Source organism: Flexivirga sp. G2 (genome assembly GCF_055397625.1).
Map to the genome: position 1 here is coordinate 1,987,594 of NZ_AP039675.1, position 444,144 is coordinate 2,431,737.

Here is a 444,144-nt window from a genome sequence, read left to right on the forward strand (position 1 = left end):
GCTCGTAGTCGCCCACACCGCGCCGGTTGCGCATGTTCACCAGAGGGAAGACGTCCTCCCCGCCGGGGATGAGCTGCGGCGCACCGAGAGAGAAGCCCTGCTGGGTGCCATCACGACGCGCCGTGCGCACGTAACCCGGCCGGTACAGCCAGAACTCGCGCTCACCGGTCCACTCGTCCATCGTGATCCGCAGACCCGCACGCGGACCGGACGGTGACTCCGCGGTGATCGTCGACAGCGGCGACTCCGCGGTGATCAGCGGCCTGCCCTTGTTCTGCCCGACCAACAGATACCCGTCAGCCATGGAGAGCATGTCCTGCACGGCGTCGCCGCCCTGCGCGACCAGGTTCGTTTCCTGCGCGACCTCCTCGGCGACCTGGTCGCCGTCCGGGTCATCGTCCGCGGCGGTCGACCAACCGACCGGCACGAGCCGATCGGTCACCGACGAGATCACCAGCTCGGCGTAGTTCATCCGCGACATCCGCAGGAACGTCGACCATGCCATCGCCCAGTCGTCCGCATACGACTCCGGCAGCGGCGGTTCGCCACGCAGCCACGCATCCAGCAACTCCAGTCCGGGGCGGGTGCGCCGGTCGTTGCTCAGGACCGCAGTACTCCACCGCCGGCCGCCGACCTGACCCACGTTCCGGTTGTGGATCGCCCGCTCAAGCCGGTTCACCCACCACTCATCAGATTCGGCAGCGGGGTCGTCGAAAATAGCCACGTGGCAACCCCTTTCACCGGATCCGTTTCACGCGTCGAGTGGTCTTCTGTCGTGACTTGCCCATGCCAGCCGTGACCGCATCCAGCCGCGCCTGCCATGCGAGCACCGCCGCGACTGCGGCGTCGATCTTGTTCGAACTCGCCGGGGACTCCTTGCCGAGCGCGAGTTTCTGGTTCGACATGCGCCGGCGGGCGTTTAGCACGTGCGACGTCAGCTGCGGCTCACCCAAGTGCCGGGCGTCCTGGTTGCGGATGGCACCTTCGAGTTGCTCGATCGCGCTCTCGACGGCACCAGCACGGCCACCAGTCATCCACCACTCGAACGGGTGCTCGCGGCGGGCCTTCACCTTGACCCGGCCGCCATATGTGGCTTCCCACGCGTTGACGTACGACCGCCAGTCACGACCCGGGTCGGCGTAGAACCCGACGACGCGCCACTTCTTGAACGCGTCGGCGATGTAGTCCTCCAGCAGCGGGATGTTCGGAGACCACTTGTCCCAAGTGTCCTTGCTGTCGTCTTTCGCCTCGTCGACGAAGATCTCGAACAGCAGACCGTCGGACACTCGGCAGCCGACAAGCGCGGTGGCGTCCGGTTTGCTCTTCGCTCGGCCACGGGAACCGTCGAACCCGAGCACGACAGCCTCGCCAGGCTTCGGACGCGCCGCTTCGACCTCTTTCGGGGGAACACGGCACGCCAGCCATTCCGGTCGAGAAAGCCACGCATCCGAAGCGTGAGTGATCTGCCCGAGGAAGTTCGCGCGAGCATTCTGCTCGTCGTTGTCCGGATCCCAGATACGCGCGATGTGCGAATCGTGCTCGGCCCAACCGGGCGGGCACGGCGGGTCATGGATGACACACCCATCGGGATCCGCCGACGAGTCGCCATAGGCGAACCGCAGACCCTTCAGCAGCGACTCACGGTCCGTCAGATCAGTGTCCGGCGGCGCCTCGCGGTGGTCATACAGCAGGCCCTTGTCGACCCGCGCACGACCCTCCTTGATCGCCACCCACGCCTGCGCCGACCGCTCAGCAACAGAGGCGCCGGTCTCACCGTGCGGCTGGAACGCGTTCGGCGTCTCGATGTACGAACCGCCGACCTTCGCCGCGTTGTCCGCGAGGATCTTCGCCAGCCTCACGCCACCGTTCGACGGGAACCACTCTTCCGTCTGGTCCCACACCGAGAACACGGCGCGCGCACCCTTCGCGGTGCTTCCCGACGCCGTGATCGGGATGATCTTCCCGCGAGGCAAGTTGACGAACGTGCCCATCGGCTCCAGGCCGCGGTAATTGTCGAACACCGGCGGATCCAGGTCCGGGTCGAGCATCTCCAGCAGCGGGCCCCACGCGTTCGTCATGACCTGGTCGTCCGACACGGCCGCCAGCTCCACGAGCGGCGTGCGCACCGCCGACCACGGCTTACCGACCGGTCGGCCCTTCGCGTCCCAACCGTCCAAGACGACGTCAGCCAAGCCCTCGACGATGCACAGCGCCGACACGAACGGTGACTTGCCCCACCCACGCGGACGGGACAACACCGCACGCCGCACCACACGCCGGCCAGTGACCGGATCGATCTCGTAGAACCGCAGAACGAACTCCGCCTGCTCCCGAGTCAGGATGAGCGGCTCGTAGTCCTGCCGATCAGGAGCAGCGAGGTTGTCCTCGATCCACTTGATGACGTAGTGACCAAGGGTCGGCCGCTCACCGGGATACCCCGGCTTCCACGGCATGGCTTACTCAGCCAGGCGCAAGTTCGAGTGTCGTCCCTTGCCGTCCGGCTTGCGGCGCTTCTCCTCAGCGTCATCCGCCGCGGCGAACTGGATCCGCAACCGCGCCCGGTCCTCCGGCGTCGCACCGAACTTCGCCGTCCGCAACCGCAGCTCACCCGCCACCTTGTGCGTGCCAGACCAGTAGAGCGCGTGCAGCAGAGCCGTATCGAGCAGCTCCGACCAGTCCGTCGACGTGAAGTCAGCCGACAGGGGCGAGTCCGCCCACATCTGCCACCACTGGCGCGTGCGCTCCGGCCAAGCGAACTCCTGCGTCGTCAGCTGGCCGTCGACCTCGACCTGCACGTCGAACGACGGCAGCTCCGGCTGCGGCATGGGCTCCGCCTCGATGATGCGAAGCGCCACCGGGTCAGCGTTGCGCCGAGCGCGCCGGTTCGGATCCTTCGGTGCTGGGCCTCGTCCGGGCATAGCGGGACCTCCATGTCGGAGCAGGAGAGCGCACCCATGTCGGGTATGCGCTCGGTGGTATGTGGTGCGCCCGCAGCGGGCCGCCGGCCGCGATCCTGTGACCCGTACGGAGCCTTTGCCGCAGTACTGCCCGGTCTTTCGTCGCGGTCCGGGGGCGGGGGTTCCCACCCGGGTATCTCATGGATGAGATCAGAGGAGGCCTGGGGGCTTGCGGCGTGTGCTGGGGTGGTGGAGCTTGGCTTGTTGGGCGGCGGCTGCTGCTTGTGCTTCGGCCTGTGTCTTCTGCTGGTGGTGGTCGTGGCAGAGGGCTTGCAGGTTCGCCGGCGAGTGGTCGTCACCTGGTCGGATGTGGTCGGCGTCCGTGGCGGTTGCAGTGCACCGTTCAAGGTGGCTGTTCGTCGGGTTGTTGACGAGCTGTTCGCAGCGGTATCCGGCTCGTTCGAGGGTGGCGCGCTGCAGGGTGGGCCAGTTGGCGGGTAGCCGGCTGCGCCGGTCGCTGGATTGCCAGTGGCCGCTCACTTGTGGTGCTTCGCTTCGAACGCGGCTTGCTCTGCGCCTGGTGCGTGGCCTGGGCGTGCGCCTGTGGCGCGGACGTGGAGGTTGGAGCAGAGGCCCTTGACCATGGTGGGTGGGACGTGTTTGCCGAGCTCTATGACGCACCTGTCGAAGTCGCCTGGTGTGCCCCAGTTGATCTTGGCTGCGCCTTCGCCGTGTGCCCAGTAGTTCATGAGGCGTTCGGTGTCGCGCTTGTCTTGGGGTGTGGCTTCGCGTCCGGCGACCATGGCGTTACTCCTCGCCTGCGGAGATGCGCAGGCTCTTGGCTTGCAGGTCGAGGTGCACGGTGTGTTGCCACGGGTCTGGTCGGTAGCCGTATGGCTCGACCAGTACGGGTTGCCCGTCAAGCTTGAGTTGCTTGCTGTCGTGGTCGAGTTGCACCCGGTCGTCGTCGACCTCGATCGTCACAGTGAGGGTGCTGTGTGCCGCTGAGCCGAACGCAATGAGCGTCACCTCTTCGCCGTTGACCTTGCAGTCTCCGGGTATGAGGACCATCGCCCCAAGGCATCCGTCGCTGAGGATCTCGATGTCTGCTGCGTTCAGCGGCATGGTCGCGTCACCTTCGTCATACTCGGGTCATGGGTAAGGACACTCGGAAGACTGGGTTCAGTGAGTCGCGGCATAACCCGTTCACGTCGGAGCGGATGCGGGACAACAAGGCTGCTGTGCGGACGATCGAGGGGCTGGGTCAGAACGACCAGATCATCGCGTTGTTGCGTCAGCTGGTGGGCTTGCAGGCTGATCAGAACGCGATGCTGGGATACCTGTGCCAGGCGGAGCATCAGCGGTCTGGGTTGCCGTTGCCGAACTTGCGGTCTTGAGGTGATCGCCGGTTTCGCATTGCCGGCGGAGTGATTCGACGACTTGCCATCTGCCGCACCAGCAGCGGCCGGTCATGCCTGGCGCGAGCGCTTCATGCCGTGGCGGATCTGTTCGGCGACGACCTTGGGGTCGCCCGCGTCGCCGACGCGTAGGACGGTTATCGCGCCTGCTTGTTCGAACGTGAATCCGGCGTTGCTGAGGCCGCGCTGTACGGCTTCGGTGACGGTGCGTTCGATCTGGTTGCCGAGCTGTTGGAGCGCGTCGTCGTTGAGGACGGGCTTGAGCTCGACGTGGGCGGTTCCGATCTTGGCCATGGCAGGTCCTTCCACGGGCACGTTGTGCACAGGGGTGTGGAAAACGCGAAGCCCCGGTGCGAGGTCACTGTCCTCGTCCGGGGCTTTCTTACCTGGACCGTAGCGGTCCGTGGCGTTTTCGGGGTGCACAAGCACCCCGTTGGTGTCCGATGTTAGATCACGTCAGGCACTCCTGTCACGCAGGCGGGTGGCGAGTTTGAGCGCGTCGTTGGGGTTGTAGAGCCCGCGCCCTCGCCGGTCTTTGCCCTTCTGCTCAAGGCGGCCGTCGCTGACCCATTGCCGGATGGTGGATTGGGGGACGGCTTTGCCGTGGCGGACGGCGATGCAGCGGACGAGCTGGGCGACGGTGTAGAGGTCGCCGTCGGTGGGGTCGGTGGAGAGTTCTTGCTCCCATTCGGCGACTGAGCGTGTGGTGCCGCAGCCGCGGCAGGTGGCGGTGTTGGTGCCGGAGTAGTCCGAGGGTGTGAAGCGGACGGTGGTGCCGCATTCGCATTCGCCGAGGACGGTTCCGTCGGGTCGGGTGGGGTAGGCGTGGCGGCGTGCGTCGGCCCATGCGGTGGGGATCTTGACGGGCCAGGATCGGGCGGTGATCGGGTTGGCGGAGAGCCAGGTGGCGTGGCGGTCGAGGAATCGGGTCATGGTGCGGACGTCGGGTGTTCCGTCGAATCCGTGGAGGCCGCGCTCGACGATGACGAACGAGACGAAGAGTGCGAGGTCTTCGCGGAGGCTGTCTTTGGTGGCGAGGACGGTTTCGTTGAGTTCGATGCCGGTTGGGAGTCCGCGGACGGTGACGTATTCGCCTACGGCTGAGTTTCGGCGGACTGTGGCGCGGACGAGGGCGTCGTCGAGGGTGGGGAGTTCGCGGAGGAGGCGCACGGCTCGTCGGTGGTGGTGGCGGCATACGAGTATGCCGTCGTCTGCGAGGCCGGGGAGGCAGCCGGTGCAGTGGTCTTCGGCGTGGTTGGGGTCGGTGCCGAGGGTGCAGTCGGGGCCGCATGGGCAGTCGGTGTAGTGCTGTCCGGGTATGGCGCAGTCGGGGACGACGCACTCGGGGTTGGTGCTCGTGCTCACTGGTTCTCCTGGTGGTTGGCGAAGAGCATGCCGGCGTGGAACTGGATGGCCATTTGTTCGGCGGCGGTTGGGCTGAATCCGTTGGCCAGTAGGCGTTCTCGGAAGCCGACAAGGAGCTCGACGACTTGGTCGAGTCCGTCCATGGCTTCGGCCGGGTCGTAGACGGGGCGCTGTTGGCGCTTCACGCGTCGTCCTGGTTGCCGAGGATGAATCCTGCGGCGAGGAGGGTGATGGCTGCTGTGGCGAGCCATTGCCACCATGTGCCGGGTGCCCAGATGGCGGCGAGGAGCGCGATGCCGGTGAGGGCGATGAGGGTGTTTCCGAGGGTCTTCATGGCGTCTCCTGGGTGCTCTCGGTGTAGTGGGTGATGGTGTCTTCGTGGAATCGGGTGACGGCGTCTTGGCCGGGTGTGTCTTCGGAGTCGTGGACGATGACGATCCAGGGCTTGTCGTAGCTGACGTGGTGGACGTGGGAGACGCTGATCGACGTCCAGTCGTCGGCGCTCGCGCCCTTGCGGAAGCTGATCCGGACGGTGTTGGTGGCACTCACTTGGCTGCCTCCCATAGGTCGACGCCGAGTAACGCCGCGGTCTCGGTGGTGAACCTGGGCGCCCATTCGGGGCAAGGGATTTCGAACGGGCGGTTTATGTGGCATCGGAGGCACACGACGACGAGCCCGGCTGTCGGAGTGTGGTGGTAGGTGCCTGCTTGGCCTTGCATGCCAGAGGTGGTGTTCCAGTAGACGGTTCGTCCGCACATGCGGCAGGCATCGCCATCTCGGAGTCTGGCCGTGAGGGCCGCAGTGACGGCCTTGTTCACCGTGTCGGGGGTCGGGTGGTTGCTCACTGGGCGTCTTCTCCTTGTGCGTGGTAGCGGTGCCAGTCGCAGCACCAGTTGTCGAGGCTGACGACGGGCATGAGCGAGCCGAATGCCTTGATGGTGTCGGTGCTTTGGTGGGGTTCGTGGTCGGGTTCGGGTTGGTCGCGCAGTTGGGCGGCTCGGATGTTGTTGAGGAGGCGGGCGTGGCCGGTGCGTTCGTCGTGGTCGTCGAATTGGGACCTATTTAGTGTTGACACAAGTCGCCTACTTGTGTCACCATTAAGTCATGCGGATGAAGTTCACCCAGGCGGCCCGAAAGCACAAGATCGCGAAAGGTCGAGCGCTGCACGTCATCCGCAACACCGAGCCTGTCGAGGTCACCGACGACAACGGAAACGTCACCGGTTTCGACTGGATCGGCAATGACGACCGCGGGCTGGAACTGCACATCATCGGCATCGTCAAGGTCGACGAGCGCAGCGCAACGGGTGAGAAAATCGCCCTCATCACGCACGTCTTCCCGACCGCACTGAACAAGAAGGGTGAGTGACATGAAAGACCGGAAGTTCGAAGACGCCGGAGACGTCGACCTCGACCGCGACGACCACGGGTTCACCAACCCGGATGGGTCTCGCCTGACCGAGGCGGACGCTGCCCGTGCTACCAAGCGAGTCGCTGAGCAGGCTGCTCGGCAACGAGCCGTGACGGGCCGGCCGTCGTTGACTGCGCCGGGTGTGAAGTCGCCGACGGTGAATGCGCGAGTGCCGAAGCCGATGAAGGAGGCCTTGCAGGCGCGGGCGAAGGCGGAAGGTGTCGGTGAGAACGTGATCGTCCGGCGGGCACTCGAGGAGTACCTGCACGCGTGAGTCTGCCGAGGCATCAGTCGTCCTCGTCCGGGACGTCACTGGCTCCTGCGAACCAGTGGTTACACCGATGGCCGATGACTGAGCACATGCCGGCGACGTCCCAGACGGAGAGGTTGTCGCCGTTGATAGTGGTCAGCTCTTGGAATTCCTTTGTGTTGGAGACTATTTCGGCGATGACGAGCCACTTGGTGACGATCGGTGCCTCGCGTTCTGCTTCGTCAGCCATGTGGTCGGCGATGGCCTGTTCGACGGCGGCGTAGGTTTCGGTGCTCATCAGTCGGCCTCCCGCCACGGGTTGTCGGGCTTGCCGGTGACGCCGATCTGCCATTCGTATGCGGCCTCGGCGCCCTCGTCCCAGGCTTGGGCGAGCGCTTCCCGGACCACCGACATCAGGGCGTCGGCGCGCATCAGGTATGACGCCAGGTCGAGGACGTCCAAATCGTGCCACTGAGTCGATGGGTGGTCGAAGAATGCAAGGAACCTCGCCAGCTTGTCGCGCAGGTCGTCGTCGGTCACTGCTGCCCACCGCCGTCGAGCGCGTTCTGTAGTGCGCGTCCGATGGTGCGTGCGCCAGTGATTCGTTCACAGTCCGCTGCTACGTCGCGCACCCGGTCGACCGTGGCCCGCAGCTCGTCCCGCTCCCGCATGACGTCCTTGGATATCTTCTCGGCGGAGTCGATGCGGGCGTTCAGCGCTGCGGATCGTGCGGTGAGTGCGTCGTTGAGTCGGGCAACCTCGGCCTCGGCGCGCCCAGCACGGCGGAGAACAGCTTCGATCTGCTCGGCAGGACTGAGCACGATGTCAGCTCGAACCGGATCGTCCCGGTCTGCGGGGTCGGCCAACAAGTGATGCCCGTCCAGGTCTTGGGCGATGGCATGGCCGCTGCGGCCCAGAAGGAGCCACCGGTTGATGACCCTGGCCGCTTGCTCGGTCACGGTGTCGGCGGGGTTCTCGTCACTGGTCATCGCGTGCCGCCACTCTGCTGGTTGGCGGGTTGGGCTACTTTCGCAATAGCGCCATGTGTGGTCGCCCTCGACGTGCATCCATTTGCCTCCGAAGCCGACCGGCCCAACGGGGGCACCACAGTTCAGGCATTGATCTCTCACCGCGCTGCTGGCATGTCGCGGGTACTGACCGACGCGTACGGCCTCTTCAACCAGCTCCCGGATTCCGCGCTCATCACTCATCGGTCTTCACCCCGAACCTGCGGATCGGGAATGCGTTGCCCCAGCTCGGGGTCATCTGCGAGGCGAGCAACTTTCGATGCCAGCCACTCGATGCCGTCTGCTGCACCGCGGTGATAGGGGCATTGGTCATCGAGCGCATAACACGCGTTGCATTCCTCTATGTCTGCGGCGTTGTAGTCCAATAGTTCTGTGGCCGTTACTGTTTCGGTGCTCATTGGCAGATGTCCTTCGTGAAGTAGGCGGATAGGTTCTCGTCACTTGTCATTGCGCGCTCCTTGCCACGGGTTGGGTGCGAATCGGTCGCGGTCGTATTCGGACTGCCACGCATCTTCGAGCGCTGCATCCCACGTCGCGGCTAGCGCCCGCTTCACTACCGGCATCAGGGCGTCGGCAATGTCGATCGCCTCATCGACTACGAACACCGTCGGGCTCCATCGGGCTGTGCCACTGCGTATAACCTCGGCAAGATTGGCGCGCAGTTCCTGGTTGGAGAGAGCGACGAGCTCGTCGGCGGGGTTCTCGGCGCTCATCGGCGGGCTCCCTCGTCGCGTCGTGCGGCGCAGTCGCGGCAGAGCGCGGTGAGTCCACCCAACGAGTGCTCACGAACCACCCAGCCCTTCTTGGCTAGCTCCTCGGCTGCATCGAGGTCGTCGCCGTAGCCGCTGGTCTCGACGAGTCCGCAACCGTCCTCGCAGTAGAGCGCCTTCGCGGAGATCACGTGCGCGAAGAGTTCCGCGTACGGGTCGTCGGTTGCCATGGTCAGGCTCCTTCTCGTGACTGGTTGTGCGCGGTGTGCAGGGGGTTGTCGACGGGCACGAGCGGTCCCCATTTGCGTTCGACGTGTTCTCGCGGGAACGGCGCGGTCTCGCGTGTGTGCATGAGTCCATCGGCGTCCTCGTGCCAGATGTCGCCCTGCTTGTCGCGCCATGCCTCGGGACCTGGTGCGCGGAACAGGTCGGCGAGCTCGCCCGGGGAGGGGATGTGCGCGCCGCCCCGGAAAGGTGGGTTGATGAGGAGCTCGGGACCGTGCTCCTCGACTGCCTCACGCGCGATCGCGAATGTCTCGTTGGCGGGTCCGGTGACGATGCCGCCGCGGGCGTAGACCCGGCCGCCGACGGCCCACGTGTTCTGGGGGTGGAACTTGCGGAGGTGCTCGCAGGCGTCAGTGAGGGCGTCCTGGTGGGTGGGGGCGGTGCCGTGGTCGCCGTCCATGCTGAAGAGCGGGCAGTCGGTGCTGGTGCGGCAGTGCCACGCCCAGTGCTGTCCGGTGAAGGCTGCGAACGCGCGGAGGATGCCCTTGCGCCGCTCGACGCGGACCCGGGCGGGCGCGATCATCGGTCTGTCCTGTCTCGGAGGACGACGACGACCTGGCGTCGGTCGTAGGCGAGCATCTCGACGCGGGCCATGAGCACGGACCCGAAGAAGATGATCAGCCATGTCAGGGAACCGGTGATGACCCAGGCGATGAACGCCCAGAGCGTGGCAGCAAGGAGAAGCCAGATCCAGAGCTTCACGACGCCACCCCCTCGGCCTGGTCGGCGGCGTACACAGCGAGGGCATACGCCTGCCAGACGTCGGCGTGGAAGCCGTAGAACCAGCCGGGGTTAGCCTTCGTGCCCTTGCCGTAGTTCGGTTGGCCTTTCGCGAACCGGTCGACGAGCGCCTGGCGGATGTTGGAGTCCTTCGCGCCGGCGTTGTGACAGTGGTGGAGCTTCACCGGGTGGCGCTTGATGAGCTCGGGGTGCGGGACGCCGAGCCGTGCCCAGGTCGCTTCGAGGAACCGGCCGATCCAGACGCAGGTCTCGAATACGTCTGCGCCGACGGGCATCCCGTAGGACGCGACCATCTCGATGGCGACGCGGTAGTCCTCGGACAGGCTGCGCTCGTCGGTGAGCATCTGCAACAGTTCGTCGTTCGGCGTCTTCCCGTGGCGGAGCGGACGACGTGTGACGAGGTCGATGTCGACCCAACCGGATTCGGTGTTGCCAGGATCTATCGCCAACAGGGTCGTCATGACTGAGCCTTCCGTGCGTCGTAGATGCGTTTCGCGGTGAGCCGCTTGCATGCTCGGCAGATGCGCACGCCTGTAGGGCTCACATGCGTGTTATCCGGGCTGAACTCGTGACCGCGTTTGCAATGAGTTCGCCCGAGCATCCGCGATCGATTCACCGCTCCCGCACTGCTGCGCTGGCTGTTTATTCGTGGCCGGACAGCCTGAAGGTGCAGCGGGTTACAGCACTCGCGATGGGTGCAACCGAGAGCGCGCACGTGGTCGATCTGATGGCCGTCGGGGATCTCTCCTACCTCGAGCAGGTACGCGACTCGGTGAGTCTTCATGAGCTTCATGCCGACCCTCACGACCCCGTATCCCGAGTCGTTGAGTGCACCCGTCCAGAGCCAGCAGCTGGAGGCGAAGCTCTTGTCAACGCGCGCCCAGAAAGAGGCTGGGTCGATCGCGAGGAGGGTGCTCATGCTGCGTGCTCCGTTCGCATGGCGGCCATGTGGCGTTGGACGGTGCGGACGTGGAGGCCGAGTGCCTGCCCGATCTCCCACTGGGAGAGGTGAGGGTGCTCGTCGAGGAGCTGCTCGATCGCTTCCCGGTTCGCCCGGGAGCGTTGGAGGACCGCTTCACGGAGGTTGCGGCCGTTGCGCCGGTTCGCTGCCCGGGCCTTGTCGCTGATCGGCACGCCTGGTTTCGGGCCGCGCTTGCGTGGCGGGTCGGGGATCTCGAGTGCTTCGAAGATCTTGTCGTCGATGACGGTGACGGGTGTTGTCGCGACAAGGTGTGGTTCGTCGCCGGGTTCGATGAACCAGTCGGGTTCGCCGGCGATGACGGCGCCGGACTCCTCGACGATGCCGGGCAGGTCTTCGGCGGCTTCGGTGACGAGCTCGCGGAAGGTCATGTTCTGGTCGGTGATGGGCCAGCGGGTCAGGTGGGTTCGCATCACTCCTCCTCGGGGGTGGTTTTGGCGGCCTCGACGAGGTCGGCGAAGTTGTCTGGTTTGGGTGTGCCGGCGAACCGTTGGCAGGGGCACCGGGTGAGTGGTGTCTGCGGGTGGTCAGGGCAGAACGTGGGCGCTTTGGTGGTGGCCCGGGTGGTGTCGGTCCATTGGGGGCCGGGTGCGGTGATGCCGCCTGGGGTTTTCATGCGGGGGTTGTCGGCGCCGGAGACCATGACGCGGGCGACGTCGGCGGGGGAGCACTGGTCGAGGAGCTTGGTGACGGCGGCGCGGATCCCGGGGAGGTCCCATCGGTCGGCGTCGGTGACGCCGCGGGTGTTCTTCCGGATGCCGTAGACGGTCTCGGTGAGTGCCTTGACCCACCAGTCGGGCGCGTTCATGGCCGTTCCTCGAACAAGGTGCAGGCGGGCCAGGACTTGCGCATGTCCGGTCCGTGGCCGTGGTGCAGGAGCTTCGTGCACTTCCACCACTTGCCGCGACCGGCGCCGAGCATGGGCCCGTCTTTGAGGATCAGGTGCGCGCAGTCGCCGCAGGTCTTGCTGTTGCCCGCGAGCATGTGCGGAGCGACCGGGTGCACGCCTTGCGCGATGCGCTCGCGGCGCCGCGCTGTGCGGCGCGCGTCGTGGCCCATGCCCTCGTACGGATCCGGCTGAGGCTCTGGGTCGGGGAGGGCGCCGCCGAACAGGTCGTCGGTCATCGGTCGCACCTCCCCTCGGGGTGCACCAGGAAACACACCGGGCACGCGGCCGGGATGCGCTCTGGTGCTGGTGCTGCGTCGCCGCAGTCGGCGTGGACGGCACCGCGGTCGGTCATCTCGATGTGGTCGCCCTCGTAGATGCGCTCCAGGCACTCAGCGCACCGTCCGGGGTACCGGGCTGGGAAGCTCATGACGCACGCTCCGGCCGGGCGAGATGGCCCTTGTGCGCGTGCTGCGCCTGGACCTTGTCGTCCTCGGTCTTGCCGGGGCACTGGTTCCACCGGTGCTCGCGAGGGCAGCCGCAGTTCAGGCGGGGGATCCGCTGGCCGCAGACCCGGCACGGGGCGTGCCCGTTGCGCGCGCAGACGCTGTCCCAGGGTTCGGGTCGTTCGTCGGTGCCGTCGACCATGGCGTGGCAGTCGAGGCACACCCACTTCGCTGGGCGCCGATCGTTGCCGTACCGGCCACCCCATCCGCGGTCACGGCTGACGAGGCGGTACGTGGCCTTCCCGAGGTGGTAAAGGCGGACGCGGGGCTTCGATGAGGGATTGCGGTTCATCATGCTGTCGCCCGACCCTCGGTGTGATCAGCCGACGTTTCGTCGTCATCCGCGCCGGCCGGCGCACCCTTGGTGAGGGGAGATGATGAGGAAACCACCCCTGGAGATAAGGAGTTAGGAGCTGGAGTAGGAGTAGGGCATCCCCTTTCGCTGGGGCTTTCCTTGCCCCTCGAAATGCCCCTTTGCTTGGGGCTTTCCTTGACCCTTTCGCTGGGGCTTTCCGCGTCCCAAACCTTGGGGTCAGCCTCGGGGTTCGGTTGCAGCATTCGACGTGCATCAGTTGGGGCAATCGAGTCCCGTCCGAGGACCTTCTGAACGTCCGGGCGAGCCCACCCACGCAGGTCCGGCTCCTTCTCACGGAACCGCTGCAGCTCGTGAACGATGACCCCACGCAGCGCCTTCGAAGCCACCCTGTGGAACGAGTTCGCGACCGCAGCCGCCATGTTCCACTTGTCCATCAGCTTGTCGTGCTTCACGAACGACCGGATGAGGACTTCCTCGGTGTCCCGGTCGATGACCAGGAACGTCTTCAGCTCGGCGCCGACGGCGAACATCTCGACATCGACCGCGCTGAGGTCCACGGCTGAAGCAGCGAGCCTGCCGGGTCGCCACTCGGTCACACCGCAGTACGACAGCCCGGCGTGCATCAGGAGCCGTTCGTAGAGCCACTGCTCAGATGAGGTGAGGCTGGTGTAGTCCTCGTCAGACCACATGTCGAGGCGCATGCGGGCGTGATCACGTGGCATCTGTGGTGTCCTTCCGTGGTCGTAGGTCTTGGCTGGTGAGGTGCCAGCCGTGGCAGTGCGGGCACCGGTACGCGCGGGTCTCGGCGTGGCCGGCCTTGTCCTGGCGGCGCAGGGTCGCGAGCGACATCAGCGCGGCGATGCGGTCGCGGTACCGGACCTTCTCCTTGCAGAACGTCACGACGCATCACCGATTGGCAGGACGCCTTGAGCGAGGCGTTTAGCGGCTCCTTCGCATTGGGCTTCGCGCTTCTCGAACCCGATTGCTTTGCGTCCGATGGCCCGGGCCGCGACGAGGGTTGACCCGCTGCCGGCGAAGAGGTCGAGGACGAGTCCGCCGGGAGGGCACCCGTACGCGATCAAGGGTTCGAGTAGTGGGACTGGCTTCTCTGTCTCGTTGATGGCGTTGCCGTGCATGGAGCGGTGGAACTGCACGGAAGTCATCAGGCGCGGCCCACCGTCGACGCTGGTGTATGACGAGGCTTCGATGTTCCCGGTGTGTGCGGGGCGAGCCTTCCGCCGAACTGCGCGCGCGGTCGCGTCCGGGGTTGTGGGTACGACGTGGTACACGTCGGACCATTCGCCCTGGTACCAGTGGGTGGCGTGCTCGTGGACGCGGCGGAATCGGTCAGCGTGGAACCCGGACCCGTTGTGTTTCTCCCACACGATGTCTTGGGAGAGCTTCCATGGGTCGAACTCGCCGCGGCGGTCGAGGAACATACGCATCGACCCGAAGCACCACATCGACGACGCGTGGCAGGCAGCACGTGCCGGCCAGTTCGTCGGCCACCGATCCCAGGCGAGGGACGTCTCGCCGTATGGGGGATCTGTGAGGATTAGGTCCGCAGCGAGTTCATCTGAGATCAGCTCGCGCCAGTCACCGTGGTAGAGCGTCACGGACTCGTCTTCGTAGTAGATGGTCATGACTTCTCCCAGCAGTCGAGGTGTGGCCAGCAGCGGTGCTCGATGACGAGCTTGTTGTCCTTGGTGAGGGCGTCGTAGATGCGGTGGTTGGCTGCGTTCGACCACTGGCCTCCGTCGTTCTTGGCGCCGAGTTGGTCGCAGATCGCTGCGTATGACTGGCAGTCCCTCACGTCGATGTGCATCACGTCGTCGCCGCGGGTGTTCACGGACCAGTCGACGGCCTTGAGCGACCCGTCTGCCTTGGCTGCGCGAATGGCGATCTGGACGCGCTCGACCGCGTCGTCGAAGGCGGTCATGACGCGTCCCTACGTGCTCGGTAACGCGCAACCGCGGCATGGTTGCAGGCACGGCACCCTCGGACGAGCCGTCCATTGCGGACGCGCATGTATGTGTTCTGCTCGTCGAACGGATGGCCCTGGGAGCAATGCGTTTTCACGGAGTGGGCGGCCGAAGGTCCCGACCCGCGCAGGATGTTCACACGGTCACTCACGGCCTCGAGGTGGTCCGGGCGGACACATCTGCGATTGCGGCACAGGTGGTCAATCACGTACCCATCGATTGGTCCTCTGCCTGCAAGTATCAGAGCGACTCGGTGTGCGAAGAGCGTCCGACCGTCCAGATAGAAGTGGCCGTAGCCCCTCGCATCGACTCCGCCGGCCCACTCGACGCATCCAGACGGGACGGCCCTCGTCTTGGAGAGGAACTTCTGTCGATCTCGTTCACTGAACATTGATGCCTTCAACGGCAGCGTGTTTCGTGTTTTCATGACGGCTCGCTCACCTGGACTCTGCGGTTTCCGTCGAGGGAGTACCCGGAGTCGAGGTCGCCGCCGACGGGGCGGACGAGGACGAGGGTGCGCCGGTCGCCGTGCTCGACGTAGACGTGCCCGATGACCATCGAGTGCTTGCCGTGCTTGTCGGCCCAACGGAGTTTCTTGCCCGTGTGGGCGGGTGTCAGGTCACGTGCCTTCATGACGCCTCACCAGCCTTCGGCTCGGCCTCGCGCATCGCGACGAGCTCGATGAGCGCGGCGTGCCAGCTCAATGCCTGCCGGTCGACCAGGGAGCGGGTGAAGATGCTCTCAGAGACGCCGACGTGAACGATGGGCTTGCCTGTCGCGTGGGCGTATCCGGCTTCGAAGTGTCGGCCGGTGCTGTGCTTCGACACGTCATCGGCGGCGATGAAGTCGAACCGGTCGAGGCCACCCCACGCGAACATGACGAAGACGTCGCAGGCCTTGATCTGGTTCAGGTCGCCGCGAGCTGCCGTGCCGGCTTCGGTCTGTGTCAAGGCGGTTGCGGGTCCGCAGGTCTGGGATCCTGGCTCGACCTTCTCGTCGTGCCATGAGCTGACGACATCGAATCCGGCGCGACGCGCTTCCTCGGCGATGTCGCGGATCCGGCTCTTGGTGCAGAACGGGGCCGCGAGGTAGATGCGCATCAGCGGTCACCGCCCACGAACGTCACACCGTCAACGAGCCCGGTCTCTGCTGTGTAGGCGAGCGAGGGTGCCCACCCGTCGTTAACGAACCGCAGCGCGGCGTCGTAGTCGGTCGGCATCATCCACTCCGACTGACCGGACACCATCCACCGCGCGAGGTCCTCCGGCGTGGTGAATACCGGTGAGATCGGGGAGCCTTCGCTGACCGTCTCCCACAGCTGCCAGGCGTCGCCCGTGGGTGGTTCCGTCGGTTCCCATGCGTCAGCTTCGGCCGACTGGCCCTGGTAGGAGTCGATCGAGCCGTGTCCGCTGCAGGTGGTGCAGATGCCCCAGACCTCCGGGTCGAGTCCGGCTGCCTCGATGATCTTCTTGTAGGCGACGTAACCGTCGATCGAGTCGTGCCCGAGGAACGAAGATTCGCGTCCGGCGAGGCCGCGGCCGACCTCGCGGATATCCGCTGACGGGCGCGTGCCGTACGCGGTGCTATAGAAGTCGTTGAAGTATGGGTGCATCGGCCGGCCGAGCTCTTGGGAGCGCAGGTCGTCGTCGAGCATGAGGATCATCGACGCGCACGCCTGCACCCACTGTGCTGCGGTGGTCGATCCTCGGCCAGCGCAATCGGTGCACGTGTCAGCGCGCAACTTGTCCGGCATGAGGAAGCCCTGCCATGTCTTACCGATCGGCCAGGCGAAATCAGCTGGCACACGGCGGATCTCGCGCCCCATCAGAGGTCACCGCCTGTCATCGCGAAGTCGACTCGGTGAGCGACACCGACGAGCGCGTCGACGTCGATGTGCGGGCCGTAGACCTGGGCGCCCTTGTACCGGAACGCTTCCCGGGCTTCGTGCTCCTCGAGAGCGGTCAGTGCACCGAAGATGGTGCGGACGACCTGGGACCGGTTCGCTGTGTGGTGGATGCGGCGTTTCCCGCCATGTCCCCACCCGTACTCGCCGGTGAGTTGGTCCTTGCGTTCGTGGACGATCTCGACCCACATGCCTTGCTCGTCGGCACCGGAGTCGATCTGCACCGTGCCGCGGTCGTACTCACAGTCGGCGACGATGCTGCGCAGCGTGTTCAGATCCATCACTGCTCACCGCCGTCCGCGAAGCCCTGCGCCTCGTCCTCGATGACTTCTCCGTCGGTGACGTCGACCGGATCGGTGGTGAAGTCCGCCGCATTCACTGTCGGCCTGCTCGTAGGCTGCGGCCGGTCGGCGTGCGCCATCTCGTCACCGGTGAAGATGCCTGACAGGTCCTGCGGGAACGCCTTCCGCAGCGCGAGTGCCTCTGCGCACTTGGCGAGTTGGCCGGCGGGGCGGTCGCGCCACATCGCGGTCAGGTTTCCGTCGCGCTTCGTCGCGGCGTACTCCGACCACAGCGCGATCGCGGGGAACGGTTGACCGTTGCGGGTGACGGTCACGCGGGCGGCCGATGGTGGTTCCTTCGAGATCCACACGTCGGCCCAATTGCCGTCGGCGTCGCACCACTCGGTATCCCCGTAGCCGAGGGTGCCGTTGGTGCGTTCGGTGGTGCGCTGGGCGATGAGCCGAAACCCGTCGATGCCGACCTGGATCGTCTGCTTGCCTTGCCGCTCGATCATGTAGATCTGTCGGGCGAACGGGTCGAGCCCGGTCAGCTTGCAGGTGTGGAAGAACACGGCGACATCGGCCTTGTTCGCTGTCTGCACACCGAGGTGCGCGAGGGCTTTCGTCTGAAGGTCGTCGAACGTGACCTGGTCATCACGGATGCTGATCGCGGTGGCATTGCTCATGATTCGTCCTTTCACGCGGCCCAGCGGGGCCACGTTGTGTCGATGATTGCTTCGGAGTAGCCCGGCCAGATACCGGACTCGACGCACCGGGCGTAGGTGGCAAGTGCCTGCCGGGTGAACCGTTCGCCGCGCTCGTCGGCTTCCGGTGGGAGCCGGTGCACCGCAACGAGATACGGGGCGGCTGACTCGACGGTGATGTGCAGGAACGGCAGGTCCATGCCGGTCAGTTGCCGGATCGCCTCGCGGTACATCCAGGACTGGATGTCGTAGCCGAGGTTGGCGGCGGCCTTGCCGAACCCAACAGGCGACGCGTCCTGGCAGGACTTGAGGTCGACGATCGCGTTCGGGCGTAGCCAGTCGATGAACCCGCGGCAGGTAACCCCGGTCGGTTCGTCCTCCCAGATGACTGCCTGCTCGGGCTTGCCGTCGGCGAGGATGCTCGCGGCGAGCTCGTGTTCGAGGACCGCCTTCGCCATACCTTCGATTTGGTCGGCTTCAGGCTGCGTGACTGCGACGAGTCCCTCGGCCTCGCACCGTGCCCGGTCCGCTTTGCCCTGTTTGGTGCGGCCGTCGGCGCACACGAGGTAGCGCGTCTTGCCCTCAAGGATCAGGCCGTGAGCGAGTGTCCCGAGGATCATGGATCGCGTTGGAGGCTTCGGGTTCTGCCGCTTGTAGAGGTACTCGGCCGGTGTGCCGAACAAGATCGTCTTCGCGCCGGATGGCGACAGGCCGGACGGCAGGTCCTGGTGGCTGATGCCGTCGTAGATTCCGGGTTCCATCAGTAGCTCCTTGTCCGCCGCCGGCGGCGGCGGGGTAGCGGGGCGTCGGGGAAGAGGTCGTGCAGTTCGGCATCGGTCGGCACTTCTGGTGGTTCCTCGGGTGTGTGTCGGGCGGCGTCGCGTGCTTCTTCGCGTTCGTTGTGCCAGGCGTCGAACTCGTCGATGGCGCTCACGCTGCGCTCCCTTCCAGGGCTGCCACTGCGGCGCCGATGAGGTCGCGGGCGGCAGGGGGAGTGACGGCGTTGCCTGCCATACGGACCTGCTCGCGGCGATTGCCGAGGAGCACGTAGTCGGCCGGGAACGCCATGGCCCGTTTGCATTCGGATGGTTCGAGCATCCGGAACATGACGTCGTCGACGTGCTTGGCGGCGGCTGCGATGTCGTCAGCGGTCAGGACCGATTGCTGCCCGGAGGCGACGATGGTGCGGATTGGCTCGCTCGCAGGCGTGGTGTGACGCGCAGCGTTGCCGCCTTCCACGCCGTAGTTGCGCATGATGAGTGCGTGCCGGTCGACGGTGGTCACGGTGCCAACGGGCTCGGTAACCGGTTGTGCAGTCCCGTTGCCGTAGTAGCTGGTGATCAGAGCGTGGTGGTTACCGGAAGCCGTGACCGTGGCGAGCGGGTCCGCGACAGGTCGTGCCGTGGATCCGCCGCCGCGGAGCTCGGCCACGAACGGCGGGTACGCGAGTCCGGTCTCGAGGCGGGTGTTCTGCGTCCGCAACGGGTCGTTCAATGTGCGGGCGCGGTTGACGTCAGCGCGTCCCTCGACGGGAACGGCGAGGGCCTTCGTCGTCTCAGTTGCAGTGATGGTCGACAGCGCATCCGTCATCGGCCGGGTCCGGTAGTCGAATCGACGCTCGACCATGAACGGGTCGCCCCAGTAGCGGGCGATGCCGGCCGCGATCCGCGCCCGGGTCTTGTCCGCGAGCGGTCGCTTCCGGTCACCGATCCGCTGGCCGGGCATCGACCAGTCGATGATCGACGCCGCTGGCAGCCACCCGGGCTCGACGATCTGATTCCGGCAGTTGACGTGCGGGCACCGGTAGACGTACTGCTGCCGATACCGACCGATCCTGTTGCCGTCGGGGCGTTTCCACGCCTGCATGGCGTCTACGACCTCGTCACAGGTCGGGCAGTACGCCTTCGGACGCTGCATCCGCTCGAAGTCCGGCCGGGGGACACCGTTGCGGGTGAACACGATGTAGATGCGGTCCCGGGACTGCGGTGCTGGCAGCCCGTACGCCTGGGCGTGCATCGAGTTCAAGCAGACGACCTGGTGCCGATATCCAACGGACTCCATCGCGAGCAGCCACGCACGGTAGGGCAGCCAGTCCGCGACCTCGACAACGTTCTCGACGAACACCACGTCGTACTGGTGATGCTCGGTGAAGCGGACGACGTCCCACATCGTCGCCCGGGAGCGCTCGGCAGCCTCGTCAGCGATCGACTCGCCCCAGAGCTCGCCCTGCATGGTGTCCTTCTTCTTGCCCTTCGCGCGAGAGTGGTTGGTGCACTCGGGGGAGAACCAGCCGAGGCGGGTGCGGGGGAAATACCGGGGGTGGATCTGGGACAGATCAGCGCAGATGTGGTCAGCGCCGGGGTGGTTGATCTGGTGGGTCTCGACGGCTGTCGGCCAGTGGTTCGCGGCGCACCGCACGGTGACGCCCGGGACAGCGATGCCGCCGGTCGAGGACCCGCCTCCACCGCAGAAGCAGTCGGTGAGGTCGTAGGTCACGATCGCCTCCCTGCAGCGTTGGTGTGTGGCGTGCAGGGTGGGCTGGGTGCGCAGTCGGGACAGGTGACGAATCCCTGCGCTTTCGTGGTGGTTTCGTGCTCGACGATGCGACCGCACTTGGTCTGCACTTGGCACCGGTACCCGGTGGCGTCGTCGCCGACGACTTCGACTTTCCAGTCATGTTGCGCGCGTTCGCGACCAAACCGGATGACGGTCTGTGCGGTGAGCAGCTGCTCGGTCATTGCTCGTCCTTCCTTGTGCGTAGTTGGTGGGTATGGCCTCGTGGCGCGCCCGTCTCAGGGGTTGGCAGACGCGCCACGAGTGCTCAGGAAGTGGCCCAGACGGTGCGGTTGGTGGCTTTCTGCACGTCGGCAACGACGTCGTCGAACGCGCGCTGCAGCACGTCTTTCGGCCGATCGAGCTTGTAACCCATGACGAGCTCACCGGCCCGGACGCGGTAGCGGAGACGGGCGTCGAGGGGGTAGGCCTTGCCCTGGTCGTAGACGTGGATGCCGAGCGTGATCTTGTCGGGGAACGCGATCTCGCCCTTCTTGGTGGAGGCCTTCGCGTCGGTCGACTCGACGTACGACAGGGTCGTGGCGCCACCGGCGTGCTTGGTGGCACCGAACTCGACCTTCTGTGTGGCGCGGAAGGACTGGGCGAGCTCGAGTGCTTCGGCGCCGGTGGGGGATCCGAAGTTGGGGAGGTGGTCTTCGACGAACTCGGCGAAGTCGACTTGGTTGAGCCACTGGCCGTTGTTGAGGGTCCAGTCGTTCCAGTCGTCGGAGTGACGTAGTTGCAGAGTGACGGTGTGGTCGCCCCACCCGGCCGGGCCCGGTTGGCCATCGTCGTCGAAGTCACCGACGGGACCTTCGCCCGATGGGTCGCCGTCGTGGGCGTTGATGACGGCGCGGACGGTGCCGCGGTCGCGGGAGCCCCACAGTTCGGTGGCTTCAATGCCGTGCTTGGCGAGGTATGCCGCGAACGATGCGACGTCTACGACGGAGGTCCCCCCGGTCTTGCGGTTGGGGTTGGGCAGGTCGTGCTCGATTTCCTTGGTGAGGTCGATGACGCGCGCCTGGCCGTTGGTGTCGCGGACGAGCCATCGGCCGTTGGTGAGGATCTGTGGTGCAACGGCTTCCTGCGCGGTCTCGATCAGGTCGTGGTTCTCTGTGGTTTCAGGCATGTTCAGTCCTTCGTGTTGTCGAGTCGGTCGATTGCTGCTGCGATGAGTGCTCCGGCGCGGACGAGGTCGTCGCGCTGGAAGTAGCCGGAGTCAGGGGTGGTGCGCTTCACCGTGAAACTGGTGCGCCAGGGGTTGCGACCGCCGAGCAGGCTGATGGCGGGGCCGACGAGATCCATGACGAAGTGGCGCTCGTCGTGCTCCGGTGTGAACCCGAGTTCGGTGATCTGACGGCCGCGCTCACGAGCAATCGCCTGCACACCTTCGGGGTACGGTGCTCCGTCTTCGTCCTCGATGAGATCGGCCATCAGCTGACCTGCTCGCCGTCGCACGTGGCACTGGTGCCCTCGGGGACGTCGATCTCGATAGCCGGGTCCTCGTCGTGACCAGGACGTGGCACGAATCGCATTGGCCAAGAAGGGGATTGCGCGCCGTGGGTCTGGACGGCGATGCCCCAGCCGTCAGGGTTGCTGGTGCAGAACCCGATCTTGAGCGTGAGTGTCGCGCCGTCCGGGGCGGTCAGGATGACAGTGGAGTCCTGCGGCGGGGTGATGTAGGCGTTGGCCTCGCCGTAGATCGCGCCGTCGAACTCGATGAGGTCGTCCGATGCGCCGTAGATCGTCGTGGTGGGCATCAGTCGTTGACCTCACCGGTCGTGAGGTCGACCTCGTGACCGGAGATCTCGTCGAATATCGACCGTTGGTTCGGGTCGTTGCGGAGCAGCTCGCCGTCCTTCTGCCAGAAGATCGACGCCTTCCGGTCGTGCTCGGGCAGCTTGAGCTTGATCTCGTCCTTGATGAGCAGCATCGACGCGTCTTCCTTCATCGGCTCGACGACGACGGTCAACTGCATCGACCCGCGTTTGCCGGTGTCAGCGACACGGGTGACGAGATCGCGCAGGCCGTCGGTGAGTTCCGACTCGGTCTTGCCGCCGGCCTGCTCGACAAGCCACGACGCGAACGGTTTCCCGTCCGTGATTTCCTTGCTGGGCATGGTGTTTCGTCTCCTCTACTTGATGGGGTGGATCGCGCGGCACCGGGACTTGATGGCCCGTCGGTACGCGAGCTGCTCGTCGGCGATGACATAGCCGACACCAGCGGTGATGGTGGCCAGCGCGCCGCCGATCGCGCCGAGCACGATGTACGCGGCGATGCGTCGCACGGTCCTCATGAGGCACCGCCTTCGATCTGCAGCAGCGATGGGACGCGCCCTGTGTCGTATGCCGTGTTGATCGCGGGGAGAACGTGCTCGGCGACAGTCCGGCCACCCGGGAGCACCATGTGCATGGCGAACTCGTCCTCGAACGTGACGATCCCGGACTCGACCGCTTCGAGCTTCGCCTTGATGACGAGCGCGAGCGCCCGCCACCTCTGTCTCACGGCCTGCTCGAACGCCTTGTCGGCTTCGCTGGCTGACCGGGCGCGGCCCGTCGGTGTCCTGGTAAACGCGCGGTTGTCTCGGTCAGGCATCGGCAGCACGAGCCGGATGTTCCGGTCGTGTGCCTTGAACCCGATCATGGCCGCGTTCTCCTGCCAGCCATACGCGAACGACGTTGCGCCGTAACGGATCAGGGTCTGTTCGATCTCGCGGCGCGACTTCTCCGAAGACACCGAGCTCTGTGAGGCATAGGTCCCAGTCATCGGCGTCGACCTGCCTCGTCCATCAGCGCCAGCAACGACGTCAGCTGGGACTCGTCGACCGAGCACCCGTACAGCCCGGTGGTGTCGGATGGGCCGTTGATGACTTTGTTCAGTGCGCGCTCGACCTTCACGCGCTCAAGCCACACTTCTTGCTCGCGACCGTTGAGGACGGCGACACCGTTGCGTTTCGCGGTGTGCAGCAGCGGGCACAGGGTCGTCCCCATCACTCGACCTCCTGATTGAAGGGGTGCTCTTCGAGCGGCTCTGTGAGACGGGCGAATTCGCGATCGACGGTCGCTGTGTCGGTCTCATCACGTGCGGCCACGACCGGCGGTGTGTTGCGGCCCATGCGCACGAGGCGCCGCTTCTGCCGGTACTTACCGACCGCTGACGCGGCCCACCACAGGAGCGCGGCGACGATGATCACGAGGGCGAGCGGGGTGTCGTAGCTCATGACGCACCGCCCATTGCGTCGAACCAGTCACGGATCCAGCGGGCGTCACCGAGTGCGGTGTGTCGGTCTTCCCTGGGAGGCACTCCGCAGCGAGCGGCGAGCTTGTCCGATTTCCAGGGGATTTCGACGTCGAGGCCCTGGCCCATCAGCCAGCCGACGGCGACTGTTTCCACGTCGACCAGGTGGTGATGCCACGACGGCAGGTACCCCTCGGCGCGGAGCATCCGTTCGAGGATCTGCGCGTCAAACGCCGGGTTCGCGCCGACGAGGTGTGCCCCGAATGTCCACTCCATGACCTTCTTCGCAGCGTCATGGACCGGTGTCGTTGGTTCGCAGGGCGCCGGAATCCGGTCTGGCATACGGACACCTGGCGCACCAGGGGACAAGTGCTTGCCAGAGAGCTTGCGGCCGGCCGGGTGCCTATCCCAGAAACCACCGATCCGCAACGCCTCGGGGTCGGAGAACTTCAGGTCGAGCGGCAGGAACATCCGGCACTCACGCTCGCCGTTGTCGACGCGGCGAATCATCCCGATCTCCCACGCACGACGGTTCGCATGCAGACCGTCCGTCTCGGTGTCGATGAAGACCATTGGTGTGGTCATCGCTGAACTCCGTTCAGGTCATTGAGGCTTCGAGATGCGGTGTTGACGGCGGCAGCGACCGAACGGAATGCGTCGGTGACTGCTGTGAACGCGATCCGGACTTGTCCGGCCATCACGCGCAGCTGCACGGCCGCGATCTCGTCTGGCGTCATTAGCGCTCGGAACGCGAGCGGGTCGACGGCGAGCTCGTGTCGGATCCACGCGTCGATCAGCTGCGGGTCGGCACCGTTGGCGATGAGCTTCCGAGCCCACGCCGTCGCGCTGTTATCCACGGCGGTCATTGCGCGCTCACCGCCCAGCAGATGAGCCAGACGCCACCGGTGATCTGGGAACCGACTAGGAAACCGAGCCAGAAGCGGTCCATCACCAGCCACCTGGATTCGACTGGTCGTACTCGGCGTTCATGTCCGCGCGCTGTGATGCGCGGCGGGCCTTGCGGTCCGCCTTCAACGCCTGGAACAACTGCTCACGGTGACGCGGCTGCAGGACGTAGTAGTTGCGCTGCGATTCACCGGCAGCGTCAGTGAATTCGACCTGCAACGTCTTCGAGTCCTGGTTGAACACGACCCGTTCAGCGACGGCTGCCATCAGAGCACCGCCCCAGCGACGCAGGCGAGCAGTAGGCCCAACAGCGCGCACGCGACCAGGACGAAGGCGAGTCCGCTATCCATCACTGGCCACCGCCCTGCACCGAGCACCACGTCTGCGTCGTGTGGCACCCGTCAGCGCCCGGCGTGTAGGTGTGGATGAGCCACAACGCCGGCAGGAGCACGATGAACACCGCGAACAGCGCGCCGACCACGCCATCACGGGCGTTGAGCTTCACCGCGCGACGCTCGGCTTTCGCCGTCCTGTAGTTCGGGCCGTAACAGCCGGGGTGCGTGTCCATCGACATCACCTCCGGGCGGGACTGGGTAGACTTCATCTCGATCAATTCCTTTTCTTGCGATGGGGTTTTGGTTCCTCTGGCCCTCACCGAGTTGCACCTCGGTGGGGGCCGCTTACGTGTCAGCGGGCGGAGCGCCTCGCGTGCCGTGCGGCCTTCTTCGACATCGGCTTGGTCTCCGGGCGCCGATACGGCTGGTTGCCGTACGCGCCTCGTGGACCCTGCTCGCTCACGAAGACGCGCGGCCGGGGCTTCTTCTCGACGTAGCCGACGCCGGTCACGAACTCCATGTCGGGCTTCGCCTCATAGGTGGTTTCCATCTGAATCTCCTTGCGGATGTTGATCGTTCGAACTCAGGAGGCGCAGGCACGCCAGATGCCGTTGCGGCCGTAGCGGCGGCGCTTGCGTGTGGAGTGGTAGTCACCGACCCACTCGATGTGGCGGGCAGCTGCCCAGCCGCCCATGACGGCCCCGATGACGTTGGGGTGGTGCGGCTCGACGTGCACGCCGTCGGCGTCCATCAGCTGGTCGACGAGGCGGCGCACGTCCTCAGTGGTAAAGGTGGCCGTCGACTTGGTCAGTTGCGTCAGGGCGCGCTTCACGTAATCGCCGTAGCCGCGGTGGGGAGCAGCGTCGGCGGCGAGCACGTCGGCCTGTCCCTGCGCGCGCAGTTCCCGTCCCGTCGTGGCGGTCATGACGCCGCCCGGGTGGATCGCGCCCACTGGCGACCGGTCGTTGCGCGTGCCTCGGTGCCGTCCGCGGATTCCGACTGCTCGGGGGTGCGTTCGTAGAGGGCACGGATTTCCGCGACGTGGTCGTCGGTGAAGAGACGGACCCGTTGGCTGAGGCGCACGCACGGCCAGGAGTCCTTGCGCGCCATGACCTTGGCGTGCTCGGGGGTGATCTTGAAGTAGGCGCTGATCTCCTCGATGGTGTGCAGCTCTGGCTGCTCCGTGATCTCCATCAGCTCGCCTCCTGTTGCTCGGCAGCGGCGGCAATGTCGCTGACTCGGACGCCGGCGATGTCGGCGAGAGTGACGAGTTCGAGGTAGGTGAAGGGGCTGTGTCCGCGCAGGCGGCGCATCAGTGTGGTGAGGGGGATTCCGGAGCGATCGGCAGCCTCTCGGCGGGAGATTCCCGCATCTGTGAGAGCCTTACCCATCACGGCTGCGACACGGCGGGAGACGAGCTGTGCTGTGTCCATGTGGAGCACATTAGTACCCACGTGGACACAATGCAAGCGTTTCGAATTACATCAGTGTTGTTTCCGTCTCAGGTACCCCATGTGTCACAGATGGGTTACAGTGCTCCACATGGACGCACGACAACGCAGCATCTGGTCCGACCAGCTCGCTGCCACGATCCGCGCCGAACGATCGGCCGCAGGTCTGACGCAGAGCGAGATGGTCACGCGCACAGGAATTGCGCGCTCGACCTACGTGCGCATGGAGAAGGGCGAGCGGGTTGCCGACATCACGCAGATCGGACTGATCTGCCAGGCACTCAAGCTTCCGCTCTCAACCTTCATGCGCCGCGTCGAAGAGCGAGTCACTCAAGTCGACGACGCGGTCATCGATTGATCTTGCTCAGTTGATCGCCGTTCGCGCCAGCAAGCACAGGGCGCGAGCGGCGATCTCTTCTGCGCTCAAGCTGGCACGATCCGCGATGATCAAATGTTCCGAGGCGACGACCAGGACGCCGGCGCGCCCCGGCGCGTGAGCGACAGTCCACCCCTGCGCGGCGAATCCCGCGAGCGGATCGTGCAGGCCGATCTCAACGTCCCGATCGACAGCCACAGTGACGGTTGCAGCGCTCACAATTTCCTCAATTTCCCCTGGGTCGTGCAGTGATGACCTGCCGAACGTAGGGCGAGTGCGCAACCTTCGAACACCGTTCTGGCCGAATGAAACTCGATGCGTTTCGTAAAGGGCTGGTCAAGTTTCCCGGAATGGCGCGGGGTTACTTACGAGTCACCCCTGAACTATCGTTCAATCGCCGTATGCTGTGCGGATGTCCCCCCGCGCAGAGCCGAAGCCGCGGCCGGCTCTGCCGAAGCTTCAGGGCAACTTCATCACGCTGATGGAGACGGTCCAGTGGCTCGACGAAGATCGCGTTGAGCTGGCCCGGTTCACGCGCACCTCGTTTGCGCGCGCGATGACCGAGGCAGGGTTTCCGATGACGTTTCAGTACGTCACGAAGCTGATGCGCGGTCAGGTGAAGGATCCCTCCGCGCTGTTCATCATGACCGCCGCCCGCGTGTTCAGCAGGGGCGCGGCGCCCGTGCTGGTCTCGCCGATGTTCTTCCTCGACCAGCGCGACGCCTCACAGACCACTAGACGTCTGCTGGAGCGCAACGAGATCCTCGAGCGCGACCTCGTGCGGCTACGACTGGGGAGGCAGGCCCCCGCGTAGCGGGTGCATCTCCAAGCGGACGTAGACCGGCTCGGCGCCCTCGGTGCCAGGGTCAACCTTGTGTTGCTGGATGAGCTGGATCAGTCCCTCTGCGACGGCGCGCAGGCCGTCGGGGGTCAGTGTCGGGGCGCCGTCGATGCTCGCCGCGGCGTCGTTCCACGCGGCCCACTCGGCGTCACGGCGACACTTCGACCACGCCCGTGCCTGCGACGCGGCGCGGTGGTGCATGGCGTCTTCCATCAGTTCGGCCGCGTCCGCCTGGTCGTCGCTGTCGGCGTCGTCGCCGACCTGGATCGGGGCGTAGGTGGGGACCCAGCTGTCACCGTCGTGAGCCACCAGGCCCACATCGAACAGCTCGGCCATGTGAAACTCGGCAGCCGCACTGTCGACGCTGGCACGTCGGGCGATCTCATCGGTTGACAATGGAGAGGCCACGAACAGCACATCGAGGATGGTCAACCGCGTAGGGTTGGCTGCGGCTTCCAGTCGACGAGCGTCGGCTTGTGCTGTCATGCCGTCAGCGTAGTGCTGACGAATCAGCACGGAAGCCGATAGGCTGATATCCATGAAAGCAATCGCCTTGACTGTGGCCGCCGCAGCGCTCGCGCTGGTCGTCACCACCCCGGCAGCTCACGCAACGACCTCGATCCGTGGAGCGCACACGAACGGGCCAATCATCTGCTCGTACTGCCTCTGATCTCCGGTTCGTAGAGAGCCTCCGACACTGCCCGTGTCGGAGGCTTTTCTCATGCCCGGCCGTATCCCCTAGGGGATGAAACTCGGCTCAACTCGCCCGTTTTGGTCGGTTCGGGGTCCATGGTCGGTGTCGGGAACCGTTGGGAACACTGCTATCGTCCTCTCAACGAGGTTCACAGTTCGGGTTCAAATCCCGTCTCCACCTCGCAAACCTGGACTGGTGAAACGTCCCGAGAGGGCCGTTTTGGAAGTTGGGCAGAGTGTCGGATAGAGTTCACACTCGTTGCCCCGGCTGACGAAGTCAGGGTTTACAGGCGGACATAGCTCAGTTGGTAGAGCGCAACCTTGCCAAGGTTGAGGTCGCCGGTTCGAGCCCGGTTGTCCGCTCTGCGGTCGCTTGTATATCGCTTTGGACGATTGGCGCAGCGGTAGCGCGCTTCCCTGACACGGAAGAGGTCACTGGTTCGATCCCAGTATCGTCCACCAGCACGAAACAGCCCCTGACCTGCGGAAACGCAAGGTGAGGGGCTTTTTCGTTTTGCTGGCGCCCTACGAGTGCCCTACTTCGCACGTTGGGCGGAACGCTACGTTCCGTCCGAGGTTTGGGGTGACACTGGCCGTCGCGGGTTTCATCGGGAGCGCCAGGCGGGTCGTCACCAGAGGGAGGAAGCTCCATGACAGACAAGGGCTGGTCGGCCGACCCGGCCGACGTGTTGCGGTACAGGGTGGTTCGTGCACTCGCCGAATCCGAGGGGCAGGCGGGACAAGCGGATGTGCTCGCGCGCGAACTCAACGCACAGCCGCAAGAGGTCGCAGCAGCCTTCGACCGTCTGATCGGCGATGGGTACGCGACGCCGGTCGATTCCGGGAGCGCCGGAACGTCCTACACCGAGGACGGACGACTGACCAGCGCAGGCGTTCAGTACGCGGGCGAGATGAAGATCGCTATCGCGTCGCCGCGGCAGCAATACCGCGCGGCCACCGCGGCCATGCTCGACTGGCTCGCGGACGCACCCGGCGAACGGGTCACCAGCACTCACGACCTGCACGACGACCCACGCGGTTCGTTGTTCGGCGAGCCGTTCACGCCAGGAGTGCTCACTGATGTCGGCCGGACGCTGAAAGAGCACGAACTCATCAAGGGCACGGGCACCGCGCAGGGGCCGATCCTCCGGCCATCCATCACCACGTCTGGAGAGATGGTCAGTGAGCGGTTCGGGGGCAACCTCATCGCCTGGCAGGCGTCGGCTGCCGCCGGTGCGGGGGCGATCAACATCAGTGGGTCGACCTCGGTGAACGTGGCCGCGAACTCGCCTTGGGCACATCAGAGTGCGTCAACCGTGACGGCAGAGGAGCGACGTCAGCAGATCATCACTGTGGCGGACGCACTGGAACAGATGACCCCGTTGTTGAGCCTGAGCCCGACCGACGACGTCCGGGCCGGTGAGGTCGTCGCCGGACTGCGCGAGATCGCCCAGACACCCGGAGCGTCGGACGGGCGGCTGGGTGATCTCATGCAGACGGTCCGGGGGTTCGGCCTCAGCGCGGCCAGTGGCGCTGCTGGGACCGCTCTGGTCGCTCTCGTCGAGACGGCGGGCCACACGCTCGGACTCGGTTGACCCTGCGTGCATGAAATTAGTCCGTGGTGATTGGGGTATGGCTTGCCGCCCACCACGAAGTTGTAGATGACTGACATGTGTGACTCTTGGCCGTTGATATATCCAGTCAAGAAGCAAGCATGTGAAGCCGAACTCGTCAGAACCGAATTGGTGCATGCGCTGAACCCCAGTCGCTTTCGCAGTCTCGGATTGTCCGAGCGCGGCCTCGGTCCACTGGCAGATCGTGGTGGCCTGATCGACGGTTCGTTGAGGGCAGTCCGGTGCCTCGGAAGAGTCCTTGGTCGTAGATGGGCACGTTTTCACCATGTCAAGGACAGTCGGCGGCAAGGTTCGCCCCGGCGGGTGTGGTGCTTGAAGAGCCCCTGCATTGACTGCTCCCGGCGATGCCGAGCCGTCTCTTAGTGTCACGACAATTATCAGCCCAATGATGACGACAAGGGCGATGCCCGCGGCCAGCAGAGCCCACCGCTTTTGGGAGGACAGCCGCTGTTCCGGGACCATGAAACGCCATCATTCCGGCGCAGACGGATATGACTCCGGAGGCTGCCACCCTTTCGGCGGGACCCAACCCTGCGGACTCGGTGGCCATCCCGTTGGCGGGCTGAAACGCATCTTTCGTGACATCAAGGAACCGCCTCCCTTGAGCACCGTGCAGGACGGCAGCAGACGTCTACTGTTCGGTGATCGCTCGAATTCGTTAGTGCGCTACACAAGACCGGGACAACGACCATGGCGCTCGGCTGGTGCCTGTGTGGCTGCCGAGATCGTAGGCACGCCGTGGACGTGCCTCAGCCGGTATCTCCCAACAGCGTGGATCGCAGCACCCGCGACGGCCAACAACGACAACGGCATGCATGAGCCGCGCATCGAGAGACAGGCGACGGCTCTCTCGGGGTAGCTCCCAACGAGATGGCACGCTCGTCGATAGCCTTCGGTCATGAAAGCAACTGACCTTGCCGGAGTCCGGTCGACGCTGTGGGCGGCCGCCGATGAACTGCGTGCCAACTCGAAGCTCACACCAGTGCAGTACCGGAACCCGGTCTTGGGGCTCGTGTTTCTCGCGTACGCCGAAAATCGGTTTGATGCGGTCCGCGAGCAAGTCGAGGCGGCGGCGACGGACAGGAACCCGGCAACGATCGCCGATTACAAAGCGCGGTCAGTCCTCTACGTTCCGGAAGAGTCGCGACTCTCTTACCTCGTCGGCCTCCCCGAGGGCGACGACATCGGCAAGGCCGTGGATGAGGCCATCAGAGCGATCGAGACGGCTAACCCCGAGCTCAAAGACATCCTGCCGCGCGGATACCAGAAGCTCGAACGGTCTACCTTGATTGACTTGCTCCGGCTGTTCGCTCCCTTGCCGACTCAACTCGGAGGCGACGCCTTCGGATTCATCTACGAGGACTTCCTATCCCACTTCGCGGCCCAGGAAGGTAAGGGCGGTGGTGAGTACTTCACGCCGTACTCGATCGTCCGTCTCATTGTGGACATCCTCGAGCCGTTCGCCGGCCGCGTCTTCGACCCTGCGTGTGGGTCGGGCGGCATGTTCGTTCAGTGCGCGAAGTTTGTCGAACGGCACCACGAGTCCGCCGCGCGTGAACTGTCCATCTTTGGCACCGAGAAGACTGACGACACGGTGCCGTTGGCCAAGATGAACCTAGCTCTGCACGGGTTGTCAGGAGATATCCGCCAAGCCAACAGTTACTACGAGGATCCGCACCATGCCGTCGGCGCGTTCGACTACGTCATGGCCAACCCGCCCTTCAACGTCGATAAGGTGAAGAAGGATCAACTCGCCGGGGACAAGCGGTTCCCATTCGGGATTCCAAAACCTGACAACGCGAACTACCTCTGGATCCAAGAGTTCTACGCGGCCCTCGGGCCAAAGGGTCGTGCCGGCTTTGTGATGGCGAACTCGGCGGGGGACGCGGGCCATTCGGAGAAGGACATTCGCAGGCAGTTGATCGAGTCTGGGACGGTCGACGTGATGGTCGCGATCAGTTCCAATTTCTTCTATACCGTCACTCTGCCGGTGACGCTCTGGTTCTTCGACAAGGCCAAGGTCGGGACCTCACGCGAGGACACCGTGCTATTCCTCGATGCCCGCCACCTGTTTCGCCAGATCGACCGTGCCCACCGCGATTTCACCGCCGAGCAGGTCGAGTTCCTAGCAAGCGTCGTGCGGCTGTACCGGGGCGGGGAGGTTACGACCGAGGGCAGTAACGCGCTTCTCAAGGCAAACTTTCCTGACGGTACCTACGTTGATGTCGCCGGCCTCTGCAAGGTTGCCACCCGCGCAGAAATCGAGGCCCAAGGCTGGAGTCTCAACCCGGGCCGCTACACAGGCTCTGCTGCCGTTGAGGAGAACGACGAGGACTTCAACGCGAAGCTCGAAGAACTCTATGAAGAATTCACGTTTCTCAGCGACGAGGCAGATGGGCTGAGATCGAAAATCGATGCTGCCGTTACGGGGATGCTCGACCGATGACGCGCTGGCGACCCGAGACTCTCGGAGACCTCATCGACGTGAAGCACGGATACGCCTTCAAGGGTGAATTGTTCGCAGAGGAGGGCGAGAGACTGGTTCTAAAGCCGGGAAACTTTCCAGTGGGAGGCGGAATTCGCCTCCGTCCAGGCAAGGATGCCTACTACACGGGCGACTACCCTCCGGAGTTCGACCTAGAGCCCGGAGACTTATTGGTCGTGATGACCGACCTTACGCAGGCGGCACCGATTCTCGGGTCGCCGGCGTTCGTGCCGGATGGCACAGCCATGCTCCACAACCAGCGATTGGGGCTCGTGCGGGTAAAACCCGGTGTTGACGTCGATCGGCGATTTCTCTATTACACGATGCTCTCGGATACCTCGCGAAGTCAGATCCGGGCCACCGCAACGGGAGCGACCGTGCGGCACACGGCTCCGGAGCGCATCTACCGGGTCGTCATCGCTGTGCCAGATCTGCCCGTGCAGGAGATCATTGGAGACGTGCTCGGTTCCATCGACGACTTGATCGGGAACAACCGACGGCGTGTGGCGGTGCTGGAGGAGATGGCGCGGGCCGTCTATCGGGAATGGTTCGTGAACTTCCGCTACCCCGGCCATGAAAACGTCACCCTCGTCGACTCGGCGCAAGGCTCGATCCCGAAGGGGTGGACGTGGGGAAGGTTGAATGATCTTGTACGAATCGTCAAGGATTCGGTGGATCCCTCCACGCTCGCGGCGGACACTCCCGCAGTGGGGCTGGAGCACATTCCCCGTCGGCAGATCACCCTCGATGACTGGGGTGCAGCGCGGGATCAGGGCAGCCGTAAGGCGTTGTTTGCCAAGGGAGACATCTTGTTCGGGAAGATCCGACCGTACTTCCACAAGGTGAGCGTTGCGCCCGTTGATGGCATCTGCTCGACTGATGCCATCGTCATTCGGCCAAGGGAGACTCACTGGGGCGAGGTTGTCATGGTCGTATCCAGTCCCGAGTTCGTTGCTTACGCAACACGGACGTCGAACGGAACTAAGATGCCCCGTGCCGACTGGAAGGTGCTTGGCGACTGGCCGGTCGCGGTCCCACCAGACCAGATCGCTCAGAAATTCTCCTCTCTTGTTCGCGACGAGCTCGAACTGGCCGAGCACCTCATGCTCGAGAACAGGCGACTTATCTCCCTTCGAGACATGCTGCTGCCGAAACTCGTGACCGGCCAGATTGACGTTTCGATGCTCGATCTGGATGCGCAGCCTTCGCCAGGCTCAACCGGCGATGGCCCGTCGATCGCCCGGGGCGCGGTGGCGTGATGGTGCCTACGGGTCCTGAATACTCGTACGTGGAGAAGCCGAGCATGCAGCTTCTCGAGACGATGGGCTGGACACCGGTCGACGCCTTCAAGGAGATCCTGGGGCCAGCCGGCACCCTCGGACGTGACTCGCAGCACGACGTCGTGCTCACTCACCGCCTGCGTTTCGCGCTGCGGAAACTCAACCCGGAAGATGTGCCGGACCTCGCGATCGACGAGGCGATCGATGCGCTGACGAAGGACCGATCGGTGATGGGTCGAGTGCGGGCGAACCGTGAGGTATACGACCTGTTGCGTGACGGTTACCAGGCCGATTGGACCGACGACGGCGGCGAGAAGCAGACTGCCACTTTGCGGTACCTGGATCTGAAGAACCCCGCGAACAACGATCTGCTGGCGGTGCGGCAGATGTGGGTCAAGGGTCGCTTGCACAGTCGCCGGTTGGATGTGGCGTTGTTCGTCAACGGTGTGCCGTTGGTGCTGATGGAGTTCAAGGAGCCGAACGAGCCGGTCGCTTCGGCATACGACGACAATCTGACCGACTATCGGGACACCATCCCGCAACTGTTCATCCCGAACTGCTTCGTGCTGCTCTCCAACGGCAGCGAGGCAAAAGTCGGCTCGACATACTCACCGTGGGCATTCTTCAACGACTGGAAGGTGATCGACGCGGTCGGCACGCGAGGTGCCATTGCCTTGGAGACCGCGCTTCGGGGAACCTGTGCCCCGGCCATCCTGCTGGACCTGCTGGAGAACTTCGTCGCGTTCATGGAGAGGCCAGGCGGCCTGATCAAGGTCCTGGCGCGGTCCCACCAATACCTAGGAGTCAACGCCGCCATCGAGAACCTGCATCGGGCACGTGCCGAGCAGGACAAGCGACTTGGCGTGTTCTGGCATACCCAAGGGTCCGGGAAATCCCTGTCGATGCTCTGGTTCACCCGGAAGGTGCTGCGGCAGGTGGCTGGCCGGTGGACGTTCGTCATGGTTACCGACCGCACTGAGCTCGACACCCAATTGCACGGCGAGTTTGTCGACGCGGGCGCGATCCCGTCGGAGTCGAGGGTTCACGCGGACTCGATCGCGAACCTGCGGGAACTCCTCGCTGCTGACCACCGATACGTGTTCACGCTGATCCAGAAGTTCCAACCCTCGAAGGCCGCAGGTGAGCGGGACATGCCGGTGCTGTCAGCCCGGTCCGACGTCATCGTCATCACGGACGAAGCTCATCGCAGTCAGTACGACACGCTTGCTCTCAACATGCGGCGGGCACTTCCCAACGCCTCGATGATGGGCTTCACAGGGACGCCCCTGATCGCTGGCGAGGAGCAAGCCACCCGCCAGCAGTTCGGCGACTACGTCAGCATCTACAACTTCCGCGACGCGATCGAAGACGGCGCCACGGTGCCGCTCTACTACGAGAACCGCATCCCGGAAGTTCAACTGATCAACGCGAATTTTTCCGACGAACTCGATGAGCTCCTCGAAGCCGCCGAAGTCGACGACGTTGCCGAGGGTGCCTTGGCTCGGCAGTTCGGCACCCAGTACACATTGCTGACCAGGCCGGAGCGACTCAAGACGATCGCGAAGGACCTGGTCACGCACTTCGTCGGACGAGGCTTCTCGGGCAAGGCGATGTACGTCGGTCTCGACAAAGCCGCTGCCGTTCGCATGTACAACCTTGTCCAGGACGCCTGGGCCGAGCATCTGGCTGACCTCCGTGCGCGGCATGACGCGTTGCCCGAACTCGAACGCCCTTGGCTTGCATCACGGATCGAGCTCATGGAGTCGACTGATATGGCGGTCGTCGTCTCTCAAAGCCAAAACGAACTGAGGATGCTGGACGACCAGGGTTTGGACATCCGTCCGCACCGCGAGCGGATGAACCGCGAAGACTTGGCCGAGAAGTTCAAGGATGCAGATGACCCGCTGCGGATCGTGTTCGTTTGCGCGATGTGGATGACCGGGTTCGATGCGCCGAGCGTATCGACGGTCTACCTGGACCGGCCGATGAAGAATCACACCTTGATGCAGACCATCGCTCGCGCCAATCGCGTGTTCCCGGAGAAGGACAACGGGCTCATCGTCGATTACGTCGGCGTCTTCAGGGATCTGGAAAAGGCACTTGCCATCTATGGTGCGGCTGGCGAAGGAGATGCGCCCATCGAGATCATCGACGCTCTCGCCGTCGAACTCGATACCGCCGTTGACGCCATGGTGGCGCTCTGCGCGGATGCCGGTGTCGACCTCATCGCCATGCGGGATGCTGAAGGCTTTGATCATGTTGCTCGGCGCGATGCGGCCGTTGAAGCGCTCCTGGTCGACGAGCAGACCACGGCTGACTTCCAGGCGCAGGCACGCCAGGTACGCAAGCTCTTCAAAGCCCTGCTGCCCAACCCTCAAGCGGCCGCGCAACAACGTACCGTCGCGGCCATTCGCGTGGTGGCTGAGCGCATCGCGGAGGTGACGAAGCCGCCAAAACCTGACATTGGGCGAGTCTCGGATGCCGTAGACGCACTGCTCGACCGTTCTGTTGGGGCCGAGGAGTACGTGATCCGCGCCGCGGCCGAGGGAGCACATCCAGATCCGCTGATTGACCTGTCGTTGATCGACTTCGAGGGCCTCGCGAAGAAGTTTGCTGGTCGGAAACGCGCGGAGACAGACCGCCTCGCCCAGTTGCTGCGTAGGCAGGCTGTCGGGGCGGCCGAACGAAACCCAACCCGCTACGAGCTCGTCGAGCGCATCGAGCAGTTGATCGCTGACTACAACGCGGGAAGCGTCAACATCGACGAGTACTTGAGGCGGCTGATCGAGCTCTCCAAGACACTGACGGAAGAGGAAGAGCGCGGCGTACGCGAAGGGCTGTCTGAGGAGGAGCTTGCCATCTTCGACCTGCTGACACAGCCGGATCCTGTTCTAACCGCCGACGAACGGGAGAGGGTGAAGGCGAGCGCAAAGCAACTGCTGGAGCGCTTGCACGACAAGCTTATTCAGGATTGGCGCCGCAAGGTCGCCAGCGCCAACGACGTGAACAGCACCATCCGCCGCGTGCTCGACGAAGGCCTCCCCGCAGAGCCATACACGGTCGAGGTGTTCGCGTCGAAGGTCCAACTCGTGTTCGACCACCTCCTCACCGCCTATGGCGATAACGGAGACAGCGCCTATGGCGGTCAGATCGATTTCCAGCATGCAAGGGGGACACGCGTCGAGCACATCGGCCACATCGACGTGGACCGGATCAGTGACGACGTCGTGGCACGCATCCATTCTGATCCGATCTTTGCGGTCGAAGTCGCTCAACAACTTGACGCAATGCCACGAGCGGACGGCCAGTTACGGTCCGAGTGACACTTCCCAATCGACACTTGTGACGGACTCGGTGGAATGCTGGCCTGCTGTGGTGGTAGGGGTTCCTCTGACGAACACGTCAACCGATCTCGGTAAGTCCGGCGAGTCGATTCGCGTCCGCGACCTGTTCGAGCAAAGCACGGCGCCGCACACAATAGAGCGGCCGATGGAGCGGCCGATTGGGGTGCGCACGACGGCTACAGCGTCGGCCGGTAAGCCGCGCACGGCGAACCAGGGGGTGCGCGGGACTAGCAATGTGTGGTGCGTGAGCAAGTCGACGAGCAGTGTTAATGAGGGGCGGCACCGCTGCCAAGTTGGCTCACACGCCGCCTCATTTCGTCACCGGTTTTCATCCTGGTTGGCTGGCTGAGTCGGGTCGGTAGTCGGGTCGTACGCAAATTTGTTGTGCCAGGGCTGATCCGTGCTGCACTGCCAGGCGAACACGTCGAGGCCGTCGCTGGACGTCCCCGTCTTGACCTGGCGCAGCGGCGCTCCACACGCAGTGCATCTGTACTCCATGAATTGCAACCTCTCATACCCGCGTGCTGCGGGGAAGGACTCACACGAACGGCAATTCCGTGGATCTTGGCGCCCTGTTCGCTTCACCAGGAGTCCGGGCGACGTACGAGGTCGGGGACAGCGGACCCGGATCGCTACTTGTCCGTCGCCGATCTGCGTGAAGGAGATCGATCTTCTTCATGGACTACAGACCTATCGGCTGTGTCTCTCTTACGCTTTGAGTCGTCGTGAGTGTCGTTCGCTGCGAGAGTCGCGGTGGCCAGGGGGAGGCCCACGACCCACCGCAATGCGAAGCGAGAGGGTAATCACGTATGGCCGACGATGCCTGGGGCAATCTGCCGGAGGACGTCAGACGGGTACTTGAGAGCGCACGGCGAAACGAACTTGGCAGCCCACCGCGTAAGCATCACCTAATTCCTGCCTCCTACCTGAGGAACTGGGAGGAAGAAGGCCGGATTCGGGTTACACACGTCGACGAGGACCGTCGAACCTATTGCACGGCTGCCGCGAAGGCTGCGCGAGAAACCGACTACTACCGCTTGGAAGCGGATGGTCTCGACAATGAGCTGGTGCCTCCGCTGCTTGCCGAGACAGTACTGTCTGCGATCGAGGGATGGGCGGTTCCTGCAGTCGCTCACCTGCGTGAACACGGGGCACGAGGCATACCTGGTGATCTTGCGGCGAAATTGGCGCTCTTCCTGGGGGTGCAGACAACCCGTGGCGAGTCGTTCCGAAACGACAATCGCACCTTGATGCATGAGATGTTCGTCTTGGAGCACAAGGACTTGAGCGACGACGGCATCCGATCGTTGCTCTTCGAGAGAGGCATAGACGCCTCTGACGCTGGGGTTGCTCGGGCGCGTGCCGCACTCGAACAGATCAAGAGCGGGGACATGCGGCTTGTCCCTCAAGACCCTGCGATGACGTCGATGGCACTCGAGATCGCATTTGAGATCGGCGAGACCTTTCTTGCGCGGGGTTGGATGGTCTACCGAACCCCGAAAGTTCTAGTCACTTGCGACGAACCGGTCGTGACGGTCGGAGGTCCTGGCTTCTCACGAGAAGAACGTGCTGGCTTGGCAACCGCCAAAGTCATCCTTCTTCCGCTTGGTCCGGAGTCGCTCCTCGCGATGTTCCGCCCGGACGTGAAGCCAGAAGGGCCAAGTGAGTTGGACCTGCACGAAGTCGCGGAGGTAAATCGAGAGATACTGGCAAACACGAGCCGATGGGCGTTTGAACGACCATCCCGGCGCGCCACGCTCGGCCTGCGGGTGCCGCCACCCGCTCGCCCCTTCACGACCGAGGGTCCATTTGTAGTGGAGCACGGCGACGAAGAGCGCCACATCTATCGGAACTTCAAACCGACGCGATGGGCGGCGGAGCCCGATACCCCTTGGCCGGTGGCCAGACTCTTCGGCTAGGACGTCTCACTCCTCTTTGCAACGTCGAAGCAGTGCCAGCGTTCGAGGCGAGTCTCCCGGTCGTTGCGTCTGATCGCGCCGGTAAGGGAGGGGTTGCCAGCACGGAACTGCTGGCGGCCGCAGAGGTATCCGGTGCGCGAGCGGTCCGCTCGGGCTGGGTAGAGGTCGGTGGGCGTTGACAGCAGCACTCGCGACTGCTTCCAGCAATCGCCCCTGTGTGTTCATCAGGGGTACTCCCTAGCAGGACATCCGGCCGGTCGCCCAAAAGTGTCCCAATAGGATTTCTAGGAAGACATCCGGGACACTAACGCCCTAATATCTTAGAGGTCATAGGGACATTGAAGGGGCGGTCATGGGTGAGCTTGTTGGCTACGTGCGGGTCAGCACCATCTCGCAGAACACGGCGAGACAAGATCATGCGCTCGTCGAAGCGGGTGCGACGAAGGTGTTCACCGACCGCGCCAGCGGCAAGAACACGGGTGGGCGACCCGAGTTGGCCCGATGTCTGGACTATCTGCGAGACGGTGACGTGCTCGTCATCTCGTCCATGGATCGCCTGGCGAGGTCGTTGCCAGACTTGTTGTCCATCGTCGCCGGGCTCACCAGCGACGGGGTCACCGTTCGGTTCCTGAAGGAGGGCGTAGTCCTATCACCCGAGGGCGTTGACCCGATGTCGAACCTCTTGCTCAATCTCCTGGGCGCGGTGGCGCAGTTCGAACGGGAGCTGATCTTGGAGCGGCAGCGCGAGGGGATCGCGCAAGCGCGTGCGAGGGGTGCGTACAGAGGTCGCAAGCCGACCGATCCTGAGAAGATCGACAAGGTTCGCGAGCTCGTTGCAAATGGAGTTCCGGTTGCGCGGGCGGCTCGCCAGGTCGGTGTTGCGCGGAGTGTCGTATATCGGGCGAACGTCACGGCGAAAGATCAGTTGTCGCGTCTGGTAGAGGACCAGGCACAGGCGCCCTGCTGAGGCGGTCGAGCCGGCGAGTCTTTCGGAGTGGAGTCGCAGCGTGCGTTCTTCACGCACTTTGTGAACTGTGCGTCGTCATCAGAGGCCCCAGTCATGACACCCGCACACTTGCCAGCCGCGAGGAGCGTAGCGCTGAACAATACTTGAGGTCTCCCGAGCGGGCGCGGGATCCCGCCCGTGGGCCGCCCGGCCAATGCCATGAGCGTCTGCATGTTCTTGGCTTCTGCCGACCTTGCGGTGGACCTGGACTTACGCTGGCCAGGTGCTCTACGACGTGTTCGTCTCTCACGCGAGCGAAGACAAGGACGCCTTCGTCCGGCCCTTGGTCGAGCGGCTACGCGAAGCTCACATTGAAGTTTGGTATGACGAGTTCAGCCTGAATGTCGGCGACAGTCTCCGTCGCTCGATCGACCGAGGCCTCGCTCAAGCACGCTTCGGCATCGTCGTGCTAAGCCCTCACTTCTTTGCGAAACAATGGTCCCAATGGGAACTCGACGGGCTCGTTGCAAGGCAGAACAGCGCCGAGCGCGACGTCATCCTCCCTGTGTGGCACAACGTGAGCCGTGGCGATGTGCTTGCCTATTCACCGCCGCTGGCCGACAAGGTGGCGACTCTCTCGTCCGAGGGACTGGACGCCGTCGTCGTCAGGTTGGGCAAGGTCATTCGACCGAAGGGGTCGTCCCTCGTTGAGGCGCGTGAGTACCTGATTGAGCAGGGTTGGGGGAACCCACCGGTGATCTCTGACGACTGGTGGCTAGATATGGCGGGTGCGGCCGAGTCAAACGCGGACGGCTCAGCGATGGGTTGGGGCCGTTGGGGCTTCCCGTTGCCTCCGTGGAGCGACGAGGCAGAGGCGCGTGGCCGCCGAATCGGGCAGGCCGCCCTGCAGGAGTCGTGGATGGCGGCAGCCGCAGACCAGCGGATAAGCCAGGTGACGCCGCCGGAGAAAGTGCACGAGTTTATACGCTCGCATCCCGGTCTGCTCGACACTTGTCTGAAGCACACGACCTACGCCATTCAGTATGCGCCGCAATTGCTCATCCCTGGCTTCGGCGGTCCGCTCGAAGACGAGATTGACCGGCTTTACCAGATCGCAGCGGCCGACGAACCCGATCGCAGGGACGAGGCAGACCAGTTCGCGCTCAGAGCCCCGGACTTCTGGAGCATGGACCCGTCGCTAGTGGCATGCCACTACGTGCAGGGCGCCCTCATGGGGCCCAGCACGTCCTTCTACGAGCAGATCGACATTGCGCTGTGGCTGCTCTCAGACGCAAGCAGGTGGTTACCTGCCTCCGTTCGTGAGTTCCTGACTCAGGGGATGATCGAGTGGGCCGTCTGGCCGTGGCACGAGCACCAAAGGCGATACCAGTACGAGTTCGGCTTCGTTGACAGCGAAGATACTGGTGCACTGTCCGAGCGAATCTACCAAGCGCGTCGTGCGGGGACGCTGCGAATTACCCGCGCAATACGGGCCGATATGGAGCACCGCTTCGGGTTCACGGCACGACTGTTGGGCCTGCCTGAAACTGGTGGTGAGCTTGCCAACCGCTTCCTAGAAGCGAAGTTCATCGAAGGTTGGTTCGAGGCCCGCGATCGGCACCGCGTCAAGTTCACGGCTAAAGATTCTGCTGCCGTCCCGCAAGGGAGACATCTAGCACTGCCACCCACGGTCAAGCCGTAACAGGATCGTCTGGGGGACGTCCTGCTGCGGCTGCCCGCAGCGTCGACGGCGACGCGGGCAAGTACAAGAGATGATGTGTCCGTCTGATGGTGTCCTACATCGGCTCCGAGGCGACGACGGCTTTGAGTTCTTGCCCATGTAGGAGCGTGTGGTGCGGGTTCGACGAGTACAGTCCGACTGCGCGCGGCCGGGCACGATTCCAAACTTCCAATCGATACTTGCGACGGACTCGGTGGAGGAGTCTCTGGAGTGGTTGCGGGAGTTCCTCCGATGGCTTCGGCCACATCCTGACAGAAGCAGTCGCTCGACTTCGGCGCGCAAGTCGGCGCGAACGTGCTTTCGACGGTCGAGTCCCGGTCTTGACGTAGCGGTGCCGATATCGGTAATCCCGCTCGACGAAGATCGTGGTCGAGGCGACTAACTCCGCCGCGACGACAGCACCGTCGAGACTGCTGCCCTGGCATGACGGCACGGGAAGAATATTTCCAGTTGCATCAGAGCATGCCCGCCTGGCGCTGTGCGTTGTACCACTCCACAGCCCGAGGGTCGTACTTCGCGTTCCCGGGGCTCGGGATCCGACTCATCGGGTCGTACCACGCCGCCGGTACCGCCATTTGTTGCTGCTGCGCCGGGGGAGTCCAGCCGTACGGCTGGTTGCCACCGAGGGGGTTCCAGGAACCGTCCGTGTTGCGCATCGAAGGCTTCGGGGCGCGCACATCCGGCCGGGGAGGCTCGGACATCTTGCCCAACTGGCGCCCGAGAGCGGCCGCACCGAGCATCGCCACGGCTCCGACGACCTGCGCCTCCTTGCGGTTGGTGCGGCACGTCAGGTACCAGACCAGCACTCCGGCCAGAGCGGGGATGGCGCCGAGGAAAATACTGAAACAGATGCCGATACCGGCATCCTCTCCGTGACCGATGATGTGGACCGCCACGGAGAAGACCATGAAGCCCAGGCCGATCAGGGTCCAGGTGACACAGAGGATGAACGTTCCGGCCTTCTCGAAATACCGGTTGGTCTCCGTCGCCGGAGCGCCGTCGTAGCTCCCGCCGACCCACTTGCCGGGCATGGTCGCCGCGCCGAGCAGGCCCATCGTCGAGCCGCCCACTGCCGCTCGTTGACTGACCGTGCCTGCCACGTAAGCCGCCTTGACGCCAGGGGTGAACTGCGGGGTGCCGGGGAACTTCTCGGACCGTGGCGCGTACTGCGACCTACCCTGCTGTTGGGCATCCCAGCGTTGCTGTTGGGTGGTCGCAGAGTAGTCAGTCTCTAGGACTCGGTCTGCGGTGCGCAGCACGCGTTCGTCACCGAGGAACTGTTGGCAGCCTTGAGCAGCCTCGCCGAAGATGGGGCGTGATCGGAACTGGGGCAGCGGCGCTGCGGCATTTTCAGGAATGTCGGCCATTGGAGGTCCTTTCGGTGCGAGTCTGTTGAGAACTTGAGCCAGTTGCGGTTTCGGGCCGAGCTGAATGTCTTCGCATGGACGGGCTAGGCGTGGCACTCGATCTGTATGTCGTCGCGCGCTGGCGCCGCTGACGGGATGCGGGAGCCGTTCATCTTGTTCTGGATCCCCCAAACGCCGCCGATACGCCTGCCAATAGATACACCCTCGGCCCGACCAGCGCCTCAATAATTGGGAACTCCGCCCGGTGCGAGGTCCACGAAGACCCGGGGGCTGGTAGCGCAATCTGATTGGCGCCGTGCAGGTGCTGAGGATTGCCAGGCTCGTTGTAAGTGGAGTTCCGGTGGCGCGGGCGGCTCGCCAGGTTGGTGTTGCCCTGAGTGTTGTCTATCGGGCGAACATCAGCGACCAAGGGTAGATGTCGCGGGTAGCGGACGGCGAGGCAAACGTACTCGACTGAAGCGTCGGGGAGGACGGCTTGCGGCCGGTGACCCGTCACGGAGGGAAGGGTTGCTGGTATGTCGATGAACGCAGGCGAAGCCCTCGCCCGACCGCGCGAGTATTGGACCGATGCTGCACGCGACACGAAATTTCGGATCGTTGAAACCCGCACGACGGGTGCGCCCTGGAATTCGGTGTCACACGGCAATGGCCGGGATAGGCCGCATCAGCGCATCGAGGTCGGATGCCCTGATGCGCACCGTGCGACTGCGGCCGACTCGGTAGCCGACGAGGTCGCCTCTCGCGATGATGAGCCGGACCGTTCTCGTGCTGCAGGAGAGACGCTCCGCCACTTGAGCTTGTGATAGCCACTGGGCAGCGGTATCGGCGGAGGTTTCACGAGGTGTCTTCGGCATGCCCCAATTATCATCGATGTTCTCCGACCCGTCAAACTTAGCCGGTCTAACTAAATACCCGTTTTGAATCATGAATAACCCATGGAAATGATCATGGATCAGACCGCGATCGGGCTGGCGGATGAAGGGGTTCCCACGGTGACGAGAAATATTCTTCTTCGTCCACGACGGCCGCTGCGCTTGCTGGGCCATGGCTCCGGGGTGCTGGGGGTGCGTACCCATGGGTGAGCCTTAGCCATGAGTGTAGTGAGCCTGTTCTATACAGATTTTTAGAGGTATTACCTCTTGAGGTCTCTCTCTATACCTCTTACGTACTACTCAGGGCTAGGGCTGCCCCAGGGGTACGCACCTAGCGGTACGCACCAGAACGACCGCGCTCCTTGCGCCTGCGGTAGCCACATGGACCTGGACTCAAGAATCACTCTTTTCGCTCTGGGAAACCGAACCCCGGCATGGGTGGAGGAATCTCCGCACCCATGATTCAGCCCCGTCCGAGAATGGTCAGCAGCGCTTGGAAGGACCAGCGCGACGGGCATATGATCCTCGAAAGAAAATGCCCCCCACAGTGCGATGAACACTGCAGGGGGCGTTGCCTCAACTTCAACCCAACTGAAGGAGGACTTCTGCGATGAGCCTAGTCCATCTCACCCCGATTGACGACTCAATCTTCCAACGTGGCGGTGATGCTGCCGAAGCAGCATTGAGCGAGCGTGAGCAGCAGTGGGTCCAGCAGCGCCAAGAGCGCGATCTGCAAAAGGGATACCTCTACATCTGCACTGAGGGTGGCGCCACCCGTGCCGTGGCCAACCCCAAACGGATGGGCGTGCGGCACATCTCGTCCGAGGGCTCCCGGAATGCTCGCGGTGGTGAGACCGAGCAAGACCTGCGCAACAACCTCATCAAATGGACCATGGCCGGACTGCGGAACTACCCCTTCGAGGCAGGTGTGGGTCGGGCCGCCTCGGTGGACGCTCTTCGCGAGGACATGGTGGCCTGGGCGGAACAGCGAAACCAGTCGTACTGGTACGGCGGCATGATTCGCAGCAAGGTCGAGGCGATCGTGGAGTTCTGTCACGGCTGGGTGGTGAACTCACGCCTCTGGAACGAGGCGCCCCAATACATCGAGCGCACTCCGGATGAGTGGGAAGAGTTCCGTGAGAAGCAACGAGACCGGGCGCGCAACAAGCGCACCCGCACCGAAGCCTCGATTGCTGCAGCCAGGCGCAATGGATCCCACAACAGCCTGCAGGCCAAGGCCGAGAAGTCCGAGGAAGTTGCTCGCCTGCTGTACGGAGGTCGGGCGATGTCGTCCCGCGAGGACCGCTGGGCTGCAGCCGAGAAGCTCGCCGAGATCACCGGCCTGACCGCCGAGCACATCTTCAAGCGGAACCTGGCCACTCCGAGGGCACAGACCCGCGACGCCCAGGCTCAGCACCGAGCCGAGGTGCTGGCCTACGTAGAGGCGGGCAATTCGCAGCGTGCCGCTGGTCGCCACTTTGGGGTCTCCGAGGGAGCTATCCGCAAGCTCCTCAAGCGAGCCCGCCAGGATCGTCAGGAAGCCCACGAGGAGCCCATGGACACCACGCACACGAGCCAGCCGGAACCTGTCAGAGCACCGCAGGAAGTCGTACAGCAAGCCGTGCTCGTGTCCACCCACGACCGCCGGACAGCCACGAAGGCGCCCGACCCGGGAACTGCGCAGCCGGATCCTGTTGGCACCCCACAGGAGCCCGTGCAGACAACCCCGGAGGCTGCCGACATCGACCTTGTGGTGTCGTCCGAGGAGCCAGTCGCCGAAGCACCTGTGGTGCAGTCGCGACCAGTCACCTGCAGCCTTCGCCGGGCTGCCCGCTACCAGGAGCAGGAAGAGCGTCTGCGGGCGCGTGAGCAGCAGCAGGCTGCGGAAACCCTGGCGTTCCTCGACCGGCTGTACGCGAGCTAGGTCACGGGTCGGTAACGGGCCCCTGGTGTCACGAGGTGCGATCGAGCATGATGCCGCCAACCAGACTCGGAAGGCGAGTGACATGGGTGGACCACCGATCGGACCGCGTACGTGTTTGGCATGTGGGCAGCCCTTCAAACCGATACGTCGCACCCAGGTGTATTGCTCGAAGGCATGCTCCGGGCTGGCGCATCGAACGCGCGTGACGCGCACCTGTCAACGGTGCGGCGTCACTTTCGAGGTTGCCCGTGACAAGGTCGCCGCTGGCAAAGGCAAATACTGCTCCAAGGCTTGCGCATTCCCCGGCCCAGTGGAGCGCGTCTGCGAGGGATGCGGCAAGACATTCCGTGCGCCGCGCTGGGAAGTCGAGACGCTCGGGTGGTGGCGCTTCTGCTCGATGAAGTGCCGCGAGAAGCGAAAGCAGTGCATCTGCAAGTCCTGCGGGGAGGTGTTTGAGGTCTGGGAATCGCAGGACGGTGTGTACTGCTCGGTCGCTTGCCGTGGGCTCGGCAGGAGGAATCGTGTGTCCCGGGCCTGCGCGTGGTGTGGCACCGAGTTCGAGAGCCCCGCCTCGACGCATCGCGTCTTCTGCAGCAGGTCCTGCAACACCGAGGCACGGAAGGCAGACCCGGCTGAGTTGGAGCGAGTGCGCCAGATGCAGCGGGACCATCTGGCGAGCAAGGAGCCAACGAAACCTGAGCGCGCCCTGTACGCCCTGATGGATGAGGTCTTCGGGTCGGGCGCCTGGCAGCGTGAGCACTTCGTCTTCAAGCGATGGACCGTCGACGCCTGCGTGCAGGATCTGAAGCTCATTGTCCAGGCCGACGGCGACTACTGGCACGGACTACGGCCAGAGTGGCAAGACCACCCGATGGTAAAGCGCAACATGGCCAATGACCGAGCCCAGAACGCGTACGTCGCAAGGACGGACTGGACGATGCTCCGTTTCTGGGAGCACGATCTGCTCCTCTACCCGGACGGTGTGCGTGTCGAACTCTTCAAGGCCGCGCTGCAGGCAGTGTCGCCGCTATCTGACGACACCGTCCCCGAAGGAGCCGACTCCAAGCTCTCTTGACCGGCTCATGGTCGTAGTGCCGACGTGACCATCACCAGGCGGTACCGTCCAGTGCGGCCATCTTGTCGGCCAGGAGCTTTTGGCGTCCTTGGGCGGAGCGCACGTAGCGCAGGGCTGCTTGGGCCGTGGAGTCGCCCAGGAACATCTGGACGTCTGCCACCGTCGCGCCCTGCTGGGCGAGGAGCGTGGCGCCGGTGGCCCGTAGGTCGTGGAAACGCAGGGTCGAGCACCCCGCTGCAGCCCTGGCCGCGTACCAGCCGTTCCGGGCCTGCTGTGTAGCACGCTGCTCGGGCGTCTCGGCAGTCTTCGTCGGAACCTTTCCGAAAAACGTCACCGGTGCCAGGTGCTTGCCGTTGGCGCCCGGGAACAGCAGTCCGTCCTTGCCGGTCACGTAGGTGTGCAGGTGCTGCTTGAGGGCGGGCAGCACGTGGCTCGGTACGACCTGGTCGCGGATCCCAGCGTCGGACTTGGGAGACTTCACACCGATCCCGTCGACCTTGCTCCTGGTCACCGAGCGCGAGACGTGGATCAGCCCGGCCTTCAGGTCGATGTCACTGCGGCGCAGTTCGGCGATTTCGCTGTAGCGCAGACCCATCCAGCAACCGAGCAACAGGATGAGTCTCCATTGCGGCCGGATGGTGTCCAGCATGATTTTGAACTGCCCACTGGTCGCGACCTGGGTGCGCTTGCGCACTGGTGACGTGCCACCACCGCGGACGGCGAACGGATTGACGTGACCGACCAGGGGACCGTGGGCGGACGTGGCAGTGTTCATCACGGCCCGAGCCAGGCTGTACGTGTGCGCCTTGGTCGTGTCACCGGTGGTCTTCTTGCCGGCGGACTTCGTACGCAGGGGAGCGAAGGCGTCGTACCAGGCGTTGACTGCCGCCGGGGTGATCTCGTCCAGCAGCAGGTCACCGAAGGTGGGCTCCAGGTAGTCGGCGAGGATTTGGTGGTAGTGGTCGCGGGTGCGCGGTGCCAGGGCTCGGCCAGACTTGTTCTTCCGATTGTCGATCCAGTTCGAGGCGTATTGCCCGAACATTGGTGCCTTGCTGGCCTCGGCCAGAAGCTTCGCCTGTTTGCGCTCGGCCGGTGACGTCCAGGTCCCGCTGCTGATCAGGCGTCGCTCATCGGTCAACCATCCTTCGGCATCGATCTTCGACTCGAAGGTCTTGCTGGCGTAGTGCCGCACCGGCGTGGCCTTGCCCGTCGACGAGACCTTCGTTCGACCCTCGGGGTCTGTGTAGAAGGCTGCGTATCTGCCCGACTTCTCCAACTTGATCGACCCGAACCCACGACGGGTCGGTGGTTTCCTGCGCGGCATGCGTCGCTCCTGACGGTCCTTCGTACAGCGCTGGCCGGTGCCCTACATATGCCCTACGAGAAAGGGGTATTCATGTCTCCAGTAGGACCTAGTATTCCACATCACTGTGTCGCATCGATGCAGGTCAGCGGCATATTTGTGTTGAAATGGCGCGGTTGGAGAAAGGCTGCGGCGCAGTGGTTCGATCCCAGTATCGTCCACCACCACGGAAGCCCCTGATCCTGCTGAGGACCAGGGGCTTTCGCCGTTCAGCTTTCGGGAACGGAACTGAAGTGGGGCACCGACCAACCGGTCGGTGCCCCACTTCAGGTGTATGGCGCGTCGCCGCGGTTACTTCGCGTCGCCGCCCTGGGTGCCGTTGTCCGGGGCCGGCTTCTCCGTCTTCTGCTGGTCGACGCCGAGCTGCTCCTCGACCTTGTCGCCGGCAGAGCGGATCTGCGAGTCGTACTTGCCACCGGTCTTGGAGTTGATCGCGTCCTCGGCCTTGTCGAGACCATCGCGAACCTTGTCGGGGTTCTTGCGGGCGAAGTCCTTCGCCTTCCGCAAGAGTCCGTTGAAATCGACCATGCTGCATTCTCCTTGGTGGCTGGCTGAACCGTCGCCGAACTGTACTGCGATCCGGGCGGGTGAGCGCCGCCACGAACATGACGATTTGGCACACCTGGCGCGCCCGTCGCGGTTGCGCGGCGGGCGGTTACGGTGCTGTCAGCCCGGCACCGGGCGGACTCCACGACAAGGACGGGCAACGATGACGACACAGCAGGTTGGTGAGCCGGAGGTGCTCGTACGCACCGAGGGTTCGGTCGGGCGACTCACGCTCAATCGTCCGCGGGCGATCAACGCGCTGAACGCATCGATGGTCGACCTGCTGGGCAGGACCATCGACGCATGGGCGGTGGACCCGAGCATCACCGCAGTCCTCATCGACGGTGCCGGTGACCGCGGACTGTGTGCCGGAGGAGACGTCGTGGCGATGTACCGCGACGCGGTGAGCGGTGGCATGGGCACGCTGGACTTCTGGCGCTCCGAGTATCTCCTCAACGCCGCGATCAACAGCTTCCCCAAGCCGTATGTCGCACTGATGGACGGCATCGTCATGGGCGGCGGCGTCGGCATCTCCGCGCACGGCAGTCACCGCATCGTGACCGAACGATCTCGCGTCGCCATGCCGGAGACCGGCATCGGTTTCGTGCCGGATGTCGGAGGCATCTTCCTGTTGGCGCACGCGCCGGGGGAGACCGGGACCCACCTCGGGCTGACCGGCGGCCAGATGGACGGCGCCGATGCGATCGCCCTCGGCTTCGCGGACCACTTCGTACCGTCCAGCGCGCTGGACTCGTTCACCGCTGCAGTCGTCGCGGACGGCGTCGACGAGGCAGTGCTCAAGTATTCCGAAACACCGCATCAGTCAAAGGTTTTCGCCGCACGCACCTGGATCGACGGGGTGTATGCCGCGGACACCGTCGAGCAGATCACCGAACGACTGGAGCGACGCACCGAGCCCGAGGCGCAGGCGGCGGCCACCGCGCTCGCCGGCAGGTCGCCGGTCGCGCTCAAAGCGACCCTGCGGTCGCTGCGTGAGGCCCGCGAGACCGACGCCCTCGAGGACGTGCTCGACCAGGACTTCCGGGCGGTGTCGCACGCATTGCGGACCCACGATCTGGCCGAAGGGATCCGCGCACAGGTCGTCGACAAGGACCGCAACCCACGGTGGTCACCGGCCGCCCTCGCCGAGGTGGACGAGGCCATGGTCGACGCCTATTTCGCACCGGTGGATCGCGAACTCGGCCTGGGCAGAGCGTAATCGGGCGGGTACCTCAACTACCATCGCGAAGGTGACCGACTACACGACGATTCTGGTGGAGCGGACCGGCCGCACGGCCACCATCACGCTCAACCGGCCCAAGGCCCTGAACGCGCTCAACTCCGAGGTGATGACCGAGGTGGTCGCCGCCGCAGAGGATCTCGACCAGGACGCCGGCGTCGGCGCCATCGTGATCACCGGCTCCGCCAAGGCGTTCGCCGCAGGTGCGGACATCAAGGAGATGGCCGACAAGACGTTCTCCGAGGTCTACAACGCCAATCTCTTCTGGGGCTGGGAGCGGCTGACGCAGGTCCGCACGCCGATCATCGCCGCGGTGGCGGGTTACGCACTCGGTGGCGGCTGCGAGTTGGCCATGTTGTGCGACCTCATCATCGCGGCCGACACCGCGAAGTTCGGGCAGCCGGAGATCACGCTCGGCGTCATACCCGGCATGGGTGGTTCGCAACGCCTGGCGCGCGCGGTCGGCAAGGCCAAGGCGATGGACATGGTGCTGACCGGCCGGCAGATCGGCGCGGATGAGGCGGAGCGAGCGGGCCTGGTCGCGCGCGTCGTACCCGCCGAGGAGTTGCTGACGACCGCCCAGGAGGTCGCCGAGAAGATCGCGGGTATGTCGCTGCCGGTCGCGATGCTCGCCAAGGACGCGGTCAATGCCGCCTTCGAGACAACCCTGTCCGAGGGCGTGCGCCTCGAACGGCGTTCCTTCCACGCGGCGTTCGCGACGGACGATCAGAAGGAAGGTATGGCGGCCTTCGTCGAGAAGCGCGCGCCGAGGTTCACCAACTCGTAGGTCCCGATACGCGGCTCGTTCCTCGCCGCTACTCGACCAACGTGAGGGCACGTTGGTCGAGTGCCGGGGGAGCGCAGCGGAGGAGGTGTATCGAGACCATGGGCATCGAGACCATGCGTTTCGAGATCACCATTCCGACGCTTCCTCGAAATCGCCTGCGCCCTGGCGCAATCGGGCCATGATGCGCAGCAGCGGCTCGAGATCGTCGGCCGCCAGACCCGGGCTGCCGAACACCGCGTCGTTGAGCTCTCGCGTCGCCCGCAACGACAATGCGTGCCCTTCGTCGGTCAGCTCGACCAGGGTCGTGCGGCCGTCCGTCGGATGTGGTGTGCGCCGGACCAGTCCGACGGCCTCCAGCCGGTCGACGGCGTTCGTCACGCTGGTCGGGTGGACCTGCAACCGGGCGCTCGCCTTCGCCATCGGCAGAGCGCCGCTGCGGGTGAAGTGCAGCAGGGTGAGCAGTTCGTAACGGGCGAACGTCAGGCCGAGAGGCTTGAGCACTTCCTCGACCCGGGCCAGGAAGATCTGCTGCGCGCGGATGACGGACGTGATCGCCGCCATCCCGTCGGCGTACTCACCCCAGCCGTGTGCGGTCCACTGTCGATGTGCCTCGGCGATCGGGTCCTGGGGCAGCGGGCTCGGCATACGGTGATTCTTCCATCCCGTCGCCGAGCCCGCTGACCACCGGCGGTCAGAACCCGGCGGTGCCGTTCGGGGTGCCGAGTCCGGTCGGGCCGTCCCAGCCCGGGCCGGCGTTCGACCAGTACTGGTTGCTGCCGTTGCTGCCGGACGTCACGTCGAACAGGGCCGAGCTGTTCGCGTAGGGCTTGGCGTTCGGGTACCCGCTGGTGTCACCCGACAGGGCGTAGACCGACGCGATGATCGGCGAGGACAGCGAGGTCCCGCCGTACTGTGACCAACTGGAGGTGGACGCCGTCTCCGGGGCGTAGACGGCCAGCCCGGAGTTCGGGTCGGCGTCGGCCGAGACGTCGGCCATCGCGCGCCCGTTGCAGTGCGTCACCGACGAGTCCTGGCCCGCCGGAGCCTGGTTCGAGGTCGTGCAGCCGGATCCTGCGCCGTCCCAGGCGGATTCGCTCCAGCCGCGGCTGTTGGACGCGGTGGTCAGCGTCGTTCCACCGACGGCGGTGACGTACTGCGAGGATGCCGGGTAGCTCGCCCCCTGGTAGCCGTCGTCACCGGTCGATGCGGTCACCGCTATGCCGGGGTGGTTGAAGTACTTCCCGTATGACGAGTCGGGGGAGTCGCCGCCGCCGTAGGAGTTGGAGATCGCCACGACGCCGGGGACCTTCGCCGCCTGGTTCTCGGCCGCGCCGAGGTCCGCCATGGACGCCGAGTTCGCTTCCACCAGAACGATCTTGCAGTCGGGGCAGGTCGCGGAGACTGCGTCGAGATCCAGTGCCTGTTCTTGGTCCCAGCCGACGTCCGTGGCCGGCAGGCTGGTCGTGCTGCCGGTCTGGCTCTCGACGGTGAGGCAACCGTTCGCCTCCGTGCAGTCGGACAGGCCGAACTGCTTGCGGTAGACACCGAGGTCCCGCTCGGCGTTCGGGTAGCCGTTGGCGTCGACGATCGCGACGGTGCGGCCACCGGACTGCTTGCCGGTCAGTTTGTACGCGTCCTGTATGTCGCTCGGAGTCTTCCCCGAGATCGCCCGCGGCGAGACCGGTTTGCCGGAGGCCGCGGCGGAAGGCTGAAGTGTGCCGCCGGCCCCGACGCTCTGCCCCGCCCCGTTGACCAGATGGAGTGCGTCGCAGGACGCCCAGCCGGGCCTGGCCGCGGCGCACGAATGTTGCTCGTGCACGGTGGAAGAACTGCCGACGGTGTTCGCCGAAGCGGTCGGCGCGAGCGCGCCGATCGCACCCGCGGACGCGGTCAGCGTCGCGGCTGCGATCGCGAAGATTTTGCGCATGGTTGATGAACTCCTTGTGAGGGTTTCGATCGATCGTGCTGGTGACGTGGACCGACATTGGTCGCTCACGGTCAACGCGGCAATGGCGAATACCGAGTCATGACAACGGCTTTACGCAATACATAGCGACAGCATGCAGATTGCGCGGGCGCCGTACAGGCAACGCGCACGTAACGGCCAACTGGCTCCGAGGTGCACTTCCAGCGCCAGGGCCAGCGGGATGAAAGGATGGTGGGACCAGTGACGAACTTTGGAGGGTGACATGAGCGTGCGGGTCTGGGTTGACGGCGAGATGGTCGACGACAAGCCCAGTGTGCGAGCGTTGGACCACGGCATCACCGTGGGCGACGGTGTCTTCGAGACCGCAAAGGTGGTCGACGGCACGCCGTTCGCGATCGATCGACACAACGACCGTCTGGACCGCTCGCTGCACGGCCTGGGCCTGCCGTCCGCCGACCGCGCACGACTGCAGGAGGGCTTCGACGCGGTCCTGTCCGAGCCGATCGACTTCGGCCGGCTGCGTTACACGGTGACAGCCGGAGAGGGGCCGCTCGGCTCCGACCGCAGCGACAGCCCGTTGACCTACATCGTCGCCGCGATGCCGGTGGACCGTCCCGCTGCGAGCACCAAGATCGTGGTCGTGCCGTGGACCCGCAACGAACGCAGCGCGGTCGCGGGCCTGAAGACCACTTCGTATGCCGAGAACGTCGTCGCGCTGGCCGCCGCGCACAAGGAGGGCGGCACGGAGGCGATCTTCGCCAACAACCGTGGCGAGCTGTGCGAGGGCACCGGCTCCAACATCTTCGTCGTCGTCGACGGCGAGCTGCTCACCCCGAAGCTGGAGTGCGGCCCGCTGGCGGGCATCACCCGGGCGCTGACCATCGAGTGGAGCCGCGAGGCCGGCATCCCGGTCCGCGAGGAGATCCTGCCGATCGACGTTCTCGACACGGCGGACGAGGTCTTCATCACCTCCTCGACCCGTGACGTCCAGGCGGTCTCCGCGGTCGGCGACCGGCAACTGGCCGCGCCGGGGCCGATCACCAGCGCTGCGGCCAAGGCATTCGCGGACGCGTCGGCCGCCGGTCGCGACTGAGGGCATCGTGGTCCGCCCGCCGCACCAGGATGTCGAGCGCTCCGTGGACGACGACCCCGTGGACGACAGCATCGTCGAGGACCGGTTCGCATGGCGAGCCCGGATCCGGGCCAACCCCACCGCATACACCTTCTACCGTGTCGGCGTCGGTGCACTTGGCCTGCTGATCGTCGCCACCGGGATCGTCCTGCTGCCGTTGCCCGGTCCCGGTTGGGTGATCATCTTCGTCGGGATCGGTGTGTGGGCGACCGAGTTCCGCTGGGCGAAGCGACTGTTGGCGTTCGCCAAGGCGAAGGTGCAGCTGTGGACCGAGTGGGTCGGGCGGCAGAACTGGTTCGTCCGCGGTCTTGTCGGCCTCGGCATCGTGGTCCTGGTCGCCGCCTGCTTCTGGCTGGTCTTTCTGGTGAGTGGAGTGCCCGGGTTCCTACCCGGCCAGGTCAAGGACTGGCTGGGCTATCTGCCCGGGCTCTGAACCGCCACCCGATTATGCGGCGACACCTGTCGTCGGCTACTGTTGGCGCTCGCAGCACGGTCCGTATGACGGGCCGTACGCGCCCGGATGTGTAGCTCAGCTGGTTAGAGCGTTCGCTTCACACGCGAGAGGTCAGGGGTTCGAGTCCCTTCACATCCACCACCCGAAGTTGGCCCCTGGCTCCGCGAAACGTGGAGCCAGGGGCCTTCTCCGATTGCGACGCGCGTCAGCTCCGGATCACGCCGATGCACCGAGGCGATCACGGTTGGCCACTCGGTACGGACGGTCAGGCGACGGCGTGGACCCACTTGCTGCAGCGAGCGACCTTCCAGCCGTGGGCGGTGTGGTTGCCGTAGCAGGCGCGGAACATGAAACGAGCACCGTTGCGGATGCTGTTGAACTCACGACCGGATGAGTTGCCGTTGCCCGAGGCAGAGACCGTCACGTACTTCTTGTTGAGGTAGAGCTGCCCGAGAGCGGAGTGGCCGTCGGCCATCGTGTCGAAGACGTAGAACCAGTTCCCGTTGCTCTTGAACGTGGCGCGAGCGTGTCCACCCGCGGACGCGGCGTACTTGTGCTGCCCGGCTGCTCGGGCGGGCTGCGCCGTTGCGCTGCTGACTCCGACGGCCAGAAATGTCGCGGTCAGCGCGGCTGTGGTCAGTTTCGTGGATTTCATGGAGGTCCCCCGTGGATCTTGGACCCCTCGAAGCTACTACGTCTCGAAGAATGCATGAAAGTTGCGCCGATCCAGCCGCAGCGTTCCATTGACCCTCGCCATGTTCCATGTGCGTGGCGTGAGCCGGGCTGAGCAACGCTCGGCGTGACTTCGCCAGAACGCGCGCAGCGGCGACGGATTCGATGGTACTTTCCGCGCGGCACGTCTGTGCTGGGGGACCGCGCAATCGAGCCGGTCGATGACGGGGAGCGGGTTCGTGATGTCGCAGTGCAAGATTCGAAAATCAGCCGCGAGGGTGCTCGCCGCAGTCGCGGCCGCGGCGTTGTCGGCGGTGGGTGCCGGTGTCACCACATCGGCACCGGCGAACGCCACGACGACTCGCGGCAGCACACTCACCGCTTGCCACAGCCTGTCCAATCCGCATGGCAGCTATTCGACGGAAGTGCTGGTCGCAAACGACACACAAGGCGACCGGTACGACGTGTCCATTGGCGCGGGCGCCGTGTACCTCGATCAAAACGTGTCCTTCTCGACCCCAGGTTCACCAGGATCGGCCGGCGGCACGAATTGGACTCAAGGTGGTTCCGCGAAAGGGGCAGGCAGTACCAAGCTCGCGCTGTACTGCAATGGCGATCTCGCGCTGCTCGGTCCCAAAGGCACTCGCCTGTGGCACTCGAACACCGCGGGCAAGGGCGGCAAGCGGGTCACGTTGACGACCGGCGGCAACCTGGTGATCTACACGGCTAAGAACAAGGCTGTCTGGTCTTCGCGCACCGGTCGGGACATGCTCGTGTCGGGGCACTCCCTCTGGGCCGGGCAGACGCTCGTGGGTGCGGTGCGCCAGTACAGTTCGCGCAACACATTGACCATGCAATCGGACGGCAATCTGGTCCACCGGTGCAACGGCGTGGTCCGCTGGCAGACGCACACGAGCGCGGCACGGTCACACGCTCGGATCACGCCTCATGGGCTACTACAGGTCGTGAGTCCGACGGGTCGTGTGCTGTGGACGACCTCCCGGCAAGGATGGGGTGGCTTCTTGAGCATGTATGACGGTGAGCTCTACAACGGCGGTTCGAACGGCGGATTCCTGTGGCATGTACCGAATTTCTACGGCTGATTTCGCCGACGACTGACAAGTGATGAACGGCCGCCGTCCGCGGTGTGCGCTCAGCCGGTGATGCTCGGCCGACCGGTCTCGATGTGCCCGACGACGCGCCGGGTCCAGAACAGATCCGCCGAGCACGTGATCGTGAAGTCGTACCAACCATGTTGATCTGCAACGGTGTTGAACCCATGGCTGGCTTTCGCACCGGCGGCCACCTGGTACGTCCAGGGGCCGTCCGCGCGGTAGTTGTTCGGTGTGACGGTGAAGGTCGCCTTGCGACTGGAGTCGTTGACGAAGTCGAACCACAGTTTCGCCGGTGCGCCGGCGAACCGGGTGGTGACCTCGAGACCCTCGGCGCCGTTCGCGACCCCGGTCATCCGGCGCAGGAAGCGGTTCGGGCCGATGACGGTGACGTGGTAGCGGTCGTTCGGGTGCGCAGCCACGTCGACGGTGCCGGTGGTCGTCGCGCCAGGAGCGACAGTGAACTGCTCGGGCGGGCGCCCACCACCGGTGTAGACGGCGAAGTGCGCGGAGGATGTGGCGCTCGTGCCGACATTCGCCATCCGCAACCGCAGCCGGACGCCGCGGCCGGTCCGGTCCCAGCCGTCGATGAATGCATTCGGTTGATAGGGCAGGGCACGGGCCGGGCTGACGCCCGACTCCTGAGTCGGTGGCACGTTGGTTGTCGGGCGGATCTTGGTGCCTCCTGCGGCTGTGAGTTGCGTGGGTCGGGGACTGGGCAGTGGCGGCATACCGAACACGGGCCAGCGGAAGTCGAACGCCGAGGTGAGATCGCCGCACACCGCGCGGCGCCAGTCACTGATGTTGCGGCATACGGCAGGTGTGCCGATCGCGGTCGTCCAGGTCTCCAGGAATCGCAGGACCGACGTGTGGTCGAAGACTTCCGAGTCCACGAAACCCCCTCTGGTCCATGGGGACACGATCGTCATGGGCACGCGGAAGCCCAGACCGACGGGCACGCCGTCGAGGAACTCGTCGGCCGTTCCCCGAGGTGGTGACGGTGGCGGCACATGGTCGAAATAGCCGTCGTTCTCGTCGTAGTTGAGAAACAGCACGCTGGAGTCGAAGACCGCCGGGTCGGCGTTGAGCGCCTGCATCAGACCATGAACGAGGCGTTCACCGTTCGCCGGCGGGCCATCGGGATGCTCGGAGTTGGCCTTGTCGGCCACGATCCACGAGACCTGCGGCAGATTGCCGGACCTGACGTCGGCCGCCACGGCGGCGATGATGCCGTCGGCGGTCGAGCCGCTTTTGGACGGCACCCGTTGCAGGCCGTTGCGGGCGAGCGGTGAGTCCGGCTTCGCATCCTCGAACGCGGCGAAGTAGTCGAACGCGTTGTTGTCGAAGTTGTGCTTGCCCTGATAGACCCGCCAAGTCACTCCGGCGTGTTCGAGCGCCTCGGCATACGTCTGCCAGGGGAGGCGCCGACCCATCGCATTGGCGCCCGTGTATGGCGGATGGGCGATGTACTTCTTGGCCGGGTCGATGGTGCCGCTGAAGAAGTAGGTGCGGTTCGGTCCCGTCGAGCTCAGCACGGAGGCGTGGTAGGCGTCGCAGATCGTGTAGTGGTCCGCGAGTGCGCAGTGGAACACGTGGTCGGCGCGAGTGAGATGGCCCATGCAGTCGACGCCCTTGGCACTGATCCACCGGTCGAGCCTGCCCTTGTCCCAGGCGGCGTGCTGGCTGTCCCATTCGTGCGGCAAGCCACGCTGGTGCTCGACCTGTGCGCCGGAGTGTCCGACGTCCTGCGCGAACGGGTACTGGTGCCTGTGCCCGTCGGGCTGGTCGAAGACCGACCTGCCCCCGATCTCGATGACGCTGCGATCGGCGAACCCGCGAACCCCCTTGAGAGTCCCGTAGTAATGGTCGAAGCTGCGGTTCTCCTGCATCAGCAGGATGACGTGCTTCACGTCCTTGATGGTGCCGGTTCGTGGGGCGGTGTCCGCGTCGGAGCGCTCGATGGCCAGCCCACCGGCAGCCGCTGCCGTCAGGCCGGCGGCACCGAGCCCGACCAGGAATCCCCGGCGATTCACATCGGTCATGAGACCTCCTCAAGAGATCTCAGAGGTACCAACCGCGGAATGTAGCGAGGATGAAGGACTGCATCGGAACTCGTGACTGCGCTCGACCCAACCGGTCGCACGGGTGCGGCAGGCTCGAAGGTATGGACAACACGAGCGATGACACCAAGAGTCGAATGGGCCGGCGCGGCTTCCTGGGAGCGGCGGCTCTGGGGGCCGGCGCACTGACGATCGGCAGCACCGAGCGTGCGGATGCCGCGGTGACCGCGGGCCGTGGTCACCCGGGCCGGTTCCGCTGCGGTGCCGACGTGGCCGCCGCCGACCGGTGGAAGGTGTTCTCCGGTCAGCGGATCGGGGTCATCACCAACCCGACGGGCGTGGTGAGGGACGGGCTGCGCAGCATCGTCGACGTGATGGTCGAGTCCGGGAAGGTCGAGATCGGTGGGGTCTTCGGGCCCGAGCACGGATTCCGCGGCACGGCTCAGGCAGGCGACTCGGAGGAGACGTATGTCGACGAACGCACCGGCGTCACGGTGTATGACGCGTATGGCGCCACGATCGACAAGTTCGCCGACTACTACGGCCAGGCGAAGGTCGACACGATCGTCTTCGACATCCAGGACTGCGGAGCGCGGTTCTACACCTACATCTGGACGCTCTACAACGCGATGGCGGCCGCCGCGAGACTCGGCAAACGGTTCGTGGTGTTGGACCGCCCGAATCCCGTTGGGGGAGAGGCGAAAGGCCCAGTTCTGAAGGACGGATTCACGTCGGGTGTCGGCCTGGACAAGATCGCGCAGCAGCACGGGATGACCGCCGGTGAGCTCGCGCGTTTCTACAACGGCGAGTTCATGCCGACCGTCGCGGGGAAGAAGGTCGCCGACCTCGAGGTCGTCAAGGTCGAAGGCTGGTCGCCCGACGAGCTGTATGCCGAGACCGGTGCTCCGTGGATCCTGCCGTCGCCCAACATGCCGACTCCGGACACCGCGCTGGTCTACCCGGGACTCTGCATGTTCGAGGCGACGAACTTGTCGGAGGGGCGCGGCACCACGAGGCCGTTCGAACTGATCGGCGCGCCGTACGTGGATTACAAGTGGGCGCAACAGCTTTCGGAGGAGAACCTGCCCGGGGTGGAGTTCCGGGAGGCCTACTTCAACCCGACCTTCTCCAAGAACGAGGGCAAGGTCTGCGGCGGAGTCCAAGTGCACATCATCGAGCCGCATCGGGTCGACGCGATCCGGACCGCGACGACCATGATGACCGCACTGCGCGACCTGTACGACGAGTTCGACTGGCGCGGCGACGCAGGCCGCTGGATCAACCTGCTGACCGGATCGGATCGCTTCCTGAAGATGTTCACGGCCGGCGACAGTGCTGCGCAGATCGTGGCGGCGTGGCAGCCGGAGCTGCACGCCTTCAACCGCACCAGGAAGCAGTACCTCCTCTACCGCCGCTGATCCCGACGCTCGACGAATCCGCTGTCCAACGGGGTCGGGGAACACAGAACGCCCCGACCCGGTTGGCACCGTCATGACAACTCTCGCCACGCGCACGATCCACGCACTCCGCCACGAACACGAAGTGCTCACCGAGGTCGTCGGCCGACTGACCGACGAGCAACTGGCCGGACCTTCAGGGGCGAGCGAGTGGTCGGTCGCCCAAGTCCTCTCGCACCTCGGCAGCGGTTCGGAGATCACCCTCGCGAGTCTGACTGCGGCCCTCGGTGAGGGCGACGCACCCGACGACGACTTCAATCCGTCCGTCTGGGCTCGTTGGGACGCGATGGCGCCCGCCGACCAGCGCGCCGCCTTCCTCGAACACGACCGACGTCTCGTGGACAGGCTGGAGGCGCTGACACCGGAGCAGCACGCGCTGACCGTGCCGATCGGCTTCCTCCCGGCGCCGGCCACAGTCGCGACCTTCGCCGGCCTACGGCTCAATGAGGTGGCCAACCACAGCTGGGACGTCCGCGTTGCGGTCGACAGCGGATCCGGCGTCCTCGACACCACCGTTCCCGTCCTGTTCGAGCACCTCTCCGGCGCTCTCGACGTCCTGGTGGGATTCGCCGGCAAGGCCGACGTCCTCGACAACCCCGTCGTGCTGTCCCTGGGTGACAGCGGCTACCGCGTGGTGATCGACGACGGCGTGCGCCTCGAGCACGAGACAGAGGGCGGGACGGCTGCGTTCTCCGGTGCCCCGGAAGCTGCTGTCCGGCTGCTCTTCGGACGACTCGGCCCGGCATACACCCCGGTGGACGTGGACGTCACCGGCAACGTCACGCTCGCCGAGCTCCGCGAAGTCTTCCCCGGCTTCTGACACCTTCGCCGAACCCTGCTGCACGAGGAGACCCATCGATGACCACGAGCACTCCGACGACCACGCAGATCCGGATGGCGGCATACCCGGTCGGTATGCCGCAGGACAGTGACTTCGAGACGACCACCGTCGAACTGCCGCCGCTCGCGGACGGACAGGTCCTGCTGCGAACGATCTATCTCTCGCTGGACCCCTACATGCGCGGCCGGATGAGCACGGCGAAGTCGTATGCCGCGCCGCTGCAGCCCGGCGACGTGATGCTGGGTGCCACCGTGAGTGAGGTCGTCGAATCCCGCGCCGACAGCTTTGCCGCAGGAGACGTCGTGCTCGGTTACAGCGGCTGGCAGACCCACGCGGTCGCGGACACCAAGCACCTGCGACGACTAGACCCGCAGCAGGCACCGGTCTCGACTGCGGTCGGCGTGCTGGGTATGCCGGGCTTCACGGCATACGCCGGATTGTTGGAGCTGGGCAAACCGAAGCCGGGGGAGACCGTCGTGGTTGCGGCCGCAGCAGGCCCGGTCGGGTCCGCAGTCGGACAGATCGCCAGGGTCAAGGGGGCCCGCGCCGTCGGCATCGCCGGCGGACCCGACAAGTGTCGAATCCTCACGGAGACTTACGGATTCGACGCCGCGGTCGATCATCGGTCGCCCACGTTCACTCAGGATCTCGCCGCCGCGACACCGGACGGCGTCGACGTCTACTTCGAGAATGTCGGCGGGCCGGTGGCCGAAGCAGTCGTCAAGCGGCTGAACCTCTATGCGCGGATGCCGGTCTGCGGGTTGGTCGCGGGCTACAACGCGACCGAGCGGCCGGCAGGCCCGGACCAGCTGCCCGGCTTCATGGGCAAGGTGCTGAGCCTCAGCCTGACCGTGCGCGGATTCATCCAATCCGAATTCGTACCAACGCATTACCAGGCTTTCCAGCAGGACATGTCCGGCTGGATCCGGGACGGCCACGTCCGTTACCTTGAGGACATCGTCGACGGACTCGAGCAGGCACCCGAGGCGTTCCGCGGGCTGCTCACCGGACGCAACATCGGCAAGCTGCTCGTCCGCGTCGGCGACGACCCGACTCTGCGCTGACCTACGCGGTGGGCGCTCCGGCGATACGGTGAAGTGTCGCCGTGTTGCCGCACGGCACCTCGACCAGGAGGTCTGCTGATGCCCACGGTCAGTGTTCGGTACATCGTGCTCGACGTCGACGAGGCGATCGCGTTCTACGTCGGCCGGCTCGGCTTCACCGAGGTCATGCACCCCGCCCCGGCGTTCGCCATGCTGTCGCGCGGCGATCTGCGACTCGTGCTCTCAGCGCCGGGTGGCGGTCCCGGTGGTGGGCAGGTTATGGCGGACGGGACGGCGCCCACCCCTGGTGGCTGGAACCGCTTCGCCATCGAGGTCGACGACCTCGATGGTCTGGTGTCCGAGTTGCGCGGGAGTGGGGTGCGCTTCCGCAACGACATCGTCGACGGCGTCGGTGGCCGCCAGACGATCGCCGAGGATCCGTCGGGCAACCCGGTCGAATTGTTCGAGCCGACGATCGACGAGGCAAGACTCGATTTGTAGTCCCGACACGTGACGTGCGTTGGATCTCGATACGTCGCTCGTTCCTCACGACTACTCGACCAGCCTTTGGCGTAGCAACGGGATTCGGCCACCGGCGAGCACCATGTCGACCTGGCGTGGCGACAACTGATGCCGGAGTTTGTATGACGCCTCGCTACGCGAGTTGGCGGCCTCCACCGTGTCGCCGGCCGGCAGCGCGTCGTGCAAGCCGTCGAGGACCAGTGTGTCGCCGAGCTCGATGTCGTCGTAATCGCCGGCGTCGTCGAACTCCAGCGCGAGGATCCCGAAGTTGGCCAGGTTCTGCCAGTGGATCCGGGCGAACGACTTCGCGATCACCACGCGCAGTCCGAGGTATCGGGGTGCGATGACCGCGTGCTCGCGCGAAGAACCCTGCCCGTAGTTCTCACCGCCGACGATGAGGTGACCGCCGTCGTCGCGCAGCGCTGTGACCCGCTCGACATACTCCGGGTCGACCGCCTCGTAGACGAACTCGGAGATTTTCGGGATGTTGCTCCGATAGGGCAGCACCTTGGCGCCGGCCGGCAGGATCTCGTCGGTGGACACGTCGTCGCCGACGACCAGGCCGACCTGCGCCTCCACCCGGTCCGGCAGTCCGTCGAGGTCGGGCAGGGTGGAGATGTTCGGCCCCTTGACCAGCTCCACGTCACGCGCTTCTGCCTCGGGCAGCGGCTCGACCAGCATCGCGGTGTTCACGCTGGCGTGCTCGGGCAGCTGCGGCCGCGGATAGTCGATCCCGTTGTCCTTGCCCAGATCTCGCGGATCGGTGATCACACCGGTGAGTGCGGCAGCGGCGGCGGTCTCGGGGGAGCACAGCCATACCGAGTCCTCCCTGCTGCCGGACCGACCGGGGAAGTTGCGTGGCATGGTGCGCAGGCTGTTGCGCCCTGTCGCGGGCGCCTGGCCCATGCCGATGCAGCCCAGGCAGCCCGACTGATGCACGCGCGCGCCCGCGCTGATCAGGTCGAAGAGCCAGCCGCCCTTGATCAGGTTCTGCAGGATCTCCCGCGACGTCGGGTTGATGTCGACGGACACCGCCGGATCGGCGTACCGGCCGCGCAGTATCTCGGCGACCACGGCGAAGTCGCGCAGACCGGGGTTCGCCGACGACCCGACGACCACCTGCGACACCGGCTCGCCCGCGACCTCACGCACCGGCACGACATTGCCGGGGGAGGAGGGCTTGGCGATCAGCGGCTCCAAGGACGAGAGATCGATCTGCTCGCTGAGGTCGTATGACGCTCCCTCGTCCGGCACCAGCTCATGCCAGTCGCCGTCGCGGTCCTCACCGGCGAGGAAGCGCCGCACTTCGTCGTCGGACGGGAAAACCGTTGCCGTTGCACCGAGTTCGGCACCCATGTTGGCGATCACGTGCCGATCCATCGCGGTCAGCCCTGCCAGGCCAGCTCCGTGATACTCGATGATCCGGTTGACGCCGCCCTTGACGCCGTGCCGGCGCAGCATCTCCAGCACCACATCCTTCGCCGACACCCAGTCCGGCAGTTCCCCCGTCAGCTCGACACCCCATACCTTCGGCATCCGCAGGTAGAGCGGTTCGCCGGCGAGCGCCATCGCGACGTCGAGGCCGCCGACACCAACCGCCAGCATGCCGATGGCGCCCGCCGCGCAGGTGTGCGAATCGGACCCGGCCAACGTGACGCCCGGCCGACCGAAACGCTGCTGATGCGTCGGGTGCGAGACCCCGTTGCCCGGGCCGGAGAACCACAGGCCGAAACGCTGAGCCGCCGATCTCAGGAACGCGTGGTCGTCCGGGTTGCGCTCGTCCTCCTGCAGCAGGTTGTGGTCGACATACTGCACGGCAACCTCGGTGCGGACCCGGTCGAGATCGAGCGCTTCGAGCTCGAGCATCACCATCGTGCCGGTCGCGTCCTGCACCAGTGCCTGGTCGACGCGTAACGCGATCTCCGCGCCGGGAGTGAGGTCTCCGTCCAGCAGGTGCTCCCGGATGAGCTTCTGTGCTGCGTTGAGCGCCATCAGCGTTCCTCTCCAGCCGGACTGCCGGAAGGCGGCGCCCGACGTGATCGGGTCTTCCACCGTAACCCCGCTGTCCGCGCGCGAAGGGCCCGGCGGTTCCTCGCCGGGCCCTTCGGCCTTTGGTATGACGCTGCCCCGACTACGCCGGGTCGGTGTGCGCGGGCTGGTCCGCGGGCCGGTCGGCCGACTGCTGGATCTTGTCCAACTGACGGGCGGCAGCATCTCGACCGCCGAGACCGAACGCGATCGCTGCCGCGGCGGCGCCGCCGACGACAACCGCGCCGAACGCGAGGTTGATGATCGAGTCCGCCAGACCCATGTACTTCAGGCCGATGGCCGCGAAGAGCACGATCGTCGCGACCTTGACGATGTCGCCGGTGCGTCCGCCGACCATCTTGGCGAGCAGGCCGGCGATGAAGACACCCGCGACGATGACGACAGCACCGAAGACGACGCGACCACCCAGGTTGAGGATCGTGTTCAGGATCTCGGTGATCTGCGGGAACTGGAGCATGTTGGCGGCGGCGACCGCGAAGAACAGCACGATCGCGATCTGCACGACCTTGGCCACGATCTTCGGGACGTCGGCGTCACCGGCCTCGATGCCCACGCTGGTCAGGGCACGATCGGTGTTCATGCCACGCAACAGGTTCTCGACCAGGGAGCCGACGACCTTGGCGATGAGGCCACCGATGATCAGCAGGATGGCAGCGCCGATGATCAGCGGGATCGTGTCGAGGATGAGCTGCAGCATGTGCGATGCCGGGTCGGAGATCGACTTGATGCCGAGGATCTGCAGCGCCGAGATCGCGACGACCAGCAGAACCACCACGAAGACCAACATGCCGACCATCGAAGAGATCTTCATCGGGGCATCGCCGCCCTGCTGGGCCTGCACCTGAGCGTGTGCCTGGCCGAGGCCCTGCTGGTCACCCTGCAAGTGCTGCGGCGCGTCGTGCTGGGCGCTGGTCGTGCCCGTCGCGTTGTCGATCTGGCTGTTCGCCTGGCTGCTGAACTTGTCGGCGAACCGATCGACGTTTGCAGCCTGCAGCGCGGTGACCACGAGTTCGCGGGCGATCTTGGCGAGCACGAACCCGATGAACATCACCAGGGCCGCGCCGAGCACCTGTGGGAGGGCGCCGAGCAGGGTGCTCAGCATGTCCTGCAGGGGAGTGGTGACCTGGGTCAGCCGGAACAGATTGAGAACCGCCATCAGTCCGAAGATCCAAATGACGAGCGAGATGATCGTGCTCAGTGATTCGCCGAGAGAATCACCCGTTCCGTCCTCTCGATTCAGGGCTTTGATCTTGGTGAATTGTTTGGCAAGGATCTTCTTGGCGAATTTCGCCAGGAACCAGGTAATGATCAGGATGACCGCGGCCGCGACAACTTTCGTGATGATGTCGGACCAATGAAAATCGCTCAACTCCATGTGATTACTCCGTTTCAACCCGCGCCGGAAAGGCGCGATGCGAATGAGGCATCGTGCCAAGCAAGCTAGCTGAAATGGGTACGCCCGTGAACCCCTGACGAATTCGCCGAACTACGCTAAGATACGCGCGCGTAACCGGGATTCATCGGGCATATGACAATGGCGTAAACCGCGTCATACGAGGTGGGTCGTCAGCAGGGGTGGCGGGACCTCGAGACGTTCCCTCGCCTCGCTACCGACCGCCGAGTTCGCGCTGCGCACGCTCGTAGAAGTCGTATGTCGCGCGCATGGCATCCGCGAACGTCACGCTGGGTCGACGCGCGCGGGTGGATGCCTTCAACTGCTCGACACGTGGAGCGTCGATCAGCAGTTTCGCGAGGGTGTCGACCATGTCGTCGGCGTCGTCGACCAACAGGCCCTCGACCCCGTGCTCCACGAAGTCGGCCAGACCCGTGAAGTTGTAGCCGACCACCGGCACCCCGGCACTGCGTGCTTCCAGAGCCGCGATCCCGAAGGCTTCCTGGCGTGACGGTGCGACGAACAGGTCGCTCTCGTGCAGCAGTTCGCGGATCTGTTCCGGCGTCCGATGGCCCAGCAGCTCGACCCAATCGCCCAGGCCGAGGTTCTCGATCTGTTGCACCAGGTCGTCATGGCGCGGACCGGCCCCGACGATCGAGACCGAGACGGCCGCACCGGCCGGCACGTTCGCCTTCACCCTCGACATGATCTCGATGAATTCGTCGATGTGCTTGCGCTTCTTGAGCCGACCCACCAACACGACCCGGAAGTCCGGATCGCCGGCACGGTGCAGCGACGGCGTCGTGGGTGCCCACCAGTCGGTGTCGACGAGGTTCGGCACCACGGAAACCTCGCCACTACGCGGGTACACACGTTTGATGTGCGCCGCGATCATGGTGCTCACGCCGGAGTAGACGACCTTCATGAAGGACGGACCGAAGAACACCCCGGTGACGAACCGGTGCGCCGAGGCGACCTTCCACCACACCGAGTGCACGGTGACCGCGACAGGTATGCCGCGCCTGCCGGCGGCCCGCGCGACATACACGGCGATCGGTGAGGCGACGGTGAAATGCGCGTGCACGACGTCGACCTCGTCACGATCGAGGACGTCGGTCACCATCGCGTGGTTCAACGACGGAAACGCGATGGTCAGCCATCTGGTCCGCAAACCACGGTGCACATCCAGGTCCTGGTCCCTGGCCCCGTCCTTGTTCACCGCGGTGATGACCGAGACGTCATGCCCATCGGCACGCTGCGCGAGCGCGAGCGCCTCGACCTGGCGCTCGATCCCGCCGACGTCCGGTGGGAAGGAATCAGCGACGTGAACGATCCTCACCGGGGCCCCCGCGAAGTATCGGAGCGCTGCGGGGTGGTCTTCATGCGACCTCGCGTGTTGAGTCGGGTCGCAGCCGGACGGGGAGCGACTCCACGCCATACACGATCGAGAGGTCGCGGAAGGTGAGGTCCTCCAGCGGCGTTGCGAGCTCGAGGTTCGGGAAGCGCTCGACCAGACCGAGGAACGCCGAGCGCAGCTCCATCCGTGCCAGTTCGGCGCCGACGCACCGGTGGAAGCCGTGCCCGAAGCCCAGGTGGGAGGACCGGTCGACGTGCGGATTGATCGTCTCGGTGTCCTCGCCGAGCACCGGATCGCGGTTCGCGCCGGACAGGGAGACGATGACCACGTCGCCCTTCTTGATCGGCTTGCCGAAGAGGTCCAGGTCCTCCTTCGCGAAGCGCGGGAAGGTGATCTGGACGACCGACAGGTAGCGCAGCAACTCGGCAACGACCGAGTCGACGTGCTCGGGGTGGCCGGCGCGGGCGTAACTCTCCGGCTCGCGCAACAAGGCAAGGGTGCCCAGGGACAACATGCTCGCGCTGGTCTCGTAACCGCCGGTGAAGACACCGTCGGCGAGACCGCCGAGCTCCTCGTCCGTGACCTCGTCGCCGAGCTCGCGGATGATCTGCCCGATGAGACCCTCGCCCGGCTCCTGCCGCTGCCGGCGTACGGCCTCCTGCAGGAACTCCCGCGACTCGGTCATCGCGCCGAACACGCCGACGCCGCCGCCGGAGACGTCGAAGCGTGCATGGCCCAGCTTGCGGAAGTGCTCGCGGTCCTCGACCGGCAGTCCGAGCAGCTCGCAGATGACCAGGAACGGGATCGGGAACGCGAAGTCCTCGACGAGGTCGACGACCGGGCCGCCGGCCTCCATCGCGTCCAGTCGCTCCGCGACGATCCGGTCGATGGACGGTTGCAGCCGGGCCAGCCGGCGCACGGTGAACTCCGGTGTCAGGATCTTGCGGAGTCGTGTGTGCTCCGGCGGGTCGGTGAACCCGAGGCCGCCGATCTTGACGTCACTGCCCATACCGAGCATCGGTCGGATGTCGGTGCTGTAACTCTTGGTGTCGGCCAGTACGGCCTTGGCCTCGTGGTAGCCGCTGACCAGCCACACGTTGATGCCGAACACCCGGCGCATACGGCGCACCGGGTCGTTCTCACGCATCTGCCCGAGCTCGGGAACCGGATCCATGCCGTTGCGCCGCAACGGCATGGTGAGCTTCCTGGGAAGCACTGATAGTCCTGCCAGCCCCGAGGAGCGGCCTGCTGCGGCAGTTGACAGCAGTCGCTGGGCGACCCACCGACGGATCGATGTCGTCGCGTTCACTGTGGTTCGTCTCCTGGAAAATACGGTGGATGCTGTCCCCGCTGTGGCGGTCGTCGCGGTAGCCGCGCAGCCTTGCCACGATACCTGTGACGAGGCGGATAGCAGCATCAACCGTAACCGAAGACGGAGCCGCTCGCGGTGCGGCTCGCTCATGCCGATCCCTTCGTTCCTCGGGTGTCGGCATTCGCCCTGCACTCCTTGGTCGCTCGCTGCGCTCGCTCACACGCTGACAACGATCAAGGCACGGCCGTTACTGTGTCGCCGTGATCGTTGCAACTGTCCCGGGTCGCGGTGTGTCGTCATGACGAGCGAGGAGCTGGCGTCGCGTGCGCCCGCACGGTTCGGGCACTACGACCTGCACGAGGTGATCGGCACCGGTGGGATGGGCCAGGTCGCCCGTGCCACCGACACCCGACTGGGCCGAGATGTCGCGCTGAAGGTCATGCACCTCTCGACGGCCACCGACGAGGAGTACCGCGCCCGTTTCCAGCGGGAGGCCGCGATCGTCGCGCGGCTCACCGACCCGCACGTCATACCGATCCACGGGTATGGCGAGATCGACGGCCGCCTCTACCTGGACATGCGCCTGGTCGAGGGCCGCAACCTCGCTCAGTTGCTGGACCGTGGGCAATTGGAGGTGTCGCGGACGCTGGATCTGCTCAGCCAGATCGGCGACGCACTCGATTCGGCGCACCGTGCCGGTCTGGTGCACCGGGACGTGAAGCCGTCCAACATCCTGGTCGACCCGAAGGGTTTCGCCTATCTGGTCGACTTCGGCATCGCCGCCAGCGCCAGCCAACAGGACCTGACCTCGACCGGACAGGTCGTCGGTAGTGCGTCATACATGGCACCGGAGCGGCTGCACGTGCCTGCGCGTTCGGACGCACGCAGCGACGTCTACTCGCTGGCCTGCGTGCTCTACCAGGCACTCACCGGTAACAAGCCGTTCGGCGTCGGCGAACAGGTGCAACTGATCGCCGCGCACCTCAATGCGCCGCCGCCGTCGCTGCGGCAATACCGCACCGACCTGCCGCCGGCTCTCGACCGCGTCGTGCAATCCGGTATGGCGAAGGACCCCGCGCACCGCCCGGCCACCGCGCCGGCCCTGATGGACGCTGCGCGGGCCGCGATGTCGCAGCCGCGGCGGACGGTCACCCCGGCACCGCCGCCACAAGCGGGTCCGGGCGCGACACGTGCCGGTTCGCAGAGCAACGTTCGGCTGCCGGGAAACCCGCCGCAGCGGCGCATCGAGCCGGCGCCCGCACCGCACCGGTCGATCGGCGGCGCTGCGAGCACCGGCTCCGGCGGGAACGCCACCCGAACCCTGTGGGTCGTGGCCATCGTGCTGGCGTTGATCTGCGTGGCAGTCGTCGCCTACGCCGTGGCGACCGGCTGACGACGTCAGTCCGCTGCCTGCCGGTCGGCGTTGGCGTGGAATGCCGACCGGATCCACTCGGCGCTGTCCGCCGACGGCAGCATCGTGTGGAAGCGCGGATCGCCGGCGAACAGGTCGCCCAGGCCTCGGTGCAGCGCCGGCGGGCAGTCGTAGAACCAGCGCACGATGTGCTGGCGGTGTGTCTCGGCGGCATCCATCGCCTCGGGGCCGTCGGCCGGGGCGTCGGCGTCGTACAGGCGCCCGAAACTCGCGTAGATGTCGTCCGACTCGGCCTTGATGCGCTCCCAGTCGGCCTTGGAGTACTGCGCCGCGCGACGCTGCGACTCGCGCCATGCGTCGGTGTCGCCCCAGCGTTGCTCGGCCTCGGCCTGGTTCTCCTCGAAGCGCTCGCCGAACAGCTCTTTCATGTCCTCGGTCGTCAGTTCTTCGTCCGCCATGGTCTTCTCCAATGCGTTGTCGATGGCCGTGACGAGCTGGTGCAACTCGTCGACCCTTCCCATGACCAGATCCCGTTGCCGCAACAGATGCTCACGGGTGTCGCCGGAGTTCAGCAGTTGCCGGATCTCCTCCAAGGGCAACTCCAACCGCCGGTACACGACGATCTCGGCCAACCGGGCCAGATCGTCGGGCGTGTAGAGCCGATAGCCGGCGAATGAGCGCGCGCTCGGTCGCAGCAGCCCGATGGCGTCGTAGTGGTGCAGGGTGCGCACCGTCACGCCATACGACTCGGCCACCTGGCCCACCGTGAGTTCATCCATGGCTTCGATTCTCGTGGTCACGAGCTATGACGATGTGGCCTGACGTCGCGTGAGAGTCAAGCGTTAACCTTTCGGGTGCCCGGCGTCCGTCGCCGAGCACACGTCTGTATGGCGAGCCGGCGCTCGCCATACCCCAGCCATCCCTGAAGGAGAACCCCTGTGTCAGCAGGTCAAGCCGAACCCACCGCCGCCACCGGTCGACGGGTCGAGCAGGCCACGACGGGCACCGAGCTCTTCGGCGACGACCGGACGGTCGTCGCGATGACGGTGGACGGCGAGCTGCAGGATCTCTTCCGGGAGATCCCGGCGGGCGCGCTCGTCGAGCCGATCCCGGTCGACTCTCCTGACGGCCTCAACGTGCTGCGCCACTCGACGGCGCACGTGCTCGCGCAAGCCGTGCAGCAGATCAACCCGGACGCCAAGCTCGGCATCGGACCGCCGATCACCGACGGGTTCTACTACGACTTCGACGTCGAGACACCCTTCACGCCCGAGGATCTGAAGGCCCTCGAGAAGGCGATGCAGAAGATCATCAACGAGGGGCAGACCTTCCACCGTCGGGAGATCAGCGATGATGACGCGCGAGCCGAACTCGCCTCGGAGCCCTACAAGTTGGAGCTCATCGGACTGAAGTCGAAGGCTGGGGACGCGGCCGACGGTGCCGACGCCGAGGTCGGCGAGGGCGGACTGACGATCTACGACAACCTCCGCCGTGACGGTTCGGTCGCCTGGGGTGACCTGTGCCGCGGTCCGCACCTGCCCTCGACCAAGCTGATCGGCAACGCCTACAAGATCATGCGCTCGGCCGCCGCCTACTGGCGTGGCTCGGAGAAGAACCCGCAGCTGCAGCGCATCTACGGCACCGCCTGGCCGAGCAAGGCCGAGATGAAGGCCTACCTCGACCGTCTCGCCGAGGCCGAGAAGCGCGACCACCGCAAGCTCGGCGCCGAGCTGGATCTCTTCAGCTTCCCCGAGGAGCTGGGGTCCGGACTACCGGTCTTCCACCCCAAGGGCGGCGTGATCAAGCGTGAGATGGAGGACTACGTCCGCACGCGGCACCTGCAGGAGGGTTTCCAGTACGTCGGGACGCCGCACATCTCCAAGGACGGCCTCTTCCACACCAGTGGTCACCTGCCCTACTACGCGGACACGATGTTCCCGGGCATGGAGCTGGAGGGTGCGCAGTACCGCCTCAAGGCGATGAACTGCCCGATGCACAACCTGATCTTCTCCTCGCGCGGTCGTTCCTACCGCGAATTGCCTTTGCGTTTCTTCGAGTTCGGCTCCGTCTACCGTTACGAGAAGTCCGGTGTGGTCCACGGCCTGACGCGCGTGCGCGGTATGACGCAGGACGATTCGCACTCCTACGTGACCGCCGAGCAAGCGCCGGGGGAGATCCGGCACCTGCTGAACTTCGTGCTGTCGCTGCTGCGGGACTTCGGCCTGGAGGACTTCTACCTGGAGCTGTCGACCCGGGAGACCGAGGGCGACAAGAAGGACAAGTTCATCGGCACCGACGAACAGTGGGAGACCGCGACGTCGATCCTGGAGCAGGTGGCGACCGAGACCGGCCTGGAGCTCGTGCCGGATCCGGGCGGCGCCGCCTTCTACGGTCCGAAGATCTCGGTGCAGGCCCGCGACGCCATCGGCCGCACTTGGCAGATGTCGACCATCCAGTACGACTTCAACCAGCCGCACCGTTTCGGGCTGGAGTTCCAGGCCGCCGACGGCACCCGCCAGGAGCCGGTGATGATCCACTCGGCGAAGTTCGGGTCGATCGAGCGGTTCCTGGGCGTGCTGGTCGAGCACTACGCGGGCGCCTTCCCTCCGTGGTTGTCGCCCGTGCAGGTGCTCGGCGTGCCGGTCGCCGAGGAGTTCGCGCCATACCTCTCGGGTGTGCTGGATCAGTTGCGGGAGAAGGGGATTCGGGTCGAGCTCGACGACTCCGACGACCGTTTCCCGAAGAAGATCCGCAACGCCAGCAAGTCCAAGGTGCCGTTCACGCTGATCGCCGGCGACGAGGACCGCTCCGCGAACGCCGTCTCCTTCCGCTTCCGCGACGGCACGCAGCGCAACGGTGTCCCGGTCGCCGAAGCCATCGCGGAGATCGAAACCGCGATCCGTGACAAGGCACAGGTCTAGCGGGAACCAAGCCCGCCTGCCACTAGTTGGACCCAATGCAGCCCCCACGGACACTCGAGGCCCCGGGGGCTGCACCACGTCCGGAGCGACTAGTCGGATCGCAGACGCGGCCGGCCACGTACCGAAGTTTCCCCAGGGTCGGGTTGGGGTCGGCATGACGGCTCGTGGTGTGCCGAAGTCTCCCCAGGGTCGAGTTACGGACGGCGGCGGTGCGCCTGCCCGGGAGATTCTGTCGTGAGACTGCGCGGAACCAGTCCGGTAGACGGCGGTCGGCTGGCGCATCAGGTCGAGGGACCACGGGATGCGCCGGCGCTGCTTCTGCTGCAGGGACAGGCGAATTCGCACGAGTGGTGGCAGCACGTCCGACCACTGTTGACCGACCGGTTCCTGACGATCACCTTCGACTACCGGGGCACGGGGGAGACCGCGCGACGGCAGGCCGCGTCCGGCGCGGAGGATCAGGCGGTGTGGTCGACGGCCCTCTTCGCGGACGATGCTGCAGCGGTGCTGTCGGCTCTCGGCATCGGGAGTGCCTTCGTCTACGGCACCTCGATGGGTGGCCGGATCGCCCAGGAACTCGCGATCGCCCAACCAGAGCTGGTGCGGGCGATGGCGTTGGCCTGCACGACACCGGGTGGGTCGCTCGCCACCGAACGGGACCGGGAGGTGCGGCTGGCGCTCGCCAACCCGGACCGTGCCGCGAGGCTGCGAACGACGGCTGACCTGTTCTACACACCGGACTGGGTCGCGGCGCACGGTGGGTATGACGGTGTACCGACCTACCTCTTCGGCGACCCGGACATCAGCCGCCGGGACGCCAACCGGCACCTACGGGTGAGTGCGAAGCACGACGCCGCAGATCGGCTGGAGCTGATCGATGCGTCGACACTGATCATGCATGGAGCCCAGGACCGGTTCGCGCCCGTCGCGAACGCGCACGTCCTGCATGAGCACATCCGGGGGAGTCGACTCGAGATCTACGATCCCGGCCGGCACGGCTTCTTCGACGAGTTCGCGACCGAAGTGACCGACCTCGTGGCGCAGTTCTTCCTGACTTCTTGACCTCGCCCCAAGGGCAGGCCCCAGACTCGTCGACATGCGGGAGATGACAGCGGGGGACTTCAGCCGCGAGACGGGACTCAGTCCCAAAGCGCTTCGGCTGTATGCCGACTCGGGTCTGCTGTTGCCGCGGCGGATCGACGAGCACAACGGATACCGCTACTACGGCGAGGAGCAGCTGCAGCGTGCCGCGCGCATCACGATGCTCCGGCGTGCCGGTGCTCCGCTGAGCGTTGTGCATGCCGTCGTCGACGCGCCGGACGACACGCGATCCGCGGAGCTGCTCGCCACCTGGTGGCGTGGTCACCAGCAGCTGCGCCTCGAGCAACAGAACATCGTCGACCATCTGCTCTCCGAATTCGCAGTAGGGCGGCAGGAGACACTCGAGTTGGTGGTGCAGCGGCGGGCGGTGCCCGAGTGCGCCGTCGCTTCGATCACTCGTCGGGTGTCTCAGCCGCAACTGGTCGAGTCGTTCATCGACGCCGAGCATCGGATCTCCCAGCACCTCGCCAGCCATGGCGCGACGCGAACCGTGGAGTTCTGGGTGATCTACCACGGTGCCGTGAGCCCGGACAGCGACGGTCCGATCGAGGTGTGCGTCCCCTTCGAGGGCTTGGTGCCACCAACCACTGAGATCACCGTCCGGATCGAGCCGGGAGGGGAACAGCTCTACACCGAGATCGGCGCCGACCTGTGCGGTTATCCGCAGATCATGCAGGCCTACGCCGCCGTCGACCGTGCGGCCGCAGGGCAGGAGACCTCCGGCGCGCCCCGAGAGCGTTACGTGTCCGACTGGAACGGCGAACCGGGAGCGGAGCACGTGGCGGACATCGTCCTCCCGCTCGCGCAACCGATTGTCCGAACGACTGAGCATCACTGAATCAATTTCTGAGAGAACGGAATTCGGCTATGACGATCCTTGAACACACAGCGATGATCGACTATGCGAGGCACACGGCATACAGCGACCCGGGGCGCTTCGCGTCCCTGCTCGACGCCGTGCCCACCGAGCTCGACGAACTGTCGGCGACCGTGCGCAACGTGATCGAGCACTACCGTGCGTCCGATCACGCATTGCCGGCCGACACCGTCTCGGACATTCACTCCCGATGGATCGCGCGGACGCTGGAACTCGATCAACAGCGCCACCCGGCATCGCTGGCCGAGTCCCGCGAACCCACCACGAGGGTCCAGGGTTGCTGTCGCGACCACACCCTGCTCAGCGTGGCGATCCTGCGCCAGCACGGCATACCCGCCCGCTCGCGGATCGGGTTCGCCGACTACTTCGTCGACGGATGGCACCACGACCACGTCGTGGCCGAGGCGTGGTCGGGGGAGCGCTGGGTGCGCTTCGATCCGGAGGTGCAGGCGCCCATCGCCACGCTGCCGGAGCCTCGAAACATCCCTGCTGGCAAGGGATTCCACACTGCAGCAGAGGTATGGCGCAGCCACCGGGCCGGCGCGCTCGACGTCGAGACCTACGGCGTCGATGTGTCGATCCCGGTCGCCCGCGGCGCGTGGTTCGTCCGCAACTACGTCATCCTCGAGGTCGCGCACCGGTTCGGTGACGAGCTGCTGCTGTGGGACAACTGGGGGACGATGAACGGTCCGGGCAGCCAGGATCAGGACGCGGACCTCATCGATGACGTGAGCGCATTGCTGGTGGCAGCCGACACCGGGGACACGGCCGCCGAGCAACGACTGCTGGACCTCTACCGAGCCGATGAGCGGCTGCACCCGGGCGACGTGGTGCTACGGATGGACCTCCCCGAGCAGACGCTGGTGGAGGAGTCGCTGACCGGCCGTGCGGGGCGCGGATCGGAGCGCTGATCAGCCGCCGCTGGTGTAGTAGGTGACGTCCCAGTGGTTGCCCTCGTCGCAGTAGAGGTTCCCCGACGCAGCCTTCCACTGCGGGTAGCCGTCGCCACGCAAACCGATGTAGGTGAAGCTGTTCTTGACGTAGTTGTTGATGCAGGTGTTCTTGGCGATGTCCACCTTGTAGCCGTTGTAGTGGCTGTAGGTGCCCGACGCGTGGCCGACCTCCGTCCCACCCGTGATGTTGATGGCACAGCCGCTCGCCCTCTTGAGCGTGATCACGCCACTCACCGTGGTCTGGTTGATCTGCTCATACGAGGTGCAATGGGAGTTGCTGCGGGTGGTGCAGCCACCGCTCGACGACGACGTCACGCCGGCGGCGGACAGTTGGGCTGCGGCTTGAGACTGGGAGAGCTTGGTGACTGCGGCGGCGGGACCGGTCGAGATCGCGATCGTTGCTGCCGCAACTCCGGCGACGGCAGTGACCTGGAAGAAACTCGGAGTGCGCATAGCAGTGGTGCCTTCCTGTCAGGGACGGGCGCCTCGGGGATGGCGCTCGCAGCGATGCTAGGCAGCGTGGGTAAATTGCAGGTCGCGTACGGCTCAGGATCAGGCAAAAAGTTTCGCGAGCAGGAGTTCGGTCAGTCAAGCAATTGCTGGATGGCGACCGCGTCCGCAGTGGGCAGCTCGAAACAGCCGAAACGCAGGCGACCCGTCGGCAGATGATCGCGCACCGCGGCCAGCGGAAGTGGTCGGATCTCGCGCAGCGTGGCACGGCGGCGGAAACCGCCCTCGATCACCGTGCTCGGCTCCGGTGCGTCACCGGTGATCGTGCCGGCGAAGGTGATCGCCCGGAGTGGTTCGCCGTCCGGGTATGCCGTCCTCGGGGAATAGACGAGGATCCGGTCGCCGGCGTTCATGCGTGCAAGCGGCGCGCGTGTGCCGTGATTGGCCATGATGAACCCTTCGTCGACCCCGCGACGGGCGTGCTCTCGAGAGACGACGATCACCCAGGTGCGTTTGTCCATGCCGGAACGGTATGCCGCCTTGCGGACACCATCGGTCCGCTGACTACCGGCGCGACCGGCCGGTGCGGATACTTCGATACGGATGGTTACGAGTCAGCCGAGCCGTAACCATCCGTATCGACGATGGTCAGCCCGCCGCGCTGATGTTGATCATCCAGGAAACGCCGAACCGGTCTGTGAACATGCCGAATTCGTCACCCCACATCTGCTTCTCCAACGGCATGATGACATTGCCGCCGTCGCTCAGCCGGTCCCAGTAGCCGCGCAACTTCTCGGCATCGTCGCCGGAAAGACTGATGGTGCCGTTCGGCGAGAGGTCCATGCCCTGCGGCACGTCCGAAGCCATCAGCGCGACACCGTCCGGTGCGGTCAGCTGCGCGTGCATGATCTTGTCCGCGTCCGCGGGGTCCATCGGGTGCTCGTCGGAGCTGAACTCGGCGAAGGTGTTGAGTGACAGGTCGCCGCCGAATACGTCGTGGTAGAGATCCATGGCGGCCTTCGCGTCGCCACGGAAGTTGAGATAGGGGTTCAACTGGACGGACATGGTCGGCTCCTTGCGTGCGGTGGGTGCGGCCGGGTGGCCACGACCTCATCGCACCAGTGCACACCGACAATCGCTGGGCCGGAAGTGGAACCCGTGGAAAACTGCCGGTGTGAGTGACGAACTGGCCGGCATACGCATCGAACGCGCCACCCCCGAGGACGCATTCGTGCTGGCCGCGATGACGCTGCGATGGGACCTGGAGGGTGGCGCGCCGCACCGCGAGGGCTTCCTCGACGAGTTCGCCGAGGCGTGGCTCGGTCAGGGGTCCGCCCGACCGGCGTGGCTCGCGCGTCGCGCCGACGGCGACCCGGTGGGTTTCGCGATCGGCATCCTGGCCACCAGCCTGCCGAGCCTGCGCCGACCGACCGGCGGCTGGATGCACCTGAGCTCGCTCTACGTCGTACCCGACCTGCGCGGCGCCGGTCTCGGTGAGCGACTGCTGCGCGAGATCGTCGACTGGGCCGTCGACGGCGGGCTGTACCGGGTGCAACTCAACGCCACCGACCGAGCGCGGTCGCTCTATCGCAAAGTCGGGTTCGCCGGTCCGCAGGACACACTCATGCAGTGCGTCCTGACCGACCGCCTACCCACCCGATGACGTCTCCGATGACGTCTCCGACGACGCCTTGACCGGGCCTACTTGGTCGGCTCCACCAGCAGCACGGGGATGAGCCGGTCGGTCTTGGTCTGGTACTCCGCGTAGGGCGGGTATGCCGCAACCGCACGCTCCCACCACTCGTCGCGCTCGGCGCCGCTGATCTCCCGGGCGACGGCGTCGTGCTTCTCGGTCCCGTCCTGGACCTCGACCTGCGGGTTGGCGGTGATGTTGCCGTACCAGACCGGGTGCTGGGGTGCGCCGCCCTTGGAAGCGACCGCGGCATAGACGCCGTCGTGCTCGACCCGCATCAGCGGCACCCGGCGCAGCTTGCCGGTCTTGGCGCCGCGCATCGTGTAGACGACGACCGGCATACCCATGATGTCCACGGACTCGGTCGTGCCGGACTCGTCGATCTTGGCGAGCTGGTCCTTGACCCAGCCGGTCTTCTCCTCGGCGTATTCACCCTGCAACGGCATGTCTGCTCCTGTTCTGTTCGCCCGAGTTGGTCCGCCACCATCAACCGCGGATCCGCTCCGCTTGTTCCGTCCGGGCTCGGCATACGATCGGGCGTATGCCGCAGGAGATCGAGTCCGAAGACAACTTCGCCCGCGTGCCCGACGGATTCGAGCGACTGTGGACGCCGCACCGGATGGCCTACATCGAGGCGGACAAGCCCGATCACGACGACGACGGCGCCTGTCCGTTCTGCGCCGCACAGGCGAAGTCCGACGAGGAAGCGCTGATCGTGCACCGCGGCCGGACCTGCTTCGTCATCCTCAACCTGTTCCCGTACAACCCGGGGCACCTGCTGATCTGCCCGAACCGGCACATCCCGGCATACCTCGACCTGACCGACGAGGAGACCGCGGAGTTCACCGCGCTGACCAAGCAGGCCATCACCGCGCTCGCGACCGCATCGGGGCCGGACGGGTTCAACCTCGGCATGAACCAGGGCGAGGTCGCCGGCGCGGGAGTGGCCGCGCACCTGCACCAGCACGTCGTACCGCGGTGGGGCGGCGACTCCAACTTCCTGCCCATCGTTGCCCAGACGAAGGCGTTGCCCGTCCTGCTGGACGACACCAGGAAGCGGCTCGCCGACGCCTGGCCGCGAGGTTGACGCGAACCGCCCGGTAACCTGAGGGCACCATGCTCAACCGTTACGCCCGGGCGGCGATCACCAAGTTCTTCACCCCACTGGCGAAACTTCTGCTGCGGCTGGGTATTTCACCCGACATCGTGACGATCGTCGGCACGATCGGCGTCTGCTTCGGTGCGCTCGCGTTCTATCCGCGCGGCAACTTCTTCTGGGGCACGATCGTCATCACGGTGTTCATCTTCTCCGACACGCTCGACGGCAACATGGCCCGCATGTCGGGCCGCTCGAGCGTGTGGGGCGCCTACCTGGACTCCACTCTCGACCGGGTCGCCGACGCGGCGATCTTCGGGGCTCTCGTGCTCTGGTACGCCGGTGACGGCGACAACCTCGTCATGGCCGGGCTCGCTCTGGGCTGCCTCATCCTCGGCATGGTCGTGTCCTACTCGAAGGCGCGTGCCGAAGGTCTGGGCATGACGGCCAACGTCGGCATCGCCGAGCGCTCCGAACGACTCGTGGCCGTGCTCGTGACGACCGGACTGGTCGGCATCCACTGGCTGCACCTGCCGACGGCCGTGCTCGGCGTGGTGCTGGCGCTCCTCGCGATCGCCAGCCTGATCACCGTCTTCCAGCGGATGCTCACCGTCCGCACCCAGGCGTTGGGCGGGGCCGGAGAACTCCCGAAGTGACCCCGCGCGAACGCGCGGAAGGTCTCGCCTACCGCGCGGCCTGGCGGCTGGTGTGCCGACTTCCGGAACGCATGGCGTATGCCGCCTTCGCCCGGGTCGCGCGATCCCTGCACCGACGCAACGGCCGGTCCGTTCAACAGATGCGCGCCAACTATGCGACGGTTCGTCCAGAACTGGACGCGGAGCAGTTGGAAGCGCTGGTCGCAGAAGGGGTTTCGTCATACCTGCGCTACTGGTGTGATGCCTTCCGGCTGCCCCGTGAGACCCCGGCGACGCTCGATGAGCGCATCCGGCTGACCGGCCACGACGCGGAGGCCCGCGCGATCGTCGCCGGCGACGAGCCGCTCATCCTGTTCCTGGGCCACCTCGGCAACTGGGACCACTGCGGCGCGTGGGCCACGGACCACTTCGCCCCGGTGACGACGGTCGCCGAGCGGCTGAAACCGGAGTCGGTCTTCGACGCGTTCGTCGATTTCCGGGAGTCACTGGGCATGCGTATCCTGCCGCTGACCGGTGGCGAACACCCGTATTCACAGTTGCGAGAGGCGATTTCGCGCGGCGGATTCGTGCCGCTGCTGGCGGACCGGGACCTGACCCGCAGCGGCGTCGAGGTCACGTTGTGCGGCCATCCCACCCGCGCCGCAGTGGGGCCGGCGAAGCTGGCGCTCGAGACCGGCGCCGCACTCTTCCCGCTCGCGATCACCTACGAACCGATCCCGGGACGGGCGGCGCACCGGGTAGTGGCGCGCTTCGGTGCACGGGTCCGTCCTTCGGGCAACGGGACAGCCGAGGACCAGGTGCGCGCGATGACGCAGCAGTGCGTGGACTCCCTGGGGGAGACCATCAGCGAGCACACGCAGGATTGGCACATGATGCAACGTGTGTTCGTGGAGGAGCCCCGGTGAGAATCGGCATGGTCAGCCCGTACGCGTTCAACGTGCCCGGTGGCGTGCAGTTCCACGTGCGCGACCTGGCCGAGCACCTGATCACCCAGGGGCACGACGTGCGAGTGCTCGCACCGGCGGACGAGGACGCCGAGCTGCCGCCGTACGTCGACTCCGCCGGACGGGCGATGCCGGTGCCCTACAACGGATCCGTGGCGCGGTTGCTGTTCGGACCGGTCACGGCATCACGCGTCTCCCGGTGGATCGAGCGTGGTGAGTTCGACGTGCTGCACATCCACGAACCGTTCGCCCCGAGCGTGTCGATGCTGGCGATGATGGCCGGCCACGGTGCTGTGGTGGGGACGTTCCATTCCAGCACCATGCGGTCGCGGGTGCTGCTGACCCTGATGCCGTTGCTCGAGCCGCAGCTGGAGAAACTCAGCGGCCGAATCGCGGTGTCCCGTGAGGCGTTACGCACGATCCACCGCCATGAGGGCGCAGCGGATGCAGTGATCATCCCCAACGGTGTGTATGTCGATCGCTTCGCGACGGCGCCGCTCGTGCCGCAATGGACGGGGAGTGCGGAGCGGCCGACGATCGCATTTCTCGGCCGGCTGGAGGAGTCGCGGAAGGGCCTGGCGGTGTTGCTCGATGCGATGCCGCAGCTGCTCGACGTGCGGCCCGGTCTCCGGCTGCTGGTTGCCGGACCGGGGGATCCCGGGGAGGCCTTGCGTCATACCTCCGACCGCGTGCGGGCGGCGACGGAGTTCCTGGGCATGGTGACCGAGCAGGACAAGGCGTCGTTGTTGCGGTCGGTCGATGCGTATGTCGCGCCCAACACGGGAGCGGAGAGCTTCGGCATCATCCTGGTCGAGGCGATGAGCGCGATGGCCCCGGTGGTGGCGAGCGACCTGCCGTCGTTCTCCGACGTGCTGGACGGCGGAACCGCCGGTGCGATGTTCCGCACCGGTGACCCGGCGTCGCTGGCCGCCACGGTGCTGCGGTTGCTCGACGACCCGGGGGAGCGATCCGAACTCGCCACCCGTGGCGCACTGCGTGCACGCGATTTCGACTGGTCGCGGGTGTCGGCGGACGTCATGGATGTCTACGAGACATGTCACGCGGCGCGTCCGGGTGCGGTGCGGGCGACCTCGGCAGCCCGCGGCAGACGCGTGCGGGGTCGTGACTGATGCGGATCTTCGCCTGGACCGCCTTCGTCATCGCGGCGATCGCGCTCGTCGCGTGGTACCTCTCCTACACGGCCGCTCGCCTGGACCGGCTGCACACCAAGGTTGAGGGATCGGTGGCGTCCCTGGACGCGCAGTTGGTGCGCCGGGCGGAGGTCGTGCGCGAGGTCGCCGGGTCGGGTGTGCTCGATCCGGCCAGTGCTGCACTGCTCGCCGATGCGGCGAGTGCTTCCCTCGACGCCGCCGATGCGGCGTCATTGGGTGAGGCGCTCCGCTCCGACGGCATCGGCACGGAACGTGCCGAGACCGAGTCGAGGCTCACCCAGGTGCTGCGTACGACGCTGAGCATCGACGTCATCACCGAACTGCGCGACGAGAACGACGGCTGGCCGGAGGTGGTCGAGCGACTCCGTTCGGCGGGCCAGCGCGTCGAGATCGCCCGCCGTTTCCACAATGAGGCGGTGCGGGACGTGCGGCGATTGCGGCACCGGCCGCAGGTCCGCTACCTGGGACTCGCCGGCCACACGCCGTTGCCGTCGCCGGTGGAGTTCGACGACCAACTGCCCGAAGGCCTCTGACCGCCAAGCTGGCCGAGGAGTGGGCGAGCGAATTGCGGGAGGCCCTTGAGGAGTTCGCGAGGTACGAGCGAACGTCTCGAAAGGTCCGCTACCTGGCCGCATGTCGCCGTGTCCGGAAAGTGCCATACAAGTCTCGATGGCATGAAGCTGCCGAAGCCGGCGGTATTCTGGTGAAAACGTCGTCGTTCGATGAGGAGAACCGGAAGTGACTGCAGCGATCGAGACCGGTACCGCGCGCGTCAAGCGCGGTATGGCGGAGATGCTGAAGGGCGGCGTCATCATGGACGTCGTCACGCCCGACCAGGCGAAGATCGCCGAGGACGCCGGCGCTGTCGCGGTCATGGCGCTCGAGCGGGTGCCGGCCGACATCCGCGCCCAGGGCGGCGTCTCGCGGATGAGCGACCCGGACATGATCGACGGCATCATCGAGGCCGTCTCGATCCCGGTCATGGCGAAGGCGCGCATCGGTCACTTCGTCGAGGCGCAGGTCCTGCAGAGCCTCGGCGTCGACTACGTCGACGAGTCCGAGGTGCTGACCCCGGCCGACTACACCAACCACATCGACAAGTGGGAGTTCACCGTCCCCTTCGTCTGCGGTGCGACCAACCTGGGTGAGGCGCTGCGCCGCATCACCGAGGGTGCCGCGATGATCCGCTCCAAGGGCGAGGCCGGCACCGGCGACGTCTCCAACGCCACCACGCACATGCGTCAGATCCGCCAGGAGATCCGTCGCCTGCAGAGCCTGCCCGAGGACGAGTTGTATGTCGCCGCAAAGGAATTGCAGGCGCCGTACGAGCTCGTCAAGGAGGTCGCGGAGGCCGGCAAGCTGCCTGTCGTGCTTTTCACCGCCGGTGGCATCGCAACCCCGGCCGACGCGGCGATGATGATGCAGCTCGGCGCCGAGGGTGTGTTCGTCGGGTCCGGCATCTTCAAGTCCGGCAACCCGGCCCAGCGCGCCGAGGCGATCGTCAAGGCGACCACGTTCCACGACGACCCCGACGTGATCGCCAAGGTCTCGCGCGGCCTGGGCGAGGCCATGGTCGGCCTGAACGTCGACGAGCCGGCGCGGTCGATCCAGTTCGCCGAGCGCGGCTGGTAGTCCCGGAGGAACCGCGCACCGGGCCCGCAGCTGCTGAATCATCGGCGGCCGCGGGCCCGGTCGTTTCACGGTCGTCGTTCAGTGGCCGCTGTAGACGGGGAAGGCGCCGGATTCGCCGTAGTCGCGCTCGTCAAGTGCCCGCAGTGCTGCCATGTCCGTCTCGGAAATGACGAAGTCGACGTCGGCGTTGGCGCGCATGTGCGCCGGATCGCCCGTCTTCGGAAGCGACACCGTGCCCAACTGCAGGGTGTAGCGGATGCACAACTGCGGGACGGACACGTCGTACTCCGCGGCGATCGCCGCGACCCGCTCGTTGCGCAGGATCTCTCCGTGCGCGATGGGGGAGTAGGCCTCGACCACGATGCCTTTGCCCTCGCAGTAGGCGATCAGCTCCGCGGGTGTGTTTCCGGCGTGCACGAGGATCTGGTTCACGGATGGTTCGATCGTGCCGTGGTCCAAGATGTTCTCCAGGTCCGTGGCGAGGAAGTTGGAGACACCGATGGCGCGGATCTTGCCTGCTCGGTGCGCTTCTTCCAGGGCCTTCCACGCGGCAAGATTTCCCTCGGAGTAGTCGCCGCCGCGGAAGTCGTCCCAAGGTTGCGGCGCGTGGATGAGCATCAGGTCGACGTAGTCCAGTCCCATGGTGGCGAGGGAGCGGTCGATGGCTGCGACGGCTCCGTCATACCCCTTGATCTCCGCAGCGAGTTTCGTCGAAACGAACAGCTCCTCGCGCGGCGTACCGGAGGTGCGAACCCCTTCGCCGACCCCGCGCTCGTTACCGTAGGCGTGAGCCGTGTCGATGTTGCGGTAGCCGATCTCGACCGCTGCGCGGACTGCTTCGGCGGCCCGGTCGTCGTCGATGAACCAGGTACCCAATCCGAGCTTGGGGATCGTGATGCCGTTGTTGGCGACGTAGGTCTCGTTCAGGACGGTCATGCGTTCGCTCCGTTCCGGGAAAGCCGGCCGTAGGCCTCGTCCGTGACGGGTTCGAGCCATTCATTGCTGAGCGCGTCGCCCGGAGTGATGAAGGCAAGGTGGCTGAACCAGGTGTCGGCCTTGGCGCCATGCCAGTGCTTGGTGCCCGCCGGGACCCGCACCGCCGTTCCGGGTTCCATGCTGATCGGGTCTTCGCCTTCGGCTTGGTACCAGCCGGAGCCGGCGGTGCAGAGCAGCACCTGGTCGCCGCCGCCGTTCTGCCCGTGGTGGATGTGCCAATTGTTCCGGCAGCCCGGTTCGAAGGTGATGTTGTTCACCGGCACCCCACCTTCGACGATCGGGGCGTTGTAGCTCTGCCCGATGAAGTATTGGGCGAAGGCGTCGTTGGGTTCCCCCGTCGGGAAGACCTGGTCGAATGCGTTGTCCGTCATGTATGTCTCCTGGATTCGTGTGAAGTACGCAGCTGTTCGTTCACTGAGCGTCACCGCGTGCCGCGGGGAGGTCAGTCTCGATGCTCTTCTCCGTGCTCTTCGCTCTCGATGATGTTCTTCAGCACCGAAGTGGCACCCATGCCGTTGGGCCAGCCGGAGTAGAAGGCCAGGTGCAGTAAGGCCTCCTTCAACTCGGCGTCGGTGACACCGTTCTGCCGTGTGAAGGCGAGGTGGAACTGCAGCTGGTCCATCTTCCCCAGCGCCGTGAGCGCGGAGATCGTCACCAGGCTGCGGTCGCGCCGGGACAGTTCGGGACGCGCCCAGACCTCGTCGAAGAGGACCTTGTCGGTGAAGTGGACCATGCCCGGTGCGAAATCCCCGAAGGCGTTCTGTCCGCCGGTCCAGCCGGTGCTCGCGCTGTTGTCTGCCAAGGTCTTCTCCTCGTGGCTCCATGGATTCTGGTGACAAGATCCATGGAACGCTGTTCGGCGCCGGGCAGGGAGTCCCTGATGAAGGGTGTACCGCCAGGGAATCCCACGGTCCATCGGGTGGCCGTAGCGTTGTCACCATGGACAACAGGAGCCAGGTGCGCGAGTTCCTCATGTCACGCAGAGCCAAACTCACCCCTGACCGAGCGGGCCTGACGGTCTCGGGGAACCGGCGGGTGCCGGGCTTGCGGCGCAACGAGGTGGCGACGCTGGCGGACGTGAGCGTCGAGTACTACTCCAAGATCGAGCGCGGGAACCTGGCAGGCGTCTCCGACGGCGTTCTGGACGCAGTGGCCAGGGCCTTGCAACTCGACGACGCCGAGCGCGAGCACCTGTTCGACCTCGCCCGTGTCGCCCACGGCGGTTCGGAACCGGTGAAACGGCGCCGATCAGCGACCTGGGTACTGCGTCCCAGCCTGCTGCGCGCACTCGAAGTCATCACCGACGGCCCGGCCTTCGTGCGCAACGGCCGGATGGACATCCTCGCGACGAATCCGCTCGGCGCGGCCTTCTACGACCACGTGCTCCACGGCCCGGGACGAGGCAATCTCGCCAGGTTCCAGTTCCTGGACGACCGCTCCCGGGACTTCTATCCCGACTGGGACACCGCGGCCGGGGTCACCGTCGCCATCCTGCGTACCGAGGCCGGGCGCGACCCGCGGGACAAGCAGTTGCACGATCTCATCGGAGAACTCTCGACCCGCTCGGACGATTTCCGCACCCGCTGGGGCGCCCACGATGTCCGCCGGCACGGAGCGGGAACCAAGAAGTTCCACCACCATCTCGTCGGCGATCTCACGCTGGACTACGAAGGGTTGGAACTGACCGCAGAGCCGGGCCTGTCATTCCTGATCTACACCGCCGAAGTCGGTTCGGAGAGCCAGGAACGCTTGGACCTGCTCGCCAGTTGGACCGCTGACACTAGGCGCGGCACCGCACGGCCGGACATCGTGAGCTCCCCAGGGGACGACTGAGTCGCCCCGAGGCGCACTCCGACGGCGACACTCTCCTGCCCTGGAGGTGCGATGCCGCCCGAGCTAGTTGACCAGCGGCGCGAGCGTCTCGCCGAGCAGTTGCACCCGGCCCGGAAGATGGCCGTTGGCAGGGGCGTTCACCGTGATGCCGTCGATGCCGGAGGTCAACAGCTCGCTGTATGCCGCAGCCACTTCGTCCGGTGCACCGACGATGGTCGAGGCAACCCGATCCTTCGCCGCCGGGTTGCGCTCCAGGTACGCGTCGAGATCACGTTGTGCTTCCTCATGCGACGGCGCGATGCATGCCGTCGTCTGGTAGCTGACGGTGATCTGCGACCGGTCCCGGCCGAGTCGCTCGCAGTGCTCGTCCAAAGCCTTCAGTTTGGCGGGGATGTCCTCACGGGCGCAGATGATGTTGGACTCGTCGGCATACTGCGCGACCATCCGCAGCGTCTTGCGCACGCCACCGCCGCCGATCATGATCGGCACCCGGCTGAGCGGCGCGGGGGAGTTGACCGCGTCCTTCACCTGATAGCGCTTGCCGTCAAACGTCGCGCGTTCGCCGCGCAGCATCGGCAGAATGATCTGCAGCGCTTCCTCGAGGCGCTCGAAGCGATCGGTGAACGTGTCGAATTCGTAGCCCAGAGAGTCGTGTTCGAGCTCGTACCAGCCCGCACCGATCCCGAGCTGCGCACGGCCGCCGGAGACGACGTCGAGTGCGGTGATCTCCTTGGCGAGCAGGGTCGGGTTGCGGTAGGTGTTGCCGGTGACGAGCGCGGACAGACGCACTCGCTCGGTGTGCTGAGCGAGTGCCGACAACAGGACGTAGCACTCGATCATCGGCTCGTCCGGCTGCCCGAGCCCAGGGAGTTGGTAGAAGTGGTCCATCACCAGGACCGTGTCGAAACCGCTGCTGTCGGCTTCCTTGGCCTGTTGCACGACGGTCGGGAAGAGGCGATCGGCAGAGACGTTGGGATAGGTGAAATTCGGGATCTGATAACCCAGTTTCGTCATATCGCCGACGCTACTCCTGCTCCCTGATCTCGATACGCGGCCTCGTTCCTCAGCCGCTACTCGATCCGCTTCGGGCGCCGGCTCTCGGCTACTCAGAGCGGCGCTCCTGCTCCCTGATCTCGATACGCGGCCTCGTTCCTCAGCCGCTACTCGATCCGCTTCGGGCGCAGCCTCGTTGCTCAGCCGCTACTCGATCCGCTGGGCTTGGGCAGGATCATCAGATGGATCGGGAGCTCGATCTCGGGATGCCAGGGTGCCTGGGTGGTCTCAATGAGCTGCCAGCCCCGTCGCAGGTAGAGATTGACCGGTGTCTCGTGCGCGGCGACGACATCGAGCACCGGATAGCCGTCCGCCATGGCGAAGTCGGTCGCAGTTGCCAGCAGCCGTGACCCGATGCCCTGACCGGCCTTGCTGATGTCAGCGAAAAAGACTGAAACGCAACGAAGTTCAGCGAGCTCGACGTTGTGTGCGGTTGCCCAGGACTTACCGATGGCATCGTCGTCCGCGAAGGTGACGGACACGTGACCGACGATCTCCCCGTCGAGTTCGGCGACCCATGCGCGCAGCTCGGTCGATCGCTTGAGGAATTCCTCGATAGGTCGGGGAAACGGCCATACGAACGGGTAGCGCGTCTGGGGCTGCTGCCGACCCAACAGATCGACGAGGGCGGGGAGGTCGGAGTCCTGCCGGGCGCGTATGACGAGGTCCACGTCCCGACGGTAGTCCGCCCGCCAAGTGGCCGGTCGGGTGGTCCGGACGGTGGGCGGCGGATCAGCTGGACAGTGCGGCGATCGGGCGGTTCGTAGCGCCCCGACGGCTGCGCGGACCGCGCTTGCCGCGCAGCAACTCGTGCGTCCATTCCCGGTCGTATGTCGCCGGCGCGGTCGTCGCCATGAAGTCACGCACGATCCGGACGAACTGCTCGCTGTGGTCGCGGTGCGGGAAATGCCCACTGTCCTCGATGATCTCGACACGGGCACCGGGCGCCAATCGCCGGATCACCTGCGCCTGCGACGCCGGGATGATCGGATCCTGCGCACCCCAGATGACCGACATCGGCATCGCATCGGTGAGGTACGCACGATCGGTCATCGTCACGAACTGACCATGACGGTCGACGACCCCGCGCAACACCTGCTGGATCGCCGCGGAAGCGCCGGGTGCGGCGAGCGAGTCGTAGATCTTGGCGATCTCGTCGACGTCGCGAGTGCCGGGCAGTCGTGCTGCGTGTGCCAGGCGCAAGCCGGTCCGATTGACGTGTCTGACGCCGGGAAGAGTGAGGGCACCCATCAGCTGCCGGAAACCGGGCGCGGTGGCGAGCCGGATGATGGGGCTCACTTCGGGTCCGACGCCACCCGGCGCGACGAGGATCAGCCGCTCGGTCAATTCCGGGAACTGGTAGGCGAATTGCATCGCGACGCCACCACCGAAGCTGTGTCCGACAACGGTCGCTCGATCGATGTCGAGGATGGCGAGCAGGTCCCGCATGCCATTCGCGTAGCCACCCAGCGAGTAGTCCGCGCGAGGCTTCGCGGACTTGCCGTGACCCAGCAGGTCGGGCGCGATCACGGTGAAATCCTCGGCGAGCGGCCGGATCACCCGGTCCCAGGTCGTGTGATCGCAGCCGACCCCGTGCAGCAGGAGGAGGGCCGGCCCGGAGCCGGTTCGGACGAACGCGCGGCGGTGGCCGTGCACATCCACGAAGCGGAGCCGGTGTGAACCTCTCATGAATCGGATTCAACCACGCAAGAACGCTCGGGAGTACGTATCGGCAACTTCGTGTCGGCTTCGTTGTCATACGCTCGGCTGGTGGCACGGGACGGGAGAGCAGGTGCGGCGCGCAGCGGCTCCGCGCTGACCCGCGAGCGCATTCTCGAGGTGGCCGGAGAGCTGGTCCGCGGTGACGGTGCCCCCGTGCTCAGCATGCGGACACTGGGCTCACGCCTCGGCGTCACGCCGATGGCGATCTACCGGCACTACGCCGGACGCGACGAGTTGTTGGTGGCCCTGTTGGACGCGGAGTTCGCGGAGGTGGACTGGCCCGCGTTGCCGGAGCCCGGTGCGGAGCGGGCGGTGGAGGTGCTGCTCATGCTGCACCGGGAGCTGACCGATCGTCCGTGGGTGCTGGACGCGCTCACCCGTGGCGACCTGATGGCCCCTTCCGCGGCCCGGGCGACCGATGACGTCCTCGAGTCGCTGCTCGTAGCGGGTTGCTCGTCCGAGCAGGCAGCACAACGGTATTCGGCGGCGTGGCGACTGATTCTCGGCGCCGCGCTGCTGGATGCGCGAACGGCGCGTGCGAAGCGCGGCCTCGACCGGCCGACCGTGCAGGAGACAGTGCGTCGGGATGCCGCCGCGAACGGCTTTGCGGCGCTGGCGGCCTGCGGATCGGCCCTCGCCGCGCAGCGGGAGAGGTTCGACATACGAGCTTCGCTGGTCTTGATCGTGTATGGCGCGAAGCAGTAGCGTGTACGCGTAAACATTGGCGTCGGAGGAGTGCTCATGCCGAAGGAATCCATTTTCGACGCGGCCGGCGGCGCGGCGGGTATGACGCGCATCGCCGCGGCCTGGCATGAGCGGGCGATGGCCGATCCGGTGGTGGCACACGCGTTCCACGGCCGCACGAAACCGGATCATGTCGACCGACTGGCGGCATACCTCGGGGAAGCACTGGGCGGGCCTGCGGCATACAGCGGGAGCTACGGCGACCATGCCGAAGTCGTCCGCCTGCACAGTGGCAACGGTGAGCACGAGGTGATGAACGAGCGCGCGGTCGACTGCTTCGCGGGCGCATTGCGGGATGCCGGGATCGACGCCGATCCCGAGACATACCAAGCGATTCTGGACTATTGGATGTGGGCGACCTGGGGCCCGATGTACGGGTTCCATGGATCGGCCGATGACGTGCCTGCCGGGCTGGCGATGCCGCACTGGGACTGGCAGGGAGTCGCGTCCGGCGAGGCGGAGCGGTCATGAGCATCACGCCGTACCTCACGGTCGAAGACGCGAGAGCGGCGATCGACTGGTACCGCAGCGCATTCGGAGCTCGGGTGTCGTTCGAGCCGATCTTCATGGACGACGGGCACATCGGGCACGTCGAGCTGACGATCGGCAGGGACGCGACCTTCATGCTGTCCGACGAGTTCGACAGTGCAGGAGTCGCCGCGCCCGTGCGGGGGCAGCACAACGCGGTGTCGCTGCACGTCGAGACGACGGCCGTCGACGTGGTGGTGCGGCAGGCGAAAACCGTTGGTGCGCAGGTTGATCGAGAGCCGGAGGACACGCCGCACGGGCGGATTGCGGTGCTGCACGACCCCTTCGGGCATCGCTGGATGTTCAACGAACGCGAGGATGACCCGCAGCTGCCGACGTCTCCGGCACTGGCGCGTGACGTCACGGCGAACCTGCCGGTCGCCGACATGGACAGCGCTGACGAGTTCTACGGCGAGTTCCTCGGTATGACGGACGAGGGCTTCAACCTCGGCTGGGTGGTCCACCGCAGCGCGCCCCAGAGCGGCGCCTGCGTCCAGTTGGTGACGAAGGACGAGACCGCTCCCGTCGACTCCGCGATCTCGGTACACGTCGCCGACGTCGATGCGGCGTACGCCGAGGCACAGCGACGCGGTTACCGGATCGTCCATCCCTTGACTCATGAGGAGTGGGGTGTGCGCCGGTTCTTCGTCCAGGCGCCCGATGGCACGGTCGTCAACATGGTCAGCCACGCCGACTGAGCCGACACTCGTTCCTCGTCGTCGGCTCCGCCGGCCTGAGTGATTTTCCCTGTGCGCCCTTCGGTCGCCCGACTGAACCACTCAAGCTGGTTGAGCGTCGCCCTGAGCAGGCCGGAGCCTGCGGAGGCCGTGTCGAAGGGTAGTCGGAGGAGCGCAGCGGGGGAGACGTATCGAAACCTCGAGGTCTCGATACGCGGCTCGTTCCTCGCCGCTACTCGACCCGCACTATCGTTCTTCGCCGCTACCCTTCGATACGCCCCCTCGTTCCTCGCGAGCTACTCAGGGCAACGCTCGACCCGCATGACGTCAGAGACGTTCGCGCAGCCAGGCGATGTCGGCCTTGTGCTCGTCCGCGGCGCCGGGCGTCTCGCAGACGACGGGTGCGCCGGCTGCTCGTACGACACCGACCAGCTCGTCCGGATCGATCTGTCCTGCACCGAAATTGGCGTGTCGGTCGGCGCCGGAATCGAAGGTGTCCCGGCTGTCGTTGCCGTGCACCAGATCGATGCGACCGGTGATCTCGTGGATGCGCTCGGCCGCCTCGGCCAGCGGAATGCCACCGGCCCACGCGTGACAGGTGTCGAGGCAGAAGCCGACCTGCTCATGGCCGTCGGCCTGGCTGATGGCCTCCCAGAGATCGGCGATCCGGTCGAGTTGCCGGGCCATCGCGTTGTCGCCGCCGGCGGTGTTCTCGACGAGCAGCGGGATCTTGCAGTCGGTGGCCTCGATCGCCTTGCGCCAGTTGTCGAAGCCCTTCGCCGGGTCGTCGGTCTTGTTGACGTGGCCGCCGTGCACGATCAGCCCGGCCGCGCCGATCTCGGCCGCAACGTCCATGTGCTGCTGCAGCAACTTGCGGCTCGGGATGCGGATCCTGTTGTTCAGCGTGGCGACATTGATCAGGTACGGCGCATGGACGAAGACCGTCACTCCTGCGGCCTCCGCGTCGGCGCGCAGCTTCGCCGCGCCCCCGTCATACGCGACGACCGGGCCCTTGTAACTCTGCGGATCGCCGAGGAAGAACTGCACGACATCCGTGCCGCGCGCCGCCGCCTCCGCGATCGGGTCCTGCTGGTCCACGTGTGCACCGATCGAGATCGTCATACCGGCCAGCGTACGGACGGAGGCCGACAGCCGGCGAGCCCCGGCTTCACCCGGCTACCGTTGGGCGATGGCCCTGTCCCGACCGAGCCCTCGGCGCGACGACACACGTCGACGTGCCGAGCAGGCGCGCGAGGAGTTTCTGGAGCAACGCACGCCCAGCCAGGTTCGGCCGGAGGTCTATCAGTCCTGGTTGCGGTCGCTGTCGGACGGACTCGATCCCGAGGCCGAATTGCGCCAGGAGCCGCTCGCCGACGACGCGCTGCGTGCCTTGCGGGAACCGCACCCGCTCGCCGACACCATGCCGCTGATCCGGTCGCTGCTGACCGAGAGCGCGGCAGAGGCCGGACTCCTGGTCGCGGTGAGTGATGCCGCGGGCCGGCTGCTGTGGGTCGAGGGTGATGCCACTCTCCGTGGGCGTGCGGAGCAGATGCTCTTCCTTCCCGGCGCCGACTGGGCGGAGCACTCGGTCGGCACGAACGCGCCCGGCACAGCACTCGCCGTCGACCGCGCCGTGCGGATCCGTGGCGCCGAGCATCTCGCTCGGCAGGTGACGCCGTGGAGCTGCTCGGCCGCACCGATTCACGATCCGGACACCGGCGCCATGCTCGGCGCGCTCGACCTGACCGGTGGCGACGAGGCGGTGACTCCACAGAGCCTCGCGCTGGTGGGTGCCACGGTCGCCGCGGTCGAGGCGCAGCTCCGCCTCACCAGGTTGACTTCACGTATGGCGCTGCACGATCCGTCCCGGCGGTCCGGCGGGCATCGCTTGACCGTGCTCGGCATCCCGGGTGCGACGTTGTCGAACGGCGACAGTGTCCGCCGCTTCGGGCTGCGGCACAGCGAGATGCTGCTGTTGCTGGCGGAGGCTGCGGATGGCATGAGCGCCGGTCGGTTGGCGGTCGAGCTGAGCGACGACGACCGGCCTTCGGTCACGCTGCGTGCGGAGATCTCTCGGCTGCGCGGACTGCTGCCGCCCGGACTGCTGGCATCGCGGCCCTACCGCTTCACCGATCCGGTCACCTCCGACCTCGCCGTGGTGCGAGAGCACCTGGACCGGGGTGAGATCGGCGCAGCTGTCAGCGCATATCGCGGCCCCGTGCTGACCGACTCCGACGCTCCAGGTGTCATCCAGATCCGCGATCAGTTGCACATGCGGATACGCAACTGCGTGCTGGCGCACGGGGACTCCGACCTGCTGCTCCGCTTTGCCGACACCGTCCACGGACGTGAGGATCTCGGGTTGTGGGAGGCCGCCCAGACCCTGATGGATCCGAGCTCGCCGCGTAGCGACACGGTGAGCGCCCGTGTCAGCCGCCTGCGCGGGGTCTGACCGACGCAACGTTCACGCAACGTTGCGAAATGTAATTTGCGTCACACGCCGGGTGACGACGCCTGGCACGCACGCACCATCCGCCAGGAGGACACGCAGCATGACGATTTACGCGCGGCCGGGCGAGCAGGGCAGCCCTGCTTCCTACAAATCCCGCTACGACAACTTCATTGGTGGCGACTGGGTGCCGCCGGTCTCGGGGAAATATTTCGAGAACGTCTCGCCGGTCAACGGCAAGGTCTTCACCGAGGTCGCGCAGTCGACTGCGGCCGACGTGGAGAAGGCCCTCGACGCGGCCTGGGCTGCCGCGCCGGCTTGGGGCAAGACCTCGGTCACCGAGCGTTCCAACATCCTGTTGCAGATCGCCGACCGGATCGAACAGAACCTCGAGATGCTGGCGGTGGGCGAGACCTGGGACAACGGCAAGCCGGTCCGCGAGACCCTGGCCGCCGACCTGCCACTCGCTGTCGATCACTTCCGATACTTCGCCGGCGCCATTCGCGCCCAAGAGGGTCACCTCAGCCAGATCGACGACGACACCGTTGCGTACCACTTCCACGAGCCGCTGGGCGTCGTCGGCCAGATCATCCCGTGGAACTTCCCGCTGTTGATGGCCACCTGGAAGCTGGCGCCCGCGCTGGCGGCCGGCAACTGTGTCGTGTTGAAGCCTGCCGAGCAGACGCCGGCCTCGATCCTCCTGCTGATGGAGCTCATCGGCGACCTGCTGCCACCGGGAGTTCTCAACGTTGTCAACGGTTTCGGTGTCGAGGCCGGCAAGCCGTTGGCCTCGTCCAACCGGATTCGCAAGATCGCATTCACCGGTGAAACCACGACCGGCCGGCTGATCATGCAGTACGCGAGTGAGAACCTCATCCCGGTCACTCTCGAGCTCGGTGGCAAGAGCCCCAACATCTTCTTCGACGACGTTGCGGCGAAAGACGACTCGTTCTACGACAAGGCACTCGAGGGCTTCGCGATGTTCGCGCTCAACCAGGGCGAGGTGTGCACCTGCCCGAGCCGGGCACTGATCCAACAGCCCATCTTCGACTCCTTCCTGGCGGCCGGCACCGAGCGGGTCAAGGCGATCACGCAGGGCAACCCGCTCGACACCGACACCATGATCGGGGCCCAGGCGAGCAACGACCAGCTGGAGAAGATCCTGTCCTACATCGACATCGGCACGAAGGAGGGTGCTCGGGTCATCACGGGAGGCGAACGCGTCGACCTCGGTGGTGACCTGTCGGGCGGATATTACGTCGCACCAACGATTTTCGCCGGCAACAACAAGATGCGGATCTTCCAGGAGGAGATCTTCGGTCCGGTCCTCTCGGTGACCGAGTTCAGCGATTTCGACGACGCGATGTCGATTGCCAACGACACCCTGTACGGCCTCGGCGCCGGCGTCTGGTCCCGTGACACCAACACGGCATACCGCGCCGGCCGAGGCATCCAGGCGGGTCGGGTGTGGACGAACTGTTATCACCAGTACCCTGCGCACGCAGCGTTCGGCGGCTACAAGTCGTCCGGCATCGGTCGCGAGAACCACGCGATGATGCTCGACCACTACCAGCAGACCAAGAACCTGCTGGTCTCCTACAGCGCGTCCAAGCTCGGGTTCTTCTAAAGATGGCCGACACCCGTGCTTCGGTCACCGATGAGGCGGCGCGAATGCTGCGTCGCCTCATCGGCGAGCACGGCCCGCTCATGTTCCACCAGTCGGGTGGTTGCTGCGACGGGTCGTCCCCGATGTGCTATCAGCAAGGGGAGTACCGCCTGGGGCAACGCGATGTGCATCTCGGCGATCTTCCTGTCGGTGACGGATACGAGCCGGTGCCGGTCTACATCTCCGGCGAGCAGTACGCGGTATGGCAGCACACTGCCCTGACCATCGATCTCGTGAAGGGGCGTGGAGCCGGATTCTCCCTCGAGGGTCCGACGGGCTACCGCTTCCTCACCCGATCGGACGTGTGCGCACCGGACTGATCCGGATAGACCCTCCGCTTCGGCAGGAAAGAGGCGTAGCGTGGAACGCGTGACGGATTCGACTGCTTCGACCCCTGCACCCACGATCACCACACTCGGCCAGTTGCGCGCCTCGGGCCACGAACTGCGCAGTGTCCGGGAGGAACTGCGCGACAACCTGCTGGCGAGACTCGCGGCAGGCGAGGACCTGTGGCCCGGCATACAAGGCTTTGAATACACCGTGCTGCCGCAGCTGGAGCGCGCCCTTCTGGCCGGCCACGACGTCGTCCTGCTGGGGGAGCGCGGGCAGGGCAAGACCCGCGTGCTCCGCACCCTCGTCGGCCTGCTCGACGAGTGGACCCCCGTGATCGAGGGTTCCGAGCTCGGCGAGCACCCGTACGACCCGATCACGCCGGCCTCGCGCCGACGAGCGGCCGAGCTCGGGGACGACCTTCCGGTCGGCTGGCGCCACCGCGACGAGCGGTATGCCGAAAAGCTCGCAACGCCAGACACTTCCGTCGGTGACCTGGTCGGCGACGTCGACCCGATGAAGGTTGCCGAGGGACGCAGCCTCGGCGACCCGGAGACGATCCATTTCGGGCTGATCCCGCGGTCGCACCGCGGCATCGTCGCGATCAACGAACTCCCGGACCTGGCCGAACGCATCCAGGTCGCGATGCTGAACGTGATGGAGGAGCGCGACATCCAGGTCCGCGGTTACACGTTGCGGTTGCCGCTGGACGTGCTCGTGGCGGCCAGCGCGAATCCCGAGGACTACACCAACCGCGGCCGGATCATCACTCCGTTGAAGGACCGGTTCGGGGCGCAGGTGCGCACGCACTATCCGCTCGAGCTCGAGGGCGAGATCGCCGTGATCGAGCAGGAGGCGCACCTGGCTGCGACGGTGCCGCCATACCTCATCGAGATCCTGGCGCGGTTCACCCGGGCACTGCGCGAATCCAACGCCGTTGATCAAAGGTCCGGCGTCTCAGCGCGATTCGCGATAGCCGCCGCGGAAACCGTGGCGGCGGCCGCGCTGCATCGGGCGACCGTGCAGCACGAGAGCGAGGCCGTGGCGCGCGTCATCGACCTGGAGACCGCCGTCGACGTGCTCGCCGGCAAGGTCGAGTTCGAGTCAGGGCACGAAGGGCGCGAGGAGGCCATCCTGGAGCATCTGCTGCGCACGGCCACCGCCGAGACGGCGCGGAGTCGACTGCGAGGCATCGACCTGGCGTTGCTGGTCCGGGCTCTCGAGCGGGGCGCACGCGTCACGACCGGCGAACAGATCACGGCCGCAGCCGTTCTGGACGAGTTGCCGGTGCTCGGCGAGTCCGACCTGTACGACCAGGTCGCCGAGCGGCTGGACGCGTCGACCCCTGGCGAGCGGGCTGCTGCGGTCGAGCTGGCCCTCGAAGGCCTCTACCTGGCCAAACAGGTCAGCAAGGAGTCGGACGACGACGGCAACACGACCTACGGCGAGAGCGACTCCGTATGACGATGTTCCGAACCACCCACCGGTGTCCATGCGGCGCTAGCGTCTGAATTATGTCTGCCAACACTGCAATTCACCGTTCCCTGCGCGTCGCCGGCTTCGTGGCGGCCGTGTCCGCCGCGGCTGCCCTGGCGGCGCCGGCAAGCGCTGCTCCGGCCGATCGGCCCGGCACACCACCAGCACTACTCGTGGTCGCCTCGACCGACAGGGGTCGACGAACAGTTCCGCGGGCTGGCCGCGGTCAGTGGCCGGGTCGCGTGGGTGAGCGGAGAGAAGGGCAGCGTGTTGCGCACGACCGATGGCGGGCGGCACTGGGATGACGTGTCACCCGCGGTCGCGAAGACCGACGGTCTGGCGTTGCGCGACATCGAAGCATGGGACAGCCGGCACGCCGAGGCACTCTCGATCGGTGAGGGTGGCGACTCGCGGATCTTCCGCACGGACGACGGCGGGCGGACGTGGCAGCAGGTCTTCACCAACACCGACCCGAACGCGTTCTACGACTGTATGGCGTTCAGCGCCAACGGAACCGGCCTGGCGATGAGCGACCCGGTCGATGGGTACTTCCGGATGGCGCGCACCACCGACGGTGGTCGTTCGTGGACGGTGCTGCCGACCACGGGTATGCCGAAGGCGTTCGCCAACGAGTTCGGGTTCGCGGCGTCCGGCACCTGCCTGGTGTCCGCCCAGAACAGCCGGGCTCGCTCCGGGGAGTTCTGGTTCGCGACGGGCGGTGAGTCACCTCGGGTCTTCCACACGACGAACGCCGGCAACAGCTGGTCCGCCGAGACGACGCCGGTCCGTGCCGGCGATGCCGCTGGCATCTACAGCATTGCGTTCAAGAACTCACGCACCGGCGTGGCGGTCGGTGGCGACTACACCGCACCGACCGACGGCACCGACTCGGCGGCCGTCAAGCACGGACGCTCGCCGTGGAAGGCCAGCAGCAACGCCCTCGGCGGTTACCGCTCGGGCGTGGCCTACCTGCCCGGCCGTGGCAACACCGTCATCGCAGTCGGACCGACCGGCAGCGACATCAGCAGCAACGGCGGGCGGACCTGGTCGACCTTCGACACCACCGACTACGACGGCATACATGTCGCGCCGGACGGGGCTGCGTGGGCGTCCGGTCCGGCCGGCGCTGTGGCCATACTGACGAGTTCGCACAAGTTCTGGAAGAATTAGTCATGGAGGCGTATCTCGTTGCCACGTAAGCACACTCACCGCTCACGCTACGGCCGGTATGCCGGCGGCCCAGACCCGTTGGCGCCGCCGGTGGACCTCGCCGAGGCACTCGACGCCATCGGCGAGGACGTGATGGCCGGCTATCGGCCGGAGCATGCGATGCAGGAGTTCCTGCGGCGGGGCGGGCGGCAGCAGCGGGGCCTCGACGATCTGGCCCGGCAGGTCGCCGAGAAGCGTCGCGAGTTGCTGGCCAAGCACAACCTGGACGGCACCTTCCAGGAGATCAAACAGCTGCTGGACGATGCGGTGCTCGCCGAGCGCAAACAGCTGGCGCGGGATCTGGACGACGACGCACGGTTCGCGGAGCTGCGGATCGAGAACCTTCCGCCCTCGACGGCCGCAGCGGTCAACGAGCTCGCCGACTACCCGTGGCGCAGCAACGAGGCACGCGAGAAGTACGACCAGATCAAGGACCTGCTCGGCCGCGAGATGCTCGACCAGCGGTTCGCCGGGATGAAGCAGGCGCTCGAGGGCGCGACAGAGGAGGACCGGCAGCGGATCAATGACATGCTGCGCGACCTCAACGAGCTGCTCGAGGCGCACGGGCGTGGTGAGGGCACGGACCAGCAGTTCGCCGATTTCATGGCCCAGCACGGGGACTTCTTCCCGGAGAACCCGCAGAACATCGACGAATTGCTCGACTCCCTGGCGCAGCGGGCAGCCGCGGCGCAGCGCATGCTCAACTCGATGACCCCCGAGCAGCGACAGGAGCTGATGGAGCTCTCGCAGCAGGCGTTCGGGTCACCCGAGTTGATGGACCAGCTCGCCCAGTTGGACAGCAACCTGCAGTCGCTGCGGCCGGGGGAGGACTGGTCCGGCTCGGAGCAGTTCGGCGGCGAGCAGGGCATGGGTCTGGGTGACGGGACGGGCGTCATACAGGATCTGGCGCAGTTGGACGAGCTGTCCGAGCAACTGTCGCAGCAATACACGGGCGCGCAGATGGATGACCTGGATCTGGACGCCCTCGCCCGACAGCTCGGGGACGAGGCCGCAGCGGATGCGCGCACGTTGGCCGAGCTGGAGAAGGCCCTGCGCGAACGTGGTTATCTGACAAAGGATTCCACCGGCGAGCTGAAGCTGTCGCCGCGCGCGATGCGCGAGCTCGGGCGGACCCTCCTCAAGGATGTCGCCACCCGGCTCAGCGGCCGCGCGGGCTCGCGTGACGCACGTCGAGCAGGTATGGCGGGGGAGCCGACAGGTGCCAGCAGGGAGTGGCAGTTCGGCGACAACGAGCCGTGGGACGTCACTCGGACACTGACCAACGCGGCATTGCGCCGGGCCGGCGGCGACGACGATCGGCCGCTCGCCATCACCGACGTCGAGGTCCAGGAGACGGAGGCGCGCACACAGGCCGCAGTCGCGCTCCTGGTGGACACCTCCTTCTCGATGGCGATGGACGGCCGCTGGGTGCCGATGAAGCGCACCGCACTGGCGCTGCACCATCTGATCCAAACCCGATTCCGCGGAGATTCGTTGCAGCTCATCGGTTTCGGCCGACATGCACAGACGATGGACATCGAGTCACTGACCGCCCTCTCGGCGGAGTGGGACAAGGGCACCAACCTGCATCACGCGTTGATGCTCGCGAACCAGCACTTCCGCCGGCACCCGAACGCCCAGCCGGTGCTGCTGATCGTCACCGACGGCGAGCCGACGGCGCATCTCGAACCCGACGGTGAAGCATGGTTCAGCTACCCGCCGCACCCGTTGACGATCGCCTACAGCGTTCGCGAACTTGACACCGCCGTGCGGTTGGGAGCACAGACGACGATCTTCCGGCTGGGCGAGGATCCCGGCCTGGCGCGGTTCGTCGACCAACTGGCGAAGCGGGCCGACGGTCGCGTGGTGGCACCCGAACTCGACGAGCTCGGGGCCGCGGTGGTCGGCGGATATCTCGGTGGCCGGGGCGGCGGTCCGACCTACGGCGACTTCGGCGGCTGGGGTTATCGCGGCGGTTGGGTCGGCTGACGGGCGGGGCGCACGGCGGCGGTTGATCGATTCGGTGGACGCCGAATGATTGGCGGGTCGACCGCGACGGTGGAGGATGGATGGTGCCCGCAGAACGGGTTGTATTTCCGTCGCGATGAGGGGCACGGTCGGCCGTCGCGATGCAGGAGAAGGCGTGGCTGACCGGGGATCACCATCACCCCGTTTGCCGGGACCGCAGCAGCGGCCGGAATCGCCGAAGCGCGGCGTTCGCGCTCATTTACATCACCTTGCGCATTCGCGCACCCGTTCAGGAGTCAGTCATGCCAGTTGCAACACCGCGCCGTGGTGCGCGACCCACACCCCGTTCCCGGCTCGCTGCAGCCGTGCCGCACGTCGCCACCGCAGGAGTACCCATGACATACCTCGTCCGACCCGCACGGATCTCCATGTGGGGCAACGATGTTCACGGTGATTGCGTGACCGCTGAAGAGGCGTTCGCCAAGGCCTGTCACCATCCGGAGATCTTCCTGTCGGACGCCGACGTGACCGGTTGGGCCTCTCAACACGGCGTGCTCGAGGGCGCGTATCTGCCCGATGTGATGACCTGGATGCAGCACGACGGTTTCGACGGCAGTCCGGTCCTCTACAACGACGGTGCGCACTACAGCGTCAATTGGACCAGCGGGAGCACTCTGCGCAGCGCGATCGCGAAAGGGCCCGTCAAACTCGGCGTCGCTGCGGACCAGCTGGAGACCGCATGGTTGTCGACCGACGGTGAATCAGGTTGGTTCGCAACAGGATTCAGCCCGGATCCGAACGAGGATCACTGCGTCTCGCTGTGTGGATACGGATCGCTGACGTGGCTGGCGCAGCAACTCGGTGTTCCGGTGCCTGGCGGGGTCGACGGGACGAGCGCCGGTTACGCGTTGTTCACCTGGAACACCATCGGGATCATCGACGCGCCGTCGATGATCGCGATCACCGCGGAAGCGTGGTTGCGGCAGCCGACCACGGTGTCGCGGACCAGTCTCAATCCGAACCAGCCGACGCTGCACTCGGGAGCCACGGGCACGGCGGTGCGACGGTTGCAACGGGCGCTGCACCGTACGCCGAACTTCGCGATCGTGGTGGACGGCGACTTCGGTCCGGCGACACTTGCTGCGGTCAAGCAGGTTCAGCAGGCCCATTCACTCACCGCCGACGGCGTTGTCGGTCCGGTGACGTGGGCGTACCTGCCCGATGGTGGTCCGATGCCGACGTTGCAGCAGGGCTCGAGCGGCTCGGTCGTGACGCACCTGCAGCAGGTGCTGACCAACGGTGCGCACGGGCAGTGGGGAACCACGCCGCAGGGCGTCGACGGTCACTTCGGTCCGCACACGGCCGCGTCGGTGAAGGCGTTCCAGCACTGGGGGCACGTCACGTCCGACGGTGTCGTCGGCGACCGAACCTGGGATGTGTCCCTGCATGCGGCCGGAGCGGATCTGGAGTCCGCCGTCGGGTTGCACTTCGTCCAGGGTTGAGGGCGTGAACGGCCAGGTTCAGCGGATACGTCCGTCGCGGTAGTCACGGACGATGGCGTCGACCGCCTTCTTCGCGTCCAGGAGTCCTGAGCCGGTCTCCTCGCGATACTGCTTGATCGCGCGGATCTCCTGGCCCTGACGGATGAACTGCATCACCGTCTCCGAAACCGCGACACCGGACATCGTCGGCTGCGGAAGGGGCGGCGACGGTCGTGTCCAGGACGGCGCGGTGTACGGAGCCTGTTGTCCGAGGAGGGCGTAGAGGCGGTCGATGTGCTGCTCGAGCGCGGCGATCCTGGCGGCGGTCTCCTCGTCCATGTCCACCATCAGATCATGGCTCGGATGCCGGGCGGAGACGCACGGCTCAGCGCCGGCGCCCGATGCCGAGCAGATGCTGGCTCAGGTCGCGTATGCCGGGCACGGTGCTGAAGCGCTGCGCCAGAACCATTGCTGCGGCACGCAATTCGGAGTCGTGCGTGCGCTCGACCTCGAGTGGCATGCCGCCCGGACCCTCGAGTCCGTGCACCTCGATGTCGATCAGGCCGGCGTCGACCAGCTCGTCGGTAAGCTCTTCGGTGTCGTGAAAATGCCCACCGGGGAAGCCTTTTCGCAGGTGCTCGGTCGAACCGCGTTCGAGCAGGCGTAACAGTTCGACGGGGTATGGCGACCGTTGCATCGGTTCCGGTGACCGCGCCGGCGCGATGGTGCCGGCGAAGACGTGCGGCCCCATGCTGTCGCCATACGAGTCCGCGCGCGAGAGATTTGATGGCGTCGCCGTTGCCTACACTCGCCGTATGCCACAGGTGAGCGCCGAAGTGTGGATCCCGGTGACCGTCGACGTGGCCTTCGCGGTCAGTCAGACGACGGGTGAGGTCCGGTTGCGATGGGATCCGTTCATCCGAGGGCAGCGGCTGCTCGACGCCGACCGGCCGGGAGTCGGTGTGCGCACACTCACCAGGGCGCGGGTCGGGCCGCAGATGATCAGCAGGTATGTCTCCTACCGGCCGCCGACCAGCGTCGGGATGACCATGGAGCGAGGTCCGTGGTTCTTCGAAACGTTCGGCGGTGGTTGGCGATTCGTCGCTGCCGAGCAGGGCGGAGTTGCCGGCACGACGGCGCGGTGGAAGTACACCTACACGGTCAAACCCGCCTGGCTCCGGCCTGTCGCCGAGCCCATCGGCCAGTGGCTCCTCGGCAGAGAGATCCGGGCGCGCATCGCGGCCTTCGCGAAGGCGTGCCTCGACCCGGACATCGTGGCGGCAACACAGACCGACCGTGCCGAATGACGGCTCCCTCGCCGACTGACGGTCGAATTTGACCGTCGTTCGCCGAGGAAGCCGTCATTCGCGATGGGTTGTCACTCGGTGTGCGTCATACCGGTGTGCGTCATACCCGCGCGGCGTCGGCCTCCGCGTCGGAGGCGATCTGATCGGCCGAGGCGTCCGGCACGTTGCGCAGCTTGCCGGGCCACCAGATCTTCGGGCCGATGTCGAGCGTGAGCGCCGTGACCAGCACCGCACGGACGATGATCGTGTCGAGCAGCACCCCGAGTGCGACCGCGAAACCGATCTCGGCGAACGCCACCAGCGGCAGGGTGCCGAGCACCGCGAACGTCGACGCGAGGACCAGACCGGCGGAGGTGATGACCCCACCGGTGGCCGACAGCCCGACGATCGCACCACGCCGGGTGCCATGTTGTCGCGCCTCTTCCCGGACGCGCGTCATCAGGAAGATGTTGTAGTCGATCCCGAGTGCCACCAGGAAGACGAACACGAACAGCGGCAATGACGGATCCGTCCCGGCGAACCCGAAGATGTAGTGGAACACCAACGAGGACAGGCCGAGCGCCGCGGCGAACGACACGATCACGGTGAGGATCAACAGCACCGGCGCGACGATCGCCCGCAGCAGCACCCCGAGTATGACGAGCACCACCAGCAGGGTCAGCGGGATGATCACCTTGCTGTCATGATCGGTCGCCTGCTGCACGTCATAGGTGATCGCGGTCGTACCGCCGACCAAGGCGTTCGCTCCCGGCACACCATGGGCGACATCCCGGATCCGGTTCAACTGATCGAATGCCTTGGAGCTGTAGGGATCTCCGGACACCGCGGTCTGCAACAGCGTGCGGTCCCCGCGCGTGATCGGTTTGGCCGCCGGGGCGAATCCGGCCGAGGACAGCTCCTGCGTCGTTCGGGCCTGATGCGTCGTGTCGACGAGCACGTAGACCGGGTCGGAGGAGTTGCTGGCGTACTTGCTCTGCAGGATCTTCGTCGCGGTGACCGAGTCCGGGTTGCCGGTGAAGCTCTGCGTGCTCGACAGGCTGTGCGAGTTGAGCTGGGTCAGGCCGAGTGCGCAGAGCAGCAGCAGGCCGACCGTCACCAACCAGACGGCGCGCGGCCGGGGGCGGATGAAGCCGCCGACCTTCGCCCACACACCGCTCTGCGTCGGCTCGGGGCTGCCGTAGGCCGGGCGGCGCGGCCAGAAGACCCAACGGCCCACGGTCACCAGCAGTGCGGGCAGCAGCGTCAGCATCGCGAGTAGCGCGAACACGATGCCGAGCGCTGCGACGGGACCGAGTCCCTTGGTGGAGTTCATCTCAGCCGCGAGCAGGCAGAGCATGCCCAGGATCACTGTGCTGCCGCTGGCAATGATCGCCGGCCCGGACCGATGAAGCGCGAAAGCCATTGCTTCGTGCCGGTCTTCGTGTCTGCGCAGCTCTTCCCGATATCGGGCGACGAGCAACAGGGCGTAGTCCGTGCCGGCACCGATCACCAGCACGGTGAGGATGCCGTAGCTCTGCCCGTTGACGGTCAGGCCGGTGTGGTCGACCAGGAGGTAGATGAACGCCTGGGCTGCGGTGAGCGCGACGCCGGCGCTGAGGATGGGCAGTATCCACAGCACGGGACTGCGATAGGTGAGCAGCAGGATGAAGATGACCACACCGAGCGTCCCGAACAGCAACGTGCCGTCGATGCCGGCGAACGCGTCGGCCTGATCGGCGCCGAAGCCCACGGGCCCACCCAGGTGCACGTCCATTCCCCGAGCGTCCGTCTTCGCGGTGGCGCGAATCTCCTTCGCCGTCTTCGGCAGGTCGTTCCAGCCGGACTTGGGATCGACGTGCAGCGGGACGAGGGTCTGCAGGGTCGTGCCGTCCTTGGACGGGATCGGACCCACGATCGGACCGCCGAGGTGCGGGGTCTGCTTCTTGTATGTCGCAACGTCGGCCGTCGCCTTCGCACGGTCGGCGGCGGTCAGCCCACCGTCCCGGTGGTAGACGACGATCGCCGGCATGCTGTTGCGGTCGACGAATGCGCCGAGTTGGTCGTAGGTCTTGGTCGCCTCCGCGCTGCCCGGCAGCCACGAGGAGGTCTGATTGTCCTGAGCACCGGAGAGTTTCCCGGCGAGTGGACCGAGCGCCAGCAAGGCGACGACCCAGATGACGAGCACCACGTATTTGCTGCGGCGACCGCAAACCAATCCTGCGAAACGACGATCCATCCGGCGACCCCTCCGAGTTTGCTGCGACGGCGAATACTTAGCTTTCCTCACCATCGCGATATATCGTGAGTTTATCGAATCTTGACCCGCGGCGCATCGGGTTTTTCTCGGTGGACTCCCTGATGTTCCGCAGGGTTCGCTGTGGGACCCTGCTGCGGTGAAAACTGTCATCGGCGTGCTCGCCGTACAAGGAGATGTCCGCGAGCACGCACGTTCGCTCGAATCGCTCGGTGCCACAACCCGATTGGTGCGTCGTCCGGAAGAGCTGGACGGGCTCGACGGCATCGTGCTGCCGGGCGGTGAGTCGACCACGATGGACAAGCTGTTGCGCGCGTTCGAGTTGCGCGACCCGTTGCGGCAGCGGTTGCGGGAGGGGCTGCCGGCATACGGCTCGTGCGCGGGGATGATCCTGCTGGCCGACCGGGTGCTCGACGCGACCGCGGACCAGCAGACGCTCGGCGGCCTGGACGTGACCGTGCGGCGCAATGCGTTCGGGCGGCAGGTCGACTCCTTCGAGGAGGACCTCGAGATGCCGGTCATCATGGGGGAGCGGCCGGAACCGGTCCGTGCCGTCTTCATCCGCGCCCCGTGGGTCGAGTCGATCGGCCCGGAGGTGCAAGTGCTCGGCACGGTCGCCACCGGTGCGGCGGCCGGCCGCATCGTCGCGGTCCGCGAGGGCAACCTGCTCGCGACGTCGTTCCACCCGGAGGTCACGGGCGACCACCGGGTGCACGAATACTTCCTGCGTGTGGCGCAACACTGACGGGCGATAACATTGCCGGTCGAACCCCAGCACGTTCGATGAGGATGAGGGACATCTATGAGTGGTCACTCCAAGTGGGCGACAACCAAGCACAAGAAGGCAGCGATCGATGCCAAGCGCGGCAAGCTGTTCGCCAAGCTGATCAAGAACATCGAGGTCGCTGCGCGCTCCGGTGGAGGTGACCTCGCGGGCAACCCGACGCTGTATGACGCGGTGCAGAAGGCCAAGAAGTCGAGTGTCCCCAATGACAACATCGACCGTGCGGTCAAGCGCGGCTCCGGTGCCGAGGCCGGCGGCGCCGACTACCTCGCGCTGACCTACGAGGGCTACGCACCCGGTGGCGTCGCGCTGCTCATCGAGTGCCTGACCGACAACAAGAACCGGGCCGTCGCCGAGGTTCGCACCGCCTTGCAGAAGAACGGCGGCTCGATGGGCGAGTCCGGCTCGGTTGCCTTCATGTTCAACCGCAAGGGTGTGGTCATCGTCCCGAAGAAGCAGCCCGAGGGCGAGGCCACCGAGGACGGCCTGCTCGAGGTCGTGCTCGACTCGGGCGCCGAGGAGGTCAACGACCTCGGCGAGTCCTTCGAGGTCATCTCCGAGGCGACCGACCTGGTCGCGGTGCGTGAGTCGCTCCAGGGCGCCGGCATCGACTACGACTCCGCCGACTCGTCCTTCCTGCCGACCGTCGAGGTGCCCCTCGACAAGGAGGGCGCCAAGAAGATGTTCCGCATCATCGAGGCGCTCGAGGACAGCGACGACGTGCAGAACGTCTACGCCAACGGCGATGTGCCGGATGAGGTGCTCGCGGAGCTCGACGCCGAGGACTGATTCGGCACGGCGTTCGACGCGCCGCCCGCGCCTTCGCCGGTATGGCGGAACTCCCGCCTAAGCTGACGGGGACCGAACATATGTCGGACCCCGTACGCCGAAGAAGGAGCTGCCCTGCTGTGCGAGTGCTCGGAGTCGACCCCGGCCTGACCCGTTGTGGTCTCGGTGTGGTCGAAGGAGGCATCGGGCAGCCGGTGCGGATGATCGCGGTCGGCGTGGTGCGCACTCCGGTGACCGACGACCCGGCGGAGCGGCTCTTCAGCCTGCAGACCGAGATCGACGAGTGGATGGAGCGGCACCGGCCCGACTCGGTGGCCGTCGAGCGGGTCTTCGCCAAGGCAAACATCAAGGGGATCATGGGCACGGCGCAGGCCTCCGCCATACCGATGCTTGCCGCGGCGCGGCGCGGGCTCCCGCTTGCGCTGCACACGCCGAGTGAGGTCAAGGCCGCCGTCACCGGCAACGGCCGGGCGGACAAGGCGCAGGTGACGTCGATGGTCACCCGCATCCTGAAGCTCGACACCCCGCCGAAGCCGGCGGACGCGGCCGATGCGCTGGCGATCGCGATCTGTCACGTATGGCGCGGCGGTGCCCAGGACCGCATCGCGGCCGCGGTCGCCAAGCAACGGGCAGGGGCTCGCGGATGATCGCCACCCTGCGCGGCACGGTGCTGCACGTCGGACTCGACCAGGTGGTCGTCGAGGTCGGTGGCGTCGGGTTGCTGACCCACACGACGCCCGGCACCGCGGCAGCGCTGCGGACCGGGGGAGAGGCGACGCTCTCGACAACTCTGGTCGTGCGCGAGGACGCGTTGACGCTCTACGGGTTCGGCACCGTCGACGAGCGTGACCTCTTCGAGCTGGTGCAGACCGTCAGCGGTGTCGGTCCGCGAATCGCGTTGGCAATGCTCGCTGTTGCCAGTCCAGATCAGATCCGCGCGGCCATCGCCGGTGGTGATGTCGCTGCGCTGGTCAAGACACCGGGCATCGGCAAGAAGGGCGCCGAGCGCATCGTGCTGGAGCTCAAGGACAAGGTGGGGCCGATCAGCGGGACGGGTGCGCCCGACGTGCCGGCGGCGCCGACCGGTGGCGGTCACGACCAGGTCGCCGAAGCGCTCATCGGCCTGGGCTGGTCCGCCAAGCAGGCCGACGACGCCGTCGCCAAGGTCGTCGCGGCGGCCCCCGAGGTCACCGAGGTGTCGGCGTTGCTGCGGGCGGCGCTGCGTGAGCTGGGACGCTGAGATGATGGACGAGATGGACACCGAACCGGACGGCTCATTCGACGCCACGTCCCGCATCGTCGACCCGGTGGGTGACGAGGAGGAGCGCCGGTTCGAGGTCGCCCTGCGTCCCAAGCGACTCGCCGACTTCCCTGGGCAGCCACGCGTTCGCGACCAGCTCGGTCTGCTGCTCGAAGCGGCTCGCCGACGGCAGCGGCCGCCGGACCACGTGTTGCTGTCCGGTCCGCCCGGACTCGGCAAGACCTCCCTGGCCATGATCATCGCGGCCGAGCTGGAGCAACCGATCCGGATCACCAGCGGTCCCGCCATACAACATGCCGGGGACCTGGCCGCGATCCTCTCGTCGCTGGCCGAGGGTGAGGTGCTCTTCCTCGACGAGATCCACCGGATGGCCCGGCCGGCCGAGGAGATGCTCTACCTGGCGATGGAGGACTTCCGGGTCGACGTGGTCGTCGGGAAGGGTCCGGGGGCCACCGCCATACCGCTGGAACTGCCGCCGTTCACCGTGGTCGGCGCGACAACCCGGTCCGGACTGCTGCCGGCGCCGCTGCGTGATCGATTCGGTTTCACCGGGCACCTCGACTTCTACGCCGCCGACGACCTGGCGCAGATCCTCACCCGCAATGCCACGTTGCTCGGCATCGACGCGACCGATCAGGGCATCGCGGAGATCGCCGGCCGATCGCGTGGCACGCCGCGCATCGCCAACCGGCTGCTGCGACGCGTCCGTGACTATGCGCAGGTGCACGGCAGTGGGGTGCTCGATCTGGGTTCGGCGCGCGCGGCGCTGTCCCTGTTCGATGTCGACCGCAGCGGGCTGGACCGGCTGGACCGTGCGGTGCTCGAAGCGCTGTGCCGCCGGTTCGGTGGCGGGCCGGTCGGCCTGTCGACCCTCGCCGTCGCGGTCGGCGAGGAGGCGGACACGGTCGAGACCGTCGCCGAGCCCTACCTGGTGCGGGAGGGTTACCTGGTGCGCACTCCACGCGGCCGGGCCGCTGCGGCACTGGCCTGGACCCATTTGGGACTCACGCCACCACCCACGGCGACGGGCGGCGCCCTACCCTTGCCTCTGGACGAGGCCGGTGGCGGCCGATTCGGAGACTGACGCGGACACGCTCGGAACCCGAGCACCCCGCAGCAACGTTCCTCACTTAGACTCACCCGTCGGCCGCTTATGCTGCCCCGACGCACCCGATATCAAGGACTGACTTTTCGATGCACGTACTGGAGCCGGCATGGGCAATTTGATCTTCCTCCTGCCGGTGCTGCTGATCGCATGGCTCTTCTGGAGCCAGCGCAGGCGGCAGCAGCAGATGCGCGTCGCACAGGACCAGATCAAGGTCGGCGAAGAGGTCAGCACCACGTCGGGTCTGCTCGGCACGCTCGTCTCCCTCGACGACGACGAGGGTGCCATCGAGGTCTCGCCGGGTGTCACGGTGCGATTCGTGCGGCGGGCGATCGTTCCCCGTGCCCAGGTCGGTGCGCCGCACGCCGCGGAGCCCGCCGAGAGCACGCCCGAAGACACCGAGACGGTCGACCTCGACAAGCACGACGACCACGCTCCCGAGACGAAGGCCGAATAGGTGGCAACCCGAGCACGTCGACGCCCCGCGGGTAAACCGCGGCAGATCCTGACCATCCTGTTGTTGCTGATCGTCGCGCTGTATGCCGGGATCGCCGGCACCACCGCCTGGGGTTCGCCCAAGGGCAAGTGGACCCCGCAGCTCGGCCTGGACCTCGAGGGCGGCCGCCAGATCACCCTCCAGCCGATCGTGGGCAAGGGCCAGACAGTCAACGCCGGCGAGGTCGACCAGGCCGTCGACATCATCCGCAACCGGGTCAACGGCAATGGTGTGTCCGAAGCGCAGGTCACCACGGTCAACAAGAAGCTGATCCAGGTCTCATTGCCCGGCAATCCGAGCGAGCAGACGCTGAAGTCGCTCGCGCAGTCGTCTCAGCTGTCCTTCCGCCCGGTGATCACCTCGCAGCAGGTCGCGCCGGCGCAGGGCACCACCCCGACGCCGACCGGTTCGCCGTCGACGACGCCGAGCAGCTCACCGAGCAGTGCAGCCAAGAGCTCGTCGAGCCCGGCAACGGGCAGTGCGACGTCGACGCCGAAGTCCAGCGGTGCGAACGACATCGTGCCGCAGGCGTTCAAGGCCGAGACGTCCACGCCCTCCTCGACCCCGTCATCGTCCGGGACCGGGAGCCCGTCGAGCACGGCGACGTCGAAGTCCTCCGGCACGAGCACGCCGACGCCCACGCCGACCCCGACGCAGACCACGCCGGCGCGTCAGCTGCCGGGTGCACACACACCGCCGGCCAACGGCAGCGACGACGCGTGGGGCGACTTCCCGGTCGACTCCATCTGGGTGCAGAACGGTCTGGCGACCTCCGGGGAGACCTACACCCAGCTCTTCCAGGCGTTCCCGTGCACCCAGGCGGACGCACCCAAGGGCAAGCCGGCGGTGAAGTGGCAGGAGATCGCTGCCCAGGCACCGGAGAGCCAGCCGAACGTCGGTTGTGACGACTCCACCGGCACCAAGTACCTCATGGGCCCGGTCGAGATCCAGGGCAAGCACCTCACCGATGCGACCTACGGACAGAAGACCAATCAGCAGGGCGTGGCGACGAGCGAAGTCGTGGTCAACCTGAAACTGGACGGGACCGGCACCAAGCAGTTCGCCGCCGTCACCGAACGACTCACGCCATACCCGGACGGCAACCCGAAGAAGCAGTTCGCGGTGACCGTCGACGGCAAGGTCATCACCGCGCCGAATTCGAACTCCGTCATCACCGACGGCAACGCGGAGATCAGCGGCAACTTCACCGAGAGCAGTGCCAAGACGCTGGCCAACCAGCTGAAGTTCGGCGCCCTGCCGTTCTCCTTCAAGGAGCTGACCTCCAACCAGGTCAGCCCGCAGGTGGGCACCGACCAATTGCAGAAGGGCATTCTGGCCGGCCTGATCGGTCTGGTCCTCGTGGTTCTGTACTCGCTGCTGCAGTACCGCGCGCTCGGCTTCGTCACGGTGGCGTCGCTGGTCGTGGCGGGTGTGATGAGCTACGGCCTGGTCACCCTGCTGGGCTTCACCAGCGGGTTCCGGCTCACCATGGCCGGCGTCACCGGTCTGATCGTGTCGATCGGCATCACCGCGGACAGCTTCATCGTCTACTTCGAGCGGGTGAGAGACGAAGTCAGATCGGGCCGGCCCCTGCGGGCCTCCGTCGAGACCGGTTGGGCGCGTGCCCGGCGGACGATCATCGTCTCGGACGCGGTCAACTTCCTGGCAGCAGCGGTGCTCTATGTGCTGTCCGAGGACAACGTGAAGGCGTTCGCGTTCACCCTCGGCTTGTCGACCTTGGTCGACATCGCGGTCGTCATGATGTTCACGCACCCGGTGCTCACTCTGCTGGCGCGCACGAAGTTCTTCGGTAGCGGGCACAAGTGGTCCGGGTTCGATCCGGAGCGCCTCGGCGCCGTGGGTGTCACGTATGCCGGACGGGGTCGAGTCACGATCGCCGACCGCAAGGCGGCTGGGGAAGCCACCGCAGTCGAGGGAGGACAGGCCTGATGGCGAGCTTCGCGCAGTTCGGTAACGACCTCTACACCGGTCGCCGGCAGATCAACTTCATCGGTCGCCGCCGGACCTGGTACCTCCTGACCGGCATACTCCTGGTGATCGCAGCGGTCGGCATCTTCGGCCGTGGCCTGAACTTCAGCCTGGAGTTCGAGGGTGGATCCCAGGTCTCTGTCGCCGACATCAAGAGCACGAGCAACTTCGATCAGCGCGCGCACGACGCCGTGAAGTCGGCGGTCGGTTCCGCGGACAACCTCGTGGTGACCAAGGCGGGTGCGAGCACGATCAAGATCGAGTCCAAGAAGCTCGGCAACGGCACCTCGACGGACACCGACAAGGTAGGTAACGCGCTCGCCAAGGAGTTCGGCGTCAAGCAGAGCTCGGTCAGCACGCAGTTCATCGGCCCCTCGTGGGGTAGTTCGGTGACGCACAAGGCGATCCAGGCATTGATCGTCTTCCTGCTGCTGCTGGCGATTCTGCTGTCGGTCTACTTCCGCACCTGGACGATGGCCGTCGCTGCGCTGGTCGCGCTGGTGCACGACCTGTTCTTCACGGTCGGCATCTACGCGCTGACCGGCATCGAGATCTCGCCGGCCACCATGATCGGCTTCCTGACGATTCTCGGTTACTCGATCTACGACACCGTGGTCGTCTTCGACAAGGTCCGGGAGAACACCGACGAAGCGATCAGGGACGGCAACCGTACCTATGCTCAGGCGGCCAATTACGCGGTCAACCAGACACTGGTCCGGTCGATCAACACCTCGGTCGTCGCGTTGCTGCCGATCACCGCGATCATGGTCGTCGGCATCTTCCTGCTCGGCCCGGGCACGCTGCTCGACCTGGCCGTTGCGCTGTTCTTCGGTATCGCCGTCGGCACCTACTCCTCGATCTTCATCGCGACCCCGCTGCTGACCTCGCTGCGGCACCGCGAGGCGAGCATCAAGGAACTGGACCGTCGCGCGCACGCCTACCAGGCGAGCCAGGCGAGCGTGCTGGCCCAGACCGGGACCAGGGACGACCACACACCGGGCGAATCCGCCTCGGGCGTCGTCGAACCCGCCCGTGCCAAGGCAGCTGCTGCGGCTGCCGCCACCAAGGTGCGCAAGCGCGAGATCCACCCGCTCGCGAAGCGGGACGCGGATGACTGACGGCGCTGCCGAGGTGCTGGCCGCCCACACGCGCGACGTCCCCGACTTCCCGAAACAGGGCGTCATGTTCAAGGACCTGACGCCCCTGTTCCGGGAGCCGGCAGCGTTCACGGCCGTCCTGTCCGAGATCTCCGACCGGTGGTCCGGCAAGGTCGACGTGGTCGCCGGGGTCGAGGCCCGCGGTTTCATCCTGGGAGCGCCGCTGGCGCTGCAGATGGGTCTGGGCTTCGTCCCGATCCGCAAGGCCGGCAAGCTCCCCGGTGACACGCACGCCCGTTCCTACGACCTCGAATATGGTCAGGCGACTATCGAGGTCACGACCGACGCGTTCACCGCCGGACATCGGGTGCTGCTCGTGGACGACGTGCTGGCGACCGGCGGCACGGCGGCCGCGGCCTGCGAGCTGATCGAGTGCGCGGGCGCCGAGGTGGTGGCGCTGGAAATGTTGCTCGAACTGAGCTTCCTGCACGGTCGGGACAAACTGCCCGGCCGCACCGTGCACGCCACGCTGGTCGACTGAATCGCCACGATTAGACTCGGCCTATGAGTCAGGACGAACGCACCAGTAACCCGTCGGGTGCGTCGCGTGTGCGGGCCAGACTCGTCCGGTTCGGTGCGCCGCGCCCGAGCACCAACAGCGAGATCGAGCCGCTGCTGGCCATCGTGCGGGCGACCCACCCGAAGGCCGATCTGGCAATCATCGACCGGGCGTATGCCGTCGCCGAGAACGCCCACCGGGGTCAGTTGCGCAAGTCGGGTGATCCCTACATCACGCACCCGCTGGCCGTGGCGACCATCCTGGCCGAGCTCGGTATGACGCCGCCGACCCTCGCCGCGGCGTTGCTCCACGACACGGTGGAGGACACGCCATACAGCCTGACGCAGTTGAAGGACGAGTTCGGCGACGAGATCGCCATGCTCGTCGACGGCGTGACCAAACTGGACAAGGTGACCTACGGCGACGCCGCGCAGGCCGAGACCGTCCGCAAGATGGTCATCGCGATGGCACGGGACATCCGGGTGCTGGTCATCAAGCTGGCCGATCGACTGCACAACGCCCGCACCTGGCGTTACGTGTCCGCCGAGTCGGCGCAGCGCAAGGCGACCGAGACCCTGGAGATCTACGCTCCGCTGGCCCACCGGCTCGGCATGAACACCATCAAGTGGGAGCTGGAGGATCTGTCCTTCGCGACCCTCTACCCGAAGGTCTACGACGAGATCGCCCGACTGGTGGCCGACCGCGCCCCGGCTCGGGAGGAGTACCTGCGTGGCGTGCGCGAGCAGGTGACGGCCGACCTGCGGGCCGCGAAGATCAAGGCCACGGTGACCGGGCGGCCCAAGCATTACTACTCCGTCTACCAGAAGATGATCGTCCGCGGCCGCGACTTCGAGGACATCTACGACCTCGTCGCGGTGCGCGTGCTGGTGGAGTCGGTGCGGGACTGTTACGCGGTTCTCGGGACGCTGCATTCGCGGTGGAGTCCGCTGCCCGGGCGGTTCAAGGACTACATCGCGATGCCCAAGTTCAACATGTACCAGTCGTTGCACACGACGGTGATGGGACCGCAGGGCAAGCCGGTGGAGATCCAGATCCGGACCTTCGGGATGCACCGCCGCGCCGAATACGGTGTCGCGGCCCACTGGAAGTACAAGGAGGACGCCAAGAAGGGCGCCGGAGACAGTGACAACGACGCCAACCCGAGCAACGACATGTCGTGGCTGCGGCAGCTGCTGGACTGGCAGCGCGAGACCGCCGATCCGGGGGAGTTCCTGGAGTCGCTGCGTTTCGACGTCGGGTCCCGCGAGGTCTACGTCTTCACGCCGAAGGGTTCGGTCATGGGGTTGCCGGCGGGCTCCACACCGGTCGACTTCGCGTATGCCGTGCACACCGAGGTCGGGCACCACACGATCGGCGGCCGGGTCAACGGGCGACTCGTGCCGCTGGAGAGCCCGCTCGAGAACGGCGACGTCGTCGAGATCCTCACGTCCAAGGCCGACGGCGCCGGACCCAGTCGTGACTGGCTCGGCTTCGTCAAGAGCCCGCGGGCACGCAACAAGATCCGCCAGTGGTTCTCCAAGGAACGTCGCGAAGAGGCGATCGAGAACGGCAAGGATGCTCTCGCCCGCACGATCCGCAAGAAGGGGCTCGGCATCCAGCGGTTGATGTCGCACGAGTCGCTGACGTCCGTCGCCGAGCGGCTGAAGTACCACGACATCGATGCCCTGTATGCCGCGATCGGTGACAGTCACGTCTCGCCGGACCATGTGGTCAAGCAACTCGTCGAGATGCTCGGCGGCGAGGAGGGCACCACCGAGGACCTGGCCGAAGCGACGAATCCCGTTCGGCGCAACCGGCGTTCGGCAGAGACCGACCCCGGTGTGACCGTCGTCGGCACGGACGACGTCTGGGTCAAACTCGCCCGGTGCTGCACCCCGGTGCCTGGCGACGACATCATCGGTTTCGTCACGACCGGCAACGGCGTCTCGGTGCACCGACGGGACTGCACCAACGCCGAACAGTTGCTGGCGCAACCCGAGCGGCTGATCAATGTGGCGTGGTCACCGTCCGCGGCGTCGGTGTTCCTGGTGCAGTTGCAGGTCGAGGCACTCGATCGCAATGCACTGCTGTCCGATGTGACCCGCGTGCTGTCCGAGCAACACGTCAACATCCTGTCCGCGAGCGTGCAGACGACCCGCAATCGCGTCGCGATGTCGAAGTTCACCTTCGAGATGGGTGACCCCAACCACCTCGAGCACGTCATCAAGGCGGTCCGCAAGATCGACGGCGTCTTCGACGTTTACCGCATCACCGGCTCCGGACACCGCAGCCGGGACGCCACGTCGCAGTCCTGACCGGGCGGCGGCCACATCGCCACCGACTCCAGTCACGTGGAGATTCCGGATGCGGCCAGGTCCGGGCCAGGAGTCGGATCCGGAATCCTGTGCCTACGTGTCTGAACGGTGGGCGCGGCGTCACTTTCTCACTCGTTGTCGCTCTTCATAGATAGCGGCACACGACAGGGAGGGGACGGCGGTGGAGCGGCCCACAATATCGTCACAGAACTACGAGTCTGATGAGTTCCGTGCGTTGGCGTCAGCGGTGATCGCCTACGAGCGGATCGTGCAGCAGGCCCGGACGGAACCGGTGAGTGCAGACCCAGCAGAGCTGTTGTCGGCCTTGTCAGACGTGGGTGAAGCATCACTGGTGATGGTGAAACATGCCGGAGCGCTCTGACTCCGGCAGCGGAGTGCAATTGCTTCATGCCACGTGCTTGCAAATCTCGTTCCGTGCCCCGCGACATGCAGTACCTCCTAGCTGTCGCCTGCTGGCCCTGCACACCATCACAACCACCTTCACCGTGCCTGCCACGAGCGGGCACGGTCGTCTTCAGACTGTGAGACGCCGATGACCTCTCTGTCCGATCTCGACGACGGTGCGGTGCTGGAGCGCGTCCGCGCGGGGGACGCTGATGCGATGGCCGAGCTGTGGTCTCGGCATTACCCGGCGACGCTCGCCACTGCACGTCGGGTGAGTCGACAACCCAAGGACGCCGAGGAAATCGCTTCCGATGCGTTCGCGGCGATGTTGCACGCACTGAGCACCAACCACGGCCCCGTCACGTCGGTGCGCGGCTACTTGGCCACGTCGGTGCGCAACCTTGCGTCACGAGTGCATCGCTCCACAGCGGCCAACGTACTCACGGACGAGGTCGCAGAGTTCGAGGAGTCGACAGCTGGGGCACTGGACCCGGTGGCCCATCACGCCGAGCTCGGTCTCGTGCGAGAGGCTTTCGGCTCACTTCCGCGTCGCTGGCAGACCGTCCTGTGGCGTACCGCTGTCGATCACGACTCGAACAAGGCGATCGCCGCTGATATGGGTATGTCACCGAACGCGATCGCCGCGTTGGCTCGCCGCGCCCGAGCAGGGTTTCGCACGGCGTACCTGCAGGCTCATGTCTCTACCCATGCCGTCGCAGCCGACTGCGTTCCCTATGCCCCGCGGTTGGTCGAGCTGCTTTCCCCAACCGCCCGACTACACAGTTCCACGAGCGGTCTGCGTCACCATGTGGCTGGCTGCGTGGACTGCACTCGTCGGCTGGCAGACCTGCAGTCCGCCGAGAAGGGCTTGGGCGCGATGCTGTTGCCGGCCATGCTCGCACTGGGACCGACCATCAAATGGGTCGGCGTCGCGAACGCCGGTCATGCCACCGGAGTCCTTGGCATCGGCGTCCTGGGAAAGTCGCTTCACACCGGCAAGTTCGTCGGCGCCGCGGCGGCCGTGGCGGTAGCTGCGACAGCGGGGACGGCCTACGCCCTGACGCTGCCCGGAACCGGCCCTGCCACACCTCCGTATGCGGTGACGTCATCTGCTGCGGCACCCGCGCACGGAGCCGGTCACCAAGGTGGCGGGGCGGAGCGCACCATCTCGCCAATTGTCACTCCGACTGCTCCGAACGATATGCGCGACGCCGCCGAGCCGTGGGCGACGCTGATGATGTCACCACCATCGAACAGCACATCGGCTACGCGGTTGGTGCGCACGAGGCCATTGCGGAGTGCGCCGGTGGTACCGCTGCCGTCGACCGCTCCCGCCCATCCCACCCACTCCTCCTACGCCTCGTCGTCTCGTACAACGGTCCTGGTGCCGACCTCAACATCGGCTGTCAGGTCGTCTACCACGTCCTCCGGCAGTTCTGCCCCCGCTTCCCCGTCGACCAGCTCGCCGCCCTTCACGTCCTCCAGCAGTTCGACACTGACTTCAACATCGCCCAGCTCTTCACCCGCTAGCTCGGTCACGACGTCACCGACATCTCCATCGTCGAGCAGCACGTCACCCCCAGCGTGCACGCCGCCGTGGTGGGGAGTGTCCGAAATTCGGTGTTTCTGGCCCTGATTGATTAGTACTTCTCTGCGGTGGGCCAGCGGCCCTCGAAGACGGTCGCGAACACGTTGAGTGCTGGCTTCCATCGCATGGTCCATCGTGCCTGTCCACGCCCGGTCGGGTCCAGTGACCTGGTGACGAGGTAGAGGCATTTGAGTGCTGCTTGCTCGTTCGGGAAGTGCCCACGGGCACGGACTGCCCTCCGGTAACGTGCGTTGAGCGACTCGATCGCGTTGGTACTGAACAGGATTCTCCTGATTTCGACGTCGTAGGCCAGGAACGGGGTGAATTCCTCCCACGCGTTGTCCCATAACCGGATCAGCGCGGGATACTGCTGGCCCCAGGTGTCGGTGAACTTCGCAAACTCCGCTCGTGCCGCCTCAGCCTTCGGCGCGGTGTACACCAGCTTCAGTTCCCTGGCGATCTGGTCCCAGTACTTTCGCGACGTCAACCGGAAGGAGTTGCGCAGCAGGTGAATGACGCATGTTTGTACGGTCGCGTCCGGCCACACGCTCTCCACCACGGCAGGTAGCCCCTTGAGGCCGTCACAGACGACGAACATGGTGTCGGCCACGCCGCGGTTCTTCAGCTCGGTCAACACCGCGAGCCAGTACTTGGCGCCCTCACCATCGCCTGGAGTGCCGGCCCACAACCCGAGCACGTCCTTCCGCCCGTCAACGGTGACACCGATCGCGGCGTAGAAGGGCCGGTTAGCGACCTGCCCGTCGCGGACCTTGACCACGATCGCGTCGATGAAGATCGCCGCGTACACCGGATCCAGCGGGCGAGCCAGCCATTCGTTCATCTCCTCGCTGATCCGATCGGTGATCCGACTGATCGTGTCCTTGGATACCGACGCGCCGTAGATCTCTTCCAGGTGGGCGCTGATCTCCCCAGTGGTCAGGCCCTTCGCAGTCAGTGAGAGCACAACCTGCTCGACCGAGCCGAGCTTGCGGTGGTGCTTGGGCACGATCACCGGCTCGAACGTGCCGGTCCGGTCCCGCGGCACCGTGATGTCGACTTTGCCGACGTTGTCGGTCAGCACCGTCTTAGTCCGGGAGCCGTTGCGAACGTTGCGGATACGACCCTCACTCGTAGCTTCCGAGGCAGTGTCGGTGTCGTCCGCTGATGCTGACGATGGCTGATGCTTGCCGTGTCCGAGGTGCTCAGTCATCTCCTCCTCCAAGGAGATCTCCAGCACCATCTTGGTCAGATCCTTCAACAGACCCGACGGGCCAGTCAACGAGTCACCGTTAGCGCGCGCATCGCGCACCAGCTCGGTGAGCGCTTCCATGCGGCGACGTTCCACGTCGGTCTTCTTCGGTCGGCGGTCCGCGGGCTCACGCCGAGCAGGTCGCGTCCCTGCCGGCTCCTCGTTGCTGTTGTTCACGTCCTGCAGTGTCATGCGTTACTACTCCGGTCCCGCCCCAACCATGGGGCGTGTCACGGACCAGAAACACCGAAATTGCGATAGTCCCCCGTGGTGGTGCTTCCCGTGGCTGTGTTGTGCGTCTGCACCGGACTGAGCACTTCGGATTCCATTGGCGCGGAGGTCGACCGTCGGTGCGCTGCGGCATCCGTCGGGTGTGCGCCGGTGCCTTTTTGAGCCTGCCCATCAGGACGCCTGATCTGCGGGCCGAACAGTGGATCAGTGCGTGTTGCCGCTGGCCGGGTCGGCCGCGTCGCGGGAGCGTCAGTCGCACCGTTGCTCGAACGCGTCTTGCTTTGTTCCTGCCGTCAACGAGTGAGAGTCGGTAAACCGGCACTTTGCGCCGCGGCGGCGAATCCATTCGTGACGTGCGTCACGTTCAATGAACTATCCCCTTGAGTCGCCTAGTCCATTGTGATTACCGGACGCCAGACGGATGGTTAGGCGGCGGGATGGTGCCGCTCGCGGACTCCAGACCCGGTAACCGTTCGGGAAGTCACCAAGTCATTAAGGCCATGCACGTCACAAGCGATACCGCGTGACGTTCGCGCGTCACCTTTTCATGTATTCGTGCTCTCACTCGACGGAAGGGAACTGTTGCCAGCTCCTGCCGTCCGGTGGATGCGCCAGACCTCGCGGTCAGCTCCGCCGACGTCAGGAGTTGGCAACGCGCAAAGACGCAAACGGGAATTGACATGAAAGTCGTACATTGAAGCCAAATACGTACTCATTCGTCAGACAGTTGACGGTTCTCCTGAATGTCTGAAGAGGATTCGGAAGAGAGTTCCGAAGTTCGAGCCGGCAATCCTCGGACCGCACGTGCGAAAAGACGGACGGGTGCAGCCTGGTTGTCTCCAATCGTGCCCATCGGCCCCGTTGCGGCAGCAAGAGACAACCCAGGTCGCGAAACGAGGCGACCGGAACATAGATAGCGGGATGTGTCCGAAGGATTGCCCGGTCGAAGCCCTGCGTCGTGGGGCACAAACCAGCACTAGACCAACAATATGCACTACCAATCAATAGAGGAAATAGTTAATGAAGAATTCTGTGGCGCCCTCGCGGCGTAGCGTCGCCAAGTCCGTTGCGTGGACTGTCCCGGTGATCGCCGTGGGAACAGCCGCCCCAGCAGCCTCGGCCAGCACCACCGCCACACCACCCGGTTTGCAGGGGTGGGTTCAGGTCACCGAGACATGCGACGCACGCACGGGCGCACGGCTCGGGATCAATGGGGCAGGCTCTTACCCTGACCGCGGATTGTGGGTGTACAACACGACGCCCGCAACAACCATCACGAACGCCTCGATCACCTTCTACTTTCCGACCACCATGAACCTGACCTGGTCGTACGCGTCGGGCGGCTCGACGCAATGGACGCTCCCAACCAAAGACCCGAGTGCACCCGCAGTCACCGGAATGACGGCCTACACGACCCGTTACACCGGTGCTTTCGCGTACGTCAAGGGCAACCCCGTGTACAGCTACGCGCTGGGGCAACCCGCGTTTCAAACACAGACACTGTCGTACAGCTACTGCCTTTCGGCGGTTCGCGCATATGCCCGTCGAACGGTCACCGTCGACGGCAAACAGATCTCGTTCCTGCGAGGGCCGATCACCTTGCAACCGTCCAGCGCTGCGCCGCGCGCGAATACGGCGGCGACGGTGCACACGACCGGCGACCTGATCTGACTCTTCCCGGACGGTCGGATTCCACAGCGTCAGGACCATGCGCGGACACGCGCATGGTCCTGACGAGTGATCGGACGAACGCCGGCACCCTCGGTGCGCCGGCCGCCGAGGGTGCCGGGCGGGGTGATGCGCGGGTCAGTCGTCGCGCGAAGGCGGTGCCGGGCGGTTGAACCATTCACCGAACCGTGAACCGACCTTCCCGACCTGCTCACCGACGTTCGTCAGGAGGTTCGCCAGCGCGTCGGTCGAGTCGGCCGCAGCCTGCTTGTAGGACTTGGCTGCTCCGCCGAGATCCGCTCCGAGATGCGAGGAGGCGTCGGCACTGCGTCGTTGATAGTTGCCCGACAGGATGGCGCGGTACTCCTCCGACCCTGCCCACTTCTGCAACTGCTGGGCACGAACGACGGCGAGCGGGTGCGTCATACCCTCGACCGAGCGCAGCTTGTGGATCGAGTCGCGGATGTCGTCGACGCCGAGATAGTCCTCGGCCTGCTGGAGGAAGGACGGTATGTCGATCTGGTCCGGGTCCAGTCCGCCGGCCAGCAGGATGTGCGCGCGCAGCGCCGCCTGCGGGTCCTGGCCGCACAGCAGGCCGGCCCGGTCGGCCGTGAGTTCCGCCTTGCGATACCACTCCCGCAGCGCCGCGACGACGGCGCGAATCCCCAGTGCCCCTGCGGGAATCCACGACAACGTCGTCTGCATCGACAGCAACCGCACAAGCAGAGTCCGCAGTACCGCGTGGCCGGACAACACGTGACCCATCTCGTGGCCGATGGAGAAGCGGATGCTCTCGTCATCCATCGCTTCGAGCAGGCCGGTGGTGAGGATGACGAACGGCTCGTCGATGCCGATGGTCAGCGCGTTGACCTCGGGGTCTCGTTGGACGAACAGTGCGGGCACCTTCGGAAGATCCAGGATCTGCGCGCACTCCGTCTGCATCCGGTGCAGCTTCGAGTACTGCTTCTCGCTCACCCGGATGCAGGAGGCCAGTGCCATCAGCCGCTCGCCGCGCTCGGGGAAGACCCCTGACAGGGCACGCAGGATGTCCGAGAGACCGGGGACCGCGCGCATCGTGGCCATCACACTGCGGTCGGCCGGATGTTCGTAGCTGCGAGGCGAGATGTCCGGAAAGCGGATCCGGTCCTCGGTCGGGATGATGTGCTGCGCGTCCTGGTCGCCCATGTGGCGTGCCTCCCCGGTGATCGTGTCGACGGTGATGCTACGACGAGCGGCCATCGATGACGGGTTCCGCCGTCGAGACCGGCGCTGTGGACAACTTCTGCGAGCGTATGACGGGGCGGTGCAAGCTCTCGGGGCATGACAACGACACCAGAACGAACACCGATCCGGAGCGAACGAGACCTCTTCGAGCGCTGGGAGGAACTCATGGGCGGAGGAGACTTCGGGCGCCGCAGCTTGTGGCTGATCTTCCTCGACGAGGAGGGACGACAGTCCGATCTCATCGTGCCCATCGACGACATTCCAATGCTGCCCGACGCGCGTGACGTGCAGGCCATCGTCGACCTGGTCACGCGAGTGCGCGAAGAGGTGGGGGTGGCCGACGTGCCGATGCTCATCTCGCGACCCGGGCCGTCCGGGATGACGGAGGGGGACCGGCTCTGGGCGGCCGCCCTGACCGGGGCGCTGCGCGACCTGCACCCGCGGTGGCCGATCCACCTCGCGACCCGTGACCGATTGCAGGTCTTCGCAGCGGACGACCTGCTGGGCGCCCGGGCCAGTTGAGCGTCAGGGCGTCGGTGCCCACTGCGCGTCGGCGACGCTCGGCTCACCGGTGAGATCGTTCATACCGCCCAGTTGGAGACAGTCGTCCACGTGGCCCGTCGTGCCGTCGACGGTCACCTCCAGGGCGGACGCCCCGCGTTCGCAGCGACCATTGGACAGCCAGTGCAGTTGCAGCGAGACGGACTGACCGGCGGCCACTACCCGTGAGCTCCTCGGCGCGCGCCAACCCCATTGCACCGCAACGGGATCACCGTCTTGGTCGCGGGCAGTGACTACTGGTTGTGGTGGCACGGTCGCGGACCGGGACCCGCAGTTGCGCACCTGGATGGACAGGTAGCGATTGCCGGACGCCGCCTCCACCGGTGAGAACCCGAACGCCCACGGTGTCCGCGCGCACGATGCCGCGATGGATGTCGTGCGAACCACGCTCGACGTCGACGGCGGCGGCGTGGTGATGGGCGCGACGAAGGTCGGCTCCGTCGTCGACGTCACCCACCCGCCGGGCTCGCGGCCGTCCTGCACCGAGCCGCAGCCGGAGATCGCCAGGAGTATGGCGACCGCCGGCAATACGACCTTTGCCCTCGGCACGCTCGTCAGGCGGGGGAGAGGAACGCTGTCAGGGCGTCGGCATACATCCGCTGGTCCTCGGTGCCGACGAGTTCGCGGACCGAGTGCATCGACAGGGTGGGCGCACCGAAGTCCACGGTCGTGACACCGGTGAGGGCCGACGTGACGGGTCCGACAGTGGAGCCGCACGGCAGGTCGGACCGGACCACGAAGCGTTGCACCGGCACGTCCGCCTGTTCACAGGCGAGCGAAAATGCTGCTGCACCAACGGAATCCGTTGCATAGCGCAGGTTCGTGTTGATCTTGAGAACAGGCCCGCCGTTCATCGCGATCTGATGCTGGGGCTCGTGGCGGTCGGAGTAGTTCGGATGCGTTCCGTGCGCCATGTCGCCGGACGCGATCACGCTGCCGGCGAGTGCGCGATGCATGGCATCTCGGTCGCCGCCCAGGGTCCGGGTGACCCGCTCGAGGGTCGTCATGAGCAGGGCCGACTGTGCGCCACGTTCGGACACCGAGCCGATCTCCTCATGATCGAAGAGCGCGAGCACCTGGGTGGTCGGCGATCCGGGGGCCGCCTCGTGCGCACGGATCAGCGCGAGCGTCCCGGCATACGAGGTGGCGAGGTTGTCCATCCGCGCGCCGGCGATGAACTCCCGGTCGCGGCCGAAGAACGCCGCGGGCTGCAGGTCGAACGTCATTGCGTCCCAGGCCAGCAGGTCCTCGGCATCGACGCCGACCTGCTTCGCCAGGTAGCCCCGGAAGTCGCCGGCACTGTCACCGAGGCCCCAGTGCGGCACGAGGTGCTGCTGCGGGTTGAGCTGCTCACCCTCACGTGCCGACCGGTCCAGGTGTATGGCGAGCCGGGAGATCCGCAGGATCGGCTCATCGACCCGGAACAGCCGCTCCACGACGCCCTTGCCGTCGCGCACGGCGACCCGACCGGCGACGCCGAGGTCCCGGTCCATCCAACTCGGGGCGATGAGGCCGCCATACGGCTCGACACCGAGGAGCTGCCAACCGGCCCGGGCGACGTCCGGTTGCGGCTTGATCCGGAAGTTGGGCGAGTCGGTGTGGGCGCCGACCATCCGTATCGGCGTGGTCGCGCCATCCGCGTGCCGCGTCGACCACGCGAGCAGTGAGCCGCCACGGATCAGGAAGTAGCCACCCGGGTCGCTCGGCCATTCATCGGTCTCGTGCAGTTGCCGGAAGCCTGCATCGGTCAGCTGCCGGGCGGATTCGGCGCACGCATGGAACGGCGTCGGCGACGCGTTCAGGTAGTCGATCAGGCCTGCACAGATGTCGGATTCGCTCATCGGCCGGAGTCCTGCAGACCGCCGCGGGCCTGCTCGAGCCAGGCCTGGCGCGCCTTGAGGGATTCCTCGAGTTCCTTGATCTTCTTCTCGTTGCCGGTCTCGCGAGCCTTCGCGAGGTCGGCCTCGAGGTCGGCCACTGCCGACTCCAACTGATCGACCATGGACTGGGCGCGTGCGGCCAGCTCCGGATCGCTCTTCTGCCACTTGGAGTCCTCGGCCTCGCGCACAGCCGTCTCAACCTTGCGCATGGCCTGCTCGATGCGATTGATGTCCTTGCGCGGGACCTTCCCCGCGGCGTCCCAGCGGTCCTGGATGTTGTGCAACGCGGACTTCGCCGCAGCCAGGTTCTTGACGGGCAGCAGAGCCTGGGCCTCCTTGAGCAACTCCTCCTTGACCGCGAGGTTGGCCTCGAACACCTGGTTCTCCTCGGCGACGACCTCGTCCTTGGCCGCGAAGAAGGAGTCCTGCGCCTTCTTGAACCGCGCCCACAGCTTGTCGTCGTCGTGCCGGGAGGCTCGGCCGGCCTGACGCCATTCGCCCATCAGGCGCTTGAACGCCGACGCGGTCTGACCCCAGTCCTTGGACGTGGCGAGGCGCTCGGCTTCGGCGATCAACTGCTCCTTGCGGGCCTTGACCGCGCCGTGCTCCTCGTCGAGCCGGGCGAAGTGCGAGCGGCGCGTCTTGTCGAACCCGTTGCGGGCGTGGCTGAACCGTTGCCAGAGCGCGTTCTCGGTCGGCTTGTCGAGCTTCGCCCCGGTGCGCTGGAGGGTCTTCCACCCGTCCAGCAACTCGCGCATCCGCGCTGTGCTCGACTTCCACTGCACCTTCTCGGTGGGCTGTGCCGCGATCTGCTCCGCCTCGGCCACGAGCTTCTCGCGTTGGGTCGCCGCCTCCGCGCGAGCTGTCGCACGGGCCTCACCCTCCACTTGAGCCTTTGCCTTCAGAGCGGTCGCGATCTGCTCGACCGTGGAGTCGAGCTGAGCGAGATCCCCGACGACATGAGCCTCGCCGACCTGCTGACGCAGGGCGCGCAACGCCTCCTGGCCGTCATGCACCGGCAGGTCGGTCTGGACGACGCGCTGCAGCAGCAGGTTCGCGGTGGCGGCGATCTCGTCGTACTTGCGGGCGAAGTAGGCCAGTGCCTCGTCGTGACCGGCGTCCGGGTAGGAGCCGACCTCGCGCTCACCGTCCGGGGTTCGGACGAACACCGTGCCGTCGTCGGCGACGCGACCGAACGACGCCGAGTTGCTCGCCGCGGCGGGTGCCGGAACCGGAGTCTGGGCTACGGCCGCCGGGGTCGCCGGCGGGTGCGGTTTCATGGCGGCAGGGGACGGCGGAGTGGGCCGCGGGGCGGGAGCCGCCGGTGCAGGCGTCGGTGTCGCCGGGGCCTCCCCGGCGACGGGCTCTTCGCCGGCGGGCTCCTCGGCGGAGGCCGGTTGCTCGGCCGGCTGCGACTCGGCGAGCTTCTCGGCCACCTCCTCGGCGGGCGGTGGCGTGACCGTCGCGGTGGCCTCTGCGGCCGGCGCCGCGGTGGCCTCGGTGGTGGATTCGGTGTTTTCAGGTGACATGTCGTTCATGCCTTCTTCTCCGTGACGGTGACCTTGAGGATGCTGATCGGTTGAGTCGGGGCGCCGTCGCCGTTGGGACTGTTGGTCCCGGCCTTGGCCACCGCGTTGACGATGTTCATACCGCCGACGACCTTGCCGAAGATCGAGTAGCCACCGCCATCGGTCGGCAGCTGCGTGTCGTCATACACGATGAAGAACTGGCCGCCGTTGCTGTTGGGATCCTGCGCGCGAGCCATTGCGAGGGTGCCCGACGGATAGTCACCGTTCTGCGGGGCGTTCTCGATGCCGAAGCCGTAGCCGGGGCTGCCGCTGCCGGTGCCGGTCGGGTCGCCGCACTGCAGGACGTAGATGCCCTCGGTGGTCAGCCGGTGACACGGGCTGTCGTTCCAGTAGCCCTTGGCCAACTGAAGGAAGGATGCGACCGTCTGCGGTGCCTTGTCGCCATCCAACTCGACGGTGACGTCGCCGCAGTTGGTGTGCAGCACCGCGGTGAACGTCTTGCCTGCCGCGGCAGCCTTCGACGGCAGCTTCTGCTGCTTGGTGCTCGTCGGGAGGGCAGGTGCCTTGTCGCAGTGCAGCTTGCCGCCGGTGACGCCCAGCGTCGCGGCGTCGGCGCTCGGCGAAGCGGCCGCGGGCACGCCGGAGGATGCGGTTGCGCCGCTGCTGCTGGACCCGCAAGCCGCAAGGCTCAAAGTCGTGGCCAGGCACGCGACGCCGATGACGGACCGGGTCCGATTCAGACGCAAGAGCAGTTACTCCTCGGTGTACTCCACACGGCGGATCTGCGCCTGTCAGGAGGGTGTTTGCAAACGCCCGCCAGTCTAAAGGGTTCACGGCGGATTTCCACCGGATAACTCGTGGGCCGATACGTCGTCGCGGGCGCCGTACGAGCACCGATAGGCTCGCTCGGTGCTGACTGCATCCTTCCCAGCCGCCGTTTTCGGCACGAACTGCTACGTGATCGCCCCCGGGCAGGGTGAGGAGTGCGTGATCGTGGACCCGGGCATCGGTGTGCTCGACACACTGCGTGAGGCCCTGGCCGAAATGAAGCTGCGTCCGGCCGCCGTCCTGCTCACCCACGGCCACGTCGACCACGTGTATTCGGTGACTCCTGTGTGTGGCGGCACCGTCGGTGCCTTCATCCACTCCGACGATCGCTACCGGCTGGCGGACCCGCTGTCCTCGCTCGGGCCGCAGCTGATCGGCATGTTCGAGCAGCAGTTCGGCAAGGCGCCGACCTGGACCGAGCCGAGCGACGTGGTCGAGATCCGGGATCGGCAGTCGCTGGAACTGGCGGGTATGACGTTCGAGGTGCGACACACGCCCGGGCATACCGAGGGCTCGGTGATCTTCGGCATCGAGGAGATCCCGGACGGCCTGCCGGCCGAGGCCGCGGTCACCTCGACCGTGCTGTCCGGCGACACGCTCTTCGCCGGATCGATCGGCCGCACCGACCTCGCCGGTGGTGACGGCGACGCGATGACCCGATCGCTGCGCGAGGTCGTCCTCCCGCTGCCCGACACCTCTCTGGTGCTGCCCGGTCACGGACCCGGCACCACCATGGCGCGCGAACGCGCCACCAATCCGTACCTTCAGAACCTCTAAGGGATCAACACACACATGGCAACCAAGGTCACCCCGATCAGCGGCTTCCAGGAATGGCTTCCCGCCGACCGGATCGCCGAGCTCATCGTGCTCGACACCATTCGCGAGGTCTTCGAACTGCACGGCTTCGCCTCGGTCAACACCCGCTCCGTCGAGCCGGTGGACCGCCTGTCCGCTCAGGGCGAGGACGCCGACAAGGAGATCTACGGCGTACGCCGGCTGGCAGCGCCCGCCGACGACAGCGAGCCGTCGCTCGGTCTGCACTTCGACATGACGGTGCCGTTCGCGCGCTACGTGCTGGAGAACGCCGGCAAGCTGACCTTCCCGTTCCGGCGTTACCAGATCCAGCAGGCGTGGCGTGGTGAGCGCCCGCAGCGCGGCCGCTACCGGGAGTTCATCCAGGCCGACATCGACATCATCGACGCGAACGACCTGCCGCCGCACTACGAGGCCGAGCTCCTGTTGGTGATCGCCGACGTGTTCTCCCGGCTGCCCGTCGGCGATTACACGATCCACGTCAACAACCGGAAGATCTGCCAGGGGTTCTACACCGGCATCGGCATCGAGGACGTCATCGGCACGCTGCGGATCGTCGACAAGCTGGACAAGATCGGTGACGACGGGGTGGCGAAGCTGTTGCTGGCCTCCGGCCGCACGCAGGAACAGGTCGACCAGTGCCTCGCACTGGCACGGATCAGTTCGACCGACAGCTCGTTCGTGGAGCAGGTTCGTGCGCTCGGTGTGCAGAACGACGTCCTCGACGAAGGACTGGCACACCTCAAGTCCGTCATCGACACGGCCAACGAGCACGCGCCCGGAGTCGCCGTCGCCGACCTGCGGATCGCCCGAGGCCTCGACTACTACACCGGCACCGTCTACGAGACGATGCTCGACCGCGACCCCGGGTACGGCTCGGTGTGCTCCGGCGGCCGGTATGACGCCCTCGCCTCTGACGGCAAGCGCACGTTCCCCGGGGTGGGCATCTCGATCGGCGTGTCCCGACTGCTCGGTCTGCTCATCACCGAGGAGGGACTGACCGCGTCCCGCGAAACGCCGACCGCTGTGCTCGTTGCGGTGAATGACGAGGATTCACGCGCCGATTCGGTGCGTGTGGCGACGGCGCTGCGCGCCCGCGGCATACCGACACTGGTGGCGCCGAAGGCGGCGAAGTTCGGCAAGCAGATCCAGTTCGCCGACCGACGGGGAATCCCGTACGTCTGGTTCACCGGCGCCGACGGCGATCAGGTGAAGGATCTGCGCAGTGGCGACCAGGTGTCCGCCGATGCCGGTTCCTGGGCGCCGCCCGAGGAGGATCTGCGTCCGTCGCTGGTCGTGCCGGGGACGGCCACGGAGTGACCGGGGAACCGTCGACGCTCGTCGTCGACGGCCACCTGAGTACCGATGCTCTGGTGCGGGCCGCGGGCCTGCCGGGGACCCTCGTGCATCGCTGTTCGCAGTGTGGGTCCGTCGAGCACGGTCAACCGGTGCTCGACGAAGGACCGTTCCTGTCGGTCTCGCGGAGTGCCCGGATCTCGGCGATCGCGTGGTGGGCCGGGGGACCGGTCGGCATCGACGTCGAGCTCGCCGACGCGACGGCGCCTGCGGACCTCACTCTGCACCCGGCGGAGGCATTCGACGATGTGCTGTCCGTCTGGGTGCGCAAGGAGGCCGTCCTGAAGGCACTCGGGACCGGGCTGCGCACCGATCCGCGGACGATCCGGCTGAGTTCGCAGCACGGCGTCGCGCGTGTGTTCGGGACCGAGCTGCACGCGCACGAGCTGCACGTTCCCGGGCACGTTGCCGCGATCTGCTGGTGACCTCGTCGCCCGAGTGTGGTTCAGCCTCCAGGTGACCGGTTCAGGTGCCGGTAGAACTCAGACTCACGGCCCGGGGCCTACGACTTAGACCGAGTTCCGCTCTCCGGCACCAACCGTGCAGCCGCTGTGTCGTCCTCCTCAATGACCGGCACACAAACGTGCGGGTAGACACAAATCCGAGGTGGCGCACGACGCCACCGAACTCAGGGGGAATCAGTAATGAAGTCACGCAGGACAACACAGTTCGCGGTCGGCACGATCGCCGTGATCGGCACCATCGCCGCGACCACGGCTGTCGCCGCACCCGCCCACGCGCAGGGCACACACCAGGGGCGCAGCGCCGCATCGCAGGTAGCCGCGCACCAGCCGACGTTGTCGTATGGCGCACACGGCTCGGCAGTACGCCTGGCGCAACAGGACTTGACCCGTGACGGGTACCGGGTCGTCGCAGACGGCATCTTCGGGTCGAAGACTCGCGCCGCCGTCTTGGCGTTCCAGAGCGCGCAGAGTGTCGCCGCGGACGGTGTCATCGGCCAGATCACCTGGGGCCGCCTCAGCCACCCGCTGCCGACCCTGGGGCTCTCGCGCTGGGGTGGTCAGCCGACCCGCGGGTTCGGACACGTGCGCCCGACGGTGATCGACAACGGGGGCGACGCCACCGGCCTGGTCACCAGGGTGTCGTGGAGCAGTTGGGGCGGCCGTACCGCGAATGGCACGGGCACCGGCACGTACGTCCCGCCGAAAAAGCCTGTCGCAGGAGGCATTCCGGTGCGCGCATCCATTCGCGCGTCCGACCTGACGTCCTGCGGCGGACACAGCGCATACCGGCACCTCACCTGGTGGTTCCCGAGCAAGGGTGAGACCTACCAGTGGGCGATCAAGAACCACGTCGAGAGCTACAACGTCTGCCACGCCTCGTAGCCCGACGTAGGGTTCCTCGGCTGCGTGGCTGCGGCGCTGACACGGCACGCAGCCACGCAGTCGGGGAGCGGCAGGCTCAGGCCGGGGGAAGCTCCGGCAACGCTTCTTCGTAGATCCACGGGTCGAGCAGATCGGCGACCTCCGGGCCGCACACCTCGCTGACGAGGAACTTGAAATCGCCGGTGGTCACGTTGCCGTACTTGTGCCGACCGACCCAGGAACGAGCGAGGTCGAAGAACGCCGCGTCGCCACTGGCAAGCCGAATCGCGTGCAGTGTCAATGCGCCTCGCTTGTAGACCCGGTCGTCGAACACGTCGTGCACACCGGGGTCGCCAAGGGTGAGGTCCTGCTTGAGTTCGCTCAGCCGGCCCCAGTGCACGCGCGCCCGCTGGTCGGCAGTGGCGTTGCCCGACGCTTCCGACCAGAGCCATTCGCTGTAACAGGCGAAACCCTCGTGCAGCCAGATGTCGCGCAGTTGCCGCAGGGTGACGGCGTTGCCGAACCACTGGTGTGCGAGCTCGTGCGCGATGAGTCGCTGCGCTTCCCAACCGCGGTGCAGGAGGTTGGAGCCGAACACCGAAAGCCCTTGGGCCTCAAGGGGGATCTCCAGTTCGTCGGTCGTCACGACGGCGCGGTAGTTGGCGAACGGGTACGGCCCGAAGAGCCGCTCGAACTCGGCGATCATGCGCGGCTGGTCGGCGAACGCCTCATCGAACCGGGCGCGTAACGCGGGCGCGACCACTCCCGAGAGCGGCACCGAACAACCGGGGATCTCGTGCTCGGCATACTGGCCGACCTGCACGGTGGCGAGGTATGGCGCCATCGGCTCGCGCTGTTCGTAGGTCCACACCGTCTGGCTGGAGCGCCGAACGCTACCGGTGCGAACGCCATTGGCGACGACGTAGTAGTCCGAGGGCGCGCTGATGCGGATCCGGTAGCTCGCCTTGGCGTCGGGTCGGTCGTTGCACGGGAACCAGGACGGCGCACCGCCGGGCTGCGCGGCGACGATGGCTCCGTCCTCGAGTTCCTCCCAGCCGGCCTCACCGACCTTGTCGCGGACCACCTTCGGCACACCGCGATAGGTGATCACGACCTCTGCGGTCGCATCCGCATAGAGCGGTTCGGCGAGCTTCAGCACGAGTCGGCCGCCGCGGTGGGTGTATCGCGTCGTACGCAGTCCTCGGACCGAGACCACCTTCAGGTGGTGCAGATCCAGCGTGAGCGTGTCGACCCCGTCGGCCAGGGCGCGGATCGAGAGGGTCGCCTTGCCGGCGAGACGGTTGCCGATCAGTGCGTATTCGAGGTCCAGGTCATAGTGCTCGACCGTGTATGACGGATCGCCATGACCGGGCAGATACGGGTCGGCGGACGGCTGGCCGTTCACGGACGGCTTGCCTCGAGTGGGCGCTGCGACTCGCAAGCTCCCTGCAACACCAACACGTTTCGAGCCCTCCTGAGACATTCCGATCGAACTTCCGAGCGCCCATACAACCATGCGGGATTCGCCATCAGTCGGTTACCCACGGGCCGATCGGGTTGCCCAGCCAGCGAGTCATGTCCGGGACGGTTTCACCGCGCATGACCAACGAGGCGGGCCCGACGGTGCTGTGGCGGCCGAGCTCGGCCGCGGGCAGGATCACACTGTGCGGCCCGATTGTCGCGCCGGACCGGAGCGAGACGGAGTCCAGTGACAGCACTCGGTCGTGGAAGAGATGCGTCTGCACCACGCAGCCCTTGTTGACCGTGGATCCCGGACGCAGGTCGATGAGGTCGGTCTCGGGGAGCCAGTACGTCTCGCACCAGACCCCGCGACCGATCTTCGCGCCCATCGCGCGCAACCACAGGTTCAGGACCGGGGTGCCTGCAGATGCACGCGCCAGCCAGGGCGCCGCCAGCATCTCGACGAACGCATCGGTGAGCTCGTTGCGCCATACGAACGAACTCCACAACGGGTGCTCACCCTGGCGAACTCGCCCTATCAGCAACCATTTCGCGGCAATCGTGACCACCGATGCGATCGCGCCACCGACCATGAGAGTGACACCACCGAGCAGCAGTGACCACAGGCCCCAGTGCTCCTGCATCCAGAGCCAGAGCAGCGCCGTCGCGGCGGAGAGCCCGAAGCCGCCGAGCCACGGAATCAGGCGGCACACCTCGATCAGGGCTCGGGCGATCTTGAGCCGCATGACCGGGCGATAGGTGCGGGAGTCGTCACCGCCGGAGGTGGTACGACGGAGCCGCACCGGAGGACTGCCGATCCAGGACGTGCCGGACTTCGGCTTGTCCTTCCGGCCGGGCGCGGCGGACAGCACGGCAACAAGACTGCCCTTGGGCAGTTTTCGGCCGGGTGCCGTCATACCGGAATTGCCGACGAAGGATCGCTTGCCGACCTTGGTCTGCTCCATCCGCAGCCAGCCGCCGGCCAACTCGTACGGACCGACCAGGGTGTCGTCGGCCAGAAAGGCGCGGTCCCCGACAGTGACCAGCTTCGGGATGAGCAGCACGGTCGAGGCCTCGACCTCGTCGCCGATCCTCGCTCCGAGCGCACGCAGCCAGGCCGGCGTCACCGTGCTGGCATAGATCGGGTAGAGCCAACCGCGCGCCTCGTCCATCATGCGCAACGTGCCCCACGCGCGGAGTGCCTGCCAGCTGTGCACGGGATGGTGGCCGGTCCGCAGGCCGGCGCTCAACGAACGGACGACCAGCCAGACGAGTACTGCCAGCACCGCGATCCCGGCGAGGCCGCCGGCCACGACCGAGAGTATGGCGAAGGGCCAGACGCGATGCCGACCCTGCACGAGCAACCCGATCCAGGTGCCGATCACCGTGGCGACGACGGGGCACGCGGCGATCAGCAGTGCCATCACGGCATACAAGAGGGTGAAGGCGGGGCGGTGCGGAGGGTGCTCGTCCGACCATGCGCCGCGTGCCTTGCCCGAGCGCCGGGCGGGAGCGCCGCTCCAGAACTGATCGTCCGGCACCTCGCCGAAAACCCCTGAGCCCGGGGCGATCTCGGATCGGCGACCGACGACGCAGCCCGGTGTGAGGGTGGAGCGGGTTCCGACGCGTGCATCGCGGCGGACCGTGACGGTGCCGATGTGCAACCGGTCGCCGTCCAGCCAGTGACCGCTGAGGTCGACCTCGGGCTCGATCGACGCGCCGCGCCCGACGCGCAGCAGGCCCGTCACCGGCGGGAGGCTGTGCAGATCGGCATCGCGGCCGATCCGGGCTCCCAGCAGCCGCGCGTACCAGGTCATGAACGGTGCCCCGGAGAGGTTGGTCGCTCCGGAGTCGTCGTTGATCCGTTCGGCCAGCCAGAGGCGCAAGTGCACCCGGCCGCCGCGGGGATGAACGCCTGGCCCGACGCCCCGGAGTATGACGCGAATCATCCCGGCTGCCAGCAGCATTCGCCCGACCGGGGTGAGGAAGATCGCGGCCAGCACCACGACCAGCCACCACGGTGCCGTGGGCACCGACCAGCGCAGATCGTCCAACGCCGGTGACGCGAGTTTCACACCGAGGAGCAGCCAGGAGACCCACCGCAGTGCGGCGATCGTCCGGGTGCACAACAGCGCGAACTGTTGTACTGCCTGAGATTTCGCCGGTGTCGGCCGCACTTTGCGGTCACGGACGTTGGCGGGCGAGCTCATCGAGTCGAGGTGTGCGGCCAACCCGGCGACCGTGGAGTGGTCGTAGATGTCCGCGACGGTCACCTCGGGCTGCAGCCGTCGCAGCCGCGACACCATCTGGGCAGCGGTCAGCGACCCGCCGCCGAGGTCGAAGAAGTCGTCCTTCTCAGAGGTGACCACTGCGCCGAGGACGTCCAGCCACAACTCGGCGATCGTCTTCGCGGTCCCGGTCAACTCCTGCTGTTCGTCGCTGCCGGCCCGCAGGGTCGCCACCGGCCAGGGGAGCGCGTCGCGGTCGATCTTCCCGGACGTGCGCGTCGGCAGCGTCTCGACGCTCGCCAACCGGGGCACCATGGTTGCCGGCAGCTCGTCGCGCAGCCGCTCCATCGCCGCGCTCAGGTCGAATTCGCCCTCGATCGTGATGTATCCGACCAGGATCTTGGTGCCGGAGCCGGTCGTGCGGATGGCCGCCGCACCTCCGCCCACGCCCGGCAGAGCGGTCAGGGCAGCGTCGATCTCGCCGAGCTCGATGCGGCGTCCGCCGAGCTTGATCTGCTCGTCCATCCGGCCGCCGAAGATCAGTCCGGTCTCGTCGCGGACGACATGGTCACCGGAGCGGTAGGCCCGCTCCCAGCCGAGGGACGGCATCGCGGCGTACTTCTCGGCATCCTTCTCCGGGTCGAGGTAGCGCGCGAGGCCCACGCCGCCGATGATCAGTTCGCCGGTCTCGCCCTCGGCCACCGGTCGGCCGGTCGGGTCGACGACCTCCAGATCCCATCCGTCGAGAGGCAGGCCGATACGGACCGGCTGCCCCGGTTGCAGTTGCGCCGCGCAGGCGACCACGGTGGCCTCGGTCGGGCCGTAGGTGTTCCAGACCTCGCGGGTGGCGGTGGCGTACCGGTCCGCGAGTTCGGGAGGGCATGCCTCGCCACCGAGGATCAGCATCCGCACCTTGTCGAGCGCGTTGGCCGGCCAGAGCGCCAGCAGCGTCGGCACCGTCGACACGATGGTGATGTCGTTCGCGACAAGCCAGGGTCCCAGGTCCATGCCACTGCGCACGAGCGAGCGCGGCGCCGGCACGAGGCAGGCGCCATACCGCCACGCGAGCCACATCTCCTCGCAGCTGGCGTCGAACGCGACCGACAGTCCCGCCATCACCCGGTCGTCGGTGCCGATCGGGTGATCCTGCAAGAAGATTCGCGCCTCCGCGTCGACGAAAGCGGCCGCGTTGCGATGAGTGACCGCAACACCCTTCGGCTTGCCCGTCGAACCGCTGGTGAAGATGATCCACGCGTCGTCGGTCACCTCTGGCGCCTCGACCTCGCGCGGCGGTCCCGGTGTGCGCACCTCGAGGGCGAGGTCGTCGGTCAGAACCGCAGCGACCTGTGCCTCGCCGAAGACGACGGCCGCCCGTTCGTCCGGATCGTCGGCGTCGACCGGAACGTATGCCGCGCCGGCCAGCAGGGTGCCGATGATCGCGACGTAGAGGTCGATCGTGCCGGATTGGATGCGGATACCGACCCGAGCGCCGCGTCCGACACCCTCCTGGCCCAGCCGATCCGCGAGATCGCTTGCGCGCTCGGCAAGTTCGTCATAGGTGAGGACCATCGCACCGTTGTCGAGAGCGGGGGCGTCCGGGCACTCGGCAACCGTCTCCTGGAACACGTCGACGAGAGTCCTCGCCGGGGGAGCGGACTGCCCGCGGTGCAGTGTCACCAAGGTCCTCCGGAGCAGGGGTGAAGTTGTCGCTCACATTGTCGTCCCGGCCGCGGGCGTCTGGCGAACGATGCATGTCCGGACGGTTAACGAGGAGTGACTATTCGGGCTCGCGGGTCGACGAAGGCTCGGCCGAATCGGCGACGTCCCGAAGCCCGAGGTGCGCCAGGTACGAGCCGGCGAGCACTGCGATCGCCTCCTCGTCGCCGTCTCGCCACTGCTGTGCGGGTCGTGCTCCGACCGCCGCCAGCCGTTTCGCGGGGAGCCGGGTGAGAGCGTCCAGCGCCAGCAGGTCCGCACCACCGGCCTGGTGCCGCAACGCCTCCGCGCGCCCGGCCCGGCGCGCGTAGCCGACGCGCAGGAAGAGCCAGCCGAAGACCGCGACCAGCACCGGGACCAAGGCGATCTCGAAACCGATGGCGGCGCCGAGTTTGCCCAGGTTGTCGGCCAGTTCGCCGCCGGCGTGCTGCAAGGACGTCGCCGCGCCGGCGGACTTGTCGAGCGGCTTGCGGACCTTGCCGCCGACCAGGGGAGTGTGCGAGAGCACGTCGGCCGCATTGTGCAGGTTCCGCGCCAGGTCGCCGCCGCTCTTCTCGATCTTGCGCGCGCCGTCGGTGGACCCCGACACCTGCTGATGGACGTGTATGCCGAGCCACACCCACGCCGTCACCCAGACGACGGTCAACACGTCGAGGACGATCTGTCGGATCGCGCGGGATCGCTGTGCGGCATACAACTTCACGAGCTGGCTCCTCCTGGTTTCCCGGTTCCCCTTGCTGCCCTGCAGACGCGCCACGTGAGAATGTCGTTCCGTGGCAACCTCTCTCGAACGGTCGATGCGCGGCTGGCTGGACCACCTGCGCGTCGAGCGGGGCGCCTCGCCACACACACTGCGTGCCTACGAACGCGACCTGCGCCGGTATGCCGACCATCTTGCGGGACGCGGCCTCCACGATGCCGGGGATGTCGGTGAATCCGACATTGCGGACTTCCTCGCGACGCTGCGCGAAGGAACTCCGGAGCACCCGCCGCTGGCGGCCTCGTCCGCCGCCCGCACGCTCGTCGCCGTCCGCGGGTTCCACAAGTTCCTGACGCTGGAGGGCGACACCCCCGATGACGTCGCCGCCGCGGTCCCACCGCCGAAACCGCCGCGTCGGCTGCCGAAGGCGATCCCGCTGGATCAGGTGGAGCGGCTGCTCGAGGCCGCCGGCGTCGGCGACACACCCGCGTCCATGCGCGACCGGGCCTTGCTCGAACTCCTTTACGGCATCGGCGCGCGCGTCACCGAGGCGGTGAGCCTGGACGTGGACGATGTCGAGTTCGACTCCGCGACGGTGCGTGTGCTCGGCAAGGGCAGCAAGGAACGCGTCCTGCCGCTCGGTCGGTTTGCCGCAGAGGCGCTCACGACATACCTGACCCGGGCCCGGCCCGCATTGGCGACCAAGGGGAAGGGCACTCCGGCGTTGTTCCTCAACCAGCGCGGCGGACGGTTGTCGCGGCAATCCGCGTGGAACGTCATCCAGACGGCCGCCCGCCGCGCCGACCTGCCGGGTCACCTGAGCCCGCACACCCTGCGGCACTCGTTCGCGACCCACCTGCTCGAAGGGGGCGCCGACGTCCGGGTCGTGCAGGAGTTGCTCGGACACGCGTCGGTGACCACGACGCAGATCTACACGATGGTGACCGTGCAGCAGTTGCGCGAGGTGTTCGCCAGTTCACATCCCCGGGCTCACTGAGCCTCCCCGCCCGTTCTCCAGCTCGGATGTAATAGGTTGGCGCTTGATCGCCGAGAGGCCGAACGAGTCGTACAGGAGCGCGCAGTGAGTTCGAAGGAGCAGGTCGGCCCGACTGGGCGTCCGCTGCCCACCTTTCCGACGCCGGTGGAGCTCAAGAGCCATGGACCGGCGCGCATCATCGCGATGTGCAACCAGAAGGGTGGCGTGGGAAAGACCACGAGCACCATCAATCTGGGAGCGGCGCTGGCCGAGTACGGCCGCAAGGTCCTGCTCGTCGACTTCGACCCCCAGGGTGCCCTCTCCGTCGGTCTCGGCATCCGCGCCCACGAGCTCGACACGACCGTCTACAACCTGCTGGTCTCGCGTGAGGACGACATCCACGACGTGATCCAGCACACCGCCGACGAGAACCTCGACGTCCTGCCCGCCAACATCGATCTGTCCGCCGCCGAGGTACAGCTGGTCGGTGAGGTCGCCCGCGAGATGGTGCTGGCCCGAGTGCTGCGTCCGATCCTCGACGAGTACGACGTGATCCTGATCGACTGCCAGCCGTCGCTCGGCCTGCTGACGGTCAACGCGCTCACCGCGGCGCACGGCGTCGTCATACCGCTGGAGTGCGAGTTCTTCGCGATGCGCGGTGTCGCACTGCTCGTGGAGACCATCGACAAGGTCACCGACCGGCTCAACCCGCGCCTCGAGATCGACGGCATCCTGGCCACCATGTATGACGGACGGACCCTGCACAGCAGGGACGTGATCCGTTCGGTGGTGGGCCATTTCGACGACAAGGTGCTGCACACGGTCATCAGCCGCACGGTGAAGTTCCCCGATGCCACGTTGGCTGCGGAACCCATCACGACATACGCCTCGACCCACGGGGCGGCCGAGGCCTATCGGCAACTGGCCCGCGAGCTGGTGGCTCGCGGGGCCGCGGCCTGATCATGAACGTCGCTCACCCGGCCCCGCCAGACCAGGCGGAGCCGGACACTGACTCCGCGCTGCCGGAAGATGCTGCGGCGCCGGCCTCGGAGGATGCCGGGCAGCAGGTGGTGCCCGGCGGTGTGCTGACCCGCCGGTCCGCGTCCGCCCCCTTCGAGGTGCATCTCGACGTCTTCTCCGGACCGTTCGAGCTCCTGCTCGGGCTGATCTCCAAGCACAAGCTCGACGTCACCGAGATCGCGTTGGCGAAGGTGACCGACGAGTTCGTCGGACATATCCGCCGGGCCCAGGAAGAGGCGAAGGACTGGGACCTCGGGCAGGCCTCGGAGTTCGTCCTCATCGCGGCAACCCTGTTGGACATCAAGGCTGCTCGGCTGTTGCCGGACCTGCGCGCCGATGACGACGACGATCTGGCGTTGATCGAGGCGCGCGACCTGCTGTTCGCCCGGTTGCTGCAGTACCGCGCGTTCAAGGAGGTGTCCGCCGAGTTCGCCGAGCGGATGCAGTCCGCCGGTCGTATGACGGCCCGGCAGGCGGGTCTGGAGGAGCGCTTCGCGAAGCTCCTGCCGGAGCTCATCATGAACGTCACGCCCGAGCAGTTGGCACGGGTCGCGGCGCAGGCGATGACTCCCCGCCCCGAGCCCACGGTCGGCCTGACCCACCTGCACGCGCCCGCGGTCAGTGTTCGGGAGCAGGCCACGATCGTCATCTCGGCGCTGCGCGAGCGTCGGCAGGCGAGCTTCCGGTCGTTGGTCGCCGATGCGGATTCAACCCTGGTGATCGTCGCCCGCTTCCTGGCACTGCTCGAGCTCTACAAGGAGGCCGCGGTCACCATGGACCAGCCGGAGGCGCTGGGGGAGCTGGTCGTGCATTGGACCGGCGACGATCATGCCGCCGTCGAGGTGAGCGGCGAGTTCGACGAGCTCGACAACGATCAGGCCACCGGTCCGGCGCCCGGTGACAGCACGAGTGAGGACGGCCAGGAGAACGGCGATGACTGACGAGCAACATGAGCCCGACGCGGTGTCCGCGGACGACACGGCACCCCAGGCCGAGGATCCACAGGAGATGGTCGAGGAGGCGCTGCCCTTCGACGTACGAACCATGCCCGGCGGCGCGCGCAGCGCCATCGAGGCGATCCTGATGGTCGTCGACCAGCCGGTGACCGCGGAGGAGCTCGCGACCGCTCTCGAGCTGCCCGAGTCCGAGGTGACCGAGGAGATCGAGAGTCTCGAGAGCGAGTATGCCGAGCAACGCAGGGGATTCGCGCTGCACTGCATCAACGGGGGCTGGCGGGTCTACAGCCGACCTGACTATGCACCGGCGGTCGAGAAGTTCCTGCTCGACGGACAACAGGCCAAACTCACCCAGGCGTCGCTGGAGACGCTGGCGGTCATCGCCTACCGGCAACCGATCTCCCGCTCGCGGATCAGCGCGGTCCGCGGCGTCAACGTCGACGGTGTCGTGCGCACGCTGCTCACGCGCGGCCTGATCGTGGAGGTCGGTTCCGACGGCGAACAAGGTGCCCTGCTCTACGGCACCACCCCTTATTTCCTGCAGCGACTCGGGCTCAGCTCGCTCGACGAACTGCCGGCACTGGCGCCATACCTGCCGGATGCAGATGTGGTTGACGAACTGATTGCGCAGGGACACGGATGACAGGCAACAAGCGAAACAACCAGTCGGGCAACGGATCTCGTGGCCATCGAGGTCAGGCAGGTGCGCGAGGCCAAGCTGCACGCGGCGGCGCCGGCGGTCCTACCGGGGGCGCCGGGCGACCGGCACGGACCCGTGCCGGCGGCCAACAGCGTCCGAAGCAGCCCGCGGCTCCGCAGGCTCCCTATGTCGACGTGCACGACCCGGACGGTGTGCGCCTGCAGAAGCTGCTCGCGGCGGCCGGGGTGGGTAGTCGCCGGGTCTGCGAGGACTTGATCCGACTGGGCCGGGTCTCCGTCGACGGCAATGTGGTGACCGAGCTCGGCGTGCGCATCGACGCGCTGGCACAGACGGTGCACGTCGACGGTGAGCGGATCCAGCTGGACGAGTCGCGTGTCTACCTGGCCTTCAACAAGCCGCTCGGCGTGGTGTCGACGATGCACGACGAGATGGGTCGTCCGTCCGTCGGCGAATACGTCGAACAGCGCAAGGAGCGCCTCTTCCACGTCGGCCGGCTGGATGTCGACACCGAGGGTCTGTTGCTGCTGACCAACGACGGCGAACTCGCCAACCGCCTCCAGCACCCGAAGTACGGCGTGCCGAAGACCTACGTCGCGATGATTCCCGGGCCGGTGCCGCGCACCCTCGGGAAGCAGTTGCGCGAGGGCGTCGAGCTCGAGGACGGCAAGGTGTCGGTCGACTCGTTCAAGGTCGTGGACTCCAAACCCGGCTGGGCGCTCGTCGAAGTCATCCTGCACGAGGGACGCAAGCACATCGTGCGTCGCATGCTCGAGGCCGTCGGTCACCCGGTCGAGTCGCTGTCACGCACCGACGTCGGTCCGGTCCACCTCGGTGAGCTGCGCCCCGGCAAGATGCGGCCGCTCACCCGGCAGGAGGTCGCAGGACTCTACAAGGCGGCCGGTCTGTGAGCGACCAAGCTGGTCGAGTGCCGGGGGACCAAGCTGGTCGAGTGCCGGAGGAGCGAAGCGGGGGAGGTGTATCGAGACCGGGCGGTCTCGATACGGGCTCGGCTGGCATCTCGGTTCGCATCGTCGGCACCGGACTGATCGGCACGTCGATCGGTCTTGCCCTCTCCCACCAGGGTTTCCAGGTGCTGCTCAGCGATCCGTCGCCGACGGCACAGGCACTCGCAGCCGATCTCGGTGCCGGGCGGATCGACGACGATGTCGCGGCCGACGCGGTCTTCGTGGCCGCGCCACCGGACGTCGCCGCATCGGTGGTCGCGGACCAGTTGCAACGGTGGCCGTCCGCCGTGGTCGCCGACGTCGCGTCGGTGAAGCAGCAGGTGGCCGAGGCCGTTCGTGCCCTGGTCTCTCCGGCGGAGCTGCGGCGGTACGTCGGCAGTCACCCGATGGCCGGTCGTGAGCGGTCCGGTGCGGTGGCCGCGCAGGCCGACCTCTTCGAGGGCCGTACCTGGGTCGTGTGTCCGCTGGAGGAGTCGGATCCGGACGCGGTGCGGCTGATCCAGCAGTTGGCGCACGCGACCGGTGCCGCCGTCGAGACGATGCCTGCGGGCGAGCACGACGCGGCGGTGGCCGTCGTGTCGCACATCCCACAACTCGCCGCATCGGTTGTCGCGGCGCAGTTGCGGGAGCTGCCGGACACGGCGATCGCGTTGTCCGGCGGCGGGATTCGCGATGTGACCCGCATCGCCGCGAGTGACCCGATGCTGTGGACGCAGATCCTGGCGGGGAATGCCGCGGCAGTGGCGCCGGTCCTGGACCGGGTCGTCGCGCAGTTGGGTGCAGTCGCACAGTCCCTCGGGAAGCTCGCCGCGGACAGCAGCGCGGCCGAGGGCAGTCGGGGCGAGGTGGCACGACTGATCTCGGACGGTCAGCTGGGTCACGCCCGGATCCCGGGCAAGCACGGTGCCGCACCCGCGACATACGCGACGGTGATCGTGCCGATTCCGGACGAGCCGGGTGCGTTCGCCAGACTGTTCAACGACGTGGGCGACGCCGGCATCAACCTGGAGGACCTGCGGATGGAGCACGGGGTCGGCGCAATGGTGGGGCTCGTGGAGTTGTCCGTGTTGCCTGGTGTGGTGGACCGGTTGCGAGATGTGTTGGAGGACAAGGGATGGAGTGTTCATGAGTGAGCGGAGCGAGCGACCAAAGGGCTCAGGACGAATGGCGGGACCCGACGAAGGAGGGGCCCGGGCATGAATAAGGCGCTGGTCGTCGCGATCGACGGCCCGTCGGGGACCGGTAAATCGAGCGTGTCGAAGGCCGTCGCCGCGCGGCTCGGGGTGAGTTATCTCGACACCGGTGCGATGTACCGCGCCCTCGCGTGGTCGTGCGTCAACGCGCAGATCGACCTGACGGACGCGGCGGCGGTGGCCGACCACTGTCGCACCTTCGACCTGCGGATGGGCATGGACCCCAAGGCGCCGACCGTCGGTGTCGGTGACCGTCTCATCGACGCCGAGATCCGCCAGGACGCTGTCACGTCGGTGGTCTCACAGGTCGCGACGAACCTTGATGTGCGGGCGAATCTCAAGCAACGGCAACGGGATCTGATCGCGCAGGGGGCGGCGGCAACCGGTGGTTGCGTCGCCGAGGGGCGTGACATCACGACGGTGGTCGCCCCTGACGCACCGGTGCGCATCCTGATGACGGCCAGCGAAGACGCACGGATGGCCCGCCGGTCCAAGCAACTGAAGGTTGCGGCGGAGTCGACCAGGTCGCAGATCGTCGACCGTGATCGCGCTGACTCGACCGTCTCGCAGTTCACGACGGCCGCCGACGGGGTCGTCACAGTCGACACGTCGCACATCGATTTCCAGCAGTCGGTGGCCGCCGTCCTCCAGGTGGTGCAGGAGGTTCTCGATGGCGATCCAGAGCTATCGACCTCGGCTGGCTGACGCCTGTCGTCGGTTCGGGGTGCTGCTCGCGCACCTGCTGTATGACGTGCGGACCCTGCACACCGACCGGATGCCCGCCGAGGGGCCGATCATCGTGGTCTCGAACCACGTCGGCTTCCTCGACGGGCCGTTGGTCTTCGTCTTCGCGCCGCGGCCGCTGCGTTTCCTGGTGAAGCGTTCCTACTTCGGCTCGTTGTGGGGATTCTTCCTGCGGATCACCGGTCAGATCCCGATCGACCAGAACAGCGCGGACCGGGACGCTCTGGCAGCAGCCCGCGAGGCGCTGATGTCCGGAGGCGGCGTCGGCATCTTCCCGGAGGGCACGCGCGGATCGGGCACGGTCGAGACGGCCCAGCAGGGCGCGGCATTCCTGGCGCAGGCGACCGGTGCGCGGATCGTTCCGGTGGCCGTGCTCGGCACGAAGGGCACCGGCGGCCGGGACTCCTGGCCCAAGTTGCGCGGCTCGTTGCGCGTGGTGATCGGCGAACCCTTCGCGCTGCAGAAGCACCGTGGTGTTCCCGGCCGGGAGCGGCTGCGATTGTCGACGGAGGAACTGCGCAGTCGGCTGGCCTCGCACGTGGACACCGCGACGCAGGAGACGGGACTCACGCTGCCACGAGCGCAGTGAGTCGGCGATCGACCGGGTCCGGAGGGGGCAACGGTGGCTCCCGAATAACGGTTTTCGACCGTTGTCAGGGATGATGGGGCAATGTCTGATTCCACTCCCGACGAGACGACGGACGCGTCCGTCGAGCAGGCGCTCCGCGTCGGCCTGAACGACTTCGAGCTCAGCGACGAGGACCGTGCGCTGCTCGAGAGCGATGGCACCTTCGACGAGGACGCCGCCGAAGCAGGCGGTCGCCCTGTCGTGGCGATCATCGGCCGGCCGAACGTCGGTAAGTCCACGCTGGTCAACCGCGTGCTGGGTCGGCGCGAGGCCGTGGTCGAGGACGTCCCCGGTGTGACCCGTGACCGGGTCGCGTATGACGCCGAGTGGTCCGGCCGCGACTTCACGCTCGTCGACACCGGCGGCTGGGAGGTCGATGCCAGCGGCATACACCTGCGGGTTGCCGAGCAGGCGGAGGTCGCGATCGAGCTCGCGGATGCCGTGCTGTTCGTCGTCGACGCCAAGGTCGGCGCCACCGACACCGACGAGGCCGTCGTCAAGCTGCTGCGCCGCTCCAAGAAGCCGATCGTGCTGATCGCCAACAAGGTTGACGACCAGAAGACCGAGCTCGAGGCGGCGACCTTGTGGTCGCTCGGTCTCGGGCAGCCGTGGCCGATCTCGGCTTTGCACGGACGCGGCACCGGCGACGCGCTCGACGCACTGCTCGAGGTGCTGCCCGACACGTCGGCCGTTTCGGCATACGAACGAGGTGGCCCGCGGCGCGTGGCGCTCGTCGGACGACCCAACGTCGGCAAGTCGTCGTTGCTCAACAAGCTTGCCGGCGAGGACCGCGTCGTCGTCGACAACGTCGCCGGTACGACGCGCGACCCGGTCGACGAGATGATCGAACTCGGCGGCAAGACATGGCGATTCGTCGACACGGCCGGCATCCGCCGTCGTGTGCACCTGACCCGTGGCGCCGACTTCTATGCCTCGTTGCGCACCCAGTCAGCGATCGAGAAGGCCGAGGTCGCGGTCGTCCTGATCGACGCCGAGGACAACATCGCCGAGCAGGACGTGCGCGTCGTGCAGCAGGTCGTCGACGCCGGTCGTGCCCTCGTCCTGGCGTTCAACAAGTGGGACCTGTTGGACGAGGAGCGCCGGCATTACCTGGAGCGGGAGATCGAGCGGGATCTCGGCCAGGTGGCGTGGGCGCCCCGCGCCAACATCTCGGCGATGACCGGACGTCACGTGGACCGGCTGGTGCCGGGCCTGGAGGTGGCGCTCGATTCCTGGGATCAGCGGGTGCCGACCGGTCGGCTGAACTCCTTCCTCGGTGAAGTGGTCGCCGGTCACCCGCATCCCGTGCGCGGTGGCAAGCAGCCGCGCATCCTCTTCGCGACGCAGGCATCGACCCGACCGCCGCGGTTCGTCGTGTTCGCGTCCGGGTTCATCGAGGCCGGCTACCGTCGGTTCCTGGAGCGCCGGATCCGTGAGGAGTTCGGCTTCGAGGGCACGCCGATCGAATTGTCGGTCCGTGTCCGTGAGAAGCGCCGCCGTTGAGGTGAGTCCGATTGGGTCGCACGGCTACTCGTGCGATATCGTTTCGGTCGCCCCGCAAGGGGTATCGGGATGTGGCGCAGCTTGGTAGCGCACCTGACTGGGGGTCAGGGGGTCGCAGGTTCAAATCCTGTCATCCCGACATATGTGATGTCTCAGGACATCTGCAAGGCCCGAACCCTCATTGAGGGTTCGGGCCTTGATGTTTTTGGGGTTGGTAGTCGCGGGTCGGGTCGAGGGTGAGGTCGCGTAGGACTGCGCCGGTGACGGCGTGGATGACGGTTATCTGTAGGTCTTGGACGAGCAGGATCACCCGGTGCCCGTTTCAGGCTCGGCCGATGCCGATGTGGTGCAGTGTGCTGGCGTGGCGCAGGGTGACTGTTCCCTGGCTGACCTTGTCGTGACGTACCCGGTTGTGGGTTCGGTCCGCGGGTTCGTTACTGGGTGTGGCTTTGGGTCGTGCGGCATAGGCCGCGGCCGGGGTCCGCCGGTCCAGTGCCCGGTGGGGGCGGTCGTGGTTGTACTCGCGGCGGAACTGATCGAGTCGTTCTTGCAGGGCCTGGATCGTGGCCGGTTGGCCGGGTTGACGCCGGAGCCAGTTCTTCAGGGTCTGCTGGAAGCGTTCGACCTTGCCCTGGGTTTGGGGGTGACTCCCGCGCCGCGCCCGTTCTTCTGCGTGATGTTGTGCTCGGCGAGGTACTTCTCGAACGCGTTGCGTCCGCCGCGGACTCCGGTCGCGGAGTGCCGGACGGTGTACACCATCCCGTTATCGGTCAAAGTGCTTGCCGGACAACCGTATTCATCGATCGTGGCCTGGAATGTTGCCAGCACGATCGGCCCGGTCACCCGGGGGTGGGCCGACAGGTGCAGCAGGTAGCGGGAGTGGTCATCGAGCCAGGTGATGAGCTCGACGTCGGTGCCTGCCGCGAGGGCGTAGTGGGTGAAGTCGGACTGCCAGGTCTGGTTTGGTTGCTCGGCCTCGAAGCGGATGTAGGCGCTCTTGGGTTTCTTCTTCGGTTCGGGACGCACCCGCCCGTTCGCGGTCAGGATCCGGGCGATCGTGGCCCGGGACGGGGCCGGGACCCCGGCTTGTTGTAGGTGCCACCGGATCGTGTCGGGTCCGGCATCGTGCCCGGCCGCCACGAGCCGGTCACGCTCGGCCAGGACTGCCTGCACCACGACCGCAGGGGTCGTGGCCGGGTTGTGGCGTGGCCGGCGCGAGCGTGGCTCGAACGCGGCCTCGCCCTCGGCCCGGTACCGACGCATCCACCGAGACACCGTCGCTTCGGAGACGCCGTACCGACGGGCGGCCTCGGCCTGAGACAGGCCCGAACGAACGATCGCGGTAATGACCAGCTTGGCTTTCGACACCACCCCATCCGAGCCGACCCCGGCCTTGCACATGTCGCGAGACATGCCTTGCAAATGTCGTGAGACTCGACACTGTCATCCCGACATAGCGAAACCGCCGACTTGTCGGCGGTTTTCGCTATGTCGGGGGACATGATGCCGGGAGCGCGTGCGCGACGCGACGAAGGAGAGTCGCCACGCGCGGTTCCTGTCATCCCGACAAACGGTTCCTGTCATCCCGACAAAACGGTCGTCGCATGTCGGGGACACGATGCCGGGAGCGCGTGCGTGACGCGACGAAGGAGAGTCGCCACGCGCGGTTCCTGTCATCCCGATGCCGGGAGCGTCGCGTTCGCACTGTCATCGGGCATTCAGCACATCTCGATGAAGCACCCATTCACGCGTTGCACGATGTGGCAGTTGTCGTGCGTAAAGGGGGCGGGTGAAGATGCCGATCAGCGCGGTCTCGGAGCGGCAGGCATGGCGCGGGTGGCGTCGGCTGGTGGCGGGCTCGATGGCCGTGCTCGTGCTCGTCGGAGTGTCCACGATCGCGCTGTCCTCGCACCACGCGGCACCGGCGGTCGACTCGTTCTACGCCGCGCCCGCGAAAGTGCCCTCCGCGCCGGGACGCCTGCTGCGCAGTGTGCGCTACACCCGCGGCATACCGGGCACGGCCAGGGCCTGGCGGATCCTCTACACGACGACACGGGCGGACGGCACCGCGACCGTCGCGAGCGGTTTCGTCCTGATCGGACAGCACGCACCACCCAGCCGACGACCGGTCCTGGCGTGGGCGCACGGCACCTCCGGTTACGCACGCGACTGCGCGCCGACGATGCTGCGGCAACCGTTCGGCTCGGGCATCCACGAAGAACTCGGCCAGATCATCCGGAACCACTGGGTGCTGGTCGCGACCGACTACGAGGGCATGGGTGCCCGCGGTGCACAGCCGTACCTCGTCGGGTCGGCGGAGGGTCGCGCCGTCCTCGACGCCGTACGTGCGGTCCGTCAGATGCGTCAGCTGTCCGTCTCGAACAGGACTGTCGTGTGGGGACATTCGCAGGGTGGCGGTGCGGCCCTGTGGGCCGACAAGATCCAGCGCAGCTACGCACCCGACGTACCGCTGTCCGGCGTCGCGGCGATCTCACCGACGAGTGACATGACGGCGATCGCGCACTACTGGAGCCGGCTGCGGGGCAGCGGCTCAACCCTGATGGCGTACCTGATCACGGGTTACGAGCAGACCTACGCGGATGTGCGCACCGCGCATTACGTGAAGACCGGCGAGCGCCGCACGGTCAGCCGGATCAGCGTGCAGTGCCTGCGGCAGGCGGAGCGGGTCGCCGCTGCTGCCGACGCTGATGCTGCGCCATACGGGCTGCTGGACCGGTCGCCGGACACCGGCCCGTTGGCCCGGCGCCTGGCGCAGAACACACCGAGGACACTGGGCAGTGCACCGTTGCTGATCGCATGGGGCGGAGCGGATCGGGTGATCCCGGCAGCGATCCAACGGCACTACGTGAGGGCGCTGTGCTCCCGGGCCGTGCCGCTCGACTACGAGCAGTACCCGGGGCGGGCCCACGACAGCGTGTTGCAGGGCCGGTCCCCGTTGCTGCCGCGGTTGCTCCGCTGGACGGACGCGCGCCTCGCAGGCAGTCCGGCGGCCGGTGACTGCCCGACCCGGTCCTCAGTCGGCGGCCGGTGACTGCCCGACCCGGTCCTCAGTCGGCGGCTGACCGCCGGGTCGCGGCGGCCGGGATTGCTTCGGCCGAATGTCGTATCGGGCCAGGTGTGTTCGTGGCATGAACAGAACGTCGCCCGCACGGGGGCGACGACTCCGGAGGAGGAGCATCATGCGCGAGGTCATTCTGTACATGTCGATGTCGCTCGACGGATACGTCAGCAGCGATCGGGCGCACCCCGGCACCTCGGTCGCCGAGGGCGAGGAGCTGACCCGGTGGAAACTGGAGCGCGTTCGCCGAGCGGGCGCCCATCTCATGGGTCGTGTCACCTATCAGGAGATGGCGTCGTACTGGCCGCATGCGGACGGCGCGTACGCGACCCCGATGAACGACATACCGAAGGTCGTGTTCTCGAAGACATTGACCGATGCCGAGGCATCGTGGCCCGTGACACGGGTCGCACGCGGCGACCTGGCCGCGGAGATCACCGCCATCAAGGCCGAGGACGGCGCGGACGTCATCGTCTGGGGTGGTGGCGGACTTGCGGGCGCGCTGGCGGCGGCGGACCTGATCGACGAATACCGTCTCCTGGTGCAGCCATTGGTGCTGGGCGGTGGGCAGTCGCTCTTCGGGCAACTGCCGTCAGCGCGGCGACTCGATCTCATCGCCTGCACGCCGTATCCCAGTGGCGTCGTCGTACAGACCTACCGCACCCAGCGCGCCTGAGATCAGGCCCGCGCGGTCACCGACTCGGTCTCGCCCTCGATGTCGACACCGGCGCGGTCCTCGTGAGTGATCAGCCCGTATGTCGCACCGGCTATCGCGGCGCCGACGATCGGCGCGACCCAGAAGAGCCACAACTGCGCGGGCGCGCCGTCACCGTTGAAGAACGCGACGGCGGTCGAACGTGCCGGGTTCACCGAGGTGTTGGTGATCGGGATGCTGATCAGGTGAATCAGCGTGAGCCCCAATCCGATTGCCAGCGGGGCGAATCCGACCGGAGCCCGGCCATCGGTCGCACCGAGGATGATGTAGAGGAAGAACGCGGTCAGAATGATCTCGGCGAGCAGGCAAGCGGCCAGCGAGAACCCGCCGGGGGAGTGGTCGCCATACCCGTTGGCGGCCATGTTCCCGGTCGCGTCGAACCCGTCCTGGCCCTTGGCGATCGCGAACAGTGCCGCACCCGCGATCAGGCCGGCGACGACCTGGGTGACGACGTACGGCAGCACGTCCTTCCAGTCGAACCGTTTGCCGACGGCACACCCGATGGTGACCGCCGGATTGAAATGGCCGCCGGAGACATGGCCGACCGCGTAGGCCATGGTCAGCACCGTCAGCCCGAAGGCCAGCGCCACTCCGAGATAGCCGATGCCGACCGGGAACTTGTCGTCGGAAACCGCCTTGGCGGCGAAGATCGCGCTGCCACATCCTCCGAAGACCAACCAGAACGTGCCCAATGCTTCCGCACCCAACCGTGCGGCCAAACGTGGTGTACCCATGACGCTCCTCCATGTCTGATGAAGTCCCTGTTCATTGCACGAGATTCACCTTTCCAGAAGCCGGCGACCAGAGGTGGTTCCGCCGCGGTGCGTTGTCACATGTTTCCCAGCTGTTACCCGGTCAAGCGTCAGGCCGTGCGATGTCGGCGGCCTTGTTCTACGAACTGTAGAGTGCCCGCCAGGCCCACCCAGGAGAACGGACGACGAGTGACACGACGCAGCCATGGCGGCTTGGAGGACGAGGTGCTCCACCTGCTCCGGTCGTATGACGAGCCGGTGACCAGCAGGCAGCTGTGGGAGACGTTCGCCATCGACCGGCCGGCGCGGACGACGTTGCTCACGGTGCTCAGCAGGCTCGAGGCGAAGGGCCTCGTGCAACGGACACCGGCCGCAGGCGGGGCGCTCTTCCGGGCCACTCGCACGGATCCGCACACCGCGGCGCGGTCGATGTCCGAGGCGCTCGATCACGTGGGCGACCGGCGGGCTGCGCTCACTCATTTCGCCGGAGAGCTGGACACCACGGACCTGGACGTACTGCGCCGGGTGCTGGGGGAGCCCGAGTCGTGATTGTCGTGCTCGTGCCCGGCCTGCTCGCCGTGGCCATCGTCGTCCTCGCGCCGGTCGCACTGCGCGACGAACGCTGGGCGGTCCGGCGACCGGATCGGGCGATCAGGTGCTGGATCGGGTTGATTGCTGCGGGCACAACGCTTTTCGCGGCCAGTGCAGTCGGGGCTCTCCTGGTCACGGTGAGCAACGCAACCCGACCACCCGACCCTGCCGCCTGGCTCGAGCAGACCGCCCTCACACTCGGCGCCTGGATCAGCCTCGCCGTGATCGGTGCCGTGCTCGCGCTGGTGTGGGAGCGCTCAGAACCACTCGCCGACGCAGACCGGAGTGCACGGCGCCGACTGAACTCGGTGGCACGGACCGCGACATACGAGCGGGAACTGTGCGGTGGCATCGAGGTCCTGTATGTCGAGAGCCCGGCCCTGCTCGCCCTGGCCGAGCAGTTCGGGGGACGCCGCATCCTGGTGACCCGTGGGCTGCGTGAGGCGCTGCGTCCCACCGAACTGCGTGCGGTGCTGCACCACGAGCGCTGCCACCTCGTGCGGCGCCATCATCTGGTGCTGCGGATCGCGGCGGTGAATGTCGCCTGCTTCCCGTCGTTGCGCGCTGCGCGGGCGTTCGAGCGATCGGTGCACCTGTTGATCGAGATGTCGGCGGACGACCACGCGGCACGGGTGTGCGGCGTCGAGGCGGCGGCCGGAGCGCTTGACGTCCTCGCCGACCTGCACGGCGACCCCACCGCTGCGCTCCGGGCGTGCCGGTTGCGCGACGGCTTCAGCGCTGCGGCCGACACGGCGAACCGCCGTCGGAACGCCGGTCGGCTGGCCGCGTCGTCCGGCCGTTGAACGCGCCGACAGTTACCAGGCCAGGTCCTCGCGGGTCGGGACGAACGGCTCCCAGAGCAGCGTCATACCCGCCTCGTCCGGAGTGCGGTCGGCCTTGCGCTGGTTGCAGGGCTCGCACGCGGCGACCGCGTTGTCCCAGGTCGTCGTGCCGCCGCGGGACTTCGGCAGCACGTGGTCCATCGTCGTTGCGACCGGTTGCCCGCAGTAGGCGCACTGTCCGTGGTCGCGGCGCAACACGCCGGCCTGGCTGTAGGTCGGTACGCCCCGGGAGAACTGCACCCAGGTGATCTTGACGCTCGCCTCGGTGAGCTTCAGGCCGCCTCGTTTGGCGTAGGCCCAGGTCATCTTCACGTAGCGCACCAGGCGCAGCACGGTAGGCATCGGGAACGGGCCGAAGGTCTCCTCCGGGTGCGACTCCTCGACGGTGGCGACGCCACGCCACAGCATGTTCATGGCGTGCTTGACCGACACGGTGTGCAGCGGCTCATAGCCCGCGTTCAGCACCAGGACCGACACGATGGACCTCCTTCCTCTCTGAAGGAATGGTCACGGTCGCCACGCGCGATTGCACGCCATTATCGGCGAACTTCGACAAAAGTTCGCCCAGGCGCAGCCGGAACGGGGCGGATTCACGCGCCCCGGCGGCCGATCTCGAAGGCCCCGAGCGCATGATGGGAGCAATGAACGTGCCGCGTGCGCCGCGGCTGGACGGAGGTCGTATGTGTCGCTTGCTCGGTTGGTCGTCGGATCGTCCGGTCACGGTCGCGGAGGTGCTCGGTGCGCCCGCCCTGGAGCGCCTGCAGGAGTTGGCGACGGTGCACGCGCACGGCTGCGGAATGGCCTGGTACGGCGAGAACGACGCCGAGCTGCATGTCCATCGGTCGGCGCTGGCAGCGGGTGACGACGGCGACTTCGCCCGTTTCGTCCACGACACCCCGACCCGCCGCGGCCTGTTGCACCTGCGGCTGGCGACCCCCGGCCTGGGTCTGGAACTAGTCGACACGCACCCGTTCGTCGCCGGCGCCACGGCCTTCGCGCACAACGGCGCGATCTTCCCGCAGGACCAGGTCGATCTGCTGCTGCCGCCGGGCGCGTCGGAACCGGCCGGAAGCACCGACAGTGAGCGCTACTTCGCACGACTGCGGAGCAACCTGGGGCACAAGCAGGGCGGCCTGGCGGTGGCGCACGCCGCGGGTCGCGTGCTGTCCCGCATGCGCTGGCACGGTATGTCGGCCAGCAGCCTCAACGCGTTGCTGCTCACCCCGCGGGAGCTGCACCTGATCAGCCTGCACGACCCAGAGGCGGAACCCGCCGACGTCCAGGTCTGGCCCTCGGACTACACCACCCACCCGCCATACCTCGACCTGAGCCTGCTGCGGCGCGACGGCCTGAGCGTCGTCGCGTCCAGTGGCATCCTGCGCGAGGAGACCGGCGTCAGCCGGGTCGATGCCGCGTCGGTCGTCACGTTGGACGACCACGGGGGAGTGGCACGCGTGACCCAGATCCCCGAGCGGATCATCTCTCCGTTGCGACGCACCGCCTGAACGAGCCGACCATGGGCCGAATCACCAGCAGACACAAGGTCGTTCGCATCGACCTCGACCGTGGCGTGAGCACCCGGGTCGAGGTGGTGGCCGTCGAGGAGCCGCTGGAGATCCGGGTCGACGACCAGGTCCTGACCGTGACGATGCGCACTCCTGGAAACGACATCGAGCTCGCGCACGGGCTGCTGCAGTCCGAGGGCATCATCCACACGCGCGAGGACGTGCTGATCGCGCGGTACTGCGCCGACACCGAGCTGATGAACGTGCTGCAGCTGCAGTTGCGCACGGCCGGCGCCATACCCGCGACCGCGCAGCGCAGCCTCATCTCGCACGGTGGGTGCGGGCTGTGCGGCAAGACCAGCATCGATGCCATCACCGAGTCCCCGGCGTATGACGCGACCACCGCCGCCTCCGGGCTCCGGGTGCCGGCAGGGCGCATCGCCGAATTGCCGGACCTGTTGCGCAAGGGGCAGACGGTCTTCGACAAGACCGGCGGTGTGCACGCCGCGGGTCTGTTCGGGGTGGACGGCGAGGCCCTCGTCATACGGGAGGACATCGGACGGCACAACGCGGTCGACAAGGTGACCGGCTGGGCAGTGATGCAGGAGCAGTCGACCCGCGACCTGATCGCGATGGTCTCCTCACGGGCCTCTTTCGAGATCGTGCAGAAGGTGGCGATGGCCGGCATACCGGTGCTGGCGTGTGTTTCGGCTCCGTCCGGCCTGGCGATCGAGGCTGCCGACCGGCTCGGCGTGACGCTGGTGGCCTATACCCGGGACCGGCGGATGACCGTCTGCAGCCACCCCGACCGCGTCATCGCGCCCTGACCGGCGACGACGCGGCCGAATCACCCTGGGGAGGTGCGCACCCGCAGCACGGCGACCACTTAGCCTGGGTGCCGTGAGTGACACGGTGCCGTTGATCCGGCAGATCTGGACGGTGCCCAACCTGCTGTCCATCGGGCGTCTTGTCGGCGTGCCGGTCTTCCTCTGGCTGATGGCGGAGGATCACCGGCTGTGGGCGTTCTGGGTCCTCGTCGTCTCCGGTGTCACCGATTATCTGGACGGCAAGATCGCGCGCCGGTTCAACCTGATCACGCGGCTTGGTCAGCTGCTCGACCCCGCTGCGGACCGGCTCTACATCGTGTCGACGATCGTCGCCTTGGCGTGGAAACACATCATCCCGTGGTGGCTGGTGGTCGTCCTGCTGCTGCGTGAGCTGATGGTCTTCGCGCTCGGTCCGACGCTGCGCAAGCACCGGTTGTCGATCCCTCCTGTCCACTTCATCGGCAAGTCGGCGACGTTCTGCCTCATCTACGGATTCCCGCTGGTCCTGCTCGGCAGTCTCGACAACGGCTGGGGCCACGTGGCGCGACCGTTCGGCTGGTCGTTCGTCTGGTGGGGCACGGTCCTCTACTGGCTCGCCGGGCTGATGTATGTCGGGCAGGTCCGTGGCATGGTCCGGAATCTGCAGAGGACCTCATGACGGACCCGACCGCGAAGCCGGCCGGCAAGCCCACCCGACCCGCCGTCGCGGGGCCGACCGACCCGGCGCAATCGATGTCGCTCATCAACAACCTGATGCGGGCACCGTTGGATCCGGGCTACTCGGCCGCTGCGAAGAAGCGCGCGGCCGAGGGTGGGCCGGCGTCGGTCGGTCTGCGGTCACCGCTCCTCGTCGTGACCCTGCTCGTCATCGGATTGTGCCTGGCGGTCGCCGCCCACGCGCTCCGGCTGCCGCAGGCGGCGTCGGACAAGCGTCGCTCGGAACTGATCAGCAGCATCAACGACCGGCAGCACACGATCGATCAGGACAGTCGCACGATCAACCGGACGCAAGGTCAGATCAATGCCTTGCAGGCCAAGGCCCTGAGCCGCCAGCACGACACCTCGCTCGCCGACCGGCTGAAGTCGCTCGAGCTGACGACCGGCACGGCTGCGGCACATGGTCCTGGCCTGGTCCTGTCACTGAACGACGCGGCCGATGCCGGCACGGATGCGGAGGGCAACCCGCGCACCGACAGTTCGGACACCGACCGCATCACCTCCACAGATCTGCAGATCATCGTCAACGGACTCTGGGCGGCCGGCGCCGAGGCCATCTCGATCAACGGCCAGCGGTTGACCAGCCAGACCGCGATCCGGTTCGCCGGTGAGGCGATCCTGGTCAATTTCCGTGCCCTGCAACCGCCGTACGACGTCAACGTCATCGGCGGTCCCGCGGTCGCGGCCGGCTTCAAGAGCAACTCCGGAGGTGCCTACCTGCGCGAACTCGCCGGGACGTACGGCATCCGGGAGAAGCTCACCGGCAAGCCCTCCGTGACCGTTCCGGCCGCGGCCACGGCGGCACTGAGTCACGCGCGCGCCGCCTCGTCAGCGCCATCACCAGCGACGTCAGCGTCGCGCAGCCCCGAAGGAGGGTCATGATTCCGGCCATCGGCCTGGTCGTAGGTCTCGTTGTGGGAATCGTCCTGCACCCCGACGTGCCGCTGTCGCTGCAGCCCTATCTGCCGATCGCGGTGATCGCGGCACTGGATGCCGTCTTCGGCGCGGTCCGCGCCGTGCTCGACGGGATCTTCGACGACAAGGTGTTCGTCGTGTCGTTCCTGTCCAACGTCGTGGTGGCAGCGCTCATCGTCTACCTCGGTGACCAGTTGGGTGTCGGCTCGCAACTGTCCACGGGCGTGGTCGTCGTCCTCGGTGTTCGCATCTTCAGCAACGTCGCCGCCATCCGTCGTCACCTCTTCCACGCATGAGCGACGAGCAGCCCGAGCCGAAGGCCGCTCCACCTCCGGAGTCGGACGGCACTGCTCACGAGGAGCCGGAAGCCACCGGACCCGAGGAACCGAAGGCGACCGCGTCCGAGGAGCCGAAGGCAACCGCCGCCGCCTCGGCTGAGGAGGAAACGGTCCGCACCGGGTGGGCACGACTGTGGCGTGCCGCGAGGCCGCGGCTCACCCGCGCGAACGGCTACATCACGGTCCTGGCCGCGTTGCTGGGGTTCGCGATGGTCGCGCAGGTCCAGGAGACCCGCTCGTCGGGGCTGGAGAATCTGCGCCAGGAGGATCTGGTCGCGCTGCTCGACGGGGTCAACCAGCAGTCGCTCAAACTGAGCAAGGAAGCCGACCGGCTGAACCGCACCAAGACACAGTTGGAGAGTTCCGGCGGTGATGCGGCCGCCCTGCAGGCGGCGACCGATCGGCTGCAGACGCTCGGCATCCTGGCCGGAACACTGCCGGCCACCGGGCCCGGCATACGCATCACGATCAAGGACCCGAAGGGTGTGGTGAAGCCGAGCGACGTCCTCAACGCGGTCGAGGAGCTGCGGGACGCCGGCGCCGAGGCGATGCAGCTGGACTCGGTGCGGATCGTCGCTTCCAGCTACTTCTCGGCGGCCGGGGGCAGCGGGATGATCGCCGACGGCAAGCCCGTGAAGGCGCCGTACATCATCACCGCGATCGGCGATCCGCACACCATGTCGACCGCGATGGCCATCCCCGGTGGTGTCGTCGACGCGCTCAAACAGCTGGGTGCGACACCGTCGGTGCAGTCCGTGAATCGGCTTGAGGTGACTGCGTTGCGGCCCACGAGCAAGCCTCGTTACGCTCAACCCAGCAGTTCGTGACCCGCGCCGGTGTGACGCCGAGACCCGTCGTGCCGTGCCTGTTCAGAAACAACGCCAAGGAGACCCATGAGCGACCTGGAATACCCCGCCGACCTGCGTTACACCGCCGACCACGAGTGGGTGAAGGACCAGGGGGACGGCGTGGTGCGCGTCGGCATCTCCGCGTTCGCGCAGGACGCTCTGGGCGACGTGGTCTACGTGAGCCTGCCGACGGTGGGCGACACGGTCGCTCCCGGTGACGCCTGCGGCGAGGTCGAGTCGACCAAGTCCGTCAGTGACCTCTACGCACCGCTCGCCGGTGAGGTCACCGCGATCAACGAACAACTGGACGCCACGCCCGAGCTCGTCAACAACGACCCCTACGGCGAAGGCTGGATGTACGAGCTGAAGCTCGCCGACGCCGGAGCGCTCGGCGGCCTGCAGGACGTCGAGGCCTACAAGGCGGCGCTCGGCTGAGAGGCTGCCGTCCGATCGATCACCGCGGCTCGAACTGCGTTGGTATGACGGTGCGTTGCCGCTGTTCATGCCATCGCGGGTCGAGCCGCAGCGTAGGATCGATGTTTCCGACATACTGCTGGCTCCGACCCCGAGGTTGATTCAATGACCAACGACGACAGCGACTTCGTGCCAGGCGAAGCCGCGGCCGAGTCCGCCCCAGAGCCCGCGGGCGACGCCACCGCGCGATTCACAGCGACGCCGGCCGGGGAGTCCGTCGAGGAGCGTCCCCGGGGCACCGAGGTGCGGCTGTCGTCCTCGGACCAGGCGACGATCGACGCGCTGCGGCCGGGCACGGCGCTCCTGCTGGCGCTGCGTGGTCCCAACTCGGGGGCGCGGTTCCTGCTGGACGACGCCGAGGTGAGCGTCGGCCGCCACCCGAGCAGTGACATCTTCCTCGACGACGTGACCGTGTCCCGTCGGCACGCGGTGTTCCGCCGCACCGACACCGGCTACGCCGTGACCGACATCGGCTCGCTCAACGGCACCTATGTCAACGGTGAGCTCGTCGACTCCCACGACCTGACCACCCGGGACGAGGTCATGGTCGGGAAGTTCCGTCTGGTCTTCTACGGCGCTCCGACGTCGTGACCGATCGGCCATCCGGCCCGAAGGCGCACGCCGCGTCCTCGGGCCGGCCGCCGGAATCCGACGAGGCGGCCTCCTCCGCGAACGTCGGTCTGTCGATCGGTGTGGTGCTGACGCGCCTGCAGGACGAGTTCCCCGATCTGACACTGTCCAAGGTGCGCTTCCTGGACGCTCAAGGCTTGGTGTCCCCGGAGCGCACGGCATCCGGTTACCGGCGGTATGCCGAACGCGACGTCGAGCGGCTTCGCTTCGTATTGCGTTGCCAGCGCGACAAATACTGGCCATTGAAGGTCATCGCCGAGGCACTGGACGCCTACGACCGTGGACTGCGTCCGACCGAGCAGAGCGACGGACCGCAACCACCGTCCGTCGGCACCGACCCCGCGCTGTCTGCGGTGGACGAGTCCTCGGGCGACGACCCCGGCGTCAAGCTGACCCGCACCGAGTTGCAGCGGGCGACCGGCCTGGACACCCGCGCGCTGGCCGATCTCGAGTCCTTCGGACTCATCCGTGCCGAGGACGGCGACCTCTACACCGGACTGGACCTGCAGGTGGCACACGCCGCTGCGGGCCTGCTGTCCTACGGCATCGAGGCGCGGCATCTGCGGCCGTTCCGGTTGGCTGCCGAGCGGGAGGTCGCGCTGGTCCGCGGCCTCACCGGTATGACGCACGACGTGGACATCCACGAGAACTCCGAGGAACTCGTCCGGCAGTGCCTCGAGCTGCACCTTGCGCTGGTGCGAGCCGACCTCGTACGGGAGTAGCGTGGGACCTGTGAAACAGGTCGATGTGATGGGTGTGCGGGTCGAGATGCCGACCAACAAGCCGATCCTGTTGCTGCGCGAGCGCGACGGTGAGCGATACGTGCCGATCTGGATCGGTGCGCCGGAGGCGACGGCGATCGCGTATGCCCAGCAGGGTGTCACCCCGCCGCGTCCCCTGACGCACGATCTGCTGCTCGACGTCGTGACCGGTCTCGGGCATGAGCTGTCCAGTGTGCTGATCACCCGCATGGAAGAGGGCGTCTTCTACGCCGAGCTCGTCATCGACGGTGATCAGCGCATCAGTGCGCGTTCCTCGGACGCGGTGGCCGTTGCCCTGCGAGCCGACGTGCCGGTCTTCGTCGACGAGGAGGTGCTGGCGGCGGTCGGCGTCGATGTTCCCGTCGAGGAAGAGGACGAGGTCGAGCGATTCCGGGAGTTCTTGGACAATGTGTCCGCGGAGGACTTCGAAGTTGGTGACGAGGGTTCGGACAGCCCATGAGCGGAAGTTCAAACCTTTACTTGAAGGTTAGGGAAAGATCGGACGTCGCGACACGCGCTGCGGTCGTTGCTTCGGAGCCTCCCTCGCCATACGTTTGCGGAGCACTCAGCGGGAGTTCGAGCTTGGTGCCCCGGTCCGTCAAAGCAGTGGTTCGAGAACATCACTCGAGGCGGACAACTCGTCTCAGTGCAGTCAGTGGAGGATCTCGTGGTCAGCAAGGGTGAAGCACAGCGCAGTGCGAAATCGAACGCGCCCGAGCCGATGCAGGAGGCGCTGTTCACGCAGGACCTGCCGGAGGAGATGACCGACCAGGTCGGCTACCGCGGTCCGGCCGTGTGCCGTGCGGCGGGCGTCACCTACCGGCAACTGGACTACTGGGCCCGCACCGGTCTGCTCGAGCCGTCCGTGCGCAACCCCACCGGGTCCGGTCACCAGCGGCTCTACAGCTTCCGGGACATCCTCGTCGTCAAGGTCATCAAGCGACTGCTGGACACCGGCGTCTCGCTGCAGCAGATCCGCGTTGCGGTCACCGTGCTGCGCGAGCACGGCGTCGAGGAGCTGGCCGGCATCACGCTGATGTCCGACGGTGCCAGCGTCTACGAGTGCACCTCGGACGACCAGGTCATCGACCTGTTGCGCGGCGGCCAGGGTGTCTTCGGCATCGCACTCGGTTCGGTATGGCGTGAGGTCGAGGGCTCGCTCTCGGAGCTGCCCGGCGAACGCCCCGAGGACGAGGCTCCCGCGGCACACCCCGGTGACGAATTGCGGGAGCGCCGTGCGCGGCGCTCCGCGGCCGGCTGAGTCCGGTCCCGCACGACCCTTCCAACACCCGCAGGCCAGCAGGCTTGCGGGTGTTAGATTATGCGTGCTTACGACACCGGGCGGGAGAGTTCCGCCATACGTGGGTCGGACGCCGAAGGGGCAACTTCCTCAGAACCTCTCAGGCGCCAGGACCGCCCGGCTGAGGCAGCTCTGAAGGCACCGATGGGTGACGACAGTTGGGGACACACGTCATCGCATCACGCACGAACCCGACCGTAAGGTGCCGCCCATGAGTGCTGTCGATCTGCCCGACTTCCCCTCCCGCCACATCGGCCCGACCGACGACGACGTGTCGTCGATGCTCGGGTTGCTCGGCTATTCCACGATGGAGGACCTGCTCGCCAAGGCGGTGCCCGGTGGCATCCGTGCCTCGGAGGCCCTCGCCGTCGAGGCCGCGCCGTCCGAGCCTGCGGTGATCGAGGAACTGCGCGCCAAGGCCGATCGCAACCAGGTGCTGACCTCGATGATCGGGCTCGGTTACTACGGCACGCACACCCCGGCGGTCGTGCGACGCAACATCCTGGAGAACCCCGCCTGGTACACCGCCTACACGCCGTACCAGCCGGAGATCTCGCAGGGGCGCCTCGAGGCGCTGCTCAACTTCCAGACCGTCATCTCCGACCTGACCGGGTTGCCGACCGCGGGTTCGTCCCTGCTGGACGAGGCGACCGCGGTCGCCGAGGCGATGACGCTGATGCGTCGCGGCTCGAAGGCTGCCAACGACGCGGTGCTGCTGCTGGACGCGCAACTGATGCCGCAGTCGATCGCCGTCGTGCAGACGCGCGCGACCGCGCTGGACATCGAGGTCGTCGTCGCCGACCTGCGGTCGGTCACCGACGCGTCGGGACTGCGTGCCGCGGCGGGGGAGCGCGATGTCTTCGGCGTCGTCGTCCAGTACCCCGGAGCGGACGGTGTCATCACCGACTGGCGCACGCTGATCGCCGCCGCGCACGAGACCAAGGCCCTGGTCACCGTGGCGGCGGACCTGCTCGCGCTCACGCTGCTCACTTCGCCGGGTGAGCTCGGCGCCGACGTCGCGGTCGGCACCAGCCAGCGGTTCGGGGTGCCGATGGGCTTCGGCGGTCCGCATGCGGGCTACATGAGCGTTCGCAAGGGCCTGGAGCGGACCATGCCTGGCCGCCTCGTCGGTGTCAGCAAGGACGCCGACGGCGCCCCGGCATACCGGCTGGCGTTGCAGACCCGCGAGCAGCACATCCGTCGCGAGAAGGCGACCTCCAACATCTGCACCGCCCAGGTGCTGCTCGCCGTGATGGCGTCCATGTATGCCGTCTACCACGGTCCGGACGGCCTGCGGCGCATCGCCCGCGACGTCCACGGCAAGGCGGCCGGCCTGGCCGAGGCGCTGCGCGCCGGTGATGTCGAGCTGACGAGTGACAGCTACTTCGACACGGTGACCGCCGTCGTCCACGGTCGCGCCGACTCCGTGGTCGAGGCCGCCCTGCAGCGTGGCATCAACGTATGGCGGGTCGACAGCGACCACGTCTCGGTGAGCGTCGACGAGACGACGACCGACGAGCAGCTGACCGCGGTGGCCGCGGCCTTCGGCGTCAACGCCCCGGTGCCGACCGACGGCGGACTGACCTGGGACACCGGCCTGGTCCGCACCGACGAGATCCTGACGCACCCGGTCTTCCACGCGCACCACAGCGAGACCGAGATGCTGCGCTACCTGCGCGCACTCGCCGACCGCGACTACGCGCTCGACCGCGGGATGATCCCGCTGGGTTCCTGCACGATGAAGCTCAACGGCACCACCGAGATGGAGTCGGTCACCTGGCCGGAGTTCGCGAACCTGCACCCGTTCGCGCCGTCCGCTCAGACCGAGGGCATCCGTGAGCTGATCACCGACCTCGAGCAGTGGCTGTGTGAGATCACCGGGTACGACTCGGTGTCGCTGCAGCCGAACGCCGGTTCGCAGGGTGAGCTCGCCGGGCTGTTGGCGATCCGCGGGTACCACCAGGCCCGCGGCGAGGCCGAGCGCGACGTGTGCCTCATCCCGGCGTCGGCCCACGGCACCAACGCCGCGTCCGCGGTGATGGCCGGCATGAAGGTCGTCGTCGTGCAGACGGCACCGACCGGTGAGATCGACATGGACGACCTCAAGGACAAGCTCAAGGAGCACGGCGAGGACCTGGCGGCCATCATGGTCACCTACCCGTCGACGCACGGCGTCTTCGAGGACACCATCTCCGAACTGTGCTCGCTGGTCCACGAGGCCGGCGGTCAGGTGTATGTCGACGGCGCGAACCTCAACGCGTTGATCGGCCTCGCCCGTCCGGGCCAGTTCGGCGGCGACGTCTCGCACCTGAACCTGCACAAGACGTTCTGCATCCCGCACGGCGGCGGTGGCCCGGGCGTCGGCCCGATCGGTGTGCGTGAGCACCTCACGCCATACCTGCCGTCGCACCCGTTCGCGGAGGAGCTGACCGGAGAGACCGGTCCGGTGTCGGCAGCGCCCTACGGTTCGGCATCGATCCTGCCGATCTCCTGGGCCTACGTCCGGCTGATGGGCGGCGCGGGTCTCGCCAAGGCGACACAGGCCGCGATCCTGTCCGCGAATTACGTTGCCAAGCGGCTCGGTTCGCACTTCCCGGTGCTGTATGCCGGTGAAGGCGGCCTGGTCGCGCACGAGTGCATCCTCGACCTGCGCGGCCTCACCAAGGACTCCGGTGTGACCGTCGACGACGTCGCCAAGCGCCTGATCGACTACGGCTTCCACGCCCCGACGATGTCCTTCCCGGTCGCCGGCACGCTGATGGTCGAGCCGACCGAGAGCGAGTCGCTGGAGGAGCTGGACCGCTTCTGTGACGCGATGATCGCGATCCGCGGCGAGATCCAGCAGGTCATGGACGGCAACGTCTCGGCCGACGATTCGGTGCTGCGGCACGCGCCGCACACCGCACTGTCGCTGGCGGCCGACGAATGGGCGCACCCCTACTCGCGCAGCGAGGCGGCATACCCGAGCGGCGTCGACCCGTTGCGGAAGTACTGGGCGCCGGTGCGCCGGATCGACGGCGCGTTCGGCGACCGTCACCTGGTGTGCTCCTGCCCCCCACCGGAGGCGTTCGCGGACTGAATCCGCAGTAGTGCCAGAATCATCGGGTGTGGAGCCGTCTGCGTCGAGAGCTCGAGGCACCCGATGAGGAGGCCGGTTCCGGGTTCTGGATCGACCTGTTCGATGAGCGGGCACAACCGTTCATCACGACCGCGCTGCTGGTCCTCAGTGTCCTGACCCTGCGTCCACTGGGTGGGCACACCGTTCTCAGTTACGCCCTGTTGAGCGTCTGCGGTGTGCTCGCCTATGTGCGTCTGGTGCCGGACCGGTTCATCGGACTCTGGCCGCGGTTCGCGATCAGCGTCGGGTTCGGGGTCGCCGCGGGCGCGGTGTTCGGTGCCTCCGGCTGGTGTGTGTCGCTGGCGTTCGTCGCCTGCAGCCATTTCGGCGTCCGCTGGCCGACCCGCGTTGCACTGAGCCTGACCGGGATGACCGTCGTACTGAGTCTGCTGAGCAACCTGGCCGCGGGCCCGCAGCGCTGGAACTGGTATGCCGTCATCGCCGTCGGGCTGACCGTTCTGCCCGGCCTGGCCACGCAGAGCCGCCGTCGGTCGCTGCGGCTGAGCCGGCAGCTGGTGGAGCAGACGCGACGCACGGCGGAATCCGATGCCCGTGCCAGCGCCATGGCCGAGCGGACCCGGATCGCCCGCGACATACACGACGTGCTGGCGCACACGCTGTCCGGTGTGAGTCTGCAGCTGGACCTGGCCGACGCACAACTGGAGCGAGGCCGACACGACGAGGGTCGCGCGACCGTGCAGACCGCGCGCGGACTCGTGGTCGACGGACTGGACGATGCGCGTCGCGCGGTTCGGGCGCTGCGGGACGGCACACTCGATCTGCGATCGACCCTCGAGCGGATGGTGCAGCCCGAAGAACGACTGGAGGTCTCCGGGGACATCGAGTCCATGCCGGCGAATGTCGGGCAGGAGACCGTCCGGATCGTGCAGGAGGCACTGACCAACGTGCGCCGGCACGCGCAGGGTGCCAGTACGACGGTTGAGGTTGTCCGGGACGGTGATCGGTTGGCGCTCGACGTCGTGAACGGGCCCGGTGAGGACGTCGGATCGGAGGATGGCAGCGGGATGGGTCTCGTCGGCATCCGGGAACGCGTCGAGCTGCTGGGTGGCAGTTGCACGATCGGCCCGGTGAACGACGGTGAGTACGCCGGCGGCTGGCGGGTCTCCGCCCGGTTGCCGATTCGACACGAAGATGCAGAGGACGCGAATGCCCAGTGAAGACAACCGGATCCGCGTTGTCGTCGCGGACGACCAAACGGTGATCCGTGAGTCGGTCGCCGCCATGCTCGGCCTGTATGACGACCTGGCGGTGGTCGGCATCGCGCAGGACGGGCGGGAGGCGGTGGCCGTCGCTGTCGCGGAACGTGCCCAGGTCGTGCTGATGGATCTGAACATGCCCGAGATGGATGGAGCGGAAGCCACCAGCCTGCTCAGCGAGCAGGCGCCCGAGACCAGCGTGCTGATCCTCACGACATACGGCGATGACGCCTCGATCATGCGGGCGTTGGACGCGGGTGCACGCGGCTACCTGACCAAGGACGCCGGTCGGGCCGAGATCGCCGGCGCCATACGAACTGTGGCGAGTGGGCAGGCCGTGCTCGATCCGAAGGTGCAGCAGCAGCTGGTACGCGCTGCGATGCACCGCGTCGACACACCGATGCCGGCGGCTCCGCCGACTCCGCCGGCCGGTATGACTCCGCGCGAGTGTGAAGTGCTGACCCTCATCGCGTCCGGGATGAGCAACCGGGACATCGCCAAGCACCTGGTCGTCAGCGAGGGCACGGTCAAGACGCACATCAACAACCTCTTCGCGAAAGCCGGCGTGCGGGATCGGGCAGCAGCCGTGACCTTCGCGTTCCGGCACGGGCTCGGCCCGGACGATCTCAGGTGAGATCGTCCGGGCCGGTATCGGGCGAGTAGGTCGCTACTGTCGTCAGTTACTCGTGGTGGCCGCTGCGGTCAGGCTGCGACGAGCTGCCGCTCGGACCGGTCGGCCTGCGGGAGCTGGCCGGCGCGGACCGCGTTGGCGGCGATCCGGGACGCGACCATGGCCAGCGCCCAGATCACGAAGAACGGCGCGATCGCTGCCTCGTGCAGTTGGTGGTTCATCATGAACGTGCCCAGGTGCTCCCGGAACCCGGCGTTGTGGTCGGCCTCCCAGACGAATGCCAGCCGTGCGGCGACGACGATCAGCCAGGTGGCGGCGAAGCCGATCCCGCACACAGTCATGACCTTGCCGGTGGTGGCATCCCGTTCGACACCGGTGAAGAACGTCGCGACGGCACCGCACACCAGGCCGAGGCCGAGGCCTGCGGCATACAGCCAGAGTTCGGAGCGGTCGGTCGGCATACCGCGCAGGTAGAAGAACGCGACGGTGACGGTTGCGAGCAGCGGCCGGATCAGCGAGTGGAGGGTGAACGCTCGGCGACCGTAGCCGGTGGCGAGGACGAGGACGGCGATGCCGCCGCTGATGAGGAGTGCCTGCTGGAAGTCGGACATGAGCTGTGCCTTTCTGGGGCGGTGGAGTGCTGCTCGGTGATGACTTCAAGCATCGGGAAATCGGGGCATCAGCGGATCGACCCATGGGTAGATCTGTGGGTGGAGACCGGGTGGAGTGCGTCTCGACCCGGACAAGGCGCGTGTGGCGACGCGAGCGTCTCGATGGTTCAGTCGGGTCGGGCGGTCGACAGACAGAACGGGTGTCCCGCCGGGTCGAGGAGCACCCGGAACAGCGCGGGTTGCGGCTGCACCTCGGCGAGTACCGCGCCGAGCGCTTCGGCGGCGACGACCGAATCGACGAGTTCGTCGACCGCGATGTCGAGATGCACCAGGCCGGGCCCTCCCGGGTCCGGCCACGTCGGCCGTTGATAGTCGTCCACCCGCATGGCCGTCACGAAGACCTCGCCGACGGCGACGGACACCACGGAGTCATCCGGTGCACGGAAGACCTCCCGACCGCCGACGAGGCGTCGGTAGAAGTCCGCGAGGGCTGGGGCGTCGGCGCACTGCACCGAGAACGACGCGAGGGTGCCAATGGGCGACCGGGAGTCTTCACTCATGTCGCACACTGTGGCAGAGCCTGCCGACAGGCTGGGTCAGTCGGGGTCGGACCAGCCGATGAGGCGCCGTCCGTCGGCACGCAGCTCCGTCTCGGCGAAGGAACAGTTGGCGAACCGCCTTGGCCGCACACCGGATTCGTGACTCAGCAGCGTGCGGACGGCAAGGGTGAGTATGCCGCCGTGCGCGACCACCAGGACGGTCTCGCCAGGATGCGCGTCGGCGATGTCGTCGAGTACGAGGCGTGCCCGCGCGACGATCTCCTCGCCGGTTTCGCCGCCGTCGAGCCGTAGCGTGAGGTCCCCGTCGAGCCACCGGGCGAAGGTGGTGGCGAACGGGTCGGTGTCGCGCGTGACTCCGGCGAAAGCGCCGACCTCGAACTCCTGAAGGCCGACCCGGGTCGTCGTGCCGACTCCGAGCTGCGCAGCTGCGATCTCGGCGGTCTGCACCGCGCGGGCCATCGTGCTGCAGTAGACGTGTGCGACGCGCCGTCCCTGCAGTCGATCCGCGAGGCTGGCCGCTTGCGCCCGGCCTGCGCGGGTCAGTGACCCGCCTTCGTCCGACCAGGTGCTCGTCTCGTATGCAGCCTCTCCGTGTCTGGCGAGCAGAACGGTGGCCGGGCAGTGCAGCATCGTCATGAGGGATGCCCCCGGAACGCGACCGGGGTGATCACACTGTCACGCCGGCACGAACAGCACTGAGGTAGTTGGCGATTCGGCCGATCGCCTCGGTGAGCACGTCCACGTCGGGGAGCGTGACGAGGCGGAAGTGGTCCGGCTCCAACCAGTTGAAGCCGGTGCCGTGGGTGACCAGGATCTTCTCGGCACGCAGCAGTTCGATGACGAACTGTTGATCGTCCTCGATCGGATAGACGTCGGGGTCGAGTCGGGGGAAGCAGTAGAGCGCACCCTTGGGCTTCACGCAGGTCACGCCGGGGATCTCGTTGAGCAGCCGCCAGGCGGTCATGGACTGCTCGTAGAAGCGTCCGCCCGGGCCGACGAGTTCGCTGATGGACTGGTATCCGCCCAGGGCTGTCTGGATCGCGTGCTGCCCGGGGACGTTGGCGCACATGCGCATGTTCGCCAGGAGGGTCAGGCCCTCCAGGAAATCGGCTGCGAGGTGCTTCGGACCGGAGACCATCAGCCAGCCGGCGCGATAGCCGCACGAGCGATAGGCCTTGGACAGGCCGCTGAAGGTCAGGCAGAGCACGTCATCGCCTGCGAAGGTGGCGGCGTGGTGATGGACGGCGTCCTCGAACAGGATCTTCTCGTAGATCTCGTCGACCATCAGGACCAGGTCGTGCCGCCGAGCGATGTCGACCAGGCCGCGCACGGTGTCCTCGGAGTAGACCGCGCCGGTCGGGTTGTTGGGGTTGATGACGACGAGCGCGTGCGTGTTGTCGGTGATCTTGGCCTCGATGTCCGCCAGATCGGGGTTCCAGTCGTCCTCCTCGGCGCAGCGGTAGTGCACCGGGGTGCCACCCGCCAGCGAGACAGCACCAGTCCACAGCGGGTAGTCCGGTGCCGGGATCAGGATCTCGTTGCCGTCGTCGACGAACGCCTGCAGCACCATGCTGATCAGCTCGGACACGCCGTTGCCGATGAAGACGTCCTCGACGGTGGTGTCGGTCAGCCCGTGCGACTGGTAGTAGTGCGCCACCGCGGTCCGGGCGGAGTAGATCCCGCGGCTGTCGCTGTACCCCTGGGACTGGGGCAGGTTGTGGATCATGTCGCGCAGCACCGCGTCCGGAGCTTCGAAGCCGAACGGCGCCGTGTTGCCGATGTTGAGCTTCAGGATCCGGTGACCCTGAGCCTCCAACTTCTCGGCTTCGACGAGGATCGGTCCACGCACGTCATACCGGACGTCCTGGAGCTTCTTGGACTGCTTGATCGGCCGCACGCGCTCAGTTTCCCACGCGGATCGGCCGATCGCAGGACTGTCCGCGGCGTGGCCCTCGTCACCGAATGAGTGGGGCGCACGCCGCGGCAGCGGGCCGAGCCACCGAGGGTGGAGGCGGTCGTCAGTGTGCGCCGGGCGCCTTTCGTTTGCCGTCGGCGTCGAAGGCGTATGCCGGAAGCTGCTGCAGGACGAGCTGATTGCCGTCGGGGTCGGTCACGTAGAGGAAGCGTCCCCACGGCTGCTCGTCGACCGGCCCGAGCTCGACGCCCTTCGCGAGCAGTTCCGCACGCGCAGCATCGGCATCGTCGATCACGAACATCACACCCCGTTGCGTGCCCGGTTGCATGTGCACGACGCCCTCGCCCATCACCACGGAGCAGGCGGAACCCGGAGGTGTCAGCTGGACGAACCGGATCTCCGGCGTGGGTCGCTGGTCGAAGTCGAGGCGGAAGCCGAGCTGCTCGGTGTAGAACGACTTGGCACGGTCGACGTCAGTGACGGGCATCGGCACGACTTCAAGCTTGAATTCCATGGGCTGGCCTCCGATTGTGTGGGCGCTTCGGTCGAAGCACTGCTCACCATAGGTAGCCCAGCGGACAGGATCGGTCCACTACTGGGCGGTCTCAGGCGACGTCGGCGGTGACCACCTGGACGGTGGAGCCGCGAGCGGTCTTGGACACCCGGATCTGGGCGGGGATCCGGGTCCGCAGTTCCGGAACGTGGCTGACGATGCCTACGTTGCGACCGCCGGCGCGCAACCCGTCCAGCACGTCGAGCACCTGTTCCAGGCTGTCCTCGTCCAGGGAACCGAAACCTTCGTCGACCAGCAGCGTTTCGAGCCGTCGGCCACCAGCGGCTTCGAGCACGGCGTCACCGAGGCCGAGGGCGAGAGCGAGCGACGCGATGAACGATTCACCGCCGGACAGCGACCCGGTGTCACGTGTCGTGCCGGTCCACGCATCGCGCACCCGCAGCCCGAGCCCGCTCTTGCTGCCGCGTGCGGCGCGCTCGTCGGTGTGCTCGAGCTGGTAGCGGCCATCGGTCATCAGCTGCAGTCGCTCGTTGGCGAGCGCAGTCACGGACTCGAGTCGGGCGGCCAGGACGTATGCCGTCAGGCGCATCCGCATGGTGTTGTCGCCCGACCCGGACACGGCCGATGCGAGCGAGGTGGCGACCGCGAGCTCTTGCGCCAACGGCGCCGTCCGTTCGTCATGGGCGGCGAGTTCGGCCGTGATCCGCTGCAGGCCGCTCAGGGCTCGGCGGATCTCACCCACCGCGTCACGGGTATGCCGGGCCGCCCTCTCTGCGGCGCGCACATCCTCGGCGACGGCGTCGACCGTTGCCGGAGGGGCATCCAGTGCGGCAGCGACTGCGGGCTGTTCGAGCACACCGGTCGCCTTCGCCGCGTCGGTCTCGGCGGAGGAGACCAGAGCCCGCAGCCGTGCTGCTTCCGCGTCGGAAAGTGTTGCCCTCGTTGCTGATTCGGCGTCGGCGAAGCCGGCGGAGGCGAGGGCATCGGCAACCTCGTCGGTCGCTGCGGTGAGCTCGGACCACGCGGTTCGTTGTGCGATGGCGGCTGCCGCCAAGCGGTCGAGCAGAGCGGCAGACGCCGTGTGCAAGTCCACGGCATCGGCGCCCGCGGAACAACCACACACCTGCTCGTGCTCCCGGAGTACTTCGGCGATCCGATCGCGCGCGGCGATGGCCTGACCGTCCAGCGACTCCACCTGCGCCGCGCTGAGCCGCACCGCCCCCGCGACGGTGTCCGCTGCTTCCTGGGCGCTGCGCAACTCGGCCTCGAAGGCGCGCAGCTGGGTCTCGTGGACGCGCAGTTGTCGTTCGGCCGAGCCGGTTTCGGCGGCACGCCGGTGTGCGGTGGCCCCGGCGTCGGCGACCGCCTCGCGAAGGGTGGTCAGCGTTGCCGGCAGGTCGGGGTCGACGGACGGTCGCTCGGCAGCCAGCAGAGTCACCATGTCTTGTGCCGATGCGGGGGAGACCCCGACGGTTTCCCGGAGCACGGCGCGCAGCTCGGTCAGCTCCGACGCGGCGGCTTGCTCGCGATCGGCCGAGCCGTCGACGAGCTGGTCCACGGCGACGAGCTGCTCGACGGCGTCGAGCGCGGTGCAGCAGGCCGTGCGCGCGCGGCCCACGGCTGAAGACCAGCGAGCGGCGGCCTCGTTGGCGCCGGCGAGCACGACCTTGGCCGCTTCCTCCGCGGCGGCCAGCTGCTCCGCGTCGACGTGATCGGTCGTGGGCTGCGCCGGCAGGGGATGATCGGGCGAGCCGCACACCGGGCACGATTCGCCGTCGGTCAACCCGTCCGCCAGCTCGGCGGCGATGCCGGCCAGCCGTCTGTTGCGCAGTTGGATGACGTGTCGCTCCGCCACCGTCCAGGCGTGCCCGGCCTGTCGATGATGCGCACCGGACGACATCGCGGCGTCGACCTCGGTCCGGGCGGTGTCGAGGGCGTGACATGCACGCTGCAGGTCGTCGCGGAGGCGGACCCAGTCCGAGCGAACAGCGGCCTCGGGGAGCAGGCCGACGCGGGTCGCCGTCAACTGGGCGACCTGAGCCTCGACGGCCGTGGCCGCAGCGCTGTGCTCCTCCGCTTCGGTCCGTGCCGACGCCAGATGTTCGGACGCGCGCTGCTGTGCCGTTTCGGTGGACTGCTGCTGACGTCGCAGCTCGTCGTGGGCGGCGAGTGCGACCGTGCCTGCTGCAGCACGCTCCAGGATCGGCTGCAGGGCCGCGTCGGTCAGGCCGACGTCATCGCGTGGCTCCGGGACGGCCCATGACGTGGAACGGGTCAGCTGCTCGCGCTCAGTGGCGGTGGCGCGTGACGCCACCTCGTGAACGGATCTGCGACGGGAAGCCGCCGCGATCGCCGGAACGCAGCGCTGTGCGCGCACCGCGACGGCCAACCGGTCGCGCGCCTGCGCCGTCTGTGCTGCCTGTTCGGCAATCCGGTCGAGGGTGGCGCGTGCGCTGCGCGCCTGTTGTTGCAGGGCGGCGAGGGCCTGCTCGTCGGCGAGCCGACCGCGTAGCTGTTCGGCCCGACCGGCAGCCGCATCCGACGCGGCGAGTGCCTTCGTCAGGTGATCGGACAGGTCGTTGACGATCCCGTCGAGAACCGGACCCGACGCTGCGGGCTGAGCGGGGTCGGCGGGGAGTTCGGCGGTGCCGGTGATCACGTCGGGCCCGACCCCACTGACCAACTCCTGCGCCCGGGCAATGAGAATGGATCGTGTGTTCGATGCCTGAATCGTCTGTGTTTCCAAGTCTTTTCGGTGGTCGGCCAACCAGCGCTCGACGGCTGCGAAGTCGCTGATGTCGAAGAGACGCTCCAGCAGGCGACCGCGGTCGTCGGGCTTTGCGCGCAGGAACGCGGTGAATTCACCCTGGGGGAGCAACATCACCTGGGCGAATTGGGTGAGGCCCATGCCGAGCAGGTCACCGATGACTTCGGCGACCTCGTCGCTGCGGGTGCTGATGGTCTCCCAGCGGCCGGCGGTGCGCTCCTGCAAGGTCACGCTGCCGCGCTGTGCACGGCTGCCGGTACCGCGCTTCTTGGCGACCTGGTGCTCGGGGGAGCGCTGCACGCGGAACCGTCGCTCGCCGACCCCGAACTCGAGCTCGACCTCCGGTCGGGCGGTGGCCGCGGCATGATCGCTGCGCAGCGACTCCCGACCGTGCATGCGGCCACCGGGCACGCCGGCGAAGAGCGCGAAGCAGATCGCGTCCAGGATGCTGGTCTTGCCGGCGCCGGTCGGTCCGTGGATGAGGTGCAGCCCACCCGTCGCGAGCTCGTCGAAGTCGATGCGCTCCTCGCCGGCGAACGGTCCGAAAGCCTGCAACCGCAGGTGGTGGAGTCTCATGCGACGCCGGTGTCGACGGTGTGGACGCGGGCCGGACCCTCGTCGGCATCACGATCGCGTCGAGTCTCCTCGACCGCACGCCGCAGCAGCTCGCGCTCGGGTTCGGTGGCTGCGGCGCCGCCCCGGGTGTGCGTGAGGAAGTCGCAACAGAGCTCGAGAGTCTCCTTGCCCGCGATCTTGCTCGTGTAGCGACTGTCCTGCAGGTGGGTGACCGGCTGGTCGAAGAGCAACTGGACGGTGTGCGGAAAACGTCGTCGCAGTTGTTCCATCGCACCCAGCGGTCGGGTCGGGTCGGTCAACGTGACCTGGCACCACGAGCCTTCCGCGGCGTGCAACGCCGGGTCGGCGAGAAGGTCGGTCAGCGTGCCGCGGAGGCGGCTGAGTGGCCGCACCACGGGAGCATCGATGACAGCGGTCGAGACGGTGCCGTCGGCGCCGACGTCGAGCACGACCGAGCTCTTGCGGTGATCGGCCTCGGAGAACGACATGGCGACCGGCGACCCGCTGTAGCGGCCGACATCGCCCACCCGTTGGGCGCCGTGCAGATGCCCCAGTGCGGCATACGCCATGCCCGAGAACGTCGCCGCCGGGACGGCGCTGGCGCCCCCGACAGTGATGTCGCGCTCGGACTCGCAGGTTGCCGACCCGACCACGAACGCGTGCGCCATCACGATGCCCGGAACACCACGCAGCGCCAGGTCCGCGTGCACCCGTCGCATCGCGGCGCGCAGCACACCGGCGTGCGTGGTCTCGGCCGCATCGAGCGACGATGCCGTGAGCGACGGCTCCAAGTAGGGCAGCGGGTAGACGGCGACGTCGTCGAAAAGCACTGGTGTGCCGATCGACTCGGTCGATGTCCGGATGTGCACACCGCCGTGTTCGAGCACGCGGGATCCGAAGCCGAGGCGGATCGCGGAGTCGTGGTTGCCCGCGGACAGGACGACCCGCGCGCCCGCGTCACGCAACCGCACCAGTGTCTCGTCGAGCAGCTCGACACTCGTCGGCCCGGGCAGTGCCCGGTCGTAGACGTCCCCACTCACCAGCACCCCGTCGATCCGCTCGGACCGGACCACGTCCACGAGATGGTCGAGGTATGCCGCCTGGGCGTCCACCAGCGACGCACCATGGAAGCTCCGGCCCAGGTGCCAGTCGGAGGTGTGGATCAGGCGCATGCCTGCAGCGTAGGAGCCACCACCGACAGCACCGCGGAACGGCTTCGGCGTGTGGGACATTGGCCCTGATCGATCCGGATCGTGGGGTGCGCGCAGGCACACGGCCGCGTTTTGCCGCCGACCGGAGCCAGAATGTGCAAGCGTGTCGTCACGTCGGTTCCGAGGGAGGCTTCCATGGGCAAGGATGTCGCTGCCACGTCATACACGCGCGAGCAACGGCAGCGCTACCGCGAGAAGGTGCGTCAGGACCTCGACGTCTTCGAGCGCATGCTGCACACGCACAGCTTCGACTTCGAGCGCCAGCTGACCGGCATGGAGGTCGAACTCAACCTGGTCGGGGACGACCTCCACCCGGCGATGAACAACGCCAGCGTGCTCAAGAGCATCGCCGACGAGGACTATCAGACCGAGCTCGGGCAGTACAACATCGAACTCAATGTGAGTCCGCGTCCGTTGCCGGGGGATTCGGCGTTGCAACTCGAGAAGGACCTTCGTGCGAGCCTGAACCGCGCGGAGCGGCTGGCCAACGAAGCGGGCGCCCAGATCGCGATGATCGGGATCCTGCCCACCCTGATGACCGAGCACTTCACGACGGAGTGGATGAGCGCCAACACGCGATACGCGGCACTGAACGAGGCGATCTTCTCGGCCCGTGGCGAGGACATCTTCATCGACATCGAGGGCGGCAGCGGCGAACGCCTGGCCATGTATGCCGACTCGATCGCACCCGAGTCCGCGTGCACGTCGGTCCAACTGCACCTGCAGGTGCAGCCGCACCGGTTCGCCGATCATTGGAATGCCGCCCAGGCGCTGTCGTCGGTGCAACTGGCGATCGGCGCGAACTCGCCGTACTTCTTCGGCAAGGAGTTGTGGCACGAGAGCCGTGTCCCGCTGTTCGAGCAGGCGACCGACACCCGGGCGATCGAGTTGAAGAACCAGGGCGTGCGCCCGCGCGTCTGGTTCGGCGAGCGATGGATCACCTCGATCTTCGACCTGTTCGAGGAGAACGTCCGCTACTTCCCGGCGCTGCTCCCGGAGTCGACCGACGAGGATCCGGTCGCCGTGTTCGAAGCCGGTGAGGCGCCCCGGCTCGAGGAGTTGCGGCTGCACAACGGCACGGTCTACCGATGGAACCGCCCGATCTACGACATCGTCGACGGCAAGCCGCACCTGCGGGTCGAGAACCGTGTGCTGCCGGCGGGTCCCACGATCATCGACGGTATGGCGAACAGCGCGTTCTACTACGGCGTCGTGCGCACACTGGCCGACTCGGAGCGTCCGGTGTGGACCCGGATGAGCTTCGCGGCGGCCGAGGAGAACTTCTACAGCTGCGCCCGCCGCGGCATCGACGCGAAGGTCTACTGGCCGGGGTTCGGCGAGGTGCAGGCCGACGAGCTCGCGCTACGTCACCTGCTGCCGATGGCAGATGAAGGCCTGGCGTCCTGGGGCGTCGCGACCGAGGTGCGTGACCGCTACCTCGGCGTGATCGAGGAACGGTGCCGGACCGGTCAGAACGGCGCGTCCTGGCAGATCGACTGCGTGAACGCGCTCGAGGCGCAGGGCAAGGACCGCGCGAGCGCCTTGGTCGAGATGTTGCGGCTCTACCTGGAGAAGATGCACCTCGGCGAGCCGGTGCACACCTGGGACCTGCCGTAGCCCGAAGCGCTCCCTGAGGAGCTCGTGAGGAACGAACGAGCGTCTCGAAGGGTCGGCGCACCTTGAAGGCGTGCGTATCGAGACCTAGACGACGTCGCCGCCGGTGTTCCAGACCTGGATGCACGGAGTGCCGTGGTAGAACCCGAGCGTCGACAGCGAGCCGGCGTTCAGCATCAGCTGTGCACCCATGCGCGCCTCCTGACGCAGGAAGATCGCCGCGAAGATCCGCAGCGAATGTCCGTGCGCGACCAACGCCACGTTGCCGACCTCGAGGAGCGGCACGACGTGCCGCACGACGTGGCTGACCCGCGCCGCCACGTCCTCGACCGTCTCGCCCGGTGTGGCTCCCGGCTCGACTCCGTCGGCGAAGATCTCCCACGACGGGTCGCCGAGCCTCTCCCGGATCTGCGGTGTCGAAAGTCCTTCGTACGCACCGTAATCCCACTCGCGCAGGTCGTCGTCGATCCGCAGGTCGGTGAGTCCGGCGAGCTCGGCCGTACGACGTGCCCGCTGCATCGGACTGCAGAACGTCGCCACGACGTCCAGCTCACGGACCTGGTCGCGCAGCTTGCGCGCGTCGGCCTCACCCTCGGGAAGGAGCGGCAGGTCCGTGGTGCCGGTATGCCGCCCGTTGCGGGACCACTCGGTCGCTCCGTGGCGGATCAGGACGATGCTGTGTTCGGAGTGGGCGCTCAACGCGCACCCCTCCTTCGTCGGGTTGCGCGTTTCGCCCTGAATCTGATTGGACGCTCGCTTTGCTCACTCACGACGGACACGCTACTGGCAGTCTTGGGGTATGACGACACAGCCTTCGGACGCACACCGCTCGATCACCATCGCCCGGACCGCTCCCGGAAAGTTCCGGGCGACCAACGCCCGCGGCGGCACGATGGACTTCGGGAGCGGCGGCGACGACCAGTTCACGCCCGTGGAGTTGCTGCTGACCGCGATCGCCGGCTGCACCGGCATCGACGTGGACATCTTCACCACCCGGCGCAGCGAGCCGACGCAGTTCGAGGTGACCGCCGAGGGCGACAAGTTGCGCGACGACGAGGGCAACCACATGGGCCCGATCGACATCAGCTTCCGCATCTCGTTCCCGGAGGGCGAGGAGGGCGATGCCGCGCGCAAGGTGTTGCCCGACGCGATCCGCACGTCGCACGAGCGGCTCTGCACGGTCAGCCGCACGGTGATGTTGCCGACCGACGTCACGTCGCACCCGGTCGACTGACATGCCGCAGCACATCGTCCTGTTGCGTGCCGTGAACGTCGGCGGCCGGTGGGTCAAGATGCAGCGTCTGCGGGAGTTCCTGTCGGGCAACGGTTTCGACGATGTGGAGACCCACATTCAGAGTGGCAACGTTCTCGTCAGCAGCTCGATGCGCAGCCCGGCCAAGGTTGCCTCCACCCTGGAGAAGCTGCTCGAGGCCGAGTTCGGCTTCGCCATACCGTGCGTGGTGCGTTCGCCTGCCCGGCTGCGCGAGATCGCGGAGTATGCCGATGGGCTGCCGGATCCGCTCGACGGCAAGACCCTGCGTCGCTACGTGACGTTCTTCCGAGAGCCTCTCGCGACGGACCGGGCGGAAGAGCTGTCGAAGTGGGCAGAGCCGGGGGAGCGGTTGCATCCGGTGGGCACCGAAATGCATTGGTGGCTGGATAAACCCACCCACGAGGCGAAGATCTCCAACGCACGCCTCGAGCGTGGCGGCGTCGTCGCGACGACGCGTGATCTGAAGGTCGTGCGGACCCTTGCCGACAAGTGGGGCGCCTGAACGGCTGACCGGCCCGTGGGGCACGTCGTACCGTTGGCGCATGGCTCGCTACTTCGACGTGCATCCCAGGGACCCCCAGCCGCGCAGCATCGCGCAGGCGGTGCAGATCCTGCGCGACGGCGGTCTGATCGCCTACCCGACCGACTCCTGTTTCGCCCTCGGTTGCACGCTCGGCAACCGTGACGGCCGCGACCGGATCGTGCGGATCCGGCAACTGAACGACAAACACAACTTCACCCTGATGTGCCGTGACTTCGCCCAGCTCGGGCAGCTGGTGCACATCGACAACCGCGTCTTCCGCGCCATCAAGGCGGCGACTCCCGGTCCCTACACGTTCATCCTGCCCGCGACTTCCGATGTGCCGCATCGGCTGCTGCAGCCCAAGAAGAAGACGGTCGGCGTGCGGATCAGTGACCATCCCGTCGCGCGTGCGCTGGTCGCCGAGCTCGGCGAGCCGATCATGACCAGCACGCTGCTCCTACCCGGTGAGGATGATCCGCTGACCGATGGCTGGCAGGTCAAGGAGGCGCTCAACTACCAGGTCGATGCGGTGATCGACTCGGGGGAGTGCGGGGTCGAGCCGACCACCGTCGTCGACTTCTCCGACGGGCATGCCGAAGTCACTCGGGTCGGCGCCGGCGATCCCGGTCCGTTCGAGGCGTGACGTTCGCGGCGCAACCCGATCCGGTCGCGGCGGCGATCGCGCGCGTCGGGTTGCTGGCCAGTGGGCCGCCCCTGAACCCGGAGCTCCGGGTGACCTGCAGCTTCCATCCTGATCGGTGGGCGACGCCGGGCTCGGACCAACTCGTGATCGAGGCGATGGCGGCAGGCGGCGGCTACCTCTCCCAATTCGTGACCGGCACCAGCAACGGTGGTCTGACCGCGTATGTCGGCGGGGACCGATTCCGTTGGGAGAGCGACCTGTTCGGCGGTGCGTATGACGACTCCGATGCCGACCTGCGGCCCAAGTACGGTGCGCTCAACCACCGTCGCAGGGCGACCGGTGCGTCGCCGAGATTCGGCTCGTCATACATCAGACTCGCGGCGCACACGCTCGCCCGCACCACGTTCTGCTACCCGGACAGTTTCGCCGATCCCACCGACTTCGGGATTGCCGGATCCTGTCGGTTGACGGATCTGGCGGATGCCGACCGGCGCGACCTGCTGGACGACTACGTCGAGGCGCACGTGCACGGGCACATCGGTCTGGCACGCGATGTGGAAGCCGTCGTCCTCGACCCGAGCTACCGCGGGACACCGGTCGAGGCGGCCGCCGCAACCCTCGATTGCCCCGTTGAATGGCACGACGGATTCGTTGCGTCGATCGACGACATCCGAGCGCACCCGGAGTACCGGGGTGCCGAAATTGTCTCCCTGGCAGCCGAATTGGCGGTCGACGGTGTTCTCACTCCTCGCATCGTCGGCGAGGCGGCGCGTGCGGGTGGCCACCCTCCACAGGCCATCAAGCAGGTGTGGCACTACACGGCACGTCTGGGGACGGCGGAAGGGCGCGCAACCGCCCCCGAGTGAGCGAGGTCGGCGGACCTAGAGTGGAAGCATGACTCGAGCACTCGTGGTGACCCAGCCCGGCGATCGCAGCGTCCTGCAGGTCCAGGACACCGACGTGGCCCCGCCGGCAACCGGCGAGGTCCAGGTCCGCGTCGCCGCGGTCGGCGTCAACTTCATCGACGTCTACAAGCGCCAGGGTGTCTATCCGCTGCCCACGCCGTTCGTCCTCGGCGAGGAGGGCGCCGGCGTCGTCGAGGCCGTCGGAGACGGTGTCGAGGACCTGTCGGTCGGCGCGAAGGTCGCCTGGGCAGGACAGGGAGGCAGTGCTGCTGAGCTGGTGAATCTCGCTGCGGGACAGGTGGTTCCGGTGCCGGACGGGTTGGACCTCGAGATCGCGGCCGCCGCGATGCTGCAGGGTATGACGGCGCACTACCTGGTGAACTCGACCTGGCCGGTCCAGGAGGGCCAGATCGCGCTCGTGCACGCGGCCGCCGGGGGAGTCGGACAACTGTTGGTGCAGCTCATCACGGGCAAGGGTGCGACTGTCGTGGCAACCGCCGGGACCGACGAGAAGCTCCGCATCGCAACGGATCTCGGCGCCGCGCACACCATCAACTACCGGGACTTCTCCGGCGACGCGCTTGCCGAGCAGGTGCGCACAGTCGCGGGCCGAGGCGTTGACGTCGCGTATGACGGGGTCGGCAAGGCGACCTTCGACGCGTCGTTGAAATCGTTGCGCCCGCGGGGAATGGGCGTGTTGTTCGGCGGCGCCAGCGGTCAGGTGGAGCCGCTGGACCTGCAGGTGCTCAACCGGCTGGGTTCGCTTTTCGTGACGCGACCCACCCTTGCGTCATACCTGCTGGACCGGGACGAGCTGCTCTGGCGGGCCGGCGACATCCTCGGTCAGCTGGCGGACGGCAGCCTGAAACTGCAGATCGGCGCGAAGTTCGCGCTGGACGACGCGGCCGCGGCATACGAGGCCCTCGAGGGGCGCACGACCACCGGCAAGGTGCTGCTGATCCCGTAGCCGATCAGCCGCGTCGTCCGACGCGCATCACTTGAACTGCGCGGGCACCTTGTCCATGGTGACCTCGAGCAGCTCGCCGGTGTCCTGCTTGCCGTTCGGCAGCACCTTCGCGTGCAGCTGGTACGGCGTGCTGTCGTTCGCCAGTGCGTCGATGCCGAAGTCGCTGTCGTTGGAGATCACCAGACGCTTGCCACCGTCGAGGACGGCGACACCCTCGACCTTGTCGTGACCGTAGAAATCGCCCTTGGGGTCGATGGCGGTGACCAGTCCGGCGACGTCGAGGAACAATGCGCTCTTGACCGGCTTGATTCCGACAGCCGCGAGGTCCTTGGTCGCGGCTGTCGTGCCGTCCTTGCCGACCGTCGCCTCGATCGTCTTGCCGTCGACGAGGAGGCCGCCGTTCGTGGCGTCATACGTCGAGTTCTTGACCTTGGAGAACTTGCTGACGTCGGTGGCGCCGTTGAGGTCGATCTTGAAGATCTTCTTGTTCGCACCGGGCTCCATCGCACCGTCACGCTCGTCGACCAGGAACTCGTGGTTGTTCAGCGCGGAGATCTCGCTGACCGCGGTCGTGGGTGTCGAGTCGCTGTGCAGCAGATAGACGTACTGAGCGGTGCGCCGCGTCTTCAGGTCGATCGTCACGATGCGAACGGCGTTGACGTTCTTGGACTTCGGGCCGTCCGGCGCATTGAGACCGGCCTGCATCATGCCGACGAGGGTGCGTCCGTCGGGGGTGATGGTCAGGCCCTCCATGCCCTTGTTCGGCTCGCGTTCGGAGAGCTCGACCGGCAGCGAACCGTCGAAGGGGGAGAGGCGTTCGAGCTGGCGACCGTCACGGGAGAAGTGCGTGATGAACGGGCCGTACTCGTCGGACACCCAGAACGAGCCGTCCCGCAGCGCGACGATGCCTTCGGGGTCGTAGCCGTACGGGCTCGCCGGCAGCTTCTTGCCGTTCAGGTCCACAATCGTCTCGCCGGTGCTGCCGGCGAGGCTGGTCTGTCCGTTGTACGGCGTGCCGTCGGCCGCCTGCAACGGGATGCGCTTGAGCAGCGTCGCCTTGCCGTTGTGCAGGCGGAACTCGCCGATGGCGGGAGTGAAGTCGGGCAGCGGCTCGACCTTCACACCGTCCGGGCCGTCGACGTTCGGGCCGCGGTCGGTGAGGCCGTAGAACAGATCCTTCGATCCGGGCTTGGCGGTGAACGACGAGCCGTAGGCGGCGCCGTCGATCGACACCCCGCCCGCCGTACCCAACGGCTTGATCGACTCGGTGTAGAGCTGCACCGCCGACTTCGGGTCGGTGCCGCCGTGTCCGTGGCCGTGGCCACGGCCGTGGGCGAAGGCCGGTGCGGCGACGGAACAGGTGAGGGCGGCTGCGACTGCGGTGGCAGCGATGATGCGGTAACGCGACATGGAGCGCTCCTGGTATCCGGGGAGGGCCCCCGCGTGCCGGAGACCCACGGCAGCCAACCGGTCCGGGGTGTCCACGGGGTGGTGCCGGGTTGACCGAGCGGTGAACAGTGCTACTCCGCATTTGAAATATATATAGTGAAGGCATATATTTCGTCGTGGTTCTGATGTCATCGATGTGCACGAGGAGTGAAGCAGTGAGTCATCCTGCGGCTGCTGAGAAACAGCGGCCTTCCATGCTCAACCAGCCGAAGGCGGTCTACGCGGTCGCGTTCGCGTGCGTGGTGTCGTTCATGGGCATCGGTCTGGTGGATCCGATCCTGCCGGCCATCTCCGAGCAGCTGCACGCGACGCCGAGCCAGGTGACGCTGCTGTTCACGAGCTACCTGGTGGTCACGGCCGTCGCCATGCTGGTCACGAACGCCGTGTCCAGCCGGATCGGTGCGAAGAAGACGCTGATCGCCGGACTCGTCCTCATCGTGATCTTCGCAGCCCTTGCCGGATCCGCCGGCTCGATCAACGGCATCGTCGGCTTCCGCGCCGGCTGGGGACTGGGCAACGCACTCTTCATCGCGACCTCGCTGGCGGTCATCGTGTCGTCCGCGACCGGTGGCTTCGCCGGCGCGATCATCCTCTACGAGACGGCGCTCGGCGTCGGCATTGCGTGTGGCCCGCTGGTCGGTGGACTGCTCGGTGAGGTCTCCTGGCGCGGCCCGTTCTACGGCGTGTCCGTGCTCATGCTGATCGCTCTCATCGCCACCGTGTTCTTCCTGCCGGAGACGCCGAAACCGAAGACACACACCTCGTTGCTGGCGCCGCTGAAGGCGCTCACCCACCGCGGACTGCTGACGATGGGTGTCGCCGCACTCTTCTACAACTGGGCGTTCTTCACCATGCTCGGCTACGCACCGTTCCCGATGAAACTGTCGGCGATCCAGCTCGGCTTCGTGTTCTTCGGGTGGGGCATCCTGGTCGCACTCTTCGCCGTGTTCGGTGCCCCGTGGCTGCAGCGCCGCTTCGGAACCGCGCCCACGCTGTATGTCGCCCTGACCCTCTTCGCCGTCGACCTGGCGATCATCGCCATCTGGCCGACGCACCGCACCGTGCTGATCTGCGCGGTGATCGCCGCCGGCATCTTCATCGGCATCAACAACACGTTGACCACCCAGGCAGTCATGGTCATCTCGCCGGTCGAGCGCCCGGTGGCATCCGCGGCATACGGTTTCGTCCGCTTCATCGGCGGCGGCCTGGCGCCATACGTCGCGGGCAAGCTGGTGGAGCACTACAACCTGCACGTTCCGTTCGCCATCGCGGCCGTGGCGGCGGTGCTGGCTGCCGTGCTGCTGAGCACCGCGCATCACACGCTCGCGGCGGCGGACAAGGGCATGGACGAGGACGGGCACCACGTGGACGGAGCCGACGAACCCACGGAGATCGCCGGTGAGGTCGGTGACGAATTCGGTGGCGCCGCAGGGGCTTTGGACGATTACGAGCGCGAGGAGGACCGCAACGCCGACGTCGTCCGGTAACTCGGTGCGCGGGAAAGCAGCGACATGAGAAGCTGAGTTCATGGCATCTTCTTCCACACCATTGACCGAGCAGGACGTCGAGCTCCTCCGCAAGGAATTCGATGCCCGCTCGGTCAATCGTCTCTTCCAGAACGCCGTGACCGGGAACTCCATCACCGAGGTCGCGCTCGACCGGTCGGTCGTCACCCGCATCGACCGGTCGATGTCCCACCGGCTCGACAAGTGGCCGGTCACGAACCAGGAGAAGAGCGGCCGGTGCTGGATGTTCGCCGGCCTCAACCTGCTGCGCGCCGGTGTCATGGACAAGCTGGGGGTCAAGGACTTCGAGCTGTCGCAGAACTTCGCGTTGTTCTGGGACAAGCTCGAGCGGTGCAACTACTTCCTGGAGTCCATGACCGAGCTGGCCGACCGTCCCACGGATGACCGGACGCTGTCCTGGGTCCTCGAGGACGTGATGGGTGACGGCGGCCAGTGGAACATGTTCGCCGCGCTGGTCACCAAGCACGGCGTCGTGCCGAAGTCGGTGATGCCGGAGACCGAGTCGTCGTCCAACACCGCGGCGATGAACAAGAACCTCCGCAGTCTGCTGCGACAGGCCGCGCGCGACATCCGGGCGGCGCAGGACGACGCGGCAGTGCAGGAGGTCCGCTCGCAGGTGCTCTCCGCGGCATACCGGATGCTCGCCATCCACCTGGGCACTCCGCCGACCGAGTTCGAGTGGCAGTGGACGGATGACAAGGGCGAGTTCCACCGCGACGGGACGCTCACGCCGGCGGAGTTCCGCGACCGTTACCTCGCCATCGACGTCAACGACTACGTGTGCCTCGTCGACGACCCGCGGGCGAGCAGTCCCCGCGGCCGGACGTTCACTGTCGATCAGTTGGGCAACATCGTCGGGGGAGCGCCGGTGCGTTACCTCAACGTGCCGTCGCAGACGCTGAAATCCCTTGCCGCACAAGCGATCAAGGGTGGCGAGCCGGTGTGGTTCGGCTGCGACGTCGGCCAGATGATGGAACGCGAGATCGGCGTGTGGGACGCGGAGCTCTACGACTTCGCCGGCATCTACGACGCGAAGTTCGAGCTCGACAAGGCCGCGCGGCTGGAGTTGCACGAGACGCTGATGACGCACGCGATGCTGCTGACCGGTGTCGACCTGGACGGTGACACCCCGCGCAAGTGGCGCGTCGAGAACTCGTGGGGCGACGAGAAGGCCGACAAGGGCTTTTACACGATGAACGACTCGTGGTTCGGCGAGTACGTCTTCGAGATCGCGGCACGCCGTGACAGCCTGCCGGCCGAGTTGCAAGCGGCTCTCGACGCCGAGCCGATCGTGCTGCCCGCCTGGGACCCGATGGGCTCGCTCGCCTAGATGGACGAGACGACTCAGCACCGGTTCGCGTCGTTCGACGGCACTCAGCTCGTATGGCGGGAGCTCGGCGAAGGCCGGCCCGTCGTGCTGATCCACGGTTTCGTGTCCAATGCACTGACCAACTGGATCCGCTACGGGCACGCGAAGACCATTGCCGACAAAGGGTTCCGGGTGATCATGCCCGATCTGCGTGGTCACGGTGACAGCGCGCAACCGCACGACGCGGCCAAGTACCCGCCGGACGTGTTGGCGATGGACGGCGCGGCGCTCGTCGAGCATCTCGAGCTGACCGACTACGACCTGGGTGGTTACTCGCTCGGCGCGCACACCAGCGTCCGCATGGTGCTGCGCGGCGCGCGGCCATCCCGACTCGTCACAGCCGGGATGGGCTTCGCCGGCATCGAGAACCTGAAGACTCGTGACGACGTCTACGAGGCGGCCTTCGACCTCGACCAGGAGGTCGACAAGCGGTCTGCGGCCGGAAAGACGCGCGTCTTCATGCGTCAGACGGGGTCCGATCCCGTCGCGCTGCGCGGGGTATGGCGCTCCAGCGTCACGACGGATCCTGCTGAGCTGGCAGGCATTTCGATGCCGCTTCTGGCGATCTGCGGCGCCCAGGACGTCGACCATCGGGACGGTGCCGAACAGCTTGCGAGCGTCGTTCCCCACGGCATGTTCGTGGAGATCCCGGGCAACCACATGAGCGCCGTTGCCGACCCGGCACTTGGTCGAACGATCGCCGACTGGCTGGCTTCGTAGACCACGATCGAGCTGGGCCAGGCTGCGTTGTCCATTGCCAACCTAAGGACCCGCTGCTTGAATGGTGGCGTCATCGCGTAGTTCGCAGGCATCACCACCTCCATCGGGGGAGACATACATGTCGAATGACCGACGTGGTCGGCGAAATGTGCGTCTCGCTCTCGGTGCAATGCTGGCCTTCGGGTTGGCGCTGTTCCCCGGGGTCGCGGCATACGCCAACCCGGGACCGACAACAGCGCAGCCGACGTCGCACCCGACGTCGACCGCAAGCGTGTCGACGAACACCCGGTCGCCGAAGGCCGGGCACGCGACGCCGACGCACGACGCCGCCAAACACGCGGACGTCAAGCCGATGGCGGACACCAACACCGTCACGATGTCGAAGGACGCGACCGTCGTCGGCGGAGGTCCGCTGCAGCCGGGCGGCGCGATCGAATACACGCTGACCGTCACCTGCTCCGGCCTCAAGGATGGCTGCGTCAATCAGAGCATCACCGATGTCCTGCCGGCTGACCTGACGGTGACCAGCCTGCCCAAGAGCGTTCCGAATCAATACGACGTCACGTATGACGCCGCAAGCCGAACCCTGACGATCGACTTCGTCCAGACACTGGTGAACCCGCCGGGCACCGTGGGACTCGGCGACGGCGGCACGATGGCGATCAACATCGGGATGCAGCTTCCCACCGACACCCAGCTCACCGACGGCTCTGCGGTCAAGAACACCGCGACCACCGACGCCGACAATGCCGCACCGGCCAGTGACACGGTCAGTACGCCGGTGAACATCCCGCGGGTCGTCACCCCGCGGACCACCAAGACCTGGTCACCGAACTCGGCGATCGCGCAGAGCCGCGAAGCGAGCACGATCACCCTGCGGTCGGTCAACGAGTCCTCCACGTCCGCGCAGGTTCACTCGCTGACGGTCGAGGACTCGACACCGGCCACCTTCGAGGACTTCGACCTCACGGGTGCCACCCTCGTGGCGTTGCCGAAAGGCGCAGACCAGGCCGTGCTGATGGTGTGCACCGTTGCCGGGTCGAGCTGCACGGACGCTGACTACGTGGCCGGACAGGTCGCGACGACTCCGGGCGCTCTGGGGCTTCCGCCGGGTGTCGGCGTCGGGGATGTCACCGCCGTACGCGTGAAGTTCAGCAACTCGCACGGCGCTGTGCTGCCCGGCCCGGACACGTCCGAAGGCGGCTCGATCGAGCTGGGCGTGCAGTTGCGTGACACGGTGCGCTCGACCGGCGATCCGCTCTCCCCGACGACGACCACGGCCGTGAACAACTGCGCCACCAGCACCGCGGTGGACCCCGTCCTCGGTTCGGTCGCCGGTCAACAGGCGTGCGCCGCGTTCACCATCCATCCCAATCTTGTCGACCTCGGCACGAGCAAGACCTTCTTCCCGGACGGCAACCACAACTACAAACAGGACAGCGGTGAACACGCCGTCGTCGGCGAGAACTCCGGTGTCTCCGCCGTCATGACCGGGACCAACAACTCGAAGTTCGCGATCGCCGAGATGACGATCACCGAACCATCCCTCACCTCGGTGAGCCAGTTCAGCAAGCTGGACGTCAGCGATGTCCGCCTGACCTTCCCGTCCGGAGCCACGAACGCCGTGCTCTCGGTCAGCTGCCGGGACGGTTCGAAGGTGCCGGACCGCACCTTCACCGCGAACCAGGCGTCGGTGCCTTCCGGATGTCCCAGCGGCACCGCTCCGGAGTCGGTCAGCGTCAAATACACCGGAAGCATTGCGGCTGGTGCGGCCGCTGTGCTCGGCGTCACCGGAAATCTCAACGACACCGTGACCGACAGCGATGTCGCAACCGGCATCCGCGACTGCGCCGATTTCGACGCGTCGGTCACTGAGAGCGGGGAGAACGGCGCAGCGGGCAACGCGTGCGCGACTCTTCCCGTGCAGCTGCCGCTCGTGCGCGGCACCGGCACCAAGTCGGCATCGCAAACCAGCGTCCCGCCCGGTCAGCCCATCGACTTCACTCTCAACCTGACCAACAGCGGCAACGTGCCGATGGTCAATCCCGGAATCGCCGACCCACGCGTCGACACCGAAGGGCACCCGGTCGACACGGGAAATCCGTTCGCGGTCCTGCAACTCACCGGCGTCGACGCCCCGGCATCGGTCGGCGGCGCGAAGGTCACCGTCCAGGTGTTCGACCCCACAGCGGGCGACTGGGTCGCCTACCAGGCCGGTAACGCGGGCCTCCTCGCGCGCGCGACCGGCCTTCGTGTGCAGGTCGACGGCCAGCTCGCACCGACCGGGCGAGTGCGGGTGGTGGTCCACACGACGCGCCGCTCGGGCATTGCCGACGGTCTGTCCTTCACCAACTGCGCTCAGACCATCACGACCGGTGGCGAGGTCTATCCGGGTATGGCGTCGTACTGCTCGGCGTCGATGACCACGGGCCCGCAACAGGCCAGTGCCGCGCTCGGCAAGACCATCTCGCCGACCACCCTCGTCCGGCCGATCCCCGGTATGGCGCCACAACGGGCGCAGGTGAATCTTGCTCTGAAAAACGACGGCAACATGAATCTGAGCCGGCTGGTCGCCACCGACACCGACCGCGGATTCTTCGACGCGGTCGACTTCACCGGTGTCGCCGGCATCAACATGCCGCCCGGTGCCAACCGGGTGCGGCTGGACGCGTGCACCTCGGCCGCCTCCTGCGCGAGCGGTGACTTCGTGATCGGCACGCCCAGCGCCGGCACACCCGGACTGCCCGCGGGCGTCACGGCGGATGCCGTGCTCGGGCTGCGGGTGACGTTCAGCAACAGCGCCGGTGGCTACCGGCTCACACCAGGCAGCAACCTGCCCAATTCGGGCACGTGCAAGGCGGCCAGCTTCTGCTTCACCGTGTCGCCGCGGGTCACGTTGCGATCGACCGGCGAAGCGGTCCCGGACACGATCAACAACACCGCACACGGTGGTTACGAGTCGGTGCTGCAGCCCCCGGGCACACTGGTCGACATCCCACCGTCGTCCGCCTCGCTGCAACTGACCGAAGGGAAACCGCAGCTCGGTTTCACCAAGGCGCCGAACTCGACAGTGGCCCCGGGAGCTCCGGCTCCGTTCACGCTGACCACCACCAACACCGGCACCGCGAACGTGCCGCACCTGGAAGTCACCGACCCGATCCCGGACGGTCTGATCTTCGACGACAGCTGGGCCGGCAGCACGATCGACGGTCAGACGGTTCCGTACAAAGTGACGGTCACCGATCTGCCACCCGGAGTGACCGCCCCTGACCCCGCCTTCACCGCGAAGGTCAGCGGCTCGCAGATCACCCAGGTCACCTGGGACTTCGGTGACTGGAACCTGCCGCCCGGTGCCGTGGTGACCATCCAGTTCCACACCAAACTGGCGCCGGGCGTGGTCGCCGGGCAGAAGATCACCAATGAAGCGGGCGCCACGTCGCCGGTGTCCGGGCTGACCTGCAGAACGGCCACCGACGCTGACTTCCAGGGCGGCGGTTACTGCACCGGGACAGCTGTCGTCACCACGCAGGCCGGTGCCGCATTCAACGCGCAGAAGTGGGTCGCCGGTACTCCCGAACTCGGCTGGTACAACACGACAACCGACGACTACGTCTCGGTCGGCGGCGGCGGATGCCCGAGCTTCACCGTCTCCGGGGTGCAGTACACCGCGTACCCGTGCATCGCACTGGTCGACCCCGGCGACCAGTTCAGGTATGCCGTGCAGATCGTGAATGCCGGGACGGAGACCGGCACCCAGATGCGAGTCATCGACAAGTTCCCCGTCGAAGGCGACACCGGAGTCGTGCTGAAGAACCAGCCCCGTGACACCGAGTGGTCGAACCGGCCCACTCTCGCCTCCGAACCGACGCTGGTCGGCGCACCCGCAGGGACGACGCTCACCAACAGTTACACCGACGGCGCCGTGTGCGCGGACGACCTGAACCTGTCGGCTGGTGCTGCTCAGTGTCCGGCCGGCGACTGGAGCGCCGCGTTCGGAGCATCCAACACCGGGGCGCAGATGCGGCTGGCGTTCGCGCCCGGTCTCGCACCCGGGGCCGCGGTCGTGATGACCTTCGCCATGAAGACACCGTCCGACGTACCCGAGGTGCACAACCCGACCATCGCCTGGAACTCCTTCGGTCACTCCGAGACGACGGTGCGAGCGGACGGCACGGTACGAGCACTTCCGCCGACGGAACCGCTGAAGGTCGGCGTCGCGACGACGTACGGCTCGCTGATGTTGGTCAAGAAGATCGGCGAGAACCCCGACGATCTGAAGGTCGACGACCTGGACTACGTGTTCCACGTCGAGTGCACGATCCACCCGGTTGGTGGTGATCCCGCCACGGTCCTCGACAAGGATTACACCGTCCACGCGGATGATCCGGTGCCGGTGACCGGCATACCCGGGGGCGCCGAATGCAAGGTGTACGAGTCGGATTCGCGCGGCGGCATCCCGGACCACCCGGAGTCCGATCCGGTGACGGCGACGATAGGCCGGTCCGGCGACGGCCGGGCGCAGACGGCGACGATCACCAATGACTTCCCGGACGCGATCGTCGAGGTGACCAAGAAGGTCGCCGGGGCCCCGTCCGACGGTCCTTTCACGATCGCCTTGGACTGCACGTTCGGCGGTTCGCCGGTGCCGGGCTTCCCGAAGGACATCACCTTCGACTCGGCTGGGACGGTTCCGGTGAGCGACATACCGGCCGGTTCTGCCTGTCGGGCCGAGGAGACCGAGAACGGTGGAGCGGACTCCGTCGCCTACGACCCGGTCGGCCCGGGCGACGGCTCCGGTGACGTGGTGGCCAAGGACGGTGAGCCGCAACAGATCACCGTCACCAACACGTTCGACTCATCCACGCTCGACGTCGTCAAGAAGGTGGACGGTGATGCGTCGAAGGCAACGGGACCGTTCACCGTGCATGTCACGTGTGACACGGCGAGTGGTCATGCCGTGATCGGATTCCCGCAGGACGTCACCTTCGACAGAGCGGGCAGCCACGTCCTCGGCGACATACCGGCGGGCTCGTCCTGCTCGGTCGTCGAGACCGCGGATGGCGGTGCGTCGTCAGTCGTCTACGACCCGGCAGCCGCTGCCGGCGGACACGGGTCGGGCACCGTCACCACCTCCGCGGACGCCGCGGCAACGATCTCGGTGACGAACACTTTCCCGCCGCTCACCACTCCGCCGACGAGTCCGACTGGGCCGCCGAGTTCGGGTTCGTCGACCCCGACCACGCCGACCGGGTCGCCGTCGACGACTCCGTCCGGTACGGGTCAGCCGTCACCGTCGAGCTCGAACGGTGCGACCGGGCCGCCCATCGTCACCGACGGCCAAAGGAGTCCAGGAGCAGGACTTGTCGGGTTCGGTCTGCTGATCGTCGCCGGTGGAGCTGTCGCGGTTGGCTTCGGAGTACGACGCCGACTCAGGAAGTAGCCGTGCCATCGTGTGCCCCCGGAGCGCCGACGCCGCTCCGCGATTAACCCTGCGACACATGGATGACAGTGCCGCTCGCGTTGATGCGGAGATTGATCCGCGACAAGTGCAACGCACAGTCCACGTACTCGGTCTCCGGGGTGATGGTTCGGACCGTGAGCCCGCGCTCGTGCACGAGTTTCGCAGCGACGGCGGCCGGCAGCCCGAGCAGGTCTGCCGTCCTGCGTTGCACGTCCATGATGCCGTCCAGGTCCATCAGGTCGGTCTCGCCTGCGGTGGCGAATGGCACCGTGTCCGGACGCTCGGCCGGGCAGAAGCCCTGCTCGACGAGATAGGGGTACGTCCGCTCGGACACGGTCAGCTCCACTCCATGGTCGGCAGCGACCTGAAGTGCTTCCTCCAGGGAGGAGACCTCGTATCCGGTGCAGTCCTGACGACCGCGGGGGATCAATACTGACCAGGACCGTGGGTATTCGGTAGCCGGGTTCACCCAGGCCCGGCCGTTGTTGATCCAGGTACGGCGATCGGCGTAGAGCCCGCGATCGCGTGGTCGAGTCCTGCGCGCCATCGGAGCAGTCTGCCGATTCCCACACCGGGATGCGATCGGATTGGCGCTGCTCGCACGATCTGTGATGGATCGGCGGCCGCCGCTGCGCGTCCGACAGTTCGTGCGGCTCGCTCACGTACGTTGGTGGGATGCCCGTGATCACCGATCCGATCGCCGCACACCGCATCCTCGTCTATGGAGTCACCGGCAGTGGCAAGAGCACGGCGGCCGAACACATCGCATCGCGCACCGGGCTGCCGCTGACCCTTGCGGACGAGCTGACCTGGAAACCCGGCTGGGTCCCGGTGGCCGAGGATCGCCAACGACAGCTGTTCGCCGACATCGTCTCGGAGGAACAGTGGGTCCTCGATACGGCATACGGTGCGTGGCTCGATCTGGTGTTGCCGCGAGCAGAGCTGATCATCGCTCTGGACTACCCCAGATGGTTCTCGTTGCAGCGGCTGCTGCGCCGGACTCTGCTGCGGGCGATTGACAAGAAGCCCATCTGCAACGGGAACACCCAGTCGTGGAGGGGCCTGTACGCACAGGACTCGATCGTGCGGTGGCATTTCGACAGCTTTGCACGCAAGCGTCAGCGAATGCGGACCTGGGCAAGCGCACCCGACGGGCCTCCCGTGCTACTCATCCAGCGTCCTCGAGAACTGAGGGCATGGCTGTCTCGTCTGGACTCGGGCGGCTGAACACTCAGGAGAGGTGGGTCGGCAGCGGCCGGAGCTTGAACATCAGGATGCCGAGGTACTTGTTGAGCACTGCCTGCTTGTGCGGATAGCGGCCGCGGAGGTCTTCGGCCATCTGCGGCTCGACCGTGGTCTCGATCCACAACCCCGCTGCGCTGAAGGTGTTGAGCAGATCGGACATCGTGTAGGGCCGCTTGGTGAGTTGAACCTTCTCGTTCCATCCCTGGTGGCGGTACGAGAACGACTCCGTGGAGAAGTACGCCTCACCCAGTGAGATCCCGTTCTGTTCGGCTCGTTCGAGTGCATAGCGGATCGGTTGAGTTCTGGTTAGCAGGATGAAACCGTCGTCGGCGAGCATCGTCCGGGCCGTGCGCAACGCGTTCACGGGATCCTTGGCGTACCCGAAGGACTGCAGGAACAGGATGCGGTCGAACCGCCGGTCGGCCAGTCCGGGGACGGCGGACAGGTCGGACAGGTCGCCGCGGATGAGCTCCAGACCGGGCGGTGGCGTAGCGATGAAGTTGCCGCTGATGTCGACGCCGACGGACGCGACGGCTCCGCCCTCCGCGACCAGTTCCGCGGCCTTGGCACCGTTACTGCAACCGACGTCCAACACCGACAACCCGTCGACCTCTCCCAGGAGCTCGCGCTCCGCCGGCCACTCGACGAGCCGATCGAGCGAGTCCTGCCTGGTGCGCGCCTGTTCGTAGTCCGCAGCAAGATCCGTCCACGGTCGACTCGCGTCACCGCCACTGGGGCCGGCCGCCTGCTGAGTGTGTCTTGTCGCCACGAGGACAACCTAGTCAGCACGGACCGTTGCGCAGTCACGAGTCACGCCCACTGTGAAGTCGGTATGTCGGTGGCCCCTGCTGAACTACGACCATGAGTGCGGTCGCCGACGTGGTCTTGGGTGCGCTGATGCGCGAAGGGCAGGTGCTCCTTGCGCATCGAAGTCCGGAGAAGCGTGCTCATCCCGACGTCTGGGGTCTTCCCGGGGGTTGCGTCGAGCCGGGCGAGTCCGAACTCGTCGCGCTGGCCCGCGAACTGCACGAGGAACTCGGTGTGTCCATCACGACGGGCACGGCGTCGCAGCTCTATCGGCTGACCGCAGGACCCACGGATGCGCCCGTGCTCGTGAGCGCCTGGATGGTCGTTGGCTGGGAGGGCACTCCGCAGAACAACGCGCCCGAGGAGCACGTGGCCATCGGCTGGTTCGGTGTGGACGAGCTGCCTTCTCCTGCCCACCCGCAGATGCGTGCCGCGTTCCTGGACGCGCTGCGGCATGTGGACGGCTGACGCGAAGTTGTTCTCGTCGGGGGGGGGGCGTCATACATCGCAGGCTGGGTGATGCTCATGACGTGAATTCCCTTCCCCCACCTGCTTTTTCGTCTATGAATAGTCTGCCGGAGCCCACTGACAACGACTAGCAGAGCATCGAACACATTTCCGTTAGTTCGGATAGTCGGTTGCCGTGATTCGAAGGTGGCTATCAGGCCACCGCGGCCGCCCGGGGATGGCTTCGGCCCGCTGGCCATGCGAGACCTTGAGGCCGAGGCGAGCGGCTCGTGCTCGGCCACGTCGGGCACCGGTTCGAGATCGCCTCGTGGGACTGCTATCGTTCCCTTAACGAGAATGACTATCAATACAGATTGAGGGAGAGCGCATGCGTTTGCGTTGGGTCGCCGCGACCGCCGTACCAGTTCTTGTCCTGGCCGGGTGCGGGTCGTCGAAGACACCGGGGGAGTCCGACGGCAAGGTCGGCGTCGTGGCGAGCACCAACGTCTACGGGAACATCGTGGAGCAGATCGGCGGCTCGCACGTCGACGTCACCTCGGTTCTGAGCGACCCGAACGTCGACCCGCACGGCTACGAGTCGAACGCCAAGAATGCAGCGACCGTGTATGACGCGAAGGTGGTCGTGGAGAACGGTCTCGGCTACGACAGCTTCATGGACGAGCTCACGTCCGCAGCGAAGTCTCGCGGGCAGAAGGTGGTCACCGCCTCGAAGGTGCTCGGCATCACGGGGAGCGACGCGAACCCGCATCTCTGGTACGACATCGCCAAGATGCCCGAGGTCGCCGACGCGATCGCCGGTGCCCTGTCCAAGGCGGACTCCAAGCACAGTGCCGAATATCGACGGAATGCAACGAAGTTCAAGAAGTCGCTGCAGCCGATAGAGAAGGTGCTCGCCGACATCAAGGCAAAGGACGACGGCGCGAAGATCGCCTACACCGAGCGCGTGGCCGGTTACCTGCTCGACGAGGCCGGGTTGAAGCTCGGCATACCTGCCGGCTTCACCCGTGCCGTCGAGGACGGCGACGACCCCAGCCCGGGGGATACTCTTGCCTTCGACAAGGCATTGCAGAAGCACACCGTGCGCGAATTGATCTACAACAGCCAGGTGACCGACAAGCAGACCGATCAGTTGAAGAAGCAGGCGACTGATGGTGGTGTGCCGCTGGTGCCGGTGACCGAGACCATGCCGCCGAAGAGCGCCAACTACCAGGCGTGGCAGCTGAAGCAGGCTGAAGCACTACGCACGGCGCTGGAGAAATCTGCATGAGAGACACCCCACTGATCGACTTCCGATCGGCCACGCTGTCCCTCGGCGGTCGGACCCTGTGGTCGAACCTCGAACTGGGCGTGCGCGCAGGGGAATTCGTTGCCATCCTCGGCCCGAACGGCGCCGGCAAGACCACCCTCCTGCGCGCCCTGCTGGGTCTGCAGGAACTCTCGTCCGGCTCGGTGACCGTCGCGGGCAGGAAACCGTCGCGCGGCAGCTCGGACGTCGGCTACGTCCCGCAGCAGAAGATCTTCGACGGCGACCTCGGCCTGCGCGGTCGTGACCTGGTCGCTCTCGGCGCCGACGGCCATCGCTTCGGTATGCCGTGGCCGCGGCCGTCCGTCCGCGCCGCGACCAACGAGATGATCCGTGCGGTGGGTGCGTCGTCATACGCCGACGCACCGGTGGGCCGCCTGTCCGGTGGAGAGCAACAACGACTGCGCATCGCGCAGGCGCTGATGAGCGACCCGAAGGTCTTGTTGTGCGACGAGCCCCTGACGTCCCTTGACCTGCGGCACCAGGAGGGCGTGCTCGAACTCCTCGACAGCCGCCGCCGCAGCGCGGGCACCGCCGTCGTGATGGTCACCCACGAGATCAACCCGATCCTGCCGTACGTCGACCGCATCATCTATCTGGTCGGCGGCAAATGGGCCGTCGGCACGCCCGACGAGGTGCTCACCACCGAACGCCTCTCCAACCTGTATGGCGCCCCCGTCGACGTGCTCCGCGTCCGCGGCCGCGTCATCGTCGTGGGCGGCGGCGAGTCACCCGAGCAGTCACACCACTGCGGACCCGAGATGTCGATCGCCGAATGAGCAATATGTTCGACATGCTGCAGTACCCCTTCGCGCAGCACGCCCTCGTCGCGGCGACGCTGATCGCGATCACCTGCGGGCTCGTCGCACCCTTCGTCGTGATGCGGGACATGGCGTTCGCCGTGCACGGAACCGCGGAGTTGTCCTTCCCGAGTGCGGTCGCCGGCCTGTTGATCGCGAGCGATGCAGTCAGTGGTGCCCTCGTCGGATCCGTCGTGGTCGCAACGGCTTTCGCGGTGCTCGGCCGACGCCGCAGCGAGAGCAACACAGCCATCGGCGTGGTGCTGGCATTCGGGCTCGGCCTGGGTGTCTTCCTGCTGAGTTTCTACGACGGGTTCTCCTCGGCGGCGACGAACATCCTCTTCGGTTCGCTCGTCTCGGCCTCGACGCGGGACGTGCTGATCCTCGGCGTGCTGGCGGTTCTGGTCGTGGTCACCATGGTGGTCATCTTCCGGCCACTGCTGTTCGCCTCGGTCGACCCGGCGGTGGCGACCGCACGCGGCGTCCCGGTGCAGCGACTCGGCCTGGTGTTCCTGCTCATTCTCGCCCTGACCGTCACCGAAGCCGCGCAGGTCGTCGGCACGCTGCTTGTCCTCAGTCTGGCCATCACACCGGCAGCCGCAGCTCGTCGATGGACAGCGAATCCGCTTGCCTTCACAGCGCTCTCGGTCCTGTTCGCGCTCCTCGCCGCCGATGGCGGATTCCTGCTCAGCCTCGCGTTGAGTGACACCGACATCAAGGCCAGTGTCCTGATCGCCTTCGTGAGTTTCGGGATCTACCTGATCTCGTTCGTCGCCGAGCGGGTGCGCGGCGACGTCCGGCGGGGGAGCACGCAACCGGCCGCTACTTGATGCCGGTGCCCGCGATGCCCTGGACGATGTGCCGCTGGAAGAGCAGGAAGACCACGAAGAGCGGCAGTGCGCCGAGCACCGCGGTCGCCATCAACTGGGCGTAGAGCAGCCCGAAGCCGCCGGAGACCGTCGCCATACCGACCGGGATCGTCATCTGGTCGACATTGCTCAGCGCCAGCAACGGCCACAGGAAGTTGTTCCAGCTGGTGACGAAGGTGAAGATCGCGACGGCGGCGATGGCCGGGCGGCACAACGGCAGGCACACCCGCCAGTAGATGCCGAACCACGACGCGCCGTCGATCCGGGCGGCGTCGATCAGCTCCCGAGGCAGCCCGCTGAAGAACGATTCGAAGATGAAGACCGCGACCGGTGCAGCCGCGGCAGGCAACACCATCGCCCAGTAGGTGTTCAGCAGATGCATACCGTGGACGATCTGGTAGAGCGGGAGCACGAGGATCTGTCCCGGAATCAGCAGGCCCGCCAGAACCAGTGCGATCAATCCGCCTCGACCGGCGAACTTCGTTTGTGCCAGGGCGAATCCGATCATGGATGTGACCACCAGGGTCAGTACGACGGTCAGTACCGCGATGATCAGACTGTTGAGGTACCACGTCATGATCGGTGTGTTGTCGATGACCTTCTGGTACGCGTCGAACGAGAAGTGCGAGCTCCACCAGCCGGTGGGGTTCGCCGCGATCTCACCTTCCGGCTTCAGCGAGGTGTCCACGGCGAACAGCAGTGGGATCACCCAGATGATCGCGAAGACCGCCAGCACCAGCACCGAGAAGGTCTTGAAGACCCGGGAGCGGCCGTTGTAGTCGAGTGCATTGCTGCTCATTTGCCGACTCCCTTGTTGGACTGACGACGGAGCACGTACCACAGCACGGACACGACCGCGACGATGACGAAATAGACGATGGTCGCGGCAGATGCGTAGCCGGCGCGGTAGTCGGAGAAGCCGATGTCGTAGATGTACTCCATGACCGGCCGGGTCGAGGTGCCTGGGCCGCCATTCGTCATCAGGTACATCTGGTTGAAGACCTGCAGGCTGGCGACGATCTGCAGCATGGTCACCAGCACGATGGTCGGCCGAAGCAGCGGGAGAGTCACCGAACGCAGAGTGCGCGTCGGGCTCGAGCCGTCGATGGCCGCCGCCTCGTAGACGTCGGTGGGGATCTCCTGCAGCCCGGCGAGGAAGAGCACGAAGTTGAAGCCGAGCGTCCACCACACAGTGAGTGCTGCCACCGAGATGAACGCCCACTTGGTCTCACCCAGCAGGTTCGGCGGAGTGATCCCGATGGTGTCCAGCCAGTGCGGGATGAGGCCGACCTGCCCGGCATACAACCAGGTGAAGATCATCGTCACCGAGGTGACCGGGAGGACGAACGGGGCGAAGAAGATGAAGCGCACCAACGCTTTTCCGCGGCGGACGCGCTCGGCGAGGACTGCGAAGAGGAACGCCAGGATCACCAGCGGCGGCGTCGTCAGGACGGTGAACCAGGCCGTGTGACCCATCGACGACCAGAAGTCGGAACTGGTGAAGATGTCGCCGTAGTTCGCGAAGCCGACGGACTCGCCCAGCCCGGACTTCACCGAGGTCGTGTTGAAGAAGCTCATAACCAGGCCGTAGACGGCCGGACCGATCAGGAAGAGCAGGTAGAGCACCATGAACGGTGCGCTGAAGGCCCAGCCGGCCCGGTTCTCGTCGCGGCCACCTCGCCGGCGCCGGACGACGGGCTCGGTCGCGGCGAACGTTCCGTCATCGATGACTGTGGTTGCCATGTGTCTCGCTCCTCATCCCACCGGGGGTTTCGCGGACGCATAGGGCTGCAGGCCCGAACGCATCGCTCGCACGGCGCCCGCCGGTGACGTGGCGCCCGACTGGGACCCGGCGATCGCGGCGCCGACGACGTTCTCGAATTCGCTCCCGGCGCCGGAGTACCAACCGGGCGGGTCGTACTGGGCGGCATCGGCGGCGGCGACGTAGTTGGCCTGCGGTTTCATCGCCTTGAACTGCGCCGAGTCACGTACCGGCAGCCAGGCGGGAATGTGCCCACCCTTCGCCCAGGTCTGGCTGCTGCCCAGGATGGATTTGACGAATGCCAAGGCGTGCGACCGACGTTCGGCGTCCATGGCACTGCTGCTCGGTATGACGAACGAGTGGCTGTCGGCATACGAGGCGGGCTTCGGTCCGTAGAGATGAGGGACCGGGGCGACACTGAACTTCAGCTTGGTGGCCTCGTATGTCGGGATCTGCCATTCGCCGTCGAACAGGAAGCCTGCCTTGCCGGTGGAGAACAACGACGTGACGCCGGTCGGGTCGACCGAGCCCGGCATCAACCCGGCCTTGGTGAGACTGCGCATGTAGGTCAGCGCGCGGACCGCCAGATCGTCATCGATGGTGACCTTCGTGCCGTGGTCGGCCAGGAAGGTGCCACCGAGTTGGTAGTAGAGCGTGGCGAAGAAGCGCAGGTTCGTCGAGGGGTCGTTCGTGATCGCCACGACTCCGCCGTAGTGACCGGTGACCTTCTTCGCGGCGCGTAGCGCGGCCGTGAGCTCGGATGGACCCGAGATGGGCATCAACGAGCCGGCGGAGTCGAGTAGGCCCGCCTTGCGGCAGACGTCCTCGTTGTAGAACATCACGAACGGGTGCGTGTCGAGCGGGACGGCGTGCACCCTGTCGTTGAACGTGGCCTTCTTGATGGCCGCCGGAGTGAAGTTCGACGTCGGCATCCCGGCCGATTCCATTTCGGCAGAGGTGAATCCGGTGACCAGCCCCGCATCGACGAACGTCTGCAGTCGGGACAGGTGCAGGATCGCAACATCGGGCGGCGCGCCGCCGGCGGTCGCCAGCGCGAGCTTCGTGTAGTACGGGGTTCCCCAGGCGAGGACGGTCGCGCTGAGGTCCGTGCCGGGGTGGCGCTTGGTGTAGACGTCTTCCATCGCGATCATGTTCGCGCCGTCACCACCGGTGAAGAGGTTCCAGAACGTCAACTTGCTGGCCGGGGGAGCGACGCCGAAAAGCCCTCTGGCGACGGGGGATCCGCAGCCGCTGAGCATTCCGGCAGCTGCCGCGCCGAAGCCGGCTCCGAGCAGTGCGCGTCGCGTGGGGGTTGACGCTCGACGCGGCGACCGGTCGGCCGGGGGATTCGCCATACGAAGCACCTCCTTGTGCCGGGTGGATCCTTGCATCGTTGCATGCAACGATGCAAGCACTTCTGATACTTTCCTCGCGTGGCAGTGACATTGCGGGACGTGGCGGCGCATGCCGGAGTTTCGGTGCGCACTGTTTCCAACGTGGTCAACGACTTTCCGCAGGTGGCGGACTCGACCCGGGCAACCGTGCAAGCATCCATCGATGCGCTCGGCTACCGACCGAACAAGGTCGCCAGGCGCCTGCGGTCGGGCCGGACCGGTGTCGTGGGGCTGTTGATCCCGCGGCTGGCCGAACACTATTTCGCCGAACTTGCCGACGCCATCGTCACGGAAGCCCGGCAGGACGAGTTGTCCGTCGTGATCGATCAGACCGACGGCCGCCGGGACAGTGAGATGTCGCCACTGCGGCAGGGGCTGGACGACGGGCTGTGGGACGGCGCCATCGTCAGCCCGCTGAGCATGACCCGCGACGACCTCGCCCGCCATTCCGGCGCGCCCCTGGTCGCGCTGGGGGAGCACGGCGCGACGTTCGACCTGGCCTGGGTCGGTACGGACAACGTGCAGGCCGCGCAAGACGCGACGAAGTATCTGATCGAACTCGACCACCGGAAGATCGCTGTGGTCGGGCATCAGCAGGGGTTCGGGGGCGAGACCGGTTCGTTGCGCACCAAAGGTTTTCGGTTGGCGATGCGTGCGGCCGGGCTGCGCGTTCGGCGGGAGTGGGTTGTCGCTCCCGCCGGCTACGGCCGCGTCGACGGGGCGGTCGCCGCCCATCGACTGCTGGCTGCGACGCAGCGTCCCGACGCGATCTTCTGTTTCAACGACGAACTCGCGTTCGGGGTGCTGCACGCACTGCACTCCGAAGGTGTGTCGGTCCCGGGCGACATCGCGGTGATCGGTTGGGACGACCTGAGCGACGCGCAGTTTGCCGTGCCGGGGCTGACCTCCGTGAGCGTCGATCGGCACGCTGTCGCGCGCGCCGCTCTCGACCAATTGCTCCCGCAGATCGCCGGACACGGTTCATCGCATGACCACATCATCATCCCGCACACCATCGCCGTCCGTGCCAGTACCGCGGGCGACACGGTGCCGGGGCACCCACTTGCGAAAGGCACAGCAGATGCCCGATGACGTCACACCGGCCGCATGCCCGCGTCCGGAGTATCCACGACCGTCGTTCTGTCGTAGTGAATGGCGAAACCTCAATGGCACGTGGGACTTCGAGATCGATCAGGGGGACAGTGGGCTGGAGCGCGGACTGCTCTCCGATCCACTCACCGATCGCATCACCGTTCCGTTCGCGCCCGAGTCCGCGCTCTCCGGGATCGAGAACACCGACTTCCTGGAAGCGGTCTGGTACCGCAGGCAGCTCCAGGTCCCCGAGCACTGGCGGGGGTCGGACCTGCTGTTGCACTTCGGCGCCGCCGACTACGACACGACAGTCTGGGTCGACGAGACCGAGCGCGGTCGGCACCGGGGCGGGTTCACGTCGTTCACGGTGGAACTCGGCGCCGCGGACGAATTCGTCGACGCACCGCGGCAACTCACCGTTCGCTGCCGGGACTCGCATCGTCACCCCCAACCGCGGGGAAAGCAGACTCGGGACTTCGCCGGGTGGGCCGCGCACTACGGGCGGACCACGGGCATCTGGCAGACGGTGTGGGTGGAGCCGGTGCCGAAGACGCGGTTCGAACGACCTCGCATCACCCCGGATGTAGGCGCTTCGGCGTTCCACCTGGAGCTGCCGACACGTGGTCGAACCGCCGGAATGCGTGTGATCGCAGAGCTGCTCGCGCACGGGGAGGTGCTCGAGCGCGTCGAGCACGCCGCGGGGAGCGACTTCACCACCATGCTCGATCTTGCCGTGCCGGAGGGCGGTCGCCGGCTGTGGTCACCCCAGGATCCCTTCCTGTATGACGTCCGCCTGCAGCTGTGTGCGGCCGACGGAACCGTGGTGGACACAGTCGACTCGTATGCCGGGCTGCGCTCGGTGACCATCGACGGACCGGCAGTGCTGCTGAACGGACAGCCGGTCTTCCAGCGTCTGGTGCTCGACCAGGGTTACTACCCCGACGGCCTGATGACAGCACCGTCCGACGAGGCACTGGTCGAAGACATCGAACTTTCGATCGCCGCTGGTTTCAACGGTGCTCGGCTGCACCAGAAGGTCTTCGAGGAGCGCTACCTCTTCCACGCCGACCGCCTGGGCTACCTCGTCTGGGGTGAGTTCGGCGACTGGGGCTGCCGCGACGCGGGTCCGGCCACGACGGACAACCAGCACCCGAACGCGGCATACATCACCCAGTGGATCGAGGCGATCGAGCGCGACTACAGCCATCCGAGCATCGTCGGATGGTGCCCGTTGAACGAGACCTATCAGAACCGCCACGACCGGATCACCGACCTGGACGACGTGACGCGCGGGATGTTCCTGGCGACGAAACTCGCCGATCGCACCCGGCCGGTCGTCGACGCCTCCGGGTATGCGCACCGGGTCGCCGAGACCGACGTCTACGACTCACACCTCTACGAGCAGGACCCGAGGAAGTTCGCCGCTCTGATGGCACCGCTCGCCGACGGGACGCCATACAGCAACGAAGGCACCCAGTGGTCCCTGCCGTATGCCGGACAGCCGTACTTCTGCAGCGAATTCGGTGGCATCTGGTGGAATCCGAACGCCACCGCGAGTGACGAATCCTGGGGGTACGGCCAGGCAGTGCGCAGTGAGGCGGAGGTCTACGAGCGGTTCACCGGCCTCGTGGACGTGCTGCTCGACAACCCGTTGATGTTCGGTTACTGCTACACGCAATTGACCGACGTGTTCCAGGAGCAGAACGGCATCTACGCGTTCGACCGTTCGGAGAAGCTGGACGTCGCACGGATTGCGGCAGCCCAGAAACGTCAGGCTGCGATCGAGACCGGAACCGCCTGAACCGGCGCTCAGGCGACCGCGGTCGCATCCTCCGGTTCGGCGGCGTACCGACCCGCCAACCAGGAGCACATCATCAGCTGGACCTGATGGAAGACCATCAGCGGGAGCACGATGATGCTGACCTGGTGGCCCGCGAAAAGGACTGCAGCCATGGGGAGTCCACTGGCGAGGCTCTTCTTGGTGCCACAGAACTGCGCGGTGATCCGGTCGGCACGATCGAAGCCGAGTCGCGCTGCCACGTGCCAGGTCAACCAGAGCAGCACGGCGACCAGCAGCACCGACAGCACGACGAGCACCGCGATCTGACCGGCGTCGACGGCGTGCCAGATGCCGTCCCGGACACCCTTGCTGAAGGCCGCATAGACGACCAGCACGATCGACCCGCGGTCGACGTACTTGAGCTTCGCCCGGTGGCCCTCGACCCATCCGCCCACCACCGGGCGTGCCAGCTGACCGACGACGAACGGCGCGAGGATCTGCAGGCAGATGTCGATCATCGACTGACCGCTGATCGAGATGCTGCCGCCCCCGCCGATGATGCCCGTGCTGGTCATCGCGATCACCAGCAGCGGCGTCAGCAGAACGCCGAGCAGGTTGGAGGCGGACGCGCTGACGATCGCGCCGGCGACGTTCCCGCGCGCCATCGAGGTGAACGCGATGGAGGACTGCACCGTCGACGGCACCAGCGTCAGATAGAGCACTCCCGTGTAGAGGTCGCTGGTCAGCACGTGCGGTTCCAGCACCCGCAGCGCGATGCCGATGATCGGGAAACACACGAAGGTGAAGGCCAGGATCAGCACGTGCAACCGCCAGTGCTGCAGCCCGCGGATCGCCTCCTGCGGATGCATCCGCGCGCCATACAGGAAGAAGAGCAACGCGATCGCGGCCGTCACGATCTTGTCCAGCGACGGTGCGAAGGACGCACTCGCCGGGAACACACTGGCGAGGACGACGGTGGCCAGGATCGCCAGGATGAAACCGTCGATGCGGAGCTTCTGGAGGGGATGCATTGTCCGGCAACCCTAGGGCCCGTGGAGGTATGGCGCAGGGGTGACCCGCGAGCCGAGATCGCGTTCGTGAGCAACGCCATACTGGTTCGTATGACGACCGCGGGAGTGGTGCTGGCAGCCGGCGCAGGGCGACGGATGGGCCGGCCGAAGGCGCTGGTCGACGGCTGGCTGGAGCACGCCGTCGGCACGCTCGCCGAGTGCGATCGCGTGCTCGTGGTGCTCGGCGCCGAGGCGGAGCAGGCTCGGGCGCTCATCGCAGAGAGGGATCTGCAGGTCGTGGTCGCGCCGGACTGGGACACCGGGATGGGTGCGTCGCTGCGGGCCGGGCTGAGCGCCATACCCGATGCGTTGCCCGGTGCCACGCGTTGCCTGCTGACCCTCGTCGACCTGCCCGACGTCGGTGCCGACGTCATACGACGATTGCTGGCGCAGCCCGACACGACCGACGTCCTGGCCCGGGCGGCGTACGGGACCGTGCCGGGTCACCCGGTGCTGCTCGGTCGGGATCACTGGTCGGGGGCGATCGCGACGGCCATCGGAGACCGGGGCGCGCGGGACTACCTGCGCACCCACGAGACGGTGCTGGTCGAGTGCGGCGACCTGGCGACCGGCACCGATGTCGATCGACCGGACCAGCTCGGCGAGCCAACCGCTCACCAACCCACCGATGACTAGCCTGGGGCGATGGATTCACCGACTGCGGTGGCGCGTGCGCTGGAAAACACCGGCTACCTGAGCGATTCGGCGTTGGCGACCGTGACGTTCCTCGCCGACCGGATGGCGCGACCGCTGTTGCTCGAGGGTGAGCCGGGCACCGGCAAGACGGCGTTGGCCGAAGCACTCGCTCAGGTCCAGGACGCGCCGCTCATCCGCCTGCAGTGCTACGAGGGCATCGACGCCAGCCAGGCGCTCTACGACTGGGACTTCCCGCGGCAGATCCTGCATCTGCGCACCCTCGAGGCTGCGACCAAGGACGGTTCGCTCGATGCCACGGAGGCCGAGAAATCGCTCTTCGACGAGCGGTTCCTGCTGGCGCGCCCGGTGTTGCGGGCCTTGCGCGAATCGCCCGCGGTGCTGCTCATCGACGAGGTGGACCGCGCCGATGACGAGTTCGAGGCGTTCCTGCTCGAGGTGCTGTCCACGTGGGCCGTGAGCATCCCCGAGCTCGGCACGGTCACCGCCGCGACACCACCGACGGTCGTGCTCACCTCGAATCGCACCCGTGAGCTGCACGACGCGCTCAAACGCCGCTGTCTCTATCACTGGATCGATCACCCGGGCCTCGAACGAGAGGTCGCGATCGTCCGATCCCGCGAGCCCGATGTGCCGAAAACCCTTGCGCGCCAGGTGGTCGAGGTCGTGCAGGAGCTGCGCAACGAGCATCTGATGAAGCCGCCGGGCGTTGCCGAAACCCTCGATTGGGCACGCGCCCTGCAACGGCTCGGAGCCACCGAGCTGGACCTGGAGCAGGCTGCGGTCACCCTCGGAGCGGTGGTGAAGTACCGCGAAGACACCGACCGGGTGAAGCACGTCCTGGATCGGATGCTGGCGAGATGAAACACCCCGATGAGCTCCTGCTCGGTTTCACCCGCGCACTGCGCGCCGCCGGGGTGCGTGTCACCCAGGACCGGGCGACGACCTTTCTGAGCGCCACCGCGATCGTCGGACTGGGTGACGCGGAGGCGGTGTATGTCGCCGGCCGGGCAACCCTGTGCTCGGGTCCGGACGACCTCGAACGCTTCGACCGGGTCTTCGAGGCGTGGTTCGGGGACCGGTCCGAGTTGCCGCACAGCATCCCTCGCGGGCGACCACAGGAGGTCGCCGCACCGTTGCCGGTGAGCGACGACCCGGACACGCTCGGTGGTGAAGGCGAACCGGAGATCGTGCAGGCGGCGGCATCGGAGACCGAGATCCTGCGTCACCGTGACGTGGCCGCGATGGACGGCGCGCAGAAGGCGATCCTCGACGCGATGATCCGTGCCCTGCATCCCCGAGTGCCGACTCGTCGGGCCTCGCGGCATACACCGTCGCGGCGGGGCGCTGTGGATCTGCAACGGACACTGCGCAGTTCGCTGCGGCTGATGGGCGAGCCCGGCCAGGTGCAGCGCCGCAGGCGGGGCACCCAGCCGCGCCGGGTGGTGCTGCTGATCGATGTCTCCGCGAGCATGCGTCCGTATGCCGACGCGCTGCTCCGGCTCGCGCACACGCTCGTCCGCGCCGGTAACTCGGTGGAGGCATTCACCATCGGTACCCGGCTGACCCGGATCACGACCGCGCTACGTGTGGCCGATCCGGACCGCGCACTGGTCCGGGCCGGTGATGAGGTGCCGGATTGGGCCGGCGGCACTCGGCTGGGGGAGGCGCTCGAGGCGTTCCTGACCCGCTGGGGTGCACGGGGAATGGCACGAGGTGCCGTGGTGGTTGTCTTCAGCGACGGCTGGGAACGCGGCGACGCACACCTGTTGGGCGAGCAGATGGCCCGACTCGCCCGGCTGGCGCACCGAGTGGTGTGGGTCAATCCGCATCGCGGCAAGGACGGCTACGCGCCCGTGCAGCGAGGGATCGTGGCGGCCCTGCCGCATTGCGACGACTTCGTGGCCGGTCACTCGTTGCGTTCGTTCGAGCAGGTCTTGGAGGTGGTCGGCGATGCGTGAAGTGCTGACGGAGCTGATGAAGTGGTACGACGCGGGCGAGACCGTCGGCGTCGGCACCGTCGTGGCGACCTTCCGTTCGGCGCCCCGGCCACCGGGGGCGTCCATGCTGGTCGGGCCGGGCGGTGAAGCGGTGGGTTCGGTGTCCGGCGGATGCGTCGAGGGCGCTGTCTACGAGCTGGCGGGCGAGGTCGTCCAGTCCGGTGAGTCGGTCCTGCAACGGTACGGAGTGTCCGACGACGACGCGTTCGCTGTCGGGCTGACCTGCGGCGGCATACTCGATGTGTATGTCGAAAAGGTCGACAGGACAACGTTTCCCGAGCTGCCGTCCATCGCTGACGACATCACGCACGACCGCCCGGTGGCCCTGGCGACGGTCATTGAGCATCCCGACCCGACCTGGGTCGGCAGGCGCATGGTGATCCGTCCGGGGCAGCAAGCCGTCGGGGGGATGGGCACTGAGCGCGCCGACTCCGCGGTGGCGGACGACGCGCTCGGACTACTGGCCAGCGGACGCAGCGCGACGCTGACCTACGGACCCGACGGGCAGCGCCTCGAGGACGGCATGCGGGTGTTCGTGTCCGTCTTCGCGCCACCACCGCGCATGCTGGTCTTCGGTGCGATCGATTTCGCCGCAGCCGTCGCGAAGGTGGGTTCGTTCCTGGGTTACCGCGTGACGGTCTGCGACGCGCGACCGGTCTTCGCGACCACGACACGTTTTCCTGACGCGGACGAGGTGATCGTCGACTGGCCGCACCGGTACCTGTCCGGTGAGGTCGACGGCGGCCGGATCGACGGCCGCACCGTGATCGCCGTGCTGACGCACGACCCCAAGTTCGACGTTCCGCTGTTGGAGGTGGCGTTGCGGGCTCCCGAAGTTGCGTACATCGGCGCCATGGGTTCGCGTCGTACTCACGAGGATCGGCTCACCCGCCTGCGCGAGATCGGTGTCGACGACGAGCAATTGGACCGGTTGTCCAGCCCGCTCGGGCTCGACCTCGGCGGCCGCACACCCGAGGAGACCGCGATCAGCATCGCCGCGGAGATCATCGCTCGCCGGTGGGGCGGGACCGGCAGCAGCCTGGGCGAGATCACTGGGCGCATCCACGGCTGAACGGCAGTGAGCCGCGCCCTGCCGGGATAGTGTGATGGGGATCACTGCGTCGGAGGTCACCCATGGAGCACTCCACCGGTTCGCTGCGCGAGCGTCGGCTCGATGCGGTGCGTGCCTGGACCGCCTTCGTCACCGACGGTGACGAAGCCGTGCGGGTGCGGCCGGAGATCCTGTCCAGCTGGCAGCGGTCCGCGCAGGGCGCCGCGCTGGAGGTGACCGGTGCACCGCTCGCGGACGAGCACGACACCGCGGCGTTCTGGCAGGACTCGCCGTTGCAGGCGGCGGTGTCGGCGGTGGAGCACGAGTTGCGGCGCAGCGCCGAGGACGGTGACCTCGTGCTGGCCGTCACCGACACCCGGACCCGGATCCTGTGGACGTATGGCGGCAGGGTGATGCGCCGGAAGGCGGAGACGGTCAACTTCGTGGCGGGCGGACGCTGGGACGACGGGAGTGTCGGGACCAACGCGCTGGACCTGGCCGGCCGGCTCGACGCACCGGCGACGGTCTTCTCCGCGGAGCACTACGCGCCGATCGTGCACAACTGGGTCTGCTGGGCGGCTCCGGTGCACCACCCGGTGACCGGTGAACGGCTCGGCGTGATCGACCTGTCGACCACCTGGGACCGCGCACACCCGATCGGGCTGGCCACCGCGCGGATGATGGCCCGGATGATCGAGAGCGCCATGCCCGACACGCGACAGCATTCGCGCCTCGGCGTGGGCGGCTCCGACCAGGGTCTCGCGTTGACTCTGCTCGGCGCGGCCGAGGCACGCCTGGACGGCCAACGGCTGCTGCTCAACCGGCGACAGACCGAGATCCTCGCATTGCTGGCGCTGCACCCCGATGGGCTCTCGCTCGAGCGACTGCACGCGTCGCTCTATGGCGACGCGCCGGTGAGTGCTTCGACGCTGAAAGCCGAGGTCTCCCATCTGCGTTCGACGCTCGGCGGCGCGATCTCCTCGCGCCCCTACCGGCTGATGCTGCCGGTAACGATCGACGTCGACGAGGTCCTGGACCGGATCCGGCACGGTCAGGTGCTGGCGGCGGTGGCGGCATACGGCGGGGACCTGATGCCGGGCACCAACTCGCCCGCGTTGTCGGAGCTGGCAGAGGTTGTCGCGGTCGCCGTACGCGAGGCGTTGCTCGGGGATCCGGATCCGGATGCCGTGCTGGGTTACAGCGAGATCGCACCGTATGACACAGAGGTGCTCGAGGCCTGCCTGCGTCGGCTGGGCCCGGGCCCGCATCGCGCAGCCCCGCTGCTGCGCGGGCGCCTGGCAGCAGCGAGACGCTGAAGGCCAACCTTCCGCCAACCGTGAGGTTCTAGGTTCGGAGTGACGCCAGAAGTGTGCGTACTCCGAAGGGTGCCGAAGATGACAAAGATCGAACTCACCGTCGACGGGGGAAAGGTCTCCGAAGACGTCGAACCACGGATGCTGCTGGTGCAGTTCCTGCGCGAAAAGCTCGGAAAGACAGGGACTCTCATCGGTTGCGACACCAGCAATTGTGGTGCTTGCACGGTCCATCTGAACGGCCATGCCGTGAAGTCGTGCAACATGCTGGCTGTCCAGGCGGACGGCGCCGAGGTCACCACCATCGAGGGACTTGCCGCCACGTATGACGGCGCCGACCTGCACCCGATGCAGGCCGCCTTCCACGAGTGCCACGCGTTGCAGTGCGGGTTCTGCACGCCGGGCATGATCATGCGCTCGGTCGACCTGCTGAACGAGAACCCGGACCCCACCGAGGAGGAGATCCGCGAGGGGCTGGAAGGCAACCTCTGTCGGTGCACCGGCTACCACAACATCGTGCGTGCGGTGCAGACCGCGGCGGCGGCGGGGAAGGGAGCGCAGTCATGACTGTCACCGATGACCGTCCCGCAGCCGAGATCGGCCGGGACCGTCGCCGCAAGGAGGATCGCCGCCTGATCACCGGCAGCAGTCGCTACACCGACAACATCGTGCTGCCCGGAATGCTGCATCTGGCCATGGTGCGGAGTCCGTTCGCGCACGCCACGGTCAGCTCGATCGACACAGCTGAGGCGAAGCAGGCCACGAACGTCGTCGCGGTCTACACCGCTGCCGACCTGGACGAGTCGGCCGGTGCGTTGATCAACGCCTGGCCGATCACGCCCGACCAGAAGACGCCGGTGCACCCGATCCTGGCGTCCGACCGGGTGACGTTCGCCGGCGAGATCGTCGCCGTCGTCGTCGCACGCAGTGCGGCAGCAGCCCGTGACGCGGCCGAGCTGGTCGACGTCGACTACGCGGAGCTGCCGGCGGCCCTCGACCTGAAGGAAGCCGCCGCGGACACGGTGTTGGCCCATCCCGACCTCGGCACCAACAAGTCGGCACTGTGGGTGTTCGACTCTGCGGAGGCCGGCACCGGCGGGAACGTCGAGGATGCGATCAGCACGGCACGTGCCGAGGGTGTGGTGATCGAGCGGGAGTTCCGCCAGAACCGGCTCATCCCGGCATTCATGGAGCCGCGGTCGGTCGTGGTCGACCCGACCGGTGAGCAACTGACCATGTGGTCGGCGACGCAGGTCCCGCACATCGTGCGCTTCGCATTGGCGGCGACGACAGGTGTGCCGGAGAGCAAGATCCGGGTCATCGCACCGGACGTCGGCGGCGGCTTCGGCGGCAAGTTGCAGGTGACGCCCGAGGAGTGGATCGCCTGGTGGGTCGCCCGGCAGTTGCACAAGCCGGTGAAGTTCACCGAGACCCGTTCCGAGTCGATGATGGCCGCACATCACGGCCGCGATCAGTGGCAGAAGCTCACCCTCGCGGCGACGAAGGACGGTCACGTCACCGGTCTCAAGGTGGAACTCACCGCGGACCTCGGGTCGTATGTCGCGATCGTCGGCGGGGGAGTGCCGGTGCTCGGCGCCTTCATGTTCAACGCGATCTACAAGGTCCCGGCATACCACTTCGCCTGCCAGACGGTGCTGACCAACAAGACCTGGACCGACGCCTACCGGGGCGCAGGGCGACCGGAGGCGACCTTCGCGATCGAGCGGCTGATGAGCGAGTTGGCCAACGAGCTGAACATGGACCCGCTCGAGCTGCGCGAGAAGAACTGGATCAAGCACGAGGAGTTCCCGTTCACGACGGTCGCCGGACTCGAATACGACTCCGGCAACTACGAAGCGGCGACGGCGTCCGCCAAGGACTTCTTCGGGTATGACGAACTGCGGGCCGAGCAAGCACGGCGGCGCGAGGCCGGCGACCCGGTCCAGCTGGGCATCGGCATCTCGACGTTCACCGAGATGTGCGGCTTGGCCCCGTCGCGTGTTCTGGGGTCGCTCGACTACGGCGCCGGCGGCTGGGAGCACGCATCGGTGCGGATGCTGGCGACCGGCAAGGTCGAAGTCGTCACCGGGACCAGTGCCCACGGCCAGGGCCATGAGACGGCGTTCAGTCAGATCGTCGCGGACCGACTGGGCGTGCCCTTCGAGGACATCGAGATCCTGCACGGCGACACCCAGGTGTCGGTGAAGGGCCTGGACACCTACGGGTCGAGGTCGCTCGTGGTCGGTGGCGAGGCACTCGTACGAGCCGCCGACAAGGTGGTCGAGAAGGCGAAGCCGGTCGCAGCCCACCTGCTGGAGGCTTCGGCGGACGACATCGAGTTCACGGCCGGACGCTTCGGCGTCAAGGGAACCGACGCCGGTCTGTCCATCCAGGAGGTCGCCGGCGCCGTCTTCACCGCGCACAACCTGCCCGACGGCATGGAGCCGTCCATCGACGCCGAGGCGACATACGACCCGATCAACTTCAACTACCCGCACGGCACGCACCTGTGCGCGGTGGAGGTGGACACCGAGACCGGACAGGTGAAGCTGCGGAAGTACACCTGCGTCGACGACGTGGGCAACATCATCAACCCGTTGATCGTCGAGGGACAGGTGCACGGCGGACTGGTGCAGGGGATCGCGCAGGCGTTGTTCGAGGATGCCGTCTTCGACGATCAGGGCACCCTGGTCTCCGGGTCATTCGTCGACTACCTGGTGCCGAGTGCGGCCGACCTGATCAGCTTCGACGCCCACCACGCGTCGACACCGGCCACCACGAACACGTTGGGAACCAAGGGAGTTGGCGAGGCCGGCACCATCGCCTCGACGCCCGCGGTCGTCAACGCAGTGATCGACGCCGTGCGGCAGTTCGGCGTCGACGACATCGTCATGCCGTGCTCACCGGCACGGGTCTACGCGGCCATCGCGGCCGGACGGGCCGGCGATACCGGCTCACGGACGGAAGGAGTGAGCCGATGATCCCGGCAGCATTCGACTATGCGGCACCCGACAGCATCGAGGAGGCGCTCACGCTGCTTGCCGAACACGGCGACGACGCGAAGATCATCGCCGGCGGGCAGTCCTTGCTGCCCGTCCTGCGATTGCGCCTCAACGCGCCGGAGTTCGTCATCGACCTGCGCAAGATCGAAGCGTTGCGCGGTGTCCGCGAGGATGGTGACGCACTCGTCATCGGCGCGATGACAACACACGCCACCGTCGCGTCCGATCCGCTCGTCGCCCAGCACGCCGCGCTGATCGGCAAGGCGGTCGCAACGGTCGCGGACGCTCAGGTGCGCAACCGTGGCACATTCGGCGGGGCGCTCGCACACGCAGACCCGGCCGGGGATGTCGGTGCTCCGGCGCTCGCGCTCGGGGCGCAGTTCGTGATCGCCGGCCAGGGTGGCTCGACCCGCACGGTCGAGGCGGCCGACTTCTTCGTCGACCTCTTCGAGACCGCGATCGCCGAGGACGAGTTGCTGACCGAGGTACGCATCCCGAAGCACACCGGCTGGGGCGCGCACTACGAGAAGTTCGTCCGGATCGCCCAGCAGTGGTCGATCGTCGCCGTCGCAGCGACCGTGCGTTCCGAGGGCGGCACCATCGCCGAAGCGCGAGTTGCGTTGACCAACATGGGTTCCACGCCGGTCCGTGCGGCCGCTGTCGAGCAGGCGTTGCAGGGCCGAGCCGCCACCGACGACGCCGTGCGAGCCGCTGTTGCCGCAGTCGCCGAGGGGACGAACCCGCCGACCGACCTCAATGGCGATGCGGACTACCGCAAGCACCTGGCCGAGGTGCTGACCCGGCGCGCCGTACTCACCGCTGCGGCAGGATGACCAGATGGATCTGAACCATTCCTTCACCGTGCCGGCGAGCGTCGACGAGACGTGGGCGGCGTTCCAGGACATCGAGTCGGTCGCCGAGTGCTTCCCGGGCGCGCAGATCACCTCGGCGACCGGCGACACGTTCGACGGCACCGTCAAGGTGAAGCTCGGGCCGATCGCGTTGGTCTACAAGGGCACCGGGACGTTCACCGAACGTGACGAAGGCACACACAAGATGGTGATCGACGCCAAGGGCAAGGACAAGCGCGGCAACGGCACGGCAGGTGCACTGGTGACCGCCACCATGACCGCTGTGGACGGCGGCACCACCGTCGACGTCGTGACCGATCTGGCCATCACCGGCAAGCCGGCACAGTTCGGCCGGGGCGTCATACAGGATGTGTCGGACAAGTTGCTCCGGCAGTTCGTCGACTGTTTGCAGGCGAAGGTCGGATCGGCCGACTCGGCGACCGAGGCTCCGGCGGCGGCCGAAACCCCTGCAGTTGCAGCGGTTTCGGAGTCGGCCTCGACATCGTCCCCCAGCGTCCCGGCTGCCGCGTCGCCGGCACCCACGCCGCGGCCCGCGCCGGTTGCTGCGGCTCCGGTCGCCCCGGCGGGGTCGGCGGACGATTCGCTCGATCTGGGTTCGGCGGTCGTGCCGGTCCTGGCGAAGGCGTACTGGAAGCAGGCGGTCGCGGCTGTTGCCGGTCTTGCCGTCTTCGCCGCGCTGCTCAGGCGGCTGCGCCGGCACTGAGCCAGCAGTCGGTCAGGCGGCGCGCACGACCATGGTGTCCCGCACGGTGACCCAGGCTGCCGCCGCGCACCCGGCCAGTATGGTGGTGACGGTGAATGCCGTTGGGAATCCCCATTGTTGGGCGATGAACCCGCCTGCGATCGGTCCGACAACGGTGCCCATGTCCTGGCTCATCTGATAGGTGACCAGGACCGGGCCACCACGTCCGTGACCGAACATGATGTCGGCGAGAGCCGCCTGCTGGGACGGGCTGACCATCCCCGTGCCGACGCCGGCGACGAGCGTTGAGGCGAACGCGAGGCCGACCGAGTGCGTCAACGCGAGAGCCAGCGTCGCGAGGGCGAGGATGATCATCCCGACGATGATCAGCGGGCGGCGGCCAATCCGGTCCGACATCCGCCCGGCCGGGATCATCGCCAGGACGTCACCGCACGCGTATGTCGCGAGGGCGAGTCCGGCCACGGCGGGTTTCTGATGCAGCACGAGGGCGAAGTACAACGGGACGAGGGACACCCGCATCGCGTAGACCCAACCGAAGATCGCCGCGGTCAGGACGGCCGACCGGTAGGCACCGACCCGCAGGGCCGAGGCGAGTGGCATCGCCGCCACCGTGGTCGAGTCGTCGATCGTCGCCAGTGCACTGTCGCGCAGCTGGAGGTGCACGACGGCGATGGCACCGAAGAGGGCCACGGCATACACGACGAACGGCACGCGCAGCCCGAAGCCGACCAGCGCGCCGCCGAGGAGCGGTCCGGTGATGCTGCCGAGCACGAAACTCGACGAGTACAGCCCCGACACGCGACCGCGGATCGCCGGCGGTGAGATCCGGATCATCAAGCCCATCGCGGAGACCGAGAACATCACCGAGCCGACTCCACCCAGACCTCTGAAAAGCATGAGCTGCCAGTAGCTTTGGGCGAATGCCGACGCAAGGGTGGACAGTGCGACGATGAACAGACCGAGGAGGTACATCGGCCGTTCGCCGAACCGGTTGACCAGCCGGCCCGTGCTCGGCGCGAACACCAGCCGCATGATGGCGAAGGCGGACACGATGGCGGAGGCCGCGGTGACGCCGACACCGAAGGAGTGCGCGAACTCTGGCAGGGCCGGTGCGACGACGCCGTAGCCGAGGGCGATGACGAAGCTCGCGGACACCATCACCCAGACTTCGCGGGGCATGCTCGGCACGGCGATCTTCTGGGTTTTCGCGGTCATGGTGCCTTCATTATGCGTCGGGGTCAGCGCTCGAGGAGCAGCAGGACCTCGTGGTGCAGCGTCTGCGGGAACATGTGGAACAACCGCGCCCGGGTGACCCGGAACGACGGCATCGCACGGAGGTCGGCGGCGAGGCTGGACGCGTTGCAGCTGGAGTAGAGCAGGTGCGTGGTGTCGGATCGTTCGAGCGCGTACGCCAGATCGCCGATGCCGCGTCGCGGCGGGTTGACGATCACCAGGTCCCCTGAAGGTGGTTGAGGAGCGTCCCCTGAAGGTGGTTGAGGAGCGGAGGAGCGGAGCGGGGGAGCGTCTCGAAACCCAGCGCCCGTGCCGTCGAGCACCCTCGTCGCATCGCCGGCCTCGAACCGTATGTCGCCCAACGCCGACCGGTCCGGCAGTTCCTCGGCACTGAGTCGGGCGCTGGCGACGGCTTCCTCCGACAACTCGATGCCGAGTACGGATGCGCGTCGAGCGCCGCCCTGAGTAGTCCGCGAGGCACGAGCGGCGTATCGAAGGGTGCCGGGGGAGCGAAGCGGAGGGGGTGTATCGCGACCAGGTGTACCGAGACCCACCGCCGTCGCAGCATGCAACGCGAAGCCGCCGACGCCACAGAACAGGTCCAGGACGTATTCCGGCGAGACCTGCGAAATCCATTCCTGCGCCTGGCGATACAGCTGTGCGGCAACAGCGGTGTTGGTCTGGAAGAAGCTGCGCGTCCGCAGCTGCAGCGTGATGCCGTTCAGCCGCATCGGCAGCGACGTGTCGTCGGTCAGCAGGATCTCGTCGTCGCCCTCGAGCGCGGCCTTGTGCTCGGGCAGCAGGTTGACGGAAACCACGCGCGTCCCGGGGACCGCTTCGAGCAGACCGGGCAGGGCGCGTTCGATGCGCCCCAGCTGGCCGGGAGAGCGCAGCACGAAGCGGATCATCGATTCGCCGTCGGGGGAGTGCGTCACGATCAGGTGCTTCAGCTCGCCGGTGCGGCGCGGCACGTCATACGGGGTGAGGCCGAGCTCGGTGACGAAGCCGGCCAATTGGTGCACGGTGCGGTGCAGGCCGGGTTCGTAGAGGCCGCAGTCGCGCAGGTCGGCGCCGTTCCCGCCGCGATCGAGGATGCCGAACGTCGGTGCCTGCCGACTGCCGCCGACGACGAGCTTGGCCTTGTTCCGAAAATGTGACTCGGGGCCGGTGGCCGGCGCGGCCCAGACGTCCGGCGACACCAGGTCGGCGAGTATGTCGGCGACGCGAGCTTGAAGGGTGCGCACCTGCAGGTCATACGACTCGCCCATCAGCGTGCACGAACGGCACGTCCCGGCATCGAAGTAGTCGCACTGCATGGTGCAGATTCTCGCGCACCCGGGCAAGGGGAAGGCGCCCGCCCATGGCGAACGCCTTCCCTTTCTCCCAGCGCTGTCAGCGGTTGTGCTGCGACTTCGCCAGCAGGTTGGGAGCTGCGACGGCGGACGTCGCACTCGGCTTCTGGAACGGCCCGAACCAGATGTACTTGTCGTCCGGCCGCGTCTTGCCGTAGACCCACGCCTGGAAGAAGCTGCTCACGTCCTGCTTCGACACCTTCTGCACGTAGCGCTCGAATTCCTGCATCGACGTATTGCCGCCGCGGTGCAGCTGCGTGTAGGTGCGCAGGATCTTGAAGAACGGCTTGTCACCGATGTAGGCGCGCAACGCCTGCAGGAACAGCGGGCCGCGGGTGTAGGAGTTGGTGAACTCCCGGCCGGCACCCATGTCCCACAGTGGGTTGGCCCAGAAGTTGGTGTTGTCGGCGAAACGCGCCATTTCCGAGCTGTATTCGTCGTCCAGGTTGACGTTGTTCTCGTCCTGCTCCCAGAGCCATTCGCCGTATGACGCGAAGCATTCGTTCATGCACACGTCGCGCCAGGTCTTGACGGACATGCTGTCGCCCCACCACTGGTGACCGTTCTCGTGGACGATCGTCGGCAGATCGGCCCAGGCGGCATACGTCGGACGGTCCTGCGTCTCCAGCGAGAAGCCGATCTGATCCGCGACGAAGATGCCCCCGCCGGACGACTGCGGGTAAGGGCCGAAGTAGCGCTCCAGCAGGCTGATGACATCGGGCAGGCGCTTCTCGTCCTGCATCTTGTCCTCCGCGCCGGGGGCGAATGCCGACACGAGTGGAATGCCGTCCTTGGTCTTCTGCTTCAGATAGGTGAACTTGTCGATGGCGACCGTGGTGAGGTAGCCGATGATCGGGTCGGTCTCGGTCCACGTGTAGGTCGTGCGCGCACCATGCGTCTTCTTGGCCGTCTGCTCGCCGTTGCTGATGACACTGAACTCGTTCGGAACCGTCGCCTTCAGGGTGAAGGTCGCCTTGTCGAGAGGGGTGTCGTTGACGGGATACCAGCTCGCGGCGGAGTGCGGTTCGTTCGCGGCGAAGGCGCCGCCGCTGGACGAGTAGTTCCAACCCGAATAGTCGTCGAGACCCGATGAGGAGATCGGCTGACCGTGGTACTTCACGCGGACCTTCAGCTGCGAGTGTTTCGCGAGCTTGGTCGGCGTGGTGACGACCAGCTCATGCTGACCGCTGCGCGACCAACTCGCCTTCTGGCCGTTGACCGTCAGCGAATCGATTTGGAAACCATAGAAATCCAGATCGAACTGGGTGAGCTTCTGCGTGGTGGTGGCGTCGATGGTCGTGTCTCCGTAGAGCATCTTCGACGCCGGGGTGTAGTCGATGGTGACGCCGTAATGGTTGACGTCGTATCCGCCGTTGCCGTCCATCGGGTAGTAGGGGTCTCCGGCGCCCGGGGCGCCGACCGCGCTGCCGGTGGCGGAGGCGCTGCCGCCCGCAACCAGTAGTGCGGTCGCCGCGGCGACGCAGCCGACGAGTGGTCGTGCTCGCATGATTCCTCCGTATCGGACCGTCCCTGTCCGGTCCCTGTGACGATCCTTCGACGCTACCGATCGGGTATGACGCATAGGGTTTTCGAGCCCGGCCGCTCGGACAGGGTGGTCGAGTAGCGACCGAGGAACGAGGGAGCGTATCGAGACCCACCAGCTGTCACCGGTCGCGACTAGCGTGGTGGCTCTCACCGAACCGAGGAGTCACCATGACGACGCTTGCCGACCGATCCGAGACCGCGTTGCTGGTGATCGACGTGCAACAGGGCGTCGTGACGGGCGCCCACGACCGCGACAACGTGGTGGCCAACATCGGGGCACTGGTCGACCGGGCTCGTGCTCGGAAGGTGCCGGTGGTGTGGGTGCAGCACCACGATGAGCAGCTCGAGCAGGGTTCTGCTGCTTGGCAACTCGTGCCGGAGCTGTCGAAGGCGAAGGATGAGCCGCTCGTGGAAAAGGCCTACGGCGACTCGTTCGAGGGCACCGATCTGGAGGACGTTCTTGCCGCCGGTCGCATCGGACATCTGGTCGTGACGGGCGCCCAGACCGACATGTGCATCCGGTCCACGATCCACGGCGCCTTCGCCCGCGGTTACGACGTAACTCTGGTCGGCGATGCGCACACCACCGAGGATCTGACGGCCTACGGGGCACCGACGCCGGAGCTCGTGATCGCGCACACCAACCTCTACTGGCAGGAGCAGGCTGCCCCGGGCCGAGCTGCTGCGACGGTCGCCACGGAGGACGTAGATTTCGGGTCATGACCGGTCATACGTCATCGCCCGAAGATCCTCGATCGACTGCTGACGCCCACGACGTCATACGCGTCCTCGGAGCCCGGGAGAACAACCTGCGCGACGTCAGCGTGGAGTTGCCCAAGCGGCGGCTGACGGTGTTCACCGGAGTCTCCGGTTCGGGGAAGAGCTCGCTGGTCTTCGACACGATCGCGGCGGAGTCGCAGCGACAGATCAACGAGACCTACAGCGCGTTCGTCCAAGGCTTCATGCCGAACCTCGCCCGGCCGGACGTCGACGTGCTGAGCGGGCTGACGACGGCCATCATCGTCGACCAGGAGCGGTTGGGGGCCGACCCACGCTCCACGGTCGGGACAGCGACGGACGCCCTGGCGATGTTGCGAATCCTGTTCAGCAGACTGGGTAAACCGCACATCGGACCGGCGCGGGCGTTCTCCTTCAATGTGGCATCGGTCAGCGGCGCCGGGGCGGTCACCGTCGAGAAGGCCGGCCGCACGGTGAAGGAGGCTCGCCGGTTCAGCGTGATCGGAGGTATGTGCCCTCGGTGTGAGGGCCGTGGTTCGGTGACCGACTTCGACCTCACCGCGTTGTATGACGACACGAAGTCGCTGCGGGAAGGCGCCCTCACCATTCCCGGCTACAGCATGGACGGGTGGTACGGCCGGATCTTCCTCGGGTGCGGGTTCTTCGACCCGGACAAGCAGATCGCGAGATTCACCAAGCGTGAGCTGGAGGCACTGCTGCACAAGGAGCCGACGAAGATCAAGGTCGACGGCATCAACATCACCTACGAGGGTCTGATCCCACGTATTCGCAAATCGTTCCTGGCCAAGGACCGCGAGGCGATGCAGCCGCACATCCGCGCGTTCGTCGATCGAGCAGTCACCTTCGCGGCTTGCCCGGACTGCGCCGGCACTCGGCTCAGCGAGGGCGCACGGTCCTCGAAGATCGACGGCGTGAGCATCGCCGATGCGGCGGCGATGCAGATCAGCGACCTTGCGCAATGGATGCACGGCGTCCAGGATCCGTCGGTGCAATCGTTGCTGGACGGACTGCGCACCACGCTCGATTCGTTCGTCCGGATCGGCCTGGGATACCTGAGCCTGGACCGCCCGTCCGGGTCGCTGTCCGGCGGAGAGGCCCAGCGCACCAAGATGATCCGGCACCTCGGGTCCTCCTTGACGGACGTCACCTACGTCTTCGACGAGCCGTCCATCGGGTTGCATCCGCACGACATCGAGCGGATGAACGACCTGCTGCTGCAGTTGCGGGACAAGGGCAACACCGTTCTTGTGGTCGAACACAAACCGGAGATGATCGCCATCGCCGATCATGTGGTCGACCTGGGACCCGGCGCCGGCGTGGACGGCGGCGAGATCGTCTTCGAAGGCAGTGTCGAGCGGTTGCGTGCCGCGGGCACCCGGACCGGTCGGCACCTGCACGACAGGGTGTCCCTGAAGGACCAGGTCCGCGTCACGGATCGAGCGCTCGAGGTGCGTGGTGCGTCGCTGCACAACCTGCGGAACGTCGACGTCGATCTGCCGCTCGGCGTGCTGTGTGTGGTCACCGGTGTTGCCGGCTCCGGCAAGAGCTCACTGATCCACGGGTCGGTCTCCGGTCGCGACGGTGTGGTCACCATCGACCAGACCGCCATCCGCGGATCCCGCCGTAGCAACCCCGCCACCTACACCGGGATGCTCGATCCGATCCGGAAGGCGTTCGCCAAGGCCAATGGCGTGAAACCTGGTCTGTTCAGTGCCAATTCGGACGGTGCGTGTCCGGCCTGCAACGGTGCCGGTGTCGTCTATACCGACCTGGCGATGATGGCCGGAGTCTCGACGCCCTGCGACGTGTGCGAGGGCAAGCGCTTCCAGCCGGAGGTTCTCGAGCACACCTTTGCCGGCAAGGACATCAGCGAGGTCCTGGGCATGCAGGTGTCCGAGGCCGAGCAATTCTTCGCGGCAGGGGAGGGGCGGCTGCCGGCGGCGCACAAGGTCCTGCGTCGTCTTGTCGACGTCGGACTCGGTTACGTCACAGTCGGTCAGCCGTTGACCACGTTGTCCGGCGGCGAGCGGCAGCGTCTCAAGCTGGCTGCCCAGATGGGGGAGAAGGCCGACATCTACGTGCTGGACGAGCCGACGGTCGGTCTGCACCTGGCCGACGTGGAGCAGCTGCTCGGCCTGCTGGATCGCCTGGTCGACGACGGGAAGTCGGTGATCGTGATCGAGCATCACCAGGCAGTGATGGCGCGTGCCGACTGGATCGTCGACCTCGGCCCGGGTGCCGGGCACGATGGCGGCACAGTCGTTTTCGAAGGCACGCCGGCCGACCTCGTCGCGCGACCGACGACCTTGACCGGGAAGCACCTCGCGGCATACGTCGACTAACCGGTGGTTCTCCTGCAGAACTGCTCCTACGCTGGTCAGGATGTCCGCCACCCGCATGTTCGTAGCGATCCGCCCACCCGAGACGGTTCGCGAGCAGATCGCCGAATTCTTGGCGCCGCGTGACGGTATGACGTGGATCGACTCCGCGCAGTGGCACATCACGCTGGCGTTCCTGCCGTCTGTCCCGGACCACCGCGACGATGAGCTCATCCATGCCTTGGAGCGAACGGCGCTGCGGCACAAAGCATTCGAGCTGCGTCTGTCAGGAGCTGGTGCCTTCCCGAATCCAATCGGGGCGCGGGTGCTCTGGTTGCGTCCCGATGTCGACCTGACGGAACTGGCGACGGGGGTGCGGCACGCGGCGAACTCGGTCGGTGCGACTCCGGACGGTCAGCGGTTCGCCGGGCATCTCAGTGTGGCGCGACCGCGTCGTCCGCTCGACGCGCGGCGCTGGCTGCAGGTGCTCGACACCTTCACCACCGAGCGCTGGCCGGTGACCGAGATCGAACTGGTGGCGTCATACCTGGGGGAGGGCGCGCACCGCCGTCCGCGGCACGAGGTCGTTGCCACCGTGCCACTCGCTCACTGACGTCTGCGGCGGAATCCATCGCTAGTCTCGACCCGTGGGTGACTTCTTCGGCCAGGCCAAGTACGACATCCGGTTCGAGTGGGGTCCCGTCGGTGCCGTTGAACTGCACGCGGAGGTTGCGGTCGTCGTCGACGTATTGAGCTTCTCGACGGCTGTCACTGTCGCTGTCGAACGCGGCATGCGGGTCTACCCGTTTCCGTGGAAGGACCGACGAGCAGCCGAGTTCGCTGCTGCGCACGACGCGATGCTGGCCGTCGGGCGACTCGAATCCACGAAGTCGGAATCCGTTGTGGCGCCTTCGCTTTCGCCCGCCGGATTGCTCACATGTGATTTCGAACCGCGGATCGTCCTACCATCACCCAACGGCTCGTCGATCAGTGCCGCACTGCAGCAGACCGGGTCGCGAGTGGCGATCGGTTGCCTGCGAAACGCCCCCGCGGCGGCTCACTGGTTACAGGGGCAGCTCGCCGTCGGCCACTCGGTGGCGGTGATCGCGGCAGGGGAGCGGTGGGCAGATGACGACTCACTCCGACCCGCGCTGGAGGACCAGTTGGGCGCGGGCGCGATCCTCTCGGAGCTGTGCACGCTGGGGCTCGAGGAATTGATGAGCCCGGAATCCATCGGCGCAGCAAGGATTTTCGACGCTATTCAACCCACACTGGTCGACACACTGCACGAGTGCGTCGGTGGACGTGAATTGATGAGCAAGGGATTCGAAGCTGATGTCGCGGTGGCGGCCGACCTGGATGCGTCGTCCGTCGTACCGGTTCTGACCAACGGTTCATTCGGCCGTAGCTTGCCGTGAGCGTTTGTCACAAAGGTCCGTTCACAACCTTGAGAATCCACTGATCGGGGTCGGGCGCGACGAGCGTCTCCCGGCGGATCGTGTTGTCCTCGCAGTCAATGGCTGGTCAAGCCTGGAGGGTTGGGCGTGCCTCATGCACCGCTCTTCGCACGTTGAATGATGGTCGTGAGAGCCGGGGCACCGTCCTCGGGTGTCCCGTCGGTGCCCGGGTCGATGCCACCGGCCGCGATCCTGTCCAGGACCTTCATGCCGGCGGGGGAGATGTGCCCGAACACGGTGTAATCCGGGGTCAGGCGAGAGTCCTCGTAGACCAGGAAGAACTGACTGCCGTTGGTGTCCGGCCCGCCGTTCGCCATGGCGAGAGTGCCACGGGTGTAGTTCTTGCGGCTCCCATCGGGATAACCGGGCCAGTTCGGCAGTTCGTTGACACCTTTGAACTCGTCCTTGAACCAGTAGCCCGGGTCACCCCAGCCAGTGCCCAGCGGATCGCCGCACTGCAGCACGGACAGCGCGTATGGCGGGGTCTGGTACGCCGTCAGTCGGTGGCACTTCGTGCCGTCGAAGTACTTCTGGTGGATGAGATAGACCATGCTGCGAACCGCACACGGGGCGGCGGCTCGATCGAGCTGCATCGGTATGTCGCCGCGGTTCGTCCGCAGCGTGACTTTCACGGTGCCGTGGTTCGTTGCCCTGGTCGGGTCCGGTGGGAGACCGACGAACGTCGAGTAGGTCTGGTCCGTCATCGGGGTGAAGGCGCACGCACCGTGCGTCGGCGATGTCGGCACCGGTGCCTTGCTCGCGCTGGCCGTGGGCGCGATCGTGGCCGTGAGAGCGGCGGCGCTGAGCACTGCAAGGGACTTCCACGCGGGCATTGGCAACTCCTTGAGTCGTGACGGGTGCGCTCAGTCTGCTCTCGTCATCAGTCGTGTGGCGGTTTGCGCAGCCGGCAACTTGAGCTGATGTCAGAACGTGCGAAACCACCGCAGGAGAGCGGGATTCGGCGGAGACTGTGCTGAACACGGACGTCCGCGAGCACTCAAGGAGCTGGGATGAAGCTGCTTCTCACATCCGGGGGAGTCACGAACGACAGCATCCGGGATGCCCTCGTCGACATGCTGGGCAAGCCGATCGCCGAGTCCGCGGCGTTGTGCATTCCAACGGCGATGTACGGCCACCCATCGGTCGGGCCGGGCGTCATGCCATGGGAATTCATCGCCGGTCGCTCGCCGAACCCGATGGTCGACCTGGGTTGGAAGTCCGTCGGCGTGCTCGAGCTCAGCGCTCTGCCGAGCCTCGAGACGGACCACTGGGTTCCGCTGGTCCGGCAGTCGACGTGCTGCTGGCGGCGGGCGGTGACGTTCTCTACCTCTGCCATTGGATGCGGCAGTCCGGGCTCACGGATCTGTTGCCGTCCCTGACCGAGACGGTCTGGGTCGGGTTGAGCGCCGGCAGCATGGTGATGACACCTGAGGTGGGTGACGACTTCATCCAGTGGCGTCCCTCGGGCGGCGACGACACGACGCTCGGGCTCGTGGACTTCTCGATCTGTCCGCACCTAGCGCCCGACGGTATGCCGGGAAACTCCCTGGCCGAGGCGGAAGCCTGGGCGAAGAGCATCTCGAGCCCGGCATACGCGATGGACGATCAGACGGCGATCGCAGTCGTCGACGGCCACACCCGGATCATTTCCGAAGGAGACTGGCGTCAGTTGCGTTCCTGACGCGGTGAACAGGAGCTCTTCGGCTGTGATCGCCGCAGAATGCCGCGGATTCATGGGCATGTGGGTGGGCTTCCCGCCCTCGTTACAAACACCCGATAATCTACATTATGTCAACTAACGTTTCGAGGAAGCCTCCTCGTTATCGCCTGTCCGCCTCCCCTGAGTCCTCCGTCGCGAATACTTCCCGAGCTCGGGACGCGCACGAGCATCCGTGGCAAGCTGGCGCCGGCGGAACGTTCGCCGGCACCGCGCAGGGAGGCACAGTGTGATTCGCATTGAACTGGATGTCGCCACGATGGGTCGCGTGCATTGGCGCTATTCACCGCTTGCGGAACTGCTCGGCTGGCTGGGTCGCTCACCACACGAACGAGCTTTCCCCGGACCGGCCCGGACCATGTTCCTCGACCCGGCGCTCGTCATGCTCACCCAACTACTGCCCGTGGGATTTCTGGGCTCCACGCCCGACTTCCTGACACCGAGCCCGTCCCGCTTGCCGGCCACGAAAACGCTGCTCGCCCAGTTGGACGAGCTGGCCGCGGCGCCGCCGGAGATCGTGCACACACAGGTCGGCGAGCATTTCCAGCAGACCACGATGCCCGATGAGGTTGCCCGCCAGGTCGAGGCAGGCATTTTCGCGGCAACCATTGCCGCCGCGCTGCGCCGTGTTTGGTATGACGAGTTCGCGGCGAAGTTCTCCGTCATCCGAACGGGCCTCGAGGACGACCTGTCGCATCGGGGCGACATTTTGGCGAGCCACGGATTGGGCGCCGCATTCGAGTCGCTCCATCCCCGCTTCGCGTGGAATCCCCACGCCGGCCTCGAATACACGACCCCCACCTGGGACGAGAAGATCCGGCTGGCCGACACCGATCTCGTGGTCGTGCCGTCGCTGCTCTTCTACGGATCGAATGTCTCGTTCCAGGTGTGCAACAAGGCATCCCACGCGATCATCAGCTATCCGGCGAACCCGCGCCTGCGCGGTGCTGGTGTCGCGAACAGTCTCCGGCCGCGGTCATTGATCGGCTCGTCCCGCTCCCGCGTCCTGTCCGCGCTGCGCTCCCCCAGCACCACCACAAGTCTGAGTGCCGAGCTGCAGCTGTCGTCCGCGACCGTGTCGTACCACCTGGGAGTCCTGCACGACAGCGGTCTGGCGACACGAATCCCCCGCGGCCGCCACGTGCTCTACGCCATCACCCCTGCCGGGCGCGCCTTCCTCGCGTCGGGTTCGAACGCACGGGACGACGAGATCCGGGCAACTTCCTAGCTGAGCTTCACCGTCGGATCGATCACGGCATACAACAGGTCGACCAGGAGATTGCACAGCACGATGAACGCTGCCCCTACCAGGACGGTGCCGGCGATGACCGGCAGGTCGCTGGTGTTGATCGCGTCGAGCGACAGTCGGCCGATCCCCCGAACATTGAACACTTGTTCGATGAAGATCGAACCGGCCAGCTGCGTCGCGATGTCGACGCCGACGAGGGTCAGGTATGGCGCCATCGTCGCTCGCAACGCGTGCCGCCAGACGACACGTCGTTCGGACAGTCCCTTGGATCGCGCGGTCCGCACGAAGTCGCTCGAGAGCGAATTGATCATGAAGGCCCGCACGAACCGGACGTAATTCATCGCGTCGAAGAAGCCGAAAACGATCCAGATGGTCAGGAATCCGATGAACCACTCCCCTGGGCTCTGCAGTAGCGGGGTGTATCCGGTTGCCGGAAGCAGGTGCCAGGTGAACACCAGATACAGGTTCAGGACGAGTGCCACTGCGAAGAACGGCATCGAGCTGAACACCTGGGAGATGGCAACGATGGTGCGGTCGACCGTCGAGCCACGGTTACGACCACACACCACCCCGAGGTACAGCCCCAGCGGGATGAAGATGAACATCCCGCCCAACACGATGGAGAGTGTCACCGGCATGACCTGTTTGACCTGGTCGGTCACGGACTGGCTCTGCACGTAGGACCAACCCAGGCACGGGGCCGAGCAGTGCCCGGTCACTTCGCCGTCATTGGTGATGTCGCGCCCGGCGACCAATCCCTTGACGTACGTGCCGAACTGGTTGACAACCGGCTTGTCCAACCCGAGACCGTGGTTGATGTCCTGCACCTTCTGAGTGGTGCACTTGGTCCCGCAGATCTGGTACGCGACGCCGTCCTTGGCCGGCCCGGTGAAGAACAGGCCGAAGGTCAGCACGATTGTCGCGAACAGCACCGAGATTGCGAGCAGCAACCGCCGGGCGATGTAGACGATCACGTAGAGGCTCCTCGAAAGATGGTGACCCGCCGGCGACGAGTTGCATTGCCTTCCATGGTCGACCGCCGAACCTCGTGTCGGGGCACGCTTCGAACGAATTCGAAACGTCCTGCCGAAACGTTGCATTTCGGTCGGGGCCGAGCACAACGTCGGCAGAAACCCCGTTGCGGTAGCAGCGAATCGTCCGCAACGCTGCCTTCGTGGATGAGGTCGAGATCGTCGTCGCGCACTCGGAGCGCGCCACCTTGAAGGTCGGAGACGTGTTCCTGAAGGTCGACTCCGACCGGGAACGGCTCGAGCGCGAAATGCACGCGATGGATCTGGCGCCCGTTCCGACCGCCCGGATCCGGTGGCATCAGGCTCCCGTGGCCGCGCTCGAGGAACTCGCCGGCAGCCCGCTCGGTCGACTCGGCGACCCGACATCGCGATCATCGGCCGCCTGGCGGTCGACCGGTGCCGCCATCCAGAAACTGCACGGCGCACCATTGCCACCGTGGATCGCGCCGGGCCCGAGCGAGATCACGACCGAGTTGGATGCGGAGTGTGAGTGGCTCGTGACGAGCGGGGTGCTCTCCGACGAGTTGGTGGTCCGCAACCGCGACGTCGCCGCTGTGGCACTACGCGAGTGGTCCCCCGCATTCACACATGGCGATCTGCAGATCGCGCACGTCTTCCTCGACGAGAACGACGCAGTCACAGGGATACTCGACTGGTCTGAGGCCGCTCAGGGTGATCCGCTCTACGACCTGGCGACCCTCACCCTCGGCCATCCCGAGCACTTGGACGACCTCGTTGCCGGATACGGCTCCCCCGTCGATCGCCACGTCATCCGCGGCTGGTGGTCGGTGCGCAGTCTGCTGGCTGCGCGGTGGTTGATCGAGCACGGCTTCGACCCGGACGCACCCGGGTGCGAGTTCGACGTGCTGAGAGCAGTTGAGTGACCGCAAAGTCGGTGGAGTTCGCCCGAGGCGCGACTAGCCTTGCGAGATGGTCCCGATCTCGCACCTGACGGCGTTTGCGCTCACCGCTGTCGTGATCGTCGCCATCCCCGGGCCCTCGGTCCTCTTCACCATCAGCAGGGCGATCACGGTGGGTCGCCGATCGGCGCTGGCAACCGTCGGCGGGAATGCCGTCGGACTGCTGGGGCAGGTGATCGCGACGGCGTTCGGCATGGGTGCGCTGGTGGAAGCATCGGCCGTCGCCTACTCGGTGGTGAAGTATGCCGGCGCGGCATACATCGTCCATCTGGGTGTGCAGGCGCTCCGACATCGCCACGCGATGGCGACCGCTCTCGCGACGCGGGCCACAGCGGTGCCGCCGCTCCGGGCGGCACGTGACGGCTTCGTCGTCGGGCTGCTCAACCCGAAGACCATCGTCGTCCTGGTGACCGTCACCCCGGCATACGCCGTACCTGCGCAGGGGCATCTCCCGGTGCAACTACTGCAGCTGGGCGTCCTGCTGCCGATCATCGCAGTGCTGCTGGACAGCGTCTGGGCGTTCGCGGCGGGGTCGGCGCGCGAGTGGTTCGCCGGTTCGCCCCGACGTATGGCGGCAGTCGGTGGCGCCGGTGGACTGGTGATGATCGGTCTGGGCGTGAGCATCGCTGCGACCGGCCGCAGCGACTGAAGGCCGGGACGACGTAGTGTCTCGGCTGTGACTGACGACTGGAAACAGGATCGGATCCGGGCAGCCCACGACGGCCGCAACCCGACGGTGCTGGCGAAGCTGCCGGAGAGCTTTGCGGTGATCGGCGACGCGCAGTACCTGCCCGGCTATTGCGTTCTGCTCGTTGATGATCCGGCCGTCGACCGCCTCACCGATCTCCCCCGCGATCGGCGGCTGCGCTTCCTGGACTCGATGGACCGGTTCGGCGCGGCGATCCAACGTGCCTGCTCCGAACTGGACCCGCAGTTCCGCAGGCTGAACTACGAGATCCTCGGCAACACCGACGCCTACCTGCACGCGCACATCTTCGCCCGCTACGAGTGGGAGGCCGCCGACCGGATCGGCGGTCCGGTGTGGCGCTACGACAAGGAGCTGTTCTACGGCGCTGACACGGCACTCGGACCGCAGCACGACGAACTGCGACGTCGCATCACCGCATATCTGTAGTCCGGTGTTATCGTCGCGGCTCCCGACGGAGGTCCTTCATGCACAAGTTGGTAGTTCTCTATCCCGCACCGGACGACCCTGACCACTTCCGTGACTACTACGTCAGGAACCACCTTCCGCTGGTCGCGAAAATGCCTGGGATCCGGGCATATCGCTACAGCTTCGACGTCGCGGCGACCGAGGGTGAGACGCCCTACTTCGCCGCATTCGAGGCGGATTTCGACGATCTCGCCGCGATGAATGCTGCCCGGTCGTCGCCGGACGGCCGGCGGGTCTCGGCGGATGTCGGCAACTACGCCAGCGGCGGTGTGGTCGTCATCCACTATTCCGTCCACGACGGGACGATCTGAGCGACGCGCGTCCGATCGCACCGGGTGTGTCACTCCCCCGCTGACCGACCATCGGCCGGGCGCCGCCGCAGGCCGGTGTCGTGCAACGCCGGAGGCGTCCAGACCCAGTCGAGCAGATCCTCACCGGGCGGGACGATCTCGTCGATGCGATCGAGCACGTCGTCGCCGAGCGCGACGGTGCTTCCGGCGAGCAGGTCATCGAGTTGTGTCGGCGTGCGCGGGCCGAGGATCACCGAGCTCACCGCAGGGTGGACGAGCGGGAACGCCACCGCGAGTTGCGGCAGGGTGCAACCGATCTCGTCCGCCAGGACCACGAGCTCTTCGACGGCTTCGAGTTTGCGTCGAGTGTCCGGGCGGGACGGATCGAACCGTTGCGTGTTGTGGACCGCTCGGCCGTGCGCCAGATCGATCGACTGTCCTTTGCGGATCCGGCCGGTGAGAAAGCCCCAGCCCAAGGGGCTCCAGGTCAGCACGCCCATACCGTGGCGCTGGCACAGCGGCAGCACGGACCGCTCCGCGCTGCGCGCCAGGATCGAGTAGGACGGCTGTTCGGTCCGGAACGTGTGGAGTCCGCGCGCCCGGGACACGGCGTGCGCCGCCTCGATGTGGTCCGCGGGAAAGGTAGTGCAACCGAACGCACGGATCTTGCCCTGCCGAACCAGATCGGTCAGCGCACCGAGTGTCTCCTCGATGTCGGTCGTCGGGTCGGGCCGGTGGACCTGATACAGATCGATCCAGTCGGTCTGCAGCCGCTGCAGACTGTCCTCGACCGCGCGGATGATCCAGCGGCGGGAGTTGCCGCTGCGATTGCGGCCCTCGCCCATCGCGAAGTGGAACTTCGTCGCCAGCACGACGTCATCCCGGCGTCCGCGCAATGCTGCGCCGACGATGCGCTCGGACTCGCCGTCCTCGCCGCCATACGCGTCGGCGGTGTCGACGAAGTTGATCCCGGCGTCGAGCGCGGTGTGGATCATCCGGGCGCACTCGTCATGGTCGGGGTTGCCCTCGGATCCGAACATCATGGTGCCGAGGCAGTAGGTACTGACTTCCATTCCGGTCGCGCCCAGTGGGCGGTAGTTCAACGTCATGTCCGGCAAGCTACGACCTAGAGTTGGCTCTATGGCAAGCGTTTCGGGACACCAGATTGCCGAGTCATCCACCGAGTCATCCACCGAGTCATCCACCGAGTCATCTGCCGTGGCGTCGACCGAACTGTCGATCGGGCAGGTTGCCGAGCGAACCGGCATGACCGCTCACGGGCTGCGCTACTACGAACGAGAAGGGTTGCTGGCCAACGAGATTGCTCGCAACGGCAGCGGACAGCGGGTCTACACCGATGAGGACGTCGACTGGCTGGCTGTGGCGAGCATCCTCCGCGGGACCGGGATGCCGCTCGCGGACCTGCGCCGATACACCGAACTCGTCCGTGCCGGTCGGGGCACAGAGGAGGAACGGTTGGCGTTGCTGCGCCGCCAGGAGGAACGGATCACTGCGCAGCGCGAACAGCTCGACCGCTGTATGGATCTGCTGCGCTTCAAGATCGGCGTCTACGAGGACCTGCTCGACGAATCCTGACGACCGACGCCCCTTGGGGTATGGCGTCAGTGGCCCAACAGGACCCAGGTCTTGCCGGGCGCGAGTTGCAGCGTCCTGCCGTGAACGTCGGTGAAGCGGAAGTGCTTGTTGGTACCCGCTCGATGCCAGGTCCCGGTGAGCTTCTTGCCGTTTCGGTAGAGCGTCAGCTTTCCCGAGCCCGTTGTCACGGACTTGTAGACCGGGTTCCCGGCGGGGTCCTTGTAGTTGTCCGGGACGGTTCGAACGCTGAGCGCGAGGACGTTGTCGGCAGTGACACGTCGCCCGCCGGCTCCTGAGTCGGTGTAGGGACGTCCGTTCCAGCTCGGCAGGTAGCGAGTTCCGTTGTAGGCGAACGAAAAGCGATCACCGCCGACCGGCACGGTGAATCTCGACTGTTTCGTGGCATGCTCGAGGCGCGAGTCGCTCGTGGCGAACCTGAAGCCGATGTCCTTGGACCGTTGCAGGCCCTTGCGCTGCGCGAGCGCCGCCACATCGAAGTAGAGATTGTGCGGTGCCGGCCGGCTCGAGTCACGCCGGTTTCCGCCATACAGAGTGATGGGTGCGCTGGTCAGCTTCGTGCGGATCTGCGAAGCGGCGCCGGAGTAGACCAGCACCGGATGTCCGAACATCGGCAGGATGTCGACGTCCGTGGTGCGCGCGCTGCGGACCGGCTCGATGCGTTTCGGGTATGCCGACTGGTAGACCGGCATGAGCCGCGTGAGGTTTCCTTCGACCGCCTCCACGAACACGATGTCGGCCGGCGACAGACCGTACTGCGGCATCGCTGCCGCGGTGTTCTCCAGCTTGACCGCGATGACCGGGTGGTTCGTCCGCCTTCCACCGGTCAGCGGATCGGTGGTGAGCGCCGTCCTCGTGGGTTTCGCAGCGCTCGACGACCGATGCGCGGTCGGCTTCGGTGCATGGGACGACGTCCCAGCCGTCGTGGAGCCGGCATTCGTATCCGAACCGCCGCTCGAACACGCCCCCGAGCTCAGTACGACGGCCACCATCCCGGCAACCGCTGCCAGCTGTCGTCGTTGTCTCGTCCAGATCATCGGCACAACGCTACAGTCTGCCGAATGGCCTCTCCCCTCGCGAAACTCGATGCCGCCCAACGTGCGTTCGTCGAACGCTGGGCGCCGGGCGCACGAGTCGTCCGCGATCACAGCTGGGGTCTGGTGGACAACGCCGTGCTGGAGATCGAGTCCGGGGCGGCGCATTTCATCGTCAAGGCGGACGGCACGTCGACCCAACACATCACCCGCGAACTCGACGCGCACGAGTGGTGGCTGGGTCCATGGGTCACTGCCGGCCGTGCGCCCCGTCTCGTGGCCGGTGACCGGGAGTCCGGAGTCCTCCTCACCGAATTCCTGGCCGGCGAGCTCGTGCTGGGAACACACGCTCAGGAAGAACCCGACACGTTCCGGCAAGCGGGTGAGCTGCTGGCGATCCTGCACGACCAACCAGGTCGGATCGACGCGTCCTACGAGGCGACGGAGAACGCCAAGATCCTCCGCAACCTCGACAAGGAACACCGCATCGCCCCGCGCCGGGAGGCCGAGTTGCGCGAGCTCGTGTCCGCTTGGAGCGCGTATCCCGTCGATCTCGTCCCCACGCACGGCGACTGGCAGCCGCGCAACTGGCTCATCCATGACGGACAGGTTCGGGTGATCGACTTCGGACGAGCCGCCATGCGTCCGGTGTTGAGCGACTGGGTTCGCTTGGAAGCACGAGACTTTCGCGCCGATCCGGCACGAGAAGAGGCCTTCCTCGACGGGTATGGCACCGACCCGCGCGCGTCGGACGGGTGGTTCCGGGAACGCCTGCGCGAGGCGATCAACACCGCGGTGTGGGCGTTCCAGATCGGCGACGAGGCATTCGAGGTGCAAGGCCACCAGATGATCGAGCGGGCACTCGCCGACGCACCCTAGGTCCGTGCGCGTGCCCGGCGACGGGCGGCAGTCATCTCGAAAATTGTTGGAAATGGGCGTGTTTCAGGTATGGCGGTAGCCACCGCAATGTCCTTCCTTCGCCGGCATGACCCGGACAGGTTCGACGGTCGGCTGCCACCCTCTCAGCCCGTGCGTCGTACGGACTCCCGTTGGATGCGGCACACAGTAGCGGCCGCGGCACAGCGACGGCATGACGGTCCACGCTGCGTCTCGCTGCGCGCCGGCCGCAGCGGAATCGCAGCCGAATCGAAGCGAGATGCAGAAGTCTCCGACATACAGCACTCAGCGTGAGAGCCGTCCGGCTCCGCACCCCAGCGATTCCCGGAGGAAGATCCAGATGAACACCCGACGCCACCTCGTTCCACTCCTCGCCGCACTCGTCGCCGCCCCCGTCACTCTCGGCGCCGCGGCCTCGCCGGCGCTGGCGGCGGGAGGTGGGTCCGGAGATCGCGGAACCGCCTCCCACGGCAACGCGCTGGGCATGAGCCCGAACACCACCGGCATCTCTCCGATGACGATCGCCGCGAACGAGAAGACGGCTTTCGACTACTTCGTCACGAAGGGTCTGTCCAAGAAGCAATCGGCCGGCATCGTCGGCAACCTGGTCGTCGAGTCCGGGGTCGACCCGACGATCAAGCAGAGCGGCGGCGGCCCCGGCCGCGGCATCGCCCAGTGGGAGGCCGGCGGCCGTTGGGACCACGACAGCAAGAACAACATGGTCTGGTATGCCGGGCAGCACGGCGTGTCCGCCTGGTCGCTCCGACCGCAGCTGGATTTCATCTGGTACGAGCTGACGACGTTCAGCAGCTACGGGCTCGCATCGCTGAAGAGCGCGACGACGATCAGTGCCGCCACCTCCGCCTTCAGCAGCAAGTTCGAGGGCTGCAGCGCCTGCAACCTCAGCCGACGCGTGTCGGAGGCGACCACGGCATACAACAAGTACGGCGGTGGCAGTGCCAACCCGTACCAGCCCACCACGGTGTGCGGATCCGGTTACAAGGTCATCGACAAGCACGCCCTCGGCACGCTCGGGACGATCTACCTGCTCTACAAGAGCACCACCAAGGCCAACTGTGTGGTCACCATGAAGCAGACCAAGCTTGGCTCGAAAACCCCTGTCGCTGCGACGCTTCAGGTCAAGGGCGGTACGAAGGCGAGCAACTCCGGCAACTTCGGCTACTACGCCGGGCCGGTCACGCGGACGGCCGCCGCGAAGTGCGTCCAGTGGGGTGGGAAGGTCGATTCGACGACCTGGACCAGCGCCTACGGCCACTGCGGCTGAAACGCTCCCCACGACCGAGCGGCCTCATCTGACACGATGACGCGGTGAACTTCACTGTCGCGCCCGTTGCTCATGTCCGCTCCGGTCGGCGGGACGCCGTCGACGACTTCTGGGGCGGCACCGAGTGCCGCATCGAACTCGCCGAAGGGTATGCCGCCGAAAGCCTGTCCGGACTCGACGATTTCAGCCATCTGGAGGTCGTCTACCTCTTCGATCGGGTCGACGAGGCCTCGGTCGAGACAGCAGCCAGGCACCCGCGGAACAGGGATGACTGGCCTTTGGTGGGGATCTTCGGTCAACGTGGCAAGCGTCGTCCCAATCGTCTCGGAGTCAGCCGGTGCGGCCTGATCCGGGTCGACGACAGGGCGCTCGTGGTCGAGGGCCTCGACGCGATCGAGGGCACTCCGATCCTCGACATCAAACCGTGGATGGCGGAGTTCGGCCCGCGCGGAGCCGTCCGGCAGCCGACGTGGGCGGGCGAGCTGATGGCTGACTACTACCTGCCCGAATCCGAGCGGTGACAGGGCTATTCGCGCCTCACGGCGTGAGGCGGTAGCCGAAGCCTCGCACCGTGAGGAGCGCAGTCGGGTTCTTCGGATCGTTCTCGATCTTGGCGCGCAGCCGTTGCACCGTCGTGTCGACCACCCGTGAGTCGCCACGGAAGTCACTCCCCCACACCTGCTCGAAGAGGACGTCGCGACTCAGCACTCGACCTCGGTTGTGCGCAAACGTGACGAGCATCCGCATCTCGGTCGGTGAAAGGTCGAGAACCCGACCGTCGCGGCGCACTTCGAGCGATTCCTCGTCGATCCGCAGGTCGCCGACGACCGTGACCTGGTGCTCCGGCAGCCGATCGGGCGTCGGGGCCGCTGGATGGGCGCGACGCAGCAGCGCCTTGATCCGGGCGTCCAGGACACGCGGGGAGACCGGCTTGGTCACGTAGTCGTCCGCCCCGGCCTCCAGGCCGGCGACGACGTCGATGTCATCGGAGCGGGCGGTCAACACCAGGATCGGCAGGCGGTGCTGCGCCGCGACCGTCCGGCAGATGTCGAACCCGTCGCGGCCGGGCAACCCGAGGTCGACGACGAGTATGTCGTTGCGTTCGACCGGCTCCACCAGCTCGCGGTTGCCGTCCGGCAGATGCTCGACCTCGTGATCCAGGCGGCGCAGCCCGAGCATCAGGGCTTGCGCGACCGCGGTGTCGTCCTCGATCAGCAACACGCGCGCCATCAGGCCTCCTGCGGGGAATTGGATCGTGGCAGGGTCACACGGAACGCCGTGTACGCGGCATCGCTGCGTACCTCGATCGTTCCGTCGTGGGCCCGGACGTTCTCCAGAGTCAGTGCGAGTCCGAGTCCGCTGCCCTGCGTACGGGTTCGGGCCGTCTCGGCCTTGTAGAAACGGTCGAAAAGCCGGTCCTGTATCTCCGGCGGGATCGGGTCGCCGGCGTTCGTCACCTCGATGACGGCGCTCGTCGTGGTTGCCCTCAGGTCGATGGTGATCGGCGGTCGGCCGTGTCGCACGGCGTTGCCGACGAGGTTCGCGATGACCAGTTCGATGCGGCGACGGTCCACCTGGGCCGTCACTCCCGAAGGCTCGGCGCGAACGGTCACGACGTCCGGCCAGCCGCGATGATCGAGCACCTCCCGGGTGAGCGCAACCAGGTCCACCTCGCTCAACTCGAGCGAGACCTGCCGGCTGTCATGGCGAGAGATCTCGATGAGGTCCTCGACCAGGCGCACCAGGTTCTGGATCTCGGAGTTCAGCAGTCCTGCGGCTTCCCGGGCGTCGGCCGACATCGTGGCGGACTCCTCCTGCAGTACCTCCCCCGCGGGCAACAAGGCAGCCAGCGGGGTGCGCAATTCGTGCGATACGTCCGCGGCGAACCTGCGGGACTGCTGCAGCGAGTGGTGATGCGTGTCCATCAGGCTGTTGAACGAACCGACGAGCTGCTCCAGCTCGGGAGCGCCCTGTTCGCCGAGCCGGACTGTGAGGTCCCCGTCGGACGCACGCGCCGCTGCCCTGTCGATGCGTCGCAGTGGTCGCACGATGTAGCGCGACAGCCAGAGGGCGACGACCGCCCCGAGCAGGACACCCAGGCCAAGGCAGATGCCGACCACTTTGATGATTGACACGATCTTGTCGTGCACGCCGAGCAGCGGTCGGACCGAATACAGCTGTACCTGCAGGCCGTTCGACCCGGGCGGACCGGCGATGGTCACCTGCGTCCCGAACAGCACGCGATACGGACCCTTCGTGCGCCGGAGCACCTGCAGGTCGGTGTGATTCGCGGACGTCACGTCGGGGGTGAGGTCGGCGCTCTTCGCTGTCCCCAGCCGGACGATGCGTCCGTCGACCACGACCGTGGTGTCCGGCGAGAGGTTCATGTCGCGCGCGGTCAGGGGTCTTGCCTGCTCGATCCTCCGCGCCTCTTGCAGGAACTGGTCCTGTGCCTGGCTGCGAGCCACCGAGTAGACCCAGGTGCCCACGGTGGTGACGACTGCGACCGCGGTACCCCCGGCGACGAGGAGCACGATGAGCACCGACGCAAGGACCGCGCGCCCGCGGATCCCCATGTTCTTCAACGTATTTCCCGAAGTTGCGTGCTCAACGCCGAGCGACGGTGTCCGGTGTGCGGCAGGAGAGGCTCGCGTCCGGAACACTCGGTCGGACGTCGGTATGCCGCCGCGGAGCGAACAGCCCGGATGCGATCGACCACGCGCCACCCGCGATGAGTAGTGCACCCAGGACGTCGCTGGGACGATGCCAATGAGCTCGTATGACAATGAGCGACACCAGGCCCGTGGCCGCCCAGGAAGCGAGGGTGGTGAGCTGCTGCAGACGGGAGGATGCGAGGTAGGCCAATGCTGCCGACAGTCCGGCGAAGGCGGCCACGGTGCCGCTCGGAAACGAGTTGTGCGCGGCGAACTCGCCGGGCGAGGACGTCCGGGTCAGTGCCCCTTTCAGGATGTCCGCGACGATGCCGGGTGCGCACGCCAACGACAGGGCCGTGGTCGTGGTGCGTGGGGTCGAACGATTCACCAGGCACGTCGCGCACACTACACCGGCGCCGATCACCAACAGCGCGAGTTGAGCGCGCGCCAGGATGGTTCCGTCGGGGATCCACGTGCGTGCGGCGAGGTCCTCGCGCAGCCGCTGGAACATCGCATCGTCGACGAGACGACCGGACGCCGTGCGCACGGCCACGACATACAGAACGAAGGTGGTGATCCAGCACGCGCTGCCGAACAGCAGTCGGCCGGTGCGTGGTGACTCACCCGATGGCTGCGTGGTCATCCGAGCGCATCCGTTCGCAGGGCGGGGCAGACGCCGTCCTTCGCGGTGAGCTCGAAGTGCCAGATCTCGTTCGCGTACGTCTGGCACAGGCCGAATTCCACCCCGTTCCGGATCAGCCAGTAGTCCGCCGCGGTCGGACCGATGTCGACCGCTCTACCACTGGTGTGCTCGGTCTTGTCGGGGGCCGCGACGTGGGTGCGGGCGTACTCGGCACCGTGCTGCGCGACCGCCTCGTCATACAGGCGCTCCTGGTAGGCAACGGTCCGCCAACCCGAGGTGATCCAGGGCTGAATCCCGTTGGCACGCATCGCTTTGTCCGCGGCCTGAAGTGCCTGGCGCAGAGCCGGATCGAGATTGTCGATGGCCGGAATGTGCGCGTCAGGTCCGACGTGCTCGTCGGAGGGGATCTCCCCCGCTGCCGGTCCCGTCGCCGGACCTCCCTGCGGCGACGGGACCCGAGCAGCTCGCGCCACGGGAGCAGCGGTCGCCCCCGAGGCGATCGCTACACCTCCGTGTGGGATGCCGAGTGCGCTACTCCCCTGCGTCACCACCGCGGTCGCGATCAGCACGCCGCAACAGGCTGCACCCAGGGCCGCCATGGACATGCATCCCGCCCGGCCGGTGTGTGGTTTCGATTGCATGGCCCCGACGTTAGGAACCCGATTTCTCAGGTCTGTCGCATCACCGCAACAGCCGCGTCACAAGTCCGCGGACGCCGTGACATCGGACTTTCGGGACGACCGCATAGAGTCGCAACGGTCGACAAGAGGAGGTGCCAGGTGCCCGCTGCGGATCGGACGATCGTGCTGCTCGAGGGAGTCAGTGACATCGCCGCGCTCAGTGCCGTTGCGAAGACACGTGGCGTCTGCCTGGAGAACGTGGAGCTCATCGACCTCGGTGGTGTCACCAACGTGCGGCGCGCTCTGCACGAATTGCACGGCGATTCAAGGGAGCTGGACATTCTCGGACTCTGTGACGCACCGGAGGCACGTTTTGTCGAGCAGGCGCTCAACGAGATCGGATGCACCGTCCGGGATGCCAGCGACCTTGCGGCATACGGCTTCTTCATCTGCCAGGCGGATCTGGAGGAGGAGCTGATTCGCGCGCTCGGCACCGATCACACGGTTGCCGTGATCGAGGAGCTGGGCCTCGATGTGAAGCTGGCGACGCTTCGGCAGCAACCCGCGTGGCAGGACCGGCCGCTCGCGGAGCAGCTGCACCGATTCTGCGGCGTCGCGTCCGGCCGCAAGGAATTGCTGGCCGGTGCCCTCGCGTCGGCGCTCGACCCGGACGAAGTGCCCGAGCCCCTGCGGGCACTCATCGACCGGATCGTCGCAACGTGAATGATCCTCACCGGCTCGGGGCGGCATTGGCGTTCGCCGAGCACGCCCGGGGAGAGTCCCCTTCGCCGCCATGGCAGCCGCTGGCGAGTCGCCTCGGCGAAGCCGCTCTGCGTGCGCGCATCGAGCACGTCCGGAACTCATTGCCCTCCCCCACCGGCGAGCTAGCCGAGCCTCGCGTCGCCGCCTCCACCGAGCATCTCGGCCTGGCCGCCCGGCTGGTCTCGGCGCACATCTGTGCCCGGGCATTGGGACTGTCGGTCGATCTCACGGCGTCCGAGATCTGGTGGCAGCAGGAGCCCGGCACCCTGCTGCAGCTCTCCGTGGCCAGGACCGCGGCTCCCCGAAACCCGCTGCGGGACGGCGCGATCGAACAACTCACGGCCACCGTTCAGCAGTTGTATGGCGTCAGCCCGCACGTCCTCTGGGGCAATGTCGGATCCGCAGCGAACAGCACGGTCACCCTGTTGCGGGCGAGTCGGCCGGATCTGGTGGCCGCAGCCAGGGGTGCAGCCGACGAGCTCCTGCAGGATCCACGCGTCGACGGAGGAACCCTGCGCGCGGGACCCGGTTTCCGGCGGCGCAGCTGCTGCCTCATCTACCGCGCAGGTGTCGGGATGTGCGGTGACTGCGTGTTGAGATCCTGACAAGGTCGGCGCGGACAATTCCCGGGCCGACTCGTCGGCTACGGCATACTCCGTTGCGTGCCGGATTGGACGATCAGACCGCCAGCGCCACGCGACGTCGACGCGCTGGCCGCCCTCCATGTCGCCGTGTGGCGACACGCCTATCGCGGCCTCATCGAGCAGTCGCTGCTGGACGCCATGAGCGAGGAGCGCAGCGCCGGCCGGTGGAAGACGACGGTGGCACAGTTGGCCGCCGGGAAGACCGACCACACCGTGCTCGCGGCGTTCGTCGACGACCACCCGGTCGGCATCGTCGAGGTCGGCCCGGCGCGCGAAGGCGACGCACCACGACCGATCGAAGTGCTCAGCCTCAATGTCGCCGGCCGCTGGCACGGCAAGGGCGTCGCGCAGGCGCTGATGGATCGGACCGTCGCGGACTCCGATGCCTACCTGTGGGTGCTCCGCGGCAACGAGCGAGCCATCGCGTTCTACCGCAAGCTGGGCTTCGAACTCGACGGCACCGAGCGGTATGACGACGTATGGCGCTGCTTCGACCAGCGCATGCAACGACCGCCGGCTCACCGCGCCGGCTGACAGCGTCGACTGACCGCCGGACGCGTCAGGCTTCGGGTTCCGCCAGGTCGTGCACGTCGCGCACGAACGCAGCGAATCCCGGCACGGTGAACTCCAGATATCCGTGACTGCTGTCCGTGATGATCCCGGCACCGATCAGCCGGCTGCGCGGCACACCGAGCGCATCCGACGGCTTGCCCAGGGCCGCAGCGATCGCGCTGCGGCGGACCGGACCGTCCCCCAGACCGGCCATCGCCAGCACGAACTCCAACTCGACCTCGCGCGTGACCTTCGACAGGCGGGCGGTGAACAGCTCCCGCAGGTCCTCTTCGACGTCGGCGGCCGCGGCCTCCACATGCTGTCGCTTGATCGTGCCGCCGGGATCGGGGAATCCTGCATGCAGCCAAGCGTTTTCGCCGATCAGCTGGACGGTGTGCGGATAGCCGGCGGCATACCGGACCGCAGCGTCGAGAGCGTCGGCACTCCAGCCGACCCCGAGCTGTCGGGCCGGGTTGGCGAGCGCCACCGCGACGGCGTCGGGTGTCAGGTCCTTCAGCTGCCGGTAGGCGAATCGCTCCGAGTTGCTCACGGCGGCGTTGATCACTCCGACACTCTCGGGCAGCCCCGCCATGAAGAGAGACACGGGCAGGGTCCGGCGCTCGGACTGGAAGTGCTGCCATGCGTACGAGATCGTCCGCAGGCTGGCCGCGTCAGCCGCCTGCACCTCGTCGATCAGGATGGCGAGCCCCGAATGCCGTCGCTCCTGGGTGGCCTCCGCCGTGGCGACGATGAGGTCTTCGAACTCCCGGGTCGCCCCGCGCACACGACGACTCGCACCGGAGGCGCTCCAGCCCGCCTCGATGCTGGCGATCCCGGGGACGCCCCCGGTCACCTTCAGTTCCAGGTGGGACAACGCGGTGGTGACCTTCTCGCGCATCCGCGCCGGCCAGCGGCGCACGAGGCGCTCGGCGCCGTCCGCGATCGCCGGCACGAGACCGGACGACTCCCCTGCCGTCACCCAGATCGTGTCCGCGTCCCTGGCATGCGCTCGTTGCTCGACCTGCCGCAGCAGCGAGGTCTTGCCGACCCCCCGCGGCCCGTGATCCACCCGGATCCGTGGCACCAGCCGACCCAGTGCGGTCATCAGATCCAGTCGTTCCTCGATCTGCGCGAGCTGCACGGTGCGGCCGGGGACCTCACGCGCCACCGATCCCGGGGTGTACGGACTGGGTTGTGCCATTCGTGCCTCTGCCTCCGAGGATTTATACGGTTCGTCGAAACCGTATAAAAGCGTATCGATTCAGTGTGACACCAGGAGACTTCGACGACGGTCCGATCCACCGACCAGCCCGCAGGAGTTCGCTCGGGCGGCCGTCATCGACTCTCGCGCACTCCCAACAGGGTTGCCAGAGAGGCGATTTCGCGATCCACGGCACTGCGCAGCGTGCGGGAGAACGGTTCGTCCTCGTGTATGGCGTGCACCACCAGCCGGCCGCGGTCACGGTCCGCGGCGGCATCGACCTTCCCGACCAGTCGGTCGCCATGCAGGATCGGCAGCGCGTAATAGCCCCAGCGCCGCTTCGCCTTCGGCTTGTACATCTCCAGCTGATAGTCGAACTCGAAGAGTTCGGCCATCCGCTTGCGGTCGAAGATCAGCTGGTCCAAGGGTGACAGCAGGACGGTGCGGCCGCGGAAGGACCGGTCCAGCTGCTCCGGATCGACGCACCACTTGCCGTGCACGCCCTCGACGACGGCCGGCTCGCCGGGCGGTTCGATCTCGGAGCGGTTGATGCCGGCCGCGTCATACACCTTCGGCCGCATGAGCCCGAGCGCCGCCAACTGCCGCTCGGCACGGGAGCGCAGCGCCTCCTCGATCGGGACGACATCGGTCTCGGGATAGACCCGCTCGGCGAGATCCCACAGCCGCTCACCGCGTTCGCCACGGGCGGCAACCGCCACCTCTCCCCTGCTCTCCATGAAGTCGATCAGGCGCACGACGTTCTGGTTGTTCGTCCAACCGCTCGACCGCCACGCCACCTCACAGGTGTCCTCGAACGCGGCGGCCGGCAACGGGGCCTCCTCCGCCAGCCGGTCCAGGACGTCCCGGCGACACAGGTCGTTCGCCTGCACCCACTCCGCGCTGAACTCCTGCCACTCGACCCGCGGATGCTCACCCCACTCGGCCATCTCGGCGCGGTACAGGCGTATGTCGTCGGCCGCCAGCACCCGACCGCGGAGCTCCACCACCTCCCGTGCCTCGAAGAGATCGTCGAGCCCGCCGAGGCGGTATCCCTTGCCCAACCGGCTCCAGCACACCAACTCCGGACTCGGCGCGACGGCCGCCGTCAGGTCGACCTGCACCGACCCGAGTCCACGCACGGCGTCCACCAGCGCCGTCGGCCTGGGCATGGCAAGCAACTGCGCGCGCACGGCGATGCGTCGGGCGTCGGCGCGGCTCAGTCGGTGCACGGCGGTCATCTCCCGAACGCTAACGGAATGTCGGCGGGTGAAACCCCGTTGCGACATACATGAAGGTTGACATCTGGTCCGACATCGCATGCCCGTGGTGTTTCATCGGCAAGCGGCGGTTCGAAGCCGGCCTGCGCGATTTCGCGCACGCCGATGACGTCGAAATCACCTGGCACAGCTACCAGTTGGATCCCACACTGCCCGAGCACTATGACGGCACGGAGCTGGACTACCTGGCCGAGCGCAAGGGTATGCCGCGCGAGCAGGTCCGGCAGATGTTCGCTCACGTCGCGCAGCAGGCGGCCGGCGAGGGACTGCACTACGACTTCGACAAGCTCGTCGTCGCCAACAGCATGCGCGGCCACCACCTGCTGCACCTGGCCGCCCGCCACGGCGTCGCCGATGCGGTCAAGGAGGCGCTGCTGTCCGCGCACTTCGAGCACGGAGTCGACATCGGCGACCCGGCCGCACTCGTCGAGATCGGCGGGCGGCACGGCCTGGACGCGACCGAGGTCCGCGCAGCGTTGGACGACCCGGAGGTGCACGCAGAGGTCGAGCACGACTTCGCCCAAGCGCGTGCATACGGCATACAGGGCGTGCCCTTCTTCGTGATCGACGAGAAGTTCGGTGTCTCCGGAGCGCAACCGGCCGCCACGTTCACCGCGGCGCTCGAGCAAGCCTGGCAGGCGCAGCACCCGCTGACGATGCAGGTCGCCGAAGGCGCCACCTGCGGACCTGACGGCTGCTGACGCCCAACTGAATCCCGTTCTGCGGCGTCCTATCGGGTATGACGACAACGACCCGGCGGGGTGTCCTGGCGCTGACCGCCGGCAGCGCCGTGACCGCCCTGACCGGATGCAAACGGCAGGCCGCCGCGAAGCAACTGCTGGCCGAGGCCACCGCGAAACCGACGACGCACGACTGGATTTCGTTCGCTCGCAGCGTGAAGGGCCCGGTGGACCTGCCCGGTTCCGCGGCATACGGACGCGCCAAACTCGTGTTCGACACCCGCTTCGACGCGAACAAGCCGGCGGCAGTGATGGTCGTGCAGCGCGCCGCCGACATCGCCACGGCGATGAAGTTCGCCCAGCGGTTCAACCTGCAGGTGACCCCACGCGGCGGCGGGCACTCCTACGTCGGTGCCTCGGCCGCCAACGGCACTCTGGTCCTCGACATGCGCGCGCTGCGCTCCATCACGTATGACGCACACACCCACACCGTCGACGTCGCCTCCGGCGCTTCGCTGTATGACGTGAAGGCGCATCTCGCGTCGTACGGCCGCACCATCCCCACCGGGACCTGCCCGACGGTCGGGGCTGCCGGTCTCACCCTCGGCGGCGGTCTCGGAGTCGAGTCGCGTGCGCACGGCCTCACCGCGGATCGACTGACCGAGGCCAAACTCGTCCTGCCGGACGGCTCTCTGATCACGGCCGACAGCAAGCAGCACAGTGACATCTTCTGGGCGCTGCGCGGTGGCGGCGGTGGCAACATCGGCGTCGTCACATCACTGCGTTTCGCCACCCATGCGACCCACGACCTGGGCATCTTCACCCTCACCTTCGCCGGCGGCGCCGCCGTTCCGGTGATGACCGGATGGGCCCGCTGGATCGGCAGCACCGGACGCTCCCGCTGGGCCGGCGTCCACGTCGACGCCACCGGCCACGGCGGATTGCACGTCAGCATCGTCGGCGTCACGACCGCCGGCGACGAGCGCGCAGCCGCGACTTCGCTGGCCCACGCCGTCGGGGTCTCCCCCACGGCGACCGACTACCGGCGACTCAGCTACCTGGGCGCGACCACCTACCTCGGGGGCGGCACCACGTCGGCGCGGCAGAGCTTCACCGCCGGCTCCGACGTGCTGGCGAAGCTCGACACACGGACCGCGAGCGCCATCGCGCGTGCCGTCACGGACCGCTCCCGCGCCGGCCGCACCGGCAGCGCGCTGCTCGATCCCCTGACCGGAGCGGTGTCCGATCCGAAACGCACGGACACCGCCTTCCCCTGGCGTGACCACGTCGCCTCGGTGCAGTGGTACGTCGGCGGCGGCACGTATGCGTCGGCCCACGATTGGATCGCGCAGGCGCACCGGCAGGTGGCCGCCTTCTCCTCCGGCGGCTATGTCAACTATCTCGAGCCGGGGCAGTCCGCGAGCCGCTATTTCGCCGGCAGTCTCCCGCGCCTGACCCAGATCCGGCAGCGCTACGACCCGAAGCGGCGGTTGCACAGCGGCCTCCACGTGTGAGCGGGCGACTCCGTGAGATAACGGAACGGCGGCCCGCTGCCCGATCGCCGCACACCGCCCGCGGCGATGTGCCACAGTGTCGCGCGTGACTCTGCTGCGGACGCCCATTGCGCACGTGTCCAGTCCGGAGCAGCAACGGCTGCAACGCAGTTGGTACTGGTACGACTGGGCCGCGGCGTCGTACGTGACCGTCACGGCGGCGGTGCTCTTCGCGCCATACCTGACCTCGATCGCGAACAAGGTGGCCTGCCCGGGACAGTCCTCGGACAAGGCGTGCAACAACAACCTGGACGTGTTGGGCATCGGCATCGCGCCGGGCTCGCTGGTCCCTTACGTCCTGACCGCGTCGACCGTCATCTCGGCCGTGGTGCTCGTGTTCATCGGTGCGATCGTCGACCGGTCGCAGCATCCGCTGCGCTACCTGGCGGCGTTCACGTATGTCGGCGCCGTCGCCGCCGGTGCCATGGTCCTGATCGGCGGCACGAACTGGCAGCTCGGCGTCGTCCTGGCGATCGTCGCGAACCTCGGCCTCGGCGCCGCCCTCATCGTCTACTCGGCGATCATGGTGCGGATCACCCCACCCGACGACCGCGACTACGTGTCCGCGCGTGGTTGGGCCTACGGCTACCTCGGCGGCGGCTCCCTGTTGGCAGCAACCCTGGTTCTGCTGGTCACCCACGACGCGTTCGGCCTCGACAAGGCCGGCGCGGTCCGCGTCGCGTTCCTGGTCGCGGGCGCCTGGTGGGCGCTGTTCGCGATCATCCCGCTGCGCGGCCTGCGCGCGCTCGCCACGATGGACCGGCCGACACCGCGTGACCGGATGGGTGGCTTCCGACAACTGCGGACGACGTTCGCATCTCTGCGGGACTACCCACAGACCAAACGCTTCCTGCTCGCCTATCTCTTCTACAACGACGGCATGCAGACCGTCATCGCCGCCGCCAGCCTCTACGGCAGCAAGCAACTGAAGTTCAGCGAGAGCGAACTGGTGGTGACCATCCTGCTGGTGCAGTTCGTCGCGTTCTTCGGTGCGCTGGCGTTCGCTCGCTTGGCCGCCCGGCACGGCGCGCACCGGATGATCTACTCCAGCCTCTTCATCTGGACGGTCGTGGTCTGCGCGGCCTGCGCCCTGCCGGAGAAGAACCTCGTCCTGTGGTTGCTGGTCGCGTGCGCCATCGGCCTGGTCCTGGGCGGCAGCCAGTCGCTGTCCCGGTCGCTGTACAGCGGGCTGATCCCTACCGGCCGCGAGTCGGAATTCTTCAGCCTCTACCAGGCGATGGAACGTGGCACCAGCTGGCTGGGCACCCTGGTCTTCGGACTGGTCTTCCAGTGGTTCCGGGACTACCGCTACTCGATCGTCGCGCTGATCATCTTCTTCGGTGTCGGCGCCGTCCTGTTGCGCGGAGTCCGCGTCCGTGAGGGCATCATCGACGCCGGCAACACCCCGCCGCAGATCGTCTGATCAGGCCTCCGGACCGTCCGGACCGACCGCTCGGATAACGATCGGATCACGCTCGATGCGACTTTTCTGGGCGTTTACGGCATACTGGCGCGGCCAAAGACGTATTATCAGCAACCTTTTGCGAGGCTACGGCGTCTTTGCTTGTGTGGATCCCGTTGCGGATCGTCGCGTGACCGGGTGTTCTGAGCACTGATTGCTCGGGAACATCCCGGCTCCACCGACCGTTGCACGACATAGATCGCCGAGACCGGACCGACCCGTGGGGGGCAGGTTTTCGGTGGGCCCGATACGAGAGAGAAGTGAGTGGACATGGCAGAGCGTTCGTTGCGAGGCACCAACCTCAGCACCCTGTCCTTGGAGACCGAGGACAACATCGCGTTCAGTGAGCGCCAGATCGTGCGCTACGTGTGCGAGCAGGGTCACGTCAGCGAACTGCCCTTCTCGGTCGAGGCCGATGTGCCCGGCCTGTGGGAGTGCGGCACCTGTGGCCAGGAGGCCAAGCTGCAGGACGGCCCGGAGCCGGAGCGCAAGCCGGTCAAGCCGGTGCGCACCCACTGGGACATGCTGCTCGAGCGTCGCTCCATCCCGGAGCTGGAGGAGCTGTTGCAGGAGCGGCTGACGCTGCTGCGCGCGTCGCGTGGTGAGAAGCCGCGCCGCAAGCGCTCCGCCTGAGCGCGACATACAACAGAAGGAGCCGACCGGATCATCCGGTCGGCTCCTTCTGTTGCGCGTGGATTCGAAAGTATGCCGTCAGCGGCTCTTGCCGTCCTCGTCGATGATCTCGCCGTCGATCACCTCGGGGTCGTCCGGCCGCACACGGGTCCGGGTCGCCGTGTAGTCGACGACCTGCAGTCCGCCGGCGCCGACGCGGCGGCCGATGAACACCTGCATGAGCCGTCGAGAGACCGAACGCATGCCCGGCAGGATCAGGATGATGCCGAGCAGCGACGTCACGAAGCCCGGAATCAGCAACAGCACCCCGCCGACCAATGCCTGCGGGGCATCGGCGACCTCGCGAGCCGGCGGCCGGCGTTCGGCCATCGCACTGCGCATCTCCCGGGCCGCGCCCACCGAGGCGCGTTTGATGACGACCAGCCCCAGGCAGAAGCACGCGGCCAGGGCGAGCAGCGTCCACCAGCCGATGACGTGCCACACCAGCACGATGACGACCACCTCGATGATCGGCATGCACAGGGCGACGGCGAACAGCAGGCGCGCCCAGAACGGTGCGCGGGACGGGGTGGTGCTCATGCGGGGTCCTTCGGTCGGTGAACGATGCGCTCACCAAGAGAACGAATCTGACCGCGTCGGTACTCCCAACCCCACCGGCTGATGTTGCGCAATGACTCCCGCGCGATGTCCGGATTCATCTTGGACTGGCCGATCTCGCGCTCGACGAAGGTGATCGGCACCTCGACGACGCGCAGCCCGGCCCGGATCGCCCGCCAGGTCAGGTCGGCCTGGAAGCAGTACCCGTAGGAATCGACACCGTCCAGCCCGATGGTCCGCAGCGCGTCGGCCCGATAGACCCGGAACCCGGCGGTGGCGTCGTTCACCGGCATACCGAGCAGGGTCTTGACGTAGATGTTGCCGCCGACACTGAGCGCCTTGCGGTGCAGCGGCCAGTTGACGACCTTCCCGCCACGGATCCATCGCGACCCGATCACGACGTCGGCGTCGCGCGCAGCCTGGAGCATGGCGGGCAACCGCTCGGGCGGATGCGATCCGTCGGCATCGATCTCGACGAGCAGGTCGTAACCCTGCTCGAGTCCTCGGGCGAAACCGGCGAGGTAGGCCTTGCCGAGCCCCTCCTTACCCGCGCGGTGCATGACCTCGACCCGGTCGTCGGCGGCCGCCAGCTCGTCGGCGACGGCGCCCGTGCCGTCGGGTGAATTGTCTTCCAGCACCAGCACGTTCGCGTCGGGCACGCTCGCCCGGATGCGCCGGATGATCAACGGCAGGTTTTCGCGCTCGTTGTATGTCGGCACGAGCACCAGGATCTTGGACGAAGCAGGCTTCGGGACGTCGTGATCAGACAAGCTCGTGGACTTCCTCAGGGCTCGACGTACGGCGGCGGGCGGAACGGTTGCCACCCAGGGCGATCCCGCAGAGTAGCAAGGCGGCCCCGCAGCCGAGCCATTCCGGCAAGGAGCCGAGCCGCACGGCGAGGGTCTCCCCCGAACGCAGCGGCAAGGCGCCGTCGAGCGCCTTCGGCGTGAACAGACTCGACTTGTCGTGGACCGCGCCGTCCGGCGTGATGAGGCCACTGACCCCCACCGTCGAGATGTGCACGATCGACCGGCCCAGCTCGATGGCGCGGATCCGGGAGATCGCCAATTGCTGCTCGGACTCCGCCGTGTGCCCGAAGGTCGCGTTGTTCGTCTGCACCGTCAGGATCTGCGCGCCGTCACGCACCGGCTTACGGGTGAGCGAGTCGTAGGCGACCTCGAAGCAGATCACCGGCGCGACCTTGACGACACCGTTGGTCTTGGTCGGCACCCGGAAGAGTCCGGTCTTGTGGCCCGCGGCGAAGTTGCCGGCGAGGTCGACTGCCGAGGAGAACTTCCGGAAGAACGAGCGGTAGGGCATGTATTCGGCGAACGGCACCGGGTGCTGCTTGACGTAACGATCCACGATGCCCTTGTCCGGCACGTAGAGCAGCGAGGTGTTGCTCGTCTTCGGTGCCGGCTCGTTGAGCACCGCACCGACGATGAGTGGCACCCCGATGCCGTCGACAGTCCGGACGATCTCGGTGCCCGCGTCCGTATTGCGGGTCGGATCGATGTCCGAGGAGTTCTCCGGCCAGATCACCAGTGCCGGCTTCGCCATGGTGCCTGCCTTGATCTTGCGGGCGGCCGCATCGGTGACCTTGACATGGTTGTCCAGAACGGCGCGCCGCTGGGCGTTGAACTCCAGGCCCGCGGTCGGGACGTTCCCCTGGATGGCGAGGACCTGCATCTTCTTGCCACCGGTCGGTGTCGGATAGACGACGGCGACGGCGAGCACTGCGACTCCGGCGACGAGCGGCCACAACCGAGGAAGGATGGCGCGCGCCGGCGGCATACCCCGCCGAACCCGGTCGATGGTCAGTGCAAGCCAGCCGCCGAGCAGGGCGACGACGAAGGTCAGCCCGGGTGCGCCGAAGATCGACGCGAGGTGCGCCAGCGGCGAACCCGCCGTCGACCAGGCCAACCGCGCCCACGGGAAGCCGCCGAACGGCATCGAGTCGCGCACCGCCTCCTGCAGCACCCAGAGCAGCGCGATCGCCACCGGGCGCACGTGCGGTCCGTCGGCCGGGGACAGCCACATCGGCAGCCTCTCCCAGCGACGGGCGGACTGCACCAGGGAGCACGCCATACCCATCAGAGCGAGGTAGACCGACTCGGTGATGGACAACGCGAGCCATGGCACGGCGCCGACGTAGGTGCCCGCCCAGTGCAGGGTCGGACCCATGCAGGCGAAGCCGCCGACGAGACCGAGCAGGAAACCGGTGCGGGCCCGAGTTCCCTTGGTGGCCAACGCAAGCAGGGCGACGCCGACGATGGCGGCGGGCCAGATGGCAGGACCGGGGAAGGACAGCCAGATGCACAGCCCGCCCGCGACGGCAAGGGCAAGGCGGGAGATCACCGACCAAGCCTAACCGGGCACTCCCGAAAGGTACGGACCAACGGTGAACCACCTCCGCTCGTCGAGGTCGGAGCGGAGGTGTAGAGAAGAGGAAGGGAGAAAGGCTCGCAGACGGGCCACTCGTCGTTGGGACCAATACACGCGGGTCGCCCACAGCGTGCACGTTTTCTACTAGACGAGGGGCCCATCTACGGCACCTTGTGTGTTCGTGAATCCGCCATGGCGTGCCCCGAACGTTGGGAATGAATTTACCGGTGCGTCAGTCGGTGTCAACAGTGCGCTGACCTGCACAAACGCGCGTTTGCGCAGGTCAGCGCAGTTTCGTTGACCTGAATTTCTTCTGGAATACCCGGCGTGTCGCGCGCAACACGCCGCACGACATGATGTACCGGTGTCATCTCCTCGTCGCTCATCGACTGCCGGAACGCCCGCGACGCTCGCCTTGCGTCGTGCCGGCATCGACTTCACCGCGCACGAGTTCGAGCACGACCAGGGCGCGGAGTCCTACGGCCTGGAAGCCGCAGCCGCGCTGGACGTCGCACCGTCGCAAGTCTTCAAAACCCTTGTTGCACAGACGGATCGGCCGGTCGACAAGGGGCTGGTCGTGGCCATCGTTCCCGTCGATCGCCAGCTGGACCTCAAGGCGCTCGCCCGAGAGGCCGGCTGCAAGCGAGCCACGTTGGCCGCCGCCGCGGACGCCGAGCGCAGTTCCGGGTATCTGGTCGGCGGCATCAGCCCCGTCGGTCAGAAGCGCGCGTTGAGGACCGTGCTCGACAGATCCGCCGAGGCGCAGCCGGCGATCTTCGTCAGCGGCGGACGACGCGGACTCGACCTCGAGCTGTCCCCCGAAGATCTGGTGGCGATCACCGGTGCGCTGGTCGCCGACATCGCCCGCTGACCGAGCGACGCAGCTCAGTCCGTCAACGGCGACCGGTCCTCCCACGGGGTGCTGAGCACCACCGTGGTCCGGGTGGTCACGCTTGCGGCAGAACGGATCTCGGCCAGCAGCGTCTCCAGTGCACCGGGGCTGGCGACGCGGACCTTGAGCACGTAGTTCTCCCCTCCGGCGACCGAGAAGCAGGACTCGATCGCGGGCAGGTGCCGCAGTCGATCGGGTATGTCGTCCGGCGCAGACGGGTCGAACGGCGTGACCGAGATCAGCGCCGTCATCGGTATGCCGGCAGCCTCGTGATCGATGACGGCGCGGTAGCCGCGGATCACCCCACGTTCCTCCAGTCGGCGCACGCGCTGGTGGACCGCGGAGGTCGACAGGCCGGTGGCCTTGCCCAGGTCGGTGTAGCTCAGCCGCCCGTCCTCGGACAGCAGGCGGGCGATCTGCCGGTCGAGTTCTTCCATGCCCGCACTCTAAAGCTCTGACACGATGTACCGATGCAACCTCGCCTGATGCTGTTGGACTCCGCAAGCCTCTATTTCCGAGCCTTCTACGGGGTGCCGGACCGGCGTGCGACGCCGGACGCCATGCCCAACAACGCGATCCGCGGCTTCGTAGACATGCTGGCAACGCTCGTCACCGACCATGCACCCACCGAGCTGGTGGCCTGCTGGGACAACGACTGGCGGCCGGCCTTCCGGGTCGAGGCGATCCCGTCATACAAGACGCACCGGATGGTGGAGGGCACCAACGGCGTCGAGGAGTCACCGGACGACCTCACGCCGCAGGTGCCGGTGATCGTGGATGTCCTTGCTGCAGTGGGGATCACGCGCCTCGGCATCGACGGGTACGAGGCGGACGACGTGATCGGCACGCTCGCCGTCGGCGCGCACGGCCGTGCCCAGGTGGATGTCGTCACCGGTGATCGGGATCTCTTCCAGCTGGTCGACGACGCTCAGAGCGTCCGGGTCCTCTACACCGCGCGAGGCGGGGTCCGCGACCCGGATGTGATCGACCAGGCGTTCCTGGAACGCAAGTACGCCGTCGCCACGGGAGCGGCATACGCGGACATGGCTGTGCTGCGCGGTGATTCGAGCGACGGGCTGCCCGGGGTGACCGGCATCGGTGAGAAGACGGCGGCCACGCTCATCAATCGGTATGGCGACCTGGCCACACTGCGTGCCGCGATCGCCGATGGGGACCCGCTGCTGAAGGGCGCTCAGCGGAAGCGACTGGAGGCGGCCGGGGACTACCTCGACGCCGCACCGGCGGTCGTCGAGGTCGTCAAGAACATCACGCTGCCAACAGGATTGGACGCTGCACTCCCCCAGCAGGTCGCCAACCCGGGCCGGCTCCGCGAGCTGACCGAACAACACGACCTCACCACGCCGGTGGCGAGGTTGTTGAAGGCGTTGCGGCTCGCCTGACCGGCCGGTCCGCTCCGGCTACTGGCGGCGCGGGTTGCGGGGGTCGTTCGGCGGGAAGGTGCCGTCGTCGTCGCCACCGTCGTCCTGGTGGTAGAGCAGTTCGTTCAGGCGGACCTGGACGTCCTCCACGTGCGGAACGTCGTGCAGCGGCACACCGCGCTGCTCGCTGGCGTCACTGATGATCAGCGTGCCACAGCCGAAAATGCGGTCCAGCAAAGACTTTTCGTAGGACACGTCGTTGATCCGGTAGAGCGGGATGTCGCGGCCGGACTTGTTGATGATGCCGCGGCGAGTGATCAACCGACGGTTGGTGATGACGTAGATGGTCGTCAGCCAGCGCAGCACCGGCACCAGCACGAAGACGCAGAGGATGAGCAACGCGACGATCCACACGGCGAGCGTCGCCCAGCCCGACCAGCCCTTGTCGCTGATCCAGATGGAGGCGGCCAGTGCGACGACGACGGTCACCACCCCGATCACCAAGGGGAAGAAGATCTCCTTGATGTGAGTCCGCAACTCGAGGTCGATCTGCTCGCCACGTGCGAGGTGCTTTGCCGAGAACGCCATGGGACGCATCCTGCCATGCCGCAGCGCGGCGGCACCCGATTGCATGCGGCGTTGCCGCGTGTCAGTCGAGACGGTCCGCGGCGACGACGCCGCGCATCACCTTCTCGATCGCGGTGCGGGCGGTCCGGCGCACTCCGTCGTGCGGGGTCGCTTCGGCGATCTGGTCCAGTAGGTCGACCACCTGCTTGCAGCGCCGCACGAAGTCGCCTGCGGACATCTCGCTGTCCCGCAGCACTGTTTCCAGTCGGCCGCCGCTCGCCCACCGATGCATCACCCACGTCATACCGGGGTCGATGTCGCCCATCGGTGTCAGGCCGAGTCGGCGCTGAGAGTCCTGCAGACCACGGGTGATGGTGACCATCTCGGCCAGTGCGTCCCGGGTCTGCTCGCCGGGAATCCGCACCTCGTCGCCGGATGCCTCGCGACGCGCCTCGTAGACGAGGGCGCACACCACTGCTGCCAGTGAGGGCGCGTCGAGCCTGCGCCATACGTCGTGCTCGAGGCATTCGGCGGCCAGCAGGTCCTTCTCCGTGTAGATCCGCTGCAGCACCCGGCCGCGGTCGGTGACGGTCGCACCGTCCTGGTCGAGGTAGCCGAGTTCGGCCAGCAGGTCACAGATGCGGTCGAAGGTGCGCGCGACGGAGTGGGTCCGGCGGTCCACCTGGCGCTGCAGTCCATCGGTCTCCCGACGCAGCTTCCACCAGCGCTCGGCCCACCGCGCGTGCTGCTCGCGGTAGGGACAGTCGTCGCACGGGTGCGCCTTCAAGGCCGCCTGCACCCGCTCGACCTCCGCGGTCGACGACTCCTGCTCCGCCACCGCGGCTGCACGCAGCTCGGCCGGGCTCGGTGGCGGCTGCTCACGCAACCTGTTGCGCATCGAGGCTGCGAGGTCGCGGCGAGCCCTGGGTGACCGGCTCTGGAAGTTGCGCGGCACCGGGATCCGGTTGACCGGCTCCACCACGTCGGTGACGTCGGTGTCACTGAGCCGACGGAGCTGCCCGTCGCCGTTGATGATGGACGGCGACTCGACCCCACCACGCTTGCCGCGCCCCGACGGGACCACGACGGCGTAGCCGGCCCGTCGGCCCTCCGGGACACGGATGATGTCACCCGGCTCCAGCTGCTCCAGCGAGACCGCGGTCGCTGCGCGTCGGCTGGCCGAGCGCTGTTTCGCAGCGGACTTCTGCAGATCGGTGAGTTCCCTTCGCAATGCGGCGTATTCGGCGAAGTCGCCCAGGTGGCACCGCATCGCCTCGGCATACCCCTCGAGCGCCTCCTCATTGCGATGTATGGCGCGAGCGGTGCCGACGACGGAACGGTCGGCCTGGAACTGCGCGAACGACTGCTCGAGCACCTGACCGGCCCGCCACCGGCCCACCTTGTCGACCAGGTTGACCGCCATGTTGGACGTCGGCACGAACGAGGAGCGCAACGGGTAGGTCCGCGTCGATGCCAGTCCACCGACCTCGTGCGGATCGACGCCGGGGCCCCAGAGAACGACCGCGTGCCCCTCGTAGTCGATGCCACGCCGACCGGCGCGACCGGTGAGCTGGGTGTATTCGGCCGGGGTGATGTCGGCGTGCGTCTCGCCGTTGTATTTGACCAGCCGCTCGATGACGACGGTGCGTGCCGGCATGTTGATGCCGAGCGCGAGCGTCTCGGTCGCGAACACCGCCTTGATCGTGCCGTCGGTGAAGAGCTCCTCGACGATCTCCCGGAAGATCGGCAGCATGCCGGCGTGGTGCGCGGCGAAACCGCGGCTCAGACCTTCGACGAAGTCGTAGTAGCCGAGCACCGCCAGATCGTCCTCGGGCAGGCCGGCGACCCGTTCCTCGACCAGCCGGCGTACTCGTGCGCCGGCCTTCTCCGGAATGAGTTTGGTGCCCCAGGCGAGCAGTTGGGCGACGGCACCCTCGCAACCGGCCCGGCTGAAGATGAAGGTGATGGCCGGCAGCAGGCCGTCGTGATCGAGCGCCTCGATCACTTGGGGGCGGCTCGGTCCGCGACTCGGTCGGCCACTGCGCACCGGACCCTGCGGTGAGCCGCCGCGAGGGCGTCCGCGGCGACCGCGGGGTGCTCCGGCGTCCTCCCGCCGCCCGTGGCGCTGGTCGCGGCGCTCCCGGTCGAACTGCTCGATGCGTTGCAGCAGATGCGGATTGATGCGCAGCTTCTCGCGGCCGTCGTCGACGAACAGGTCCATCAGCGAGGGACCGACCATCATCTGCTGCCACAACGGCACCGGCCGATGTTCCTCGACGATGACCTCGGTGTCACCGCGCACCTCGCGCAGCCAGTCGCCGAACTCCTCGGCATTGCTGACCGTGGCGGACAGCGAGATCAGCTGGACCGAGGGCGCCAGCATGACGATGACTTCCTCCCAGACCGCGCCCCGGAAGCGGTCCGCCAGATAGTGCACCTCGTCCATGACGACGAACCCGAGCCGACCGAGTGTCGCCGAACCGGCGTAGATCATGTTGCGCAGCACCTCGGTGGTCATCACCACGATCGGTGCCTCGCCGTTGATCGATGAGTCGCCGGTCAGCAGGCCGACGTTCTCGGCGCCGTGCCGCGCTGCTAGGTCGGCGTACTTCTGGTTGGACAGCGCCTTGATCGGCGTCGTGTAGAACGTCTTGCGGCCGGTGTGTAACGCGAGGTATGCCGCGAACTCACCGACGATCGTCTTGCCCGACCCGGTCGGCGCCGCGACCAGCACGCTGCGACCGGACTGCACCGCCTCGATCCCGAGACGCTGGAAGTCATCGAACGGAAAGTCGTACCCGGCTGCGAACCGGCTGAAGTGCGTCGAGTCGAAGCCCCGCTGGGCGGTGGAATTCTCCTGACGTTCCACGGATTCCGGCATGTCGGAAGGCTACTTCCCCCGACCTGCTAGAGCTCGGACTTTTCGTCGTCCGGCACGTCGAGCCATTCGGAGCGGGCCTTGTCGGCGCGCTTCGCACGACGGGCGTCGAGGAAGAAGCCGATACCCACGGCAGCGAAGTAGAGGACGATCATCGGCACCATCAGCGCCAGCATCGACCAGGCATCCGGCGACGGGCTCATCATCGCGGAGAAGACGGCCATCGCCATCACAGCGACTCGCCAGCCCTTCAGCATGATGCGCCCCGGCAGGATCCGGATCATGTTCAGGCCGGTGAGGAAGACCGGCAACAGGAACGCCAGCCCGAAGACCAGGACGAACTTGATGATGAAGGTGTAGTACTTCTGTGCATCGGTGAAGTTCGCGCTGCGGTCGGTCTGCGGTGTGGTGCCGAGCAGGAACTCGATGGCATTCGGCAGGGCGAGCGTCGAGGCCCAGCAGCCGAGCAGGAACAGCGGCACCGACACCGCGAGGAAGCCGCGGGAGACCCGCTTCTCCTTCTTCGTCAGCCCGGGAGCGAGGAACCCCCACAACTGCCACAGCCAGATCGGGCTGGCGATGATGACACCGAACCACAAGGAAACCTTCAACTTGAGGCTGAAGGCCTCGGATACGCCGTTGGCGCTGTAGTTCAGGTCGCCGGCGTTCGGGTGTTTCTTGTGCACCTCGGCCAGCGGATGCTGGATGAAGTCGACGAGCGTGCCGAATCGATAGCCGAACAACGTGATGTGCTGGTCGTAGACGATCCAGCCGAGGATCGCACCGATGACAATGGCGATCGCCGCGATCAGGGCACGTCGACGGAACTCGCGGAAGTGTTCGCCGAGGGACATCCGGCCTTCCGGATTGTCCTTACGCCGCAATAGGGCCATATGTGGTGTGTCGTCCTGCGCAGAAGGTCCCTACGGGACGGTGATCAGTTGCCGGTGCCCGGGTTGTTGCCCTGCTGCGGGTATCCCGCGGGTGCCTGCTGCTGCTGTGCCTGCGGCTGGGCCTGCTGCTGCGGCTGGTAGCCCGGCTGGCCGGGCTGCGGCTGCTGGTAACCCGGCTGCTGGTAACCCTGCTGGGGCTGCTGCGGAGCGGCCTGCTGGCCCTGCTGCGGGTAACCGGATGCACCGGGCATCGGTGCCTCACCGGGGGCAGCTCCGGGCTGCTGCTGGGTCTGGCCGGGCACGGTCTGACCGGACGCGGCGCTCTTGTGGTCGTCGTCGCCGAGTTCACTCTTGAGGATGCGCGCCGAACGGCCCAGGCTGCGGGCTGCGTCGGGCAGCTTCTTCCAGCCGAAGAGGATGACCACGATGAGCACGAGGATGAGGAGGTGCCACGGCTCTAGGGCTCCACGAAACATAACTAGCTCCTGAAAGTTTGAGTGCGCGAACAAGCGGCGTTCCGCACCGTCATCACCACTCTACGTGATGCGCCCACTCCGGGCGGCGCGACTTGCGGCGAGCGGCTCGCTGCGTGCGCTGCTGCATCTTGAGATTCGATCGGTGCCGTCGCAATTCTGCCGGATCCTGCAGCACCGCAAGGTCATCGACACTGCGCAATTGCTCGTCGAGTTCGCCGATCCTGGCTTCGACGGCCGCCAGTTGTTCCTGCGCGAACGCCAGCTCGGCGCCGAGTAGCTTCAGCGGCGCCCAGAGCCGCCAGAGCCGCCAGCCGACATACGCGGTGCCGAGAACGGCGAGCAGGAACCAGAGCAGCACCCATTGCCACCAGGTCACGGCCGGTATGCCGCCAGGGCCGCTCGTGCTCCGTCGGCGATCTCTGCGCGCAACGAATCCGGCTCGAGCACCCGGGCCGACTCCCCCAACCGCCACATCAGCTGGCGCAACCACCGCAGATCGGCCGTGCGGAAGGTCGCGGTGAGCACACCGTCCGCTCCGCGCTCGACGGTGTCGACCGGGTAGTAGTCGACCACCCATGCCGCGTCCGGCGACAACTCCACGACGGCCGTCAGATCGTCCGGACCCGGCGTGAACAGCCCCGATCCGAGGTCCCGCGGCCGGGCCTCGGTCGGCGGTGTGCCGTCGACGTCGAGGATCTCGACCGAGGCGACCCGGTCGAGCCGGAACAGGCGCACGTCGTTGGCCCGGTGGCACCAACCCTCGAGGTACCAGTTGCCGTCCAGGGACACGACCCGCATCGGGTCGACGTCCCGCTCGGTCGTCTCGTCACGCGACGGAACGACGTAGCGCAGGTGCAGGCGCTTGTGGCCGGCGACTGCTGCTCGCATGGTGGTCAGCGTGTCGGACGGCACCTCGGACTCCAGCGCGATGCGGACCCGGTCGCTGGCTGCGCCGGAGTCGCCGGCCGCCTCGACGAGTTTGGCAAGTGCGCGGTCGACCGCGTCCCGCTCGCCCAGGCCGGGCACCGCCGCGAGCGTCCGCAGGCCGACGATCAGCGCGGTGGCTTCGTCCAGGCCGAGCCGCAGGGGCCGCGCGATCGTCTCCGCATTGCGCAGGAAGACCCGCCCCTCCTCCCACTCGGCCTCGATGAGGTCGTCAGGCATGTGGCCAGGGGTGCCGCAGACGAAGAGCAGCGCCAGGTCGGCCTCCACCTGCTCGGTCGTGACGCCCAGCTCCTGTGCCGCCTCGGCGATGTCGATGCCCTGGCGGTTGACCAGCCACGGCACCATCGTCAGCAGCCGGCTCAGCCGAGCCGTCGCGCTCTCGGGAGTTGCCATCAGACGTCTCCGTTCCGGTCGGTGTTGCGGTCGAGCGCGCCCTGCAGGCGGCATACGACCTGGTCGACCAGCTCGGGCGGTGACACGACACGAACCGCTGGGCCGAAGCCGGCGATCTCGTCCGCGAACGCACCGGGGTCGGTGAAGTCGAGCACGAGGCGGGTGCCGGCATCGTCCGGATCGGCCCGTTTGGCTCGGCGGCGCAGCGTGTTGCCGGCGCCCTCCTGCACGACAACGACCGCCTCGGCCGGCGGCGTGCTCTCGGTGCCGTCGATCATCGCGACGGGGTCGTGATCGGCCGGGACGTCATACGCACCGGGTTTTCCGGCCCGTTTGACCGCGCCATCGATCCGACCGAGCCGGAAGACGCGCGGCGCCTCCCGGTCGAGGTCGAATCCCGTGACGTACCAACGCCCGTGCCAGTTCGCTACGCCCCACGGCTGCAACCGGCGCGGAGCCGAGTCGCCGCCCGCCTTGCGGTAGGCGAAGGTGATCGCCTGACGGCGCAGGACCGCGTCCTTGACGGTGTTGAATGCCGGCTCGGTGGTGCTGACGCGCGGTTCGAGTCCGACCAGCGAGTTGACGTCGCGCTCGACCTCGGCCGCCTCGAGCTTGCGCAACGCCGTCGCCGCCGCCCCGGCGAGGCTGGCCTGCTGCCAGGTCCGACTCGCCAGGCCGAGCACGGCGAACTCGTCCGGCTCGAAGCTCAGCTCCGGCAGGGCGTATTCGCGGCGGTCGATCCGGTAGCCGGTCTCGTCGTCGAAGAAGGCGTCGAGCGGCTCCATCCGCAGCGGTATGCCGAGCTCGCGCAGCTCGTCCTTGTCGCGCTCGAACATCCGGTCAAATGCCTCGTCGGAGGCGGCCTCGCCATACTGCGGGACGGCGTCGCGGATGCGTGTCTTGGCCAGCGGTTGTCGGGTGTAGAGCAGGCAGATCACCAGATTGAGCAACCGCTCGGTCTTGGCGGCGGGTGACGGAGAAGCCATGGACGAAACGCTATCTCATGTCCGGACGGATGTACGACACGTCATACCCTCGGCGCCGGGTCGTCGACGGACAGCGACGGCTCGTCCTCGGCGGACAGGCTGAGCACCGTGCCGGCGACCGCCGGACTCGCACTGACCTTGGCCTCGAGCGCACGCAACCGCTCCGCGACGATGTGCTCCGCACGATCGCCGGTCAGGTCGACGTCGCCGACCAGGTAGACGCGCCGAGGCCCGACGAACTCCAGCCGCAGGTAGGTCACACGGGCGACTTCCGGCAGGGCCAGCAGCGCACGCAACGCCGCACGACGTACCTCGGGCGACACCTCTTCGCCGACCAGGAAACCGACATTGCGCCGGATCAGGATGACGGCCACGACACCTAGCACGCAGCCGACGAGGATCGAGCCGATCGAGTCTGGCGTGGGTGAACCGGTGATCTGGTGCAGACCGAGTCCGCCGCCGGCGAGCACGAGACCGATGAGGGCCGCCGCGTCCTCGGCGAACACCGCGCGCAGTGTCGGATCCGAGGTGGCCAGCACATGCTCCAGCACCTCCCGGTCGTAGTGCGTCGCCTCCCGCCGCGCCTGCCGGACGGACTGCAGGAACGAGATGCCCTCCAGGACGAAGGCGATCGCCAGCACGATGTACCCGATCAGGTAGTCGCTGGCAGCCTCCGGATGGATCAACTCCTGTATGCCGTGCCAGATCGACACGGCGGCACCCGCCACGAAGAGCCCCAGCGCCGCGAAGAGCGACCACACGTAGGCCTCCCGGCCGTAGCCGATCGGGTGTCGTGGGTCGGCCTCCTTGCGCGAGCGCTTGTCGGCGAGCAGCAGGAAGATCTCGTTGCCGGCATCGGCCCATGAATGCGCGGCCTCCGCCACCAGCGACGCGGATGCCGTGATGACGGCGGCGATGGTCTTCGCGATCGCGACCAGGGTGTTGGCGACCAACGCGATGATCACGGTCAGGGTGCTCTCTCCCCCGCCGTCCTCCTCGGTCCTGATGCCGACGTTGAACTCGTCCGGTACGTGTGGGGCGCCCATAGCCGGTCACGCTACAGATCGGACCGGTGTTGTCGTATCCACGCGGCCCTGTTCGTCGCAAGAGTGAGACGACGCCACGGAGGGCGCAGTCACCGGCAGAGGAGATGGCACGCGATGTCCGATTCACCCGCACACCCGCAGTCACACCCGCAGACACGGATCCACCGGATGGCCGACCTGGTCGAGCCGATCGGCTGCGTGACGTTCTCGGAGGTCACGAACGAGCACTTCCTGGCCGTCGGCATGCGCAACTACTGGGACGGCTACTTCGCCGGCCGGGCGGCACCCCTCGGGTTGGCGCCGGCGGAGGTCGTCGATGCGGTGTTCTACAACTTCGCCGAGGGCGAGGTGGCCCGGCACATCCCGTGGGTGTGGGGCAAGGTGACGCCGGCCAAGGCGATCGCCATCCGGGAACGCGGCAGCGCCGCGGCTCTGCGGCAGGCGATCGGTGCACTCGCGGACTCCCCCGGCCTCGCCCGGATCGCGGACCTCGCCACCCGGGCGGCATACAGCGCACCGACCGAGGGTCGCGCCCTGTATGCCGGGCTGCGCACGCTGCCCGCACCCGAGGAAGACCTGATGGCCCGGATCTGGCACGCGGCGACACTGTTGCGCGAACACCGCGGCGACGGACACAACGCCGCGCTGCTCGCCCACGGGATCGGCGGCACCGAGGCGCACGTGCTGCTGGCGATCGGCATGGGAATGCCGCCACGGGAGTTCGGCCGGATCCATCACCTTGCGCCGAGCCGGCTGGACGCGGTGATCGGTGGCCTGCAGGACCGTGGTCTGGTCACCGCGGACGAGCGTTTCACCGACGCCGGTCGCTCGCTGCGGCAGCGTGTCGAGGACCTCACAGACGAGCTGGCGGCACCGGCATACGACGTGCTGACTGCCGCCGAACTCGATGAACTGATCGCCGGTCTCGAGCCGATCGCCGCCGCGCTGTAGACGGTAACGACGAAGGCCCCTGTCGATCGATTGATAGACAGGGGCCTTGCGACGCAACAGCGGTCAGAGACCGAAGGCGCTGCCGGCTCCGGGCTTCTTGGTCGAGACCAGGTCGACGACGAAGATCAGCGTCTCGTTCGGGCCGATCGCACCGCCGGTGCCCTGCTCGCCATACGCCAGGTGCGGCGGGATGGTCAGCTTGCGCCGTCCGCCGGCCTTCATGCCCAGGATGCCCTGGTCCCAGCCCGGGATGACCTGGCCGACGCCGATCTGGAAGTCCAGCGGTGCGCCGCGGTTCCAGGACGCGTCGAACTCCTCGCCGGAGGACCAGGCGACGCCCACGTAGTGCGCCTGGATCTGGTCGCCGGCCTGTGCCTCGGCGCCGTCACCGAGAGTGATGTCCTCGCTGACCAGCTCGGTCGGCGGCTCCGCGCCCGGGAAGTCGATCTCCGGCTTGGTGGTGTTGGGGTCGAAAGGCATGGCTTCCTCGCTTCGTGTGTGGTGTCGGGACGGGTCAGCTGGCGTCGACGATGTCGACGACGAAAACCAGGGTGTCGGTGCCCTTGATGCCACCCTGCGGGTTTCCGGTCTTGCCGTAACCGTCCGACGGCGGAATGACCAGCAGCACGCGGTCGCCGACCTTCTTGCCGACGAGCACCTTGTCCCAACCCGGGATGACCTTGCCCTCGCCGATCGGGAAGCTGGCCGGGACGCCGTAACGACCGGTGTTGCCGGTGGAGTCGAAGACCTTGCCCGCCTTGCCCTTGGTCCAGATGACGCCGGTGTAGAGCGCGGTCAGGGTCTGACCCTTCTTGACCGTCGGGCCGTTGCCGTTGATCAGGTTCGCCGACTCCAGCTTCTTGGGGGCGGCGGTATTCGGCGCGGTGATCGTGGCCGGCTTGGTGGTGCCGTTCCACTTCACGGTCGGCATACCGGACTTGGGTGCGACCGTGCTGCCGGTCGCGATGTTCGGGCGGGCGCTGTTGATCTTCAGGTAGAAGACGATCGAATCCTTGCGCGTGACACTGAGCTGGGAGTTGCCCTCGGAACCGAAGGCCTCCTTCGGCGGGATGGCGATCGTCTCGGTGGTGCCGACCTTCTTGCCCTTGACGGCCTTCACCAGACCCGGGAACTGCGAGGGGTCCTTGAGATACATCGGGCCGGCAGGGTTGGCGAAGGTGTCGGCGAGGGTCTTGCCGGTGCGGCCGTCGACGGCGACGTAGCTGACGTTGGCCAGGTCGGTGTCCTTCACAGCGGCGCCGGTGCCCTGCGACTTCACGGCCACGGTCGTCTCGTTGACCTGGAACGGCTTCTTGCCCAGCGTGATCGCCGGGCTCTTGCCCTTGGGCGTGCTGACCTTCACGGCACTGATCGGCGAGACGTCCTTCGCGGCCACGGTGTATGGCGGCTGCGATGTCGAGCTGCTGGCGGATGCCTTCGAGGACGAACCGGCCTTCGACGACGACGAACCGCTGCCGTTGGAGGAGCTGCTGCCACAACCGGCGAGCAACAGGACGGGCAGGGTGCCGGCGGCAAGCAGGCGGATCGGGATACGGCGCACGTCGAAGAACCTCATCAAGCGTTGGGGATGTGTCGGAACATGTCGAGCGGGCGCCACCCTAACGAAGCCCGCTGTGGACCGGGCATGAGGCAGGGTGCCTCACATTCCGTCGATCAGTCGCTCCACCCGTTGATCGCTGGCGGTGAAGGGATCCTTCACCAGCACGGTGCGCTGAGCCTGGTCGTTGAGCTTCAGGTGCACCCAGTCGACGGTGAAATCGCGTCGTGCCGCCTGGGCGGCCCGGATGAAGTCGCCGCGCAGTTTGGCGCGGGTCGTCTGCGGCGGATAGGTCTTGGCCTCGAACACCTCGACGTCCGAGCACACCCGGGCAGCCTTCCCACGACGCTGCAACAGGTAGAACAGCCCGCGCTCACGGTTGATGTCGTGGTAGGTCAGGTCGAGCTGCAACATGCGCGGATCGTCAAGTGCCAGACCATGTTTCGCGGAGTACTGGTCGAGCAGCTTGTGCTTGATGACCCAGTCGATCTCGGTGTCGACCAGACTCAGGTTGCCGGTCTCGACCGCGGTCAGGGTCCGCTCCCACAGGTCCATGATCCGTTTGGTCAGGTCGTCGGTGAGATTGCGGCTGTCGACATACGACCGTGCTCGCTCGAAGTACTCGGTCTGCATCTGCAGCGCGGAGAGCTCGCGTCCGTTCGCCAGGCGGACCAGCGCCTGGCCGGTGAGATCGTGACTGATCTCCCGGATGGCGCGGATCGGGTTCTCCAGGGTGAGGTCGCGCATCGAGACGCCGTCCTCGATCATCCGCAGCACCAGGTGCGCGGAGCCGAGCTTGAGCATCGTGGTCGTCTCGCTCATGTTGCTGTCGCCGACGATGACATGCAGCCGGCGGAAGCGCTCGGCATCGGCGTGCGGCTCGTCCCGCGTGTTGATGATCGGCCGGGACCGGGTGGTGGCGCTGCTGACGCCCTCCCAGATGTGGTCGGCGCGCTGGCTGACGCAGAAGGTCGGCTTGTGGCCGAGCATCGCGATCTTGCCGGCGCCGCACGTGATCTGTCGGCTGACCAGGAACGGGATCAGGATGTCCGAGATCTGCTGGAACTCACCCGCCCGCCCGATCAGGTAGTTCTCGTGGCAGCCGTAGGAGTTGCCGGCCGAGTCGGTGTTGTTCTTGAAGACGAAGATCTTGCCGTCGACGCCTTCGTCGGCCAGCCGTGCCTGGGCCTCCTCGACGAGGCCCTCGATGATGCGCTCGCCCGCCTTGTCGTGGATGACGGCCTCGCGCACGTCGTCGCACTCGGGCGTCGCGTATTCGGGATGGCTGCCGACATCCAGGTAGAGCCGGGAGCCGTTGCCGAGGAAGACGTTGGACGAGCGACCCCACGAGACGACCTTGCGGAACAGGTAGCGCGCAACCTCGTCCGGCGTCAGCCGGCGTTGCCCGTCGAACGTGCAGGTGACGCCGTATTCGTTCTCGATGCCGAAGATCCTGCGCTCCATGAGGCTTATCCTGCCCTGCCAAGAGCGTCAGCAAGCTGCCGCCATGCCAGCGCAGCCCAAGCTTGCTGTGCTTGATCAAAACCCATGTACCGACCCTAACCGTCGATGTCGTGCCAGCGGGGACCGTTCCGTATGCCGACTGCCGTGCCGCCGGTCAGCGCGGCGATGTGCGCGTCGAGCGCGTCCGGATCGGTGGTCGTGAGATGCAGTGTCGCGACCTCCGTGTAATCGGTCCCGGCGACGTCGACGCCGCGTGCGCGCAGCTCCGCCTCGATGCGCCCGGCGTCCGCGTGCGGCACGGCCACGTCTACCGCTTCGCGTTCCTCCCGTATGACGAACCGGGCATCCCGCAGTGCCGCGTCGACCGCGCCGCCATACGCCCTCGTCAGGCCGCCGGTGCCGAGCAGCGTGCCGCCGAACCAGCGCGTGACCACCGCGACCACGTCGGAGAGCCCGGCACCGCCCAGCGCGGCCAGGATGGGCGCACCCGCAGTGCCGGACGGCTCGCCGTCGTCGTTGCTGCGCTGCAGCCTGCCGTCAGGCCCGAGCACGAACGCGCTGCAGTGGTGGCGGGCATCACGATGCTCAGCTCGGATCTCGGCGATGACGGCGCGTGCGGCGTCCTCGGACTCGACCCGTCGCACGTCGGCCAGGAACCGTGACCGACTGACCTCGAGCTCGCCCACGCAGCGGCGCGTGATCGTCCGGTAGGTCGTGGTCGAGCTCATGGTCGCCGAGCCTAGCTCGCGAAAATCGTTCTACGAGAGCGCCATTCCCGGCACGCGCTGCCGGATCTCCTCCATCTCGGCCTCGTCGGACACGCCCTGCCAGTCATACCGCGGGGTGTATGGCGCTTCCAGCGCTCGCACGTCCGCATCGCTGAGCTCGATCTCCAGCGAGGCCACCGCCTGGTCGGTCTGCTCGGTCGAGCCGGCGCCGACGAGAGGAGCGGTCACCACGGACTGACGCCGCAGCCAGGCGAGGGCGATCTGGGCACGTGTCGCGCCGTGCCGCTCGGCGACCTGCCCGACGGCGTCGATGATGGCGCGGTTCGACTCCTCCTCGGCCGGCGAGTAGAGCAGGTCGGCGAACGCGCCGTCGGTCTCGGACCGGGTCGTCGCCCTCGCGTCGTCCCAGGCGCGGGCGAGCCGCCCACGCGCGAGCGGCGACCAGACGATCGTGCCGACGCCTTCGTCGAGGCACAGCGGGATCATCTCGCGCTCCTCCTCGCGAGCCAACAGGTTGTAGTGGTCCTGCATCGAGACGAAGCGTGCCCATCCGTGCCGCTCCTGCAGGTGCAGCGCCTTCGCGAACTCCCAGGCGTGCATGGACGACGCACCGAGGTAGCGGACCTTGCCGGCCTTGACGACGTCGTGCAGCGCTTCCAGCGCCTCCTCCCACGGCGTCGAGTGGTCGTTGCGGTGGATCTGGTAGAGGTCGATGTAGTCGGTCCCGAGCCGACGCAGCGAATGGTCGACCTCGGTCATGATGGCCTTGCGCGAGAGGCCGCGACCGTTGGGGCCCAGGCGCATCGGGTGCCGCAGCTTGGTCGCGATGACCACCGCGTCGCGGTCGGCGTAGTCGTGCAGAGCGCGACCGAGGATCTCCTCGCTCGACCCGTTGGAGTACATGTTCGCGGTGTCGAAGAAGTTGATGCCGGCGTCCAAGGCGTGCTTGATGAGCGGGCGCGCATCGCTCTCGGTCTTGGACCAGACGGGGTGGCCGCGGTCCGGCTCGCCATACGTCATGGCGCCGATCGCGATCGGTGACACGTCGAGTCCCGTCGTGCCCAGCTTGATGTACTGCATGATGCTCCTCTAACGTAGGTGGAGAGTTCTCCATTTACTTTACCGGAGAGCTCTCCACTTAGCAAAGGGGTGATCTTCTGTGGTCCGTTCCGACGCCCGCGAGAACCGCGCGCGCATCGTTGCGGCAGCGCGCGACGCATTCGCGAAAGACGCTGCCGCGTCGATGAATCAGGTCGCCCAGCAGGCAGGGGTGGGTGCCGGGACGCTCTACCGGAACTTCCCCACCCGCGAGGACCTCGTCCTCGCCGTCTACCAGGACGAGGTCGACCGACTGGTCGGCTCCGTGGCGAGCCTGCTCGAGCGGCTCTCCCCCGTCGACGCCCTGCGCGCCTGGACCCTAGACCTGGTCACGGCCATGCGACGCAAGCACGGCCTCGGCGACGCGCTGACACCGAGCGCGCACAAGTCGGTGACCGAGAGCAGCTACGGCCCGGTCCTCGGTGCCATTGAGACCCTGCTCGACGCCGGCGCGTCGTCCGGAGACATCCGAGCCGACGCGAACCCGGCCGACTTCCTTCAGTTGACCGCTGCACTCTGGCGCGCTCCGACAGAACCCGAGGACCGAGCGCCACACATCCTCGACCTGATCCTGGACGGGCTCGCGCCCCGACGCTGATCGCTGCCCACGGCAGCGAGGCATTGCCAGTACCCGGGCCGACGTGGTCGGCTGACGGCATGCGACTTCTGGTGCTCGGTGGAACGGCATGGCTCGGCGGCGAGATCGTTCGGGCTGCATTGCAACAGGGCCACGAGGTGGTCTGTATGGCGCGCGGCGACCGGCCCGCCCCGGACGGAGCGACACTCGTCGCCGCGGATCGCGATGATCCACAGTCCTATTCAGCCCTCGACGGGTCCTTCGACGCCGCCATCGACGTGACGATGGTTCCGGCCCATGCCACGGGCGCGGTCACCGCACTCCGCGACCGGGTCACCCGCTTGGCGCTGGTGTCGACCTGCTCGGTCTACGCACAGGACGACCTACCCGGCCAGGACGAGTCCGCGCCGCTGCTCGAGCCGTACGACGGACCGTTCGTGGCCGAGAAGTACGGCGAGTGCAAGGTCGCCTGCGAGCAGGCCGTGCTCACGGCGTACGGCGACAAGGCGCTCATCGCACGTCCGGGCCTGATCACCGGACCGGGCGACCACAGTGACCGAACGGGCTACTGGCCGTTGCGTTTTGCGCACCCGGTGACGGATGACGGGGCGGTTCTGGTGCCGGACGCTCCAGATGCGTCGGTGCAGTTGATCGACGCACGCGACCTCGCACGTTGGCTCGTCGACGCCTCCGACCGCGGCACGGGTGGCGTCTTCAACACCACTACCGAGCACATCGCCCTCGGTGACTATCTCGCCATGGCGCGCGAGATCGCCGGCCACGACGGCGAACTCGTCACGGTCGATCAGCAGTGGATCACCGAGCACAGGATCGAGCCATGGGCCGGTGAGCGCAGCCTGCCGCTCTGGCTTCCGCAGCCCGAATACGCAGGGTTCGCAACGCGATCGGTCACCGCAGCACGCGCGGCCGGGCTGCAGACGCGCTCCTGGGAGGACTCCATCCGCGACACCCTCAGCTGGGAGCTGCAGGCCGGCCCCGGGCGCACCCGACGGGCCGGCCTCTCCCCCGACGACGAACGTGCGCTGATCGCCGACGCACGCTGACCGATCAGGCCAAGGACGACACCCACGCCTGGTGCAGGGCGGCATACCGGCCGTCGCCGGCGCCGATCAGCTCCGCCGGACTGCCGTCCTCCAGCACCTGACCGTGCTCGAGGACAAGCACCCGGTCGGCGACCTCGACGGTCGACAGCCGGTGCGCGATGATCAGCGCGGTCCGGTCGGCGAGCACTGTCTCGAGGGCACGCTGGACCAGTCGTTCGCTCGGGATGTCCAGGGACGAGGTCGCCTCGTCCAGGATCAGCACCGCAGGGTCGGCGAGGAACGCCCGGGCGAACGCGATCAGTTGCCGCTGGCCGGCGGACAGGCGACCGCCTCGTTTGGCGACGTCCGTGTCGTAACCGTCCGGCAGCTTCTCGATGAACTGATCCGCGCCGACAGCCTCGGCGGCCGCCCGGATCTCCTCCTCGGTCGCGGTCGGCTTGCCGAAGCGGATGTTGTCGGCGACCGACCCCTCGAACATGAAGTTCTCCTGGGTCACCATCACCACGTGCCGACGCAGCTGCGGCTGATCCACGTCGCGCAGGTCCGTCCCGTCCAGCCGGACGTCGCCCGACGTCGGGTCGTAGAACCGGGCCATCAGCTTGGCGATCGTCGTCTTGCCGGCGCCCGTGGTGCCCACGAGTGCCACCGTCTGCCCGGCGGGTATGTCGAGGGTCAGCCCCGGCAGGACCGGCCGTCCTTCGACGTACTCGAAGCGCACGTCCTCGAACTGCATTCTCCCGTGGACGGTTTCGAGCTGCTTGGGCTGCTCCGGGTCCTTGATCCCGGGTGGTGTGGCGATGACACCGGCGACCTTCTCCAGCGCTGACGACGCCGACTGGAACGTGTTGAAGAACTGGGTGATGTCCTGCATCGGCTCGAAGAACATCCGCAGGTAGAGCAGGAACGCCGTGAGCACACCGACCGTCATGTGGCCGTGCAGGACGCGCCAGCCGCCATACAGCAGGACGATGCTGGTCATGATGTTGCCGATCAGCTTGACCGACGGCATGAAGATGGCGACCAGCTGGAACGTCTTCTCGTTGATCGCGCGATAGCGCTCGGCGACCTCCTCGAAGATCTCCTGGTTGCGCGGCTCGCGACGGTAGGCCTGCACCGCCTTGATGCCGGTCATCGTCTCGACGAACTGCACGATGACCAGCGCTGCGCTCTCGCGGACCTCCCGGTAGGTCTTGCTGGACGCGCTGCGGAACCAGGCCGACAGCGCCACCAGCACCGGGAAACTGATCAGGCAGATCAGACCCAGCTCGACATCGAGCGTGATCAACAGGATCGCCGTGCCGACCAGGGTCAGGACTGCGGTCACCAGACTGTCGAAGCCGTTCTCCAGCATGTCCTGGATGGCCTCGACGTCGTTCGTCGAGCGGCTGACGACGCGACCCGAGGTGTACTTGTCATGGAATGACACGTCCAGTCGCTGGAAGTGCCGGAAGATACGGCGCCGCAGCTCCAGCAGCGCGAGCTCACCGATCGTGCCGGACTGCCGCAGGAAGAACATGCGGGTGACGGCCTGGACCGCAACAACGGCGCACAGGACGCCGATGATGATCAGCAGGACGTGCGCGTCTCCGCTGCGGGTGATCGGCGGGACACCGTGGTCGATGCCGAGCTGGACGAGTCGAGGCACCGACAGTCGAGCGAGGTTCTCCAGGACGACGAAGATGCACAGGACGGCGACCATCTTCTTGTATGGCGCCAGCAGCGATCCCAGGAGTTGACGCGCCTCCCGCTTCATCGGCTTGGACTCGTCGATCGGCAGATCGCTGTCGTTGTCGGACATCATCCGACCCCGCCAGCGCTCCTCCTCCTGGGGAGCCTGCTCGGGGTTCTTCGTCGAGGTCTCTGTCGCAGTGCTCATCGGCGTGCCTCCCGTGCCGGGCTGTGCAGGGATCCGAAATCGTCGTCGCGAGAGGCGTGTTCGGAACTCTCCGCGATCTCCGCGTCCTCGCGCGCGCAGCGTCGTTCGTCGTCGGTGCACCAGGTGGGATCGTGCTCGGCGCCGTCGTCGAGCTCGTCATCGGCCGCCAACAGGTAGCGATATCGGGGCACGCTGGCCAGCAGTTGAGCGTGCGTGCCGACGTGGGTGATGGTGCCGTGGTCCAGCAGCGCGACGCGGTCGGCGAGCAGCACGGTGGACGCCCGGTGGGCGACCACCAGGCCGGTGACCTCGTGCAGCACGCGGCGCAGCGCCTCCTCGACGAGCGCCTCGGTGTGCACGTCCAGCGCCGAGAGGGTGTCGTCCAGGACAAGCACCTTGGGGTGCGTGAGCACCGCCCGTGCGAGCGACAGCCGCTGCCGTTGACCACCGGACAGGCTCATGCCCTGCTCGCCGATCCGGGTGTCCATCCCGAACGGCAGGTCGTGCACGAAATGCGCCTGGGCGACGTCGATCGCCTCGGCGATCTCCTCGTCCGTCGCGCCGGGCCGGCCCAGCGTGAGGTTCTCGCGCACCGACAGCGAGAACAGCGTCGGATCCTCGAAAGCGGTTGCCACCGTCGACCGCAACGCCGGCAGACTCAGGTGGCGTATGTCGGTCCCATCGACCTCGATCCGGCCCTCCGTCACGTCATACAGCCGTGGGATCAGGCCGGTGAGGACGGACTTGCCCGAACCGGTCGCGCCGACGAGGGCGATCGTCTCCCCCGGCTCGAGGTCCAGATTGACGTGTCGCAGCGTCCACCCGGCGTCACCGTCCTCCGCGTCGGGGAACTTGAACCCGACGTCGATCAGGCGCAACGCTCCACCGCTGGACACCCGGTCGATCGGACCGTCCGTGATGTCCGGCTCGGAGTCGAAGATCTCTGCAACACGATCGGCGGCGGTCATCGCCTCCTGCGACATCGACAGCAGGAAGCCCAGCGACGAGATCGGCCAGACCAGCGACAGCATCATGGTGATGAAGGCGACCAGGGTTCCCAGGCTGATCCGGCCGGAGCCGGTCGCTGCGGCACCCAGACCGAGCACCACGATCAGGGTCAGGTTGGGGATGACCTCCAGCAGCGTCCAGAAGCTGGCCTGCAGGCGCACCTTGCGGACCTGGATGTCGAACAGGTCGGTGGCCTGCTCGTCGAACCGCTCGTAGATGTAGTCCTCGCGGCCGAAGGACTTGATGACCCGCAGACCCAGCGCGGCCTCTTCGACGTTGGTCGCGACGACGCCGGTCTGGTCCTGCGCCATCCGGGACAGCTTGGTGAACTTGCGCTGGTTGTGCAGCACGGTCGCCGCGATCGGCACGATCGAGATCACGACCACCACGCCGAGCGGCCAGTAGAGCGCCAGCAGGATCAGCGTGACGACCACGATCTGCAGCGAGTTGAGGATCAGCATCACGATCCCGAAGCTGAGCAGCCGGCGGATCATGCTGAGGTCGTTCATGATTCGCGACAGCAACTGGCCGGACTGCCAACGCCCGTGGAACGACATCGGCAGCACCTGCAGGCGTGCGTACATCTCTTTGCGGATGTCGCGCTCGATGCCCATCGTCGCTCTGGCGACCAGCCAGCGACGGCCGAACCACAGGATGGCTTCTGCCATACCGACCGCGAGGGCGACGGTGCCGAGCACCCACAGGCCGTGTTGGTCGTGGTGGCTCACCGGTCCGTCGATGACGGCCTTGGTCATCAGCGGTATGACGATCGTCGCGGCCAGGCTGCCGAGCGAGAACAGCAACATGCTGATCCAGCGGGCCCGGTAGGGCTTCACGTAGGGCGCCAGCCGCAGCAGACTCGTCGTCCGACGGTGCCGCTCCGGTGGTGGATTGATGCTGGGTACGGAACGCAGGCCCGCGGATGCGGGGCGCGAACTCTCGGAACTCGCGAAATTCTCGGAGGGAACGACTGCCGGCGGCGGCTGATGGGTCATCGTGAGGTGTTGACTCCTGGGTGAGTGACGGCGGCGAAGCACACCTCAGCCTCGACGTTCAACCGCACTTGAAGTCAAGGCGTGACGAGCAACTCGACGATCACCGGACAGAGCACGGCCGGGCGAAGAACCTGGGATGTCTATTGATCATGTCACGACCCACTGACAACGGCATCCCGATATCGGAGTCGCTACACCTCGGGCTCGTCGTCGACGCGGTGCGTGTCGTGAGCACCGCGCTGGTCCTCCGTGTGCGGCACGTCCTCGGTCGGGTCGTCCGGGCTGAGCAGTGCCTCCAGCAGCGAACCGCCGATGCGCCGGAACTTGCGGCGTTCGCGGGCGCGGTCCAGGACGGCGACCTCGAGCTGATCGGCTGCGAGAGTACGGGCATCGCCACCGTTGGGGTCTTCCCCCAGCACCGCGACGGCGAGGCGGAGCACCGTGCCGAGGTCCATGCCCGACTCCCAGCGCTCCTGGAGGGCGCTGTTGATGTGCTCGGACGCCCCGCCCATCGCGACGAAGCCGTGCTCGTCGCCGACCGACCCGTCGTAGGTGAGCCGGTAGATCTGGTCCTCGGCCGGGTCGTCGTCGACCTGGGCCACCACGATCTCGACCTCGTAGGGCTTGGACTCCTGGGTGAAGACCGTGCCGAGCGTCTGGGCGTAGGCGTTCGCCAGACCCCGCGCGGTGACGTCGGAGCGGTCGTAGGAGTAGCCACGCAGGTCGGCGTAACGGATGCCGGCGACACGCAGGTTCTCGAACTCGTTGTACTTGCCGACGGCCGCGAACGCTATCCGGTCGTAGATCTCCGACACCTTGTGCAACGCGCGGCTGGGGTTCTCCCCCACGAACGCGATGCCACCGTCATACGCCAGGACAACGACGGACCGGCCGCGGGCAATTCCCTTGCGTGCGTAGTCCGCCCGGTCCTTCATCAGCTGCTCGGGTGAAACGTAGAACGGCATGCTCATCAGCGAGTACCTCCGATCTCGCGGCGGTCGGCGAGGACCTCTTCGACCACCGCTGCCAACGCGTCGTCGTTCACGAACCGAGTGCCCTCTGCATCGACCACTGCGACCGTCGGCCAGATGCGCCGACCGAGGTCGGGCCCGCCGGTGGCGGAGTCGTCGTCGGCAGCGTCGTACAGCGCCTCGATCGTGACGCGCACTGCCTCGTCGCGGGTCAGCCCACGACGCCACAGCTTCTTCAACGCGCCGCGCGCGAACAGCGAGCCGGAGCCGACCGAATGGAAGTCGTGCTCCTCGTAACAGCCACCGGTGACGTCGTAGGAGAAGATCCGGCCGTTCTCGCGATCGAGGTCGTAGCCGGCGAAGAGCGGCACGACCGACAGGCCCTGCATGGCCATCCCGAGATTGCCGCGGATCATCGTCGCCAGCCGGTTGGCCTTGCCGACCAGGGACAGGCGGGTGCCCTCGATCTTCTCGTAGTGCTCGAGCTCGACCTGGAAGAGCCGGACCATCTCGATGGCCGTACCGGCCGTGCCGGCGATGCCGACAGCCGAATAGTCATCGGCCGCAAAGACCTTCAGCATCTCGTTGTTGGCGATGAGATTGCCCATCGTGGCGCGTCGGTCACCGGCGAGCAGCACGCCGTCGGCATAGGCGATCGCGACGATCGTCGTGCCGTGCGGTGCCTCCACCGCAGCCGACGGCAGCGTGCGCGAGCCCGGCACCAGGTCGGGCGCGTGTCCGGCGAGGAACTCGGTGAACGAGGAGGAGCCGGTTTGCAGGTATGACGCGGGGAGCTTGTTGGACGAGCTCATTCGCCGCCCTTTTGCACGAAACCGCGGACGAACTCCTCGGAGTTGGCCTCGAGCACACCGTCGATCTCGTCCAGGACACTGTCGATGTCGTCGTCCAGCTCCTGCTTCGCCGGCGCGGCAACGGGTGCCGGCTCCGGGGCGTCGTCGGCCGGGTCGGCGTCGCGGCGTTGCGGATTCTTGTGTTCCTGCGTGGCCATGGCGGTGTCCTTTCATCGACTGACGCGATCTTCTGCGCCTCTGCCTCAACCCTACGTGTGGCAGCCCGTATGACGCGACGGCGCGCCAGCCCGGACTCAGTCGATCCGCGGTGGCTCGGTGGCAAGCAGCCGCAGCAGGTCGTCAGCCGAATCCGCACGGTCCAGCAGCGCACCGACGTGTGCCTTCGTTCCGCGTCCGGGCTCCAGCATCGGCACGCGTTGCAGGCTGGGCTGCGAGGGCACGTCGAAGATGACCGAATCCCAGGACGCGGCGGCGACCTCCCGCGGGAAGCGGGCCAGACAGGTGCCGCGGAAGAACGCCCGGGTGTCGGTCGGTGGTTCAGCGACAGCCCGCTGCACCGTGGCGTCGTCGACGAGCTGCTCGAAGCGACCGGCTGCCAGCAATCGGTTGAACAGCCCCTTGTCGGAGCGCACGTCCGACCACTGGATGTCGATCGCGCGCAACCGGTGATCGGACCAGGACAGTCCGTCGCGCGCGCGGTAGCTCTCCAGCGTCTTCAGCTTCGCCACCCAGTCGACCTCACGAGCCGCCTCCATCGGATCGCGCTCGAGCTTGGTCAGCACCTGTTCCCAGCGCTGCATGACCTCGGCGGTGTCCTCGTCGAGCTCCCCGCCATACCTCTGACTCAGCCAGGCGTCGGCGAGTTCGTAGTAGCTCCAGAGCAATTGGACGCCGGTCAGCGTCCGCCGGCCGGCGACCTCGACGGTCGTGCGCAGGGTCGGATCGTGCGACAGCCGCTGCAGCGACTCGACCGGTTTGTCGACCGTCAGATCCTGGGTGATGAAGCCGTCCTCGATCATGCCCAGCACCAGGCTGGTCGTGCCGAGCTTGAGCAGATTGGTCACGTCACAGTGGTTGGCGTCGCCGAGGATGACGTGCAGCCGCCGATAGCGGTCGGCGACGGCATGCGGCTCGTCCCGTGTGTTGATGATCGGCCGCTTCAGGGTCGTCTCCAGCCCGACTTCGACCTCGAAGAAGTCGGATCGCTGGGCGAGCTGGAAGCCGGGCTTGCCCGACTCGACACCGATCCCGACGCGACCCGAACCGCACATGATCTGCCGGGCGACGAAGAACGGGATGAGGTGCCGCACGATCTCCGAGAACGGGGTGGCGCGGCTCATCAGGTAGTTCTCGTGCGTGCCGTACGACGCACCCTTGCCGTCGGTGTTGTTCTTGTAGAGGTTCACGCCCGGCCTGCCCGGTCCGGACAGCAGGCGGACCGCCTCCCGCATGACCGACTCACCGGCGCGGTCCCAGGCGATGGCGTCGCGCGGTGTCGTCACCTCCGGCGAGCTGTACTCCGGGTGGGCGTGGTCGACGTACAGCCGTGCACCATTGGTGAGCACGACGTTGGCGAGGGTCGGATCCTCCTCGTCGGTGAGCTGGCTGGCGTCGGCGTTCGCCCGGGCCATGTCGAAGCCGCGGGCGTCGCGCAGCGGCGCTTCGTCCTCGTAGTCCCAGCCGGCCCGAGCGGCCCGCATGCCCACCTGTGTCGCGTATGCCGTGACGACGCGCCCGGACAGCACCATCGGGTTCGCCGCGGGCTCCCCCGGAACGGAGATGCCGTACTCGGTCTCGATGCCCATGATGCGGCGCACAGTCATGTTCCGACCTTAAGGTGCGCTCAATCGCTCTGCGAAGATGGCTGACGTGACCACACTTCCCGCTCCCAGAACTCTCGATCCGATGGACGCGCCGGTCCTGCGCTGGGGCATCCTCGCCCCCGGTGGCATCGCCACGTCGTTCGCGAAGGCCCTGCAGGCCGGCACCGGGCAGCAGATCGTCGCGTGTGGCTCGCGCAACCTGCAGCGAGCACGCGAGTTCGCTTCGCAGTTCGGCGGATTCACCGCGCACGGTTCCTACGAGGAGCTGGTGGCCGACCCGAACGTCGACGTCGTCTACGTCGCCTCGCCGCACTCCGCGCACCGTGAGCACGCGCTGTTGGCGCTGCGCGCCGGCAAGCCGGTCCTCGTCGAGAAGGCCTTCGCCCGCAACACCACCGAAGCCACCGAGGTCATCGACGAGGCGCGCAGCCGCGGGCTCTTCTGCATGGAGGCGATGTGGTCACGTTTCCTGCCGCGGTACGACGTCGTGCGGCAAGCCGTCGCCGATGGCCTGCTCGGGCGCCTTGACACCGTCGTCGCCGACCACGGGCAACTGCTCTACCCGGACGGTCCGCAACGACTGGCCGACCCCGCGCTCGCCGGCGGCGCCCTGCTGGATCTGGGGATCTACCCGATCTCCCTCGCGGCGATGCTGCTGGACGGAGACCTCGAGGTGAACGCCACCGGCATCCTGACCCCGGAAGGAGTGGACCGCAGTGAGACCGTCGTGCTGACCGGGAACGACGCCGTCGCCACCTGCGTCACCACGATGGCCGCCCAGACCGCGAACACCGCTGTCATCACAGGCGATTCGGCACGTCTGGAGCTGCCGGGGTGGTTCTACCAGCCAGGACCGGTACGGCTGGTCGGGCCGGACGACACGGTGCTCGACACCTACGAACCTGCCGCTACCGAGCACGGGTTGCATTTCGAGGCCGTCGAAGCGGCTCGCCGGATCAGTGCCGGTGACGTCGAATCGCCGTTGATGACGTGGGACGAGACCCTGCGCATCATGCGGCTGATGGACGAGGTCCGAGCCCAGCTCGGGGTGCACTACCCCGGCGAGACCGCGTGAGGTCACGAGCCGCCGTCGCCCTGGGCGTCGACGCGTTGGTGGTGCTCGTCTTCGCGGGCATCGGCCGCGCGTCGCACCACGAGAGCAACCCGGTGGTGGACTCGCTGCAGACCGGCTGGCCGTTCCTCGCGGGTGCGGCTGTCGGTTGGCTCGTCGTGCGCCTCGCGTCCGGTCGTCTCCCGCTCTCCGTACGCACCGGCTGGCCGGTCTGGCTCTGCGCCGTCGCGGTCGGCATGGTGCTCCGTCGGCTGACCGGGGACGGCACCGCGTTCGCCTTCATCGTGGTCGCAACGATCTTTCTCGGGATCTTCCTACTCGGCTGGCGGTTCGCCGCACAGCTCTGGCAACGAAGGGCGCAGGTATGACGACGAACTGGTCGGGGACCTATGACTATCGCGCGACACGGCGTGAGCGGCCGGCGACGATCGACGAGTTGCAGCAACTCGTCGCAGACGCACCGGCCGTGAAGATCGCCGGCTCCGGACACAGCTTCAACGGCATCGCAGACAGCGAATCCGGCTGGCAGCTGGACATTTCCGGGCTGGTGCAGCCTCCAGTCGTCGACACCGAGAGCGGCACGGTCACGGTCAGTGGCGGGATGAAGTACGGCGATCTGGTGCCGGCACTGGCTGCTTCGCGACGGGCGCTGCCCAACCTCGCCTCACTCCCCCACATCACTGTCGCCGGCAGTGTCGCGACCGGCACGCACGGTTCCGGGGTCGGACAGCCCGGGCTCGCATCTGCCGTGCAGGCCGTCGAAATCCTCACTGCGGACGGCGAATTGCGCTGGCTCGATTCCTCCGACAGCCATTTCGACGGAGTGGTGGTCTCACTCGGAGCGCTCGGTGTCGTCACTCGCCTGCGACTGTCGACCGTGCCGGACTACACCGTCCGGCAGGACGCGTTCGTCGGGATGAGCTGGGGCGAGCTGGTCGCGCGCATCAACGACGTGCTGGCTGCGTCATACAGCGTGAGTGTGTTCGGTCGCTGGGTCGGCGCCGGCCCGGATCACATCGTGCTGAAGTCGGTCGTGGACGGGGATCGCGCACAACCGTCCCTGCCGGGTGCGAGTTGGACACCGGAGACGCTGCATCCGTTGCAGGCTGCAGGGGCGACCGCCGACGCGGTGACCGAGCAGGGTGGTGTCGCCGGGGGCTGGGCCGATCGCCTTCCACACTTCCGGCTCGGCTTCACCCCGAGTGCGGGTGCGGAGATCCAGTCCGAGTTCTTCGTCGCCGCGGAGGACGCCGGCCGCGCGATCGAAGCGCTCCTGGCGGTCGGGGACGCCATCGCCCCGCAATTGCTCGTGTCCGAAATCCGTGCGATAGCAGCGGAATCCCAGTGGCTCAGCCCGGCATACGGTCGAGCCTCGGTGGCGTTCCACTTCACCTGGAAACCGGACGTCACAGCCGTGCACCGGGCGGTCGGGATCGTCGAGCAGGCATTGGCGGATCTCGCGCCACGGCCGCACTGGGGCAAAGTGTTCACCTACCCCGGTCGCCTCGACACGGCGTACGACCGGCTGGACGATTTCGACGATCTCCGGCGGTTGTTCGACCCGCACGGGAAGTTCCGGAACGAGTTCGTCGACCGCCACGTGGCGCGCGCCTGAGACCGGCACGCGCCACGCGGTGAGGACGTGGGTCAGCGCGTGGCGAGCACGCGTCGCACGAAATCGTCGGACCGCAATCGCAGCCCGTCGATCCGCCGCTCGATGAGGGCGATGCGATCCTCCTCGGCACCGCTGCCCACCTCGGTCAGCGTCGGCCGCCGGCGAACGTTCGCATTGCAGCCGAAGTCGCTGCAGATGAGGGTTCCGATGCCGTCGCCCTTGCGGCCGGGTGCGCCGGCACGGCGGGCGACATACATCGTGACGTCGTCCTCGACGACGACGTCCTGACACCAGGCGCAGAGCGCCCGACGTCGCGGGCCGGTGCGCGTGGTCGTCGTGAAGCGGACGCCCACCGGTGTGTCGTCGATCTCGATGACGACGTAGCCGGCGTTGTCCTTCTTCCGGTCCCGCCAGCCCAGGAAGTCCGTGTCCTCCCAGGAGATCGTGGACAAGTCGGGAAGGGTGGCGTCGCGGACCTCGCGGCGCGAGGCATTGACGAACGAGCCGCGGATGGCGGCCTCGGTCAGGGAAAGCATGGTGGAGTGGTCCTTCGATCGGTGTGATCGCGGCAGCAGCACCGAGGCTGCGTATGCCGCAGGGCATGGCAAGGCACCGATCCGGCGGGACATTGGTCCCGTCCTGAACCGGGCAGGTCAGCTGTGTGCTGAACAGGCCATGCGGCCGACCCCACTTCCGGCGGCCGTGGGCCGCCACCATCAGATCCGACGCACGGGTCATGTACGCCGTCGGCCACCGTCTCACAGAGCCCGGGGTGGACGCACCCCGTTTTCAACGGCGGCCGTGAGCCGGGGGGGGGGCGATTAACCTTGACCAAGTCTTTGAATTCGCGACCTACTGCCCGGTAGGTGATCTGTGCCACTGTGCTTCAGGTGTCCCCTCACCGCGAAACATCGGCAGAACCTCCCCACCACGGGATCAGCAGACGGCGATTCGTCGGCTATCTGGTCGCCGGCGCAACCCTGACGGTCGCGGCGGATCTGCGCCTCGGCACACCGGCCGAGGCAGCCATACCCTCTCCCCCGCAGATCGCCGCGCTGTTCGATCTGGAGGACCTGGAGACCACCGCCGGCCTGGCGACCTCGGGACTGATCACGGTCACGATCAATGGCGACGGCACGGCGAGCTTCGCCCTGCCGCGAGCAGAGGTCGGTCAGGGCATCACCACGTCGACCGCGATGATCCTCGCCGAGGAACTCGATCTGCCGGTGGAGAAGGTGCACGTCTCGCTGGCTCCGGCCCGCCCCGAACTGCTCTTCAATCAGCTGACCGGCGGCTCGAACTCCACCGTGTCGACGTACACGCCGATCCGGGTCGCAGCATCGATCGCCAAGGGTGAGCTGCTGAAGGCAGCAGCCCTCGAACTCGATTGCGCCGTCGACCAGTTGACCGCCAAGCTCGGCGTTATCACCGGGCCGAACGGCCGCTCCGTCACCTACGGCCGGCTCGCCACGAAGGCCGCCAGCAGTACGACGCGCGCGACGAAGACCGCGTTGAAGGCACGGTCGTCGTTTTCCGTCGTGGGCACACCGCGCAACCGGGTGGACGCGCGCGACATCGTCACCGGCACGAAGAAGTTCACGATGGACCTGCAGGTCCCGGATGCCCTCCCGACGATGCTGTGTCGGGCGCCCGGTCTCAACGGGAAGCCTGCCGAGCTGAAGAACGAGGGCGCGATCCGGGGGATGCCGGGCGTCACGGACGTCGCAGTCGTGGACGCCGGTATCGCCATACGCGCCAGGACGTTCGGTCAGTGCATCGACGCCGTACGGGCCGTCGAGGCCGAGTTCGGCGACAGCGCCGTCGGATCCGCCGACGACGAGTCCGTCCTGGCGGAACTGCGCAAGGCCGAGGTTCCCCTGGTCGTACCCAAGCTGCCGCTGCTCGGCCTGCAGGTCGACACGAACTTCGAGTTCATGTTCCGCTCCAGTGCCGCGCTGGAGACCAACTGCGCGATCGCCGACGTCCGGGACGATCGCGCGACCATCTGGTCCGGTCTGAAGTCGCCGATCGTCGCGCAGGGCAAGATCGCCGAGGCTCTCGGCCTGCCGGTCGACAAGGTGACGGTCAACGTGGTGACGGGCGGAGGATCGTTCGGGCACAAGCTGTTCCACGACGCGGCTCTCGAGGCAGCCCTGGTGTCCCGGGCCATGGGCAAGCCGGTGAAGCTGATGTGGCACCGCGTCGACGAGCCGCGGCAGGGCCGTATGCATCCGATGGCGACCTCCCGCTGCCGTGCGACCATGCTCGGCGATCAGGTCCTCACCTTCGAGCAGCGGCACACCAGCGTCAGCACCGATTTCAGCCATGGTCTCGGTGAGATGCTGATCGCCACGGCCGCGGATCTGCCGACCGGGCTGGGCGGGGTGGCCCTTTCGCAGAGCATCTTCCTGCTGACCCAGGACCTGCCCTACAACTTCGGCGTCGTCACCCAGCTGCTGGACGAGACGGACACCCGCTTCAACACCGGCTCCATGCGGTCCATCTACTCGCAGGACGTCGCCTGCGCCAGCGAACTCACCGTCGACCTGATGGCGCGGAAGGCGCGGAAGGACCCGCTCGAGTTCCGGCTCGCCAACATCAAGTACCCCGAGGTGAAGGCGGTCCTGCAGAAGGTCGCCGAGGTCGGCAACTGGGGACGCCCGATGGCACCTGGTACGGCGCAAGGGATTGCGGTGCACCGCGAATACAAAGGCGCGACAGCCTTTCTCGTCGAGATCGACTGCCGTCCGGCGACCGTCAACCGGAAGATCCCGAACGGCGTCGCCGGTCCGCGGGTGACCAAGGTCGTCGTTGCTGCCGACGCCGGTCTCGTCATCAACCCACGGGGTGTCGAGGCGCAGCTGATGGGAGCGGCGTCCGACGGCATCGGCCTGGCGCTGACGAACAGCGCACATCTCAAGGACGGTCACTTCCTCGAGGCGAGCTGGGACAACTACTTCTACACCCGCGAGTGGAACGCGCCGTTCGAGTTCGAGTGCGTCATCCTGCCGTCGTCGTCCGACCAGCCTGGCGGCGTTGGTGAAGCCGGAGTTCCGGCGTCGTTCGCCGCCGTTGCCTGTGCGTATGCCCGGGCGACCGGGACCACGCCGACGCGCTTCCCGATCAACCACGACACGCTCTCGTTCGACGTCAAGCCCTACGTCCCGTCTCTGCCGGAATCGCCCACCGACGGCCTGTCACACACCTACTGATCGGAATCCTGATGTCGACACACACATTCATCCTCAACGGCGAACAGGTCAGCGTCGACGTCGAGGATGACGTGCGCCTGCTGTGGGTCCTGCGCGACGTGCTCAAGGTGACCGGTCCGAAGTACGGCTGCGGGATCAACGTCTGCAAGGCCTGCACGTCGCACATCAACGGCAAGGCGTTCAACCCGTGCTCGGTGCAGGTCAAGGACGTCAAGTCCACGGACGAGATCACGACCATCGAGGGCCTGGCGGACACGACGGAGGGCGCGGACCTGCACCCCATGCAGGAGGCCTGGCTCGACGAGGACGTGGCGCAGTGCGGCTACTGCCAGCCGGGTCAGATCATGGCCGCCGTGGCACTGGTCAAGAAGGTGCAGGCGGAAGGCCGCGCCATCACCGACGACGATCTCGACAGCATTCGCAATGTATGTCGGTGTGGCACCTATTTCCGGATCCGGAAGGCGATCCGGGCGGGCGCCGCACGCATGTGATGCGGCACCCGCCGGCCCCGCTCAGTGCCCGAGGAAAGCGAGCAGCAGCTCGTTGACCTCGGCGAAGTGCGTCCACAGCAGGCCGTGCGGCGCTCCCTCGATCTCGTGGTACTCGGCCTCCGGCAGCGCCTTGGCGAAACGGCGACCGGTGGCGTCGATCGGCAGGATGTTGTCCGCCGTGCCGTGGACGATCAGCGTCGGCACATCGATCTTCGGAATGTCCTGACGGAAGTCGGTCAACCAGGTGGGTTGCGCTGCCACCGAGGCGAACGGCGAGGCGTTGTAGGCAAGTTGCTCATTGGCGCGCAGCGCCTCGGCGCTCAGTCGATTGCCCAGGTGGTCGGCGGTGTTGAAGAAGTTCTCGAAGAACGAGGTGAAGAACGCGTAGCGATCCTGCGTCGCCGCCTCGCTGAGGCCGTCGAAGACCTCCTGCGGCACGCCTTCGGGGTTGTCGTCGGTCTGCAGGAGGAACGGCTCGAGTGACCCGAGGAAGACCGCCTTGGCGACCCGATCCGATCCGAATCGGGACAGGTAGCGTGCGACTTCGCCGGTGCCCATGGAGAAACCGACCAGCACGGCATCGTGCAGGTCGAGTTCGTCGAGCAGCGCGGCAAGGTCTGCGGCGAAGGTGTCGTAGTCGTATCCGGTGGTGACCTTGGAACTCTTCCCGAACCCACGCCGGTCGTACGTGACGACGCGGTGGCCGGCGGCCAGCAGGGCGGCCGTCTGCTTCTCCCAGGAGGATCCGTCGAGCGGATAGCCGTGGATCAGCACAACGGGCTGTCCGCTGCCGTGGTCCTCGTAGTACAGCTCGATCGGTGTGGAGTTCTCGGTGCCGACGGTGATCGTGCTCATCGCTGTGCGATCCCTTCAAGAGTGGAGAACGCACGTTCTCATGCGTCCGGGATATACGGTAGAGAACCATCGTTCCCAGCGCAAGGGTTCGGACGCGACCACGAAGGAGCAAGCATCGTGACGGCCAAGCGGGCGACGGCAAGGCAGGGCGCTCCCGACGACCAGGGCGACCGCGCGCGCATCGTGCAGGCGGCGGACGCGTTGTTCTACGCCCGCGGGATCAACGCCGTGGGCATGGACGAGGTCCGTACGTCGGCGGGCGTCTCACTGAAGCGGCTGTATGCCGCCTTCCCCGGCAAGGAAGCCCTGATCATCGCCGTGCTGCAACACCGTCACGGCATCTGGGAGGCCGGACTGCAGGCGGCGACAGCCGCAGCCACCACACCGCGCGATCGACTGCTCGCGGTGTTCGACTTCTTACGGACATGGTTCGCCGAGCCGAGTTTCCGGGGCTGCGGTTTCATCAACGCGTTCGGCGAACTCGGCCCGGGCTATCCCTCCATCGCTGACTACGTGCGTCAGCACAAGGCCGGCTTCGAGGCTCGGATCCGTGAGCTCGTCGCCGCGGCTGCGCTCCCCGCGAAGCTTGCGCCCCAACTCGTTCTGCTGGTCGAGGGCGCGCAGACGACGGCGGCGATCTTCGGCTCGGTGCAACCCGCCGACGACGCGCGCGCGGCTGCCGAGCTGCTCATCGACGCCTCTTCGCGGTGACCGCGGAGCCGGGCGACTGTCGCCCGGCCGGACTGCGAATCCACCACACCACAACCACCCCCATACCTGCCGCGCACAGCGCCAGCGACCACCGGACGCTCACCACGCCGGCAACCGACGTGAAGATCACTGTGGCGACGAGAAGCGTTGTCATCTGGACGAATACGAGCAGCGACTGATATCTGCCGAGTTGCTCCACAGGTGACGCCGCGAGGTATGCCGGGAAGAGATGCGCCGTACACACGGACACTCCGACTCCCAGCAGGACCGCGGCCGCGAGGGCCATGCCGGGCGTCGGTCCGAGGGCCATACCGGACAGTCCGACGCTGACCATGGACAGTCCGACGCCGACAGCGGATCGAGGCCGCCGGGAGGCTCCACGCCGTGCCACGATGATGGTCACGACGATCCCACCGACCAACCAACCGACTTCGATCAGACCGGAAGCGCCCGGCCCCCAACCGGATTCGCGGGCCAGGAGCGACGGCCCGTAGATCACGGCGGGCAGGACCCCCGACGCGATCAGGCCGGTCGTCACCAGGACCGCCCGCAACTGCGCTGTGCGCCATACCGTGGCCAGCGGCCGAAGGATGTCGAGTCCTGTTGGGCCCGGCTCCGGCTGTGCAGCGTAGGGCGGCCGGATCCGCAGCAGCACGACCAGCACCAGGACGAATGTCACGGCGTCGACGGCGGCCACCCCACCGAATGCGATGGCCGCGACCGCGGCCGCGCCGCACGGCGGTCCGGCGATCCGGGCCAGTTGCGAGAGGGTGCTGTTGAGTGCGGTGGCCCGCGGTAACGCATCACCACTGGCGAAAAGCCTTGGCACCACGCCGGATGCGGGCAGGTAGAACGCCTCTTCGACACCGGTGACAACAGCAACAACGACCAGCAGCCACGCCTGGACACCGGTCGTGGTGGCCAGGATCACGACGGTGACGGCCAGCAGCAACATAGCGCCGTCGCCGGCAAGCAGCATCCGGCGGACGCCGACCCGATCCGCCACTGCTCCCCCGACGAGCAGCAGCGCCGCGGTCGGCAGGGTGATCAACACGCCCACCAACCCGGTCAATCCGGCCGATATCCCAGTGGCGTACCAGGTGACGGCGAAACCGAAGGCCGAGCTGCCGGCCAGACTGATCGCCGACGCGACCGCCCACCAGACGAACGGCGCAGGCATGCCGCGCTCGGCCACCGGAGTGGTGGCTGTCCGGGCGCTCACGGTCACTCGTCCGCCGCGTCACGCCGGACCGGCATGACGATCGTGGTGAAGGTCCCTTGGTCGGCCGAGCGTACGACGATCGGGTTGTTGGCTCGGGCCGGGAGTTCGAGCAGCACCTCCGGCCCGATGCTCACGTCGAGCGCCCCGAGCAACAACGACGGCCGGAATGCCATGGCGAGAGCATCGCCCGTGCAGATCGCCGTCAACCGGGTGCCGTGGCGGTCACCGTCGATCCGCACGTCGAGGAACTCCGGTCCCGTGGTGAGCACCACGGCGTCCGCGTCGGCGAGCCGCAACAGTTCGGTCGACAGTCGCGCACGGTCCACCGTGACGCGACCGGCGATCGGCGAGAGAGAAGCCAACACCGATTGATACGAAGGGAATTGCGCGTCCAGCGTCGCCAGCCGGAGTTCATCGCCCGCCGATTCGAGCGTCGCTCCGTCTTCGCCGATCCGGATGCGCACGCGGTCGTGAGTCGCCGCGAAACGCACGACCTCCGGGACCGCGTCCGCGGCGACGACGATCGGTCGGTCCGCGCCGGACGACTCCTCGACCGGCAGGCTGCGCACGGCCATCCAGTAGCGGTCGGTCGCGACGACGGTGAGTTCGTCGCCACCCAACTGCAGCAGCACTCCCACGAGCACCGGTATGTCGGGGACGGCTGCAGCGGCAGGCGACACCTGCCGTAACGCGCTGGCCAGCTCCGGGCCGCGGACCGCGACGGTCGTCGGTGTGGTCGTGCCCGGCAGGTCCGGAAGGGCCGCGATCACGTCCTCGGTGGTCTCTCGCGCCTGGCGGGCGATGCCGGACACCTGCTCGGCATACGACCGCAATGCTGCCCTGGCCTGCTCCGGCGGACCGTCGAGAACGGTGCGAATGTCCTGCAATGGCAGGCCGATCCCGCGCAATCGGCTGATCGTCGTCGCGCGCCGCTCCTGCTCCGCCGAGTAGTAGCGGTACCCGCTGGCGGAGTCGACCTCGTACGGCTGCAGCAGACCGCAATCGTCGTAGAACCGCAGCGCGCTGGAACTGAGACCGACCAGGCGCGCGAACGCACCGATGGTCAACAGCGACGACTGGGACGAAGACTCGTTCCTCATCTTCGCCTCAGTCGCTCTACGCCGCTGGTCCGTCCTTCGGCCGGCACGTTGTTCAGCCACGAGCCCAGCTTGGCCCCTCAACCAACTCGAAGGTCAAGCGGCGCAGGTCGAGTAGCGGGCGAGGTACGCTCCCCCGCTACTCGATCACCGTGTCAGAGGTACTGGCCGGTGCCCTTGATCGAGTCGATCGAGCGGCCGGGTTCCGCGCCGTCCTTGCCGTCGATGAGCGTGCGGATGTAGACGATCCGCTCGCCCTTCTTGCCGGAGATGCGTGCCCAGTCGTCCGGGTTGGTGGTGTTGGGCAGGTCTTCGTTCTCCTTGAACTCGTCCACGCACGAGCGCAGCAGGTGATCGACCCGGATGCCCTTCTGACCGGTGGTCAGCTGGTCCTTGATCGCCATCTTCTTCGCGCGGTCGACGATGTTCTGGATCATCGCACCGGAGTTGAAGTCCTTGAAGTAGAGGATCTCCTTGTCGCCGCTGGCGTAGGTGACCTCCAGGAACTTGTTCTCGTCGATCTCGGTGTACATCCGCTCGACCGACGCCTGGATCATCGCCTCGACCGTCTCCTGCGCCGAGTTGTTGTGCTCTGCGAGGTCGTCGGCGTGCAGCGGCAGCTCGGGCACGAGGTACTTGCCGAAGATGTCCTTGGCGCTCTCGGCGTCGGGGCGCTCGATCTTGATCTTCACGTCCAGCCGGCCGGGGCGCAGGATCGCCGGGTCGATCATGTCCTCGCGGTTCGATGCGCCGATGACGATGACGTTCTCGAGGCTCTCGACACCGTCGATCTCGGCCAGCAGCTGCGGCACGATGGTGGTCTCCACGTCGGACGAGACACCCGAGCCGCGGGTCCGGAACAGCGACTCCATCTCGTCGAAGAACACCACGACCGGTGTGCCGTCGGACGCCTTCTCGCGAGCCCGCTGGAAGATCAACCGGATGTGCCGCTCGGTCTCGCCGACATACTTGTTGAGCAGCTCGGGACCCTTGATGTTCAGGAAGTATGCCGCCTCCTCACGCCCGGTCCGCTCTGCGACCTTGCGTGCCAGATTGGCGGCAACCGCCTTGGCGATCAACGTCTTTCCGCATCCGGGCGGGCCATAGAGCAGCACACCCTTCGGCGGCCGCAGGGCGTGCTCACGGAACAGGTCGGCGTGCAGGTAGGGCAGCTCGACCGCGTCCCGGATCTGCTCGATCTGACCGGCCAGACCACCGATGTCCTCGTAGTGGATGTCCGGCACTTCCTCCAGCACGAGGTCGGCGACCTCGGCCTTCGGGATCCGCTCGAAGACGAATCCGCTGCGGCTGTCGCACAGCAGGGAGTCCCCGGCGCGGATCGTCTCGCCGGCGAGTTTGGCCGCGATGCGGCAGATGCGCTCCTCGTCGGCATGCGCGACGACCAGCACCCGGTCCTCGCCGAGCATCTCCTTGGCCTGGACCAGCTCACCGACCCGCTCGAAACCGACGACGGCGACGACGTTCAGGGCTTCGTTGAGCATGACTTCGCGGCCGAGGGTCAGCTCGCCCGGCTCGATCGACGGACTCACCGCCACCCGCAGCTTGCGCCCCGAGGACAGGATGTCGGCGGTGGCGTCGTCGTGCGTCTCGATGACGATGCCGTATGACGCGGGCGGTTGCGCCAACCGGTCGACCTCACCCTTGAGGTTGACGATCTGCTCGCGGGCTTCCTTCAGGGTGCGCACCAGTCGCTCGTTCTGGGCGGACATCGTGCCTACCGAGGCCTGGAGCTGCCGAACCTGCTGCTGCAGGTCGCCGGCGTTGGAGTGCGAGGACAGGGCAAGTCGTTCGCGCAATGTCCGGATCTCGCGTTGCAGGCCCTCGATCGAGCCTTGCGGCGCATCAGATTCGTGGGAGTGGTCGGTCACTGTCGGCCTCCTATGCGCGAGCGCGACGTCAGTCGTCGCTGCGGTTCGATGCCAACCGACCCTAACCCGCGAACATGATCATTCGAGCGGCGGCTCGCCTGCCGAACGTTGCAATTTGCGCAGCTTCTTCTCCGAAACGGGGCGCTCGCCCAGATTCTCGGACGTCCACGATTCGGGCGACCGGCCGGCCTCGAACGTGCTCGTCTCAATATCTGGAGCATCCGCGGCACCAGCAGCCTTCGCCGGGCGGCGCTTGCGCAGCGGCGGAGTCACTCCGGGTGCCAGCCGGCGGGTCGAGATCAGGAAGCCGGTGTGGCCGTGCATCCGATGCTGCGGCCGGACGGCCAGCCCCTCCAGGTGCCAGCCGCGCACCATCGACTCCCAGGCTTCGGGCTCGGTGTAACCGCCGTGTGCCTTGACGCCCTCGGCAACACGGGACAACTGGGTGACCGTTGCGACATACGCGATGAAGACCCCGCCGGGGGCCAATGCGTCGGCGGCGGCGTCGAGGCACTCCCACGGCGCAAGCATGTCGAGGACGACCCGATCGACTGTCCCGGGCTCGGCGACGGCCGGTAGCACGTCGACGAAGTCGCCGACGGAGATCGTCCAGGCAGGGTGGTCCCCGCCGAAGAACGAGCGCACGTTGCCCCGCGCGATGTCGGCGAACTCGCGGCGCCGTTCGATCGAGTGGAGCTCACCGCTGTCGCCGACCGCCCGCAGCAACGACATGGACAGCGCACCGGATCCGACTCCGGCCTCCACCACCCGAGCGCCCGGGAAGATGTCGGCCATCGCGACGATCTGGCCGGCGTCCTTCGGGTAGACGACCGCCGCGCCGCGCGGCATCGACATGACGTAGTCCGACAGCAGCGGACGGAGTACCAGGTACTCCGTGCCTGCCGTGTTGGTGATCGTGCTGCCGTCGGGCAGGCCGATCAGGTCGTCGTGGACGAGGTGGCCGCGGTGCGTGTGGAACTGCTTGCCCGGTGTGAGCTCGAGCGTGTGCATGCGGCCCTTCGGGTCGGTCAGTTGCACGCGTTCGCCGGCTGCGAAGGGTCCGCGACGGGCGGCGGCTCCAGTGGGTTCGGGCTGATTCACAAGGGGCAATCCTAGGGTCGGTCCGCCCCGATCGCCGAACCGCGTCGGACCGGCGGCGCCGTCGAGCGCTCGGCGGCGGCGAGTGCGTCGCCGAGCGCCTGGATCGCGACCAGCCCGACCGGCCGCCCGTCGACCACCACCAACAGCTCCTGTATGGCGCCGCCCACCTCCTGAGCGGCGCGCACGAGCGCCGTGACGTCGACGTCGACCGACGGGACCTCGGCAACCCAGCCGGCCGGCTGCACCCGAGCCAGCGCGGCGGTCCGCAGCTCCGGCAGGTCCGGACGCGCGGCGCGTTGCACGTCCGCCGCTGCGATGACGCCCCACGGGACACCGTGCTGGTCCACGACGACCACGTCGTTCGCGGGCGGCAACTGCGTCACCGGAGCGCTGTCGGGCGCGATGACTGCCGGACGGAGCACATCGTGCACGTGGACCCGGGCGAACAACCGACCCGCCCGGGCACGAGCGACGGCATTGCTGGCACCGACCCACAGGAAGCCGGCGATCAGCACCGACCACAGCACGTAGAACGTCTGTGGCGTCTCGCCCTGCACCAGCGGGCGTACGACGGTCCACGCGACGAACAGCACGGCCAGGACGCGGCCGCACCAGCCGGCCACCAGCAGGCCTGCGGAGCGCGAGCCGGTCACGCGCCATACGACCGCGTCGAGGATGAATCCGCCGTCCAGCGGCATACCGGGCAGCAGGTTGAAGACGGCGACGAACGCGTTGGTGAAGACGACCGCCCCGAGCAGCAGATGTGCCACCTCACGGTCGTCGGCGACGGCGTGCAGCGCGAGCCAACCTGCAAGCGCGAGAACGGCATTCGCGAGCGGGCCGACAACGGCGACCAGCGCACTCGACATCGGCGAGGTGTCGTCGGTGTCGTATGCCGTGTGCCCGCCCCAGAGGTCGGCCACGATGCGGCGGACGTGGTAACCGCGCCACTGTCCGACCAGCGCGTGGGCGGCCTCGTGTGCGACCACCGACAGCAGCAGGAGCAGGGTGTAGAGGAAGGCGACGAAGTAGGCACCGCCGCCGAGATCGGGATAGGCGTCGGCGACCTCCGGCCCGAAGGTCGCGATGATCACCACGGCGATGATCGGCCAGGTGCGACCGACGTAGACGGGCACACCACGCAACGTGCCCAACTGCCAGCCGGGCCGGTCCGCGTTCGCCATCGGTCAAGCCTACGTGGCGTGCTCCGCGCGCCGGTGGGCGCCGGGCACCTCCGCGCTGGTGTCGGACCGTGCCGTTAGCGTGGCGCAGGTGGGACGCACGACGGACGCGACAGCACAGGTGACGACCGACGGGCCGGCGCCGGTCCGACCGGCGCTGTCACCGAGCCGAGCCGGTGACTTCATGCAGTGTCCGCTGCTCTATCGGTTCCGGGTGGTCGACCGGCTGCCGGAGGAGCCCTCCGCGGCAGCCGCGCGCGGGACCCTGGTGCACTCGGTGCTGGAACACCTCTTCGACATACCGGCGCCCGACCGGACCGTCGAGGCCGCGGTCGCGCTCCTCGAGCCGCAGTGGGCGGCGCTCGTCGAGCAGGAACCCGAGCTGGCCACGCTCGTCGGCAAGGACACCTCGGACGAGGCCACCGAGCTGGAGTCCTGGCTGGCCGACGCCGCCGAGCTGGTCCGTCGCTGGTTCGCGCTGGAGGATCCGACCCGGCTGGAACCCGCCGAACGCGAGCTCTATGTCGAGGCCGACGTCGACGGACTGACGCTGCGCGGTTACATCGACCGGCTCGACGAGGCCCCCGGCGACCTGTTGCGGGTGGTGGACTACAAGACCGGACGGTCACCGTCGGAGCTCTTCGAGGCCAAGGCGCTCTTCCAGATGAAGTTCTACGCGCTCGTCCTGTGGCGCACTCGCGGTGTGGTCCCTCGCATGCTGCAGCTCGTCTATCTCGGCAACAGCGAGATCGTCCGTTACGAACCCGCCGAGGCCGATCTGCTCGCCACCGAGCGCAAGGTCAAGGCGCTCTGGCAGGCGATCGAGCGGGCGGCGACGACCGGTGACTGGCGACCGCACCGGACCAAGCTGTGCGACTGGTGCAGCCATCAGGCACTGTGCCCTGAGTTCGGCGGCACTCCCCCGCCGTTGCCCGATCACGCGATCGGGCTGGCGCTCGATCCGGTCCGATCGGGTGAGGTCTCGCCCACCGAGGACTGATCAGCGGGTCGCGGCCAACAGACGGCGGGAGGCCACGACACCGACCAGCAACGCTGCGGCGATCACCACGCAGACCAGCCGCGCCGCCGATGCGGTGCCGGAATGATCGGCGGCGCTGAGGAACACCGACCCGACGCCGGCGACACCGACCACCTGGGCCAGCTGGAAGGCGCAGGACAGCACACCGCTCGCCTCCCCGGCCCGTTCGACGCGGACCCGGCTCAGCGCCAGGCCCATCACCGGCGTGATCGCGAAACCCTGCCCGAGACCGACCACCGCGAAGAGCAGGAGCAGCCCGACGCCCGGCCGGTGCCCGGCCGCGATGATCCGGCCGATCGCGAGGAACGTGGCGACGCACACCAACAGCCCGACCGGGATCAGCACCCGGGTCACGCGAGCCGGTAGCCGGGGACACGCCAACGACGAAGCGGCGAAGCCGATCGCCAGCGGGAGGAACGTCAGACCGGTCTGCAACGGACTCAGCCCGATGGTCGTCTGCAGGTGGACGGCGAAGGCGAAGAGGTATGACGCATACCCGCCGATCGTGACCACGACGACCGTCAGCCCGACGAGCAGACCGGGCGTTCGCAACAGGTCGCCCGGGACCACCGGTGCCGCCGCCGCGCGCTCCACCAGAACGAAGAGCGGGAGCAACAGTGCGGCGACACCCCATGCGATGAATCCCCAGAGCGGCCAACCGTTCTCGTGTCCGAGGACGAGTGGCACGACGACCAGGCCGATGATCGCGCCGAGCAGGATCGTGCCCGCGACGTCGAGCCCGGTCCGCGGTGTACGGGTATGGCGGGGCAGTGCGCGACCCGAGAGCCACAACAGCACGAGGCCGACGGGGACGTTCACGAGGAACACCGTGCGCCACTGAAGTCCGGCGATGTTCCATTGCAGCAGGACCCCGCCGAGCAGTTGCCCGCTGACCGTCCCGAGTGCGAGGACCAGGCCGTACCACCCCAGGGCGCCGGCACGTCGCGGCCCGGCCGGGAAGCAGATCTGGATCAGGCTCATCACCTGCGGCAACATGAACGCCGCCGCGGCCCCCTGCACGAGCCGGCAGGCGATCAGGGCGGTCGCGGTCGGTGCCAGTCCACACGCCGCGGAGGCCAGCACGAAACCTGCGAGTCCGGCCCGGAACGCCGCTCGGTGCCCGAGGCGTCCGCCGAGCCGAGCACCGGTGATCAGCAGCACGGCATACGTCATGACGTAGCCCGAGACGATGAGTTGCAGTTGTGCGCCCGACGCCTGCAGGTCGGCGCGCAACGTGCCGATCGCCACGTTGACGATCGAGACGTCGAGCAGGCTCATGAACAGGCCGCCGAGCAGCACGGCGAGCAACAGTCCCGAAGCGGCTGGCTGGGTCGGTGGGTGAACGGGTGCCGGTCGCACCTGTGTCGTTGTCATGCCATCGATCGTGCGACCGGTCGAGCGGTGGCGACAGGAGCGCGTTCATCCTGGTATCAACAACACCAGTGTCCGACTCACGTCGGACGGGGTTCCCAGCGCACAATCGAGGTCATGACCATCGCCGAGGAGAAGCGCTCGACCGCTACGTCGGAGAAGCCTGCCCACCGGCGTGAGCTCGCCAGGTTCCTGCGGGCACATCGCGAGCAGGTCAGTCCGCACTCGGTCGGCGTGGTCGTGGGCCCCCGTCGTCGGACACCGGGCCTGCGTCGCGAGGAGGTGGCACAGCTCGCCGGCGTCGGACTCACCTGGTACACCTGGCTGGAACAGGGACGCGAGATCAACGTGAGCACCCAGGTGCTCGACGCCGTGGCTCGGGTGCTGCAGCTGGGCGCCGCCGAGCGCTGGCACCTCTACCGGTTGGCGCAGGTCCCGGGTGTGCCGATGCCGCCGCAGATGCCCGAGACGATGCCACCGCACGCGGTGCAGGTCCTCGACGATCTGGATCCCAACCCGGCGTGCATCTACAACACGCGGTACGACCTCATCGCCAACAACGCGGCCTACGCGTGGATGTTTCCCTGGGCGGCCTCGGCCGACGGGATCGAACGCAACGTCCTGTGGCGGGTCGCCGTCGCCGGCGAGGACGTGCGCCCGATCAATCCCGAGCTCTTCGGCCGGCTGGTCGCCAACCTGCGGCTGCGGTATGCCGAGCACATCGGTGATCCCGAATGGGAGTCACTCATCGAGCAGTTGACCGGCAGCAGTGCGCTCTTCCGGAACGCCTGGGCCAGACACGAGGTCCAGCCAACCGGTCCGCAGTTCAAGCAGTTCCGTTGTCCCCCGGTCGGGATCATCCGGCTCAACACGCTCAGCTATTCCATCGACGGCACGGCCGACCTGCGCATGGTGGTGCACGTGCCGGAGACGTCCGCCGACGCCGACCGCATCAAGCAGCTGCGGGACATCGGCGGGGTGCAGTTCGACTGAGCCGGGAGCGCCTCGCTCAGCGCCCGACCGTCAATCGCCGCAGATCCGCTGGGGTGATGCCGGCGAGGCTGTCGATGTGCGTCGCACCCACGGTCTTGGGCACGTCGATCACGTGCGGTACGGCGACAGTCGGGATGCCTGCGGCGACTGCTGCACGCACCCCCGGTATCGAATCCTCGATCGCGACACTGTCGGCCGCCTCGACGCCCAGTCGCTGCACCGCCGTGAGGTAGGCCTCGGGATCCGGTTTGCCGTTACTCACGGCGTCTCCCGTGACGACCACCGAGAAGGTCCCGGCCGGGAGTGCGTCAATGAGCACCGACGCGAACGACTCATAGGACATGGTGACCAAGGCATTCGGAATCCCTTGGGCCACACAGGCATTCAGCAATTCAGCAGCCCCGGGACGCCATGGCAGATGCTGGCGCATACCGGCGATGACTCGCTCGAGGAGGTAGTCGACGATCCCTTCAGGGGCCAATGTCACCGGAGTCTGGTCCCGGATGATCTGCCCGGACACGATCAGTGAATTGCCGACCAACTGCATGGCCATCTCATCGGTCCACTCACCGCCGTACGACGCGACCAGCTCCTTCTCCGCCGCGATCCACAGTGGTTCGGTGTCGACGAGCGTGCCGTCCATGTCCCAGAGGACGGCAGTGGGAAGGTCACTCTCCCGCCGTACTCCCCCATTGCGTTCTTCGGCGGGCGCTTCCTGATTGCTGATGGGTCAGTCCTCCGGTTCGTAGCCAAGGTTGGACGAGAGCCAGCGCTCCGCCTCCTTCATTGTCCAACCCTTGCGTTCGGCGTACGACTCCACCTGGTCCCTGCCCAGCCGGCCCACCACGAAGTACTGGGACTCAGGGTGCGAGAAGTACCAACCGCTGACCGCCGCGCCGGGCCACATCGCCATCGAGTCCGTCAGCTCGATGCCGGTCTGATTGGTGACGTCAAGGAGGTCGAAAAGCGTTCTCTTCTCGGTGTGTTCAGGACACGCGGGATAACCGGGTGCGGGTCGGATGCCGCGGTACTTCTCGGCGATCAGGTCCTCGTTGCTGAGCTTCTCGTCCGGCGCGTAACCCCACAGGTCGTGGCGGACCATGTCGTGCATGCGCTCCGCGAACGCCTCCGCCAACCGGTCGGCGATCGACTCCAGCAGGATCGCGCTGTAGTCGTCGAGGTTCTCCTTGAACTCCTGGATCTTCTCCTGCGACCCGAGACCGGCGGTCACGGCGAATCCACCCACGTAGTCGGCGAGCCCGGTGTCCTTGGGCGCCACATAGTCGGCAAGGGAACGGTTGGGGACACCCGCTCGGTGATGGCCCTGCTGTCGCAGATGATGCAGCGTCGTGCGCACCTCGGTGCGGGACTCGTCCGTGTAGAGCTCGATGTCGTCGTCGACGGCACTGGCCGGGAAGAAGCCGACCACGGCGTTCGCCCGCAGCCACTTCTCCTCGATGACCTTGTCCAGCATGACCTGCGCGTCGTCCCACAACTTTCGGGCGGCCTCGCCGGTCGCCGGGTTGTTCAGGATGTCCGGGAACCGTCCCTTCATCTCCCACGCGTTGAAGAACGGCTGCCAGTCGATGTATTCGCGCAGCGTCTCCAGCGAGTAGTCGTGGAACGTCCTCGTGTATGACGAGATCGGACCGAGTTCGCCGTCGTCCGCGACGTCCCGGGCCTGCTGCAGCAGGAACCGCGGACGCGGCGGCTGGTAGTTGCTCCAGTCCACCGGCGTACGTGCCTTGAGCGCGTCCTCATACGAAAGCAGTGGGCGCTCAGTGTTTTTCGCGGCGTGACGCTTGCGGATCGACTCGTAGTCGGCATTGATGTCGGCCATGAAGGACTCGCGCCGGTCGTCGGACAACAAGGCCGCCGCGGTCGGCACCGACCGCGACGCGTCCTTCACCCACACGACGTCGCCGTGGTACTTGGGCGTCACCTTGACGGCGGTGTGGGCGCGTGACGTGGTGGCCCCGCCGATCAACAGCGGGATGTCCCAACCCTGCCGCTCCATCTCGGTGGCGACGTTGACCATTTCGTCCAGCGACGGAGTGATCAACCCGGACAGCCCGATCATGTCGGCGTTCTCGGCCTTCGCGGTGTCCAGGATCTTCTGGGCCGGCACCATGACGCCGAGGTCCACAACGTCGTAGTTGTTGCACTGGAGCACGACCCCGACGATGTTCTTGCCGATGTCATGCACGTCGCCCTTGACGGTGGCCATCACGATCTTGCCCTTGGCCCGCGCGGCGTCCCCCGGCTTCTTCTCCGCCTCGATGAACGGAATCAGGTGTGCCACAGCCTTTTTCATGACACGGGCCGACTTCACGACCTGAGGAAGGAACATCTTTCCGGCGCCGAACAGATCACCGACGACACCCATGCCGTCCATCAACGGGCCTTCGATGACGTTCAACGGGCGTTCGCCGCGCTCCTGCAGCTCGCGGCGCATCTCCTCGGTGTCCTCGACGATGAACTCGTCGATCCCCTTGACCAGCGCGTGCGTGATCCGGTCACGGACCGGCTCCTCACGCCACTTCAGCTTCTCGTCCGGGCCCTGATCCTCGGCGCCCTTGTTGTGCTCCTCGGCGACCTCGAGCAGCCGTTCGGTCGCATCGTCCCGACGGTTGAGCACGACGTCCTCGATGCGTTCGCGCAGTGTCGGGTCGAGCTCGTCATACACGGCGAGCTGGCCGGCATTGACGATTCCCATCGACAGCCCGGCCTTGATCGCGTGGTAGAGGAAGACCGCGTGGATCGCCTCCCGCACCGGGTTGTTTCCCCGGAACGAGAACGACACGTTGGAGACACCGCCGGAGGTGAGTACGCCGGGCAGGTTCTCGCTGATCCACCGCACCGCCTCGATGAAGTCGGTGCCGTAGGCACGGTGTTCCTCGATGCCGGTCGCCAGGGCGAACATGTTGGCGTCGAAGATGATGTCCTCGGCCGGGAAGCCGACCTCCTTCGTCAGGATGTCGTAGGCCTTCTGGCAGATCTCCTTGCGTCGCTCCAGGGTGTCGGCCTGGCCCTCCTCGTCGAAGGCCATCACGACGACCGCCGCGCCATACCGACGACACAGGCGGGCCTGCTCGATGAACTTCTCGGTGCCCTCCTTCATCGAGATCGAGTTGACGATGGGCTTGCCCTGGATGCAACGCAGCCCGGCCTCGATGACCTCCCACTTGGAGGAGTCGATCATCACGGGCACCCGGCAGATGTCCGGTTCGGTCGCGATCAGCTTGCAGAACCGATCCATGGCTTCGACGCCATCGATCATGCCCTCGTCCATGTTGATGTCGATGACCTGCGCGCCCGACTCGACCTGCTGGCGGGCCACGTTGAGCGCGGTGGCGTAGTCGCCCGCCTTGATCAATTTCCGGAACCGTGCCGAACCGGTGATGTTGGTCCGCTCCCCCACGTTGACGAAGAGCGACTCGTCGGTGACGTTGAACGGCTCCAACCCGGACAGCCGCATGGCCGGCTCGGTCGCGGACGGGACTCGCGGCGTCACACCTTCGATGCGGCCGGCGATCTCCGAGATGTGCTCCGGGGTCGTGCCACAGCAGCCACCGAGCACGTTGACGAGGCCGTCCTTGGCGAACTCACCGAGTACGTCGGCCATCTGCTCGGCCGTCTCGTCATACTCACCGAACGCGTTCGGCAGACCGGCGTTCGGGTAACAGAACGTGAAACAGTCTGCGACTCGGGACAATTCGGCGGCGTACTGCCGCATGTCCGCCGCACCGAGTGCACAGTTGAAACCGACCGCGAGCGGCCGGGCGTGCCGGATGCTGTTCCAGAACGCCTCGGTGACCTGGCCGGACAGCGTGCGGCCCGACGCGTCGGTGATGGTGCCGGAGATGAACACCGGCCATCGCCGACCGCGTTCCTCGAAGAGGGCCTCCAGCGCGAACACGGCGGCCTTGGCGTTGAGTGTGTCGAAGATCGTCTCGATCAACAGCAGGTCGCTGCCGCCGTCGACGAGGCCTTCGGCCTGCTCCTGGTATGCCGCGACGAGCTGCTCGAACGAGATGTTCCGAGCGCCGGGGTCGTTCACATCCGGGGAGATCGACGCGGTGCGGTTGGTCGGGCCGAGCGCGCCGGCGACATACCGGGGGCGTTCGGGTGTCGCGGCGGCGTCGCAGGCTGCTCGGGCCAGCTTCGCGGACTCGTAGTTGAGCTCGTAGCTGAGCTCTTCCATGCCGTAGTCGGCCATCGAGATGCGTTGTGCGCTGAAGGTATTGGTCTCGATGATGTCGGCGCCCGAGTCGAGGTAGGCCTCGTGGATCGAGCTGATCACCGACGGGTTGGTGATCGACAACAGGTCGTTGTTGCCCTGGACGTCCTGGTCCCAGTCGGCGAAGCGCTCACCCCGGAACTCCGCCTCGGACAATTTGTGCCGTTGGATGAAGACACCCATCGACCCGTCGAGGAGGAGCACGCGTCGCGCCAGTGCGCTGCGCAGTGCTTCGGTGGCGTCCGGACGGACCAGGGCTGTGTCGCGCGATGACGGTGTCACCAGCGCAATGTCGGAGCGGCTGCTCACTGTGGGATCCCTTCGAGGGTTTGCGCAGAACGGCACGAGTCTAACGACGGTGGGCGTCCGATCAGCGGCAGTCCCGACAAGGGGCGCTGCCACGCCTCGTCCCCTCCGCACGCGCAAGCGCCCGGGTGCTTAAGCTGAAGCTCTGATTCCGATGGCGATGAGGAGGACCCGGTGATCGAGTTCGAGGACGTGCCGCCGCTGCGCGACCCGATCATGATCGCTGCGTTCGAGGGCTGGAACGACGCCGGCGAGACCGCGTCGGCGACCGTGCTGCACCTGATCGAGACGTGGGGCGCAGAACCCCTGGCAGCACTCGACCCCGAGCTCTACTACGACTTCCAGGTCAACCGACCACGCATCACCAGCGACTCCGGCCGTCGCGAGATCGTCTGGCCGACGACCAAGATCTTCCTCGCGCAGGACACTCCGCTCGATCGCGACGTGCTGCTGGTGCAGGGCATCGAACCGTCGATGAAGTGGCGCGGATTCACCGAGGAGCTGATGGACTTCGCCACGGACTGCGGGGTCGGGACCATCATCACTCTGGGCGGCCTGCTCGCCGACGTCCCGCACACGCGGCCGATCCCGGTCACCGTCACCTCCGAGCACGAGGAGACCCGGCAGCGGTATGACGTGGAGCCGAACCGCTATGAAGGGCCGACCGGCATCGTCGGGGTCGTGACGGACGCGGCGCACCAGGCCGACATACCGACCCTGTCCTGCTGGGCGGCCGTCCCGCACTACGCCGGCGCCGGGCCGTCACCGAAGGCGACTCTCGCCCTGCTGACCCGGCTGGAGGAGCTGTTCGACACCCTCATCGGCCATGCCGATCTGCTGGAGCAGGCGCGGGCGTGGGAGCACGGCGTCGACGAGCTGGCAGCGTCCGACGACGAGGTCGCCGACTACGTGCACTCGCTCGAACAGACCCAGGACACCACCGAACTGCCCGAGGCCAGCGGTGACGCCATCGCCCGGGAGTTCGAGAAGTACCTGCGCCGCCGCGAGACCGACGACTGAAGTCCTAAGCGCGCAGGCCGAGCAGCGCGTCGATCGCGTCGGCGACCATCGGGCTCGCAGCGCCCCGGTCGTCACCGGCCGCCCACTCGTCGACCAGCCGGACCGCGGTGGCGGAGTCCAGGTCGTTCGACATCGCAACACGCATCCCGTCGATCAGCGACTCGGCGCCGTCGTCACCGCGACAGGCCAGGGCGCGCGTCCACCGGTCCCAGCGCTTCACGGCCGTGTCGAGCAGTCCGTCGGTGTACTCCCACGGCGTGCGATAGTGCTGGTCGAGCAGCACCAGCCGGATGGCCATCGGGTCGACGCCGGCGCGCAGCAGGTCGGACACCCGCACCAGGTTGCCCTTGGACTTGCTCATCTTCTCGCCGTCATACGCCACCATCGCCTGGTGCGCGTAAGCGCGCGCGAACGGCGGTCGGTCGGTCAGCGCGACGGCCTGCACGGCCGACATCTCGTGGTGCGGGAAGATCAGATCGGTGCCGCCACCTTGCAGATCGAAGCCCATTCCGAGGTGATCCAGCGCGATCGTGGTGCACTCCAGGTGCCACCCGGGACGGCCACGGTGCAACTCACCCGCCTCCCAGGCCGGCTCCCCCGCGCGCTCGACGCGCCACAGCAGCGGGTCCAGGGCGTCCCGCTTGCCCGCGCGTTCCGGGTCGCCGCCTCGGTCGGCGAACACTTCCAGCATCTGCGTTCGGTTCCAGCCGCTCTCGGATCCGAAGGTCGGCTGGGTGCTCAGGTCGAGGTAGATGTCCTCCGCACCCGACTCCGCCGCATCGGGCGTCGGCACCGTGTAGGTGACGCCCTTGGCGACCAGTCCCTCGATCGTCGCGACGTGCCGGTCCATCGTCTCCACGACACTGACGTAATGGTCCGGCGGCAGCACCCGCAACGCGGTCATGTCCGAGTGGAAGAGCTCGATCTCGCTCGTCGCGAGGTCGCGCCAGTCGACGCCGTCACGGGCCGCGCGCTCCAGCAACGGGTCGTCCACGTCCGTGACGTTCTGCACGTAGCGGACCTCGTGCCCGGCGTCGCGCAGCACCCGGGCGGCAAGATCGAACGTGACGTAGGTCGCGGCGTGACCCAGGTGGGTCGCGTCATACGGGGTGATCCCGCAGACATACATGCGGGCCGTGTCACCGACCTCCAGTGCGTCGACCGTCCCGGCCAGTTCGTTCCACAGCGCCAGCCCCTGGCCTTTTCCTTGCAAACCGGGCAGATTCGGCGCGGCCCACGGAGTAATCGTCACGCTCTCCAGCTTAGGCTGCCGCCTGCGCGGGTCACCACAGTGGCCACGGCAACGGGTGCCGGTCGTCGGGCGGTGCCGGCAGACGGCGCGTCTCGAGCAGCAGGTCGACGCGGTACTGCAACGCCTCCAGTTCCTCCTCGTGTATGACGTCACACAGCGTCTCGCCGAGCGGTCCGGACAGTTGCTTGCGCAAGGCCTCCACCCGGTCGATCTCGGCAGGCGACAACTCCTGCCCGGCGAAACCCCAGAGCACCGTCCGCAGCTTCTCCTCCACGTGCAGGGTCAGCCCGTGATCGATGGCATACAGATGGTCGTCCTCGACGATGAGGGCCGACCCCTTGCGGTCGGCGTTGTTCAGAACCACGTCCAGCAGGGCGACAGCGCGCAACGCGTCGTGCGCCGCGTGGGACACCACGAGCGGCTGATCGTGTTCGTCATGGACGCCGAGCACGGGCAGGTAGTCGGTCGGGACCGCGGCCACGGGGTCGATGCGCAGCAGGTCGTTCTCGGCGACCGGGTTCAGCGGACCGACCCACTGCTGCACGGACCCGGCGCCCATCGGACCGTCCGGTCGCAGGGCGGTCACCGGCACGCAGTCCCACCCTCCCGCGGTCGAGATCAGGTATGCGGCGTACTCACGACCGGCCAGGGTTCCCTCGGGGAAGTCCCAGAGCGGCTGTTCTCCGCGAACTGGCTTGTAAACAGCTGGAATTCGCTCGCCTGCGTCGTCGATCCAGACCCGCAGAACGAAGTTGGATGCCTCGACGAGCCGACCTTCGACCTCCAGCGGCCCGTCGAGCAACAGCCGCTGCAGTCGCTCAGCGTCGATAGCCGTTGGCACGGGGGCAGATGTGGCCAGTCGGGTCGAGCGGACCACCACAGAAGGGACAGGACGGCCGGCCGTCGGCGACGGAAGCGAGCCCGCGGCGGGCGAACTCCCGTGCCTGGGGCGCGTCGAGCAGCACCCGGACGAGCTGACCGTCCGGATCCGTGACTTCCTGCAGCTCCTCACCCTCGCCGGTCGGCTCGAGCTCCACCTGCCGGTCGTGCGCCTCGATGATCAGCACCTTGCGCTCCGGCTCCCATGCCAGGCTCAGCGTGCTCACCCGGAACTCGTCCTCGATGGGCGGGGTCAACGGGTCGTTGTCCTCGGCCGCTACCGGCAGATCGTCGTCGACCGCGAGCTCGTCGAGCAGGTCGTTGACGCGCTCCGCGAGCACCTCCACCTGCTCCTTCTCGAGGGACACCGAGACGACTCGACGGCCCTGGACGACCTGCAGGAAGAAGGTGCGGGCACCGGGTGGACCGACCGTGCCGGCGATGAACCGGTCCGGGTGGTCGAATTCGATGGTCGGCATACTCCGCAGCCTAATCCGACGAATCGGTGCCGGTCTCGCCACCGGGGGTCGCGTCGCCACTCGGGGCCGACTTCTCGGGTATGTCGGTGAGCTCACCGGTCGTGTCGTTGACACGGATCACGAACGGCCTGCGCTCGGTGTACCGCACTGCGCTCACCGACGCCGGCGCGACGACGATCCGCTGGAACTGGTCCAGATGCGACCCGAGAGCGTCCGCCAGCAGTGCCTTGATGACGTCGCCGTGCGACACGGCGACCCACAGCGCCTTCGGCCCGTGCGCCGCCTCGACCTCGGCGTCGATATCCCGTACGGCGGCGACAGCCCGGGCCGACATCTGGGCCAGCGACTCGTGCGCGAACTCCGCGGAGGGCGGGAACACGGCGGCGGAAGGATGATCCTGCACCGTGCGCCACAGGTCGTCCTTGACGAGTTCGCTGATCTTGCGACCGGTCCAGGCGCCGTAGCGGCACTCCCCCAGCCGTTCGTCCGTCTCGACGGCGACGTCGGGTACACCGGCCGCGACGGCGGCAGCGGTCTGCTGGCAGCGTTGCAGCGGGCTACTGACGATGCGCACGATCGGCAACTGCTCGAGGCGCTTGCGGGCCTCGCCGACCTGTCGCTCGCCGGTCTCGTCCAGACCCACGCCGGAGGTCCAACCGGCAAGCACGCCAGAGGTGTTCGAAGTTGTGCGCCCGTGGCGCAGCAGCAGAACGGTCGCCATGCGTCAGCGCAGCCCTTCCTTGTCCATGATCTCCGCGAGTGTTCGCACGGCGGCGATCCGCTCCGGCAGGCTGTCCCCCGCAGGGCCGACGCTGAGGGTGGTCACGCCGGCGTCGGCATACGCGTGCAGTCGCTCGGCGATGTGCTCGCGGGGGCCGATCAGCGCTGTCTGATCGATGAAGTCGCGTGGCACGGCCATCGCCGCATCGCGGTGCTTGCGATCCAGAAAGAGGTCCTGCACCTGCTGCGCTGCTTCCTCGAAACCCATCCGCCGGGCGAGCGCGTTGTAGAAGTTCTTCTTCCGCGAGCCCATGCCCCCGACATACAGGGCGGCGTTCGCGCGCAGCCGGTTGGCTCCGGTGTCCAGGTCGTCGGCCATGCTGAGGCCCGCGTTCGCGACGACGTCGAAGCCGGCCAACGATCCGTCCGCATGTCCGGCTCGCTGCCGGCCGGTCCGCAGCTGTGCGAGTTGCTCGGGCACGTGCTCCGGGCTGACGAAGATCCCGAGCCATCCGTCGGCTATCTCGCCGGTGAGCTCCATGTTCTTGGGCCCGATCGCCGCGAGATAGATCGGGACCTCGGCACGCTCCGGAAGGAGCAGCAGGCGCAACGCCTTGCCCGGGCCGTCGGGAAGCGGCAATTCGAAGTGTTTGCCGTGGTATTCGACGTTTTTGCGGCCGAAGGCAAGTCGGATGATGTCGACGTACTCGCGGGTGCGGCCCAGCGGATCGTCGAACCGGACACCGTGCCAGCCCTCGCTGACCTGCGGGCCGGACACGCCCAGTCCGAGACGGAACCGGCCACCGGTGATCTTGTCCAGTGTCGCCGCAGTCATTGCCGTCATCGCCGGAGTACGCGCCGGGATCTGGAGGACGGCGCTGCCCCACTCGAGGTTCTTGGTGAAGGCGCTCAGGTATGCCGCCAGGCTCGGTACGTCGGATCCGTAGGCCTCGGCGAGCCAGGCGACCTGGTAACCGGACTCGTCCGCGGCGATCGTCAGCTCCTTCATCGCCGCGAGGTCGTCCGTGCCGGTCGTGCCCCAGTAACCGAGATTGATGCCGAGATCCATGGGCACGACGCTACCCTTCGAGACGCGGCTCGTTCCTCACCACTCCTCAGGGACCGCCCTTCGAGACGCGGCTCGTTCCTCACCACTCCTCAGGGACCGACCGGCCTCCGCCGTTCGGCGTGTCCCGACCACTACGGTTGTGCCGTGCAATCGGCGAATCTCGGCAGGTCGGGCCTGCGTGTCAGCAATGTGACTCTCGGCACGATGAATTGGGGAGACACGGTCGACGAGATCTTCGCCGAGGAGATCCTGCGGGACTTCCGCGACGCCGGCGGGACGACCATCGACACGGCATACGGCTACACGGACGGTGCCGCCGAGGAGATCCTCGGAGATCTCGTCGCGGGCAGTCGCCGCGAGGACCTCGTGCTCGTCGGCAAGGCCGGCATCTCACGCACGACCGGCTCGCGTGTCGTGGACACCTCGCGCGGCACCCTGCTGAACCAACTGGACGCATCACTGCGCCGGTTGCGGACCGATCACCTCGACCTGTGGCTGGTGCACACCTGGGCGGACGACGTGCCGCTCGCCGAGACGATGTCTGCGCTCGAGCATGCGTTGACCACCGGTCGTGTCCGGTATGTCGGCGTCTCCAACTACGCCGGATGGCAACTGGTCGCCGCGCACTCGGCGTTGCAGGACGCCCGGATTCCGTTGACCGCCAACGAGATCGAATACAGCTTGGTCGAGCGGAGCGCTGACGCCGAAGTACTTCCCGCCGCGGCGCACGTCGGCGCGGGTCTGCTCGCGTGGGCACCGTTGGGCGGCGGCGTGCTCACCGGGAAGTACCGCCGGGGGGTGCCGGCCGACTCCCGTGCTGCTTCCGGTCGGCACACCGGCTGGGCCGCTCGTCGGCTGGGCGGCAGCTCCGATCCGATCGTCGATGCGGTCGCCACCGCGGCAGACGGTCTGGGAGTGAGCCCGGTGCAGATCGCGCTGAGTTGGGCACGCACCAGACCGGGCATCAACTCATTGGTCTTCGGGGTGCGCAACCGCAGCCAGTTGCGCACCGTGCTGGCCAGTGCCGAGACGCACCTGCCCCCGCAGATCGCGCACGCGCTGGACGACGTCTCGCGGGTGGGCTGATCAGGAGCGCTCGGAGTCTTCGTAGTCGAGGTCGTCCGTGTCGTCACCGGCCAGGCCGATGTACCGCCCCTCGCTGTCATCCTCGTCGTCGAGGCCGTCGTCCGTGTCCGGGCCGTCGTCCTCTTCGAGGTCCTCGTCTTCATCCTCGTCTTCGTCGTCGTCACCGACGTAGACCTCGAGGGGCGTGACCTCGCCATAGGCGTCCATCAGTGCGTCGTCGTAGTCCTCGAACGCATCTGCCAGATCCCGGTATGCCGCAACGACCGATGGGTCGTTCTCGCTGCGGCGCGATGCAGCGGCCTCCAAGTGTCGTTCCAACGCACTCACCAAAGCGGACAATGCAGCACGCGGCTCAGCGGTCATGGCTCGACGGTACCCGGTCATGCCTGATTCGTGACAGAGCAACGCCCTTGCCAATCGGCCGGATCCGGCATCGGTTGGGTGATAATGGAGGCGATGACCGAGTACGAGTTCCGCGTGTTGACCTTCCCGCGCGACATGAGCCGGTCCGACGTCCGCCAGGCGATCGCCGATCAGGCGGAATACGGCCACTGGGAGCTGGCTCGCAGCCGCCTCTACCTCGGTGGAGCCCGGAAGGTGTGGCTGCGCCGCCGGATCATCCGCGTCCGCCGCACTGCGTGATCCAAGCGGGTCGAGTAGAGCCTGGCGCAGCGAATCGGGGGAAGCCTCGTATCGAGACCAACCGACCAGGCGAAGCCCTTGATCTCGATACGCTCCTTCGTCGCTACTCGATCAGCGTGTCGCGTCAGCAGTCGCGCAGGAATTCGCCGAGCACCCGCGCGCCGAACTTCAACGACTCCACCGGCACCCGCTCGTCGATGCCGTGGAACATCGGCGCGAAGTCCAGATCGGCCGGCAACTGCAGCGGCGCGAACCCGTAACCGGTGATACCGAGCTTCTTGAGCGCCTTGTTGTCGGTGCCACCGGACAGGCAGTAGGGCAGGATCGCCGCGTCCGGGTCCTGTGACAGCAGAGCACGTTTCATCGATTCGACGAGCGGCGCGTCGAACGGTGCTTCCAGGGCGATGTCGTGGTGCAGCACCTCGACGTCGACATACTCGCCGGCGAGTTCGCGGATGGTGTTCATCAGGTCGTCCTCGTGCCCCGGCAGGTAGCGGCAATCGAGGGACGCCGACGCCGTCTGCGGTATGACGTTGTGCTTGTACCCGGCGTCCAGCATGGTGAAGTTCGAGGTGTCGCGCAGCGTTCCCTCGACGAAGCCGCGAGCACCGCCGAGCTTGGCCAGGATCGGACCCAGGTCGTCGTCGCTGTATGCCGAGCCGGTGAGGTCGCTCAGGCCATCGAGCAGCTGCCGCACGGAGGCGATGTATTCGCGTGGCCACACATGTGCGTCGATGCGCGCGATGGCCTGCGCCAGTCGCACGACCGCGTTGTCGTCGTTCGGTACCGAACCGTGCCCGGCCCGACCCTTCGCGTGCAGGCGCAGCCAGGCGATGCCTTTCTCCGCGGTCTGCAGGAGATAGGCACGCTGTTCGCCGGCTTTGCCGTTGAAGGTGACCGAGTAGCCGCCGACCTCGCTGATCGCCTCGGTCACACCGTCGAACAGATCGGCATGGTTCTCAACCAGCCAATGGCTGCCCTTCACGCCGCCGGCCTCCTCGTCGGCGAAGAACCCGACCACCAGATCGCGAGCGGGTTTGCGACCGGTGCGCGCCATCTCGCGCACGCAGGACAGGATCATCGCGTCCATGTCCTTCATGTCGACGGCACCGCGGCCCCAGACACAGCCGTCCTTGATCTCCGCACCGAACGGATCCACCTGCCAGTCCTCGGCATTCGCCGGCACCACGTCCAGGTGGCCGTGGACGGCAAGGGCCCCACGGTCAAAGTCCTCGCCCTCGATGCGCACGATCACCGATGCGCGACCGGGCTCGCTCTCAAGCAGCGTCGGGTCGAGACCGACCTCGATGAGCTCCTGCATGACGTACTCGGCGGCCTTGCGCTCGCCGGGACCGCTGCCGTCGCCGTAGTTGCTGGTGTCGATGCCGATCAGGTCCTGCGTGATCCGGACGACCTCATCCTCGGCCGTCAGTGCGCTGTCATCGGTGCTGTCGGAAACCATGACCCAACCCTGCCACGCTTCGGTCCACCGATCACCCGCCGGCCAGCGCCCGGACGGTCTCGATCGTGTCGGCGTCCTCCGCCCGCTTGTCGTCGCGGTAGCGGATGACGCGTGCGAAACGCAGCGCGAGTCCACCGGGATATCTGCTGGAGCGCTGCAGCCCGTCGAACGCGATCTCGACGACCTGCTCCGGTCGCACCTGCACCACCCAGTCATCACGGTCGATCGCGAGTTCGGCGAAGCGCTCGGTCTGCCAGCGCAGCATCTCGTCGGTCATCCCCTTGAACGTCTTCCCGAGCATCACGAACTCGGAGGTCTCCGGGTCACGGGCGCCGAGATGGATGTTGGACAGGAAACCCTGGCGCCGGCCACTGCCCCACTCGACAGCCAGCACCACCAGATCGAGGGTGTGCCGCGGCTTCACCTTCACCCAACCGGCCCCGCGACGCCCGGCGGCATACGGGGCGTCGAGATCCTTGACGACGACACCCTCGTCTCCCGCAGCCACCCGCTCGTCGAAGAATCGCTGCGTCGCATCCGGCCCGTCGGCCGCCTCGTGCGCCACCAGCCAGTCCGCCGGGACCAGCTCGACGAGTTGCCGGTGGCGCTCCCGGAACGGCCGGTCGATCAGGTCCACGCCGTGCAGGTGCAGCAAGTCGAAGAACATCGGCGTCACCGGGGTCTCCTGCCGCAGCCGCTGTGGATCGGCACTGCTCGCCGTGCGTGCACCGGTGATCTGGAACGGCTGCGGGCGGCCGTCCGGGGTCAGCGCAACGGCCTCGCCGTCGAGGACCAGTCGCCGCGCGGGCAAGTGCTGCACGATCTCCACGACCTCCGGCAGCCGGTCGGTGATCTCCTCCAGGCTGCGGGTGAAGAGCCGGACCTCGTCGTCGATCTTGTGCGCCTGCACCCGGATGCCGTCCAGCTTCGTCTCGACCTGTTGCCGGATCCGCCCGTCGAGCGCGCTGTCGACATCGGTGGCACTCCCGGCCAGCATCGGACGGACCGGCCGGCCGACCACCAACCCGATCTCGGCAACGGCGTCGGCGCCGCCATGCAGCGCAGCCGCGGCGACCGGAGCCGCGAAACCGGCGAGCATCACGGCACGGCGCACGGACTGCTCGGGCACACCGCTCGCCTCGGCGATCGCCGCCAACATGACGCCGTCGCCGGCGCCCTGCCGCAGCTCACCCTGGATGAGTCCGGTCACGAAGCGTTGCTCTGCATCGGTCAGTCGGCCGAACAACTGCGCGAGCAACGCCTTGCGCTGCCCGACCGCGCCGGCGCCGCTCACGGCGGCCACCGCGGACAGGGCTTCGTCCAGCTCGGTCACCGTCACCGACGCGTCAACACCGGGCTCCGGGGCGTCGCGCAAGCCGCGCCAGCCGACCCCGATGCGTCGCTGCGGCAGCACGCCCGCGAGGTATGACGCCACGAGGGGCACCTCGTGCGGCAGCGACGCCCGCAACAGCTGCGCGACCGCGTCCCGTTTCGCCAGACGCGAGCGCGTGGCGCGAAGGGCCTGCGAGACCGCGATGACTTGCTCCAGCAGCATGACCGCAGTCTGCCGCCGACCTCCGACATACGGGAACCGCCGGGAGGCGCTAGCGTCATACCTGAAACAGCCAGAGACACGAAGGGACAGCACATGCCGGTCAACCTGAGCAAGGGCGCGAACATCTCGCTGGAGAAGGCGGCGCCCGGTATGACGACAGCAATCGTCGGCCTGGGCTGGAACCCGCGCACCACCGACGGCGCGCAGTTCGATCTCGACGCATCGGTGCTGCTGCTGGCCGAGAACGGCAAGGTCCGCAATCAGTCCGACTTCGTCTTCTACAACAACCTGACCGGCGACAACGGCGCGGTGCAGCACCTGGGAGACAACCGCACCGGTGAGGGCGAAGGCGACGACGAACAAATCAAGGTCTCGCTCGGTCAGGTCTCCCCCGACGTCCAGCGCATCACCTTCGTCGCCTCCATCGACCAGGCGGAGGCGCGTGGTCAGAACTTCGGGCAGGTCTCCGACGCATTCATCCGAGTCTTCGACGCGGATGACCCGACCAACGCGGACAAGGGCGCCCGCTTCGACCTCGGCGAGGACGCGGCAACCGAGTCCGCACTCGTCTTCGGCGAGCTCTACCGCAACAACGGGGAGTGGAAGTTCCGGGCCGTCGGGCAGGGCTACTCCAGCGGCCTCGCTGGTGTCATCCGGGACTTCGGACTCGACGTCTGAGCAACAGTCTGAGCAGCAGCACCGGTCCGGCCACGGCCCGTGACGCGTATGGCGAATGCCGCACGTCACGGGCCGTGGCACGATTGAGGGAATCCGGCCACTGCGTGCTAGTGTTTCCGCTCGTTGGCCGGGCCGTGAGCACGGTTGACACACCCATTTGTCCGGGTGGCGGAATGGCAGACGCGCTAGCTTGAGGTGCTAGTCCCTTAACGGGGGTGGGGGTTCAAGTCCCCCTCCGGACACGCATTATCCCGACCAGTGCCTTGGTCGGAGCTCTGGCCCTGTGCACTGCGCAGGGCCAGAGATGCTTCTACACATCGCTCTTCCGGGTGGTAGGTGAGCATGATGTCCAGGGACCGGTACAGACGCCCCTTCTCTTCGGCGGTAGCCAGTGTCAACACTGTTGCGACGCCTCCGAGAGCGGTAGCCATCGACGCGATGTCCTGATCCGTTGGACCTTCCCGAAGCATCCCGGCCAACTTGTTCTTCAGTGCTTTGCGCTCGCGACTGCGCGTACTGATCATCGCCGAAAGCTCCGCCACCTCGTCAGCGGCCTCTGCAGTGGCTACGAGCGAGCTGATCTTCTTGTCCAGGACCTTGATCTGTGCTCGCAGATCTGCGGCACGTCCCCCGTGATCGGACTCAGGTCGGACCACCTTCGAGAGCGCCTCGGGGGTTGCCAACGAAGTGATCCACGTGTCCAACCCCTTGACCATGACGTTCTCGTCGACATACAGAGACTTAGGGTGGCCTCCATAAGCTCCTTCTGGCAGTGAGCGCCGACGCCTCAGATCACAGCGGTACAACGTCCGGCGACTTCCATCCTTGCGCACGCGCGAGTGCACAGCGCCCTGCATTCGATGGCCGCAGATCCCGCACAACAGGATGCCGCGCAGTGGGTAGTCGTACTTGGCGACCCTGGGCCGGCGACCAAGGCCGCCGGGCACTTCGAGCCGTTCGTGGACCTCGTCCATCAGATCCTTGCCGATGATCGCTGGGTGGGTCTGCCTACTAGCACGGACCCACTGCGCCGGATCGTTCCAACGCATTCGAGTCACGTTGCCCGCCGCGACGTCGTCAGGGTCGATGAGCGACTCCTGTTTCCGCTGCTTACCCCACACGCGGTATCCGCTGTAGTTCGGATTCGCCAAGATCGCACGCACCGCTGAGTGTGACCATCCTGTCGGATCGCGATGGGGATTGCGGACCCGGTCGTAGGCTGACGGACTTGGCACCTCATCTCTGGTCAATGCGTCTGCGATGGTCCGCAGCGACTGTCCAGAAGCAAAGGCAGAGAATATTCGCTGCACAATGGGGGCCGTATCCGGGTTGACGTCGAGTTGGTGTAGTCGCTTGCCGTCGGCCGCCTTCGAAGGATTGGGATGCGGGCCAGCATCGACAAGGCGGTACCCGTACGGCGGTCTGCCTCCCATGTGCCGATCGCCCTTCAGCGCAAGATCCATCATCGATGCCTTCGTCCGAAGTTGGACCCGAGTACGTTCCCCCTTCGACATGCCGCCGAACAGGGTCATCACCATGTCGTGCGCTTCGGATCCTGGGTCGATCCGGCCGCCGACCTCCGGCACCCACAACTCGACTCCATAATGGGTCAGGACCGGGAAGGTCAGCCCGAACTGGTTGCCGTAGAACGCCCGTTGTGGCTCGCCGATAACGACGGCATCGAACTGGCGGCCAGGTCTCTTGATGTCCTCGAGCAGCGCTGCCGCGCGCGGACGCCTCTTCCACGGGATTGAGCGGGACTGGCCGATATCGAAGTATTCGGTGACGATGACACCGCCGACCTGTTCAATGGTCTGTCGTGCCCGCCGCAGTTGCCAGCCGCGAGACGCCTCAGGGTCCTGGTTGTCCTCCGTGCTGACTCGCCCGAGGAACGCGAACGACCTACTCATGCCGCGCCGTGGGCGTGTTGAGCGTGGAGCCGGTGGATGATCCGAGCCAGCTCCGCCAGTGTTTCGTCAGGCAGTTCATAGTCCGACGGTAGCGAATCCAGTCTCAGCGTGAGCTGGTCATTGCCACGAGGTGTGGTGCAGGAAGGAGATCGGTGCGTGCCACGGCGCGGGATATCCACGTGCGCCATTTCCTGATGCTGCAGGCACCCGTCTCGTGCGGACCCCGGCGCCCGGTTATTGCTTGGCATAGTCAACGCCAGCCGTGCAGCGATAACGGTCGCCGCGACCTTCCATCAGCCGACGAAGTCGCCGTCGTCTCCCGGGAGGCCAGGATCCGAACGACCACCTTCGAGTTGCGCCTGTATGTACGCACCGCCGCCCGGGCAGTTCGCTGCCCTACGTATCCATCGAGTCGTTGGGCTGCGAGGAGCGTCTCCCGAACGCCATCTGACGAGGGTCTTGGAGTCATGGTGCGTCACCTTCTGCCGGTTCCAGAACGACCACGGCGCCAGCGCTGGCACGCCACGGGGATGGCCCCCGGACCGGTGCAAGGCGTACTTGCGAGTGCCGCTGTTACGTATCACCAAGGGCGGAAAGGCTGCGCTGGCGCTTACACGACAGCAGGCAAAGGGACCTGCCTTCCGTCGTCCGGTCCGTCCACGTCCTCGAGGCGTCGCGCTTGTTGGTCCTCTTGCGGGCCCCCGGCGCGGTCCGTCCGTCCACGTCGTCGTCTATCGGACAGCACAACGAGGCGTCCAGAGCACGGGCGCAGCGCTTCCGTGTAGTCGGAGCGGGCAGAGCTGATGTTGCCTTCTAGTGGTTTTTCGTCGATTCACGCCGCGCTGAGCGTGCACATATCGATGGCGGCTTCGGGCTATGGGTGCAGCAAACGCACCTTCCGAGAGTCCCGCATGAGAGAAGCGTGTGATGAGTGAGAAGGAAGCCCTGATCAACCATGGTCGGTTGGTGGCGTTGATGCCTCACCTGCTCGGTGCTCGCCCCGAGAACTCCCTCGTTGTGATCCCGTTGGAAGGGGCCGGAAGACGGTCTCCGGCGATGGTCGTCCAGATTCCCGAGCAACACTTGTGGGAGAGCGAGGCACGTCGGTTCGAGCCATACGGCGGCGTTGGGGTCGCGATCGTCGCGTTCGCCGATCATGCGCAGGCTGAAGCGTCATCTGCGGCGATGGCCCAGCTTCTTCAGGACAATGGCGCAGAGGTGTGGTCACGTGTTGCCACCGACGGTGACAACTGGGTTCAGCTCGACAGCGGTGATGTTGGGACCGTCTCCCAGGCCGATCGGGATCGTGTGGCAGTCGAGTTCATCCGAAACGGTCACGCCCAGCCATACGACTCCATGGAGCAACTGCGCGCATCGTTCCAGCCAGTGGTCTGTGCCGATCTGTCGGCCTCCATGAACGCTGCTGCGCAGCACGCGGTGGCGGCGGCGCAAGACATGCGGTCGTTACGACGGGAGCAGCGGTGGATGAGCCACGCCATCGTGCACTTCGTTGCCACGGGGCAGATGCCGGACATCGAAGCAACGGCACGGCTTCTGTGTGACGTCCAGGTCATCCCGCTGCGTGATCACGCATTCACGGAGATCACGCGCGATACTGCGGCGCCGAATGCCGCGCTGTGGAAAGAGATCATGCGAAGAAGCCCTGAGGACGCCCGCGCTCCGGCCGCATCGCTGGCGGCGTTCAGCATGTGGTTGGGCGGTGACGGTATGCAGGCCCGGCTCGCGATCGAACAGGTTCCGGGGCGCTACGAATTGGCCAACCTCATCGGTCTAGCGGTGTCGGCGGGGGTCGATCCGGCGGGATGGTCGACGCCGGATCCGGAGAGCAAGGTATATGGGAGGCGAGCGGATCTCGACGCTCCGAAGTCGACTCGTCGCCGGCCGACCCCGCCTCCGGCGACCGGCGGCGATCACCGTCGTCCAGAGCGTTGACGTGAACACGACTGCTGCTGAGTAGCAATCCGGGCAATCCGGGCGATCTGACGCGACGTCAGTGTTCACCGCAACACCACGCATGCGGGGCTCAGTGTTGCGTCGCGGCCACGACGCCTGCTGGATGCCACACCCATGCGGCTCCAGGCGCGACTGAACGGCAGCGGACCGGTGACTGGCGTATTCGTGGACGCAACAGACACCTGCGATCACCGGGCGGGCGCAGGCGAGTCAACCATCAGGCGTCCGTGAGCGTGGTGCGTCGCAGACGCAGGCTGAGTGTGATCGGCTGAGTGACTGTGATCTACGAGTCCTCGTTCGGTTCCTCCTTCAGTCGCTCCGCAGCAGTTGAGAATCCGAAGTGCTGCCGTGCGAACGCGGCAAATCCGTCGACGGTGAACTGCAGGTAGCCGCGGCCGGCTTCCTCGATCACGCCGGCGTTGAGTAGCGCTTGGCGGGTGCTGCTGATTGAGGTCGTCGCCTGGCCGAGCTCGTGGGCGATCGCGTTGCGGTGTATCGGGCCGTCGCCGAGTGCTGACATCACGCGGACGAAGTCGCGCTCGGACGGCACCCGGATCCGGCTCAGCCGTGAGTCGTATAGCTCTTGCAGGTCGTCGTCCGTGTGTTGGATCGCGTCTCGCACGTGATCGCGGGTGATTCGGGCACCGGGGTCGGGCAGAGCGGCGGCCTCCCACGCGTAGGATCCGAGCAGCTGCACGGCGTGCGGGTAGCCCTTGGTGTAGTCGACGGCCAGTTGCACGGCGTCGTGGTCCCACTCGACGCCCAGTTCACGCGCCGGACCGGCCAAGGCGATCATCGCCGCGTCCGCGGACAGGCCCCCCAGGGTTTTGAATGCGAAACGTTCGGACGGGCTCACTGCATCGTTGATGACCTGCTTGCTACTCGGCAGCCCGGCCGCGAACACCGCGGCCGGCAGATCCGGGCGCTCTCGTTGGAAGTCCTGCCACCCGTAGCCGAGCAGCTTCAAGCTGAGCAGATCCGCGTCCTGGATTTCGTCGACGAACAGCACCAGGCCCTTCTTGCCATGCTCGACGGCAACCGCGTGGGTCGCGACGAGCAGGTCCTCGAATTCCCGCGTTCCGGCTGGCGGCCCGGCGTCGGGTAGGTCGTCGGGCTTCCAGCTGGCCTTTACGGACGCCACCCCGGGAACACCGACCTGCAGGCCGACGTCGAGGCCTCTGAGTCGTTCGGTGAGGTCGCGTCGACCTGACCACTCCCCTGTCGCACGGTCAATCTCACGAGCGATCGAGGTCGCCAGCCCGCTCGCTTCGCCGGCGGTCACCCAGATCGTGAGGATGTCTCGCCGTGTCGCCATCAGGCTGGCTTCGTGCAACAGTGAGGTCTTGCCGACCCCACGTGGCCCCTGGTCGACGCGGATGCGCCCGACGAGCCGCTGCAGGTCGCTGAGGTAGGCCAGCCGCTCTTCGATCTGGCCCAAGGGCACCGAGCGGCCGGGCACGGAGCGCGCGACCTCACCCGGGGTGTAGGGACTGGGTTGCATCGGGTCCTCCCAGATAATTTCCGATAAAACGTTACTTTTATCTGACTTTATCGAGTTGCCGGTTGGTGTTCTAGAGGGTGGGACCACGCTGTGGACCCACCGGCTGCACCCACGGCGTCGGTGCCTTGTCTCGGGTAGGGGTCGCGGGCGCCGTTGCCATGGTGACCGTCTGCCGGATGCCGGATGCTGCGGCCATCGTGCGCCGGGTGTCGTCAGTGACGGCCTCGGCCAGGTCGTCCAACGCTGCCCTGACCGCTCGTGACAGCGGAACACGTCGGCCATGGGCGATGTCACCGGCGTCGACCCAGGAGGCAACCGGCGCCGGCACACCGTTCGTGGTCGCGGTTTTGAGGAACTCGTGCTGCCAGTCGGCGATGCCGCGGGCGGACCCGCTCATCCGTTTGTCGTTGAACGCGTCGCGTGTCATCACCGCGGCCTCGACGGCAGCCGCGATCCCTTGGTGCAAGGTCGCCACGGTGTCGTCGAGGTCGACACGCGAGGCGATCGTCGACGGGCTTGCCCATGCTGTCTTGTCGTATCCGACTTCGGTGATGGCCGCGCGCAGTTCTCCGGCCGCGCGCACGAGCGTGGCGTCCGGCCGATCTCGACGGTCGGCTAACTGCTCGCATCGTCGTGCGATCAGGCTCCAGGACGTGTGCGTCGACTCGAGCGCGGGTCTGAGCTGCTGCTGGAAACTTCCGGTCTCCAGATGCTGGGATTGGACGGCCGCATCCAGGAGGTGCGCTGTCGCTGCGCTCAGGAATGCTTGGGTGCGTGCCACCAGGTGCAGGTGGGTGGCTGTCGGTGCGGCGGCGATCGCACGGTGGGCCTGCACGTCCCATGCCGCCATCGCCTGGTGCAGCCGGCCGGCACCGACCGCGTGTCGGTGCTCGCCGCGCATGACCTGCGCGAACCGCGTCCCGACGTGGGCACCGGCGAGCTGCTCAAAAGCCACCAGCTGGGCAGCCGCATCGCGTCCTCGAGTGATGGCTCGGTTGATCAGGCTCGGTTTGCTCCCGAAACGGTCCTCGGTGTCCTGAATGTGCTGCTGCACCGCAACACCGACGCCGTGGGCGGCGACGTAGAGGGTGTGCATGACGCGCATCTTCACCGCGTCGACGTCGGCGCGCACCGCCGGCGGCCACGTATCGCGTGCGTGGTCTCGGCCGTCCACGAGTTCCGTTGCCCTCACGAAGTTTTCGGCGATTCCAAGGAGTCGCTGATCGAGTTCACCCGAGCCTGGCCAGTCGCGCGCCAGTTGGTGTCGGTGCATACCGCGCGCCATCGTCTCCAGGCGTTGCATCGTGGCGCCGTCCGCCGGGCTGGCGGACAACTGCGGCAGGCCGGCCCACAGCTCGCCCGCCGACTGCACCACTTCGCCCCACGTGCGCAGCAGGGCTGGTGCGTCGTCGCCAACGACGTCCAGCAACAGGGTGCGGGCCTGAAAGTCGGCGTCCAGGAGAAGTTCGCCGACGCTGCGCTCGTCCCGGTTCACTGCGTGAGCTCTCGGCGCAGGTCGGTCAGTGCGACGATGAGCTCGGAGATCCCAGGCAAGGATCCGTCGACGGGCAGATCGAGTGCCAGACCGTCGGCCGCGCAGACCAGCTGGCCGATGTCCTCCTGCGGCGGGACCGGTTCGACGGGGTCGACGTCGACCGGGACGAACTCGCTCGCCCGTGCGGCCACGACGAAGATGCCGAGCGCCACCCCGTGCCAGGACGAGTTGGGGCCTTCGCGGTCGGCACGCTTCCACGCTTGCTGAGCCGCCTCGCGCAGCAACCGCGCAATCGCCGTGATCGTTTCGTCGGTGTCCAGGTGCAGGACCTCAGGGGTTCGCATGTGGTGCTCCTCGTCGTCGGTGGTTGCCTCATCCAGCCAGATCTGCGGTTGTCTCAGCTGCCACCGTCGGCAGGCCTGTGGATAACTCCGCCGCGGTGTCTGTGAGGTGCGTGAGACTGGCTTCACCCTCAAGAGGCGCGACGAGGGCTGTTGGCGATCACCGATCGTGAACGTTGAAGGAAATGCACCACTCGAGGTGGAGGAGAACGTGATGAGCGTGCGAGGAACTGCCGTGCGTGCCGTGCCGGCGCTGGCCGCGCTGACAACCAGCACGGTCCTGGTCGTGATCGTCGGTGCCGTCCTGCCCGGTCTGATCGCGTTGCCGATATTCGCCGCCGGTGTCGTTGTCGTGGTCGTCCTGCTCTGCGGGCGGGCCGAGGCGACCGCTGCGCTGGTGCTGGCCGGTGCGCGGCAGCCGCACGGCTACGAGGTTGCCTCGCTGAAGCCGGTGTTCGCGGTCCTGCGCGAACACGGTGTCGCCGGCGACGTCGACGTGCGAGTCAGCGATGCAGGTGGCGTCTATGCGGCACGGTTCGGCCGGCACACGCTGATCGTCTCGGCCAGGATGGTGCGCGCCGCACGCACCGGCGGTTTCTCCGACGAGCATGCTGCGGCGATCCTCACGCATGCGCTCGGCCTGGGAGTTCGACGTTTCGAGGCTGCCATGGGGTTCTGGACGCTGCCGTGGGTGGCGGTCCGGGCGATCTGCCACGCGGCCGCGGAGGCGTTGTCGGTGCTCCCGTTGGTGTCGCTGGCCTGGCGGCTGCGGTTCGTCACCGCCGCCGCGGCCGCGGTGCAGGGAATCGCCGAGGGACACTCGCTCTTCGGGCTGCTGACCGCCGGAATCGTCGCGATCACCTACCTGGTGCCGTGGTGCGAACGCCGCGAGCAGCTGCTCGTGCAACGCCACGGCGACCGGTTCGTGCTCGAGCACGAGTTCGGTGCCAGCCTCGCCGAGGTGCTGCGGCCGAACGCCCGTGACCCCAAGGCCTTGCAGCGGGTGCACGATCTGCAGGCAGGCGGCCGGCCGCCGAAGGTGCGGGAGTTGACCCTGGTCCCCACCGGGACTGCGAACTGAAACGGGCGCTGGGCCGGAAACGCCCGGGAGCTGGGCAGGCCCTCGGGGCTGCCCAGCTCTCTGCGTGTTTCGGCTGGTTTCGGATCGTCCTACCGCGGCCGTCCGTAGTATGCCGCGGTCTCGTCGTACGCCCACGGATGTTGCTCGGCCACGGCCGCGCGCTGTGCCGCGCGAGCTTCCTCCAGCTCGGCGTTGCGGCGGTCTCGCTCCTCCGCTTCCACCGCGAGGACCTCGTCACGGCAGCTGCCGTCAGGGCAATCACTACGCATGGTTCCTTCTCCTATCTCCTATGAGTGCGACAACAACTCGGTGACCGGCTTCAGCGCCTGGGCCCTGCCGGTTGTGTGGCAGCTGTGGTGGGCACGGCCATCTGCTGCCGGGGTCTGTGCGCGTGCCAGCGGCTGCGCCGGGCCTACCTGGGTGTCTGGGCTGTGGCGGGCGGCTGCTTGGTCGACCACCCGGGCGGCCGTTGATTCGTGTGGTATCGCCAGACTGAGCTCGTCACGGGCTTTCACGAGCTGGCTGCTGACTCTGCGCGGATCCGCGGCCGGGTTGTTGGCGGCGAACAGGTGTGTCGTTCCGGCCTCGAGGTGGGGGGTGGCCTTGCCCGCAGCGACCATCGCCTCCACGACACTGGCCAGGGTGCCGACGACCCAGTCATGATTCTCGTCGGCCAAGTGCGGCGCCTTCGTCAACGCGATAACGCCGGCATACGCATGGTTGACGTGCTCGCTGCCACGCTGCAGCGCGTCATACGCCTCAGCCGCGGCGTCCCGGTGGGCGGCAACCATGCCGGGTAGCGGCGTGCCTTCCAGGGCTCGACGCTGCGCCCCCGCGGTCGCCGATTGGGTGTCGTAGTCGGCGATGCCGAGGAAGTGCTGCGCCTGCGCCAGCGATGCCTCGACTTGGTCGACCAGCTCTCGGGTGTCCATGGCAAATCACCAGCCGTCAGAACGGGGGTGGCTGTGGACCGGAGCGACCAGGGGCCGGAGGCGGTGCGTCCGGTCGGCGACCGGGGCGCCGACCGGAGATCGCCCTTGCTTCTGCGAGGTCGCTCGGGAAGTGCCGGGCTGCGTCCTGGAGATCACCCTGACTCGTCGGCCCGCTCCCCCAGCGCAACGACTCCCTGGCCTGTTGCCCCCGCTGCTGGTCGAACGTCGCCACTGCGGCGTCAACGTCTCCGCGTGCTTCGTAGGCGATCTGCCCTCGCTGCAGCTGATGGGCTGCCGCCAACACGGTCTGGCGCGCGGTTTCCTGATCGACTTGAAGCGTGTCGGCGACCTGCGCCGGGTTCGCGTCAAGCACTCTCCTGCCCGCCAAGTGCAGGTCCGCGTGCACCTGGTGGTCGGCGTCGACCCTGACCAACACATCGCCGTGTCCCGTAGCAGCCCCGGTCACGACCACGTCCGAGTTCTCCAGGGCCCCGCCGTATGACGGCTCCATCACCACCAGGCGCCCGTCTGCGACGGCGTCCATCGCCTCCGGGTTGAACGTGGCGGCCGCGACGTCCTGCGCGTCGATCTTCGCCTGTTCCGCGGCGGCAGCGTCGACGGACACCCCCTGCCCGGCGCCGGACGTGTGGTACAGGTCTTGATGATCCGGCCCCGGCTCGGGAGCTACGGGGTCGACCGGTTCCTCCACCGTGCTCGGCGCACCGAGGTCGTGCCGTAGTTCGGCGACTCGCTCGGCCAGCCACTCCTTGTTGCCCGGCACAGCGAGCGGGTCGACGTATTCCTCGCGGAGCCCGTCTTCGTCGTTGACGATCTCGTGGCCGGGCAGGAGGCCCTCGTAGGCGGCAACCAGCCGTTCGAAGCCCGGATCGTTCGCGGCGGCCGAGACATTCCCTCCGTGCAGCACAAGCAGCCTGGCCGCCTGCGGCTCGGGAACCGATGGGTCGAGCAGACTGCCCGAACCCCTCGCGGCAGCGAAGGCCCGCTCGTCGGCCGCGTCGTATTGGGTGATCACGTTCAGGGCGCACCGCAGCCTCTCGTTGTCCGCGGTCCGGTCGGTGCCCTCGACGCCCATCTTCAGCGCCTCCGTCGGGTTCATTCGCAACGTGTCTCGGTACGACGGCGCTGCGTCGATGTTCTGCTCGGCCATGTTCGTCTCCCGTTGCTTGGGTCGGTTGGGTGACAGTGCTCCGTCGAGTTCGGCTCGTGCCCGCAGCAGCGCCGTGCCTGCCCGCTGGAGCAACGGAGCGAGGTCCGCCGCCGGCATGCCGAGCCGGTCGGCGGCCCCGTGAAGGTCGGTTCGGACCGCCCACGGTTCGTGCAGTCCGAGTTCGTGGTGCGTCCTACCGACAAGCTCGATCCAGTGGCGGCCGTCCTGCGCACAGACGTTGATGAAACCGGACGGCCCCTGAATGGTCATTTCATCCCGTTGCCCTCGGACGGGGCCGAAGGACACGTCACCGTCGCCGATGTGTACCCCGTGCGGTAGGCCGTCGAGCAGGGGTGGTCCGGGGATCTCCCCTGGCAGCGGCAGGTCGAACCATTCGCCGCTGCGGAGTGAGTTCGCGACCAAGGCCGCGGCGGCCGCGCGCGTGGTTTGCGTGATGGTCATCGCGCGATCCCGTGCTGCTGGTCAAGTGTTGGCGTGGGGGTGATGGATTTGCGTTCCGCGTCCCGGCCGGCAGAGTCGCTCCGACGGGTGGCGCCCCGTGCTTCCATGAGGTCCCAGTGCGCCGCGGATGGCGTTATCCCCCAACGGCTTTCGATGCCGAACTCCATGCGGTCGCGCAGCACGGTTCGGTCGCTGACGCCGGTATGCAGACTGATCTCGTGGTCCGACGCCCCGATCGACGCCATCGCTCGAACGACTTCCAGCCGCTCGGCCTTTGTCAGGTTGGTGTCTGGTAGTTGACGCGTGATCGCCCGTTGTACCGCCACGATGTCGACGACGTTCGATTCGCCGGCGGGCACCTGGTGGTGAGGCTTTGCCGCAGGGTCGTCGATGTCGGCTTCGTCCCAGGCTAGTGGCGGGGCAAGGCCGCGGCTCTCGGCCCGCTGGCGGGTCAGCGGGGAGTCTCCTGGGGTCATGCTGAGCTTGTCGTAGGCGTCGCGGACTTGCTGCCATCGGCCGGCCGTGATCAGCTCCCCCGGGCTGTAGAGCAGCATGCTGGTGTCTCGTGCGCCGGCGGCCGCGATGGCGGCGTGGTTGTGGCCGAGTGCCAGGAGCGCCTCGACCCGCCGGACTGCCCCGACACGAGGGACCATGCCCTCCGCCTGGGAGTAGATGTCGGCAAACTTGAGCCGGTCGACCCGCTCGGCCGTGGATCGCTGGACGCGTGAGTTGCGGCCGGCGACGATGTTGCTGATTCCGGTGTCGCTGATCCCGGTTGCGCGGCTGAGGGTTCTCAACGGCACGCTGGCATCGATGAAGCTCTGCAGCTTTTCCCGGGTGGGTTCGGCGTCGACGTAGCGCTTGATGCCTCGTGCGCGGTCGCGCTGCCAACCGACCTCCCATTGCTTGTTGTATGTCATCGCTACCTCCGGACGGCCAGCTGCGGCTGGCCCTATTGACCGGAAGGAGCCTGAGGCGTGTTCACGCTCACGAAATGCGGCACGACTTCGCAGGGAGGGCACTGGTAGTAAATTTGTTCGATGTCGCGAAGGAGGCCGGATTCCCATGGGGCAGTCACGTCGGGAACGGACCTGGCCGGAGCCGACAACGACCCGGCACGCATGGGTCCGCGACGGCAGCCACCCTCACGACGTCCCCCGCCAGGTCCTCATCATCTGCTGGAGCAAAGGCACCGAATTGCATCTGATGGGCATTCGCAGCATTAGGCGGAATTCGTGCTGCGGCAACGCTGTTCGTGGCCTCCTCGACTTTACCTGTGGTCAAGTCCTGCTGAGTGGTGTACGAAGTCGTGAATCCTTCAGGTGTGTTTAGGCGCTGAGCTCGCCTGCGATGGCGGGCTCGATAACGGTGGTGTCCTCCTTCGCGTCGGTGGTGCGGGCGGTCAAGACTGCTTGCGCGACGGCGAGGGCTTCCACGCCGAGGTAGCGGCGTTGCTCGGCCCATTCGTCGTGTTGCTCGGCCAGGACGGCACCCACGAGGCGAATGATCGCGTCCCGCCCCGGGAAGATGCCCACGACGTCGGTGCGCCTCCTGATTTCTCGGTTGAGTCGTTCGTTGGGGTTGTTGGACCAGATTTGCCGCCACACGGCCTTGGGAAACGCGGTGAACGCGAGCACGTCGGCGCGGGCGTTCTCCAGATGCTCGGCGACCGCGGGCAGCTTCTCGGCCAGTCCCTGCAGCACCCGGTCGAACTGGGCGTGCACGGCGTCCGCGTCCGGTTGGTCGTACACGCTGTGTAGCAACGCCTTGACCCAACCCCACTGGGTCTTGGGAGTGATGTCGGACAGGTTCTTCGCGTAGTGAGTGCGGCACCGCTGCCAGGACGCATTCGGCAACGTTGCCCCGATCGCGTCGACCAAGCCGGCGTGCGCGTCACTGGTGACCATCGCCACCCCGGACAGGCCACGAGCGACCAGGTCCCGGAAGAACGTTAGCCACCCGGAGGCCGTTTCGGCCGAACTTGCTTGCACGCCAAGGACTTCCCGGTACCCCTCGGCGTTCACCCCGGTCGCGACCATGACCGCGACCTTCACGACACGGCCGCCTTCGCGGACCTTCATCATCAACGCGTCCGCGGCCACGAACGTGTACGGGCCGTCATCCAACGGGCGGTTGCGGAACGCGGTGACCTGCTCGTCGAGGTCCTTGGCCATCACGCTCACCTGGGACTTCGACAAGCCAGTGATGCCCAGGGTTTGCACCAGCTTGTCCATCCGCCGGGTACTCACACCGAGCAGGTAGCACGTCGCCACCACCGACGTCAGCGCGGCTTCGGCACGCTTGCGACGCTCCAGCAGCCATTCGGGGAAGAACGTGCCCTCACGCAACTTCGGGACCGCCACGTCCAGGGTGCCGACCCGGGTGTCCAGGTCCCGGTGCCGATACCCGTTACGCCGGTTCACGCGGTCGTCGGTGCGAGTGCCGTAGTCCGCACCACACACCGTGTCGGCCTGACCGGACAACAAGGCGTTGACGAACATCTGCATCAGCTCCCGCAGCAAGTCCGGGCTGGCTTGGGCCAGGTGCTCGTGCAAGAACTCCTGCGGATCAATATTGTGGGGTCCAGCGGTCATCGTGGTGCTCCATTCGAGTGGGATCTAGACAGTTCTCTCGAAGGATCCACCCGGTGACCGCGCTCACGTGGGACGCGACGCGATCACCCGGATCGGTCGTACACCAAACCTATGGACGTAACTTTACCTGTTTGCGTCGGTACCAAGACCGGCTCCACGGCAGGCCTTGTGGAGACATTGCATCTGGTGCAAGAATCCTCCTTCTGAGGAGGTGCGGTGATGGGTGAGGATCGGGCTGTTGCGTTGGCCGTGTTTGATTCGTCGGTGGTGCATCTGCGTCCCGAAGACGCGGTGTTCGAGGGCATGTTGACCGGGTGGCGGGCGCAGGGACAGTCACGCGGTTTGGCGGCGCTGTCGCTGAAGAACCGCGGTGACCTGGTGCGGCGGTTCATGTCGTTCACCGGCGAGTACCCGTGGGCGTGGACCGCGGAGGACTTGGAGTCGTGGTCCTCGGACCTGCGAGATCGTGGCCGCGCGTTGACCACGATCCGGGGGTATCAGGCAGCGGTGCGGAAATATTGCGAGTACGTGACCGATCCGGTGTACGGGTGGGGCGAGCTGTGCTGGGAACGGTTCGGCACACACCCGGTGCAGATCTGTCACGAGTGGAACACGGTCGCGCATGTTGCGGAGGTGGAGGCGTCCCCGGCGGTTCGCCCATTGACACGCGACGAGATTGAGCAACTGTTTGATTACGCGGACGAACGTGTCGCTGCTGCGTGTCAGTCGGGTCGTAAGGGCTGGTTGGCGGCGTGGCGGGACTCCGCGATGTTCAAGATCGCCTATGCGTACGGGTTACGTCGACGGGAGCTGACCCGGTTGGAAACCGTTGACTTCTACCGGAATCCGAAGGCACCCGAGTTCGACCGCTTCGGGGTCTGTCACGTCCGGTGGGGCAAAGCGGTCCGGGGTGGCCATCCCCGTCGGCGGTCGGTGCTGACGACTATGCCGTGGGCGCCACAGGTGTTACAGGAATGGTTGGAGATCCGTGCGGAGTACGGCGACGTGGCGGGGCGGTGGATGTGGCCGACCGAGCGTGGCTCCGTAGTGAGTCCGGCGCATGCGGGTCGCCGGTTCGCCGAATACCGCGACGCCGCAGGGTTGCCCAGCGAGTTGCACTTGCATTGCTTGCGGCATTCGTATGTGACGCATTTGTTGGAGGACGGGTTCGACCCGTTCTTCGTGCAGCAGCAGGTCGGGCACCGGTGGGGCGGGTCGACTGCGTTGTATTCCGGGGTGAGCAGCGACTTCAAGAACAAGGCGCTGCGCGCCTCGTTGGATCAGCTTGCCGGCGGCTCCATGGAGGGATTCTGATGATTGCGGACGTGACGATCGACTGGAAGCTACGGGAGGTGATGGCGTCCCGTGGGATGTTCGCGACCACGGACTTGGTGCCGTTGCTGGAGGCGCGCGGGGTGCATTTGTCGGTCACCCAGGTGTATCGGTTGGTCACCCAGGTGCCGGAGCGGTTGAACATGCGTGTGCTGGCCGCTGCTTGTGACGCGTTGGACTGCACTCCGGCGGATTTGGTGCAGGTGGTGCGGGCCGTGCAGGAGACGCCGAAGCGTCACGCTGCTGGCGGGGCATCACCGGTGGCACGCGCCACCCCGGACGGGCGGACCCGTAAACCGGCCCGGGTGAGCGTGCGGCGCACCGAGCAGTAGTGGGCGCCCGATCCCGTGGCCATGCCCGGTGACGCTACCGCGGTCCGAGAGCAGTGCATCCGCCTGATCGTCGCCGTCGTCGTCACGACCGTTCCCGCCAGCGACGAAGCCGTGGTCCTGGCCGTCGTCGCTCGCGCCTGCCATCCGAAAGGTCCGGCGCGGCAGATCGCAGCGGATTTGTTTGACGAGCCGTCTCTGCTGACGAATGGCTCGTCGCGCAGTGTGCGTGCCACTCAGCAGCTGACGGATGCGTTGGTAGATGCCGGTGTCCCGGGTGTGGTGCGGCCACGCTGCGGATCATGCGGCAATTCGTCGCGACGGTTCAAGACCCGCCTGGAGTCCGGGCAGATGGCCTGCGAGGACTGCTGGAAGAAGAGCAAGCAGGAGCTTTGCGCGTGCTGTGAGCAACCGGGGTTCATGACCTTCCGGGGCGTGTCCGGGCAAGGAATCTGCGGAGCGTGCCGGGCTCGCCCGGCTTGCCGGAGCTGGTGCGACGACCAAGAGCGGATGGCCGCCCAGGCGGGGCCGATCCGACCCCGGGTGCGTAACCCGCACGGCGACGGTGACTCAACCTGTCGGATGTGCCGGCGGGTCCGTCACCCGCTGACCCTCGTGGACAACATGCACTTCCTGTGCGGCACCTGCACTTGCACGTATCGGTCGTTGGCCTGGCCGACGCGCCCGCACCGTCATTCCCGATTCCGCCGCAGCCAGGCAGTCGTCTTACACGAGGCAACCTTCTGCGACGTGTGCGACCAGTGGAAGACCACCGGCGGGCTCACCACTGGCGGTGCCGTGTTGTGTGGCAGCTGCTGGCGGAACCGCAACTATCAACCCTGCACGGATTGCGGGATCAAGCGCCCGCCGGGCGGACACGACGAGAAGGGGGCACTGGTGTGCAAGGTGTGCTGGTACCGCCGCGAGCTCGCGGGCCGGCCACGCGCCATCCCGAAGCCTCGTCCAGTGCGAACCACCAGGGCATGCATCCGCTGCGGCTGGTCCTCCCGCAACCTGCGCGATGGTCCCAGCGGCCCCGCCTGCATCGGATGTTGCGACTACGTGCGTCGCACCGCCACGGAGCTCGGGATCGGCGCGGCCGACGTGACGGTCGGGCTGCGACCGGCCGGCGCGCTGGAGGGAAACTCCTGTGACCGGTGCGGCAAAACCGTCAAGGCCATCAGCACCCGCCGCACCGGGGAACGGATCTGCAAGACCTGTGCCATGAGACCGCAGCTGATCTGCGTCGATTGTGGCCACCCCCGCGAACACAACCCGAAGACGACACAGGACGCCTGCCCCGGGTGCCGCGGCACCGCCCGCGCCCAGTGTCGCCAATGCTCCCGCAGCATCTTCGCGCTCCTGCCGACCAAGGCGCAGCCGCGGTGCTTGTTCTGTCGCGCCCGGCAGTGGGTTCGCGCCCGTCTCGGCGACACGGTGTCCGAACCTGTTGATCCGCGCCTGAATTCGTTCATCGACCGGTTGGCGGCCACACACGACTTCCCGCAGCTACGGCAGTGGTTCCTGCGCAGTCCCGCGGCCACCACCCTGCTGACCCGGATGGCACACGGACAGGCACCGATCGACCACGACACATTGGATGCCGCAGCAGGCGACCGCGGCGGCCGAGCCATCAGCGTCGAACACCTGCGCCGGCTGCTGGTGGCCGCCGGAGCGCTGCCGCCCCGCGAGGAATACCTCGCGCGGCTGGAGGCCGCGTTCGCCCGGCTGATCGAGCACACCCCGGGCGAGGATCAGATGGTTATCGCCCGGTACGTCCACTGGCACGTGCTGCCGGGTGTCCGGCGACGGCTGGCGACCGGCCGTGACCCACAACGAACGTGCACCCTGGCCCGCGGCATGCTGTACGGGCCGCGGCGCCTGGTCGACGAACTCCACTCACGCGGTGAACACATCGGGTCTCTGCGTCAGCCGGTGCTCGATCAGTGGCTGGCCCGTCGCGGGTCGGACGCGATCTCGGTGTCGGTCTTCCTGCGATGGGCCAGGCGGCACCGGCTCGCGCCATCGGTGAATTTGCCCGTGCAGCGGATGCACGACCCGATGGGCTTCAATGACCCCGACCACCAGTGGGGATTGTTGCGCCGCTGCCTGCACGACCACACCCTCAGCCCCCGGACCCGACTGGCCGGCACCCTGGTGCTGATGTACGGACAACACGCCAGCACGATCGTGCAGCTACGTGCCTCGCACGTCACGCCGGGACCGCCCACCACGCTGCGGCTCGGAATTGACGCCGTCGACATCGCAGAACCGATCGCGACGATCCTTCGTCATACCGCGAACGGCACGATCTCCATGCTACAAGAACGTGGCATTGCCAACAGCTTCGAGGCCACCGAAGACAGGTGGCTGTTTCCCGGCCGCGGACCTGGGAAGCGACTCGGAACCGAAGCCCTTCTGAACGAGCTGCGCCGAATGGGGATCCGTTCCCGTCACGCCCGCAACACAACGCTGCTGGCACTGGCCCGCGACCTGCCACCCGCGGTCCTGGCCGACCTGCTCGGCATCGGCACCAGCACCGCCGACCGCTGGCGACAATGGGCCGGCGGAACCTGGGCCTCATACCAGGCCTGAATGCGCGCCAGTCGAACCGAACAGCATCTCGGGTCAGGCGCGGGTCAGGCGCCACAGCCGTCTCGGGCCTCGCATCGGACAGCCCCCAACGCACGCTGTCACGATTTTGGCGACATGCGGGCTGGGCCGCCTTACGCGTCCACGGTCGCGTCGCCCGGCGTGACTGGGTGTTGCGACATCACGATGACCCACTCGCAGGTGCTCAGTGTGGTGGGCCGCCGGGCAGACTTCCACGCAGCCTTCGCGACCCTCTTGGCCATCACCAGCACTTGACTCAACCGCGAGACAGCAGCTGTGCGACTGGCTTCAGGCCAGCCATAAGTGCAACAATCTGCGTATGTATGCAAGTAATCAGCAATGCGGTTTGGACCCCGAGTCGGAGTTTGTTGAATTGGCCGTGGAGGTGTTCTCCATGTTGGCCGACGCGACCCGCGTGCGGATCGTGCTCGTATTGCGGAATGCGGGTGAAATGTCGGTGAATCACCTGGCCGACGTGGTCGACAAGACGCCGGCGGCGGTATCCCAGCACCTGGCGAAGTTGCGCCTGGCGCGGATGGTGGCGCACCGCAAGGAAGGCACGACCGCGTTCTACCGGCTGGTCGACGAACACGCCTCCCAGCTGGTCATCGATGCAATCAGGCAGGCCGAGCACACCTTCGCGGCCGCCACTGGAACGCACCATCACGTCACCGAGGACCCGGCGTGAACACCGGTCACTCCCACGACACCCACCTGCAGAGTCACGGGAGTGGGCACGGGCATAGTCACGGGTTGGTCGCGAGGTCGATCCTGTCGTCCCGGGAAGGGCTCAAAGCAGTCGGTGGGAGCCTGCTGGTGCTGTTGCTCACCGCGGCGGCGCAGTTCGTGGTGTTCATCGCCACCGACTCGATCGCGTTGCTGGCAGACCTGATCCACAACTTCGGGGACGCACTGACCGCGATCCCGTTGGGCATCGCGTTCTGGTTACGGTCATTCGTCGCCGAAAAACGCGCCGGATACTTCGTCGTCGCAACGATCTTCGTCAGTGCCGTAATCGCCCTGGTCGAATCGATCAACCGGCTGGTCCACCCGCAACACTTGGATCACTTGGTGCCGTTGGCGATCGCTGGGATCATCGGGTTCGCCGGTAACGAGATCGCCGCCATGATTCGCACCAGCGCCGGGAAACGACTGAGTTCACCGGCGCTGATCGCCGATGGCGCGCATGCACGTACCGACGGCTTGGTCAGCCTGTCCGTGGTGGCCAGCGCAATCGCCGTCGGACTCGGCTTCCAAGTGGGCGACCCGGTCATCGGCCTGATGATCACGCTGGTGATCCTGCGCATCACCTGGCAGTCATTCCGCACCGTGCAACAAGACCCCGGCCAAACCATGGAAGACCACCACCACGAACACTGAGGCGATGTGCTGCACCGGCCTCTGATCAGTGCTGGACGGCGCGCACTCGCGGTTCCTCCGTCCCAGCGACGAGCAATTCGTACCCAATAGCACTGCGCTGCACCGACGGCCACGGAGTTGGCGCCCCAGGGGACGTGATGGGCACATGCCTCGCGTCTTGAACTCTGAGACGAATGCGTCTCATCCGGAAGACTGTTTTGAGGGGATATGCGCCTCGTGGCGCGGTTTCTTCGAGAGCGCGGCACAGGCCCGGCATTCCGCGAAATATTACGGAATGGTCACAACGGCGGTGACGCTGCCGCCTGCCATCGAGAGCTGTCGGCAGCTCGCTGATCGTCGACGGATATCTGCGAACGACTTTGGGAACGCCCCCGCGTAGGTCATAGTCAGTGACCGTGCCCCCGGCTTCGGGGAGTCGGGTGCATGACTGGGTCGGGCACTTGCCCGGGGCAACGGCAACGGCGCCCGCACCCACATTGTCCTGCAGTCCATTTTGGAAGGGTCCCTTGATTCATGGGTTCGTACTCCCCGCGTCACCTGAAGCATGAGCCGAATGTTCTGAACAAGGTCGGTCGCCGTGGCCTGGCAGTTGCCGCCGCCGGTGCCGTCGTCGTGCCGCTGGTCGGTATGGAGAATGCCTCTGCTGCGCCGAGCGCAGGTCTGGCGCAGACCGGCTCCGTCCAGGCTGCTGGTCAAGTGCAGGCTGCCGGCCACTTGGCCACCGCCGTTCGCATCGGTCCGACCGTTCGATACGGCTCCCGCGGCGCCGCCGTGAAGGTCGTCCAGCGCAAGGTCGGCGGTCTCGCGGTCGACGGCATCTTCGGTCCGCGTACCCGCACCAAGGTCAAGTCGTTCCAGCGCGCCCACCGTCTCGTCGCGGACGGCATCGTCGGCCGCTACACCTGGACCGCACTCGGTGGTTACGGCAGCGCGCCGACGACCAAGCCGAAGCCGGCACCGAAGTCCAACTCGTCCGTCGTGTCGATCGCGATGGGCCTGCGCGGCACCCCGTATCGCTGGGGCGGTACCTCGCCCTCGGGCTTCGACTGCTCGGGCTTCACCCAGTACGTCTACCGCCAGGCGGGCAAGAGCATCCCGCGGACCGCGTCGGCGCAGGCGGCCGCCGCGACCCGCGTGTCCAGCCCGCGTCCCGGCGACCTCATTTTCTGGGGTTCCCCGGCGTACCACAATGGGATCTACCTCGGGAATGGCAAGATGATCGCCGCCCGCACCCCTGGCACCGTCGTCAGCGTCCAGAACGTCTGGGGCAGCCACTACTACGGCCGCATCTGAGACTCGATACCCGGCGTCGTACAGCAACGCCACGCAACAGCGAGAAGCGCCCCGTCAGCCCTTTCCAGGCAGGCGGGGCTTCTCGCTGCTCGGCAAGCCGTCACGTGAACCGCCCAACTCTGCAAGGTCGCCGGGTGGTTTTGCTCCTATCGCCCTAACGACGGGCTGGCTGGCCGCAAGCCATCATCTCAATATATGAGATAGCTGGGAAATGCCTGAGTTCGGCGTGTCGTTCGAACGGGTTTCGCGCCAGGAGTGTTAAAGGCGGGCGTCCGCCGCCGGAGATCGTTGAAATTGCAACACTGGGCCACTTCAGCTCCGTCCGCCCCGCCAATTCACTCAAGTCACACCAGTAACAGATGTCACGTGGGCCCATCCGAGCCCAGAATTCGCGTCTTTCACAGGTCTTGAGGCACCGGCATAGTCAGGTCTCGTGCAGCGCCTTCTTCGGGGAAGGAGTAGGCGACATCGGGGGATGCCACGTGCACGTGGCATCCCCCTGCGCGCGTTTCTGGACTGGACGAGGACCGAGAGGGTCACATGACCACAATTACTACTCCGAGACATCGCAAACCACGACCTGGGCTCTCTGCCAAGGTCGCCCCGGCGTTCACCTCCCGCAAGGGGTTGGTGGTGACCGGAACGCTCCTCAGCGTCCCGGCCGCCGCAGCCAGCCTCGTGCAGGCCGCTCCGTCGTATGCCGATCCCGGCAGCGGCACGAGTGGTGCGTCAGGGCAGCGCAGCAGCGCATCGACGAGCGCCGTACGGGCCGCCTCGCCGAGTGCCGTGGTGACCGTGCGCTACGGATCAAAGGGCAGTTATGTCAAAACCGTGCAGCAGCGGCTGGGCGGACTGGCGGTGGACGGCGACTTCGGGACGCGCACGCTGACGAAGGTGAAATCCTTCCAGCGGTCGCATCACCTGGTTGCCGACGGCATCGTCGGTTCGTTGACCTGGAAGGCCCTTGGTGGCTTCCCGGGTTCGAACCCGACGCCGACCCCGCCGAAGAGCCCGACACCCTCCTGCAAGGCCACCGTGCTGCGGTACGGCGCCAGCGGGTCCCTGGTGTCGAGCGCGCAGCAGAAGATGGGCGGCGTCGCAGTGGATGGTGTCTTCGGCGCCAACACGTTGTCGCGCGTCAAGTCCTTCCAGCGAGGCAAGGGCCTGGTCGCCGACGGCATCATCGGTCCGTTGACGTGGAGTGCGATGGGTGGCTACCCGTGCGGGACGAACCCGGCACCGCCTCCGCCACCCCCGCCGTCGACCAACCAGGGTCTGTCCGCGGTCATCTCGATTGCGGAGAAGTATTACGGCGTCCGCTACGTGTGGGGCGGTTCGACGCCGTCGCAGGGCTTCGACTGTTCCGGGCTGACGTCATATGTCTACAAGCAGGCCGGGTTGTCCATCCCCCGGACGGCCAGCCAGCAGCAGGCGTACGTGAAGAGGACCTACAGCCCGCAGCCGGGTGACTTGGTCTTCTTCGGCTCGCCGGCGACCCATGTGGCCATATATGCCGGCGGGAACTTGATGATCTCCGCCGATCACCCCGGCACCGTGGTCAAGAAGGAGAACATGTGGACCACGCCGACGGGCTACGGCACGTTGCGCTGACGCCGCCTCCATCCGGCTATCGACGGTGGGTCCTCTACTTTCCCTTTGACTCGGTGAGGGCGCGGGTGGCGCAGCGGGCTAGGCATGCCACGGCCCACCAGGCGAGGGCGCGGGCCTTTCGCACCGCCACCTGGTGGTGTGAAAGGCCCGCGAGCGATCCTGTGATTCTCATAATGACGACCGGAATCCCCTGAGCCGCAGGCTGTTCATGACGACCGACACCGACGAGAACGCCATGGCGGCGCCGGCGAGCATCGGGTTGAGCAGGCCGGCGGCCGCGATCGGGATCGCGATCACGTTGTAGCCGAACGCCCAGACGAGGTTGCTCTTGATCACACCCAGCGTGCGACGCGACAGCCGTATGGCGTCACCCGCGACTCGCAGGTCCCCGCGGACCAGGGTGATGTCGCTGGCCTCGATCGCGACGTCGGTGCCGGTGCCCATCGCCAGGCCCAGGTCGGCCTGCGCGAGTGCCGCGGCGTCGTTGACGCCGTCGCCGACCATCGCGACGATGTGGCCTTCGGATTGCAGCTGCTTGACGACGTCGACCTTGTCGGCCGGCAGCACTTCGGCGAAGACGTCCGCGGCGTCGATGCCGACCTGGCCGGCGACGGTGCGCGCGACGCGGTCGTTGTCGCCGGTGAGCAGGATCGGCCGCAGTCCGAGGTCGCGTAGCTGGGCGATGGCGTCGGCGGAGGTGTCCTTGACCTGGTCGGCCACGACCAGCACGGCGCGCGCCCGACCGTCCCAGCCGACCGCCACCGCGGTCTGCCCGCGGCTGGTCGCATCGTTGAACGCGGTCCGGAGCTCGGTGTCGAGATGCTGCGACCACTGCGCGAGCAACTGCGGCCGACCCACGAGCACTGCGTGCCCGTCGACGATGCCCTGCACGCCGAGGCCCTCGAGGTTGGCGAAGTCCTCCACCGCCCCGAGCTGTCCGGCCGCGCGGGCTGCGTCGGCGATAGCACGCGCGATCGGATGCTCGGAGGCGTCCTCCAGGGCGCCCGCCATACGCAACACCTGCGCGGCGTCCTCACCGACCGCGACATACGTGTTGGCGAGCGTCATCTCGCCGGTCGTGACGGTGCCGGTCTTGTCCAGCACGATGGTGTCGACCGTGCGGGTCTGCTCCAACACCTCCGGGCCCTTGATGAGTATGCCGAGCTGGGCGCCGCGCCCGGTGCCGACCATCAGGGCTGTCGGCGTCGCCAGGCCCAGGGCACAGGGGCAGGCGACGATCAGCACAGCCACTGCTGCGGTCAACGCACCGGCCGCGCCGGCCCCCGTCGCCAGCCAGAAGCCGAAGACGCCGACGGCGATCACGATCACGACCGGCACGAAGATGCCGGAGATCCGGTCGGCAAGCCGCTGGACGGCGGCCTTCCCGGTCTGGGCGTCCTCGACCAGCCGGGCCATCTGGGCCAGCTGGGTATCGGAGCCGACCCGGGTCGCGCGTATGACGAGCCGGCCGGCAGCGTTGACCGTCGCACCGACCACCGCATCGCCGGGAGAGACATCCACGGGCACGGACTCACCCGTCAGCATCGACGCGTCGACCGCCGAACAGCCCTCTTCGACGACGCCGTCGGTGGCGATCTTCTCGCCCGGGCGGACCACGAAGCGGTCACCGGCGGCCAACTGCGACACCGGGATTCGCTGTTCGACACCGTCGCGGAGCACGGCGACGTCGCGGGCGCCCAGGTTGAGCAGCGCCCGCAGGGCGGCACCGGCGTTGCGCCTGGACCGGTGCTCCAGGTATCGGCCCAGCAGGATGAAGGTGATGACACCCGCGGCCGCCTCGAAGTAGATGTTCGACGTGCCATCGGTGCGCTCGATGGTCAGCTCGAAGGGGTGGCGCATACCCGGCATACCCGCATCACCCCAGAAGAGTGCGTAGACCGACCAGGCGAACGCCGCACCGGTGCCCATCGACACCAGCGTGTCCATGGTCGCGGCGCCGTGCTTGAGGTTGGTCCAGGTCGCCCGGTGCAACGGCAGCGCGCCCCAGACCACCACTGGCGCGGCCAGGGTCAGCGACAGCCACTGCCAGTTATCGAACTGCAACGCCGGGATCATCGCCATCGCGACAACCGGCACCGACAGTATGGCGGAGACGATCAGCCGGGTACGCAGGTCGCGCAACGCCGAATCTGCCTCGGAATCTTCGGCATTCGCCGTCGCAGGTGTGCCGTCTTCGGTCACCCTCGGTGGGGCGGGAAGCTTGGCGCCATACCCCGCAGACTCGACGGCGGCGACCAAGTCGTCAGTGGTGACGGTGTCGCCATAGGTGACCTTGGCCTTCTCGGTGGCGTAATTGACCGTCGCCGTCACGCCGTCGAGCTTGTTGAGCTTGCGCTCGATCCGGTTGGCACACGACGCGCACGTCATCCCGCTCAGCAGCAGCTCCACATCGGCCGCCGCAGGGACCGCGTTATCGGCAACGGTGGTCGCTGCCGAGTCGATTGTCGCGCTCATCAGCTCCTCCTTCTTCCTAGTTGCATTCGTTCTCTGGGGACGCGCCGTGCGGTTGTCGACGGCCCGGCTCGCCCGCGGCGCTCAGGCGAGGGCGTAACCGGCCTCACGGACCGCGGCTTCCACGGTGTCGCGCGCGATGGGCTCGTCGGAGGCAAACGTCAATACGCCGCTCGCGAGATCTACCTGCACGTCGCGGACTCCGTCGATCTCGCCGACTTCCTCGGTCACCGATGCCACGCAGTGCCCGCACGTCATACCCGTGACCGTGTATGACGCAGGTGCCGCAGTGATCGCGACCGGCTGAGCGGTGTCGGTGGTGTTGGTGGTCTGGGTGCCGCAGTTGCAGGAAGTGCACATGGTGGTTGGTTCCTCCCGTGATGTTCTTCGGTGGTATGTCGGTGGTTTAGCTGCGGACCATGCGAGCGATCGCGTCGGAGGCCTCCTGGAGTTTCTGCTCCGCCTCCTCGCCGCCCTCACGAGCCGCATTGACGACGCAGTGCGCCAGGTGCTCGTCCAGCAGCCCGAGCGCCAGCCCCTGCAGGGCCTTGGTCATGGCCGAGACCTGGGTGAGGATGTCGATGCAGTACTGCTCCTCCTCGACCATCCGCTGCAGGCCCCGCGCCTGCCCTTCGATGCGCCGCAGCCGCTTCAGGTACTCGCCCTTGGTCTGGTTCGCGATGTAACTGTGCTGCGAGGAGCGGCTCGTTGCGGTGGCACCCGCTGTCGTCTTGGCCTGGGTCATGGTCAGCCCTTCGTGGTGGATAACTGTCTCAACACGATACCCCCATGGGGTATTTCACTATTGTGGAATCATACTATACCCCCCTAGGGTAAGACGGGTATCGGGAATTGCGGCAGACGCACAAGACATGGGCGGTGCTGGAGCTGGGACGATCGGTGCACGCGAAAGGAGACTGCAGTGGGCGACTTCGTCAGCATCCTGGCGGCCCTGGGCCTGGGTCTGCTCGTAGTGCTCGTCGTCCTGGTCGCCCATCGCCTGCTTACCGTGGGCGCGCCGAGTGAATCCGTGCCGCCATACCTGTCGGGTAGCCGGCCCAGGGAGCATGCGCTGTCTCGTTACCACGTGCGCTGGTACACCGTCACCTTGCTGTTCCTGGCCTTCGATGTGGAGATGCTGTTCATGTACGCCTGGGCGCTGGTGGTCGCGCAGATGGGTGCCGGCGCGGTGATCGAGATGTTCGTCTTCCTCGGGCTGCTGATGGCGGGGGTCGTCTACGCCTGGCGGGAGGGTGCGCTGCGATGGGTGTGAGGAGCGCTGCCCGGCGACGGCTCGCGCGGTGGGCCGCGCGCCGGCCGCACGTGCTGCTGGTGACGGCTCCCGGCGGCACCGGGGCGCGATTGGCCGTCGAGGCACAGGTCCGCACGCGCGGTGGTGTGCTGACCGGTGTGCCTGCCGACGCGGACGTGCTGGTTGTTGCGGGCTCACCCGGCAGTGAGCTGGCGGACGCCGCCGACCTGCTGTGGAGTCAGCTGCCTGCTCCGAGAATCCGCGTCGACGTGCCGGACGCCGCGGGTGCTGCGGCAGTCCTGTCCGAGGCGATCCGTCGACTGGCCGGCACACCCGACGCGGGAGCGGGTGCGGACGTGACGGAGCAAGTCGAGCCCATGAGCGGGCACGCCCACGAGCACGACGGCCACGGCGGGCATGAGGACGAAGCTCACGAGCACGGTGGCATGCAGATGCCCAGCGGGCATGACCATGAAGGTCACGGCGGTCACGATGACGGCGGCATGCAGATGCCCGGCGGGCTGATGATGGCCGACCGGGCGCCGGACCGCGACGGGCTGAAGCTGGACGTGCTGCATGTCGCGCTGGGGCCGGTGTTGCCGGCGTGGCCATCCGGGCTGGTGATGGATGTCGAGTTGCAGGGGGACGTGGTGCAGTCCGCGGCGGCGCGGGTGTCGGCCGGCTCGGGCGGCTCGGCGAGCTGCTGGACGGGCGAGGCAGCCGCCGGTCGGCGTCGGGCGGCGGCACATCTGGACTCGGTCGGCCGGTTGCTGGAGGTGGCCGGCTGGTCCGGCGCCGCCGACCGGGCCCGGCGGCTGCGCGACACACTGCTCACCGCATCGGCGGCGGTGAGCGGTGACGCACCAGCCGAGGTGGACCGCTTGCATCGACGGGTGGAGCACTCGTGGGGCCTGCGACGGTCGCTGGCCGGACTGGGCCGGCTCGGTCCCGGCGACGTCGGCCGGTTCGGCCTGTCGGGCCCGGCCGCGCGGGCGGCCGAGGACGGTGGCGATGCGTGGGCGCGGTTGCGGACCTGGCTGGCCGAGGCCGAGCTGGCCCTAGCCGGCCGGCCGGTGACACCGGGCGAGGGTCCCCGCGGCATACCGGGCCACGGCTCGGACGCACTGGTGGCGGCTGCCGCGCACCTGTTGCCCGGGCTGGGCCTGGCCGACGCACGACTGGTCGTGGCGAGCCTGGATCCCGACCCCGATGAATTGCATGCCACCCCGGCCGCCGGCGACCAGGAGCCGCATCCAGGTCACGAAGGGCCGGCCGACCACAACATGCACGGCATGCACCACCAGCACGACGGGGATCCGGCATGACGGGCCTGGTCCAGCAGGCGCCGGCCTGGTCGGTGCTGGTCGCCGTGCCGCTGGTGTTGTCGGCGGCGGTGCTGGCAGGCTCGCTGGACGCGGTGCTCGACCCGCGCGGCCGGGTGTCGCTGCGCAGGCGGGTGCTGCGGCCGGCATACGAGGTGTCACGGTCGCTGCTGGTCCAGCGGCGGTCGACGACGGCCCCGGACCGGTTGCTGTGGGGCATCGGCGTCCTCACCCCGCTGCTCGTTGCCGTGCTGATGGCACCGGTCGTCCCGCTCGGGTCCGCTGTGGTGAGCGACCTGGGTGTGGGGCTGGTCTGGTTCAACGCGATGGACGTGCTGCTGTGGGCGGGGTGGTGGCTGGCCGGGTGGGGACCGAACAGCGTGTATTCGCTGGTCGGCGGCTACCGGTTTCTTGCCCAGGCGCTGGCCTACGAGCTGCCGTTGATGTTTGCCCTGACGGCGCCCGCGGTCGCCGCCAGCAGCCTGTCGGTGCCGCAGATCGTGACCGCCCAGCAGGGTCACTGGTTCGTCGTGCAGATGCCGCTGGCCGCAGTGGTGTTCGCCGGGTCGGTGGCCGCCTTCAGCGTGTGGGGTCCCTTCGCGCACCCGGCCGGAGCGGACATCGCCGGCGGCCTGCTGGTGGAGCAGTCCGGGCCGGGCCGGCTGCTGCTGCGGTGGGGGCAGTACGCGCTGCTGGTCGTCGGGTCGGCGATGACGGTGGCCCTGTTCTTTGGCGGCGGCGCCGGGCCGCTGCTGCCGCCCTGGCTGTGGACGCTGCTCAAGACGGCGGCCGTGCTGAGCGTGCTGCTGGCGACGCGGCACCGCTTCCCGGTATGCCGCCCCGACCGGGTCATGCGGCTGGCGTGGCTGGTGGTGTTGCCGCTGGTGCTGGCACAGCTGCTCGCGGTGTCGGTGCTGGCGGCGGCCGGAGGTGGATCGTGACTCTGCTGGTGTTCTCGGTGCTGGCCGTGATCGCGGTCGCGTCCGGTGTGGCGGTCTTCGTGGTCGATTCGATGGCCAGGGCGACCTTCGCGCTGGCCGCGTCGTTCGTGGCCGTCGGCGGGGAGCTGATCCTGCTCACCCTGGACTACCTGGGCGTGGTCACGATCTTGATGATGGTGATGGAGATGGCGATCATGGTCGTCTTCATGGTCATGTTCATGATGAACCCGGCCGGGTTGATGCCCATGTCGATGCTGCACAACACGCGTGGCGCCCTGGTCATCACATCGGGCACGTTCCTGCTGCTGGGCGCCGGTGCGGTGCTGGTGCCGTGGCCGGCCCGGCGAGGTGCGGTGCCGGCCGATCCGACCCGGTCGATCGGTGCGGCGATCATGGGCCCGCAGATGCCCGTCATGGTCGGTATCTCGGCCGTGCTGTTCGCCACCATCGTCTCCGCGCTCGTGCTCGCCGTCCCCCGCGGCCGCTATGAGCAGGCGGACGAGGGGTCTTCGGAGGTGGCCGACCGATGACGTTGCAGTTGTTCCTCCTCCTGGCTGCTGCCCTGTTCGCGGTCGGCCTGTTCGGCGCGCTGAGCCAGCAGTCGGTGGTGATGGTGATGATGGGCCTGGAGTTGATGGTCAATGCGGTCATCGTCGCGGCCGCGGCGTTCTGGTACTTTCTCGCCCCCTCGGCGCCGGACGGACAGGTGCTGCTGTTGGTGGTCATCTCCGCGATGACGGTGGAGATGGCCATGGGTTTCGCCGTGGCCACCCTGTTGTTTCGCGCCAGCGACGTGGACATGACCGACATGGCCGCGGAGCTGAAGCGGTGAGCGCGCTGCTGTGGGCGCTGGTGCTGCTGCCCGCACTGGCCGGCGCGGCCCTGCTGGCGGCGCCACTCGGCCCGCAGGCTCTGGCCCGGGCGACCGAGCGGGCGGCGCCGGTGGCCGGGATCCTGGTCGCGGTCGGTGTGCTCGGCTTGGGCGCTGCCGCCGCAGCCGTGCGGCCGACAGCGTCCGCGCCGTTCCTGGCGGGCGATCCGCTCACTCTGGCCGTCGACGGGCTGTCCGCCGTGGTCGTGGTCACCGTGGCCGCGGTCAGCCTGCTGGTGCTGGTCTTCTCGGCCGGCACGATCCGGCAAACCCGGGCCCGTTTCGCCGGGCTGATGCTGGTCTTTGTCGCCGCCGTCCTGGTCACCGCCACCGCTACCACGCTGCTCGGGCTGCTCATGGCGTGGGAGGTGATGGGCGCCACCAGCTACGCGCTGATCGCGTTCGACTGGCGGCGTGATCGAGCGGTCGGCTCGGGCACCACCGCGTTCGTGGTCACCCGTGCCGGCGACGTGGGGCTCTACCTGGCCGCCGGAGCGGCCCTGGCCATCGGCTCCGACAGCACGCCTGGGCTCTCGCTGAATCGCTTGGCGCACCTACCGTCGCCGTGGCTGCACCTCGCGGCCGCGGGAGTGCTCGCGGCGGCCTTCGGCAAGGCGGCCCAGCTGCCGTTCTCGTTCTGGCTGTCCCGGGCGATGGACGGGCCGAGCCCGGTGTCGGCGCTGCTGCACTCGGCCGCCATGGTCGCCATGGGCGGCTACCTGCTGTTGCGCCTGCACCCGCTGCTGATCGCGGCCGGGTGGGCGGCCACCACCGCGGCCTGGGTCGGCGCGGCCACGGCCCTACTGCTGGGTGCGGTGGCCATCGCCCAGAGCGACCTCAAGCAGTTGCTCGCGGCCTCCACCAGCGCCCAGCTCGGCTTCGTCGTGCTCGCCGCGGGCACCACCGGCCCGGGTGGGGTGAGTGCGGGCGTCGCGCACTTGGTCGGCCACGCCTCCACCAAGGCACTGCTGTTCCTGGCCGCCGGGGCCTGGCTCGCGGCCCTGGGCACCAAGTCGCTACCGGCGCTGCGCGGTGCCGGGCGGGCCTACCCGTGGATCGGCATCCCCTTCACCGTCGCGGCGCTGGCTCTGGCCGGTGTCCCGCCGCTGACCCTGTGGGCGACCAAGGAGTCCGTCCTCGCGGCCGCCCGCGAGCAATCGACGGCGCTGTATGCGGTCGGGCTCGCGGGCGCGGTGGCCTCCAGTGCGTATGCGGGCAAGGCCCTGGCCCTGATCTGGCGCCGCCCGCCGGACCACCCGGCGGGCTATGACACGGAGGAGGCCGGCACCCGTCAGGTCGGCTGGATCGAGCGGATTCCGTTGGTGCCGCTGGCAGTCGGTGCGGCCGTGCTCGGCGTGCTGGTCGCCCCGGCCGTATGGGCCGCAGTTGAGCCGGACGCCTCAGCACCGACGCCGGCCTCGGCCGGGGAGTTGACCGTCTCCATCGTGCTGGCCCTGCTGGTGACCGGCCTGGCACTGCGCTGGCCGCAGCGGCTGCCTACGCCGCGGTGGGCCGGGCACTGGCTGCACCTGGAGCAGGCGGCGCACGTCGTGGTGCTGCGCCCGACCCTGCGCCTGGCCGCTGTGCTCGCCCGCGGTGATGCCGCATTGGAGGCCGGGGTGGCCGGCGCCGGCCACGTCGGGCGTCGGGTCGCTGACCATGCCGCGGTCGTCGACGATGTCGGGGTCGGTGGCGCCATACGCGGTGTCGTCGGTGCTGCCCGGCGGGGTGCGGGCCTGGCGTTGCGCCCGCAGACCGGCCAGTTGCACCAGTACTACGCGCAGGCCTCGGTCGGCCTGATCGTGTCCGTCCTCATCGTCTGGTTGGCGAGGTAACCCCGTTGTTGTCCTTGCTGATCTTCCTGCCTGCCGCGGTCGCCGCGGTGCTGCTGCTGGCGCGCGTGCCCGATCGGGTGGCCCTGTGGGCCTGGCTGGTGACCGGGCTGGTCACCGTCGGCCTGAGTGTCGTCATGTGGGCGGCATACCTGCACGAGGACCGGCCCGGCCGGTTCGGGTTTACCGAGCAGGTGCGGTGGATGCCGGGTGTCGGCTCCAGCTACCACGTCGGCGTCGACGGGCTGAGCCTGCCGCTGCTGGCCCTGACCGCGGTCGTGTTCACCGCGTCGGCGGCCTACTCGCTGCGTGAGCGGCAGCGGCCCCGCTCGTACGCCGCGTTGTTCCTGGCGCTGCAGACCACCAGCCTCGGGGTGTTCGCGGCGCTGGACCTCATCGTCTTCTTCGTCTTCTTCGACCTGTCCATCGTCGGCATGTACTTCATCATCGCCGGGTGGGGACACGGCCCGCAGCGACGCCGGTCGGCGCTGATGTTCTTCCTCTACACCTTCACCGGGTCCCTCGCCCTCCTGCTGGGCTTCATCGGCCTGTATGTCGCGGCCGACCCGCACACGTTCGACATCGCCGAACTGACCGCACACCCGCCGCTGACCGGGACAGGTGTCGCCGGGCCGCTGGTGCTGGCCGCGATCACCCTCGGCCTGGCGATCAAGACCCCGACGGTGCCGTTCCACTCCTGGCTGCCGCCGGCACACACCGACGCGCCGGCAGCCGGGTCGGCGGTGCTGGCCGGCATCCTGCTGAAGATGGGCACCTTCGGGTTCGTGCGGATCGCGATGCCGCTGCTGCCCGACCAATGGCGCACATACGCCTGGGTGTTCATCGGCGTGGGCGTGGCATCGGTCCTCTACGGGGCACTGGTGGCCCTGGCCCAGGACAACTTCAAACGGCTGATCGCCTTCACCAGCGTCAACCACATGGGCTACATCCTGCTCGGGCTCGGTGCCGCCGGCCTGGCCGGCGACGCCCACACCCGGTCCGTTGCCGTCACCGGTGCCATGGTGCAGATGGTCAGCCACGGGCTGATCACCGCAGCCCTGTTCCTGCTGGCCGGTGTGCTGCTGGACCGCGGCGGCAGCTACGACCTGGGCAAGTACGGCGCCCTGGCCGGCCCGGCACCACGATTCGCCGCGCTGACGACGATCGCAGCGTTCGCCAGCCTGGGCCTGCCAGGCTTCAGTGGCTTCATCGCCGAGTTCCAGATCCTGGCCGGCAGCCTCGGCCCGGCCACCCCCGCGGCCGCGGTCGCCGCCCTGGGCATCGTGCTCACCGCGGGCCTTTTCCTGTGGGCCATCCACCGGCTCTTCCTCGGCACGCCGCGCACCCAGCCGGTCACGTTCACGGACCTGACTGCGCGCGAACTGTGGGCCATCGTGCCGCTGCTGGCCCTGTCGGTGCTGATCGGCCTCTATCCGCAATCCCTGCTCGGCGTCGTCACTCCCGCCGCGGACTACCTCATCACGCTGGTCGGCCGGTGACCGCGCACGAGGACCCGGCCGCGTTCGCACCGGAGCTGATCCTGCTCGCCGGGGCCGTCGTCACGCTGCTGACCGGCTCCTTCGTCCGCCAGCAGCGTCAGTGGGCGGCGCAGCTGGTCGCCGCGCTCGCCCTGGCCGGCTCGTTGGCCACCGGCGCCGCAGCCGGCCATCCCGGCACGACCCTGTACGCCGGCAGCTACGCCGTCGACGCCGCCACCTTCGCCGCCCGCCTCATCGTGCCCGCCGCGGCCCTGCTGATCCTGGGCCTGTCCGCCGGACGAGTGCGCGGCAGCGCCCGGGAAAGCGAATTCGCCGTCCTCGTACTGCTGGCCAGCCTCGGCACCATCCTGTTGGCCGGCAGCACCGACCTGTTGCTGCTCGCCGTCGCCTACCTGCTCGCCTCCATCCCCCTCTACGCCCTCGCCGGCTGGGCCCGCAACCCCGCCGGCGCCGAGGGCGCCCTGAAGACCTACCTGCTCGGTGTGCTACTGGGCATCGTCATGTTCGGTGGCATCGCGGTCCTGTTCGGGCTGGCCGGATCCACCTCGTATGCCGACCTCGCCCGGCACCTGCCCGGCGCGCCACCGGCGGCGCTCGCCCTCGGTGCGGTGGCCGTGCTCGCCGGCCTGCTGTTCAAGGCCGGCGCCGTCCCCGTGCACTTCTGGGTCCCCGACGCCGTGCAGGGCGCCACCACCGGCGCCGGCGCGTTCCTCACCACCGTGCCCAAGATCGGCGCGCTGCTCGCGCTCTACCGGTTCGTGCTCGTGCTGCCCGACGACACCATCAACTGGCGGCTCCTGCTGGCACTGGTCGCCGCGGCCAGCATGACCCTGGGCAACCTGGCCGCCTTCCGGCAGGACGACCCGGCCCGGCTGCTGGCCTACTCCACCATCAGCCAGGTCGGCTACCTACTCATGGTCGTCGTGGTCGCCGACCCAACCCCCGGCGCGGCGCCACAGACCGCGCTGGTCCTCTACCTGGCGGCATACGCCGCAGCCAACCTCGGCGCGTTCGCCGTCGTCGCCGCCCGGCCCCAGCTGCGGACGCTGGCCGCCTACCGGGGGCTCGCCCGCAACAGCCCGGCACTGGCCGGCGTTCTGGTGGTCTGTCTGCTTGCCCTGGTCGGCACCCCGCCCACCGGCGTGTTCACCGGCAAGCTCACCGTATTCGCCGCCACCTGGGACGGCGGCTGGGTGTGGCTGGTGGTGGTCGCCGCGATCAACACCGTCGCCAGCCTCTACTACTACCTGCGCTGGATCGCCCCCGTGTTCGCCCGCCGCGACCGAGCCCCCGCACCGACCGCCGCCGCGGCGGGCAGTCCGGCGGCGGCCCCGCACAGCCGGCCGTGGCCGGAGCGGTGCGTGGTCGCCACGGCCGTCACCGCCGGATGCCTGGCCCTGCTGATCGGCATCGCGGCCGACACCGTACTGACCCTGGGATCAACCGCTATCCGATGGTGACCAGCGCGCCCACCGGCGCCTTCGACCGGCTACCGCAGTAGCAGGCCACCGCTTTATCCCGGCGCGCGTTGTGGCGGTGAGTCAGCCGGAGGCAGACGTAGGTTGCGGCGTCAGTGTCTTGGCCATCGACCAGACGCCCAGCATCGATCTCGTCGATGTGCAGATCGCGGCGCCCTTGCCCGCGTACGCGGTCGGTGCCAGATCATCGGCTCGGCGAATCAGCGTGTATTGAAAGTTGCCGTAGCCGGCGGTGTTGCCGTTGAACTGGAACGAAGTCAGCCTTAGATGTTCCCCGGCGGCGTGGCGGCCGGTGAAATAGCGCTCGAGTCCGGATCGGTCCCGGGCGGTGGGGCCGATGCGTTGGCCCGGAGCGTCGGTGCTGTACCAGTCGAAGCCGTGTCCCTGTTGGGCCCAGAGCCGTTTCAAGGTCGGTTGGTCACCAGCGTTGAAAGCCCGCACGAACTGGCTTATCAGCTTTCGAACTGTCGTGTCCGTGCATGCCCGCTCCGGCTCGAATCGGGAGGAGTTGTGCGCCGAGGGCGACTCGGTCGAGCCACTGGCCGTACAGGCGCCGAGCATGATTGCAGCAACCGTCACAATGGCTATCGTCGGACCGCGGCATATCGGATGCACGAGTTCCAGTATGCGCCAGCCTGGGAGCGTCGAGGTGCTGCGGAGCCGGGTCCCGCGCTGATGGAGTGCGGTGCCGCTGGCCTCGTTGAGCTACGCAATAGTCGACCTGGTCCTCACAGCACATTAGCCCTGTAGGGCAACGTGAACGCGGTGACCGGGTGGGTGCTCGACCGGGCTACTGCACGTAGCTGAGCACGGCCATCATCCCGCGGTTCGCGTGGTAGGCGTTGTGGCAGTGGGTCAGCCACTGGCCGGGGTTGTCCGCGTCGAAGAACACCGACACGGTCTGCTTCGGCTTGACGATCACCGTGTCCTTGCGCGGCCCGGTCGCTCCGACTTGGAAGGTGTGGCCGTGCAGGTGCATCGGATGCCACATCATCGTCTGGTTCACGTAGTCGATCCGCACCCGCTGCCCGGCCCGGATGTTGTAGGCGGTGGCAAACGGGTCGGTTTCGTCGTAGCGCCGTCCGTTGATGCCCCAGTCGTACTTGGCCATCCCGCCGGTCAACGCGAGCGTGTGGACTTGGTCGACCGGGCGGTCGGCAAGCTGCACGGAGGAGTCGGCGGTTGCCGAGCCGGACTGGATGACCTTGCCGGTCAACTTTTTCGGCACGCTCGATATCGTCGGCCGGGTACCGCTGCCGGTTGTGAGCACGGCGAACGCGCGACCGGCCTTGCCCTCGGCCAGCGCCACGAATGGAACCGGGTGGTCGGGCACGGTGATGAGTGCGTCGATCCGTTCGCCCATCCCTAGCACCATCGCGTCCACCCGCTGATGTTTGACCGGGAAGCCGTCGGTGTGGGTCAGCGTCATCGGCACCCCGGGCAGGCCGACGCGGTAGGCGGTGTCGCCGCCGGCGTTGATCACCCGCAATCGGATGCGCTGCCCGGGCTTGGCGTTCAACGTGTCCGGGCGCATCGGGTCGCGGCCGTTGATCAGATGCACCGGGTAGGTGACGTCCCCGGCGTCGCCGCCGAGGAACGGGCTGGTCGCGCCGCCGCCGCTCATCCCCGACATGCCCGACATGCCCGACATGCTGGGCATCGTTGTCCCGGACATTCCCGACATGTCGTGGTCCATGGGCATTCCCTTGGCTAGTGGCGCGGCTTGCTTGGCCGGGGTGCGCCCATCGATGCCGTCCAGCCAGTCATCCATGACCAGGATCCACTCCTGGTCGTAGGACAGCGGCTCGTGCGGGTCCTCGATGATCAGGGCGCCATACAGGCCGCGGTCCCGCTGCAGCTCCACATGCGAGTGATACCAGTAGGTGCCCGGGTGCGCAGTCTTGAACGCGGCCGTGAACGACTTCCCCGGCTTGATCGCCGGCTGGGTCAGCCCCGGCACCCCGTCCGCGTCGTTGCGCAACGCCAGCCCGTGAAAGTGCGTCGTCGTAGCTTGGCCCAACTTGTTGCGCTGGGCGACCGACAGCGTGTCACCAACCCGGGACCGCAGCACCGGTCCGGGCAGCCGGTCACCGTACCCCCACGTGCTGACCCGCTGCCCGTCGACGCTCACCCGCATCGGGGCCGAGGTCAGCGAGGCACGCACGGTGCGGCCGCCGCCCGGCCGGGCATCCTCCACCCGTTGCACCGCACGCCCGGTCGGCGACACCCGCTTCCCCGACAGCGTCGAGCGAGCCGAACCGCTGCTGGCGGGGTCCGACCCGGACGAGCTACAGCCGGCCAGCACACCCACGCCGGCCGCCAGGCTGACGCCGAGCAGGCCACGCCGGGACAACTGCGGTGAATTCGTTTCGTCGCTCATGACACCAGCCTACATATACCCCCATAGGGTATATGCCCTGGGTTGCTCAACCCTCCGCTGATGGCACTGCTGCGATGGCGGCCCCGTGGTGGGTTTGCGACGCAGGAAGCTGATGCGGTCACTTGGCCGGCTTCATCTCGTCCTCGACCACCCATTTGTGGTTTTTCATCGTCATCCCACCGGCGGTGTAGTCAACGACGTACACGGTCTGGTCGGTGGAACTGGCGACGGTGCCGTGCGCGCCCTTCATCCCCTCCATGTGGTCTGTGGTGAGGACGACTTTCGCCCCGTCGGCGAGCCGCTTGCTGCCGGCGTCCTGAATTTCCTGCTGGACCACCCACTTGTGGTCCTTGACCATGGAGCCGCCGGTGGCCGGGGTGTAGTTGACCGCGTAGGTGAACGTGGCGTAAGCGCCGACAACAGTGGCCCGAGCACCGTCCATGCCTCCCATGTGGTCGGCCGTCAGGATCACCGTACTACCCACTGCGTATTTGGGGTCGGCTGCCCGCTTCATCCCCGCCGGGACGGGACTGCCATCGCCGTGATCCATCGGCATCGAGGACGAGGTTGTCGACGGCGCGGACGACGACGCACCCATCGACATACCGTCCATCGCGGAACTGGACGTGTGATGACGGCCATCGGAACTAGCCGATGACGATGAGTTCGAGGAGCAGCCGGCCACCCCGGTCAAACTGGCGACGGCAGCAACGGTCACTAGGACACGGGCACGGCGAGTGCGGAACAACGAGTTTCTCCTTGATGGATCGGTATCTGCTGGCGCGAGCGGCACAGAACCGGCTGGTATGCGGCCGCGTCCGGAAGGCTTGCAGCCATCGGCGTTTTTCGGGCGCCCGACGTACTCCTGCAGTGAACGTCAGTTGTCGTGCATCGTGTGCCCACCTGCGGACCAAGAATGCCCGTGCGATGTTGTGATCAGACCGGCTGAACCCTGAAGAAACGATCAAGAAACCGCCACCAGCCGGCGTCCGGCTGCTGCGTGGGCGAGTCAGCGGTGATGATGGAGGCATGGTCGATGCTGCCCGGACGGTGCTCGTGGTTGAGGACGAAAAGGATTTGGCCACCATGGTCGGTTCCTACTTGGAACGCGCCGGGTACACCGCACCACTGGTGCACACCGGCCCGGACGCGATCGACGCCGCCCACGCCGTGAACCCGGACGTCATCATCCTGGACCTTGGACTTCCCGGCCTCGACGGCGTCGAGGTGTGCCGGCGGCTGCGAACCTTCACCGACTGCTACATCCTGATGCTCACCGCCCGCGCCGAGGAGGTGGACACCATCATCGGGCTCTCCGTTGGCGCCGACGACTACCTCACCAAACCATTCCGCCCGCGGGAACTGGTCGCTCGGGTGCAGGCCATGCTGCGCCGCCCCCGGCAACCGGCGGGGTCGGATGCGCAGTTACGAACCTTCGGAACATTGACAGTGGACCCGATTGGCCGCCGAGTCACCCTGTCCGCGCAGCCCATCGTGCTGACCCGCACCGAGTTCGACATCCTTGACCTGCTGACGGCCTCTCCCGCAGTGGCGTTCCCGCGCCGTCGGATCATCGACGAAGTCTGGGACCCGGCCTGGGTCGGCGACGAGCATGTCGTCGACGTCCACATCGCACACCTGCGCAGCAAACTCGGCGACGACCCCTCCAGCCCTCGGTACATCGACACCGTGCGCGGGGTCGGCTACCGCATGGTCGCATCATGAAACGACCTACGACGCGAGGTGCAGGCCCCGGCATCGCGACACGGCTGCTGCTCGCGCAAGGCCTGGTCGTGGTATGCGGCGCGCTCACCGCGGCCGGGGTCGCCGCGATCGTCGGGCCGCCCCTGTTCCATCACCATCTGCTGATGGCCGGAATGAAACCAAACACCCCGGAACTGACGCACATCGAGCGGGCCTACACCAGTGCCAATTCGATCGCGCTCGGCACCGCCGTCCTCATCGCACTGATCGCCGCGATCGCCGTCACCTGGTATCTGTCACGTCGGCTGACCCGCCCGGTCGTGCGCCTGGCCGCCGCCGCCGAACGCCTCTTCGACGGTGACTACACCGCCCGCGCGCAGCCCTCCCGTGCCGGACCAGAACTGGCCAGCCTCACCAACACCTTCAATCAGGTTGCCGAGCGTCTGCAGCACATTGAAGCCACCCGGCACCGGCTGCTGACCGATCTCGCCCACGAGTTACGGACCCCGATCGCGACCCTCGAGGCCTACCTCGACGGACTTGACGACGGCATCACCACGTGGGGCCCGGAACCACAGCGTGTTTTCCGGGATCAGACCACCCGCCTGCACCGCCTCGCCGAGGACCTCAATGACGTCTCACGCGCCGAGGAAGGCGAACTTGGGCTGGTTCTTGACCGCACACCCGTTCAACGCGTCGTCCACGCGGCGATCGAGAGCTTGCGACCTAAGTACGCCGGCAAAGGCGTCCAGCTACAGGTCACTGCCTGCGGGTCCACCGCTGAGGCCTTCCTGGACCCCCAGCGCCTCGGCCAGGCACTGACGAACGTGCTCACCAACGCATTGCGTCACACCCCGTCCGGGGGCGCCGTCACCGTCGACACCACCACCGACACACAATCGATTCGTCTCACCGTGACCGATACCGGGGACGGCATCCACGCCGACCAACTGCCGCACATCTTCGAGCGGTTCTACCGCGGGAACCTCGCCCGGGACCGCGACCGCGCCGGCAGCGGGATCGGGCTGACCATCTCTCGGGCGATCGTGCACGCCCACCACGGAACTCTCACTGTCGACAGCGCCGGCCCGGGCACCGGCGCACGGTTCACGTTCTCCCTGCCCCGCAGCTCTGCCACCACTGTCGCCGTTGATTCGCCTGACGCCACTTGATGGCGGGCGTTCGAAGGTGTCCGTCCGAGCTCGCCTCATCGCGTCGCGGCAGCGACGCATATGGGTAGGCCGACCGAGAACTGGTCCGGCGTAGCGCCCCGCAGCGTTGCGTCCTGAGTCGGTCGATCACCAAGGTGATGAAAGCTGATCCATCTGGGCATCAATCGGTCCGCACGGCGCGGACGTCGTCGATATCGAGACGACGGGCACTTCCGCTTGGCCCCGGTTTGCAACGGGTTCCACCAAGGCCTTCGCGTCCGGCGCCCAATCGCCAGCGGACCGTAACCCTGCCTGCCGGTTCGGCTCTCCTCGGCTAGGAGATGCCGCGTGCACGCAACCAGGGCAACGGATCGATCGCCGCGCCGCCGATGTGGATCTCCAAGTGCAGGTGCGGCCCAGTGGAATGGCCGGTGTTCCCCGAGTAGGCGACGACTTGGCCCGCGGACACCCGGGTTCCTGTTGTCACCAGCTGTCGGGACAGATGCGCGTAGACGGCGCTGGCGCCGTTGCCGAAGTCGATCGCTACGCGCAGGCCCTCTCCGCCGTTCCATCCCGCGGCGGAGACCATACCGTCGTGCAGTGCTCGCACCGGCGTGCCGCTGGGTGCGGCGAAGTCGTCCCCTTGGTGATACGTCGAACCGACACCGCCGGGGGAAACGCGGGAGCCGTACCCGGAGGTGAACGTTGCGCCACAGGTGGCGATCGCGCACACCCATACCGCCGCGGGGCGACTAGTGCTGCTGGTTGTCGTGGGGTTACGTGCGGGCTGCTGAGTTGCGGTGTCGTGTGTCGACGTTGACCTGGCGGTGGTCGGACGCGGCCTGCTTGTCCTGCTTGGCGTGGCGCGAGTCTGATCCCGGGACGCGGCCCCGTCCCGTGTTGCCTCTGCGATGGGAGCCCTCGAGGTGGACCGATCGACGCCCGACGTACTGTCTCGCGCGGGTGCGATCCTGACCACGGGTTGATCTCCTGCAGCGGCCGCGTGATTCCCGCTCGGGGCAATCAGGCCAAGCGGCGCAGCACTCGCAGCGACGCCGGCAGCCACTGCGGACGCAGTCGCCGCGACAACGACCGGTAGGGCGACCTTGTGCCGGGCAAGTATGGTGCGCTTCGGAGTTCGGTGCCGTCCCACCGGGGGTTGCGGGCGGTGGCGCCCTGCGTAGCGACTCAACGATTTCTACCTCAGCCGACGAACGTGGGCCGGGTAGCCACACCGGGAGAAGGTTACCGACCACTGACTGGCCGCCCTACATCGGCCAGGCCGGGCAACGATGTGTCAGCTGCAAGAGTCGCGAGGTCGGCGGCAACATGGTCGGATCGGCGCCTGGCAAGGTGCTGCTAATTGAACATGACCAGTGGGACCAGTGGGCCCTTGTGTCTTCGCGTATGAGTCGGTGATGGTGATCGGCTGCGCGCTTCGATGGTCCAGTCGTGTGATCGTTCGGATTCGCGATTGTCGATGACGACGAGGCAATCAGCCGGACCCGGAGATCGGCGTGTCACCGCGTCGGCTCGGACACTTTGACGGCATCGGGAAGTCCAATGGCCTTCTGACTTCACAGCTCCCGGCACCTGGTCCGGATGATCGGTATCATCGAGCAACAAGGAAGCCGAGCCCGGTTGGAAGCCGGTCGCGTTAGATGCTTCTACGGTGGGAGACTTGGTGTTCGAACTCGCAACGCCCGAGAAGGTTCGTGCCGCCGCTTGGATGAGGATCGACCGTACCGACCAGAACTTGGTCTTGACCATCACGGGCATCGCCGGGCTGGTTGTCGCCGTGGTCATGGCTGTCTTCGGTCTGCCACCGGTCGACATTCACAGCCCGTTTCATTACATGGGCGTTATGGATCCGCTGTGCGGCGGCACCAGGGCAGCGCGACTGACGGCCCAAGGCAATTGGGGAGCGGCGTGGCGGTATAACCCACTCGGAATTCTGGCGACAGTAGCGGCCGCCTTGGCTCTGGTGCGGCTTCTCATCGGTGTGGCGACGCACCGCTGGATCAGTGTTCGTTTCGTCTGGTCGCCAAGGCGTCAACGTGTCGCCTACGCCATCGTGATCGCGGCGATGGTTGCCCTGGAGGTCCGGCAGCAGGGTCGTGCAGACCTCCTTATGCAGCGCCATTGAGCCCGCCACGGTCGCCGACGAAAGTTGACAGCCCGCGCGGGCGCGAGGGCCGAAACAGTCACAGCACGGGGTGGTGCGCAAACGTCGGGTGAGGGTGTGCCAGCTGACGCGCCGAGGCATGCGATTCGGTCTGCGTCACATGCCCGAGTAGTTGTGCATTCCCGCGAAGGTGGAGGAGAGGTTCACCAGGGTGAAGTTGGCGACGACGGCGAGGTATCCGGCCAAGGCGATGTAGGTGGCGCGCTTGGATTGCCAGCCGGCGGTGGCGCGGGCGTGCAGGTGTGAGGCGAACACGATCCAGACGATGAAGGTCCACACCTCCTTGGGGTCCCACTGCCAGTAGGCACCCCAGGCTTCCTGTGCCCAGATGGCCCCGGTGATGAGGGTGAAGGTCCACAGGATGAAGCCGACGATGTTCATGCCGTACGCGGCACGTTCCAGGGTCTCGGCGTCGGGGATGGCGGCGAGCATCCGGTGTCCGGTCATCGTCGGGTTGCTGCTGCGACGGCGCTGGGCCAGTTGCAGCAGGGACAGCGGGAAGGCGATGGTGAAGAACCCGACGGCGCAGATGGCGATCGTGACGTGGATGCCGAGCCAGTAGCTGTGCAAAGCGGGCAAGAGTTGTTCGGCGCCGGTGTAGAAGAGCAGCACGGCGGCCATCAGAGCGGCCAGGATGAGACCGGTGACGAAAGCGCCGAGCCACTCCCAGTGCCGACGCTGGACCAGAGACGCGTACACGGTGGCTGCGGCCGCGCAGGCGGCGGTGGTGAACTCGTACATGTTGCCAGTCGGCGGTCGCATCACGGAGATTCCGCGCAGCACGACCGCGGCCAGCAGGCACGCCGCGCCCAGATAGGTCAGGTTGACCGCGATGGCGGCTACCTGGCGGGCGCGCCGGGAGTCGCCGCGCCCGCCGGCCGGTGCGGTGACCGGTGGGGTGTCGCTGATCACTCTGGCGGGTCCGTCGGTGGAGGGCTGAGGGCCTGCGCCAGCGGCGACCGGCGTGCGGGTATCCACCAGCGCGGCCGGGGCCGTGGGTAGCGGCCTACTGCGGGCGGCAAGGTAGAGCGCGAAACAGATGAAGGTGGCGGCGAACAGACCCATCGCCGTGTAGACGGCGAGGTTGGCGTAGGGGGCAAGGGCGGGGTGGATCATTCCGGTCTCCTGTCGGCGGATGCTTGCTTGGTGAGGCCTTCGATCTGGGTGGACAGCTGTTGCACTACGGCGGTCAGGGTGGGGTCGGTGCCCTTGGCCAGGGCACCGATGGTCACCACGGCGTGGCCCGCGCCCCCGGCGCGCGGGTCGGGCGTGCTGACGCGGATGAAGACGCGGCGCCGCTTGACCAGTAGTGAGGTGATCAGTCCGGCGACCGCTGCCAGTGCGGCCAGCAGGGTGAGCGTTTTGCCGGGGGTGTGGCGCACCGACAGGCCGGCCCAGCGCACGACCCGGTCCATGCTGATGGAGCCGCGGCCGCCGGGCAGCTGAACTGTCTGCCCGGGTGACAGACGGATCAACAACGGCTTCCCGGCGGGTTTGGTCAGCCGCTTCATCTGGCTGGTGTTCAGCGTGTAGACGGACTGTGGTGCGTTGCCGGGAAACAGGTTCCCGGCCCACACCGACGCGACCAGGACTGGGTTGCGCAGGCCGGGAAACAGGGAGGTGGGTCCGCGCGCGAAGCTGCGGTCGGCAGTGGGGAGGAACAACGCGTCCAGCCCGAGCTGGTCGGGTGCGGCAGTGGTGACTTTCACGACGCCGGTGGACAGGTAGTTGCCGTCCTGCGGCAGGAACGGGGTGGCCTGCTGATAGACGATCGCGCCTTTGGCGTCGCGGACGGTGAGCACCGGTGCGTACCCGTTGCCCAGCAGGAACACTTGCGCGCCGTCGATTTGTAGCGGGCTGTTGACCTCGATCTGCGCCCTCCGGGGCCGGCCGGTGCCGGTGTCTACGGTGGCGTCGGTCAGGAACGTGCGGGGTTGCCCGAATTGGCTGCTGCTGGCGTTGTCCTCGAAGGTGACGTTCATCTTGGTGACCGTCAGGTTGAACGAGGGCAGGTCGGCCGGGTCGACCAGCGGTCCGGCGCTGAAGGTGTCCAGCGAGCCCAGCGTGGTGGAGAAGCCGCTGCCTTCGGGGACGATGACGTCGGCGCGCCAGCTCCACAGGTGGCCGATCGCCACCCCCACGATGACCAGGCACAGGCCGACGTGGAACACGAGGTTGCCGGTCTCGCGCAGGTAGCCGCGTTCCGCGGACAGCGTCGCCGGGTCGTGGGCGTGCACGCGGAACCGGCCACGGACCCGTCCCAGCATCCCGGGCCGGCCGCGCAATGCCTGGTGGGCCGCCCGCAGGGCCTGCTCGGCCGACACGTCGGTGACGAGTTGGGTGTGTGCCGGCAGGCGATCCAGGCGGCGCGGTGGCTTCGGTGGCCGGGAGACCATGGCTCGCAGGTGGACACGGGTGCGAGGCAGAATGCAGCCGATCAGTGAGACGAACAGCAGCAGGTAGACGGCCGAGAACCAGGGGGAGGCGTAGACGTCGAAGAAGCCGAGCCGGTCCAGCCACGGTCCACTGCCCTGGTGGGCGGCCAGGTACCGGGCGACCTTCCCGGCGTCGATGTTGCGCTGGGGAAACACCGACCCGGGCACCGCGGCCACCGCCAGCAGCAGCAGCAGGAACAGCGCGGTGCGCATGCTGGTCAGGTTGCGCCAGACCCACCGGCCCCAGCCCAGGGGCCTGAGGCGGGGTTGGCGTATATCGCGGGCGCGTGGCTTCGTGCGGGTGGGTGTGGCAGCCATTTACAGCACCGTCTGGAATTGGGACACCAGCCGAGACTGGAGCCAGGTGATCGCGACTCCCCAGACACCGGTCACCATCAGCGTCCCAACTAGCGCCAGCACCAGGCCGCCGGTGACCTGGATGGGGCGGTGATGCCGGCGCAGCCATCCGCTGACCCGGCCGGCGCGCCGGTAGGCGCCCGCCATTGCGATGAACGGGATCCCGAGCCCGGCACAGTATGCCGCCGCCAGGGTGGCGCCGCGGGCGACACTATGGGTTTGCGCGGACAGGGGGGCAGCCATCGCGAGGATCGCGGCCAGCGCCGGCCCCTGACACGGGCTCCACCCGAGACCGAACACTGCACCCAACACTGGCGCGCCGGCCAGCCCGGCGGCCGGCCGCCAGGACGGGGCGCGGGCAAACCGATTGCCGACGCCCAGGAACAGCACGGCCATCACCAGCACCAGCGCCCCGCCGATCCGTAGCAGCAGCGGCTGCTGAGCCTGCAGCCGCAAGCTCAGCGCGGAAATCGCCACGGCGGTCACCAGGTACACCGTGGAGAAACCGGCGACGAACAACACCGCTCCCAGCAACATCGGCGACCGGCGACGCCGCTCCAGCGCGACATCGGACAACCCAGTGATGTAGCCCAGGAACCCGGGCACCAGCGGCAGCACACACGGGGACGCGAACGAGACCAGTCCGGCCAGCACCGCCACCACCAACGCCAGCGCGAACGGTCCAGCTGCCAGTTGATGGATCACCGGGTACTCGCGGCCGGGGTGCGGGCAATGACGTCCTGCACGAGCCCGACCAGTGTCGTTGCGTCAACCGGGCCCAGCACCCGTGCCGCGATCCGGCCCTGCTGGTCCAGCACCAGGGTGGTCGGGGTCGCTGGTGCCATCCCATGCAATGCCAGCAGCGACTTGCCGCCCTCGTACGCCAGCGACGGGTACGGGATCTTATGCGCGGTCACAAACGACTGTGCCGAGGCTGGGGACTCCTTGATATCCACACCGACGAACGACACTGCTGGCCGGGCGCCCCGCAGTCGCGTGTAGGCCTTCTTCAACTCCGGGGTTTCCTGGATGCATGGTGGGCACCAGGAGCCCCATACGTTGACCACGACACCTCCGGTGTGGCCGGCCAGCGACCAGGTGCTGCCGGCGATGGTCGCCCCGGCCAACATCACCGGTTTCCCGCGATCGGCGGTGCGGATTTGGGCGACGGTTCCGTCGCCGGCGACGTACCCCTTCTGGTCACCGTTTTGCGCCTGCGCGGCGACCGAGTCCGGGTTGGTGGCACCGCAGCCAGTCACCGAGGCTGCCGTCGCAGCAACGCCGAGCACGCCCAGCAGCAGGTGCCGCCTGGGCACAACGGATCGATTCACGCCGAGCGCCGCTCGGAAGCATGGTGCAACGACCGGTCCCGGGTGTAGAGCCACCCGATGCAGCCCACCCCGGCCAGGGCGAGCACGAACGCCACCAGTTGTGTGCCGGTCATGCCCCACACCGGTCGTTCGTCGACGGCCCGAGTGGCGTCGATCAGCAGCCGTTGGGTGGCGTATCCGACCACGAATAGCGCGAACACGGCACCGCGCGGGTGCGGACAACGGGTCAGCAGCCACCACAAGAAGATGCTCAACGCCAGTGCACCGACCAGGTCATACGCCGGAGTCAGGTGGTAGCTGCATCCGGCGAAAAACCGGCCAACATCCCGGCAGGATTCGCCGGTCCCGGGCGCTCGGGCGGGGCTCGGGCCAAATCCAGGTGCCAACTGGCCACCCAGTGGTACCCGGTAGGCCAGCGCGAACTCCGACGTGGTTGGTTTGCCCAGGTGATCGGTGAGCAGCAGGTCGCCAATACGCCCGATGCCGATGGCCAAGGCGATCGCCGGCGCCGCGACATCCAATATCAGCCGCAACGGCAGGCGGCTGTGCCGCAGCACCAGGAGCGCCACCAGGATCGCGCCGATCAGGCCGCCGAACAGAGCCAGACCGCCGTTCCAGATCTGCAATACCTCGCCCAGTGAGCTGAACTGTCCCGGATGGGACAGCACGAAGTCCGCCCGCGCTCCCACGATCCCAGCGGGGATCGCCCACAGCACCGCCCGCTCTATCGGCTCGGTCGGCAGTCCGTACCGGCCAGCCAGCCGGCGCAGGAACCAATATCCGGCGACGATGCCGACTGCGGCCAGAATGCCGTGCGGGGAAACACCGAAAATGCTCGGGACGGGCCGGTAACCGATGCCCACAGCAGGATCCAGGGATGGCGCGCTCACCGTGTCACGCCTTCGGCTCCGCGCGACCGGCCAGGATTGCCCCGGCGAATGCGAACACCGCACCCGTCGGATATCCGACGGTCAGGTCGGTCCACCCCGAGGGGTTACCGGCCATGTGCATCACCGCATGAACAGCCGCGATGACGAGCCCGATGAGCATCAGCGCCTGCCCGAGACGCACCAGTCGTCGGTGGCGTCGCCACCGGGCCTCCAGCGGCCGCGGGTCAGGTGAGGTTTCGGGCATCAAGAATCGCTCCAGGTGGGAAGGGTTTGGTCATCGCCGGGCGGTCGGCGCGTGGGGCGGGCGCAGACTCGGCGGCGCTACGTCGGGTCCGGGGACCCCTCGCGCTCAGCTTTTGTTGACGTGAACGGGGTTACCGGGGGGCGGGTGGCCGCCGACCTGGACCTTCCGCAGCTGCGCGACCTCGGCGCGCAACTTGGCCATCTCCTGCCTGGACGCCTGATCCTGTTCGCGGTTCGGCGGCTGCGCCGGGCGCATCATCAACCACATCATCAAGCCCATCGCGAGGGGGCATGCCAAGACCGGCAGGACGTACAACCAGTTCATCGTCAGGGCCTCCAGGAAGTCGTCACTGTCAGCACCATACACGAATCACCTAAGTAATTTAGTAGCAGTACATCGCGGATGCCTCCGCTCACCGGGCAACACCGGGTGCTGCGGGGGCACCGGTCGGGCAGTAGTCCATCTGGGTCGCCGCCGCCGCCGGACCGACCGCCACCGCCACCGGCAGTAGTAGAGCGCATATGGCCGCTGCGGCGACGAGCGTCACGCCGAGGCGGCCGAGTGGCTTGTCCGGGTTGATGAGACGTCGAACGCGCGCTCCGGCGCTCGAACCGCCCGCTGCCAATGCCGCCGCTGGCGTCGGTGAACTGCTCAGCGTCAACAGGGCGTCGGCGAGAACAAGGCGGTTCCCGCCTTGGCCGATGGCCGTATCGTCGGCGAGTAGTTCGACCAGGCGCGCACTCTCGGAGCGTGCGGTCGCGAATAGTGGCACCCGCGGGAAGGCTTTTGCCGTCGTCTGCGACCAAGCCAGAACGAGGTCGTGCCGTTGCCGTACGTGGGCCCGCTCATGCCGTAGCACCAGTGCAAGCTGGTCGTCGGTCAGCCGCTGCAAGGCGCCCGACGTGACCACGATCCGCCGATGGCGCCCGGGCAGGCAGTACACCGCAGGCCGCTCGGCGGTCAGCACTACGACACCCAGACCAGGAGCCGTCGTGCCGACCAGGTCCAAGGCGTCCTGGTGGCGGCGCCTGCAGCGGCGTGCGTCCGCCAGCACGACGATGAGACACCACGCCAACCGGCCCAGGACCGCGACTATCAGGACCGTCCCGGTGGCGGCAGCGGCCGCGCCGCCGGGCGACGCGTACTGGGCACTCAACGCCATCGCGCATGCGCGCAGTAGTTCGGCGAGACTTCCGCTGAGACTGGCGGTAGGGATCAGCAATGCGACGCCGGCCAGGGAAATCGCGGCCACAACGGACAAGGTCAGGCACTGCCAGGCGACAATCGCCAGTCGGGGCGCGCGGTCGCTCCACGCCCCGGCCAACAGCGTCCATGGGCCGACTATCGCGATCAGGACGGCGTAGCTCAGCAGAACGACCGCCGCAGTCACGGTGTCCCCTCGGCATCAGGATCCATGACGTGGGAGCGGGCGGCCTCCAGTAGCGCTCGTAGCTCTGCGGACTCGGCAGGGTCCATTTCCTCCACCAGTCGCACCAGTACGGCGGGGCGGTCTTGCGCCTCGGCGAGGGCCTCACCCATCAACTGGGCGACATAGTCCTCCCTGCTGGCAGCAGCGGTGTACAGGTTGACCCGGCCGTGCTTGCATCGGGTCAACCACCCCTTGCGGAAAAGGATGTCCATCACCGTTTGCACGGTCGTGTACGCGGGCACCGGGCTGCGCTCGAGTCCCTCCAGCACGTCCCGGACTCGAACGCCGTCGCCCAGCGCCCACACCTGATCCATGATCGCGGCCTCCAAGTCCCCAAACCGCGGCATCTACTCGGCCCCCTTCTACTATTCGTGGCTTCGTCCGACCATCCTAAGGAGCTTAGGGCACCCGAGAAGTCTCCTAATGTCGCTAGTAGGGTGTGCTCGTGCCACCACGACGACTCGTTCCAAGCTCGCGCCCCGCCCGGGCCGGCGCTCTCACGGTCGCTGCAGCAAGCTGCAAACAATATGGCCGCGGCTGCGACGCCCCTGTCACGGTGGTCTCCGTTCTCACCGGCGCAAGCGGGCGATTCAGGGCGAAGGTTGTGCTATTCGGCTTCCAACATTCGAGCGCTGGCAACGGATTCGCGGCTCGGCTGGAGGAAACCTCCGCCGGCACTGACGCCAGCCGGACCGGAACGCCGCGGTCAACACCATCGATTAGCCCCCCGGTTAGCCCGAGGTCATTCCAGGTCCACGAGCCACGATCAGAACACGAAAGATTCTTGCGATGACACCACCCCGATCGGGTTCTGACAAGAGCTCCCGCGAGGTCCGCTTGGCCCAGCTGCGTCAACAGCAGCGCCGCCGGGCACGTAGACGCACCCTGGCTTGGCTGATCGCAGGCGTGGTGCTCGCCGTGGTCATCGGCGGCACATCCTGGGCTGTGCTCGCTTCCCGTCCGCCGAAGGTGTCGCTGGGCGCAGTAAAGACCTACCCGGTCTCCCAACCCGGCCACGTCACCACCACGGTGAAGTACCCGCAGACGCCCCCGGTCGGAGGAGACCACGACCCGACCTGGTTGAACTGCGGTGTCTATACCGCCCCGGTACGTCCCGAGAACGCCGTCCACGACTTGGAGCACGGGGCCGTTTGGATCACGTACCAACCGTCGCTGCCGACCACCCAGATCAAGGCGTTGCGGCGACTGGTCGGTGGACAGACTTACCTGACCCTGTCGCCGTACCCGGGTCTGCCCGCGCCGGTGGTCGCATCCGCGTGGGGCGTTCAGCTGCGGTTGCAGAACGCGAGTGACAAACGGCTGCAGGTGTTCGTCACCAAGTACAAGCAAGGTCCTCAGACTCCAGAGCCCGGTGCCCCTTGTACTGGCGGCATCGGGTCCCCGACCCGCTGATCGATGCCTCGGGCTCGCACGGCACAGGAAGGTCGCCATCAAGGTGAGAGTCCTCGCCGGTGGCCTTCCAGGGCGCGCCAGCTGCAGCCAGGTGTGGCCGAGTACAGGGTGTCGATGTCAACGGGCGGTGCCCCAGGATACTGGTCTGATCTGACCCCGAGGACTGGCTTGCGAAGCGGCGTGCTGATCGCCGGTGGCTGAACGATCGCGTTCGACGCGGCGAGCATTTTGTTCCAGCCAGGACACGCGTTCACCGGCGACGACGGCATCTCCTGGAATTACACCACCTGGCTCAACATCGCAGCCCTCGTCGTCACCGTGGTTCCTCATCGCACGCTTCGTCCGCACCGGCGGTGCCGACATGTTGCGGATGATGGGCAGCAGCCCCGACCCGGGGAGACCATCAACACGACGCCAATTGACTGACTGGTCAGCTCTGTTTGCGAATCCCGACGTCGCTTGCCGGAGTCTTTTGGCGGTATGCCAGCGATCCGCAGGCTCCTCCTGTATAACGCGAGGACGCCGCCCCAGGGCTCGGTGCACACTGGACGGATGAGCGCTCAACCACACGTCGCCGCGGGCGACTCCCCGGCCGAAGGCCCGGTCGGATGCTGGTGCTGCGGCACGAGCGCCACCCCGGAGAAGATGGTCCACCTGGGCAACCACCCTGAGGTGCACCTGTGCCCGCGCTGCGCCCACTTCGTCCACCAGCAAGCCTGGAAAATCGAGGACCAGGACCGCCACGGACCAGCAGCCATCGCACGAGACAAACTCCGCGACCGGCGCGCCGAGGTAACGCGGCGCGGGTGGCACCACAACAGATTCATCGGCGGCAAGCTGCGATGGCTTGGGAAGTACCTGCCATGACCGTGGACATCGAGCTGCTCGTCGTGCCCGACTGCCCGAATGGGGCGGACGCCATCAACATCATCCGAACCGCTGTCGCTGACACGCACGTCGCATCACACATCACGTGCACCGTGATCACCACCGAGCAGCAAGCCTGCCAGCGTGGCTTCACCGGCTCGCCGACCATTCTGCTCAACGGAACCGACCCCTTCTCCAAGCCAGGCCAGCCCATCGGACTGACCTGCAGGCTCTACTCAACCTCAGCCGGGTTGCGGGGCGTCCCAGACCTCACCGACCTACGTCGTGCCCTCAAACAAGTCGCCGCAAGCTGATGCAGCGGAGCCACGACCGACCGCTCAAGCCGTGAACGGGGCTCAGGGGCTTCGGGGGGTGATGAATCAGGCGGATGATCGGATTGCCACCTGGAAACCGAGGCAGACGACACGATCGCGCCGGCGACCGCGGGCAGGCCCCACTAGTCCCATGTGCACATCGGTGCGCCTTCCTGCACGGTGACTCACCAGCGCCCGCTCACAGCGCTATTCGCCCTGTTCGAAAATGTTGCCCCGCCAGTACGGCGGGCCGGCCGCCACTGGGCGCTCATCGTCGACGTGGTCGCACTGCCTGAAGCCGATGAGCCGGCGGTGGTGCATCGCTGGGTACCGAAGGAACAGCTCATGCCAGTGCCGGCGCAGCTGAACAGAACCTACGGTCTGCGCTGACACGAGAGGCCGCCCGATGCTCGTGTACTGGTAGCGGATCGACGGGCCGTGGCATGCTCGGTGAGGTGAGTCAGGCCGAACCCCTCGATCCGTCGCTGCCGTCATCGGTGCCGGCGACCAAGCGGTGGCATGACAGCACGGTCGCCAATGCGGCGACTGCCTGGTTGCGCGACCCTCGCGACTACGTCGCCTACCAGCACCTCGTTGCGGCCGTCGACGCCCGCAACGCGTTTCTCAATCCCCAGCTCGACTTCGCGCACGGCCCGGCGCCGGAGCCCACGAGCGATCCGCAACGGATCGGTGATGCATTCCCCGGGGATCCGGGCGAGCTGCTGGCACGGTTGCGCGGCGGCAGCCAGTGATGCGCGAGCCGCCGGTTGCCTCGCTCACCCACGAGACCGCCGCGCAGTGGGCTGGCCAGCTCTTGTCGAGGTACTCGTTGCGGCTGGAGGGGATCAAGTGGATCCCCGGCTACGGTGGTTCGGCGGCTGTCAGCGACGACGGTGTGATTCTCACGCTCGGCGAGCAGGTCCTGCAGGATGCCGCGACAATGCGGTTCCACGTCGCCCACGAGGTCGGTCATGTCGTACTTGGCCACGCCACCGGTCTGCGGCGCCGGCGGTTGCGTCTCACGGTGATCTCGGTTGCCGTCACGCTTGTGCTCGAGGGCGGTGTGATGGCGGCCGCGGTCCTCTGGTCCTGGCCAATCGTCCTGGTACCGGTGGTGCTGCTGGCCGCGATGGGTGCCTTGAGTCGGTGCGCTGTGCTGCCCCTTGAACGCGCCGCCGACGAGTTCGCGGCCGCGCATGGTGCGCCGGCAAGTTCGGCGAGCATCCCGCCGACGCCGTGGCTGAATCGTTGGGTGCTGAAAACTCACCCGACGCAGCAGGAACGCAGCCGGCCGATAGCTCCGATGCTGTCCTCGCACCCGATGTAGCTCGGGTGGATCAGCTGTCGACTCAGTGCCGGATGCCCTGACTGGCCAGGTACTCGTGAGCGTCGCCTAGCCGGACCGGCTGCGCGGTGGCCCAGCGTTCGTTCTCGATGTCGTCGGCGATCTGCTGCAGGTGTGCCCGACGGATCAGTGCCGGGTGCCAGAAGTCGCTGAGACCAGGATGGCGGGTACTGAGACTCGTTGCAGCAGCACCGCGACCCACTCGACGACGCCGCTCCGATGGTGTGTGACCCGGGCCAGGTGCGGCGTTCTGAGCGACACGGCCACGTCTGCATCCGCGAAGTCGCCGCGCATGTCGTCCTCGGTGGCCATCGTCGATCCCTCCAAAATGTCCCCCGTGGAGTATGCCGCCTGACCGGCACACTCCACGGGGATGTTGGTCGAACTACTCGGCGGCGCCGCTCCTGCAGTTCACGGCTGGGTCACGCCGCAACGTGGGCGGCGTCGTACTGGTCGCGCACACGGTTGGGCACCTTGCCGTGCGTCGGGCACTCGATGTTGTTCTCTTTGGCCCACTCTCGGACGACAGGCGCGGGGGCACCCAGCGGCGGCGCCGTCTTTGTGCTGCGGGTGCGGCACCGCAGAGCACGCAGTTCCTTGTCGACCTTCGCCTTCTGCGCCTCAAGCTGCTTGATCCGCTCCTGTCGCTCGGCATCGGCGGCCGCCTCGGCGGCCTGCGCCTCAGCCTCCTGTCGCTCGGCCTCAAGCCGGGCGGAAAGATCTCCCAGCAAGCCGGCGATCTTCACTCCGAGCTTGCGGGTGCGAGCTTTCGACGACTCCGAAGCAGCGTGGATCAGCGTGTCCGCGGCCGTCTTCACTGGCCGCGCAACACGACTGACCGGGCGGGGGTCGCCCACGGACCGTCGTACCGTGGCGGCCTTCCCGTTCGTCCGCGGACGACTGGCCCGGATCCTGTCCAGGTCTGCGGTCAGCTCGTCGATCGCCCATCCCATCTTGTCGGTGTCCGGGCCGTAGGTCTCGGCGATCGCCTGGACCTGCTCGGCCGTCAGCGCGGTTGCCATCACCACCCACTCGGTGTCGTGGCCGTTGACCAGGTGTTTCAAGACGGTGATCTTGTCGACGATGGTCAGGTCATTGCTCTGTGCCATGGTTTCGAGCTCCAATCTCGATCCGATGGTCCGGCCGTGCTTTCAGCGCATCGGCCGGCTTCTCTTCTTGCGGTGGTTGTTACGCGTCATGTGGTCCGGTGGTGCCTCCTTCCTCGCCGCCATCAGCTGGGGCGCCCGGAGATCGGGTGAAGGTGCGCGATACCGCGACATCTCGATGCAACTGGGCGATAGCACCGCGTAGTTTCCGCGCCTCGACGCCGTGTCCGTACGTCGGCCCGACGGGGCCGTCTCCGGGTGGCCAGTCCAGTTCTCGCCGCAGATCTGCCAGGTCGTGGTCGAAGTCGGTCAGGCATTCGTCGAGGTCATCAAGCAGCACATCCCACGTGTACGGTTCCTCGCCGCTCTCGTCGGTGTCTTCGCCGGCGCGGACCCTGGCAGTGTTCGACCGGCCGGCCTGGCGTGGTTCTTCGCGTTCTGCCCGGAGCAGATTGCCGTCGATGAGGGTGGTGCGCAGCCGGTTGATCAGGGCGTCGGCACCGAGCCCGGCGCCCGCGCAGAACAGCCCCGCGGCCGCCGCCCAGAGCCAAGCAGGTCCGCCGGTACTGCGCTGAAGAATGACGGCGGCGGCACCCACCGCCGCGCATGGGAAGCCGATCCATGAGGCGATGCCCGCGGCACGCCACAGCGCCCATGCGCCGTAGCTTGAGGGGTTCGACGCCGCCCATTCAACCGGGTCGGGCCGGCCGTCACCCAGCCCGTCCCCTGCGGCCTCAGACATATCGGACTCCTTGTATCGTCACTTGAAAACGGTTCTGTCTCATGTCGATTCGCTCACGGCATCGGATCGTCGTGGTGCCCTGCCCAGGCAAGTTCGACGGTGCCGTCGACTAGTTCCCACCACAGCAGCCGTGGCGCACCGGGGGTGCCGTCCTTCACGGTTGCCCGGTATGCGCGGCCGCCGTCGTCGCGTGTCAGCTGCGGCCCGCCCCGATGGGTTCCGTGCGGGTGGACTGCCCGGGCCGGCATGGAGTACGCACGGCGAGTGAGAACGTCGACGAGGACGGTGAGGACGCGATCTCGTGGCGCGGTGACCGTCTTCAGCCCGTCCAGGAATCGGTCGCCGAGCCGATAACCGCGCAGGCAGTTGGCAGAGCGATCGCACTCCGGCACCTGACGCAGCCACGTTTGCTGCAGATCGTGGCGCAGCTGGTCGGCGTCGTCGGCGAAGAGCCGAGTGGTCAGGGTCGGCTCGGATTGCTCGAGCGTTGTGTCCGGCTCCTGGGCGCGCAGCTCGTCGACCTGCCGTTGAAGCGCCAGCACCGAGGCCTGCAGCTGCTCGATGTGAACCCAGACCTCGCCATCATCGACCTCGCCATCATCGCCGGCTGCGGCGGTGTGTGGCTCGTTCGCAAGACGGAGCGTTGGCCGGCTGGCCGGCCTACCCGCGGTGCTCAGCGCCGTTGCGACCGCGTCCTTGACGCGGTTGATAGCGGGATCGCCGGGCGCTTTGTTGGTGCGGATGACTGCACTCCAGCCGTCGGCGCCGACGACCCGCACTGCCCCGCCGTATGTGGCCAGGTCCTCGCGGCCATCCAGAAGACGTGAGGCTGCCGCGTCGGCCAGCACCCACACGGTCGCCCTGCCTGCCAGCTCGCTGGCGAGTCGGCGCGGTGGAACGCCGTGTCGCGACGCATTCCAGGCGATGGAGACGATGACCACTGGGAGCTTTCGCTCCGGGTCGTCGGTGTGGGTGAACAGATCCAGCACCGAGTCGACCGCTATCGGTTCAGCGGGTGTCCCGATCGCGCCGTTGGTTCGCCGCCCTCGCCCGATGGCCGGTGCTGCTCCCATCGTCTGTGCCTTCTTCCTGCTCGCTGACTGTTTTCCATTCACCCGAGGCCGCCGTCACCGTCTTCACGCGCGGGGCGAACTTCGATTCACTGACGTACTTGCACTAGTGGCATTACGGTAGCCCCGGCCGCCGACACCCGACAGGTCCTCAACGGAGGTTGTGGACGAAACCCTCAGCTGGGCATATCCACAAGCGCCGGGGGTCACTCGGCGTTGTCCACTGGGGTTCGAAGTGCCGGTGTGCTCCCGGTGTCGTTCGGGTGAATCTTGCGGTCTCCCAACCAGAAAGGCGGTCCGACGTGCCTACTTCACCACTCGCCCCGGCCTGGCAGATCAGCCGCGTCGAAAACAGCCCGCCCATTGCCGGGGGCCTCGGCTACTTGCTGCAGTACCCGCGCCTGACCGGGTGGCTCACGCTGGCTCCAGAAGGATCCGGCTGGCCTACAGTGGCGACCGGGCAGCGCGTGGCCGTGCTGCCCGGCCTTCCGACAATGCCCCCGGACCGGTGCAGCGCCGTGCCACTCGCCGAACCATTGCGCGTGCACGGGGTGACCATTTGCAGCATCGCCCCGATGGCAGTGGAGAACGCCCTGCGCATCTGCGACGGCGACCACGCGCACGCTTGGTCGCACAACGTGCGCCGCGTCACCACCACGGTGTCTGGCTCCGAGCGTGCACCCGATGCCACCGCGTGCGTCGTGGTACAGCTTGCGGCCGAGATCGTGCGCGACTTCGCCTCGCGCGACGACTTCGCCGACCGGGTGCACCAGGTGGACGTGGACCGTGCGCCCGGTCGCACCCGGGCGCTGGAGCTGGACTTGGACGTGGCATGCGCCGAGCGCGACGCCTGGCAGCAGCACGTCGACCGGCTGGACGGCCTGCTCGAGCAGCAACGCTGCGTCGTAGCCGGCCGGGACGCCGCGCGGCCGGCCCCTTGGCCCGAGCTGCATGACCCGCAGCGATCCCTTGACCGGCACGTACGGGCCGGCGGACGCGACAGCGAGTATTACCTTCGCCGATCGGGGACCGCAGACCACTCGTTCTTGTCCGGCGAGCCGCGGTGAGACCGAGCGCGCCCGTTACCTGCGGGGAGACGCGACGGTGGGTACATCGCCCGGAGTCGCCGACCGCCGCCGGCTTACACGCTGGCCGCCGGTGACCTCTCGTGCCGCAGCGGCTGCACCAGCACCGCGCTGCCGGCCGGCGAGCTCCCGCACGGCGTGCTGGATGCTGGCAGCATCCGGGGCACACCGCAGCCCTGCGGCTACTGCGGCGACCACGTCGGATCCCTGGCTGGGCAGTCGACTGAGGCGTCGCAGCGTCGGCCGAAGTTGTGTGACGTCGACGGCCGCGGCCGTCACGGCCTGGTCGATCGCAGCGAGGACGAACTTCGCCTTCTCCTCGGTGGTCGGCGCCGGTGGATCGGGTTCAGGAAGGTGGGTCCGGATGAAAAACTCCGGCCGCAGCTGATCGAGCCGCACCTTCATGAATCTCTCGCCTGAGAGGTAGACCGCGTCCTCGTGGGCGAGTTCTGCCGGGACGCGCACCTCCACGGCGGCCGTCCCGTACCCGCCTGCGCCTGCGGCGATCCCGTGCCGTCGGGTGGAAAAGAACGCGTACGGCATGTCGACTGGCGCGGACGACTCCATCCGCCCCGAGGTCAGGATCGCGCGGGCCGCCTCCTCACTGGTGTGGTGGTAGAGGGTGAGCCAAGTGTTCACCGGCACCGTCTGGGTTCATCGGGTGGCGACCGGCGCGGCCAGCACGACCAGGTTGTCCAGGTGTGCGTAGCCCCCTTGCTTCGGGACCAGGCCGATATTGCCGGTGCAGGTGATCAGCGCCAGGCGTCGTGGACCGGTGGAGCTCCAGACCGAGGCGGGCAACTTTCCTTTGGGGTAGGCATTGGCCGATTGCACCCTCCATGCCTGCACGGTGCCGGCACCGTTGGAGGTGTAGACGACGGCGCCGGGTTTGATGTTCGGCAGCCGATAGAAGGACCCGGGCACGTTGTTGAAGGTGACGTGGCCCGCGATGACGACAGTCCCGGCTGGCGCGCCCAGCGACGGTGTCCAGTCCATCCAGCCGACACGACCCGGGGTGGAGGGTATGGCGGCCAGGCCGCCCGACTGGCCTTCGGCGACGATGGCGACTCTTGTGTTCACTGACGGGATCCACACCTGGTTCGGGGCCATTGCCGCCGCCGTCGACGACTCCTTGCTCGGCGTGCTCGGCGTCCTCGGTTGCGGCGACGCTGTCGACGAGGTTGCCGCGCGGGCGGCGGCCTGCGTGGTGGACGGTTTCCGGTCGGCCGGTGTCGACTCGGACGAATGCCGTCGGGGTGCGTTCGCAGTGCTCGTGTTGGCTGCCCTGCCCTGGGGGCTCGAGGAGCGGCTGGCGGTCGAGCTCGACCGCCCAACGGTCGGCGCGGGCTGGTTGTCGGCGGTTTGGAATGCCGAGGCGACCGGTGCCGCGAGAGCAGGTGGTCCCGCACGGCTGGTCAACATCAGCCCGGCTGCGGCTACGGCCATGGTCATCATGCCGGCGGCCACCAGTGCCAACGGCGAGCGTAGGGACTTGTTCTCTTTCATCGCTCGGCGACCCTTTCGACTTCGGCCCAGATCAGGCGGAGCCCGTGTGTTTCGTGTGCCTCGGCAGAGATTCCCAGCTGAGCGAATGGCATCAGGATTCCCGCTCGTTGAAGCGATGCTGTTCGATGAGGTCGTCGAGGGCGTCGCGCTGCCCGGCAGCCAACTTCATCCGGTACCGCGAATAGCGATCTGCGTCTCGGCCGGTGACAGGTGAGCCGTGACGATCGAGAGCGCAGCCATCGACGATGAGCAAGTGACCGATCAACCCCAGGCCGGCCAGCGCGGGAATCCACAGGACGAGCCACCATGACCATGCGGTCACCGCTGTCGCCACCACGAGCACGCCGAGCACAATTTCCAGGGGCGACGAATGCGCGTCGCATCCTTCTTTCCGGCGATGGTTCGGCACAGGACACATGGTCGCTCACGGTGATCTTCCTCACCGGTTGCGGCAGCGGAGCGTGCGAGCCAGTGCGCCGCCCGTCAGCAACGCGAACACTCCGAAGCCGGCGCCCGCGGCCATGCCGACACCGTTCATGCCGTGCGTCGCCTGGTCCGTCGGGATGACCGGCTGGGTGCTGCTCGTCGTGGGTGCCGGGGTCGAGCTGGAGCTCGGAGTCGGGGTCGCGGTCGGGGTTGGCTTAGCGGAGACCGTCATCGAGCCCCACTCGTGCGGGTCGCCGAGCGCGGTGGCGACAAGGGGCGTCCCGGGCAACGGCGCTTGTCCGTTGCTCATCGGCATGACGTGAACGCCGTTCGTGAACACCTTCTCGTCGATCGACCCACACCATGCGCCGGCCGGTATGTCCCGGCTGAGGGAGAGGGGCACCTTGATGTCGGCATTGGCGGGCTGCCCTGTCACCTTCGCGGTCGCGACCACCTTGGCTGTGCCGTCCTTGACCGCGGTCGCCCACTGACTGGCCCCGAACTGAGCGCAGGAGCCCAGGTCGGCCGGTTTCGGTGCAACGAGAGCCCGGGCGGTGACGTCGACGGTGGACGCGTTGAGGCCTTCGGTGGTGAGGACGTCGACGATCTTCGCTCCGGCAGTCCATTCCTGGGTGGCCACCACGGTGGAGGCCTTCGGCGTGGTGACCTTGAGCTTCACGGTGGGCGATGTCCCGGCCGCGGTCCCGGTAGGTGCCGCTCCGATCACCCGCTGCTCGCCGGCCCGCGGTGAGTCGTATTCGTAGTAGGCGGACGCCGGCACTCCGGAGAAGGCCCCGCTGATGGTGACCGGATCTCCGTTCTTCGCCTGTGGGGTGCCAGCCCACGGCAGCAGCGTGGCGGCCGACTTGGTCTGGCCGAAGACGGTCTGGTTGACCCCGGTGCGCGCGGCTGTGGAACCGACGTGCTTCAGGCCGAGGGTGAACTGTGCGTTGCCGGTGATGCGTGCCTTGAACGTCACCCCGGGAACGAGTGCGCCGCCGGCGGCGGCCAGGCCCAGCGAGGCCGTTCCGGAGCGGACGGCTCCGGATACGTCCGGGGTTCCCAAGGTGTTGGTGACGACCGGCTTGTAGGAACCGGAGAATGCCGCGGCCTCGGCGTTGAGTTGACGCACGCGGGCCTTGATCGCTGCTTGGTCAGCCGGCCTGAGGGTCGTAAACGCCTTCTGGTCGAACGACCATCCTGGATCGAGCAGCTGGCGGGAGATGTAGGACAGTGCCCCGACAGTTACCCGGTCGGTGCTGTTCAGATAGCGCGACAGCAACCCCGCCAGCCGTACCTGAGAGGTGCGACTGATCGGTTTGGAGGGGGACGACGACGGCGCCAGCAGCTCCCCGTCGATGCACAGCACGAGGATGCCTCCGTAGTTCATGCGCCCGAACCAGATGCTGTGGGATCCGCCCTTGGGCGAGTGGACGGTCTGGGTCTTGAAACCGAAGTAGGTGGGTGTCGCCGGTGCGAGCATGCGGGCCTGTGCGGCACTGGGACCGCGCAACGCGCCGACCTGCTGGCTGCTGCTCCCTCCGGTGTCGGCGCGAGCCGCGGCCGCCGGGGCGGCGCACACGACGGTGGCGAGGCCGGCGGTGGTCAATAGTCGAGCCCAAGTAGATGTCTTCAACGCGCCCTCCTGGCATATCCGGGTCCGTAGGTCGGTCCCTGACTGCCCGAAGGGAGTTCCGGCGGCTACACGCTCACTGGCAGCCGCCGTATTTGCGGAGAGATGCGAGCAGGACCGGGCGGGAGCGTCGCGTCCGTCCAGGGGAAGACGACTCGCGCACCACCAGGGGTGTGGTGTCGTTCGACCGCCCGGTCCTGCCCCTTGAGCTTGGAGGCAGTGCCACCGCCGGCGCAAGCCGAAGCGCCGCTTCGAGCACTCAGTCGCGCTGCCGGCGGCGCGGGTTGTTCAGCAGCCGCGCCGGCGCCGGCGGAAGGTCACGCCCCAGACGTTCCTCGGCTGCGTCAGCAGCGGCTCTGGCTGCTTCACGGCAGAACTGGGACACGCTCACCATCTGCCCCAAGTCGCGCCGATCACGCACGATCGCATCGTCGATCCGGCGCAGCAAATCCGGGCGCAGTGTGTGCATCCGGCTGAAGCCGTGCCCTGTCCCCCAAGCCGGGCCGGGGTGCTGCCGGCGGATGCGGTCTCTCGCTTCGGGCGACAGGTCCGCGTGCACCTCGAGGCAGCGGTGCAGCCACCACAAGAACGCTGCCGTTGACGAATCCACCGTGTCCAGGTCGGCCATGTATGCCGCTCGCGCCCGATCCCAGGTGGGCCGATCCCAGTACACCGTCGTGGGCACGAGTTCTCGGTCGTCGACCAAACCGTTGCCCCTTCGTCCTAACACCCTTCCCGGTGCATCGCCGGCGGGCCGTGTGCTGCCTTGACGGTACGTCGCGGCCGCCGCGGGGACCTACCGGACGCGCCGACCGCCTCCGCGCACAGCTGGCCCGCGCGCACCCGGATATCCACAGCACCCAAACCCGTCGCCCGCAGCGGCGCCGATCCGACGAGGATACACGTATCCACTTTTTCTACTCTACGGAGGTTCGCATGACCAGCAAGAACACCGCCACCACCACCGCCACGACGACCGCCAGCGACGTCGCAGCCGCAAGTGCGACGGATGAATCGGTGACCGCAGCCATGACTGTCGACATCGATCCGCGCACCGTGAAGATCGGTGCGAACGTTCGCGCGGATGTCAAGCTCTCCAAGGACTTCGTCGCCAGCATCCGAGAGCGCGGCGTCATCGTTCCGGTGGTCGGCTACTTCGATAGAGACGGCCAATATGTCGTGGTCGACGGGCAACTCCGGACTCTGGCCGCGATTGAGGCCAAGACGCCAACGATCCCGGCCTACGCGACACACCGCCGTGAGGACGCGGACCGGATCATCGACCAGATGTCGGCCAACTACCACCGGACGGACATGACCGCCGCTGATCGTGCCAAGGGGTTCGAACAGCTCGCCGGGTTCGGCCTGTCCGCCGCGCAGATCGCCAAGAAGACCGGCTACAAGCGCCCAGAGATTGACGCCGGTCTCAAGGTCGCCGAGTCGGAGCTGGCCACCAAGGCTGCGGCGCGCTGGGACTTCCTCACCTTGGAGCAGGCCGCAGGGCTGGCGGAGTTCGAGCAGGACAAGGAGGCTCTCAAGGCCCTGACCGTTGCCGCCGAGGCAGGTACCGGCTTCGAGCACGAACTGCAGCGCCAGCGCGACAAGCGCACGGAGCGGCAGGCCATCGCCGCCCTGGCCGAGCAGTTGACCGCCGAAGGCGTGACCGTGATCGAGCCCCCGGCATGGGACGACAAGACGATCCAGCGCCTCACTCGGCTCGCTGACGGCCAGGGCAAGCAACTCACCCCCGAGACGCACCGCGAGTGCCCCGGGCACGCCGCCTATGTCGAGTACGGCTGGCAGTGGGGTGCATCGGCCGGGGACACCGCCGACGATGACGAGCGGGGCGCGTACGTGACCAGTGCGACCTACGTCTGCACCGCCGCGAAGGCCAATGGTCATGCCGACCGCTTCGGCAGAGGCGGGAGCGGCAAGAAGAAGCTCGCGGACATGACCGAGAAGGAGCGCGCAGCGGCCCGCGCGGAACGTCGGGACGTCATCGAGTCGAACAAGGCATGGAAGTCGGCGCAGACCGTCCGTGCCGCCTGGGTGCGCAAGTTCCTCACGCGCAAGACGGCGCCGAAGGGCAGCGCCGTGTTCGTCGCGGCCACCCTCGCCGGTCACGCCAGCGCGCTAACCGACTACCGCACTCCTGGCGTGGTGGATGAACTGCTGCACGGTGGCAAGACGCGCATGCGCAGTGACCGCGCCAAGTCAGTGGAGAACGTCACCGACGGTCGCGCGCTGCTGATCGCCGTCGGGCATTGCTGCGCGGCGTACGAGGCGCAGATGAGCGAACACACCTGGCGCAGCGTCCAGTCCGGGCCTGCCCGATACCTGGCGTTCCTCGCGGCGAACGGGTACGAGCTGGCCGACGTCGAGAAGCGCGCGGCCGGCCTTGACAAGCCCGCCGCCAAGAAGCGGGCCCGGCCGGCGACCCGCAAAGCCACCCCGGCTGCGTCCGGTCACCCTGCCGCCTGACGCCCCGCGCAACGACCACGCCGGGGCGGTGCGGACGTATACGCCACACCGCCCCGGCCCTCACGAAGGAGATACCCGTCATGGAGCAACCGATCGTCTTGCCGCCGCGACCACCGCGAAAGCTGACCCCCGTCGAAACAGCCAAGCTGATCCGGCGTGCCCTGCGCGCAGCGCACCCGCACACCCGGTTCCACCTGGTCTGTAGCCGGGGCACTGGCTACGGCTACATGAGCCTGCAATGGGTCGCCGGACCGTCAACCGCCGCCGTCCGGACGACCGTGGAGCCCTTCCTCAGCGAGGTGGCCAGCGACGAACCCGACGACGCGGTGCGACGTCTGCCTGTCCCCTACACGTGCAAAGGCATTGATCTGATCCGACTCGAGAAGGAGCCCACCTCATGACTGCACCCGACCCCACCGCGCACCCCGATGGCATCCTCGTCCTCGGCGAGTCCGTGATGTTCCACGACGGCAACGGCACGCTCATCACCGCCGCAGTGGACCGCGACGCCCCACCAGTGCGCGTCGTCATCCGCATCGAGGGGGACCAGCTGACCGTCACTCCCCGCACCGCACGCGCCCTCAGCGCGGCCCTCACCGGCATCGCTAACACCGCCGAGATCGTCGCCTGCCTGCGCACCTGAGCATCCAGCGCGCACACTCGCATCCAGCAGGGGACCAGCAACTCGCAGGTCCCCTGCTGCGTGCGCCGTCAGCCCAGCGGCAACTGCATCTGCTCGCCATACAACCGGCGCAGCCGGTCAAGCTCGGCCGCGACCTCGCGCGGATCCCGACGCGCCATGTCACGCAACGCCCGCGCCCTTCGCCGCGCGCCACGCGGATCGCCCAACGGCGACCCGGCCACCTCCTTGCGGTGTGCCCACTCGCGCCGGTTCTCCTGGGCCGAAGAGACCACCACATGTCCGGGCGCGACTCGCTGGCACAGCGGGTTGTCACAGCGATGCCCCAGTACCCTGGCGTCCTCGAGCTCCTGGACGCCGCGTTGTAAGCCGAAGGCGAACCGGTGCGCGACGATGCACCGACCATCCGCGAACCAAAATCGCCCGTGACCCCGGCCACTGACCGCGCCCGTCCACCACAGGCAGTCGCTCCCGGGCACCCGCACCACCTTCGTGGCGTACCGCCGCACCACCTCGACATCACCCAACGCCGCCGCGAGGCCCGCCAGCCCTGCCGGGTCAATGCGTCGCCCGGCCATCGCGCCACCTCACCTCATGACCCGTCCTCGGGTGATGCCGGTGCGGCCCCGGCATCACCGTCTGCATCGTCATCGGTCGCACCGACACCGGCCGCGTCGGCCGCCAATGCCTTCAGCCGCGACCCCTGACTGACGGTCAACTCCCCTCCGCACCACTGGATCGCCTCCTTCATCGTCAGCTTCTCGTCCTCCACCAGCCGACGCAGCGCACGCGCCGCGTCCAGCTCGCAGGCGTCGCGCTCCTTCAACCCGATCATCACCTTGACCGCCAGGTCACGGCGACTGCGATCCTGCGCTTCGGCCTCCTTCTTGCGTTTCGTCTGCGCCGCCATCGCCGCACGCCGCGCCTGCTGACGCACCGACTGACCACCGCTCATCGCCGACCACCTTCATCTCTCGACTCCGATCACCTTTCAACCGCACACAAGACCCATCAGCGCCCCCCACGCTCACCTCGCACTCGTCAATCCCGCCCCGACCGCCCCCGACCACCGTCACCCGATCACGCAGACCACGCCCGTTCCCCCTCCACCGCCCCCAATCTCAAGTCCCACACACCTCTTGCATTCTCGGTGCTTGATTTTTCAACCATTGAGCGCGGGGTCGACGCCCGCGACTTGCGGCGGACATGGCAAACGTGGTTCTTCGATCCCGACAGGACCCGCGAGGGGTCAATGTCACCTTTTTCGCCGATCCGAGCGTCGGCGTCCTGTCGTCACTGGTCGACCAGTCCGTGCGGTCCCAAGTCCTCGATGCCCACCGTATGGCGGCCAACGATGCACTTGACGCGGTCGGCATACCAGCCTTCGACCGGGCGCCGGGCGGATGCGTGCCCGATTGCTCATCCCGCCAGCTGCACGTCCACGTCCTGATCGCCATTCACCCTGCTCGAGTGCACGGCCGGTGTGACGCGGGACGCCGGGCATTCATCGCCGCGGCCACCGTTCGCGAGGTCTACGCGGCCGCGATTGGCCGGCGACTGCGGGAGCTCGTCACGGCATGACCGCCAGCGTCCACAAGCTGACTGCCGGGTCCGGGTACGACTACCTGACCCGGCAAGTCGCTGCGATGGACAGCACCGAGAAGGGCTATACGGGTCTGGCGAGCTACTACACCGAGCGAGGCGAAACGCCCGGCAAGTGGGTCGGCTCCGGCATGACCGGGATCGATGGGTTGTCCGCCGGCGACACGGTGACCGCCGAACAGATGCAGGCGCTCTTCGGTTCGGGCCATCACCCGCTGGCCGCGCAGCGGAAGGCGAACCTCGCCGGCCCCGACCTGAAAAAGCAGGACTATGAGGCGATCACCCGGCTGGGGTCGCCGTTCAAGGTCTACGACAACGACATCAGCGACTTCCGCAAAGAAGTCGCCGAGCGGATGGGCGACCTCAACGAGCGAGAGGGGCTCAAGCGGGATGCACCGCTCACCCCCGAACAGCGCGCGACCATCCGCACCGAAGTTGCCCGCGAGGTCTTCCAGCGCGAGCATGGCCGCCAGCCCGAAGACGCCCGCGAACTCGCCGCCACCGTCGCCAAACACTCCCGCCCGCAGACCCGCGCCGTCGCCGGGTATGACGTCACTTTCTCCCCGGTGAAATCCGTGTCGACGCTCTGGGCGGTAGCCGATACCCCCGTCGCCGCGATCATCGAACAAGCCCATCACGACGCGGTCGCCGACGCGCTGCGCTTCCTGGAGACGCACGCCTTGTACAGCCGCACCGGCACCAACGGCGTCCGCCAGGTCGACGTGCAAGGGATGGTGGCCACGGCGTTCACGCACCGCGACAGCCGGGCTGGCGACCCAGACCTGCACAGCCACATCGCCATCGCCAACAAGGTGCAGACCGACGACGGTCGCTGGCTCAGCATCGACGGCAGGGTGCTGTTCAAGGCAATGGTCAGCATCTCCGAGACGTACAACACCGCGTTGGAGAAGTACCTGCGGCAACGCCTCGGCGTGCAATTCGAGGAACGAGCGGGCACCGACACACGCAAGCGACCCATCCGCGAGATCGTCGGCGTCGACGCACAGCTCAACAATGCGTGGTCCACCCGCCGTGCCCGCATCGACGTGCGCCGCAACGAGTTGGCCGCCCAGTTCCAACGCACCCACAACCGGCCGCCGTCGCCGGTCGAGGCCTTGCAGCTGGCGCAGCAGGCCACCCTTGAAACACGTGAGGCCAAGCACGAGCCGCGCAGCATCGGCGAGCAGCGACGGACCTGGCGGGCGGACGCCATCGCGGTCCTCGGCGGCGAGAAAAAGCTGACTCAGATGATCCGGACCGCACTGTCGCCTTCAGCCAAGGAAGCCGAGCAGATCACCCCGGCATGGGTGGCGAGCACTGCCGATCGGATCGTCGACAACCTGCAGAATCGTCGGGCTCACTGGCAGACATGGCATGTGCGCGCCGAGGCGCAGCGCCAGGTGCGCGCCGCCAACCTGCCCGGTGAACTGATCGAGCCGACCGTCGACGCACTGGTCGCGACGGTCCTCACAGAGCGGTCGATCAACCTTGCCCGCCCGGTCGACGACCTCACCGAACCCGCCAAGTTGTGTCGGCGGGACGGCACCAGCGTGTACGACGTCGCGGGTGCGACGATGTTCACCTCGCGCGACGTACTGGACGCCGAAGAGCGCCTCGTCAGTGCGGCCGGCCGCGTCGACGGCATGCGGGTCGCGGCCAACGACGTCGACCTTGCCCTGCTCGAGCAGTCCGCCAACGGCCCGGACCTGAACGCCGGGCAGGTCACCCTCGTACGAGAAATGGCGATGTCCGGCCGCCGAGTGCAGCTGGCGATCGCCCCCGCCGGCAGCGGCAAGACCACCGCGATGAAGGCCCTCACCACCGCCTGGGCCAATGGTGGAGGCACCGTCGTCGGACTGGCCCCGCGGGCCGGTGCCGCGAAGATCCTGCACGGCGAGATCGGTGTGCAGACCGACACGCTGGCGAAACTGACCGACTCCCTGCAGAAGGGGATCCTGCCCGACTGGGTCAAGCACATCGACAACACCACGCTCGTGGTCATCGACGAAGCAGGCACCGCCGACACCCTCTCCCTCGACCGCGCCGTCAGCTACATCCTCAGCAAAGGCGGCAGCGTCCGGCTCATCGGCGATGACCAACAGCTGTCCGCGATCGGCGCCGGCGGCGTACTGCGGGACATCCAAGCCACCCACGGCGCGCTCCAGCTCAGCGAACTGCACCGGTTCGTCAACGCCGACGGCACCGTCAACGTCGCCGAAGGGGCGGCAAGCCTCGCCCTGCGCGCTGGCAAACCCGAGGGCCTGGGGTACTACCTGGACCACGGCCGGGTCCACGTCGGTGACATGGCCACCATGACCGAGGCCGTATTCACCGCCTGGGCCACCGACCGCACGGCCGGCCTGGACGCGATCATGCTCGCCCCCACCCGCGACCTGGTCAGCCAACTCAACCAACGAGCCCGCGCCCACCGGCTGGCCGACGAGGGCGGCACGAATCCTCGAGCCCGGGCGCGCACCGTCCACCTGGCCGACGGCAACGACGCCAGCATCGGCGACGTGCTGATCACACGGGCCAACCGCCGCGACTTGCGGGTCAGCTCCAGCGACTGGGTCAAGAACGGCGACCGGTGGACCCTGGAGAAGATCACCCGCACCGGCAGCCTGAGGCTGCGCCGGCTCGACGCCAACCTGCACGTAACAGTGCCGGCCGACTACGTCGCCGCATCCGTCGAGCTGGGCTACGCCACCACCACCAACGCCGCCCAGGGCGCCACCTCTGACACCTGCCACGGGCTGTTCTCCGGGGAGGAGACCCGCCAGGAGCTGTACACCGCCCTATCGCGCGCCCGCCGCGCCAACCACCTGTACCTGCAGGTCGCATCCGACGGCGACCCGCACTCGGTGGTGCACCCCGACCTGGTGGTGCCGCCCACGGCCACCGACGAACTGGAGGCGATGGTCGCCAACGACGGGTCCGCACGCTCGGCGACCACGCTGCTGCGCGACGCCGCGGACCCGGCCGAGCTGCTGGGTGCCGCCGCCTCCCGATACCAGGACGCGCTCTACTTCGCGGCCGAGGACCTGCTCGGCGAGCCCGCCGTCTCCGCGCTGGAGGCAGGCGCCGAACGGGCCGTTCCCGGAGTGACCAATGAACCGGCCTGGCCAGCGCTGCGCGCGCACCTGATCCTGATCGGCGCATCGGGTAAGGATCCGATCGACACTCTTCAGGCTGCCGCCGCCCGCCGCGAGCTCACGACCGCCGACGATGTGGCCGCCGTGCTGGACTGGCGCCTGGACCCATCCGGGCTGCGCGATGCCGGGCAAGGCCCGCTGCCGTGGATTCCGGCGGTCCCGAAGGCCCTGGTCACGCACAAAGAGTGGGGTCCCTATCTGACCGCCCGTGACCAACTGGTCCGCGATCGCGCATCCGTCGTCGGCGATGCGGCCGCGCACGATCCCACGGCACCCAACTGGGTGCCCGCCGGCGCCGCCCGCCCGACCGACGCGGTCGTGGCAGAGGTCGCGGTATGGCGCGCCGCCATGCACGTCGACCCGGACGACCGTCGCCCGACCGGTCCGCAGCAACTCCAAAAGGCCGTCGCCCGCTGGCAATCCGGATTGCACCACCGTGCACTCGGTGGCCGCTCCCCCGCCACCGATGAGTGGGCGCCATTGTTGCGCCAGATCGCACCGCAGGTGCTGCGCGACAGCTACGCACCCGTCCTGGCCGAACACCTGGCCTCCATGTCCCGCGCGGGCGTCCCCGCCCGGGCGGTGCTGCACCGCGCCGCCGAGGAAGGCGTGCTGCCCGACGACCACGCGGCCGCGGCCCTGTGGTGGCGCATCTCAGCACATCTCGGGGCTGCCACCACCACTGGCGCCGACGAGTCGCTGACGACGGACTGGTCGGACAAACTGCCCGATCTGCTCGGCCCCGATCGCGCAGCGCAGGTGCGCGCGAGCACCTCCTGGCCGGCCCTCGTCGCCGCGGTCGACCACGCCATCCAACGCGGTTGGACGGTCCAGGCGCTGCTGTCCGGAGTACCCGACCAGCTGCACGACATCGACGTCGACTGGTGCCAGGCGCTGCTGTGGCGGGTGCAGGTGGCCATGGACCCCATCCCCGACGAGGACCGCTACGACGAGCGCGACTACGAGCAGCCCCCCGAGGATGCCTGGGCGGCCGAGCAGCCCGTCACCGATGGACAGATCACCGAAAGCGCCGACCCGGTGCCGGAATATGTCGTCGACGCGCCGCCGCCCAGCGACGACGACATGCCGTGGGATCTCGACCTGGGCGACACCGAACCGATCGAACTCGACCCGGGTGGCCCCACCCCAGAGGCGGAACCCGCACAGGGTTTGGCGTTCGCCGCGCTCCGTCGCGACGCCATGGGTCCCCTCGAACCGTCCGAGCGTCAACTCGAGCAGGCATCCGAGCGGGCCAACCGCATCCTGGAAAGCCAGGTCACTCCCGATCGCATCGCGCAGATCAACGAGCTCACCCTGCAGTTCTACGAGAAGTCGTTGCCCGACTCATGGGCTGCACAGCACCTGCGGGACCGGTTCGGCGTCAACCTGGTCGGCGACCTCGAGCTCCGGCCCGGTTTCGCACCGCCCGGTTGGGACACCCTCATCACGCACCTGCGCGCCCAGGGCGTGACCGACCAGGAGATGATCGCCGCGAACGTCGCCATCTACAACCAGCAGGGTCGACTGCGTGACCGGTTCGTCAACCGCTTGGTCATGCCGATCATCCACCGACGCGACGGGTGGAGGGACTTCCAGCCCGTCCCGTTCGGGGGACCCGACGTCGTCCTCGGCTTCGTCGGCCGCCGGCACCCAGATCTGACCGACGAGGACAAGGCTGGACCGAAGTACCTCAACACGGCCGAAACGGCGCTCTTCGTCAAGGGCGAGCAGTTGTACGTCGCCGGCACGTACCGACTCGCCGCGGGCGCCACGCCTGTCCTGGTTGAAGGGCCCATGGACGCGATCGCCGTCACCGTCTCGACGGACGACTGCGTGGGCGTCGCGCCGTTGGGCACTTCGCTGACCGAAGAACAAGCCGACCAGCTGGCACGCCTCGGCCGCAACCCGGTCGTGGCCACGGACGCCGACGCCGGCGGCCAGGTGGCCGCCGAGCGTGACTTCTGGCTGCTCGCCCAGCACGGGATGGATTCCGAACAAGCCCTGTTCCCAGCCGGTTTCGACCCCGCCGAACTCGCCGGAGCTTTCGGCCCCGAGCGACTGCACGGAGTGCTCTTCGACCGCGTCCCGTTGGCCGAAACACTGCTGCAGGAGCGCCTGACCAACCTGCCTGCGGCCCAGGCACTTTCCACCGCCGCGAAGATCATCGCCGCCCGGCCGGCTCGGTTCTGGGAGTCGGGCATCGCGCAGGTGAGCAACCGGCTCAAGGTCAGCACCCGCCGCGCACAGCAAGAGGTCCTCTCTGCCGCTCGAGCATTCACCGACGACCCCCGCAAGGCTGCCCAGGACGGCAGGGACCAGGCACAAGACACCAAGAAACGCATCCAGGCCAAATCCAAAGACGCGCAGATCCGGTGGGCAGAGTTCGCCGACAGCGTGGATCCCCGGCTGGTCGAACAAAGCGATTGGAAGGCGTTGGCGATGATGCTCGACGAGGCCACCGCCCAGGGCCACGATGTCGCGGCCGCGGTACGCGAACTCGTTGGTGCGCAGCCGCTCGGTCAGTTGCCTGCCCAGGACCTGCGCTACCGCCTCGTCGCCAAGCTCGACCTGTTGCAGCCGCCGGGGGCACCGGTCGCCGCTAGCACCGCGACACTCTCCGGCGCCGAGCAGCAGCGACGCCGGCCCGCAACACCCCTCGACCGCGGCCGCGACGGCCCCCGCCGATGAGCTGATGCGAGGGGCTGTGGATGACCCGGACGGGATCGCCCATCGGTGGGTAGCGTCGAACTCGTGCCCCTCGCCAGCGCCACCGTCACCGCCTACACCATCGCCGCGGTGTTGCTCGGCGTGCTGACCCGTCGCAACCTGGCCTCCCTGCGCTACCGCCGACCCTCAGAGGCGGATCGGCCGCTGCCCTCGAGTACGCGGTGGGTGCCGCCGGTCAGCGCACTGGCGGCGGCCCTGGTGTCGTGGTGCGCGATGCCCAACCAGTGGCGGTCCCTGCTTGTGGCGACTCCACTGTTGGCGGCGGGGCCGTGGCTGGCGGCGGTCGACATCGATGTTCGGAGGCTTCCCGATCGGGTGCTGCTGCCGGTGGCCGGGTTCACCCTGGTTGCGATAGTCGCTCTGGCCGCCATCGATCCACCGGTCCTCCTGCGGGCGTTAGGGTGCGGGTTCGCCGGATTCGCAATCTATTTCGCACTGCACCTGGTCAGCGGCGGGTCGATCGGGTTCGGCGATGTCAAGCTCGCCGGTGTTGTCGGCCTCGTCGCCGGGTTCCATGGCCTGGCCACGGTGTGGTGGTCGTTCCTGGCCGGCCCGCTCCTGTGCGTAGCGTGGGCGGTGCTAACCCGACGCGGACTGCGTGACCGGGTCGCGTTCGGGCCGTGGCTGGTCGCCGGGCTACTCGTCGCGCTGGTCCTGACCTGACAAATTTGGGGCGTCAGGTCTCGGCGCAGGCAACCTCGACGAGCCGGCCGGCGACGCCTGCCTCACTCAACGCTCGACCGACGAGCCCTCGCGCCAGATTGGCCGCGCCGTATTCCGGCCATCGCGCGAAACGCACTGTGAACCGCACCGTATCGCCGATGATCCTCACGTCCTCATACAGCGGTCCGCTGTCGAAGATGCCCCTGATCGCTGCCGCAACCGCGACCAGGTGCTCCACGTCGACCCCGGCCGCGGGTGCATAGGTCAGGGTGACGACACTCGGGCTCACACGAGTGACTATCCCCGTTCGCACCGACAACCGGCCGGTGGCCTCGGGTCACTCGTCGTCGAGGACCTCACCCGTGTCGAGATTCACCGACGCCAGATGGGGTGGCGGCATGGTTGGCATAGGCCGGCGCCGGCCGGCGCCGGTTGTTGCCGCGTGCTCGATGTCGGCGGCGTATGTCTCGCGCCGCCCGTCCCCCGCCGCGTCGCTGAGGTAGCGGGTATACGCGCCTCGGGCCGGCCATTGACGGTGGCCCTCCCCGCAGTGGTCCTTGCACCGGATCTTCATTCGGTCGACGAACGCCGGCAGACAGTACCGGTGCCAGTCCTCCAACGCATCGGAAGTAAGGGCGATGCCCGCCCGACGCCGCTGATCGGCCACGACGGCGATCTCGTGCACCAGGTGCGGGTGCCGCGGCCAGCACTGCGGGATGAATCCGTGCTCGTCCCAGACGTATTCGTGGTTCAACCAGTCGACGACTTCCTCCAGCCACACCCACAGCTCCTCCCGCAGGTCCGGGCGCAAGCAGCTCGCTGGGTCCCACGGTCGGGGCAGCGCCGAGATGTCGCCGAGGGCCTCGACTTGTGCTTCGTCACCCTTGTCGGCGATCGCCAGCTCCCGGTAGGCCAACTGCAGCTGCGGACCCACCATGGGGAACCGTCGGGTCATCGGCAATGGTTCACTTCGTGCCTTGTCTGTGCCGGTCATCACGCACTCCGTTTGTCTTCATCGTCGATGGTCAACCCGCGTCGACGGGCTTCCACCAGGGCGCGCGTCGCCTGCGCCTCGGGCGTCACCACCATCTCCCGTTGCTGATCCATCACTAGCCGCAGCTTGTCCTTGCGGGCCAGCAGCTGCGCGCCGGCCTTGCCATCGATGCATCGGTGCAGTTTGGCGATCATCGGTTTGCCGTTCTCGGCGATCACCAGCGCTCGACGCTCCTTCAGTTGCCGGATCTCCTCCCCCCGCAGAATCGGGATGTCCTCACCGGAGACGGTGCGTCCGCCCATCTGACCGCTCTGATAGCTGGTGCGGGCGACGCGGGTGACCCCGAGCAGGTCGGAAATCTCCTGGTTGAATGCGGCGTCCTTGGATCCCCCGAACACCATCAGATTGTTCGTCAGCCCCAGCAGTGCGCGTGCTTCCTGTTCCCCGAAGATCGCCGCCAACTGTCGCCACGTCTGAGTGGCGTAGATGATGCTGATGCCCAGAGCCCGCTCGTTCGCCATACGAGTCCGCAGTGTCGGCAGCGGAGCCGTCGACGGCAGTTCGTCCAGGCAGGCGAGGAACGGCGGGCACAGCCTGCCCCAGCGGGACCGGTTGGCAGCCGCCAGGGCGGTGTCCAGGACGTGCTCAGCAACGGCCGTCATCAGTGGTGACGCGGATGCGTACGGGTCCTCGCGACCCAGCAGGTAGATGGTGCCGCCCTGGCGGACCACCTCTGCGATATCGGTGGCTGGGCGTCCCTTGCTCGGCACGCAGCGCCGGCGAATATCCGCCTGGAAGAACAGCGACATCGTCTGCTGCACGGTGGTGATGGTGTTTCCGGCCGTCCGGTCGTCGCCATGCAAGGCGCCATACAGCAGCCCGTACCAGAACGGGGCCGCCTGCGGGTGCTCCCTCAAGATCTCGGTGGGCTCGTTGGTCCGCAACGGCTGCGCCACCCACTCCAGAACGTGCTCGAGGGACCGGCCGGTCAACGCAGCCGCGTGATAGTAGGCCTGCAACACCTTCGCGGCCTCCGCGGCGTAGAACCGTGCCGCGTCGTCGCCGTGGCCCTGCGTCATCGACCCCTTCACAGACCCGGCGGTGAACGCCTTGGCGCGACGTTCGGCAACCATGGGGTCGACGCATCCGTCGATGATGTCGACCACCAGCTCGGGCAGGCCGGGCGCGAGCCCGAACGGGTCGAGCACCAAACATGGCTTGCCGCCGGCCTGGCGGTCGCTGAAGCTCAGGAGCAGGTCGTCGACTTTCGTCAGCGTCACCAGCGCCGCACCGGGCGCCCCCAGCAGCGCTGGGATGAGCAGGTCGAGCGTCTTACCGCTGCCCTGTGGGCCGATCACCCCGGCTGTGCGGTCCCACGGGATCCACAACTCCCCGCCTCTTGGCTCGACCGCCTTGCCCAGGCGCCAGCCAACGTCGTGCGGGTCCATGACCAGCTTCCTCATCCGCGGATCCTTCCCTTCTTGCCGTACAGGTCCGGCCGTACGACACCGGACACTTTCCGCAGCCGCGTGCGACCGAGGAGAGCTTCGGCCTCATCCCGGCTCGCCATACCTTGCACGCGGTTCGGCCCCCAGCGGTCGAACGCCATCTTGAGCGCGAACGACAAGCCACCCACCATCAGCAGTTCGACCAGCACGATGCATGACCACAACAGCAGACGGCCGGCGGCGTGATGCAAGCCGCTGATGCCGGCCGCGGCGTTGCCGTGCAGCACTCCGGGGATGCTGGTGAACAGGTTCGCGTCCGGGGTGAAGGACCATCCCGCCCCGGCGATGCAGTTCGCCAGTGCCCGGCCCGTGTGGAACCCGTACAAGATCCCCAGGAAGTAGGCCACCATTACCCCAACCGGCCGCTCCCAGGTCCACGGGTAGGGGTCCGTCCGTCTGCTTCGCTGCATTCCACGTCTCCTTCTTTGCTCCTCTTCCCCTGAAGGGACTGGAGAGTGGGTTGGCGCTCAGTCATCAGCCGGCTGTCGAGTCCTCAGCCCGAGCAAGGCGAGTGTCACCGTCGCGGTGTCGACCCAGCTTTTGGTGCATTCTGGTCATGCGTGCGGCGCTCTCGTTGGAATGTGCAGCCGCGTGCCTCGGCTAGATCCCATTCCAACGCGTCATCCACAGCACGGCCGGTGACAATGCGTCGGCCGCGGACGTCCTCGAAGAGCTCATACGGTGAGGTCCGCTCGGCGGTGACGGCGGCCGCCCGCGGCTGCCCAACGGTAAAACCGCTCGGGTCAAGCCATGCCACGCTGGCGACGTCCCAACGGGAAAATTGGGTCTGGTTGCTCGGCTTTTCCCGATTCTGAGTCCACCAGAGGTTTTTCTCATCTCCGGCCAGGCGGTCGGCGAGTGCCTCACCTTCAACCCAGATCCCGTGGACACCGTCTTGTGCCATGTGCCCGTATGACACGGCGCCGGTGGTGTCTCCCCAACGAGCCACGCATGCTCGGACATCGTCGGCAGTGCGGACGATGGCGATCCGCGCCTCGGGGCTGGCGTGCACCGGCCACATGCGTTCAGCTGGTTCGCGCCATCTCCACCACCATCGCGACCGGTCGTCTTCTCCGAAGCCACCCGGCTGGTAGTGCCCGGTCCACTGCAGCATCGTTGACCAGTCGGTGCGCACGCTTCCCGCGGGGTCGCCGGCCCGGATCGTCCTCGGGGCTGACCATAGGGCGCGCAGCGGTTTCCCAGTGAGTTCATCGGTCGCAATGACCGGCGTGTCGAGGCGCGGCGACACCCGGCCGTAGTGCCAGGTTTCCTCCATCACAGACCCGCGAATGACCCGTGGATTTCCCACTGCCACGTCGTCTCCTTCGTCGATCTCACGGCGTGGCTGGCGTGAGCGTTCGCCGTAATCGTCATCAGTCAGTCAGGGACTATCGCAATTTCGGTGTTTCTGGTCCGTGACACGCCCCATGGTTGGGGCGGGACCGGAGTAGTAACGCATGACACTGCAGGACGTGAACAACAGCAACGAGGAGCCGGCAGGGACGCGACCTGCTCGGCGTGAGCCCGCGGACCGCCGACCGAAGAAGACCGACGTGGAACGTCGCCGCATGGAAGCGCTCACCGAGCTGGTGCGCGATGCGCGCGCTAACGGTGACTCGTTGACTGGCCCGTCGGGTCTGTTGAAGGATCTGACCAAGATGGTGCTGGAGATCTCCTTGGAGGAGGAGATGACTGAGCACCTCGGACACGGCAAGCATCAGCCATCGTCAGCATCAGCGGACGACACCGACACTGCCTCGGAAGCTACGAGTGAGGGTCGTATCCGCAACGTTCGCAACGGCTCCCGGACTAAGACGGTGCTGACCGACAACGTCGGCAAAGTCGACATCACGGTGCCGCGGGACCGGACCGGCACGTTCGAGCCGGTGATCGTGCCCAAGCACCACCGCAAGCTCGGCTCGGTCGAGCAGGTTGTGCTCTCACTGACTGCGAAGGGCCTGACCACTGGGGAGATCAGCGCCCACCTGGAAGAGATCTACGGCGCGTCGGTATCCAAGGACACGATCAGTCGGATCACCGATCGGATCAGCGAGGAGATGAACGAATGGCTGGCTCGCCCGCTGGATCCGGTGTACGCGGCGATCTTCATCGACGCGATCGTGGTCAAGGTCCGCGACGGGCAGGTCGCTAACCGGCCCTTCTACGCCGCGATCGGTGTCACCGTTGACGGGCGGAAGGACGTGCTCGGGTTGTGGGCCGGCACTCCAGGCGATGGTGAGGGCGCCAAGTACTGGCTCGCGGTGTTGACCGAGCTGAAGAACCGCGGCGTGGCCGACACCATGTTCGTCGTCTGTGACGGCCTCAAGGGGCTACCTGCCGTGGTGGAGAGCGTGTGGCCGGACGCGACCGTACAAACATGCGTCATTCACCTGCTGCGCAACTCCTTCCGGTTGACGTCGCGAAAGTACTGGGACCAGATCGCCAGGGAACTGAAGCTGGTGTACACCGCGCCGAAGGCTGAGGCGGCACGAGCGGAGTTTGCGAAGTTCACCGACACCTGGGGCCAGCAGTATCCCGCGCTGATCCGGTTATGGGACAACGCGTGGGAGGAATTCACCCCGTTCCTGGCCTACGACGTCGAAATCAGGAGAATCCTGTTCAGTACCAACGCGATCGAGTCGCTCAACGCACGTTACCGGAGGGCAGTCCGTGCCCGTGGGCACTTCCCGAACGAGCAAGCAGCACTCAAATGCCTCTACCTCGTCACCAGGTCACTGGACCCGACCGGGCGTGGACAGGCACGATGGACCATGCGATGGAAGCCAGCACTCAACGTGTTCGCGACCGTCTTCGAGGGCCGCTGGCCCACCGCAGAGAAGTACTAATCAATCAGGGCCAGAAACACCGAATTTCGGACACTCCCGTCAGTCAGTCAGTCAGTCAGTCAGTTGGTGGTGGTTGTTTGGCCGGTTTTGCTGGGGTGATCCGAAACCTGTCCTACGCGCCAGATTTCGAAGAGGTGCTTGTGAGTGATGTCGTATCCGTAGTCGCTCAAGGTGACCCCGTCTTTCGGGTTCTGCGCACCGATTGCCTGGTGGCCGGCCGGGTTGAAGACCATCTCGACGTGGCCGATCTTGTTCGGGCCGAGGTAGCTGTCGAAGAAAATGAGGTCGCCGGGCTTGGCCTTGTCTGCCGGCACTTTGAACCCGTTGCCGGCGGCGAGCCAGTCGCGTTGCGCACTGGCTGTTCGTGGCATGGTGATGCCCACCTGTGCGTATGCCGCCATCGCGAACGAGGAGCAATCCCACGTGTTCGGGCCGTTGGCTCCCATGACGTAGCCGTCGCCGAGGTGATCCTTGGCCCAGCCAAGGACCTTCTTGATCCGCTTGTCGCTGATCGGCGGAAGGTCGGGGTTTCCGTCGCCGCCGCTTCCGCAGTCGGTGGGGTCGCCGAGCACGGTGCCACCGCCGTACGCATGGGCGTAGTAGAGGACGTCGTTGACGTACCAGTCCGCGTGGTTGTATCCGAAGATCGCCTTCTTGACGCCCGCCGGGCCGCTGGTCACGCCGAGCTTGGTCAGGTAGTTCGCGGCCGTCATGATGCTGTCGGCGTTGTCGTTGATGTCGGCGATGCCGTCGCCGTCGCCGTCGACTCCGTATACCGACCACGTCGCAGGCATGAACTGCATCACCCCTCGGGCGCCGGCGCTGCTGACACCGAGGTCCATGCCGTGGGCGGTCTCCTCCATGCCGATGCCGGCCAGCAGGGTCCAGGGCAGTTTGTAGCGGTTCGCTGCTTTGACGTAGAAGCCTTTGATGGCACTGGGTATGACGATCGGCGGGGTGTTCAGTGACTGCCGCCGGTCCTTGCCCGGCAGCGGTAGCGGGAACCCTATGCCGCCTTCGCCACCCGGAGGTGTCGGCGGCGCAGGCGGTCCCGTGTGACGGGGCGGGCTGGGTGCGACCGCCTGCCCGTTGAGCGGTGCCTTGTGCTGTTGCATGAAGGGGATCGGGTTGATGTATTTGTTATTGATCGCCACACCGAAGTGCAGATGATTGCCGGTGCTGTTCCCGGTCGAACCTTCCAGGCCCAGACGTTGACCGATCGTCACCGTGGCCCCCACGTGCATCGCCGGGTCGAGCTTGGCCATGTGCCCGTAGGTGGTGCTGATGCCGCCTCCGTTGTCGAGCACCACCGCGTTCCCGAGGCCGCCATAGGGCCCGGCGACCTTGACCTTTCCGGCGGCCGCGGCCAGTACCGAGCCGGGGTCGGGCAGCATCGCGATGTCGACGCCTTCGTGGTAGGTGGATCCGATGCCGCCTGGTGAGGGCCGCGGGCCGAAGCCGGAGGTGATCACATACCGTTGCGAGGTCGGGACGCGCCAGGCGCCGGTGGGTTGTACTTGTGCGCCTCCCTGGTCGCATTGGGTGATCGCCAGCTCTTCACCGGCGGCCGGCGAAGTGACCGGCGCCACGACGAGTGCCGCCATCAGCGGGACGGCCGCGATGAGCGCGACCGGTACGGCACCTGTGAGGTACTTGTTCATCGCTCAGGCCGCCGCGGCGATCGCGTCGTTGGTGTAGGTGAGGTCCTTTTCGATGGGGTGCAAGACGGTTTGCACCTTGTACATCTGCTCGCCGACGCACCACACCGCGCGGCCTTTTCCCTGCATGCCCCAGCCGGTGACCAGCTTGCGTGCGATCGGTCCGAGCTCGAGGAGACGTTCCAATTCGTCTGCGACGCCGGCGTCCTGGCCGAGCAGGATCTTGATGTCGGCCAAGTGCAGCAGGTCCTTGGCGATCGCCACCGCCTGCGAGCCAGCGTCACCGGCAGACAGCAGGTCGGACGGCTTGTGACCGACCGCGAACTGGATGTCGCCGTGGGTGCGACTCAGTCGCAGGTCCGCGTCGAACGACTTCACGGCTTCGGTTCCGAGGCGCAGCTGCTTCCACGACTCGTCGCGGACCACGATCCGTAAGTCGCCAGGACTGGACATTTCGCGCATCCCACGTGCCCAGCTGTTCAGGCAGGTGAGTGCGATACCGACCGCTTCGTCTCCGAGGGGCTCCAGCCGGGACAGGCTCAATGACTGGATCGGCGCTTTCCAGTCGACCTGGATGGTGGTGTGGTCGTCGAAGAGACCCGCGAGGGCGCCGGACACCAGTTGACCCAATGCGTCACGCAGCAAACGGGTTTCGTCCCAAAAGTGCCGTTCGGAGGAGTACCGGCAATCCTCGATCAGTTGGGCTGTGGGGTTGTTGAGCAGCTCCCACAGCTCGGGGATGGTGACCTCGACGAGCTGGCTCTGTCCCGAGCTGTACCCAGTGAGGATCTGCAGTGCCGCCTTGACGACGGTCTCATCGGTGGGTCCGAACGGCACGTGCTTGTCGCCGATCTTCTGCGAGCCGACCAGCCCACGGACCAGTGTCAGCCACCGGCCGAACACGATCGAGGCGCGTCGCTGCGCCTCCTGCGGTGTGAGATCGGCCCATCCTTCGCCCAACGGACCGAATGAGATCGGGTTGATCCGGGCCGGCATACCGTGACCGACGGCGAAGGGTTCGACGTTCAGGGCACGGCACAGCGGCTCGTACTCGTCCTTCGGGTCACCGCTAACCAGTGTTCGGTAGTTGAAGTCCATCATTCTCAGGCAGAACGCCTTGGTGGTGCCGCTCTTGCCGCGGCCGGGTTTGCCAAACTCAAAGATGTTGCCGTTGGTGACCGGAATGCTGTCGTCGAGGGTCCAACCCAATGGGTCGGCGAAGAAGCTGCCGCCGGACAGCTGGTCGATGCCCATCTGGGCACCTGTCGGAGGCAGTCCGGGGGCGGCGATGAACGGCCAGAAGACCGGCGCCTGCTCGCTGGTCATCCGCCAGGAGGCCACCGGGGCGGTGACTGGACCGTGGCCACGGCCGGCGCGCAGTGCACCGCCTCGAGGCGCGTGCCGGAACAGTCGCGGCTCCTTGGGGGCGGGAGCCTCCTGCGGCAGTCGGGGGACCTCGTGCCCGAAGTCAGACAGCAAAGTCGCCACGTCACGGCCGGCGCCAGCCTTCACTCGTCGTCGCATCCGCGGTCTCCTGGTCTGTGGTTGTGATTGCTGCCAGGGAGCTGACAGGAAAGCGGCTCCCACCCACAGAGGGCAGGAGCCGCTGCTTCACGCTCACCGGCGGGGCCTCACCCGCCGCCGCGGCGGGTGAGGCTGATACCCATCGGCACGGTGGCCGCGATGAACGCGGTGTCCTGCGCCAGGTCCAGTCGCAGCGGGGCGAACCCGGCGCGCCGGATCGATGCGTCCAACCTGTGGCCGTACTCCGCCACCCGTTGTGTCTTCGCCACGGTGACCGTGGCAATCGCGTATGGGTGGATGAGCGCGTTGCCCTGCGCCAACTTGCCGTCCAGACCGCGCACCTTCCCGGTCTCCGCCTGCTGCTTGGCCCGCACCTTGACGCCCAGCTTCTGCTTCAAAGACCCGCCGACGTCGGCGGCCCACTCGGCGTTGTTGCTTTGCCGTTCGGCCCTGCCCTGCTTGGCGATCGGGTACACCACCACAAAGGAGCGCCGCTCCCCCGGTTCGCCCGGGGTGAGCACCGGCGCCAGGGAGCCCATGACCGCGCCTTTCGCCGGCAGCTTGATCGTTGAACTGATCGAGTTCCAAGCGTCATGCGAGTAGTGGCGAAACGCTGGATCTGCACCGGACGGGCCGGCCATCGCCCACGGGATGTCGGCGTTCACCTTCGGGTCTTGTTCCCGTTCGCCCAGTGCGTCGATGATGGCGGCGCGGTCCCCGGGCGCGAAGCCTGTGCGACAGGCCAAAGCGAGCTCTGGCGAGGTGAGCCAGTTGACCGTCGTCATACCCATCGCACCGCGCAGCTGCGCCTCCATCTCACCCATCAGCCCGTAGAGCGCTCGGGCGCGCCCTTCGACCCCGCCACCGGATTCCTTGGCAATCTTGGCGATCCGAGACTCTGGTACCACGAGCGTGCAGTACGCCTCGGTGCGCACCGACGCCATCCCCAGCCCTTGCTTCAAGCCGTCGTTGACGGTCCGCGCCAGCTGCGGGCCGTCCAGGTTCCGGTGCCGTTCGACCCACTGGTCGCGCTCAGCGCCGTCCTCGGGCACCGACCGGACCATGAATATGACTTCGTCGACGAGCTCGGTGCGTTCGGCCGCTTCGAGCATCTCGCTCAGGCCGCGCCCGGTCTGGTTGCGTGCCAGCGCCTCCATCATTCCTATGCCGGGGTGGACGACGGTAGCGGTGACGGCCCAGGTGCGGGTGGCGTGATTCTGGATCACGGCGACGCGTGCCATTGCGGCGCCGTGCGGGGGGCCGTCGTGGATCTGGGTCGGTTGCAGCACCCCGGGTAGATCCGGGTCGGCAAGGTCCTCGATCTTGCCTTCAGCGCCCTTGCTCGTGAAGAGGCTGAATTTGAGCACGGCGCCGATCGAGAACCCGGTGACCCGCAGCGCCCACCCGGTCGCGGAGCGGCCAAGGACCGGTGTGACGGTGATGACCGCCAACACCGCCCAGATGAGCAGGAATAGCGCCGCGGACAGCCACGCAGCGTTCCCGAGGGACCAGAAGAACGGGAGTATCCCGACGGCCAGCACCGTCACCTGCCAGCCGTGCAGGCCGAAGAACCAGCCGATCTTCGCTCTGGTGTAGTCGTTGTAGATCTGCGACGTCATCGGCGTCTCCTTTCAGTTGCCGTGTCGTTGTGTGTCAGGCCACCGGGACCGCCGCGGCACCACCACCGCTGCCGCCGGCGGCCGCTCCGCCCTCGCCTGCACCGGCATCACCGCCTGGACCGTTGCTCCCAGGACTGTTGCCGCCGGATGAGCCGTCCGCTGGGGCACCGTCCTTGGTGATCGGTGTGCTGCCGGTGGGTGGCAGGGTGTTCTGTCCGCTGATCGCTTCGCTGATCGGGTCGGTGCTGTTGCTGTCCTGGTCGCCAGGTCCAGCCGGTGGCTGCGGCGTGCTGTCATCGCCGCCGTTGCCCTGCGAGCCGGTGCTGGGTGGTGGTGTCGGCCCGGCCGGCGGCTGGGTGTTGTCGTCTTGTCCGCCCTCGCTGCCGGGTCCGGTCTTGGACGAGGTCTTGGATGAGTCTGAGTCGTTGTTCGACTTTCCGCTGCCGCCCTTGTTCTTCTTCGCGGTGGAGAAGTCGGGCTGGTAGGTGTTGTGCCCGACACCCATCTGGTTGGTCAGGTCGGTGCCGATGGACGCGCCCTTGGTTCCCAAGTTCTGCATCCCGCCCAGTGCTTTCGAGGCCGCCTGGCCGAGTCCGGGTCCGAGCCCGCTGAGCATCTTCTGGAATCGGCCTGACGCTTCTTCCTCGCTCGAGCTCTCGCCTTGCGATTTGCCGTCCTCGTCGCTGGTCGATGCCGCGGACCCGGCGTTTGCTCCGCCGTTGCTGGACCCGCTTGCTTTTCCGCCGAAGAGGCCGGAGACCCCGCCCATCGCGCTGAGGCCGGCTCGCATTCCGGCGCCAGAAGACGTGCCCGGGTCTACGAACGCCAATAGTTTGAACAACGCCAGCGGGCTGAACACCCCGATGCAGATCAGCACCACGCTCGGTAGGGCCGTGCCGATCGATTTTTGGGTCGAGTCGGTCAGTCCGGTGGCTACCCCGCCGGCCATTTTCACGCCGATACCGAGCACGAGGATCATCAGCACCGGGCTGAGTGCGGCGGCGTGGAACCAGCGCAGCGATTTCCAGAACCAGGCTTTGCCGGCGTCTGCCACTAGGCCGGCAGCAGAGATCGGCGTGGTCGCGGCGAGCACGATGAGCGCGCCGGCGCGGGCCAGCATGACCATGAAGTGCCCGAAGGCCGCGAGGATTACGAACAAGCCCATCACCCCGAGCACGGTGGCGACGGTGCCGTCGGTGATGTTCTTGGTCGAGATCTCCTTCCAGGGGTGCCACAGCGACCAGGAGTTGACGTGCAGTAGGCCGCTCATCAGGGCCCGGGTGAGACCGCCGCATGCCGCGACGACGGCAACGCCGTAGGTGATCCCGGCGACCCAGACACCGATGAACTGGGCGGTGCCGATAGCGACGGTCGCCAGGCTGCGGCCGTCGCGGCGGATCGCGGCGGTGCCGAGTTGGACCAGCGTCATGAGTCCCACCAGGGCACCGGCGATCCAGAAGGTGGTTTGGTACACCTGCGAGCCGGGTCCGTTTTCGCTCAGGTCTGGCACCAGGAACGCGTCCATGAAGTTCAACACGAGCTGCAGCAGCCATAACGCGGCGTTCCACAGGCCGAGCATGGCGGCGGTCCAGCCGCCGGCGACTACCTTGCCGGCCTCGCCGGCCAGGTAGCTGAAGGGGTTCAGTTTGGAGACCCAGCCCCAGACGTCGGTGTGGATGACGATGCCCGTGTGCAGCATCAGTTGTCAGCTCCCGCGCCGGACCAGGTGAGCCACCCGGCCTTCTTGCTCACCTCGGTGCCGGGCCAGGTCGACGGCGCGTGCGCTGCCGGGGCCCCCGGCGCGATCATCCAGCGTCCGTTTGACCACTGCATGCGTTCGCAGTAGCCGTAGCCGATCTGCGCGTCCTTGGAGATTGACGCGCGCACCTGCATCAGGACGCAGGCCACCGTCCAATCCGGGCCGTCGGTTCCTTTGATCTGGGCTCCTTGCGGCGTGGCGACGACGGTGCTGGTGGGGTCGATCTGTGAGCCCATCTGGGCACTGCCGAGGAATGCCTGCACGTTCTGCATCAGCGGCCACTTGGCGACTCCCACTCCGCCCGGCAACGCCCACGCGTCGTAGATCTGATTGGTGGTGGCGATGTTCATGTTCTGCAGCCCCGCGGCCTCGATCGCCGCCAGCTGTCCGACGGCGCCTTGCGGGGTGTGGGGGAATCCGGTGTTGATCCCGGCCGGCCCGGTCCGTGGGCCGGCCGGGATGGTGATGGCCGGGGCTGGCACGGCGGCCGGTGTGCCCGGGTCCGCGGCGCTCTGGTCGACCGCGAGCATGGGAGCCGCGGCGACTTCGTTGCGGTGGGTCGACCCGAGGGCGTTCGTCGGATGCGGCGACGGGACGGGCTTCGGCCGGTCGTCCGCAGAGTGTGCCGACGATGAGGATGAGAGCGCGTAGTACACGGCGAAGCCGAGCCCGACCACCAGGGCGACGCAGACCGCGGCGACGCCGGCGACGACCGTCAGCAGCCGCGTGCGTCCCCATGCCTCGCCGCTGATGTCGCTGGACATCAGATGCACCCGCTCCCCATGATGCCGTTCAACATGGCGGGCAGCACCTTGTAGCCGATGGCGGCGAGGAAGACCACGGCAAGCCCGACGAGGGCGACCTTGGATGCGTGCGGCATGGAGAACACCCGGCCGGCGACGACGCCGCCGATGCCGACGACAATGCCGAGGAAGAACAGGACGATCACGCCCCACATGACGTAGCCCTTGATGTCGTTCACCGGCCCGGATGCCCCCTTCGGCGCCTTGGGGCAGACGGCGGTGGTGAGCGTGCTGGCCTTCGCGGCGATGTGGTTCATCATGAGAGTTCCCTTTCGAGGTTGTGGCTGGTGACCAGCTGCAGGAGTGAGGCCGCGGCCGCCGTCAGCGACGTGGGCAGTGGCCGCGAACACGGGCCGTGGATGGCCAGGTCCGAGTCGGTGGGCAGGTCCAGGAGCCGGCCGCTGGCGTCGAGGGCGCGAGTGAGGGGTCCCTGGCTGTGTGCGACGGCCTTGTCCCACTTGCGCCGTCGCGGTCCCAGGACCGCCGCGATCGGTTGGCTGGCGTCCAGCAGGTCGAGTGCCGTTTCCAGACGGCGCAGACCGGGCACGGTTGCGGTCGTGGCCAGCACGACGTGCTCGGCGCCGCGGATCGCTTCACCGAGCCATCCGGGTGAGGCGGTGGCGTGGCCGAATTCCCATCCGGTGGCCAGCACGGTCAGCTGCAGCACCCGGTCGGGGTCTGCGGGCACGGGCACGTCTGCGGCCGTCCCGAGCATGGTGCTGACCCGGTCGATGAGGACGGTGTCGCGCGTGCCTCGGATCCACGGACCGTGCCGGCCGAGTTCTGCTGTGCTCGCCCCCGCCAGGTCGGACCCGGTGGACGACCCGCACTCGACCACCCTTGCCGGCGTGTCCGAGGCGGTGGCGATCGCCAGCGCGACGACTGCCGCGGTGAGGGAGTCGGTGCACGGCAGCACCGGCAGGATCGTTTCCTCGGGGGGCGCCTCCCACGTCGAGCAGGGCTCGTCGAGGGTGCTTGCGGTCGCCGGCATGGGTTGAGTGTTAGGCGTGTTAGGCGCCTGAGGTTCGCTTCGGATCAGATGGCTGCGGCGGAACTCGCCGGCCTCGACGGCCTGCCACGCCCGTTTCAACTCATCGACCGATACGGCGCTTCGGCGTCGTTGCGTGACGGTGGTCATGCGCCCTCACCGCCGAGTACGGCCCGCCGGGAAGCCAGCGCCGCCCGCAGCTCGTCGGCCGTCAAATCCCTCAAGGCGACCTTGGCGGCTTGGACCTCGTGCAGCCGCGCCACGCAACCATCGAGTTCGCGGATGGCGGCGGCTTCGCTTCCCGCGAGGTCGAACAGCCGGGCAATGTCAGCTGGTGTGCGAGCGGCCCTTCCTTGGCCCCGGTCGTGCTGCGGCATCGTGATCACCTCCGACCGGCACAAGCGGTCGGATCGGACCTGGCGCTCACCGTTCATGCCGGGATCTGCCCTTGGGAGCAGGCCGCGCTCAAGGCGTCAATGCTGTTGCGGACGCGCCGGCGGACGGTCTGTTCGGAGGTCCCGAAAGTGCGCGCTATCTCTCGGCTGGCGCGGTTGCTCAGCAGGCCGCCGCTGCGGCCGGTTCGGGTGGGCGGTTCGCGGTCTGCTGCTTCGACCAGGCTCAGCATCAGATCGCGGTCGTATGTCGAAAGCGTTCCGTTCTTACACGCCCAGGAAAGAATTCTGGCTACTTCTTCTGCGGGGTCTTCATCGGCGGGGAGTTCCCCCCGCATTTTTTCGGTGATGTCTGTTGGCGTGGTCCGCGCCCACGTGATGTCGTCCCGCTCGACGTGCGAGCGGACCCCGAGTTCAGTCAGGACGTGGTGCCTGACGTTCATGTAAATGTTCCCGGAGACCTTTTCGAGCCGGCGCCAGGGGAACGAGCGGATTTCCAGCCACAGCTGCGATGCGATGACCTGGTCGACGTATTGGGACCCGATGCCTCGCTGCAGTTGCTGCGCGAGTGTGATCATTCCCGGGATCAGTTGCAGTGCGAGAGCGGCAGCGGCTGCGGTGTCGTTGCCCCCGTCGACCGCGCCGAGGGTTGCCAGGGCGTGCAGGCCGGCTTGGGTGTCGGGCGCATCCAGCTGCGACCCGACGCGGAGATCGAAGAATGATTCGGCGTCGGTCGCCTCGGCGAGCACTGGGTACTGCTCGGCCCAGGTCGACCAGCCTCGCGCCGCATCTCGCAGCAGCTCGCTGCTTTCGCCGATGCCCAGTAGGTTGGCGATCCCGCTGTGGGGGAAGTCCGCATGGGTCATAGCCCGCTCCTTCAGTCGTGTGTCGAACACGGCAGAAGGTGGCCTGCGGACGTTTCCTGTTTCGTTCCCCCTGGCCGGGGGAACGGACTCGCGATGCAGGGGGAACGGTGCGTTGACCTGCAGTGATGCCCGTTCCCCAAGTCATTTGTGGGAAGGGGTTGCGGCGAGGGCGAACGAAGCGTTCAGCGGGGTGCTTGGTCGGGCTCCGGGAGGAACCGGACAGTGGCTCGGTTGCCGCGCGGACAAGGCCTTGACCTCGCTGCGTCTACGCCGAGACTGGTGCCAGCCGCCTGGGTGGGTGCCGCGGCCGCCATCTGAGCGGGCGGAGGCCGGTGCGGTGCGCAGCTCAGGGCAGATGCTGCCGAGTGTTGCTGCCCACAGGCGGCGGCGTCCCGTAGGCGGCGGGCCTGAGTGGCTTTGAAGAGCTCCGAGGTTACGGTCGGGTGGACTCGCGCAGCTGCTCGATCTCCCAGGTCTGGTACTTACCGTTGCACGTCGGCCGGGTGACGCACCCGTAGAATTCGCCGTGTGTCCCGAATTTCAGCACCACCGGGTTGACCCTGCAATCCCGACACGGGATCGGGTTGTCGGTTTCTCCCGCCCGATTGTGGATCGTCACCTTTTTATCGTTGAACAGTTCCGTCAGAAACGTAGATTCTCGGGACTTTGTGGTCAGCAGCAATACGGCTTTACGCGCTCGTGTCAGCGCAACGTAGAAGAGGCGTCGTTCTTCGGCGTCGGGAAAACTGTCCGCGCCGGGTTGGGCGAGGCTGAGTAGCGGGTCTTCGTTGATGCTGCTGGGGAAGGAGTATGCGGCACGGGAAATGAGGTCGAGGATGACGACGTAGTCGGCTTCTTTGCCTTTTGACTTATGAATGGTGTCGGCGGTTACGGTCAGGTGTGGCCAGCTACGGTCACACAAGTCGGCAACGGGTTTGAGCGTGTGTCTATAGCGCCCGAGCACGAAGACGCTGGCAGGTTTGGCGTCGCCTGCGTGGTGCTGACTGAGCCCGGTCAGGTAGTCCTCCAGGGCTGCGGGATACTCCTCGCCCGTGCCGACCGCGGTCGCTTGCAGCGTGGGCGGGTTTTCCCGTTGGACCGAGGAGACTTGTTTCTCCAGCTGTGCCGGGTTCTTGGCGACGAACTCCCCGGCCACATCGCATAGCCGATTGGGGCGAGCGGAACGTCCGGCTCAGGTGGACTGTTGGGCCTTGCCCGAACCACGTGGCGAAGTCGGTCATCACGGACAGGTCGGCGCCGGCGAATCTGTTGATCGCTTGCCAGTCGTCGCCGACGCCCAGAAGGTATCGACCCGGCCCGGTGGTCAGAGAACGGACCAGACGCGCCCTCGCGCAGCTGCTGTCTTGCATCTCGTCGACCAGGACCATGGTGTAGGGGTTGGCCCATCGGCCGGATTCGATGATCTCGGATGCCTGGTTGAGCATGTCATCGAAATCGACCTGATTAGCTGTCGCGAGCTGGCGCTGCCAGTCCTGGTGGATCGCCTGGTAGAGCTGCAGGAACAGTTCGGTGCGGATCGGGATGCGCCCGGCGGCCGGCGTCGCCCGCTGGCGTAGATCCACGCTGGACAGCTGGTTGCTCTTGGCGTGTGCGAGCACGGTCCGGAACAACCGGATGATGCTCGCGTCCTCCACGGGTTCGCGCCCGGGGATGTGCTGAATCTCGTGGTAGCTGTCGTCGATCACGAGACCGTGTGCTCGTAGCTGGGTGGCGAGGTAGTCGAATCCGCTGCCGTCGCGCACGGACGCGGAGGTGGTCTCCAGCAGAGTGGTCCCGTGCGCTTGGTGCATCTGCCGTTTCCAGCGCATCCCCTCGCGGTAACCCTTGAAGGTCGGCGGCGGGTTGCCGTCGCGGCCGATCGCCCAGTGTTCGTGATAGGCGTCGATGTTCGGGTAGTAGAAGTCCGGGTGGTACTGGCCGTGCCGGGCTGTCGCAGTGTCCACTTCGTACGGGCGTTCATACTCGTACCGGACACCGTGATAGAAGAGCCAGTTCGCGATGAGGCGTTCTTCTTGGCTTTTGACGACTTCGTCGTTCAGTGCGCGGTACCCGCGTATGCCGGTGATCTTGTCGTGATCCTCCGGGCGGCTGGGTGCACCGAAATCACTCAGCGGTTGGCCGAACACGAGCCGGAACAGATCCCACGTCCGCCGAAACGTCTCGTCGCGGTCCCTCAGCCGGTCGATGACACGTTCCATCCGCTTGGCCCCGTTCAGATCCACCAGGTCGCCGGGGACCCTCGGTTTGCTGCCGGTGGCCTGGCCGATGACTTCGAGCCCGAACGAGTGGAAGGTGGTGGCTTTGACCTGTTCGCCATCGAGCCCGTGGATCCGCAGGCGCTCCACCACGCGCTGGTGCAGCTCGTCAGCGGCCGCTCTGTTGAAGGCCAACATCAGGATTTGTCCGGGTTCGGCGATGCCCCGTGCGAGTGCGTATCCGGCGCGAGCAACCATTGTCGAGGTCTTGCCGGACCCGGCCGCCGCGATCACTCGCACGCTGTTGTCGCACATCGCGACGGACGCGACCTGCTCCTCGGTCAGTGGCGACTTCTCGATCGCGTCGAAGAAGTCCTTCATGTGCACCCGCTCAGCGGTCAGGAACCTCTGGTTGCGCTCGGCCACCCAGGTCGGGATGTCGGTGTGCTCCCAGGTGTGGATCGCTTGCAGGAGCGCTGCCGGTTGCGTGGCCAGGAAAGCAGCCAGTTCGGGCTCGTCGCGGACCTTTTCGAATACCGGGCTGGCCAAGTCCGGCCGGTCCGCCTGCCAGCGCGCGGCGATCTCGCGGGGGATCCAGCGGTTGCGCAGGGTGTCCAGGTCGCGTAACACGCCCGCTCGCCATTGCTGCACCTGGTGTCCGTCCGCGATGAATGTTGCGCTGAGCCGCTCAAGTCGATCGGCCTCGGCGATTACCTGGCCGATCGCATCGTCGAGTGCATGCCGTGTCTCCCGGTTCAAGCCACCCAACGCGGCATACGCCTCTCCTGGGATCGCCAAGACCGACCATGGCCATGTCCGGTCGATGGTGCGCTCCCGCAGCGCGGCGCCGGAGAGGGTGTGCCACCCCGTGGTCCGCCAGCTGACTCGCAGTCGCGGGCCGTCGGGTGTAGCGACCCAGTCGTGCCCGAACATGCGCGCCCAGAACGACGGCTGCACCTGCATGGTGGTCCTCCCCGATTCACCTCGACGATGCACCATCGTGCACAGCTGCCCTGACATCCGGGGCCTGTAGGGGGGCGGTCAGAGGCGATCAACCGCGTCGGCGTGTTCGACGACAAGGACGTCGATCGGGTGTCCGTGGGTGTAGTGGCCGAGTGCTTCTTCGATGCAGTGCAGGGAGGAAGCACGGTCCAGGCCGCCAGACCCGGATCCGATCAGCGGCATCGCGATGTGGCGCATCCGGTGGTCGACCGCTGCCCGTATCACGCCGTGCACCGACGCATGAACCGTTGCTTCGGTGGCCCTCCAGGCGAGATTCAGTCCGGCGACGTGGATGAGTTTGATCTGTCCGCTCAGCTGGCCCGCATCGGTGACCACGCACCCGCCGACGGGCAGAACCCCGGCGCCGGCGAGCTGTTTCCACGGCCCGGGTCCGGTGCGGCGTTTCAGTGCCCTGCTCACCCCGCCGGGGAACAGCAGCCACCGCGGCATGTAGTTGCGGTTCCAGGGGTTGACCAGGGCGTCGACGTCGTCCACCTGCGCCAGGTCACCAGAGATCTTGGACAGCTTCACCGCCCCCGGAACTCGTTCCGGGGGCGGGGCGCATCGTCGGGCCGGCATCAGCCGGCGGCTTTGTCAGGGTTCAGCCAGTTGCGGTTGCGGATGATCGTTTCCGTGCGCTCTGACAGCTCGGTGGGCGCCAGTCCGTCGTCCGAACGGTTGACCACGTCGGCCCGCAGAATGCGTTCCGCTTCCCCGTTGTGTCCCTCTGCGGCGGCGACGGCCGCGAGGTCAAGGCGTGGGATCTCCTCATGCGGTGCCGCCAGGGCGGCGGTCTCGGCGGCCGCACGCGCGGTGGTGACATCGCCGTTGCGCAGCGCCTCGGTGGTGACCATGTGTGCGACGTCGACGATGCCGCACACCATGTGATGGTCGAGCCGGTCGCCTTCGGTCAGCCAGGCTCCACCCCCAGTGCGCAGCTGGTCGAACGGGATGCCGGAGACGAGTGTCAGGGCACGACGCAGGTCTTGCATGCCGTCAGTGCCCCTGGCTTCGCCGCGCGCCCGCAACCGGCGGAACAGGTCGCCGTCTAAGAGAACACCGCTGACCTGATAGACGCCCATCCCGCGTTCCCGGGCCGCCGCGGACTCCTTGGCTCCGGGAAGGTACTTCTGTCCGGTGACGGGGTCGGTGCCCAGCCATTCCCGCAGCGTATTGACGTCACGCCTGACGGTGCCGTCGGCGATGTTGAAGTCCTCCCCCAGCTGGGCCGGGGTCACGCCAGCAGGTCGTGTCACGAGGTAGGCCAGGAGTTCGGTGTAGTACGCCTTGCGTTTGGCCACCGCGACGGCGTCGCCGCGGGTGCGGGCCGTGACCGGGCCGAGCACGCTGAGCCGTGGCCGCGCACAGTCGTCGCTGAACCATGCCTCGACGTCGGCGTCCAGGTCCGGGTCGGACTCGTGCAGCTGGTCTCGGACGGTGTCCGGGATCTTGGGCGCCAAGGCAGCCAGATCCTCCGGTGTTGTTGCGGCCGCCGTGACGTACTCCTGATCATCCCCGGCGAGCACGCTGTGGGCGTCGTCGGCATCCGCGGTCCGGTCAAGGGTGTATTCGCCGCGCAACGCTCCGGCTTCGTTCACGAACGCGTGCCAGCCGGCCGCGTCTTCGGCGACCGGGATGTCGGTGTCGGGCTTGTCGGCTTGCCCGAACACCTGCGCACATCCTTGCGCCTCCTCCTGTGTGAGGGTGACCGCGGCGAGCTCCAGTCCGGCCGCGGGCATGGAGACCCTGCCGTCGGCGTCGATGTGCAGTTCAACCTCGGCGAGGCGATCATCACTGGCTCCGCTGCGGTTGAGTAGAACGGCGGTGCCGGTCAGCCCCGGGTGGCTTTCGATCAGTTCGAGGACCTGGCGTAGTTCTTCGCTGGGTTGCTGGCCGGCGAGGTCGACGATCATCACGCGCGCCTGCCAGGCGTCATCGCCGTGCTGGTGCGCGCGCGCCGTGGTGACGTTGACGCCTTCGGCCTGTTCGAGAGTGCCGATGGCGTCGGCGAGCAGTTCGGCGGCGGTGTCTGCCTGTTCGGTGTCTTGGTGCAGCCGGATCCTGGCGGGGTCAAGCTGATCGAGGCCATCGGCGATGCCGACGCAATCGACACGTACACCTTCGGACCAGTCATTCACCGCGAGTTCGGCCACCAAGTAGCGCACGAATTCACGGGCGCGTTCGACATCGCCACTGACGTTCAGTGCACCGAAGTCCTCCAGGTTGATCAGCCAGAGGTCGCCCTCTTCGCCGCTGCCGATGGCGACCAGCATGGGCAATGGGGCGGCCCGGTCGTCGTACTCGTCGTCGCTGCCCGTGGCCAGGCCGTCGGCCGCTTCGGCGGTCATCGTCCAGTGCAACCTGTCGTCGGCCCCTATCCACGGGTCGGGCAGGGTGGCCGCGTCGCTCAGGTGCAGCACGGTCTGCTCCGGGGTCCACTGCAGGGCAGCAATGGACGGCATCGTGTCATCCCGGGTCTGTACAGCCAGGTGACGCAAGATGGCGTCGATCTGGACCACCATCGGTGCGGCCTGCGCGCCCACCGTGACGATCGTCTTCTCCACCGCGTCCAGCTCCGGCGGCGGGACGGCAATCGTCTTGCCGGGGCGTCGAGCACGGAACTGCGCGGCGCGGCGCCGGCGCAGGGCCATCCACAGTCCCCCCGCCAGGACCATGCCCGCGCCGGTGAGGCCGGTCAGCATCCAGGGCGCCGTGGATCCCTGGTGGGCTCCCCCTGCGGTCGCGGACTGCGGTACGTCGTTCCCTCGTGGTGTGCTGTCGCCTGACGGCACGTGCGCCGGTGGCGTCGGTGTCACGGCACGCGGCTGCACCGGCCTGGTGGCCGGCGGCTGTGTTCCCGGTGGTGTGGGAGCTGTGGAAGCGGGCGGCGTATGTGGCGCCTTGCGCGGTCCGGTAGTGCTGGCCGGGTCCGGTGACGTGGGGTGATTGGCTGCACTGGTCTTATCGGGTATGACGATCTTCCACCCCGGCTCGATGAGGTTCGGGTTGGTCAGGTGTACCCCGCCTGGCTGCACTGTGTGAGTCGTGGCTGCGACGATCTCAGGCACCTGGTCGGCATCGCCGAGCTCGTGCTCGGCGATTGCACTCAGCGTGTCGCCCGGCTTGACGGTCACGACATGGTCGTGGGCTGGCGGGCCGCTCTCGTCCGGGACCTGCAGCACCCACCCGGGTTTCAGGAATCCGGGGTGGTCGCCGAGTGTCTGATGGTTGAGCGCTGCGATTTCGGTATATCTCTGCCCTGACCCCAGGTACTCCCGGGCGATCGACCACAGGCTGTCACCGCGTTGCACGGTGTATTTCACGGTCGGCCCACTCGGTGCAGCCTCATTGGAGGCCGGTGCGCGATCCGGATGCCCATGGCTTGCCTTGTCGGCGTGCGTGTCGGTGGCGGCGTGGGCCGATGCATTCACGGCCTGATGCGCCGGCAACGGCGCCGCGTTCGCAGCCTGCGCGACAACCGGGGACGCCGCGAAGAGCATGATCGCGGCGCCGACCAGGCCACGCGCGGCGGACTGTGGCATGCGCAAGCCTGGCAGGCTGGGTGCGCTGATGCCGCGGATCCGCGACACGACTTCCAGCAGAATCGACAGGCTGAGGAATGCCCAGCTTGCCCAGGCGATGATCTTGATGACGCTGAGAGCCAGCGTGCCGTCGTCCGGGCTGGTCAGTGCGGTGCGGATCGTGTCCCACGACGGGACGGTGCGCGGCAGCGGGTCGGCGCCGACGGCCAGCAGAACCAGCGGAAGCACGATGACGATCCCGATGATCGCCAAGAGCGCCATGAGTCCCGCGGCGCGTTGGCGGATTTTGTTCATCGTTCGTTGCTTCCTCTCCCGGCGAGTCCGTTCATACGCCACATGTCGGCTGTTACCGCTTGGCGCCCATTGCGTGCGCCGGCTAACCCGGGGCGCCGTTCCGCACCCGTTCTAGGTGCGCGGTGCTGTGCCCCGTCACCGGGAAGCTGTTCAGGCCGATGATCGACAGGAACTTCGTGGCGTACCGGTCGCGGGTGGTCACGGTCAGCGTGGTGCCGTGCACGGTGACGCCGCCGTGCACCCCCGCCGCCGCGAGGTACTGGTGGGCGGCGGCGGCCGCCTGGGTGGTGTTGACGCTGAGGGCGTCCCCGCGGATCGCGGAGCTGGCCGCGACCTGTTCGCCGGCGGCGCGGGCAGCCTGGGCGGCGACGTCGCGAGCGTGCTGCTCGGCGTGCACTTGCCCGGCGAGGTCCACGGCGAGGCCCACCAGGATCACCATCATCACGCTGGCGGTCATGATCAGTACGCTGATTGAGCCGCGCTCTCGGTCGGTACGTAGCAGCCGTCGCATCACCGTGTTTTCCCCCTGAACGTGTCTATGGGGCTGGTCGCCGATTCGGTGACTGTCAGGGATCCTGGTACGCCAGGCACGGACAGGTCGGATAGGTTGACCCGGCACGTGACCGTTGCCATCACTCGGGCCGGGGTGCCAACGGGCGCGCTGAAGCCTGCCGTGTCGACCGTCACGCTCTGCGTAATGCACTGCACTTGTTGGTTTTTCAGACTTGCGGCCCCGGCCGCCGTCGCTGTTCCGCTCGCATCGCCCGCGCTACGGGCGATGGATGCCGTGCGGGCCGCGTCTCCGGCCGCGGACTCTACGGCCTGGTGGGCCATGATGGTTCGGCCGCCGAAGATGATAAGCCCGACGAACAGCATGAACGCCGGTACGCCGACGACGGCCTCGATGACTGCCGAGCCGTCCTCGTCGTGCCGCCGCGTCACGGTGGCCAGCAATCGTTGTAGGGGTCTCATCCGGTGATCCGTTCCACGGGCACGGTCGCGCTCTGGTGCACGGTGATCGTCCAGCCGGGTATGACGCTCATGCTGCTGCCCGAGACGGTCACCGTCGCGGTGGTGGCGCTGCGCGAGCTGTGTACGGAGGTGCCGGAGATGACGCCTGGTCCCGCGTCGGCCAGGAACCCGGCAGCTTCCGCAGAGCCCGCCCCAGCAGTTCCGTACTGTGCTCCGGCCGCACGTGCGCCCTCCTGCGCGGCGGCGATGGCGACCGCCCGGGCGTGATACCAGAGTGCGGCCTGCATGCCCGCGAACAGGACGGCGAGCACGGCGGGAAGCAAGAGCACCATCTGGATGGTGGCCATGCCGCGGTCACCCGACCCGTGGTCGAGTGGGATCCTGCGGCGCAGCCACCCGCTGATGCCGATTCCTTTCACCCTTCGTCGCCTTTGACTACTTCAGGCTGTTGGACTTCGACCTGACGTAGGCCGTGATCGCACCGACGGCGATCCCGACGATGACGATGATGGCGACGGCCCACAGGACGTTCTCCATCGTCAGGGAGCCCGCTTCGTTGTCGCGCTCCCGCAGGGTCTTCTTCGCCCGGTCCGACAACTCGAGGCTCTTGTCGGTCAGGCGGATTCCCAAGGTGTGAAGTGTTGCGATCAGGTAGGTCATGGCGTGAGCCCTTTCTGGTGGTTCGGTGACGGTTGGTCAAAGTGTCGGTTGGGGATGGCTGCGGGTTCGGTGTGCGATGTCAGTTGCCACCTCCCATGACTCGCAGCAGGGCCGGCGCCACAAGCAGCGCCATGAAGATGACCCCGAGGAGTGACATCGGGATGCTCATCCGTTCACCGATCTCGTTCGCGTTGGCGAGTTCGGTGTTGAGCATGGCGGCTCGCAGTGATGCAGAGCGTGCCCGCAGCTGGTTGTAGATCTGGGCGTCTTCCTCGCCGGAAAGCCGCAAGATGCTGGCGAGGTCCTCCAGTTCGGGCAGGCCGAGTTCGTCGGCCAGCGCCTTGAGGGCATCCCAGGGTGCGACGCCGTTCCACCGGGACAACGCGAGTTCTTCGCTGAGGCGCTTGAACACCCAGCTGTCGCCGACTGCTGCGGCTACCTCCATTGCCTGACGTGACCCGCTGCTGCTGTTGCGCTCGAGCGCAACCAGATCGATGTAGGCGCCCAAGGCACGGGAGAACTCAGCTCGCGACTTCTTAGCATCGTCGCGGGCGTTCAGATCCGGGATGAAGAACATCACGGCGGCAAGGGCGAGCGTGGCGATGACCGGGAGAACGATGGGCAGGTGGAGGCCGAACACCCCCAGCAGGAAGGTGAAGAACGGCGGGATGATCAAGCCGACCGCGGCGAACATCAGCTTCTCGCCGTAGAACCTGGCCACCGGGATCCGCAGGATCGCCAGTTCCTTGGTGGGAGTGCGCACCCATGCCGCGGGCGGGAAGGTCTTCATGGCCCACCTGCCAAGACGCTCCGTGCGGTCCGCGGGTTCGGCCAGTGGCGGGTTTGCGGTTCGGCGTCCGTGCACGGGCGAGAGCCTGTTCAGGGCATCGGCAAGGTCGGGCTCTGCCGGGATGAACCGCCAGATGAGGCATACGACGCCGAGGGCGATCAATGCCCCTCCGAGTAGAGCCAGCTGCAGTCCGGTGGTGATCACGCCGCGTTCTCTTTCACTTCGGCACCGATGAACCGGGGAATCTCTTCGCCCTCGGCCATTCGGCGCATCCAGATCAGCGTCGCAACATAGGCGCACAGGAGCAGCCCGGCGATCGCTTCGCCGACCGGTGTTCTGTATGGGGCGACGTACTGCCCCGTCATCGCAAGGAAGATCAGGACGCCTGCGGTGATGATCGTCACCCATCGCGCCGTAGAGCGCGGCTTAGCACGGTCAGCCTCGATCTGTCTGCGGGCACGGACATCGTCGGCGACGGATGCGGCGAGGGCCTCCAGCACGCTGGCCAAGCCGCGACCGCGGCGTCGTGCGCCGAGGATCAGGTTGGCGGCGACCAGGTCGCCGGTCGGGTCGTCGAGGTCTTCGGCGAATGCCCGCAGCGCGTCCTCGGTCTTCCATCGGGCCTGCAGTCGCCGCACGAGAAGGTTCACTTCGTGTGCGATCGGTTCGGGCACGGACCGGATCGTGGCAATCAGCCCTTGCTCGAGGCCGACTCCCACGGTGAGAACGCCGGCCAAGGATCGGATCCAGTCCTCGAGCGCTTCGAGCCGATCGATCTTCATGGCGGCCCCCTTCGACGACAGCAGCGCGGGAAGCCCGACGACGGCCGCTGGGACGGCGGCGATCGCGATGATCCACCCGGTCAGTAGGGCGATGATGAGGCCTGCGCCGGCCCCGCCGAGCAGCAAGGCTCGCGTCTGGGGAGACGTTTGTGCGAGCCGGGCCACGATCGGCAATCGGGTCCGGGCCGGCGCAGGCGGCTTCTCGGGGCTGCGGCGGAACCCGAGGACGGTGCCAAGGACACCGGCCACGATCAGCGCGCCTGCCAGTGCCGGAATGAACGGCGTCATGACGCTCGCCCCCGGCTCTCAATTTCGAAGGCTCGGGCGTCGAAACCGAAGGCCTCCAGGTCACGCAGGTGATCCGGCAGCACCGCCGCGGTCCCGGGGCCGCCGGGGCTCGGCCGGAACACGTGTGTGATGGCGTAACCGACTTCCTTCTCGCCGGGCTCGACCGCGACGATTTCGGAGACCCACCGCTTGCGCTTCGCCTGGCCGTCTTGTGCGTTGCCCGTTTCCAGATTCACGTAGACGACCAGGTCGATGTGTTCGGCGATGGCGCGGGTTGCGTATTCCGGCGTCACGTGTGCGCCGGCTTCCATCGCGCAGGTGATCAGCTTGCGGATCGCGCCCGAAGCGCTGCCGGCGTGCGTGGTGCTGATCGACCCGGTACCGGACTGCATCGCCTTGATCATGGCGATGACTTCCTTGCCGCGAACCTCACCGACGATCTGTCGTGACAGGTTGAACCGGAACGAGTCGTACAGCAGTTGGTCGATGGTGACCTCGCCGGCGGGGCGGCCGTCGGGACCGATCTCCCCCGAGCCCGGGCGCGCCTCGAACGGCACGATTCGCCGGTGCTTGTCGCCGAGTTTGTGCAGGTGCAGCTCATACTCGGTCTCAAAGGTTCCGATCCGTTCGTAGGGATCGAACTCGGCACACAGGGCGCGCACCAGTGTGGTTTTGCCGGCTCCTTGGTCGCCGGCGACCACGATGGACTTTTTCGCCTTTACCGCTGCACGCAGGAAGGTGACCTGTAGGTCGCTGAGGGTGCCGGTGTCGCGCAGTTGGCTCAGGTCGATTTGCTGCAGTCTGTGTCGCCGGATCACCACCGCCGGGCGTGTGGTGTTCCAGGCGACCGCGGCGAGGCGCGCTCCGCCGTCCAGCCTCATGTGCAGTCTCGGCTGCGCCTCGGAGAAGGGTCGTGCGTTTCCTTCGCTACGGGATGCCAGGAAGGTCAGGAACTCCAGCAGTTCCTCGTCGGAGTCGGCGACGGGCGGCCCGTCGCGCAGACTGCCGTCGGCGTATTCCAAGGTGACGTCGTCGCAGCCGTAGATTTCGACGTTCTCGATTTCGTCGTCATCGACGATCGGTTGCAGTCGGCCCAGCCCGAACAGGGCGTTGTAGATGGCCTCGGCCAGGCGCTGTTGTTCGTCGAGGGTCCAGGCGTTGTCGCCGTCGGCGACGGCGTTCTGCGCGGAGTCTTCCAGGAGTTCGAGGATGATCGTGCGGCCCAGTTCTCGCCGCGACTGCTCGTCCAGGCCGACCCGTTCGTCGCCCAGGGCAGTCAGGAGCTTGTCGGAGGCCTGCTTACGGAACGCCGCCACCAGCGCCCAATCGATGTCGGCGTGCGCAGTCGCACCACGTCGCCGCGGGGAGACGAATGGGTTTTCACCCGAACGGATCCGGTCCGGGTGAGAGCTGAGCCGTGAGCGCGCGCGGTCGATCGACTCCACCTGCCCGCGGTCGTCGGGTGCAGCGAACAGCGGAAGCGCGGCCGGGTCCGGGATCGCGGCCGGGTCGGTCGGGTCGCTCGACCCTTCGGGGCGCTGCCTGGTCATGCGCGTTCTCCCGTCTGCGCTGTGCCCAGCTCGGCGCGGTTGGCTGCGATGGCTCCTTGCGCGGCCGCGCAGACCGACCGGAGGCCGCGAACCAGTGAGCCGTTGTCGAATTTGCGTGGCTTATGTGCGCCCGCAGAGAAGACTTCAGCCATCTCCGGTTCCCACGGGACTGCGGCGGCCACGGGGATCTGCAGCACTTTCGCGGCCTCCGCCGGGCCATATGGGCGGCCTTTGCCGATCAGCAGCGTCCGCAATTGTTGGAGCGCTCCGCGCCGTTCGAATGCGTCCTGCAGCGTGTTCGCCCAGGACCGCGCCCCGGCCAGCGACGGCAGGTTCGTCCTCGTTGTGAGCAAGGTCAGATCGGCTCCGTAGATGAGTGCGTCCGGCGAGTTGGTCAGACCCAGCCGGCCCGCGTCGACGATCACGTCCTGGCCTGTGCGTTCGAGCCCGCGCAGCACCGCCAGCAGGGGCTCCCACACGTCGACCAGACTGCGGGATTGCGCATGGCTGCGCACGCCGGCCAGGAGCATCGCCGTCGTTCCCTGGATGGGGATCACGTTCGTCGCGACAGCGTCGGCGAGGGCGCCGCTGCGGTGTGCCAGGGCCAAGTCGATGAGTCCCCGGGAGCTGGCAACTTCGCCGCGGAAGAATCCCGCCAGCACACTGCTTCCACCAGTGGGGTCGGCTTCGACCAGGACCACCGGCCGCGGCCAGCACACCGCCATACCGAGGGCTGTGCTGGTGACTCCGGGTGAACCGGAAGCCGACATCAATGTCACGACCGCCATCAGTGCTCCCGAGAGTCCAAGACGATCGCGACCTTGCCCGTTGAGGCCTGCGCGGCCAGTTCGGCGGCCTGCGAGTCCGGCACGGCTACGTCGACGACCTGCTGCCCGTTGCTGCCCTCGGCTTGCACATCGACGACCGTCGCAGTCGTCGATGCCGACGAGGTCGCAGCTACAGAGCCGCCTTGGTCGCCTGGCGTCGCGATCACACGAATGTTGTCCCCCGCCTGCAGGGCGATGCCCGGGAGCTGTCCCGGTGCGACGCCGATACCGACAACGGACTGCCCAGCCGCCGGCACAAGGGCATTCGTCACCGCACTCGAGGTGAGCAACCCGCCGGCAGCCATGTCGTACGCCGCGCGTTTGCCGACGACCTGGCTCATGTCGCTTCCGGACACCGGCCTCACACCCCTGTCCGCGCTCACCCGAACCGTCATGAGGTCGTTTCGCTGAATGACGTCACCACGGTGGACGGTCGTCCGAAGCGCGATGACCTCCTTCGCCGAACTGGCCAAGCTGTACGCCATCATCCCGAGCAATGCACCCAGGCATACCGCTGCCACCGAGGCGGCCAGGAGAACAGGCCTCCTGCGCAGTTTGGGCGGTGCCACGACCACCTGCTCCAGGCCGCTCGATTCCTCAGCGGCGCCCTTCACCTTCTTGCGCCTCGAATGCTGCTGCTCCTCGGTCGCGATGACCATGATGTCTCCCCAGTTGGTTCTTCATTGAGTGAGGACTTGCGCCTCACCGATCTTGATGACGGTCGAGTTGGCCACTGTGACCGGGATCGTCCCGGACTGGCCGATGCCCGACCAGTTGATGACCCAGTAGCTCGTCGCGGTCACCCTGTAGCTGCCCTGCTTCGTGTACATGTCGTGCCCGCACGTCGGAGACTTCGTCTTGCCCGCAGCGTCGTAGTACGGCGTGCCCTTGCTCGCGCAGGTGATCTGCTGCCCATCGCCCATGTCCCACACGATGCGATCGACCTTTCCGGTCGCCGTCACCGTGTAGCCCGCCGCCGAAGCACTCTTAGTGATTGGGCCCCAGGTATTCGCAGTCGGGTTCTTCACCCACATCCACTGCGGCATACCAACCAGACCGACCGACCCCGGCGCATCGCGCGGCACGATCCCGATCGTGATACCTCGCAGTTCCATCGCCGCGACCGCCTCGCGAGCCAGCACCACCGGGTCGGGTGGCGCCTTCGGCCCGCCCGGCTGCGTCTGTGACCAGAAGAAGAACCGCGACGTGATCAAGTCGCACTGATAGACCGTGCCGTCCGTGTGACCACCCCAGACCGGGTCCGACTTCGGCGGCTGCGGCTTCGCCACGCTGACGTAGCACTGCTTGTCCGGCGACCACCAGGCTCCGCCGTAGGTGCACGGGATCGTCTTGCCCGTGGCGTTGCTGACGCACTTCTCTTTGCCCTTCCCTGGCGGCTTCTTCCCGGGCGGCCCTGGCGTCGGCGGCGGGGTCGGCTGCGGCGACGGGCCCGGTGGGCTCGGCGGGGCAACCACCTTGATGACGCAGATCGACTTGTACGGGTCCCAAACGGTTCCGGGCGGGCAGTTGACGCCTCCGGCCGCGCGCGCGGCCGGAGGCGTCGCAATCCCAATGAAGGCCAGCGCCGCCCCAGCCGCAAGAGCACCCGCCGCGGCGCGAGACCGGATCAACATGTCCCGGTCGCCTTCTCGGTCGTGACGTACCACTTGAGCGTCTTCGCGTCCTGCGTCACACCGTAGGTGTAAGCCACTCGGCGCGGCGCCCCCGAGGGGATCGGGACCGGCTTGCCGCTCTTTTCGAGTAGCTGGAACTTGCTGACGTCGAGGCAAGCTCTCACGTCGTACGTCAGCGGGTCTCGCGTAGCCGACGCCACAGGGCCGACGATCTGCGAATGACCGCGCCCCGAGTAGCCCTTGTAGTGGTTGCTAGTGATGTTTGCTTGCCACTGCGCGAGTTCCTGACCGCGCGCCACCACGTCAAGGGAGGTGATGTCAGATCGAGGGTTGCTTTGCAGCTGGTCGATCATCTTGAACAAGGCAACGACGGCCGCACTGGCGGCAGCCTTCTTCTTGGCGAGTGGGTCGGTGCTCGTCGACGCGGATGAGCTCGAGGACGTCGACATGCTCGAGCTCGACGACAAGACCGCGGGCGTCGATGTGCTCGACGACTGCGCGCTACCGCCACTGCTTGAGCAACCGGCCGTCGCTGCAATGGCCACTGCAGCGGCGACACCAACCAGCGACCGCCCGCTGCGAATGTTCAAGTTGGTCCCTGTCATGTCCTTGTCCTCATTCATGGCCCCAGTCTCTTGAAGCGCCGGTCTCCCCTGTCATGCGCGACAACGTCAATTTCTGATGTTTTTACACTAGTGGTTTTTCATCACCGGTCAACCACCTAGCCTCAAGGCACCGGGCCATCCGCTGGAACGATCTGCTGCAGGTCGGCCCGGCGTTTAACGACTCCTGGGAGAGCCGCTCAGCCAGCTGCTCGGCGTGTTCCGTAAACGGAGTCAGGTCATGCCGTTCGACAAGTTCCGGTCCCGATGCCGGTCCGATGCCTATTTCGACTTCGCTGGCTCGATGGCGCCCCGCCGGGGCATGCTGCACGAGCCTTTCAGCAAGAGCAGGCTCGAAAGACCCGGTTATGTGAGGCTGGTCATCCGTGTGGAACACGGTGACTACGCGGCCATAGAGGGCATGCGCTAGAACCGTCCGGACGACGTCGGGGTAGCAACCGGTCGATCGCTGGGCGCGGCGGATCTGGACTGATGCTGCACTCTCCCCCCGGAGCACGCCCTGACTGATCGACGTCATAGCGAAGTCCCTCTGGCGTGTCCCGTAGGGCAACGCCGTGCTATGCAATGCCTGTGAAGCATCGCTTGCTTAGCTCAGGACTCCGGCCGATACGTCAGGCGCAGAGCCGATCTCACCTACGTGAGCGGCAGCGGGATAGTACCTCAAACACCTTCGATCGCAACCGCCCTGAAATGGCACGTAGCGCCCTCATCACCGGCGCCGCCGGAGGCATCGGCAGTGCCTTGGCCTGGCAAGTCGCCGGGACTTATGACGAGCTGGTTTTGGTTGATACAGATAAGGATTCGCTCAATACCCTGGCTGAGAAGCTGCCGTGTCGCACGACGGTCGCAGCCTTGGATATCACCGCCACGGACTACCGATCCGACCTCGTAAAACTAATCGAAAAATCACCGCCTCTTGACTGTGTATTTACCTTCGCGGGTGTTATGCACACTGGAACGATCCGTCGGAGCACCTTCGAGGACCTGGTCCGCGTCATCGACATCAACTTGATCGGGACCATCGCAACCGTGCATGCCTGCTTGCCGTACCTCTCCCCCGGGTCCAGCATCGTGACCGCATCCAGCGCAATCGAGAGCATCGCGGTTCCCCGCCACGCCTCGTATGTCGCCAGCAAGGCCGGCGTCTACGGTTTCACCCGCACCCTCGCCAACGAACTGGCCCACGAGGGCGCCGGGATCCGCGTGAGTGCTGCACTCATCGGCGGCGTGCACACTGACATCCTGCGTAACGGCAGCTTCGCCGAGGACGAGGACCGAGCGGGCAGAGCGGACAGCTTCGACAGACGCGTTGCTCACTCCTCGGCCGAGGACATTGCTCGCGCCATCGTGCACGGCCAGAAACGTGGGTCGCGCGTCATCTACGCCGGGGCCGATTCCCGGGTCGCGGCACTGCTCTCGCGCACTCTGGGTCGGTACACTCAACTTCCGTGCATCTGACCTTTGGGGGTGCAGCTATGGCCGGGCATGAGTGGTGCTTAGTCGAGACTTTCGGTCTCAAGCCACCGACGCTGATCGGCCTCGGCTCCCGGCCGCGCAGCATGGTCCCACTGGACAAATTTTTCGCCCGCAACCGCGCCTCCTTGACCATGGCCCAGGCAGCCCTTGACCACGTCACCGCGATCGCCGAGCCGTACGACGTGACCACGCGGAACGGTCGCCGCTGCCTCGCCCAACCTCTCCGCGCGTACGACAGCCGCGTAAACGGCGCCTGGCTGTGGCTGGGCGGTCTTGAGGAGCCCGAGCCCGCCGTACCGCATGACCTTGCCGGCGCCTGGTACTTCAACCTCACAAGCTTCGAGGTGGCCGGATCCGACGAGCTGCTCGACCTGTACCACCAGCCCAAGGACGAGCGACGCACGAAACGGGCCATGGCCGAAGCCTTCACTCGTCTGACCGCCGGTCCGGACGCCTCCGAGGCCCTGGCCAAGGTTGTGCAATCCAAACCCGGCAGCGAACACCAGGCCATCTGGACAGTCGTTTGCGATGACGGCGACCGGCGAGCTGCCCACTTCTCTTGCAGGGCCTTGCAGCACCAAACCGAGGACGGCCCTCAGATCGTGATGCATGGCATCACTCATGACATAGGCCCCGCGGACGATGTGCCGCAGGCCCCCCGCCTCGCGGTCCTCGAGCGCCGGGTTCTCGACGCAGTCGCGAAGCCGGGCACTCACCGTGCCATCGTCGACGTCCGCACCGGCCACATCATTCAGTGGGTCGACCCGCCACCCGCGTCAATTGACTGGGCCGTACCCGGCATCGACATCTTCCATCCCGACGACGCCGCGGTAGTCCACCATCTGAACCGCCTTGGCGAGGACGCGGTAACCGCGTCTCTGCGCCTACGCGGCACCGATGTGATGTGGGCATCCGTGACTGTGACGAGCCAACCGATGCTGCTCAACAACTCGACGACGGCCGCGCTCTGGACCATCGACGTGAACAGCACCTCACGTAGATAGACAGCTGCTCTCGCCGACGACGCGGCTCGCATACCTCCAGATGCCCGTCATCAAGGGGGTTTGAGCTTTAACTCCGCATGGCGCGACCGCGGCTGTGCGGCCTGAGCTGCCTTTTCGTCACAGAGGCAACCGACCGCTCCTGCTCACAGACCTTCGAGTGTCACTGACGGCGGGCCGGCCTGGGTCGACGCCCCTGCGGCACACGATGAAGATCCCCACACGCTCGTGCGTGCCAGGCTCCGCGACCCCCAGGGGACGGAACACCAGGTTGGCCACTCGCAGCGCGCAATCTTGTGAATCACACATTTCTTGCGTTCTTGACCGCGACTTCGAAGGCACGCTGCACTGTGAGCTGATCGACACCGAGCTTCGCAGCCATTCCTTTCAGAGAGTCAGCGGCTGGCATCTGGCTACCGACACCTCGCTCCCAGCGCTCATACGTCGATGTCGAGACAAAGGCACTCTGAGCGACTTCCGCCGTGCTGAGCGCGACCCGTCGACGCAGCGCACGTAAGTCAGGTGTCTCGGAAGCGATGCCAAGCAGTTCCTCAACCGAAACATTCAAAACGGTCGCCAGCGCACGGACTGTCCCTGCCCTCGGAGCCATCTCCCCACGTTCCCACAGTGATACGCGTTCACCGCCCGAAACTCCGACAAGCCGCGCCACCTCGTGCTGCGTCAGACCGGCACGTGCACGGGCGGCTCGCAACGCGGATGGGCTGAAGTCGGGCACGCAGCAACCATAGGGTGTGCGCGCTGACGCCAGACTCGCGCATGCCCGCCACCCGCTCAGCGGCCTCAGGATGCGGCGGCGCGGCGAGCCGTTCCTTGCTGCGCTCGAACCCGCCGCAATCCGGGCCGGCTGAGCGGGACCGTACCCAGTCGCTTCCACCCCTGTGCATTTTGGTCAGGATAAGGCCGATACCCACACCAATCGCCGAGAAGGGGTCAGGGTGCCCCAGCCGATGTCTTGGGCCCGTTTCGAGGAGGACGGGCGACCGTGTCACTCCGCGGTGTCGTGACTTTGGTGTGGCAGATTGGAAGCCAGGCCGTGCTCCACGGGAGGCACGGCGAGAAGAGTCTCGAGGGAAGCGAGTACCAATGGGGTGGATTGGCGTCGTCGGTTTGTGGCTGATCGCCGCTGCCGCATTGTTGCAGACCGTTGACTCCCTGGGCACATCGTGGGCATGGCTCAATGTTGCCCAAGACGTGGACCCAGAGAGTTACGCCCGGGCCACGGAATCGAAGGGGTGGCGCAAAGCGCACCTTCGTGCAATTGGTGGGATCGGCAACGGATCACGGCTGCTGCCCTGGATCCCGTCGTCAGTTGGACTGGAGCGGTTCAATCTCCGCACCGCGGGATGGGGTCTCCTTCTGACCGGCTCGTTTCTGGCGGCCATGGCAGGCACTGGCTCTCGGGTGATTTGGTGCCTGTTCGCGGTCGTGACAATGGTTGCTGTGGTGGCCACTGCGGCTTGGAACGAGCGCCTCTTCGCTTCAGAGCGGAAGTTGGCACGAGAGACCTTCCAGGCGTTCAGTGGTCCCCCGGACCGCGATGTGACATAGAGCGCGGCCACCGCTGAGTCTCGGTGTTGACGGCGGGACTGTTGCTGCCGGCACTCAGCGATCGTCCCACTGACCGATCGTCACGCGGTGCGTGACCGTACACCGATCGTCACGCGGTGCGTGACCTTACACCGATCGTCACGCGGGGTCAAGTCCTGCTGAGTGGTGTACGAAGTCGTGAATCCTTCAGGTGTGTTTAGGCGCTGAGCTCGCCTGCGATGGCGGGCTCGATAACGGTGGTGTCCTCCTTCGCGTCGGTGGTGCGGGCGGTCAAGACTGCTTGCGCGACGGCGAGGGCTTCCACGCCGAGGTAGCGGCGTTGCTCGGCCCATTCGTCGTGTTGCTCGGCCAGGACGGCACCCACGAGGCGAATGATCGCGTCCCGCCCCGGGAAGATGCCCACGACGTCGGTGCGCCTCCTGATTTCTCGGTTGAGTCGTTCGTTGGGGTTGTTGGACCAGATTTGCCGCCACACGGCCTTGGGAAACGCGGTGAACGCGAGCACGTCGGCGCGGGCGTTCTCCAGATGCTCGGCGACCGCGGGCAGCTTCTCGGCCAGTCCCTGCAGCACCCGGTCGAACTGGGCGTGCACGGCGTCCGCGTCCGGTTGGTCGTACACGCTGTGTAGCAACGCCTTGACCCAACCCCACTGGGTCTTGGGAGTGATGTCGGACAGGTTCTTCGCGTAGTGAGTGCGGCACCGCTGCCAGGACGCATTCGGCAACGTTGCCCCGATCGCGTCGACCAAGCCGGCGTGCGCGTCACTGGTGACCATCGCCACCCCGGACAGGCCACGAGCGACCAGGTCCCGGAAGAACGTTAGCCACCCGGAGGCCGTTTCGGCCGAACTTGCTTGCACGCCAAGGACTTCCCGGTACCCCTCGGCGTTCACCCCGGTCGCGACCATGACCGCGACCTTCACGACACGGCCGCCTTCGCGGACCTTCATCATCAACGCGTCCGCGGCCACGAACGTGTACGGGCCGTCATCCAACGGGCGGTTGCGGAACGCGGTGACCTGCTCGTCGAGGTCCTTGGCCATCACGCTCACCTGGGACTTCGACAAGCCAGTGATGCCCAGGGTTTGCACCAGCTTGTCCATCCGCCGGGTACTCACACCGAGCAGGTAGCACGTCGCCACCACCGACGTCAGCGCGGCTTCGGCACGCTTGCGACGCTCCAGCAGCCATTCGGGGAAGAACGTGCCCTCACGCAACTTCGGGACCGCCACGTCCAGGGTGCCGACCCGGGTGTCCAGGTCCCGGTGCCGATACCCGTTACGCCGGTTCACGCGGTCGTCGGTGCGAGTGCCGTAGTCCGCACCACACACCGTGTCGGCCTGACCGGACAACAAGGCGTTGACGAACATCTGCATCAGCTCCCGCAGCAAGTCCGGGCTGGCTTGGGCCAGGTGCTCGTGCAAGAACTCCTGCGGATCAATATTGTGGGGTCCAGCGGTCATCGTGGTGCTCCATTCGAGTGGGATCTAGACAGTTCTCTCGAAGGATCCACCCGGTGACCGCGCTCACGTGGGACGCGACGCGATCACCCGGATCGGTCGTACACCAAACCTATGGACGTAACTTCACGCGGTGCGTGACCGTACACCGATCGTCACGCGGTGCGTGACCGTACACCGATCCGGATACGGGCTGGCATTCGCGGGGAGTTGATGCCCAGTGATCACGCACGGAGGTTGCCGCCTCGCCGGGCAGTTATGGGCGATCGAGTCACCGCACGGCGGTGGCGATTACGGAAGTAGGTCAAGCATCTGCGGCCTGGCTCTCATCGCATGGATCACCAGTTCGTTGCCGCTGTCGAACACGAGCACGACCGTTTCCAGAAGCCGCCCGCGCGTGTCGAAGCCGAGCCGCAACTGCCTTGCCGGGCTGTCCTCGTCGAGCTCATCGATCCACAGTGACCACGTCGCAGCTTGAACTGCATCCTCTGCATCGATGCCGTGCTTCAGGGCGGAATCGTGAACCCTCACGCGGCGGCAGCCGCCAGCGCCTCGCGGATAATCTCCGACCGCGTCTTGCCCTCGCGTGCAGCTCGCGCGTCAATACTCGCGAGCTCCTCCGCGGTCAGGCGTAGTGCAACGACCTGCGACGGTTCCGCACCTCGCCCAGGACGGCCCCGGCCACGCTTCTTCAGCTCCTCAGAGTCGTAGCCCGCCTCTGCCTCAGCCGCCCACCCAGCGATCTGCTCTTCCGTGACCGGAGCGCCATTGATCGTCTCACCCGTATCCATGCAATTAATGTATGACGAAAATCGAGAAGTATCCAGAGGTCGGGTGCTCCGCACGATCCCCCAGCCCGCAGACCGATCGTCTTGTGGCGAGCTGGCACTGCCGGATGACGTGGGGACGCGCAGCCGCTTAGTCTCTCAGGCATGACGCGGCAACCGAGCGAGGACGACCTGCGGTCGTCGACTGTGCAGAGCATGAACTACCACCTCGAGCAGGTGGGCAACCTCACGGATGACTCGAAGGCAAACGCGATCATTCGCAACATGTTTCGAAGCGGGGAAATCAACCTGCCGTCGATCCGCGAGCTCGACAGCGAAGACGCAGTGGACGTGATTGCGAGCCTCGCTTCGGTAATCAGCGACTTATATTGGTCTCTGAACAACGTCCGCGACAAGTTTCCCGAGTTGCAGCAAGCTCGGGAGAAGTAGACCGCTCGACGACCCGGTCGTCGACCACACGGGTGTTGGGTCTCGCTTGGCGATCGGCATACGGAGTCCAGCGCTGGTGTGGTCGGTGGCGAGCGTTGTACTAGTGCGGATGGATGGCTAGGCCAAGTCCTTCGTAGGGGTTCTGCTCCGTTTCGCTCTTCACGATCAGCATTGCGTGCACGCGTCCTTGCGGTGTGCACCAGATCTGTGGTCCGGCAAGCACAGTCACCTGGGCTGCTGCGTCCCGATCAGCAAGGTCGTGGAAGTACTCGTTCAGCTGGTTCGTCAGTTCCTCAGTGTCGTCGGACTCAAAGTGCCGAGCAACCGCGCGATCTGCGTAGGTAAATGCCATGTCTGGATCCTCGCCCCCTTCGGCCCGCGGCACCAGGCCAGCGCGAGCTCGCTCAACCGCGCTCACCAGTCAGCGATCGGCGACCGGGACGGTGGGTGGCTGACCGGGGATGACCCGCGATGGCCTTACCGACGCCGCCACTGGGTCAAACACGCATTAGACCCCAACCAATTGCCCAATCAGGCCCACCAAGAGCATGACGACCCCTGCGCCGATGACATAGACATCTTTCGACCGATCGCCATCGCGATTGATATGGCGGCGGATCAGCGGCATGCCAGCGACGACGATGCCAGCGACGACGAGGTCACCAAAGATATTCATGCCGAGAGCTTCGCATGATGGCCGGTCCGACAAGACGGGCCGATGAGCTTCCGCTGCCCTTGAACGCCTCGGCCGTCACTCCGAAGCGTTCGCTCACTTCTGTGCGTCCGACGCGAATGCGCCGAAGGGAACGGTGCCCGGTCAGCGATCGTCTATCGAGACTGCGTCACCTTGGGCAATGGCGTGACGGCGTACTCTCGGGCGTCGGTGCTCACGGAGCAGCCATCAGCGTGCTGTTGTGCTGCACGTTGACTAGTGAACGCATGTGCTTCGCCCTGCCGGGGACTCCAAGGCTGTCCTTCCCGCGACGAGCAAGATCCGCACCAGTAGAGTCGGCGCCCATCGTTCAGGCGCACGGTTACTGCCCAACGTTCTCCACCTCGACCAGCCGATCTTTCCGTCGCCATGAGTAGAGCGTCGCACCTTGAACGGCCTCGGTGTCGACATTTCATCAACGCCCTCATCCGCGTCTCATTTGAGGTTCATCCACCGGGTGTCCGACATGGGACTGCCGCTGGTTATCGAACCGGCAGTCCGAGAGCGTTGATCACCCATTGCGCCTGCGACTCGAGGATCGCCAGCTCGCGCACGCCTGCAGGTGTCGTGATCCGTAAGATCCGCGTCGCGGGGTCGAACCACAGAATCATCCCGGACTCGCTCCCACCCACCGGCCGGGCTTCACCCGGCAGGTCAGCAGACTCCACCACCACATCGCGCCGTTTAAACTGGATTCTTCGGTCGCCGACCTTGGCGGTGCCACGCCGCCACTTCGCCTCCTTGCCTCCGGCCGGAGCGTCACGCAAGGCACATTGCACTCGTCCCTGACTTGCTAGGCGGTGTGCTCTCTTGCGCTGGACGCGCCGGCCGATGAGGCCTCCAAAGATCTCAGTGATGGCCTGGCCCAGGAGGTCGAAGATGAAATCGAGCACGGTGTGCATCATTCAGCACGTGATGGGATCGATCCAGACCGCATCTTGTTGAGCCGCGGTGCTGACGCGCACACCCTCCCTGGCCGTCCCGATCGACGTTCCGCAAGCGGTGAACCGGCACGTCGAGGCGTGGCCTGGCCCCGGCATCGCGATGCGGGTCCCGTTTGAGCCGTCCGGACCCGTCACCGGGACGGGGGCGTCGTGCGGGAAAGACGGGTGTGCTGGCGTTTCTACAAGTGCACGACACCCTTCAGACTCGGTTCGCGATTTACCGCCCGTCACCCGTCTCGGCCCGCGTGATGCGATCGGCGGCTCATGAACCACCGGTGTGATTCAGTGGGGGTCTCGACACGATGAGTTTCAGGAAGTGGCCCAGATGAGCGACCCGCGATCCGACCTCTCGCGATTGCGCGTGCCCGAGTTGCTGCGCCTGGAGGCCGACATCGTCACCGAGCTACGGAAACGTGAGTTGGTGCGTACGAGCAACAAGCCGCTGGGCGACATCGCGGAGCAGGTCGTGCTGGCGGCCCGCGGCGGGACGCTGGAGCCGAACTCGGCTAAGTCACACGACGTGACGACACCGGCGGGCCAGCGCATCCAGGTCAAGGCGATGGGCGGCCGAGCTGCGGGCCGGGCCGGGAAGTTCAGTCCGTTCCGTAGCTTTGACTTCGAGACGGCCGTGTTCCTGATGTTTGAACCGGAAGGCTTCGAGCTGTGTCTCGCCCGGGAGGTTCTGCCCACTGAGATCAAGGCAGTCGCCAGGTACAGCAAGCACACCAACGGCCGGCAACCCACCCTGCGGCAGGTCGAGAGTCTCGGCAAGGACGTGACGCAGGAGATGTCGGCGGCGTACGCGAGTCTGGACGACGGCATCGCGCAGTGACCCCCATCGAGTCCGGCCTGTGTGACCGCGTGGCACCAGGCCGGTTCTGCGCCCGTTCCAGGCGGTGACCCGCCGCCGATCGGCGCTTGGGCTTGCCGTCGCCGGCCAGCCAACGCCGCGGGCAACATCAACTCATTCAGTCGTCGATGACGTCCCAGAACATGCCCCGCAACCGGTGCCGCGTCGCCAGATCGAGCTCGTACTGCCCGGATGTGTCAGACATATCGAGCAGCAACGCCCGGTCCAACTCCGACGGGATGCTGGGTTTCGAAGCCCGCAGCTCGACCAGATCCGCTTGCGTCGCCGAGGACTTCCAGGACTTGACGACGTTGCGACAGACTGATCGCATGGCCTCGTCACTGATCGGCTCGCTGGCCAGGTGGTGCGCGATGACGCTCCGGCCACCCGTCGTCGAGGAGTAGACGACAGGCTGGGTGTTGCCGTTCGCGGCGTCAGCCACGGTTGCTGGCGTGGGTACCCCGACGCCGGGTGCCTGCGGTCGGGGCGCACTGGCTGCAGGTTTGCCTGCAGCCGGCTGCGGCGCGGGGATCGCCGCCGGCGTGGGCCGCGTGGCGCGCTGCACGCACTGGTCCAACAGGTCGGTGGCCACCAGGACCACTTCATCGGCGGCGCGCGCTAGGTGCTCGGCCAAACCATGTGGCCGGTCGCCAGCACCGGGCACCGCCAGCACGTTCACCTGCGCCCCATGACCCTGCGCTTCTTCGACAGCCTCTGTCAGGTCGTCGTCACCGCTGAGCAGGTACACCACATCGACGTTGCTCATCCGAGAGTGAGTCGCCAGATCCAGGCCGATGCGGACGTCGACACCCTTCTGCAAGCCTTCGTTCGTCCTGCGCCCCAGGCGAACCTTGACGTGCGGGAGGAGCTCAATGCGTTTCTGGGTGGGCGAGGCGACGTTGCCACGGTCGGCTGCGCCGTCATACCAATGCACACGTAGCAATGGCAGCCCCGCGTGCTCGGTGATCTGAGCGGCCAGCCCTTCGATGAGCTGCTCATACGTGACCGTGATGCCGCCGCGATACGACGACCCGGTCAGCCGTGTCGCGGCCGCGTGCTCCAGGTATCCGGCATCCACATACAGGCCACAGTAGGAACGGCTCATCGGCTGGTCTCCGTTCGTGTTTCGCGCAGTGCGGCAATGGTCGCCGCGTCTGCAGCTGCCTGCAACTGCGCCTCGCGTAGTTGCAGTGTCAGTGTTTCGTTCTCTTCCAGGGCGCGGGTCTCCGAGGCTCGGGCCGCGTCGATCTCCCGGCGTGCAGCTGCGCGCGCTTCGACACGGGCCTGCTCAGCCAGGGACTCCACCAGCGACGCCAGTAGCTTCTTGGTGTCCAATCCCGACAGTGCGTAGTCGGCCGTGGAATCAGTGCTGCGCAGGAACTCCGCCGCCGCAGCGGTGGAGACTTTTGCTTCGTCGCGTAGCGCCCGGACATTGACTTTGCGGTCGTCGTCGGCGACGAGTGCGAGGTAAGCCACGGCAAGGCGCTCGTGCTGTGAGGACGCGTTCATAAGAGCGATAGTAACACTAGAAACGTAGACGTTACTAGCGTTACTATGGATGGCATGACAACAGAAACCCACGAACCTGCCATCCCCCAGAACTGGCCCGATGGCCACGTCCATGTCGATCTGACCGATGACAGCCAGCACGAGTGCCTACAGATCACCATTCACGGAGTCGACCACTACCTGCATGCGTCCACCGCCCGCGAACTGAGCACCATGCTGCTGGGCAGGATCGAGGACTACAACGTGGTGTGCCGGCAGATCGGTATGCCCACCGTCTGAGCTGGGATGCTCGTATCGACGATGAGGGCAGTGGGAGGAGACACAGATGGCATGGCATGACTTCGGACGCTGGCTGCTATCCCCCGGCTTCGGCGGTGCGGCAGCCGTGCTGGCCGCGTCGTTGGCCTACGGTGCCTCGCGTTCGAACCGCCGCAGCGAGAACGCGCGGGCCCGCGAGGAACGCTGGTGGGAGCAGGCCCGCTGGGCGGCCGACCTGCTGCTGCAGGGAGACGACCGCCAGGCCCTCGGCATCGCGGCGCTGGCCCAGCTGGTCGACGAAGCACCTGACGTCGAGGCGGCACTGTTCGCCCGTGTCGCACTGGAACCGATCGTTTTCCCGGGGGAAGAAGTCGAACTGGTGGACGGTTCACAGAATGACGAGGCACAATCGTCGTACAACGAGACGGAGGAACCGTGATGGCGGAGCAGACCGCAAGCAGCACCGGGTCGGGCAGGTTCGTCTCCAAGAAGGACGCCAACCGCGCCGCCGCGGCGCGTGTCTACGTGGCCGCGAGCAAGAAGGCCGGCAAGCCGGTGCCGGCGTCGGTCAAGCGCTTGGCAGCGCAGAACAGCTGAACTGGCTGGGTGTGGCCGACATGGCACACTCCGTTCATGAGCGGGTACACACCAGATGGAATCGGCGCGGTTTGCACCGATTACCCGGTAGCCAAGTTCCATGTGAAGGCGCGCTGGGCGGACGGCACCTCGATGAACCACATCGCTGAAGCGCAGATCGCGCGCGTCTTCAACAGTGGCATGCTGGCATTCGGCGCATTCGTTTCTGGCGAGATGGTTTGGCGGTACCATTCGCCCGGGGCGTGGATGGACTTCACAGTCGTACCCCGGTAATCGCATTGCTCCTTCTTCCGGGCCACATCGGCCAGTGGTCAGAGCTTCGGCAGCGGGACCGTCGCCCTCTTGTTCCGGTTGCACGCGGGCCTCACATTGTCCAGCGTGTGCGCTCCCCCGGCGCTGAACGCCATGTAGTGATCCAGCTGCTAGAACGGTGCCTGCTGACAGTCGAAACGGGCGGCGCACCCGGCGCGAGGGCCTTTGTCATTCGTTCCAGGCTCATTGCTGAGCACTGCCCGATGCAATGCGCTGCCTCATGTCTGCTCATTTCTTGTCGTCACTGGACGCCACACCGGAACTGTCACCGGTCGCAGACGACGAGGTGGGCACCGTCGTCGGTATATGGAGTGGCGTCGGACTCAGAGGTTAGTGTCGCGTACCAGTTGGGGCCGTAAACGCCGACAGTTGAGCTGTAACAGATGGCGTCGGCGACGGTCTCCGTCCAGCGGCCGAGCTCACCCTCATCGTCGGCGGCAACGGTGAACATTGCAGTGTGCTCGTCGTTCCAGCAGAGATATTCGATGTCTCCGGTCGGGATCCCTCCCGCAGCGGTTGGGTACGTGAGGTCTGGAGGTGGGTCGTCGGGGCAATAGCGCGCAATGAGTGCGTCGACCATCTCGTTCTGGGACAGCTTCTGCATCGTGGCTGGTTCGGAACTCCCGCTGCTACCGACGGAGACCGCGGCTACGACGGCCACCACGACTGCGGTGACTACCGTGATTGCAACCCATATCCAGGGCCCGCGTGAATACCGCTCCCCGGTTCGAGAAGACTCACCGGCATGTGGAGGAACCGGATGTGGCCCCGGGTCAGACTCGCTCGCCTCTATCCAAAAACGCCAACCGGGCGGAGCAGCGGGCCACGATGGATCCGGCCGCCAGCCGGGAGGTGGTCCGGAGCCATCACGCGACAACGGCCATCCCGGCGGTGGATTGAAACGCATTGCCATTGCCGGGGCTCCTGACCTGAGGCGCGAAGTGCGGCCAAGGTACCGCAGCTGTCGGCCGCCGGTGTGCAGCGATGCACATCCGTTACCGCCACACTTCCTAGACCGAACGCGCCACACTAGCCCGCAAGAACCGCTGGAACCACCGACCCTTGACGGTGGTCAGGGATACAGTTCGCCTGTTGGGGGTGCGCCGAATGGCGGCGCGTGCGGATTGTGTTGCAAGGGCGGGGATTTCGGTGAACAACGGTCACGGTGGCAAGGGTGTCGCGTGGTGGTGCGGCTGGGGCGGATTGGCTGCGTTCGCGGCCATCGGCACGGCGGCAGGGGCCTCAGACGGCAGCGGCGCGATCGCTGGCCTGCTGATGATGGTCGGGGTGTACGCGCTGATCGTCGCTCTGATCGCGCTGGTCCGCGGGCGGGTTTCGTGGGCGCTGTTGCGCGGCCGCGGCACCGCGGCCCTGGGAGCCGTCGCGGCGTTCGCCTTGCTGGGTGTCGGCGGTGCCGTCGCCGGGACACCCGCGGAGGCCGGGTCCCAGGCGGCCGGCGGCAGCACAGGCACCGCGGGTGCATCAGCCGGCATGACCACCCACCCCGCGACCTCGAGCAGCGCGCCGACGTCAGCCAGGTCGAGGACGTCGACGACAAGCCCGTCATCGACGTCCTCGCCAGCGCCGAAATCAACCAGTGCGGCGACGCACGCCGCGGCCACGAAGCATGCCGCGGCGCGGAAAGCAGCTTTGGCGGCGGTCGCCGGGCTGAGTGTGAAGGGCCGAGCCGCCAAGACCGGCTATGACCGCGACGCGTTCGGCCAGGCATGGTTCGACGCCGACCGCAACGGCTGCGACACCCGCAACGACATCCTGCGCCGCGACCTGACCGGCCGCTCGATGAAGAACTACTGCAAGGTACTCGCCGGGACACTGGCTCACGACCCATACACCGGCCGGTCCATCCGGTTCGTCTACGGCGGGTCCAGCGAGATCGACATCGACCACGTGGTGGCACTCGGCGACGCCTGGCAGAAGGGCGCTGCCGGCTGGCCGTTCAGCAAGCGTCTCGCGCTGGCGAACGACCCCGCGAACCTGCTGGCCGTCGACGCCGGCGCGAACCGCGCCAAAGGCGACGGCGACACCGCCACCTGGCTGCCGCCCAACAAGGCATACCGGTGCAAGTACGTCGCCCGGCAGGTGATGGTGAAGAAGAAGTACGGCCTGTGGGTGACCGCGGCAGAGCGCGACGCCATGGTCCGCGTGCTGTCCAACTGTGCAGACGCGACGCTGCCACCGCAGGGCACCGCCTCGACCAGCGCCCAGCCGCCGCGCACGCACTCGCCCGCACCACACACGACAACCACTGCACCCCCGGTGCCCAAGGCCACCGCGCCAGCCCCCGTGGTGCAGCCGCCGGCCGCCGTCTACTACGCCAACTGCACTGCGGTGAAGGCGGCCGGTGCCGCGCCGATCTACGCCGGCGACCCCGGCTACAGCCGCAAGCTGGACCGCGATGGTGATGGGGTCGCCTGTGAGTGAGGTTGTGCTGTGATCGATCGGCCGCCGCAGGTGCTGTCCGACTGCGAGACCTACGAGTACGAGTTCCGTCGCATTTGGGATCCGTCGAGACCGCCTGCGTTGTGGGTCATGCTCAACCCCAGCTCGATCACGCCGATGCCGGGCGAGCTACCGACCCCGGCAGACGGACCCACTGTGCGCAGGTGTGAGCACTTCTCGCAGCTGCTCGGCTGCGGCGGCCTGGTGACCGGGAACGTGTTTGCCTTCCGGACCAAGAAGACTCGGGACCTGGTGACCTGCGCGGACCCAGTCGGGCCCGACAACGATGCGATCCTGCTGCATCTCATCGACGAAGCCGCAGTGGTGATCGCCGCGTGGGGCGGCGAATTTCCGACACGCTATCAAGACCGCGTGGATGAGGTGCGGGACATGTTGCACGCCAAAGGAGCCCGCTGTCTGGGCAAGACGCAAGCGGGCGAACCGAGGCATCCCTTGTACGTGCGCAAAGACACCGAGCTAGTACCGTTGTGAGCCCCTCCAAGCCCGGTCAGGGCAAGCCGGGCAACAACATCCCCGCCGTTCTGCCGCACCCACTGAAACCCCTGGATGGTTACGGGATCACCGTGACGTTCGACGGCAGCACTCTGGTGGTGACCCCCGCGAACAAAGCCAGTGCCTTCGCACTGCTCGGCCAGCAGCTCAAGGAACGCGTCCTGGTCCTGCACCGGACCCAAGTCGTCGGCGTGCAGTACCACCCGCCGTCGGCACTGACCAACGGCAACTTGACCCTGACGACCTTGCAGGGCGAGAGCTACCAGCTGCACTTCCGCAAGAAGCACGACGTGGACCTGTGGCGCGAGCTCGCCGGAATGCTTGCCGCTCCATGAGCCACGCGCCCCAAGGTACGGCCCGTATCACCGGTGCGGTTTCCGAAGCTCTGCCTGTGTCGAGTTCTTCCATGATGTCCGGTTGTACTGACAGGTCTCGCATTGCCGGTCCTGCCAAACGTAGGGATTGATGCGGTGCAGCGTGACGCGTAGCGCCTTGCTCGACGCGCGCACTGCGTTGTCCTGCCATCGGATATCCGGCCAGAGTTCGTGTGCCGCGAGGTAGAGCCGGCGGCCGACACCGTAGCCGCAGAACTGCGGTGTGAATTGGTCGACCAATCGTTGTGGCATGTACGGGTTGCTGTATCCCTTGGCCAGCACGGAACCCTGGCCGTTGTCGGCGAGCACGAAGCTGGCTATCAGGCCGGTAGCCACGTGTACCAGCGTGTATCCGTCTTCGAGTAGGTCGTCGTTGTTTCTGTTGGGCAGGCACAGCGTCGGTGCCGTGGCAGCAACGGTTCTCCGGTGAGCGACCAGCTGCGCGAACGTCGCCCTGGTCGCATTGGACAGCCCGATATCGCGCTTCAGCAGGATGGGTGACTCGAAAATCAGCTCGTCGGTGTCGATATCCGGCGAGTCGATGTCTTCGAGTTCGATCGTGAAATCGGCCAGCGCGATCTCGTCGATGTCGCCAGGGATCGGGCTCGTCTGGCCGATGGCGTCGATGAGCAGCGATGGCTTGGCGTGTCGGGCACGTGACCACCACTTTCGAGGTGGCACGGGCGAGCTTCCATCTGCCCCGTAGATGACCAGGTTGAGGTCAGAAAGTTCGGTTGGTAGCTGTGGCGGCGTGAATAGTACTGGCGTCGTGGCTGTGGTCATGTCGGTGCGATCCTCCCTGGTCGCTTAGGGTCAAGAAGCACCCGCTCGCAACCAGTCTGCCTGGAAGCACCGACGCCGCTCGCGAACTTCAGTCAGTATGCGAAGGGGTACCGCCGCAACGGGTCTAAGGTGCAGCAGCCTCAAGGCTCTCGCCAGGCCCACCTGCTGAGCGCATGATCAGCTTGGCGCGTCGTTTGGGACCCGGGTCGGTCTTCTTTGACGCCGACTATCATCGCTGTATGTGATTTCAGGGTTGCTGGGTTAGTTCGGCGACCTCGTTGATCCCCGTCAGACCCCAGGGTCCGGGCTCGACTTTGCTGTTTTTCGGGACCCGGGCGGGCATGTAGACCACCAGGTGCTCGTCAGTGTCCGCACTGACCACAACCGGCGTCTCCTGCCCGCGCTCGAGGCCTGCGCGTACGGAGTCAGAGTCTTGAAGGGAGCCCGACCTCATCACGAAAGCGAGTTCACCGGGCAAGGTCATCGTGTGATCTCCGAACTCCAGAGTCGGATTTTGATTTGCGACCAAGAACATCAAGGAACGCCCGACCAGGAAGGGTTTCAGGGCCTCGTCCTGTGCGGCTTCGGGTTTGAACGTCATGTTGAACCGCGCGCGCCGCTGCGGTTCAAAACACATCCCGCCCTGAAGCACGACGCGGAAGACTCGAAGCCAGATCCGGTCCAACGGCTCGATCGTCTCCGGCACTGGGAAGTAGGAGTTCGTCTCCTGTTGTATGTACGCGAGATCTTCCACCGTCTCCAACAGCGCCCGGTCCCCGTCGACTTGACGGGCGATTCGTTCATTGGACGTGTCGGCCAACTCCCCTCGCATCACGACTTTGCTGCCTACCTGCAGCTCCAGCGTCGCCGCTCGCGAAAAACTCTGCGCCAAGCGCATCGCCTTGAGTAACTCCCCGGCGTCCATTGCCAAGCTCGAGTCAAATGCAACACCGATGTTGCCGGGTTCTGCCAGATCCGTGGGTAGTCGCCACGTCAGCACCAACGCACTGTGCAGGACCTGTTCTAGGGTGACTCCCTTGCTTCCCCGTGCGACTCGACCTATCGCGCCGGTGTCGCTGGAGATCATCGTCTCGTCGCTGTCCCGCAGCACGAGAGACACACGCTGGTTCTGCGGAGCTTGAATGTCAGGGTGTAGTTCGATGGCCCTGATCACGCCTTCAAGCTCGTCGCTTTCGACCAGTGGTGACCCGGCCGCGCTGAAACCAGCAATGAACTCCCCAGGCAGCACCGCGGGCGTGAACGACCCGTAATCGATGGCCGTCCTGAATTCCGTGATGCGCGGGTCGGTGGCGGGGCCGTGCACCGTGAAGTTGAACGTAATCGGGTTGGTCTTCGCGGCGAGCGGATGCTTGGCTCGCAACGTCTGCACTGTCACGTCGCCAACCCGTGCGAAGTCCAGAGTCCATGCCGGGTCGATATCGTCGACGACGCCACCCAGAGCACGCAGCCGTTCACTGAGGTCACCAGGTCGTGCGAGGACATCGCGTTCCCGGTTGGCTATCTGCATCTTGACCAACGTCTCGTCACGGGTGAACAGGGCGCGCACCACGTCCTGATGGCCTCCGCACCAGTTGGGGCCATCGAGCTGCGCACGTCCGATAAAGGTGATCTTCACCCGATCGGCATAGGTCTTCTTCAGTTGCTCGATCCAGGCCCACCCACTGATGGATGGATTACACGGAGCCACCAGGACCCACTCGTCCGGAGCGTGCTCCAGCGCGTGTTCCAGGGACCCCCAGTCGATCCGGTTCTTCGTGGGATTGGTTATCTGCTTGCGTCGACCCTTGTGCTTGCCGTCGAAACCCTCGGGGAAGCACTTCAACTGGTAGATGACTGTTCGATCATCGACCCTGAGCACGACCGCGTCCCGCCCGCCGTCGCCCCCACGGCCATCCACGATCTGCACGTTGTCACCCTGGTGCTGCAGCGGAATGAGCGCCTCGATCAGCCGGTCGAATTCACGCTGTTCGATCGTCCTCCAGTCCACGAGCGGGCCGTGGTCCTTGTGCAGCGGATTCACCATGGATAAAGGCTATCCAGCGCCGCTACCCGACGTCGTCATTACTAACTGATGCCGGGACTCGGCCTGAGCGGCCGGTGTTCGCGCAGTCGCTGGACGTGCACTGCCATTCCATTTCATGCGTGCGCCCCACGTTGTTCGCTAGGCTCGCACCCGTTCCGCCTTCTCGCGAAAGTCTTTGATTCCCATGCGTACCAAGACCCAGACGATCACTCCTGCCAAGGCAGCGCAACTGCTGGAGGCCAACACGTCGAACAGGCCGCTGTCCCGTTCCATCGTGCGCTCGTTCGCCGAGGCCATGGCGCGCGGTGAGTGGAAGACGACGCACCAGGGAATCGCGATCGACACCAACGGGGTGCTCGTCGACGGCCAGCACCGTCTCGCCGCGATCGTCGAGGCCGACATGCCGGTGAAACTGACTGTGTTCACTGAGGTTTCGCCTGACTCGTTCGACGTGCTCGACACCGGCAAGAAACGCAACGCGGCCGACGTGCTGGCCATCGAGGGCGAGAAGTACACGCTGCAGCTGGCCAGCATGCTGCGCACCGTGTGGCTGTACGACAACCGGCGCGACCTGTCATGGTCCGGCGGCAACGCCCGGGTCACCAACCACCAGATCCTGGAAGTGCTCGAGGCGAACCCGAAGATCCGCGACTACACCACCGTCGGTGAGCAGCTGGCCAACGAGACCGGCATGATCAAGTCCGCCGCCGGCGCGGCCAGCTACCTGGTCGCCCGCGCCAACAGTGCCGCCAAGATCGAGCCCTGGCTGGAAGGCCTCATCGAAGGAGCCGGCCTGACCAAGACCGACGCCCGGCTCAAGCTGCGCAACCTGATGCTCAACATGGCCCGCCGGCAAGCCGGCGAAGCACGCCGCCGGCACGACACCCGCGAACAGGTCGTGCTTTACCTGAGCGCCTTCAACGCCTGGGCCGCGGGCGAGTCCGTCAGCCGGCTGCGGTACAACGCCGGGGACCCGGTGCCGGCCATCGCCAAGGTGTGAGCGCAGGGCCCGGTTTCCGCCTGCTCAGCACTGCACGCGGACGCCGGTTCTGGCCGAAGTCATGCGCAGCAAGACACCCGAGCGAACCAGGACGATGGCTCTCACGGATTTCAACTGATGTGACGTACTCAACCGCTCGACTCCTAGTCCAGGCCGACGACTCGGAGCGCGCGGTAGGAATAACCGTCCTGCTCGAAGTCCGTTAGGTGCTCGATGGTGAAGCGGACATGCTGGCCAGCTGCCAATGCCCTATAGCCGTCGCCCTCGATCGCGGAGAAATGTACGAAGCATCCGCCCGGCGTCTGCGGTGCGCGCAGTGCGCCCCAGCCCTCTTCGGCACTGAACCACTCGACAGTTCCAGCGAGCCACTCCCCCGCGCGGTCCGCAGCCATGTGTTGATCCTAGGCCGGTGATGTCGTCGCACGACAGAATGACGCGGTGACATCTCAACCGCCGTCATCGTCGGTCCGCGCACCGCGATGGCCACCGACCATCTGGTCCGCGGCAGCAGCCGATCTGAGCACCTCGTGGACCGCGGGCCTGGGCGGGCTGCTTACCGAGGACGTGCTGCGCTTTGCCGTGGTGAAAGCACTGGCGGCACACGGCGTACCCGTGGCCCTTCTGGAGACCGAATGGCGACGGCCCGGGGTGCCTGATGCCGTCGATCTGGTCGTGAATACGACGCCACGGGTCGCGGTGGAGTTCAAGTATCCTCGCGAACCGCGCGCGACCAACGCTCCCTGGACTCAACACCTGGGCGGAATGCTGCGCGACTTCTTCCGGCTCGCGTACATGCCCGCGGACTTCGGTGACCGATGGTGTGTCCAACTGCTGTCGGTCCGGATGCAGCAGTACCTGACCGGTGTCGCCGACCGCAGTAGCGTTCGGCTGGCGACCACACCCGGTGAGACCAGCATGCTGCCGATGCCCGCCGTCCGCGCCCTTCCCGCGACCGCGACGCGTCCCCTCGCCCGGTGGCTGGCTACTGAAGAGTCAATCGTGGCTCGATGCGTCCAGTCTTATCCGGTCGGTGACCTGTCACTGATCGTGCACGAGGTCCACCCGGTCACAGCCATGCCGGACTGATGGCGTTCAGCCAACCAACAGAAACCACGACGCGCTGGTAGCTGTCACCGCGTCGATCATGTGTGGGTTGTTGGCGTCGGCGTCTACTCGGACTGCGGACGCTTGGGCATTTGTTTATCTGGGGCAGCCCCATCGCCGCGGATGAGGCGGAAGATCCGCTCCTCGACCTCGACGGGGTTGAGCCGGTGCGGCTCGCCCCATGCCTGCAAGACGTCGACGTAGCGCTGGTAGTCCGGCGTCTTCCCGGCACGTAGACGGACGTCGGCGTCCGTGTGCAGCCACGTGATGACCAGAGCGTCCAAGACCGGTGCTGCCCGCGCGGCGCGTGCTTGCCCGCGAGCGGTGACGAAGTAGAGCCACTTGGTGAAGAACGCGGGGCCCAGGCCGTGGATGTGGCCCTCGTTGTTCAGGTATCGATACCCCTCCACGGCCCCGTCGCGGCGTGCGCGTCGCACGGACTCGGCGAGCTTGTCGGAGGCAATTTCGGCTCCAGAGTGAGCCTTCGCCTCGCTGGCATGCGCGAGCACTCGGGCCGTGCGCGAGGGCCCGTAATTGGAACGGCCATGACCCCAGAGCATCGCCGTGACGAACGCCGGAACCACCTGCTCGCGTTCGATCAGCTGCTCCACGGTGGCCGCGACCATCGCCCGGTCGACGGCATCCGGCAGACCCTCGAGGGTCTCGGTGACACCCGGTAGCTCGCCGAGCCACCGCAACCAGGCCTCCCGGCGGTAATTGAACGCCTGCTGCGGCGGCAAGTCGTGACGCATCATCGCCGCGAGCTGCGCCGGCGGCGTGGTCATACGCAGATCGCTTCGCGGAGGGACGTGGGTGCGCTCGATGTGCTCATGCCGCAGCGTATCCATGGTGGGCCCGGGCAGGTGGTCAGTGGTCGCGATTAGCGTTCGCGCCATGCCGCAGCTGACACCGCTGGAATCGCTGGAGGAGCAACCGACCGACGCCGCCGTGACGATTCGGGCGACCCTGGCAGGACTGCAGCTCAAACGGAACAAGCTGGGAGAACTGTGGGCCACGATGCGATTGACGCAGGATGAGACCCTCGTGACGGTGCTGGTGTTCGCGCGTGCGTTCGCGGCCATTCCAGCTGGCACACTCACGCCCGAGGTGATGCTGACGTTCGATGCTCGGGTACTGCGTAACAGCGATGGCACCGTCCGGCTGACGCCGGTGACCACACCCGAGCTCGCGCGATGACTCGAGGTCAGTGCCGCACCGCGTCCCGCTGTGCTTGTCCTCGCAACGCCGGTCCCGCGCCGGTTCAGAGGCACACTGCCGGGTAGAAGGCGGGGACCCGATCGTTTGGAGGAACACAACTCATGGAGCGCAGCCAATTCCACGTCGTTCCTGACGGTGATCAGTGGAAGGTCGAGCGCGACGGGCGCGCGGTGAGCACCCACGACACCCAGGAAGAGGCCCTCAACACCGCCCGCTCTGCCGCGAAGAGCAACCAGCCGTCGCAGCTGCTGGTGCATGGCCGTGATGGCCGCATCGAGGACGAGTCGACGTACCAGGACGACCCGTTCCCGCCGCGCGGCTGAATGTGGCAACGTCTCCGGCGGGCCAGCAGCTAGGCCAGCTGCGTCCCATGCTGGCCGCGAGTTCTCATGACCTGCCGACCGAGCCGGGGTATGTCTATGAGCCCAAGTGGGACGGCTTCCGCTGCCTGGCCGGTGTGAACAGCCGCGGCAAGGCGACCCTGTGGTCCCGCCGCGGAACAGACCTCACGGTCGCATTTCCTGAGGTCGCGACAGCGCTGGCCCGGGCGTTGCCGGCGGACACGGTCGTGGACGGCGAGATCGTCCGCTGGGACGGCGCGCACCTGAACTTCGAGGCGCTGCAACGCCGCAACCGCACCAACGCAGCGGGGGCAGCACGTCTGGCACAGACGGAGCCGTGTCACGTGATCGTGTTCGACCTGTTGCGGCGCGCCGGCCAGGACCTGGCCACCAAGCCTTTGTCACAGCGGCGCGCCGCGCTGGAGGAGTTGCTGGACCGCATGGAAGTTCGCGGGCCGCACACCGTGATGCTGGGCATGCAGACCGACGATGTGGACACCGCGCGCCTGTGGTCGGAGTCGATGGCCCCGCTCGGCGTCGAAGGCGTCGTGGCAAAGCGAGCGTCCCAGACGTACCGGCCGGGCGTGCGCGGCTGGCAGAAAATCAAGCGGCACGAGAGCACCGAGGCGATCGTCGGCGGCGTCACCGGGACGCTCGACAGGCCGGAAAGCTTGGTGCTCGGACGGATTCACCGCAGCGATGGCCAGCTGCACGTCGCCGGGCGCACCACCGACCTGTCCCCCGACGCAGCCGACCGCATCGCCGAGCGCATTCGGCCGGCCGGCGAAGAGCACCCATGGCCGGCACAGCTGCCGCCGTCCTGGCACGAGACCGCGCCGCGCGACTATGGCCGGGTGGTCCCCGACGTCATCGTCGAGATCCGGGTCGATGTGGCCACCGGTCATAGTGACGACGGGCCCGGCCGGTGGCGGCACAAACTGCGCTTCCTGCGGCTGCGTGATGACCTGTCGGTTTCCGACGTACCGCAAGACCTCGACCTTTCGGCGCAAGAATGACGCTGTTCATCCCCTTGCGGCTCGCGGCAGACGTCAGCGACGGTCAAGCAGGGGCGAGCAATGATGGCGTCCTCGGGTACGCCTGCTTTGGCACAATCCCCGCAAAAGCCGACGGCGTACCCGGGCGCGCGTACCCAGCACGTGAGGGCCGAGGCCCGGGGCGTCAGTCCTTGGCTCGGGACAGCGGCACCGACAAGCTGGCGGCAGTGGGTCGAACCATGGACGTGATGATGACCGACAGGGGCGAGGCGGTCGTAGGTGATTCTGCGGCCGCCTCGCCCCTGTCGTGTTCGGTTGCAGCCCGCGGGTCAGCAGGCACCCTGCTCAGAACCCAAAGTTCAACCCGTGGTTGTTCGCACCTGCCGCGAGTGACTTGAGCACGGAGGTCAGGTCCTGCCCGTCGCGGAAGCTGCGACTCGAGTAATGCGTGCCCCACCCGCAGGTGACTGTTCCAATGCTGTTGCTCAGCGCGCCGATGACGCACAGTGACATGTTGGACTTGTGGGACGCGGCCGACCACGACACGGGGAACTGCGCTCCCTGCTTTCCCGATCCTGCGAAGGTCCACACACCGCCGTTCTCCTTCATCACCACTCCGGCAAAGTTCGGTTTCACCCTCACCGTCGTCGAGTAGGCACCGTTGTTGTTACAGGTGCCCGCCACGGGTGTGTCCCAGGCCCAGGTCACGCCGCCGACCACCAGCCGGCTGACGGTCGGCTTGCCGACTCCGACGCAGCGGGCCTCGGCCTTCGACGTCACGCCCTGCACAGCGACCAGTCCCGACGTCGCGACGGCCGCCGCCACCAGGACCCGGCCAATATGAGTTTTCGTCATTGCTATCCCCTTGTTCGCAAAGCAGCTCGCCCCCTCGACGAACCGCGTACCCGGCCCGTGCCGCCGAACGCGGCCGACCGTGCCACGAGCATGGCAGCAGCCAGGGTTCCTGGCGACCGTTGAAACCGCAACGAATAAGCCTGCCCCCGCCGCGTTCCTCGGCAACCTCCCGACAGATCGACGTTGCCACGGGCCACAGCGACGACGGATCCCGCCCGTGGCGGCTCAAGCTGCGCTTCCTGCGGCTGCGCGACGATGTCGGTCTCGGCGATGTGCCGCGGATCTGGACCTGTCGACCTGAAGCTGGCTTGTCGGGTGAAGCCGTTTCTTGGTCCAACTACTGCGATCCGCGAGGTGGTCCGAACTCTCGATAGCCACGCCACTCCCGCGATGTGACCGACCTACTCATCGGGCTGCGAAGCCGCCGGCGTCAGCGCTGGGCGCGAGCATATGCCTCTTGAATCTCAGCGGAGACCCGGCCGCGGTCGCTGACCTTGAAGCCGTTCTTGCGGCCCCACTCACGGATTCGGCCGAGGTCGCCGGTTGCGTGGGATGCGCGGCGTGTCGCGGCCCCTGCTCGCCCACGGACCGGACGTGCGTGCTTGGTCCACGCGCCGATGTCATCTCGCAAATGGGCGGAGTTTTCGGCTGACAGATCGATCTCGTAGGTCTTGCCGTCCAGCGCGAAAGCTATCGTCTCGCTCGCCTCGGAACCATCGACGTCGTCTTCCAGCAGAATTTGAACACGTTGAGCCATTGCAGATATCTCCCAGGGTGTTGGTGCCTTCCGAGAACAGACGCTAACAGGAAGTTGTAGATCCGACCTTCACTGCGGGGAACACGCGTGGTGCCGAGAATGTGGCGACGCTCACGGGACACTGGTGCCACCGCATCGTCAATGCCCATGATGGCCCGGCATCCGAATTCATCAACAAAGCGATGATCGAACCAATGATTTCGTCGCGTGGCTCCCCCGGCGTAGCGCCAGGCGCACTAAGGACTATTCAGGCTTGCTGGACATGTCCAAGACCTTGTTTCGGTCAAAGGCATCTGACCTAGTGCATCCAGCGCCGAGCTGCGGCAGCGAACATCGAGCCGACAGCGGTGCACGGTATGACTACCGTGACTGCCTCAGCACTCCAGCTGAGCTTGGCGAACTGGCGCGAGTTCCAGCATTTGTTGGATCAGGTCGAGTGTCCGGCCGGCTGACCCTCAACGTCCAACCGCTTGACAGCCTCACGGACTTGCTCGTTGGTACAGAAATCGAGCGGTATGGCGAAATAGCTCGAGATCGAAGCCAGCAACGCAGCACCGGGCGATCTCCGCCATCCGGTGTCCAACTGTCGGAGCGAACCTTCGCTGCCGGGCAACTCGTGCTCGGCGGCGTACTGCGCGAACCCCGGGTAGCTGAGTTTCTCGCCACCCGGCCCGGCCAGGTGGGTCAGGCACCAATGGACGTTCTCCTGAATACCGGGAATGTCCGTGGTCACTCGGTCCTCGTTCGTGTGTCGGATGTGGTCATGGTTGCCGATGACACCCCTAGCCAGAGGAAGACATCCCACGGGCACCTCAGCGCACCGCCGCCCGAACCGCCGATGAGGGCAGCTCGAGCACTTGCGGCCGATCGCCCTCTCCCGCGATGACCACCCGGGCGAACCATCGTTCCTGGCCATGCTGGTCGTGCAGACGACGCCAGCCCAGCACGAATCCTTCGACTGCTACAGCGCCCGCTGCTCCGCTGTGTCCCGGCCGAACCCAACAGTGACGCTGTCGAGGTGGGACCAGTTCGGTGGCAGAGTCGTCCGAAGCTGGTGTTCTCGGTGTGGAACTCGGCACACGGCCACGCTCGAGGAACTGCCGGTCGCGGGCCGCGCGTGCGGCGCGGTCTTCCGGTGTCCGGCGCGTGCCCATGGGACCATGATGACACGTTCTTCGAACGTTTGATCGAGAGGTCTTCACACGTGCTCCTGTACGCCGCAGGACCGGCGGGCTTGAGACCATGAACCCATGCAGATCGGCGACCCGGACGGACATGGCGTGTATGGCGTGCTCGACGAGGACGCCGATGGCTTGCTCTGTCATGAGTGCGGGAAGCGTTTCGCGCACCTGGGCCTGCATGCGTTCCGGGGTCACGAGCTCACTGCCGCGCAGTACCGCCAGGCTCATGGGCTTGCCCGCAGCCGCGGTCTGGTAGCCACTGGCACGCGCGAGGCGATCACCGACAATGCACGACGCGGGTTCGCTGCCAAGACGAAGTTCATCGAGGCGCGGGATCCCGCGGCCGCCACCGCGGTCAGGCTCAGCAACGGAGCAGGCATGTCCCCGGCCGGGTTGGCGGCAAGTCGTACTCGCCGAGGCCAACGCAGGCTCGGCACCGTCGTCACCTGCGGATGGTGCGGGTCGCGGTTCTGCCCTCTGACCGGCGCAACACGGCGACGGTTCTGCTCGAAGTCGTGCGCCAGCAAGGCGAGTCGGGCTATTCGCGTGGCGCTGTGAGCCCCTCGTGGCTTCACCAGCAGGTTCGGACGTCTCCTGTGCGGGTCGTGCTGGTTGTCGGCGGCTGCGGTTACGTTGACGTGCAATCCGTAGCCGACGTCAGGGGTGGAGCGCATGAGCGACCTCGACCAGTCCGTCGAGCCAGATCTTCGGACGCGTAGCCCCATTCAACGCCGGGTCGTTGGCGTTCTCGGAGCCCTGACGGCGTTCTTTGCGGTCAACGCCTATGCGGTGCCGTACCTCTGGCCCACGGTGTATGACTGGCTGACGGGTCCATCCGGTGGTTCCGGCACCGGTGGCACCGCGGGCGACACGACCACGAGGTCGATAACGGCTACCGAGTACGCAGCGTCAGGCATTGCCATGCCGATGGCAGGCATGCTCTTCGCAGTGATCGCGGTGGGCCTCATGCCGTCGCGAAACAAGCTCTGCGACCTGGGTACCGTCGTTGAGAAGCTGACGTTCGGTCGGTCATGGCTCGTGGGACGTAAGGGGTCACGCCGTGGCACCGGATGGCTGCTGTTCGGCGCACCGTTCCTCCTGAGCATGCTCGGTCTTGCTTGCACTTCGTGGTTCTTCACCGCGTGCGGTGGTGGGAGCACGGACACCGGCGATGTCTCGGAAGCTCTGCCGTTGTGGTCACGGCTTATCTGGGATCTGTTCTATGCGGCGCTAGGCGAAGAACTACTCGTGGTGGCATTTCCCGTGGCGATGTTGATGTGGTGGGCACCAAAAGTCCTGCGGTCGCCGGCAGGCTGGATCGCCGTGGTATCCGTCCTCACCGCGATGCGCATGGTTTATCACCTCTACCAGGGGCAAGCGGCGGCGCAACACCTGTTCTGGGCGGCGGGCACAGCGGTGCTCTACCTCGTCTTTCGCAGAGTCTGGCCGCTCGTACTGTCGCACTTGGTCTTCGACTGGCTGTTGCTGGTCACCGATGACGGATATGTCAGTGTCCGGACCGAAGGGACGGTGTTCGTCCTGGTGGGAGTCGTAGCAACGATCGTCGGCGGCTACTTGCTGTGGCACAGCCGATCAGCTGCCGACGTCAGCGCCGGTGACTCGACGGTGACAGGAGCGCAGATCTAGAGGGCAGACTGGCTCGATTGCTGCTTCCCGACCGGAGGAACCGGACCCGTTCCAGGTGTTAGCTGGAACGTCGATGTCTGCGGGTCCCAGAACAATAGGTCACTGTCGAAGGCTCGGTGATGGTTCGCGCACAGCAACCGACCGTTCTCAGCGGTGGCTTCCCCGCCGTCGCGGACAGCTGTGATGTGCGCAGCATCCAAGAGGCGTACATCTGCCAGCCCGCAGTAGGCGCACTCGTTCGGGTATTCGTTGAGCAGCAGGCGGCGGAAGCGACCCTGAAAAGTTCGGACCTGCGTCTCGATCTTTCGGAAGTTGCTCGGGATCGTGACCTTGGTGAGCCTGGGCGGCCGGCGGCCGCTGCCTTCCGCACGTGGTTGCAGAAGGGGCCGGGGTAAGAAGCGCACGCCCAACGTCGCCAGGTGTGCTGACCAGAGCGCGGCGACAGCCTGCTCGTCCTGCTGGTCGACGGCGAAGCCGCTCCCGCCTGGTGGGATCTTGGTGTGGGTAACAACGTCGGCAACGTCTTCTCTCGGCAGCAGCTCATCCACCGTGAGAACCGCATCCCACTGGATGTCGAACATGCTCTTGTGTGCGAGCGGTAGGCCGGGGTCACCAGGTTCGGGGTTCGGATCGATGACGCGACCTTGCCCGATGAGACCTTGCAGGCGTTGCATGCGCAACCACAGGTAGACGGTGTCCGCCCGCGCGTACTTGTTACGGGGAGTGGCGCTCCAGTTGCTGCTCACCGTGGTGGACGTCGCAGCTCGCGTTCGCCGGGCGAGGGACTCAAGATCGCCTTGCACGTGATTGTTCGGCTTGACGGGGCCGGCTACGAACATCCACGCGGTCATGTCTGCTCCTCAGCACGAATCTCCAACGGTGGCAACGCATCCACGATCTTCATCGTTTCCAGGCTCACCGTCACGATCCGCGCGAGCAGGTCGAGGATGTAGCGCGGGTCGCCGACCTCGCGGGACCAGTCGTTTGGGTCGTTCACGATGCCGGACGGCTTGTCGGTCTTGACCTGGTAGCGGTCGATGATCCACTCGATGGCGGACCTGGACCCGAGCATGTAGCGATAGGCGTCCTCGGGGATTCCCGCAACGGTGATGTGGTCGTTGTAGACGATGCTCCTCTTATCGGCGACGAGCTTCTTCGTCTCCGGGTCGCGGATCTTGGCGAACGCTATCTTGCGCACTACATAGAAGTCATACGCGGCATCACCTGTGGGCGCGTCTGCAGGCTGCATGCCTTCCAGCTGGTATGGCTCAGCGCTCTCGTAGTCCAGGTGCAACTTCATCAACTGCTCCCCCGCCGCGATGTACGGCTGGGCGTCGACCACCAGGGGTATCCGCGGCAGCGTGCGCTTCAGATCCGCCGCATACGTCGAGCGGTAGTCGGGCGAGTGCAGCAGCCCGTAGACGTAATGGAAGACGTCATCCTTGGTGATCGAATCACCATACGCGGCAACGAAGTTCGCGTGGCATTCATCGGTGATGTTGTCGATGCGTCGGTAGCCGTCGATGATCTCATCATTGTCCGACGATGCGTCGAACGACAGCGTGCCATCGTCGGGCTCGACCTTCTCGTAGCGCCAGCGGGCGAAGAACTGGCCGGTGTCCAGGAAATGGAGGTCTGGCACCGCGTCGGTGGCGATTAGGCAGAAGTTGAAGTGTGATGAGGGGCCGGTAAGTGTAAAACCTGCGTTGTGATGACCGACTGTCGGGAAGAGTTCGTTGAGCCGGTAGACCATGTCATTGAGCGCTCGGTCGAAGTACACGTGCTCGCGAGTGAACGGTCTGTAGGCGGCGATCCGCAGCGCTTTCCTGTTGAAGTGACGAGGATGTTTTCGGTCGAGATCCGCGAGGAGGCTGCGATTCCAGCTGATCTTTGCGCTGTCCGCTATCGCGGTCTTGCTCGAGCGGCCTGCAACACGGTCGTTCTCGTAGGTGGTGACGAGTTTGTTCATATTCTTGACAACCTCGTCGACTGAGAAGTTATAGCACCACGGGTCGCGGTTAGTCTTCAGACCTCCGGAGAACAACCTGAATATGACATGTTCGTTTCCACGTTCCGCGATCGGCAGGAAGGACTCGAAGTCCTCTCGACGTTGGTTAAGCCAATCCCCAGCCTCGTTGGGAGTGATGAGCACTGCGGTGTCGAGATCTACGGCAGATTTTGCGTTTGCCACGTGCGCGAGCTTCTCCTCCCGGGTGAGGTAGTCGCCGACATCGGTGTAATGGATCCTTGCTGGTCCGACGTGCTCGGCGTCGCGGACGAGGATGGTGATGGCAACAGTGGCGCGAGAGCCGCCCCCGAAGATCTTCCCACCTTCTTGGCGTGACTGCTCGCCGGCTGTGCGTTGGTTTCCGCGCAGGTTGTAGATGTAGACGTCGCTGAACTCCTCCGCAAGTACTTTGCGCATGCCGTCAGCAGTGTTGGCGTCAATCCAGCCACCATTGGTGACGAACGCGATCACGCCCCGATCTTGTAGCCGCAGAGTCGCCCACCGGAACGCACGGACATATGAGTCGTAGAGCGAGTTCTTGTTTGTAGCAGTCGATTTGGCAGCGTAGCTGTCCCGGATCGACTGATCCAGGCCGGGATAGCTGTCGTTGGCGTTGTTGTCGTTGGCACTGTCCTGGCCGACGGAGTACGGCGGGTTGCCGATGATCGCCCACATGGCCTGCTGCTTCTGCCGCGTCAGCCTGTCGTTGTTGCCGACGAAGACAGAGTCATCCAGCCGGTCCCCCGGCTCGTAGGACTGGAATGTGTCGGTGAGCACCAGGCCCGGGAACGGCTCGTACTTCGGCCGGCGTTCCAGCCCGCCGTCACGACGAGCATCCAGGTACGCGCTTTCGATGTTGACCGCGGCGATGTAGTACGCCAACAGCAGCAACTCGTTGGCGTGGATTTCTTCGCGGTACTTGCGAACCAGATCTTTGGGCTCGATGAGGCCGAGTTGCAGCAGCCGGACGATGAACGTGCCGGTGCCGGTGAAGCCGTCGAGCACGTGCACGCCTTCGTCGGTCAGGCCCTGTCCGAAGTGCTGCCGCAGTAACTCGTCGGCCGAGCGCAGGATGAAGTCGACGATCTCGATGGGCGTGTAGACGATGCCGTTCTTCTCCACCCGGCGCTTGAACGCCTTGGCGAAGAAGTTGTCGTACAACTCGACCAGGATGCGCTGGCGGCCGGCGGTGTTGTCGATGTCGTCCAGGCGCAGCGCGACCGACTCGTAGAACTGGGTCAGCGACGCCGTTTCGGTGTCCAAGTTGTGTTCGTCGAGTGCGTCGAGCATGCCCTCCATGATCTGGGCGACCGGGTTGGACGTGGTGAAGTCGTAGTCGCCGAATAGCGCCTGGAAGATCGGCCGCGTGATCAGGTGCTGGGCGAGCATCTCGATTGCGTCGGCAGCGCTGATGCTTTCGTTGAGGTTGCCCCGCAGCCCATCCAGGAATTTCTCGAATTCCGTTGCGGCTTCTCCTGATTGGTCAGCGAGGATGCCTTGAATGCGCGTTGTGATCTGTTGGGCAATGTCGGCGACGTCACTGGCCCACGACGCCCAGTACTTGCGGTTGCCGACCTTGTCGACGATGCGGGCGTAGATGGCGTCCCGCCAGCCATCACCCCAGGACAGGTCCAGCCCGCCCTGGTCGTAGTCGGGCCCGGTTGACAGCTCGCCGTCACCGTTGATGCCGCCGAACCCGATGCGGGCGGTGGTCTTCTTCTTGTTCAGGTCGATCTTGTTGACGGTCGCGTCGAACCGGTCGTCGTGCGACCGCAACGCGTTCAGCACCTGCCACACCACGGCGTACCGCTTGTTGTCCGCCAGCGCCGCATCGGGACTCGATCCAGCCGGAACGGCGACCGGCAGGATGATGTACCCGTACTCCTTGCCCTCGGCCCGGCGCATCACCCGCCCGACCGACTGCACGACATCCACTTCACTGCCGCGTGGCGTCAAGAACATGACGGCATCCAGGGCGGGAACGTCAACGCCTTCGGACAGGCACCGCGCGTTGGTCAGCACCCTGCAGGTTCCTTCGGGCACGTCGGCCTTCAGCCAGTCCAGACGCCTGTTGCGCTCGAGGGCGTTGAACGTGCCGTCGACGTGGTCGCACTGCACCTGCAGATCATCCGACCGGGCAGAGCTCTCGCTGCTCTTGCCGATGTCGACGGCATCCACGTGCCGTTTAACGATGGCCGGGAACGCGGCCGAGATGGCCTTGCTGGTTGCGATGTTCGGCGCGAACGCCACCGCACGCTGCATCGGTGCCAGCGGCTCCCCCGGCAGCACGTCGAAGTGCTTGGCCAGGCCGTTCCAGCAGCCGATGATCTTCGCCGCGTCCGACAGCTGGATCTCACCGTCGTCGGCCAGCTCGCTCTGGAAGTTGCCGGACACGTACTTCTCGTCGACGGTCAGGATCAGTACCCGGTAGTCGGTCAGCAGCTGCTTCTCCACCGCCTCGCCGAACCCGAGCCGGTGCAACTCGAGACCGAAATACTTCTCGTCGTCCATGGATGCGATGACAGCGTCCTTGACGCTGGCCTTCTTCTTGGACTCCTCGCCGAAGATGCGTGGTGTCGCCGTCATGTAGAGACGCTTGGCACCCGCGATGAAGTCGTTGTCGTGCACCGCCACGAACGCCGACTCGTCATTGCCGGCCAGGGTGACACCCGTGGTCCGGTGCGCCTCGTCGCAGACGATCAGGTCGAACGGCGCGAAGCCACCAGCCTTCTGGGCGTTGGCCACGACTTCGATCGACTGATACGTCGAGAAGACAACCGTCATGGCCTTGGTGTCCGCGGCGGCCGTGGCCCAACGTTCTTGCAGCACCGTCAGATTCGTTGTCGCCGGCAACGCGACATCGACCGCGGAGATGTCTTCGTTCGCGACGGAGCGCTTGGTGGCCTTGGCGTCCGAGCACACCGCAACCATCCGCAACGGGACTTCGGCTTCGGTGGCCCACTCGCGCACTGTCTGGGAAAGGAGGCTGATCGACGGTACGAGGAACAGCACGGTTCCACCGACCCCGACGTTCTGCTCGGCCAGCCGCAGCGCGGTGAACGTCTTACCGGTGCCGCACGCCATGATCAGCTTGCCGCGGTCGGACTCGCCTAGGCCCGCGGTGACCTTCTCGATGGCGATGCGCTGGTGTGGGCGGACGGACTTCTTGTCCCTGGTCGTGACGAGCTGGGGTGCGTCCCAGGTGAACTGAGACCAGTCGACCGAGGAGTTCTCCAGCTCGGACATGCCGATCCGGCGGACGGGGATCTGCTGGTTCTGCAGCGTTGCCTCGGCGTTCGGGCCCCAGTCGGCACCGGTGGACACGATGATCCGCTGCGCGAAGTCATTCGTCCCGGACGCCGACAGGAACGTGTCGATGTCCTTCTTCGATACATGGTGACCCTCGGCGTAGAACTTGCACTGGATCGCCACGTTCTCATTCGTTAGCCGGTCGACCGCCACGATGTCGATGCCGGTGTCGCGCTTGCCGGCCCGACCCGACCAGTCCTGCCACAGGTAGACCTCGGAGAACTGGTCGGCGTATGTCCGGTCCGCTTGCAGGAAGGCGACCATCAGCTGTTCGAACTTGGCCCCCTTCTCTGCCTCCGAGCTCGACTCGGAATGGAGTCTGTCCAGTACGTCATACACAGTCGCCACCGGCCCATCCTGCCTGAGGGCGATCGGGCTGTGTGTCGGGATAGGCAAACGCGGCCTGGGCAACGGTTACGTGTGTGGCTTCTTGGGCTTGATGCCGCCGCCGACGCCCTGCCCGGGGCGGTTCGCCTGCCAGTGCGTGATCGTCGTCGACCACCACCACGGCCGCAGGGGCCGGTACTGCCCGTCGGCCACCGGCATCTGCCGGCGCGAGTGATACGAGCTCACCGTCTTGGGTGCCACACCCAGGTATCGCGCGACCCGCTCGGTATCCCACTTCTCCGGCTCGCCGGACTGCATGTTCACCGGTTCAGCCTTGCAAGCACTCGGCAATGCGTGTCAGCGCTTCCGGCACCAGCGTCCAGCGGATGCGAGCGGGACCAAGACGCTGCGAGGTCACGACGCCGATCTCTTCGAGCATGTACAGCTCGTCGAGACGCGCGGGCAGCTCGTGGGTCAGCCTCGGGCCGTCCATCAGCAACTGGAGCGCCTCCAGGCGTGCCCGGGTCCCGAGCACATGCAATGCCGACGCCAGTGGGGTGACGTCCTTGGCCCGGGACAACGGCACCGTGAGCCTGGCAGCGGTAGGGCGAACCATGGCACGAAGTATGCCCGGAGAGCTGCTACAGGACGGGGCTCTTGTTGGCCTGTGGATGGTCCGCGACGAGTCCCGCTCTGGACTGTCGCTGACCAGAGACCAGATTCAGCCCTGGCCCGGACCCGCTCGCGCCTCTTCCGAGCCCCCTGTGAGACCAGCAGAAGACCAGCAAGAGACCTGCTTCGAGGGGGTCGCAGGAAGAGCGAGACGTGCGCGAAATTCCTTGCATACTGATGGGCGTGACCGCAGTACTGCCAACGCAATTCGCCGGTGCGACGCCCCTGCCGACGCTGCTGGATGTTGCCGCGGAATTGGAGATGCTGGACCGGCGTGCCGACGATCTCGAAGAGCACGTTCTGGCCGCCTCCACGCGGCGCTACTACGACGCCGACTTCGCGCAGTTCCGCAGCTGGTGCACTCGTCTGGGCAAGCGCGCGCTACCGAGCGATCCCGAGGACGTGCGGCTCTACCTGACCGACCTGTCGCTGCAGCTCGACGTCGACGGTGCACCTCGCTACCGGGCTTCGACGATCGAGCGGCACCTGGCCTCGCTCAGCTATGCCAACTTCGAGCACGGCTTCGGCCGCGGGCTGGGCACGCACCCTCGAGTAGGACGCACACTGCAGGCGATCAAGAACGCCCGGTGCGAGAGCGTCCAGCGCAAGCGACCCCTCCTGCTGGATGATGTGCGCTCACTCGTCGCCTCCTGTGATCACCACCGCTGGCCGGCCGGAGTCACCGCTGCTCGGGATACGTTCGCGTTTCTGCTGGCGTTCGCTACCGGCATGCGACGCGAGGAACTGGTCGGCCTGACGATCAGTGCCGTCGAACCGGTGCCGACCGACGGGCTGTGGGTGCGCCTGGGCCGCACCAAGACCGACCAGCAAGGCAAAGGTGTCGTCCTTCCGGTCCCCTACGGCGAACACGTGATGACCTGCGTGCCGTGCGCCCGGGTCCGTTGGCTGCGGCTGGTGGCTGCTGCCGGCGACAGACCGACGATGATGCGCTGGGTGCGGCAGACACCGGCGGATCCGATGCAATGGGAGCACGTCTGCACGGACCACCGGCTGATGGACTCCCAACAGCCCGTCCTGCGCTCGGTCGCCAAGGGCGGTTCGATCAACGATCGCGCGATCACGACCAGCGGGATCCACAAGGCGCTCATGCGCCGGTTGGAGGCAGCCGGCTACAACCCGGCCGCCTACGGCATGCACTCGTTCCGGGCCGGCATGGTCACCCAAGCCCGCCGTAACGGTGCCGACGCGCGAGCCGTCCGCCGGCAGACCCGGCACACCTCCGACGCGATGGTCGACGTGTACGACCGTGAGTGGAACCCGCTGGAAGGCAACGCCGTACTGCGCCTGGGGTTGTGAGATCGGCGATGCGCACGCGTGGTGGCTGGCAGCTGTGGCACGACTGGTGCGCAGCAGCGTCGGTGGACCCGGCCGACGTCAGTGACCTGCACCTGGCCCGGTTCCAGCACGATGTCACCGTCAGCCGGCGACAACTCGCCGAACTGCGCGCGACAGCCCGGGAGCGGGGCGACCTGGAGCCGGCTGCACTGCCTGACCCCTGGGCCGGGATCGAAGCCGACTTCGAACCACTGCAGACCTGCCTGCGCAGCTGCCGGCGCTCTGGTTGGCCGGCCGGATACCGTGGCCGCCGGGACGCCTGGCTGCTGCTGCTGACCCGGGGACTGCGCCTGACTCGCCGGCGCGCGCTCGATGTCACCGCACGTGATCTGCAGCAACCCTGGACACTCGTGGGCAAAGAACTCACCCGCGGCGACGACCCCGCTACCTGTCACCGCTGCGTGGCCGTGCGCTGGCTGCAATGCGGTCAGGAAGAACACGACTGGGGGCGCAGCTCGGTCGGGCAGCTGCTCGTGGCGGCCACAGCCTTCGAGCACCAGCACCTGTGTGCCCAGCGCGACCTTGGCACGTCCGCACTGCCGGACTGGATCACCCTGGCCCCGTCGCTCGACCAGCACGGGTGGATCTCTAGCACCCATCGCAGACTCGACCAGAATGATCGAGACAGCACGCTGGTCCAGGCACCGATGACGCCCCGGTCCCTCACGTGCGTACTAGCCACCCGCTGCTTGCCGGGACCACGCTCAGCTGCGTCCGGTCAGGAAGGCGGTCCGCCTGAGGTCCAGGGGCCGTTGCGCGAGGTGTCCGACGTCGATCCAGGGGCCTACCCCGACTCCGATCGCGAGTTCGACGAGACCACCTTGGACCGACTCGACGAGGCGTGCGATCGGGCCGACGAGATCAACGCTCGGGTGGCCGCGCTCTTGGCCGAGGTGGCATCAGACTCGTGACCACCCAGTCGACTTGGTCGAAACAAGTAGTGGCCGTCAACGGTCATGTCGACTCTGTCAGCAGTTTGCGGTCGATTGCGGATCTACTAGGACGTTCGTTTGGGAGCCAAAATGGGAGTCAAGGCCACCCTGAGAAATGAAGAACGGCCCGGAATCCCGGGCCGTTCGGCGTGCTCCCCCACTTGGACTCGAACCAAGAACCCTCCGGTTATCCGACGGATACTCACGGCAAGAGTATCGGCCACGTCGTCCCCAGCTCCTGCCAGAACGACAGGCCATGCTTCCGATAGATTTGTCGATGTCGTCACCCAGTGCCTTGGCTGCGTCGGTCGCTCAGGGCTCCGCATTCTTCGATGCCCAGATAGCCGGTTCATCCGTCGGTCATCACCGTCGATCCCTCGGCGATGAAGGCGTGCAGGGTCTGAGCGGACTGCTGGGAAGAATGCGCATTCGGCACCACATCGCCGTCATCCCATCCCATCCGCCCGCCTGCCCTGCGCCGCTCGAGTGCTGAATGTGAAACATCTTTCGCCACGCCCTAATGTCGAACTCGGCCGTCAGTGATTGCCCGGCTCCTAGCGCAGGCTGGGAGCCATGCGCTCACATCGAACGGAGAGCCGACAGATCAAAGCGATCGCAGAGACGGCGGTCACGACCCGGTGGGGCATTCGAGTGGAGCAACAGCTATCCAGCGAGCTTGAAACTCCCGGAAATCCGCGGAATACCGGTCTTCGAGGTGGTCGGGATTACGGGCAACTCCCCCTCCGGACACATGTTCGAATAGCCTTGTGGGTCCGAATCTTTCGGATTGACAAGGCTATTCGCGTCTCACCGCCTGTGATGCTGTTGGACGTCCTCCTTTCTCTTCGCCACTTCACAAGGCTGCCGAAGCTGCTCTGCGCTCAGTTGCTCTCATCCGGCGGTGAGACCCTCGTCATCCCGGCCGGCATGGTCGACGCCATGGGCTTTGCCAGTGCTCAATGTGCACCGCGGATGCAATAACCACGCGCCAACGACAAGCTGATCGTGCGCTGTCCTGGTCACAACTCCGCTCGGGCGGAGTTGACCAGACGGGAACGCAGCGATGCCTTCCGTCATCTCTGGCATCGGCGACCCTCGTCCTTGGCCTGGTGACGCTTGTACGCGCGGCGGGCGGACGGTCCAGCAATGCCGCCATCGTTAACACCGGGCAGCGGCTCGGCCCTTTCAAAGCCCATGGTTGTTTCAGGTCTCCCCTAGACCATCGAGGTGTCGGCCAAGCACTCCGCACACACACAGTCTTGGTTATGCGTTCGTAGTTGGCATCGGCTCGAGCACGAAGGCCCATGCCACAGAATCGGATCCCGGCGTAGCGCAGCTTCATCCGCTCGGGGCCTTCCCGAGCGGCTCCCTGCTTCAGCCACGAGCAATGCCGCAAGACCACTTGGGCCGGCTGCGGCCGCCACGTCGACCAAGTGATGGACCGCGTCCCACGCGCGGACCGCTGCCCTGGTCACCCGGATCAGGCACGGGGTCCCAAGGTTCCATTCTGCGTCGGATACTCGGCCGCGACTGACCCTTCAGGACGACGCTAAATCCTGTTCTCACCTCACGTTTGCTGGGCCGACCAGGAGCTCTTACGGAGGCGATGCTCCGACAGTTCCTCGCGGCCCCGCAGTTGATACACCTGGCGCCGTTGTAGCGCATGCCGCCCGCGTCGACCGCGGCCTTCCCGGTCGTTCAGTCGAGGTGGGCATCGTCGCGATGTGCGCTGTGATCTGTGCGCGTAGATGTCAGCTGCTGCCGAAAACGAAAGACTGCCACACCGGCCGCGGCAAACGCGATCGCCAGTGGAAACACCCAGGTAGGTATCGATCCGGTGAGCTGTGAGATCGACTCTTGGGCGCTGGCCTCGGCACCGGTGGTGTCAGCGAGCCCGAGACTCCCTGTCAGGCCTGCCGTGCCGTCGTACCGTAGGAAGAGCGCGCCGATGACGATGAAGAGGAGACCGGACACTAACGAGGTCGTATGCACCTCAAATCGCCCGAGCCGTAAAGCCTTACCCCGTATCCATGACCGCTGTCCGAGATGGAAGCGATCCCAGAACCATGCCAGCACGAACAGCGGCAGAGCCATGCCGAGCGCATACACTGCCAGAAGCAACCCTCCGAGGGTTTTGGAACCCTGGGTCGATGCCATGGTGAGTATGGCGCCTAGTACCGGACCCGAGCAGAAGCCCGCCAGCCCGTACACCGCGCCGAGGGCAACCGTGGACAGGTAACCACCGTGACCGGCGCCACGCGAGGTGGCCCAGGTCTGCAACCGTGCGGTAAATGGTAGACGGAAACCGCCGCCAACCAATTGCACGGTACCCATTCCGATGATCACCCATCCGGCGACCAGGATCAGCTGCGCGCGGTGGCCATACATGATGCTCGACGCGGCAGCGGTGCCCGTGCCCAATGGCACCAACACCAGCGCCAGACCGACGTAGAAGGCCGTTGTCCGCGCCAGCAGTGCGCGCCTGCTGGAGAACGCGTAGGCAAAAAAGGACGGCAACAACAGGGCACTGCAGGGTGACAGTAATGACAACGTGCCTGCAGCCAGCGCCGACAACAGGCTGACACCGTTCATTTGGCGTCCTTGGCCGCCTGCTCGATCGTCTTCTCGAAGACGCTCAACGGCTGCGCGCCGATCACCGGTGTGCCATTGATCACGAACGCCGGCGTGCCGCTGATCCCGAGCGACTGGCCCTGCGCGAAGTCGGCCTTGACTTGCTTGGCGAGGTTCGGGTCCTTCATGTCGGTGCGCAGCTTCGCACTGTCCAGCCCCGCCGCCGTGGCCAATGAAACAATCCGGGCGGTGGTCAGGTCGCCGCTGTTGGGCGGGGACTGATGCTCATACAGTGCGTTGTGTAGCTTCCAGAAGCCACCCTGCTCGCCGGCCGCGCGGGCGGCCAGCGCAGCGGTGTAGGACTCTTTGCCGAAGTACGGGAAGTCACGCCACTCGATGCGTAGGACCCCCTGCTTGACGTACTTGTCGACGAGTTTCGGCTCCGTGGTGCGCGCGAACTGACCACAGTACGGACATTGGAAGTCGGAGAACTCCACCATGACAACTGGGGCATCCGCTTTGCCCCGGGCCAACGGATCCGCGGCCTGCCGGCGTGCGAGATGCTGGAACTCTTTGGGCACTCCCCCGGCAGCATCCGACGCTGATGCCGCCTGGGCTCCCGACGACGCCGATGAAGATTGG

Annotated in this window: 463 protein-coding genes, 5 tRNA genes, 3 pseudogenes and 1 riboswitch (2 of these 472 cut by a window edge); of the genes and pseudogenes, 218 read left to right on the top strand and 253 right to left on the bottom strand. The window is 66.9% G+C overall.

Features of this window, described 5'->3' with window-relative positions; genetic code table 11:
* The 6 genes from ACZ50J_RS09460 to ACZ50J_RS09485 form a co-directional block, all read right to left on the bottom strand.
* On the bottom strand, positions 1-679 hold the 5' end (the start) of the coding sequence (locus ACZ50J_RS09460) for a hypothetical protein (protein WP_464301022.1). Its footprint begins 695 nt before the window's first position; the window shows 679 of its 1,374 coding nt (coding positions 1-679); its start codon is at positions 677-679; the stop codon falls past the left edge of the window.
* Between the two features lie 58 nt (positions 680-737).
* The gene (locus tag ACZ50J_RS09465; RefSeq protein ID WP_464301023.1) at positions 738-2,453 is read right to left on the bottom strand and encodes a hypothetical protein; all 1,716 of its coding nucleotides are present in this window, start codon (positions 2,451-2,453) and stop codon (positions 738-740) included.
* Between the two features lie 3 nt (positions 2,454-2,456).
* Positions 2,457-2,918: a phage terminase small subunit gene (locus ACZ50J_RS09470; RefSeq protein ID WP_464301024.1), complete on the bottom strand. Its 462-nt coding sequence runs from the start codon at positions 2,916-2,918 to the stop codon at positions 2,457-2,459.
* Between the two features lie 189 nt (positions 2,919-3,107).
* Positions 3,108-3,437 (bottom strand): HNH endonuclease, encoded by a 330-nt coding sequence (locus tag ACZ50J_RS09475; RefSeq protein ID WP_464301025.1) that lies wholly within the window; start codon positions 3,435-3,437, stop codon positions 3,108-3,110.
* Positions 3,434-3,700, bottom strand: coding sequence for a hypothetical protein (locus tag ACZ50J_RS09480; RefSeq protein ID WP_464301026.1), 267 nt, complete (start codon positions 3,698-3,700; stop codon positions 3,434-3,436). The genes ACZ50J_RS09475 and ACZ50J_RS09480 overlap by 4 nt, the downstream gene beginning before the upstream one ends.
* A gap of 4 nt (positions 3,701-3,704) precedes the next feature.
* Positions 3,705-4,022, bottom strand: a complete 318-nt coding sequence (locus ACZ50J_RS09485) for a hypothetical protein (RefSeq protein WP_464301027.1) — start codon at positions 4,020-4,022, stop codon at positions 3,705-3,707.
* Positions 4,023-4,051: 29 nt separating this feature from the next.
* Here ACZ50J_RS09485 and ACZ50J_RS09490 point away from each other — a divergent pair, with 29 nt between their 5' ends.
* Positions 4,052-4,294 carry a hypothetical protein gene (locus ACZ50J_RS09490; protein WP_464301028.1) on the top strand — a complete coding sequence of 81 codons (243 nt, stop codon included), beginning with the start codon at positions 4,052-4,054 and terminating at the stop codon, positions 4,292-4,294.
* Between the two features lie 72 nt (positions 4,295-4,366).
* Here the strand turns inward: ACZ50J_RS09490 and ACZ50J_RS09495 are convergent, their stop codons facing one another.
* The 6 genes from ACZ50J_RS09495 to ACZ50J_RS09520 all read right to left on the bottom strand — a co-directional run bounded on the left by ACZ50J_RS09495 (position 4,367) and on the right by ACZ50J_RS09520 (position 6,755).
* Positions 4,367-4,609, bottom strand: a complete 243-nt coding sequence (locus ACZ50J_RS09495; protein ID WP_464301029.1) for a hypothetical protein — start codon at positions 4,607-4,609, stop codon at positions 4,367-4,369.
* A 162-nt stretch (positions 4,610-4,771) separates the two neighbouring features.
* Positions 4,772-5,680 carry a hypothetical protein gene (locus ACZ50J_RS09500; RefSeq protein ID WP_464301030.1) on the bottom strand — a complete coding sequence of 303 codons (909 nt, stop codon included), beginning with the start codon at positions 5,678-5,680 and terminating at the stop codon, positions 4,772-4,774.
* Positions 5,677-5,865 carry a hypothetical protein gene (locus tag ACZ50J_RS09505; RefSeq protein WP_464301031.1) on the bottom strand — a complete coding sequence of 63 codons (189 nt, stop codon included), beginning with the start codon at positions 5,863-5,865 and terminating at the stop codon, positions 5,677-5,679. The genes ACZ50J_RS09500 and ACZ50J_RS09505 overlap by 4 nt, the downstream gene beginning before the upstream one ends.
* Positions 5,862-6,014, bottom strand: a complete 153-nt coding sequence (locus ACZ50J_RS09510; RefSeq protein ID WP_464301032.1) for a hypothetical protein — start codon at positions 6,012-6,014, stop codon at positions 5,862-5,864. The genes ACZ50J_RS09505 and ACZ50J_RS09510 overlap by 4 nt, the downstream gene beginning before the upstream one ends.
* Positions 6,011-6,229 (bottom strand): hypothetical protein, encoded by a 219-nt coding sequence (locus tag ACZ50J_RS09515; protein ID WP_464301033.1) that lies wholly within the window; start codon positions 6,227-6,229, stop codon positions 6,011-6,013. The genes ACZ50J_RS09510 and ACZ50J_RS09515 overlap by 4 nt, the downstream gene beginning before the upstream one ends.
* A gap of 292 nt (positions 6,230-6,521) precedes the next feature.
* A complete protein-coding gene (locus tag ACZ50J_RS09520) occupies positions 6,522-6,755 on the bottom strand; it encodes a hypothetical protein (protein ID WP_464301034.1) in 234 nt (77 codons plus the stop codon).
* A 29-nt stretch (positions 6,756-6,784) separates the two neighbouring features.
* On the opposite strand from ACZ50J_RS09520, the gene ACZ50J_RS09525 reads away from it, so the two are divergent.
* Both ACZ50J_RS09525 and ACZ50J_RS09530 read left to right on the top strand, forming a co-directional pair.
* Complete coding sequence (locus ACZ50J_RS09525; RefSeq protein WP_464301035.1) at positions 6,785-7,048, top strand: hypothetical protein; 264 nt, start codon at positions 6,785-6,787, stop codon at positions 7,046-7,048.
* A 1-nt stretch (position 7,049) separates the two neighbouring features.
* Complete coding sequence (locus ACZ50J_RS09530) at positions 7,050-7,364, top strand: ribbon-helix-helix protein, CopG family (protein WP_464301036.1); 315 nt, start codon at positions 7,050-7,052, stop codon at positions 7,362-7,364.
* A gap of 13 nt (positions 7,365-7,377) precedes the next feature.
* Here the strand turns inward: ACZ50J_RS09530 and ACZ50J_RS09535 are convergent, their stop codons facing one another.
* From ACZ50J_RS09535 to ACZ50J_RS09750, 44 genes are all read right to left on the bottom strand, one after another.
* Positions 7,378-7,638: a hypothetical protein gene (locus ACZ50J_RS09535; protein WP_464301037.1), complete on the bottom strand. Its 261-nt coding sequence runs from the start codon at positions 7,636-7,638 to the stop codon at positions 7,378-7,380.
* Positions 7,638-7,880: a hypothetical protein gene (locus ACZ50J_RS09540; protein ID WP_464301038.1), complete on the bottom strand. Its 243-nt coding sequence runs from the start codon at positions 7,878-7,880 to the stop codon at positions 7,638-7,640. Before ACZ50J_RS09540 ends, ACZ50J_RS09535 begins: the two co-directional genes overlap by 1 nt.
* On the bottom strand, positions 7,877-8,551 hold the full coding sequence (locus ACZ50J_RS09545; protein ID WP_464301039.1) for a hypothetical protein: 675 nt from the start codon (positions 8,549-8,551) through the stop codon (positions 7,877-7,879). Before ACZ50J_RS09545 ends, ACZ50J_RS09540 begins: the two co-directional genes overlap by 4 nt.
* The gene (locus tag ACZ50J_RS09550; RefSeq protein WP_464301040.1) at positions 8,548-8,766 is read right to left on the bottom strand and encodes a hypothetical protein; all 219 of its coding nucleotides are present in this window, start codon (positions 8,764-8,766) and stop codon (positions 8,548-8,550) included. The genes ACZ50J_RS09545 and ACZ50J_RS09550 overlap by 4 nt, the downstream gene beginning before the upstream one ends.
* A gap of 39 nt (positions 8,767-8,805) precedes the next feature.
* Positions 8,806-9,081, bottom strand: coding sequence for a hypothetical protein (locus tag ACZ50J_RS09555; RefSeq protein WP_464301041.1), 276 nt, complete (start codon positions 9,079-9,081; stop codon positions 8,806-8,808).
* The gene (locus ACZ50J_RS09560) at positions 9,078-9,308 is read right to left on the bottom strand and encodes a hypothetical protein (protein WP_464301042.1); all 231 of its coding nucleotides are present in this window, start codon (positions 9,306-9,308) and stop codon (positions 9,078-9,080) included. The genes ACZ50J_RS09555 and ACZ50J_RS09560 overlap by 4 nt, the downstream gene beginning before the upstream one ends.
* Before the next feature lie 2 nt (positions 9,309-9,310).
* Entirely contained in the window at positions 9,311-9,886 is a 576-nt protein-coding gene (locus tag ACZ50J_RS09565; RefSeq protein WP_464301043.1) for a hypothetical protein, read from the bottom strand.
* On the bottom strand, positions 9,883-10,065 hold the full coding sequence (locus ACZ50J_RS09570) for a hypothetical protein (protein ID WP_464301044.1): 183 nt from the start codon (positions 10,063-10,065) through the stop codon (positions 9,883-9,885). Before ACZ50J_RS09570 ends, ACZ50J_RS09565 begins: the two co-directional genes overlap by 4 nt.
* The gene (locus ACZ50J_RS09575; RefSeq protein WP_464301045.1) at positions 10,062-10,565 is read right to left on the bottom strand and encodes a hypothetical protein; all 504 of its coding nucleotides are present in this window, start codon (positions 10,563-10,565) and stop codon (positions 10,062-10,064) included. The genes ACZ50J_RS09570 and ACZ50J_RS09575 overlap by 4 nt, the downstream gene beginning before the upstream one ends.
* Positions 10,562-11,023: an HNH endonuclease signature motif containing protein gene (locus ACZ50J_RS09580; RefSeq protein ID WP_464301046.1), complete on the bottom strand. Its 462-nt coding sequence runs from the start codon at positions 11,021-11,023 to the stop codon at positions 10,562-10,564. The genes ACZ50J_RS09575 and ACZ50J_RS09580 overlap by 4 nt, the downstream gene beginning before the upstream one ends.
* Entirely contained in the window at positions 11,020-11,496 is a 477-nt protein-coding gene (locus ACZ50J_RS09585; RefSeq protein ID WP_464301047.1) for a hypothetical protein, read from the bottom strand. Before ACZ50J_RS09585 ends, ACZ50J_RS09580 begins: the two co-directional genes overlap by 4 nt.
* Positions 11,496-11,891, bottom strand: coding sequence for a hypothetical protein (locus ACZ50J_RS09590; protein WP_464301048.1), 396 nt, complete (start codon positions 11,889-11,891; stop codon positions 11,496-11,498). Before ACZ50J_RS09590 ends, ACZ50J_RS09585 begins: the two co-directional genes overlap by 1 nt.
* The gene (locus ACZ50J_RS09595) at positions 11,888-12,208 is read right to left on the bottom strand and encodes a hypothetical protein (RefSeq protein WP_464301049.1); all 321 of its coding nucleotides are present in this window, start codon (positions 12,206-12,208) and stop codon (positions 11,888-11,890) included. The genes ACZ50J_RS09590 and ACZ50J_RS09595 overlap by 4 nt, the downstream gene beginning before the upstream one ends.
* A 187-nt stretch (positions 12,209-12,395) precedes the next feature.
* Positions 12,396-12,770, bottom strand: coding sequence for a hypothetical protein (locus tag ACZ50J_RS09600; RefSeq protein ID WP_464301050.1), 375 nt, complete (start codon positions 12,768-12,770; stop codon positions 12,396-12,398).
* A complete protein-coding gene (locus tag ACZ50J_RS09605) occupies positions 12,767-13,513 on the bottom strand; it encodes a hypothetical protein (RefSeq protein ID WP_464301051.1) in 747 nt (248 codons plus the stop codon). The genes ACZ50J_RS09600 and ACZ50J_RS09605 overlap by 4 nt, the downstream gene beginning before the upstream one ends.
* Entirely contained in the window at positions 13,503-13,691 is a 189-nt protein-coding gene (locus ACZ50J_RS09610) for a hypothetical protein (protein WP_464301052.1), read from the bottom strand. The genes ACZ50J_RS09605 and ACZ50J_RS09610 overlap by 11 nt, the downstream gene beginning before the upstream one ends.
* A complete protein-coding gene (locus tag ACZ50J_RS09615; RefSeq protein WP_464301053.1) occupies positions 13,688-14,434 on the bottom strand; it encodes a DNA-methyltransferase in 747 nt (248 codons plus the stop codon). Before ACZ50J_RS09615 ends, ACZ50J_RS09610 begins: the two co-directional genes overlap by 4 nt.
* Positions 14,431-14,730 (bottom strand): hypothetical protein, encoded by a 300-nt coding sequence (locus ACZ50J_RS09620; protein WP_464301054.1) that lies wholly within the window; start codon positions 14,728-14,730, stop codon positions 14,431-14,433. The genes ACZ50J_RS09615 and ACZ50J_RS09620 overlap by 4 nt, the downstream gene beginning before the upstream one ends.
* Entirely contained in the window at positions 14,727-15,200 is a 474-nt protein-coding gene (locus ACZ50J_RS09625; RefSeq protein WP_464301055.1) for an HNH endonuclease signature motif containing protein, read from the bottom strand. The genes ACZ50J_RS09620 and ACZ50J_RS09625 overlap by 4 nt, the downstream gene beginning before the upstream one ends.
* On the bottom strand, positions 15,197-15,406 hold the full coding sequence (locus ACZ50J_RS09630; protein WP_464301056.1) for a hypothetical protein: 210 nt from the start codon (positions 15,404-15,406) through the stop codon (positions 15,197-15,199). Before ACZ50J_RS09630 ends, ACZ50J_RS09625 begins: the two co-directional genes overlap by 4 nt.
* Positions 15,403-15,873 carry a nucleoside 2-deoxyribosyltransferase gene (locus tag ACZ50J_RS09635; protein WP_464301057.1) on the bottom strand — a complete coding sequence of 157 codons (471 nt, stop codon included), beginning with the start codon at positions 15,871-15,873 and terminating at the stop codon, positions 15,403-15,405. The genes ACZ50J_RS09630 and ACZ50J_RS09635 overlap by 4 nt, the downstream gene beginning before the upstream one ends.
* Positions 15,873-16,598 (bottom strand): hypothetical protein, encoded by a 726-nt coding sequence (locus ACZ50J_RS09640; protein WP_464301058.1) that lies wholly within the window; start codon positions 16,596-16,598, stop codon positions 15,873-15,875. The genes ACZ50J_RS09635 and ACZ50J_RS09640 overlap by 1 nt, the downstream gene beginning before the upstream one ends.
* Positions 16,598-16,957 (bottom strand): hypothetical protein, encoded by a 360-nt coding sequence (locus ACZ50J_RS09645; RefSeq protein WP_464301059.1) that lies wholly within the window; start codon positions 16,955-16,957, stop codon positions 16,598-16,600. Before ACZ50J_RS09645 ends, ACZ50J_RS09640 begins: the two co-directional genes overlap by 1 nt.
* Positions 16,957-17,643 carry a phage recombination protein Bet gene (bet, locus tag ACZ50J_RS09650; RefSeq protein WP_464301060.1) on the bottom strand — a complete coding sequence of 229 codons (687 nt, stop codon included), beginning with the start codon at positions 17,641-17,643 and terminating at the stop codon, positions 16,957-16,959. The genes ACZ50J_RS09645 and bet overlap by 1 nt, the downstream gene beginning before the upstream one ends.
* A gap of 11 nt (positions 17,644-17,654) precedes the next feature.
* Positions 17,655-18,422, bottom strand: a complete 768-nt coding sequence (locus tag ACZ50J_RS09655) for a PD-(D/E)XK nuclease-like domain-containing protein (RefSeq protein WP_464301061.1) — start codon at positions 18,420-18,422, stop codon at positions 17,655-17,657.
* The gene (locus ACZ50J_RS09660) at positions 18,422-18,595 is read right to left on the bottom strand and encodes a hypothetical protein (protein ID WP_464301062.1); all 174 of its coding nucleotides are present in this window, start codon (positions 18,593-18,595) and stop codon (positions 18,422-18,424) included. Before ACZ50J_RS09660 ends, ACZ50J_RS09655 begins: the two co-directional genes overlap by 1 nt.
* Positions 18,592-20,157, bottom strand: a complete 1,566-nt coding sequence (locus tag ACZ50J_RS09665; protein ID WP_464301063.1) for a DNA cytosine methyltransferase — start codon at positions 20,155-20,157, stop codon at positions 18,592-18,594. The genes ACZ50J_RS09660 and ACZ50J_RS09665 overlap by 4 nt, the downstream gene beginning before the upstream one ends.
* Entirely contained in the window at positions 20,154-20,399 is a 246-nt protein-coding gene (locus tag ACZ50J_RS09670) for a hypothetical protein (protein ID WP_464301064.1), read from the bottom strand. The genes ACZ50J_RS09665 and ACZ50J_RS09670 overlap by 4 nt, the downstream gene beginning before the upstream one ends.
* A gap of 83 nt (positions 20,400-20,482) precedes the next feature.
* Positions 20,483-21,343: a DUF2303 family protein gene (locus ACZ50J_RS09675; RefSeq protein ID WP_464301065.1), complete on the bottom strand. Its 861-nt coding sequence runs from the start codon at positions 21,341-21,343 to the stop codon at positions 20,483-20,485.
* 2 nt (positions 21,344-21,345) lie between these two features.
* Positions 21,346-21,648, bottom strand: a complete 303-nt coding sequence (locus ACZ50J_RS09680) for a hypothetical protein (protein WP_464301066.1) — start codon at positions 21,646-21,648, stop codon at positions 21,346-21,348.
* Positions 21,648-21,974 carry a hypothetical protein gene (locus ACZ50J_RS09685; protein WP_464301067.1) on the bottom strand — a complete coding sequence of 109 codons (327 nt, stop codon included), beginning with the start codon at positions 21,972-21,974 and terminating at the stop codon, positions 21,648-21,650. Before ACZ50J_RS09685 ends, ACZ50J_RS09680 begins: the two co-directional genes overlap by 1 nt.
* Positions 21,974-22,333, bottom strand: a complete 360-nt coding sequence (locus ACZ50J_RS09690) for a hypothetical protein (RefSeq protein ID WP_464301068.1) — start codon at positions 22,331-22,333, stop codon at positions 21,974-21,976. Before ACZ50J_RS09690 ends, ACZ50J_RS09685 begins: the two co-directional genes overlap by 1 nt.
* 15 nt (positions 22,334-22,348) lie before the next feature.
* Positions 22,349-22,510 carry a hypothetical protein gene (locus tag ACZ50J_RS09695; RefSeq protein WP_464301069.1) on the bottom strand — a complete coding sequence of 54 codons (162 nt, stop codon included), beginning with the start codon at positions 22,508-22,510 and terminating at the stop codon, positions 22,349-22,351.
* Positions 22,507-22,980 carry a hypothetical protein gene (locus ACZ50J_RS09700; RefSeq protein ID WP_464301070.1) on the bottom strand — a complete coding sequence of 158 codons (474 nt, stop codon included), beginning with the start codon at positions 22,978-22,980 and terminating at the stop codon, positions 22,507-22,509. The genes ACZ50J_RS09695 and ACZ50J_RS09700 overlap by 4 nt, the downstream gene beginning before the upstream one ends.
* Positions 22,977-23,204 (bottom strand): hypothetical protein, encoded by a 228-nt coding sequence (locus tag ACZ50J_RS09705; protein WP_464301071.1) that lies wholly within the window; start codon positions 23,202-23,204, stop codon positions 22,977-22,979. The genes ACZ50J_RS09700 and ACZ50J_RS09705 overlap by 4 nt, the downstream gene beginning before the upstream one ends.
* Positions 23,204-23,434 (bottom strand): hypothetical protein, encoded by a 231-nt coding sequence (locus ACZ50J_RS09710; protein WP_464301072.1) that lies wholly within the window; start codon positions 23,432-23,434, stop codon positions 23,204-23,206. Before ACZ50J_RS09710 ends, ACZ50J_RS09705 begins: the two co-directional genes overlap by 1 nt.
* Complete coding sequence (locus tag ACZ50J_RS09715) at positions 23,431-24,036, bottom strand: 3'-5' exonuclease (RefSeq protein ID WP_464301073.1); 606 nt, start codon at positions 24,034-24,036, stop codon at positions 23,431-23,433. The genes ACZ50J_RS09710 and ACZ50J_RS09715 overlap by 4 nt, the downstream gene beginning before the upstream one ends.
* Entirely contained in the window at positions 24,033-24,317 is a 285-nt protein-coding gene (locus ACZ50J_RS09720) for a hypothetical protein (RefSeq protein ID WP_464301074.1), read from the bottom strand. Before ACZ50J_RS09720 ends, ACZ50J_RS09715 begins: the two co-directional genes overlap by 4 nt.
* Before the next feature lie 82 nt (positions 24,318-24,399).
* Positions 24,400-24,624, bottom strand: a complete 225-nt coding sequence (locus ACZ50J_RS09725; RefSeq protein WP_464301075.1) for a hypothetical protein — start codon at positions 24,622-24,624, stop codon at positions 24,400-24,402.
* Positions 24,625-24,706: 82 nt separating this feature from the next.
* Complete coding sequence (locus ACZ50J_RS09730; protein ID WP_464301076.1) at positions 24,707-24,961, bottom strand: hypothetical protein; 255 nt, start codon at positions 24,959-24,961, stop codon at positions 24,707-24,709.
* Positions 24,962-25,044: 83 nt separating this feature from the next.
* Positions 25,045-25,242 carry a hypothetical protein gene (locus ACZ50J_RS09735; RefSeq protein WP_464301077.1) on the bottom strand — a complete coding sequence of 66 codons (198 nt, stop codon included), beginning with the start codon at positions 25,240-25,242 and terminating at the stop codon, positions 25,045-25,047.
* A gap of 33 nt (positions 25,243-25,275) precedes the next feature.
* Positions 25,276-25,617 carry a hypothetical protein gene (locus ACZ50J_RS09740; RefSeq protein WP_464301078.1) on the bottom strand — a complete coding sequence of 114 codons (342 nt, stop codon included), beginning with the start codon at positions 25,615-25,617 and terminating at the stop codon, positions 25,276-25,278.
* A complete protein-coding gene (locus tag ACZ50J_RS09745; protein ID WP_464301079.1) occupies positions 25,614-25,886 on the bottom strand; it encodes a hypothetical protein in 273 nt (90 codons plus the stop codon). Before ACZ50J_RS09745 ends, ACZ50J_RS09740 begins: the two co-directional genes overlap by 4 nt.
* Positions 25,886-26,125, bottom strand: coding sequence for a helix-turn-helix domain-containing protein (locus ACZ50J_RS09750; RefSeq protein WP_464301080.1), 240 nt, complete (start codon positions 26,123-26,125; stop codon positions 25,886-25,888). The genes ACZ50J_RS09745 and ACZ50J_RS09750 overlap by 1 nt, the downstream gene beginning before the upstream one ends.
* Before the next feature lie 109 nt (positions 26,126-26,234).
* On the opposite strand from ACZ50J_RS09750, the gene ACZ50J_RS09755 reads away from it, so the two are divergent.
* Positions 26,235-26,501, top strand: a complete 267-nt coding sequence (locus ACZ50J_RS09755) for a helix-turn-helix domain-containing protein (RefSeq protein WP_464301081.1) — start codon at positions 26,235-26,237, stop codon at positions 26,499-26,501.
* Positions 26,502-26,507: 6 nt separating this feature from the next.
* On the opposite strand, the gene ACZ50J_RS09760 is transcribed toward ACZ50J_RS09755, so the two are convergent.
* Positions 26,508-26,738, bottom strand: a complete 231-nt coding sequence (locus ACZ50J_RS09760; protein WP_464301082.1) for a hypothetical protein — start codon at positions 26,736-26,738, stop codon at positions 26,508-26,510.
* A gap of 193 nt (positions 26,739-26,931) precedes the next feature.
* On the opposite strand from ACZ50J_RS09760, the gene ACZ50J_RS09765 reads away from it, so the two are divergent.
* Positions 26,932-27,333 carry a hypothetical protein gene (locus ACZ50J_RS09765; protein WP_464301083.1) on the top strand — a complete coding sequence of 134 codons (402 nt, stop codon included), beginning with the start codon at positions 26,932-26,934 and terminating at the stop codon, positions 27,331-27,333.
* Here ACZ50J_RS09765 and ACZ50J_RS09770 read toward each other — a convergent pair.
* Positions 27,304-27,846 (bottom strand): winged helix-turn-helix domain-containing protein, encoded by a 543-nt coding sequence (locus ACZ50J_RS09770; RefSeq protein ID WP_464301084.1) that lies wholly within the window; start codon positions 27,844-27,846, stop codon positions 27,304-27,306. The two genes, ACZ50J_RS09765 and ACZ50J_RS09770, sit on opposite strands and share 30 nt — an antisense overlap.
* A 52-nt stretch (positions 27,847-27,898) precedes the next feature.
* Between ACZ50J_RS09770 and ACZ50J_RS09775 the strand changes: the two genes are divergently transcribed.
* The 10 genes from ACZ50J_RS09775 (at position 27,899) to ACZ50J_RS09820 (ending at position 41,363) form a co-directional block, all read left to right on the top strand.
* A complete protein-coding gene (locus ACZ50J_RS09775) occupies positions 27,899-28,030 on the top strand; it encodes a hypothetical protein (protein ID WP_464301085.1) in 132 nt (43 codons plus the stop codon).
* A 313-nt stretch (positions 28,031-28,343) separates the two neighbouring features.
* Positions 28,344-28,416: transfer RNA gene (locus tag ACZ50J_RS09780), tRNA-Gly, on the top strand.
* Between the two features lie 24 nt (positions 28,417-28,440).
* Positions 28,441-28,515 (top strand) — tRNA-Val (locus tag ACZ50J_RS09785).
* 188 nt (positions 28,516-28,703) lie between these two features.
* Positions 28,704-29,648 carry a hypothetical protein gene (locus tag ACZ50J_RS09790; protein ID WP_464301086.1) on the top strand — a complete coding sequence of 315 codons (945 nt, stop codon included), beginning with the start codon at positions 28,704-28,706 and terminating at the stop codon, positions 29,646-29,648.
* Positions 29,649-30,585: 937 nt separating this feature from the next.
* Entirely contained in the window at positions 30,586-32,133 is a 1,548-nt protein-coding gene (locus ACZ50J_RS09795; RefSeq protein WP_464301087.1) for a type I restriction-modification system subunit M, read from the top strand.
* Positions 32,130-33,431, top strand: coding sequence for a restriction endonuclease subunit S (locus tag ACZ50J_RS09800; protein WP_464301088.1), 1,302 nt, complete (start codon positions 32,130-32,132; stop codon positions 33,429-33,431). Before ACZ50J_RS09795 ends, ACZ50J_RS09800 begins: the two co-directional genes overlap by 4 nt.
* Entirely contained in the window at positions 33,431-36,775 is a 3,345-nt protein-coding gene (locus ACZ50J_RS09805) for a type I restriction endonuclease subunit R (protein ID WP_464301334.1), read from the top strand. The genes ACZ50J_RS09800 and ACZ50J_RS09805 overlap by 1 nt, the downstream gene beginning before the upstream one ends.
* 830 nt (positions 36,776-37,605) lie before the next feature.
* Positions 37,606-38,715: a DUF4238 domain-containing protein gene (locus ACZ50J_RS09810; RefSeq protein ID WP_464301089.1), complete on the top strand. Its 1,110-nt coding sequence runs from the start codon at positions 37,606-37,608 to the stop codon at positions 38,713-38,715.
* Between the two features lie 352 nt (positions 38,716-39,067).
* Complete coding sequence (locus ACZ50J_RS09815) at positions 39,068-39,682, top strand: recombinase family protein (protein ID WP_464301090.1); 615 nt, start codon at positions 39,068-39,070, stop codon at positions 39,680-39,682.
* 262 nt (positions 39,683-39,944) lie between these two features.
* Positions 39,945-41,363: a toll/interleukin-1 receptor domain-containing protein gene (locus ACZ50J_RS09820; RefSeq protein WP_464301091.1), complete on the top strand. Its 1,419-nt coding sequence runs from the start codon at positions 39,945-39,947 to the stop codon at positions 41,361-41,363.
* A gap of 494 nt (positions 41,364-41,857) precedes the next feature.
* Here the strand turns inward: ACZ50J_RS09820 and ACZ50J_RS09825 are convergent, their stop codons facing one another.
* Both ACZ50J_RS09825 and ACZ50J_RS09830 read right to left on the bottom strand, forming a co-directional pair.
* The gene (locus tag ACZ50J_RS09825; RefSeq protein WP_464301092.1) at positions 41,858-42,769 is read right to left on the bottom strand and encodes a hypothetical protein; all 912 of its coding nucleotides are present in this window, start codon (positions 42,767-42,769) and stop codon (positions 41,858-41,860) included.
* Between the two features lie 635 nt (positions 42,770-43,404).
* On the bottom strand, positions 43,405-43,845 hold the full coding sequence (locus ACZ50J_RS09830) for a helix-turn-helix domain-containing protein (RefSeq protein ID WP_464301093.1): 441 nt from the start codon (positions 43,843-43,845) through the stop codon (positions 43,405-43,407).
* A 406-nt stretch (positions 43,846-44,251) separates the two neighbouring features.
* On the opposite strand from ACZ50J_RS09830, the gene ACZ50J_RS09835 reads away from it, so the two are divergent.
* Entirely contained in the window at positions 44,252-45,565 is a 1,314-nt protein-coding gene (locus ACZ50J_RS09835; RefSeq protein WP_464301094.1) for a helix-turn-helix domain-containing protein, read from the top strand.
* A 655-nt stretch (positions 45,566-46,220) separates the two neighbouring features.
* Entirely contained in the window at positions 46,221-46,640 is a 420-nt protein-coding gene (locus ACZ50J_RS09840; protein ID WP_464301095.1) for a DUF559 domain-containing protein, read from the top strand.
* Positions 46,641-46,671: 31 nt separating this feature from the next.
* Here ACZ50J_RS09840 and ACZ50J_RS09845 read toward each other — a convergent pair whose 3' ends face one another.
* Both ACZ50J_RS09845 and ACZ50J_RS09850 read right to left on the bottom strand, forming a co-directional pair.
* Complete coding sequence (locus ACZ50J_RS09845; RefSeq protein ID WP_464301096.1) at positions 46,672-47,964, bottom strand: tyrosine-type recombinase/integrase; 1,293 nt, start codon at positions 47,962-47,964, stop codon at positions 46,672-46,674.
* 330 nt (positions 47,965-48,294) lie between these two features.
* The gene (locus ACZ50J_RS09850) at positions 48,295-48,531 is read right to left on the bottom strand and encodes an antitoxin (protein WP_464301097.1); all 237 of its coding nucleotides are present in this window, start codon (positions 48,529-48,531) and stop codon (positions 48,295-48,297) included.
* A gap of 181 nt (positions 48,532-48,712) precedes the next feature.
* Here ACZ50J_RS09850 and ACZ50J_RS09855 point away from each other — a divergent pair, with 181 nt between their 5' ends.
* Together ACZ50J_RS09855 and ACZ50J_RS09860 are read left to right on the top strand one after the other, a co-directional pair.
* Positions 48,713-49,768 carry an enoyl-CoA hydratase/isomerase family protein gene (locus ACZ50J_RS09855; RefSeq protein WP_464301098.1) on the top strand — a complete coding sequence of 352 codons (1,056 nt, stop codon included), beginning with the start codon at positions 48,713-48,715 and terminating at the stop codon, positions 49,766-49,768.
* A gap of 31 nt (positions 49,769-49,799) precedes the next feature.
* Positions 49,800-50,576: an enoyl-CoA hydratase gene (locus ACZ50J_RS09860; RefSeq protein WP_464301099.1), complete on the top strand. Its 777-nt coding sequence runs from the start codon at positions 49,800-49,802 to the stop codon at positions 50,574-50,576.
* 126 nt (positions 50,577-50,702) lie between these two features.
* Here the strand turns inward: ACZ50J_RS09860 and ACZ50J_RS09865 are convergent, their stop codons facing one another.
* Both ACZ50J_RS09865 and ACZ50J_RS09870 read right to left on the bottom strand, forming a co-directional pair.
* A complete protein-coding gene (locus ACZ50J_RS09865; protein ID WP_464301100.1) occupies positions 50,703-51,221 on the bottom strand; it encodes a MarR family winged helix-turn-helix transcriptional regulator in 519 nt (172 codons plus the stop codon).
* Positions 51,222-51,267: 46 nt separating this feature from the next.
* A complete protein-coding gene (locus ACZ50J_RS09870) occupies positions 51,268-52,503 on the bottom strand; it encodes a S53 family peptidase (RefSeq protein WP_464301101.1) in 1,236 nt (411 codons plus the stop codon).
* Between the two features lie 262 nt (positions 52,504-52,765).
* Here ACZ50J_RS09870 and ACZ50J_RS09875 point away from each other — a divergent pair, with 262 nt between their 5' ends.
* The 3 genes from ACZ50J_RS09875 (at position 52,766) to ACZ50J_RS09885 (ending at position 54,230) form a co-directional block, all read left to right on the top strand.
* Positions 52,766-53,596, top strand: coding sequence for an aminotransferase class IV (locus ACZ50J_RS09875; protein WP_464301102.1), 831 nt, complete (start codon positions 52,766-52,768; stop codon positions 53,594-53,596).
* Positions 53,597-53,603: 7 nt separating this feature from the next.
* Complete coding sequence (locus tag ACZ50J_RS09880; RefSeq protein WP_464301103.1) at positions 53,604-54,068, top strand: TIGR02611 family protein; 465 nt, start codon at positions 53,604-53,606, stop codon at positions 54,066-54,068.
* A gap of 85 nt (positions 54,069-54,153) precedes the next feature.
* Positions 54,154-54,230, top strand: a tRNA-Val gene (locus ACZ50J_RS09885).
* Positions 54,231-54,354: 124 nt separating this feature from the next.
* Here the strand turns inward: ACZ50J_RS09885 and ACZ50J_RS09890 are convergent.
* Positions 54,355-54,744 (bottom strand): hypothetical protein, encoded by a 390-nt coding sequence (locus ACZ50J_RS09890; protein ID WP_464301104.1) that lies wholly within the window; start codon positions 54,742-54,744, stop codon positions 54,355-54,357.
* Between the two features lie 331 nt (positions 54,745-55,075).
* Here ACZ50J_RS09890 and ACZ50J_RS09895 point away from each other — a divergent pair, with 331 nt between their 5' ends.
* Entirely contained in the window at positions 55,076-55,864 is a 789-nt protein-coding gene (locus tag ACZ50J_RS09895) for a hypothetical protein (protein WP_464301105.1), read from the top strand.
* Between the two features lie 50 nt (positions 55,865-55,914).
* Here ACZ50J_RS09895 and ACZ50J_RS09900 read toward each other — a convergent pair whose 3' ends face one another.
* Positions 55,915-57,915: a phosphocholine-specific phospholipase C gene (locus ACZ50J_RS09900; protein WP_464301106.1), complete on the bottom strand. Its 2,001-nt coding sequence runs from the start codon at positions 57,913-57,915 to the stop codon at positions 55,915-55,917.
* A gap of 122 nt (positions 57,916-58,037) precedes the next feature.
* On the opposite strand from ACZ50J_RS09900, the gene ACZ50J_RS09905 reads away from it, so the two are divergent.
* From ACZ50J_RS09905 to ACZ50J_RS09920, 4 genes are all read left to right on the top strand, one after another.
* A complete protein-coding gene (locus ACZ50J_RS09905; protein WP_464301107.1) occupies positions 58,038-59,351 on the top strand; it encodes an exo-beta-N-acetylmuramidase NamZ family protein in 1,314 nt (437 codons plus the stop codon).
* Positions 59,352-59,424: 73 nt separating this feature from the next.
* Positions 59,425-60,210, top strand: coding sequence for a maleylpyruvate isomerase N-terminal domain-containing protein (locus tag ACZ50J_RS09910; RefSeq protein WP_464301108.1), 786 nt, complete (start codon positions 59,425-59,427; stop codon positions 60,208-60,210).
* A gap of 38 nt (positions 60,211-60,248) precedes the next feature.
* Complete coding sequence (locus tag ACZ50J_RS09915; protein ID WP_464301109.1) at positions 60,249-61,295, top strand: NADP-dependent oxidoreductase; 1,047 nt, start codon at positions 60,249-60,251, stop codon at positions 61,293-61,295.
* Positions 61,296-61,373: 78 nt separating this feature from the next.
* Positions 61,374-61,775 carry a VOC family protein gene (locus ACZ50J_RS09920; protein WP_464301110.1) on the top strand — a complete coding sequence of 134 codons (402 nt, stop codon included), beginning with the start codon at positions 61,374-61,376 and terminating at the stop codon, positions 61,773-61,775.
* Positions 61,776-61,826: 51 nt separating this feature from the next.
* On the opposite strand, the gene ACZ50J_RS09925 is transcribed toward ACZ50J_RS09920, so the two are convergent.
* From ACZ50J_RS09925 to ACZ50J_RS09940, 4 genes are all read right to left on the bottom strand, one after another.
* Positions 61,827-63,788, bottom strand: a complete 1,962-nt coding sequence (locus ACZ50J_RS09925) for an aconitate hydratase (protein ID WP_464301111.1) — start codon at positions 63,786-63,788, stop codon at positions 61,827-61,829.
* Positions 63,789-63,927: 139 nt separating this feature from the next.
* Positions 63,928-65,220 carry a mechanosensitive ion channel gene (locus ACZ50J_RS09930; RefSeq protein ID WP_464301112.1) on the bottom strand — a complete coding sequence of 431 codons (1,293 nt, stop codon included), beginning with the start codon at positions 65,218-65,220 and terminating at the stop codon, positions 63,928-63,930.
* Positions 65,221-65,452: 232 nt separating this feature from the next.
* On the bottom strand, positions 65,453-66,577 hold the full coding sequence (locus ACZ50J_RS09935; RefSeq protein ID WP_464301113.1) for a glycosyltransferase family 4 protein: 1,125 nt from the start codon (positions 66,575-66,577) through the stop codon (positions 65,453-65,455).
* 40 nt (positions 66,578-66,617) lie between these two features.
* Positions 66,618-67,904 carry a cytochrome P450 gene (locus tag ACZ50J_RS09940; RefSeq protein ID WP_464301114.1) on the bottom strand — a complete coding sequence of 429 codons (1,287 nt, stop codon included), beginning with the start codon at positions 67,902-67,904 and terminating at the stop codon, positions 66,618-66,620.
* Between the two features lie 301 nt (positions 67,905-68,205).
* Between ACZ50J_RS09940 and ACZ50J_RS09945 the strand changes: the two genes are divergently transcribed.
* Positions 68,206-69,300 carry a serine/threonine-protein kinase gene (locus tag ACZ50J_RS09945; protein WP_464301115.1) on the top strand — a complete coding sequence of 365 codons (1,095 nt, stop codon included), beginning with the start codon at positions 68,206-68,208 and terminating at the stop codon, positions 69,298-69,300.
* 5 nt (positions 69,301-69,305) lie between these two features.
* Here ACZ50J_RS09945 and ACZ50J_RS09950 read toward each other — a convergent pair whose 3' ends face one another.
* Positions 69,306-70,058 carry a MerR family transcriptional regulator gene (locus ACZ50J_RS09950; RefSeq protein WP_464301116.1) on the bottom strand — a complete coding sequence of 251 codons (753 nt, stop codon included), beginning with the start codon at positions 70,056-70,058 and terminating at the stop codon, positions 69,306-69,308.
* Positions 70,059-70,217: 159 nt separating this feature from the next.
* On the opposite strand from ACZ50J_RS09950, the gene thrS reads away from it, so the two are divergent.
* The 4 genes from thrS (at position 70,218) to ACZ50J_RS09970 (ending at position 75,089) form a co-directional block, all read left to right on the top strand.
* The gene (gene thrS / locus ACZ50J_RS09955; RefSeq protein ID WP_464301117.1) at positions 70,218-72,200 is read left to right on the top strand and encodes a threonine--tRNA ligase; all 1,983 of its coding nucleotides are present in this window, start codon (positions 70,218-70,220) and stop codon (positions 72,198-72,200) included.
* Between the two features lie 234 nt (positions 72,201-72,434).
* Positions 72,435-73,262, top strand: coding sequence for an alpha/beta fold hydrolase (locus ACZ50J_RS09960; protein ID WP_464301118.1), 828 nt, complete (start codon positions 72,435-72,437; stop codon positions 73,260-73,262).
* 34 nt (positions 73,263-73,296) lie between these two features.
* Entirely contained in the window at positions 73,297-74,139 is an 843-nt protein-coding gene (locus ACZ50J_RS09965) for a MerR family transcriptional regulator (protein ID WP_464301119.1), read from the top strand.
* Between the two features lie 29 nt (positions 74,140-74,168).
* Complete coding sequence (locus ACZ50J_RS09970) at positions 74,169-75,089, top strand: transglutaminase-like domain-containing protein (RefSeq protein WP_464301120.1); 921 nt, start codon at positions 74,169-74,171, stop codon at positions 75,087-75,089.
* Here the strand turns inward: ACZ50J_RS09970 and ACZ50J_RS09975 are convergent, their stop codons facing one another.
* The 3 genes from ACZ50J_RS09975 to ACZ50J_RS09985 all read right to left on the bottom strand — a co-directional run bounded on the left by ACZ50J_RS09975 (position 75,090) and on the right by ACZ50J_RS09985 (position 76,646).
* On the bottom strand, positions 75,090-75,584 hold the full coding sequence (locus tag ACZ50J_RS09975) for a hypothetical protein (RefSeq protein ID WP_464301121.1): 495 nt from the start codon (positions 75,582-75,584) through the stop codon (positions 75,090-75,092). It abuts the gene before it with no gap.
* 131 nt (positions 75,585-75,715) lie between these two features.
* The gene (locus ACZ50J_RS09980) at positions 75,716-76,102 is read right to left on the bottom strand and encodes an EVE domain-containing protein (RefSeq protein ID WP_464301122.1); all 387 of its coding nucleotides are present in this window, start codon (positions 76,100-76,102) and stop codon (positions 75,716-75,718) included.
* A gap of 127 nt (positions 76,103-76,229) precedes the next feature.
* Positions 76,230-76,646: a VOC family protein gene (locus ACZ50J_RS09985; RefSeq protein ID WP_464301123.1), complete on the bottom strand. Its 417-nt coding sequence runs from the start codon at positions 76,644-76,646 to the stop codon at positions 76,230-76,232.
* A 109-nt stretch (positions 76,647-76,755) separates the two neighbouring features.
* Between ACZ50J_RS09985 and ACZ50J_RS09990 the strand changes: the two genes are divergently transcribed.
* Positions 76,756-77,244 (top strand): GNAT family N-acetyltransferase, encoded by a 489-nt coding sequence (locus ACZ50J_RS09990; protein ID WP_464301124.1) that lies wholly within the window; start codon positions 76,756-76,758, stop codon positions 77,242-77,244.
* 38 nt (positions 77,245-77,282) lie between these two features.
* Here ACZ50J_RS09990 and ACZ50J_RS09995 read toward each other — a convergent pair whose 3' ends face one another.
* Positions 77,283-77,720 (bottom strand): nitroreductase family deazaflavin-dependent oxidoreductase, encoded by a 438-nt coding sequence (locus tag ACZ50J_RS09995; RefSeq protein ID WP_464301125.1) that lies wholly within the window; start codon positions 77,718-77,720, stop codon positions 77,283-77,285.
* Positions 77,721-77,815: 95 nt separating this feature from the next.
* Between ACZ50J_RS09995 and ACZ50J_RS10000 the strand changes: the two genes are divergently transcribed.
* The 6 genes from ACZ50J_RS10000 (at position 77,816) to pdxS (ending at position 82,774) form a co-directional block, all read left to right on the top strand.
* The gene (locus tag ACZ50J_RS10000) at positions 77,816-78,361 is read left to right on the top strand and encodes an HIT family protein (protein WP_464301126.1); all 546 of its coding nucleotides are present in this window, start codon (positions 77,816-77,818) and stop codon (positions 78,359-78,361) included.
* A 29-nt stretch (positions 78,362-78,390) separates the two neighbouring features.
* Positions 78,391-79,026, top strand: coding sequence for a phosphatidylinositol phosphate synthase (pgsA, locus tag ACZ50J_RS10005; protein ID WP_464301127.1), 636 nt, complete (start codon positions 78,391-78,393; stop codon positions 79,024-79,026).
* A complete protein-coding gene (locus tag ACZ50J_RS10010) occupies positions 79,023-79,931 on the top strand; it encodes a phosphatidylinositol mannoside acyltransferase (protein ID WP_464301128.1) in 909 nt (302 codons plus the stop codon). Before pgsA ends, ACZ50J_RS10010 begins: the two co-directional genes overlap by 4 nt.
* The gene (locus ACZ50J_RS10015; protein WP_464301129.1) at positions 79,928-81,100 is read left to right on the top strand and encodes a glycosyltransferase family 4 protein; all 1,173 of its coding nucleotides are present in this window, start codon (positions 79,928-79,930) and stop codon (positions 81,098-81,100) included. The genes ACZ50J_RS10010 and ACZ50J_RS10015 overlap by 4 nt, the downstream gene beginning before the upstream one ends.
* Positions 81,100-81,675 (top strand): hypothetical protein, encoded by a 576-nt coding sequence (locus tag ACZ50J_RS10020; RefSeq protein WP_464301130.1) that lies wholly within the window; start codon positions 81,100-81,102, stop codon positions 81,673-81,675. The genes ACZ50J_RS10015 and ACZ50J_RS10020 overlap by 1 nt, the downstream gene beginning before the upstream one ends.
* 205 nt (positions 81,676-81,880) lie before the next feature.
* Positions 81,881-82,774 carry a pyridoxal 5'-phosphate synthase lyase subunit PdxS gene (gene pdxS, locus ACZ50J_RS10025; RefSeq protein ID WP_464301131.1) on the top strand — a complete coding sequence of 298 codons (894 nt, stop codon included), beginning with the start codon at positions 81,881-81,883 and terminating at the stop codon, positions 82,772-82,774.
* Between the two features lie 78 nt (positions 82,775-82,852).
* On the opposite strand, the gene ACZ50J_RS10030 is transcribed toward pdxS, so the two are convergent.
* The 3 genes from ACZ50J_RS10030 to ACZ50J_RS10040 all read right to left on the bottom strand — a co-directional run bounded on the left by ACZ50J_RS10030 (position 82,853) and on the right by ACZ50J_RS10040 (position 84,572).
* Positions 82,853-83,710, bottom strand: coding sequence for an aldo/keto reductase (locus tag ACZ50J_RS10030; RefSeq protein WP_464301132.1), 858 nt, complete (start codon positions 83,708-83,710; stop codon positions 82,853-82,855).
* Positions 83,707-84,141, bottom strand: coding sequence for a cupin domain-containing protein (locus tag ACZ50J_RS10035; RefSeq protein ID WP_464301133.1), 435 nt, complete (start codon positions 84,139-84,141; stop codon positions 83,707-83,709). Before ACZ50J_RS10035 ends, ACZ50J_RS10030 begins: the two co-directional genes overlap by 4 nt.
* Positions 84,142-84,212: 71 nt before the next feature.
* Positions 84,213-84,572: a carboxymuconolactone decarboxylase family protein gene (locus ACZ50J_RS10040; RefSeq protein ID WP_464301134.1), complete on the bottom strand. Its 360-nt coding sequence runs from the start codon at positions 84,570-84,572 to the stop codon at positions 84,213-84,215.
* A gap of 137 nt (positions 84,573-84,709) precedes the next feature.
* Here ACZ50J_RS10040 and ACZ50J_RS10045 point away from each other — a divergent pair, with 137 nt between their 5' ends.
* The gene (locus tag ACZ50J_RS10045) at positions 84,710-85,603 is read left to right on the top strand and encodes a helix-turn-helix transcriptional regulator (RefSeq protein WP_464301135.1); all 894 of its coding nucleotides are present in this window, start codon (positions 84,710-84,712) and stop codon (positions 85,601-85,603) included.
* A gap of 63 nt (positions 85,604-85,666) precedes the next feature.
* Here the strand turns inward: ACZ50J_RS10045 and ACZ50J_RS10050 are convergent, their stop codons facing one another.
* The 3 genes from ACZ50J_RS10050 to ACZ50J_RS10060 form a co-directional block, all read right to left on the bottom strand.
* Positions 85,667-86,617, bottom strand: a complete 951-nt coding sequence (locus ACZ50J_RS10050) for an LLM class F420-dependent oxidoreductase (RefSeq protein WP_464301136.1) — start codon at positions 86,615-86,617, stop codon at positions 85,667-85,669.
* 179 nt (positions 86,618-86,796) lie between these two features.
* The gene (locus ACZ50J_RS10055; RefSeq protein WP_464301137.1) at positions 86,797-87,327 is read right to left on the bottom strand and encodes a GNAT family N-acetyltransferase; all 531 of its coding nucleotides are present in this window, start codon (positions 87,325-87,327) and stop codon (positions 86,797-86,799) included.
* 61 nt (positions 87,328-87,388) lie between these two features.
* Positions 87,389-88,345, bottom strand: a complete 957-nt coding sequence (locus tag ACZ50J_RS10060; protein ID WP_464301138.1) for an alpha/beta fold hydrolase — start codon at positions 88,343-88,345, stop codon at positions 87,389-87,391.
* Positions 88,346-88,426: 81 nt separating this feature from the next.
* On the opposite strand from ACZ50J_RS10060, the gene ACZ50J_RS10065 reads away from it, so the two are divergent.
* The 3 genes from ACZ50J_RS10065 to ACZ50J_RS10075 are packed head-to-tail and all read left to right on the top strand — an operon-like array spanning position 88,427 to position 90,348.
* A complete protein-coding gene (locus ACZ50J_RS10065; protein ID WP_464301139.1) occupies positions 88,427-89,083 on the top strand; it encodes a TetR/AcrR family transcriptional regulator in 657 nt (218 codons plus the stop codon).
* Positions 89,084-89,119: 36 nt separating this feature from the next.
* Positions 89,120-89,593, top strand: coding sequence for a globin domain-containing protein (locus tag ACZ50J_RS10070; RefSeq protein ID WP_464301140.1), 474 nt, complete (start codon positions 89,120-89,122; stop codon positions 89,591-89,593).
* Entirely contained in the window at positions 89,590-90,348 is a 759-nt protein-coding gene (locus ACZ50J_RS10075; protein ID WP_464301141.1) for a VOC family protein, read from the top strand. Before ACZ50J_RS10070 ends, ACZ50J_RS10075 begins: the two co-directional genes overlap by 4 nt.
* A 306-nt stretch (positions 90,349-90,654) precedes the next feature.
* Here the strand turns inward: ACZ50J_RS10075 and ACZ50J_RS10080 are convergent, their stop codons facing one another.
* The gene (locus ACZ50J_RS10080; protein ID WP_464301142.1) at positions 90,655-91,449 is read right to left on the bottom strand and encodes a deoxyribonuclease IV; all 795 of its coding nucleotides are present in this window, start codon (positions 91,447-91,449) and stop codon (positions 90,655-90,657) included.
* A gap of 67 nt (positions 91,450-91,516) precedes the next feature.
* Between ACZ50J_RS10080 and ACZ50J_RS10085 the strand changes: the two genes are divergently transcribed.
* The 7 genes from ACZ50J_RS10085 (at position 91,517) to ACZ50J_RS10115 (ending at position 100,927) form a co-directional block, all read left to right on the top strand.
* Entirely contained in the window at positions 91,517-92,779 is a 1,263-nt protein-coding gene (locus tag ACZ50J_RS10085) for a GAF domain-containing protein (RefSeq protein WP_464301143.1), read from the top strand.
* A gap of 100 nt (positions 92,780-92,879) precedes the next feature.
* A complete protein-coding gene (gene adh, locus ACZ50J_RS10090; RefSeq protein ID WP_464301144.1) occupies positions 92,880-94,403 on the top strand; it encodes an aldehyde dehydrogenase in 1,524 nt (507 codons plus the stop codon).
* A 2-nt stretch (positions 94,404-94,405) separates the two neighbouring features.
* The gene (locus ACZ50J_RS10095; RefSeq protein WP_464301145.1) at positions 94,406-94,762 is read left to right on the top strand and encodes a DUF779 domain-containing protein; all 357 of its coding nucleotides are present in this window, start codon (positions 94,406-94,408) and stop codon (positions 94,760-94,762) included.
* Between the two features lie 49 nt (positions 94,763-94,811).
* A complete protein-coding gene (locus ACZ50J_RS10100; protein ID WP_464301146.1) occupies positions 94,812-96,236 on the top strand; it encodes a magnesium chelatase in 1,425 nt (474 codons plus the stop codon).
* A 258-nt stretch (positions 96,237-96,494) separates the two neighbouring features.
* Positions 96,495-97,418, top strand: coding sequence for an oxidoreductase (locus tag ACZ50J_RS10105; RefSeq protein WP_464301147.1), 924 nt, complete (start codon positions 96,495-96,497; stop codon positions 97,416-97,418).
* Positions 97,419-97,436: 18 nt separating this feature from the next.
* Positions 97,437-99,446 (top strand): VWA domain-containing protein, encoded by a 2,010-nt coding sequence (locus ACZ50J_RS10110; protein WP_464301148.1) that lies wholly within the window; start codon positions 97,437-97,439, stop codon positions 99,444-99,446.
* A gap of 437 nt (positions 99,447-99,883) precedes the next feature.
* Entirely contained in the window at positions 99,884-100,927 is a 1,044-nt protein-coding gene (locus ACZ50J_RS10115) for a peptidoglycan-binding domain-containing protein (protein WP_464301149.1), read from the top strand.
* A gap of 18 nt (positions 100,928-100,945) precedes the next feature.
* Here the strand turns inward: ACZ50J_RS10115 and ACZ50J_RS10120 are convergent, their stop codons facing one another.
* Positions 100,946-101,245, bottom strand: a complete 300-nt coding sequence (locus ACZ50J_RS10120; protein WP_464301150.1) for a hypothetical protein — start codon at positions 101,243-101,245, stop codon at positions 100,946-100,948.
* Between the two features lie 46 nt (positions 101,246-101,291).
* Positions 101,292-101,657 carry a hypothetical protein gene (locus ACZ50J_RS10125; protein ID WP_464301151.1) on the bottom strand — a complete coding sequence of 122 codons (366 nt, stop codon included), beginning with the start codon at positions 101,655-101,657 and terminating at the stop codon, positions 101,292-101,294.
* A gap of 64 nt (positions 101,658-101,721) precedes the next feature.
* Here ACZ50J_RS10125 and ACZ50J_RS10130 point away from each other — a divergent pair, with 64 nt between their 5' ends.
* Positions 101,722-102,213 carry an SRPBCC family protein gene (locus tag ACZ50J_RS10130; protein ID WP_464301152.1) on the top strand — a complete coding sequence of 164 codons (492 nt, stop codon included), beginning with the start codon at positions 101,722-101,724 and terminating at the stop codon, positions 102,211-102,213.
* 100 nt (positions 102,214-102,313) lie between these two features.
* Here ACZ50J_RS10130 and ACZ50J_RS10135 read toward each other — a convergent pair whose 3' ends face one another.
* Complete coding sequence (locus ACZ50J_RS10135) at positions 102,314-104,428, bottom strand: MMPL family transporter (RefSeq protein ID WP_464301153.1); 2,115 nt, start codon at positions 104,426-104,428, stop codon at positions 102,314-102,316.
* Positions 104,429-104,585: 157 nt separating this feature from the next.
* Here ACZ50J_RS10135 and pdxT point away from each other — a divergent pair, with 157 nt between their 5' ends.
* The 12 genes and pseudogenes from pdxT to ACZ50J_RS10195 all read left to right on the top strand — a co-directional run.
* Entirely contained in the window at positions 104,586-105,191 is a 606-nt protein-coding gene (gene pdxT, locus ACZ50J_RS10140) for a pyridoxal 5'-phosphate synthase glutaminase subunit PdxT (protein ID WP_464301154.1), read from the top strand.
* Positions 105,192-105,248: 57 nt separating this feature from the next.
* Positions 105,249-106,019, top strand: a complete 771-nt coding sequence (locus ACZ50J_RS10145; protein WP_464301155.1) for a YebC/PmpR family DNA-binding transcriptional regulator — start codon at positions 105,249-105,251, stop codon at positions 106,017-106,019.
* 119 nt (positions 106,020-106,138) lie between these two features.
* Positions 106,139-106,666 (top strand): crossover junction endodeoxyribonuclease RuvC, encoded by a 528-nt coding sequence (gene ruvC, locus ACZ50J_RS10150; RefSeq protein WP_464301156.1) that lies wholly within the window; start codon positions 106,139-106,141, stop codon positions 106,664-106,666.
* Positions 106,663-107,259: a Holliday junction branch migration protein RuvA gene (gene ruvA / locus ACZ50J_RS10155; RefSeq protein WP_464301157.1), complete on the top strand. Its 597-nt coding sequence runs from the start codon at positions 106,663-106,665 to the stop codon at positions 107,257-107,259. The genes ruvC and ruvA overlap by 4 nt, the downstream gene beginning before the upstream one ends.
* Before the next feature lie 13 nt (positions 107,260-107,272).
* Positions 107,273-108,364: a Holliday junction branch migration DNA helicase RuvB gene (gene ruvB, locus ACZ50J_RS10160; RefSeq protein ID WP_464301158.1), complete on the top strand. Its 1,092-nt coding sequence runs from the start codon at positions 107,273-107,275 to the stop codon at positions 108,362-108,364.
* 130 nt (positions 108,365-108,494) lie between these two features.
* Positions 108,495-108,842 carry a preprotein translocase subunit YajC gene (gene yajC / locus ACZ50J_RS10165; RefSeq protein WP_464301159.1) on the top strand — a complete coding sequence of 116 codons (348 nt, stop codon included), beginning with the start codon at positions 108,495-108,497 and terminating at the stop codon, positions 108,840-108,842.
* Positions 108,843-110,831: a protein translocase subunit SecD gene (secD, locus tag ACZ50J_RS10170; protein WP_464301160.1), complete on the top strand. Its 1,989-nt coding sequence runs from the start codon at positions 108,843-108,845 to the stop codon at positions 110,829-110,831.
* Entirely contained in the window at positions 110,831-111,988 is a 1,158-nt protein-coding gene (secF, locus tag ACZ50J_RS10175) for a protein translocase subunit SecF (protein WP_464301161.1), read from the top strand. Before secD ends, secF begins: the two co-directional genes overlap by 1 nt.
* On the top strand, positions 111,981-112,508 hold the full coding sequence (locus ACZ50J_RS10180) for an adenine phosphoribosyltransferase (protein WP_464301162.1): 528 nt from the start codon (positions 111,981-111,983) through the stop codon (positions 112,506-112,508). Before secF ends, ACZ50J_RS10180 begins: the two co-directional genes overlap by 8 nt.
* 23 nt (positions 112,509-112,531) lie before the next feature.
* On the top strand, positions 112,532-114,841 hold the full coding sequence (locus ACZ50J_RS10185) for a RelA/SpoT family protein (RefSeq protein WP_464301163.1): 2,310 nt from the start codon (positions 112,532-112,534) through the stop codon (positions 114,839-114,841).
* Positions 114,842-115,022: 181 nt separating this feature from the next.
* Entirely contained in the window at positions 115,023-115,223 is a 201-nt protein-coding gene (locus tag ACZ50J_RS10190; protein ID WP_464301164.1) for a hypothetical protein, read from the top strand.
* Between the two features lie 240 nt (positions 115,224-115,463).
* Positions 115,464-115,904: pseudogene (locus tag ACZ50J_RS10195) on the top strand (RNA polymerase sigma factor); the annotation flags it as partial.
* Between the two features lie 695 nt (positions 115,905-116,599).
* Here the strand turns inward: ACZ50J_RS10195 and ACZ50J_RS10200 are convergent.
* A complete protein-coding gene (locus tag ACZ50J_RS10200; RefSeq protein ID WP_464301397.1) occupies positions 116,600-116,818 on the bottom strand; it encodes a hypothetical protein in 219 nt (72 codons plus the stop codon).
* A gap of 68 nt (positions 116,819-116,886) precedes the next feature.
* Positions 116,887-118,164 carry an IS256 family transposase gene (locus ACZ50J_RS10205; RefSeq protein WP_464301335.1) on the bottom strand — a complete coding sequence of 426 codons (1,278 nt, stop codon included), beginning with the start codon at positions 118,162-118,164 and terminating at the stop codon, positions 116,887-116,889.
* A gap of 1,233 nt (positions 118,165-119,397) precedes the next feature.
* Here ACZ50J_RS10205 and ACZ50J_RS10210 point away from each other — a divergent pair.
* Positions 119,398-119,985 carry a hypothetical protein gene (locus tag ACZ50J_RS10210; protein WP_464301165.1) on the top strand — a complete coding sequence of 196 codons (588 nt, stop codon included), beginning with the start codon at positions 119,398-119,400 and terminating at the stop codon, positions 119,983-119,985.
* A gap of 135 nt (positions 119,986-120,120) precedes the next feature.
* On the opposite strand, the gene ACZ50J_RS10215 is transcribed toward ACZ50J_RS10210, so the two are convergent.
* Positions 120,121-121,221, bottom strand: coding sequence for a M48 family metallopeptidase (locus tag ACZ50J_RS10215; RefSeq protein WP_464301166.1), 1,101 nt, complete (start codon positions 121,219-121,221; stop codon positions 120,121-120,123).
* Between the two features lie 81 nt (positions 121,222-121,302).
* Here ACZ50J_RS10215 and ACZ50J_RS10220 point away from each other — a divergent pair, with 81 nt between their 5' ends.
* Positions 121,303-121,728, top strand: a complete 426-nt coding sequence (locus ACZ50J_RS10220; protein WP_464301167.1) for a hypothetical protein — start codon at positions 121,303-121,305, stop codon at positions 121,726-121,728.
* 3 nt (positions 121,729-121,731) lie between these two features.
* Here ACZ50J_RS10220 and ACZ50J_RS10225 read toward each other — a convergent pair whose 3' ends face one another.
* From ACZ50J_RS10225 to ACZ50J_RS10240, 4 genes are read right to left on the bottom strand one after another with little or no spacing between them, the layout of a single operon-like run.
* The gene (locus tag ACZ50J_RS10225) at positions 121,732-122,316 is read right to left on the bottom strand and encodes a DUF4232 domain-containing protein (RefSeq protein WP_464301168.1); all 585 of its coding nucleotides are present in this window, start codon (positions 122,314-122,316) and stop codon (positions 121,732-121,734) included.
* A gap of 5 nt (positions 122,317-122,321) precedes the next feature.
* Entirely contained in the window at positions 122,322-123,608 is a 1,287-nt protein-coding gene (locus tag ACZ50J_RS10230) for a M18 family aminopeptidase (RefSeq protein ID WP_464301169.1), read from the bottom strand.
* The gene (locus ACZ50J_RS10235; protein WP_464301170.1) at positions 123,605-125,185 is read right to left on the bottom strand and encodes a DUF349 domain-containing protein; all 1,581 of its coding nucleotides are present in this window, start codon (positions 125,183-125,185) and stop codon (positions 123,605-123,607) included. Before ACZ50J_RS10235 ends, ACZ50J_RS10230 begins: the two co-directional genes overlap by 4 nt.
* The gene (locus ACZ50J_RS10240) at positions 125,182-125,922 is read right to left on the bottom strand and encodes a peptidylprolyl isomerase (protein ID WP_464301171.1); all 741 of its coding nucleotides are present in this window, start codon (positions 125,920-125,922) and stop codon (positions 125,182-125,184) included. Before ACZ50J_RS10240 ends, ACZ50J_RS10235 begins: the two co-directional genes overlap by 4 nt.
* Positions 125,923-126,085: 163 nt before the next feature.
* Here ACZ50J_RS10240 and ACZ50J_RS10245 point away from each other — a divergent pair, with 163 nt between their 5' ends.
* From ACZ50J_RS10245 to ACZ50J_RS10260, 4 genes are all read left to right on the top strand, one after another.
* A complete protein-coding gene (locus tag ACZ50J_RS10245) occupies positions 126,086-126,781 on the top strand; it encodes an MBL fold metallo-hydrolase (RefSeq protein ID WP_464301172.1) in 696 nt (231 codons plus the stop codon).
* Between the two features lie 15 nt (positions 126,782-126,796).
* Positions 126,797-128,137 (top strand): histidine--tRNA ligase, encoded by a 1,341-nt coding sequence (gene hisS, locus ACZ50J_RS10250; protein WP_464301173.1) that lies wholly within the window; start codon positions 126,797-126,799, stop codon positions 128,135-128,137.
* Positions 128,134-128,598: a 4'-phosphopantetheinyl transferase family protein gene (locus ACZ50J_RS10255; RefSeq protein WP_464301174.1), complete on the top strand. Its 465-nt coding sequence runs from the start codon at positions 128,134-128,136 to the stop codon at positions 128,596-128,598. Before hisS ends, ACZ50J_RS10255 begins: the two co-directional genes overlap by 4 nt.
* A 219-nt stretch (positions 128,599-128,817) precedes the next feature.
* Positions 128,818-129,519, top strand: a complete 702-nt coding sequence (locus ACZ50J_RS10260; protein ID WP_464301175.1) for a peptidoglycan-binding domain-containing protein — start codon at positions 128,818-128,820, stop codon at positions 129,517-129,519.
* A gap of 76 nt (positions 129,520-129,595) precedes the next feature.
* Here the strand turns inward: ACZ50J_RS10260 and ACZ50J_RS10265 are convergent, their stop codons facing one another.
* The 3 genes from ACZ50J_RS10265 to ACZ50J_RS10275 all read right to left on the bottom strand — a co-directional run bounded on the left by ACZ50J_RS10265 (position 129,596) and on the right by ACZ50J_RS10275 (position 135,606).
* Complete coding sequence (locus tag ACZ50J_RS10265; RefSeq protein WP_464301176.1) at positions 129,596-130,903, bottom strand: M1 family metallopeptidase; 1,308 nt, start codon at positions 130,901-130,903, stop codon at positions 129,596-129,598.
* Between the two features lie 124 nt (positions 130,904-131,027).
* On the bottom strand, positions 131,028-134,864 hold the full coding sequence (locus tag ACZ50J_RS10270) for a Pls/PosA family non-ribosomal peptide synthetase (RefSeq protein ID WP_464301177.1): 3,837 nt from the start codon (positions 134,862-134,864) through the stop codon (positions 131,028-131,030).
* A 100-nt stretch (positions 134,865-134,964) separates the two neighbouring features.
* Complete coding sequence (locus ACZ50J_RS10275; RefSeq protein WP_464301178.1) at positions 134,965-135,606, bottom strand: hypothetical protein; 642 nt, start codon at positions 135,604-135,606, stop codon at positions 134,965-134,967.
* A 94-nt stretch (positions 135,607-135,700) separates the two neighbouring features.
* On the opposite strand from ACZ50J_RS10275, the gene xerD reads away from it, so the two are divergent.
* The 10 genes from xerD to ACZ50J_RS10325 all read left to right on the top strand — a co-directional run bounded on the left by xerD (position 135,701) and on the right by ACZ50J_RS10325 (position 144,388).
* A complete protein-coding gene (gene xerD, locus ACZ50J_RS10280) occupies positions 135,701-136,600 on the top strand; it encodes a site-specific tyrosine recombinase XerD (protein ID WP_464301336.1) in 900 nt (299 codons plus the stop codon).
* Between the two features lie 84 nt (positions 136,601-136,684).
* Positions 136,685-137,539 carry a ParA family protein gene (locus ACZ50J_RS10285; protein ID WP_464301179.1) on the top strand — a complete coding sequence of 285 codons (855 nt, stop codon included), beginning with the start codon at positions 136,685-136,687 and terminating at the stop codon, positions 137,537-137,539.
* A 2-nt stretch (positions 137,540-137,541) separates the two neighbouring features.
* Complete coding sequence (locus tag ACZ50J_RS10290; RefSeq protein WP_464301180.1) at positions 137,542-138,540, top strand: segregation and condensation protein A; 999 nt, start codon at positions 137,542-137,544, stop codon at positions 138,538-138,540.
* Positions 138,533-139,198, top strand: a complete 666-nt coding sequence (gene scpB, locus ACZ50J_RS10295; RefSeq protein WP_464301181.1) for an SMC-Scp complex subunit ScpB — start codon at positions 138,533-138,535, stop codon at positions 139,196-139,198. The genes ACZ50J_RS10290 and scpB overlap by 8 nt, the downstream gene beginning before the upstream one ends.
* The gene (locus tag ACZ50J_RS10300; protein WP_464301182.1) at positions 139,195-140,124 is read left to right on the top strand and encodes a pseudouridine synthase; all 930 of its coding nucleotides are present in this window, start codon (positions 139,195-139,197) and stop codon (positions 140,122-140,124) included. Before scpB ends, ACZ50J_RS10300 begins: the two co-directional genes overlap by 4 nt.
* A gap of 41 nt (positions 140,125-140,165) precedes the next feature.
* The gene (locus ACZ50J_RS10305) at positions 140,166-141,314 is read left to right on the top strand and encodes a prephenate dehydrogenase (RefSeq protein WP_464301183.1); all 1,149 of its coding nucleotides are present in this window, start codon (positions 140,166-140,168) and stop codon (positions 141,312-141,314) included.
* Between the two features lie 63 nt (positions 141,315-141,377).
* Positions 141,378-142,079: a (d)CMP kinase gene (gene cmk / locus ACZ50J_RS10310; RefSeq protein ID WP_464301184.1), complete on the top strand. Its 702-nt coding sequence runs from the start codon at positions 141,378-141,380 to the stop codon at positions 142,077-142,079.
* Entirely contained in the window at positions 142,045-142,707 is a 663-nt protein-coding gene (locus ACZ50J_RS10315) for a lysophospholipid acyltransferase family protein (RefSeq protein ID WP_464301185.1), read from the top strand. The genes cmk and ACZ50J_RS10315 overlap by 35 nt, the downstream gene beginning before the upstream one ends.
* A gap of 81 nt (positions 142,708-142,788) precedes the next feature.
* Positions 142,789-144,249 carry a ribosome biogenesis GTPase Der gene (gene der, locus ACZ50J_RS10320; RefSeq protein WP_464301186.1) on the top strand — a complete coding sequence of 487 codons (1,461 nt, stop codon included), beginning with the start codon at positions 142,789-142,791 and terminating at the stop codon, positions 144,247-144,249.
* A gap of 65 nt (positions 144,250-144,314) precedes the next feature.
* Positions 144,315-144,388: transfer RNA gene (locus ACZ50J_RS10325), tRNA-Pro, on the top strand.
* A gap of 39 nt (positions 144,389-144,427) precedes the next feature.
* On the opposite strand, the pseudogene ACZ50J_RS10330 reads toward ACZ50J_RS10325, so the two are convergent.
* Positions 144,428-145,617: pseudogene (locus ACZ50J_RS10330) on the bottom strand (IS481 family transposase).
* Between the two features lie 427 nt (positions 145,618-146,044).
* Between ACZ50J_RS10330 and ACZ50J_RS10335 the strand changes: the two are divergent.
* Positions 146,045-147,301, top strand: a complete 1,257-nt coding sequence (locus ACZ50J_RS10335; RefSeq protein WP_464301187.1) for a lipase family protein — start codon at positions 146,045-146,047, stop codon at positions 147,299-147,301.
* 148 nt (positions 147,302-147,449) lie between these two features.
* Complete coding sequence (locus tag ACZ50J_RS10340; protein WP_464301188.1) at positions 147,450-148,004, top strand: dihydrofolate reductase family protein; 555 nt, start codon at positions 147,450-147,452, stop codon at positions 148,002-148,004.
* Between the two features lie 2 nt (positions 148,005-148,006).
* Here ACZ50J_RS10340 and aqpZ read toward each other — a convergent pair whose 3' ends face one another.
* The gene (aqpZ, locus tag ACZ50J_RS10345; protein ID WP_464301189.1) at positions 148,007-148,777 is read right to left on the bottom strand and encodes an aquaporin Z; all 771 of its coding nucleotides are present in this window, start codon (positions 148,775-148,777) and stop codon (positions 148,007-148,009) included.
* A gap of 207 nt (positions 148,778-148,984) precedes the next feature.
* Between aqpZ and ACZ50J_RS10350 the strand changes: the two genes are divergently transcribed.
* On the top strand, positions 148,985-149,344 hold the full coding sequence (locus tag ACZ50J_RS10350; RefSeq protein WP_464301190.1) for a BlaI/MecI/CopY family transcriptional regulator: 360 nt from the start codon (positions 148,985-148,987) through the stop codon (positions 149,342-149,344).
* The gene (locus ACZ50J_RS10355; RefSeq protein ID WP_464301191.1) at positions 149,341-150,189 is read left to right on the top strand and encodes a M56 family metallopeptidase; all 849 of its coding nucleotides are present in this window, start codon (positions 149,341-149,343) and stop codon (positions 150,187-150,189) included. The genes ACZ50J_RS10350 and ACZ50J_RS10355 overlap by 4 nt, the downstream gene beginning before the upstream one ends.
* Positions 150,190-150,201: 12 nt before the next feature.
* Here the strand turns inward: ACZ50J_RS10355 and ACZ50J_RS10360 are convergent, their stop codons facing one another.
* Positions 150,202-150,705, bottom strand: a complete 504-nt coding sequence (locus ACZ50J_RS10360; protein WP_464301192.1) for an HNH endonuclease — start codon at positions 150,703-150,705, stop codon at positions 150,202-150,204.
* Positions 150,706-150,908: 203 nt separating this feature from the next.
* Between ACZ50J_RS10360 and ACZ50J_RS10365 the strand changes: the two genes are divergently transcribed.
* From ACZ50J_RS10365 to ACZ50J_RS10430, 14 genes are all read left to right on the top strand, one after another.
* The gene (locus ACZ50J_RS10365) at positions 150,909-151,733 is read left to right on the top strand and encodes a class II glutamine amidotransferase (protein ID WP_464301193.1); all 825 of its coding nucleotides are present in this window, start codon (positions 150,909-150,911) and stop codon (positions 151,731-151,733) included.
* A gap of 11 nt (positions 151,734-151,744) precedes the next feature.
* Entirely contained in the window at positions 151,745-152,560 is an 816-nt protein-coding gene (gene fdhD, locus ACZ50J_RS10370; RefSeq protein WP_464301194.1) for a formate dehydrogenase accessory sulfurtransferase FdhD, read from the top strand.
* 73 nt (positions 152,561-152,633) lie between these two features.
* Positions 152,634-153,218 (top strand): CDP-alcohol phosphatidyltransferase family protein, encoded by a 585-nt coding sequence (locus ACZ50J_RS10375; RefSeq protein ID WP_464301195.1) that lies wholly within the window; start codon positions 152,634-152,636, stop codon positions 153,216-153,218.
* Positions 153,215-154,159, top strand: coding sequence for a DUF881 domain-containing protein (locus tag ACZ50J_RS10380; protein WP_464301196.1), 945 nt, complete (start codon positions 153,215-153,217; stop codon positions 154,157-154,159). The genes ACZ50J_RS10375 and ACZ50J_RS10380 overlap by 4 nt, the downstream gene beginning before the upstream one ends.
* Positions 154,156-154,488 carry a small basic family protein gene (locus tag ACZ50J_RS10385; protein WP_171157714.1) on the top strand — a complete coding sequence of 111 codons (333 nt, stop codon included), beginning with the start codon at positions 154,156-154,158 and terminating at the stop codon, positions 154,486-154,488. The genes ACZ50J_RS10380 and ACZ50J_RS10385 overlap by 4 nt, the downstream gene beginning before the upstream one ends.
* Complete coding sequence (locus tag ACZ50J_RS10390) at positions 154,485-155,357, top strand: DUF881 domain-containing protein (protein WP_464301197.1); 873 nt, start codon at positions 154,485-154,487, stop codon at positions 155,355-155,357. The genes ACZ50J_RS10385 and ACZ50J_RS10390 overlap by 4 nt, the downstream gene beginning before the upstream one ends.
* Positions 155,358-155,423: 66 nt before the next feature.
* Entirely contained in the window at positions 155,424-155,813 is a 390-nt protein-coding gene (gene gcvH, locus ACZ50J_RS10395) for a glycine cleavage system protein GcvH (RefSeq protein WP_464301198.1), read from the top strand.
* A gap of 144 nt (positions 155,814-155,957) precedes the next feature.
* Positions 155,958-156,443 (top strand): FHA domain-containing protein, encoded by a 486-nt coding sequence (locus tag ACZ50J_RS10400; RefSeq protein ID WP_464301199.1) that lies wholly within the window; start codon positions 155,958-155,960, stop codon positions 156,441-156,443.
* Entirely contained in the window at positions 156,440-157,204 is a 765-nt protein-coding gene (ftsR, locus tag ACZ50J_RS10405; protein ID WP_464301200.1) for a transcriptional regulator FtsR, read from the top strand. Before ACZ50J_RS10400 ends, ftsR begins: the two co-directional genes overlap by 4 nt.
* 10 nt (positions 157,205-157,214) lie before the next feature.
* A complete protein-coding gene (locus ACZ50J_RS10410) occupies positions 157,215-157,703 on the top strand; it encodes a bifunctional nuclease family protein (protein WP_464301201.1) in 489 nt (162 codons plus the stop codon).
* Positions 157,704-157,964: 261 nt separating this feature from the next.
* Positions 157,965-158,504: a MerR family transcriptional regulator gene (locus ACZ50J_RS10415; protein WP_464301337.1), complete on the top strand. Its 540-nt coding sequence runs from the start codon at positions 157,965-157,967 to the stop codon at positions 158,502-158,504.
* A gap of 71 nt (positions 158,505-158,575) precedes the next feature.
* Positions 158,576-158,669: riboswitch (glycine riboswitch) on the top strand.
* An 85-nt stretch (positions 158,670-158,754) separates the two neighbouring features.
* The gene (gene gcvP, locus ACZ50J_RS10420) at positions 158,755-161,622 is read left to right on the top strand and encodes an aminomethyl-transferring glycine dehydrogenase (protein WP_464301202.1); all 2,868 of its coding nucleotides are present in this window, start codon (positions 158,755-158,757) and stop codon (positions 161,620-161,622) included.
* A gap of 26 nt (positions 161,623-161,648) precedes the next feature.
* Positions 161,649-162,839, top strand: coding sequence for a sensor histidine kinase (locus tag ACZ50J_RS10425; protein ID WP_464301203.1), 1,191 nt, complete (start codon positions 161,649-161,651; stop codon positions 162,837-162,839).
* Complete coding sequence (locus ACZ50J_RS10430; protein ID WP_464301204.1) at positions 162,829-163,512, top strand: response regulator; 684 nt, start codon at positions 162,829-162,831, stop codon at positions 163,510-163,512. The genes ACZ50J_RS10425 and ACZ50J_RS10430 overlap by 11 nt, the downstream gene beginning before the upstream one ends.
* Positions 163,513-163,580: 68 nt before the next feature.
* Here the strand turns inward: ACZ50J_RS10430 and ACZ50J_RS10435 are convergent, their stop codons facing one another.
* From ACZ50J_RS10435 to ACZ50J_RS10465, 7 genes are all read right to left on the bottom strand, one after another.
* Positions 163,581-164,120, bottom strand: coding sequence for a hypothetical protein (locus tag ACZ50J_RS10435; protein ID WP_464301205.1), 540 nt, complete (start codon positions 164,118-164,120; stop codon positions 163,581-163,583).
* A gap of 167 nt (positions 164,121-164,287) precedes the next feature.
* Positions 164,288-164,680: a VOC family protein gene (locus ACZ50J_RS10440; RefSeq protein ID WP_464301206.1), complete on the bottom strand. Its 393-nt coding sequence runs from the start codon at positions 164,678-164,680 to the stop codon at positions 164,288-164,290.
* Positions 164,681-164,716: 36 nt separating this feature from the next.
* The gene (locus tag ACZ50J_RS10445) at positions 164,717-165,316 is read right to left on the bottom strand and encodes a histidine phosphatase family protein (protein ID WP_464301207.1); all 600 of its coding nucleotides are present in this window, start codon (positions 165,314-165,316) and stop codon (positions 164,717-164,719) included.
* A gap of 31 nt (positions 165,317-165,347) precedes the next feature.
* A complete protein-coding gene (locus tag ACZ50J_RS10450) occupies positions 165,348-166,577 on the bottom strand; it encodes a pyridoxal phosphate-dependent aminotransferase (protein WP_464301208.1) in 1,230 nt (409 codons plus the stop codon).
* A 121-nt stretch (positions 166,578-166,698) separates the two neighbouring features.
* Complete coding sequence (locus tag ACZ50J_RS10455; RefSeq protein WP_464301209.1) at positions 166,699-167,109, bottom strand: VOC family protein; 411 nt, start codon at positions 167,107-167,109, stop codon at positions 166,699-166,701.
* A gap of 91 nt (positions 167,110-167,200) precedes the next feature.
* Positions 167,201-170,452, bottom strand: a complete 3,252-nt coding sequence (locus tag ACZ50J_RS10460; protein ID WP_464301210.1) for an AAA family ATPase — start codon at positions 170,450-170,452, stop codon at positions 167,201-167,203.
* Positions 170,449-171,624 (bottom strand): exonuclease SbcCD subunit D, encoded by a 1,176-nt coding sequence (locus tag ACZ50J_RS10465; protein ID WP_464301211.1) that lies wholly within the window; start codon positions 171,622-171,624, stop codon positions 170,449-170,451. The genes ACZ50J_RS10460 and ACZ50J_RS10465 overlap by 4 nt, the downstream gene beginning before the upstream one ends.
* Positions 171,625-171,798: 174 nt before the next feature.
* Between ACZ50J_RS10465 and ACZ50J_RS10470 the strand changes: the two genes are divergently transcribed.
* Positions 171,799-173,280 (top strand): glutamate-cysteine ligase family protein, encoded by a 1,482-nt coding sequence (locus tag ACZ50J_RS10470; RefSeq protein WP_464301212.1) that lies wholly within the window; start codon positions 171,799-171,801, stop codon positions 173,278-173,280.
* 84 nt (positions 173,281-173,364) lie between these two features.
* Here the strand turns inward: ACZ50J_RS10470 and ACZ50J_RS10475 are convergent, their stop codons facing one another.
* Positions 173,365-173,976, bottom strand: a complete 612-nt coding sequence (locus ACZ50J_RS10475) for a histidine phosphatase family protein (protein ID WP_464301213.1) — start codon at positions 173,974-173,976, stop codon at positions 173,365-173,367.
* 100 nt (positions 173,977-174,076) lie between these two features.
* Here ACZ50J_RS10475 and ACZ50J_RS10480 point away from each other — a divergent pair, with 100 nt between their 5' ends.
* Genes ACZ50J_RS10480 through ACZ50J_RS10500 form a run of 5 tightly spaced genes read left to right on the top strand, consistent with a single transcriptional unit; the run spans position 174,077 to position 177,588 of the window.
* Positions 174,077-174,511, top strand: coding sequence for an OsmC family protein (locus ACZ50J_RS10480; protein ID WP_464301214.1), 435 nt, complete (start codon positions 174,077-174,079; stop codon positions 174,509-174,511).
* Position 174,512: 1 nt separating this feature from the next.
* Complete coding sequence (locus ACZ50J_RS10485) at positions 174,513-175,052, top strand: DUF1697 domain-containing protein (RefSeq protein ID WP_464301215.1); 540 nt, start codon at positions 174,513-174,515, stop codon at positions 175,050-175,052.
* 40 nt (positions 175,053-175,092) lie between these two features.
* Positions 175,093-175,716: an L-threonylcarbamoyladenylate synthase gene (locus ACZ50J_RS10490; RefSeq protein ID WP_464301216.1), complete on the top strand. Its 624-nt coding sequence runs from the start codon at positions 175,093-175,095 to the stop codon at positions 175,714-175,716.
* Entirely contained in the window at positions 175,713-176,582 is an 870-nt protein-coding gene (locus tag ACZ50J_RS10495) for a DUF3626 domain-containing protein (protein WP_464301217.1), read from the top strand. The genes ACZ50J_RS10490 and ACZ50J_RS10495 overlap by 4 nt, the downstream gene beginning before the upstream one ends.
* A 28-nt stretch (positions 176,583-176,610) precedes the next feature.
* Positions 176,611-177,588, top strand: coding sequence for a quinone oxidoreductase family protein (locus ACZ50J_RS10500; RefSeq protein WP_464301218.1), 978 nt, complete (start codon positions 176,611-176,613; stop codon positions 177,586-177,588).
* Positions 177,589-177,615: 27 nt separating this feature from the next.
* Here the strand turns inward: ACZ50J_RS10500 and ACZ50J_RS10505 are convergent, their stop codons facing one another.
* Entirely contained in the window at positions 177,616-178,998 is a 1,383-nt protein-coding gene (locus ACZ50J_RS10505) for an esterase-like activity of phytase family protein (protein WP_464301219.1), read from the bottom strand.
* 194 nt (positions 178,999-179,192) lie between these two features.
* Between ACZ50J_RS10505 and ACZ50J_RS10510 the strand changes: the two genes are divergently transcribed.
* The 4 genes from ACZ50J_RS10510 (at position 179,193) to ACZ50J_RS10525 (ending at position 188,092) form a co-directional block, all read left to right on the top strand.
* On the top strand, positions 179,193-180,524 hold the full coding sequence (locus ACZ50J_RS10510) for an MFS transporter (protein WP_464301220.1): 1,332 nt from the start codon (positions 179,193-179,195) through the stop codon (positions 180,522-180,524).
* 40 nt (positions 180,525-180,564) lie between these two features.
* Positions 180,565-181,893 (top strand): C1 family peptidase, encoded by a 1,329-nt coding sequence (locus ACZ50J_RS10515; protein ID WP_464301221.1) that lies wholly within the window; start codon positions 180,565-180,567, stop codon positions 181,891-181,893.
* The gene (locus ACZ50J_RS10520; RefSeq protein WP_464301222.1) at positions 181,894-182,652 is read left to right on the top strand and encodes an alpha/beta fold hydrolase; all 759 of its coding nucleotides are present in this window, start codon (positions 181,894-181,896) and stop codon (positions 182,650-182,652) included.
* 118 nt (positions 182,653-182,770) lie between these two features.
* The gene (locus tag ACZ50J_RS10525) at positions 182,771-188,092 is read left to right on the top strand and encodes a DUF5979 domain-containing protein (RefSeq protein WP_464301223.1); all 5,322 of its coding nucleotides are present in this window, start codon (positions 182,771-182,773) and stop codon (positions 188,090-188,092) included.
* 43 nt (positions 188,093-188,135) lie between these two features.
* On the opposite strand, the gene ACZ50J_RS10530 is transcribed toward ACZ50J_RS10525, so the two are convergent.
* A complete protein-coding gene (locus tag ACZ50J_RS10530; protein ID WP_464301224.1) occupies positions 188,136-188,660 on the bottom strand; it encodes a hypothetical protein in 525 nt (174 codons plus the stop codon).
* Between the two features lie 128 nt (positions 188,661-188,788).
* Here ACZ50J_RS10530 and ACZ50J_RS10535 point away from each other — a divergent pair, with 128 nt between their 5' ends.
* Positions 188,789-189,340, top strand: coding sequence for a P-loop NTPase family protein (locus ACZ50J_RS10535; protein ID WP_464301225.1), 552 nt, complete (start codon positions 188,789-188,791; stop codon positions 189,338-189,340).
* Between the two features lie 4 nt (positions 189,341-189,344).
* On the opposite strand, the gene ACZ50J_RS10540 is transcribed toward ACZ50J_RS10535, so the two are convergent.
* On the bottom strand, positions 189,345-190,127 hold the full coding sequence (locus ACZ50J_RS10540) for a class I SAM-dependent methyltransferase (RefSeq protein ID WP_464301226.1): 783 nt from the start codon (positions 190,125-190,127) through the stop codon (positions 189,345-189,347).
* A 92-nt stretch (positions 190,128-190,219) separates the two neighbouring features.
* On the opposite strand from ACZ50J_RS10540, the gene ACZ50J_RS10545 reads away from it, so the two are divergent.
* The 4 genes from ACZ50J_RS10545 to ACZ50J_RS10560 all read left to right on the top strand — a co-directional run bounded on the left by ACZ50J_RS10545 (position 190,220) and on the right by ACZ50J_RS10560 (position 193,566).
* Positions 190,220-190,633, top strand: a complete 414-nt coding sequence (locus ACZ50J_RS10545) for an NUDIX domain-containing protein (RefSeq protein WP_464301227.1) — start codon at positions 190,220-190,222, stop codon at positions 190,631-190,633.
* 367 nt (positions 190,634-191,000) lie between these two features.
* The gene (locus ACZ50J_RS10550; protein WP_464301228.1) at positions 191,001-191,900 is read left to right on the top strand and encodes a metal ABC transporter solute-binding protein, Zn/Mn family; all 900 of its coding nucleotides are present in this window, start codon (positions 191,001-191,003) and stop codon (positions 191,898-191,900) included.
* Entirely contained in the window at positions 191,897-192,715 is an 819-nt protein-coding gene (locus ACZ50J_RS10555; protein ID WP_464301229.1) for a metal ABC transporter ATP-binding protein, read from the top strand. Before ACZ50J_RS10550 ends, ACZ50J_RS10555 begins: the two co-directional genes overlap by 4 nt.
* Positions 192,712-193,566, top strand: a complete 855-nt coding sequence (locus ACZ50J_RS10560; protein WP_464301230.1) for a metal ABC transporter permease — start codon at positions 192,712-192,714, stop codon at positions 193,564-193,566. Before ACZ50J_RS10555 ends, ACZ50J_RS10560 begins: the two co-directional genes overlap by 4 nt.
* Here the strand turns inward: ACZ50J_RS10560 and ACZ50J_RS10565 are convergent.
* From ACZ50J_RS10565 to ACZ50J_RS10575, 3 genes are read right to left on the bottom strand one after another with little or no spacing between them, the layout of a single operon-like run.
* Positions 193,559-194,404, bottom strand: a complete 846-nt coding sequence (locus ACZ50J_RS10565; protein WP_464301231.1) for a carbohydrate ABC transporter permease — start codon at positions 194,402-194,404, stop codon at positions 193,559-193,561. The genes ACZ50J_RS10560 and ACZ50J_RS10565 overlap by 8 nt on opposite strands.
* A complete protein-coding gene (locus ACZ50J_RS10570) occupies positions 194,401-195,348 on the bottom strand; it encodes a carbohydrate ABC transporter permease (RefSeq protein WP_464301232.1) in 948 nt (315 codons plus the stop codon). Before ACZ50J_RS10570 ends, ACZ50J_RS10565 begins: the two co-directional genes overlap by 4 nt.
* Positions 195,349-195,360: 12 nt before the next feature.
* On the bottom strand, positions 195,361-196,722 hold the full coding sequence (locus ACZ50J_RS10575; RefSeq protein WP_464301233.1) for an extracellular solute-binding protein: 1,362 nt from the start codon (positions 196,720-196,722) through the stop codon (positions 195,361-195,363).
* 78 nt (positions 196,723-196,800) lie between these two features.
* Between ACZ50J_RS10575 and ACZ50J_RS10580 the strand changes: the two genes are divergently transcribed.
* Together ACZ50J_RS10580 and ACZ50J_RS10585 are read left to right on the top strand one after the other, a co-directional pair.
* On the top strand, positions 196,801-197,853 hold the full coding sequence (locus tag ACZ50J_RS10580; RefSeq protein ID WP_464301234.1) for a LacI family DNA-binding transcriptional regulator: 1,053 nt from the start codon (positions 196,801-196,803) through the stop codon (positions 197,851-197,853).
* Positions 197,843-199,654, top strand: coding sequence for a glycoside hydrolase family 2 protein (locus ACZ50J_RS10585; protein ID WP_464301235.1), 1,812 nt, complete (start codon positions 197,843-197,845; stop codon positions 199,652-199,654). The genes ACZ50J_RS10580 and ACZ50J_RS10585 overlap by 11 nt, the downstream gene beginning before the upstream one ends.
* Before the next feature lie 8 nt (positions 199,655-199,662).
* On the opposite strand, the gene ACZ50J_RS10590 is transcribed toward ACZ50J_RS10585, so the two are convergent.
* Positions 199,663-200,664, bottom strand: a complete 1,002-nt coding sequence (locus ACZ50J_RS10590) for a bile acid:sodium symporter family protein (protein WP_464301236.1) — start codon at positions 200,662-200,664, stop codon at positions 199,663-199,665.
* Between the two features lie 90 nt (positions 200,665-200,754).
* Between ACZ50J_RS10590 and ACZ50J_RS10595 the strand changes: the two genes are divergently transcribed.
* The 9 genes from ACZ50J_RS10595 (at position 200,755) to ACZ50J_RS10635 (ending at position 210,298) form a co-directional block, all read left to right on the top strand.
* Positions 200,755-201,339, top strand: coding sequence for a nucleotidyltransferase family protein (locus ACZ50J_RS10595; protein ID WP_464301237.1), 585 nt, complete (start codon positions 200,755-200,757; stop codon positions 201,337-201,339).
* A gap of 9 nt (positions 201,340-201,348) precedes the next feature.
* Positions 201,349-202,221, top strand: a complete 873-nt coding sequence (locus ACZ50J_RS10600) for an AAA family ATPase (RefSeq protein WP_464301238.1) — start codon at positions 201,349-201,351, stop codon at positions 202,219-202,221.
* Positions 202,218-203,318 carry a vWA domain-containing protein gene (locus tag ACZ50J_RS10605; RefSeq protein ID WP_464301239.1) on the top strand — a complete coding sequence of 367 codons (1,101 nt, stop codon included), beginning with the start codon at positions 202,218-202,220 and terminating at the stop codon, positions 203,316-203,318. Before ACZ50J_RS10600 ends, ACZ50J_RS10605 begins: the two co-directional genes overlap by 4 nt.
* Positions 203,311-204,429 carry an XdhC family protein gene (locus tag ACZ50J_RS10610; RefSeq protein ID WP_464301240.1) on the top strand — a complete coding sequence of 373 codons (1,119 nt, stop codon included), beginning with the start codon at positions 203,311-203,313 and terminating at the stop codon, positions 204,427-204,429. Before ACZ50J_RS10605 ends, ACZ50J_RS10610 begins: the two co-directional genes overlap by 8 nt.
* A gap of 62 nt (positions 204,430-204,491) precedes the next feature.
* Complete coding sequence (locus ACZ50J_RS10615) at positions 204,492-205,724, top strand: sigma-54-dependent transcriptional regulator family protein (RefSeq protein WP_464301241.1); 1,233 nt, start codon at positions 204,492-204,494, stop codon at positions 205,722-205,724.
* 78 nt (positions 205,725-205,802) lie between these two features.
* Complete coding sequence (locus ACZ50J_RS10620; RefSeq protein ID WP_464301242.1) at positions 205,803-206,288, top strand: (2Fe-2S)-binding protein; 486 nt, start codon at positions 205,803-205,805, stop codon at positions 206,286-206,288.
* Positions 206,285-208,702, top strand: a complete 2,418-nt coding sequence (locus tag ACZ50J_RS10625; RefSeq protein ID WP_464301243.1) for a xanthine dehydrogenase family protein molybdopterin-binding subunit — start codon at positions 206,285-206,287, stop codon at positions 208,700-208,702. Before ACZ50J_RS10620 ends, ACZ50J_RS10625 begins: the two co-directional genes overlap by 4 nt.
* Complete coding sequence (locus ACZ50J_RS10630) at positions 208,699-209,556, top strand: FAD binding domain-containing protein (RefSeq protein ID WP_464301244.1); 858 nt, start codon at positions 208,699-208,701, stop codon at positions 209,554-209,556. Before ACZ50J_RS10625 ends, ACZ50J_RS10630 begins: the two co-directional genes overlap by 4 nt.
* A gap of 4 nt (positions 209,557-209,560) precedes the next feature.
* On the top strand, positions 209,561-210,298 hold the full coding sequence (locus ACZ50J_RS10635; RefSeq protein ID WP_464301245.1) for an SRPBCC family protein: 738 nt from the start codon (positions 209,561-209,563) through the stop codon (positions 210,296-210,298).
* A 12-nt stretch (positions 210,299-210,310) separates the two neighbouring features.
* On the opposite strand, the gene ACZ50J_RS10640 is transcribed toward ACZ50J_RS10635, so the two are convergent.
* From ACZ50J_RS10640 to ACZ50J_RS10650, 3 genes are all read right to left on the bottom strand, one after another.
* Positions 210,311-211,513 (bottom strand): MFS transporter, encoded by a 1,203-nt coding sequence (locus ACZ50J_RS10640; protein WP_464301246.1) that lies wholly within the window; start codon positions 211,511-211,513, stop codon positions 210,311-210,313.
* 23 nt (positions 211,514-211,536) lie between these two features.
* On the bottom strand, positions 211,537-212,847 hold the full coding sequence (locus ACZ50J_RS10645; RefSeq protein ID WP_464301247.1) for a methyltransferase domain-containing protein: 1,311 nt from the start codon (positions 212,845-212,847) through the stop codon (positions 211,537-211,539).
* Positions 212,848-212,923: 76 nt separating this feature from the next.
* Complete coding sequence (locus tag ACZ50J_RS10650; RefSeq protein WP_464301248.1) at positions 212,924-214,390, bottom strand: M1 family metallopeptidase; 1,467 nt, start codon at positions 214,388-214,390, stop codon at positions 212,924-212,926.
* A gap of 206 nt (positions 214,391-214,596) precedes the next feature.
* Here ACZ50J_RS10650 and ACZ50J_RS10655 point away from each other — a divergent pair, with 206 nt between their 5' ends.
* The 4 genes from ACZ50J_RS10655 to ACZ50J_RS10670 are packed head-to-tail and all read left to right on the top strand — an operon-like array spanning position 214,597 to position 218,923.
* The gene (locus ACZ50J_RS10655) at positions 214,597-215,151 is read left to right on the top strand and encodes a cysteine hydrolase family protein (protein WP_464301249.1); all 555 of its coding nucleotides are present in this window, start codon (positions 214,597-214,599) and stop codon (positions 215,149-215,151) included.
* Positions 215,148-217,529, top strand: coding sequence for an ATP-binding cassette domain-containing protein (locus ACZ50J_RS10660; RefSeq protein ID WP_464301250.1), 2,382 nt, complete (start codon positions 215,148-215,150; stop codon positions 217,527-217,529). Before ACZ50J_RS10655 ends, ACZ50J_RS10660 begins: the two co-directional genes overlap by 4 nt.
* 40 nt (positions 217,530-217,569) lie before the next feature.
* Entirely contained in the window at positions 217,570-218,118 is a 549-nt protein-coding gene (gene thpR, locus ACZ50J_RS10665) for an RNA 2',3'-cyclic phosphodiesterase (protein ID WP_464301251.1), read from the top strand.
* A 34-nt stretch (positions 218,119-218,152) separates the two neighbouring features.
* Entirely contained in the window at positions 218,153-218,923 is a 771-nt protein-coding gene (locus ACZ50J_RS10670) for a 2-phosphosulfolactate phosphatase (RefSeq protein ID WP_464301252.1), read from the top strand.
* 131 nt (positions 218,924-219,054) lie between these two features.
* On the opposite strand, the gene ACZ50J_RS10675 is transcribed toward ACZ50J_RS10670, so the two are convergent.
* Positions 219,055-219,795, bottom strand: coding sequence for a peptidylprolyl isomerase (locus ACZ50J_RS10675; protein WP_464301253.1), 741 nt, complete (start codon positions 219,793-219,795; stop codon positions 219,055-219,057).
* A 177-nt stretch (positions 219,796-219,972) separates the two neighbouring features.
* On the opposite strand from ACZ50J_RS10675, the pseudogene ACZ50J_RS10680 reads away from it, so the two are divergent.
* Positions 219,973-220,643 (top strand): annotated as a pseudogene (locus ACZ50J_RS10680) (Type 1 glutamine amidotransferase-like domain-containing protein).
* A 265-nt stretch (positions 220,644-220,908) separates the two neighbouring features.
* On the top strand, positions 220,909-221,907 hold the full coding sequence (locus ACZ50J_RS10685; RefSeq protein ID WP_464301254.1) for a winged helix-turn-helix domain-containing protein: 999 nt from the start codon (positions 220,909-220,911) through the stop codon (positions 221,905-221,907).
* Here the strand turns inward: ACZ50J_RS10685 and ACZ50J_RS10690 are convergent.
* Complete coding sequence (locus ACZ50J_RS10690; protein ID WP_464301255.1) at positions 221,904-222,902, bottom strand: ABC transporter permease; 999 nt, start codon at positions 222,900-222,902, stop codon at positions 221,904-221,906. The genes ACZ50J_RS10685 and ACZ50J_RS10690 overlap by 4 nt on opposite strands.
* A gap of 200 nt (positions 222,903-223,102) precedes the next feature.
* Between ACZ50J_RS10690 and ACZ50J_RS10695 the strand changes: the two genes are divergently transcribed.
* Genes ACZ50J_RS10695 through ACZ50J_RS10710 form a run of 4 tightly spaced genes read left to right on the top strand, consistent with a single transcriptional unit; the run spans position 223,103 to position 225,364 of the window.
* A complete protein-coding gene (locus ACZ50J_RS10695; RefSeq protein ID WP_464301256.1) occupies positions 223,103-223,843 on the top strand; it encodes a phosphotransferase family protein in 741 nt (246 codons plus the stop codon).
* Positions 223,844-223,889: 46 nt separating this feature from the next.
* Positions 223,890-224,528, top strand: a complete 639-nt coding sequence (locus ACZ50J_RS10700) for a LysE family translocator (RefSeq protein ID WP_464301257.1) — start codon at positions 223,890-223,892, stop codon at positions 224,526-224,528.
* A gap of 27 nt (positions 224,529-224,555) precedes the next feature.
* Positions 224,556-225,014: an HIT family protein gene (locus ACZ50J_RS10705; RefSeq protein ID WP_464301258.1), complete on the top strand. Its 459-nt coding sequence runs from the start codon at positions 224,556-224,558 to the stop codon at positions 225,012-225,014.
* A gap of 38 nt (positions 225,015-225,052) precedes the next feature.
* Positions 225,053-225,364, top strand: coding sequence for an EthD family reductase (locus ACZ50J_RS10710; protein WP_464301259.1), 312 nt, complete (start codon positions 225,053-225,055; stop codon positions 225,362-225,364).
* Between the two features lie 29 nt (positions 225,365-225,393).
* Here ACZ50J_RS10710 and ACZ50J_RS10715 read toward each other — a convergent pair whose 3' ends face one another.
* Positions 225,394-226,452 (bottom strand): aldo/keto reductase, encoded by a 1,059-nt coding sequence (locus ACZ50J_RS10715; RefSeq protein ID WP_464301260.1) that lies wholly within the window; start codon positions 226,450-226,452, stop codon positions 225,394-225,396.
* Between the two features lie 109 nt (positions 226,453-226,561).
* Between ACZ50J_RS10715 and ACZ50J_RS10720 the strand changes: the two genes are divergently transcribed.
* Positions 226,562-226,939: a MerR family transcriptional regulator gene (locus ACZ50J_RS10720; RefSeq protein ID WP_464301261.1), complete on the top strand. Its 378-nt coding sequence runs from the start codon at positions 226,562-226,564 to the stop codon at positions 226,937-226,939.
* Between the two features lie 26 nt (positions 226,940-226,965).
* On the opposite strand, the gene ACZ50J_RS10725 is transcribed toward ACZ50J_RS10720, so the two are convergent.
* Positions 226,966-227,994 carry a DUF3048 domain-containing protein gene (locus ACZ50J_RS10725; protein ID WP_464301262.1) on the bottom strand — a complete coding sequence of 343 codons (1,029 nt, stop codon included), beginning with the start codon at positions 227,992-227,994 and terminating at the stop codon, positions 226,966-226,968.
* Positions 227,995-228,018: 24 nt separating this feature from the next.
* Here ACZ50J_RS10725 and ACZ50J_RS10730 point away from each other — a divergent pair, with 24 nt between their 5' ends.
* The 3 genes from ACZ50J_RS10730 (at position 228,019) to ACZ50J_RS10740 (ending at position 230,694) form a co-directional block, all read left to right on the top strand.
* The gene (locus tag ACZ50J_RS10730; protein WP_464301263.1) at positions 228,019-228,870 is read left to right on the top strand and encodes a phosphotransferase; all 852 of its coding nucleotides are present in this window, start codon (positions 228,019-228,021) and stop codon (positions 228,868-228,870) included.
* A gap of 358 nt (positions 228,871-229,228) precedes the next feature.
* Positions 229,229-230,173, top strand: coding sequence for a phage tail tip lysozyme (locus ACZ50J_RS10735; RefSeq protein WP_464301264.1), 945 nt, complete (start codon positions 229,229-229,231; stop codon positions 230,171-230,173).
* 44 nt (positions 230,174-230,217) lie between these two features.
* Positions 230,218-230,694 (top strand): SAM-dependent methyltransferase, encoded by a 477-nt coding sequence (locus ACZ50J_RS10740; RefSeq protein WP_464301265.1) that lies wholly within the window; start codon positions 230,218-230,220, stop codon positions 230,692-230,694.
* Between the two features lie 16 nt (positions 230,695-230,710).
* Here the strand turns inward: ACZ50J_RS10740 and ACZ50J_RS10745 are convergent, their stop codons facing one another.
* Genes ACZ50J_RS10745 through ACZ50J_RS10760 form a run of 4 tightly spaced genes read right to left on the bottom strand, consistent with a single transcriptional unit; the run spans position 230,711 to position 234,111 of the window.
* Positions 230,711-231,403 (bottom strand): response regulator transcription factor, encoded by a 693-nt coding sequence (locus tag ACZ50J_RS10745; RefSeq protein ID WP_464301266.1) that lies wholly within the window; start codon positions 231,401-231,403, stop codon positions 230,711-230,713.
* The gene (locus tag ACZ50J_RS10750) at positions 231,403-232,749 is read right to left on the bottom strand and encodes a HAMP domain-containing sensor histidine kinase (protein ID WP_464301267.1); all 1,347 of its coding nucleotides are present in this window, start codon (positions 232,747-232,749) and stop codon (positions 231,403-231,405) included. The genes ACZ50J_RS10745 and ACZ50J_RS10750 overlap by 1 nt, the downstream gene beginning before the upstream one ends.
* A gap of 31 nt (positions 232,750-232,780) precedes the next feature.
* The gene (locus ACZ50J_RS10755; protein WP_464301268.1) at positions 232,781-233,470 is read right to left on the bottom strand and encodes a phosphatase PAP2 family protein; all 690 of its coding nucleotides are present in this window, start codon (positions 233,468-233,470) and stop codon (positions 232,781-232,783) included.
* Positions 233,467-234,111, bottom strand: coding sequence for a M15 family metallopeptidase (locus ACZ50J_RS10760; protein WP_464301269.1), 645 nt, complete (start codon positions 234,109-234,111; stop codon positions 233,467-233,469). The genes ACZ50J_RS10755 and ACZ50J_RS10760 overlap by 4 nt, the downstream gene beginning before the upstream one ends.
* A gap of 138 nt (positions 234,112-234,249) precedes the next feature.
* Between ACZ50J_RS10760 and ACZ50J_RS10765 the strand changes: the two genes are divergently transcribed.
* From ACZ50J_RS10765 to ACZ50J_RS10775, 3 genes are read left to right on the top strand one after another with little or no spacing between them, the layout of a single operon-like run.
* Entirely contained in the window at positions 234,250-234,813 is a 564-nt protein-coding gene (locus ACZ50J_RS10765; protein ID WP_464301270.1) for a hypothetical protein, read from the top strand.
* Positions 234,810-235,457 carry a (2Fe-2S)-binding protein gene (locus ACZ50J_RS10770; protein ID WP_464301271.1) on the top strand — a complete coding sequence of 216 codons (648 nt, stop codon included), beginning with the start codon at positions 234,810-234,812 and terminating at the stop codon, positions 235,455-235,457. Before ACZ50J_RS10765 ends, ACZ50J_RS10770 begins: the two co-directional genes overlap by 4 nt.
* 57 nt (positions 235,458-235,514) lie before the next feature.
* Complete coding sequence (locus ACZ50J_RS10775; protein ID WP_464301272.1) at positions 235,515-236,030, top strand: N-acetyltransferase family protein; 516 nt, start codon at positions 235,515-235,517, stop codon at positions 236,028-236,030.
* 25 nt (positions 236,031-236,055) lie between these two features.
* Here the strand turns inward: ACZ50J_RS10775 and ACZ50J_RS10780 are convergent, their stop codons facing one another.
* Together ACZ50J_RS10780 and ACZ50J_RS10785 are read right to left on the bottom strand one after the other, a co-directional pair.
* The gene (locus tag ACZ50J_RS10780) at positions 236,056-237,249 is read right to left on the bottom strand and encodes an ATP-binding protein (protein ID WP_464301273.1); all 1,194 of its coding nucleotides are present in this window, start codon (positions 237,247-237,249) and stop codon (positions 236,056-236,058) included.
* A gap of 134 nt (positions 237,250-237,383) precedes the next feature.
* Positions 237,384-238,487 (bottom strand): DNA glycosylase AlkZ-like family protein, encoded by a 1,104-nt coding sequence (locus ACZ50J_RS10785; protein ID WP_464301274.1) that lies wholly within the window; start codon positions 238,485-238,487, stop codon positions 237,384-237,386.
* A 50-nt stretch (positions 238,488-238,537) separates the two neighbouring features.
* Here ACZ50J_RS10785 and ACZ50J_RS10790 point away from each other — a divergent pair, with 50 nt between their 5' ends.
* The 4 genes from ACZ50J_RS10790 (at position 238,538) to ACZ50J_RS10805 (ending at position 242,854) form a co-directional block, all read left to right on the top strand.
* Positions 238,538-239,227 (top strand): DsbA family oxidoreductase, encoded by a 690-nt coding sequence (locus tag ACZ50J_RS10790; RefSeq protein ID WP_464301275.1) that lies wholly within the window; start codon positions 238,538-238,540, stop codon positions 239,225-239,227.
* Positions 239,228-239,265: 38 nt separating this feature from the next.
* On the top strand, positions 239,266-240,720 hold the full coding sequence (locus ACZ50J_RS10795) for an FAD-binding oxidoreductase (protein WP_464301276.1): 1,455 nt from the start codon (positions 239,266-239,268) through the stop codon (positions 240,718-240,720).
* A gap of 85 nt (positions 240,721-240,805) precedes the next feature.
* Positions 240,806-242,182, top strand: coding sequence for an MFS transporter (locus ACZ50J_RS10800; RefSeq protein WP_464301277.1), 1,377 nt, complete (start codon positions 240,806-240,808; stop codon positions 242,180-242,182).
* A 309-nt stretch (positions 242,183-242,491) separates the two neighbouring features.
* On the top strand, positions 242,492-242,854 hold the full coding sequence (locus tag ACZ50J_RS10805; RefSeq protein ID WP_464301278.1) for an RNA polymerase-binding protein RbpA: 363 nt from the start codon (positions 242,492-242,494) through the stop codon (positions 242,852-242,854).
* Between the two features lie 78 nt (positions 242,855-242,932).
* Here ACZ50J_RS10805 and ACZ50J_RS10810 read toward each other — a convergent pair whose 3' ends face one another.
* Genes ACZ50J_RS10810 through lnt form a run of 3 tightly spaced genes read right to left on the bottom strand, consistent with a single transcriptional unit; the run spans position 242,933 to position 245,809 of the window.
* A complete protein-coding gene (locus ACZ50J_RS10810) occupies positions 242,933-243,433 on the bottom strand; it encodes an FxsA family protein (protein ID WP_464301279.1) in 501 nt (166 codons plus the stop codon).
* Complete coding sequence (locus ACZ50J_RS10815) at positions 243,430-244,221, bottom strand: polyprenol monophosphomannose synthase (protein WP_464301280.1); 792 nt, start codon at positions 244,219-244,221, stop codon at positions 243,430-243,432. Before ACZ50J_RS10815 ends, ACZ50J_RS10810 begins: the two co-directional genes overlap by 4 nt.
* Positions 244,214-245,809: an apolipoprotein N-acyltransferase gene (gene lnt, locus ACZ50J_RS10820; protein ID WP_464301281.1), complete on the bottom strand. Its 1,596-nt coding sequence runs from the start codon at positions 245,807-245,809 to the stop codon at positions 244,214-244,216. The genes ACZ50J_RS10815 and lnt overlap by 8 nt, the downstream gene beginning before the upstream one ends.
* 391 nt (positions 245,810-246,200) lie before the next feature.
* Here lnt and ybaK point away from each other — a divergent pair, with 391 nt between their 5' ends.
* A complete protein-coding gene (ybaK, locus tag ACZ50J_RS10825) occupies positions 246,201-246,707 on the top strand; it encodes a Cys-tRNA(Pro) deacylase (protein WP_464301282.1) in 507 nt (168 codons plus the stop codon).
* Between the two features lie 14 nt (positions 246,708-246,721).
* On the opposite strand, the gene ACZ50J_RS10830 is transcribed toward ybaK, so the two are convergent.
* Positions 246,722-247,165, bottom strand: a complete 444-nt coding sequence (locus tag ACZ50J_RS10830) for an Lrp/AsnC family transcriptional regulator (protein WP_464301283.1) — start codon at positions 247,163-247,165, stop codon at positions 246,722-246,724.
* A 33-nt stretch (positions 247,166-247,198) separates the two neighbouring features.
* On the opposite strand from ACZ50J_RS10830, the gene ACZ50J_RS10835 reads away from it, so the two are divergent.
* Entirely contained in the window at positions 247,199-248,128 is a 930-nt protein-coding gene (locus ACZ50J_RS10835) for a 5'-3' exonuclease (protein WP_464301284.1), read from the top strand.
* Positions 248,129-248,146: 18 nt separating this feature from the next.
* Here ACZ50J_RS10835 and ACZ50J_RS10840 read toward each other — a convergent pair whose 3' ends face one another.
* The 8 genes from ACZ50J_RS10840 to ACZ50J_RS10875 form a co-directional block, all read right to left on the bottom strand.
* Complete coding sequence (locus ACZ50J_RS10840) at positions 248,147-248,695, bottom strand: PH domain-containing protein (RefSeq protein WP_464301285.1); 549 nt, start codon at positions 248,693-248,695, stop codon at positions 248,147-248,149.
* Positions 248,696-248,756: 61 nt separating this feature from the next.
* A complete protein-coding gene (locus ACZ50J_RS10845) occupies positions 248,757-251,555 on the bottom strand; it encodes a DEAD/DEAH box helicase (RefSeq protein WP_464301286.1) in 2,799 nt (932 codons plus the stop codon).
* Between the two features lie 26 nt (positions 251,556-251,581).
* Positions 251,582-252,406: a twin-arginine translocase subunit TatC gene (gene tatC, locus ACZ50J_RS10850; RefSeq protein ID WP_464301287.1), complete on the bottom strand. Its 825-nt coding sequence runs from the start codon at positions 252,404-252,406 to the stop codon at positions 251,582-251,584.
* A gap of 83 nt (positions 252,407-252,489) precedes the next feature.
* Positions 252,490-252,921, bottom strand: coding sequence for a Sec-independent protein translocase subunit TatA (tatA, locus tag ACZ50J_RS10855; protein WP_464301288.1), 432 nt, complete (start codon positions 252,919-252,921; stop codon positions 252,490-252,492).
* A gap of 52 nt (positions 252,922-252,973) precedes the next feature.
* Entirely contained in the window at positions 252,974-253,297 is a 324-nt protein-coding gene (locus tag ACZ50J_RS10860; RefSeq protein ID WP_464301289.1) for a hypothetical protein, read from the bottom strand.
* The gene (locus ACZ50J_RS10865; protein ID WP_464301290.1) at positions 253,294-254,259 is read right to left on the bottom strand and encodes a helix-turn-helix transcriptional regulator; all 966 of its coding nucleotides are present in this window, start codon (positions 254,257-254,259) and stop codon (positions 253,294-253,296) included. Before ACZ50J_RS10865 ends, ACZ50J_RS10860 begins: the two co-directional genes overlap by 4 nt.
* Positions 254,259-255,245, bottom strand: coding sequence for a helix-turn-helix transcriptional regulator (locus ACZ50J_RS10870; protein ID WP_464301291.1), 987 nt, complete (start codon positions 255,243-255,245; stop codon positions 254,259-254,261). Before ACZ50J_RS10870 ends, ACZ50J_RS10865 begins: the two co-directional genes overlap by 1 nt.
* Positions 255,246-255,286: 41 nt before the next feature.
* Positions 255,287-256,291 (bottom strand): cation diffusion facilitator family transporter, encoded by a 1,005-nt coding sequence (locus ACZ50J_RS10875; protein WP_464301292.1) that lies wholly within the window; start codon positions 256,289-256,291, stop codon positions 255,287-255,289.
* A gap of 114 nt (positions 256,292-256,405) precedes the next feature.
* On the opposite strand from ACZ50J_RS10875, the gene ACZ50J_RS10880 reads away from it, so the two are divergent.
* Complete coding sequence (locus ACZ50J_RS10880) at positions 256,406-257,242, top strand: MarR family winged helix-turn-helix transcriptional regulator (protein WP_464301293.1); 837 nt, start codon at positions 256,406-256,408, stop codon at positions 257,240-257,242.
* A 63-nt stretch (positions 257,243-257,305) separates the two neighbouring features.
* On the opposite strand, the gene ACZ50J_RS10885 is transcribed toward ACZ50J_RS10880, so the two are convergent.
* From ACZ50J_RS10885 to ACZ50J_RS10905, 5 genes are all read right to left on the bottom strand, one after another.
* Positions 257,306-257,722 (bottom strand): FKBP-type peptidyl-prolyl cis-trans isomerase, encoded by a 417-nt coding sequence (locus ACZ50J_RS10885; protein ID WP_464301294.1) that lies wholly within the window; start codon positions 257,720-257,722, stop codon positions 257,306-257,308.
* A 34-nt stretch (positions 257,723-257,756) separates the two neighbouring features.
* Positions 257,757-258,803: an FKBP-type peptidyl-prolyl cis-trans isomerase gene (locus ACZ50J_RS10890; RefSeq protein ID WP_464301295.1), complete on the bottom strand. Its 1,047-nt coding sequence runs from the start codon at positions 258,801-258,803 to the stop codon at positions 257,757-257,759.
* A 99-nt stretch (positions 258,804-258,902) separates the two neighbouring features.
* Positions 258,903-260,264, bottom strand: coding sequence for a Pup--protein ligase (gene pafA, locus ACZ50J_RS10895; RefSeq protein WP_464301296.1), 1,362 nt, complete (start codon positions 260,262-260,264; stop codon positions 258,903-258,905).
* Positions 260,265-260,359: 95 nt separating this feature from the next.
* On the bottom strand, positions 260,360-260,992 hold the full coding sequence (locus tag ACZ50J_RS10900) for an IMPACT family protein (protein ID WP_464297246.1): 633 nt from the start codon (positions 260,990-260,992) through the stop codon (positions 260,360-260,362).
* Positions 260,993-261,022: 30 nt separating this feature from the next.
* Positions 261,023-262,072: an aldo/keto reductase gene (locus ACZ50J_RS10905; protein WP_464297247.1), complete on the bottom strand. Its 1,050-nt coding sequence runs from the start codon at positions 262,070-262,072 to the stop codon at positions 261,023-261,025.
* Between the two features lie 79 nt (positions 262,073-262,151).
* On the opposite strand from ACZ50J_RS10905, the gene ACZ50J_RS10910 reads away from it, so the two are divergent.
* On the top strand, positions 262,152-262,688 hold the full coding sequence (locus tag ACZ50J_RS10910) for a TetR/AcrR family transcriptional regulator (RefSeq protein WP_464297248.1): 537 nt from the start codon (positions 262,152-262,154) through the stop codon (positions 262,686-262,688).
* Between the two features lie 59 nt (positions 262,689-262,747).
* Complete coding sequence (locus ACZ50J_RS10915) at positions 262,748-263,731, top strand: NAD-dependent epimerase/dehydratase family protein (protein WP_464297249.1); 984 nt, start codon at positions 262,748-262,750, stop codon at positions 263,729-263,731.
* Between the two features lie 4 nt (positions 263,732-263,735).
* On the opposite strand, the gene ACZ50J_RS10920 is transcribed toward ACZ50J_RS10915, so the two are convergent.
* The 6 genes from ACZ50J_RS10920 to dop all read right to left on the bottom strand — a co-directional run bounded on the left by ACZ50J_RS10920 (position 263,736) and on the right by dop (position 271,216).
* Positions 263,736-265,607, bottom strand: coding sequence for an ABC transporter ATP-binding protein (locus tag ACZ50J_RS10920; RefSeq protein WP_464297250.1), 1,872 nt, complete (start codon positions 265,605-265,607; stop codon positions 263,736-263,738).
* Positions 265,604-267,610, bottom strand: a complete 2,007-nt coding sequence (locus ACZ50J_RS10925; RefSeq protein ID WP_464297251.1) for an ABC transporter ATP-binding protein — start codon at positions 267,608-267,610, stop codon at positions 265,604-265,606. The genes ACZ50J_RS10920 and ACZ50J_RS10925 overlap by 4 nt, the downstream gene beginning before the upstream one ends.
* 191 nt (positions 267,611-267,801) lie before the next feature.
* Positions 267,802-268,581 (bottom strand): proteasome subunit alpha, encoded by a 780-nt coding sequence (gene prcA / locus ACZ50J_RS10930; protein ID WP_464297252.1) that lies wholly within the window; start codon positions 268,579-268,581, stop codon positions 267,802-267,804.
* Entirely contained in the window at positions 268,581-269,393 is an 813-nt protein-coding gene (gene prcB / locus ACZ50J_RS10935; RefSeq protein WP_464297253.1) for a proteasome subunit beta, read from the bottom strand. The genes prcA and prcB overlap by 1 nt, the downstream gene beginning before the upstream one ends.
* The gene (locus ACZ50J_RS10940) at positions 269,390-269,590 is read right to left on the bottom strand and encodes a ubiquitin-like protein Pup (RefSeq protein WP_464297254.1); all 201 of its coding nucleotides are present in this window, start codon (positions 269,588-269,590) and stop codon (positions 269,390-269,392) included. Before ACZ50J_RS10940 ends, prcB begins: the two co-directional genes overlap by 4 nt.
* Positions 269,591-269,686: 96 nt before the next feature.
* Positions 269,687-271,216, bottom strand: a complete 1,530-nt coding sequence (gene dop, locus ACZ50J_RS10945) for a depupylase/deamidase Dop (RefSeq protein WP_464297255.1) — start codon at positions 271,214-271,216, stop codon at positions 269,687-269,689.
* Between the two features lie 46 nt (positions 271,217-271,262).
* Here dop and ACZ50J_RS10950 point away from each other — a divergent pair, with 46 nt between their 5' ends.
* The 3 genes from ACZ50J_RS10950 to ACZ50J_RS10960 are packed head-to-tail and all read left to right on the top strand — an operon-like array spanning position 271,263 to position 273,903.
* Positions 271,263-272,291 (top strand): Gfo/Idh/MocA family protein, encoded by a 1,029-nt coding sequence (locus tag ACZ50J_RS10950; protein ID WP_464297256.1) that lies wholly within the window; start codon positions 271,263-271,265, stop codon positions 272,289-272,291.
* Positions 272,288-272,656 (top strand): DUF3054 domain-containing protein, encoded by a 369-nt coding sequence (locus tag ACZ50J_RS10955; RefSeq protein WP_464297257.1) that lies wholly within the window; start codon positions 272,288-272,290, stop codon positions 272,654-272,656. The genes ACZ50J_RS10950 and ACZ50J_RS10955 overlap by 4 nt, the downstream gene beginning before the upstream one ends.
* Positions 272,653-273,903, top strand: a complete 1,251-nt coding sequence (locus ACZ50J_RS10960; protein WP_464297258.1) for an FAD-binding protein — start codon at positions 272,653-272,655, stop codon at positions 273,901-273,903. The genes ACZ50J_RS10955 and ACZ50J_RS10960 overlap by 4 nt, the downstream gene beginning before the upstream one ends.
* 32 nt (positions 273,904-273,935) lie before the next feature.
* On the opposite strand, the gene ACZ50J_RS10965 is transcribed toward ACZ50J_RS10960, so the two are convergent.
* Complete coding sequence (locus tag ACZ50J_RS10965) at positions 273,936-274,439, bottom strand: FBP domain-containing protein (RefSeq protein ID WP_464297259.1); 504 nt, start codon at positions 274,437-274,439, stop codon at positions 273,936-273,938.
* A gap of 354 nt (positions 274,440-274,793) precedes the next feature.
* Here ACZ50J_RS10965 and ACZ50J_RS10970 point away from each other — a divergent pair, with 354 nt between their 5' ends.
* Together ACZ50J_RS10970 and ACZ50J_RS10975 are read left to right on the top strand one after the other, a co-directional pair.
* Positions 274,794-277,115, top strand: coding sequence for a molybdopterin cofactor-binding domain-containing protein (locus tag ACZ50J_RS10970; RefSeq protein WP_464297260.1), 2,322 nt, complete (start codon positions 274,794-274,796; stop codon positions 277,113-277,115).
* 11 nt (positions 277,116-277,126) lie between these two features.
* Positions 277,127-277,606 carry a (2Fe-2S)-binding protein gene (locus ACZ50J_RS10975; RefSeq protein WP_464297261.1) on the top strand — a complete coding sequence of 160 codons (480 nt, stop codon included), beginning with the start codon at positions 277,127-277,129 and terminating at the stop codon, positions 277,604-277,606.
* 21 nt (positions 277,607-277,627) lie between these two features.
* On the opposite strand, the gene ACZ50J_RS10980 is transcribed toward ACZ50J_RS10975, so the two are convergent.
* Entirely contained in the window at positions 277,628-278,461 is an 834-nt protein-coding gene (locus ACZ50J_RS10980) for an alpha/beta fold hydrolase (RefSeq protein ID WP_464297262.1), read from the bottom strand.
* Positions 278,462-278,578: 117 nt separating this feature from the next.
* Here ACZ50J_RS10980 and ACZ50J_RS10985 point away from each other — a divergent pair, with 117 nt between their 5' ends.
* Positions 278,579-279,172: a TetR/AcrR family transcriptional regulator gene (locus tag ACZ50J_RS10985; protein WP_464297263.1), complete on the top strand. Its 594-nt coding sequence runs from the start codon at positions 278,579-278,581 to the stop codon at positions 279,170-279,172.
* Here the strand turns inward: ACZ50J_RS10985 and ACZ50J_RS10990 are convergent.
* From ACZ50J_RS10990 to ACZ50J_RS11010, 5 genes are all read right to left on the bottom strand, one after another.
* On the bottom strand, positions 279,150-280,394 hold the full coding sequence (locus ACZ50J_RS10990) for an MFS transporter (protein WP_464297264.1): 1,245 nt from the start codon (positions 280,392-280,394) through the stop codon (positions 279,150-279,152). The two genes, ACZ50J_RS10985 and ACZ50J_RS10990, sit on opposite strands and share 23 nt — an antisense overlap.
* A gap of 2 nt (positions 280,395-280,396) precedes the next feature.
* Positions 280,397-281,494 (bottom strand): DNA polymerase III subunit beta family protein, encoded by a 1,098-nt coding sequence (locus ACZ50J_RS10995; protein ID WP_464297265.1) that lies wholly within the window; start codon positions 281,492-281,494, stop codon positions 280,397-280,399.
* A 152-nt stretch (positions 281,495-281,646) separates the two neighbouring features.
* Positions 281,647-283,290, bottom strand: a complete 1,644-nt coding sequence (gene arc / locus ACZ50J_RS11000) for a proteasome ATPase (RefSeq protein WP_464301338.1) — start codon at positions 283,288-283,290, stop codon at positions 281,647-281,649.
* 168 nt (positions 283,291-283,458) lie between these two features.
* Positions 283,459-284,490 (bottom strand): tRNA (adenine-N1)-methyltransferase, encoded by a 1,032-nt coding sequence (locus tag ACZ50J_RS11005; RefSeq protein ID WP_464297266.1) that lies wholly within the window; start codon positions 284,488-284,490, stop codon positions 283,459-283,461.
* A gap of 2 nt (positions 284,491-284,492) precedes the next feature.
* Positions 284,493-285,665, bottom strand: a complete 1,173-nt coding sequence (locus tag ACZ50J_RS11010) for a site-2 protease family protein (RefSeq protein WP_464297267.1) — start codon at positions 285,663-285,665, stop codon at positions 284,493-284,495.
* A gap of 181 nt (positions 285,666-285,846) precedes the next feature.
* On the opposite strand from ACZ50J_RS11010, the gene ACZ50J_RS11015 reads away from it, so the two are divergent.
* Positions 285,847-286,662, top strand: a complete 816-nt coding sequence (locus ACZ50J_RS11015; RefSeq protein ID WP_464301339.1) for a RecB family exonuclease — start codon at positions 285,847-285,849, stop codon at positions 286,660-286,662.
* Here the strand turns inward: ACZ50J_RS11015 and ACZ50J_RS11020 are convergent, their stop codons facing one another.
* Positions 286,663-288,075 (bottom strand): MFS transporter, encoded by a 1,413-nt coding sequence (locus ACZ50J_RS11020; protein WP_464297268.1) that lies wholly within the window; start codon positions 288,073-288,075, stop codon positions 286,663-286,665.
* A 114-nt stretch (positions 288,076-288,189) separates the two neighbouring features.
* On the opposite strand from ACZ50J_RS11020, the gene ACZ50J_RS11025 reads away from it, so the two are divergent.
* A complete protein-coding gene (locus ACZ50J_RS11025) occupies positions 288,190-289,065 on the top strand; it encodes a helix-turn-helix transcriptional regulator (protein WP_464297269.1) in 876 nt (291 codons plus the stop codon).
* A gap of 16 nt (positions 289,066-289,081) precedes the next feature.
* Here the strand turns inward: ACZ50J_RS11025 and ACZ50J_RS11030 are convergent, their stop codons facing one another.
* Positions 289,082-289,792, bottom strand: coding sequence for an HAD family hydrolase (locus ACZ50J_RS11030; RefSeq protein WP_464301340.1), 711 nt, complete (start codon positions 289,790-289,792; stop codon positions 289,082-289,084).
* A 3-nt stretch (positions 289,793-289,795) separates the two neighbouring features.
* Positions 289,796-293,614 (bottom strand): methionine synthase, encoded by a 3,819-nt coding sequence (gene metH / locus ACZ50J_RS11035; RefSeq protein WP_464297270.1) that lies wholly within the window; start codon positions 293,612-293,614, stop codon positions 289,796-289,798.
* A 171-nt stretch (positions 293,615-293,785) separates the two neighbouring features.
* Between metH and ACZ50J_RS11040 the strand changes: the two genes are divergently transcribed.
* Entirely contained in the window at positions 293,786-294,631 is an 846-nt protein-coding gene (locus ACZ50J_RS11040; RefSeq protein ID WP_464297271.1) for a PAC2 family protein, read from the top strand.
* Between the two features lie 4 nt (positions 294,632-294,635).
* On the opposite strand, the gene mshC is transcribed toward ACZ50J_RS11040, so the two are convergent.
* Genes mshC through ACZ50J_RS11065 form a run of 5 tightly spaced genes read right to left on the bottom strand, consistent with a single transcriptional unit; the run spans position 294,636 to position 299,030 of the window.
* The gene (gene mshC, locus ACZ50J_RS11045; RefSeq protein WP_464301341.1) at positions 294,636-295,877 is read right to left on the bottom strand and encodes a cysteine--1-D-myo-inosityl 2-amino-2-deoxy-alpha-D-glucopyranoside ligase; all 1,242 of its coding nucleotides are present in this window, start codon (positions 295,875-295,877) and stop codon (positions 294,636-294,638) included.
* Positions 295,878-295,914: 37 nt separating this feature from the next.
* Positions 295,915-296,724, bottom strand: coding sequence for an SCO1664 family protein (locus ACZ50J_RS11050; protein ID WP_464297272.1), 810 nt, complete (start codon positions 296,722-296,724; stop codon positions 295,915-295,917).
* Complete coding sequence (locus tag ACZ50J_RS11055; RefSeq protein WP_464297273.1) at positions 296,702-297,241, bottom strand: DUF3090 domain-containing protein; 540 nt, start codon at positions 297,239-297,241, stop codon at positions 296,702-296,704. The genes ACZ50J_RS11050 and ACZ50J_RS11055 overlap by 23 nt, the downstream gene beginning before the upstream one ends.
* A gap of 10 nt (positions 297,242-297,251) precedes the next feature.
* Positions 297,252-297,962, bottom strand: a complete 711-nt coding sequence (locus ACZ50J_RS11060) for an MSMEG_4193 family putative phosphomutase (RefSeq protein WP_464297274.1) — start codon at positions 297,960-297,962, stop codon at positions 297,252-297,254.
* A gap of 3 nt (positions 297,963-297,965) precedes the next feature.
* Complete coding sequence (locus ACZ50J_RS11065) at positions 297,966-299,030, bottom strand: LLM class F420-dependent oxidoreductase (RefSeq protein ID WP_464297275.1); 1,065 nt, start codon at positions 299,028-299,030, stop codon at positions 297,966-297,968.
* 189 nt (positions 299,031-299,219) lie between these two features.
* On the opposite strand from ACZ50J_RS11065, the gene ACZ50J_RS11070 reads away from it, so the two are divergent.
* On the top strand, positions 299,220-300,116 hold the full coding sequence (locus ACZ50J_RS11070; RefSeq protein WP_464301342.1) for an aldo/keto reductase: 897 nt from the start codon (positions 299,220-299,222) through the stop codon (positions 300,114-300,116).
* Here the strand turns inward: ACZ50J_RS11070 and ACZ50J_RS11075 are convergent, their stop codons facing one another.
* Positions 300,117-300,479 carry a hypothetical protein gene (locus tag ACZ50J_RS11075; protein WP_464297276.1) on the bottom strand — a complete coding sequence of 121 codons (363 nt, stop codon included), beginning with the start codon at positions 300,477-300,479 and terminating at the stop codon, positions 300,117-300,119.
* A 93-nt stretch (positions 300,480-300,572) separates the two neighbouring features.
* On the opposite strand from ACZ50J_RS11075, the gene ACZ50J_RS11080 reads away from it, so the two are divergent.
* Positions 300,573-300,758: a DUF5703 family protein gene (locus tag ACZ50J_RS11080; RefSeq protein ID WP_464297277.1), complete on the top strand. Its 186-nt coding sequence runs from the start codon at positions 300,573-300,575 to the stop codon at positions 300,756-300,758.
* A gap of 124 nt (positions 300,759-300,882) precedes the next feature.
* Here ACZ50J_RS11080 and ACZ50J_RS11085 read toward each other — a convergent pair whose 3' ends face one another.
* Positions 300,883-302,220: a M20/M25/M40 family metallo-hydrolase gene (locus tag ACZ50J_RS11085; RefSeq protein WP_464297278.1), complete on the bottom strand. Its 1,338-nt coding sequence runs from the start codon at positions 302,218-302,220 to the stop codon at positions 300,883-300,885.
* Positions 302,221-302,251: 31 nt separating this feature from the next.
* Positions 302,252-303,775 carry an ATP-dependent DNA ligase gene (locus ACZ50J_RS11090; RefSeq protein ID WP_464297279.1) on the bottom strand — a complete coding sequence of 508 codons (1,524 nt, stop codon included), beginning with the start codon at positions 303,773-303,775 and terminating at the stop codon, positions 302,252-302,254.
* Between the two features lie 93 nt (positions 303,776-303,868).
* On the opposite strand from ACZ50J_RS11090, the gene ACZ50J_RS11095 reads away from it, so the two are divergent.
* Positions 303,869-304,453, top strand: coding sequence for a TerD family protein (locus ACZ50J_RS11095; RefSeq protein WP_464297280.1), 585 nt, complete (start codon positions 303,869-303,871; stop codon positions 304,451-304,453).
* Positions 304,454-304,612: 159 nt separating this feature from the next.
* Positions 304,613-304,695, top strand: a tRNA-Leu gene (locus tag ACZ50J_RS11100).
* On the opposite strand, the gene ACZ50J_RS11105 is transcribed toward ACZ50J_RS11100, so the two are convergent.
* Positions 304,660-306,363 carry a recombinase family protein gene (locus tag ACZ50J_RS11105; RefSeq protein WP_123270143.1) on the bottom strand — a complete coding sequence of 568 codons (1,704 nt, stop codon included), beginning with the start codon at positions 306,361-306,363 and terminating at the stop codon, positions 304,660-304,662. The genes ACZ50J_RS11100 and ACZ50J_RS11105 overlap by 36 nt on opposite strands.
* Before the next feature lie 975 nt (positions 306,364-307,338).
* Here ACZ50J_RS11105 and ACZ50J_RS11110 point away from each other — a divergent pair.
* Positions 307,339-308,316: a DUF4192 family protein gene (locus ACZ50J_RS11110; RefSeq protein WP_245988414.1), complete on the top strand. Its 978-nt coding sequence runs from the start codon at positions 307,339-307,341 to the stop codon at positions 308,314-308,316.
* A 304-nt stretch (positions 308,317-308,620) separates the two neighbouring features.
* On the opposite strand, the gene ACZ50J_RS11115 is transcribed toward ACZ50J_RS11110, so the two are convergent.
* The 3 genes from ACZ50J_RS11115 to ACZ50J_RS11125 form a co-directional block, all read right to left on the bottom strand.
* On the bottom strand, positions 308,621-309,838 hold the full coding sequence (locus ACZ50J_RS11115) for an ATP-binding protein (protein ID WP_158607499.1): 1,218 nt from the start codon (positions 309,836-309,838) through the stop codon (positions 308,621-308,623).
* 70 nt (positions 309,839-309,908) lie between these two features.
* Positions 309,909-311,333, bottom strand: coding sequence for a hypothetical protein (locus ACZ50J_RS11120; protein WP_464297281.1), 1,425 nt, complete (start codon positions 311,331-311,333; stop codon positions 309,909-309,911).
* Positions 311,330-311,677 carry a hypothetical protein gene (locus ACZ50J_RS11125; RefSeq protein ID WP_148043246.1) on the bottom strand — a complete coding sequence of 116 codons (348 nt, stop codon included), beginning with the start codon at positions 311,675-311,677 and terminating at the stop codon, positions 311,330-311,332. Before ACZ50J_RS11125 ends, ACZ50J_RS11120 begins: the two co-directional genes overlap by 4 nt.
* A 211-nt stretch (positions 311,678-311,888) precedes the next feature.
* Here ACZ50J_RS11125 and ACZ50J_RS11130 point away from each other — a divergent pair, with 211 nt between their 5' ends.
* Positions 311,889-312,755 (top strand): hypothetical protein, encoded by an 867-nt coding sequence (locus ACZ50J_RS11130; protein WP_464297282.1) that lies wholly within the window; start codon positions 311,889-311,891, stop codon positions 312,753-312,755.
* Positions 312,756-312,844: 89 nt separating this feature from the next.
* Here the strand turns inward: ACZ50J_RS11130 and ACZ50J_RS11135 are convergent, their stop codons facing one another.
* The 5 genes from ACZ50J_RS11135 to ACZ50J_RS11155 all read right to left on the bottom strand — a co-directional run bounded on the left by ACZ50J_RS11135 (position 312,845) and on the right by ACZ50J_RS11155 (position 317,911).
* Positions 312,845-313,024: a hypothetical protein gene (locus tag ACZ50J_RS11135; protein ID WP_148043244.1), complete on the bottom strand. Its 180-nt coding sequence runs from the start codon at positions 313,022-313,024 to the stop codon at positions 312,845-312,847.
* An 18-nt stretch (positions 313,025-313,042) separates the two neighbouring features.
* The gene (locus tag ACZ50J_RS11140) at positions 313,043-313,687 is read right to left on the bottom strand and encodes a hypothetical protein (protein WP_464297283.1); all 645 of its coding nucleotides are present in this window, start codon (positions 313,685-313,687) and stop codon (positions 313,043-313,045) included.
* A 16-nt stretch (positions 313,688-313,703) separates the two neighbouring features.
* Positions 313,704-315,317: a hypothetical protein gene (locus ACZ50J_RS11145; protein ID WP_464297284.1), complete on the bottom strand. Its 1,614-nt coding sequence runs from the start codon at positions 315,315-315,317 to the stop codon at positions 313,704-313,706.
* Positions 315,314-316,237: a hypothetical protein gene (locus ACZ50J_RS11150; RefSeq protein ID WP_464297285.1), complete on the bottom strand. Its 924-nt coding sequence runs from the start codon at positions 316,235-316,237 to the stop codon at positions 315,314-315,316. Before ACZ50J_RS11150 ends, ACZ50J_RS11145 begins: the two co-directional genes overlap by 4 nt.
* Before the next feature lie 408 nt (positions 316,238-316,645).
* Positions 316,646-317,911, bottom strand: a complete 1,266-nt coding sequence (locus ACZ50J_RS11155; protein ID WP_464297286.1) for an IS256 family transposase — start codon at positions 317,909-317,911, stop codon at positions 316,646-316,648.
* 219 nt (positions 317,912-318,130) lie between these two features.
* On the opposite strand from ACZ50J_RS11155, the gene ACZ50J_RS11160 reads away from it, so the two are divergent.
* From ACZ50J_RS11160 to ACZ50J_RS11190, 7 genes are all read left to right on the top strand, one after another.
* Positions 318,131-319,225: a tyrosine-type recombinase/integrase gene (locus ACZ50J_RS11160; protein ID WP_464297287.1), complete on the top strand. Its 1,095-nt coding sequence runs from the start codon at positions 318,131-318,133 to the stop codon at positions 319,223-319,225.
* Between the two features lie 11 nt (positions 319,226-319,236).
* Positions 319,237-319,575: a helix-turn-helix domain-containing protein gene (locus ACZ50J_RS11165; RefSeq protein ID WP_464297288.1), complete on the top strand. Its 339-nt coding sequence runs from the start codon at positions 319,237-319,239 to the stop codon at positions 319,573-319,575.
* Between the two features lie 1,059 nt (positions 319,576-320,634).
* Complete coding sequence (locus tag ACZ50J_RS11170) at positions 320,635-322,167, top strand: hypothetical protein (RefSeq protein WP_464297289.1); 1,533 nt, start codon at positions 320,635-320,637, stop codon at positions 322,165-322,167.
* Between the two features lie 337 nt (positions 322,168-322,504).
* The gene (locus tag ACZ50J_RS11175; protein WP_464297290.1) at positions 322,505-322,873 is read left to right on the top strand and encodes an ArsR/SmtB family transcription factor; all 369 of its coding nucleotides are present in this window, start codon (positions 322,505-322,507) and stop codon (positions 322,871-322,873) included.
* Complete coding sequence (locus ACZ50J_RS11180; RefSeq protein ID WP_464297291.1) at positions 322,870-323,565, top strand: cation diffusion facilitator family transporter; 696 nt, start codon at positions 322,870-322,872, stop codon at positions 323,563-323,565. Before ACZ50J_RS11175 ends, ACZ50J_RS11180 begins: the two co-directional genes overlap by 4 nt.
* 513 nt (positions 323,566-324,078) lie before the next feature.
* Positions 324,079-324,858 (top strand): C40 family peptidase, encoded by a 780-nt coding sequence (locus ACZ50J_RS11185; RefSeq protein ID WP_464297292.1) that lies wholly within the window; start codon positions 324,079-324,081, stop codon positions 324,856-324,858.
* A gap of 540 nt (positions 324,859-325,398) precedes the next feature.
* Complete coding sequence (locus tag ACZ50J_RS11190; RefSeq protein ID WP_464297293.1) at positions 325,399-326,469, top strand: C40 family peptidase; 1,071 nt, start codon at positions 325,399-325,401, stop codon at positions 326,467-326,469.
* 168 nt (positions 326,470-326,637) lie between these two features.
* Here the strand turns inward: ACZ50J_RS11190 and ACZ50J_RS11195 are convergent, their stop codons facing one another.
* The 3 genes from ACZ50J_RS11195 to ACZ50J_RS11205 form a co-directional block, all read right to left on the bottom strand.
* Positions 326,638-328,944, bottom strand: coding sequence for a heavy metal translocating P-type ATPase (locus ACZ50J_RS11195; RefSeq protein WP_464297294.1), 2,307 nt, complete (start codon positions 328,942-328,944; stop codon positions 326,638-326,640).
* A gap of 81 nt (positions 328,945-329,025) precedes the next feature.
* The gene (locus ACZ50J_RS11200; RefSeq protein WP_464297295.1) at positions 329,026-329,301 is read right to left on the bottom strand and encodes a heavy-metal-associated domain-containing protein; all 276 of its coding nucleotides are present in this window, start codon (positions 329,299-329,301) and stop codon (positions 329,026-329,028) included.
* Positions 329,302-329,347: 46 nt separating this feature from the next.
* A complete protein-coding gene (locus tag ACZ50J_RS11205; RefSeq protein WP_464297296.1) occupies positions 329,348-329,686 on the bottom strand; it encodes a metal-sensitive transcriptional regulator in 339 nt (112 codons plus the stop codon).
* Between the two features lie 177 nt (positions 329,687-329,863).
* Here ACZ50J_RS11205 and ACZ50J_RS11210 point away from each other — a divergent pair, with 177 nt between their 5' ends.
* Genes ACZ50J_RS11210 through ACZ50J_RS11245 form a run of 8 tightly spaced genes read left to right on the top strand, consistent with a single transcriptional unit; the run spans position 329,864 to position 338,118 of the window.
* On the top strand, positions 329,864-330,214 hold the full coding sequence (locus tag ACZ50J_RS11210) for an NADH-quinone oxidoreductase subunit A (RefSeq protein ID WP_464297297.1): 351 nt from the start codon (positions 329,864-329,866) through the stop codon (positions 330,212-330,214).
* Positions 330,205-331,518: a hypothetical protein gene (locus tag ACZ50J_RS11215; RefSeq protein ID WP_464297298.1), complete on the top strand. Its 1,314-nt coding sequence runs from the start codon at positions 330,205-330,207 to the stop codon at positions 331,516-331,518. Before ACZ50J_RS11210 ends, ACZ50J_RS11215 begins: the two co-directional genes overlap by 10 nt.
* Positions 331,515-332,456, top strand: a complete 942-nt coding sequence (locus ACZ50J_RS11220) for a complex I subunit 1 family protein (protein WP_464297299.1) — start codon at positions 331,515-331,517, stop codon at positions 332,454-332,456. Before ACZ50J_RS11215 ends, ACZ50J_RS11220 begins: the two co-directional genes overlap by 4 nt.
* Positions 332,453-332,986: an NADH-quinone oxidoreductase subunit J gene (locus ACZ50J_RS11225; RefSeq protein ID WP_464297300.1), complete on the top strand. Its 534-nt coding sequence runs from the start codon at positions 332,453-332,455 to the stop codon at positions 332,984-332,986. Before ACZ50J_RS11220 ends, ACZ50J_RS11225 begins: the two co-directional genes overlap by 4 nt.
* On the top strand, positions 332,983-333,288 hold the full coding sequence (locus ACZ50J_RS11230; RefSeq protein ID WP_464297301.1) for an NADH-quinone oxidoreductase subunit NuoK: 306 nt from the start codon (positions 332,983-332,985) through the stop codon (positions 333,286-333,288). Before ACZ50J_RS11225 ends, ACZ50J_RS11230 begins: the two co-directional genes overlap by 4 nt.
* Positions 333,285-335,162 (top strand): proton-conducting transporter transmembrane domain-containing protein, encoded by a 1,878-nt coding sequence (locus ACZ50J_RS11235; protein ID WP_464297302.1) that lies wholly within the window; start codon positions 333,285-333,287, stop codon positions 335,160-335,162. The genes ACZ50J_RS11230 and ACZ50J_RS11235 overlap by 4 nt, the downstream gene beginning before the upstream one ends.
* Positions 335,163-335,167: 5 nt before the next feature.
* Entirely contained in the window at positions 335,168-336,658 is a 1,491-nt protein-coding gene (locus ACZ50J_RS11240) for a complex I subunit 4 family protein (RefSeq protein WP_464297303.1), read from the top strand.
* Positions 336,655-338,118 (top strand): NADH-quinone oxidoreductase subunit N, encoded by a 1,464-nt coding sequence (locus ACZ50J_RS11245; protein WP_464297304.1) that lies wholly within the window; start codon positions 336,655-336,657, stop codon positions 338,116-338,118. Before ACZ50J_RS11240 ends, ACZ50J_RS11245 begins: the two co-directional genes overlap by 4 nt.
* Before the next feature lie 81 nt (positions 338,119-338,199).
* Here ACZ50J_RS11245 and ACZ50J_RS11250 read toward each other — a convergent pair whose 3' ends face one another.
* The 3 genes from ACZ50J_RS11250 to ACZ50J_RS11260 form a co-directional block, all read right to left on the bottom strand.
* Positions 338,200-338,544, bottom strand: a complete 345-nt coding sequence (locus ACZ50J_RS11250) for a hypothetical protein (RefSeq protein ID WP_464297305.1) — start codon at positions 338,542-338,544, stop codon at positions 338,200-338,202.
* Positions 338,545-338,926: 382 nt separating this feature from the next.
* The gene (locus ACZ50J_RS11255; RefSeq protein WP_464297306.1) at positions 338,927-340,516 is read right to left on the bottom strand and encodes a multicopper oxidase family protein; all 1,590 of its coding nucleotides are present in this window, start codon (positions 340,514-340,516) and stop codon (positions 338,927-338,929) included.
* A 118-nt stretch (positions 340,517-340,634) separates the two neighbouring features.
* Positions 340,635-341,072, bottom strand: coding sequence for a YdhK family protein (locus tag ACZ50J_RS11260; protein WP_464297307.1), 438 nt, complete (start codon positions 341,070-341,072; stop codon positions 340,635-340,637).
* Between the two features lie 473 nt (positions 341,073-341,545).
* Here ACZ50J_RS11260 and ACZ50J_RS11265 point away from each other — a divergent pair, with 473 nt between their 5' ends.
* Together ACZ50J_RS11265 and ACZ50J_RS11270 are read left to right on the top strand one after the other, a co-directional pair.
* Complete coding sequence (locus ACZ50J_RS11265; protein ID WP_464297308.1) at positions 341,546-342,241, top strand: response regulator; 696 nt, start codon at positions 341,546-341,548, stop codon at positions 342,239-342,241.
* A complete protein-coding gene (locus ACZ50J_RS11270; protein WP_464297309.1) occupies positions 342,238-343,392 on the top strand; it encodes a sensor histidine kinase in 1,155 nt (384 codons plus the stop codon). Before ACZ50J_RS11265 ends, ACZ50J_RS11270 begins: the two co-directional genes overlap by 4 nt.
* 313 nt (positions 343,393-343,705) lie before the next feature.
* Here ACZ50J_RS11270 and ACZ50J_RS11275 read toward each other — a convergent pair whose 3' ends face one another.
* Complete coding sequence (locus tag ACZ50J_RS11275; RefSeq protein ID WP_464297310.1) at positions 343,706-344,104, bottom strand: M23 family metallopeptidase; 399 nt, start codon at positions 344,102-344,104, stop codon at positions 343,706-343,708.
* A gap of 951 nt (positions 344,105-345,055) precedes the next feature.
* Between ACZ50J_RS11275 and ACZ50J_RS11280 the strand changes: the two genes are divergently transcribed.
* On the top strand, positions 345,056-345,517 hold the full coding sequence (locus ACZ50J_RS11280; RefSeq protein WP_464301343.1) for a DUF2752 domain-containing protein: 462 nt from the start codon (positions 345,056-345,058) through the stop codon (positions 345,515-345,517).
* 135 nt (positions 345,518-345,652) lie between these two features.
* On the opposite strand, the gene ccsB is transcribed toward ACZ50J_RS11280, so the two are convergent.
* From ccsB to ACZ50J_RS11325, 9 genes are all read right to left on the bottom strand, one after another.
* Entirely contained in the window at positions 345,653-346,672 is a 1,020-nt protein-coding gene (gene ccsB, locus ACZ50J_RS11285; protein ID WP_464297311.1) for a c-type cytochrome biogenesis protein CcsB, read from the bottom strand.
* Positions 346,669-348,204, bottom strand: a complete 1,536-nt coding sequence (gene resB, locus ACZ50J_RS11290) for a cytochrome c biogenesis protein ResB (protein ID WP_464297312.1) — start codon at positions 348,202-348,204, stop codon at positions 346,669-346,671. Before resB ends, ccsB begins: the two co-directional genes overlap by 4 nt.
* Positions 348,205-348,309: 105 nt before the next feature.
* A complete protein-coding gene (locus ACZ50J_RS11295) occupies positions 348,310-349,053 on the bottom strand; it encodes a cytochrome c biogenesis CcdA family protein (RefSeq protein WP_464297313.1) in 744 nt (247 codons plus the stop codon).
* Positions 349,050-349,679, bottom strand: a complete 630-nt coding sequence (locus tag ACZ50J_RS11300) for a TlpA family protein disulfide reductase (RefSeq protein WP_464297314.1) — start codon at positions 349,677-349,679, stop codon at positions 349,050-349,052. Before ACZ50J_RS11300 ends, ACZ50J_RS11295 begins: the two co-directional genes overlap by 4 nt.
* Positions 349,676-350,569, bottom strand: a complete 894-nt coding sequence (locus ACZ50J_RS11305; protein ID WP_464297315.1) for a prolipoprotein diacylglyceryl transferase — start codon at positions 350,567-350,569, stop codon at positions 349,676-349,678. The genes ACZ50J_RS11300 and ACZ50J_RS11305 overlap by 4 nt, the downstream gene beginning before the upstream one ends.
* 4 nt (positions 350,570-350,573) lie before the next feature.
* The gene (locus ACZ50J_RS11310; protein WP_464297316.1) at positions 350,574-350,813 is read right to left on the bottom strand and encodes a hypothetical protein; all 240 of its coding nucleotides are present in this window, start codon (positions 350,811-350,813) and stop codon (positions 350,574-350,576) included.
* A 105-nt stretch (positions 350,814-350,918) separates the two neighbouring features.
* On the bottom strand, positions 350,919-351,179 hold the full coding sequence (locus tag ACZ50J_RS11315) for a hypothetical protein (RefSeq protein ID WP_464297317.1): 261 nt from the start codon (positions 351,177-351,179) through the stop codon (positions 350,919-350,921).
* Between the two features lie 46 nt (positions 351,180-351,225).
* Positions 351,226-352,203 carry a M56 family metallopeptidase gene (locus ACZ50J_RS11320; RefSeq protein WP_464297318.1) on the bottom strand — a complete coding sequence of 326 codons (978 nt, stop codon included), beginning with the start codon at positions 352,201-352,203 and terminating at the stop codon, positions 351,226-351,228.
* Positions 352,200-352,589: a BlaI/MecI/CopY family transcriptional regulator gene (locus tag ACZ50J_RS11325; RefSeq protein WP_464297319.1), complete on the bottom strand. Its 390-nt coding sequence runs from the start codon at positions 352,587-352,589 to the stop codon at positions 352,200-352,202. Before ACZ50J_RS11325 ends, ACZ50J_RS11320 begins: the two co-directional genes overlap by 4 nt.
* Positions 352,590-353,031: 442 nt before the next feature.
* Here ACZ50J_RS11325 and ACZ50J_RS11330 point away from each other — a divergent pair, with 442 nt between their 5' ends.
* The 5 genes from ACZ50J_RS11330 to ACZ50J_RS11350 all read left to right on the top strand — a co-directional run bounded on the left by ACZ50J_RS11330 (position 353,032) and on the right by ACZ50J_RS11350 (position 356,163).
* Positions 353,032-353,655 (top strand): DUF3105 domain-containing protein, encoded by a 624-nt coding sequence (locus ACZ50J_RS11330; protein ID WP_464297320.1) that lies wholly within the window; start codon positions 353,032-353,034, stop codon positions 353,653-353,655.
* 552 nt (positions 353,656-354,207) lie between these two features.
* Entirely contained in the window at positions 354,208-354,522 is a 315-nt protein-coding gene (locus ACZ50J_RS11335) for a hypothetical protein (protein WP_464297321.1), read from the top strand.
* Positions 354,519-354,836: a hypothetical protein gene (locus tag ACZ50J_RS11340; RefSeq protein WP_464297322.1), complete on the top strand. Its 318-nt coding sequence runs from the start codon at positions 354,519-354,521 to the stop codon at positions 354,834-354,836. The genes ACZ50J_RS11335 and ACZ50J_RS11340 overlap by 4 nt, the downstream gene beginning before the upstream one ends.
* 455 nt (positions 354,837-355,291) lie before the next feature.
* Entirely contained in the window at positions 355,292-355,588 is a 297-nt protein-coding gene (locus ACZ50J_RS11345; protein WP_148043242.1) for a hypothetical protein, read from the top strand.
* Positions 355,588-356,163 carry a M48 family metalloprotease gene (locus ACZ50J_RS11350; RefSeq protein WP_464297323.1) on the top strand — a complete coding sequence of 192 codons (576 nt, stop codon included), beginning with the start codon at positions 355,588-355,590 and terminating at the stop codon, positions 356,161-356,163. The genes ACZ50J_RS11345 and ACZ50J_RS11350 overlap by 1 nt, the downstream gene beginning before the upstream one ends.
* A 22-nt stretch (positions 356,164-356,185) precedes the next feature.
* On the opposite strand, the gene ACZ50J_RS11355 is transcribed toward ACZ50J_RS11350, so the two are convergent.
* The 4 genes from ACZ50J_RS11355 to ACZ50J_RS11370 form a co-directional block, all read right to left on the bottom strand.
* Complete coding sequence (locus tag ACZ50J_RS11355) at positions 356,186-356,383, bottom strand: hypothetical protein (RefSeq protein ID WP_464297324.1); 198 nt, start codon at positions 356,381-356,383, stop codon at positions 356,186-356,188.
* Positions 356,384-356,603: 220 nt separating this feature from the next.
* Positions 356,604-357,290 carry an Lsr2 family DNA-binding protein gene (locus tag ACZ50J_RS11360; RefSeq protein ID WP_464297325.1) on the bottom strand — a complete coding sequence of 229 codons (687 nt, stop codon included), beginning with the start codon at positions 357,288-357,290 and terminating at the stop codon, positions 356,604-356,606.
* A gap of 79 nt (positions 357,291-357,369) precedes the next feature.
* Complete coding sequence (locus ACZ50J_RS11365; protein WP_123270119.1) at positions 357,370-358,029, bottom strand: hypothetical protein; 660 nt, start codon at positions 358,027-358,029, stop codon at positions 357,370-357,372.
* A gap of 53 nt (positions 358,030-358,082) precedes the next feature.
* The gene (locus ACZ50J_RS11370) at positions 358,083-359,102 is read right to left on the bottom strand and encodes a hypothetical protein (protein ID WP_464297326.1); all 1,020 of its coding nucleotides are present in this window, start codon (positions 359,100-359,102) and stop codon (positions 358,083-358,085) included.
* Between the two features lie 572 nt (positions 359,103-359,674).
* On the opposite strand from ACZ50J_RS11370, the gene ACZ50J_RS11375 reads away from it, so the two are divergent.
* Positions 359,675-360,166, top strand: coding sequence for a hypothetical protein (locus tag ACZ50J_RS11375; RefSeq protein ID WP_464297327.1), 492 nt, complete (start codon positions 359,675-359,677; stop codon positions 360,164-360,166).
* Positions 360,167-360,181: 15 nt separating this feature from the next.
* Here the strand turns inward: ACZ50J_RS11375 and ACZ50J_RS11380 are convergent, their stop codons facing one another.
* From ACZ50J_RS11380 to ACZ50J_RS11400, 5 genes are all read right to left on the bottom strand, one after another.
* On the bottom strand, positions 360,182-360,823 hold the full coding sequence (locus ACZ50J_RS11380) for a hypothetical protein (protein ID WP_123270101.1): 642 nt from the start codon (positions 360,821-360,823) through the stop codon (positions 360,182-360,184).
* A gap of 15 nt (positions 360,824-360,838) precedes the next feature.
* Positions 360,839-361,690, bottom strand: a complete 852-nt coding sequence (locus ACZ50J_RS11385) for a class F sortase (RefSeq protein WP_123270100.1) — start codon at positions 361,688-361,690, stop codon at positions 360,839-360,841.
* Between the two features lie 91 nt (positions 361,691-361,781).
* The gene (locus ACZ50J_RS11390; RefSeq protein ID WP_464297328.1) at positions 361,782-362,099 is read right to left on the bottom strand and encodes a hypothetical protein; all 318 of its coding nucleotides are present in this window, start codon (positions 362,097-362,099) and stop codon (positions 361,782-361,784) included.
* A gap of 30 nt (positions 362,100-362,129) precedes the next feature.
* A complete protein-coding gene (locus ACZ50J_RS11395; RefSeq protein ID WP_464297329.1) occupies positions 362,130-363,752 on the bottom strand; it encodes a hypothetical protein in 1,623 nt (540 codons plus the stop codon).
* A gap of 256 nt (positions 363,753-364,008) precedes the next feature.
* Positions 364,009-364,434 (bottom strand): hypothetical protein, encoded by a 426-nt coding sequence (locus ACZ50J_RS11400; protein ID WP_158607494.1) that lies wholly within the window; start codon positions 364,432-364,434, stop codon positions 364,009-364,011.
* A gap of 251 nt (positions 364,435-364,685) precedes the next feature.
* On the opposite strand from ACZ50J_RS11400, the gene ACZ50J_RS11405 reads away from it, so the two are divergent.
* From ACZ50J_RS11405 to ACZ50J_RS11415, 3 genes are all read left to right on the top strand, one after another.
* Positions 364,686-366,230 carry a ParB/RepB/Spo0J family partition protein gene (locus tag ACZ50J_RS11405; RefSeq protein WP_158607493.1) on the top strand — a complete coding sequence of 515 codons (1,545 nt, stop codon included), beginning with the start codon at positions 364,686-364,688 and terminating at the stop codon, positions 366,228-366,230.
* An 80-nt stretch (positions 366,231-366,310) separates the two neighbouring features.
* The gene (locus ACZ50J_RS11410; protein WP_123270096.1) at positions 366,311-366,631 is read left to right on the top strand and encodes an LPD29 domain-containing protein; all 321 of its coding nucleotides are present in this window, start codon (positions 366,311-366,313) and stop codon (positions 366,629-366,631) included.
* The gene (locus ACZ50J_RS11415) at positions 366,628-366,873 is read left to right on the top strand and encodes a hypothetical protein (RefSeq protein WP_464297330.1); all 246 of its coding nucleotides are present in this window, start codon (positions 366,628-366,630) and stop codon (positions 366,871-366,873) included. The genes ACZ50J_RS11410 and ACZ50J_RS11415 overlap by 4 nt, the downstream gene beginning before the upstream one ends.
* A gap of 68 nt (positions 366,874-366,941) precedes the next feature.
* Here the strand turns inward: ACZ50J_RS11415 and ACZ50J_RS11420 are convergent, their stop codons facing one another.
* Together ACZ50J_RS11420 and ACZ50J_RS11425 are read right to left on the bottom strand one after the other, a co-directional pair.
* Positions 366,942-367,448, bottom strand: a complete 507-nt coding sequence (locus ACZ50J_RS11420) for a hypothetical protein (RefSeq protein WP_464297331.1) — start codon at positions 367,446-367,448, stop codon at positions 366,942-366,944.
* A gap of 14 nt (positions 367,449-367,462) precedes the next feature.
* Positions 367,463-367,825, bottom strand: a complete 363-nt coding sequence (locus ACZ50J_RS11425; protein WP_464297332.1) for a hypothetical protein — start codon at positions 367,823-367,825, stop codon at positions 367,463-367,465.
* A gap of 260 nt (positions 367,826-368,085) precedes the next feature.
* On the opposite strand from ACZ50J_RS11425, the gene ACZ50J_RS11430 reads away from it, so the two are divergent.
* The 3 genes from ACZ50J_RS11430 to ACZ50J_RS11440 all read left to right on the top strand — a co-directional run bounded on the left by ACZ50J_RS11430 (position 368,086) and on the right by ACZ50J_RS11440 (position 375,014).
* A complete protein-coding gene (locus ACZ50J_RS11430; protein ID WP_148043236.1) occupies positions 368,086-368,451 on the top strand; it encodes a hypothetical protein in 366 nt (121 codons plus the stop codon).
* A complete protein-coding gene (gene mobF, locus ACZ50J_RS11435) occupies positions 368,448-374,312 on the top strand; it encodes a MobF family relaxase (protein WP_464297333.1) in 5,865 nt (1,954 codons plus the stop codon). The genes ACZ50J_RS11430 and mobF overlap by 4 nt, the downstream gene beginning before the upstream one ends.
* A gap of 63 nt (positions 374,313-374,375) precedes the next feature.
* Positions 374,376-375,014 (top strand): prepilin peptidase, encoded by a 639-nt coding sequence (locus ACZ50J_RS11440; protein WP_148043235.1) that lies wholly within the window; start codon positions 374,376-374,378, stop codon positions 375,012-375,014.
* A 13-nt stretch (positions 375,015-375,027) separates the two neighbouring features.
* On the opposite strand, the gene ACZ50J_RS11445 is transcribed toward ACZ50J_RS11440, so the two are convergent.
* From ACZ50J_RS11445 to ACZ50J_RS11465, 5 genes are all read right to left on the bottom strand, one after another.
* Positions 375,028-375,303 carry a hypothetical protein gene (locus ACZ50J_RS11445; protein ID WP_123270089.1) on the bottom strand — a complete coding sequence of 92 codons (276 nt, stop codon included), beginning with the start codon at positions 375,301-375,303 and terminating at the stop codon, positions 375,028-375,030.
* 48 nt (positions 375,304-375,351) lie between these two features.
* Positions 375,352-376,008: a hypothetical protein gene (locus ACZ50J_RS11450; RefSeq protein ID WP_123270088.1), complete on the bottom strand. Its 657-nt coding sequence runs from the start codon at positions 376,006-376,008 to the stop codon at positions 375,352-375,354.
* Positions 376,008-377,471, bottom strand: coding sequence for a type IV secretory system conjugative DNA transfer family protein (locus tag ACZ50J_RS11455; RefSeq protein WP_123270087.1), 1,464 nt, complete (start codon positions 377,469-377,471; stop codon positions 376,008-376,010). The genes ACZ50J_RS11450 and ACZ50J_RS11455 overlap by 1 nt, the downstream gene beginning before the upstream one ends.
* A complete protein-coding gene (locus ACZ50J_RS11460) occupies positions 377,468-377,926 on the bottom strand; it encodes a hypothetical protein (protein WP_464297334.1) in 459 nt (152 codons plus the stop codon). The genes ACZ50J_RS11455 and ACZ50J_RS11460 overlap by 4 nt, the downstream gene beginning before the upstream one ends.
* A 104-nt stretch (positions 377,927-378,030) precedes the next feature.
* Positions 378,031-378,831, bottom strand: coding sequence for a hypothetical protein (locus ACZ50J_RS11465; RefSeq protein ID WP_464297335.1), 801 nt, complete (start codon positions 378,829-378,831; stop codon positions 378,031-378,033).
* Positions 378,832-379,084: 253 nt separating this feature from the next.
* Between ACZ50J_RS11465 and ACZ50J_RS11470 the strand changes: the two genes are divergently transcribed.
* Entirely contained in the window at positions 379,085-380,362 is a 1,278-nt protein-coding gene (locus tag ACZ50J_RS11470; protein ID WP_464301335.1) for an IS256 family transposase, read from the top strand.
* A gap of 59 nt (positions 380,363-380,421) precedes the next feature.
* Here the strand turns inward: ACZ50J_RS11470 and ACZ50J_RS11475 are convergent, their stop codons facing one another.
* The 24 genes from ACZ50J_RS11475 to ACZ50J_RS11590 form a co-directional block, all read right to left on the bottom strand.
* A complete protein-coding gene (locus ACZ50J_RS11475; protein WP_464297336.1) occupies positions 380,422-382,023 on the bottom strand; it encodes a peptidoglycan DD-metalloendopeptidase family protein in 1,602 nt (533 codons plus the stop codon).
* A gap of 3 nt (positions 382,024-382,026) precedes the next feature.
* Positions 382,027-383,544: an ATP-binding protein gene (locus tag ACZ50J_RS11480; protein WP_123270083.1), complete on the bottom strand. Its 1,518-nt coding sequence runs from the start codon at positions 383,542-383,544 to the stop codon at positions 382,027-382,029.
* A 107-nt stretch (positions 383,545-383,651) separates the two neighbouring features.
* Complete coding sequence (locus ACZ50J_RS11485; RefSeq protein WP_464297337.1) at positions 383,652-385,163, bottom strand: SCO6880 family protein; 1,512 nt, start codon at positions 385,161-385,163, stop codon at positions 383,652-383,654.
* 34 nt (positions 385,164-385,197) lie between these two features.
* Complete coding sequence (locus ACZ50J_RS11490) at positions 385,198-386,862, bottom strand: TrbL/VirB6 family protein (protein ID WP_464297338.1); 1,665 nt, start codon at positions 386,860-386,862, stop codon at positions 385,198-385,200.
* On the bottom strand, positions 386,862-387,686 hold the full coding sequence (locus ACZ50J_RS11495; RefSeq protein ID WP_464297339.1) for a hypothetical protein: 825 nt from the start codon (positions 387,684-387,686) through the stop codon (positions 386,862-386,864). Before ACZ50J_RS11495 ends, ACZ50J_RS11490 begins: the two co-directional genes overlap by 1 nt.
* The gene (locus ACZ50J_RS11500; RefSeq protein ID WP_220093482.1) at positions 387,686-387,985 is read right to left on the bottom strand and encodes a hypothetical protein; all 300 of its coding nucleotides are present in this window, start codon (positions 387,983-387,985) and stop codon (positions 387,686-387,688) included. Before ACZ50J_RS11500 ends, ACZ50J_RS11495 begins: the two co-directional genes overlap by 1 nt.
* A complete protein-coding gene (locus ACZ50J_RS11505; RefSeq protein ID WP_464297340.1) occupies positions 387,982-388,716 on the bottom strand; it encodes a hypothetical protein in 735 nt (244 codons plus the stop codon). The genes ACZ50J_RS11500 and ACZ50J_RS11505 overlap by 4 nt, the downstream gene beginning before the upstream one ends.
* Before the next feature lie 143 nt (positions 388,717-388,859).
* The gene (locus tag ACZ50J_RS11510) at positions 388,860-389,090 is read right to left on the bottom strand and encodes a hypothetical protein (protein WP_148043232.1); all 231 of its coding nucleotides are present in this window, start codon (positions 389,088-389,090) and stop codon (positions 388,860-388,862) included.
* A 53-nt stretch (positions 389,091-389,143) separates the two neighbouring features.
* Positions 389,144-389,971 (bottom strand): hypothetical protein, encoded by an 828-nt coding sequence (locus ACZ50J_RS11515; protein ID WP_123270076.1) that lies wholly within the window; start codon positions 389,969-389,971, stop codon positions 389,144-389,146.
* Positions 389,972-390,404: 433 nt separating this feature from the next.
* Complete coding sequence (locus ACZ50J_RS11520) at positions 390,405-390,935, bottom strand: 3'-5' exonuclease (protein WP_464297341.1); 531 nt, start codon at positions 390,933-390,935, stop codon at positions 390,405-390,407.
* Positions 390,919-393,150: a UvrD-helicase domain-containing protein gene (locus tag ACZ50J_RS11525; RefSeq protein ID WP_464297342.1), complete on the bottom strand. Its 2,232-nt coding sequence runs from the start codon at positions 393,148-393,150 to the stop codon at positions 390,919-390,921. The genes ACZ50J_RS11520 and ACZ50J_RS11525 overlap by 17 nt, the downstream gene beginning before the upstream one ends.
* Positions 393,151-393,228: 78 nt before the next feature.
* Positions 393,229-393,720 carry a macro domain-containing protein gene (locus tag ACZ50J_RS11530; RefSeq protein ID WP_158607490.1) on the bottom strand — a complete coding sequence of 164 codons (492 nt, stop codon included), beginning with the start codon at positions 393,718-393,720 and terminating at the stop codon, positions 393,229-393,231.
* A 47-nt stretch (positions 393,721-393,767) separates the two neighbouring features.
* On the bottom strand, positions 393,768-397,025 hold the full coding sequence (locus tag ACZ50J_RS11535) for a LysM peptidoglycan-binding domain-containing protein (RefSeq protein WP_464297343.1): 3,258 nt from the start codon (positions 397,023-397,025) through the stop codon (positions 393,768-393,770).
* Between the two features lie 82 nt (positions 397,026-397,107).
* The gene (locus ACZ50J_RS11540) at positions 397,108-397,536 is read right to left on the bottom strand and encodes a pilus assembly protein TadG-related protein (RefSeq protein WP_123270235.1); all 429 of its coding nucleotides are present in this window, start codon (positions 397,534-397,536) and stop codon (positions 397,108-397,110) included.
* Positions 397,536-397,997 carry a TadE family protein gene (locus ACZ50J_RS11545; RefSeq protein ID WP_464297344.1) on the bottom strand — a complete coding sequence of 154 codons (462 nt, stop codon included), beginning with the start codon at positions 397,995-397,997 and terminating at the stop codon, positions 397,536-397,538. The genes ACZ50J_RS11540 and ACZ50J_RS11545 overlap by 1 nt, the downstream gene beginning before the upstream one ends.
* On the bottom strand, positions 397,994-398,416 hold the full coding sequence (locus tag ACZ50J_RS11550; protein WP_245988375.1) for a TadE/TadG family type IV pilus assembly protein: 423 nt from the start codon (positions 398,414-398,416) through the stop codon (positions 397,994-397,996). Before ACZ50J_RS11550 ends, ACZ50J_RS11545 begins: the two co-directional genes overlap by 4 nt.
* A 16-nt stretch (positions 398,417-398,432) precedes the next feature.
* Positions 398,433-398,657, bottom strand: a complete 225-nt coding sequence (locus ACZ50J_RS11555; RefSeq protein WP_464297345.1) for a hypothetical protein — start codon at positions 398,655-398,657, stop codon at positions 398,433-398,435.
* 79 nt (positions 398,658-398,736) lie between these two features.
* Complete coding sequence (locus ACZ50J_RS11560) at positions 398,737-399,651, bottom strand: hypothetical protein (protein WP_245988373.1); 915 nt, start codon at positions 399,649-399,651, stop codon at positions 398,737-398,739.
* On the bottom strand, positions 399,648-400,517 hold the full coding sequence (locus tag ACZ50J_RS11565; protein WP_123270070.1) for a type II secretion system F family protein: 870 nt from the start codon (positions 400,515-400,517) through the stop codon (positions 399,648-399,650). The genes ACZ50J_RS11560 and ACZ50J_RS11565 overlap by 4 nt, the downstream gene beginning before the upstream one ends.
* Positions 400,514-402,067, bottom strand: coding sequence for a CpaF family protein (locus tag ACZ50J_RS11570; protein ID WP_123270069.1), 1,554 nt, complete (start codon positions 402,065-402,067; stop codon positions 400,514-400,516). Before ACZ50J_RS11570 ends, ACZ50J_RS11565 begins: the two co-directional genes overlap by 4 nt.
* Positions 402,064-402,855, bottom strand: coding sequence for a hypothetical protein (locus ACZ50J_RS11575; RefSeq protein ID WP_123270068.1), 792 nt, complete (start codon positions 402,853-402,855; stop codon positions 402,064-402,066). Before ACZ50J_RS11575 ends, ACZ50J_RS11570 begins: the two co-directional genes overlap by 4 nt.
* Positions 402,855-403,553 (bottom strand): SAF domain-containing protein, encoded by a 699-nt coding sequence (locus tag ACZ50J_RS11580; RefSeq protein ID WP_123270067.1) that lies wholly within the window; start codon positions 403,551-403,553, stop codon positions 402,855-402,857. Before ACZ50J_RS11580 ends, ACZ50J_RS11575 begins: the two co-directional genes overlap by 1 nt.
* 21 nt (positions 403,554-403,574) lie before the next feature.
* The gene (locus ACZ50J_RS11585) at positions 403,575-404,528 is read right to left on the bottom strand and encodes a hypothetical protein (RefSeq protein WP_123270066.1); all 954 of its coding nucleotides are present in this window, start codon (positions 404,526-404,528) and stop codon (positions 403,575-403,577) included.
* Positions 404,522-404,881 (bottom strand): hypothetical protein, encoded by a 360-nt coding sequence (locus ACZ50J_RS11590; RefSeq protein ID WP_123270065.1) that lies wholly within the window; start codon positions 404,879-404,881, stop codon positions 404,522-404,524. Before ACZ50J_RS11590 ends, ACZ50J_RS11585 begins: the two co-directional genes overlap by 7 nt.
* A 1-nt stretch (position 404,882) precedes the next feature.
* Here ACZ50J_RS11590 and ACZ50J_RS11595 point away from each other — a divergent pair, with 1 nt between their 5' ends.
* From ACZ50J_RS11595 to ACZ50J_RS11610, 4 genes are all read left to right on the top strand, one after another.
* A complete protein-coding gene (locus tag ACZ50J_RS11595; RefSeq protein ID WP_123270064.1) occupies positions 404,883-405,167 on the top strand; it encodes a hypothetical protein in 285 nt (94 codons plus the stop codon).
* Positions 405,168-405,371: 204 nt separating this feature from the next.
* Positions 405,372-405,560, top strand: coding sequence for a hypothetical protein (locus ACZ50J_RS11600; protein WP_123270063.1), 189 nt, complete (start codon positions 405,372-405,374; stop codon positions 405,558-405,560).
* A gap of 281 nt (positions 405,561-405,841) precedes the next feature.
* Entirely contained in the window at positions 405,842-406,609 is a 768-nt protein-coding gene (locus ACZ50J_RS11605; RefSeq protein ID WP_464297346.1) for an SDR family NAD(P)-dependent oxidoreductase, read from the top strand.
* Between the two features lie 17 nt (positions 406,610-406,626).
* Positions 406,627-407,631 (top strand): GAF domain-containing protein, encoded by a 1,005-nt coding sequence (locus tag ACZ50J_RS11610; protein WP_123270061.1) that lies wholly within the window; start codon positions 406,627-406,629, stop codon positions 407,629-407,631.
* 298 nt (positions 407,632-407,929) lie between these two features.
* Here ACZ50J_RS11610 and ACZ50J_RS11615 read toward each other — a convergent pair whose 3' ends face one another.
* From ACZ50J_RS11615 to ACZ50J_RS11630, 4 genes are all read right to left on the bottom strand, one after another.
* Positions 407,930-408,364, bottom strand: coding sequence for a helix-turn-helix domain-containing protein (locus ACZ50J_RS11615; RefSeq protein WP_158607488.1), 435 nt, complete (start codon positions 408,362-408,364; stop codon positions 407,930-407,932).
* A 1,029-nt stretch (positions 408,365-409,393) separates the two neighbouring features.
* Entirely contained in the window at positions 409,394-410,659 is a 1,266-nt protein-coding gene (locus ACZ50J_RS11620) for an IS256 family transposase (protein ID WP_464297286.1), read from the bottom strand.
* Positions 410,660-410,947: 288 nt separating this feature from the next.
* On the bottom strand, positions 410,948-411,187 hold the full coding sequence (locus ACZ50J_RS11625; RefSeq protein ID WP_464297347.1) for a toxin: 240 nt from the start codon (positions 411,185-411,187) through the stop codon (positions 410,948-410,950).
* Positions 411,184-411,447: a ribbon-helix-helix protein, CopG family gene (locus tag ACZ50J_RS11630; RefSeq protein ID WP_464297348.1), complete on the bottom strand. Its 264-nt coding sequence runs from the start codon at positions 411,445-411,447 to the stop codon at positions 411,184-411,186. The genes ACZ50J_RS11625 and ACZ50J_RS11630 overlap by 4 nt, the downstream gene beginning before the upstream one ends.
* A 141-nt stretch (positions 411,448-411,588) precedes the next feature.
* On the opposite strand from ACZ50J_RS11630, the gene ACZ50J_RS11635 reads away from it, so the two are divergent.
* Positions 411,589-411,873: a hypothetical protein gene (locus ACZ50J_RS11635; protein WP_464297349.1), complete on the top strand. Its 285-nt coding sequence runs from the start codon at positions 411,589-411,591 to the stop codon at positions 411,871-411,873.
* Positions 411,874-412,132: 259 nt separating this feature from the next.
* Positions 412,133-412,567 carry a hypothetical protein gene (locus tag ACZ50J_RS11640; protein WP_464297350.1) on the top strand — a complete coding sequence of 145 codons (435 nt, stop codon included), beginning with the start codon at positions 412,133-412,135 and terminating at the stop codon, positions 412,565-412,567.
* 500 nt (positions 412,568-413,067) lie between these two features.
* Here the strand turns inward: ACZ50J_RS11640 and ACZ50J_RS11645 are convergent, their stop codons facing one another.
* Complete coding sequence (locus tag ACZ50J_RS11645) at positions 413,068-413,478, bottom strand: hypothetical protein (protein ID WP_464297351.1); 411 nt, start codon at positions 413,476-413,478, stop codon at positions 413,068-413,070.
* Between the two features lie 376 nt (positions 413,479-413,854).
* Between ACZ50J_RS11645 and ACZ50J_RS11650 the strand changes: the two genes are divergently transcribed.
* Positions 413,855-414,361, top strand: a complete 507-nt coding sequence (locus ACZ50J_RS11650; RefSeq protein ID WP_464297352.1) for a DUF6998 domain-containing protein — start codon at positions 413,855-413,857, stop codon at positions 414,359-414,361.
* A gap of 136 nt (positions 414,362-414,497) precedes the next feature.
* Here the strand turns inward: ACZ50J_RS11650 and ACZ50J_RS11655 are convergent, their stop codons facing one another.
* Complete coding sequence (locus ACZ50J_RS11655) at positions 414,498-415,484, bottom strand: NYN domain-containing protein (protein ID WP_464297353.1); 987 nt, start codon at positions 415,482-415,484, stop codon at positions 414,498-414,500.
* Positions 415,481-415,888, bottom strand: coding sequence for a hypothetical protein (locus ACZ50J_RS11660; RefSeq protein ID WP_464297354.1), 408 nt, complete (start codon positions 415,886-415,888; stop codon positions 415,481-415,483). Before ACZ50J_RS11660 ends, ACZ50J_RS11655 begins: the two co-directional genes overlap by 4 nt.
* Positions 415,889-415,942: 54 nt before the next feature.
* On the opposite strand from ACZ50J_RS11660, the gene ACZ50J_RS11665 reads away from it, so the two are divergent.
* From ACZ50J_RS11665 to ACZ50J_RS11680, 4 genes are read left to right on the top strand one after another with little or no spacing between them, the layout of a single operon-like run.
* Positions 415,943-416,167, top strand: a complete 225-nt coding sequence (locus tag ACZ50J_RS11665) for a hypothetical protein (RefSeq protein ID WP_464297355.1) — start codon at positions 415,943-415,945, stop codon at positions 416,165-416,167.
* A 46-nt stretch (positions 416,168-416,213) separates the two neighbouring features.
* Entirely contained in the window at positions 416,214-416,585 is a 372-nt protein-coding gene (locus ACZ50J_RS11670) for a hypothetical protein (RefSeq protein ID WP_464297356.1), read from the top strand.
* Positions 416,585-416,743, top strand: coding sequence for a hypothetical protein (locus ACZ50J_RS11675; RefSeq protein ID WP_464297357.1), 159 nt, complete (start codon positions 416,585-416,587; stop codon positions 416,741-416,743). Before ACZ50J_RS11670 ends, ACZ50J_RS11675 begins: the two co-directional genes overlap by 1 nt.
* A 36-nt stretch (positions 416,744-416,779) precedes the next feature.
* The gene (locus ACZ50J_RS11680; protein ID WP_464297358.1) at positions 416,780-417,016 is read left to right on the top strand and encodes a hypothetical protein; all 237 of its coding nucleotides are present in this window, start codon (positions 416,780-416,782) and stop codon (positions 417,014-417,016) included.
* A 304-nt stretch (positions 417,017-417,320) separates the two neighbouring features.
* Here ACZ50J_RS11680 and ACZ50J_RS11685 read toward each other — a convergent pair whose 3' ends face one another.
* A complete protein-coding gene (locus tag ACZ50J_RS11685; protein ID WP_464297359.1) occupies positions 417,321-417,659 on the bottom strand; it encodes a hypothetical protein in 339 nt (112 codons plus the stop codon).
* 545 nt (positions 417,660-418,204) lie between these two features.
* On the opposite strand from ACZ50J_RS11685, the gene ACZ50J_RS11690 reads away from it, so the two are divergent.
* The 3 genes from ACZ50J_RS11690 to ACZ50J_RS11700 are packed head-to-tail and all read left to right on the top strand — an operon-like array spanning position 418,205 to position 420,363.
* Positions 418,205-419,497 carry a GmrSD restriction endonuclease domain-containing protein gene (locus ACZ50J_RS11690; RefSeq protein WP_464297360.1) on the top strand — a complete coding sequence of 431 codons (1,293 nt, stop codon included), beginning with the start codon at positions 418,205-418,207 and terminating at the stop codon, positions 419,495-419,497.
* 9 nt (positions 419,498-419,506) lie between these two features.
* Positions 419,507-420,007 (top strand): DUF1643 domain-containing protein, encoded by a 501-nt coding sequence (locus tag ACZ50J_RS11695; protein ID WP_464297361.1) that lies wholly within the window; start codon positions 419,507-419,509, stop codon positions 420,005-420,007.
* On the top strand, positions 420,004-420,363 hold the full coding sequence (locus tag ACZ50J_RS11700) for a hypothetical protein (RefSeq protein WP_464297362.1): 360 nt from the start codon (positions 420,004-420,006) through the stop codon (positions 420,361-420,363). Before ACZ50J_RS11695 ends, ACZ50J_RS11700 begins: the two co-directional genes overlap by 4 nt.
* A gap of 27 nt (positions 420,364-420,390) precedes the next feature.
* Here the strand turns inward: ACZ50J_RS11700 and ACZ50J_RS11705 are convergent, their stop codons facing one another.
* Positions 420,391-421,185, bottom strand: coding sequence for a hypothetical protein (locus ACZ50J_RS11705; protein WP_464297363.1), 795 nt, complete (start codon positions 421,183-421,185; stop codon positions 420,391-420,393).
* 247 nt (positions 421,186-421,432) lie between these two features.
* A complete protein-coding gene (locus ACZ50J_RS11710) occupies positions 421,433-423,229 on the bottom strand; it encodes a hypothetical protein (RefSeq protein WP_464297364.1) in 1,797 nt (598 codons plus the stop codon).
* Between the two features lie 184 nt (positions 423,230-423,413).
* Here ACZ50J_RS11710 and ACZ50J_RS11715 point away from each other — a divergent pair, with 184 nt between their 5' ends.
* Positions 423,414-424,229, top strand: a complete 816-nt coding sequence (locus ACZ50J_RS11715; RefSeq protein ID WP_464297365.1) for a hypothetical protein — start codon at positions 423,414-423,416, stop codon at positions 424,227-424,229.
* Between the two features lie 143 nt (positions 424,230-424,372).
* On the opposite strand, the gene ACZ50J_RS11720 is transcribed toward ACZ50J_RS11715, so the two are convergent.
* Positions 424,373-424,621, bottom strand: a complete 249-nt coding sequence (locus ACZ50J_RS11720; protein WP_464297366.1) for a cold shock domain-containing protein — start codon at positions 424,619-424,621, stop codon at positions 424,373-424,375.
* Positions 424,622-424,667: 46 nt separating this feature from the next.
* Between ACZ50J_RS11720 and ACZ50J_RS11725 the strand changes: the two genes are divergently transcribed.
* The gene (locus ACZ50J_RS11725; RefSeq protein WP_464297367.1) at positions 424,668-425,315 is read left to right on the top strand and encodes a hypothetical protein; all 648 of its coding nucleotides are present in this window, start codon (positions 424,668-424,670) and stop codon (positions 425,313-425,315) included.
* Positions 425,316-425,398: 83 nt separating this feature from the next.
* Here ACZ50J_RS11725 and ACZ50J_RS11730 read toward each other — a convergent pair whose 3' ends face one another.
* Positions 425,399-426,118, bottom strand: a complete 720-nt coding sequence (locus ACZ50J_RS11730) for an 8-oxoguanine DNA glycosylase OGG fold protein (protein ID WP_464297368.1) — start codon at positions 426,116-426,118, stop codon at positions 425,399-425,401.
* Positions 426,119-426,227: 109 nt separating this feature from the next.
* Here ACZ50J_RS11730 and ACZ50J_RS11735 point away from each other — a divergent pair, with 109 nt between their 5' ends.
* The 3 genes from ACZ50J_RS11735 to ACZ50J_RS11745 all read left to right on the top strand — a co-directional run bounded on the left by ACZ50J_RS11735 (position 426,228) and on the right by ACZ50J_RS11745 (position 427,908).
* Positions 426,228-426,530 (top strand): hypothetical protein, encoded by a 303-nt coding sequence (locus tag ACZ50J_RS11735; RefSeq protein WP_464297369.1) that lies wholly within the window; start codon positions 426,228-426,230, stop codon positions 426,528-426,530.
* 122 nt (positions 426,531-426,652) lie between these two features.
* Positions 426,653-426,874, top strand: a complete 222-nt coding sequence (locus ACZ50J_RS11740) for a DUF2188 domain-containing protein (protein ID WP_464297370.1) — start codon at positions 426,653-426,655, stop codon at positions 426,872-426,874.
* A 47-nt stretch (positions 426,875-426,921) separates the two neighbouring features.
* Positions 426,922-427,908 carry an ATP-dependent DNA ligase gene (locus ACZ50J_RS11745; protein ID WP_464297371.1) on the top strand — a complete coding sequence of 329 codons (987 nt, stop codon included), beginning with the start codon at positions 426,922-426,924 and terminating at the stop codon, positions 427,906-427,908.
* A gap of 324 nt (positions 427,909-428,232) precedes the next feature.
* Here ACZ50J_RS11745 and ACZ50J_RS11750 read toward each other — a convergent pair whose 3' ends face one another.
* The 3 genes from ACZ50J_RS11750 to ACZ50J_RS11760 form a co-directional block, all read right to left on the bottom strand.
* Positions 428,233-428,742, bottom strand: a complete 510-nt coding sequence (locus ACZ50J_RS11750) for a hypothetical protein (RefSeq protein ID WP_464297372.1) — start codon at positions 428,740-428,742, stop codon at positions 428,233-428,235.
* 430 nt (positions 428,743-429,172) lie between these two features.
* Entirely contained in the window at positions 429,173-429,499 is a 327-nt protein-coding gene (locus ACZ50J_RS11755; RefSeq protein ID WP_464297373.1) for a histone-like nucleoid-structuring protein Lsr2, read from the bottom strand.
* A 427-nt stretch (positions 429,500-429,926) separates the two neighbouring features.
* A complete protein-coding gene (locus tag ACZ50J_RS11760; RefSeq protein ID WP_464297374.1) occupies positions 429,927-430,232 on the bottom strand; it encodes a hypothetical protein in 306 nt (101 codons plus the stop codon).
* 517 nt (positions 430,233-430,749) lie between these two features.
* On the opposite strand from ACZ50J_RS11760, the gene ACZ50J_RS11765 reads away from it, so the two are divergent.
* Both ACZ50J_RS11765 and ACZ50J_RS11770 read left to right on the top strand, forming a co-directional pair.
* Positions 430,750-431,238: a MucR family transcriptional regulator gene (locus tag ACZ50J_RS11765; protein WP_464297375.1), complete on the top strand. Its 489-nt coding sequence runs from the start codon at positions 430,750-430,752 to the stop codon at positions 431,236-431,238.
* A 114-nt stretch (positions 431,239-431,352) separates the two neighbouring features.
* A complete protein-coding gene (locus tag ACZ50J_RS11770) occupies positions 431,353-432,327 on the top strand; it encodes a hypothetical protein (RefSeq protein WP_464297376.1) in 975 nt (324 codons plus the stop codon).
* On the opposite strand, the gene ACZ50J_RS11775 is transcribed toward ACZ50J_RS11770, so the two are convergent.
* The 4 genes from ACZ50J_RS11775 to ACZ50J_RS11790 all read right to left on the bottom strand — a co-directional run bounded on the left by ACZ50J_RS11775 (position 432,324) and on the right by ACZ50J_RS11790 (position 438,587).
* The gene (locus tag ACZ50J_RS11775) at positions 432,324-433,178 is read right to left on the bottom strand and encodes an HNH endonuclease (protein ID WP_464297377.1); all 855 of its coding nucleotides are present in this window, start codon (positions 433,176-433,178) and stop codon (positions 432,324-432,326) included. The two genes, ACZ50J_RS11770 and ACZ50J_RS11775, sit on opposite strands and share 4 nt — an antisense overlap.
* Complete coding sequence (locus ACZ50J_RS11780; RefSeq protein WP_464297378.1) at positions 433,175-437,992, bottom strand: DEAD/DEAH box helicase; 4,818 nt, start codon at positions 437,990-437,992, stop codon at positions 433,175-433,177. Before ACZ50J_RS11780 ends, ACZ50J_RS11775 begins: the two co-directional genes overlap by 4 nt.
* 66 nt (positions 437,993-438,058) lie before the next feature.
* Positions 438,059-438,295: a hypothetical protein gene (locus ACZ50J_RS11785; RefSeq protein ID WP_464297379.1), complete on the bottom strand. Its 237-nt coding sequence runs from the start codon at positions 438,293-438,295 to the stop codon at positions 438,059-438,061.
* Between the two features lie 4 nt (positions 438,296-438,299).
* On the bottom strand, positions 438,300-438,587 hold the full coding sequence (locus tag ACZ50J_RS11790) for a hypothetical protein (RefSeq protein WP_464297380.1): 288 nt from the start codon (positions 438,585-438,587) through the stop codon (positions 438,300-438,302).
* Between the two features lie 239 nt (positions 438,588-438,826).
* On the opposite strand from ACZ50J_RS11790, the gene ACZ50J_RS11795 reads away from it, so the two are divergent.
* Both ACZ50J_RS11795 and ACZ50J_RS11800 read left to right on the top strand, forming a co-directional pair.
* Positions 438,827-439,960 (top strand): site-specific integrase, encoded by a 1,134-nt coding sequence (locus ACZ50J_RS11795; protein ID WP_464297381.1) that lies wholly within the window; start codon positions 438,827-438,829, stop codon positions 439,958-439,960.
* Between the two features lie 8 nt (positions 439,961-439,968).
* Entirely contained in the window at positions 439,969-440,910 is a 942-nt protein-coding gene (locus ACZ50J_RS11800; protein ID WP_464297382.1) for a hypothetical protein, read from the top strand.
* A gap of 1,719 nt (positions 440,911-442,629) precedes the next feature.
* Here ACZ50J_RS11800 and ACZ50J_RS11805 read toward each other — a convergent pair.
* Complete coding sequence (locus ACZ50J_RS11805) at positions 442,630-443,523, bottom strand: cytochrome c biogenesis CcdA family protein (RefSeq protein ID WP_464297383.1); 894 nt, start codon at positions 443,521-443,523, stop codon at positions 442,630-442,632.
* Positions 443,520-444,144 carry the 3' portion of a DsbA family protein gene (locus ACZ50J_RS11810; protein ID WP_464297384.1) on the bottom strand. Its footprint extends 116 nt past the window's final position, so 625 of the gene's 741 nt are visible here — the last part of the coding sequence; its start codon lies off the right edge, out of view; its stop codon occupies positions 443,520-443,522. Before ACZ50J_RS11810 ends, ACZ50J_RS11805 begins: the two co-directional genes overlap by 4 nt.

What these genes read in the sequence shown, in the direction of transcription:
- ACZ50J_RS10030 (WP_464301132.1), bottom strand. Translation starts at nt 83,710, where the DNA reads ATGACCGTCCTGAACGAGACCTACGTCGCCAACAACGGCATCACGATC.
- ACZ50J_RS09975 (WP_464301121.1), bottom strand. Translation starts at nt 75,584, where the DNA reads ATGCGCACTCCGAGTTTCTTCCAGGTCACTGCCGTCGCCGGAGTTGCG.
- ACZ50J_RS11650 (WP_464297352.1), top strand. Translation starts at nt 413,855, where the DNA reads ATGAGCGACCCGCGATCCGACCTCTCGCGATTGCGCGTGCCCGAGTTG.
- ACZ50J_RS10575 (WP_464301233.1), bottom strand. Translation starts at nt 196,722, where the DNA reads ATGGCGAATCCCCCGGCCGACCGGTCGCCGCGTCGAGCGTCAACCCCC.
- ACZ50J_RS09770 (WP_464301084.1), bottom strand. Translation starts at nt 27,846, where the DNA reads ATGACAGCACAAGCCGACGCTCGTCGACTGGAAGCCGCAGCCAACCCT.
- ACZ50J_RS11175 (WP_464297290.1), top strand. Translation starts at nt 322,505, where the DNA reads ATGTATGCAAGTAATCAGCAATGCGGTTTGGACCCCGAGTCGGAGTTT.
- ACZ50J_RS11090 (WP_464297279.1), bottom strand. Translation starts at nt 303,775, where the DNA reads ATGCTGCTGGAGCAAGTCATCGCGGTCTCGCAGGCCCTTCGCGCCACG.
- ACZ50J_RS10755 (WP_464301268.1), bottom strand. Translation starts at nt 233,470, where the DNA reads ATGACCACGCAGCCATCGGGTGAGTCACCACGCACCGGCCGACTGCTG.
- ACZ50J_RS10080 (WP_464301142.1), bottom strand. Translation starts at nt 91,449, where the DNA reads ATGACGATCTCGATCGGTGCACACGTGGACCAGCAGGACCCGATCGCG.
- ACZ50J_RS09795 (WP_464301087.1), top strand. Translation starts at nt 30,586, where the DNA reads ATGAAAGCAACTGACCTTGCCGGAGTCCGGTCGACGCTGTGGGCGGCC.
- ACZ50J_RS11095 (WP_464297280.1), top strand. Translation starts at nt 303,869, where the DNA reads ATGCCGGTCAACCTGAGCAAGGGCGCGAACATCTCGCTGGAGAAGGCG.
- ruvB (WP_464301158.1), top strand. Translation starts at nt 107,273, where the DNA reads ATGGACACCGAACCGGACGGCTCATTCGACGCCACGTCCCGCATCGTC.
- der (WP_464301186.1), top strand. Translation starts at nt 142,789, where the DNA reads ATGTCTGATTCCACTCCCGACGAGACGACGGACGCGTCCGTCGAGCAG.
- xerD (WP_464301336.1), top strand. Translation starts at nt 135,701, where the DNA reads ATGCGCGGCTGGCTGGACCACCTGCGCGTCGAGCGGGGCGCCTCGCCA.
- ACZ50J_RS09905 (WP_464301107.1), top strand. Translation starts at nt 58,038, where the DNA reads ATGGACAACACGAGCGATGACACCAAGAGTCGAATGGGCCGGCGCGGC.
- ACZ50J_RS10560 (WP_464301230.1), top strand. Translation starts at nt 192,712, where the DNA reads ATGAGCAATATGTTCGACATGCTGCAGTACCCCTTCGCGCAGCACGCC.
- ACZ50J_RS10975 (WP_464297261.1), top strand. Translation starts at nt 277,127, where the DNA reads ATGTCGACACACACATTCATCCTCAACGGCGAACAGGTCAGCGTCGAC.
- ACZ50J_RS09720 (WP_464301074.1), bottom strand. Translation starts at nt 24,317, where the DNA reads ATGACCGCCGTGGATAACAGCGCGACGGCGTGGGCTCGGAAGCTCATC.
- cmk (WP_464301184.1), top strand. Translation starts at nt 141,378, where the DNA reads ATGAATAAGGCGCTGGTCGTCGCGATCGACGGCCCGTCGGGGACCGGT.
- ACZ50J_RS10525 (WP_464301223.1), top strand. Translation starts at nt 182,771, where the DNA reads ATGTCGAATGACCGACGTGGTCGGCGAAATGTGCGTCTCGCTCTCGGT.
- ACZ50J_RS10600 (WP_464301238.1), top strand. Translation starts at nt 201,349, where the DNA reads ATGGATTCACCGACTGCGGTGGCGCGTGCGCTGGAAAACACCGGCTAC.
- ACZ50J_RS10070 (WP_464301140.1), top strand. Translation starts at nt 89,120, where the DNA reads ATGCCGAAGGAATCCATTTTCGACGCGGCCGGCGGCGCGGCGGGTATG.
- ACZ50J_RS10445 (WP_464301207.1), bottom strand. Translation starts at nt 165,316, where the DNA reads ATGACGATGCTGCACTGCCCGGCCACCGTTCTGCTCGCCAGACACGGA.
- resB (WP_464297312.1), bottom strand. Translation starts at nt 348,204, where the DNA reads ATGCGCACCGCGCTGTTCCTGCTGCTGCTGCTGGCGGTGGCCGCGGTG.
- ACZ50J_RS11730 (WP_464297368.1), bottom strand. Translation starts at nt 426,118, where the DNA reads ATGACCACGCCGCCGGCGCAGCTCGCGGCGATGATGCGTCACGACTTG.
- ACZ50J_RS10940 (WP_464297254.1), bottom strand. Translation starts at nt 269,590, where the DNA reads ATGGCCACGCAGGAACACAAGAATCCGCAACGCCGCGACGCCGACCCG.
- ACZ50J_RS11705 (WP_464297363.1), bottom strand. Translation starts at nt 421,185, where the DNA reads ATGACCACAGCCACGACGCCAGTACTATTCACGCCGCCACAGCTACCA.
- ACZ50J_RS11565 (WP_123270070.1), bottom strand. Translation starts at nt 400,517, where the DNA reads ATGACGCCGTTCATTCCGGCACTGGCAGGCGCGCTGATCGTGGCCGGT.
- ACZ50J_RS11630 (WP_464297348.1), bottom strand. Translation starts at nt 411,447, where the DNA reads ATGGATACGGGTGAGACGATCAATGGCGCTCCGGTCACGGAAGAGCAG.
- ACZ50J_RS09595 (WP_464301049.1), bottom strand. Translation starts at nt 12,208, where the DNA reads ATGACCGACGACCTGTTCGGCGGCGCCCTCCCCGACCCAGAGCCTCAG.
- ACZ50J_RS11330 (WP_464297320.1), top strand. Translation starts at nt 353,032, where the DNA reads ATGACACCACCCCGATCGGGTTCTGACAAGAGCTCCCGCGAGGTCCGC.
- ACZ50J_RS11455 (WP_123270087.1), bottom strand. Translation starts at nt 377,471, where the DNA reads ATGAGGAAGCTGGTCATGGACCCGCACGACGTTGGCTGGCGCCTGGGC.
- ACZ50J_RS09965 (WP_464301119.1), top strand. Translation starts at nt 73,297, where the DNA reads ATGCGGGAGATGACAGCGGGGGACTTCAGCCGCGAGACGGGACTCAGT.
- ACZ50J_RS09950 (WP_464301116.1), bottom strand. Translation starts at nt 70,058, where the DNA reads ATGGATGAACTCACGGTGGGCCAGGTGGCCGAGTCGTATGGCGTGACG.
- ACZ50J_RS10590 (WP_464301236.1), bottom strand. Translation starts at nt 200,664, where the DNA reads ATGCATCCCCTCCAGAAGCTCCGCATCGACGGTTTCATCCTGGCGATC.
- ACZ50J_RS11195 (WP_464297294.1), bottom strand. Translation starts at nt 328,944, where the DNA reads ATGAGCGCGACAATCGACTCGGCAGCGACCACCGTTGCCGATAACGCG.
- ACZ50J_RS10875 (WP_464301292.1), bottom strand. Translation starts at nt 256,291, where the DNA reads ATGGGCGCCCCACACGTACCGGACGAGTTCAACGTCGGCATCAGGACC.
- ACZ50J_RS10960 (WP_464297258.1), top strand. Translation starts at nt 272,653, where the DNA reads ATGACGACGAACTGGTCGGGGACCTATGACTATCGCGCGACACGGCGT.
- ACZ50J_RS11375 (WP_464297327.1), top strand. Translation starts at nt 359,675, where the DNA reads ATGGCAGTGGAGAACGCCCTGCGCATCTGCGACGGCGACCACGCGCAC.
- mobF (WP_464297333.1), top strand. Translation starts at nt 368,448, where the DNA reads ATGACCGCCAGCGTCCACAAGCTGACTGCCGGGTCCGGGTACGACTAC.
- ACZ50J_RS11800 (WP_464297382.1), top strand. Translation starts at nt 439,969, where the DNA reads ATGCGCACGCGTGGTGGCTGGCAGCTGTGGCACGACTGGTGCGCAGCA.
- ACZ50J_RS10725 (WP_464301262.1), bottom strand. Translation starts at nt 227,994, where the DNA reads ATGATCTGGACGAGACAACGACGACAGCTGGCAGCGGTTGCCGGGATG.
- ACZ50J_RS10535 (WP_464301225.1), top strand. Translation starts at nt 188,789, where the DNA reads ATGCCCGTGATCACCGATCCGATCGCCGCACACCGCATCCTCGTCTAT.
- ACZ50J_RS11570 (WP_123270069.1), bottom strand. Translation starts at nt 402,067, where the DNA reads ATGACCAGGCAGCGCCCCGAAGGGTCGAGCGACCCGACCGACCCGGCC.
- ACZ50J_RS11340 (WP_464297322.1), top strand. Translation starts at nt 354,519, where the DNA reads ATGACCGTGGACATCGAGCTGCTCGTCGTGCCCGACTGCCCGAATGGG.
- ACZ50J_RS09615 (WP_464301053.1), bottom strand. Translation starts at nt 14,434, where the DNA reads ATGACCATCTACTACGAAGACGAGTCCGTGACGCTCTACCACGGTGAC.
- ACZ50J_RS10000 (WP_464301126.1), top strand. Translation starts at nt 77,816, where the DNA reads ATGCCGCAGGAGATCGAGTCCGAAGACAACTTCGCCCGCGTGCCCGAC.
- ACZ50J_RS11420 (WP_464297331.1), bottom strand. Translation starts at nt 367,448, where the DNA reads ATGGCCGGGCGACGCATTGACCCGGCAGGGCTGGCGGGCCTCGCGGCG.
- ACZ50J_RS09640 (WP_464301058.1), bottom strand. Translation starts at nt 16,598, where the DNA reads ATGGGGCGCGAGATCCGCCGTGTGCCAGCTGATTTCGCCTGGCCGATC.
- ACZ50J_RS10130 (WP_464301152.1), top strand. Translation starts at nt 101,722, where the DNA reads ATGCCACAGGTGAGCGCCGAAGTGTGGATCCCGGTGACCGTCGACGTG.
- ACZ50J_RS11185 (WP_464297292.1), top strand. Translation starts at nt 324,079, where the DNA reads ATGGGTTCGTACTCCCCGCGTCACCTGAAGCATGAGCCGAATGTTCTG.
- ACZ50J_RS11130 (WP_464297282.1), top strand. Translation starts at nt 311,889, where the DNA reads ATGAGCGTGCGAGGAACTGCCGTGCGTGCCGTGCCGGCGCTGGCCGCG.
- ACZ50J_RS10145 (WP_464301155.1), top strand. Translation starts at nt 105,249, where the DNA reads ATGAGTGGTCACTCCAAGTGGGCGACAACCAAGCACAAGAAGGCAGCG.
- ACZ50J_RS09485 (WP_464301027.1), bottom strand. Translation starts at nt 4,022, where the DNA reads ATGCCGCTGAACGCAGCAGACATCGAGATCCTCAGCGACGGATGCCTT.
- scpB (WP_464301181.1), top strand. Translation starts at nt 138,533, where the DNA reads ATGACTGACGAGCAACATGAGCCCGACGCGGTGTCCGCGGACGACACG.
- ACZ50J_RS11215 (WP_464297298.1), top strand. Translation starts at nt 330,205, where the DNA reads ATGGGTGTGAGGAGCGCTGCCCGGCGACGGCTCGCGCGGTGGGCCGCG.
- ACZ50J_RS09920 (WP_464301110.1), top strand. Translation starts at nt 61,374, where the DNA reads ATGCCCACGGTCAGTGTTCGGTACATCGTGCTCGACGTCGACGAGGCG.
- ACZ50J_RS09560 (WP_464301042.1), bottom strand. Translation starts at nt 9,308, where the DNA reads ATGGCAACCGACGACCCGTACGCGGAACTCTTCGCGCACGTGATCTCC.
- ACZ50J_RS09765 (WP_464301083.1), top strand. Translation starts at nt 26,932, where the DNA reads ATGTCCCCCCGCGCAGAGCCGAAGCCGCGGCCGGCTCTGCCGAAGCTT.
- ACZ50J_RS09750 (WP_464301080.1), bottom strand. Translation starts at nt 26,125, where the DNA reads ATGGACACAGCACAGCTCGTCTCCCGCCGTGTCGCAGCCGTGATGGGT.
- ACZ50J_RS11205 (WP_464297296.1), bottom strand. Translation starts at nt 329,686, where the DNA reads ATGACCCAGGCCAAGACGACAGCGGGTGCCACCGCAACGAGCCGCTCC.
- ACZ50J_RS11515 (WP_123270076.1), bottom strand. Translation starts at nt 389,971, where the DNA reads ATGACCCATGCGGACTTCCCCCACAGCGGGATCGCCAACCTACTGGGC.
- ACZ50J_RS11680 (WP_464297358.1), top strand. Translation starts at nt 416,780, where the DNA reads ATGAGCGGGTACACACCAGATGGAATCGGCGCGGTTTGCACCGATTAC.
- ACZ50J_RS09590 (WP_464301048.1), bottom strand. Translation starts at nt 11,891, where the DNA reads ATGAACGCGCCCGACTGGTGGGTCAAGGCACTCACCGAGACCGTCTAC.
- ACZ50J_RS10745 (WP_464301266.1), bottom strand. Translation starts at nt 231,403, where the DNA reads ATGGCGCGCGTGTTGCTGATCGAGGACGACACCGCGGTCGCGCAAGCC.
- ACZ50J_RS11140 (WP_464297283.1), bottom strand. Translation starts at nt 313,687, where the DNA reads ATGGACACCCGAGAGCTGGTCGACCAAGTCGAGGCATCGCTGGCGCAG.
- ACZ50J_RS11260 (WP_464297307.1), bottom strand. Translation starts at nt 341,072, where the DNA reads ATGCCGATGGATCACGGCGATGGCAGTCCCGTCCCGGCGGGGATGAAG.
- ACZ50J_RS10865 (WP_464301290.1), bottom strand. Translation starts at nt 254,259, where the DNA reads ATGGCAACTCCCGAGAGCGCGACGGCTCGGCTGAGCCGGCTGCTGACG.
- ACZ50J_RS09855 (WP_464301098.1), top strand. Translation starts at nt 48,713, where the DNA reads ATGACGACACAGCAGGTTGGTGAGCCGGAGGTGCTCGTACGCACCGAG.
- ACZ50J_RS11075 (WP_464297276.1), bottom strand. Translation starts at nt 300,479, where the DNA reads ATGACCGCTGAGCCGCGTGCTGCATTGTCCGCTTTGGTGAGTGCGTTG.
- ACZ50J_RS11555 (WP_464297345.1), bottom strand. Translation starts at nt 398,657, where the DNA reads ATGACCTACCTGATCGCAACACTTCACACCTTGGGAATCCGCCTGACC.
- ACZ50J_RS09630 (WP_464301056.1), bottom strand. Translation starts at nt 15,406, where the DNA reads ATGAAGGCACGTGACCTGACACCCGCCCACACGGGCAAGAAACTCCGT.
- ACZ50J_RS10290 (WP_464301180.1), top strand. Translation starts at nt 137,542, where the DNA reads ATGAACGTCGCTCACCCGGCCCCGCCAGACCAGGCGGAGCCGGACACT.
- ACZ50J_RS09835 (WP_464301094.1), top strand. Translation starts at nt 44,252, where the DNA reads ATGAGCCTAGTCCATCTCACCCCGATTGACGACTCAATCTTCCAACGT.
- ACZ50J_RS10060 (WP_464301138.1), bottom strand. Translation starts at nt 88,345, where the DNA reads ATGAGAGGTTCACACCGGCTCCGCTTCGTGGATGTGCACGGCCACCGC.
- ACZ50J_RS09470 (WP_464301024.1), bottom strand. Translation starts at nt 2,918, where the DNA reads ATGCCCGGACGAGGCCCAGCACCGAAGGATCCGAACCGGCGCGCTCGG.
- ACZ50J_RS11115 (WP_158607499.1), bottom strand. Translation starts at nt 309,838, where the DNA reads ATGCAACCCAGTCCCTACACCCCGGGTGAGGTCGCGCGCTCCGTGCCC.
- ACZ50J_RS11220 (WP_464297299.1), top strand. Translation starts at nt 331,515, where the DNA reads ATGACGGGCCTGGTCCAGCAGGCGCCGGCCTGGTCGGTGCTGGTCGCC.
- ACZ50J_RS11365 (WP_123270119.1), bottom strand. Translation starts at nt 358,029, where the DNA reads ATGTCTGAGGCCGCAGGGGACGGGCTGGGTGACGGCCGGCCCGACCCG.
- tatC (WP_464301287.1), bottom strand. Translation starts at nt 252,406, where the DNA reads ATGTCCCTCGGCGAACACTTCCGCGAGTTCCGTCGACGTGCCCTGATC.
- ACZ50J_RS10655 (WP_464301249.1), top strand. Translation starts at nt 214,597, where the DNA reads ATGACGACGCTTGCCGACCGATCCGAGACCGCGTTGCTGGTGATCGAC.
- ACZ50J_RS11060 (WP_464297274.1), bottom strand. Translation starts at nt 297,962, where the DNA reads ATGGCGACCGTTCTGCTGCTGCGCCACGGGCGCACAACTTCGAACACC.
- ACZ50J_RS10520 (WP_464301222.1), top strand. Translation starts at nt 181,894, where the DNA reads ATGGACGAGACGACTCAGCACCGGTTCGCGTCGTTCGACGGCACTCAG.
- ACZ50J_RS10750 (WP_464301267.1), bottom strand. Translation starts at nt 232,749, where the DNA reads ATGGGGATCCGCGGGCGCGCGGTCCTTGCGTCGGTGCTCATCGTGCTC.
- ACZ50J_RS11425 (WP_464297332.1), bottom strand. Translation starts at nt 367,825, where the DNA reads ATGAGCGGTGGTCAGTCGGTGCGTCAGCAGGCGCGGCGTGCGGCGATG.
- ACZ50J_RS09605 (WP_464301051.1), bottom strand. Translation starts at nt 13,513, where the DNA reads ATGCCACGTGATCACGCCCGCATGCGCCTCGACATGTGGTCTGACGAG.
- ACZ50J_RS09840 (WP_464301095.1), top strand. Translation starts at nt 46,221, where the DNA reads ATGCAGCGGGACCATCTGGCGAGCAAGGAGCCAACGAAACCTGAGCGC.
- ACZ50J_RS10760 (WP_464301269.1), bottom strand. Translation starts at nt 234,111, where the DNA reads ATGCAATCGAAACCACACACCGGCCGGGCGGGATGCATGTCCATGGCG.
- aqpZ (WP_464301189.1), bottom strand. Translation starts at nt 148,777, where the DNA reads ATGGGTACACCACGTTTGGCCGCACGGTTGGGTGCGGAAGCATTGGGC.
- ACZ50J_RS10625 (WP_464301243.1), top strand. Translation starts at nt 206,285, where the DNA reads ATGACTGTCACCGATGACCGTCCCGCAGCCGAGATCGGCCGGGACCGT.
- ACZ50J_RS10230 (WP_464301169.1), bottom strand. Translation starts at nt 123,608, where the DNA reads ATGAGCGAATCCGACATCTGTGCAGGCCTGATCGACTACCTGAACGCG.
- ACZ50J_RS10995 (WP_464297265.1), bottom strand. Translation starts at nt 281,494, where the DNA reads ATGAGGAACGAGTCTTCGTCCCAGTCGTCGCTGTTGACCATCGGTGCG.
- ACZ50J_RS09700 (WP_464301070.1), bottom strand. Translation starts at nt 22,980, where the DNA reads ATGACTGGGACCTATGCCTCACAGAGCTCGGTGTCTTCGGAGAAGTCG.
- ACZ50J_RS10035 (WP_464301133.1), bottom strand. Translation starts at nt 84,141, where the DNA reads ATGACGGACAACGCATTCGACCAGGTCTTCCCGACGGGGGAACCCAAC.
- ACZ50J_RS11065 (WP_464297275.1), bottom strand. Translation starts at nt 299,030, where the DNA reads ATGGATCTCGGCATCAATCTCGGTTACTGGGGCACGACCGGCACGGAC.
- ACZ50J_RS10645 (WP_464301247.1), bottom strand. Translation starts at nt 212,847, where the DNA reads ATGCAGTGCGACTACTTCGATGCCGGGACGTGCCGTTCGTGCACGCTG.
- ACZ50J_RS11575 (WP_123270068.1), bottom strand. Translation starts at nt 402,855, where the DNA reads ATGGCGGTCGTGACATTGATGTCGGCTTCCGGTTCACCCGGAGTCACC.
- ACZ50J_RS11500 (WP_220093482.1), bottom strand. Translation starts at nt 387,985, where the DNA reads ATGATGAACCACATCGCCGCGAAGGCCAGCACGCTCACCACCGCCGTC.
- ACZ50J_RS11770 (WP_464297376.1), top strand. Translation starts at nt 431,353, where the DNA reads ATGAGCGACCTCGACCAGTCCGTCGAGCCAGATCTTCGGACGCGTAGC.
- ACZ50J_RS10485 (WP_464301215.1), top strand. Translation starts at nt 174,513, where the DNA reads ATGCCGCAGCACATCGTCCTGTTGCGTGCCGTGAACGTCGGCGGCCGG.
- ACZ50J_RS11325 (WP_464297319.1), bottom strand. Translation starts at nt 352,589, where the DNA reads ATGCCGCGGTTTGGGGACTTGGAGGCCGCGATCATGGATCAGGTGTGG.
- ACZ50J_RS09755 (WP_464301081.1), top strand. Translation starts at nt 26,235, where the DNA reads ATGGACGCACGACAACGCAGCATCTGGTCCGACCAGCTCGCTGCCACG.
- ACZ50J_RS09715 (WP_464301073.1), bottom strand. Translation starts at nt 24,036, where the DNA reads ATGACCACACCAATGGTCTTCATCGACACCGAGACGGACGGTCTGCAT.
- ACZ50J_RS09740 (WP_464301078.1), bottom strand. Translation starts at nt 25,617, where the DNA reads ATGACCGCCACGACGGGACGGGAACTGCGCGCGCAGGGACAGGCCGAC.
- secF (WP_464301161.1), top strand. Translation starts at nt 110,831, where the DNA reads ATGGCGAGCTTCGCGCAGTTCGGTAACGACCTCTACACCGGTCGCCGG.
- ACZ50J_RS10835 (WP_464301284.1), top strand. Translation starts at nt 247,199, where the DNA reads ATGCAACCTCGCCTGATGCTGTTGGACTCCGCAAGCCTCTATTTCCGA.
- ACZ50J_RS10810 (WP_464301279.1), bottom strand. Translation starts at nt 243,433, where the DNA reads ATGAGCACCACCCCGTCCCGCGCACCGTTCTGGGCGCGCCTGCTGTTC.
- ACZ50J_RS10795 (WP_464301276.1), top strand. Translation starts at nt 239,266, where the DNA reads ATGACGACAACGACCCGGCGGGGTGTCCTGGCGCTGACCGCCGGCAGC.
- bet (WP_464301060.1), bottom strand. Translation starts at nt 17,643, where the DNA reads ATGAGCAATGCCACCGCGATCAGCATCCGTGATGACCAGGTCACGTTC.
- ACZ50J_RS11505 (WP_464297340.1), bottom strand. Translation starts at nt 388,716, where the DNA reads ATGCCGGCGACCGCAAGCACCCTCGACGAGCCCTGCTCGACGTGGGAG.
- ACZ50J_RS11370 (WP_464297326.1), bottom strand. Translation starts at nt 359,102, where the DNA reads ATGGGAGCAGCACCGGCCATCGGGCGAGGGCGGCGAACCAACGGCGCG.
- ACZ50J_RS09710 (WP_464301072.1), bottom strand. Translation starts at nt 23,434, where the DNA reads ATGAGCTACGACACCCCGCTCGCCCTCGTGATCATCGTCGCCGCGCTC.
- ACZ50J_RS10840 (WP_464301285.1), bottom strand. Translation starts at nt 248,695, where the DNA reads ATGGCGTTCTCGGCAAAGCACCTCGCACGTGGCGAGCAGATCGACCTC.
- ACZ50J_RS09775 (WP_464301085.1), top strand. Translation starts at nt 27,899, where the DNA reads ATGAAAGCAATCGCCTTGACTGTGGCCGCCGCAGCGCTCGCGCTGGTC.
- ACZ50J_RS10440 (WP_464301206.1), bottom strand. Translation starts at nt 164,680, where the DNA reads ATGAGTGAAGACTCCCGGTCGCCCATTGGCACCCTCGCGTCGTTCTCG.
- ACZ50J_RS11790 (WP_464297380.1), bottom strand. Translation starts at nt 438,587, where the DNA reads ATGGTTCGCCCTACCGCTGCCAGGCTCACGGTGCCGTTGTCCCGGGCC.
- ACZ50J_RS11665 (WP_464297355.1), top strand. Translation starts at nt 415,943, where the DNA reads ATGACAACAGAAACCCACGAACCTGCCATCCCCCAGAACTGGCCCGAT.
- ACZ50J_RS11085 (WP_464297278.1), bottom strand. Translation starts at nt 302,220, where the DNA reads ATGGTTTCCGACAGCACCGATGACAGCGCACTGACGGCCGAGGATGAG.
- ACZ50J_RS11585 (WP_123270066.1), bottom strand. Translation starts at nt 404,528, where the DNA reads ATGTTGATCCGGTCTCGCGCCGCGGCGGGTGCTCTTGCGGCTGGGGCG.
- ACZ50J_RS10615 (WP_464301241.1), top strand. Translation starts at nt 204,492, where the DNA reads ATGGAGCACTCCACCGGTTCGCTGCGCGAGCGTCGGCTCGATGCGGTG.
- ACZ50J_RS10215 (WP_464301166.1), bottom strand. Translation starts at nt 121,221, where the DNA reads ATGGCCGCTCGTCGTAGCATCACCGTCGACACGATCACCGGGGAGGCA.
- ccsB (WP_464297311.1), bottom strand. Translation starts at nt 346,672, where the DNA reads ATGATCCACCCCGCCCTTGCCCCCTACGCCAACCTCGCCGTCTACACG.
- ACZ50J_RS11475 (WP_464297336.1), bottom strand. Translation starts at nt 382,023, where the DNA reads ATGAACAAGTACCTCACAGGTGCCGTACCGGTCGCGCTCATCGCGGCC.
- ACZ50J_RS09490 (WP_464301028.1), top strand. Translation starts at nt 4,052, where the DNA reads ATGGGTAAGGACACTCGGAAGACTGGGTTCAGTGAGTCGCGGCATAAC.
- ACZ50J_RS10555 (WP_464301229.1), top strand. Translation starts at nt 191,897, where the DNA reads ATGAGAGACACCCCACTGATCGACTTCCGATCGGCCACGCTGTCCCTC.
- ACZ50J_RS09480 (WP_464301026.1), bottom strand. Translation starts at nt 3,700, where the DNA reads ATGGTCGCCGGACGCGAAGCCACACCCCAAGACAAGCGCGACACCGAA.
- ACZ50J_RS11600 (WP_123270063.1), top strand. Translation starts at nt 405,372, where the DNA reads ATGCCGTTCGACAAGTTCCGGTCCCGATGCCGGTCCGATGCCTATTTC.
- ACZ50J_RS09545 (WP_464301039.1), bottom strand. Translation starts at nt 8,551, where the DNA reads ATGAGTGATGAGCGCGGAATCCGGGAGCTGGTTGAAGAGGCCGTACGC.
- ACZ50J_RS10920 (WP_464297250.1), bottom strand. Translation starts at nt 265,607, where the DNA reads ATGAGCACTGCGACAGAGACCTCGACGAAGAACCCCGAGCAGGCTCCC.
- ACZ50J_RS10550 (WP_464301228.1), top strand. Translation starts at nt 191,001, where the DNA reads ATGCGTTTGCGTTGGGTCGCCGCGACCGCCGTACCAGTTCTTGTCCTG.
- ACZ50J_RS11105 (WP_123270143.1), bottom strand. Translation starts at nt 306,363, where the DNA reads ATGAGTAGGTCGTTCGCGTTCCTCGGGCGAGTCAGCACGGAGGACAAC.
- ACZ50J_RS09535 (WP_464301037.1), bottom strand. Translation starts at nt 7,638, where the DNA reads ATGAGCACCGAAACCTACGCCGCCGTCGAACAGGCCATCGCCGACCAC.
- ACZ50J_RS09495 (WP_464301029.1), bottom strand. Translation starts at nt 4,609, where the DNA reads ATGGCCAAGATCGGAACCGCCCACGTCGAGCTCAAGCCCGTCCTCAAC.
- ACZ50J_RS10435 (WP_464301205.1), bottom strand. Translation starts at nt 164,120, where the DNA reads ATGTCCGACTTCCAGCAGGCACTCCTCATCAGCGGCGGCATCGCCGTC.
- ACZ50J_RS10570 (WP_464301232.1), bottom strand. Translation starts at nt 195,348, where the DNA reads ATGGCAACCACAGTCATCGATGACGGAACGTTCGCCGCGACCGAGCCC.
- ACZ50J_RS10715 (WP_464301260.1), bottom strand. Translation starts at nt 226,452, where the DNA reads ATGACGTTGAACTACCGCCCACTGGGCGCGACCGGAATGGAAGTCAGT.
- ACZ50J_RS11200 (WP_464297295.1), bottom strand. Translation starts at nt 329,301, where the DNA reads ATGTGCACTTCCTGCAACTGCGGCACCCAGACCACCAACACCACCGAC.
- ACZ50J_RS11740 (WP_464297370.1), top strand. Translation starts at nt 426,653, where the DNA reads ATGGAGCGCAGCCAATTCCACGTCGTTCCTGACGGTGATCAGTGGAAG.
- ACZ50J_RS09745 (WP_464301079.1), bottom strand. Translation starts at nt 25,886, where the DNA reads ATGGAGATCACGGAGCAGCCAGAGCTGCACACCATCGAGGAGATCAGC.
- ACZ50J_RS09925 (WP_464301111.1), bottom strand. Translation starts at nt 63,788, where the DNA reads ATGGCGCTCAACGCAGCACAGAAGCTCATCCGGGAGCACCTGCTGGAC.
- ACZ50J_RS10650 (WP_464301248.1), bottom strand. Translation starts at nt 214,390, where the DNA reads ATGCGAGCACGACCACTCGTCGGCTGCGTCGCCGCGGCGACCGCACTA.
- ACZ50J_RS11025 (WP_464297269.1), top strand. Translation starts at nt 288,190, where the DNA reads ATGACCATCGCCGAGGAGAAGCGCTCGACCGCTACGTCGGAGAAGCCT.
- ACZ50J_RS11655 (WP_464297353.1), bottom strand. Translation starts at nt 415,484, where the DNA reads ATGAGCCGTTCCTACTGTGGCCTGTATGTGGATGCCGGATACCTGGAG.
- ACZ50J_RS10900 (WP_464297246.1), bottom strand. Translation starts at nt 260,992, where the DNA reads ATGAGCTCGACCACGACCTACCGGACGATCACGCGCCGCTGCGTGGGC.
- ACZ50J_RS11745 (WP_464297371.1), top strand. Translation starts at nt 426,922, where the DNA reads ATGCTGGCCGCGAGTTCTCATGACCTGCCGACCGAGCCGGGGTATGTC.
- ACZ50J_RS09995 (WP_464301125.1), bottom strand. Translation starts at nt 77,720, where the DNA reads ATGCCGTTGCAGGGTGAATACGCCGAGGAGAAGACCGGCTGGGTCAAG.
- ACZ50J_RS10455 (WP_464301209.1), bottom strand. Translation starts at nt 167,109, where the DNA reads ATGGAATTCAAGCTTGAAGTCGTGCCGATGCCCGTCACTGACGTCGAC.
- ACZ50J_RS11545 (WP_464297344.1), bottom strand. Translation starts at nt 397,997, where the DNA reads ATGAGACCCCTACAACGATTGCTGGCCACCGTGACGCGGCGGCACGAC.
- ACZ50J_RS11675 (WP_464297357.1), top strand. Translation starts at nt 416,585, where the DNA reads ATGGCGGAGCAGACCGCAAGCAGCACCGGGTCGGGCAGGTTCGTCTCC.
- ACZ50J_RS10380 (WP_464301196.1), top strand. Translation starts at nt 153,215, where the DNA reads ATGACGGACCCGACCGCGAAGCCGGCCGGCAAGCCCACCCGACCCGCC.
- ACZ50J_RS10700 (WP_464301257.1), top strand. Translation starts at nt 223,890, where the DNA reads ATGGTCCCGATCTCGCACCTGACGGCGTTTGCGCTCACCGCTGTCGTG.
- ACZ50J_RS11350 (WP_464297323.1), top strand. Translation starts at nt 355,588, where the DNA reads ATGCGCGAGCCGCCGGTTGCCTCGCTCACCCACGAGACCGCCGCGCAG.
- ACZ50J_RS09555 (WP_464301041.1), bottom strand. Translation starts at nt 9,081, where the DNA reads ATGAGCGCCGAGAACCCCGCCGACGAGCTCGTCGCTCTCTCCAACCAG.
- ACZ50J_RS10490 (WP_464301216.1), top strand. Translation starts at nt 175,093, where the DNA reads ATGGCTCGCTACTTCGACGTGCATCCCAGGGACCCCCAGCCGCGCAGC.
- ACZ50J_RS10365 (WP_464301193.1), top strand. Translation starts at nt 150,909, where the DNA reads ATGTGTCGCTTGCTCGGTTGGTCGTCGGATCGTCCGGTCACGGTCGCG.
- ACZ50J_RS11710 (WP_464297364.1), bottom strand. Translation starts at nt 423,229, where the DNA reads ATGGTGAATCCGCTGCACAAGGACCACGGCCCGCTCGTGGACTGGAGG.
- ACZ50J_RS09635 (WP_464301057.1), bottom strand. Translation starts at nt 15,873, where the DNA reads ATGCGCATCTACCTCGCGGCCCCGTTCTGCACCAAGAGCCGGATCCGC.
- ACZ50J_RS10235 (WP_464301170.1), bottom strand. Translation starts at nt 125,185, where the DNA reads ATGAACGACATGTCACCTGAAAACACCGAATCCACCACCGAGGCCACC.
- ACZ50J_RS10050 (WP_464301136.1), bottom strand. Translation starts at nt 86,617, where the DNA reads ATGACGAAACTGGGTTATCAGATCCCGAATTTCACCTATCCCAACGTC.
- ACZ50J_RS11020 (WP_464297268.1), bottom strand. Translation starts at nt 288,075, where the DNA reads ATGACAACGACACAGGTGCGACCGGCACCCGTTCACCCACCGACCCAG.
- ACZ50J_RS10845 (WP_464301286.1), bottom strand. Translation starts at nt 251,555, where the DNA reads ATGCCGGAATCCGTGGAACGTCAGGAGAATTCCACCGCCCAGCGGGGC.
- ACZ50J_RS09915 (WP_464301109.1), top strand. Translation starts at nt 60,249, where the DNA reads ATGACCACGAGCACTCCGACGACCACGCAGATCCGGATGGCGGCATAC.
- gcvP (WP_464301202.1), top strand. Translation starts at nt 158,755, where the DNA reads ATGAGTGCTGTCGATCTGCCCGACTTCCCCTCCCGCCACATCGGCCCG.
- ACZ50J_RS10585 (WP_464301235.1), top strand. Translation starts at nt 197,843, where the DNA reads ATGCCCGATGACGTCACACCGGCCGCATGCCCGCGTCCGGAGTATCCA.
- ACZ50J_RS09865 (WP_464301100.1), bottom strand. Translation starts at nt 51,221, where the DNA reads ATGCCGAGCCCGCTGCCCCAGGACCCGATCGCCGAGGCACATCGACAG.
- ACZ50J_RS09680 (WP_464301066.1), bottom strand. Translation starts at nt 21,648, where the DNA reads ATGGCCGATCTCATCGAGGACGAAGACGGAGCACCGTACCCCGAAGGT.
- ACZ50J_RS10790 (WP_464301275.1), top strand. Translation starts at nt 238,538, where the DNA reads ATGAAGGTTGACATCTGGTCCGACATCGCATGCCCGTGGTGTTTCATC.
- ACZ50J_RS09600 (WP_464301050.1), bottom strand. Translation starts at nt 12,770, where the DNA reads ATGATGAACCGCAATCCCTCATCGAAGCCCCGCGTCCGCCTTTACCAC.
- ACZ50J_RS10075 (WP_464301141.1), top strand. Translation starts at nt 89,590, where the DNA reads ATGAGCATCACGCCGTACCTCACGGTCGAAGACGCGAGAGCGGCGATC.
- ACZ50J_RS09510 (WP_464301032.1), bottom strand. Translation starts at nt 6,014, where the DNA reads ATGAAGACCCTCGGAAACACCCTCATCGCCCTCACCGGCATCGCGCTC.
- ACZ50J_RS09815 (WP_464301090.1), top strand. Translation starts at nt 39,068, where the DNA reads ATGGGTGAGCTTGTTGGCTACGTGCGGGTCAGCACCATCTCGCAGAAC.
- ACZ50J_RS10885 (WP_464301294.1), bottom strand. Translation starts at nt 257,722, where the DNA reads ATGCCTTTCGACCCCAACACCACCAAGCCGGAGATCGACTTCCCGGGC.
- ACZ50J_RS10785 (WP_464301274.1), bottom strand. Translation starts at nt 238,487, where the DNA reads ATGACCGCCGTGCACCGACTGAGCCGCGCCGACGCCCGACGCATCGCC.
- ACZ50J_RS09945 (WP_464301115.1), top strand. Translation starts at nt 68,206, where the DNA reads ATGACGAGCGAGGAGCTGGCGTCGCGTGCGCCCGCACGGTTCGGGCAC.
- ACZ50J_RS11750 (WP_464297372.1), bottom strand. Translation starts at nt 428,742, where the DNA reads ATGACGAAAACTCATATTGGCCGGGTCCTGGTGGCGGCGGCCGTCGCG.
- ACZ50J_RS11155 (WP_464297286.1), bottom strand. Translation starts at nt 317,911, where the DNA reads ATGACCGCTGGACCCCACAATATTGATCCGCAGGAGTTCTTGCACGAG.
- ACZ50J_RS10260 (WP_464301175.1), top strand. Translation starts at nt 128,818, where the DNA reads ATGAAGTCACGCAGGACAACACAGTTCGCGGTCGGCACGATCGCCGTG.
- ACZ50J_RS11150 (WP_464297285.1), bottom strand. Translation starts at nt 316,237, where the DNA reads ATGACATACAACAAGCAATGGGAGGTCGGTTGGCAGCGCGACCGCGCA.
- dop (WP_464297255.1), bottom strand. Translation starts at nt 271,216, where the DNA reads ATGACTGTGCGCCGCATCATGGGCATCGAGACCGAGTACGGCATCTCC.
- ACZ50J_RS10415 (WP_464301337.1), top strand. Translation starts at nt 157,965, where the DNA reads ATGCAGGAGGCGCTGTTCACGCAGGACCTGCCGGAGGAGATGACCGAC.
- ACZ50J_RS10500 (WP_464301218.1), top strand. Translation starts at nt 176,611, where the DNA reads ATGACTCGAGCACTCGTGGTGACCCAGCCCGGCGATCGCAGCGTCCTG.
- ACZ50J_RS09910 (WP_464301108.1), top strand. Translation starts at nt 59,425, where the DNA reads ATGACAACTCTCGCCACGCGCACGATCCACGCACTCCGCCACGAACAC.
- ACZ50J_RS11135 (WP_148043244.1), bottom strand. Translation starts at nt 313,024, where the DNA reads ATGCGTAGTGATTGCCCTGACGGCAGCTGCCGTGACGAGGTCCTCGCG.
- ACZ50J_RS10430 (WP_464301204.1), top strand. Translation starts at nt 162,829, where the DNA reads ATGCCCAGTGAAGACAACCGGATCCGCGTTGTCGTCGCGGACGACCAA.
- ACZ50J_RS10905 (WP_464297247.1), bottom strand. Translation starts at nt 262,072, where the DNA reads ATGCAGTACATCAAGCTGGGCACGACGGGACTCGACGTGTCACCGATC.
- ACZ50J_RS09930 (WP_464301112.1), bottom strand. Translation starts at nt 65,220, where the DNA reads ATGGAGTTGAGCGATTTTCATTGGTCCGACATCATCACGAAAGTTGTC.
- fdhD (WP_464301194.1), top strand. Translation starts at nt 151,745, where the DNA reads ATGGGCCGAATCACCAGCAGACACAAGGTCGTTCGCATCGACCTCGAC.
- ACZ50J_RS11685 (WP_464297359.1), bottom strand. Translation starts at nt 417,659, where the DNA reads ATGCAGAAGCTGTCCCAGAACGAGATGGTCGACGCACTCATTGCGCGC.
- ACZ50J_RS10020 (WP_464301130.1), top strand. Translation starts at nt 81,100, where the DNA reads ATGCGGATCTTCGCCTGGACCGCCTTCGTCATCGCGGCGATCGCGCTC.
- ACZ50J_RS11775 (WP_464297377.1), bottom strand. Translation starts at nt 433,178, where the DNA reads ATGACCGCGTGGATGTTCGTAGCCGGCCCCGTCAAGCCGAACAATCAC.
- ACZ50J_RS11535 (WP_464297343.1), bottom strand. Translation starts at nt 397,025, where the DNA reads ATGAACAAAATCCGCCAACGCGCCGCGGGACTCATGGCGCTCTTGGCG.
- ACZ50J_RS11735 (WP_464297369.1), top strand. Translation starts at nt 426,228, where the DNA reads ATGCCGCAGCTGACACCGCTGGAATCGCTGGAGGAGCAACCGACCGAC.
- ACZ50J_RS11460 (WP_464297334.1), bottom strand. Translation starts at nt 377,926, where the DNA reads ATGCAGCGAAGCAGACGGACGGACCCCTACCCGTGGACCTGGGAGCGG.
- ACZ50J_RS10545 (WP_464301227.1), top strand. Translation starts at nt 190,220, where the DNA reads ATGAGTGCGGTCGCCGACGTGGTCTTGGGTGCGCTGATGCGCGAAGGG.
- ACZ50J_RS10830 (WP_464301283.1), bottom strand. Translation starts at nt 247,165, where the DNA reads ATGGAAGAACTCGACCGGCAGATCGCCCGCCTGCTGTCCGAGGACGGG.
- ACZ50J_RS09845 (WP_464301096.1), bottom strand. Translation starts at nt 47,964, where the DNA reads ATGCCGCGCAGGAAACCACCGACCCGTCGTGGGTTCGGGTCGATCAAG.
- ACZ50J_RS09585 (WP_464301047.1), bottom strand. Translation starts at nt 11,496, where the DNA reads ATGCGAACCCACCTGACCCGCTGGCCCATCACCGACCAGAACATGACC.
- ACZ50J_RS11485 (WP_464297337.1), bottom strand. Translation starts at nt 385,163, where the DNA reads ATGACGTCGCAGATCTACAACGACTACACCAGAGCGAAGATCGGCTGG.
- ACZ50J_RS11610 (WP_123270061.1), top strand. Translation starts at nt 406,627, where the DNA reads ATGGCCGGGCATGAGTGGTGCTTAGTCGAGACTTTCGGTCTCAAGCCA.
- ACZ50J_RS10085 (WP_464301143.1), top strand. Translation starts at nt 91,517, where the DNA reads ATGGCCCTGTCCCGACCGAGCCCTCGGCGCGACGACACACGTCGACGT.
- ACZ50J_RS09900 (WP_464301106.1), bottom strand. Translation starts at nt 57,915, where the DNA reads ATGACCGATGTGAATCGCCGGGGATTCCTGGTCGGGCTCGGTGCCGCC.
- ACZ50J_RS11525 (WP_464297342.1), bottom strand. Translation starts at nt 393,150, where the DNA reads ATGCAGGTGCAGCCGTCGTTCTGGGCGCGCATGTTCGGGCACGACTGG.
- ACZ50J_RS09645 (WP_464301059.1), bottom strand. Translation starts at nt 16,957, where the DNA reads ATGGATCTGAACACGCTGCGCAGCATCGTCGCCGACTGTGAGTACGAC.
- ACZ50J_RS11540 (WP_123270235.1), bottom strand. Translation starts at nt 397,536, where the DNA reads ATGCGACGGCTGCTACGTACCGACCGAGAGCGCGGCTCAATCAGCGTA.
- ACZ50J_RS09730 (WP_464301076.1), bottom strand. Translation starts at nt 24,961, where the DNA reads ATGAAGTCTACCCAGTCCCGCCCGGAGGTGATGTCGATGGACACGCAC.
- ACZ50J_RS09830 (WP_464301093.1), bottom strand. Translation starts at nt 43,845, where the DNA reads ATGGGTACGCACCCCCAGCACCCCGGAGCCATGGCCCAGCAAGCGCAG.
- ACZ50J_RS11270 (WP_464297309.1), top strand. Translation starts at nt 342,238, where the DNA reads ATGAAACGACCTACGACGCGAGGTGCAGGCCCCGGCATCGCGACACGG.
- ACZ50J_RS09875 (WP_464301102.1), top strand. Translation starts at nt 52,766, where the DNA reads ATGAGCGTGCGGGTCTGGGTTGACGGCGAGATGGTCGACGACAAGCCC.
- ACZ50J_RS11335 (WP_464297321.1), top strand. Translation starts at nt 354,208, where the DNA reads ATGAGCGCTCAACCACACGTCGCCGCGGGCGACTCCCCGGCCGAAGGC.
- ACZ50J_RS11405 (WP_158607493.1), top strand. Translation starts at nt 364,686, where the DNA reads ATGACCAGCAAGAACACCGCCACCACCACCGCCACGACGACCGCCAGC.
- tatA (WP_464301288.1), bottom strand. Translation starts at nt 252,921, where the DNA reads ATGTTTCGTGGAGCCCTAGAGCCGTGGCACCTCCTCATCCTCGTGCTC.
- ACZ50J_RS10120 (WP_464301150.1), bottom strand. Translation starts at nt 101,245, where the DNA reads ATGGACGAGGAGACCGCCGCCAGGATCGCCGCGCTCGAGCAGCACATC.
- ACZ50J_RS09695 (WP_464301069.1), bottom strand. Translation starts at nt 22,510, where the DNA reads ATGAGGACCGTGCGACGCATCGCCGCGTACATCGTGCTCGGCGCGATC.
- ACZ50J_RS11360 (WP_464297325.1), bottom strand. Translation starts at nt 357,290, where the DNA reads ATGGCACAGAGCAATGACCTGACCATCGTCGACAAGATCACCGTCTTG.
- ACZ50J_RS11255 (WP_464297306.1), bottom strand. Translation starts at nt 340,516, where the DNA reads ATGAGCGACGAAACGAATTCACCGCAGTTGTCCCGGCGTGGCCTGCTC.
- ACZ50J_RS09465 (WP_464301023.1), bottom strand. Translation starts at nt 2,453, where the DNA reads ATGCCGTGGAAGCCGGGGTATCCCGGTGAGCGGCCGACCCTTGGTCAC.
- ACZ50J_RS11510 (WP_148043232.1), bottom strand. Translation starts at nt 389,090, where the DNA reads ATGCCGCAGCACGACCGGGGCCAAGGAAGGGCCGCTCGCACACCAGCT.
- ACZ50J_RS11635 (WP_464297349.1), top strand. Translation starts at nt 411,589, where the DNA reads ATGACGCGGCAACCGAGCGAGGACGACCTGCGGTCGTCGACTGTGCAG.
- ACZ50J_RS09580 (WP_464301046.1), bottom strand. Translation starts at nt 11,023, where the DNA reads ATGAGCACCCTCCTCGCGATCGACCCAGCCTCTTTCTGGGCGCGCGTT.
- ACZ50J_RS10340 (WP_464301188.1), top strand. Translation starts at nt 147,450, where the DNA reads ATGCGCGAGGTCATTCTGTACATGTCGATGTCGCTCGACGGATACGTC.
- ACZ50J_RS11310 (WP_464297316.1), bottom strand. Translation starts at nt 350,813, where the DNA reads ATGCCCGAAACCTCACCTGACCCGCGGCCGCTGGAGGCCCGGTGGCGA.
- ACZ50J_RS11110 (WP_245988414.1), top strand. Translation starts at nt 307,339, where the DNA reads ATGCCTCACCTGCTCGGTGCTCGCCCCGAGAACTCCCTCGTTGTGATC.
- ACZ50J_RS10530 (WP_464301224.1), bottom strand. Translation starts at nt 188,660, where the DNA reads ATGGCGCGCAGGACTCGACCACGCGATCGCGGGCTCTACGCCGATCGC.
- ACZ50J_RS10605 (WP_464301239.1), top strand. Translation starts at nt 202,218, where the DNA reads ATGAAACACCCCGATGAGCTCCTGCTCGGTTTCACCCGCGCACTGCGC.
- ACZ50J_RS11480 (WP_123270083.1), bottom strand. Translation starts at nt 383,544, where the DNA reads ATGCGACGACGAGTGAAGGCTGGCGCCGGCCGTGACGTGGCGACTTTG.
- ACZ50J_RS10870 (WP_464301291.1), bottom strand. Translation starts at nt 255,245, where the DNA reads ATGGCTTCTCCGTCACCCGCCGCCAAGACCGAGCGGTTGCTCAATCTG.
- ACZ50J_RS10205 (WP_464301335.1), bottom strand. Translation starts at nt 118,164, where the DNA reads ATGGAAGCGCTCACCGAGCTGGTGCGCGATGCGCGCGCTAACGGTGAC.
- ACZ50J_RS11715 (WP_464297365.1), top strand. Translation starts at nt 423,414, where the DNA reads ATGCGTACCAAGACCCAGACGATCACTCCTGCCAAGGCAGCGCAACTG.
- ACZ50J_RS09970 (WP_464301120.1), top strand. Translation starts at nt 74,169, where the DNA reads ATGACGATCCTTGAACACACAGCGATGATCGACTATGCGAGGCACACG.
- ACZ50J_RS09525 (WP_464301035.1), top strand. Translation starts at nt 6,785, where the DNA reads ATGCGGATGAAGTTCACCCAGGCGGCCCGAAAGCACAAGATCGCGAAA.
- ACZ50J_RS09620 (WP_464301054.1), bottom strand. Translation starts at nt 14,730, where the DNA reads ATGACCGCCTTCGACGACGCGGTCGAGCGCGTCCAGATCGCCATTCGC.
- hisS (WP_464301173.1), top strand. Translation starts at nt 126,797, where the DNA reads ATGGCAACCAAGGTCACCCCGATCAGCGGCTTCCAGGAATGGCTTCCC.
- ACZ50J_RS11765 (WP_464297375.1), top strand. Translation starts at nt 430,750, where the DNA reads ATGCAGATCGGCGACCCGGACGGACATGGCGTGTATGGCGTGCTCGAC.
- ACZ50J_RS11495 (WP_464297339.1), bottom strand. Translation starts at nt 387,686, where the DNA reads ATGTCCAGCGACATCAGCGGCGAGGCATGGGGACGCACGCGGCTGCTG.
- ACZ50J_RS10965 (WP_464297259.1), bottom strand. Translation starts at nt 274,439, where the DNA reads ATGCTTTCCCTGACCGAGGCCGCCATCCGCGGCTCGTTCGTCAATGCC.
- ACZ50J_RS09565 (WP_464301043.1), bottom strand. Translation starts at nt 9,886, where the DNA reads ATGATCGCGCCCGCCCGGGTCCGCGTCGAGCGGCGCAAGGGCATCCTC.
- prcB (WP_464297253.1), bottom strand. Translation starts at nt 269,393, where the DNA reads ATGAGCTCGTCCAACAAGCTCCCCGCGTCATACCTGCAAACCGGCTCC.
- ACZ50J_RS11230 (WP_464297301.1), top strand. Translation starts at nt 332,983, where the DNA reads ATGACGTTGCAGTTGTTCCTCCTCCTGGCTGCTGCCCTGTTCGCGGTC.
- ACZ50J_RS10675 (WP_464301253.1), bottom strand. Translation starts at nt 219,795, where the DNA reads ATGCCCGCGTGGAAGTCCCTTGCAGTGCTCAGCGCCGCCGCTCTCACG.
- ACZ50J_RS10480 (WP_464301214.1), top strand. Translation starts at nt 174,077, where the DNA reads ATGACGACACAGCCTTCGGACGCACACCGCTCGATCACCATCGCCCGG.
- ACZ50J_RS11670 (WP_464297356.1), top strand. Translation starts at nt 416,214, where the DNA reads ATGGCATGGCATGACTTCGGACGCTGGCTGCTATCCCCCGGCTTCGGC.
- ACZ50J_RS09790 (WP_464301086.1), top strand. Translation starts at nt 28,704, where the DNA reads ATGACAGACAAGGGCTGGTCGGCCGACCCGGCCGACGTGTTGCGGTAC.
- ACZ50J_RS09800 (WP_464301088.1), top strand. Translation starts at nt 32,130, where the DNA reads ATGACGCGCTGGCGACCCGAGACTCTCGGAGACCTCATCGACGTGAAG.
- ACZ50J_RS10630 (WP_464301244.1), top strand. Translation starts at nt 208,699, where the DNA reads ATGATCCCGGCAGCATTCGACTATGCGGCACCCGACAGCATCGAGGAG.
- ACZ50J_RS10660 (WP_464301250.1), top strand. Translation starts at nt 215,148, where the DNA reads ATGACCGGTCATACGTCATCGCCCGAAGATCCTCGATCGACTGCTGAC.
- ACZ50J_RS10880 (WP_464301293.1), top strand. Translation starts at nt 256,406, where the DNA reads ATGTCCGATTCACCCGCACACCCGCAGTCACACCCGCAGACACGGATC.
- ACZ50J_RS10335 (WP_464301187.1), top strand. Translation starts at nt 146,045, where the DNA reads ATGCCGATCAGCGCGGTCTCGGAGCGGCAGGCATGGCGCGGGTGGCGT.
- ACZ50J_RS11660 (WP_464297354.1), bottom strand. Translation starts at nt 415,888, where the DNA reads ATGAACGCGTCCTCACAGCACGAGCGCCTTGCCGTGGCTTACCTCGCA.
- ACZ50J_RS11580 (WP_123270067.1), bottom strand. Translation starts at nt 403,553, where the DNA reads ATGGTCATCGCGACCGAGGAGCAGCAGCATTCGAGGCGCAAGAAGGTG.
- ACZ50J_RS10595 (WP_464301237.1), top strand. Translation starts at nt 200,755, where the DNA reads ATGACGACCGCGGGAGTGGTGCTGGCAGCCGGCGCAGGGCGACGGATG.
- ACZ50J_RS11805 (WP_464297383.1), bottom strand. Translation starts at nt 443,523, where the DNA reads ATGAACGGTGTCAGCCTGTTGTCGGCGCTGGCTGCAGGCACGTTGTCA.
- ACZ50J_RS11265 (WP_464297308.1), top strand. Translation starts at nt 341,546, where the DNA reads ATGGTCGATGCTGCCCGGACGGTGCTCGTGGTTGAGGACGAAAAGGAT.
- ruvA (WP_464301157.1), top strand. Translation starts at nt 106,663, where the DNA reads ATGATCGCCACCCTGCGCGGCACGGTGCTGCACGTCGGACTCGACCAG.
- ACZ50J_RS10610 (WP_464301240.1), top strand. Translation starts at nt 203,311, where the DNA reads ATGCGTGAAGTGCTGACGGAGCTGATGAAGTGGTACGACGCGGGCGAG.
- ACZ50J_RS10980 (WP_464297262.1), bottom strand. Translation starts at nt 278,461, where the DNA reads ATGAGCACGATCACCGTCGGCACCGAGAACTCCACACCGATCGAGCTG.
- ACZ50J_RS09870 (WP_464301101.1), bottom strand. Translation starts at nt 52,503, where the DNA reads ATGCGCAAAATCTTCGCGATCGCAGCCGCGACGCTGACCGCGTCCGCG.
- ACZ50J_RS10220 (WP_464301167.1), top strand. Translation starts at nt 121,303, where the DNA reads ATGACAACGACACCAGAACGAACACCGATCCGGAGCGAACGAGACCTC.
- ACZ50J_RS11080 (WP_464297277.1), top strand. Translation starts at nt 300,573, where the DNA reads ATGACCGAGTACGAGTTCCGCGTGTTGACCTTCCCGCGCGACATGAGC.
- ACZ50J_RS11055 (WP_464297273.1), bottom strand. Translation starts at nt 297,241, where the DNA reads ATGCCGACCATCGAATTCGACCACCCGGACCGGTTCATCGCCGGCACG.
- ACZ50J_RS10470 (WP_464301212.1), top strand. Translation starts at nt 171,799, where the DNA reads ATGGGCAAGGATGTCGCTGCCACGTCATACACGCGCGAGCAACGGCAG.
- ACZ50J_RS10185 (WP_464301163.1), top strand. Translation starts at nt 112,532, where the DNA reads ATGAGTCAGGACGAACGCACCAGTAACCCGTCGGGTGCGTCGCGTGTG.
- ACZ50J_RS11160 (WP_464297287.1), top strand. Translation starts at nt 318,131, where the DNA reads ATGGGTGAGGATCGGGCTGTTGCGTTGGCCGTGTTTGATTCGTCGGTG.
- ACZ50J_RS11605 (WP_464297346.1), top strand. Translation starts at nt 405,842, where the DNA reads ATGGCACGTAGCGCCCTCATCACCGGCGCCGCCGGAGGCATCGGCAGT.
- ACZ50J_RS10315 (WP_464301185.1), top strand. Translation starts at nt 142,045, where the DNA reads ATGGCGATCCAGAGCTATCGACCTCGGCTGGCTGACGCCTGTCGTCGG.
- ACZ50J_RS10180 (WP_464301162.1), top strand. Translation starts at nt 111,981, where the DNA reads ATGACTGACGGCGCTGCCGAGGTGCTGGCCGCCCACACGCGCGACGTC.
- yajC (WP_464301159.1), top strand. Translation starts at nt 108,495, where the DNA reads ATGGGCAATTTGATCTTCCTCCTGCCGGTGCTGCTGATCGCATGGCTC.
- ACZ50J_RS10045 (WP_464301135.1), top strand. Translation starts at nt 84,710, where the DNA reads ATGGACAACAGGAGCCAGGTGCGCGAGTTCCTCATGTCACGCAGAGCC.
- ACZ50J_RS10805 (WP_464301278.1), top strand. Translation starts at nt 242,492, where the DNA reads ATGGCAGAGCGTTCGTTGCGAGGCACCAACCTCAGCACCCTGTCCTTG.
- ACZ50J_RS11755 (WP_464297373.1), bottom strand. Translation starts at nt 429,499, where the DNA reads ATGGCTCAACGTGTTCAAATTCTGCTGGAAGACGACGTCGATGGTTCC.
- ACZ50J_RS10710 (WP_464301259.1), top strand. Translation starts at nt 225,053, where the DNA reads ATGCACAAGTTGGTAGTTCTCTATCCCGCACCGGACGACCCTGACCAC.
- thpR (WP_464301251.1), top strand. Translation starts at nt 217,570, where the DNA reads ATGTCCGCCACCCGCATGTTCGTAGCGATCCGCCCACCCGAGACGGTT.
- ACZ50J_RS10635 (WP_464301245.1), top strand. Translation starts at nt 209,561, where the DNA reads ATGGATCTGAACCATTCCTTCACCGTGCCGGCGAGCGTCGACGAGACG.
- ACZ50J_RS09530 (WP_464301036.1), top strand. Translation starts at nt 7,050, where the DNA reads ATGAAAGACCGGAAGTTCGAAGACGCCGGAGACGTCGACCTCGACCGC.
- ACZ50J_RS09850 (WP_464301097.1), bottom strand. Translation starts at nt 48,531, where the DNA reads ATGGTCGATTTCAACGGACTCTTGCGGAAGGCGAAGGACTTCGCCCGC.
- ACZ50J_RS09810 (WP_464301089.1), top strand. Translation starts at nt 37,606, where the DNA reads ATGGCCGACGATGCCTGGGGCAATCTGCCGGAGGACGTCAGACGGGTA.
- pafA (WP_464301296.1), bottom strand. Translation starts at nt 260,264, where the DNA reads ATGGAGCGCAGGATCTTCGGCATCGAGAACGAATACGGCGTCACCTGC.
- ACZ50J_RS09805 (WP_464301334.1), top strand. Translation starts at nt 33,431, where the DNA reads ATGGTGCCTACGGGTCCTGAATACTCGTACGTGGAGAAGCCGAGCATG.
- ACZ50J_RS09625 (WP_464301055.1), bottom strand. Translation starts at nt 15,200, where the DNA reads ATGAAAACACGAAACACGCTGCCGTTGAAGGCATCAATGTTCAGTGAA.
- ACZ50J_RS10400 (WP_464301199.1), top strand. Translation starts at nt 155,958, where the DNA reads ATGACCAACGACGACAGCGACTTCGTGCCAGGCGAAGCCGCGGCCGAG.
- ACZ50J_RS11385 (WP_123270100.1), bottom strand. Translation starts at nt 361,690, where the DNA reads ATGAAAGAGAACAAGTCCCTACGCTCGCCGTTGGCACTGGTGGCCGCC.
- adh (WP_464301144.1), top strand. Translation starts at nt 92,880, where the DNA reads ATGACGATTTACGCGCGGCCGGGCGAGCAGGGCAGCCCTGCTTCCTAC.
- ACZ50J_RS11190 (WP_464297293.1), top strand. Translation starts at nt 325,399, where the DNA reads ATGACCACAATTACTACTCCGAGACATCGCAAACCACGACCTGGGCTC.
- ACZ50J_RS09670 (WP_464301064.1), bottom strand. Translation starts at nt 20,399, where the DNA reads ATGACCGAGCAGCTGCTCACCGCACAGACCGTCATCCGGTTTGGTCGC.
- ACZ50J_RS09675 (WP_464301065.1), bottom strand. Translation starts at nt 21,343, where the DNA reads ATGCCTGAAACCACAGAGAACCACGACCTGATCGAGACCGCGCAGGAA.
- ACZ50J_RS10505 (WP_464301219.1), bottom strand. Translation starts at nt 178,998, where the DNA reads ATGTCGCGTTACCGCATCATCGCTGCCACCGCAGTCGCAGCCGCCCTC.
- ACZ50J_RS11470 (WP_464301335.1), top strand. Translation starts at nt 379,085, where the DNA reads ATGGAAGCGCTCACCGAGCTGGTGCGCGATGCGCGCGCTAACGGTGAC.
- ACZ50J_RS10640 (WP_464301246.1), bottom strand. Translation starts at nt 211,513, where the DNA reads ATGACCGCGAAAACCCAGAAGATCGCCGTGCCGAGCATGCCCCGCGAA.
- ACZ50J_RS09980 (WP_464301122.1), bottom strand. Translation starts at nt 76,102, where the DNA reads ATGGACAAACGCACCTGGGTGATCGTCGTCTCTCGAGAGCACGCCCGT.
- ACZ50J_RS11720 (WP_464297366.1), bottom strand. Translation starts at nt 424,621, where the DNA reads ATGGCTGCGGACCGCGCGGGGGAGTGGCTCGCTGGAACTGTCGAGTGG.
- ACZ50J_RS09735 (WP_464301077.1), bottom strand. Translation starts at nt 25,242, where the DNA reads ATGGAAACCACCTATGAGGCGAAGCCCGACATGGAGTTCGTGACCGGC.
- ACZ50J_RS10460 (WP_464301210.1), bottom strand. Translation starts at nt 170,452, where the DNA reads ATGAGACTCCACCACCTGCGGTTGCAGGCTTTCGGACCGTTCGCCGGC.
- ACZ50J_RS10925 (WP_464297251.1), bottom strand. Translation starts at nt 267,610, where the DNA reads ATGACCCATCAGCCGCCGCCGGCAGTCGTTCCCTCCGAGAATTTCGCG.
- ACZ50J_RS11010 (WP_464297267.1), bottom strand. Translation starts at nt 285,665, where the DNA reads ATGGCGAACGCGGACCGGCCCGGCTGGCAGTTGGGCACGTTGCGTGGT.
- ACZ50J_RS10515 (WP_464301221.1), top strand. Translation starts at nt 180,565, where the DNA reads ATGGCATCTTCTTCCACACCATTGACCGAGCAGGACGTCGAGCTCCTC.
- ACZ50J_RS11415 (WP_464297330.1), top strand. Translation starts at nt 366,628, where the DNA reads ATGACTGCACCCGACCCCACCGCGCACCCCGATGGCATCCTCGTCCTC.
- ACZ50J_RS09705 (WP_464301071.1), bottom strand. Translation starts at nt 23,204, where the DNA reads ATGGGGACGACCCTGTGCCCGCTGCTGCACACCGCGAAACGCAACGGT.
- ACZ50J_RS10465 (WP_464301211.1), bottom strand. Translation starts at nt 171,624, where the DNA reads ATGCGCCTGATCCACACCTCCGACTGGCACCTGGGCCGGAGCTTCCAT.
- ACZ50J_RS09985 (WP_464301123.1), bottom strand. Translation starts at nt 76,646, where the DNA reads ATGTCCGTCCAGTTGAACCCCTATCTCAACTTCCGTGGCGACGCGAAG.
- ACZ50J_RS09690 (WP_464301068.1), bottom strand. Translation starts at nt 22,333, where the DNA reads ATGCCCAGCAAGGAAATCACGGACGGGAAACCGTTCGCGTCGTGGCTT.
- ACZ50J_RS11490 (WP_464297338.1), bottom strand. Translation starts at nt 386,862, where the DNA reads ATGCTGCACACGGGCATCGTCATCCACACCGACGTCTGGGGCTGGGTC.
- ACZ50J_RS09890 (WP_464301104.1), bottom strand. Translation starts at nt 54,744, where the DNA reads ATGAAATCCACGAAACTGACCACAGCCGCGCTGACCGCGACATTTCTG.
- ACZ50J_RS11015 (WP_464301339.1), top strand. Translation starts at nt 285,847, where the DNA reads ATGCAGTGTCCGCTGCTCTATCGGTTCCGGGTGGTCGACCGGCTGCCG.
- ACZ50J_RS11125 (WP_148043246.1), bottom strand. Translation starts at nt 311,677, where the DNA reads ATGCGAACCCCTGAGGTCCTGCACCTGGACACCGACGAAACGATCACG.
- ACZ50J_RS10385 (WP_171157714.1), top strand. Translation starts at nt 154,156, where the DNA reads ATGATTCCGGCCATCGGCCTGGTCGTAGGTCTCGTTGTGGGAATCGTC.
- ACZ50J_RS11620 (WP_464297286.1), bottom strand. Translation starts at nt 410,659, where the DNA reads ATGACCGCTGGACCCCACAATATTGATCCGCAGGAGTTCTTGCACGAG.
- ACZ50J_RS10915 (WP_464297249.1), top strand. Translation starts at nt 262,748, where the DNA reads ATGCGACTTCTGGTGCTCGGTGGAACGGCATGGCTCGGCGGCGAGATC.
- ACZ50J_RS10390 (WP_464301197.1), top strand. Translation starts at nt 154,485, where the DNA reads ATGAGCGACGAGCAGCCCGAGCCGAAGGCCGCTCCACCTCCGGAGTCG.
- gcvH (WP_464301198.1), top strand. Translation starts at nt 155,424, where the DNA reads ATGAGCGACCTGGAATACCCCGCCGACCTGCGTTACACCGCCGACCAC.
- ACZ50J_RS10735 (WP_464301264.1), top strand. Translation starts at nt 229,229, where the DNA reads ATGAACACCCGACGCCACCTCGTTCCACTCCTCGCCGCACTCGTCGCC.
- ACZ50J_RS10620 (WP_464301242.1), top strand. Translation starts at nt 205,803, where the DNA reads ATGACAAAGATCGAACTCACCGTCGACGGGGGAAAGGTCTCCGAAGAC.
- prcA (WP_464297252.1), bottom strand. Translation starts at nt 268,581, where the DNA reads ATGAGCATGCCGTTCTACGTTTCACCCGAGCAGCTGATGAAGGACCGG.
- ACZ50J_RS10125 (WP_464301151.1), bottom strand. Translation starts at nt 101,657, where the DNA reads ATGGGGCCGCACGTCTTCGCCGGCACCATCGCGCCGGCGCGGTCACCG.
- ACZ50J_RS09825 (WP_464301092.1), bottom strand. Translation starts at nt 42,769, where the DNA reads ATGGCCGACATTCCTGAAAATGCCGCAGCGCCGCTGCCCCAGTTCCGA.
- ACZ50J_RS10730 (WP_464301263.1), top strand. Translation starts at nt 228,019, where the DNA reads ATGGCCTCTCCCCTCGCGAAACTCGATGCCGCCCAACGTGCGTTCGTC.
- ACZ50J_RS10300 (WP_464301182.1), top strand. Translation starts at nt 139,195, where the DNA reads ATGACAGGCAACAAGCGAAACAACCAGTCGGGCAACGGATCTCGTGGC.
- ACZ50J_RS09575 (WP_464301045.1), bottom strand. Translation starts at nt 10,565, where the DNA reads ATGACGACCCTGTTGGCGATAGATCCTGGCAACACCGAATCCGGTTGG.
- ACZ50J_RS11410 (WP_123270096.1), top strand. Translation starts at nt 366,311, where the DNA reads ATGGAGCAACCGATCGTCTTGCCGCCGCGACCACCGCGAAAGCTGACC.
- ACZ50J_RS09685 (WP_464301067.1), bottom strand. Translation starts at nt 21,974, where the DNA reads ATGCCCACCACGACGATCTACGGCGCATCGGACGACCTCATCGAGTTC.
- ACZ50J_RS10780 (WP_464301273.1), bottom strand. Translation starts at nt 237,249, where the DNA reads ATGGCACAACCCAGTCCGTACACCCCGGGATCGGTGGCGCGTGAGGTC.
- ACZ50J_RS11590 (WP_123270065.1), bottom strand. Translation starts at nt 404,881, where the DNA reads ATGATCGACCAGCTGCAAAGCAACCCTCGATCTGACATCACCTCCCTT.
- ACZ50J_RS10565 (WP_464301231.1), bottom strand. Translation starts at nt 194,404, where the DNA reads ATGAGCAGCAATGCACTCGACTACAACGGCCGCTCCCGGGTCTTCAAG.
- ACZ50J_RS09655 (WP_464301061.1), bottom strand. Translation starts at nt 18,422, where the DNA reads ATGGAACCCGGAATCTACGACGGCATCAGCCACCAGGACCTGCCGTCC.
- pgsA (WP_464301127.1), top strand. Translation starts at nt 78,391, where the DNA reads ATGCTCAACCGTTACGCCCGGGCGGCGATCACCAAGTTCTTCACCCCA.
- ACZ50J_RS10095 (WP_464301145.1), top strand. Translation starts at nt 94,406, where the DNA reads ATGGCCGACACCCGTGCTTCGGTCACCGATGAGGCGGCGCGAATGCTG.
- ACZ50J_RS11145 (WP_464297284.1), bottom strand. Translation starts at nt 315,317, where the DNA reads ATGACCATCACGCAAACCACGCGCGCGGCCGCCGCGGCCTTGGTCGCG.
- ACZ50J_RS09725 (WP_464301075.1), bottom strand. Translation starts at nt 24,624, where the DNA reads ATGGCAGCCGTCGCTGAACGGGTCGTGTTCAACCAGGACTCGAAGACG.
- ACZ50J_RS10135 (WP_464301153.1), bottom strand. Translation starts at nt 104,428, where the DNA reads ATGGATCGTCGTTTCGCAGGATTGGTTTGCGGTCGCCGCAGCAAATAC.
- ACZ50J_RS11450 (WP_123270088.1), bottom strand. Translation starts at nt 376,008, where the DNA reads ATGACCGGCACAGACAAGGCACGAAGTGAACCATTGCCGATGACCCGA.
- ACZ50J_RS09550 (WP_464301040.1), bottom strand. Translation starts at nt 8,766, where the DNA reads ATGAGCACCGAAACAGTAACGGCCACAGAACTATTGGACTACAACGCC.